This window comes from Xanthomonas sp. 10-10, from assembly GCF_040182365.1.
GTDB classification, from domain to species: domain Bacteria; phylum Pseudomonadota; class Gammaproteobacteria; order Xanthomonadales; family Xanthomonadaceae; genus Xanthomonas; species Xanthomonas arboricola_F.
Genome location: NZ_CP144460.1, coordinates 346,029 through 807,401, shown reverse-complemented (window position 1 = coordinate 807,401; position 461,373 = coordinate 346,029). Strand labels below are relative to the sequence as shown.

The 461,373-nt window shown below is 65.7% G+C and carries 405 protein-coding genes, 3 tRNA genes, 3 other RNA genes and 4 pseudogenes (1 of these 415 cut by a window edge); 193 read left to right on the top strand and 222 right to left on the bottom strand.

The window, feature by feature from the left end; all coding sequences use genetic code 11:
- A protein-coding gene (gene aceE, locus VZ068_RS03455) for a pyruvate dehydrogenase (acetyl-transferring), homodimeric type (RefSeq protein ID WP_349656910.1) crosses the window boundary here: on the bottom strand, nt 1-56 show its 5' end (the start). The gene continues 2,632 nt to the left of window position 1, outside the view; only the first 56 of its 2,688 coding nucleotides appear in the window; the start codon lies at nt 54-56; the stop codon falls past the left edge of the window.
- Between the two features lie 687 nt (nt 57-743).
- Nucleotides 744-1,748 (bottom strand): glycosyl hydrolase 53 family protein, encoded by a 1,005-nt coding sequence (locus VZ068_RS03450; RefSeq protein WP_349656909.1) that lies wholly within the window; start codon nt 1,746-1,748, stop codon nt 744-746.
- Nucleotides 1,749-2,261: 513 nt separating this feature from the next.
- Between VZ068_RS03450 and VZ068_RS03445 the strand changes: the two genes are divergently transcribed.
- The 4 genes from VZ068_RS03445 to VZ068_RS03430 all read left to right on the top strand — a co-directional run bounded on the left by VZ068_RS03445 (nt 2,262) and on the right by VZ068_RS03430 (nt 5,776).
- Nucleotides 2,262-4,214, top strand: coding sequence for a SpoIIE family protein phosphatase (locus VZ068_RS03445; protein ID WP_349657635.1), 1,953 nt, complete (start codon nt 2,262-2,264; stop codon nt 4,212-4,214).
- Nucleotides 4,211-4,642: an ATP-binding protein gene (locus VZ068_RS03440; RefSeq protein ID WP_259167493.1), complete on the top strand. Its 432-nt coding sequence runs from the start codon at nt 4,211-4,213 to the stop codon at nt 4,640-4,642. Before VZ068_RS03445 ends, VZ068_RS03440 begins: the two co-directional genes overlap by 4 nt.
- The gene (locus VZ068_RS03435) at nt 4,639-5,058 is read left to right on the top strand and encodes an STAS domain-containing protein (protein ID WP_259155577.1); all 420 of its coding nucleotides are present in this window, start codon (nt 4,639-4,641) and stop codon (nt 5,056-5,058) included. The genes VZ068_RS03440 and VZ068_RS03435 overlap by 4 nt, the downstream gene beginning before the upstream one ends.
- Before the next feature lie 94 nt (nt 5,059-5,152).
- Complete coding sequence (locus VZ068_RS03430) at nt 5,153-5,776, top strand: HAD hydrolase-like protein (protein WP_349656908.1); 624 nt, start codon at nt 5,153-5,155, stop codon at nt 5,774-5,776.
- A gap of 503 nt (nt 5,777-6,279) precedes the next feature.
- On the opposite strand, the gene VZ068_RS03425 is transcribed toward VZ068_RS03430, so the two are convergent.
- From VZ068_RS03425 to mdcA, 9 genes are all read right to left on the bottom strand, one after another.
- Nucleotides 6,280-6,999, bottom strand: a complete 720-nt coding sequence (locus tag VZ068_RS03425) for a GntR family transcriptional regulator (protein WP_349656907.1) — start codon at nt 6,997-6,999, stop codon at nt 6,280-6,282.
- Nucleotides 7,000-7,078: 79 nt separating this feature from the next.
- On the bottom strand, nt 7,079-8,434 hold the full coding sequence (locus VZ068_RS03420) for an SLC13 family permease (protein ID WP_259155591.1): 1,356 nt from the start codon (nt 8,432-8,434) through the stop codon (nt 7,079-7,081).
- Nucleotides 8,435-8,521: 87 nt separating this feature from the next.
- A complete protein-coding gene (mdcH, locus tag VZ068_RS03415) occupies nt 8,522-9,442 on the bottom strand; it encodes a malonate decarboxylase subunit epsilon (RefSeq protein ID WP_349656906.1) in 921 nt (306 codons plus the stop codon).
- A gap of 172 nt (nt 9,443-9,614) precedes the next feature.
- Nucleotides 9,615-10,484, bottom strand: a complete 870-nt coding sequence (gene mdcB, locus VZ068_RS03410; RefSeq protein WP_349656905.1) for a triphosphoribosyl-dephospho-CoA synthase MdcB — start codon at nt 10,482-10,484, stop codon at nt 9,615-9,617.
- Nucleotides 10,481-11,122: a malonate decarboxylase holo-[acyl-carrier-protein] synthase gene (gene mdcG, locus VZ068_RS03405; protein ID WP_349656904.1), complete on the bottom strand. Its 642-nt coding sequence runs from the start codon at nt 11,120-11,122 to the stop codon at nt 10,481-10,483. The genes mdcB and mdcG overlap by 4 nt, the downstream gene beginning before the upstream one ends.
- A 2-nt stretch (nt 11,123-11,124) precedes the next feature.
- The gene (gene mdcE, locus VZ068_RS03400) at nt 11,125-11,829 is read right to left on the bottom strand and encodes a biotin-independent malonate decarboxylase subunit gamma (RefSeq protein WP_349656903.1); all 705 of its coding nucleotides are present in this window, start codon (nt 11,827-11,829) and stop codon (nt 11,125-11,127) included.
- Nucleotides 11,820-12,722 carry a biotin-independent malonate decarboxylase subunit beta gene (locus tag VZ068_RS03395; protein ID WP_349657634.1) on the bottom strand — a complete coding sequence of 301 codons (903 nt, stop codon included), beginning with the start codon at nt 12,720-12,722 and terminating at the stop codon, nt 11,820-11,822. The genes mdcE and VZ068_RS03395 overlap by 10 nt, the downstream gene beginning before the upstream one ends.
- A gap of 291 nt (nt 12,723-13,013) precedes the next feature.
- On the bottom strand, nt 13,014-13,331 hold the full coding sequence (mdcC, locus tag VZ068_RS03390) for a malonate decarboxylase acyl carrier protein (RefSeq protein WP_259155612.1): 318 nt from the start codon (nt 13,329-13,331) through the stop codon (nt 13,014-13,016).
- Between the two features lie 9 nt (nt 13,332-13,340).
- The gene (gene mdcA, locus VZ068_RS03385; protein WP_349656902.1) at nt 13,341-14,987 is read right to left on the bottom strand and encodes a malonate decarboxylase subunit alpha; all 1,647 of its coding nucleotides are present in this window, start codon (nt 14,985-14,987) and stop codon (nt 13,341-13,343) included.
- A gap of 194 nt (nt 14,988-15,181) precedes the next feature.
- Here mdcA and VZ068_RS03380 point away from each other — a divergent pair, with 194 nt between their 5' ends.
- From VZ068_RS03380 to VZ068_RS03370, 3 genes are all read left to right on the top strand, one after another.
- A complete protein-coding gene (locus tag VZ068_RS03380; RefSeq protein WP_349657633.1) occupies nt 15,182-15,718 on the top strand; it encodes a PadR family transcriptional regulator in 537 nt (178 codons plus the stop codon).
- A gap of 117 nt (nt 15,719-15,835) precedes the next feature.
- The gene (locus tag VZ068_RS03375) at nt 15,836-16,624 is read left to right on the top strand and encodes a siderophore-interacting protein (RefSeq protein WP_349656901.1); all 789 of its coding nucleotides are present in this window, start codon (nt 15,836-15,838) and stop codon (nt 16,622-16,624) included.
- Nucleotides 16,625-17,531: 907 nt separating this feature from the next.
- Entirely contained in the window at nt 17,532-17,960 is a 429-nt protein-coding gene (locus VZ068_RS03370) for a hypothetical protein (protein WP_349656900.1), read from the top strand.
- Nucleotides 17,961-18,055: 95 nt separating this feature from the next.
- Here the strand turns inward: VZ068_RS03370 and VZ068_RS03365 are convergent, their stop codons facing one another.
- Entirely contained in the window at nt 18,056-18,784 is a 729-nt protein-coding gene (locus VZ068_RS03365; protein ID WP_259155638.1) for a YceI family protein, read from the bottom strand.
- A 361-nt stretch (nt 18,785-19,145) separates the two neighbouring features.
- On the bottom strand, nt 19,146-19,736 hold the full coding sequence (locus tag VZ068_RS03360) for a malonic semialdehyde reductase (RefSeq protein ID WP_259167475.1): 591 nt from the start codon (nt 19,734-19,736) through the stop codon (nt 19,146-19,148).
- A 134-nt stretch (nt 19,737-19,870) separates the two neighbouring features.
- Between VZ068_RS03360 and VZ068_RS03355 the strand changes: the two genes are divergently transcribed.
- The 6 genes from VZ068_RS03355 to VZ068_RS03330 all read left to right on the top strand — a co-directional run bounded on the left by VZ068_RS03355 (nt 19,871) and on the right by VZ068_RS03330 (nt 25,082).
- A complete protein-coding gene (locus tag VZ068_RS03355; RefSeq protein ID WP_349656899.1) occupies nt 19,871-20,818 on the top strand; it encodes a mitochondrial fission ELM1 family protein in 948 nt (315 codons plus the stop codon).
- 45 nt (nt 20,819-20,863) lie between these two features.
- The gene (locus VZ068_RS03350) at nt 20,864-21,718 is read left to right on the top strand and encodes a DUF2145 domain-containing protein (protein ID WP_349656898.1); all 855 of its coding nucleotides are present in this window, start codon (nt 20,864-20,866) and stop codon (nt 21,716-21,718) included.
- Entirely contained in the window at nt 21,715-22,224 is a 510-nt protein-coding gene (locus tag VZ068_RS03345) for a hypothetical protein (RefSeq protein ID WP_349656897.1), read from the top strand. The genes VZ068_RS03350 and VZ068_RS03345 overlap by 4 nt, the downstream gene beginning before the upstream one ends.
- 264 nt (nt 22,225-22,488) lie before the next feature.
- Nucleotides 22,489-23,046 (top strand): VUT family protein, encoded by a 558-nt coding sequence (locus tag VZ068_RS03340; RefSeq protein ID WP_349656896.1) that lies wholly within the window; start codon nt 22,489-22,491, stop codon nt 23,044-23,046.
- 488 nt (nt 23,047-23,534) lie between these two features.
- The gene (locus VZ068_RS03335; RefSeq protein ID WP_349656895.1) at nt 23,535-24,563 is read left to right on the top strand and encodes an alpha/beta hydrolase; all 1,029 of its coding nucleotides are present in this window, start codon (nt 23,535-23,537) and stop codon (nt 24,561-24,563) included.
- An 18-nt stretch (nt 24,564-24,581) separates the two neighbouring features.
- On the top strand, nt 24,582-25,082 hold the full coding sequence (locus VZ068_RS03330) for a cyclophilin-like fold protein (RefSeq protein WP_349656894.1): 501 nt from the start codon (nt 24,582-24,584) through the stop codon (nt 25,080-25,082).
- A gap of 76 nt (nt 25,083-25,158) precedes the next feature.
- On the opposite strand, the gene glnE is transcribed toward VZ068_RS03330, so the two are convergent.
- A complete protein-coding gene (gene glnE, locus VZ068_RS03325) occupies nt 25,159-27,984 on the bottom strand; it encodes a bifunctional [glutamate--ammonia ligase]-adenylyl-L-tyrosine phosphorylase/[glutamate--ammonia-ligase] adenylyltransferase (protein ID WP_349656893.1) in 2,826 nt (941 codons plus the stop codon).
- Nucleotides 27,985-28,078: 94 nt separating this feature from the next.
- Here glnE and VZ068_RS03320 point away from each other — a divergent pair, with 94 nt between their 5' ends.
- The 3 genes from VZ068_RS03320 to VZ068_RS03310 are packed head-to-tail and all read left to right on the top strand — an operon-like array spanning nt 28,079 to nt 29,883.
- Complete coding sequence (locus VZ068_RS03320) at nt 28,079-28,405, top strand: hypothetical protein (protein WP_349656892.1); 327 nt, start codon at nt 28,079-28,081, stop codon at nt 28,403-28,405.
- A gap of 42 nt (nt 28,406-28,447) precedes the next feature.
- Nucleotides 28,448-28,966: a hypothetical protein gene (locus VZ068_RS03315; protein ID WP_259155662.1), complete on the top strand. Its 519-nt coding sequence runs from the start codon at nt 28,448-28,450 to the stop codon at nt 28,964-28,966.
- Nucleotides 28,966-29,883, top strand: a complete 918-nt coding sequence (locus VZ068_RS03310; RefSeq protein ID WP_349656891.1) for an SMP-30/gluconolactonase/LRE family protein — start codon at nt 28,966-28,968, stop codon at nt 29,881-29,883. The genes VZ068_RS03315 and VZ068_RS03310 overlap by 1 nt, the downstream gene beginning before the upstream one ends.
- A gap of 223 nt (nt 29,884-30,106) precedes the next feature.
- Here the strand turns inward: VZ068_RS03310 and VZ068_RS03305 are convergent, their stop codons facing one another.
- Both VZ068_RS03305 and VZ068_RS03300 read right to left on the bottom strand, forming a co-directional pair.
- Entirely contained in the window at nt 30,107-32,548 is a 2,442-nt protein-coding gene (locus tag VZ068_RS03305) for a hypothetical protein (RefSeq protein ID WP_349656890.1), read from the bottom strand.
- Nucleotides 32,549-33,137: 589 nt separating this feature from the next.
- A complete protein-coding gene (locus VZ068_RS03300) occupies nt 33,138-35,315 on the bottom strand; it encodes a hypothetical protein (RefSeq protein WP_349656889.1) in 2,178 nt (725 codons plus the stop codon).
- A 300-nt stretch (nt 35,316-35,615) separates the two neighbouring features.
- Here VZ068_RS03300 and VZ068_RS03295 point away from each other — a divergent pair.
- Nucleotides 35,616-35,788, top strand: a pseudogene (locus VZ068_RS03295) (propionyl-CoA--succinate CoA transferase); the annotation flags it as partial.
- A 546-nt stretch (nt 35,789-36,334) separates the two neighbouring features.
- Here the strand turns inward: VZ068_RS03295 and VZ068_RS03290 are convergent.
- Nucleotides 36,335-37,408 (bottom strand): 3-deoxy-7-phosphoheptulonate synthase, encoded by a 1,074-nt coding sequence (locus VZ068_RS03290; protein ID WP_349656888.1) that lies wholly within the window; start codon nt 37,406-37,408, stop codon nt 36,335-36,337.
- 778 nt (nt 37,409-38,186) lie between these two features.
- Here VZ068_RS03290 and yjjJ point away from each other — a divergent pair.
- A complete protein-coding gene (yjjJ, locus tag VZ068_RS03285) occupies nt 38,187-39,572 on the top strand; it encodes a type II toxin-antitoxin system HipA family toxin YjjJ (RefSeq protein ID WP_349656887.1) in 1,386 nt (461 codons plus the stop codon).
- A 104-nt stretch (nt 39,573-39,676) separates the two neighbouring features.
- Here the strand turns inward: yjjJ and VZ068_RS03280 are convergent, their stop codons facing one another.
- From VZ068_RS03280 to VZ068_RS03270, 3 genes are all read right to left on the bottom strand, one after another.
- Nucleotides 39,677-42,490, bottom strand: a complete 2,814-nt coding sequence (locus VZ068_RS03280) for a TonB-dependent receptor (RefSeq protein WP_349656886.1) — start codon at nt 42,488-42,490, stop codon at nt 39,677-39,679.
- A gap of 584 nt (nt 42,491-43,074) precedes the next feature.
- Nucleotides 43,075-44,715 carry a chaperonin GroEL gene (groL, locus tag VZ068_RS03275; protein ID WP_039421754.1) on the bottom strand — a complete coding sequence of 547 codons (1,641 nt, stop codon included), beginning with the start codon at nt 44,713-44,715 and terminating at the stop codon, nt 43,075-43,077.
- Between the two features lie 147 nt (nt 44,716-44,862).
- Nucleotides 44,863-45,150, bottom strand: a complete 288-nt coding sequence (locus tag VZ068_RS03270; protein ID WP_003483210.1) for a co-chaperone GroES — start codon at nt 45,148-45,150, stop codon at nt 44,863-44,865.
- A gap of 418 nt (nt 45,151-45,568) precedes the next feature.
- Between VZ068_RS03270 and VZ068_RS03265 the strand changes: the two genes are divergently transcribed.
- The 8 genes and pseudogenes from VZ068_RS03265 to accC all read left to right on the top strand — a co-directional run bounded on the left by VZ068_RS03265 (nt 45,569) and on the right by accC (nt 56,421).
- Nucleotides 45,569-47,344, top strand: a complete 1,776-nt coding sequence (locus tag VZ068_RS03265; protein WP_259167457.1) for an endonuclease — start codon at nt 45,569-45,571, stop codon at nt 47,342-47,344.
- A gap of 583 nt (nt 47,345-47,927) precedes the next feature.
- Complete coding sequence (gene cutA, locus VZ068_RS03260; RefSeq protein ID WP_259155714.1) at nt 47,928-48,251, top strand: divalent-cation tolerance protein CutA; 324 nt, start codon at nt 47,928-47,930, stop codon at nt 48,249-48,251.
- A 15-nt stretch (nt 48,252-48,266) separates the two neighbouring features.
- Nucleotides 48,267-50,582 carry a protein-disulfide reductase DsbD gene (locus VZ068_RS03255; protein WP_349656885.1) on the top strand — a complete coding sequence of 772 codons (2,316 nt, stop codon included), beginning with the start codon at nt 48,267-48,269 and terminating at the stop codon, nt 50,580-50,582.
- Nucleotides 50,583-51,031: 449 nt separating this feature from the next.
- Nucleotides 51,032-53,083: pseudogene (locus VZ068_RS03250) on the top strand (prolyl oligopeptidase family serine peptidase); the annotation flags it as partial.
- A gap of 499 nt (nt 53,084-53,582) precedes the next feature.
- Nucleotides 53,583-54,029, top strand: a complete 447-nt coding sequence (gene aroQ, locus VZ068_RS03245) for a type II 3-dehydroquinate dehydratase (RefSeq protein ID WP_046964208.1) — start codon at nt 53,583-53,585, stop codon at nt 54,027-54,029.
- A 97-nt stretch (nt 54,030-54,126) separates the two neighbouring features.
- On the top strand, nt 54,127-54,609 hold the full coding sequence (gene accB / locus VZ068_RS03240) for an acetyl-CoA carboxylase biotin carboxyl carrier protein (RefSeq protein WP_259155718.1): 483 nt from the start codon (nt 54,127-54,129) through the stop codon (nt 54,607-54,609).
- 77 nt (nt 54,610-54,686) lie between these two features.
- On the top strand, nt 54,687-55,064 hold the full coding sequence (locus VZ068_RS03235) for a four helix bundle protein (RefSeq protein ID WP_349656884.1): 378 nt from the start codon (nt 54,687-54,689) through the stop codon (nt 55,062-55,064).
- Entirely contained in the window at nt 55,054-56,421 is a 1,368-nt protein-coding gene (gene accC / locus VZ068_RS03230) for an acetyl-CoA carboxylase biotin carboxylase subunit (RefSeq protein WP_046964211.1), read from the top strand. Before VZ068_RS03235 ends, accC begins: the two co-directional genes overlap by 11 nt.
- A 529-nt stretch (nt 56,422-56,950) precedes the next feature.
- On the opposite strand, the gene VZ068_RS03225 is transcribed toward accC, so the two are convergent.
- Nucleotides 56,951-57,316, bottom strand: coding sequence for a hypothetical protein (locus VZ068_RS03225; protein ID WP_259167451.1), 366 nt, complete (start codon nt 57,314-57,316; stop codon nt 56,951-56,953).
- Nucleotides 57,313-58,236: a hypothetical protein gene (locus tag VZ068_RS03220; protein WP_349656883.1), complete on the bottom strand. Its 924-nt coding sequence runs from the start codon at nt 58,234-58,236 to the stop codon at nt 57,313-57,315. The genes VZ068_RS03225 and VZ068_RS03220 overlap by 4 nt, the downstream gene beginning before the upstream one ends.
- Nucleotides 58,237-59,140: 904 nt before the next feature.
- Here VZ068_RS03220 and prmA point away from each other — a divergent pair.
- Nucleotides 59,141-60,061, top strand: coding sequence for a 50S ribosomal protein L11 methyltransferase (gene prmA / locus VZ068_RS03215; RefSeq protein ID WP_259167446.1), 921 nt, complete (start codon nt 59,141-59,143; stop codon nt 60,059-60,061).
- Between the two features lie 12 nt (nt 60,062-60,073).
- Here prmA and VZ068_RS03210 read toward each other — a convergent pair whose 3' ends face one another.
- On the bottom strand, nt 60,074-60,571 hold the full coding sequence (locus VZ068_RS03210) for a hypothetical protein (RefSeq protein ID WP_349656882.1): 498 nt from the start codon (nt 60,569-60,571) through the stop codon (nt 60,074-60,076).
- 145 nt (nt 60,572-60,716) lie between these two features.
- Between VZ068_RS03210 and VZ068_RS03205 the strand changes: the two genes are divergently transcribed.
- The 3 genes from VZ068_RS03205 to fis all read left to right on the top strand — a co-directional run bounded on the left by VZ068_RS03205 (nt 60,717) and on the right by fis (nt 62,843).
- A complete protein-coding gene (locus VZ068_RS03205) occupies nt 60,717-61,094 on the top strand; it encodes a helix-turn-helix domain-containing protein (RefSeq protein WP_046964217.1) in 378 nt (125 codons plus the stop codon).
- 293 nt (nt 61,095-61,387) lie between these two features.
- The gene (locus tag VZ068_RS03200) at nt 61,388-62,455 is read left to right on the top strand and encodes a DUF3426 domain-containing protein (RefSeq protein ID WP_349656881.1); all 1,068 of its coding nucleotides are present in this window, start codon (nt 61,388-61,390) and stop codon (nt 62,453-62,455) included.
- 115 nt (nt 62,456-62,570) lie between these two features.
- Nucleotides 62,571-62,843, top strand: a complete 273-nt coding sequence (fis, locus tag VZ068_RS03195; RefSeq protein ID WP_002804983.1) for a DNA-binding transcriptional regulator Fis — start codon at nt 62,571-62,573, stop codon at nt 62,841-62,843.
- Nucleotides 62,844-63,171: 328 nt separating this feature from the next.
- Here fis and VZ068_RS03190 read toward each other — a convergent pair whose 3' ends face one another.
- From VZ068_RS03190 to VZ068_RS03150, 9 genes are all read right to left on the bottom strand, one after another.
- Nucleotides 63,172-67,173 (bottom strand): Ice nucleation protein, encoded by a 4,002-nt coding sequence (locus VZ068_RS03190; RefSeq protein ID WP_349656880.1) that lies wholly within the window; start codon nt 67,171-67,173, stop codon nt 63,172-63,174.
- Between the two features lie 966 nt (nt 67,174-68,139).
- Nucleotides 68,140-69,114, bottom strand: coding sequence for a phosphatidate cytidylyltransferase (locus VZ068_RS03185; protein WP_259167441.1), 975 nt, complete (start codon nt 69,112-69,114; stop codon nt 68,140-68,142).
- Entirely contained in the window at nt 69,111-69,743 is a 633-nt protein-coding gene (locus tag VZ068_RS03180) for a lysophospholipid acyltransferase family protein (protein WP_259155743.1), read from the bottom strand. The genes VZ068_RS03185 and VZ068_RS03180 overlap by 4 nt, the downstream gene beginning before the upstream one ends.
- Entirely contained in the window at nt 69,740-70,384 is a 645-nt protein-coding gene (locus VZ068_RS03175) for a CDP-alcohol phosphatidyltransferase family protein (RefSeq protein ID WP_259155746.1), read from the bottom strand. The genes VZ068_RS03180 and VZ068_RS03175 overlap by 4 nt, the downstream gene beginning before the upstream one ends.
- Nucleotides 70,384-71,877: a TIGR04222 domain-containing membrane protein gene (locus tag VZ068_RS03170; protein WP_259167439.1), complete on the bottom strand. Its 1,494-nt coding sequence runs from the start codon at nt 71,875-71,877 to the stop codon at nt 70,384-70,386. The genes VZ068_RS03175 and VZ068_RS03170 overlap by 1 nt, the downstream gene beginning before the upstream one ends.
- On the bottom strand, nt 71,874-72,317 hold the full coding sequence (locus VZ068_RS03165) for a hypothetical protein (protein WP_349656879.1): 444 nt from the start codon (nt 72,315-72,317) through the stop codon (nt 71,874-71,876). The genes VZ068_RS03170 and VZ068_RS03165 overlap by 4 nt, the downstream gene beginning before the upstream one ends.
- Entirely contained in the window at nt 72,314-73,651 is a 1,338-nt protein-coding gene (locus VZ068_RS03160; RefSeq protein WP_259167438.1) for a phosphatase PAP2/dual specificity phosphatase family protein, read from the bottom strand. Before VZ068_RS03160 ends, VZ068_RS03165 begins: the two co-directional genes overlap by 4 nt.
- Nucleotides 73,648-75,402, bottom strand: a complete 1,755-nt coding sequence (locus tag VZ068_RS03155; protein ID WP_349656878.1) for a bifunctional alpha/beta hydrolase/class I SAM-dependent methyltransferase — start codon at nt 75,400-75,402, stop codon at nt 73,648-73,650. The genes VZ068_RS03160 and VZ068_RS03155 overlap by 4 nt, the downstream gene beginning before the upstream one ends.
- A gap of 104 nt (nt 75,403-75,506) precedes the next feature.
- Nucleotides 75,507-76,121 carry a CDP-alcohol phosphatidyltransferase family protein gene (locus tag VZ068_RS03150; protein ID WP_349656877.1) on the bottom strand — a complete coding sequence of 205 codons (615 nt, stop codon included), beginning with the start codon at nt 76,119-76,121 and terminating at the stop codon, nt 75,507-75,509.
- A 75-nt stretch (nt 76,122-76,196) separates the two neighbouring features.
- Between VZ068_RS03150 and purH the strand changes: the two genes are divergently transcribed.
- The 4 genes from purH (at nt 76,197) to yccS (ending at nt 82,498) form a co-directional block, all read left to right on the top strand.
- On the top strand, nt 76,197-77,780 hold the full coding sequence (gene purH, locus VZ068_RS03145) for a bifunctional phosphoribosylaminoimidazolecarboxamide formyltransferase/IMP cyclohydrolase (RefSeq protein ID WP_349656876.1): 1,584 nt from the start codon (nt 76,197-76,199) through the stop codon (nt 77,778-77,780).
- 22 nt (nt 77,781-77,802) lie between these two features.
- Nucleotides 77,803-78,651: a hypothetical protein gene (locus VZ068_RS03140; protein ID WP_349656875.1), complete on the top strand. Its 849-nt coding sequence runs from the start codon at nt 77,803-77,805 to the stop codon at nt 78,649-78,651.
- A gap of 34 nt (nt 78,652-78,685) precedes the next feature.
- On the top strand, nt 78,686-79,981 hold the full coding sequence (purD, locus tag VZ068_RS03135; protein WP_349656874.1) for a phosphoribosylamine--glycine ligase: 1,296 nt from the start codon (nt 78,686-78,688) through the stop codon (nt 79,979-79,981).
- Between the two features lie 303 nt (nt 79,982-80,284).
- Nucleotides 80,285-82,498 carry a YccS family putative transporter gene (gene yccS, locus VZ068_RS03130; protein WP_349656873.1) on the top strand — a complete coding sequence of 738 codons (2,214 nt, stop codon included), beginning with the start codon at nt 80,285-80,287 and terminating at the stop codon, nt 82,496-82,498.
- A gap of 152 nt (nt 82,499-82,650) precedes the next feature.
- Here yccS and VZ068_RS03125 read toward each other — a convergent pair whose 3' ends face one another.
- Entirely contained in the window at nt 82,651-83,841 is a 1,191-nt protein-coding gene (locus VZ068_RS03125; RefSeq protein ID WP_259167429.1) for an MFS transporter, read from the bottom strand.
- A 97-nt stretch (nt 83,842-83,938) separates the two neighbouring features.
- Here VZ068_RS03125 and VZ068_RS03120 point away from each other — a divergent pair, with 97 nt between their 5' ends.
- The 5 genes from VZ068_RS03120 (at nt 83,939) to VZ068_RS03100 (ending at nt 88,093) form a co-directional block, all read left to right on the top strand.
- A complete protein-coding gene (locus VZ068_RS03120) occupies nt 83,939-84,841 on the top strand; it encodes a LysR family transcriptional regulator (RefSeq protein ID WP_259155775.1) in 903 nt (300 codons plus the stop codon).
- A 68-nt stretch (nt 84,842-84,909) separates the two neighbouring features.
- Nucleotides 84,910-86,832, top strand: a complete 1,923-nt coding sequence (locus tag VZ068_RS03115; protein ID WP_349656872.1) for an MFS transporter — start codon at nt 84,910-84,912, stop codon at nt 86,830-86,832.
- A gap of 308 nt (nt 86,833-87,140) precedes the next feature.
- Nucleotides 87,141-87,485: a CD225/dispanin family protein gene (locus VZ068_RS03110; RefSeq protein WP_259167426.1), complete on the top strand. Its 345-nt coding sequence runs from the start codon at nt 87,141-87,143 to the stop codon at nt 87,483-87,485.
- Entirely contained in the window at nt 87,485-87,895 is a 411-nt protein-coding gene (locus tag VZ068_RS03105) for a DUF2752 domain-containing protein (RefSeq protein WP_349656871.1), read from the top strand. The genes VZ068_RS03110 and VZ068_RS03105 overlap by 1 nt, the downstream gene beginning before the upstream one ends.
- A gap of 18 nt (nt 87,896-87,913) precedes the next feature.
- On the top strand, nt 87,914-88,093 hold the full coding sequence (locus VZ068_RS03100; protein ID WP_349656870.1) for a hypothetical protein: 180 nt from the start codon (nt 87,914-87,916) through the stop codon (nt 88,091-88,093).
- Nucleotides 88,094-88,263: 170 nt separating this feature from the next.
- On the opposite strand, the gene VZ068_RS03095 is transcribed toward VZ068_RS03100, so the two are convergent.
- The 5 genes from VZ068_RS03095 to VZ068_RS03075 all read right to left on the bottom strand — a co-directional run bounded on the left by VZ068_RS03095 (nt 88,264) and on the right by VZ068_RS03075 (nt 92,162).
- Nucleotides 88,264-89,157, bottom strand: a complete 894-nt coding sequence (locus tag VZ068_RS03095; RefSeq protein ID WP_349656869.1) for a cobalamin biosynthesis protein — start codon at nt 89,155-89,157, stop codon at nt 88,264-88,266.
- A gap of 133 nt (nt 89,158-89,290) precedes the next feature.
- A complete protein-coding gene (gene nudC / locus VZ068_RS03090; RefSeq protein WP_349656868.1) occupies nt 89,291-90,190 on the bottom strand; it encodes an NAD(+) diphosphatase in 900 nt (299 codons plus the stop codon).
- A 314-nt stretch (nt 90,191-90,504) separates the two neighbouring features.
- The gene (gene erpA / locus VZ068_RS03085) at nt 90,505-90,891 is read right to left on the bottom strand and encodes an iron-sulfur cluster insertion protein ErpA (protein WP_055853212.1); all 387 of its coding nucleotides are present in this window, start codon (nt 90,889-90,891) and stop codon (nt 90,505-90,507) included.
- A gap of 80 nt (nt 90,892-90,971) precedes the next feature.
- A complete protein-coding gene (locus tag VZ068_RS03080) occupies nt 90,972-91,421 on the bottom strand; it encodes a polymer-forming cytoskeletal protein (protein ID WP_104611740.1) in 450 nt (149 codons plus the stop codon).
- Nucleotides 91,422-91,424: 3 nt separating this feature from the next.
- On the bottom strand, nt 91,425-92,162 hold the full coding sequence (locus VZ068_RS03075) for a DUF6776 family protein (protein WP_259155787.1): 738 nt from the start codon (nt 92,160-92,162) through the stop codon (nt 91,425-91,427).
- Between the two features lie 128 nt (nt 92,163-92,290).
- Between VZ068_RS03075 and VZ068_RS03070 the strand changes: the two genes are divergently transcribed.
- Genes VZ068_RS03070 through VZ068_RS03060 form a run of 3 tightly spaced genes read left to right on the top strand, consistent with a single transcriptional unit; the run spans nt 92,291 to nt 97,218 of the window.
- Nucleotides 92,291-92,917 (top strand): DUF4126 domain-containing protein, encoded by a 627-nt coding sequence (locus VZ068_RS03070; protein WP_349656867.1) that lies wholly within the window; start codon nt 92,291-92,293, stop codon nt 92,915-92,917.
- A 38-nt stretch (nt 92,918-92,955) separates the two neighbouring features.
- Nucleotides 92,956-94,920, top strand: coding sequence for an EAL domain-containing protein (locus tag VZ068_RS03065; RefSeq protein ID WP_349656866.1), 1,965 nt, complete (start codon nt 92,956-92,958; stop codon nt 94,918-94,920).
- 39 nt (nt 94,921-94,959) lie between these two features.
- The gene (locus tag VZ068_RS03060; RefSeq protein WP_349657632.1) at nt 94,960-97,218 is read left to right on the top strand and encodes an ATP-binding protein; all 2,259 of its coding nucleotides are present in this window, start codon (nt 94,960-94,962) and stop codon (nt 97,216-97,218) included.
- Nucleotides 97,219-97,394: 176 nt separating this feature from the next.
- On the opposite strand, the gene bfr is transcribed toward VZ068_RS03060, so the two are convergent.
- From bfr to VZ068_RS03045, 3 genes are all read right to left on the bottom strand, one after another.
- Nucleotides 97,395-97,865, bottom strand: coding sequence for a bacterioferritin (bfr, locus tag VZ068_RS03055; protein WP_005990707.1), 471 nt, complete (start codon nt 97,863-97,865; stop codon nt 97,395-97,397).
- 273 nt (nt 97,866-98,138) lie between these two features.
- Nucleotides 98,139-98,348: a (2Fe-2S)-binding protein gene (locus VZ068_RS03050; protein WP_104614370.1), complete on the bottom strand. Its 210-nt coding sequence runs from the start codon at nt 98,346-98,348 to the stop codon at nt 98,139-98,141.
- A 79-nt stretch (nt 98,349-98,427) separates the two neighbouring features.
- Nucleotides 98,428-99,045, bottom strand: coding sequence for an RNA pyrophosphohydrolase (locus VZ068_RS03045; RefSeq protein WP_104611746.1), 618 nt, complete (start codon nt 99,043-99,045; stop codon nt 98,428-98,430).
- Between the two features lie 118 nt (nt 99,046-99,163).
- Between VZ068_RS03045 and VZ068_RS03040 the strand changes: the two genes are divergently transcribed.
- Nucleotides 99,164-99,240: transfer RNA gene (locus VZ068_RS03040), tRNA-Met, on the top strand.
- 52 nt (nt 99,241-99,292) lie between these two features.
- A tRNA-Gln gene (locus tag VZ068_RS03035) sits at nt 99,293-99,367 on the top strand.
- A 466-nt stretch (nt 99,368-99,833) separates the two neighbouring features.
- Here the strand turns inward: VZ068_RS03035 and rpsI are convergent.
- Nucleotides 99,834-100,226 (bottom strand): 30S ribosomal protein S9, encoded by a 393-nt coding sequence (rpsI, locus tag VZ068_RS03030; RefSeq protein WP_005990700.1) that lies wholly within the window; start codon nt 100,224-100,226, stop codon nt 99,834-99,836.
- A 2-nt stretch (nt 100,227-100,228) separates the two neighbouring features.
- Nucleotides 100,229-100,657, bottom strand: a complete 429-nt coding sequence (gene rplM / locus VZ068_RS03025; protein WP_003483082.1) for a 50S ribosomal protein L13 — start codon at nt 100,655-100,657, stop codon at nt 100,229-100,231.
- 181 nt (nt 100,658-100,838) lie between these two features.
- On the opposite strand from rplM, the gene coq7 reads away from it, so the two are divergent.
- Complete coding sequence (gene coq7 / locus VZ068_RS03020) at nt 100,839-101,492, top strand: 2-polyprenyl-3-methyl-6-methoxy-1,4-benzoquinone monooxygenase (protein WP_349656865.1); 654 nt, start codon at nt 100,839-100,841, stop codon at nt 101,490-101,492.
- A gap of 373 nt (nt 101,493-101,865) precedes the next feature.
- Here coq7 and VZ068_RS03015 read toward each other — a convergent pair whose 3' ends face one another.
- Nucleotides 101,866-102,180: a multidrug efflux SMR transporter gene (locus VZ068_RS03015; RefSeq protein ID WP_005990694.1), complete on the bottom strand. Its 315-nt coding sequence runs from the start codon at nt 102,178-102,180 to the stop codon at nt 101,866-101,868.
- A 162-nt stretch (nt 102,181-102,342) separates the two neighbouring features.
- Nucleotides 102,343-103,137: an adenosylmethionine decarboxylase gene (gene speD / locus VZ068_RS03010; RefSeq protein WP_005990692.1), complete on the bottom strand. Its 795-nt coding sequence runs from the start codon at nt 103,135-103,137 to the stop codon at nt 102,343-102,345.
- Between the two features lie 137 nt (nt 103,138-103,274).
- Here speD and crp point away from each other — a divergent pair, with 137 nt between their 5' ends.
- On the top strand, nt 103,275-103,967 hold the full coding sequence (gene crp, locus VZ068_RS03005) for a cAMP-activated global transcriptional regulator CRP (protein WP_029218612.1): 693 nt from the start codon (nt 103,275-103,277) through the stop codon (nt 103,965-103,967).
- Between the two features lie 295 nt (nt 103,968-104,262).
- Here the strand turns inward: crp and VZ068_RS03000 are convergent, their stop codons facing one another.
- The 12 genes from VZ068_RS03000 to rpe all read right to left on the bottom strand — a co-directional run bounded on the left by VZ068_RS03000 (nt 104,263) and on the right by rpe (nt 114,785).
- Nucleotides 104,263-104,979, bottom strand: coding sequence for a haloacid dehalogenase-like hydrolase (locus tag VZ068_RS03000; protein WP_259167418.1), 717 nt, complete (start codon nt 104,977-104,979; stop codon nt 104,263-104,265).
- A complete protein-coding gene (gene trpC / locus VZ068_RS02995; RefSeq protein ID WP_349656864.1) occupies nt 104,972-105,769 on the bottom strand; it encodes an indole-3-glycerol phosphate synthase TrpC in 798 nt (265 codons plus the stop codon). The genes VZ068_RS03000 and trpC overlap by 8 nt, the downstream gene beginning before the upstream one ends.
- A 142-nt stretch (nt 105,770-105,911) precedes the next feature.
- Entirely contained in the window at nt 105,912-106,949 is a 1,038-nt protein-coding gene (trpD, locus tag VZ068_RS02990; protein ID WP_349656863.1) for an anthranilate phosphoribosyltransferase, read from the bottom strand.
- A 126-nt stretch (nt 106,950-107,075) separates the two neighbouring features.
- A complete protein-coding gene (locus VZ068_RS02985; RefSeq protein WP_259155801.1) occupies nt 107,076-107,708 on the bottom strand; it encodes a flavin reductase family protein in 633 nt (210 codons plus the stop codon).
- On the bottom strand, nt 107,705-107,902 hold the full coding sequence (locus VZ068_RS02980) for a hypothetical protein (protein ID WP_349656862.1): 198 nt from the start codon (nt 107,900-107,902) through the stop codon (nt 107,705-107,707). Before VZ068_RS02980 ends, VZ068_RS02985 begins: the two co-directional genes overlap by 4 nt.
- Nucleotides 107,903-107,907: 5 nt before the next feature.
- The gene (locus VZ068_RS02975; RefSeq protein ID WP_349656861.1) at nt 107,908-108,486 is read right to left on the bottom strand and encodes an aminodeoxychorismate/anthranilate synthase component II; all 579 of its coding nucleotides are present in this window, start codon (nt 108,484-108,486) and stop codon (nt 107,908-107,910) included.
- 10 nt (nt 108,487-108,496) lie between these two features.
- The gene (locus VZ068_RS02970) at nt 108,497-109,279 is read right to left on the bottom strand and encodes an SIMPL domain-containing protein (protein ID WP_349656860.1); all 783 of its coding nucleotides are present in this window, start codon (nt 109,277-109,279) and stop codon (nt 108,497-108,499) included.
- A gap of 18 nt (nt 109,280-109,297) precedes the next feature.
- Nucleotides 109,298-110,374, bottom strand: a complete 1,077-nt coding sequence (locus VZ068_RS02965; protein ID WP_349656859.1) for an aminotransferase class I/II-fold pyridoxal phosphate-dependent enzyme — start codon at nt 110,372-110,374, stop codon at nt 109,298-109,300.
- Nucleotides 110,374-111,849: an anthranilate synthase component I gene (gene trpE / locus VZ068_RS02960; RefSeq protein ID WP_349656858.1), complete on the bottom strand. Its 1,476-nt coding sequence runs from the start codon at nt 111,847-111,849 to the stop codon at nt 110,374-110,376. Before trpE ends, VZ068_RS02965 begins: the two co-directional genes overlap by 1 nt.
- 455 nt (nt 111,850-112,304) lie before the next feature.
- Complete coding sequence (gene yegS / locus VZ068_RS02955) at nt 112,305-113,234, bottom strand: lipid kinase YegS (protein WP_349656857.1); 930 nt, start codon at nt 113,232-113,234, stop codon at nt 112,305-112,307.
- A gap of 361 nt (nt 113,235-113,595) precedes the next feature.
- Entirely contained in the window at nt 113,596-114,087 is a 492-nt protein-coding gene (locus tag VZ068_RS02950; protein ID WP_349656856.1) for a GNAT family N-acetyltransferase, read from the bottom strand.
- Nucleotides 114,084-114,785 (bottom strand): ribulose-phosphate 3-epimerase, encoded by a 702-nt coding sequence (gene rpe / locus VZ068_RS02945; protein WP_259167407.1) that lies wholly within the window; start codon nt 114,783-114,785, stop codon nt 114,084-114,086. The genes VZ068_RS02950 and rpe overlap by 4 nt, the downstream gene beginning before the upstream one ends.
- A gap of 284 nt (nt 114,786-115,069) precedes the next feature.
- Between rpe and VZ068_RS02940 the strand changes: the two genes are divergently transcribed.
- Nucleotides 115,070-115,909, top strand: a complete 840-nt coding sequence (locus VZ068_RS02940; RefSeq protein WP_349656855.1) for an outer membrane beta-barrel protein — start codon at nt 115,070-115,072, stop codon at nt 115,907-115,909.
- Between the two features lie 119 nt (nt 115,910-116,028).
- Here VZ068_RS02940 and VZ068_RS02935 read toward each other — a convergent pair whose 3' ends face one another.
- Nucleotides 116,029-116,358, bottom strand: a complete 330-nt coding sequence (locus VZ068_RS02935) for a J domain-containing protein (RefSeq protein WP_046963407.1) — start codon at nt 116,356-116,358, stop codon at nt 116,029-116,031.
- A 207-nt stretch (nt 116,359-116,565) separates the two neighbouring features.
- Between VZ068_RS02935 and VZ068_RS02930 the strand changes: the two genes are divergently transcribed.
- On the top strand, nt 116,566-117,492 hold the full coding sequence (locus tag VZ068_RS02930) for a phosphoribosylaminoimidazolesuccinocarboxamide synthase (RefSeq protein WP_259155811.1): 927 nt from the start codon (nt 116,566-116,568) through the stop codon (nt 117,490-117,492).
- Between the two features lie 118 nt (nt 117,493-117,610).
- Nucleotides 117,611-118,273 carry a hypothetical protein gene (locus VZ068_RS02925; RefSeq protein WP_349656854.1) on the top strand — a complete coding sequence of 221 codons (663 nt, stop codon included), beginning with the start codon at nt 117,611-117,613 and terminating at the stop codon, nt 118,271-118,273.
- Here VZ068_RS02925 and VZ068_RS02920 read toward each other — a convergent pair whose 3' ends face one another.
- Nucleotides 118,274-118,438 carry a hypothetical protein gene (locus VZ068_RS02920; RefSeq protein WP_349656853.1) on the bottom strand — a complete coding sequence of 55 codons (165 nt, stop codon included), beginning with the start codon at nt 118,436-118,438 and terminating at the stop codon, nt 118,274-118,276.
- An 11-nt stretch (nt 118,439-118,449) separates the two neighbouring features.
- Here VZ068_RS02920 and VZ068_RS02915 point away from each other — a divergent pair, with 11 nt between their 5' ends.
- The 3 genes from VZ068_RS02915 to VZ068_RS02905 all read left to right on the top strand — a co-directional run bounded on the left by VZ068_RS02915 (nt 118,450) and on the right by VZ068_RS02905 (nt 121,818).
- A complete protein-coding gene (locus VZ068_RS02915; RefSeq protein ID WP_349656852.1) occupies nt 118,450-119,070 on the top strand; it encodes a hypothetical protein in 621 nt (206 codons plus the stop codon).
- A 556-nt stretch (nt 119,071-119,626) separates the two neighbouring features.
- Nucleotides 119,627-121,222 (top strand): M4 family metallopeptidase, encoded by a 1,596-nt coding sequence (locus tag VZ068_RS02910; RefSeq protein WP_349656851.1) that lies wholly within the window; start codon nt 119,627-119,629, stop codon nt 121,220-121,222.
- Between the two features lie 110 nt (nt 121,223-121,332).
- On the top strand, nt 121,333-121,818 hold the full coding sequence (locus tag VZ068_RS02905; protein WP_259155815.1) for an Mpo1-like protein: 486 nt from the start codon (nt 121,333-121,335) through the stop codon (nt 121,816-121,818).
- A 114-nt stretch (nt 121,819-121,932) separates the two neighbouring features.
- Here VZ068_RS02905 and VZ068_RS02900 read toward each other — a convergent pair whose 3' ends face one another.
- Nucleotides 121,933-122,835, bottom strand: coding sequence for an NAD-dependent epimerase/dehydratase family protein (locus tag VZ068_RS02900; RefSeq protein ID WP_259167402.1), 903 nt, complete (start codon nt 122,833-122,835; stop codon nt 121,933-121,935).
- Between the two features lie 167 nt (nt 122,836-123,002).
- Here VZ068_RS02900 and VZ068_RS02895 point away from each other — a divergent pair, with 167 nt between their 5' ends.
- Genes VZ068_RS02895 through VZ068_RS02870 form a run of 6 tightly spaced genes read left to right on the top strand, consistent with a single transcriptional unit; the run spans nt 123,003 to nt 128,949 of the window.
- Nucleotides 123,003-125,831 (top strand): monovalent cation/H+ antiporter subunit A, encoded by a 2,829-nt coding sequence (locus VZ068_RS02895; protein WP_349656850.1) that lies wholly within the window; start codon nt 123,003-123,005, stop codon nt 125,829-125,831.
- Nucleotides 125,831-126,205 (top strand): Na+/H+ antiporter subunit C, encoded by a 375-nt coding sequence (locus VZ068_RS02890; RefSeq protein WP_259167399.1) that lies wholly within the window; start codon nt 125,831-125,833, stop codon nt 126,203-126,205. The genes VZ068_RS02895 and VZ068_RS02890 overlap by 1 nt, the downstream gene beginning before the upstream one ends.
- Nucleotides 126,202-127,746: a monovalent cation/H+ antiporter subunit D gene (locus VZ068_RS02885; protein WP_349656849.1), complete on the top strand. Its 1,545-nt coding sequence runs from the start codon at nt 126,202-126,204 to the stop codon at nt 127,744-127,746. The genes VZ068_RS02890 and VZ068_RS02885 overlap by 4 nt, the downstream gene beginning before the upstream one ends.
- Nucleotides 127,743-128,249, top strand: coding sequence for a Na+/H+ antiporter subunit E (locus VZ068_RS02880; RefSeq protein WP_259155820.1), 507 nt, complete (start codon nt 127,743-127,745; stop codon nt 128,247-128,249). Before VZ068_RS02885 ends, VZ068_RS02880 begins: the two co-directional genes overlap by 4 nt.
- On the top strand, nt 128,246-128,530 hold the full coding sequence (locus VZ068_RS02875; RefSeq protein WP_029218577.1) for a K+/H+ antiporter subunit F: 285 nt from the start codon (nt 128,246-128,248) through the stop codon (nt 128,528-128,530). Before VZ068_RS02880 ends, VZ068_RS02875 begins: the two co-directional genes overlap by 4 nt.
- Nucleotides 128,527-128,949, top strand: coding sequence for a Na+/H+ antiporter subunit G (locus VZ068_RS02870; RefSeq protein WP_259155822.1), 423 nt, complete (start codon nt 128,527-128,529; stop codon nt 128,947-128,949). Before VZ068_RS02875 ends, VZ068_RS02870 begins: the two co-directional genes overlap by 4 nt.
- 395 nt (nt 128,950-129,344) lie before the next feature.
- Here VZ068_RS02870 and VZ068_RS02865 read toward each other — a convergent pair whose 3' ends face one another.
- The gene (locus VZ068_RS02865) at nt 129,345-129,968 is read right to left on the bottom strand and encodes a lectin (protein WP_349657631.1); all 624 of its coding nucleotides are present in this window, start codon (nt 129,966-129,968) and stop codon (nt 129,345-129,347) included.
- 164 nt (nt 129,969-130,132) lie between these two features.
- Here VZ068_RS02865 and VZ068_RS02860 point away from each other — a divergent pair, with 164 nt between their 5' ends.
- Nucleotides 130,133-130,690, top strand: a complete 558-nt coding sequence (locus VZ068_RS02860; protein ID WP_349656848.1) for a hypothetical protein — start codon at nt 130,133-130,135, stop codon at nt 130,688-130,690.
- 340 nt (nt 130,691-131,030) lie between these two features.
- Here the strand turns inward: VZ068_RS02860 and hmgA are convergent, their stop codons facing one another.
- From hmgA to hppD, 3 genes are all read right to left on the bottom strand, one after another.
- Nucleotides 131,031-132,344, bottom strand: coding sequence for a homogentisate 1,2-dioxygenase (hmgA, locus tag VZ068_RS02855; RefSeq protein WP_349656847.1), 1,314 nt, complete (start codon nt 132,342-132,344; stop codon nt 131,031-131,033).
- Nucleotides 132,345-132,446: 102 nt separating this feature from the next.
- Nucleotides 132,447-132,839 (bottom strand): endonuclease domain-containing protein, encoded by a 393-nt coding sequence (locus VZ068_RS02850; protein WP_349656846.1) that lies wholly within the window; start codon nt 132,837-132,839, stop codon nt 132,447-132,449.
- A 241-nt stretch (nt 132,840-133,080) separates the two neighbouring features.
- On the bottom strand, nt 133,081-134,196 hold the full coding sequence (hppD, locus tag VZ068_RS02845; RefSeq protein WP_349656845.1) for a 4-hydroxyphenylpyruvate dioxygenase: 1,116 nt from the start codon (nt 134,194-134,196) through the stop codon (nt 133,081-133,083).
- Between the two features lie 122 nt (nt 134,197-134,318).
- On the opposite strand from hppD, the gene VZ068_RS02840 reads away from it, so the two are divergent.
- A complete protein-coding gene (locus tag VZ068_RS02840; protein WP_005990619.1) occupies nt 134,319-134,807 on the top strand; it encodes a MarR family transcriptional regulator in 489 nt (162 codons plus the stop codon).
- 254 nt (nt 134,808-135,061) lie between these two features.
- Here the strand turns inward: VZ068_RS02840 and VZ068_RS02835 are convergent, their stop codons facing one another.
- The 3 genes from VZ068_RS02835 to VZ068_RS02825 all read right to left on the bottom strand — a co-directional run bounded on the left by VZ068_RS02835 (nt 135,062) and on the right by VZ068_RS02825 (nt 138,677).
- Nucleotides 135,062-135,652 (bottom strand): thioredoxin family protein, encoded by a 591-nt coding sequence (locus VZ068_RS02835; RefSeq protein ID WP_259155829.1) that lies wholly within the window; start codon nt 135,650-135,652, stop codon nt 135,062-135,064.
- A gap of 11 nt (nt 135,653-135,663) precedes the next feature.
- Entirely contained in the window at nt 135,664-137,184 is a 1,521-nt protein-coding gene (locus VZ068_RS02830) for an oligopeptide:H+ symporter (protein WP_046962817.1), read from the bottom strand.
- A 596-nt stretch (nt 137,185-137,780) separates the two neighbouring features.
- On the bottom strand, nt 137,781-138,677 hold the full coding sequence (locus VZ068_RS02825) for a tryptophan 2,3-dioxygenase family protein (protein WP_349656844.1): 897 nt from the start codon (nt 138,675-138,677) through the stop codon (nt 137,781-137,783).
- A gap of 584 nt (nt 138,678-139,261) precedes the next feature.
- Between VZ068_RS02825 and VZ068_RS02820 the strand changes: the two genes are divergently transcribed.
- The 6 genes from VZ068_RS02820 to VZ068_RS02795 all read left to right on the top strand — a co-directional run bounded on the left by VZ068_RS02820 (nt 139,262) and on the right by VZ068_RS02795 (nt 149,326).
- A complete protein-coding gene (locus VZ068_RS02820) occupies nt 139,262-142,849 on the top strand; it encodes a lamin tail domain-containing protein (RefSeq protein WP_349656843.1) in 3,588 nt (1,195 codons plus the stop codon).
- A 177-nt stretch (nt 142,850-143,026) separates the two neighbouring features.
- Nucleotides 143,027-144,115, top strand: coding sequence for a pyruvate dehydrogenase (acetyl-transferring) E1 component subunit alpha (gene pdhA, locus VZ068_RS02815; RefSeq protein WP_349656842.1), 1,089 nt, complete (start codon nt 143,027-143,029; stop codon nt 144,113-144,115).
- Entirely contained in the window at nt 144,108-145,178 is a 1,071-nt protein-coding gene (locus VZ068_RS02810) for an alpha-ketoacid dehydrogenase subunit beta (RefSeq protein ID WP_259167389.1), read from the top strand. The genes pdhA and VZ068_RS02810 overlap by 8 nt, the downstream gene beginning before the upstream one ends.
- Nucleotide 145,179: 1 nt before the next feature.
- Nucleotides 145,180-145,563 (top strand): SH3 domain-containing protein, encoded by a 384-nt coding sequence (locus VZ068_RS02805; protein ID WP_259155847.1) that lies wholly within the window; start codon nt 145,180-145,182, stop codon nt 145,561-145,563.
- Nucleotides 145,560-147,155 (top strand): dihydrolipoamide acetyltransferase family protein, encoded by a 1,596-nt coding sequence (locus VZ068_RS02800; protein WP_349656841.1) that lies wholly within the window; start codon nt 145,560-145,562, stop codon nt 147,153-147,155. The genes VZ068_RS02805 and VZ068_RS02800 overlap by 4 nt, the downstream gene beginning before the upstream one ends.
- A gap of 881 nt (nt 147,156-148,036) precedes the next feature.
- On the top strand, nt 148,037-149,326 hold the full coding sequence (locus VZ068_RS02795; RefSeq protein WP_349656840.1) for a DEAD/DEAH box helicase: 1,290 nt from the start codon (nt 148,037-148,039) through the stop codon (nt 149,324-149,326).
- A 308-nt stretch (nt 149,327-149,634) separates the two neighbouring features.
- Here VZ068_RS02795 and VZ068_RS02790 read toward each other — a convergent pair whose 3' ends face one another.
- The gene (locus tag VZ068_RS02790) at nt 149,635-149,967 is read right to left on the bottom strand and encodes a DUF6172 family protein (RefSeq protein WP_349656839.1); all 333 of its coding nucleotides are present in this window, start codon (nt 149,965-149,967) and stop codon (nt 149,635-149,637) included.
- Between the two features lie 394 nt (nt 149,968-150,361).
- Nucleotides 150,362-150,766: a helix-turn-helix domain-containing protein gene (locus tag VZ068_RS02785; RefSeq protein ID WP_259167385.1), complete on the bottom strand. Its 405-nt coding sequence runs from the start codon at nt 150,764-150,766 to the stop codon at nt 150,362-150,364.
- Between the two features lie 130 nt (nt 150,767-150,896).
- Here VZ068_RS02785 and VZ068_RS02780 point away from each other — a divergent pair, with 130 nt between their 5' ends.
- Nucleotides 150,897-151,652: an SDR family oxidoreductase gene (locus VZ068_RS02780; protein ID WP_349656838.1), complete on the top strand. Its 756-nt coding sequence runs from the start codon at nt 150,897-150,899 to the stop codon at nt 151,650-151,652.
- Between the two features lie 329 nt (nt 151,653-151,981).
- On the opposite strand, the gene VZ068_RS02775 is transcribed toward VZ068_RS02780, so the two are convergent.
- The 4 genes from VZ068_RS02775 to VZ068_RS02760 form a co-directional block, all read right to left on the bottom strand.
- A complete protein-coding gene (locus VZ068_RS02775) occupies nt 151,982-152,788 on the bottom strand; it encodes an oxidoreductase (RefSeq protein ID WP_349656837.1) in 807 nt (268 codons plus the stop codon).
- 127 nt (nt 152,789-152,915) lie between these two features.
- The gene (locus VZ068_RS02770) at nt 152,916-156,032 is read right to left on the bottom strand and encodes an efflux RND transporter permease subunit (protein ID WP_349656836.1); all 3,117 of its coding nucleotides are present in this window, start codon (nt 156,030-156,032) and stop codon (nt 152,916-152,918) included.
- Nucleotides 156,029-157,177 carry an efflux RND transporter periplasmic adaptor subunit gene (locus tag VZ068_RS02765; RefSeq protein ID WP_349656835.1) on the bottom strand — a complete coding sequence of 383 codons (1,149 nt, stop codon included), beginning with the start codon at nt 157,175-157,177 and terminating at the stop codon, nt 156,029-156,031. Before VZ068_RS02765 ends, VZ068_RS02770 begins: the two co-directional genes overlap by 4 nt.
- A gap of 77 nt (nt 157,178-157,254) precedes the next feature.
- Nucleotides 157,255-157,872: a TetR/AcrR family transcriptional regulator gene (locus VZ068_RS02760; RefSeq protein ID WP_259155858.1), complete on the bottom strand. Its 618-nt coding sequence runs from the start codon at nt 157,870-157,872 to the stop codon at nt 157,255-157,257.
- An 89-nt stretch (nt 157,873-157,961) separates the two neighbouring features.
- On the opposite strand from VZ068_RS02760, the gene VZ068_RS02755 reads away from it, so the two are divergent.
- Nucleotides 157,962-159,434, top strand: a complete 1,473-nt coding sequence (locus tag VZ068_RS02755) for an efflux transporter outer membrane subunit (protein WP_349656834.1) — start codon at nt 157,962-157,964, stop codon at nt 159,432-159,434.
- 268 nt (nt 159,435-159,702) lie between these two features.
- Here the strand turns inward: VZ068_RS02755 and VZ068_RS02750 are convergent, their stop codons facing one another.
- The 3 genes from VZ068_RS02750 to VZ068_RS02740 all read right to left on the bottom strand — a co-directional run bounded on the left by VZ068_RS02750 (nt 159,703) and on the right by VZ068_RS02740 (nt 162,610).
- Complete coding sequence (locus VZ068_RS02750; RefSeq protein ID WP_349656833.1) at nt 159,703-160,140, bottom strand: VirK family protein; 438 nt, start codon at nt 160,138-160,140, stop codon at nt 159,703-159,705.
- Between the two features lie 134 nt (nt 160,141-160,274).
- Nucleotides 160,275-160,706, bottom strand: coding sequence for a VirK family protein (locus VZ068_RS02745; protein ID WP_167708303.1), 432 nt, complete (start codon nt 160,704-160,706; stop codon nt 160,275-160,277).
- A gap of 494 nt (nt 160,707-161,200) precedes the next feature.
- Complete coding sequence (locus VZ068_RS02740; RefSeq protein WP_349656832.1) at nt 161,201-162,610, bottom strand: FAD/NAD(P)-binding protein; 1,410 nt, start codon at nt 162,608-162,610, stop codon at nt 161,201-161,203.
- Between the two features lie 610 nt (nt 162,611-163,220).
- Here VZ068_RS02740 and VZ068_RS02735 point away from each other — a divergent pair.
- Nucleotides 163,221-163,979 (top strand): SDR family NAD(P)-dependent oxidoreductase, encoded by a 759-nt coding sequence (locus VZ068_RS02735; RefSeq protein WP_349656831.1) that lies wholly within the window; start codon nt 163,221-163,223, stop codon nt 163,977-163,979.
- A 945-nt stretch (nt 163,980-164,924) separates the two neighbouring features.
- Here the strand turns inward: VZ068_RS02735 and VZ068_RS02730 are convergent.
- The 8 genes from VZ068_RS02730 to glgA all read right to left on the bottom strand — a co-directional run bounded on the left by VZ068_RS02730 (nt 164,925) and on the right by glgA (nt 178,162).
- Nucleotides 164,925-165,557: an NAD-dependent epimerase/dehydratase family protein gene (locus VZ068_RS02730; RefSeq protein WP_349656830.1), complete on the bottom strand. Its 633-nt coding sequence runs from the start codon at nt 165,555-165,557 to the stop codon at nt 164,925-164,927.
- Between the two features lie 16 nt (nt 165,558-165,573).
- Nucleotides 165,574-167,736, bottom strand: coding sequence for a glycogen debranching protein GlgX (gene glgX, locus VZ068_RS02725; protein ID WP_259155870.1), 2,163 nt, complete (start codon nt 167,734-167,736; stop codon nt 165,574-165,576).
- 113 nt (nt 167,737-167,849) lie between these two features.
- Nucleotides 167,850-168,035, bottom strand: a complete 186-nt coding sequence (locus VZ068_RS02720; RefSeq protein ID WP_039424237.1) for a DUF2934 domain-containing protein — start codon at nt 168,033-168,035, stop codon at nt 167,850-167,852.
- Between the two features lie 24 nt (nt 168,036-168,059).
- Nucleotides 168,060-170,663 carry a malto-oligosyltrehalose synthase gene (gene treY / locus VZ068_RS02715; protein WP_349656829.1) on the bottom strand — a complete coding sequence of 868 codons (2,604 nt, stop codon included), beginning with the start codon at nt 170,661-170,663 and terminating at the stop codon, nt 168,060-168,062.
- Entirely contained in the window at nt 170,660-172,594 is a 1,935-nt protein-coding gene (locus tag VZ068_RS02710) for a 4-alpha-glucanotransferase (protein ID WP_349656828.1), read from the bottom strand. Before VZ068_RS02710 ends, treY begins: the two co-directional genes overlap by 4 nt.
- Entirely contained in the window at nt 172,591-174,348 is a 1,758-nt protein-coding gene (gene treZ / locus VZ068_RS02705) for a malto-oligosyltrehalose trehalohydrolase (protein WP_349656827.1), read from the bottom strand. Before treZ ends, VZ068_RS02710 begins: the two co-directional genes overlap by 4 nt.
- Nucleotides 174,349-174,350: 2 nt before the next feature.
- Nucleotides 174,351-176,582 (bottom strand): 1,4-alpha-glucan branching enzyme, encoded by a 2,232-nt coding sequence (locus tag VZ068_RS02700; protein WP_349656826.1) that lies wholly within the window; start codon nt 176,580-176,582, stop codon nt 174,351-174,353.
- The gene (gene glgA, locus VZ068_RS02695) at nt 176,579-178,162 is read right to left on the bottom strand and encodes a glycogen synthase GlgA (protein ID WP_259155877.1); all 1,584 of its coding nucleotides are present in this window, start codon (nt 178,160-178,162) and stop codon (nt 176,579-176,581) included. Before glgA ends, VZ068_RS02700 begins: the two co-directional genes overlap by 4 nt.
- Before the next feature lie 482 nt (nt 178,163-178,644).
- Here glgA and VZ068_RS02690 point away from each other — a divergent pair, with 482 nt between their 5' ends.
- Nucleotides 178,645-180,273 (top strand): diguanylate cyclase, encoded by a 1,629-nt coding sequence (locus VZ068_RS02690; RefSeq protein WP_349656825.1) that lies wholly within the window; start codon nt 178,645-178,647, stop codon nt 180,271-180,273.
- 57 nt (nt 180,274-180,330) lie between these two features.
- Here VZ068_RS02690 and VZ068_RS02685 read toward each other — a convergent pair.
- From VZ068_RS02685 to VZ068_RS02645, 9 genes and pseudogenes are all read right to left on the bottom strand, one after another.
- Nucleotides 180,331-181,439 (bottom strand): IS3 family transposase gene (locus VZ068_RS02685; protein ID WP_349656824.1). Its coding sequence is split into 2 segments (ribosomal slippage): nt 180,331-181,178 and nt 181,178-181,439, totalling 1,110 coding nucleotides; the frame shifts between segments, so codons are not numbered across the junction.
- A gap of 41 nt (nt 181,440-181,480) precedes the next feature.
- Nucleotides 181,481-181,696: a hypothetical protein gene (locus tag VZ068_RS02680; protein WP_349656823.1), complete on the bottom strand. Its 216-nt coding sequence runs from the start codon at nt 181,694-181,696 to the stop codon at nt 181,481-181,483.
- A gap of 639 nt (nt 181,697-182,335) precedes the next feature.
- The gene (locus VZ068_RS02675; protein WP_349657796.1) at nt 182,336-182,743 is read right to left on the bottom strand and encodes a hypothetical protein; all 408 of its coding nucleotides are present in this window, start codon (nt 182,741-182,743) and stop codon (nt 182,336-182,338) included.
- A 213-nt stretch (nt 182,744-182,956) separates the two neighbouring features.
- Nucleotides 182,957-183,037 (bottom strand): annotated as a pseudogene (locus VZ068_RS02670) (hypothetical protein); the annotation flags it as partial.
- A gap of 5 nt (nt 183,038-183,042) precedes the next feature.
- Nucleotides 183,043-183,531, bottom strand: coding sequence for a hypothetical protein (locus VZ068_RS02665; protein ID WP_349656822.1), 489 nt, complete (start codon nt 183,529-183,531; stop codon nt 183,043-183,045).
- Between the two features lie 369 nt (nt 183,532-183,900).
- A complete protein-coding gene (locus tag VZ068_RS02660; protein ID WP_349656821.1) occupies nt 183,901-184,317 on the bottom strand; it encodes a hypothetical protein in 417 nt (138 codons plus the stop codon).
- On the bottom strand, nt 184,314-187,400 hold the full coding sequence (locus tag VZ068_RS02655; protein ID WP_349656820.1) for an RHS repeat-associated core domain-containing protein: 3,087 nt from the start codon (nt 187,398-187,400) through the stop codon (nt 184,314-184,316). Before VZ068_RS02655 ends, VZ068_RS02660 begins: the two co-directional genes overlap by 4 nt.
- A gap of 86 nt (nt 187,401-187,486) precedes the next feature.
- Nucleotides 187,487-190,042 carry an RHS repeat domain-containing protein gene (locus VZ068_RS02650; RefSeq protein WP_349656819.1) on the bottom strand — a complete coding sequence of 852 codons (2,556 nt, stop codon included), beginning with the start codon at nt 190,040-190,042 and terminating at the stop codon, nt 187,487-187,489.
- A 320-nt stretch (nt 190,043-190,362) separates the two neighbouring features.
- Nucleotides 190,363-191,304 (bottom strand): DUF808 domain-containing protein, encoded by a 942-nt coding sequence (locus tag VZ068_RS02645; RefSeq protein ID WP_349656818.1) that lies wholly within the window; start codon nt 191,302-191,304, stop codon nt 190,363-190,365.
- A gap of 253 nt (nt 191,305-191,557) precedes the next feature.
- On the opposite strand from VZ068_RS02645, the gene VZ068_RS02640 reads away from it, so the two are divergent.
- Nucleotides 191,558-193,282, top strand: a complete 1,725-nt coding sequence (locus tag VZ068_RS02640; RefSeq protein ID WP_349656817.1) for an AarF/UbiB family protein — start codon at nt 191,558-191,560, stop codon at nt 193,280-193,282.
- A gap of 368 nt (nt 193,283-193,650) precedes the next feature.
- On the top strand, nt 193,651-195,759 hold the full coding sequence (locus VZ068_RS02635) for a phosphoglycerol transferase I (protein ID WP_349656816.1): 2,109 nt from the start codon (nt 193,651-193,653) through the stop codon (nt 195,757-195,759).
- Between the two features lie 534 nt (nt 195,760-196,293).
- Here the strand turns inward: VZ068_RS02635 and VZ068_RS02630 are convergent.
- Nucleotides 196,294-198,801, bottom strand: coding sequence for a DUF3772 domain-containing protein (locus VZ068_RS02630; protein ID WP_349656815.1), 2,508 nt, complete (start codon nt 198,799-198,801; stop codon nt 196,294-196,296).
- Between the two features lie 200 nt (nt 198,802-199,001).
- Here VZ068_RS02630 and VZ068_RS02625 point away from each other — a divergent pair, with 200 nt between their 5' ends.
- The gene (locus VZ068_RS02625) at nt 199,002-199,343 is read left to right on the top strand and encodes an HPF/RaiA family ribosome-associated protein (protein ID WP_259155887.1); all 342 of its coding nucleotides are present in this window, start codon (nt 199,002-199,004) and stop codon (nt 199,341-199,343) included.
- Nucleotides 199,344-199,743: 400 nt separating this feature from the next.
- On the opposite strand, the gene VZ068_RS02620 is transcribed toward VZ068_RS02625, so the two are convergent.
- A tRNA-Arg gene (locus tag VZ068_RS02620) sits at nt 199,744-199,820 on the bottom strand.
- A gap of 292 nt (nt 199,821-200,112) precedes the next feature.
- Here VZ068_RS02620 and ubiA point away from each other — a divergent pair.
- Nucleotides 200,113-201,012 carry a 4-hydroxybenzoate octaprenyltransferase gene (gene ubiA, locus VZ068_RS02615; protein WP_259168623.1) on the top strand — a complete coding sequence of 300 codons (900 nt, stop codon included), beginning with the start codon at nt 200,113-200,115 and terminating at the stop codon, nt 201,010-201,012.
- Nucleotides 201,013-201,251: 239 nt separating this feature from the next.
- On the opposite strand, the gene VZ068_RS02610 is transcribed toward ubiA, so the two are convergent.
- On the bottom strand, nt 201,252-201,977 hold the full coding sequence (locus VZ068_RS02610) for a ComF family protein (RefSeq protein WP_259155889.1): 726 nt from the start codon (nt 201,975-201,977) through the stop codon (nt 201,252-201,254).
- A gap of 49 nt (nt 201,978-202,026) precedes the next feature.
- Between VZ068_RS02610 and bioB the strand changes: the two genes are divergently transcribed.
- From bioB to bioC, 6 genes are all read left to right on the top strand, one after another.
- Nucleotides 202,027-203,061 (top strand): biotin synthase BioB, encoded by a 1,035-nt coding sequence (bioB, locus tag VZ068_RS02605; RefSeq protein WP_349656814.1) that lies wholly within the window; start codon nt 202,027-202,029, stop codon nt 203,059-203,061.
- Nucleotides 203,062-203,254: 193 nt separating this feature from the next.
- Nucleotides 203,255-204,460: an 8-amino-7-oxononanoate synthase gene (bioF, locus tag VZ068_RS02600; RefSeq protein WP_349656813.1), complete on the top strand. Its 1,206-nt coding sequence runs from the start codon at nt 203,255-203,257 to the stop codon at nt 204,458-204,460.
- A gap of 324 nt (nt 204,461-204,784) precedes the next feature.
- Entirely contained in the window at nt 204,785-205,168 is a 384-nt protein-coding gene (locus VZ068_RS02595) for a hypothetical protein (RefSeq protein WP_349656812.1), read from the top strand.
- Nucleotides 205,169-205,196: 28 nt separating this feature from the next.
- Nucleotides 205,197-205,958, top strand: coding sequence for a pimeloyl-ACP methyl ester esterase BioH (gene bioH / locus VZ068_RS02590; RefSeq protein WP_349656811.1), 762 nt, complete (start codon nt 205,197-205,199; stop codon nt 205,956-205,958).
- Between the two features lie 44 nt (nt 205,959-206,002).
- Nucleotides 206,003-206,785: an SDR family oxidoreductase gene (locus VZ068_RS02585; protein ID WP_349656810.1), complete on the top strand. Its 783-nt coding sequence runs from the start codon at nt 206,003-206,005 to the stop codon at nt 206,783-206,785.
- 63 nt (nt 206,786-206,848) lie between these two features.
- The gene (gene bioC / locus VZ068_RS02580) at nt 206,849-207,733 is read left to right on the top strand and encodes a malonyl-ACP O-methyltransferase BioC (protein ID WP_259168612.1); all 885 of its coding nucleotides are present in this window, start codon (nt 206,849-206,851) and stop codon (nt 207,731-207,733) included.
- Nucleotides 207,734-207,902: 169 nt separating this feature from the next.
- On the opposite strand, the gene VZ068_RS02575 is transcribed toward bioC, so the two are convergent.
- A non-coding RNA gene (locus tag VZ068_RS02575) (sX9 sRNA) lies at nt 207,903-207,978 on the bottom strand.
- A 101-nt stretch (nt 207,979-208,079) separates the two neighbouring features.
- Here VZ068_RS02575 and lpxO point away from each other — a divergent pair.
- Entirely contained in the window at nt 208,080-208,985 is a 906-nt protein-coding gene (lpxO, locus tag VZ068_RS02570; protein WP_259155899.1) for a lipid A hydroxylase LpxO, read from the top strand.
- A gap of 392 nt (nt 208,986-209,377) precedes the next feature.
- Here lpxO and VZ068_RS02565 read toward each other — a convergent pair whose 3' ends face one another.
- From VZ068_RS02565 to VZ068_RS02555, 3 genes are all read right to left on the bottom strand, one after another.
- Entirely contained in the window at nt 209,378-209,797 is a 420-nt protein-coding gene (locus VZ068_RS02565) for a nuclear transport factor 2 family protein (RefSeq protein WP_259155900.1), read from the bottom strand.
- Between the two features lie 241 nt (nt 209,798-210,038).
- On the bottom strand, nt 210,039-210,656 hold the full coding sequence (locus VZ068_RS02560) for a YdcF family protein (protein ID WP_259155901.1): 618 nt from the start codon (nt 210,654-210,656) through the stop codon (nt 210,039-210,041).
- The gene (locus tag VZ068_RS02555; RefSeq protein ID WP_349656809.1) at nt 210,641-211,600 is read right to left on the bottom strand and encodes a pyridoxal-phosphate dependent enzyme; all 960 of its coding nucleotides are present in this window, start codon (nt 211,598-211,600) and stop codon (nt 210,641-210,643) included. Before VZ068_RS02555 ends, VZ068_RS02560 begins: the two co-directional genes overlap by 16 nt.
- Nucleotides 211,601-211,758: 158 nt before the next feature.
- Here VZ068_RS02555 and VZ068_RS02550 point away from each other — a divergent pair, with 158 nt between their 5' ends.
- The 4 genes from VZ068_RS02550 (at nt 211,759) to VZ068_RS02535 (ending at nt 216,604) form a co-directional block, all read left to right on the top strand.
- Complete coding sequence (locus VZ068_RS02550; protein ID WP_259155903.1) at nt 211,759-212,223, top strand: hypothetical protein; 465 nt, start codon at nt 211,759-211,761, stop codon at nt 212,221-212,223.
- A 598-nt stretch (nt 212,224-212,821) separates the two neighbouring features.
- Nucleotides 212,822-214,726 (top strand): tRNA uridine-5-carboxymethylaminomethyl(34) synthesis enzyme MnmG, encoded by a 1,905-nt coding sequence (mnmG, locus tag VZ068_RS02545; protein WP_349656808.1) that lies wholly within the window; start codon nt 212,822-212,824, stop codon nt 214,724-214,726.
- Between the two features lie 42 nt (nt 214,727-214,768).
- Nucleotides 214,769-215,623 carry a nucleotidyltransferase domain-containing protein gene (locus VZ068_RS02540; RefSeq protein WP_349656807.1) on the top strand — a complete coding sequence of 285 codons (855 nt, stop codon included), beginning with the start codon at nt 214,769-214,771 and terminating at the stop codon, nt 215,621-215,623.
- Between the two features lie 270 nt (nt 215,624-215,893).
- The gene (locus VZ068_RS02535) at nt 215,894-216,604 is read left to right on the top strand and encodes a DUF2490 domain-containing protein (protein ID WP_259155906.1); all 711 of its coding nucleotides are present in this window, start codon (nt 215,894-215,896) and stop codon (nt 216,602-216,604) included.
- A gap of 150 nt (nt 216,605-216,754) precedes the next feature.
- Here VZ068_RS02535 and VZ068_RS02530 read toward each other — a convergent pair whose 3' ends face one another.
- Nucleotides 216,755-217,702 carry an alpha/beta hydrolase gene (locus VZ068_RS02530; protein ID WP_259155907.1) on the bottom strand — a complete coding sequence of 316 codons (948 nt, stop codon included), beginning with the start codon at nt 217,700-217,702 and terminating at the stop codon, nt 216,755-216,757.
- A gap of 441 nt (nt 217,703-218,143) precedes the next feature.
- On the bottom strand, nt 218,144-219,004 hold the full coding sequence (locus VZ068_RS02525) for a PA4780 family RIO1-like protein kinase (RefSeq protein ID WP_046964796.1): 861 nt from the start codon (nt 219,002-219,004) through the stop codon (nt 218,144-218,146).
- 146 nt (nt 219,005-219,150) lie between these two features.
- Between VZ068_RS02525 and VZ068_RS02520 the strand changes: the two genes are divergently transcribed.
- A complete protein-coding gene (locus VZ068_RS02520; RefSeq protein ID WP_259155908.1) occupies nt 219,151-220,011 on the top strand; it encodes an IclR family transcriptional regulator C-terminal domain-containing protein in 861 nt (286 codons plus the stop codon).
- A 201-nt stretch (nt 220,012-220,212) separates the two neighbouring features.
- On the opposite strand, the gene VZ068_RS02515 is transcribed toward VZ068_RS02520, so the two are convergent.
- From VZ068_RS02515 to VZ068_RS02475, 9 genes are all read right to left on the bottom strand, one after another.
- Complete coding sequence (locus tag VZ068_RS02515; protein ID WP_349656806.1) at nt 220,213-221,139, bottom strand: alpha/beta fold hydrolase; 927 nt, start codon at nt 221,137-221,139, stop codon at nt 220,213-220,215.
- Between the two features lie 82 nt (nt 221,140-221,221).
- Nucleotides 221,222-221,608 (bottom strand): 4-carboxymuconolactone decarboxylase, encoded by a 387-nt coding sequence (gene pcaC, locus VZ068_RS02510; RefSeq protein WP_259168600.1) that lies wholly within the window; start codon nt 221,606-221,608, stop codon nt 221,222-221,224.
- Between the two features lie 27 nt (nt 221,609-221,635).
- Complete coding sequence (gene pcaD, locus VZ068_RS02505) at nt 221,636-222,418, bottom strand: 3-oxoadipate enol-lactonase (RefSeq protein ID WP_259155914.1); 783 nt, start codon at nt 222,416-222,418, stop codon at nt 221,636-221,638.
- 10 nt (nt 222,419-222,428) lie between these two features.
- Nucleotides 222,429-223,808, bottom strand: coding sequence for a 3-carboxy-cis,cis-muconate cycloisomerase (locus VZ068_RS02500; protein WP_349656805.1), 1,380 nt, complete (start codon nt 223,806-223,808; stop codon nt 222,429-222,431).
- 250 nt (nt 223,809-224,058) lie between these two features.
- Nucleotides 224,059-224,622: a protocatechuate 3,4-dioxygenase subunit alpha gene (gene pcaG, locus VZ068_RS02495; protein ID WP_349656804.1), complete on the bottom strand. Its 564-nt coding sequence runs from the start codon at nt 224,620-224,622 to the stop codon at nt 224,059-224,061.
- Between the two features lie 4 nt (nt 224,623-224,626).
- Nucleotides 224,627-225,358, bottom strand: a complete 732-nt coding sequence (pcaH, locus tag VZ068_RS02490) for a protocatechuate 3,4-dioxygenase subunit beta (RefSeq protein WP_259155917.1) — start codon at nt 225,356-225,358, stop codon at nt 224,627-224,629.
- An 83-nt stretch (nt 225,359-225,441) separates the two neighbouring features.
- Nucleotides 225,442-226,650: a 3-oxoadipyl-CoA thiolase gene (gene pcaF / locus VZ068_RS02485; RefSeq protein ID WP_259155918.1), complete on the bottom strand. Its 1,209-nt coding sequence runs from the start codon at nt 226,648-226,650 to the stop codon at nt 225,442-225,444.
- Complete coding sequence (locus VZ068_RS02480; protein WP_349656803.1) at nt 226,647-227,435, bottom strand: CoA-transferase subunit beta; 789 nt, start codon at nt 227,433-227,435, stop codon at nt 226,647-226,649. The genes pcaF and VZ068_RS02480 overlap by 4 nt, the downstream gene beginning before the upstream one ends.
- A complete protein-coding gene (locus VZ068_RS02475; protein ID WP_349656802.1) occupies nt 227,432-228,295 on the bottom strand; it encodes a CoA-transferase in 864 nt (287 codons plus the stop codon). Before VZ068_RS02475 ends, VZ068_RS02480 begins: the two co-directional genes overlap by 4 nt.
- Nucleotides 228,296-228,549: 254 nt before the next feature.
- Between VZ068_RS02475 and VZ068_RS02470 the strand changes: the two genes are divergently transcribed.
- From VZ068_RS02470 to glpK, 7 genes are all read left to right on the top strand, one after another.
- On the top strand, nt 228,550-229,626 hold the full coding sequence (locus VZ068_RS02470) for an aromatic ring-hydroxylating dioxygenase subunit alpha (RefSeq protein WP_259155921.1): 1,077 nt from the start codon (nt 228,550-228,552) through the stop codon (nt 229,624-229,626).
- A gap of 22 nt (nt 229,627-229,648) precedes the next feature.
- On the top strand, nt 229,649-230,452 hold the full coding sequence (locus tag VZ068_RS02465; protein WP_349656801.1) for a GntR family transcriptional regulator: 804 nt from the start codon (nt 229,649-229,651) through the stop codon (nt 230,450-230,452).
- Nucleotides 230,445-231,428 carry a PDR/VanB family oxidoreductase gene (locus VZ068_RS02460; RefSeq protein WP_259168585.1) on the top strand — a complete coding sequence of 328 codons (984 nt, stop codon included), beginning with the start codon at nt 230,445-230,447 and terminating at the stop codon, nt 231,426-231,428. The genes VZ068_RS02465 and VZ068_RS02460 overlap by 8 nt, the downstream gene beginning before the upstream one ends.
- A gap of 141 nt (nt 231,429-231,569) precedes the next feature.
- Nucleotides 231,570-232,397: a DeoR family transcriptional regulator gene (locus tag VZ068_RS02455; RefSeq protein WP_259168584.1), complete on the top strand. Its 828-nt coding sequence runs from the start codon at nt 231,570-231,572 to the stop codon at nt 232,395-232,397.
- Between the two features lie 221 nt (nt 232,398-232,618).
- Nucleotides 232,619-234,133 (top strand): glycerol-3-phosphate dehydrogenase, encoded by a 1,515-nt coding sequence (glpD, locus tag VZ068_RS02450; protein WP_349656800.1) that lies wholly within the window; start codon nt 232,619-232,621, stop codon nt 234,131-234,133.
- Between the two features lie 170 nt (nt 234,134-234,303).
- Nucleotides 234,304-235,125 (top strand): MIP/aquaporin family protein, encoded by an 822-nt coding sequence (locus VZ068_RS02445; RefSeq protein WP_259168580.1) that lies wholly within the window; start codon nt 234,304-234,306, stop codon nt 235,123-235,125.
- Between the two features lie 132 nt (nt 235,126-235,257).
- On the top strand, nt 235,258-236,757 hold the full coding sequence (glpK, locus tag VZ068_RS02440) for a glycerol kinase GlpK (protein ID WP_259155928.1): 1,500 nt from the start codon (nt 235,258-235,260) through the stop codon (nt 236,755-236,757).
- A gap of 115 nt (nt 236,758-236,872) precedes the next feature.
- On the opposite strand, the gene VZ068_RS02435 is transcribed toward glpK, so the two are convergent.
- The gene (locus tag VZ068_RS02435; protein ID WP_184409551.1) at nt 236,873-237,385 is read right to left on the bottom strand and encodes a nuclear transport factor 2 family protein; all 513 of its coding nucleotides are present in this window, start codon (nt 237,383-237,385) and stop codon (nt 236,873-236,875) included.
- 212 nt (nt 237,386-237,597) lie between these two features.
- Nucleotides 237,598-238,785 (bottom strand): 4-hydroxybenzoate 3-monooxygenase, encoded by a 1,188-nt coding sequence (gene pobA / locus VZ068_RS02430; RefSeq protein WP_349656799.1) that lies wholly within the window; start codon nt 238,783-238,785, stop codon nt 237,598-237,600.
- 96 nt (nt 238,786-238,881) lie between these two features.
- Between pobA and VZ068_RS02425 the strand changes: the two genes are divergently transcribed.
- A complete protein-coding gene (locus tag VZ068_RS02425; RefSeq protein WP_349656798.1) occupies nt 238,882-239,778 on the top strand; it encodes a helix-turn-helix domain-containing protein in 897 nt (298 codons plus the stop codon).
- A 134-nt stretch (nt 239,779-239,912) separates the two neighbouring features.
- Here the strand turns inward: VZ068_RS02425 and VZ068_RS02420 are convergent, their stop codons facing one another.
- From VZ068_RS02420 to VZ068_RS02395, 6 genes are all read right to left on the bottom strand, one after another.
- Nucleotides 239,913-241,394 carry a benzaldehyde dehydrogenase gene (locus tag VZ068_RS02420; protein WP_349656797.1) on the bottom strand — a complete coding sequence of 494 codons (1,482 nt, stop codon included), beginning with the start codon at nt 241,392-241,394 and terminating at the stop codon, nt 239,913-239,915.
- A gap of 31 nt (nt 241,395-241,425) precedes the next feature.
- Complete coding sequence (locus tag VZ068_RS02415; protein WP_259168576.1) at nt 241,426-242,193, bottom strand: coniferyl-alcohol dehydrogenase; 768 nt, start codon at nt 242,191-242,193, stop codon at nt 241,426-241,428.
- A 33-nt stretch (nt 242,194-242,226) separates the two neighbouring features.
- Nucleotides 242,227-243,249 (bottom strand): transporter, encoded by a 1,023-nt coding sequence (locus VZ068_RS02410; RefSeq protein ID WP_349656796.1) that lies wholly within the window; start codon nt 243,247-243,249, stop codon nt 242,227-242,229.
- A gap of 138 nt (nt 243,250-243,387) precedes the next feature.
- On the bottom strand, nt 243,388-243,918 hold the full coding sequence (locus tag VZ068_RS02405) for a MarR family transcriptional regulator (RefSeq protein ID WP_181113038.1): 531 nt from the start codon (nt 243,916-243,918) through the stop codon (nt 243,388-243,390).
- Nucleotides 243,919-244,359: 441 nt separating this feature from the next.
- On the bottom strand, nt 244,360-245,616 hold the full coding sequence (locus VZ068_RS02400; RefSeq protein WP_349657630.1) for an HD-GYP domain-containing protein: 1,257 nt from the start codon (nt 245,614-245,616) through the stop codon (nt 244,360-244,362).
- 150 nt (nt 245,617-245,766) lie between these two features.
- Complete coding sequence (locus VZ068_RS02395) at nt 245,767-247,077, bottom strand: MFS transporter (RefSeq protein ID WP_259168573.1); 1,311 nt, start codon at nt 247,075-247,077, stop codon at nt 245,767-245,769.
- Between the two features lie 894 nt (nt 247,078-247,971).
- Here VZ068_RS02395 and VZ068_RS02390 point away from each other — a divergent pair.
- Nucleotides 247,972-248,517 (top strand): gamma carbonic anhydrase family protein, encoded by a 546-nt coding sequence (locus tag VZ068_RS02390; protein WP_349656795.1) that lies wholly within the window; start codon nt 247,972-247,974, stop codon nt 248,515-248,517.
- A gap of 21 nt (nt 248,518-248,538) precedes the next feature.
- On the opposite strand, the gene VZ068_RS02385 is transcribed toward VZ068_RS02390, so the two are convergent.
- Complete coding sequence (locus VZ068_RS02385; RefSeq protein WP_259168572.1) at nt 248,539-248,805, bottom strand: YkgJ family cysteine cluster protein; 267 nt, start codon at nt 248,803-248,805, stop codon at nt 248,539-248,541.
- A 407-nt stretch (nt 248,806-249,212) separates the two neighbouring features.
- Here VZ068_RS02385 and ilvD point away from each other — a divergent pair, with 407 nt between their 5' ends.
- Nucleotides 249,213-251,051 carry a dihydroxy-acid dehydratase gene (ilvD, locus tag VZ068_RS02380; RefSeq protein WP_349656794.1) on the top strand — a complete coding sequence of 613 codons (1,839 nt, stop codon included), beginning with the start codon at nt 249,213-249,215 and terminating at the stop codon, nt 251,049-251,051.
- A gap of 128 nt (nt 251,052-251,179) precedes the next feature.
- Here the strand turns inward: ilvD and VZ068_RS02375 are convergent, their stop codons facing one another.
- A complete protein-coding gene (locus tag VZ068_RS02375) occupies nt 251,180-252,193 on the bottom strand; it encodes an integron integrase (protein ID WP_349657629.1) in 1,014 nt (337 codons plus the stop codon).
- Nucleotides 252,194-252,371: 178 nt separating this feature from the next.
- Between VZ068_RS02375 and VZ068_RS02370 the strand changes: the two genes are divergently transcribed.
- The 19 genes from VZ068_RS02370 (at nt 252,372) to VZ068_RS02280 (ending at nt 264,178) form a co-directional block, all read left to right on the top strand.
- The gene (locus VZ068_RS02370) at nt 252,372-252,614 is read left to right on the top strand and encodes a hypothetical protein (protein WP_349656793.1); all 243 of its coding nucleotides are present in this window, start codon (nt 252,372-252,374) and stop codon (nt 252,612-252,614) included.
- An 89-nt stretch (nt 252,615-252,703) separates the two neighbouring features.
- Nucleotides 252,704-252,982: a hypothetical protein gene (locus VZ068_RS02365; protein ID WP_349656792.1), complete on the top strand. Its 279-nt coding sequence runs from the start codon at nt 252,704-252,706 to the stop codon at nt 252,980-252,982.
- A gap of 97 nt (nt 252,983-253,079) precedes the next feature.
- Nucleotides 253,080-253,331 (top strand): hypothetical protein, encoded by a 252-nt coding sequence (locus VZ068_RS02360; protein ID WP_349656791.1) that lies wholly within the window; start codon nt 253,080-253,082, stop codon nt 253,329-253,331.
- 120 nt (nt 253,332-253,451) lie between these two features.
- Complete coding sequence (locus VZ068_RS02355; RefSeq protein ID WP_184553438.1) at nt 253,452-253,748, top strand: hypothetical protein; 297 nt, start codon at nt 253,452-253,454, stop codon at nt 253,746-253,748.
- Nucleotides 253,749-254,073: 325 nt separating this feature from the next.
- Nucleotides 254,074-254,385: a hypothetical protein gene (locus tag VZ068_RS02350; RefSeq protein WP_349656790.1), complete on the top strand. Its 312-nt coding sequence runs from the start codon at nt 254,074-254,076 to the stop codon at nt 254,383-254,385.
- 465 nt (nt 254,386-254,850) lie between these two features.
- Nucleotides 254,851-255,261 carry a hypothetical protein gene (locus tag VZ068_RS02345; protein WP_349656789.1) on the top strand — a complete coding sequence of 137 codons (411 nt, stop codon included), beginning with the start codon at nt 254,851-254,853 and terminating at the stop codon, nt 255,259-255,261.
- A gap of 413 nt (nt 255,262-255,674) precedes the next feature.
- Nucleotides 255,675-256,232: an SMI1/KNR4 family protein gene (locus VZ068_RS02340; RefSeq protein WP_349656788.1), complete on the top strand. Its 558-nt coding sequence runs from the start codon at nt 255,675-255,677 to the stop codon at nt 256,230-256,232.
- An 869-nt stretch (nt 256,233-257,101) separates the two neighbouring features.
- Nucleotides 257,102-257,377, top strand: coding sequence for a hypothetical protein (locus VZ068_RS02335; RefSeq protein ID WP_349656787.1), 276 nt, complete (start codon nt 257,102-257,104; stop codon nt 257,375-257,377).
- 56 nt (nt 257,378-257,433) lie between these two features.
- Nucleotides 257,434-257,784: a hypothetical protein gene (locus VZ068_RS02330; RefSeq protein ID WP_349656786.1), complete on the top strand. Its 351-nt coding sequence runs from the start codon at nt 257,434-257,436 to the stop codon at nt 257,782-257,784.
- A gap of 77 nt (nt 257,785-257,861) precedes the next feature.
- A complete protein-coding gene (locus VZ068_RS02325) occupies nt 257,862-258,188 on the top strand; it encodes a hypothetical protein (protein ID WP_019237172.1) in 327 nt (108 codons plus the stop codon).
- A gap of 68 nt (nt 258,189-258,256) precedes the next feature.
- Complete coding sequence (locus VZ068_RS02320; protein ID WP_349656785.1) at nt 258,257-258,808, top strand: hypothetical protein; 552 nt, start codon at nt 258,257-258,259, stop codon at nt 258,806-258,808.
- 57 nt (nt 258,809-258,865) lie between these two features.
- Nucleotides 258,866-259,138 carry a hypothetical protein gene (locus VZ068_RS02315; RefSeq protein ID WP_349656784.1) on the top strand — a complete coding sequence of 91 codons (273 nt, stop codon included), beginning with the start codon at nt 258,866-258,868 and terminating at the stop codon, nt 259,136-259,138.
- A 60-nt stretch (nt 259,139-259,198) separates the two neighbouring features.
- Complete coding sequence (locus tag VZ068_RS02310) at nt 259,199-259,951, top strand: HNH endonuclease signature motif containing protein (RefSeq protein WP_349656783.1); 753 nt, start codon at nt 259,199-259,201, stop codon at nt 259,949-259,951.
- 461 nt (nt 259,952-260,412) lie between these two features.
- Complete coding sequence (locus tag VZ068_RS02305; protein ID WP_349656782.1) at nt 260,413-260,811, top strand: DUF1801 domain-containing protein; 399 nt, start codon at nt 260,413-260,415, stop codon at nt 260,809-260,811.
- A gap of 75 nt (nt 260,812-260,886) precedes the next feature.
- Nucleotides 260,887-261,357, top strand: coding sequence for a hypothetical protein (locus tag VZ068_RS02300; RefSeq protein ID WP_349656781.1), 471 nt, complete (start codon nt 260,887-260,889; stop codon nt 261,355-261,357).
- Between the two features lie 770 nt (nt 261,358-262,127).
- Nucleotides 262,128-262,637 (top strand): hypothetical protein, encoded by a 510-nt coding sequence (locus VZ068_RS02295; protein WP_349656780.1) that lies wholly within the window; start codon nt 262,128-262,130, stop codon nt 262,635-262,637.
- 31 nt (nt 262,638-262,668) lie between these two features.
- The gene (locus VZ068_RS02290; protein ID WP_349656779.1) at nt 262,669-263,208 is read left to right on the top strand and encodes an HAD family hydrolase; all 540 of its coding nucleotides are present in this window, start codon (nt 262,669-262,671) and stop codon (nt 263,206-263,208) included.
- Between the two features lie 68 nt (nt 263,209-263,276).
- Nucleotides 263,277-263,591, top strand: coding sequence for a hypothetical protein (locus tag VZ068_RS02285; RefSeq protein WP_349656778.1), 315 nt, complete (start codon nt 263,277-263,279; stop codon nt 263,589-263,591).
- Nucleotides 263,592-263,767: 176 nt separating this feature from the next.
- On the top strand, nt 263,768-264,178 hold the full coding sequence (locus tag VZ068_RS02280; RefSeq protein ID WP_349656777.1) for a hypothetical protein: 411 nt from the start codon (nt 263,768-263,770) through the stop codon (nt 264,176-264,178).
- A 717-nt stretch (nt 264,179-264,895) separates the two neighbouring features.
- Here VZ068_RS02280 and VZ068_RS02275 read toward each other — a convergent pair.
- Nucleotides 264,896-265,063 (bottom strand): hypothetical protein, encoded by a 168-nt coding sequence (locus VZ068_RS02275; RefSeq protein ID WP_349656776.1) that lies wholly within the window; start codon nt 265,061-265,063, stop codon nt 264,896-264,898.
- Between the two features lie 693 nt (nt 265,064-265,756).
- Here VZ068_RS02275 and VZ068_RS02270 point away from each other — a divergent pair.
- The 7 genes from VZ068_RS02270 to VZ068_RS02240 all read left to right on the top strand — a co-directional run bounded on the left by VZ068_RS02270 (nt 265,757) and on the right by VZ068_RS02240 (nt 270,139).
- Nucleotides 265,757-266,023, top strand: a complete 267-nt coding sequence (locus VZ068_RS02270) for a hypothetical protein (RefSeq protein WP_349656775.1) — start codon at nt 265,757-265,759, stop codon at nt 266,021-266,023.
- A 935-nt stretch (nt 266,024-266,958) separates the two neighbouring features.
- A complete protein-coding gene (locus VZ068_RS02265; protein WP_259168434.1) occupies nt 266,959-267,174 on the top strand; it encodes a DUF4287 domain-containing protein in 216 nt (71 codons plus the stop codon).
- Between the two features lie 90 nt (nt 267,175-267,264).
- Nucleotides 267,265-267,630: a hypothetical protein gene (locus VZ068_RS02260; RefSeq protein WP_349656774.1), complete on the top strand. Its 366-nt coding sequence runs from the start codon at nt 267,265-267,267 to the stop codon at nt 267,628-267,630.
- Nucleotides 267,631-267,745: 115 nt separating this feature from the next.
- Nucleotides 267,746-268,177 (top strand): RDD family protein, encoded by a 432-nt coding sequence (locus VZ068_RS02255; RefSeq protein ID WP_349656773.1) that lies wholly within the window; start codon nt 267,746-267,748, stop codon nt 268,175-268,177.
- A gap of 124 nt (nt 268,178-268,301) precedes the next feature.
- Nucleotides 268,302-269,111 (top strand): hypothetical protein, encoded by an 810-nt coding sequence (locus VZ068_RS02250; protein WP_349656772.1) that lies wholly within the window; start codon nt 268,302-268,304, stop codon nt 269,109-269,111.
- 298 nt (nt 269,112-269,409) lie between these two features.
- Nucleotides 269,410-269,592 (top strand): hypothetical protein, encoded by a 183-nt coding sequence (locus tag VZ068_RS02245; RefSeq protein ID WP_259168442.1) that lies wholly within the window; start codon nt 269,410-269,412, stop codon nt 269,590-269,592.
- Between the two features lie 169 nt (nt 269,593-269,761).
- Nucleotides 269,762-270,139, top strand: a complete 378-nt coding sequence (locus VZ068_RS02240; protein WP_259159336.1) for a DUF5329 domain-containing protein — start codon at nt 269,762-269,764, stop codon at nt 270,137-270,139.
- Nucleotides 270,140-270,348: 209 nt separating this feature from the next.
- Here the strand turns inward: VZ068_RS02240 and VZ068_RS02235 are convergent, their stop codons facing one another.
- The 3 genes from VZ068_RS02235 to VZ068_RS02225 form a co-directional block, all read right to left on the bottom strand.
- Complete coding sequence (locus tag VZ068_RS02235) at nt 270,349-272,448, bottom strand: methyl-accepting chemotaxis protein (RefSeq protein WP_349656771.1); 2,100 nt, start codon at nt 272,446-272,448, stop codon at nt 270,349-270,351.
- On the bottom strand, nt 272,445-272,942 hold the full coding sequence (locus VZ068_RS02230) for a hypothetical protein (RefSeq protein WP_349656770.1): 498 nt from the start codon (nt 272,940-272,942) through the stop codon (nt 272,445-272,447). Before VZ068_RS02230 ends, VZ068_RS02235 begins: the two co-directional genes overlap by 4 nt.
- Nucleotides 272,943-273,415: 473 nt before the next feature.
- Nucleotides 273,416-273,853: a helix-turn-helix domain-containing protein gene (locus VZ068_RS02225; protein ID WP_259159341.1), complete on the bottom strand. Its 438-nt coding sequence runs from the start codon at nt 273,851-273,853 to the stop codon at nt 273,416-273,418.
- 135 nt (nt 273,854-273,988) lie between these two features.
- On the opposite strand from VZ068_RS02225, the gene VZ068_RS02220 reads away from it, so the two are divergent.
- From VZ068_RS02220 to VZ068_RS02200, 5 genes are all read left to right on the top strand, one after another.
- The gene (locus VZ068_RS02220) at nt 273,989-274,876 is read left to right on the top strand and encodes an SDR family oxidoreductase (protein ID WP_349656769.1); all 888 of its coding nucleotides are present in this window, start codon (nt 273,989-273,991) and stop codon (nt 274,874-274,876) included.
- Between the two features lie 504 nt (nt 274,877-275,380).
- Entirely contained in the window at nt 275,381-276,832 is a 1,452-nt protein-coding gene (locus VZ068_RS02215) for an OprO/OprP family phosphate-selective porin (protein ID WP_349656768.1), read from the top strand.
- A 596-nt stretch (nt 276,833-277,428) separates the two neighbouring features.
- On the top strand, nt 277,429-277,824 hold the full coding sequence (locus tag VZ068_RS02210) for a DUF1801 domain-containing protein (RefSeq protein ID WP_259168450.1): 396 nt from the start codon (nt 277,429-277,431) through the stop codon (nt 277,822-277,824).
- 201 nt (nt 277,825-278,025) lie between these two features.
- Nucleotides 278,026-278,658 (top strand): dihydrofolate reductase family protein, encoded by a 633-nt coding sequence (locus VZ068_RS02205; RefSeq protein ID WP_349656767.1) that lies wholly within the window; start codon nt 278,026-278,028, stop codon nt 278,656-278,658.
- Between the two features lie 75 nt (nt 278,659-278,733).
- On the top strand, nt 278,734-279,141 hold the full coding sequence (locus tag VZ068_RS02200) for a DUF4259 domain-containing protein (RefSeq protein WP_259159352.1): 408 nt from the start codon (nt 278,734-278,736) through the stop codon (nt 279,139-279,141).
- Between the two features lie 322 nt (nt 279,142-279,463).
- On the opposite strand, the gene VZ068_RS02195 is transcribed toward VZ068_RS02200, so the two are convergent.
- The 3 genes from VZ068_RS02195 to VZ068_RS02185 all read right to left on the bottom strand — a co-directional run bounded on the left by VZ068_RS02195 (nt 279,464) and on the right by VZ068_RS02185 (nt 282,133).
- Nucleotides 279,464-280,462: an NADP-dependent oxidoreductase gene (locus tag VZ068_RS02195; protein WP_349656766.1), complete on the bottom strand. Its 999-nt coding sequence runs from the start codon at nt 280,460-280,462 to the stop codon at nt 279,464-279,466.
- Nucleotides 280,463-280,520: 58 nt separating this feature from the next.
- On the bottom strand, nt 280,521-281,360 hold the full coding sequence (locus tag VZ068_RS02190; RefSeq protein ID WP_349656765.1) for an oxidoreductase: 840 nt from the start codon (nt 281,358-281,360) through the stop codon (nt 280,521-280,523).
- 179 nt (nt 281,361-281,539) lie between these two features.
- Nucleotides 281,540-282,133 (bottom strand): TetR/AcrR family transcriptional regulator, encoded by a 594-nt coding sequence (locus VZ068_RS02185; protein WP_349656764.1) that lies wholly within the window; start codon nt 282,131-282,133, stop codon nt 281,540-281,542.
- A gap of 246 nt (nt 282,134-282,379) precedes the next feature.
- On the opposite strand from VZ068_RS02185, the gene VZ068_RS02180 reads away from it, so the two are divergent.
- Both VZ068_RS02180 and VZ068_RS02175 read left to right on the top strand, forming a co-directional pair.
- Complete coding sequence (locus VZ068_RS02180; RefSeq protein WP_349656763.1) at nt 282,380-283,669, top strand: NAD(P)-dependent alcohol dehydrogenase; 1,290 nt, start codon at nt 282,380-282,382, stop codon at nt 283,667-283,669.
- A gap of 1 nt (nt 283,670) precedes the next feature.
- Nucleotides 283,671-284,369 (top strand): YafY family protein, encoded by a 699-nt coding sequence (locus VZ068_RS02175; protein WP_349656762.1) that lies wholly within the window; start codon nt 283,671-283,673, stop codon nt 284,367-284,369.
- Between the two features lie 104 nt (nt 284,370-284,473).
- On the opposite strand, the gene VZ068_RS02170 is transcribed toward VZ068_RS02175, so the two are convergent.
- Nucleotides 284,474-285,211 carry an SDR family oxidoreductase gene (locus VZ068_RS02170; RefSeq protein WP_349656761.1) on the bottom strand — a complete coding sequence of 246 codons (738 nt, stop codon included), beginning with the start codon at nt 285,209-285,211 and terminating at the stop codon, nt 284,474-284,476.
- A 36-nt stretch (nt 285,212-285,247) separates the two neighbouring features.
- Here VZ068_RS02170 and VZ068_RS02165 point away from each other — a divergent pair, with 36 nt between their 5' ends.
- The gene (locus VZ068_RS02165) at nt 285,248-285,670 is read left to right on the top strand and encodes a hypothetical protein (RefSeq protein ID WP_349656760.1); all 423 of its coding nucleotides are present in this window, start codon (nt 285,248-285,250) and stop codon (nt 285,668-285,670) included.
- Nucleotides 285,671-285,902: 232 nt separating this feature from the next.
- Here the strand turns inward: VZ068_RS02165 and VZ068_RS02160 are convergent, their stop codons facing one another.
- The 3 genes from VZ068_RS02160 to msuE all read right to left on the bottom strand — a co-directional run bounded on the left by VZ068_RS02160 (nt 285,903) and on the right by msuE (nt 288,707).
- The gene (locus tag VZ068_RS02160; RefSeq protein ID WP_349656759.1) at nt 285,903-286,934 is read right to left on the bottom strand and encodes a methionine synthase; all 1,032 of its coding nucleotides are present in this window, start codon (nt 286,932-286,934) and stop codon (nt 285,903-285,905) included.
- A gap of 28 nt (nt 286,935-286,962) precedes the next feature.
- Nucleotides 286,963-287,946, bottom strand: a complete 984-nt coding sequence (locus VZ068_RS02155) for a DUF1852 domain-containing protein (RefSeq protein WP_349657628.1) — start codon at nt 287,944-287,946, stop codon at nt 286,963-286,965.
- Between the two features lie 164 nt (nt 287,947-288,110).
- On the bottom strand, nt 288,111-288,707 hold the full coding sequence (gene msuE, locus VZ068_RS02150; RefSeq protein WP_349656758.1) for an FMN reductase: 597 nt from the start codon (nt 288,705-288,707) through the stop codon (nt 288,111-288,113).
- Between the two features lie 97 nt (nt 288,708-288,804).
- On the opposite strand from msuE, the gene VZ068_RS02145 reads away from it, so the two are divergent.
- The 3 genes from VZ068_RS02145 (at nt 288,805) to VZ068_RS02135 (ending at nt 292,923) form a co-directional block, all read left to right on the top strand.
- On the top strand, nt 288,805-289,719 hold the full coding sequence (locus VZ068_RS02145) for a LysR family transcriptional regulator (RefSeq protein WP_349656757.1): 915 nt from the start codon (nt 288,805-288,807) through the stop codon (nt 289,717-289,719).
- Nucleotides 289,720-289,818: 99 nt separating this feature from the next.
- The gene (locus tag VZ068_RS02140) at nt 289,819-290,694 is read left to right on the top strand and encodes a methylenetetrahydrofolate reductase (RefSeq protein ID WP_349656756.1); all 876 of its coding nucleotides are present in this window, start codon (nt 289,819-289,821) and stop codon (nt 290,692-290,694) included.
- Nucleotides 290,695-290,970: 276 nt separating this feature from the next.
- A complete protein-coding gene (locus VZ068_RS02135; RefSeq protein ID WP_349656755.1) occupies nt 290,971-292,923 on the top strand; it encodes a choice-of-anchor X domain-containing protein in 1,953 nt (650 codons plus the stop codon).
- A 214-nt stretch (nt 292,924-293,137) separates the two neighbouring features.
- Here VZ068_RS02135 and VZ068_RS02130 read toward each other — a convergent pair whose 3' ends face one another.
- The gene (locus VZ068_RS02130) at nt 293,138-293,896 is read right to left on the bottom strand and encodes an SDR family oxidoreductase (RefSeq protein ID WP_349656754.1); all 759 of its coding nucleotides are present in this window, start codon (nt 293,894-293,896) and stop codon (nt 293,138-293,140) included.
- A 95-nt stretch (nt 293,897-293,991) separates the two neighbouring features.
- Between VZ068_RS02130 and VZ068_RS02125 the strand changes: the two genes are divergently transcribed.
- On the top strand, nt 293,992-294,891 hold the full coding sequence (locus tag VZ068_RS02125; RefSeq protein ID WP_349656753.1) for an AraC family transcriptional regulator: 900 nt from the start codon (nt 293,992-293,994) through the stop codon (nt 294,889-294,891).
- Between the two features lie 308 nt (nt 294,892-295,199).
- Here VZ068_RS02125 and purU read toward each other — a convergent pair whose 3' ends face one another.
- From purU to VZ068_RS02095, 6 genes are all read right to left on the bottom strand, one after another.
- A complete protein-coding gene (purU, locus tag VZ068_RS02120) occupies nt 295,200-296,051 on the bottom strand; it encodes a formyltetrahydrofolate deformylase (protein WP_349656752.1) in 852 nt (283 codons plus the stop codon).
- Between the two features lie 217 nt (nt 296,052-296,268).
- Nucleotides 296,269-296,661 (bottom strand): XVIPCD domain-containing protein, encoded by a 393-nt coding sequence (locus tag VZ068_RS02115; protein ID WP_259159379.1) that lies wholly within the window; start codon nt 296,659-296,661, stop codon nt 296,269-296,271.
- Between the two features lie 206 nt (nt 296,662-296,867).
- Nucleotides 296,868-297,743, bottom strand: a complete 876-nt coding sequence (locus tag VZ068_RS02110) for an NAD(P)-dependent oxidoreductase (RefSeq protein ID WP_259159381.1) — start codon at nt 297,741-297,743, stop codon at nt 296,868-296,870.
- A gap of 39 nt (nt 297,744-297,782) precedes the next feature.
- Nucleotides 297,783-298,913 (bottom strand): NADH:flavin oxidoreductase/NADH oxidase, encoded by a 1,131-nt coding sequence (locus tag VZ068_RS02105; RefSeq protein ID WP_349656751.1) that lies wholly within the window; start codon nt 298,911-298,913, stop codon nt 297,783-297,785.
- Nucleotides 298,914-298,961: 48 nt separating this feature from the next.
- A complete protein-coding gene (locus VZ068_RS02100; protein ID WP_349656750.1) occupies nt 298,962-299,843 on the bottom strand; it encodes an NAD-dependent protein deacetylase in 882 nt (293 codons plus the stop codon).
- A 427-nt stretch (nt 299,844-300,270) separates the two neighbouring features.
- Entirely contained in the window at nt 300,271-301,197 is a 927-nt protein-coding gene (locus VZ068_RS02095) for an alpha/beta hydrolase (protein WP_349656749.1), read from the bottom strand.
- Between the two features lie 89 nt (nt 301,198-301,286).
- On the opposite strand from VZ068_RS02095, the gene VZ068_RS02090 reads away from it, so the two are divergent.
- Complete coding sequence (locus VZ068_RS02090; protein WP_349656748.1) at nt 301,287-301,715, top strand: MerR family transcriptional regulator; 429 nt, start codon at nt 301,287-301,289, stop codon at nt 301,713-301,715.
- 101 nt (nt 301,716-301,816) lie between these two features.
- Here VZ068_RS02090 and VZ068_RS02085 read toward each other — a convergent pair whose 3' ends face one another.
- Together VZ068_RS02085 and VZ068_RS02080 are read right to left on the bottom strand one after the other, a co-directional pair.
- Nucleotides 301,817-302,197: a VOC family protein gene (locus VZ068_RS02085; protein ID WP_259159685.1), complete on the bottom strand. Its 381-nt coding sequence runs from the start codon at nt 302,195-302,197 to the stop codon at nt 301,817-301,819.
- Between the two features lies 1 nt (nt 302,198).
- Nucleotides 302,199-303,473: an MFS transporter gene (locus VZ068_RS02080; protein WP_349656747.1), complete on the bottom strand. Its 1,275-nt coding sequence runs from the start codon at nt 303,471-303,473 to the stop codon at nt 302,199-302,201.
- Between the two features lie 97 nt (nt 303,474-303,570).
- Between VZ068_RS02080 and VZ068_RS02075 the strand changes: the two genes are divergently transcribed.
- Both VZ068_RS02075 and VZ068_RS02070 read left to right on the top strand, forming a co-directional pair.
- Nucleotides 303,571-304,479: a LysR family transcriptional regulator gene (locus tag VZ068_RS02075; protein ID WP_349656746.1), complete on the top strand. Its 909-nt coding sequence runs from the start codon at nt 303,571-303,573 to the stop codon at nt 304,477-304,479.
- Between the two features lie 606 nt (nt 304,480-305,085).
- Nucleotides 305,086-305,754 (top strand): hypothetical protein, encoded by a 669-nt coding sequence (locus tag VZ068_RS02070; protein ID WP_349656745.1) that lies wholly within the window; start codon nt 305,086-305,088, stop codon nt 305,752-305,754.
- 260 nt (nt 305,755-306,014) lie between these two features.
- On the opposite strand, the gene VZ068_RS02065 is transcribed toward VZ068_RS02070, so the two are convergent.
- Nucleotides 306,015-306,821, bottom strand: a complete 807-nt coding sequence (locus tag VZ068_RS02065; protein WP_349656744.1) for a TatD family hydrolase — start codon at nt 306,819-306,821, stop codon at nt 306,015-306,017.
- A 405-nt stretch (nt 306,822-307,226) separates the two neighbouring features.
- The gene (locus VZ068_RS02060) at nt 307,227-308,144 is read right to left on the bottom strand and encodes a LysR family transcriptional regulator (RefSeq protein WP_046962928.1); all 918 of its coding nucleotides are present in this window, start codon (nt 308,142-308,144) and stop codon (nt 307,227-307,229) included.
- Between the two features lie 126 nt (nt 308,145-308,270).
- On the opposite strand from VZ068_RS02060, the gene VZ068_RS02055 reads away from it, so the two are divergent.
- From VZ068_RS02055 to VZ068_RS02030, 6 genes are all read left to right on the top strand, one after another.
- Complete coding sequence (locus tag VZ068_RS02055; RefSeq protein WP_349656743.1) at nt 308,271-309,323, top strand: aromatic ring-hydroxylating dioxygenase subunit alpha; 1,053 nt, start codon at nt 308,271-308,273, stop codon at nt 309,321-309,323.
- Nucleotides 309,324-309,340: 17 nt separating this feature from the next.
- Nucleotides 309,341-310,300: a PDR/VanB family oxidoreductase gene (locus tag VZ068_RS02050; protein ID WP_349656742.1), complete on the top strand. Its 960-nt coding sequence runs from the start codon at nt 309,341-309,343 to the stop codon at nt 310,298-310,300.
- 397 nt (nt 310,301-310,697) lie between these two features.
- The gene (locus tag VZ068_RS02045) at nt 310,698-312,014 is read left to right on the top strand and encodes an NCS2 family permease (RefSeq protein ID WP_349656741.1); all 1,317 of its coding nucleotides are present in this window, start codon (nt 310,698-310,700) and stop codon (nt 312,012-312,014) included.
- 117 nt (nt 312,015-312,131) lie between these two features.
- Complete coding sequence (locus tag VZ068_RS02040) at nt 312,132-313,676, top strand: adenosine deaminase (RefSeq protein WP_349656740.1); 1,545 nt, start codon at nt 312,132-312,134, stop codon at nt 313,674-313,676.
- Nucleotides 313,677-314,029: 353 nt separating this feature from the next.
- Nucleotides 314,030-315,490 (top strand): AtzE family amidohydrolase, encoded by a 1,461-nt coding sequence (locus VZ068_RS02035; RefSeq protein WP_349656739.1) that lies wholly within the window; start codon nt 314,030-314,032, stop codon nt 315,488-315,490.
- Nucleotides 315,490-317,070 (top strand): gamma-glutamyltransferase, encoded by a 1,581-nt coding sequence (locus VZ068_RS02030; RefSeq protein ID WP_349656738.1) that lies wholly within the window; start codon nt 315,490-315,492, stop codon nt 317,068-317,070. The genes VZ068_RS02035 and VZ068_RS02030 overlap by 1 nt, the downstream gene beginning before the upstream one ends.
- A 74-nt stretch (nt 317,071-317,144) precedes the next feature.
- On the opposite strand, the gene VZ068_RS02025 is transcribed toward VZ068_RS02030, so the two are convergent.
- Entirely contained in the window at nt 317,145-317,516 is a 372-nt protein-coding gene (locus VZ068_RS02025) for a hypothetical protein (RefSeq protein WP_349656737.1), read from the bottom strand.
- Nucleotides 317,517-317,805: 289 nt separating this feature from the next.
- Here VZ068_RS02025 and gvpU point away from each other — a divergent pair, with 289 nt between their 5' ends.
- Nucleotides 317,806-318,264 (top strand): gas vesicle accessory protein GvpU, encoded by a 459-nt coding sequence (gene gvpU, locus VZ068_RS02020; RefSeq protein WP_349656736.1) that lies wholly within the window; start codon nt 317,806-317,808, stop codon nt 318,262-318,264.
- 400 nt (nt 318,265-318,664) lie between these two features.
- Complete coding sequence (locus tag VZ068_RS02015) at nt 318,665-320,257, top strand: hypothetical protein (RefSeq protein WP_349656735.1); 1,593 nt, start codon at nt 318,665-318,667, stop codon at nt 320,255-320,257.
- Between the two features lie 150 nt (nt 320,258-320,407).
- Here VZ068_RS02015 and VZ068_RS02010 read toward each other — a convergent pair whose 3' ends face one another.
- Both VZ068_RS02010 and VZ068_RS02005 read right to left on the bottom strand, forming a co-directional pair.
- The gene (locus tag VZ068_RS02010; RefSeq protein ID WP_349656734.1) at nt 320,408-322,912 is read right to left on the bottom strand and encodes a prolyl oligopeptidase family serine peptidase; all 2,505 of its coding nucleotides are present in this window, start codon (nt 322,910-322,912) and stop codon (nt 320,408-320,410) included.
- Between the two features lie 113 nt (nt 322,913-323,025).
- On the bottom strand, nt 323,026-323,913 hold the full coding sequence (locus VZ068_RS02005; protein ID WP_349657627.1) for an alpha/beta hydrolase: 888 nt from the start codon (nt 323,911-323,913) through the stop codon (nt 323,026-323,028).
- A gap of 364 nt (nt 323,914-324,277) precedes the next feature.
- Here VZ068_RS02005 and VZ068_RS02000 point away from each other — a divergent pair, with 364 nt between their 5' ends.
- Both VZ068_RS02000 and VZ068_RS01995 read left to right on the top strand, forming a co-directional pair.
- Entirely contained in the window at nt 324,278-325,168 is an 891-nt protein-coding gene (locus VZ068_RS02000) for a LysR family transcriptional regulator (protein WP_349656733.1), read from the top strand.
- Between the two features lie 137 nt (nt 325,169-325,305).
- A complete protein-coding gene (locus VZ068_RS01995; RefSeq protein WP_349656732.1) occupies nt 325,306-325,755 on the top strand; it encodes a nuclear transport factor 2 family protein in 450 nt (149 codons plus the stop codon).
- 150 nt (nt 325,756-325,905) lie between these two features.
- Here VZ068_RS01995 and VZ068_RS01990 read toward each other — a convergent pair whose 3' ends face one another.
- Nucleotides 325,906-327,105: an MFS transporter gene (locus tag VZ068_RS01990; RefSeq protein ID WP_259159416.1), complete on the bottom strand. Its 1,200-nt coding sequence runs from the start codon at nt 327,103-327,105 to the stop codon at nt 325,906-325,908.
- A 524-nt stretch (nt 327,106-327,629) separates the two neighbouring features.
- The gene (locus tag VZ068_RS01985) at nt 327,630-328,523 is read right to left on the bottom strand and encodes a LysR family transcriptional regulator (RefSeq protein WP_259168511.1); all 894 of its coding nucleotides are present in this window, start codon (nt 328,521-328,523) and stop codon (nt 327,630-327,632) included.
- A gap of 560 nt (nt 328,524-329,083) precedes the next feature.
- On the opposite strand from VZ068_RS01985, the gene VZ068_RS01980 reads away from it, so the two are divergent.
- From VZ068_RS01980 to VZ068_RS01945, 8 genes are all read left to right on the top strand, one after another.
- Nucleotides 329,084-330,355 (top strand): allantoate amidohydrolase, encoded by a 1,272-nt coding sequence (locus VZ068_RS01980; RefSeq protein WP_349656731.1) that lies wholly within the window; start codon nt 329,084-329,086, stop codon nt 330,353-330,355.
- Nucleotides 330,345-331,601, top strand: coding sequence for an alanine--glyoxylate aminotransferase family protein (locus VZ068_RS01975; RefSeq protein ID WP_349656730.1), 1,257 nt, complete (start codon nt 330,345-330,347; stop codon nt 331,599-331,601). Before VZ068_RS01980 ends, VZ068_RS01975 begins: the two co-directional genes overlap by 11 nt.
- On the top strand, nt 331,598-332,488 hold the full coding sequence (gene puuE / locus VZ068_RS01970) for an allantoinase PuuE (protein ID WP_349656729.1): 891 nt from the start codon (nt 331,598-331,600) through the stop codon (nt 332,486-332,488). The genes VZ068_RS01975 and puuE overlap by 4 nt, the downstream gene beginning before the upstream one ends.
- Nucleotides 332,485-332,880 carry an oxalurate catabolism protein HpxZ gene (gene hpxZ / locus VZ068_RS01965; RefSeq protein WP_349656728.1) on the top strand — a complete coding sequence of 132 codons (396 nt, stop codon included), beginning with the start codon at nt 332,485-332,487 and terminating at the stop codon, nt 332,878-332,880. The genes puuE and hpxZ overlap by 4 nt, the downstream gene beginning before the upstream one ends.
- Nucleotides 332,877-333,368, top strand: a complete 492-nt coding sequence (uraD, locus tag VZ068_RS01960) for a 2-oxo-4-hydroxy-4-carboxy-5-ureidoimidazoline decarboxylase (protein WP_349656727.1) — start codon at nt 332,877-332,879, stop codon at nt 333,366-333,368. Before hpxZ ends, uraD begins: the two co-directional genes overlap by 4 nt.
- On the top strand, nt 333,365-334,786 hold the full coding sequence (hpyO, locus tag VZ068_RS01955) for an FAD-dependent urate hydroxylase HpyO (protein WP_349656726.1): 1,422 nt from the start codon (nt 333,365-333,367) through the stop codon (nt 334,784-334,786). Before uraD ends, hpyO begins: the two co-directional genes overlap by 4 nt.
- Nucleotides 334,783-335,115: a hydroxyisourate hydrolase gene (gene uraH / locus VZ068_RS01950; RefSeq protein ID WP_349656725.1), complete on the top strand. Its 333-nt coding sequence runs from the start codon at nt 334,783-334,785 to the stop codon at nt 335,113-335,115. Before hpyO ends, uraH begins: the two co-directional genes overlap by 4 nt.
- A 227-nt stretch (nt 335,116-335,342) precedes the next feature.
- Nucleotides 335,343-335,816: a DUF1456 family protein gene (locus VZ068_RS01945; protein ID WP_259159427.1), complete on the top strand. Its 474-nt coding sequence runs from the start codon at nt 335,343-335,345 to the stop codon at nt 335,814-335,816.
- Nucleotides 335,817-336,474: 658 nt separating this feature from the next.
- On the opposite strand, the gene VZ068_RS01940 is transcribed toward VZ068_RS01945, so the two are convergent.
- Nucleotides 336,475-338,592, bottom strand: coding sequence for a methyl-accepting chemotaxis protein (locus VZ068_RS01940; protein ID WP_349656724.1), 2,118 nt, complete (start codon nt 338,590-338,592; stop codon nt 336,475-336,477).
- A 306-nt stretch (nt 338,593-338,898) separates the two neighbouring features.
- Between VZ068_RS01940 and hrpB the strand changes: the two genes are divergently transcribed.
- Nucleotides 338,899-341,400, top strand: a complete 2,502-nt coding sequence (gene hrpB, locus VZ068_RS01935) for an ATP-dependent helicase HrpB (protein ID WP_349656723.1) — start codon at nt 338,899-338,901, stop codon at nt 341,398-341,400.
- A gap of 691 nt (nt 341,401-342,091) precedes the next feature.
- The gene (locus tag VZ068_RS01930) at nt 342,092-342,523 is read left to right on the top strand and encodes a hypothetical protein (protein ID WP_259159431.1); all 432 of its coding nucleotides are present in this window, start codon (nt 342,092-342,094) and stop codon (nt 342,521-342,523) included.
- 384 nt (nt 342,524-342,907) lie between these two features.
- On the opposite strand, the gene VZ068_RS01925 is transcribed toward VZ068_RS01930, so the two are convergent.
- Both VZ068_RS01925 and VZ068_RS01920 read right to left on the bottom strand, forming a co-directional pair.
- Nucleotides 342,908-343,483 (bottom strand): pseudouridine synthase, encoded by a 576-nt coding sequence (locus VZ068_RS01925; RefSeq protein ID WP_349656722.1) that lies wholly within the window; start codon nt 343,481-343,483, stop codon nt 342,908-342,910.
- A 318-nt stretch (nt 343,484-343,801) separates the two neighbouring features.
- On the bottom strand, nt 343,802-344,656 hold the full coding sequence (locus VZ068_RS01920; RefSeq protein ID WP_259159692.1) for a methyltransferase: 855 nt from the start codon (nt 344,654-344,656) through the stop codon (nt 343,802-343,804).
- Nucleotides 344,657-344,889: 233 nt separating this feature from the next.
- On the opposite strand from VZ068_RS01920, the gene VZ068_RS01915 reads away from it, so the two are divergent.
- From VZ068_RS01915 to VZ068_RS01900, 4 genes are all read left to right on the top strand, one after another.
- Nucleotides 344,890-345,858, top strand: coding sequence for an aldo/keto reductase (locus VZ068_RS01915; protein WP_349657626.1), 969 nt, complete (start codon nt 344,890-344,892; stop codon nt 345,856-345,858).
- Between the two features lie 105 nt (nt 345,859-345,963).
- Nucleotides 345,964-346,992 carry an NADP-dependent oxidoreductase gene (locus tag VZ068_RS01910; protein ID WP_349656721.1) on the top strand — a complete coding sequence of 343 codons (1,029 nt, stop codon included), beginning with the start codon at nt 345,964-345,966 and terminating at the stop codon, nt 346,990-346,992.
- A 70-nt stretch (nt 346,993-347,062) separates the two neighbouring features.
- Nucleotides 347,063-347,866, top strand: coding sequence for a 2,5-didehydrogluconate reductase DkgB (gene dkgB / locus VZ068_RS01905; protein WP_349656720.1), 804 nt, complete (start codon nt 347,063-347,065; stop codon nt 347,864-347,866).
- 285 nt (nt 347,867-348,151) lie between these two features.
- Nucleotides 348,152-348,454, top strand: coding sequence for a hypothetical protein (locus VZ068_RS01900; protein WP_259168523.1), 303 nt, complete (start codon nt 348,152-348,154; stop codon nt 348,452-348,454).
- A 397-nt stretch (nt 348,455-348,851) separates the two neighbouring features.
- On the opposite strand, the gene VZ068_RS01895 is transcribed toward VZ068_RS01900, so the two are convergent.
- The 8 genes and pseudogenes from VZ068_RS01895 to VZ068_RS01860 all read right to left on the bottom strand — a co-directional run bounded on the left by VZ068_RS01895 (nt 348,852) and on the right by VZ068_RS01860 (nt 355,932).
- A complete protein-coding gene (locus VZ068_RS01895; protein ID WP_259168524.1) occupies nt 348,852-349,268 on the bottom strand; it encodes a hypothetical protein in 417 nt (138 codons plus the stop codon).
- A 509-nt stretch (nt 349,269-349,777) separates the two neighbouring features.
- Nucleotides 349,778-350,477: pseudogene (locus VZ068_RS01890) on the bottom strand (alpha/beta fold hydrolase).
- 525 nt (nt 350,478-351,002) lie between these two features.
- The gene (locus VZ068_RS01885; RefSeq protein WP_349656719.1) at nt 351,003-352,034 is read right to left on the bottom strand and encodes an alpha/beta hydrolase; all 1,032 of its coding nucleotides are present in this window, start codon (nt 352,032-352,034) and stop codon (nt 351,003-351,005) included.
- Between the two features lie 16 nt (nt 352,035-352,050).
- Nucleotides 352,051-352,479: an organic hydroperoxide resistance protein gene (locus tag VZ068_RS01880; protein ID WP_005989061.1), complete on the bottom strand. Its 429-nt coding sequence runs from the start codon at nt 352,477-352,479 to the stop codon at nt 352,051-352,053.
- Between the two features lie 99 nt (nt 352,480-352,578).
- The gene (locus tag VZ068_RS01875; RefSeq protein WP_259168527.1) at nt 352,579-353,040 is read right to left on the bottom strand and encodes a MarR family transcriptional regulator; all 462 of its coding nucleotides are present in this window, start codon (nt 353,038-353,040) and stop codon (nt 352,579-352,581) included.
- Between the two features lie 379 nt (nt 353,041-353,419).
- Entirely contained in the window at nt 353,420-353,944 is a 525-nt protein-coding gene (locus VZ068_RS01870) for a hypothetical protein (protein WP_349656718.1), read from the bottom strand.
- A gap of 152 nt (nt 353,945-354,096) precedes the next feature.
- Nucleotides 354,097-355,191: a cell division protein ZapE gene (gene zapE / locus VZ068_RS01865; RefSeq protein WP_349656717.1), complete on the bottom strand. Its 1,095-nt coding sequence runs from the start codon at nt 355,189-355,191 to the stop codon at nt 354,097-354,099.
- Nucleotides 355,192-355,269: 78 nt separating this feature from the next.
- On the bottom strand, nt 355,270-355,932 hold the full coding sequence (locus VZ068_RS01860) for an alpha/beta hydrolase (RefSeq protein ID WP_259159448.1): 663 nt from the start codon (nt 355,930-355,932) through the stop codon (nt 355,270-355,272).
- 66 nt (nt 355,933-355,998) lie between these two features.
- On the opposite strand from VZ068_RS01860, the gene VZ068_RS01855 reads away from it, so the two are divergent.
- The gene (locus tag VZ068_RS01855; protein WP_349656716.1) at nt 355,999-356,880 is read left to right on the top strand and encodes an EamA/RhaT family transporter; all 882 of its coding nucleotides are present in this window, start codon (nt 355,999-356,001) and stop codon (nt 356,878-356,880) included.
- 71 nt (nt 356,881-356,951) lie between these two features.
- Here the strand turns inward: VZ068_RS01855 and VZ068_RS01850 are convergent, their stop codons facing one another.
- Nucleotides 356,952-358,277 carry a GTP-binding protein gene (locus VZ068_RS01850; RefSeq protein ID WP_349656715.1) on the bottom strand — a complete coding sequence of 442 codons (1,326 nt, stop codon included), beginning with the start codon at nt 358,275-358,277 and terminating at the stop codon, nt 356,952-356,954.
- A 60-nt stretch (nt 358,278-358,337) separates the two neighbouring features.
- On the opposite strand from VZ068_RS01850, the gene VZ068_RS01845 reads away from it, so the two are divergent.
- Complete coding sequence (locus tag VZ068_RS01845; protein ID WP_349656714.1) at nt 358,338-358,724, top strand: MerC family mercury resistance protein; 387 nt, start codon at nt 358,338-358,340, stop codon at nt 358,722-358,724.
- Nucleotides 358,725-358,778: 54 nt separating this feature from the next.
- Here the strand turns inward: VZ068_RS01845 and VZ068_RS01840 are convergent, their stop codons facing one another.
- The 3 genes from VZ068_RS01840 to VZ068_RS01830 form a co-directional block, all read right to left on the bottom strand.
- Nucleotides 358,779-359,381, bottom strand: coding sequence for a hypothetical protein (locus tag VZ068_RS01840; RefSeq protein ID WP_349656713.1), 603 nt, complete (start codon nt 359,379-359,381; stop codon nt 358,779-358,781).
- Nucleotides 359,382-359,451: 70 nt separating this feature from the next.
- A complete protein-coding gene (locus tag VZ068_RS01835) occupies nt 359,452-361,170 on the bottom strand; it encodes an ExeM/NucH family extracellular endonuclease (RefSeq protein WP_349656712.1) in 1,719 nt (572 codons plus the stop codon).
- A gap of 281 nt (nt 361,171-361,451) precedes the next feature.
- Nucleotides 361,452-361,970, bottom strand: coding sequence for a c-type cytochrome (locus tag VZ068_RS01830; RefSeq protein ID WP_039412147.1), 519 nt, complete (start codon nt 361,968-361,970; stop codon nt 361,452-361,454).
- Nucleotides 361,971-362,251: 281 nt separating this feature from the next.
- Between VZ068_RS01830 and VZ068_RS01825 the strand changes: the two genes are divergently transcribed.
- From VZ068_RS01825 to VZ068_RS01810, 4 genes are read left to right on the top strand one after another with little or no spacing between them, the layout of a single operon-like run.
- The gene (locus VZ068_RS01825) at nt 362,252-362,896 is read left to right on the top strand and encodes a DUF4198 domain-containing protein (protein WP_259159456.1); all 645 of its coding nucleotides are present in this window, start codon (nt 362,252-362,254) and stop codon (nt 362,894-362,896) included.
- 30 nt (nt 362,897-362,926) lie between these two features.
- Nucleotides 362,927-363,238 (top strand): DUF3649 domain-containing protein, encoded by a 312-nt coding sequence (locus VZ068_RS01820; RefSeq protein ID WP_259159458.1) that lies wholly within the window; start codon nt 362,927-362,929, stop codon nt 363,236-363,238.
- Complete coding sequence (locus tag VZ068_RS01815) at nt 363,235-364,854, top strand: PepSY-associated TM helix domain-containing protein (RefSeq protein WP_349656711.1); 1,620 nt, start codon at nt 363,235-363,237, stop codon at nt 364,852-364,854. Before VZ068_RS01820 ends, VZ068_RS01815 begins: the two co-directional genes overlap by 4 nt.
- Nucleotides 364,851-365,186: a DUF3325 domain-containing protein gene (locus VZ068_RS01810; protein WP_349656710.1), complete on the top strand. Its 336-nt coding sequence runs from the start codon at nt 364,851-364,853 to the stop codon at nt 365,184-365,186. The genes VZ068_RS01815 and VZ068_RS01810 overlap by 4 nt, the downstream gene beginning before the upstream one ends.
- 201 nt (nt 365,187-365,387) lie before the next feature.
- Here VZ068_RS01810 and VZ068_RS01805 read toward each other — a convergent pair whose 3' ends face one another.
- From VZ068_RS01805 to VZ068_RS01795, 3 genes are all read right to left on the bottom strand, one after another.
- Nucleotides 365,388-365,915, bottom strand: a complete 528-nt coding sequence (locus VZ068_RS01805; protein WP_349656709.1) for an RES family NAD+ phosphorylase — start codon at nt 365,913-365,915, stop codon at nt 365,388-365,390.
- The gene (locus VZ068_RS01800) at nt 365,912-366,286 is read right to left on the bottom strand and encodes a DNA-binding protein (RefSeq protein ID WP_104611827.1); all 375 of its coding nucleotides are present in this window, start codon (nt 366,284-366,286) and stop codon (nt 365,912-365,914) included. Before VZ068_RS01800 ends, VZ068_RS01805 begins: the two co-directional genes overlap by 4 nt.
- An 87-nt stretch (nt 366,287-366,373) precedes the next feature.
- Nucleotides 366,374-366,991, bottom strand: coding sequence for a TetR/AcrR family transcriptional regulator (locus VZ068_RS01795; protein WP_349656708.1), 618 nt, complete (start codon nt 366,989-366,991; stop codon nt 366,374-366,376).
- 129 nt (nt 366,992-367,120) lie between these two features.
- On the opposite strand from VZ068_RS01795, the gene VZ068_RS01790 reads away from it, so the two are divergent.
- The 6 genes from VZ068_RS01790 to VZ068_RS01765 all read left to right on the top strand — a co-directional run bounded on the left by VZ068_RS01790 (nt 367,121) and on the right by VZ068_RS01765 (nt 376,169).
- A complete protein-coding gene (locus tag VZ068_RS01790; RefSeq protein ID WP_259168541.1) occupies nt 367,121-368,284 on the top strand; it encodes an isovaleryl-CoA dehydrogenase in 1,164 nt (387 codons plus the stop codon).
- Nucleotides 368,285-368,294: 10 nt separating this feature from the next.
- Nucleotides 368,295-369,905 (top strand): carboxyl transferase domain-containing protein, encoded by a 1,611-nt coding sequence (locus tag VZ068_RS01785; RefSeq protein WP_349656707.1) that lies wholly within the window; start codon nt 368,295-368,297, stop codon nt 369,903-369,905.
- 203 nt (nt 369,906-370,108) lie between these two features.
- A complete protein-coding gene (locus VZ068_RS01780) occupies nt 370,109-372,136 on the top strand; it encodes an acetyl/propionyl/methylcrotonyl-CoA carboxylase subunit alpha (RefSeq protein ID WP_349656706.1) in 2,028 nt (675 codons plus the stop codon).
- 101 nt (nt 372,137-372,237) lie between these two features.
- Nucleotides 372,238-374,331 (top strand): S9 family peptidase, encoded by a 2,094-nt coding sequence (locus VZ068_RS01775; protein WP_349656705.1) that lies wholly within the window; start codon nt 372,238-372,240, stop codon nt 374,329-374,331.
- 372 nt (nt 374,332-374,703) lie between these two features.
- The gene (locus tag VZ068_RS01770; protein WP_349656704.1) at nt 374,704-375,894 is read left to right on the top strand and encodes a putative peptide maturation dehydrogenase; all 1,191 of its coding nucleotides are present in this window, start codon (nt 374,704-374,706) and stop codon (nt 375,892-375,894) included.
- A gap of 38 nt (nt 375,895-375,932) precedes the next feature.
- Nucleotides 375,933-376,169 carry an NHLP-related RiPP peptide gene (locus tag VZ068_RS01765; RefSeq protein WP_259168546.1) on the top strand — a complete coding sequence of 79 codons (237 nt, stop codon included), beginning with the start codon at nt 375,933-375,935 and terminating at the stop codon, nt 376,167-376,169.
- A 77-nt stretch (nt 376,170-376,246) separates the two neighbouring features.
- On the opposite strand, the gene VZ068_RS01760 is transcribed toward VZ068_RS01765, so the two are convergent.
- From VZ068_RS01760 to aceB, 5 genes are all read right to left on the bottom strand, one after another.
- A complete protein-coding gene (locus VZ068_RS01760; RefSeq protein WP_349656703.1) occupies nt 376,247-378,730 on the bottom strand; it encodes a putative peptide modification system cyclase in 2,484 nt (827 codons plus the stop codon).
- Nucleotides 378,731-378,733: 3 nt separating this feature from the next.
- Nucleotides 378,734-379,801, bottom strand: a complete 1,068-nt coding sequence (locus tag VZ068_RS01755; RefSeq protein ID WP_349656702.1) for a GGDEF domain-containing protein — start codon at nt 379,799-379,801, stop codon at nt 378,734-378,736.
- 194 nt (nt 379,802-379,995) lie between these two features.
- Nucleotides 379,996-381,291 carry an isocitrate lyase gene (gene aceA, locus VZ068_RS01750; protein ID WP_349656701.1) on the bottom strand — a complete coding sequence of 432 codons (1,296 nt, stop codon included), beginning with the start codon at nt 381,289-381,291 and terminating at the stop codon, nt 379,996-379,998.
- Between the two features lie 173 nt (nt 381,292-381,464).
- Nucleotides 381,465-381,538: non-coding RNA, sX9 sRNA (locus tag VZ068_RS01745), on the bottom strand.
- 60 nt (nt 381,539-381,598) lie between these two features.
- Nucleotides 381,599-383,215: a malate synthase A gene (aceB, locus tag VZ068_RS01740; RefSeq protein WP_349656700.1), complete on the bottom strand. Its 1,617-nt coding sequence runs from the start codon at nt 383,213-383,215 to the stop codon at nt 381,599-381,601.
- Nucleotides 383,216-383,333: 118 nt separating this feature from the next.
- On the opposite strand from aceB, the gene VZ068_RS01735 reads away from it, so the two are divergent.
- The 4 genes from VZ068_RS01735 (at nt 383,334) to VZ068_RS01720 (ending at nt 387,433) form a co-directional block, all read left to right on the top strand.
- A complete protein-coding gene (locus VZ068_RS01735; RefSeq protein ID WP_259159482.1) occupies nt 383,334-384,290 on the top strand; it encodes a LysR family transcriptional regulator in 957 nt (318 codons plus the stop codon).
- A gap of 472 nt (nt 384,291-384,762) precedes the next feature.
- Entirely contained in the window at nt 384,763-386,025 is a 1,263-nt protein-coding gene (locus VZ068_RS01730) for a cation:proton antiporter (protein ID WP_349656699.1), read from the top strand.
- Between the two features lie 248 nt (nt 386,026-386,273).
- Nucleotides 386,274-386,999 (top strand): helix-turn-helix domain-containing protein, encoded by a 726-nt coding sequence (locus VZ068_RS01725; protein WP_349656698.1) that lies wholly within the window; start codon nt 386,274-386,276, stop codon nt 386,997-386,999.
- Nucleotides 387,000-387,070: 71 nt separating this feature from the next.
- Nucleotides 387,071-387,433, top strand: a complete 363-nt coding sequence (locus tag VZ068_RS01720; protein ID WP_349657625.1) for a VOC family protein — start codon at nt 387,071-387,073, stop codon at nt 387,431-387,433.
- 347 nt (nt 387,434-387,780) lie between these two features.
- Here VZ068_RS01720 and VZ068_RS01715 read toward each other — a convergent pair whose 3' ends face one another.
- Nucleotides 387,781-388,413, bottom strand: coding sequence for a TetR/AcrR family transcriptional regulator (locus VZ068_RS01715; RefSeq protein ID WP_349656697.1), 633 nt, complete (start codon nt 388,411-388,413; stop codon nt 387,781-387,783).
- A 99-nt stretch (nt 388,414-388,512) separates the two neighbouring features.
- Between VZ068_RS01715 and VZ068_RS01710 the strand changes: the two genes are divergently transcribed.
- Both VZ068_RS01710 and VZ068_RS01705 read left to right on the top strand, forming a co-directional pair.
- The gene (locus tag VZ068_RS01710) at nt 388,513-389,580 is read left to right on the top strand and encodes an MBL fold metallo-hydrolase (RefSeq protein WP_349656696.1); all 1,068 of its coding nucleotides are present in this window, start codon (nt 388,513-388,515) and stop codon (nt 389,578-389,580) included.
- Nucleotides 389,577-390,506 carry an oxidoreductase gene (locus tag VZ068_RS01705; RefSeq protein ID WP_349656695.1) on the top strand — a complete coding sequence of 310 codons (930 nt, stop codon included), beginning with the start codon at nt 389,577-389,579 and terminating at the stop codon, nt 390,504-390,506. Before VZ068_RS01710 ends, VZ068_RS01705 begins: the two co-directional genes overlap by 4 nt.
- A 79-nt stretch (nt 390,507-390,585) precedes the next feature.
- Here the strand turns inward: VZ068_RS01705 and lepB are convergent, their stop codons facing one another.
- From lepB to arfB, 5 genes are all read right to left on the bottom strand, one after another.
- Nucleotides 390,586-391,215 (bottom strand): signal peptidase I, encoded by a 630-nt coding sequence (gene lepB, locus VZ068_RS01700; RefSeq protein ID WP_349656694.1) that lies wholly within the window; start codon nt 391,213-391,215, stop codon nt 390,586-390,588.
- Nucleotides 391,216-391,549: 334 nt separating this feature from the next.
- Entirely contained in the window at nt 391,550-393,715 is a 2,166-nt protein-coding gene (gene dcp / locus VZ068_RS01695; protein WP_349656693.1) for a peptidyl-dipeptidase Dcp, read from the bottom strand.
- A gap of 241 nt (nt 393,716-393,956) precedes the next feature.
- Nucleotides 393,957-394,967 (bottom strand): isoaspartyl peptidase/L-asparaginase, encoded by a 1,011-nt coding sequence (locus tag VZ068_RS01690; RefSeq protein WP_349656692.1) that lies wholly within the window; start codon nt 394,965-394,967, stop codon nt 393,957-393,959.
- A 605-nt stretch (nt 394,968-395,572) separates the two neighbouring features.
- Nucleotides 395,573-396,202, bottom strand: coding sequence for a lysophosphatidylcholine acyltransferase (locus tag VZ068_RS01685; RefSeq protein WP_104611846.1), 630 nt, complete (start codon nt 396,200-396,202; stop codon nt 395,573-395,575).
- Nucleotides 396,203-396,204: 2 nt separating this feature from the next.
- Nucleotides 396,205-396,636 (bottom strand): alternative ribosome rescue aminoacyl-tRNA hydrolase ArfB, encoded by a 432-nt coding sequence (gene arfB, locus VZ068_RS01680; protein WP_259166925.1) that lies wholly within the window; start codon nt 396,634-396,636, stop codon nt 396,205-396,207.
- A gap of 57 nt (nt 396,637-396,693) precedes the next feature.
- Here arfB and VZ068_RS01675 point away from each other — a divergent pair, with 57 nt between their 5' ends.
- Nucleotides 396,694-397,272 (top strand): DUF2059 domain-containing protein, encoded by a 579-nt coding sequence (locus VZ068_RS01675; protein WP_259166924.1) that lies wholly within the window; start codon nt 396,694-396,696, stop codon nt 397,270-397,272.
- A gap of 389 nt (nt 397,273-397,661) precedes the next feature.
- Here the strand turns inward: VZ068_RS01675 and VZ068_RS01670 are convergent, their stop codons facing one another.
- The 4 genes from VZ068_RS01670 to VZ068_RS01655 are packed head-to-tail and all read right to left on the bottom strand — an operon-like array spanning nt 397,662 to nt 401,328.
- Nucleotides 397,662-398,498 carry a pseudouridine synthase gene (locus VZ068_RS01670; RefSeq protein ID WP_349656691.1) on the bottom strand — a complete coding sequence of 279 codons (837 nt, stop codon included), beginning with the start codon at nt 398,496-398,498 and terminating at the stop codon, nt 397,662-397,664.
- An 11-nt stretch (nt 398,499-398,509) separates the two neighbouring features.
- Nucleotides 398,510-399,004, bottom strand: a complete 495-nt coding sequence (locus VZ068_RS01665) for a cupin domain-containing protein (RefSeq protein WP_259166922.1) — start codon at nt 399,002-399,004, stop codon at nt 398,510-398,512.
- Nucleotides 399,005-399,013: 9 nt separating this feature from the next.
- A complete protein-coding gene (ubiB, locus tag VZ068_RS01660) occupies nt 399,014-400,687 on the bottom strand; it encodes a ubiquinone biosynthesis regulatory protein kinase UbiB (RefSeq protein WP_259166921.1) in 1,674 nt (557 codons plus the stop codon).
- Nucleotides 400,684-401,328: an SCP2 sterol-binding domain-containing protein gene (locus tag VZ068_RS01655; RefSeq protein ID WP_349656690.1), complete on the bottom strand. Its 645-nt coding sequence runs from the start codon at nt 401,326-401,328 to the stop codon at nt 400,684-400,686. Before VZ068_RS01655 ends, ubiB begins: the two co-directional genes overlap by 4 nt.
- Nucleotides 401,329-401,668: 340 nt before the next feature.
- On the opposite strand from VZ068_RS01655, the gene ddlA reads away from it, so the two are divergent.
- A complete protein-coding gene (ddlA, locus tag VZ068_RS01650) occupies nt 401,669-402,775 on the top strand; it encodes a D-alanine--D-alanine ligase (RefSeq protein WP_349656689.1) in 1,107 nt (368 codons plus the stop codon).
- Nucleotides 402,772-403,254: a GNAT family N-acetyltransferase gene (locus tag VZ068_RS01645; protein WP_349656688.1), complete on the top strand. Its 483-nt coding sequence runs from the start codon at nt 402,772-402,774 to the stop codon at nt 403,252-403,254. Before ddlA ends, VZ068_RS01645 begins: the two co-directional genes overlap by 4 nt.
- Before the next feature lie 116 nt (nt 403,255-403,370).
- Here VZ068_RS01645 and VZ068_RS01640 read toward each other — a convergent pair whose 3' ends face one another.
- The 3 genes from VZ068_RS01640 to oleC all read right to left on the bottom strand — a co-directional run bounded on the left by VZ068_RS01640 (nt 403,371) and on the right by oleC (nt 406,323).
- Nucleotides 403,371-403,529 (bottom strand): DUF1328 domain-containing protein, encoded by a 159-nt coding sequence (locus VZ068_RS01640; protein ID WP_003468167.1) that lies wholly within the window; start codon nt 403,527-403,529, stop codon nt 403,371-403,373.
- 64 nt (nt 403,530-403,593) lie between these two features.
- Entirely contained in the window at nt 403,594-404,604 is a 1,011-nt protein-coding gene (oleD, locus tag VZ068_RS01635; RefSeq protein WP_259159505.1) for a 2-alkyl-3-oxoalkanoate reductase, read from the bottom strand.
- A gap of 66 nt (nt 404,605-404,670) precedes the next feature.
- Entirely contained in the window at nt 404,671-406,323 is a 1,653-nt protein-coding gene (gene oleC, locus VZ068_RS01630) for an olefin beta-lactone synthetase (protein WP_349656687.1), read from the bottom strand.
- 218 nt (nt 406,324-406,541) lie between these two features.
- Here oleC and VZ068_RS01625 point away from each other — a divergent pair, with 218 nt between their 5' ends.
- The gene (locus tag VZ068_RS01625; protein WP_259159507.1) at nt 406,542-406,925 is read left to right on the top strand and encodes a YkgJ family cysteine cluster protein; all 384 of its coding nucleotides are present in this window, start codon (nt 406,542-406,544) and stop codon (nt 406,923-406,925) included.
- Nucleotides 406,926-406,984: 59 nt separating this feature from the next.
- On the opposite strand, the gene VZ068_RS01620 is transcribed toward VZ068_RS01625, so the two are convergent.
- The 4 genes from VZ068_RS01620 to VZ068_RS01605 form a co-directional block, all read right to left on the bottom strand.
- A complete protein-coding gene (locus VZ068_RS01620) occupies nt 406,985-407,887 on the bottom strand; it encodes an alpha/beta fold hydrolase (protein ID WP_349656686.1) in 903 nt (300 codons plus the stop codon).
- 129 nt (nt 407,888-408,016) lie between these two features.
- On the bottom strand, nt 408,017-409,186 hold the full coding sequence (locus VZ068_RS01615) for a Fic family protein (RefSeq protein WP_349656685.1): 1,170 nt from the start codon (nt 409,184-409,186) through the stop codon (nt 408,017-408,019).
- Between the two features lie 115 nt (nt 409,187-409,301).
- Entirely contained in the window at nt 409,302-410,318 is a 1,017-nt protein-coding gene (locus VZ068_RS01610) for a 3-oxoacyl-ACP synthase III (protein WP_039814176.1), read from the bottom strand.
- Nucleotides 410,319-410,419: 101 nt separating this feature from the next.
- Nucleotides 410,420-410,740 carry a DUF4156 domain-containing protein gene (locus VZ068_RS01605; RefSeq protein ID WP_104611858.1) on the bottom strand — a complete coding sequence of 107 codons (321 nt, stop codon included), beginning with the start codon at nt 410,738-410,740 and terminating at the stop codon, nt 410,420-410,422.
- A gap of 387 nt (nt 410,741-411,127) precedes the next feature.
- Here VZ068_RS01605 and VZ068_RS01600 point away from each other — a divergent pair, with 387 nt between their 5' ends.
- Together VZ068_RS01600 and VZ068_RS01595 are read left to right on the top strand one after the other, a co-directional pair.
- On the top strand, nt 411,128-411,589 hold the full coding sequence (locus VZ068_RS01600; RefSeq protein ID WP_349656684.1) for a hypothetical protein: 462 nt from the start codon (nt 411,128-411,130) through the stop codon (nt 411,587-411,589).
- 26 nt (nt 411,590-411,615) lie between these two features.
- Nucleotides 411,616-412,092, top strand: coding sequence for a tRNA (cytidine(34)-2'-O)-methyltransferase (locus tag VZ068_RS01595; RefSeq protein WP_259159512.1), 477 nt, complete (start codon nt 411,616-411,618; stop codon nt 412,090-412,092).
- 349 nt (nt 412,093-412,441) lie between these two features.
- Here the strand turns inward: VZ068_RS01595 and VZ068_RS01590 are convergent, their stop codons facing one another.
- The 6 genes from VZ068_RS01590 to poxB all read right to left on the bottom strand — a co-directional run bounded on the left by VZ068_RS01590 (nt 412,442) and on the right by poxB (nt 420,214).
- Nucleotides 412,442-413,668 carry an MFS transporter gene (locus tag VZ068_RS01590; RefSeq protein WP_259166912.1) on the bottom strand — a complete coding sequence of 409 codons (1,227 nt, stop codon included), beginning with the start codon at nt 413,666-413,668 and terminating at the stop codon, nt 412,442-412,444.
- A 92-nt stretch (nt 413,669-413,760) separates the two neighbouring features.
- Entirely contained in the window at nt 413,761-414,387 is a 627-nt protein-coding gene (locus tag VZ068_RS01585; protein ID WP_349656683.1) for a hypothetical protein, read from the bottom strand.
- 132 nt (nt 414,388-414,519) lie between these two features.
- On the bottom strand, nt 414,520-415,314 hold the full coding sequence (locus VZ068_RS01580) for a hypothetical protein (RefSeq protein ID WP_259166910.1): 795 nt from the start codon (nt 415,312-415,314) through the stop codon (nt 414,520-414,522).
- A gap of 378 nt (nt 415,315-415,692) precedes the next feature.
- Nucleotides 415,693-417,033 (bottom strand): sigma-54 dependent transcriptional regulator, encoded by a 1,341-nt coding sequence (locus VZ068_RS01575; protein ID WP_349656682.1) that lies wholly within the window; start codon nt 417,031-417,033, stop codon nt 415,693-415,695.
- Nucleotides 417,018-418,460: a HAMP domain-containing sensor histidine kinase gene (locus VZ068_RS01570; protein ID WP_349656681.1), complete on the bottom strand. Its 1,443-nt coding sequence runs from the start codon at nt 418,458-418,460 to the stop codon at nt 417,018-417,020. The genes VZ068_RS01575 and VZ068_RS01570 overlap by 16 nt, the downstream gene beginning before the upstream one ends.
- 44 nt (nt 418,461-418,504) lie before the next feature.
- A complete protein-coding gene (poxB, locus tag VZ068_RS01565) occupies nt 418,505-420,214 on the bottom strand; it encodes a ubiquinone-dependent pyruvate dehydrogenase (RefSeq protein ID WP_349657624.1) in 1,710 nt (569 codons plus the stop codon).
- A gap of 360 nt (nt 420,215-420,574) precedes the next feature.
- Between poxB and VZ068_RS01560 the strand changes: the two genes are divergently transcribed.
- Nucleotides 420,575-421,171, top strand: coding sequence for a diffusible signal factor-reguated Ax21 faimly virulence factor (locus tag VZ068_RS01560; protein WP_064507944.1), 597 nt, complete (start codon nt 420,575-420,577; stop codon nt 421,169-421,171).
- A gap of 268 nt (nt 421,172-421,439) precedes the next feature.
- Here the strand turns inward: VZ068_RS01560 and VZ068_RS01555 are convergent, their stop codons facing one another.
- The 6 genes from VZ068_RS01555 to VZ068_RS01530 form a co-directional block, all read right to left on the bottom strand.
- On the bottom strand, nt 421,440-422,465 hold the full coding sequence (locus VZ068_RS01555; protein WP_259166864.1) for an NAD(P)H-dependent glycerol-3-phosphate dehydrogenase: 1,026 nt from the start codon (nt 422,463-422,465) through the stop codon (nt 421,440-421,442).
- A 15-nt stretch (nt 422,466-422,480) separates the two neighbouring features.
- Nucleotides 422,481-422,996, bottom strand: coding sequence for a protein-export chaperone SecB (gene secB / locus VZ068_RS01550; RefSeq protein WP_055853720.1), 516 nt, complete (start codon nt 422,994-422,996; stop codon nt 422,481-422,483).
- Nucleotides 422,997-423,105: 109 nt separating this feature from the next.
- Nucleotides 423,106-423,540 carry a rhodanese-like domain-containing protein gene (locus VZ068_RS01545; RefSeq protein WP_104611868.1) on the bottom strand — a complete coding sequence of 145 codons (435 nt, stop codon included), beginning with the start codon at nt 423,538-423,540 and terminating at the stop codon, nt 423,106-423,108.
- Nucleotides 423,541-423,616: 76 nt separating this feature from the next.
- Nucleotides 423,617-424,039, bottom strand: coding sequence for a hypothetical protein (locus tag VZ068_RS01540; protein ID WP_349656680.1), 423 nt, complete (start codon nt 424,037-424,039; stop codon nt 423,617-423,619).
- A gap of 29 nt (nt 424,040-424,068) precedes the next feature.
- A complete protein-coding gene (locus VZ068_RS01535) occupies nt 424,069-424,539 on the bottom strand; it encodes a YiiD C-terminal domain-containing protein (protein ID WP_055853726.1) in 471 nt (156 codons plus the stop codon).
- Between the two features lie 252 nt (nt 424,540-424,791).
- Entirely contained in the window at nt 424,792-425,601 is an 810-nt protein-coding gene (locus VZ068_RS01530) for a glycosyltransferase family 25 protein (RefSeq protein ID WP_349656679.1), read from the bottom strand.
- A 354-nt stretch (nt 425,602-425,955) separates the two neighbouring features.
- Between VZ068_RS01530 and VZ068_RS01525 the strand changes: the two genes are divergently transcribed.
- The 3 genes from VZ068_RS01525 (at nt 425,956) to VZ068_RS01515 (ending at nt 429,075) form a co-directional block, all read left to right on the top strand.
- Nucleotides 425,956-426,732 carry a uroporphyrinogen-III synthase gene (locus VZ068_RS01525; RefSeq protein WP_349656678.1) on the top strand — a complete coding sequence of 259 codons (777 nt, stop codon included), beginning with the start codon at nt 425,956-425,958 and terminating at the stop codon, nt 426,730-426,732.
- Between the two features lie 103 nt (nt 426,733-426,835).
- Nucleotides 426,836-427,813 carry a uroporphyrinogen-III C-methyltransferase gene (locus VZ068_RS01520; RefSeq protein WP_349656677.1) on the top strand — a complete coding sequence of 326 codons (978 nt, stop codon included), beginning with the start codon at nt 426,836-426,838 and terminating at the stop codon, nt 427,811-427,813.
- Complete coding sequence (locus VZ068_RS01515; RefSeq protein ID WP_259159526.1) at nt 427,810-429,075, top strand: heme biosynthesis HemY N-terminal domain-containing protein; 1,266 nt, start codon at nt 427,810-427,812, stop codon at nt 429,073-429,075. Before VZ068_RS01520 ends, VZ068_RS01515 begins: the two co-directional genes overlap by 4 nt.
- A gap of 56 nt (nt 429,076-429,131) precedes the next feature.
- Here VZ068_RS01515 and VZ068_RS01510 read toward each other — a convergent pair whose 3' ends face one another.
- Nucleotides 429,132-429,674: a hypothetical protein gene (locus VZ068_RS01510; RefSeq protein WP_259166854.1), complete on the bottom strand. Its 543-nt coding sequence runs from the start codon at nt 429,672-429,674 to the stop codon at nt 429,132-429,134.
- 115 nt (nt 429,675-429,789) lie between these two features.
- Nucleotides 429,790-431,085: an acetyl-CoA C-acetyltransferase gene (locus tag VZ068_RS01505; RefSeq protein WP_259159528.1), complete on the bottom strand. Its 1,296-nt coding sequence runs from the start codon at nt 431,083-431,085 to the stop codon at nt 429,790-429,792.
- A gap of 88 nt (nt 431,086-431,173) precedes the next feature.
- On the opposite strand from VZ068_RS01505, the gene VZ068_RS01500 reads away from it, so the two are divergent.
- Nucleotides 431,174-432,058, top strand: a complete 885-nt coding sequence (locus VZ068_RS01500) for a hypothetical protein (protein ID WP_259159531.1) — start codon at nt 431,174-431,176, stop codon at nt 432,056-432,058.
- Nucleotides 432,059-432,734: 676 nt separating this feature from the next.
- On the opposite strand, the gene VZ068_RS01495 is transcribed toward VZ068_RS01500, so the two are convergent.
- From VZ068_RS01495 to glnA, 7 genes are all read right to left on the bottom strand, one after another.
- Nucleotides 432,735-433,382, bottom strand: a complete 648-nt coding sequence (locus VZ068_RS01495) for a superoxide dismutase family protein (protein WP_259159533.1) — start codon at nt 433,380-433,382, stop codon at nt 432,735-432,737.
- A 47-nt stretch (nt 433,383-433,429) separates the two neighbouring features.
- Nucleotides 433,430-434,029, bottom strand: coding sequence for a superoxide dismutase family protein (locus VZ068_RS01490; RefSeq protein ID WP_349656676.1), 600 nt, complete (start codon nt 434,027-434,029; stop codon nt 433,430-433,432).
- An 833-nt stretch (nt 434,030-434,862) separates the two neighbouring features.
- Nucleotides 434,863-436,290 (bottom strand): nitrogen regulation protein NR(I), encoded by a 1,428-nt coding sequence (ntrC, locus tag VZ068_RS01485; protein WP_259159535.1) that lies wholly within the window; start codon nt 436,288-436,290, stop codon nt 434,863-434,865.
- On the bottom strand, nt 436,283-437,338 hold the full coding sequence (locus VZ068_RS01480) for an ATP-binding protein (RefSeq protein ID WP_005992718.1): 1,056 nt from the start codon (nt 437,336-437,338) through the stop codon (nt 436,283-436,285). The genes ntrC and VZ068_RS01480 overlap by 8 nt, the downstream gene beginning before the upstream one ends.
- 265 nt (nt 437,339-437,603) lie before the next feature.
- The gene (locus VZ068_RS01475; protein ID WP_349656675.1) at nt 437,604-439,046 is read right to left on the bottom strand and encodes an ammonium transporter; all 1,443 of its coding nucleotides are present in this window, start codon (nt 439,044-439,046) and stop codon (nt 437,604-437,606) included.
- A 22-nt stretch (nt 439,047-439,068) separates the two neighbouring features.
- Nucleotides 439,069-439,407, bottom strand: coding sequence for a P-II family nitrogen regulator (locus VZ068_RS01470; RefSeq protein ID WP_002808480.1), 339 nt, complete (start codon nt 439,405-439,407; stop codon nt 439,069-439,071).
- A 274-nt stretch (nt 439,408-439,681) separates the two neighbouring features.
- Nucleotides 439,682-441,091, bottom strand: a complete 1,410-nt coding sequence (gene glnA / locus VZ068_RS01465; RefSeq protein WP_104611882.1) for a type I glutamate--ammonia ligase — start codon at nt 441,089-441,091, stop codon at nt 439,682-439,684.
- Between the two features lie 224 nt (nt 441,092-441,315).
- On the opposite strand from glnA, the gene VZ068_RS01460 reads away from it, so the two are divergent.
- Nucleotides 441,316-442,110: an undecaprenyl-diphosphate phosphatase gene (locus tag VZ068_RS01460; RefSeq protein WP_259159565.1), complete on the top strand. Its 795-nt coding sequence runs from the start codon at nt 441,316-441,318 to the stop codon at nt 442,108-442,110.
- A 132-nt stretch (nt 442,111-442,242) separates the two neighbouring features.
- Nucleotides 442,243-443,049, top strand: a complete 807-nt coding sequence (locus VZ068_RS01455; RefSeq protein WP_349656674.1) for an META and DUF4377 domain-containing protein — start codon at nt 442,243-442,245, stop codon at nt 443,047-443,049.
- A 620-nt stretch (nt 443,050-443,669) separates the two neighbouring features.
- On the opposite strand, the gene VZ068_RS01450 is transcribed toward VZ068_RS01455, so the two are convergent.
- The 13 genes from VZ068_RS01450 to VZ068_RS01390 all read right to left on the bottom strand — a co-directional run bounded on the left by VZ068_RS01450 (nt 443,670) and on the right by VZ068_RS01390 (nt 456,948).
- Complete coding sequence (locus VZ068_RS01450; protein ID WP_349656673.1) at nt 443,670-444,281, bottom strand: YbhB/YbcL family Raf kinase inhibitor-like protein; 612 nt, start codon at nt 444,279-444,281, stop codon at nt 443,670-443,672.
- A 225-nt stretch (nt 444,282-444,506) separates the two neighbouring features.
- Entirely contained in the window at nt 444,507-446,579 is a 2,073-nt protein-coding gene (locus VZ068_RS01445; RefSeq protein WP_349656672.1) for a tetratricopeptide repeat protein, read from the bottom strand.
- A gap of 448 nt (nt 446,580-447,027) precedes the next feature.
- Entirely contained in the window at nt 447,028-448,014 is a 987-nt protein-coding gene (locus tag VZ068_RS01440) for an alpha/beta fold hydrolase (RefSeq protein ID WP_259166844.1), read from the bottom strand.
- A 63-nt stretch (nt 448,015-448,077) separates the two neighbouring features.
- Entirely contained in the window at nt 448,078-448,977 is a 900-nt protein-coding gene (locus VZ068_RS01435) for a lysophospholipid acyltransferase family protein (protein ID WP_259166842.1), read from the bottom strand.
- A 21-nt stretch (nt 448,978-448,998) separates the two neighbouring features.
- Nucleotides 448,999-449,427 carry a hotdog fold thioesterase gene (locus VZ068_RS01430; RefSeq protein ID WP_259159571.1) on the bottom strand — a complete coding sequence of 143 codons (429 nt, stop codon included), beginning with the start codon at nt 449,425-449,427 and terminating at the stop codon, nt 448,999-449,001.
- A gap of 263 nt (nt 449,428-449,690) precedes the next feature.
- Nucleotides 449,691-449,766, bottom strand: a non-coding RNA gene (locus VZ068_RS01425) — sX9 sRNA.
- 71 nt (nt 449,767-449,837) lie between these two features.
- Nucleotides 449,838-451,859, bottom strand: a complete 2,022-nt coding sequence (locus tag VZ068_RS01420; RefSeq protein ID WP_259159572.1) for a phospholipase D family protein — start codon at nt 451,857-451,859, stop codon at nt 449,838-449,840.
- The gene (locus VZ068_RS01415; RefSeq protein ID WP_259159574.1) at nt 451,856-452,428 is read right to left on the bottom strand and encodes a YceI family protein; all 573 of its coding nucleotides are present in this window, start codon (nt 452,426-452,428) and stop codon (nt 451,856-451,858) included. The genes VZ068_RS01420 and VZ068_RS01415 overlap by 4 nt, the downstream gene beginning before the upstream one ends.
- Nucleotides 452,429-452,431: 3 nt before the next feature.
- A complete protein-coding gene (locus VZ068_RS01410; protein WP_005992684.1) occupies nt 452,432-452,908 on the bottom strand; it encodes a histidine phosphatase family protein in 477 nt (158 codons plus the stop codon).
- Between the two features lie 15 nt (nt 452,909-452,923).
- Complete coding sequence (locus tag VZ068_RS01405; protein ID WP_259159575.1) at nt 452,924-453,556, bottom strand: ParA family protein; 633 nt, start codon at nt 453,554-453,556, stop codon at nt 452,924-452,926.
- 151 nt (nt 453,557-453,707) lie between these two features.
- The gene (locus tag VZ068_RS01400; protein ID WP_349656671.1) at nt 453,708-454,766 is read right to left on the bottom strand and encodes a hypothetical protein; all 1,059 of its coding nucleotides are present in this window, start codon (nt 454,764-454,766) and stop codon (nt 453,708-453,710) included.
- A gap of 66 nt (nt 454,767-454,832) precedes the next feature.
- Nucleotides 454,833-455,750, bottom strand: a complete 918-nt coding sequence (locus tag VZ068_RS01395; protein WP_349656670.1) for an AEC family transporter — start codon at nt 455,748-455,750, stop codon at nt 454,833-454,835.
- A gap of 562 nt (nt 455,751-456,312) precedes the next feature.
- Nucleotides 456,313-456,948, bottom strand: a complete 636-nt coding sequence (locus VZ068_RS01390; protein WP_349656669.1) for a tetratricopeptide repeat protein — start codon at nt 456,946-456,948, stop codon at nt 456,313-456,315.
- Between the two features lie 194 nt (nt 456,949-457,142).
- Here VZ068_RS01390 and VZ068_RS01385 point away from each other — a divergent pair, with 194 nt between their 5' ends.
- Nucleotides 457,143-460,835 carry an indolepyruvate ferredoxin oxidoreductase family protein gene (locus VZ068_RS01385; protein WP_349656668.1) on the top strand — a complete coding sequence of 1,231 codons (3,693 nt, stop codon included), beginning with the start codon at nt 457,143-457,145 and terminating at the stop codon, nt 460,833-460,835.
- Nucleotides 460,836-461,373: the final 538 nt, after the last annotated feature.

The following is a 461,373-nucleotide window of genomic DNA, read 5'->3' as shown; positions in this document are numbered from 1 at the left end:
TCCTGCGTCTCGAGCGGGTTCGGATCGTTGTGCAGCACTTCGTTCAACCAGTTCATTAGCGCTCCCGGGGGGACACACCCCGCGGGTGTGTCGACATCGTGAATTCGTGAACCCCCAAGTGTACCGCACGCACCTGTTGCCATTCCTCGCTACGGGGGCGTATGGAATGGGACGGTGTTGTGCGATGGGTGGGGTCTCGGTGCCGACTGGAGCGAGGATCCGGCGCAGCGGGCGCTGCCGGTGTACGACCAAAGGATAAGGACCGGCGGCCGGCGCAGCGCGGAACGTACCAGACGTAGGAGCGCACCTGGGCGCGACGGGCATTCCCGGTAACGCCCTGTCGCGCCCGGGTGCGCTCCTACGGGGTGGCGAGGTCTTTTGCGGTCTTTGGCAGGAACAGCCGGCCATCCGCGCTGGCGGGCAGGTGCTGTCGAGGGAGCGATTGCGCGGCGCGGCTCGCGTCTCGGTATGCCCATCCGTAGGAGCGCACCTCGGCGCGACGGGTTTTCCCGGTAACGCCCTGTCGCGCCCGAGTGCGCTCCTGCGGGGTGGCGGGGTCTTTTGCGGTCTTTGGCAGGAACAGCCGGCCATCGGCGCTGGCGGGCAGGCGCTGTCGAGGGAGCGATTGCGCGGCGCGGCTCGCGTCTCGGCACAACCATTCGTAGGAGCGCACCCGGGCGCGACGGGCTTTCCCGGTAACGCCCTGTCGCGCCCGGGTGCGCTCCTACGGGGTGGCGGGTTGGTCAGAACGCCTGCAGCGCTTCGGTCAGCTGGCCGTTGTTGTTGACTGCGCCCAAGGTGTAGCCCTGCCAGCCCGGGTAGGCGTTGGGTTCCCAATAGAACACGCCGAGCACGCGCGAGCCGATGGCGTTGCTGCGGCTGAGCAGGTTGGTGAGCATGGCGCGGGTGGTGGCGGCCTGCTGCCAGTCCATGCCGACCTCGGCCACGATCACGTCGCTGCCGTAGCGGCTGATCATGTCGCGCATGTTGGTGTCCAGCTGCCCGTTGGTTTGCTGCCAGCTGCTGGCCTTTGGGTAATGCGACATGCCGATGACGTCCCACTTGCCGCCGGCCGAGCGCAGGCTGTCGAAGAACCAGCGGAAGTTGGCGTTGTCGTAGCCGTTGGCCAGATGCACGATGACCTTGGCATTGGGGTACACCGCCTTGGTGGCGTTGTAGCCGCTGTTGATGAACTGCGCCACGTTGGCGAAGTTCACCGGCTGCGTGCACTTGTCGCAGAACATGCCGGCGTTGATCTCGTTGCCCACCTGCACCCAGCTGACGGTGATGCCGTTGTCCTTGAGGTACTTGAGGATGCCCTGGGTGTGGCTGTACACGTCGGTGTTGAGCTGGGCAACGGAGTGGCCGGCCCAGGCCGCCGGGCGGTGCTGATCGTCAGGGTCTGCCCAGGTGTCGCTGTAATGGAAGTCGATCATGATGCGCATGCCCTGCGCGGCGGCGCGCTTGGCCTTGTCGAGCGTGTCGCGGCCGTCGTTCCAGCCGCCAGGCGGGTTCACCCACACGCGCAGGCGCACCGCATTACCGCCCACATCCTTGAACAGCTTGATGAAGTCGGTGGTCTTACCTGCCGCATCGCGAAACACCTGCGGCGGGTTGGCTGCAGCCTGCTGGTTGAGCCAGCTGACATCGGCGCCCTTGGCGATGCCTTGCGCGCCGGCACCGGCACTGACAAGCCCCAGCAACAGCACCAGTAGCAAACGGCTGTACCCGGTACGAAAAATGCGCATGAAACCCTCTCCCTTGATCGATGGATGTCGCGCCAGCTGGCGCCCTGCCTGATCCCCCCGAACCCGCCGCGCGGTGGAGCGATGCGGGCGATGCGCGCGACGGCCAGGCACGCCGCGAAACGGGGGCGATTCCAGCACGGCAGCGCAATGCGGTCGCGCTCGCTATAGCTGTTGCGCGATTGCGGCATAGTTCGCGGCCGCAAAACGCTTGCGCCAGCGGACTGGCGCTATTTTCGCCAACGCATTGTTGTGCGGGTGCAACAGAAAAACGGCACGGGCGTGCGCAGCGGGTGTGTGACTGGCGATCCGTCGCTGTGGCGACCGGCATGGTCGATTGTTGGCGACAGCACCAGCATCCGGGCTTGCTGCGATGCATCGGGCAGTTGTCGCCAGCGGGAAAACTGCGATGATCGGCGCTATCCGCCAGGGGAGCGTGTTATCGCCACGGTTCTCACATCGCCCGCCGACAGCGTGGCTGTCACCCCGCGCGTGCATTGGCGGCATAGCCTGCGCATGCGCGTATTGCTCGCCGCCACCGCGGTACTGGTGGTGTTGCTGAGCGTGCTGGGCACGGTGTTCTACCTGGGCGCGCGCGCGGAACTGGTGGAAGCGGCGCGCGTGGAAGTGGACGGTTTGACCGAGCAGACCGCGCGCAGCCTAGCGGCGATGCTGGATTCGGTGCAGGTGAGCGGGCGCACGCTGGCGGCCAGCAGCGGCGCAGTGGGGCTGCAGCCGTTCAACCTGCGCGCGTTGTTGCTGGCCACGCTCAGTGGCGACCCGGATATCGGTGCGGCGCGCCTGATCATCGAACCGCGAACGCAAAAAGCCGGCGATACCGGGTTTGTCTGGTACGTGCATCGCAACGGCACGCGCGTGCTGGAGAAATCGGTGCAGGACCTGGGCTACGACTATCGCGCGATGCCGTGGTACCTGCGCACCCAGCGCGAAGGCCGCGCGTGGTGGTCCGAGCCGTACCTCAACACCAATGGCGGCAACGAGCTGTACACCAGTTACAACCTGCCGCTGCGGCGGCCGGGCGATGCGCCGGATGCGCCGCCGGTGGGAATGGTGAGTGCGGATCTGCCGTTGCGGCATCTGCGCGAGATCATCGACCAGTTGCCGCGCGATATCGGTATCCGGCCGATGCTGTTGTCGCCGGAAGGCATGCTGGTGTTCAGCCCGGATCCGGCGCTGGATCTGCACACCACGCTCGATCGCTATGTGGCGCGTTCGCGGCCGGATCTGGCGCCGTTGCAGCGTGCGATGGCGGCCGGCCAGCCGATCTCTTTCTCGCATACTGCGCCCGACGGCGAGCGTTTTTTGACCCATAGCGCGGCAGTCGGGCACAGCGGCTGGACGTTTGTGCTGTCGGCCTCGGAAGGCTATGTGCTGTCTGGCCTGAACTGGCTGGCGGCATGGGTGGCTGCGGCGGCATTGGTGGGCGCGGGCGTGTGGTGGTGGCTGATGGTGCGGATCACGCGCAAGTTGACGCGACCGATCGAGGAATTGACCGACACCGCCGAGCACTTCCGTCGTGGCGAGTTCGAGTACCCGTTACGGCACATCGAGCGCAATGACGAAGTGGGCGTGATGGCGCGCGCCTTCGACAGCGCACGCGATGCGATCCGCCACCATATCGCCGAGATCGGCGAGATGACCGCCGCACGCGAACGCATGCACAGCGAGCTGCAGATTGCGCGCGAGATCCAGCAGGCGATGCTGCCCTCCGGGCGCACCTTCGACCGTGCGAGTTCGCATCTGGAAACCTGCGCCTGGCTGGAGCCGGCCAAGGCGGTGGGCGGCGACTTCTACCACTTCGTCGAAACCGAGCCGGGGCTGCTGTGGTTCGTGGTCGGCGATGTGTCCGACAAGGGCGTGCCGGCGGCGTTGTTCATGGCGCGCGCGGTCAGCGTGCTGGAAATCGCCGCGCGCCGGCACACGCGCCCGGACGGCATCCTGATCGCCGCCTCCACGCGACTGGCCGAGAACAACGACACCTGCATGTTCGCCACCGTGCTGTGCGGGCTGATCAATGTGGTGAGCGGCGACTACTGGCTGGCCAGCGCCGGGCACGAGCCGCCGTTGCTGATCGACATCGACGGCAAGGCATCTGCGCTGACGCTGGAAACCGGCCCGCCACTGGGGATCGAACCGCAGGCATCGTTCCCGGTACTGCAGGGCCGGATGACCGCTGGGCAGACCTTGTTGGGGTACACCGACGGGGTGACCGAGGCGATGGACGAGCACGGCGCCAGCTACGGGCTGGAGCGGCTGCTCGCCACGCTGCACCCGCGCCGTAGTGCCGCGGCGCAGTGCAAGGCAGTGATCGCCAACATCGCGCGCTTTACCGGCAACGCCGAGCCATACGACGACATCACCCTGCTGGCGATCCGGCTGCGTCAGGAGCATGCTGGACGGGTCGCAGAGACCGGCCGGGGCGTCCCCGGAAAGGCAACCAGCCCATGAAGTTCGATCTGGCCATTGCACCGTCGCTGGCCCAGCTGGCCGGCGCCAACGACGCGCTGGAAGACTCGCTCACCCGCGAGGGCCTGCACGCCGAACGTATCGGCCAGATCCGGCTGATCGTGGAAGAGCTGGGCTGCAACGCACTCACCCACGGGCAATGCACCGAACAGCCGCTGCGCCTGCAACTGCAACTGGACCCGCAGGCACTGGTATTGGAAATGCACGACCCCGGCACTGCGTTCGACCCGTGCGCTGCACCAATGCCCGATGTGACAAGCGAGCTCGACGATCGCCAGATCGGCGGTTTGGGCTTGTTTCTGGTGCATCAGTTCGCCGATCACATCGACTACCGCCGCGATGGTGCATACAACATCGTGCGCGTCACCCTGCTGCACCCGTACGCCCCTGTCCCCGAGGCTTTGTCATGACCACGCTCGCCATCCAGATCGACCCGCCGCAAGACACTCGCCAACGCGTCATCCTGACCGGGCGGTTGGACACCCACACCTACCAGGACCTGGACGCGGCGCTGTCGCCGCTGCTGGGCACCTTGATCACCACGCTGGTGCTGGACCTGTCCGCGCTGGAATACATTTCCAGCGCCGGCATCCGCTGCATCTTCAAGGCGCGCAAGGCGCTGGCCACACGTCAGGGCAAGGTGCTGGTGGCCAACCCGCAGCCGCAGATCCGCAAGGTGTTCGACATGGTCAAGGCGGTGCCGCTGAGCGATGTGTTCGCCTCCACCGAAGAGCTGGACGCCTACCTGGCCGCAATGCAGCGCAAGGTCATCGAACAAAGCGCGCACAGCGATGCGCCCATCGTGTCGCATTTCGCCGAAGCCTAGAGCCGCATCGCCTGCGCGCACACGTGGGGACGTGTGTGCGTGCGGCATGTGGGCGTGCTTGGTTAGGCTATGACGCCCTGCTCGCTGCGTCGCAATGCCTGCACTGATCATTTTCGATTTCGACGGCACCCTGGCCGATTCGTTCGGCTTCTTTTTGAGCACGCAGCGCGCATTGGCCGCGCGGCACGGCTTTCGCGCAGCGCAAGCGCATGAAGTGGACGCCGCGCGCCGGCTGACCACGCGCGCGCTGCTCAAACAATCGGGATTGCCCGCCTGGCGCGTGCCGCTGGTGGCGGCCGACTTCATCCGCCTGATGCGCTCTGCGCCACCGGCCGCGCTCTTTCCCGGCATTGCGCAAACCGTGAGCGCGCTGCATGCCGGCGGCACGCGCCTGGCGGTGGTGTCGTCCAACTCGGTGGACAACGTGCAACGCGCGCTGGGCGAGGAACTGGGCACGAAGTTCGCCGTCATCGAGGGCGGCGCGCATCTGCTGGGCAAACAGCGGGCGCTGCGACGTGTCTTGCGTGCGACCTCGCACACCCCGGCGCAGGCGGTCTACGTGGGCGACCAGGTCGCTGACTGGGAAGCGGCCCAGGTGGTGGGATTGCCGTTCGCCGCGGTGGCCTGGGGCTATGCGCATCCGGACGTGTTTGCGGGATTGGCGGGGACGCAGCTGATCGAGCGCGTGGAAGAGCTGCTGGCACTGGGGGGGCGCTAGCTGCGGCCACGCCTGGCCGCGCTTGGGGCACCTGCTTTTGACCGCGGAGCCATAGGCAGGGTCTGCACTGAGCGACGGCCGGTCATTGGCACTGGCACCCCCTTCCTGGCCAGGCTCTGGCGCTCGCTGATGTTGGTGTTTGCGTAGTGAGCGGATGCTGTGTTCAGCGCTGTTGTTCTTGCTGTTGTTCAAGAGTCACCCGCCTGAAGGGTGCGGAAGCCTTTCACTTTGCCGTTGCTTAAGCGCTGTAGCTTTGGCGTTGTGGTTTAAGCACTGACGCTTGAACGCTGCGCTTGAAATTCCCGCAGGGCCAACAGGTGCATCCGTTGGAAATCCCTGGTAACCGCGCCTTCATCCGCCCTTCGGGCACCTTCTCCCGGAGGGAGAAGGAACTGCACTCAGCGAGTTTGGCGCCGTGCCGCGCGTGCTGCGCGTGGCACGGAGGGACACCCTTGAACACTGCGACGTGCGCCGCATGACCTTCCGAAACTACGCGCGGATGTCTACACCCCGCCCGACCGCGGCAATGGCGCCGGCACGTTCAACATCCCGCCCGCCGCCACGTAGGCCGCCAGCGCCTGGCCCTGGCTCAACAGATGTCCGTGCATGGTGCGCTCGGCCCCTTCGGCATCGCCGCGTCGCACGCAGTCCATCAACTGCCGGTGCTCGGCCAGCGACTGCGCCATCCGCCCCGGCGTCAGCAACTGCCGGCCACGGTGCATCTTCAAGATGCGATGCAGATCGTGGGTGACCCGGATCAACCACGGATTGCCTGCGTACTGCTGCACGGTCTCGTGGATCAGATAGTTGTTGCGGTAATACTCGGCCAGATCGCCTGAAGCGGCAGCCGCCTCCATCGCTGCATGCAGCTGTTCCAGACGCTGCACACCGGCCGCATCCAGGCGCTTGACCGCGTCATGCGCGCAGCGGCCTTCCAGCATCGCCATCACCGGGAACAACTGATTGAGATCTTCCAGCGTCAGCCGCGTGACCCGGCTGCCGCGGCCTGCATCCAGTTGCACCAGGCCCTCGGCCGCGAGCAGCTTGAGACTTTCGCGCAGCGGCGTACGGCTGATGCCCAGTTCTTCGGCCAGTGCCGGCTCGTCGATCCATTCGCCCGGCGGCAGCGCGTAGTCGTAGATCTTCTGGCGCAGGCGCTCGGCCACTTCCTCGTACAGCGGTACGCGCTTCTTGGCGTTGCGCGAATCAGGGGCGAGGGTCATGGCGGGCAGGTCGTCGGCAGCGGATCGGGGGCGCCCATTCTACGGGCGCGCCCGCCGACCCTGCCCACCGGCGGCAATCTCACAGCCAACCCGGCACCACGAACAGCAGCCACGCCGCCAGCGGCCCCAACAACACCACCAGCCCGCTATAGACCAGAAACCGGCGGAACAGCCCGTCGCGCTCTTCCTTGGCCGCCGAAGCCACCACCAGCGCGCCATTGGTGGAAAACGGGCTGACATCGACGATGGTGGACGACACCGCAAGCGCGCAGATCACCCCGGCCGCACCCAGCTGGCCCTGCATCAGGAACGGCACGGCCAGCGGAATGGTGGCGCCGAGCACCGCCGCCGACGAGGCGAACGCGGACACGATGCCGCCCACGTAGCACACCAGCAACGCGCCCAACAACGGCATGCCGATATGCGACACGCCGGTGCCGATGTAGTCCACCGCGCCGGCCTTTTCCAGCACCGCCACATAGGTGACCACGCCGCTGATCAGCAGCACCGTGGACCAGCTGATGCCATCCACTGCGCCCTTCTGCGCATTCGGCGAGATCAATGCCAACGCCACGGCCACGGTGATCGACACCAGGCCGACGTTGAGGTTGTAGACCAGCGCCGCCACGCCCAGACCCAGCAGGCCGACCAGCGTGATCACGCGATCGCGGGTGATGGACACCGCCTCCAGCGCCAGCGGGTCGGTGGACAAGGTGCCGCCGCCGGCCGCCACCAGCGCGCCGTGGCCTTCGATGGCAAAGCGACGCTGCGATGCCTGATCGCCACTGACCGGCACATACTGCGCATCGGCCAGCGACACTTCCTGCCGACGCATCAGCTTGAGCCCGCCGAAGGCGCAGAAGCAGATGATCGCCATCATCAGATTGAAACCCAGGCTGGTGAGGAATACCGCCATCTCGGTGACGTCCAGCCCGGCTTTTTCGACCACCTTGTTGGTGATGCCGCCGTACACGCTGATCGGCGAAAAGCCGCCGCCCTGCGCGCCATGGATCACCAGCAGGCCCATCATCAGCGGATTGATGCGGTACTGCTTGGCAAAGCGCAACGCCACCGGGCCGATGATGGCCACGGCCGCCGGCCCCAGCGCACCGAAGGCGGTGAGCAGGCCGGTGATGACGAACATCACCCACGGGATCGCCACGATGCGCCCGCGCACCGCGCGCACCGCCCAATGCACCAATAGATCGATCGTGCCGTTCTTCTGCGCGATGGCGAACAGATAGGTGATGCCGACCAGGGTCAGGAACAGGTCGCCGGGAAAGCCGGCCAGCACTTCCTTGCCATCCAGCCCCACCCACACGCCACCGACGATGAACGCCAGCGCGAAGGCCACTGCACCCATGTTGATGGGCAATGCGGTGGCCACGATGAACATGAGTACCAAGCCAAGAATCGTTGCAATTTGCGGGGTCATGCGCCCTCCCAGACACCTGATACGCGTACAGCACGGATGGCCACCCGCCATCCAAGGGTCACGCCGTGTACGACACCTGCCTGGTGGTCATGCCGCGCGTTCGCATGCGGCATTGACCCACTCCACAACGCCTTGGGTGCTATGGAAATCGTCGACCGACCGCGCTTGGCAGCCCGGCAGGATCTCGCGCGCCATGCGCGCCAGCGCGCTGCCGGGGCCGAGTTCGAGAAACACTCGCGCACCGCGTTCGGCGGCCTGCACCAGCACGTCGTGCCAGCGCACGGTCTGCGCGATCTGCGCGGCCAGGCTGTCGATCACCTGCGGCGGCGTGGCGACAGCGCGTGCGTCGATGCCGGCCAGTACGCGCACCGTCGGCGCGCGAATCGCCGCCTTGGTCAACGCTGTGGCGAAGGCATCGGCCGCGGCGTGTAGCCATGGCGTATGCGCAGGCACGCTGACCGGCAGCACGCTGGCGCGTGCGCCGCGCGCCTGCGCGTCGTCGCCCAGCGCCCGCAAGGCGGCGCGCGGCCCACCAAGCACGGCGTGGTCGTCGCCGTTGATGATGGCCACTGCTGCACCATGCGTCTTGCATAGGGAATCCAGCGTGGGCAGCGACAGGCCTGTCACGGCCATCAACCCGGCATCGTCGGGGCTGGCCGCATCCATCGCGCGCGCGCGAGTGGCCGCGAGCTGCAGACAGGTCTGGATATCGATGCTGCCGGCCACTGCGTGCGCAGCCAGCTCGCCGACGCTGTAACCCAGCACCAGCAGCGGTGTCGGCAGATGCGCGCGCAGCACCTGCCACTGCGCCAGGGTGCCTGCGCACACCAGCGGCTGGGCGACGGCATTGGCGTAGCGGCCAGGATCTGCGGCAAGGGTTTGCGGCGCGCCGCCAAGCACCTGACCTGCTGCAGCGAACACCGCGGCGGCGGCGGGCGCATCGGCAATCCGCGCGAACATGTCGGCGTGCTGGCCACCCTGGCCCGGGCAGAGGATGGCCAGAGTCATGCTGTGCGCCACGTGCATGCTGTCACACGACCGCGATGGCGACGCGCACGTGCGCTGCCGGCAATGTTGCCCGGCGCGTGGTGCAAGCAAGCGGCGGCATCTGTGCGACATGACGCGAAAGCGTGCAGCGTGCACAAGCGCGCTTGTGCGGCGGCGAAGGGCAGGCAACTGCTCATACCGTCTCCTGACGATGCAGGAACCACGCACACGCCAGCAGGTCCGCACTGCCGCCGGGGCTGAGACGACGCGCCACGAAGTGTCTGCCCATCGACGACAGCCGATCGCGCCAACCCGGTTGCGCGATACCGCCGTCAGCGAGAAAACTGCGCGCCTGCGCCTTGGCATATGCCAGACCGTCTGTGCCGCCACGATGCAGCAGATTGAGGTCGTCGACGTGCGCAACCAGCTGCATCAAGGTCTGCGCAAGCGCAGCGTCCTGTGTGGCGCCGCTGTCCAACGCGGCGCGCAGATGCGGCAGCGCGATCTCGCGCAGTAGCGGGTAGCCCGCTGCGGCCTGTTCGCGGACGCCGCCAACCTGGTACTGCGCACGCACGCGCTGGCCATTGCTGTGCGAATCCAGCGGCGCCGCGCGCAACGCCGCGCTCCACACCTGCACACCGTTGCAGACCGCCTCGGCAGATGGCCGGTGGCCGTGCGCCACGCGCAGGCGTGCGGCCTGTGCGGTAAGCAGGCCGAGGCTGAAGATCGCGCCGCGGTGGGTATTGATGCCGCCGGTGGCGCGCAGCATCGCCGCCTCGGCCGCGATGCCCAGATCGCGCAGGCGTGCGAAGGGAGCGTTGTCGCTGCCGGCCTGCGCGATGGCGACAAAATAGCCACGCAAGGCGAACAGGCTGCGCAGGAAGGTTGCGGCATCCATGTCGGCATGGCTGCCACTATCGAACGGCGTCACCAGCCCGGGCTTGGGCGCGCAGGCCAGTTCCGCGTGCAGTGCGCCAACGGCAAGCCGGCCGAGCCGGTGCGCAAGGCCGCGCGGCGCGGCAGGCACGTCGACACGGCGTATATCGCGAGCGTGTGCGCTCATGCCGCGGTCCTCCATTGAAACAACGCAGTCCGCGCCAACATGCGGCAGCCGTTGCCGGATTTCACCAGCACCTGCTGTGCATTGCCGGCGTACTCGCGCCAGTTCACTGCGATGTCGCCGGGGAGCAGCAACTCGCCATCGGCGCGCACGCCGTGGCGGTGTTCCCAGCGCTGCAACAACGCAACCACTGCCTGCGCCTGCCCGGGCGTCTCGATGGACCACAACAGATCCAGATCCGATTGCACATGCACATACGTCAAGCCCGTCAACGCCTGCCACGCAAAACTGCCAAACACGCGCGGATGCAGTGCGTCAGCCTGCGCGTGCGCTTGCAACGCCTGCAACGCGGGCTGCAGCGCGCCGGGTGCGTGGGCGATCACCGCATCCAACGACAACGGTGGGCTGCAGCGTGCGATTTCCACGACGCTGGCCTGCAATGCCAGACGTTGCTTGCCCTCGGCGGGCGGCAACGGCACGCCCAGGCGCAGGCTGCCCGGCGCTTCGGTCCCGTCGCCACGGGCCACCACCGCCGGCAGGCCTGCGGCAAACCAGCGCTGCAAGCGCGGCTGCGCGCCAGGCGTGTGCGCCTGCCACTGCGCATCGTCGCGCAACCACACCAGGGCGTGGCGCGGCGCCATGCTCAGGCCTCGCCCGCTGCCACGGCGGCAGCGACATCGCGCGCCAGGGTGCGGCCGCCGCGCTGCGCGCCCAGTGCGCGACGCTGGTCGCCATCGACGGGAGCGGCCAATGCGCCGAGCAGCGCCTGTGCCAGATCGCCGCCCCACAGCGAGTCCACCGCGCCCATGCGCACATAGTTCTCCACGCCCGGCGCAAACACCGGCGAGCTCTTGCTCAGCGCCTGCAAGGTGTCCACCGATTGCTTGGTGACACGGGACATCGCACGCAGATCCATCACGCGCACCTGCGCATCCGGCAATGCATGGATCTGATCGGCCATCAAACCGAACGACAGGAAGCCGCCGCTCACCGCTTCGCCATAGACCAGCGTGACAAGCCGCGCGCCGCGCCGGCGTGCCAGGTCCAGCGCACGCGCCAGATGCGCAAAATAGCCGTTGATGCCCAGCAATTCATCGCGACGTGCCAGGCGTTGCCCGGCGGTATCGGCCAGCATCACGATCGGCCGCTGCGGATGCGCACGGGTGCTGGCCAATACGGTGGCAGCCAGGGCCAGCGCGTGGTCCACGCCCACTTCCAGCCTGTTGGCGGTGCCGATCACCGTGACCTCGCCGGTGGCGGTGGCGGCGCTGCCGGTAAGCACATCGTGGTTGCGCGCGATGGCGTGGCCTAGCGGAAACAGCTGGTCGAGCAGTTGGCTCAGTTCCATGGTGTGCTCCGATCTGCAGTGGCCGCCAGGAAGGCGTCGGTGTCCAGCAGCGGCAGCCGCTGCGGATCGGCGATGCCCTGGCGCGCCCAGATGTCCAGGCCGTCGCGGCAATCGCCATACGCATCGATGCGCGCAGACAGTTGCTGATGTGCCTGCTCCAGGGCGTGCAGCGCTGCATCGCCGTCGGGCTCTGCAAGTGTGTCCAAGGTGCTGGCCGCGGCATCGGCAAACGCCGCGATGCGGTCGGCCACAAACACCTGCGCCTCGCCCAGCAGATAGCGGTGTTTGCCACCGGTCACGCGCCAGACCAGGGCGCGGTCGCGCGCGTCGAACTCTTCCACGCCGCGCACGGTTTCGATCACGTCCGGGCCGGACAGCGACAGGCGGCCTTCTTCGGACATGATCACCGTGCTGCAGCAGCGCACCACGATGCCCATGCCGCCGAACGCGCCATTGCCGCTACCGATCAGTGCCAACACCGGCACGCCGGCCGCGCGCGCGCCCAGCACGGCGCGCATGACTTCGGAAATCGCGATCAGGCCGGCATTGGCTTCATGCAGACGCACGCCACCGGTGTCGAGCAACAACAGCACCGCTGCCGGATGCGTGGCTGCCGCGCGTTCGAGCAGGCCGGTGAGCTTGGCGCCATGCACCTCGCCGACGCCACCGCCCATGAAGGCGCCCTGCTGCGCAGCGATCAGCACCGCGCGGCCACGCAGGCTGCCCTCGCCCACCACGATGCCGTCGTCGAAGGCCCCCGGCACGTCGAGCTGCGCCAGATGCGGGCTGACCAGGCGCCGACGCGGGCCGACGAATTCGCGAAAGCTGCCGGCGTCCAGCAGCCCGTCGATACGCTCGCGGGCATCGGCTTCGTAATAGCTGCGCTCGGCCATGGGGATGGTGGTGCTCATAAGGGTCTCCCGACAACATGCGTAGGAGCGCACCTGGGCGCGACCGCGGCGTTACCGGGAACGCCCGTCGCGCCCGGGTGCGCTCCTACGGGATCGCTGCGGTGTGCCGGTTCGTCGTAGCTGCGCTCGGGCATGGGGATGGTGGTGCTCATAAGAATCTCCCGACAACAGGCGTAGGAGCGCACCTGGGCGCGACCGCGGCATTACCGGGAAGGCCCGTCGCGCCCGGGTGCGCTCCTACGAGGTGGCGGGTGCGTGCTGGAAGGCGGCGGCTCATGCGGCGGCTCCCTGCAGCACATCGATCGCCTGCTCCAGACGCAGGCTCACCACCGCCGGTGTGGCGCCGACATCGTTGATGCTGATGCGCACATCGCGCAGCGGATGGCGTGCGGCGAAGTCGCCCAGCACCGCTTGCCAGATCGTGCCGAAACCGCGTGCGGCGGTCAGGATTTCAATCTCCATCGCACCGTCCAGCGGCACCCGCTCGACCAGCACTTCCAGGTTGCCGGAGGCGACCACGCCGACCAGCGCATGCTCCAGACCGGTGCGTGCACCGTGCTGGCCGTCAAAGCGATATCGCAGGGTTTCCATGCTGAGCCCTTACCAATTGCGGAAACGTTTCGGCGGGTCGTACAACCCCCCCGACCAGCGCACCAGATCCTTGACCGTGCGCGCGGCGAGCAGATCGCGGGTGGCATCGCGCGGACGGATGCCCAGATCTTCGGCCCGCTTGATGACGCCGCGATCGCGCAGGTTTTCGACCATGCGCTTGTCGCGCCCCAGGCCCACGGCGGTATAGCCGGACACACCGCGAATCGCCTGCTCGCGTTCTTCCGGCGTGCGGCACAACAACAGGTTGGCGATGCCTTCTTCGGTCAGCACATGGCTGACATCATCGCCGTAGATCATCACCGGCGGCAGCGGCATGTTGGCGCGTTCGGCCAGCTCCCAGGCATCGAGCCTGTCGACGAAGGCCGGCGCCATGTGTTCGCGGAAGGTTTCCACCATCTGCACCACCAGCTTGCGCCCGCGCGGCATCTCGCCCGGCCGTGCGGCTTCGCGTCCGGCCTTGAGCCAGGCAGCGCTGGCATGCCGGCGGCCGCGCGCATCCGAGCCCATGTTGGGCGCGCCGCCGAAGCCGGCGATGCGGTCGCGCGTGGCAGTGGAGCTATTGCCCTGCAGATCGATCTGCAGCGTAGACCCGATGAACATGTCGCAGGCATACAAACCGGCCGTCTGCGATAGCGCACGGTTGGACCGCATGCTGCCGTCGGCGCCGGTAAAGAACACATCCGGGCGGGCGGCGATGTAGTTTTCCATGCCCAGCTCGGAGCCGAACGAATGCACCGATTCGACGAAGCCCGATTCGATCGCCGGGATCAGCGCCGGATGCGGATTCAGTGCCCAGTGGCGACAGATCTTGCCTTTCAATCCCAGCGATTGCGCGTAGGTGGGCAGCAGCAGTTCGATTGCTGCGGTGTCGAAGCCGATGCCGTGATTGAGCCGGTCCACGCCGTACTCGGCGTAGATGCCCTTGATCGCCATCATCGCCATCAGCACCTGGATCTCCGAGATCAACGCCGGGTCGCGGGTAAACAGGGGTTCGATGTAATTGGGCTTGGGCGCTTCGGTCACGAAGTCGACCCAATCGGCCGGAATATCCACGCGCGGCAAGGTGTCGAGAATTTCGTTGACCTGCGCGATCACGATACCGCCCTTGAATGCGGTGGCTTCCACAATCACCGGCGTGTCTTCGGTATTGGGGCCGGTGTAGAGATTGCCGTGGCGGTCGGCGGCCTGCGCGGTGATCAGCGCGATGCGTGGGGTCAGGTCGATGAAATAGCGGCCGAACAATTCCAAATAGGTGTGGATGGCACCGATCTCGATGCGGCCTTCGCTGACCAGGCCGGCCAGACGTGCGGCCTGCGGGCCGGAGAACGAAAAATCCAGGCGTTTGGCGATGCCGCGCTCGAACACGTCCAGATGCGCGGCTAGCGACAGCACCGACTGCACCATGTGCAGGTCGTGCACGCGCGTGGGATCCACCTCGGTCAGGCAGCGCGCCAGGAAATCGGCCTGCTTCTGGTTGTTGCCCTCCAGGCACACCCGGTCGCCGGGCTCGATCACCGCCTCCAGCAGCGCCACCACATCGTTGGCGGCAACCACGCGGCCTTGCGGCGCCAGCGCGGCGGCACGCTGCAAGCGCTTGCGCCGGCTTTCGGCCTGGGTGTCCCACTGTCGACTCATCGCGATGCCTCACCGGGCCGAGCCCGTAATGTCGAAGTAATTACATCGTAATTATGGAGCTCGATCGTGTCTAGACGCGTTGCAGCATCGGCGAAGGACGTGACGACAGCCAGTCAGCAATGCGACAGCCAGACGCTTGCGGGCGCCGCCACTTCGATATATCGTTTTCGCGTGCTTCGATATATCGAATGAACATGACTCCCCGCCACCACAAGGTCTTGGCCGATCTGGATGCGTCAGATGGACACGCCTCCGGGCGCGGCGGTGCGCGCACCCGTCCGCTGGGGCATGGCGATCTGCGCCTGCTGCTGCTGGCCTTGATCGAACAGCACCCACGACACGGCTACGAGCTGATGCGGCAGATCGCGGCGCTGTTCAAAGGGCTGTACACGCCCAGCGCCGGCGCGATCTACCCGGCGCTGGCGCAGCTGGAAGCCGGCGGTTGGGTGCACACCGATCTGGAGCAGGGCCGCAAGCGGTATCGGATCACCGACACGGGCCGCAGCCATGCCGCCGATCAGCGCGATGCCCTGGATGCCGCACTGGCGCGCACCCATCGCCGCGCCCGCGAGCTGATCAAGGCACAGACACCCCCACCCATCCGCGAGGCGATTCACCGCATCAAGCACGGCCTGTTCGCACGGCACGGGCAGTGGAGCGAGGCCGAAACCGAACGGATTGCCGCACTGCTCAACGCCGCCGCCGACGGCATGGAGCAGGACGCACGCTGAGTGTTGAAGCATCGACGCCAGTCGATCGCCACTGGGTGCCGTGTCGCACGCCATCGCATCCGCCTCCCCCACCAACGCCGCGCCTGTGAGCGCGACACCATCAGGAATCGCACCACCATGGCTGCACACACCAATACCCAAGTTCGTCGCGACACGCGCCTACGCGACGTGCAGGTGATCCGTTGCGAGTCGATCACTCCGCAGATGCGCCGCATCGTCTTCCGCGGCAGCGAGCTGGCCGGCTTTCAAAGCGAAGCGCCGGACGATCACGTCAAACTGTTCTTCCCCAATGCCGATGGCGCCTTCGTGCTGCCGACCATGACCGCGGAAGGGCCGCGCTATGCCGAAGGCGCACTGCCCTCGCCCGGGCGCGACTACACGCCGCGCGCCTTCGATCCACAGAGCGGCGAGCTGAGCATCGATTTCGTGCTGCATGGCGATGGCGTGGCATCCACTTGGGCCGCACACGCCCGACCCGGCGACGCGCTGGCGATCGGCGGCCCGCGCGGCTCGTTCCTGGTGGCCGACGACTACGACCATTACGTGCTGATCGGCGACGAGACCGCGCTGCCGGCAATCGGCCGCTGGCTGGAATCGATGCCCGCCGACCTGCACGCAGACGTCTTTATCGAAGTGGCCGATGCCGACGAGCGGCAGGAGCTGATCAGCGCCGCCGATGTGGACGTGTACTGGCTGGAGCGTAATGGCTTCGATGCCGCCAGCAGCACCTTGCTGGAAGACAGCCTGCGCGATTACGAGCCACACGACGGCGACACCTTTTACTGGATCGGCGCCGAATCGATGCGTGCGCGGGCAATGCGCAAGTTCGTGGAAGAGCACCTGGGCGTGGACAAGGAATCGATCCGCGCAAAGGGGTACTGGAAAGCGCATCTGGCTGCGGAGTGAGGTCAAGCACTCCTGCCTCTGCCGATCAGTGGAGAGTGGCGAACAAACTACGTCGCATCTGACGAATGCCCAACCTTCGGAGTCGGAAACCTCGACCTGTAAGACCACTGGGCTGGCTTGCGAGACGGTCTGTGCTGTTACTTCTGCCGTACCAGCGCGTTCAAAGCGCGGTAAGGCGCATGCACATCAGTGATGACTGGAAACGGTCCTGCACCTGGGTTTGCTGCATCACCTCGAGCCGAACGCATCGTCAATAAGAAGCGCGTACCTACGACACAGCCCGCGCCGCAATACTTTCCAGATCAATTGGCTATCTCGTTTGAAATCGATGCAACCAAGCATCAGGAGGCATCCATTGCGAAGATAAATTCGATTATAAGGTGTCCCAGATGCTCATTAACATGAGCCGAGCACCCAACAACAAACACTGTAGGCTTGAAGCGATGCTTGACGAGCCAGACGCCTGAGCTTCATGAAAGAGACACCGACGGTATCGATCGTCTGATCTAAAGTTAACTGCAGAGGTCAGCCCGGACTTGCTATGCGCTCATGCAACACGGATGACACCTCGCACGCTGCATACTATTCCTCGGCGACAGGTCGCAATATCGATAATGCATCGATACGCAGTCGTCACCGGCTCAGGCTGTTCCAAAGGATCCGGCCATGAAGTGAGGGCTTGATACGTACGAACACGCATAGAAAGTGGCATGAGGTACAACGAACGCCGGATGACCCGATCATCATCAGTGCAGACTTACGTTCGGATGACGACGTTGAACAAGCGAACACAGCAACTATTGACACCCATAAATTCGCTTGTTAGAACGCAAACTCAAGGATTTCTAAATCTTTATCTGATCGGTGCACTATCACCGGATGGACCTGCTCAATCGAGAGGCTTCCCATGAAAGATATGAAGACAGATGAACTTCGCCGTTTTTTGATGGGAGCAGTTGCCATCGCGCTTTTGGCAGCCTCGCCTATCGCTGCTTACTCGGCTCAGCGAGCAAACACCACCGCCCTTCAACAGGCAACGCCGAGGAAACAGATATTAGAAGTGAAGGTTCGAGGTGATCTGAGCGGAAGGGAAATCGACCTTCAGCTAAGCCCAGGCGAAATCTCGCCAGTCCTGATTCTACCCGACAATAGAAAATACCGCGTCAAAGCCTCCATCATCCGTACGGACCACCTATTTGGTGACATCTACGCACTGGTGCTGGCAGATGCAAATGGAAGGACGCTTGCAGAAATGAATATTGCGGGAAACACGACCGCGACCTTCAGCGATCACCGCGTTCAGATATATCTACTTCCAATCGAGCAAGCCGCCTGATCAGGGATGATGCTCTCAAGGGTTTAGCTGCTTGAAATTTTCTCGAAAAAGTTAGGGCCCGCCAATGGCGGGCCCTAATGTGAGCTATTGCTTGATTACTTCGCAGCAGCGTCGCCGGCCTTGGCCTGCAGGGCCTCGGTGGTGATGCGGATCTTGACCTCGTCGCTGACGTTCGGGGCGTACTGGCCGACGCCGAAGTCGCTGCGCTTGATCGTGGTGGTGGCATCGAAACCGGCCGCCGGCACCTTCTTCATCGGGTGCTCGCCGGCACCGTTGAGGGTGACGTCCAGCACGACCGGCTTGGTCTGATCCTTGATGGTCAGGTCACCGGTGACGGTCAGCTTGTTGGTGCCAGCCGCTTCGACCTTGGTGCTCTTGAAGGTGGCGGTCGGGAACTTGGCCGCATCGAAGAAGTCGCCGCTCTTCAGGTGCTCGTCGAACTTGGCGGTGAAGCTGTTCAAGCCGGACAGCGGCAGGGTGACCTGCACGGTGGACTTGGTCACGTCGGCCGCGTCGTACACCAGGGTGCCGTCGACATTGCCGAAATGCGCGCTCGGGTTGGAGAAGCCGAAGTGGCTCCACTGCGCGATCACGTCGGTGTGGCTCGGATCCAGGGTGTAGGTGCCGGAGGCCACTTCCACGGCCGGAGCGGTCGAGGCGGCAGGCGTCGCAGCCGGGGCCGGAGTGGTGGCAGCGGCATCAGCCGGCGCAGTGGCGGCCGGGGTTTCGGCGGCCGGCGTGGCGGCGTTATCGGCCGGCTTGGAGCAGGCGGCGATGGCCAGGGTCAGGGCGAGCGGCAGCAGCAGTTTGTGGGTGGTCTTCATTGAAACTCCTTGAGATGAGGGACCGCATTGGATCAACGCGGATGGAACGGACGCAGACGGACGAGGACTGCAGGAAACTGTAGAACGGCAAACCTATCTTGCACGGCAGTGGTCAGAAGGCGAAGGACGGCTGGCCCGGAATGCGCAGTGGACACATGGCATCGGCCGCCTCCTGGCATCGGCCGCGCTCACTGGTGGATGGGCGCAATCGCTTGATCGACGACACACAGCAATACAGCACTACATGGAGCGATCGGTATCGGGCGGCAACCATGACGACCTGCCATGAGCGCAGGCAGACACGCCGAGGCAGTGATGTCGCAGCGGCGACGCCACACGCGGCGTTGCTCACTGCAGAGCATTACTCAAAGCGCGCCGCTTCATCGAAGCTCAGGCGCGGCGAGCGCGGGAACAGCCCGGCCGGGTCGCCGTAGCCAAGATTGATCAGGAAGTTGGACTTGATCGGCGTGCCGGCGAAGAACGCTTCATCCACCTTGGCATTGTCGAAACCCGACATCGGGCCGGCATCCAGGCCCAGCGCGCGCGCGGCCAGGATCAGATAGGCGCCCTGCAGCGAGCCGTTACGGAATGCGCCACTCACGCGCATCTCGCGCGCACCGTCGAACCAGCTCTTGGCATCGGCATGCGGGAACAGGTACGGCAGCTTTTCGTGGAAGTCTTCGTCGTGCGCCACGATCACCGTGACCGGCGCGGCCAGCGTCTTGGCCGCATTGCCTTCGGACAGCGCCGGCTTGAGCTTCTGCTTGCCCTGCGCCGTGGTCACGAACACGAACCGCCCCGGCGAACCGTTGGCCGCCGTCGGGCCCCACTTCAACAGGTCGTAAAGCTCGCGCAACTGCGCCTGGCTGACCGGCTTGTCGAGAAAGGCGTTTTGGGTGCGGGCGGTACGGAACAGCTGATCCAGTGCGGCAGCATTGAGCGAATCGGACATGAGCACTCCAGAATAAGGGATGGCGCGACGGTAAGCTGTGGCGCCGGCACCAGTGTGAAGACCCGCAGTGTAGAGTGGTGCGATTGCCGCCACACGCGTTCAATCTGAAACAAATCTATGTCGGATCTGAAACGATGGCGGTGACCTGGGCGCTGAGCGACGGCCGCGCCGGCAATGCACGCCAGGCCGAGGCACTGGCGCGGGCATTGCGCCCGGGGGTCTTCCAGCCAATCCATCTGCACCCTCAGCCGCCCTGGCGTTGGGCGGCGCCGCGTGTGCTGCCCGGCGCGCAGGCTGCTTTCGGTGCCGCATTCGCCCGGCAACTGCAGCAGCCGCCCGCCCTGGCCATCGGTTGCGGCCGCCAGGCGGCGCTGGCCACCCGGCTGCTGCGCGTCCGCGGCAGCCGTAGCGTGCAGATCCTGGACCCACGCCTGGATGCCCGCCACTGGGACCTGCTGATCGTGCCCGAGCACGATGCGTTGCGGGGCGAGAACGTGCTCACCCTGCTCGGCAGCCTGCACCCGGTGGACGATGCCTGGCTGGCGGACGGGCGTGCCGCGTTCCCGGCTCTGGGCCGCCTGCCCGGCCCACGGCTGGCGCTGCTGGTCGGCGGACCCACCACGCAGGTGCCATGGACAGCGCAGGATCTGGCCGCGCTGTGCACGCAGTTGCGCGCGCAACTGCGCGCGCTCGGCGGCAGCCTGCTGGTCACCGTCTCGCGGCGCACGCCAGCGGACGCAATCGCCCCACTGCGGACGGCCTGCAACGGCGTGCCACACCTGCTGTGGTGCGACGAACGCGACGGCCCCAATCCCTACGCCGGCCTGCTGGGGTGGGCCGATGCCATCGTGGCGACTGCCGACTCGGTCAACCTGTTGTCGGAGGCCTGCGCCACGCGCGTGCCGGTGACGGCCGCATTCGGCGACCGCGCCAGCGGGCGCGTCGGCCGCCATGTGCAGGCGCTGCGGCACCGTCAGCGGCTGCGTGCAGGCGATGAAGTTTTAGGTGCCGCGGCCGATATCCTGCCGGTGCGCGAAACCGAGCGCATCGCCCTGCAGGTGCGCGCGCGCCTGTCGCCGTGAATCACGCGCCCGACGATGGCGCCCGACACAAGGATGTTGCGATCGATGAAGCCACCCAGGAGCAAACATGCCATCGGACGGGCGGTCACGCTGGCACTGCTGGCCGCCTTGCCGTTGGCCGCAGCCGCAACGCCTGCATGCGTGCCGCGCTACCCCACGCCGCAGGCCACCGCTGCGATGTTCGACATGGCCAGCGACACCGCGCAGGCGCTGGATGCATTGCCCGATGCGCAGGTCGTGCTGTTGGCGCGCGGCGGCCAGGACCTGAGCCGTTATGGCCTCAAACATAGCCACCTGGCATTTGCGCTGCGCGACGAGGATGGTCTGTGGCGCGTGCGGCACCTGCTCAATCGCTGCAAGAGCGACGCGTCCCGGCTGTATGTGGAAGGCCTGAGCAATTTTGTCGGCGAAAGCGCATTGAGCAGCGACCTGCGCGTAGGCATCCCGACCCGCGCAGTGCAGCAACGGCTGCACGATCTGCTGAGCGGCAGCGGCAACATCGCCCACCGGCTGCATGAAACGCGCTACAGCATCGTGGCGTATCCGTTCTCCACCGAATATCAGAATTCCAACCAATGGGTGCTGGAAGTGCTGGCGGTCGCGTTGGCGGCGCAAGCGCAACCGCCGGAACTGATTGACGACCGCCGCAAGGCGCAAGCCTGGTTGCGTGCCGCGCGCTACCACCCCAGCATCCTGCATCTGGATCTGCGCCAGCGCCTGGGCGCGCGCTTCGTCGCCGCCAATGCCGCAACCTCGGACCACCCCGCCGGTGAGCGGGTGTCCGGCGATTATTCGGTGGTCACGGTCGAATCAATCTTCGACTTCCTGCATCAACGCGACGCCGTCCTGCAGGAACTGTCTATTGCTCGCGTCGTCGACACAGCTGGAGAAACGCCATGATGCACGCCCGTTCCTGTCTCGCTGCGGGAGCATGCCTGTTCGCTGCCCTGGCCGTGCCCTGCGCGCACGCCGGCGAAGCGACCACACCCGGTGAAAAATCCGAGTTCTATTCTGCGCTGGCGTTGGCCACGCCGGTGCTGGCCGCGTCCGCTGTGGTGGGATCGGTCTTTGCCCCACCGGTTGCAGCTTATAACGCATTGGCCGAGTCACGTCGCGAGACACGCGCGCACAAGCTGCCGGCAATGCGCGTGGAGGCCGTCGATACCCTGCCCGAAGGCGCACGCCAGGTGCGCCTGCAGGATCCGCAACAGGCCGAAACCACTGCGGTACTGCAATGGCCGGCACGCCAGGACGACCCCGCCGCAGGCTTCCGCGTCGGCGAGGTGGTGACGTTCCAGCCCAGCCCCGCCGGCAGTGGCTGGACCGTGCATGCGCCGCAGGGCCAGGCCCAGGCCTTCCTGCCGACCGGCGATGCAGTGGTCAACAGCAGCAGTCGCGTCTGGTGAGTTCAGTGAGCCGCCGGGGCGACGCAACCAAGGCACCGTAACGCCGCCCTGGTCGCAGCATCACGATTACGGCCGATCGCGCCATTGGCCTGCGGCGACGGGCAACCCACGCCATCGCACCGGGCCCGCTTGTGCGCTTGCCCCAACCACCTGCACCTCCGGCGCTCGCATCCATCTATCGCGCTCGTACACTAGCGACCTGCGCGCGTTGCCGATCGCCAGCGACACCCGCGCCCTCCGCTCTGTTTGCACCGTATCGCTGCCATGTCCTCCGCACCCCCTGCCCCGTTTGCTCCACTTACCGCCCGCGCACTGAGTTGGGCGGTGCTGGCGATGGGCGCGGTGGTGCTGCTGTCCAACATCCTGGTGCAGTACCCGATCAACGACTGGCTGACCTGGGGCGCGTTCTCGTATCCATTGGCGTTTTTGGTCAGCAACCTGATCAATCGCCGCTTTGGCCCGCGTGCGGCGCGCACGGTGGCCTGGTGCGGGTTCGCACTGGCGGTGGTGTTGTCGATCTGGTTGGCGACGCCGCGCATTGCGGCGGCCTCGTGCACGGCCTTCATCGCGGCGCAGCTGCTGGATATCACCGTGTTCGACCGGCTGCGCAACGGCAGCTGGTGGCGCGCGCCCATCGTGGCCACCACCTGCAGCGCCACGCTGGATACCGCGCTTTTCTGGAGCATCGCCTTTGCCGGTGCATCGCTGCCGTGGCTGAGCTGGGCTGCAGGCGATCTGGCGGTGAAGCTGGGCATGGGCGTGTTCCTGCTCGGGCCGTTCCGCGCGTTGCTGTGGCGTAGCGCACCTCGGGCGAACAACTGAATCACCGTTGGGTCATCGCAGCGTTGCACACACAGGCCTGTGCGCTGCAGACGATCGGTCGGCGCCATCGGTACGCCGTCGGCGCACACCGCCTGCATGGCGGCCAGGCCGCGTCACGTCGCGGTGTGCGCGGCACCTCACACGACTCATGAAACACCCGCATGAAGGCATGCGCGTGGCAGTAATGCTCTGGCGCAGCGCCTGACCTACATTGGGCCACCGCAAGGCGCACCACCGCGGCAGCAGGTGGGTACGCAAAGCGCGCAGTAGACAACCAGTGGCGTGACCATGCAGACATCGCGGCGGACCGCTTGCACACGGTGATGCAGCGCGGTCGTCGGCAACATCGCAATGGCCAATGCCGCAGCGCTGCCGGTGCCCGCACGGCGTCGCCCGTTCGCCGCACACCTAATCCCTTCATCCACCGGCAAATGCAACCGCAAAGGCACACAGGTGCGGGCGGCGTGCACCTTCATGAGAGCCACACCATGCAACTGCGCATCCTCCTTGTGGTGCTCTTGCTCGTTTCATTCCCAACGCCAGGAGCAGACATGTCCAGCGGTGCCGATAATTTCTACACCAGCAATGCGGTGACCATGCAAAAGGTCACTTTCAAGAATCAGTACCGGATGACCGTGGCCGGCAACCTGTTCGTGCCCAAGGGTCTGGACACCAGCAAGCGGCATCCGGCCGTTGTGGTCGGGCATCCGATGGGGGCGGTCAAGGAACAAAGCGCCAATCTCTACGCCACCAAACTTGCCGAGCAGGGCTTTGTGACGCTGTCGCTGGACCTGTCGTTCTGGGGCGAAAGCGAGGGGCAGCCGCGCAATGCGGTGTCGCCGGACATCTATGCGGAAGACTTCAGCGCGGCGGTGGATTTCCTGGAAACGCAGGCGTTTGTCGATCGCGAGCAGATCGGCGCGCTGGGTATCTGCGGCAGCGGCAGCTTCGTGATCAGCGCGGCCAAGATCGACCCGCGCATGCGCGCGATCGCAACGGTGAGCATGTACGACATGGGCGCGGCCAACCGCAATGGCCTGCGTCACGGGCTCAGCCTGGCGCAGCGCAAGCAGATCATCGCTGCGGCCGCCAAACAACGCACTGCCGAATTCAGCGGCGGGCCGGTGGAGTACACCGGCGGCACGGTCCTGGCGCTGACGCCGCAGTCCACGCCGATCGAGCGCGAGTTCTACGATTTCTATCGGACACCGCGCGGACGGTACACGCCCAAGGGTCAGTCGCCCGAACACACCACCCGCCCGACGCTGACCAGCAACGTCAAGTTCATGAACTTCTACCCGTTCAACGACATCGAGAGCATTTCGCCGCGCGCGATGCTGTTCATTACCGGCGAGAAAGCGCATTCGCGCGAGTTCAGCGAAGAGGCCTACCGTCTGGCCGGCCAACCCAGGCAACTGGTGATCGTGCCGGGCGCAGGACATGTGGACCTGTACGACCGCGTGGATCTGATTCCATTCGACACGCTCACCGCGTTCTTCCGCGACCACCTGCAGTAATCCACGAGGACAGCGCCGATGCCGATCCTTCGCTCCAGCGCCTGCCTGCGCACCCTGGTGCTGGGGTGCGCCGTCCTGGTCGCCGCCTGCCCGGCTGCAACGCCAACGGCGGCGACCGCCCCACCGACACCGGAGCGCGCGATGCGTATCACCCTCACCATCGGCAACGAAGTCGTCGAAGCCGAACTGGTCGATCACTCGGCCACGCGCGACCTGCTGGCGCGGCTGCCGATGACCGTGTCTTTCGAAGACTTCCATGCCAGCGAGAAGATCAGCTACCTGCCGAATAAACTCGATCTGAGTGCCGTTGGCCCTGCCGGCCCGGCGCAGGTGGGCGACCTGATGTATTACGCGCCGTGGGGCAACCTGGCGGTGTTCTACCGCGGCTATACGCCATCGCGCGATCTGGTGCGCCTGGGGCGGATCGTGTCCAACCCGCAGGCGCTGACACGCTCGGCCGGCTTCACCGCGACCATCGCGCGTGCGCAGCCTGCGGCTGCGGCATCGCCACCGCACTGACGCGGCCGATCACAACCGGCTCGCCGCTGCGCTGCGCATGGCGTGCTGCCATCACCTGCACACATCATGCAATGCCTCACGCACGCGGTTCGTCCCTGCCGCGCGGGAACGCCAGGCCTTGCGCCTGCGCGATCGCGAAGATGCTGCCGGTGGCCTGCTGGATGGCGGCGGTAGGCGTGATCAGGCGCGGGCGCCGGTCCAGCGTGCAGGCCAGCCCGGCCTCCACCAGCGTGGCATGTGCGTCGTGCAGCGTTTGCGCGGCAGTGCCGGGCAGCCACTGCGCCTGCACCAGTGCATCGATCAAGGCCGGCGTGTCGCAGACCTGCAGCAGCGGCGGATGCTGCGCCGCCTGGCCCAGCACACCGGCCTGCAGCAGGAATTCCAGATCCACCAGGCCGCCGGCGCCCTGCTTGAGATCCAGCCGGCCGGCATCGCTGCGATCGAGTTCGGCGCGCATGCGTGCGCGCATCTTGCGCACGTCTTCGTGCAGCAGCGCAGTGTCGCGCACGCGCGCCAGCGTCTGGCGACGCACCTGTGTAAAGGCCTCGCACAACGACGCGTCGCCCGCGACCGCGCGTGCGCGCACCAGCGCCTGATGCTCCCAGGTCCACGCGCGCTCGCGCTGATACTCGCGGTAGCTGGCCAGCGACGACACCAGCGCCCCCTTGCCGCCATCCGGGCGCAGCCGCACATCGATGTCGTACAGGCGGCCGGCGCCGGTTTCGGCCGCGAGCAACGCCATCACCTTCTGCGCAAAGCGTGCGAACCAGCGCCCGGCCTCCAACGGCCGTTTGCCGTCCGAGCTTTCCACCGCGCGCGGATGATCGTAGAGAAACACCAGGTCCAGATCCGAGCCGAAGCCCAGTTCCAACCCACCCAGGCTGCCGTAGCCGATGATGGCGAACGTGCCGCCGGGCACCTGCCCGTGCGCGGCAACCAGCTCCACGCGCGCCAGCTGCAGGACGGTCTGCACCACCGCCTCGGCAAGCCAGGCCAGTTGCCGGGTGCTGTCCACCGCAAGCTGGCGGCCGTCGAGCGTAGCCAGCGCGATGCGGAAGCTCAGCGCCAGCCGGCGTTCGTTGAGTTCGCGCAGGGCCGCCTCGGTATCGTCGATCTGCAGCGTGTCGGCACACGCCGCCTGCAGGGCCGCGCGATCCGGCAATGGCCCGCTGATGCGGGTGTCGAGCAGCTCGTCCAGCAGCAGCGGGTACGCGGCCAGGCGCTCGGCCAGCAGCGCGCTGCGCGAAAGCACATCGACCAGGCGCGCGAGCGCGCTGGGTTGTTCGTCCAGCAGCGCCAGATAGCTGGTGCGACGCAAGGTGGCCTGCAACAGGCCCAGCATGCGTCGCACGGCCGCATCGGGCTGGCTGGCGCGCGTGGCCGCGTGCAGCAGCGCCGGCATCACCCGATCCAGCCGCGCACGCGCGGTGTCCGACAGCGCACGCACGCCGGACGACTGCGCAAAATCGCTCAGCACCTGATGCGCGTTGCCGGGATCGTGCAAGCCGATGCCCCGCAACGGCGCCGCATCGCCCTCGGGCAATGCGCGCCAGTAATCGGCCAGCGCATCCGGCGCGCTGGCACGCACGCGCGGCGCCAGCAACTCGGCAAATTCCGCCGCCACCCAGCTGCGATGCGGGGCCAGCGCGTCCAGCAGCGCCGGCCAGTCCGCATGGCCCAGGCCCAACGCAATCCGCTCGCGGTCCAGCGGCGCCTGCGGCAAGGCATGGGTCTGGGCATCGCGCAGCATCTGCAGGCGGTTTTCCAGACGCCGCAAGAAGCGATACGCCTCGGTCAAGGCCGCACCGTTGTCCGCTTCGATCTGGCCTGCGGCCACCAGCGCCTGCAACGCGGGCAACAGGCGTCGTTCGCGCAGCGCGGGCTCGCGTCCGGCGCGGATCAGTTGCAGCGATTGCGCAAGAAACTCGATCTCGCGAATGCCGCCGGGCCCGCGCTTGATGTCGTCCAGCCGGTCGTGCCGCGCCACTTCGGCAGTGATGGCGGCCTTCATTTCGCGCAGGCCGTCCAGTGCGGTGAAATCCAGGTAGCGCCGGTAGACGAACGGCCGCAGCGTCTCCAGCCACGCCTCGCCGGCGGCGATGTCGCCTGCCACCGCGCGCGCCTTGAGCCAGGCATAGCGCTCCCAATCGCGGCCCTCGCGCTGGAAGTACTGGTCCATGCCGGTGAACGACAACGCCACGCGGCCGGCGGTGCCGAATGGCCGCAGGCGCAGATCCACGCGGTGACTGAACCCGTCGGCAGTGGTCTCGTCGAGCAGCTTGGCCAGTTGCTGGCCCAGGCGCGCGAAATATTCCTCGGCCGCCAGCGGGCGCGCGTCGTCGGACTGCCCGCCCTGCGGGTAGGCATAGACCAGATCCACATCCGAGGAGAAATTCAGCTCGCCGCCGCCGAGTTTGCCCAGCCCGAACACCACCAGCCGCTGCACGCTGCCGTCGTCGGCCATCACCTGCCCGTGGCGGCTGTCGAACTGCTGCTCCAGCGCCTGCAGTGCGCATTGCAGGCAGGTTTCCGCCAACCGGGTCGCACCGGCAAGCGTGTCGTCCACGCTGTCCAGCCCCAGCACGTCGCGCCACACCAGGCGGGTGGATTCGGCGGCGCGGTAGCGCCGTAACTGCGCCGCCCAGGCCTGCGGCTGCGCCGGGTCCAGCGTCGGTACCGGCAGCGGCGGCGGATCGGCCTGGGCCAGGTGCTGCAGCAAGGCGGGCTGACGCGCCAGGGTTTCCAGCGCGAAGTCGCTGACCAGCGCCACCTGTTCGAGCGCTGACGCAAGATCGCCGCCAGGCCAGGGTTGCTCGGCCGGGACGGCCTGGCGGACACGCGCCACGGCCCGCTCGATCAGAGCGGTGAGCGCAGGAGAAGCGGAGGAAATGGGTAGCGACATGCGCCGATTCTGGCATCCCGCCACGACAGTGGCATGTAGGCGCGCCCGATCTCCCGACAACCGCAGGCTGCTGCTCCCGTTTGTACGATGCGCGATGCACGCCAGGCCCCGCGAGTGGCTGTACGCCACAGCGTCGATCGCAGCCGCGATCGGGACGACGCCGTGTCTGGGCACCGGACCGCAGGCCGCAGCGCAGGCCCAGCCCGGCGTCGAAGTTGAAGCGCAGCACGCTGATGCTGGCGATGCACCCGACGCACTCGGGCAAGCGCCAACAGGTCGGCACGAGGACTGCAGGCTGTCGATCGTCAGCGGACTTTCAATCCACCGTGAGCAGGCAAACCGACAGGCGGCGCATATTGCGTGTCCGTTGCAACAGGCGCGCGATTTCCAAGCGTTGAACATCCCGCTGACGGAGCCCTGACGATGGCCGTGCTGCACTGCGGTTTTCGCACGAGGCTCCGCCATGTCACCCACGCTGCTGCCCGCCGCACTGCTGCCATCCCAGGTTGCGTTGAACAACGACGGCACCGATCTGGCGTTGCCACCCAGCCTGCCGTTCCTGCACCTGTGGACCGGGCCGGATGGCGTCAGCCAGCTCACTCCTTCGCAGTTGCCGGGTTTCGGCAGCAAGAGCGTGGGTGGCGGTGCAGCGCCACAGTGGCTGCGGCCGTTCCCGGGTGAGGTGCTTGGCATCCAGTTTGCGGTGCTGCCGGTGGGCTGGGTCGGCGACTGGCACGAGAGCCCGCATCCGCAGTGGGTGATTCCGCTGCGTGGCCGCTGGTTCATCGAAACCGGCGACGGCACGCGGGTGGAAATGGGCCCTGGCGATATCCATTTCGGCCAGGACCAGGGCACCACCGATGCGCGTGGTCACCGTTCCGGCCAGCTCGGCGATGCGCCGTGCTTTCAGATGCTGGTGCAGTTTGCGCAGTCACCCGGCGCGGCGGTGGCGCATCCGTTCGGTCACGAGGCGCCGCGTTGATGCACAGCCATTGCCGCGTGCGGCCGCCCGGCCCGCCGCAGCCAACCCGGTGCGCACCGCCGGCGACGCAGCACCCCGCCCTGGCCGCGCGGCTGGGCAACGCGCGCCTGCACACGCTGTACGACCAGGCGACCTGGAGCGAAGGCCCGGTGTGGTGGGAGGCGCAGCGCACGCTGGTGTGGAGCGACGTGGTGGGCCGCCGCGTGCTCGGGTGGCGCGAGGACGGCGCAGTGGACGTGTTGCTGGACGCCACGGCCTTTACCAACGGCAATGCGGTGGATGCGCAACAGCGGCTGGTGCATTGCGAGCATGGCCGCCGCGCGATCACCCGCAGCGATGCGGATGGACGGGCGCATCTACTGGTCGGCCGCTTCCAGGGCAAGCGGCTGAATTCGCCGAACGATCTGATCGTCGCGCGCGATGGCGCGATCTGGTTCACCGACCCACCGTTTGGCCTGCTCAAGCCCAGCCAGGGCTGCCCCGGCCCGCAGGAGCTGGGCCATCACGGCCTCTACCGGCTGCCGCCCGATGGTGGCGCGCTGCATTGCATGGCCCGGCTGGATCACCCCAATGGGCTGGCGTTTTCGCCCGACGAACGCGTGCTGTACGTGTCGCAAACCCCGGAAACCGGCTCTGGCGAGCAGGAGATCATTGCAATGGACTGGCGCGATGGTGCACTGCACGATCCACGCCGCTTTGCAGTGGTGCCCGAGGGCCTGCCAGATGGCCTGTGCGTAGACCGGCAAGGCTGGCTATGGAGCAGTTCCGGCGCCGGCGTGTGCGTCTTCGATCCGGAGGGCCGCCTGCTGGGGCTGGTGCCGACCCCGCATACCGCATCCAATTGCAGCTTCGACCAGGATCACCAGCGCCTGTTCATCACCGGCGGCAGCGCGCTGTGGCTGCTGGAACTGGCATAAATCCACGGGTTTGCGGGGCTGCACATGCTTGACCGGCCAAACGTCAGGCGATAAAAAAGCCCGCTTGCAGCGAACTGCCAGCGGGCTTTGCTCCCTCCCCCACGTCGGGATGCAGGAGCATAGTGCGCGCCCCGAATCCGACTTGCACGCTGCACTGCAAAACAACACCAGACGGTACAGAACTGGTCCAGTTTTCTTCACGCAGCGCTGGCGTGGACGGCGCTCAGCGGATCAGGTCCGGCTGCGCCCGATACCACTCCGGCGCGCGCCGCAGGTGCCACTCAGGGCTGTCGTTGCGCAGGCCGATCGCCGCACTCAAGACACCCCAGCGTGCGAGCAGGCTGCCGCTGCGCTGCGTGCCCTGCAGGCGCAATCGCGCATCGATCTGAAAACGCTCGTTGCTTGCCTGCAGTCGATCGACGATGACGGTGTTGCCCTGCCACTGCACACGGCCGGTCACCTGCGCCTGCCCTGCATCCACCAGGCGCAGCATCCAGTCGGGAATGGAGCGATCGCGCGCGTACAGCGCCATCAGGAACGCCAGGTCGCGCACCTGGATGCGCACGCGCCCATCCACGCCGATCGGCTGACGCCACTGCATACGGGTGTCGTCCAGCACGATGCGCGCCCACCAGCCATCGCGGCGTTGGCCGTCCGGACCGGTGAAACCCACATTGCGCAGCTGCACCGTGCTTGCGTCGAGGCGAAAGTTTTCTGCGCGCAGATCGCCACGTTGCAGACGCAGATCGGCATCCACGTTGCCGCGCAACGCGAGCCCTGCGAACTGCAGGCGCGCCGCGCGCGCACCGATACGCAAGCCGCCCTTGCCGATACGCCCGCCGGGTTCGATCTGCAGATCGCCGCTGAGCACACCGCTGCCGCCATCGAACCGCAGCTGCTGTTGCGGCAGATAGCGGTTGTACGCGCGCAGGTCCGGCACACGCGCGTTGGCGAAGGTCAGATGCGCCCGCGTGGCATCGCGCAAGGTGGTGAGGTTGCGTGCGTCGGCGCGCGTCTGCAGATCCAGGCGCAGATCGCGGCCTTGCACGAACGGACGCGTGGGCGCGTCGCTGTGCGCGATCGAAAACTGCTGCATCTGCAGTGCAAGCGCGGGCAGCAGCTGACCGTCTGCGTCGGCGTCTACGCGCAGATCGGCACTGGCCTGACCGTCGATGGCGTGCCCCATCACGCCGACATGCGCGCGCACATGCGGCACCTGTAGACGGCTGCCTGCACCGAGCTGGCCGCGCGTAATGCGCAGGTCCGCATCGACCAGGCCATCGCCGTCCAGGGTGAGCCAGTCGACATCCGGAAACAGCGCAGGAATCCAGCTGAGCGAGGCCAGTTGCCAATGCAGCCTTGCATGCCCGGAGGTGCGCGGTAGCAGGTGGCGCAGCGATGTCAGCGGCAACTGCCGGCCCTGCACGCGCAGGTCGGCGTCCAGTGTCAGCCCCGCATCGGCAGGCTCGGGCATGCTCACGGTCAGACGCATGTTGTCGTCCACCTGCAACTGCGCCGCCACCTCGCCCAGCAACGCGGCAGGCGTGCGCGTGCTGTCGTGCAGGGGCGCGCGCCAGTGCAGCTGGCTGCCGGGTTGCAATGCACCGCGCGTCCAGCGCAACTCGCCATCTGCGCGCCCCTTGCCCGGCCGCGTGACCACCGTGTGCCGGCCCTGCGCAGTGCGGGTAACGTCCAGCGCCGCAGTGTCGCCGTGTAGGGCCACCAGCGCATCGGTCAGCTGCAGCAGGGCCAGCCCGCGCGCCTGGTCGGGGACATGCCGCGCAATGCTCGCTTCCAGGCGCAGCTGCCCGTTGCGCAGCACCTCGCTCTTGCCCCAGTGCACGCGCGCGTTGTCGAACGCGGCGTGCGACGGAAACAGCTCCATCGGCCCGCCACGCAACTGCTTGAACAGGCCGAGCTGCAACTGGCCGTCACCTTCGATCCGCAGTTGACGCAGCGACAGCGCGTGGACCTGCGCGGCCTCGATGCGGTCGAACTGCAGTGTCCAGGCGGGTGTGGCAGGTGTTGGGTTTGCAGGGGTATTGGCGGCTGGCGGATCGCGTGCCTGATCTGACGACGATGTTGGTGTTGGTGTTGCTGTTGGCTTCGCACGTTCTGCGGCTGCCGCTGTTGGTGCTGTGGAAGGCGCAGCTGTCGCGCGCGTTGCATGCGCTGCGACTTGTTCGCTTGGATCGGTTGCGGGTGCAGGCGATGTTGCGCCCGGCGTAGTGGTTGCAGGCTGCGCACCGACCACGGCAGCGGCGGGAGGCGTGGCCACGGCATCCGCCATGGAGGTTGCCGACTGCAGACCGGCACGCACACCGTACACCTGCAGTTCCGGCACCAGCAGTTGCCGATGCAGCAAGGGCAACATCCGTATCTGCCCGCTCATGCGCTGCGCGCTGACGTTCCAGCGGTTGCGCGTGGAGCGGCCGTGCAGGTCGACATTCCACAACATCACCCGTCCCGGCCACCAGGTCAGCCCGGGGCCCCACTGCATGGCGAAGGTGTCCGGCTTGCGGTTGAGCGCTGCCGGCCCCAGCGGGGTGTTGAGCAGCAGATTGCCGAGCAGCAGGTAGCCGACATACAGCGCGATCACTGCCGCTAATGGCCAACGCAGCGTGCGAGGCAATGCGCGCCAACGGGCGCGAACGGGCATCGTCATGACGGCAGGCTCCTTCAGGGACCGCGCAGGCGGCGCGGCGCAGTGTGCCAAGCGGGCCGTGAGCGCGGTGCGTATCGAGGCATGTTGCCGTGCAATGCGAGGGGCGAAGGCGCTGACGTCCGCGCGGCGTGGCACGTGGCGGGGATGCCAGGGGCCGAACGCTCCACGCCATGCCTCGGCATGGCAAGCGGATGATTTAGAGCGGCTACGAAAACGTAGCGAACGGTGGTCATGTGGGTGTGGACGGTGCGCTCAGCATCGGAGTGCGCGTGGTAGATGCCGCACCGAGCACCGCCTGCGCCCACCTCGCGGTGGGCACAGGCTTTTTGTCAGCTGCTCTTGGCAGGTTGCCAGCACGTACCGGGCAGTGGTCTGTTGGAGATGCACGGCGCACGGCGGATGCAGTGGGTGCGTGGGGCCATGCCGATTCCGCACACTGGCCGCGCCCGTCGGCGGCTGTGCGATGGTTTTGTCAGCCGCTTCCGGCCATCTGATGCATCTGCAGCGCCGCCCGCAACCCGCGTCGACACTGCATCGCACCGATTCGCGTCTCATCCATCACCGCGCCCGCCACGAACCCACCAAGCGCTTAGTTGCGCTTGGACACCGGCGGCAGCAGACCCGGCTGCTCGTCGTACCACTCGCGTGCGCCGGCAAGATGCCACTGGCGCTGTTTGCCATCGATTTCGATGCCGGCGCCGAGCACGCCCCAGCGCAGATACAGGTTGCCACGGCGCGCGTCGTCGTCCAGGGCCAGACGCGCGCGCAACGACAGACGTGCATTTTCCGCCTGCAGGTCGTCGACCGTCAGCTGTTGCTTGCGCCAGCGCACCCGCCCGGTGGCATCGAGCTCGCCCGAATCCAGCAGGCCCACCACCCAGCGCGGATAGTCGGCCCGCTGTGCGAACACCGACAGCAACGGCGCGGCATCGCGCATGCGCAGCGCGGCGTCGGCATCCAGCTGGAACGGCGCACTGGCCTGGATGGTGCCGGCCCCGACCTGCAGCTCGCCCCACCAATTGGCGTCGGCAGTGTCATCGCCCACGCGCATGTTGCGCAAACGCACGCGTGTGCCGCTGAGGTCGAAGAACTTGGTCTTGAAGTCGGCGCGTTGCAGCTGCGCCTGCAATTCGGCATCGCCGCGCATCTGCATCCCGGCCAGCGCCAGATGCGCGCCCTGCCCACGCAGATGCGCATGCCCGCTGCCGACATCGCCGGAGGCGTTGAGCGCGACATCGCCGGTCAGGCTGCCGCTGCCGCCGAGCAGGCGTACCGCTTTGCCGGAGAGATAGCGGTTGTAGACCGTCAGGTCGGGCACCTTCGCATCGCTGAAACGCAGCTGCGCCTTGAGCGTGTCGCGCAGGCGCGCCAGTTCGGCATCGCCATGCATGGCCAGCTGCAGGTCGCGGCCATCCAGCAGGATCTGCCTCGGCGCATCGCGCGGTGCGGCGCGGAACGTGGGAATGCTCACATCCAGATGCGCCTGCGGGGTGGCGGCATCGTCGATGCGACCGCGCGCCCTGGCGATGCCGGTCAGGCGCGTGTCGAACACCTGTGCCGCCGCCTCCACGCGCGGGATCTCCAGGCTGCTGCCGCTGGTGAGCCGGCCTTGCGCCAGGCGTAGATCGGCCTCCACCAGGCCACCGCCTTCCAGCTGAAACCACGGCTTGCGCACGAACAGCTCGGCGATCCAGTTCAAGGATTCGAACTTCCAGCGCCCCTGCACCTGGCCCGACAACCGCGGCAGGAGCTGCGCCGGCTCCTGGAAGGGAATGCTGCGGCCGGCAACGCGCAGATCGGCGTGCAGTTCGCTGCCGGTGTCTGCATCGCGCGGCAACCGCGCCTGTACGCGGATGTCCTGCGCCACATCCAGCTGCAGCGCCAGCATGCCGCGGTCGGTGGCGCCGACACCGGCCATCAATGGCAGCCGCCACACCGCATGGCTGCCCGGCTGCAGTGCGCCGCGATCCAGTGTGATGTCGGCCTCCACACGCGCCGCAGATGGACCGCTGCGGATATCCACGTGCGGCGCCCCGGTATCGATCTTCAACGCCACCGTACCGGCCTTCAACTGCAGCCGCGCATGGGTGATGCCGAGCTTGCGCAGGCCGGGCGCTTCATCGCGGTAGTGGCGCGGAAACTGGAACTGCGCATCCAGCTGCGCGCCATTGAAGACCTGCACGCCATCGAAGCTGACCACCGCATCGCGGAAGCCCGCCTCGGACGCAAACAGCTCCGATGGCCCGCCCTTGAGCTGTTTCAGAAAGCCCACCGTGCCGTGGCCGTTGCCGGCGATCAGCAGTTTGCCCAGCCGCGCACTGCGGATGCTGTTGCTGCTGATCGCATCGAAGCGCAGCGTCCAGCCCTGATCGCCGCGTGGTGGTGGCGGAATGGGGGTGTCGGAGGTTTCCACTTCCGCGCTCAGGCCGGTGGCGTGCAGCCACGGCAGACGGACCTCGCGCCGAAACAAGGCCAGCAACGCGACGCGCGCATGCGCACGATCGGCGTGGAAGACATACACGGTGCGGTTGGCCTGCCCGCGCATGCGCACGTTCCAGGCCATCACCTCGCCCGGGAACAGCGTCAGCGCCGGGCCGGTCTGCATGGTGAACTTGTGCGGCTGCCGGTTGGTGGTGGCGTCGAACAACGGCGTGTTGAGGAACACATTGCCGGCAACCAGGTACAGCGCGTACAGCGCCAACAGCACAAGCACCGCAAGCCGCCACGGCCGGGGCCAGCGCTGAAAGCGTTCGCGAAGAGAGGGCATGGGCGCAAGCAGAGAAGAGTCTGCCGTCACTATCGCGGGTGCGCCGACGGCGAGGCGTGAACGCTGAGCGCGCGCGATACCGTGGAGGCGTTGTCAGGTGCACGATGGAGCGCGCGCAGCAGCATCTGCGCCTGCTCCCAGGCAGGGGGAGTGCCGGCCGTGTTCGGCTGGCGATGTACGCCGTGCTTCCCGGCGGTATGGTCAATGGACGTGGACGCCGCTGCCCGTTGCAGCAAGGTCGCCTGCGGCAAGATGCCGGGCGCGGCCATGGTGGGCGTGCCGGTTTCCGCTATGCCCGGCATGTCCAGCCTCCCCATCCTGCAGGCGCCGCTGCGCGAAAGACAGGTGTCTGCGCCGGCGGAGCAGCCACGCCGACTCAACCGGGCCAGACCGTGGCGATGAGTGGCTTCACCGGCCCGGGCGCCCCCGAGGCGATGGCGATGGCGATGCGTATCGAACCGGCGCACCTGCGCAAGCTGCTGGCTACGTTGTCACGCATGCGGCGATCTCCGCAGTGCAGCACCGCTGCGGCGTCGATTAACTCTTTCGAAACTTCATGTCTGCCGACGCCACGCAGCGACATGCGGGGGCCATGCGCGCGGGGGATAACGTTCCTACTCGCTCGCCGGCGGTGCGCAACGACTCTCCCTCCTGGCCGCCACAGCGACGAGTCACCAGTGGGTGGTGTTGTTCAATCCGCCGGACCGGCTCCCTGCGCCGGTCCGGCGTTTTTTTTGGCCGCTGGTGTGGCCGTTCAGGCGTTGGAGGATGGTGCTCCGCCGCACCATCGCCCCAGCCCTTTCCCACAGGCACAGGGGTTTTCGTTTCGCCAAAGAAAGACGCTTCACGATGGCGAGGCGGGCTGCCTTCATTCCGTCAGGAGCAGCAGCGCTCCTGACCTTCTCCCACCGGAGAAGTGGCGCATCGCGCCGAAAGGATTCGGGCGACGCCTGGTGCCGCATCCGCAAGCCGCCCGACGCGCAATCCTGCCATCGGCCCGACAATGCCACCTCCCGGGCTCATGCAGCCTCGGCAACCCGCCGCGCACGACGTGCACGCACCGCTGTCGCCAGACGCTCCAGCACCTGCACCGAAGCGTCCCAATCCAGGCAGCCGTCGGTGATGCTCTGGCCGTAGATCAGCTCGCAACCGGGCACCAGCTCCTGGCGGCCGCCGACCAGGTGGCTCTCCACCATGACGCCGACGATGCGCGTCTCGCCACCTTCCAGCTGCGTGGCGATGTCGTCGATGACCTTGGGCTGGTTGTCGGGATTCTTGCCGCTGTTGGCATGGCTGGCATCGATCATCAGGCGTGCCGGCAAGCCGGATTTATTCAGCACCTGGCTGGCCGCTTCCACACTGGCCGCATCGAAGTTGGGCACCTTGCCGCCGCGCAGGATCACATGGCAATCCGGATTGCCCGCAGTGGCAGCCACCGCGGTCTGGCCATCCTTGGTCACGGCCAGGAAATGGTGCGGATGCGAGGCCGCACCCACCGCGTCCACCGCAATCTTGACGTCGCCACCGGTGCCGTTCTTGAAGCCCACCGGGCACGACAGGCCCGAGGCCATTTCGCGATGCACCTGGCTTTCGGTGGTGCGTGCGCCGATCGCGCCCCAGGCCACCAGGTCGGCGATGTACTGCGGCGAGATGATGTCGAGAAATTCCACACCCGCCGGCAGGCCGAGGTTGTTGATGTCGCGCAGCAGGCCGCGCGCCACCCGCAGCCCCTTGTTGATCTGGAAGCTGCCATCCAGGTCCGGATCGTTGATCAGGCCCTTCCAGCCGATGGTGGTACGCGGCTTTTCGAAGTACACCCGCATCACGATCTCCAGCGCGTCGCCGAACTGCTCGCGCAATGGGCGCAGCCGCTGCGCATACTCCATCGCCGCGACCGGGTCGTGGATCGAGCAGGGCCCGATCACCACCGCCAGGCGGTCGTCGCGCCCATGCAGGATGGCGTGCAGGGCGGCGCGCGAGTTGGTCACGGTTTCGGAGGCGCGCTCGTCGCAGGGCAGCAGCGACAGCAGCTGCGAAGGCGGTGCGAGGGCTTCGATCTTGCGGATACGCAGGTCATCGGTCACGGGCGGCATAACGTTGTCTCGGGTCGGCAGTGCATAGGGAAGCCAGGCAAGGCGGCAACAAAAAAAGCCGCCAGTGTGCGCTGGCGGCTTTTCGGGAATGCTGCTGAAGATTTCTTCAGGGTGAGCGCAATCCGTCCTCCGCCAGCGGCATCGGAAAACCGTAGTACCAAAAATAAAACTGGCTGCGGGGTGCGTTCATGGGATGCATTGATACCACGCGTATTTGCGCGTTGCCACTGTTTCATCGGCAACGGACCATGCGCGTGGAAGCAATCGTCGGGTGGAGCGGCAAGCAGTCGTACGCATGGCAGCAACGATTGATCAGGGCAACGGGTCGCAATCCGATCGATGCTGACGTGCCGACTCCCTTACCTGCAGCAGCAGTGTTACGGAGTGTTGCCGCGCGTGCCCGGCGCGGTGCGATCAAGGCGCTGGCGTGGAGGTCTACCCGCCTGAAAGCGAATGCAATAGGTACAGGGCGCGCCTCACCTCGGCACACCATGCGGTGTTTCAGGCCCGCTCTTGGCGACAAGCGGATGCGCGCACCGCGTCCGGGCGTTGTGACATGAACGATGCCGCACTGCGACGCTCGTCGTTTCTTGAGCGCCGCTGGGGCCGTCCCGCTCTGTGCAGGATTGCGCTCCGGACACTCTCCGGTCCAGGAACACCGAAAGTATCGTTTCACCACCAATGCCTGATTTCTCTCTGAATTGTGAAATATCCCATACAAGTCATATACTTGTTACGCGATCAAACCTGATATATCGTTTCATTAATCGTTTCACTCGTGATTTGCATGCCCCAGCCCGAAGCAGTAGAACGCCTGGTCACCACGCTGCGCGTCAACGGCCCGTTGCGCGGCGCCGATCTTGCCGCGCGATTGGGCGTGAGCAAGGCAACCCTTTCTCGCCTGGTTGCCGCCGCAGGAACTGCGGTGCGGCGCTACGGCAGCGCACGCGCCACCAGTTATGCCGCCGCGGGCGAGGTGCGGGGCGCGCGCGCCTGGCCGCTCTACCGCATCGACAGCCATGCCCGCGTTGTGGCGCTGGGCCAGCTGCATGCACTCCATCACGACCACTTCTTCGTGGAGCTGCTGCAGGAAAACCCGGTGCTCCTGCATCCGCCGATGCAGCTGGGCGTGTTCGAGTCGCTGCCCTGGTTTCTGGATGACCAACGCCCGCAGGGATTTCTGGGGCGCAATCTGGCACGCCGCGTCTCCGGGTCGTTGCGGCTACCTGAAAATCTCATGCTGTGGTCGCCCGGTGACACACTCGTCGCGCTGCTGTCCGATGGTCACGACCAGCTCGGCGACCTGCTCGTGGGCGAGCATGCGCTGGCTCGCGCGCTGTCGTCGATCGACCAGCCTGAGTGCATCGACATCGAGGCGCGCCTGCACGCATATCTCCAGCATGCCGATGCCGCCCTGCGCGGCGAGGACGTCGGCTCGTCCGCTGCAGGCGAGCAACCGAAGTTCACTGCCGTGCTGCGCGAACATGGCGTGTATCGTCCGGTCATCGTGAAGTTCTCCGACCGGATCGATCAGCCGGCCGGGCGGCGCTGGGCGGACCTGCTGCAGATGGAGCACCTTGCGAGCAACGTGCTACTTGCCGGTGGCATCGCAGCCGCAACGACGCAGCGGCTGCAGGCCGGCGAGCGCGTCTTTCTCGAATCCACGCGCTTCGATCGCACTCCGACGCTGGGCCGCCACGGTTTTGTCTCGTTGATGGCGATCTTTACCGCGTTCTATGGGCAGTCGGAGGTCGGCACGTGGCGCGCGCTTGCGCCACTGCTCAAGCGCGATGGTTGGCTGAGTGCGGACGATGCAGAGCGTCTTGAGGTGATCAGCTGGTTCGGCGTGCTCATCGGCAACACTGACATGCATCTGGGCAATGCAGCGCTGATTCTTGCCGACACCTTGCCGCTGCGGCTTGCGCCGGTGTACGACATGTTGCCGATGGCGCTGCGGCCGGCATCCAGTGGCGAAATCGTGCCACGGGATATCGAGATTCCACCACCCACGGTCGGTCAATTCGCACAATGGCGACGCGCCGCGGAGATGGCCGAACAGTTCTGGCAGCGGTCCATCGACGACGCGGCCTTGAGCGATCCGATGCGCGGCATCGCCACGCGGGCGTTGGCAAGCTTGCGCCGAACCGCATCGCGTCTTGCCTGACATCGCGTCTTGGCTGGTGTTACGCCGCGCCTATATGTGTCACCGCAACACCCCACTGCACGCCACGGCGATGAGGCCATGGCGTGCAGTGGGGCAAACGTCACTCAAAACGTAAACACATACTCCGCCGCCACTTCGCGGCCGATCGGGTTGAACAAGGTGGTGTTGTAGAACCCGTAGCCGTAGAAGCGCTCCTTGTTCTCGTAGCCCACTTCGTTGAACACATTGTTGACGTAGAAGTTGACCTTGGCGTGGTCGGTGATCTTGTAGCCGGTGCTCAGGTTCCAGTAGATCGCCGGGCCCACGCGGCCGAAATAGCGCTTGCTGGTCTGGCCCAGATTCACGTTGCCGGTGTCGGTGACCAGGCATTCGTCCGAAGCGCTGGGCTGGTAGCCGTCGTCGAAGCGGGCGCAGGTGCCCCAGTTGACCGCGCGCATCGAGCCGAGCCGGCGGAAGTACACCGTCCAGTCCCAGGCGCCGCCGTTGTCCCAGTGCACGCTGCCGCGCACGCGGCTGCGCACGCGTTCGTCGCGGCGGTTCTCGTCGCTGTCGGTGCGGTAGATCTGTTCGCGGTAGGCGATCAGGGTGTTGTAATCCAGCGACAGCTGGAAGTTGCCCCAGCCGGCGGTGGCAAGGCGATACTTCAGCGAGGCATCGATGCCGGAGGTTTCCATCTGCGCCAGGTTGATCGGGCCGCGCTCGATGCTGGCGATGGTGCCATCGGCATTGCGCACCACGCGCGAGGTGATGGTGTCGCAATACCCCGCACCGCCTGGATTGTTCCAGGCACCGCCGCTGATGGTGGTGCCGGTGCGGCAGCCGGCTTCGGCCGACAGGATCTCGTCGCGGTCCAGATCCTTGATCATTTCCTCCAGCTGGATGCGGTAGTAATCCACGCTCAGCGACAGCCCTTGCGCGATGTCCCACACCACCCCGCCAGTGAATGAGCGGCCGGTTTCCGAGCGAAGATCCGGGGTGCCGCGCCGATTCACATCCACGGTGTAATAGATGTTGTTGTTTTCGTCGTTGCAGCCGCCGGTTTGATACGCGCCAGAGGTGATGCAGCGGTACTGGTCGATCACGGTCTGGTTGGTGGAGCTGGGTTCGCCGAGCACGTAGTGCATGTCCGGCGCGCGGAAGCTGGTGGCCAGCGTGCTGCGCAACAACAGGCTCTCGACCGGGCGCCATTCCAGACCCGCGCTCCAGGTGGTATCGCTTTGCGTGCCGACATCGGTCGCAATCGCGGCCGAAGAGCGGTAATTGCCGTAGCGATCGTAGCGGCCGGCGACATTGGCGCTCAACGTCGAAAGCAACGGGATCTGGAATTCAAGACCGGCCGAGCTGCGCAGGCGTTCGCCGCCGCCGCTGTCGACCACGTCCACTGGGTAGCACTCGTTGGCGCACGGGTCCGGCGACAGTTGATAACCCTGCTTGGCCACTTCGGCCACGGTGGCGAAACGGATCGGCCCGGCCCAGCCCTGCACCAGATCGCCGCTGAGGCTGAAACTGGCCTGATTCACCCACGAATACGCCGAGTTATGCGATTTGGCGACCAGCTGGTCGTACTGGTTCGACGACAGCGGCGCATACAGCCGTGCTTCGTTGATCGCATAAATCGGCGAGCCATCGGCGGCGGTGCCGGTGGGGCTGCCGAGGAAGTACTCGGTGGCGCGCGCGGTATCCACGGTGCGGATGTATTCGTCCACGGTGTAGCGCGAGCGGCCCACGCTCAGCTCCCAATCGAAGCGATCGGCCCAGACTCCACGCAAGCCGGCGCTCAGATCCCAGGACTGCTCCTTGTTGTAGTTGGCCAGCCGGTCCCAGCCGCCGGCTTCGCGCCGGGTGAGCTGACGGATCAGGTTCAACGAGCGTCCGGTGGCCGCGTCCTGGAACGGGCCCAGGTAGGCGTACGGCGGGTCGTAGGTCCAGCGCCCGATGCTGCGGTTGGCCGACAGCGTGGCCCAGGCCTCGGTGGCCTCGCCGAACTTCCAGGTGCCGTAGAGATACGCCGAATAATCTTCGCTGCCGGTGACCAGGCCCCAATCGCCGTAATCGCGCGCCACGCCGCAATAGTCGCCGGCATTGGTCAGCGCGCCGCTGTTCTGGTCGTAGCTCAGCCGCGGCGCATCGACGAACTCGCCGCCGAAGCGCGCGCAGGTGCCCGCAGGCGGCGCCAGACGTTCATTGGTGTTGGCATCGACCAGGCTCAGGCCGGTGAACGGGTTGAAGCCGTACAGGCGGTTCTGGCCGGTCCAGTTGGAATAGGACATGTCGTCCGAGTCGTCCATCTGCGGGCGATCGCGGCCGCTCAAGGGGTCGCGCCGGGTGGCCTGCAGGGCGTAGGTCACGCTCCAGTTTTCGCCAGTGCGCCCGCCCGCCCACGACACATCGAAACTGTCGCGACCACCTTCGGTGGCGGTGCCGCCACGCAGGCGCAGCTGGTCGCCCTGATAGTCGCGTTTGAGGATCACGTTGACCACGCCGGCCACCGCGTCCGAGCCATAGATCGCCGAGGCGCCGCCGGTGAGGATCTCGATGCGCTCCACCGCCGCAGACGGGATGTTGCTGTAGTTGGAAAAGTTGCTTTCGCCGCCGTACGGCAGCGGGTAATCGGCCACGCGGTGGCCGTTGACCAGCAGCAGGGTGCGCCCGGGCCCCAGGTCGCGCAGATTGATCGGCGAGGCATTGGGCGTGTGCGAGCCCCACTGTGTATCGGCTTCCACCGAGCCCTGCTGGTTCATGCTGTTGAGCACGTCGTAGACGGTGGCAAAGCCCTCCTGCTGGATCTGCTGCGCGGAGATGGTGACCACCGGCTGCGCGCCTTCGACCTGCGCGCGCTTGATGCGCGAGCCGGTGACGCTGACCGCATCCAGGGTGGAGGTGGCGCGCGGTGTGTCCGGCTCGGTTTGCTGGGCCATGAGCGGCGGCGCAGCGGCGGCCGTCAGTGCAAGGGACACGGAAATCGACAAGGCAAGACGATGACTGCGGCAGTTCATAAGATCCCCGGGAGAAGCCGGACGCGGCCGGCGTGGCAGTGCACTGCAACGACGTCTGCCAGCGATGCACGCACCGCCGCCCCTTGTCCGATGGCCCCCCGACCACGCGGCGCAAACGCCTGCCCAGCGACGCTAGAACTGCGATGACATCGGTGTCAACACCTTGTCATGCAAGTGTGATTGACGTCGCGATCTGCGTGGTTTTGCGATGTCGCACACGGTTGGGGCCGCGAGCCGGTTGCGCGGGCGCCGCATCGACCCTGCGTAGGAGCGCACCCGGGCGCGACCAGAGCGTTATCGGTGACGCCTCTTCGCGCCCAGGTGCGCTCCTACGAGGTCGTGGGGGTCTGCTTGGCCTGCGCGACCAACGGCGAACGTGCATCTGCCACATGCTCCGGTGCAGATCATCCATCGACGACCGCCTCTTGCGGCATCCACGACCGCCCACAAAAAACCCCGCCTTTCGGCGGGGTCCTTTTGTGTTGCAACAGCCGAAGTGGCGTGGATCAGAAATCCATGCCGCCCATGCCGCCCATGCCACCGCCGGCCGGCATCGCCGGCTCGTCCTTCTTCGGTGCATCGGCCACCATGGCTTCGGTGGTGATCATCAGGCCGGCGATCGAGGCTGCGTTCTGCAGTGCCGAGCGGGTGACCTTGGTCGGATCCAGGATGCCGAACTCGACCATGTCGCCGAACTCGCCGTTGGCCGCGTTGTAGCCGTAGTTGCCGGTGCCTTCCTTGACCTTGTTCAGGATCACGGACGGCTCTTCGCCGGCATTGGCCACGATTTCGCGCAGCGGGGCTTCCATCGCGCGCAGGGCGATCTGGATGCCGTGGGTCTGGTCTTCGTTGGCACCGGTCAGGTTACCGACGGCCACCAGCGCACGCACCAGGGCCACGCCGCCGCCCGGGACCACGCCTTCTTCGACGGCTGCACGGGTGGCGTGCAGGGCGTCTTCGACGCGGGCCTTCTTTTCCTTCATTTCGATTTCGGTCGAGGCGCCGACCTTGATCACGGCAACGCCGCCGGCCAGCTTGGCCACACGTTCCTGCAGCTTTTCACGGTCGTAATCGGACGAGGTGTCTTCGATCTGGGTCTTGATCTGGCCGACGCGCGACTCGATCGCGGCCGAATCGCCAGCACCGTCGATGATGGTGGTGTTCTCCTTGGAGACCTGCACCTTCTTGGCACGGCCCAGGTCCTTGATGGTCGCCTTCTCAAGCGCCAGACCCACTTCCTCGGAGATCACGGTGCCGCCGGTCAGCACGGCCATGTCTTCCAGCATCGCCTTGCGACGGTCGCCGAAGCCCGGTGCCTTGACGGCCACGACCTTGACGATGCCACGGATGGTGTTGACCACCAGGGTCGCCAGCGCTTCGCCTTCGACTTCTTCGGCGACGATCAGCAGCGGCTTGCCGGCCTTGGCCACGCCTTCCAGCACGGGCAGCAGGTCACGCACGTTGGAGATCTTCTTGTCGTGCAGCAGGATGAACGGGTCGTCCAGGTCGGCCGACTGGCTCTGCTGGTTGTTGATGAAGTACGGGGACAGGTAGCCGCGATCGAACTGCATGCCCTCGACCACGTCCAGCTCGTTTTCCAGGCCCGAGCCTTCTTCAACGGTGATCACGCCTTCCTTGCCGACCTTCTGCATCGCTTCGGCAATGATGTTGCCGATCGATTCGTCCGAGTTGGCCGAGATGGTGCCGACCTGGGCGATTGCCTTGTCGTCGGTGGTGGGCTTGGAGATGTTCTTCAGCTCGATGACGGCGGCCTTGACGGCCTGGTCGATACCGCGCTTGAGGTCCATCGGGTTCATGCCGGCGGCCACAGCCTTGGCGCCTTCGCGGATCAGGGCCTGGGCCAGCACGGTGGCGGTGGTGGTGCCGTCGCCGGCGTTGTCGTTGGTCTTGGAAGCGACTTCCTTGACCATCTGCGCGCCCATGTTCTCGAACTTGTCAGCCAGTTCGATTTCCTTGGCGACGGAGACGCCGTCCTTGGTGATGGTCGGCGCGCCGAAGCTCTTCTCGAGCACGACGTTGCGGCCCTTCGGGCCCAGGGTTGCCTTGACGGCATTGGCGAGAACGTTGACGCCACGGACCATGCGGGTACGTGCGTCTTCACCGAAACGAATGTCTTTAGCAGCCATTTGTATGTAACTCCGGAAATGGGGAATGGGGAATGGGGAATCGGTCAATCAAGGGCGGATATCGAGGCGGGGTGGGATGGCGAAGGGCGCTAGCCGCTTTGCCCATTCCCGATTCCCCACTCCCGATTCCCGGCGCAGAGCGCCTGATCAGCCGATGACCGCCAGGATGTCGTCTTCGCGCAGCACCTTGTACTCGACGCCTTCGGACTTGTAGCTGCTGCCGGCGTACTGGCCGTAGATGACCTTGTCGCCGACCTTGACCACCGGCGCGCGCAGGCTGCCGTTGTCCAGGGGCTTGCCGGCGCCGATGGCGACGACTTCACCCTTGGTGGACTTTTCCTTGGCGGAGTCCGGAATCACGATGCCGCCGGCGGAAACTTCGTCGGCTTCGATCGGCTTGACTACAACGCGGTCGTGAAGCGGCTTGATGCTCATAGAGAAAGACCCTCTTAAGTGATTGATTGGTCTGGAAATTATCGGCGATGTTAGCACTCGCATATGACGACTGCCAGCACAGCGCGCGGAAAAAACCCGACAGAGCGGGTGCGGGCCAGAGATTGTGCTGGGCGGGCGGGTTTCAAGGGCCGGGCGCAAACTTTTTTCTTCGGCAGGTCTGATTCGCAGGCGAGGCAGCGACAACGGAGGCCCAGTAAACCGTCATCGGGCGGGCCTGGGGCGGCGCGCAGACAGGCCGCGCGCGTAGCCGTCGCTAGCTCACCCCCTGGCCGCCGCTCCACCCGCCCCGCCATGCGGGCCAGGCGGCACGCGTTCTAAAAATGGAACCAGGTTCCATCGTTTGTCATGCGCAGACTCTACAGTCGGACCCGCATTCCCCGATCACAAGGAGCTGTCGATGAGGTTGCCGTTCCGTAGTCTTCCGCTGGCCTGCGCCATTGTCCTGGCCGTCCCCGCCGCCCACGCCGCGGTGTTCATCAACGAACTGCATTACGACGACGCGGGCGCCTCCGGCGACACCGGCGAAGGCGTGGAAGTGGTGGCCACCGCCGGCGAGTCGCTGAGCGGCTACCGGATCTATCTGTACAACGGCAGCGCGCCCAGTGCGGCGACGGTCTATGCCAACACGGCAGTCCCGGCCGGCAGCCTGGTCAGCTGCGGCAGCCAGGTGCGCGTGGCCACGGTGAGCTACGCCAGCAACGGCGTGCAGAACGGGCCCAACGACGGCGTGGCGCTGGTCGATCCCAGCGGGCAACTGGTGCAGTTCCTCAGCTACGAAGGCGCCATCACCGGCAGCGGTGGCCCCGCCGCCGGCGTCACCAGCCAGAACCTGCCGGTCAGCGAGAGCAACAGCAGCGCGGTCGGCAGTTCGCTGCAACTCACCGGCACCGGCAGCAGCGCGGCCAACTTCAGCTGGGCCGGCTCGTCGGCGCAGACCTTTGGCGCGTGCAACCGCGGCCAGACCTTCAACGGCAGCGGCGGTGGCGGCGAAACCGGCGCTGCACCATCGATCACCAGCACCACTCCAACCCAGGGCGCGACCGGCTTCCCCGCCGCGGGCGATCTGAGCGTGGGCTTCAGCGAGGCGGTGACGCTGAGCGGCGGCGCCTTTGCGCTGAGCTGCGCCAGCTCCGGCACGGTGGCCTTGAGCTACCCGAGCAGCGGCACCCGCTTCACCCTGTCCACCAACACCGCCCTGGTCGGCGGCGAGCGTTGCACCCTGGCGATCACGGCCAGCGCCATCCGCGATGCCAGCGGGCTGAGCCCGGCGGCCAATCAGTCGATCGCCTTCACCGTGGCGACCGCCAGCGGCGGCGGTACCGGCTACTACTCGCGGGTCAACACCACCAGCCCCAGCCAGCTGCGCTGCTCGCTCAATGCGACCATCCGCGGCCACACGGTCTATCCCTACAGCGGAACCGGCACCAACACCTGGACCATCCTGGAGATGGCCGACGAGGACCCCAACAACAGCGGCCGGATCCTGGACGCCTACCGCAACCGCAGCTACGCCAAGGGCAGCGACCGGGCCGGCACCGGCAGCGGCCTGACCTACAACCGTGAGCACACCTGGCCCAACTCGCTGGGTTTCGGCAGCGCCACCGGCGATCGCGGCCTGCCGTATGCGCCCTACACCGACACCCACATGCTGTACCTGACCGACACCACCTTCAACGCCGACCGCGGCAACAAGCCCTACGCCACCTGCACCAGCAGCTGCGGCGAGCGGGTGACCGAGGTCAACGACGGCAGCGGCGGCGGCAGCGGGCGCTATCCGGGCAATTCCAACTGGGTACGCACGCCGGACGGCAACAGCGGCACGTTCGAGGTGTGGGGCAAGCGCAAGGGCGACATGGCACGCGCGGTGATGTACATGGCGATCCGCTACGAAGGCGGCGTTGATGCGACCACCGGCCAGTCCGAACCGGATCTGGAACTCACCGACGACCGCAGCCGGATCGTACAGACCGCGTCCTCGCCCGCCTACATGGGCCTGCTGTCCACGCTGCTGGCCTGGCACCAGGCCGACCCGCCGGACGATGCAGAACGCGCCCGCAACCAGGTGATCTTCAGCTTCCAGGGCAACCGCAACCCGTTCGTCGACCACCCCGAATGGGCCACCGCCGGCCTGTTCACCTCGGCCAAACCGGCCAGCTGCCAGCTGGCCAACTGAGCCGCACCGGCCCGACGCGCGCTGCGTCGGGCCGGCGTGGCTGGACCGCTGTTCCGCGCGTGCCAGGAAGGCCGGCGTGCTGAGGCGTCGGGCGCCAGCGGCGATGGTCGGCAGCATGTCGCCAATCGCAGCGAGGCTGCCGCCTGGCGTTGCACGCAAACCGATGGCGCATGCGAGGCGACGACCACCGTCAGCACCAGGCGGTGATGCCCCCCCCTGGCCCGGGATCGCGATGCCGGGCCAGGGAAACTGGTCCCTCCAATCCACATTGTCCGCAGGAGCGGGGCCTTGTTGCTGATCGCGGGCCAGCCTCGCTTTGCACGACCCTGTTGTTGGCGCGGAGCGCGGTCCAGGCACGCATCGGACAGCAGTGCATCCGGCGCCGGCAAGTTACCCGGCGTACTACGCTCATCGGCGTGCGCACAGACGCCGTTCTAGAAGCCCGGCACGCCTGTTCGGCTCACAAAGACCTGGGCAGCGCTACGCACGGCCCGCCGGCGGCGCCAATCCAGCGAAGTTGACGCCCTGTTCCGGAATGCGCAGTCGCTCCCCCCGCAGACAGGGGATTACACTGCCAGACCGAATGAATGCCTCTTCCCTCCATTTGTTGTTCAGCACCTGCCCGGATGCGGACAGCGCCGACCGTATCGCGCACGCCTTGCTCGACGAACGCCTGGCCGCCTGCGTCACCCAGTTGCCGGGCGCGCAATCGCTATACCGCTGGAACGGGGCGATCGAGCGCAGTACCGAAGTGCAGCTGCTGATCAAGACCTGGGAGGATCGCCTGCCGGACGCCATCGCGCGGCTGCGGGCACTGCATCCCTATGAACTGCCGGAGGCGGTCGCGGTCCAAGCCAGCGCCGGGCTGCCGGCGTATCTCGATTGGGTCCGGGCCGATACCCGCTAAGGAATCCTGACGTCCATGAAGTTTCTGTCCCGCTGGATCGCCCGCTGCGCACGGTTGTCCGCCCCTGTCATCGCCGCCTCGCTCGCACTGGCGGCGCCCGCCGCGCAGGCGGTCAGCGAGGCCGACCTGCTGCCGGTGGACCAGGCCTTCGCGCTCAGCGCCCAGGCCGACAGCCGCGACAGCATCGGCCTGAGCTGGAAAATCGCGCCGGGCTACTACCTGTATCGGCACCGCATCAGCGTCAAATCCGGACAAGGCTTTGCTGCCGGCGAACTGGCGCTGCCGGAAGGCCAGAGCAAGCACGACGAGTTCTTCGGCCAGGTGCAGACCTACCGCAAACAACTGCAGGCCACCCTGGCCGGCAGGGCCGATCCGGCACTGAAAACCGCGGTGCTGCAGGTGCAATACCAGGGCTGCGCCGATGCCGGGGTGTGCTACCCGCCGCAGCGCCGCGAGATCCGGGTGAGCCTGCCCGGTGCACCGACGGCCACCACCGCCACGCCACGCGAAAACCTGGGCGCCCTGGTGCCGCGCGCCGCGCCTGGCCCGCGCCTGTTCGGGGCGCCCGGCCAGGGGGCCGGGGTGGATGCGCTACCGCTGCCGGCCGAGCAGGCCTTCACCTTCGAGGCCATCGTGGGCGATGGCAACAGCCTGCTGCTGCGCTTCACCCCGGCACCGGGCTACTACCTCTACCGCGACCGCACCTCGCTGGCGGTGGAAGGCAGCGGCGGCGTGCGCACCGGGCTGCCGCGCTGGCCGCAGGGCAAGACCCATCGCGACGAACATTTCGGCGATGTGGTGGTGTATTTCGACCAGGCCGAAGTCACCCTGCCATTGCTGCGCGAGCATCCCGACCCGGCGCGGGTGACCCTGGTGGCCACCTTCCAGGGCTGCCAGACCGACGGCATCTGCTACCCGCCGATGACCCGCCGCGTGGCGCTGGACCTGCCCACCGGCACGGTGTCGCCGCAGAACCAGGCACAAGCCGCCCCATTGATGATCTCGCCGCTGGCCGCCGGGCAGGCGCCTCCCGAGCCCGCTCCGGCAACGGCGCCGGACGCCAAGACGCAACCCGCGCCAACAGCGGCGGCCGACAACCCGCAGCGCACCCAGCCGCCACACACAGACAAGGGCCTGCTGGCGATGCTGGCACTGGCCCTGCTGGGCGGGCTGGTGTTGAACCTGATGCCGTGCGTGCTGCCGATCCTGTCGCTGAAGGTGCTGGGCCTGGCCCATAGCGGCGAGAGCCGCAGCCACGCGCGCAGCCATGCCATCTGGTATTCGCTGGGCGTGCTGGTGTCCTTCGCCGCCATCGGCGGGCTGGTGATCGCCCTGCGTGCGGCCGGCCAGGCGGCCGGCTGGGGCTTCCAGCTGCAGCAGCCGTGGTTTGTGGCGGCACTGGCCTATCTGATGTTCGCGGTGGGCCTGAGCCTGTCGGGCGTGTTCACGCTGGGCAGCAACCTGGGTGGCATCGGCCAGTCGCTGGCCGCGCGCAACGGGCCGCTGGGCGACTTTTTCACCGGCGTGCTGGCCTGTGTGGTCGCCAGCCCCTGCATCGCCCCGTTCATGGGCACCGCCCTGGCCTATGCGTTCACCGCACCTGCACTGCTGGCGATGCTGGTGTTCCTGGCACTGGGCCTGGGCCTGGCGCTGCCGTTCCTGCTGATCGGCTTCATCCCGTCGCTGGCGCGGCGCCTGCCCACGCCCGGCGCCTGGATGGAAACGCTCAAGCAGGTGCTGGCGTTCCCGATGTATCTCACAGCGATCTGGCTGCTGTGGGTGCTGGGCAAGCAGCGCGGCGTGGATGCGCTGGCCCTGATGCTGGTCGGCGCCACCCTGCTGGCGCTGGGCCTGTGGTGTTTCGAGCGCAGCCGCTGGACCAGCAACCGCGCCGGCCTGCGCCTGGCCGCAGCGATGCTGGTGCTGGCCATCGTGCCGGTGGTGGGCGTCACCCGCCTGCGCCTGCCGGCCGCCACCGCCGCCAGCGAAGGCGTGGTCGCGTTCTCGCCGCAGCTGCTGGACCGCCTGCGCGCCGACAACCGCGTGGTGTTCGTCAACATGACCGCCGACTGGTGCGTGACCTGCAAGGCCAACGAAAAGAACGTGCTGGGCAGCGCCGACTTCCGCGACGCGCTGCGCCGTGTCGATGCGGTCTACATGAAGGGCGACTGGACCAATGTCGACCCGGCCATCAGCACCTTCCTCGACCAGCACCAGGCGGTCGGCGTGCCGCTGTACGTGGTCTATGGCCCCGGCGCCCCGCCGGCGATCCTGCCCACGGTGCTGACCAGCGCGATCACCGAGGATGCATTGCTGCGCGCGGCGCGCTGAGCGGCCTCTTCGACGCCCCGATGCATGCGTCTGGCGAGCGCTGCACAAGCGTGCAGATTGTGCCCGCAAGGTGATCTGAAAAACTTGCGCGTCTTGCTGTCGCCGGCAGCCTGCCCCGCTCACCGGCGCACGGCCGACGCCGCAAGATGCCGACGACCATCATCCGTCGCGATCGAGCCCGGAAACGATTAACTCGGCCACATCCGGTTATTTTTATTTTTGTATAAAGTCGCCGCGGCGCGAACGGATGTTTCTCGGCGCGCATTTCTCAACATTACTCACTGCGCGGTCGCAGCGCGAGATTCGACTTTATGCTGTCGCCCCCTCTCGGCGATGGCAACATAATGGCCCCCACGTCCACCTTTTTCGGCGCAGCCTTGTTTCTTGCCGGCATTGCAGGTGCCGATGCAGCACCTGCGACACCCGGCATTGCGGCTACTCCACCCGCTGCGGCCAGCGCAGACCCGTATCTGTGGCTGGAAGATGTCACCGGCACAAGAGCGCTCGACTGGGTAAAGCAACAAGATGCACGCACCGAGAAACAACTGGCCGACACCGCCGAATTCAAGCAGCTGGAAACACGGATTCGTGAAGTCATGGACTCGGATGCGAAGATTCCCGACGTGCAGAAGATCGGTGACAGCTACTACAACTTCTGGCAGGACAGAGAGCACAAGCGCGGCATATGGCGACGGACTTCGCCGGCCGAATATCGCAAGCCCGCACCCAAGTGGGAAACCGTGCTGGATCTGGACGCCCTCAACCAGAGCGAGGGCAAGGATTGGGCATGGCAGCACGAGGACATCGACTGTCTGCGTCCGGCCTATCGCCGCTGCCTGATCACGCTGTCGCGCGGCGGTGCCGATGCCGACGTCACCCGCGAGTTCGACCTGGTCGACAAGCAGTGGGTGCAGGACGGCTTCGTCCGGCCCGAAGCCAAGGGCGAGCTCTCCTGGATCGACCAGGACACCGTCTATGTCAGTACCGATTTCGGTGCTGGCACCACGACCGATTCGGGCTACGCGCGCGTGGTCAAACAATGGAAACGCGGCACCGCCCTGGACACCGCCACGACCGTCTACGAGGGCAGCCCGCAGGATATGCGCGTGAGGGCCTTCCATGACGACACCCCGGGCTTCGAGCGGGACATCGTGATTCGCGAGCTGGGCATCCGCAACAAGCGCTGGTATCTGCGCGACAGTAGCGGACACCTGGCCCAGATCGAGGTGCCGGACTCGGCGACCAAGCAGTTGCATCGCCAATGGCTGACGCTGGAGCTGCGCGAGCCGTGGAGCGTCGGCGGCAAGACCTATGCAGCCGGCACGCTGCTGGCCACCCGTTTCGACGATTTCATGGCGGGCAAGCGCGCCTTCGAGGTGGTCTTCCAGCCCACCGACACCGCCTCGCTCAGCAGTGCCGTCTGGACCCGCTCGCACCTGGTGCTCAACATCCTGGATGACGTCAAAACGCGGCTGAGCGTGCTGACGCCCGGTGCGCAGGGCTGGAAGCGCAGCGCGTTCGTCGGTGCACCCAGTTTCGGCGCCGCAGAGATCAAGGCGTTGGACGACCTCGACAGCGATGCGGTGTGGCTCACCGTCGCCGACGACCTCACTCCGCCCACGCTGTCGCTGGCGCAGATCGGCAAGCAACCGCAGCGCCTGAAAGCGTTGCCGGCGTTCTTCGATGCCAGCCGGTTCCTCATCGAGCAACACTTCGTGACCAGCAAGGACGGCACCCGCGTCCCGTATTTCCTGGTCCGTCCGAAGGCGCTGGCATTCGATGGCAGCGCACCGACCCAACTCTATGGCTATGGCGGTTTCGAGATCCCGATGCTGCCGTACTACTCCGGCGTCATGGGACGAGCGTGGCTGGAGAAGGGCGGGATCTTCGCGCTGTCGAACATGCGTGGCGGCGGCGAGTACGGCCCGCGCTGGCACCAGGCCGCACTCAAGCAAAACCGGCACAAGGCCTACGAGGACATGGCCGCCATCGCGCAGGACCTGATCGCACGCAAGGTCACCTCGGCCAGGCATCTGGCCGTGCGCGGCGGCAGCAACGGCGGATTGATGGCCGGCAACATGCTGACCCAGTATCCGCAGCTGTTCGGGGCGGTAGTGATCGAAGCGCCGCTGCTGGACATGCGCCGCTATAACCACCTGCTGGCCGGCGCGTCATGGATGGACGAGTACGGCAACCCGGACACTGCGGACTGGTCGTTCATCCAGACCTTTTCCCCATATCACCTGTTCGATCCGAACAAGACCTATCCGCCCACGATCTTCCTGACCTCCACCCGCGACGATCGCGTCCACCCTGGGCACGCACGCAAGATGGCCGCCAAGATGCTGGATGCAGGCAAGGACGCGGTGTTCTACGAAAGCATGGAGGGCGGCCACGCCAACCCTGGCGACAATGCCCAGGCTGCGCACCGTGCTGCGCTGATGTACACCTTCCTGTGGCGACACCTCGGAGGCGACACCGCGGCAACCGAGGGCAGGTAGGCCATCGGCGGCGGGGCGCATCGCTGCACCGACGCTTGTCTGCGCGGGCATCCGGGGCGGCAACGGCGCCCATCGTGCGCGGTGGGTGCGCGCGGCCAGCGTGGGTGCCGCTCACTGCGGCAGGCCGCTCCGGCGGCGCAACCTGACCGATGGCGCCTCGCCCCCGCTGGCGGGAACGGCCGAACTTGCTGCCACGGGCACAGAACCACGACGCGCGGCAGTGGAAGATGCGCAGACCGGTCCCTGCGCCGCGCGGCACCACCACCGATGCCGGTGCCGGGGGCCACTGGCGGGGCTGGTGGGCAGCGGCCGTGACGATGCGGCCTGGCACTGCAGGCTGCCGCAACAGGGCCGCCTGGGTAGATGCCCTCCGCACCTGACTGCGCCGACAATCGCCGCAAGAATTCAAACGATTGCTTAAAACAGCTATAACTTCTGCTATCTGGACAGCATCGCCCACATCGCGCAGACTTCCGGCCTTTCCGCTCCGCTGGATCCCATGGCCCACCTGCTGCTGTTGCACGGCCCCAACCTCAACCTGCTCGGCACCCGCGAGCCGGAGGTCTACGGGCGCACCACGCTGGCGCAGATCGATGCGGCCCTGGTGGACCGCGCGCAGGCAGCCGGGCACACGCTCAGCAGCCTGCAGTCCAATGCCGAGCACGTGCTGGTGGAGCGCATCCACGCCGCCCGCGAGGACGGCACCGCTTACATCCTGATCAACCCGGCGGCCTTCACCCATACCTCGGTGGCCCTGCGCGACGCGCTGCTGGGCGTGGGGCTGCCGTTCGTGGAGATCCACCTGTCCAACCCGCATGCGCGCGAGCCGTTCCGCCATCACAGCTATCTCAGCGACAAGGCCGACGGGGTGATCTGCGGCTTTGGCGCAGACAGCTACCGGCTGGCGCTGGAAGCGGCGATCGCGCGCCTGGAGCGCGACGCATGACAGGTGCCCTCCCCCCATCGGCCAACGCGCCGAGGGTCTGACCCCATTCCGTCGGCATCCGCCGGCACTCTCCACCGATTCACCACAAGAGGCCCTTATGGATCTCCGCAAAATCAAGAAGCTGATCGACCTGCTCGAAGAATCCAATCTCGCCGAAATCGAGATCAAGGAAGGCGAAGAAAGCGTGCGCCTGGCGCGCGTTCCCAAGGGCACCCAGGTGATGAGCGCGCCGGTGCAGCAGTACGCACCGGCCCCCGCCGCCGCACCGCAAGCGGCCTCCATGCCGATGCAGTCGCCCACCGAGGCTTCCACCGGGGGCGCCAAGCAGGCCGCTGCGTTGCCGGAAGGCCATGTGCTACGCGCGCCGATGGTCGGCACGTTCTACACCTCGCCCTCCCCCGACAAGCCGGCATTCGTCGCCGTGGGCCAGGCGGTCAAGGCCGGCGACACCCTGGCGATCATCGAGGCGATGAAGATGTTCAACCCGATCGAAGCCGACGTTTCCGGCACCATCGTGGCCATCCTCGGCGAAACCGGCCAGCCGGTGGAATTCGATCAGCCGTTGTTTGTGATTGGCTGAAGCGCCGGGATTCGGGAGTCGTGATTCGGGATTCGCAAGAGCGACCGCATGAGCGCCTGACGGTGTGGCGCGATGCGATGTCGCTTGTCGAAGCGATCTACCGCCTGAGCCACGATTTTCCCGATTCCGAACGTTTTGGACTGACAGCACAGATGCGGCGCGCGGCGATCAGCATTCCGTCCAACATTGCCGAAGGTGCTGCACGGCGTTCCACCGCCGAATACCTGCGTTATCTCTCGATGGCACGGGGCTCGCTGGCGGAGCTGGACACGCAACTGCAGATTGCAACGCGCCTGCAGTTCGCATCGCCCGGTGCGGCAACTAGCGATCTGCTCAATCGCACGTTTGCCAGGCTCAATGCGTTGATCCGCACGCTGGAACAAGCGCGACATTTGCGCGAACCCAGCGCCCTGTACGACTCCCCAATCCCGAATCCCGAATCCCATGCTCGATAAAGTCGTCATCGCCAACCGAGGCGAAATCGCGCTGCGCATCCTGCGCGCGTGTCATACGCTCGGCATCCGCACGGTCGCGGTGCATTCCACGGTCGACCGCAACCTCAAGCACGTGGCCATGGCCGACGAGTCGGTCTGTATCGGCCCGGCCGCCTCCAGCGACAGCTACCTCAATATCCCGGCGTTGATCGCCGCGGCCGAGGTGACCGATGCGCAGGCCATCCATCCCGGCTACGGTTTTCTCTCGGAAAACGCCGACTTCGCCGAGCGGGTGGAAGAATCCGGCTTCATCTTCATCGGCCCCAAGGCCGACACCATCCGCCTGATGGGCGACAAGGTCGAGGCGATCCGCGCGATGAAGGCCGCCGGCGTGCCGTGCGTGCCCGGCTCGGGCGGCCCGCTGGGCGATGACATCGTCGCCAACACCAAGGTGGCGCGCGAGATCGGCTACCCGGTGATCATCAAGGCCGCCGGCGGCGGCGGTGGGCGCGGCATGCGCGTGGTGCATTCGGAAGCGGCGTTGAAGGCTGCGATCGAAACCACCAAATCCGAAGCCAAGGCCGCTTTCAGCAACGATCAGGTCTACATGGAGAAGTTCCTGGAAAATCCGCGCCACGTGGAAATCCAGGTGCTGGCCGACGGCCAGGGCGGTGCGATCCATCTGGGCGAACGCGATTGCTCGATGCAGCGCCGCCACCAGAAAGTGGTGGAAGAAGCGCCGGCCCCGGGCATCACCGAGGAGCTGCGCAACGAGATCGGCAAGGTCTGCGTGGATGCCTGCATCCGCATCGGCTACCGCGGCGCCGGCACCTTCGAGTTCCTGTTCGAAGGCGGGCGTTTTTACTTCATCGAAATGAACACCCGTATCCAGGTGGAGCACCCGGTGACCGAACGCATCACCGGCATCGACCTGGTGTGCGAACAGTTGCGCATCGCCGCCGGCCACAAGCTCAGCATCAAGCAGAGCGACATCGTGCTGCGCGGGCATGCGATCGAGTGCCGCATCAACGCCGAAGACCCGGAAACCTTCATGCCCAACCCGGGCCTGATCACCGCCTTCCATCCGCCGGGCGGCCCGGGCGTGCGGGTGGATACGCACATCTATGCCGGCTACAAGGTGCCGCCGAACTACGACTCGATGATCGGCAAGCTGATCGTGCACGGCCCCGACCGCGAGACCGCGATCGCGCGCATGCGTGTGGCGCTGAGCGAGATGGTGGTGGACGGCATCAAGACCAATATCCCGCTGCAGCAGCGCATCATGCGCGACAAGGGCTTCCAGGCCGGTGGGCAGAACATCCATTACCTGGAAAAGCGCCTGGCCGAGCGCAAGAACAAGTCGATCGCGCTGACCTGATCGCACTGGCCATTGCACCACGCAACAAGCCCGGGAAACCGGGCTTTTTGCGTTGTTTCCCGGTGCATCGCGACGACACCCCCGCACCGGCGCCCATGCGGCCAGCCGACCGATGCGTAGGAGCGCACCCGGGCGCGACCACGCCTTATCGGTGGAACCCCGTCGCGCCCAGGTGCGCTCCTACGCGAGCCGGGGGCCTACGGAATTAGGAGTGATCGCACTGGCCATTGCACCATGCGACAAGCACGGGACACCGGGCTTGTCGCATGGCTTGCCGGTGCATCGCCTCGGCAGTGCGCCGCGCAGGCCAGGCACGCGACTGGATCACAGCCGGCACCAGCAAACTATGCGGCCAGCCGCCCGATGCGTAGGAGCGCACCCGGGCGCGACCGCGCTTTGTCGGTAGAACCCCGTCGCGCTCAGGTGCGCTCCTACCGGAGCCGGGTGCTACCGGATCCGCTGCGCAGATCGTCAGTCGTGCGCGCGGATGCGCAGCACACCCGCATCAGGGCGCGATACGCTGCATCGCTCAACGCCGCGGCGCAGGCGCCTGCTGGCTGCCCGGCACCGGCACGATGCCGCTGGACGAGGCCGGGTCGACCACCATCATGGTTTCGGTGGAGCCGTCCGGCCAGACCACCTGAAACATCGAGCCGGCCGACAAGGTGGAGAACGGCATCGCGCTGCTGGCGCGGTACACCGCGGCCACCTCGCTGGCGCCATGCCTTCGCTGCTGCTCGTCGGCACCGACCGTGGTCGATCTGATCGACAGCGGCTGGTAACGGTGATCGGCGGTATCGATCATCACGATGCCCACCGCCGCGGCCGAATACGCCACGAACAACGCCACCCAGAACCAGAACTTGGCGCCATGCGCCAACCGACGGTAATTCATGACTGCGCTCCCGGATCGGACACCAACCTATCGACCATCTCATCCACGCTGTCTGCTCCCTGCCGCGGCACCGCGGCGTCGAATACGAACGACACAAAATCCTGCGCGCCCTCGCGCGAGCAGATGCCCGCGTTGGCGCAATAACTGGTGACCAGCGTGCTGTCGGCGCTGCAGTCCAGGCCCAGGCGGCACGCCGCCACCTGCCAGGCGAGTTCGGCGAACTGATCGCCGGCCACATACCCGTCCAGACTGTCATCGCCGCTGGCGCGCGCGCCCATCGCCGGCGCCAGGGCCAGGTAAGCCTCCGGGTCGCGCGAAGCCAGCACACGGCGCACCAGCGCGCGCTTGTAAGTGGGCGTTGCCTGCAGCGGTTCGCCCAGGGCCAGCAACGCGGCCTCGGCAGCCAGGCTGCCGCCGCGTGCGGCGCTTAGCCGTTGTTGCGCGACCAGGCGCGCGCCCAGCCCATCGCTGGGGGCGAAGCCGGCGCAGCGCTGCGCCACCCGATCGCGTGCAGCGTGCATCGCCGCCACGCCCGGGGTCTGGTGCGTGGCGATCCACGCGCTGTCGGCGGCATAGCCGGCCGGGCTGGACGCATACGGCGCGCAGTAATCGTAGACCCGGCTCAGGCGCCAGCCAGCCTGCGCATCGCCGGCACGTACCTGCTGCTGCAGTTGCTGCGCATAGCGATACAGATCCCGCTGTGCATCCACCGCATCGCGATAGCTCAGTTGCAGCGCGTTGCCGCGTTCGGAAGATGGGGGCCGCGCCGGTGGTGCCGCAGGCTGGTGCACGGCGCCGGTGCTGGCGGGCACGGCAGTGGCGCGCGCTGCCGGCTGCGCACGCAGGTGCCACCACGCTGCCGTCGCGAGCGCGACGGGAGCGAGCAACAGCCAGAGATGGCGGGCACGGACAAGCGGCATCACAGCGGCAACCCAGCTGCGGAAGACGCCCGCAGCAACGGCGCGGAGTCTAGCACCCGGCCGTGCACGCGGCGGCCAGCAAGCGAGCGCTGCCGTTACGTGCAGCGCGCCTGGGCGATGCCTGCAGTGCCGGCGCAGATCGGGCAGTAGGCGACCGCGCGATCACCAGACAGGCGCGACCTTTGCCGGGAGTGGGCATGTAGCGCGCGAATGCCGCCGGCCGCTGCGGTGCAGTGCAGTGCAGTGCAGTGCAGTGCAGTGCAGTCGATCATCGCCAAGACGGCGTTCGCCCCCGCCTGGCAATCGCTCGCTACGTCTTTTCAGCGCTGATGTGCGCAGCGCCCTTCGCCTGGGCGCTGCGTGTGCCTGATCGCATCGCATCGCATCGCATCGCGGGTGTGGGTGTGGGTGTGGGTGTGGGTGAAGCGTAGCCAGTGCATGGGGGGACGTCGCACCGCCGGCAAGCTCGCGGACGTCTGCCTGACAGAAGGAACACACGGCAGTCTGCGCATGAGCACTCTTATCGCAATGCGCCTATCGCTTGTGCGAAAGGCGCCCGGTCGCATCGCGCTCTGGCTCCCGTATCCGGCGTAGGCCTTGCATGTGGAGACAGCGCGATGCCGGAACGCTCGCGGAGCTCTGCCTGACAGACAGAATGGGTGTGCGTCGGCGCGCGAGCGCTCCAGTGCGAGGCACCTGTTGCGTGCATGCCCCGTGTGTCCGGCGGCTTCGCGCTCCGCGTCTGGATGCAACGCGCATCTGTCGCGTAGACGCGTCTGGCGCATCGGCGCGTGATCCCGCCCCGGTATCTTCCACCACGCCATGCACCCGGCAGGGCGCAATGCCTCAGCCCGCCGCCGCGAATGGTCTACGATGCACGCCTTGATGATTGCCGACTGCCACGATGCCGTTTCTTGAACTGACCCTGCCCTGCTCCGATACCACCCAGCCCCGCTTCCAGAACGCGCTGGAGGACGTCGGCGCGCTGGCGGTGACCCTGCTCGATGCCGATGCCGATACCAGCAACGAGCGCGCCATTCTGGAGCCTGGCGTGGGCGAAATGCCGTTATGGAATTCGCTGGTGCTGACTGCGCTGTTCGATGGCGAGAGCGACGCGCTGGCAGTGCTTGCGGCGCTGGAAGCGTTCGACCCGGAGCTGGACTGGAGCCAGGTGGCACTGCGCATGGTCGAGGACAGCAACTGGGAACGCGCCTGGATGGATCTGTTCAAGCCGATGCAGTTCGGCGCGCGCACCTTCATCGTGCCGTGGAATCACGACCTGCCCGAAGCGGCCGACACGCCGCAGGCCGCCGTGGTGCGGCTGGATCCGGGCCTGGCGTTCGGGTCGGGGACGCACCAGACCACCGCGCTGTGCCTGCGCTGGCTGGACAGCCTGGCCGGCAGCGGCGAGTTGCAGGGCCGCAGCGTGCTCGACTTCGGCTGCGGCTCGGGCATTCTGGCCGTCGCCGCGCTGAAGCTGGGCGCCGCCAGCGCCGTGGGGGTGGACAACGACCCGCAGGCGCTGCTGGCGACGGCCGACAATGCCGAGCGCAACGCCGTGGGCGCGCAGTTGGCGGTGTATCTGCCGCAGGACGAGCCGGTGCAGACCTATCCGGTGGTGGTCGCCAACATCCTGGCCTCGGCACTGGATGCGCTGGCCGACACCCTGGCCGCACGCGTGGCGCCGGGCGGCCGCATTGCCCTGTCGGGCATCCTGCACGGCCAGGAGGACGAGTTGCTGCAACGCTACGCGCCCTGGTTCGACCAGCTGCGTTGCGAGCGCGACGAAGACTGGATGCGCATCGACGGCGTCCGCCGCAGCTGATCGCCGGCTCGCTCACCGCTGCGGGCGGCTGGCGCGGATCTGCGCGGTGGTCACCGCATCGGCCACGCTGATCGCACGCAGGCGGGTCACCGCCTGCCAGCCGGCACGCTGTAACGCCACACTGCGCCAGCGCCCGGCCTGCCGGGCCGCACCCACACGCAAGCCCAGCTCGGCCAGCAACAGCGCCACCCAGGCGCCCGCCGACCACGCCTGCACGCCGGCCAGCGCCACGCCTGCAGCCAGAACTGCAAGCGTCGCCCCGATCCCCAGCAAGGGCCAATGCCGATAGCGCAGCGCCCAGCCGCGCGGCGCCAGCGCGGCTGACCAATGCATGCCCTCGGCAATGGCATCCCACTCCTGATTGCGTCGCCAGACCTGGTAGCAGGGCGCTCCACGAAAGTGCGCGACCGCCGGATCCAGCGGCGAATCGGCCGGCCACGGTGCGTTCGGCGCCGGTGTCTGGCCAGGCCGCTGGCCGGGGTTTGGAGTGACAGGCTCGACCATGAACATCCTCCTTGAGTTCGCTGTGATCACATCCTCGACGCCATTGCGACAGTATCGCAAACATATGTCGATATGAAAGTTATACGAACTATCCCAAAGCGCCGCTAGGGCTATATCTCCCGGCCCTGTCCGCCTCCCGATCCGGTGCCGTGTGAGCAAGCTGTACGAACGAGTACGCGAAGCCCGCAGCTTCACCAAGCTGACCCAGGAAGCCCTGGCGGGCGAGCTGGGCGTCACCCGCAGCGCAGTGGCGCAGTGGGAAATGGCCGAGGGCACCGCGCCGTCGGTGGAGAACCTGATCGGTCTGGCCAAGCGCAGCGGCATGGCGTTCGAATACCTGGCCACTGGCCGCGGCGACCGCGTGTTCGGCCCGCCGGTGTCGACCATTGCCGAGGAACCGGCCCAGTACCGTCGCCTGGACGATCAGCAACGCGTGCTGCTGGCCCGCTTCGACACCCTGGCGCCACGTCAGCGCAGCGGGCTGCTGGATCTGCTGCTGGCCGAGGGCAAGACGCGGCGCAGGCGGTGAGTTCGGGATTCGGGATTCGGGAGTCGGGATTCGGGATTCGGGAGTCGGGAGTCGGGAGTCGAAACAGCGTGTTTGCTGCGGCGTCGTGTGAGCTGCGGTGGTGTTGGCGGGTGGTGTTAGCGGTTGTCGTGGGCAAACCGCGACTTTCCGTGAACCTGCTCCTGGTTGGCGTCGCCGTATCGCCGCCAGGGCGCTGAGCCGGCGTGCGCGGGTGGAGCACGTCGCTGTCCCACGACGTTCGCCCATCGCCGTAGCCGTGGTTGAATAGCGGTCTTCCCGCTGCACGCCTGCCGATGTCAGAGACTCCGCCACCGCGCCGCCCCCTGGTCACCTTTCTGCGCGCAACGCCGCCGCCTGCCCCGACGTTGATTCAACCGCCCGCGGTGCCGGCCACTGCGCCAGCGGAGCAGGTGGTGCCGATGCCCGCGGCCGGGCTGCCCGCTGCTCCCGTATCGCAACCGGTGCCTGCGCCCGAGGTCGCTGCAGCAGACGTGCCGGTCGTGCGTGCGCCGCTTACCGCGCCGGCACAGACCCCGTCGCCCGCTGATGCAGACGGCAGCGCCCATCCGGACCACGCCGGGCTGCAGGAAACCGCCGCGCGTGCACGCGTGGCGCCGCAGCTGGCGCTCGAGCAGGACGCGGCAGGCGCGGCGCCAGACGACACCATGACCAGCACCGCGCCCCATGGCGCGCCCGACGCCACAGACCGGCAGGAGAGCGAGGCTGTCGATGCGGGCAACCTCGACGCGTCCAGCGTCGCGCTCGCAGCCGACGTGCAGCACGACCACGCCGCCGGGCAGGCGCGCGCCCACGCAACGCCAGTGCATCCCTTGCCCGCGCCTGCCGTGGCAGCGCCCACCTTCGCGCGCCGAGGGCTCGGCCGCCCACGGCTGCGTGCCAGCGGGCGGCAGTGGGCGCTGTTGTTTGGCCTGGCCGGGTTGCTGGGCCTGCAGATCGTCATCGCCGACCGCGCGCATCTGGCCGGCGACGCGCGCTGGCGGCCGCTGGTGGCCAGCGCCTGCGCGGTGGTGCGCTGCACGCTGCCGGCGTGGCGCGAGCCGGCCACGCTGACCCTGCTCAATCGCGACGTGCGCCCGCTGCCCGGCGTGTCCGGCGTGCTGGAGATCCAGGCCAGCTTCCGCAACGATGCGCGCTGGGCGCAGGCCTGGCCCTGGTTGCAGCTGTCGCTGTCCGATGCCGATGGGCGGGTGATCGGCACCCGGGTGCTGTCGCCGCAGGAATATCTGGGCAAGGCGCCGGCCGAGCACGACACGCTGGCGCCGGGTCAGGCCGTGCAGGTGGCGTTTCGCGTCCGCGAACCGGCCGCCAGCACCGCCGCCTTCAGTTTCGACTTCCGCTAAGCGGACACAACCTCGTCCGATCGCCACATGGGCGTGGCGAGCGATGAGGTCACGCGCTAGACTCACTCCCCCTCGCCGGCCACGCGCCCCGGCCTCGTGACACTGGGAACTTCCTTTGAACGCAGCCCCCTCTCGTCCTGACACCAGTCGTGGCGCCCCGAAGTCGCCGCTGCGCGAACACGTGGCGCAGTCCGTTCGCCGTTACCTGCGCGATCTGGACGGCAGCGACGCGGACGATGTCTACGAGATCGTGCTGCGCGAAATGGAGATCCCGTTGTTCGTCGAAGTGCTCAATCACTGCGAAGGCAACCAGAGCCGCGCTGCGGCGATGCTCGGCATTCACCGCGCCACCTTGCGCAAGAAATTGAAAGAGTACGGGCTGACGTAGGACGGGATTCGGGATTCGGGAATCGGGATTGGGGAATCGTTGGAGCGTGGGTGTGCTGCGGGCTGGTAGTGCGCTGGGCTGGCACGCTTGGTGAGGTGACGCGGCCGTTAGTCGATGCTTGCAGCGCATTGTGGAATGTTCTGCGTGTTGATGCCCGGTAGGGCTGCCTGATGCGCCCCCCGCTGCCACGCCTCTGGGCAGGACCTGCTTAGTCCCCAGCGTGGCCCGCATCGCGGGCCGACCTCATCTGATCGGGCCAACCGCCGCCTAGCCGGCGGTTGGCCGTAGCCTCGATCGGCAATGCCGACCGCCTGGGCGAGTTAATTGCTCAGTTCGGCAATTGCGTTATCGCTGCATGATCCGCTGCGAAGGCCGGGTCGCTGCCATGGTCCAGCACGATGGTGTCGAACGGGTCGTCGAATTTTTCCACCACGTTCCTGTCGTCGTCGACCTGATAGGCGGTGTCGGCCTCGACGCCCTCCTCGCCGGTCTTGGCGATGATGTTGGTATAGCGCTTGCCGTCCCAGCAGCGGAAGATCAGCACCGAGTCTTCGCCACCGGTGAGGGTGGATCCCAGGCTGCCGATCAACCGGCTGTTGGCGCCCGCGGTCAGGATGCTGTTCTTGCCGGCGGTCAACTTGCTGCGGTCGCCCGCCATCAGCGTGCAGTCGTCGCCGGCGGTGAGTTTGCTACGGTCGCCGGCCGTGAGGAAGCTGTTGCGACCTGCCAGCAACTTGCTGCGATCGCCAGCGGTCTGGGTGCTGTCGGCGCCGGCGATCAGCTTGCTGCGGTCGCCCGCTGTCTGGATGCTGCCCATGCCGGCGATCAACGTGCTGCGCGAACCGGCCGTCTGCGAACTGAGCTTGCCGGCAATCAGCATGCTGCGATGGCCGGCGATCTGGGTACTTTCGTGTCCGGCGATCAACGAGCTTCCATAGCTGGCGATCTGGTTGCTGCCGTAGCCGGCGGTCAGATAGCTGCGCACGCCGCTGGTCAGGGTGCTGCCATACCCGGCGATCAGCGAGCTGTCCTGCCCGGCGGTCTCGGTGCTGCCGTAGCCGGCGGTCAACGAGCTGTTGTCCTGCGCGGTCAGGGTGCTGCCATAACCTGCCGTCAGCGTACTGTCGCCACCGGCAGTCTGGCTGCTGCCGTAGCCGGCGATCAGCGTGCTGGAAAATCCGGCGATTTCGGTGCTGCCGTAGCCGGCGGTGAGCGAGCTGTTTTCCAGTGCGGTCAGCGTACTGCCGTAGCCGGCGGTCAGGGTGCTTTCGTAACCGGCGGTCTGGGTACTGCCATAGCCGGCGATCAGGGTGCTTTCGTAACCGGCGGTGGAATTGCTGCCGTAGCCGGCGGTCAGAATGCTGCCGTGTCCTGCGGTTTGGGTGCTGCCGTAGCCGGTGGTGAGCCAACTGATTTCCTGCGCCGTCTGGGTGCTGCCATAACCGGCGGTCAGGGTGCTTTCGTAGCCGGCGGTCTGCGTGCTGCCATAGCCGGCAATCAACGAACTCTGGAAGCTGGCGGTGGAGGTACTGCCGTAGCCGGTGATCAGCCAGCTGCTGCTTTGCGCGGTCTGGGTACTGCCGTAACCGGCCGTCAGGAAGCTGTCGTAACCGGCCGTCTGCGTACTGCCATAACCGGCGATCAGCGAGCTGTCCGGGCCGGCCATGGAGGAACTGCCGTAGCCTGCGATCAGCGAGCTTCCCTCTTGCGCGGTCTGGGTGCTGCCATAGCCGGTGGTGAGAATGCTCTTGTAGCCAGCCGTCTGCGTACTGCCGTAACCGGCGATCAGCGAGCTGTCGTGCCCGGCGGTGGAGGTGCTGCCGTAGCCGGTGGTGAGCGTGCTGCGTTCCTGTGCGGTCTGTGTGCTGCCGTAGCCGGCGGTCAGGATGCTCTTGAAGCCGGCCGTCTGCGTACTGCCATAGCCGGCGATCAACGAACTGTCCGAGCCGGCCGTTGAGGAACTGCCGTAGCCGGCCGTGAGCAGGCTGCCCTCTTGCGCGGTCTGGGTACTGCCGTAGCCGGTGGTGAGGATGCTCTTGAAGCCGGCCGTCTGCGTGCTGCCGTAGCCGGCGATCAGCGTGCTCTCGGCACCCGCCGTCGACGTGCTGCCATAGCCGGTAGTGAGATCGCTGCCCTTGCGCGCCGTCTGCGTGCTGCCATAGCCCGCCGTCAGCGAACTGTCGCCGCCGGAGGTCTGGGTGCTGCCGTAACCGGCGATCAACGTGCTATCGGCACCCGCCGTCGAGGTGCTGCCGTAGCCGGTGGTCAGATCGCTGCCCTTGCGCGCGGTCTGCGTGCTGCCATAACCGGCCGTGAGCGAACTCTCTCCACCGGACGTCTGCGTGCTGCCATAGCCGGCGATCAGCGTGCTGTCGGCGCCGGCCGTAGAGGTGCTGCCATAGCCGGTGGTGAGATCGCTGCCTTTGCGTGCGGTCTGCGTACTGCCGTACCCGGCGGTCAGCGAGCTGTCGCCACCGGAGGTCTGCGTGCTGCCATAGCCAGCGATCAAGGTGCTGTCGGCACCGGCGGTGGAGGTACTGCCGTAGCCGGTGGTCAGATCGCTGCCGCTGCGCGCGGTCTGGGTGCTGCCGTAGCCGGCCGTCAACGAACTGGCGTTGCCCGAGGTCTGCGTGCTGCCGTAGCCGGCGATCAGCGTGCTCTCGCCACCGGCGGTCGAGGTGCTGCCGTAGCCGGTGGTCAGGTCGCTGCCGCTGCGTGCGGTCTGCGTGCTGCCATAACCGGCGGTCAGCGAGCTGTCGCCACCGGAGGTCTGCGTACTGCCGTAACCGGCGATCAGGGTGCTGTCGGCACCGGCGGTGGAGGTACTGCCGTAGCCGGTGGTCAGATCGCTGCCGCTGCGTGCAGTCTGCGTGCTGCCATAGCCGGCAGTGAGCGAACTGGCGTTGCCCGACGTCTGCGTACTGCCGTAGCCGGCGATCAATGAACTCTCCGCGCCTGCGGTTGCGGTGCTGCCATAACCAGCGGTCAGATCGCTGCCCTTGCGCGCGGTTTGGGTGCTGCCATAGCCGGCCGTGAGCGAACTGTCGCCTCCGGAGGTCTGCGTGCTGCCATAGCCGGCGATCAAGGTGCTGTCGGCACCGGCGGTGGAGGTACTGCCGTAGCCGGCGGTCAAATCGCTACCGGTGCGCGCGGTTTGCGTGCTGCCATAACCGGCGGTGAGCGAGCTGGCATTGCCCGATGTCTGCGTGCTGCCATAGCCGGCGATCAACGAGCTGTCGGCGCCGGCGGTTCCCGTGCTGCCATAACCGGCGGTCAGGTCACTGCCGTCCTGCGCGGTTTGCGTGCTGCCATAGCCGGCAGTGAGCGAGCTTTCGCCACCGGACGTTTGCGTGCTGCCATAGCCGGCGATCAGCGAGCTGTCCGTGCCCGCCGTGCCGGTGCTGCCGTAACCGGCGGTGAGGTCGCTACCGCCTTGCGCCGTCTGGGTACTGCCGTAACCGGCGGTCAGCGAACTGTCGCCGCCGGACGTCTGGGTGCTGCCATACCCGGCGATCAGCGAGCTGTCAGCCCCGGCGGTTTCGGTACTGCCATAGCCGGCGGTCAGATCGCTGCCGCTGCGCGCGGTCTGCGTGCTGCCGTAACCGGCCGTCAGCGTGCTTCCGCCGCCGGCGGTCTGCGAGCTGCCATAACCGGCCACGATGGTGCTGTCCGATCCGGCCACCCCGGTGCTGCCATAGCCGGCGATCAACTCGCTGCGGTTACCCGCCGTCTCGGTGCTTCCATAGCCTGCAATCAGCTGACTTTGATCGGCACCGGTGAGCGTGCTGCCATAGGTGGCGATCTCTCGCGTGCGCAGCGTGTCGTCTGGATGCGGCGGCATCTGCGCACCGCCGGCGGCGACCAACGGCGGCACGGGTGCGCCGGAATGGCCGCCCTGCTCCACTGCCGGCGCAATGAACTGCGCCTGCGCTGCCTTGGGAATGAATTCCGCGGCAATCATCGTCTCTGCAGGCAGCTCGGGCTGGGGCGGGGCATGCTGCGCGATGCCGGCGGCGATGCACTGCAAGGCGCCGGCACGGCTGCCGGCGTAGACCACCTCGGCCCTGGGGAACTTGATCATTCCCTCTTCGCCCAGCCAGATGATGTCGGCGGTATCCACAATGCAGACGACCCAATGCGCGTCGGCATGCATGTTCAGATGCGCATCGGTGCCCTGTCCCCACAACAGGCCGGTCAAGCCGTTTTCCTGTTTGATGCTGGGTTGCCAATGCCGGCATTCGACGATGCCTGCCTGTGGCCAGATCAGTCCGCAATGATCGGACATGTTGTTCGTGCAGGTGCGTAATGCCAGGACTTTTTCACGATTCATAAGGGTGATCTCATCTGGATATTCCAAACAGCTGCGCAAACCGGCGTGCATGTCCTGGCCGATGGAAAGGGTGCGAGGTCATCCAGCCGTCATGGCGAGACTGATCCACCCGTTGGCAAGGGCAGCGCCGGTAATGCAATGGAGTCATCGACGAACGCATTGAGGCGCACGCGCACTGCGGTGTCTTGCTTGAATCGCAGGGTCATGGACGGCCGTGACTGCAAGACGCAGCTGGCATGGATGGCAAGGCTGGCTCCTGCGCGGCAGCCGTTGCAGCAAGTAGCAACTGGACGCCTCGCCGAGAGCGTCGTTGCTGTTGAATCGGTTGAGCGAACACATCAGCGAGTCCAGATCGTCGGTCAGCCCCGCTGGACAACTTCCCCCGCAGCAGAAGACATGTTTGCATTACCGAAGACCAGGAGCAGGCCATGCATGCGGATATCGGATTTTTTTATCAATCTGCGACCGGCTACGGATTATGTTCGTCAGTGCGCCAGACGAGATTCAAACAATTTTGCGTGCCCATCAGATACCGCAGCGAAAGAACACCCGGGTAAACACGAATCGCCATCACCGCGTGCAACTAAGACTCCCCCGCCTCTGGCAAGGCTAGGCGAGGATTTATAATGAGAAGTGGGTGATTGAATGTCCGTGATCCGCCGTCGCCTTCAGCTAGTGCACTGTCCGCAGTTTCTAACTTGACGATCATGGTCCGGAGCAGTAACTGCTGTCCGCCAACCCGTGCGGCAGGTCGCAGGCCACTGATCGGCTGCCTGCACCTTGCTGCCAGCAACCAGAACCTCTTGCGACTGACTAACCGGCGAATATTCCAACGCAGCGTCGAAGGAATCGATCGTTGCGACGACTCAGGTGACGCTCCAAGCCCTGGCGGCAGCTCCGCCGACCGCGTCGTCTTTACCAAACCGATGCGCCGCTGCCAGCCCTGCGCCAAGGTTCGTCACACGCTTACGCCCAGCCGTAGCGGATCAGGTGGAAGAACACCGGGGCGGCGAAGCACACCGAGTCCAGCCGGTCCAGCACGCCGCCGTGGCCTTCGATCATGTGGCCCCAGTCCTTGATGCCGCGATCGCGCTTGATCGCCGACATCACCAGGCCGCCGAAGAACCCCATCAGGTTGGCCACCAGCGCCAGCCCGAAGGCATGCCATGGCGCGAACGGGGTGATCCACCACAGCGCCATGCCCAGCAGGCTGGCCGACAGCACGCCGCCGACGAAGCCTTCCACCGTTTTGGACGGCGACAGTTTCGGCGCGATCAGATGGCGGCCGGCCAATTTGCCCCAGACGTACTGCAAAACATCCGAGGACTGCACCACGATCACCAGGAAGGCGATCAACAACAGGTTGCGCCCGGCATACCCGGGGATTTCCAGATTCAGCAATGCGGGCACGTGCGAGATGCAGAACACGCTGATCATCAAGCCCCACTGCACCTTGGCAGTGCGCTCCAGATAACGCGTGGTATCGCCGCCGATGGTGGCCAGGATCGGCAACACCAAAAATGCATAGACCGGAATCAGCAGCGTGTACATGCCATACCAGCCGGTCCACACCAGCCCGTATTGCCACGGCAGCACGATGTAGAAGGCGGCCAACAAGGCGTAGTAATCGCCGCGCCGCGTCGGGGCGAGCGTGATGAACTCGCGCAGCGCAAACAACGACACCAAGGCGAACAGGCCGATCACCCCGGCGCGCCCGAACACGAATGCGATGCCGACCACCGCCGCCATCACCCACCAGGCGCGAATGCGCGCCACCAGGTTGTCCAGCACCGTGCTCGGGCGCGCGCGCGCGCGCCAACGCAGCGTTTCGGAAATCAGCGTGGCAATGATCAAGACCAGTGCGATGCCGCTGAACAACCACAACGTCTGCTGATGCATCGAAGACTGCTGCAACTGGCCACTGAAGACATAGGGATTCATGCGCGCGCCTCCAGTTGATCCGGCGACAACGCCAGCAGCGCCTCGCGCGCACGCGCCAGAAACGCGTCTTTGTCTTCGTCGGCATCCAGCCGCAACGGCGCGCCGAAGGTAGTGGTGCACAGCAACGGCAGCGGCAACCACTTGCCCTTGGGCATCACGCGTTTGAGGTTGTCGATCCACACCGGCACGAATTCCAGCTCCGGCCGTTGCCGCGCCAGGTGATACAGCCCGCTCTTGAACGGCAGCACGCCTTCGTCCGGGTTGCGCGTGCCCTCGGGAAACAGGATCAGCGAATCGCCGGCATCGATCGCATCGCACAGGCATTGGATCGGGTCGCGGGTGCGTTGCGCCGGGTTGCGTTCGATCAGCACGCCATTGAACACCGCGTGGATCAGATAGCGCCGCAGCGCGGTGCGTTGCCAGTAATCGGCTGCGGCCACCGGGCGCACTTCGTGTCGCAGGCTGGCCGGCAACGACGACCAGATCAGCACGAAATCGCCGTGGCTGGCGTGGTTGCCGTAATACACGCGGCGCTCGTTGGACGGCGCACAGCCGCGCCACAACGCGCGCGCGCCGGTCAAGGTACGGATGGCGCCGCTGCAGGCACGCGCAATCAAACGGGCAATCATGTCCACTCCAATGTGCGCACGATCATGCGCAGCCGCAGCACCACCGTCAGTAGCGCACCGGCGATCAACACCGCCAGCGCGCCGATCAATACCCATGCCGCGATGCGCGGCTGGCCCACCCACTGCCACGGCATCGCCAGCACGGTCGTCAGCGACAACCAGTGCATGCGCTGCACGCGTGCCATCGGCCCCTGCCGTGGCTCGGCGGTGCCACAGGCCAGGCCGAGCATGCGCACGTAGGCGGTGGCCACGCAGCACAACGCCGCTGCCCAACCCAGTTGCGCGGCCCACGGGATGCTGGCCTGCAGGCCGTAACCCAGCCCGACGCAGACCAGCACGTCCGACAGGCGGTCCGGCGCATCGTTGTAGACCTCGCCGGCGCGCGATACCAGCCGCGCCTGTCGCGCCAGCACGCCATCCAGGCGGTTGCACCACAGCCGCCCCTGCAGGCCGAGCAAGGCCAGCAGCAGCGGCGCGACGCCTTCGCGCGCCGGTGCGCTCAAGGCGATGTAGAACATCACCCCGGCCAGCGCCGCGAAGGCGATGCCGGCCCACGACACGCCGTTGGGCGTGGCGCCGCGTCCGCGCAAGGCGCGTGCCCAGCGCTGGCGTCGTTGCAACAGGGTCTGTCTGGGTTGCATCAGTCGCCTCCTCCACCGCAGCCACCACATCCACCGCCACCGTCTCCGCCGCTATCCCCACCGCCACTGTCGCCGCCACCGCCGCAACTGCTGCCGCTGCTGTCGGTATTGCCGGGCGTGGGCGCGCGCAGCGTGTGATAGCTCACCCATGGCGTGCCCACCAACGCGACGGTGCCGTACAGCGCCACCGCTTCGCCGGGATCGTTGCCGGTGCGCGCCGCGTCGGGCCTGACCGTCGATCTGCGCTCGCGCAGGTGCGCATCGCCGGCCCCGCTGCGGCGTACCGGCACCAGCAAGAATCCCAGCACCAGCATGCTGACCAGCACCATCAAGGCCAGCAGATAGCCCACCGGATAGCCCCCCTGCAGCCCGATCACCAGCTTGCAGGCGCCCAGGCCCCACAGCGCGGCCACGGGAAGGGCGCTCACCCCGCGCACCAGCAGCGCCGTGCGCCGATCCAGCAGCAACCCCTTGTCGATCAGGCGCTGCTGCACCGGTGCGGCCAGCGTGCGCAGCGACTGCCATGCCAGCACCGGATCCTCCCCATCGCGCACGCGTTGCAGTGCCGGCTGCAGCGCCACCGGCACTGCAACGCTGGGATCGCAACGTACCCACTTGCGCGCCTGCGCCTCCTCATCGCGCTGCAGATGCACCGCATCGCAGGCCAGCAAGCGGGCGAACAACAGATCGGCCACACGCCCGGCGCCACCGCTCAGACAGGCCAGTTCCAACGCATCGACCGCATCCACCGGCCGCAGATGCACGCTGCCGCGCAGGCGGCGCCGCAACCACGCCGATGCCGACCAGGCCAGGCCGATCCCCACCGCAAACAGCGCCAGGAAGCTGCTGCCGCGCCAGTGCAGCGGCGAGGCGACCTCACCGTTGCCGGCAACCACGCCAATCACCAGCGTCGCAACGGCCCAGACCAGCACCGTGCCGATGCGTGCGCCGCGCTGCGCGTGCATCGGCTCGCCGCGCAGGGCACGCAGGCTGGCCTCGGCAGCGTGCTGCTGCGCAGGCGTGGCTGCAGGCTGCGGCGATGGTGCAGGCCAGACCTGCACCGGCGGCGGCCCGAAGTGTGTGCGGTAGCGCTCCAGGGTCTGTCGATACTGCGCCTGGAAACGCGCAGCGTCGTCGCTGCCACCGCGTCCGGGCTGATGATGCAGCGTGGTCTGCAACACCTGTGGGCAGAACTGCTGCCAATACTCGCGGGTGTCGGTGAGATGGGTGTGCCAGACCTGGTCGACCAAGGGGCTGGGCGTCACATCCCGGGTATCGGTGCACGCCAGAAAACAGAAGCGCCGGTATTCGTCTACCGCTTGCTGCGCCTGCCCCACACTGCAGCGGGCCTGCTTGGCGACGCGCCGCACGAAGGCCGGCAACGCATCGGCATCGCCGCCAAAACGATACGCCTGCAAGCGCTGCCACAACGCCTGCTGCGCCGCGGTGGCCTGCATGGGTTCGGGCTGACCGGGGCCATGCGCGTCGCTCATCCGGATACCCGCAGTGCCAGTGCCGCGACCAACCACAGCAGCTGCGCCGCCACGCTCGCCAGTTGCCAGCGCAGCAAGCGGCGCATGCCGGCCCAGCGCGTCGACCAATCGCGTGTAGGCGGTAGCGTGGCGCGCAGGCCAATGGCATGCAGCGCCGTGTCGAGCTGTTGCGCAGCGTGGGTTTCGTCGCTGCCGCGCGCCATCTGCGCAATCACGCCCTCCAGCAGGTCGACATCCAGGCCCACGCGCAATGCCCAATAGCGCTGCATCAGCCCGGCCGATGCGCTGAGCGCAAAACTCAGTTGTATCAACGGCGGCGCCTCGGCAACACCCAGCAAGGCGATGGCGGCCGCCAGCAGCAGCAACGAGAACCGGTCCAGTGGCGCGCCCTGGCGCAACACCGCACGCATGGCTGCCAAGGTCATCGGGGATGTGTTCATTGCAGACTCCGCTCGGCCGCGCTGTCGTTGTCTGGGTGAGTCATGCACGCAGCCACGATGGCGGCGCGATGCTGCGCACCCAGCACGATCCAGGCGCATGCGGTGCGCAGCCGCGCGATGGCCGCGTCCACATCGCTGCTGCGGCCACTGCGCACCAACCAGGTCGCGACGCTGGCGGCGCTGCGCGAGTAGCCCAGTGCGCAGCACACCAGCACCGGGCCGTGCACGCGCGCCGCCTCGATCGCGGCGGCGGCGGCGCGCAGCTGCACAGGCGCAGGTGCCACCAGATCCAGCATCGGCAACGCGCGGTCCTGCGCGCGTGCCGCGTACAGGGACAGCTCCGCACTCACGTCGACCACCGCGGCGAAGGCTGCGCGCTGGCCGGGCAGCGGAATGCGCCCCAACCACACACCATCGCAGACCGCGCGCGGCAACGGGTCGCGCCGCGTCCATAGCCGCGAGTTGCACCAGGCCGCCAGCAGATACGGCGCATACAACCAGCGCGCAGCCAGACTCAGCCCGCCATCGCTGCGCTTCTGGAATCCGGGCGCGCCAAGCGCTGCATAGTTCAGCGCGACCAGCCCCAGCGACAGGCTCACCCACAGCACCCATAACCCGGCGCCGCCACTGCACAGCGCCGCCGCGGCGCTGGCGACTGCGCCGAGCAGATACAACGCGGCCAAACGCCAACGCCGCCGATCGCGCGCCAGTTGCGCCTGCGCAAACGGTGCGGCGATACGCTCCGGCCACAGCCACACGCACAGCCACCCCGCCGCAAGCCCGGTGGGGATATCCAGGAAATGATGTTGATACGTGGTCAGCACCGACACGCCGATCAAGCCGAACCAACCGTGCAACAGCCAGCGCCACACACCGGACAGATGCTGCCCATAGCGCACCCACAGCACCACCAGCAACACGATATGCAGCGACGGTGCCTGATTGAACGGCTTGTCGAAGCCCAGCAGCACGGCAAACAGCCAGCCGAACACACCCTGCGTGTCCGGGCGCACAAAGCTGTACCGCAACGGCCACAGCACAAAACACGTTACGCAGAGCACTTGCGCGCTGAGCAGGCGTAGCGCATGCGTATCCAGTTCGCGGCGGGTACGGCAGACAAAGAACGATGCGGCGTAGAACAGGTCGATCGTCCAGTACGGCACGATGGTCCACGGCCAGAACGGCATGCCGTGTTCCCAGCCGAACACCACCGACGGCACCTGCTCCGCGCGCCCGGCCAGCGTATTGGCCAGGCCATAACTGAGGAAGAAAAACGGCCCCAGCAACGCCAGCCAGAGCGCGGCACGACCGGTCGGGCGCGCGCCATGTGTCATGCGTCGATCCGCTGCGCCATCGACACGGTGAAGATGCCGAATGCATCGATCCGCTGCGCCACCTTGCGGAAACCTGCCGCCTCCACCAGCTCATCCATCTCCTGCTGGCTGCGCCTGCGCATCACCCAGGCCACGCCATCGCGGTGACTGGTGAGTGCGCGCGCGATGAATTCCAGCTGCGGATGCCACGGCTGGCCGGTGTAGAGCAGATACCCGCCCGGCTGCACCGCCGCCGCCAGGCCGGCCAGCGAGCGCGCCACCTGGTCGTTGTCGGCAAACAGTTCGTACAAGCCCGACACCACCGCCAGGGTGGGCGCCGGCTGCACCACAGCCAGGGCGGCCGGGTCGAACGCATCGCCTTGCTCGAAACGGGCGATGTCGCCGGCGCCGAGCGTGCGAATCAACTCGCCGCCCTGGGTGACGTTGAGCGGGCTGAAATCGCGCAGCACGATGGCATCGGCGCGTTGCGCACCGCTGCCGAGCGCCTGGAGCACATAACGGCCGTGGCCTGCGGCCACATCGAGCACGCGCACCGGCAGGCCCGCCTGGCGCAAGCGGCCTGCCGCATCGCGCAGCAGCTCGCCCAGATGCGCGCCACGGATGCGGATGCCACGCCAACCGATCGCATCGAGATAATTGCGGTCGATCATGCGCCCCAACGGGCCACGTCCACGCGCCTGATTGCGGTAGATGTAATCCAGCGTGCTGCCGGAATCGAAGCCGGTCTGCAGGCCCAATGCAATGCCTTCGGACAGCTTGCCGCCCAGACGCAAACCGGCACGCACGCCACGCCAGCGCAGGTCCTGCAGACTATTGCGTTGCGGCGGCCAGGCCAGACGTTCGGCTTCTTCAAAGCTGGGGCCGGCGCGATGCGCATCGCGCAATCGGGCGCGCAGCTGGGGCTGTGCGAAGCGCGCCTGGATAAAGGCGCGAATCGGCGCGATGGCCAGTGCGCGGTCGCGCTCGCCCAGGGTGTCGTGAAAAAACCCCGGTAGCCAATGCCGCTGCTTGATCGGCGAGCCCAGGTTCTCGTAGAACCGATCCTGCGGGCCGCGGTGCACCACGAAGTCCGAACCGGACACCAGCAACTGCGTCGGCACGGTGATCGCCTGTGCATCGGCCACCACGCGGTCGGCCGCCGCGTACAGGCCCAGCAGCACGCGGACCGAGATCGGACGGGTGATCAGCGGATCGGTGCGGTAGCTTTCCACGCGCTGCGCATCGTGGGTGAGCCACTGCGGCTTGACATAGCTGTTGACGAAAAAGTTGCCGCGCAGCGCATGCATCAGCGCCAGCCCGGCACGTGCGAACGGCACGTACAACTTGACCTTGAACGCCGGCGAGGCCAGCACCAGCGCGCGTAACGGCGGTGCGTAATCGTGCACCCAGGTAGCTGCAACCACCGCGCCCACGCTCTGCGCGACCAAGGCGATGTCCTGCACCGCGATGCCGTGCGTGGCGCATAGATGCGCGATGAAACTGTCCAGATCGCGCACCAGCGCCTCGAAGCCCGGTGCGTCGCCGCGCGCCCCTGGCGAGCGGCCGTTGCCGCGCGCGTCCCAGGCAAAGAATTGCGCATCGGGCAGGTTCAATTCTTCGGCCAGATGCATGACCCGGCCGGAGTGCTCATGCCCACGGTGCAGCAGCACCACCGACTTGGGCACGGCGCCTGCCAGCTGCGTCGGCCAATGCCGATAGAACAGCTGCGTGCCATCGAAACTGGCGAATTCCCGCTCTACGACATCACGCATCGGATCATCCTGAAATCAGTGAGAAAATGAGAGGCGCCCAGCGCCCAGCGCCCAGCGCCCAGCGTCCATGCGACGCGGCAGCGCATGCCGTTGCGCGATGTCGATCAGCGCGCCGCCGCCTCGGCCAGCCCGGCGCGTACCCGCCGCCACACCGTGGCGCCGCAGGCAAGGCCCAAGGCAATGGCGACCCAGGTCACCCCGCGCGCACCCAGCAGCCCGCAGGCCAGGCCAAGGCCCACCACGCCGATCACGAAGGCGCGGTCGCTCTTGCCCATCGGCCCGTCGTAGCGCCGACCGGCACCGACCATCAGCCCGAGCACGCCGGCGTATTCGGTCAGCGCCGCCAGCAGCGCAAACAGCCACAGCCAGTGCGCGCCCACGCCGGGCACACCGAGCAGGCTCAGGTATAGCGCCGCATCGGCCACCACGTCGCACAGCTCGTTGAGGTAGGCACCCAGGCGCGATTGCTGGCCGAACTCGCGCGCCAACATGCCATCGACCGCATTGAGCGCCATGCGCAGCAGCATCCACACCGGCAGCAACAGATACAGCAGCGGCCAGTTGGCGCCGGCGCGGTAGACCACCGCAGCCACCATCAACGACACCGCTGCGGCGATGAGCGTCACCTGGTTGGCGGTGATGCCGCCGCGGTAGAGTGCGCCAACCATGGGCCGCAGCAGGTCCTGGAAGCGTCCCTTCAGAGCATAAATCGAGGCCATACCAGTGGTTGAGTCCATTCGAGCGCTGGCGCAGCCTACAATATCGGCTGCCCCGCAACGACTGTCCCCTCACTCATGGCCTCCGATTTCCTGCCCGTGCGCCGGGCCCTGCTCTCCGTTTCCGACAAGACCGGCCTGATCGACCTGGCCCGCGCGCTGGTGGCGCGCAAGGTCGAGCTGCTGTCCACCGGCGGCACCGCCAAGGCGATCCGCGACGCCGGCCTGCCGGTCACCGACGTCGCCGACCTGACCGGTTTCCCGGAAATGATGGACGGCCGCGTCAAGACCCTGCACCCGCTGGTGCACGGCGGCCTGCTCGGCCGCGCCGGTGTCGATGAGGCGGTGATGGCCGAACACGGCATCGCGCCGATCGATCTGCTGGTGCTCAACCTGTATCCGTTCGAGTCGGTCACCGTCAAGACCGATTGCACGCTGGCCGATGCGGTGGAAAACATCGACATCGGTGGGCCGGCAATGCTGCGCAGCGCAGCCAAGAACTTCGCGCGCGTGGCGGTGGCCACCGACCCGTCGCAATACGCCGACCTGCTCGCAGAGCTGGAAGCCAACGACGGCCAGCTGTCGGCCGCCAAGCGCTTTGCGCTGTCGGTGGCTGCGTTCAACCGCGTGGCGCAATACGATGCGGCGATCAGCAACTATCTGTCGGCAGTGGCCGACAGCACGGAAACCGTGCCCACGCGCAGCCCGTTTCCGGCGCAGATCAATTCCAACTTCATCAAGGTCATGGACCTGCGCTACGGCGAGAATCCGCACCAATCCGGCGCGTTCTACCGCGACCTGTACCCGGTGCCGGGCACCCTGGCCACCTTTCAGCAGCTGCAGGGCAAGGAACTGAGCTACAACAACCTGGCCGATGCCGATGCGGCATGGGAATGCGTGCGTCAGTTCGATGCGCCGGCCTGCGTGATCGTCAAGCACGCCAACCCCTGCGGCGTGGCGGTGGGCGCGGCCTGCGGCGATGCCTACGAGCTGGCCTATGCCACCGACCCCACCAGCGCCTTCGGCGGCATCCTGGCCTTCAACAAGACGCTGGATGCGGCCACCGCAAAAGCCATTCTGGATCGCCAGTTCGTCGAGGTATTGATCGCCCCCGACTACGAAGCCGGCGCGCTGGAATACGCCACCAAGAAGGCCAATGTACGCGTGCTCAAGATTCCGCACGGCAATGGCTTGAACAACTACGACACCAAGCGCATTGGCTCTGGCCTGCTGATGCAGTCGGCCGACAACCGCGGCATGTCGCTGGGCGAATTGAGCGTGGTCACCCAGCGCGCGCCCAGCGACGCGGAACTGGGCGATCTGCTGTTCGCCTGGCGCGTAGCCAAGTACGTCAAATCCAACGCGATTGTCTACGCCAAGGACAGCCGCACCATTGGCGTGGGCGCCGGGCAGATGAGCCGCGTGGTCAGCGCCAAGATCGCCGCGCTCAAGGCCGAAGAAGCCAGGCTCACGGTGGCCGGCTCGGTGATGGCCTCGGATGCGTTCTTCCCGTTTCGCGACGGCATCGATGCCGCCGCCGCTGCCGGCATCAAGGCGGTGATCCAGCCCGGCGGCTCGATGCGCGACGGCGAAGTGATCGCCGCCGCCGACGAACACGGTATCGCCATGGTGTTCACCGGCGTGCGGCATTTCCGTCACTGAGCCAAACGACAAGGACAGGTCCATGGACCGATTGCGCTCTCTCGCCGCGATGGTGGCGGCTGCCGGCCTGCTTGGCGGATGCAAGCAGGATCCCGCGCCTGCTGCAGCGTCTGCCGCCGCGGCACCCGCTGCTGCGGCGGCCGTCACCACGCAACTGAGCCGCACCGAGCGCCTGGAGGGTTTCCTGCGCACGCGCTATGGCGCCAAGGCCGGCCTGGCGGCGAAGTGGAGCGGACAGGCCGACGGCTTCCAGGCCGACAGCCAGGTCTGCGCCGAGCAACCGGTGGTGGTCGGCGAGCAGGTACAGCAGCTGCTGGCGGTGTGCCACAGCCTCAGCGACGGCGGCCACGGCAATCCCGGGCTGATCGACTTTTTCGTGCTGCGCAGCGATGGCGACAACTTCAAGGTGGTAGCCGAAAAACTGTCCGACACCTTCGGCAGCGATGGCAATCCCGGTAGCGTCGACGTGCTGCGGCTGGGCAGCGATTTTTACGGTTTCATCGTGCACAGCTTCTGGATGGGCCAGGGCCTGATCCTGGAATCGCAGGATCTGGTGGTGCCCGGCCCCAAGGGGCTGGTGGGCGCCGGCTCGCTGCGCGCACATATCGACAACAGCGGCGCGCTGGCCTGCGACGACGAGGCGCGCGAGCCGGATCAAACCCAGGCGCAATGCATGGCCGAAGCGTTCGATATGGACTTCACCCTGGACGTGGACGGCAGCAACGCCCAGGCGCGCACCTGGCCGCTGCGCGTCCACGAGCACGGCAGCGATTGCGGGCAGACGCTGGACACCACGCATGTGTTCGCACTCGACCCCAAGACCTGGACCTACCCCTTCCCCAACGCTCTGCAGCGCGAAGGCTGCAAGTAGCGCGTCCTTTCCCCCGTCCTAGCGAGCAGCTCTCTTGAAAATCCTTGTCATCGGCTCCGGCGGCCGCGAACACGCCCTGGCCTGGAAGATCGCGCAGTCAGCGCGCGTGAGCGAGGTACTGGTGGCGCCGGGCAATGCCGGCACCGCCAGCGAGGCCAAGTGCCGCAATGTCGCGATCAAGGTCGACGATCTGGACGGCCTGCTTGCGCTGGCGCAGCGCGAAGCCGTCGCGCTGACCGTGGTCGGCCCGGAAGTGCCGCTGGTGCTGGGCGTGGTCGACCGTTTCCACGCGCTGGGCCTGCGCATCTTCGGGCCCACCGCCAAGGCCGCGCAGCTGGAAGGCAGCAAGGCCTTCGCCAAGGATTTTCTCGCGCGTCATGGCATCCCGACCGCGTATTACGCGGTGCACACCGAGGTGGACGCCGCGCTCGCGTATGTGCGCGAGAAAGGCGCGCCGATCGTGGTCAAGGCCGATGGCCTGGCCGCCGGCAAGGGCGTGATCGTGGCGATGACGCTGGCCGAGGCCGAAGACGCGGTGCGCGACATGCTCTCGGGCAATGCGTTTGGCGATGCTGGCGCACGCGTGGTGATCGAGGAGTTTCTCGATGGCGAAGAAGCCAGCTTCATCTCGATGGTGGACGGCAAACACGCCTTGCCGATGGCCACCAGCCAGGACCACAAGCGCGTCGGCGATGGCGACACCGGCCCCAACACCGGCGGCATGGGCGCGTACTCGCCGGCCCCGGTGGTGACGCCGGAAGTGCATGCACGCGTCATGCGCGAGGTGGTCGAGCCGACCGTGCAGGGCATGATCGCCGACGGCGTGCCGTTCACCGGGTTTCTGTATGCCGGACTGATGATCGACGCGCACGGCGCACCGAAGGTGATCGAGTTCAACGTGCGCTTCGGCGACCCGGAAACCCAGCCGGTGATGCTGCGCCTGCAGTCGGATCTGGTGGATCTGGTCGAAGCGGCCATCGACGGCACGCTGGACCGCGCGCAAGCGCACTGGGACCCGCGCCCGTCGCTGGGTGTGGTGATCGCGGCCAAACCGTATCCGGAGACGCCGGTCACCGGCGAGGTCATCCATGGCCTGGACGCGGTGCCCGCCAGCGCCAAGGTCTTCCACGCCGGGACCGCATTGAATGCCGACGGCCAGGTGCTCAGCGCCGGGGGCCGCGTGCTGTGCGTGGCCGCGCTCGGCGACAGCGTGCAGGACGCACAGCGCGCCGCCTATGCTGGCCTGCAACCGATCCATTGGCCCAACGCCTTTCAGCGCAGCGACATCGGCTGGCGTGCGATTGCGCGCGAACGGCAGGCGCAGGGCTAAGCAGCGTCCTTCCCCCGCTTGCGGGGGAAGGTGCCCGAAGGGCGGATGGGGGCAAGCACGGACATCTGCTGGTTGTCGGCCGAACAGAGCAACAGCTCGCTGGTGGTCGTCGAGAAGGCGGTGTTCAACAGGTTGCAAGGTCACCAGGCGCGGTAAGCGGCCGTGCAGCGGGGCTGTGGCGCAATCGCGCACACCGCTCCAGTGCGCATACCTGCCGGCTACTGACAAAGGACTAGCCCCTGTCCACACCGGCGGCGCGTGCCTGCGGCAATAATGTCCGGGCACGCTTGCCCATCAGAGACCGTGGCCACCACTTCCTTCGAAACCCGCCTCAGCCGCCTGTGGGCCCATGAAAAGGCCAGCTATGGCCTGCGCGTGTTCATCGCGCTGGCGGTGGCGATGGGCGTGTGCTGGCACTGGCAGCAGCTCACCGCGGTGCCGGCGCTGTTCCTGGGTGCGATCGCCAGCGCCATCGCCGAGACCGACGACAACTGGCTGGGCCGCATCAAGTCGGTGCTGCTGTCCTTGCTGTGTTTCGCCGCCGCTGCCGCGTCGGTGGTGCTGCTGTTTCCGTATCCGCTGGCGTTCGTGACCGGCATGGCGGTGGCAACCTTCTCGCTGACCCTGCTTGGCGCGCTGGGCGAGCGCTACGCCTCGATCGCACAGGCCACCGTGGCCTTGTCGATCTACGCCATGATCGGCATGGACCAGCACGGCAGCCACGATCCGCTGGTGGCCTGGCACGGCGCGGCGTTGCTGCTGATCGGCGCCACCTGGTACGGCGTGCTGTCGATCCTGTGGACCATCCTGTTCGCCAATCGCCCGGTACGCGAGCGGCTGTCGCGGCTGTTCTTCGAACTGGGCCGCTATCTCAAGCTCAAGGCCGACCTGTTCGAACCGGTACGGCAAAGCGACCTGCATGCGCGCCGGCTGGCGCTGGCCGAACAGAACGCCAAGGTGGTCGGCGCACTCAATGCCGCCAAGACCGCGATCATCAGCCGCTTCGGCCGCTCGGGGCGGCCGGGCGTGCAATCGGGCCTGTATTTCCGGCTGTACTACATGGCGCAGGAATTCCACGAGCGCGCCAGTTCTTCGCACTACCCCTACGAAGCGCTGACCGATGCGTTCTTCCACAGCGATGTGCTGTATCGCTGCCAGCGCCTGCTCGCTTTGCAGGGCAAGGCCTGCGCCGCCTTGGGCGAGGCGATCCGGCTGCGCCAGCCGTTCGACTATGGCGACAACAGCCGCCTGGCCACCGAAGACCTGCGGCAATCGCTGGACTATCTGCACGCGCGTGCCGACCCCGCCCTGGCGCGCCTGCTCGGCGCGCTGGAATTGCTGGTGACCAACCTGCAGAGCATCGAACGCAAGCTGTCGGAAGCGGCGCAATCCGACTCCACCAGCGACAACCTCGACACCCGCCTGCGCGATTCCTCGCCGCACACCCTGCGCGAGATGGCCGCGCGGCTTGGCCAGCAACTCACGCCCGGCTCGGTGCTGTTCCGCCATGGCCTGCGCATGGCCATCGCACTGGTGGCCGGCTACGCCATCATGCAGTCCATCCATGCCGACAACGGCTACTGGATCCTGCTCACTACCGCCTTCGTGTGCCGGCCCAATTACGGCGCCACCCGCCTGCGGCTGGTACAGCGCATCGCCGGCACCTTGATCGGCCTGGTCGCCACCTGGGCGCTGATGCAGCTGTTCCCCGGCACCGAAGTGCAACTGCTGCTGGCGCTGGCCGCTGCGCTGATCTTCTTCATCACCCGCACCGATCGCTACATGCTGGCCACCGCCGGCATCACCGTGATGGCGCTGTTCTGCTTCAACCTGCTCGGCGATGGCTTCGTGCTGATCTGGCCGCGCCTGATCGACACGCTGATCGGTTGCGCGATCGCCGCAGCCGCCTCGTTCCTGATCCTGCCGGACTGGCAGGGTCGCCGCCTCAACCAGGTGATGGCCACGGTGCTGGCCAGCTGCGCGCGCTACCTGACCCAGGTGCTGGAGCAATACGCCAGCGGCATGCGCGACGACCTGCCCTACCGCATCGCGCGCCGCGACATGCATAACGCTGACGCCGCCTTATCGGTGGCGCTGTCCAACATGCTGCGCGAACCGGGCCGCTATCGGCGCAACCTGGATGCGGGCTTCCGCTTCCTGGCGCTGTCCAACACCTTGCTCGGCTATCTGTCCGCGCTCGGCGCGCACCGCGCCGCGCTCGATGGCGAACACGATTCCCGCATTGCGCAGGCCGGCGACTATCTGCAGCGCGCGCTGGGCGACATCGCTGCCGCACTGAGCCAACGTCAGCCACTGCCGGCGCATGAAGAAAGCGAAGAACTGGCCATGGCCGAGGCGCTGGAGCAGCATGCCGTGCAGCTGCCGCCCAAGCAGCGTCTGGTGCGCGACCAGCTCGCACTCACCCTGCGCCTGCTGCCCAAGCTACGCGCCGCTGCGCTTGCGGTGACCGACGCGCCGGCCGAGAGTGCGGCGCGCCTGGCGGTGGGCACGCGCTAGCAGGCCCTTGCAGGCAGCGCGCCCCTGCCGGTCATCGGCAACGCCGCGCAGCGCGGCCGCGCCGGCTCGCCAGAACCACTGAAACGAGCTTCCGGGCGAAGGCGGCAATGCACAATGCAGCCTGCAACCGCGTCATTCTGTCTCCGCAGCGCTTACTTCCAGGTATGACGCGACACGCTCCACCCCACCCAGCCCAATGCGGCCACCGCCAGCACCGCCCCACCCATCACCACGCCGTTCCAGCCGGCCTGCGCATACGCCGCAGTGCCCAGTGTCGAGCCCACCGCACCACCGATGAAGTAGCAGGTGATGTAGGCCGAGGTAATGCGATTGCGCGCGTTGGGATTGCGCTGATAGATCACGCTCTGGTTGGCGATATGTACGCCTTGCACCGCGATATCCAGCAGCAGCACGCCGACGATCAGCAGCGCGATCGACTGCGGCGCAAATGCCAGCAATCCCCACGACAGCAGCAGCATCGCCAACCCGCCCCAGCTGACCCGATCGCCATGCCCGTGATCGGACCAATGACCCGAGCGATTGGCCGCCAGCGCGCCGGCCGCACCGATCAGGCCGAACAGCCCGATCACCGCCGTGCCATAGCCATACGCAGGCCCGGACAACAGGAACGCCAGCGTGGTCCAGAACATGCTGAAGCCGGCAAAGATCAGCCCACCCAGCACCGCGCGCGACCGCAGCACCGCATCGTCGCGCATCAGCGTCAGCACCGAGCCCACCAGCTGCGGATACGACAGCTGCGCATTGCCCGGATGCCGCGGCAGCCCGCGCCACAACAGCCAGGCCGTGACCAGCAATAAACCTGATGCGATCCAGTACACCGTATGCCAGCCGCCAACACCGGCCAGCACCCCGGCGGCGGTGCGTGCCAGCAGGATGCCCAGCAGCAAACCGCTCATCACCGTGCCGATCACCCGCCCGCGTTCGTGCGGGGCGGCCAGGGTCGCGGCGAACGGCACCAGGATCTGCGCCGCCACCGAACTGGCGCCAGTGACAATGGTGCCCACCAGCAACACCGCGAAGCTGTGCGAGCTCGCGCTGATCAGCAGGCCCAGCGCGCTGAGCACGAACAGCCCCACGATCAGGCTGCGCCGCTCCAGCCGGTCGCCCAGCGGCACCAGCAACAGCAAACCGGCCGCATAGGCCAGCTGCGCCGCGGTCACCACTGCCCCGGCGCTGCGCACCGGGATCGTGAAGGCCTGCGCCAGCGTTTCCAGCAGGGGCTGGGCATAGTAGTTGCTCGCTACCGCCAGCCCGGTGGCGGCCGCCATCAGCAGCACCAGACGGCGCGGCAAGGGCGGGTGGGAGGCGGAGTCGACAGTCATGGCAGGTGCCTGGTCAAGGAAGGGGCGCAGTGTGGCCAACGGCAAGGCATCTTTCCAATGTATTGTTTTCACTGTCGCCATCGTGTTTCGAGATCGCATGCTGACCCTGCGCCAACTGGAATTCGCCGTGGCCGTGGCCGACGAAGGCGGCTTCACCGCCGCCGCCCGTCGCTGCAACACCGTGCAATCGGCGCTCAGCCACCAGGTTGCCAAGATCGAGGAAACCCTCGGTGCGCGCCTGTTCGAACGCGGCACCCGCCGGGTACGGCCTACCGCAGCCGGCGACGTCTTCCTGCACAACGCCCGCCAGACCCTGCGCGCAGCCGAGCGCCTGCACGAGGAAATGGCCCAGGCACTGGGTACCGTGCGCGGCCGGCTCACGCTTGGGCAGATTTCCTCACTGAGCACGGTGCAGGTGCCGACGCTGTTGCGCGCGTTTCGCAGTGCGCATGCGCGGGTGGACGTGCACTTGCGCACCGCCATGAGCGAGGCCTTGCTGCACGACCTGGGCGAAGGCCGCCTGGATGTGGCCCTGGTCGGCGTCGGCCCGCAGGTCGCGCTGCCGGAGCAGCGTCTGCTCCTGCACGAAGAACCGCTCGCCCTGATCGTCGCCCCCGGCCATCGCTTCGCCGCGCGCAAGCGGGTGGCGCTGGCCGAGCTGGACGATGAGCCCATGGCCGGGTTGATTGCCGGTGCCGGGGTGCGCGGCATCGTCGACGCGGCCTTCGACCAGGCCGGGCTGCGACAGCGCCGGCAATACGAAGTCACCCACGCCGATCTGATGCGCGAGCTGGTGGCCGCCGACCTGGGCGTGGGCATCGTGCCGCAGACCATGGCCGCGGCCATGCGCGAGGTGGTGACGGTTGCGCTGAAGGAGCGCTTCGGTTTCTTGACCTACGCGGTATGGCGCCCCGACCCCACCCCGGCCGCACGCGCGTTCGTGGCACTGCTGCGTGCCCAGGCAGCGCAGCGTGCGCCATCGCCTGGCCGGTCGCGCTAGGCGCACGGGCCATCCACCAGCACGCCGTGGAAGCCTGCTAGGCTGCGCGCGTTCGCAAAGGAAACTGCATGTCCGGTCACAGTCAGTTCGCCCTGCTCAGGCAGCGCCGCTTCTTGCCGTTCTTCGCTGTCCAGGCACTGGGCGCGTTCAACGACAACGTCTATCGGCAGGCCATCATCGGCCTGTTGTTCTATCTCGGCATCGATGCGGCGCAGCGCACGCTGTACACCAATCTGGCGCCGGCATTGTTCATCCTGCCGTACTTCCTGTTCTCCGCGCTGGCCGGCCAGATCGCCGAAAAACTGGAGAAGCAGAAGCTCATCGTGATCACCACCACGATGGAGATCGCCATCATGTCGCTGGCGGCGGTGGGCTTTGTCACCGAGAACATGGCGATCCTGCTGATTGCGCTGTTCTGCACCGGCCTGCAGTCCACGCTGTTCGGGCCGGTGAAGTATTCGATCCTGCCTTCGGTGCTCAAGCCCGAGGAACTCACCGGCGGCAACGGCCTGGTCGAGATGGGCACCTCGATCTCGATCCTGTGCGGCATGATCTTCGGCGGGCTGATCTTCCAGATCGCCGGCAGCCACGGCCCGGAGGCCGCAGCCACCGCGGTCATTGCCATTGCCGTCACCGGCAACCTGGTGGCGCGGCTGGTGCCCAGGGTCGATGCCGGCGCACCCGAGCTAAAGATCAACTGGAACCCCATCCCCGAATCGCGCGCCATCATGCGCCTGACCCGGCGCACGCCGGCGGTGCGCAACTCGGTGCTGGGCGTGTCGTGGTTCTGGTTCGTCGGCACCGTGCTCACCGCGCAGCTGCCCACCTACGCGCAGCTCAACCTCGGCGGCCAGCAGGACCTGTACGTGTTCGCGCTGGCGCTGTTTTCGATCGGCACCGGCGTCGGCTCGCTGCTGTGCGAACGGCTGTCCGGACGCACCGTGGAAATCGGCCTGGTGCCGCTGGGCGCGTTCGGCATCAGCGCCTTCCTGCTGGACCTGTATTTCGCCCGCCCCGGTGCCGCGCCGGTGAGCGGCCTGTCGATCGGCCAGTTCGTGCAGCAGGCCGGCAGCCTGCGGCTGATCATCGATCTGGTCGGCATCGGCCTGTTCACCGGTCTGTTCGTGGTGCCGTTGTTCGCGCTGATCCAGAGCCGCACGCCCAAGGCCGAACTCTCGCGCGTCATCGCCGGGCTCAACATCCAGAATTCGTTGTTCATCGTGGCCGCCGCCATCATCGGCATCGCACTGCAGCTGCCGCAGGTGGTGCTGTTCGGGCACCGCATTCCGATGCCGGGGCTGAGCATTCCGCAGGTGTTCCTGGCGCTGGCCATCGCCAACACGTTGGTGGCGCTGTGGATCTTCACCCTGGTGCCCGAGTTTTTGATGCGCTTTCTCAGCTGGGTGCTGGTGAGCGTGCTGTATCGCCTGCGCGCGCGCGATATCGACACCCACGTGCCCGACGACGGCGCCGCGTTGCTGGTGTGTAACCACGTCAGTTACATGGACGCGCTGATCCTGTCGGCAGTGATCCCGCGCCCGGTGCGCTTTGTCATGTACTACAAGATCTTCCGCATCCCGGTGATGCGCTGGATCTTCCGCACCGCCAAGGCGATCCCGATCGCCGGCGCGCGCGAAGACCCGGCACTGATGCAGCAGGCCTTCGACCGCATCGATGCCGCGCTGGCCGATGGCGAACTGGTCTGCATCTTCCCCGAAGGCGCGTTGACCAAAGATGGCGAGATTGCCGCGTTCAAATCCGGTGTCGAAAAGATCCTGCGGCGGCGCAAGGTGCCGGTGATTCCGATGGCGCTGCGTGGCATGTGGTCGAGCATGTGGAGCCGGCGCGACACACGCCGGGGACGCATGCGGGTGCCGCGCCGGATGCGCGCGCAGATCGAAGTGGTGGCCGGCCCCGCCATTGCCGGCGACCAGGCCACTGCCGCATTGCTCGAACAGCAGGTCCGCGCACTGCGCGAGGACCGACCATGAGCCGCATGGGCGCGGGCTTTGCGTCCGTCGCGCACCGCGAGTAGCCTGTGCGCCACTGCACGCTTTGCCGCCGCGTTCGCCAAGCGGACGCGGCCAGTCGTACCGGGGGACGTCGTCGTGCTCAATCTGGTGTCTGAGACATCTGCCGCAACCGGCAGCCGTCGTGCCTGTCGGCAGCGCGCGGTGGCAGCGCTGCAGCGCGGTCCTGCAGGCACGACGCACGCTGCCATCGCTCGCGCTGCCGCCGCCCTTCCCATCCCCACGCACCCGATCCGTTCGTTGTCGTTTACCACCCAAGGAGCTTCACCATGAGTGCCATCCCACCGCCGATCCATCCCTCGTCCAGCGCCGCACCCGGCCCGGTGCCCAATCACCTGATCTGGGCGATCGTCTCCACCGTGCTCGGCTTCTGCCTGTGCTGCCCGGCCCTGATCACCGGCATCGTGGCGATCGTGTTCTCCAGCAAGGTCAACGGCCTGCTCAACCAGGGCGACATCGACGGCGCGCGTCGCGCCTCCAACACCGCCAAGACCTGGTGCATCGTGACCAGCGTGCTGGCCGCGATCGGCCTGCTGATCAACATCGGCATGGTCGCCACCGGCGGCATGCAGGGCTACATGGATTACATGCAGCAGCTGCAACACATGCAGTAATGGAGCTGCGTCCACGCCATTGGCTTGGACTGGGGGCGGCCACCAGCGTGGCCGCCTTTGGCGTGTCGCTGCTGTACCGCTTCGACCCGAACGCGAGCAACAGCCCGTTCCCGCCGTGCGTGTTCCGCGCCGTCACCGGCTGCTACTGCCCCGGTTGCGGCATGACCCGCGCGCTGTACGCGCTGGTGCATTTCGATCTTCCCGGCGCCTTCGCCATGAATCCGGCCGCCGTGCTCGGCCTGTTCACCCTGCCCGGCCTGCTCGCCTGGAAAGCCGGCTGGCGCGCACGCTGGTTCGCACCGGTGGTGAGCGTGATGTCCGAACCCAAGTTCTGGTTGTGGGCACTTCCCACGTACTGGATTGCACGGAATCTGCCGTGGTACCCGTTTACGCTGCTTGCGCCGGGTTAAGCCGGAAAGGACCACGCAGTGACGCTGCAAGAAGAAGCAGACCGCGTTACCGCGCTGCTCGCCGGAAAGATTGTTCAAACGGTCTGGCGTCACCGATCCGGGGAGCTCGTTATCCAGTTTACCGATGGAACTCGGATCTTCGCTGATGTCAGAGAAGGGGCGCTTGAGCTTTCGATTACTGGTTGCAGCAATGACTAAGAGGCAGCCTGTAATCGGATCGTTGCTCCAACAACTGCGTAGATTGAACGCGATGTTCGAATCGCGTTGATGCAGGCCTCGATAGAGAACAGCTGCGTGATCAGTTGGTGCTTTACGAGTCGCTGCGCGCAGCCTTCTGCAATGCTCACACGTGACAATGCGTGCACCGCTTACCGCACCCACCCGGCAATCACCAACAACGCCAGCACCACCATCCACAGCAGCAGCACGCGCCAGACCAGGCTCATTGCATCGCGCACTTCCGGCAGCCGGCGCCAGACCGGCACCAGTCCCGAGTCGGTGTAGTCGTGCGCTTCTTCGCGTAGCTCGGCACTGACGCTGGCACGCGCAACCGCACCGAGAAAATGCGGCTCCAACGTCCAGCGATTTCCGTGCGCCTGCCGCCAGGCGCGAAACACCGTCTCGAAATTGCCCACCAGCGCCATCGACACCGTCATCAACTGCGCCACCGGCCATTCCAATGCGGCCAGCAGCCAGCGCGCGCCGGCAAGGTTGCGTGGAGGTAGCAGCACGGCCAGCGGGCTTTCCACCGCCAGCGCAGTCAGGCGATACACCACCGCGCCGAACGGGCCCAGCAACAGAAACCACCACAGCACCGCAAACCAGCGCCGCAGGCCGTTGACCACCACCGCTTCGACCAGCGATGGCGCATCCTCGTGCACGCTGCCGCCGGCAGCCTGCAACTGCGAGATCGCGTCGCGTCGCGCACCCGGCGCGTCGGCATCGATCACCGCCTCGACATCGCGGTCCAGATCGCGCGGGCCCCAGGTCCAGGCCAGCACCGCTACGCCGAACAGCAGCGACAGGAATCCGTGCCAGACATCGTCCAGCAACCACTGCAGCACGATCGCCACCAGCAGCACCGGCAACAGCGCAAGCAGGAATCCGTAGCGGCCCTGCCAGGCGCCACGCCCGGCAGCATGACTGTCCAGCCGGCGCAGCCAATGGCCAAACCATTCAAAACGGCGCAGCCTGGCCACCTGCGCCGGGACCAGATGGCCCAGCGTGAGTGCGACGACGACGGCAACCAGGGTGGTGAACATAGGTGTCCCTCCTCAGCCGAGTCTAGCCGAGCGGGCACAACCGCCCTGTAACGCGTTTCGCGTACCGGCACCGCACGCAACCGCCAGCGGCGCCGGAGCGCTTGCCAGCAGCATGCGCTTGCAGCCGGCGCCGTCAGCCATGGGTGCGATACCAGTGCTCGATCAGAGCGCGCGCAATCGAAATCGCAGGCGGCAGCCCGATCCCGTCGTCACCACCTTGTCCAGCCAGCGCTGCGCCGACCTCGGCATGGCTCACCCAGCGCGCATCTTCCAGTTCACCGGTCACCTGCGGCACTTCGGTTGCGGCCGCATGCGCGGTAAAGCCCAGCATCAGCGCCCCCGGGAACGGCCACGGCTGCGCACCGACATAGCTGCAGTGCTGGATCCGCACGCGGGTTTCCTCATGCACCTCGCGCGCCACCGTCTGTTCCAGCGACTCGCCCGGCTCCACGAATCCGGCGATCACCGAATAACGCCGCGGCGCCCAGCTCGCCTGGCGGCCCAACAGCAACCGTTGTCCGTCGCTGACCGCAACGATGATCGCCGGGTCCACGCGTGGGTAGTGCTCGGTCTGGCACTGCGTGCAATGCGCGATGAAGCCGGCGCGGCGGAACACGATCGCCCCGCCGCACACGCCGCAAAAGCGCGTGCGCGACTGCCAGTGCAGCATGGCCCGCGCATACGACGCCGTCGTGGCGATCTCCGCCGGCCATTCGGCCGCTGCCTGGCGCAGATCCACCCGCTGCGGCGCCTTGATGTCGAGCGGGTCGGCCGACAGGCAGAACCAGCCCCGGCCATCGCGCACGCCCAGGAAGATCGCCGCCTCCGGACTATCGGCAAGCGCTGCGCCCTGCAGCAACAACGGCTGCCCCTGCGCATCGGCCAGGGCGGTGCCCTTGGCGTCGATCAACAGCACCTGGCCTTGTGGCCACAATTGCGCCAACGCGGCGGGATCGTCGCGCAAGGCATCGCCACGATCGAGCGGCGCATGGGTGAAGGCAAAACCGGACAACGGAAGAGTAGATGCTGGCATCGGCGCAAGCCTGCCGATAATTGGCGACACCCGCAACCGGCAGCGCATGATGATCGGCCCAGGCGCGCAGTGGACGCTCGCACTTGTTGCAGGTCGCCGGTGAAGACAAGCGGTTCGACCATGCCGGCGCCGTGCGCCCGCAGCGCCGATCTATCGAAACGCGCTTGCGTGCTCTGCTGCGTCGATCTTCGCAGCGGTGCTGAGCAATTGCGCTGGATCAGCGCACCTCGGCCAGCCGTGCTGCAGGCACCCGTCGACGCAACAATGCACCGACAAACGATCGCAAGCACGCGACCGAAACCGGCCGAACAGCCTCAGACGCTGAAGCTGCTACCGCACCCGCAGGTGGTCTTGGCGTTGGGATTGCGGATCACGAACTGCGCGCCGGTCAGGCTCTCGGTGTAGTCCACCTCGGCGCCCATCAGGTATTGCAGGCTGAGCGGGTCGACCAGCAGCGTCACGCCATCGGTGGCCACGGCCAGATCGTCTTCGGCGCGGTTCTCGTCGAATTCGAAACCGTACTGGAAGCCGGAACACCCGCCTCCCTGGATATACACGCGCAACGCCAGCTCGGCGTTGCCCTCTTCCTGGATCAGCTCGCGCACCTTGGCGGCGGCGGCTCCAGAAAAGTTCAGCGGCCGGTCGATGGACTGATAGTCCGGGGCCGGGGCGGCAGTGGGAAGCGAAACGAGCGTACTCATGGCGTCAGCATGGGGGCCAGGCGGCCCCACTTCAAGCAGGCCGTGCCGGCCAGACGCTCCGGCTTCAGCCGCGCGCCCGCTCAGGCCTCTGCGGTTTCGGCCTGCAGGGCCTTGGCCGGCTCGGTGCGGCTGGCTTCCGGGGCTGGCAAAGCGGCGGTCGCGCCTGCGGTGGCGGCATGGATCAACCGCCCGGTGAGCTGCGCGCCGGCGCTCATTTCCACCACCTGGTAGTGCACGTTGCCCTGCACCCGCGCATTGGCTGCCAGTTCGACCCGCTCGGCCGCATGCACGTCGCCGGTCAGCTGACCATTGATGATCACGATCGGCGCACGCACTTCGCCCTCGATGCTGCCTTGCTCGGCCACAGTCAAGGTGGCGCTGGCGCCTTCTTCGGCAATCACCTTGCCCAGGATGCGGCCTTCCACATACAGCCCGCCACTGAACATCAGGTCGCCGCGGATCACCACCTGCGGCCCGATCAAGGTATCGACCACGGTCTGCGCACCACGGTTGGATTTGTTTCCGAACATGAGCTACTCCCCCGCGCCATTGCCGGCGACTTTCCAATCGAATGTCTGATTGACCGGCGCCCCATCGCCGCTCAGGGAGATTTTGACACGTTGCGGGGTGAAATCCTTCGGCAGGATCACGCTGCCGTCCAACTGCTGGAAATAGCGGAACGAATACGGCTGAGCGGCGGCCTCGGGCTTCTGGTGCAGCTCGTTCCAGCTCACCGTCACCAGCTTGCCGGAACGCACGCCCTCCACCGCAAAGCGCAGCTGCCCCTGACTGATCGCGCCGCGGTTGAGGTTCTGGGTCAGCACGACGCTGTAGTTCCAGGTGCCGCCGGCCTCGGCGGTGAACTGCACCGAGTGCGCGTTCAGCCCCTTGCGCTGCGCAGTGGAACCCACCAGCCGCTCATAAAAGGCCACATCGGCGCGCAAGGCGGCGATCTGTTCGTCGCGCTCGGCCAGCGAGGCCTGCACTTCGGTATTGGCCGCGCGGCTGATCTTGTCGGACATCGCCAGATTGACCTGGCGCTGCTGCAATTGTTCGATCAGCTTGCGCTGCTGGGCCTGGCTGCGCTGGGCCTGCTGCAACGCCGTCTCGGCCTCGACCAGGCGCGGCGCCGCAGTGCGGCTGGCCATCCACCACACCCCGCCCAGGGAGGCCAGCCACAGCAGGACGATCACGATCCACAGCCAGCGGCCGCTGGAAGGGCCACCGCCCGGCTCCCGTTGGACGATCTGAACGCGTGCGGCTGGTCTCATGGGCATCGGGTCCGGACGGGCCGGCGCTGTGGGCGGCGACGTAGTGTGCCAGAGCCTCAGCGGCGGTCACGCTGGCGCTCGGCCGGCGGTTATCCGATAGTTCCGTATTGTTCGCAGGAAGCAACGCCATGAGCGAAGCCCATCTGTTCGTGATCGGCATCCTGCTGGCCTGGCTGGCCGGCATCCGCGTCTATCTCACCGTGTTTGGCGTCGGCCTGGCCGGCCTGCTCGGCTGGATCGAGCTGCCGCCGGCGCTGCATCCAGCGCAATCATGGTGGGTGCTGGGCACATCCGGTGCGCTGGCGGTGGCCGAATTCTTCGCCGACAAGATCCCCGGCGTGGATTCGGGCTGGGACCTGCTGCAGACGCTGGCACGGGTGCCGGCCGGCGCATTTCTGGCCGCAGCCACGCTGTCGCCGGACGGTGATCTGAGCACGGGCGTGCTGGCCGCCGGCGCCGGCGTGGCACTGACCAGCCACACCCTCAAGGCCGGCACCCGCGCCTTGCTCAACACCTCGCCGGAACCGGCCAGCAACTGGGTCGCCTCGCTGGCCGAAGACACCATCGCTACCACCGCGTTGGCGCTGGCCCTGGCGCATCCATGGTTGGCATTGGGTCTGGCGGTGGGGTCCAGCGTGTTGGTCGCGCTGGTGGTGTGGTGGGCCTGGCGCTTGCTGTGGCGTGGCATGCGCCGGCTGGTCGCGCCGATGCGCCCGGCAAGCACGCCGGCTGCACGCCGCTCACCGCTATCGTGAAGTTCATCGCATAATCATCGCGACTGCAGGGAGTATCGATGGCCGCCCGAGATCCGGTTCCTTTCACCACCCGTGACGACACCGCCACGCGTAATCGCCCGCTGCGCGCGGAGACGCCGCCGGCCGATTACTGGCGCCGCTGGGCCGACGAGTCTGCCGGCGCGCCCGACGACAGCGCGCCGGTGAGTGCGGCGATCATTCCCGCGCCCGCCGCGACCAACATTTCCAGCCACGCCGCGCCCATCGCACCGGCGCGTGCCGCGGCCAATGCCGGCGCAACGCGTGTTGCGGCAGCGCCGTCGCCGTCCTCCGCAGTGCCCGCGGTCAGAGCCGATGGCGGCGACAACGTCGCGGCCGATGCGCCGTATCGCGTCCTGATCGTCGAAGACGACCGCTCGCAGGCCTTGTTCGCACAAAGCGTGCTGCATGGCGCCGGCATGCACGCGCAGGTCGAAATGACCGCCGCCAGCGTGCCGCAGGCGATCCAGGACTATCACCCGGATCTGATCCTGATGGATCTGCACATGCCCGAGCTGGACGGCATCCGCCTGACCACCTTGATCCGCCAGCAGCCGGGGCAGCAGCTGCTGCCGATCGTCTTCCTCACCGGCGACCCGGACCCGGAGCGTCAGTTCGAAGTGCTCGACAGTGGCGCCGACGATTTCCTCACCAAACCGATCCGCCCGCGCCACCTGATCGCCGCAGTGTCCAATCGCATCCGCCGCGCGCGCCAACAGGCGCTGCAGCTGGCCGGCGAGCAGGTCAGCGTGCGCAGCAACCCGGAAACCGGCCTGCCCACGCGCGGCCACGTGATGGAACTGCTGGCCACTGCGCTGGAGCGCAAGCAGTCCGGCGGCCTGTTCTTCATCGAGATCGCCAGCGCACTCGGCCTGCGCGAACGCTACGGCTACGCCGCCTACGAACGCCTGATGACCCAGGCCGGGCATCGCCTGGCCAGTGCCGCCCAGCCGTATCCGCTGGCACGTCTGAACGACAACAGCTTCCTGCTGCTGGCCGTGGATCTGGACGAGGCGGGTCTGGAACAACGCGCGCTGGACATCCGCGAGCGGCTGTCCGCCAACGCCTTCCCGGTGCGCGAGGAAGAATCGGTGCATGTGCGCTGCGCGATCGGCGCCGCGCCGCTGGGCCTGGGCTTCGACGACACCGGCAGCGCGCTGGAAGCGGTCGAGCGCACTGCGCTGCAGGCACGCCTGCGCAGCGACGGCGTGCAGACCTATCTGGCGCCCAGCCAGGCCGAGCAACAGGAACAACTGCGCCTGGTCGAAGGCCAGCTCGAACTGGCCTACCAGCCGATCGTGGCCGTGGCCGGCGGCGACACCGCGCAATACCAGGTGCTGCTGCGGCTGCGCCAGGCCGACGGTACCCTGCTCTCGGCCGGCCAGGTGATTCCCGCCGCCGAAGCGGCCGGACGCATCGCCGACCTGGACCAGCAGGTCATGGATCACGCACTGGGCCTGCTGCATCTGTACCAGCACGCCAGCCCGCCGCTGCGCCTGTTCGTCTCGCAATCGCCGCGTACGCTGGCGCGCGATGCGTTCGCCGACTGGCTGCTCAAGGCATTGGTCGAACGCGGCGTGGCCGGGCAATCGCTGATCGTGGACCTGCGCCTGGACGATGCCCTGATCCACGCGGTGACCGTGCAGCAGTTCTGCGCCAAGCTGATGCCGGCCGGCGTGCAGTTCTGCCTAAGCCAGTTCGAGCCCGGCGACGAAGCCAACGCGCTGCTGAGCCAGTTGCCGCTGAGTTTCGTGCGCATGGCCAACCGTTTCGCCGATGCGCACGGCAATGCCGCGGTGCGCGACGAACTGCGCGGGGTGATCGACATCGCCCATCAGCGCGGCCTGCTGATCATCGGCCAGCGCATCGAAGACCCGCAGGCGGCCGCCGCGATGTGGATGAGCGGCGTGGACTTCATCCAGGGCAACCTGGTGCAGACGGTCGGCAAGGAACTGGATTTCGACTTCACGAACGCGGTGCTCTAAATGACGCCGCAGGCAGGAGGCCTTCGCGCCTGGAGTCCCCTGGCCACGGTTGCCGCTCTCACCGCTGCGGTGGGCGCAGGCCTGCAATGGAGCGACATCCGCGGACCCTGGCACGCGCTCACTGCCATCGCTGCGGCGCTGGCCGTGGTGTTCGCCCTGTGCGCGGCAGTGGCCGCCCAGCGCAGCGCCCGCGTCCAGCAAGGCTTGTCCAAGCGCCTGGACGAGGCGGAACTTGCCCGAGAACGCCTGCAACAGGAACTGCAACGCCACGGCGAACTGGAACAGGAACTGTTGCGCGCCAAACAGGCGGCCGAAGCCGCCACGCTGGCCAAGGGCGAATTTCTGGCCACCATGAGCCACGAGATCCGCACCCCGCTCAACGGCATCATTCCGATGCTGGAACTCATCTCCAGCGGCCAGCTCAGCCTGGACCAGCGCGACATGCTGCAGACCGCCACCGGCAGCTCGCTGCAGCTGCTGCGCATCGTCGACGACATCCTCGACTACTCCAAGCTCGAAGCGAACAAGCTCGAACTGGAGATCACCACCTTCAACCTGCGCGAGTTGCTCGACGGTGTGGTGCAGCTGCTGCAACGCACCGCCGAAAGCCGCCAGCTGCGCCTGGGCCTGGACATCGAACCGTCGGTGCGCCTGCTGGTGCGCGGCGACCCGATCCGCCTGCGCCAAGTGCTGGGCAACCTGATCGGCAATGCGATCAAGTTCACCGAGCGTGGCAGCATCGATATCCAGCTGCGCCGCCTGGGCGAGACCCGCGCCCAACACCTGCTGCGTTTCCAGGTGCGCGACACCGGCATCGGCATCGCCCCCGACCAGCAGGCCCGCCTGTTCCGCTCCTTCGCGCAGGCCGACGCCTCCACCACCCGCCTGTACGGCGGCACCGGGCTGGGGCTGGCGATCTGCAAGCGCATCATCGACCTGATGGGCGGGCGCATCGGCGTGGAATCCGAACCCGGGCGCGGTGCCACGTTCTGGTTCGAGATCCCGCTGCTCAAGGTGATCGGCGACCTGCAGCAGAGCACCGGCGCCGATGCCGCGCGGGTGATGGTGATCAGCTCCGACGCACGCCTGTCGCAGCGGCTCAAGCGCCTGCTCGACAGCTGGGGCGTGGCGCACGTGCTGATGGAAACCACCCAGGAAGCGCTGGAACGCGTGCGCCGCCATAGCGATGGAGAAGGCTTCCGCTGCGTCATCGCCGACCACGACACGCTGCGCTACAGCGCGCGCGCCGTGCATCGCGCGCTGGCCCGCCCGGAAGACCTCAGCGGCTCCAAGCTGATCTGGCTGTACGGCGACGAGCCGGTGCCGGCCGAACTGCAGGACAACGCCACCCTGGTGCCGCGCCAGAGTCCGGACGAGGTGCTGCGCACGCTGGTGCTGCCGCCGGACACCAAGCCGGTCCATGCGCTGGCTCCAGCGATGATCCCCGAGCCGCTGCCGCCACCGATGGCCAACGCGCGCGAGGTGCGCATCCTGCTGGTCGAGGACAACCCGGTGAACCTGCTTGTCGCGCAGAAGCTGCTGGCGGTGCTGGGTTTCGAAGCCGACACCGCCACCGACGGCGAAGCCGCGCTGAGCAGCATGGAATCCACCCGCTACGACATGGTCTTCATGGATTGCCAGATGCCGGTGCTGGACGGCTACGCCGCCACCCGCCGCTGGCGCGCGATGGAGACCGAAAGCGGCGGCCGCCCGATCCCGATCGTGGCGATGACCGCCAATGCCATGGCTGGCGACCGCGAACGCTGCCTGGCCGCCGGCATGGACGACTACCTCTCCAAGCCCGTTGCCCGAGAGCAACTCGACGCCTGCCTGCAGCGCTGGCTGCCACGTCAGCCGCTGGCGCCTGGCCCGACCAGCGGCACCGCACCGGTGGATCCCGAGAGCGCCAGCGCAGCTGCCCAGGCGCGCGCGCTCCCGATCCTGGACAGCAGCGTGATCGACGAGCTGTACGAAGTCGCCGGCGCCGACACCATCACCATCCTGCAGCTGTTCCTGGACGATGCCCCAGGCATCATCGAACAGCTGGAAGCGGCGGCCGCCAATCGCGACAGCATGCAGCTGCGCGACCTGGCCCACACGCTCAAATCGTCCAGCGCCAACGTCGGCGCCCAGGCCGTGTCCAATGCCGCGCGACGCATCGAACTGGCCGCCCGCACCGGCACCATCGAACGTCCCTCGGTGATGGTCGCCCTGGTCATCGCCGAATACGCCCGCGCCCGCCTGGCCCTGCTGGGCCAGGTGGCCCGCCTGCAGGCCGCCACCCGCGCAACCGGCTGAGCGATCACCGACTACGACCGCACTCAGCCTGCCTGGCAATCCGGTCAGACTCACTCGCACGTCCAGCTGGATAGCCACGGCCACACCAAGCACCCGTGGCCCATCGCCCTTCCCATCCCAACCTGCCATCACCAACCTACCCCACTGCACCGACAGCAGCGCAGCACTTACCGGGCTCAGTCGTCCAGCTTGGTCAGCAGGTAATTGGGCTCGCCGATACGCGCGACCAGATCCAGCTGGGTTTCCAGCCAGTCGATGTGCTCTTCTTCCGACTCCAGGATGTCCACCAGCAACTGGCGGCTCACGTAGTCGTTGACGGTTTCCGCATACGCGACGGCTTCACGCAACACCGCGACCGCTTCGCGCTCCAGCGCCAGGTCGCAGCGGAACATCTCGGTCGGGTTCTCGCCGATCCGCAGCTTGCCCAGCGCCTGAAAATTGGGAAGCCCTTCGAGAAAGAGGATGCGGTCGGACAACTTGTCCGCATGCTTCATCTCGTCGATGGACTCCTTGTACTCATGCTCGGCCAGTTCTTTCAGGCCCCAGTTCTTCAGCATCTTGGCGTGCAGGAAGTACTGGTTGATCGCAGTGAGTTCGTTGTAGAGCACCTTGTTGAGGTACTCGATGACTTTGGTATCGCCCTTCATGCGATGTCTCCGAAACAGTGAGCCGGCCGCACTCTAACGCGTTGGCGCGGCGCATGAAGGAACGCGAATCGTGATCAGTTGCGTGCTGCCGAGGGCATGCGGCAAAGCCATGCGTGCCGCATCGAGGTGACCGCAGCAAGACAGGAGAGCCAGGCGACTGCCCAAGCACTACTCAATGCCAAACCGGCATGCCAGCAGCCGCTGGAACCACCGCAGGAGTCAGAGACGTGCCACCCGTTGCATCACCCGGCGCGTGACGGGCGCGCCGCACCGCTAGGCGGCGCTTGCCAGACCCAGCAAAGGCAGCGGCAGCGCGCGGGTCGCGTGCGCCTTGCTCAGCAGATCGCCAGCCATTTCGAGGCATGAACCGCAATTGGACCCACAGCCGGTGCGCATGGTCAGCTCGGCCAAACTGGCGCAGCCGTTTTCGGCCGCTTCGCGGATCTGGTGGTCGGTGACCCCATTACAGATGCAGACGTACACGGTATCCGTCGGTGCTGGCGATCCGGAGAGGACCGGTGCTGATTGCACCGCAAACGAGAATAGGTGTCAATTCCAAACGTTAATCATTATTAATCCGCACCCGCGACGCCCCGCCACGCTTGCGTGGCCGCTTGCGCGGACTGTCATGGCCGGCCGCACTGCTACCTGGCAACCACGCTTCCAGCGCACGCTCGGGCATCACACCGACCGCTGCCGGGCCTGCCAGGTTCTGCGCAAGCGGCGCCAGATGGCGCAGCGCACGCGCATACACACCACGCTTGAAGATCACCACGTGCTCGACCGGATACCAGAAGTCCACCCAGCGCCAGTGGTCGAACTCGGGGGTATCGGTGTGGTCGAGCTTGAGATGCGACTCGTCGCCAGTGAACTGCAGCAGGAACCACACCTGCTTCTGGCCGATACACACCTGCCGCTCATTGCGGCGGACCGCCCGACTCGGCAGGCGATAGCGTAGCCAGCCAGGCGTGGCGCCGAGCAATTCCACATGCTCGGGCAACAACCCGGTTTCTTCGCGCAACTCGCGGTACATGGCTTCGACGGGTGTCTCATCGGTGTTCATGCCACCTTGCGGGAACTGCCAGCCGTCCCTGCGCACACGTCGTGCCCAGAACACCTGACCGTCCTTTCGCATCAGCACGATGCCGACGTTTGGCCGGAAACCGTCCGGATCGATCACGATGCGGACTCCTGAAAATCTACTGTCACCGACTCTGCCACGGCGACGGCCGGCTCACAAGCTGAAAACGAAATACTTGACAACACCCAGGCGCATCGCGAGAATTGCCGGCTCCCTAGGCTATGTAGCTCAGCCGGTTAGAGCACAGCACTCATAATGCTGGGGTCGGTGGTTCGAGTCCACCCATAGCCACCATGGTATTCAGGCCTGCCCAGGCATGCGATACTCTGGGACAACACGTTTTTATTGCCCCGTCGCCAAGCGGTAAGGCACCTGACTCTGACTCAGGCATTCGGTGGTTCGAATCCATCCGGGGCAGCCAAACACAGAAGGTCCGATCGAACGATCGGGCCTTTTTTGTTGCCTGCGCCACATCCGAATCCGCACAGCAACTGGCCAGGCTGCAGATGCCGCGCACTGCGTTCGGCCACTGCCTGCCCGGAGAATGCGCAGGTTCCAAGACACTCGATACCTGAGTGAAATCGGGCGACCGCGCCCCGGAACCCGCCATGGACACGCCGGACCGGGACGACTTGGCGTCGCACGCGCGTGGATACACAACCATTCGAGCGGCCGGAAACGTGCCGGCCGTGACGTCGGCAACGCCACACGCCCCAGCCACACACCGAACCACAAAAACCCGGCGCACCGAGGCCAGCACCAAATCGGTCGCCCGACTGCCCTCAAGTAGTCCGGCCACGCACCGTTCCAAAAACGACAAAAGCCCGGCAATGCCGGGCTTTTGAAGCACGCGCCCCGGCGAACCGGGACGCAGCAAACGCGATGGATCAGCGCTTGGAGAACTGGGTCGCGCGACGGGCCTTGTGCAGACCGACCTTCTTACGCTCGACTTCACGGGCGTCGCGGGTCATGAAGCCAGCCTTGCGCAGCTCGGACTTCAGGGTTTCGTCGTACTCGACCAGCGCACGGGCGATGCCCAGACGGATCGCACCGGCCTGACCGGTGGTGCCGCCGCCGGAAGCGGTGACCAGGATGTCGAAGCTTTCGGTGTTCTTGGTCAGCTCGAGCGGCTGGCGCACGATCATGCGCGCCGTCTCACGGCCGAAGAACTCGTCCAGCGGACGGTCGTTGACGGTGATCTTGCCAGTGCCCTTGCGCAGGAACACGCGAGCGGTGGAGGACTTGCGGCGGCCAGTGCCGTAGTTTTGCGTGATAGCCATGATTAGATATCCAGAACTTGCGGCTGCTGGGCGGCGTGCGGATGCTCGGCACCCGAATACACCTTGAGCTTGCGGTACATGGTGCGGCCCAGGGGGCCCTTCGGCAGCATGCCCTTGACGGCGATTTCGATCACGCGCTCCGGGTGGCGCTGCAGCGCCTGCTCCAGGCTCTCGGTCTTCAAGTTACCGATGTAGCCGGTGAAGCGGTGATACTTCTTGTCTTTCAGCTTGTTGCCCGTGACGACGATCTTCTCGGCGTTGATCACCACGAGGTAATCGCCGGTATCGACGTGAGGGGTGTAAACCGGCTTGTGCTTGCCGCGCAGGCGGCGGGCCAGTTCGGTGGACAGACGGCCGAGCGTCTTGCCGGCGGCGTCGACGAGATACCAGTCGCGCTGGACGGTCTCGGACTTGGCGGTGAACGTAGTCATGAGAAAACTCTTGAGTGGTCGGGCGGATTGCAGCGGCAATGACCGCTGGAACTTTGCCACGCGTTGTGAAGGCGAAACAGAAGAGGCGGGATTGTACGCGGCAGCCCGTAGCGGCGCAAGTCGCACCGCTACCAGGGCCAAGATGGTTGGCAGCGGATCGGCCGGGCGCCAGAATCGAGACATGACCCAGACCTCCCCTACCCGACTGCACAGCCCGCTCGATCGACTCCTGGTCGAAGCCCAGCGCGCGCTGGAGACCGTCTTCGGCAACCCGCCCGCCGAGCGCCCCAACCCCGCCGCCGACACCCCCGATGTCGCGTTGCAGCCAGACCAGCGGCGCCATGCCGCCGGGCTGATGCGCATCAACCATGTCGGCGAGGTCTGTGCGCAAGGCCTGTACTTCGGCCAGGCGGCAGTCGCCCGCGACGCGCACACCCAGCATCATCTGCTGGAAGCCGCGCAGGAAGAAACCGACCACCTGGCCTGGTGCGCGGATCGCCTGCACGAACTGGACAGCCGCCCCAGCCTGCTCAACCCGGTGTGGTATGCCGGCAGCTACGCGCTGGGCGCCCTGGCCGGCCTGCGCGGCGACGACTGGAGCCTGGGCTTCGTGGTCGAGACCGAGCGCCAGGTGGAAGCCCACCTGGACGAGCACCTGGAGACCCTGCCGGAGATCGACCAACGCAGCCGCGCGATCCTGCGGGTGATGAAAATCGACGAAGCCCGCCACGCCGACCAGGCCGAACAAGCCGGCGCCCGCATCCTGCCGCCGCCCATCCCCACCGCCATGGCCCTGGCCTCCAAGCTGATGAAGACCCTCGCCTACAGGTTCTAGGGATTGGGAATGGGAGGCCGACGCCACCTGCAAACCATGCGCCACACCTTGCAGCACCCACCCGGAGCAAAGCCCCCTTTGTTAAGGGGGCGCGCCGAAGGCGCGGGGATAGGTAGCCACGAAGTCGGGGCCCAAGATTTGCAAAGCAAATCTCGGGGGTCAGAACCGCCAAGCGGAGCTACAGGCTCTAGCGATGGGGACTGTCGGCCGCCGGCAGCTGCAAACCATGCGCCGCACCTTGCAGCACCCACCCGGAGCCAAAGCCCCCTTTGTTAAGGGGGCGCGCCGAAGGCGCGGGGATAGGTAGCCACGAAGTCGGGGCCCAAGATTTGCAAAGCAAATCTTGGGGGTCAGAACCGCGAAGCGGAGCTGACTACGACACCAACTTCAATCCAATCACCCCGGCGACGATCAGCCCGATGCAGGCCAGACGCGACCACGATGCGCTGTCGCCAAACAGGGCGATGCCGGCAATGGTCACGCCCAGTGCGCCGATGCCGGTCCAGATCGCGTAGCCGGTACCGACCGGAATCGTCTTCAGCGCCTGGGTCAAGAACCACAGGCTGATGCCGGCCAGGCCGATCGTCAGCACGGTTGGCCACAGCCGCGTAAACCCGTCGCTGTATTTCAGGCCCATGGCGAAGCCGATTTCGAACAGGCCGGCCAGTACAAGATAGATCCAGGGCATTGCAGTACTCCTCACAGAAAAAACGGACAAAAAAAAAGCGGCCCAGTGTCTGCACACTGGGCCGCCGTCGGCTGTGGAACGCGAGGTCATCGCGTGGCGGGCCGTCCCGCCTTGAGTCGTTGACGCACCTGAAACAAGGGCGCAACCGGTCGTTCTTTACGATTACTCGCTCAGGTTACGCCCATGGAAAAGCTCTTCGATCTCGCGCTTGAGCAGCGTCTCGATCTTCATGCGCTCCTTGAACGACAGGTTCTTGGCACGCTCCTCGAACAGGTACTGGTCCAGGTCGAAATCCTTCAGGTGCATCTTGGTGTGGAAGATGTTTTCCTGATAGACGTTCACATCGAACATCTCGTAGCGCGACTTCACGTTCTTGGCGAGGAAGTGCTGGATCGAGTTGATCTTGTGGTCGATGTAGTGCTTCTTGCCCTTCACGTCGCGGGTGAAGCCACGGACGCGGTAGTCCATGATCACGATGTCCGATTCCAGACTTTCGATCAGGTAGTTCAGCGCCTTCAGCGGCGAGATGACGCCACAGGTCGCGACATCGATGTCGGCGCGGAACGTGGCGATGCCTTCCTGCGGATGCGTCTCCGGGTATGTATGGACAGTTATATGGCTCTTGTCCATATGAGCAACCACGGCGTCGGAGATCAGCTCCTTGCCGGCCTGCTTCTTGTCGATCACCGGTTCTTCGGAGATCAGGATCGTCACCGATGCGCCCTGCGGATCGTAGTCCTGACGTGCGATATTGAGGATGTTGGCGCCAATGATCTCGGCCACATCGGTCAGGATCTGCGTCAGACGATCGGCGTCGTACTGCTCATCGATATACTCGATGTAGCGCTGACGCTCTTCTTCGGTACGCGCATAACAGACGTCGTAGATGTTGAAGCTCAACGCCTTGGTGAGGTTGTTGAACCCCTGTAGCCTCAGGCGAGGCAACGGCTTGACCACGTCGGTCTGTCCTTATGGAAAGCGGGAAAGGAGTCAATTATGAGCCAAAGATCCCAGCAACGAAATGCCGATGTTGAGAATGGTTTACCTTGCATGACTCATGCCGTTAAGCTTCAGGAATTACACGCGGAACTACCATGAGCCCAGGAAACACGACGGTTGTCACTACGACGGTACGTAACGCTACCCCTTCACTGGCGCTGGACGCGGGCACCATCGAGCGTTTTCTGGCGCACAGCCACCGCAGGCGCTATCCGACCCGGACCGATGTTTTCCGGCCAGGAGACCCGGCCGGCACCCTCTACTACGTGATCAGCGGCTCGGTGAGCATCATTGCCGAGGAAGATGACGATCGTGAGTTGGTGCTGGGCTACTTCGGTAGCGGCGAGTTCGTCGGCGAGATGGGGTTGTTCATCGAATCCGATACGCGCGAGGTGATCCTGCGCACCCGCACCCAGTGCGAATTGGCGGAGATCAGCTACGAGCGCCTGCAGCAGCTGTTTCAGACCAGCCTGTCGCCGGATGCCCCCCGCATCCTGTACGCACTGGGTGTTCAGCTTTCGAAACGGCTGCTCGATACCACAAGGAAAGCCAGCCGCCTGGCGTTCCTGGATGTGACCGACCGCATCGTGCGCACCTTGCACGATCTGTCCAAGGAACCGGAAGCGATGAGCCATCCACAGGGCACGCAGCTGCGTGTTTCGCGGCAGGAGCTCGCACGCCTGGTCGGTTGCTCGCGCGAAATGGCCGGACGGGTGCTCAAGAAGCTGCAGGCCGATGGCTTGCTGCATGCACGCGGCAAGACCGTCGTGCTGTACGGCACGCGCTAAGCGCATGGCGCAGCCAGTGCCCAGTGCACTGGCTGCCTGCCGATGTCACAACCAAGACAGCGCCGCTCTGTGCTTTTGCGCTCGCTTGGCACCACTCAATGGCGCGGTTTTGCGCGATACCTCTTATAAGAGAGTTTGCAACCGATCAGGCCGCACGGTCTGTACTGCGATTGCATCACAGTCCTGACGATCCGTTGATCGCAGCAGCCTCAGGCGTCTGCCGACCAATCACCTGCGAGACGGGCGGCCTGTCGGTGCGACTGGGCAATGTCTTGGCCAGACGCTTGCGCCTGTCTCAGAGCGCCTTGCCGCCACGGTCGCGGCAACCCCAGTTGAGGATCGGCGTGCCGGCGGGCAGCACCTGCCTGAACAGCTCTTCGCGATTGGCCTTGGGATTGACCACCACCGGCGCGCGTGCAGCCTTCAACAGCGGCAGGTCTGCGGTGCTGTCCGAATACGCGATGGCGATGTCGGCGTAACCGCGCTCGCGCAGCATGCGCATCTTTTCTTCGTTGTGGCAGTGGCGCCGCGCGGTGACCGCGCCCAGCCGCGGCCCGACCAAGCTGCCGATCACCGGCACGTCCTGATGGGCCACGAACCCGAGAATCGCGCGCGCCAGCTCGGGCGGCGCGCCGGTGGCCACCACCACGCGATCGCCGGCAGCGCGGTGGTCGGTGAAGACCTTCAGCGCATGCGGAAGCAGACGCTGCCGGATCTGCGCTTCGTGCTTGAGCACGTAAGCGTCGATGAAACGATTGAACTCGCGCGCACGGTGCAGGCCGAAGGTCGCGATCCAGACGTAACCGGATACGCCGCGGCGGCGGGTGGGCAGCATCGCCACCATGGGTCCGAGAATCGGCGAGGCCAGCAGCGCAACCAGCAGACGCAGCGGGTTGCGCTTGATCAACCAGGCGAACAGATGGCTGCCCGAATCGCCATCGTACAAGGTGTGGTCGAAATCGAAGACCACCAGCGGCGCATCGTCGCGCGGTGCGGGAAACGACTCAGTCATGCGCGAAGAATAGCTGACGCAGCGACTCGCCGGGTTCGGGCGCACGCATGAAGGTCTCGCCGACCAGAAACGCGTTCACGCCATGGCTGCGCATCAGCTGGACGTCGGCATGGGTGACGATGCCGCTTTCGGTGACCAGGATGCGGTCGCGCGGCACTGCAGCGCGCATGTCCAGCGTGGTCTGCAGCGACACTTCGAAGGTGCGCAGATTGCGGTTGTTGATGCCGATCAGTGGCACCGGCACCTGCACCGCGCGCTCGAGCTCGTCGATGTCGTGCACTTCCACCAGCACGTCCAGCCCCAGTTGCATCGCCAGACCGGAGAGATCGGCCAGCTGCGCGTCTTCCAGCGCCGAGACGATCAGCAGGATGCAGTCGGCACCCAGCACGCGCGCTTCGTAGACCTGGTACGGGTCGACGGTGAAATCCTTGCGCAGCACCGGCAGCGTGCAGGCCTCGCGCGCCTGGCGCAGATAGGCATCCGAACCCTGGAAGAAATCCACATCGGTCAGCACCGACAGGCAGCTGGCGCCGCCGAATTCGTAGCTGACCGCAATGTCGGCCGGATGGAAATCCGGGCGGATCACGCCCTTGGACGGGCTGGCCTTCTTCACTTCGGCGATCACGGCAGGCTCGCCAGCGGCGATACTGGCCTGCATGGCGGCGGCGAACCCGCGCGTGAGCGGCAGGTCTGCGCTGCGTGCGACCAGTTCGGCCAGCGGCACGCGCACACTGCGCTCGGCGATTTCTTCGGCCTTGCGGGCAAGGATGGTGTTGAGGATATCGCTCATGGTATCGGGTCCTGGCGGGCGGGCATTATCGGTCAAGACGACCACAACGGGCCGTTGCTGCACGCGAACATGCGCAGCATGCCCATTGGAGGGGTGAGGATGCGGCCGCGCGATTGCCGCAACGTTGCGGCCGGATGCATGGTCAGCGCGATGCACCGAGCTGACGCGTAAAGGCGACATACGCGTCCAGACGGGCGCGCGCCGAACCATCGGCCAGCACCACACGCGCACGCACCACGCCGGCAGCGATGCTGTCGGAGACGCCTGCCACATACAAGGCCGCGCCCGCGTTGAGCGCGACGATGTCCAGTGCCGGGCCGGGCACGTTGTCCAGCACCTGCAACAGCATCGTGCGCGATTCGGCCGCATCGGCCACCTTGAGGTTGCGGCTGGCCGACATGGCGATGCCGAAATCTTCCGGATGCACTTCGTATTCGCGCACCTGGCCATCGCGCAATTCGCCGACCAGGGTGCCGGCGCCGAGCGAGAGTTCGTCCATGCCGTCGCGCCCCCACACCACCAGCGCGCGTTCGGCGCCAAGTTCCTGCAGCACGCGCGCCTGGATGCCAACCAGATCCGGATGGAACACGCCCATCAGGATGTTGGGCGAACCGGCCGGGTTGGTCAGCGGGCCCAGGATGTTGAAGATGGTGCGCACGCCCATTTCGCGGCGGACCGGCGCTACCACCTTCATGGCCGGGTGATGCACCGGCGCGTACATGAAGCCGATACCGGTCTGTGCCAGCGATGCGGCAACCTGCTCGGGCTGCAGTTCGATCACCGCGCCCAATGCTTCCAGCGCGTCGGCGCTGCCGGATTTGGAGGACACGCTGCGGTTGCCATGCTTGGCGACCTTGGCGCCGCCGGCTGCAGCCACGAACATCGCGCAGGTGGAGATGTTGAAGGTATGCGAGCCATCGCCGCCGGTGCCGACGATGTCGACCATGTGCTGGCGATCGCCCACCTCCACGCGGCGCGAGAATTCGCGCATCACCGTGGCGGCGCCGGCGATCTCGCCGATGGTTTCCTTCTTGACCCGTAACCCGGTGAGGATGGCGGCGACCATCATGTCCGAGACCTCGCCACGCATGATCTGGCGCATCAGCTCGACCATTTCGTCGTGGAAGATTTCGCGGTGTTCGATGGTGCGTTGCAGGGCTTCTTGGGGCGTGATGGGCATGGAAACGGCCATAGATCAGGTGGAAAACGGCTGCAGGCGAGGCCTGCAGTGTGTCGCGCGAGGGTGACCGCACAGGGCTGGCACAGGCAGCCAGGTGCGCAGGACCGAATCGACGCGGTCAGTCGGTCATTGCCCGGGCCGATGCATGCGGAAGCGCGCCTGCGGCTGCACTTCGAAATAATCGGCCGGACCACCGGCCCGCAGAATGGTCTGCACCCTGGCCGGGTCGTAGACGCCGTCATCGAGCGCGGCATGCGCAAGATGCACACCTACCACTTCGCCGAGCACCAACCAGGTTTCTACGGCCTGACCGCTTGCGCTGTGCAGCTGCAGCAGTTGACTCAACCGGCACTCGAAACTGACCGGGCTTGCGGCCACACGCGGCGCATCGATCACCCGCGAAGGCGCCATCTGCAACCCCGCAAGCGCGAACTCGTCGACCTCCGACGGCACCATCGCGGCGCTTGCGTTCATCGCCTCGGCAAGCGGGCGTGTGGCCAGATTCCAGGTGAACTGGCCGGTGGCTTCGATGTTACGCAGGCTGTCCTTGCGCCCGATGCTGGCAAAACCGACGATCGGCGGAGTGTAGTTGAAGGCGTTGAAGAAGCTATACGGCGCCAGATTGGCGATGCCCTCGGCGCTGCGCGAGCCGATCCAGCCGATCGGGCGCGGGCCGACGATGGCATTGAACGGGTCGTGCGGTAGCCCGTGGCCTTGCGCCGGTTCGTAGAAATGCATGCTGTCGTTGGACGTGTTCATCGCGAAATGACCTTGGGTAATTGCGAGGCATGCAGGCCTTGCTCGGCGATGCAGCGATGTCTGCGTGCGGCAGTGAAGCCGTCAGCGAACCACTGCGCCTTGCGCTGGCGGCAGCCATACCGGCGCCGGTAACGCGCTGGCGCATGGATGTCGATGAAAGCCGTGCCGCTGGCGGCAACATGCGTTGCGAGCATCGCGATCAGCGCTCCAGAAAGTTTTTCAGCAGGGCATGACCATGCTGGGTCAGGATCGACTCGGGATGGAACTGCACGCCCTCCACCGGGAACTGACGGTGGCGCAGACCCATGATCTCTTCCACCGAACCATCCGGATTCTCGGTCCAGGCGGTGACCTCCAGTGCATCCGGCAGGGTGGTCTTGTCCACCACCAGCGAGTGATAGCGCGTGGCCTCGTAACTGTCCGGCAGGCCGGCGAACACGCCCTTGCCTTCGTGACGGATCGGCGAGGTCTTGCCATGCATGATGTTGCCGGCGCGGATCACATCGCCGCCGTAGACCTGGCCGATGCTCTGGTGGCCCAGGCACACGCCCAGGATCGGCGTGGTCTGGCCCAACCGTTCGATCAGCTGCAGCGAAATGCCTGCCTCGTTGGGCGTGCACGGGCCGGGCGAGATCACGATGCGCTCGGGCTTGAGCGCGGCGATCGCATCGACGCTCATCGCATCGTTGCGCACCACCGTGACCTCGGCGCCCAGCGCCTGCAGGTACTGCACGAGGTTGTAGGTGAAGCTGTCGTAGTTGTCGAGCATCAGCAGCATGGCAAGGGACTCATTGCGCGATCAGAAAGACCGCATAGATGTTTTCTGTGTAGGTGATGGTGCCGGTCAGCAGGCTTTCGCCCACGCCCTGCACGCCAGCAGCCGGTGCGGGCGGCGGCGGTGGGGCCGGCGGCGATGGCGGAGAGACCACCGAGCCCGGCCTTGGCGCATTGGGTGCCGACCAGGTGCCTGCTTCGACACCGTAGGCAAAGCTGGGGGCAACATCGGAGATGCTGTAGATCCCGCCAAGCCGCACACCGTAGGCGGCGGCAAGCCCCTGGGCAGATTCGCGTGACTGCGTGGCCGCTTCGCGCTTGAGGGCTGCACGCAATGCGGCCGCATCGGCGAACGCTGTCTGCATCGACAGCACCTGGACATTCTCGTTGGCATCCAGTCCGCCGAGAAAGGCACGCACATCCTTCAAGGACGTGAAGGTGCCGCGGATCTTGCGCTCCACCTGGGTTCCCTGGAAGGCCAGCTTGCCGTTCTCGTAGCGGGATTGCGGAGAGATCGACAGTGCCGAAGCGTAGAGCGAATCCTTCATCACGTGATTGCGCTGAAGCCCCTGCAAGACCTGCTTGGCGCGCTCCTCGACGAATTGCCGTGCTGTATCCGGCTGCAGGTCGGTCTTGCTGATCTTCAGATCGACGATGAAACGATCTGGATCGACGGTACGAAATGCCTGCCCCTTCACCAGCAAGTGCGGCTGCGACGGCAGCGTGTTGATCTGCGCCGATGCCATCGCGGGCAACAGCAGAGCGCCAGCGAGCATCCAACCTGCAAGTCTTTTCATCGTCATCATCCTTGCGTCCTAGAAACGGTCCTGAGATAGGGGATCTTGATGAAGAACTGCGACATCCGCACACAGGCGATCGACCGTATCGGCCGTGGTCGCCCATGAGGTCACCAAGCGAATGACCAGCCGCCCATCGCTGCGCGTTTCCCAGCGTTCGAAGTCGTAGCGCTGCGCGAGCCGCTCGGCCTGCTGCACGGTGACGGCGACGAATTGCTGATTGGTTGGCGAGTCGCTGGTCAATTCCACGCCCGCCGCCAGCAGGCCGGCGCGCAGGCGCTGCGCCATGGCGTTGGCGTGCGCGGCAAGCTCGAAGAACAAGCCATCTTCGAACAAGGTGGCGAATTGCGCGCCGAGCACCATGCCCTTGGCCAACAGCGCGCCGCGTTGCTTGATCAGATAGCGCAGATCGGCCTGCAGGGCGGGATGGATCACGACCAAGGCTTCGCCGAGCAGCGCACCGTTCTTGGTGCCACCGATGTAGAACGCATCGGTGAGCGCGGCAATGGTCGGCAGATCCAGATCGTTACCGTTGGCAGTCAGCGCTGCGCCCAGCCGCGCGCCATCCAGATACAGCAGCAGATCGCGTTCGCGACAGAAGCGCGACAGCGCTTCGAGTTCGGCACGCGTGTAGATGGTGCCGCTTTCGGTGCTGTTGGAGAGATAGACCAACCGCGGCTGCACCATGTGCTCGTTGCTGTGCACCGCAAGCACCGGCGCGATCACTGCAGGCGTCAGCTTGTCGTGCAGCGCCGGTACCGTGAGCACCTTGTGGCCGGTGGCCTCGATGGCGCCGGTTTCGTGCGTTGCGATGTGTCCAGCTTCGACCGCAATCACCGCCTGGTGCGGGCGCAGGAATGCGCTGATCGCAATCAGGTTGGTCTGCGTACCGCCCACCAGCAGCTGCACGGCGGCCTGCGGCTGCGCGATGGCATCGCGAATCAATGCCGCCGCACGTTCGCTATGCCGATCGGTGCCATAGCCGCCGTTCTGCTCGGCACTGGCCTGCACGATCGCCTGCAGCACACGCGGATGCGCGCCTTCGCTGTAATCGTTGCGAAAACTGATGCGCGCAGCGCTGCCCTGCCCGTCCATCACAGCCCCTTGGCGGCCTGGGCGACGGCGCGGAACAGCGCGCGTCCCTTGTTCATGGTCTCCTGCCATTCCAGGTCCGGGTCGGAGTCGTAGACCACGCCGCCGCCGGCCTGCACGTACAGGTAACCGTCCTGGATCACCGCGGTGCGGATCGCAATCGCAGTGTCGGCATCGCCGTGCCAGCCGATATAACCGACCGCACCGGAATAGACGTTGCGCTTGACCGGCTCCAGCTCGCGGATGATTTCCAGCGCGCGGATCTTCGGCGCGCCGCTGACGGTGCCGGCCGGGAAGGTGGCGCGCAGCACGTCGCTGTAATTGAGGCCGGCCTTGAGCGTGCCGGTGACCTCGCTGACGATATGCATGACGTGGCTATAGCGTTCGATGACGAACTGCTCGCCCACCTTGACCGTGCCCGGTTCGGCGACGCGACCGACATCGTTGCGGCCCAGATCGATCAGCATCACGTGCTCGGCGCGCTCTTTCGGGTCGGCCAGCAATTCGGCTTCCAGCGCCTTGTCCAGCTCCGGCGTTACGCCGCGCGGGCGGGTACCGGCGATCGGCCGCACGGTGACCACCCCATCGCGCAGGCGCGCCAGGATTTCCGGCGACGAGCCCACCACCTGGGTGCCGCCGACATCGAGAAAATACATGTACGGCGAGGGATTGAGCGCGCGCAGCGCGCGATACACATCCACCGGGCGCGCCCGAAACGGCACGCGCAACCGCTGCGATGGCACTACCTGGAAGATATCGCCGGCGCGCACGTATTCCTGCGCCTTGCGCACCACCGCGTGGTACTCCTCGCGAGTAAACGAGGAATGGAAATCCGATTCGTCGATGGCATCGGAAATCTGCGCCTGCGGATACCCGGCGCCGCCCTGCCGCAGGCGGTGCGCCAACTCGTCCAGTCGACGGTTGGCGCGCACATAGGCCTGCGGCTGGCGCGGGTCGGCATGCACGATCAGGTACAGCCGGCCCTTGAGGTTGTCGAACACCGCCAGCTCTTCGGAGAGCATCAGCAGGATGTCGGGCGTGCCCAGTTCATCGGGTTTGTCGCCCGTGCCCAGGCGAGGTTCGATGTACTGGATGCACTCGAAGCCGAACCAGCCCACCAGCCCGCCGGTGAAGCCGGGCAAGCCGTCGAGTTGCGGCACCGAATGTTCGGCGCGCAGCGCGTCGACTTCGGCCAGCGGGTCGGCGACCTGCCGGGTGTCGATGACCTCGCCGTGCTCGCTGACTTCCAGCGTGTGGCCGCGGAAGCTGTACACACGCCGCGCCGGCAGGCCGATGATGGAATAGCGCCCGAAGCGCTCACCGCCTTCGACCGATTCGAACAGATAGGTGTAAGCGCCGTCAGCGAGCTTCAGATAGACCGACAGCGGCGTGTCCAGGTCGGACAGCACTTCGCGGACGACGGGGATACGGGTGTGACCTTCAGCGGCCTGGCGCTGGAACTGCTCTGCAGTGATCAAGACGACTTTCCTTCCGGGACTCTGTGGCGGGGCGGACGACGGCAACGAGCCACCATCGCCACCAGCGGCGAGCGGAAGAGAAGGAGCGTGGAGTCGTCAGGCGGGACACGCCACTACTGTAGCGCAAGTGCCGCTCCAGGGCAGCAGGCGCACAGGCAACTGCGGTGCACATTGCGAAGCTGGGTTGGGTTGGGTGTTGTCGGGCAGGCGGTCCGATGCGGACTGGCAGCGCTCCGGGCAGCGCGCGCCGTTGGTCATGCGTTTGTGCGCCGCAGGTCAGGCGTTGTTGGTCGCCGGTGCAGGGCAAGGTGCGCCTAGTGTCGGCATGGGTGTTGGCGCAGGAACCCTCACCCCAACCGCTCTCCCGCAGCGAGAGGGGCTTAAAGCAGTGCGCACCGCATGGTCAGGTTCTATCAATCCCCACTCCTGGCTCACCAATCACGGCACCCAGGCGCTCACTCGCTGAGCAACGGGCAGTCCACCGGCAAATGCATCCGCAGCCGTGCCGGCACGCAATCGATATGGAAATGCAGCGAGGTTTCCGGTTCGCCATCCAGGTTCAGCGTGAGCGGTTGCTGCGAGAGGATTTCCAGCCAGGGCAGCCGCGCGCGCACGGCGACGCGTTCCAACGCCGCCTGCTTTCCGCCGGTGACCAGGGTGCCAAGCGTGGCGGCCACCTCGCCGTTGAGCGCTGGCACGATGGTGACGTCGAGCAGTCCATCGTCGATCAAGGCCGCCGGGCACAACGCCTGACCGCCGCCGGCCTGGCGCCCGTTGCCCAGGCCCAAGGCGATGAACTCGCCTTCCCAGCTGAAATCCGGACCTGAAAAACGGGCACTGATCGGGTCGATCCGGCCCAGCCGCGACATGCCGGTAATCAGGTAGGCCAGGCCGCCAAGCATTTTTTTCAGGCCTTCGTCGGTTTCCACCGTGACCTGGGTCCCGAAGCCGCCGCTGGCGACATTGGCGCACCAGTGGGGGCCATGTGCGGTGTCGATGCGCAGCAGGTCGATCGCGTGCGCGGGGCGCTCGGCAATCAGGTTCAGCGCATGGAGCGGTTCGATCGGCACGTTGGCGGCCGTGGCGAAATCATTGGCGGTGCCCAACGGGACCAGGCCCAGCGATGGCAGGCTGTCGGCATCGCCGTGGTGGTGCGCGAGCGCGGCGGCCACCTCGCTCAAGGTGCCGTCGCCGCCGGCGGCCACCACCGTCTGCACGCCATCGGCAACCGCTTCGGCAACGTAACGTTCGGCGTCACCCTCTTCCCAGGTGACGCGCACTTCGAGCTGCACGCCGCGGTTGCGCAACTCCCCCACCGCCTCACGCAGGTCCAGATTATCGGTGGACTTGCCGTTGAGGATCAGACGCCAGTGGGACGGGGCCATGCGCGCTGCCGATGCTGTGAGGGTGGTGGCCGCAGGCTAGCAGCGCGCCAATGGGTGGATCGTGAATACGTAATGCCATCGGGCTGTCATGGGCATGTCATCGACGACCCGGAGAGTAGAAGGCCATAGCAGGGACGACGGGCGGAGGCAGGATCAGCCTCCAATTTTCTTGAAGGCCGCTCCGGGTGGAGCGGCCTTCCTTTTGTGCGCGCTGCGGGGCGCGCAGCGACCAACAACGACTGCGCTCAGCGTCAGGCGGACTGGCGGTGCTCGTAACTGCATGGACCACGGGCAGATTCCAGCGCTGAGTGCGCCGCCCGTGTCCAGCTTTCGACTGCTCGCCCGGGTCTGCCGGCCGCTGTCAACCGCCCGCGGCAAATGCGGCCAGGCGCTCGCCATCGAGCCGGTACACCGTCCAACCATCCATCGGGCGGGCGCCGACCGCCTGATAAAAGTCGATGGCCGGCTGATTCCAGTCCAGCACCGACCATTCGAAGCGTCCGCAGCCACGCTGCACCGCCAACCGGGCCAGATACCGCAGCAGCATCAGGCCGGCGCCCTTGCCGCGCGCTTGCGGGCGTACGAACAGGTCTTCCAGGTACAGGCCGTTGCGGCCCAGCCAGGTCGAGTAGTTGAAGAAATACACCGCAAAGCCCAATGCCTGGCCGTCTTGCTCGCAGATCAGCGCATGCGCGGTGGCGCGCTCGCCGAACAGGCTGGCGTGCAGGTCGCCGGGAGTGGCCTTGACCGCGTCGGGCTCGCGTTCGTAGATGGCCAACGCGGTGATCAGCTCATGCAACAGCGGCACATCGTCGGGTGTGGCGGGACGGATCTGCGGCGCCGGCTGGCTCATCGCACCGCATCCACCGCCGCGCGCATCTGCGCGATCACCTGCGCATAGTCGGGCGCATTGAAGATCGCCGAGCCAGCCACGAAGGTGTCGGCGCCGGCGGCAGCAATTGCACCGATATTGTCGGCCTTGACCCCGCCATCGATCTCCAGCCGGATCGGCTTGCCCAGCGCATCGATCTTGCTGCGGATGGCGCGTAACTTATCCAGTGCCGACGGGATGAACGCCTGCCCGCCGAAGCCAGGGTTGACCGACATCACCAGCACCAGATCCAGCTCCGGCAGCACCCAATCGAGAATATCCACCGGGGTGGCCGGATTGAGCACCAGCCCGGCCTGGCAGCCGTGCGACTTGATCAGCTGGATCGTGCGATGTACATGGCGGCTGGCTTCGGGATGGAAGCTGATGGTCGTGGCGCCAGCCTCGGCGAAATCCGGCACGATGCGATCCACCGGCTCGACCATCAGGTGCACGTCGATCGGCGCGGTGATGCCGTGCTTGCGCAGGGCCTGGCACACCATGGGGCCGATGGTCAGATTGGGCACGTAATGGTTGTCCATCACGTCGAAGTGCACCCAGTCGGCGCCGGCCTTGAGGACGTTGTTCACCTCTTCGCCAAGACGGGCGAAATCGGCGGACAGGATGGACGGGGCGATTGCCGTCGGTTGCATGGGCAGCTCGGGAAAATGCAGGAGCCCCATTGTCGCAACCAGGGACCGGCGAGAAAAGCCGAGCCCGGCAGGAGGTTTGACCCAACCATCGCATGGATGGCAGGGGACCGGCCTTGCCTGGCATCCAGGCGAGCATCGGTAGCGGCGCAGGGAGCGCCTCCCCCCAGTCCGCATCGTCCGGACAGCGTCCTGGCGTCCGCCCGGCGGCGCCGCACGGACGAGCGCGTCGCAAAACGCAGGCGCCGGTGCATCCGTAGCGGACGCGAGCGCGTACGTACCAGACCGGCGCGCCGCGCCAGATGCAAGGAGACCGCATGAAAACCACCCCGCTCGCTTCCGCCGCTCTCGTCCTGCTGGCCCTGGCCCCTTCGGCCTGGGCACAAACCGGCCCGGCCGACTGGTCCGGCTTTTCCCTAGGCGCCAATGTGGGCGGTGCCGATCCTGCCGGGGTGTCCGGCGGCCGTTTCGGCTTCGACACCAACCTGGATGGCCGCGACGGCGACCAGGTCAGCACCGCCACCGGTGCCGATGCGTTCTCGCCCGGCTTTTGCGGCGGCGCGGCGGCCGGGCGCACGCCGGCCAGCGGCTGCAGCAAGGACAAGGGCGGCGCCGAATACGGGGCGCGGCTGGGCTACGACTGGCAGGCCGGCAACTGGGTCTATGGCGTCGTGGCCGAGTACACCCGCAACGACATCCGCGACAGCGTCAGCGCCTTCAGCACCACGCCTGCGCTGTACACCTTCACCCGCCAGCTCAACCGCACCGCTGCGTTGCGCGGCCGGATCGGCTATGCCTTCGGCCAGCAGGGCGATTACCTGGCGTACTTCACCGCCGGCGTGGCGCGCGGCGAGTTCGACCACAGCTTTGCCAGCAGCAACACCGCCAACAGCTTCACCGGCAGCGGCGGCGACAGCGCCGACGGCTATCAGGCCGGCGTCGGCCTGCAGCGTCGTTTGAGCGACCATGTCTCGGTGGGCGTGGAATACCTGTTCACCCGCCTGCAGGACGAAGACACCCGCGTGCGCGTGGGGCCGGGCACCGCGCCGGCCACCAACCCCTTCCTGCGCGTCAATCCGGACGGCACCGACCTGCGCCGCACCGACACCGACTTTTCGACCAATGCGGTACGGCTGACGGCGACGTATCGTTTCTGATGCCTGCCTGATGGCAGCGCCACCCGGGCTGGGTCTGGGTGGCGCTGTTTTTTTGGGGATGCGCGGCGACCTGGCGTGCTGCCAACTTTAGAACGCGCTAGAACAGTCACTTCATCCAGTCAGCGCTTGCGTAGCCGCTGGATCCGGTCGTAGGCGGCGTTGATCTGGCTGGCTTTTTTTTCGGCTTGGCGACGGGCTTCCGGGTCGGCGTTGGCCACCTTGTCCGGGTGGTAGCGCGACATCAGCCGGCGATAGGCCAGATCGATCTCGGCCGTGGTGGCGTCCGGCTCCAGTCCAAGGGCTTCGTAGGGGTTTTCCGCGCGCCGCTTGAACCAGCCGGCATCCACCGCGTGCCCGATGGCCAGGCCGATCATCAGCCCCACGAAGGGCGCGCCGCGGAACAGCAGGGCGCCGGCCAATGCGCCGAGCAGTTTTCCGTACCAGGACATGAGCAATCGGGGGCGGCAAGGCGGGCTGGCGATCTTACCCGAACGCCCGCCCGGCCTGGCTGACGGGCCGTCGACACCGGGTGTGCGGCGGCGGCCAATAAATCCAGCGGGGCGCGCCGAAGCGCCGTACACTACGCGGCCCGCTGCACACCCGCGGGCCCGCCGGGTCCCGGGGACAGCGTCATAGCGACGTCCTTAGGAGTGCCTGTGTCGACCACGCTGTTGCAATCCGATCTGCCCGGCCTGCCGTTGCGTCATCGTGGCAAGGTCCGCGATGTCTTCGATATTCCCCGCGAGCGCCTGCCCGCCGATGCGCCGCCCGGCGACTACCTGCTGATGGTGGCCACCGACCGCCTGTCCGCGTTCGATGTGGTGTTGCCGGACCCGATCCCCGGCAAGGGCGAGATGCTGTGCCAGGTCTCCAATTTCTGGTTCCACAAGACCGACCACCTGATGCCCAACCACCTGGTCAACATCGCGGTGGAGCAGGTGCTGCCCGACGGTGTGGACCCGACGCTCTATGCCAAACGTGCAGTGGTCACGCGCAAGCTCAAGCCGGTGCCGGTGGAGGCGATCGCGCGCGGCTATCTGATCGGCAGCGGCTGGAAGGACTATCAGCGCACCGGCAAGGTCAGCGGCATCGAATTGCCCGACGGCCTGCGCCAGGCCGAGAAACTGCCCGAGCCGATCTTTACCCCATCGACCAAGGCCGCTGTCGGCGACCATGACGAAAACATCGACTTCGACGCGATGGTCAAGACCGTGGGCGCCGAACTGGCCGAGCGCGTGCGCGATGCCACCTTGCGCATTTACCGCTTCGCCGCGGATTTTGCCGCCGAACGCGGCATTCTGCTGGCCGACACCAAGTTCGAATTCGGCACCGACGCCGATGGCCGCCTGTACATCATGGACGAGATGCTGACCCCGGACTCGTCGCGCTACTGGCCGGCCGATCAATATGAAGTGGGCACCAGCCCGCCAAGCTACGACAAGCAGTTCGTGCGCGATTATCTGGAGACGCTGGACTGGGGCAAGACCGCACCGGGCCCGAGCCTGCCGGCAGAAGTGATCGAACGCACGCGCGCGAAATACGCCGAGGCACTGCAGCGATTGGCGGGTATTTCGGTCGATTGAGTTTTGGAGCCCCGCTCTCGGGGCTTTAGCACTGCACTGAAGCAGCAATGGTGGGCAGCGCTCTTTATTGAGCGCTGAAGGACGCACCTGACGCGGTCTGTTGGCCAAGGAAGTCGCAATGGCACTCTCACATTTTTCATTCCGCAAATTGCCGGCGTTACTCAACACACTGCTGCCCGGGCTGCTTGCAGTAGGCGCGTGCAGCGCCGGCGAATCAGCAACCCCTGCCGCGCCGCCAGTCACATCGACGGCATCGGCACCGGCGTCTGCTGGCGCTTCCGTCGCTGACCGGCTCGCGACGTTGCTACAGGCAAGCGGCGTGCAGTGTGCCGATGCAAACATGGCAAAAGGCTGCACGGCCGGAAATGTCGATGCCGGCGATTTCTACGACGTAGAGCTCTCGCCTGCATGTGGCGATGCGGGCTTGTTTGCCGGCGTGGCGCAGGCAAGCGGGGTGGAGGCACTTGATGCGGTGCCGACCACTGGCAGTCGTGCGGTCGCCAGAGCGAGGCTGGCGCAGGGCCAGCTCGTCTGCATTCAAGCGATCGGCCGCGCCGGACAGAATCCTCTGTATTACTACGTCATTGCGATTCCTGCAGACAGTGTTGCCGGATGCAAGAACAACCCGGCATGCGGAACATATGGCGACAGGCCGATCCAACGCTCGAAGAGCGTCCCCGGCGGGAGTTGCCATGCCGCCGCCCCAGGCCAGTATGTCGGCGACTGCGCACAGGGATGGGTGGGTGCGGATGCACTCGATGTATTTTCAAACGGGATATAGTCAGCCGCGCCATGCCGGATACATCTCCGGCCAAACCACGATCAAATCGTGATGATCTTTGTGCAGGCTCGATCGAGATAACCTGGCTTCGCTGACAGCAATCAACGGCTGCGGACTCACGCGAGCACCGGGGCCATCGTCAGGCTGCTTGGTCTGCGAGGTCATTGGCCTGCTGCATGCCGGCCAGTTTGCGCAACCCACGACACCGCAAGCTTTCACACATTGGCAAGCAGCGCGCGTATAGCATCCCGCCCGCGCTCCAGCTGCCCCGCTACGATCAGGAGGATCCCTTGGCCCTTTTCCGAACGTCCCTGCACGCTCTCGCACTGAGCCTGGCGCTGGCTGCCTGCAAGCCGCAAGCAGAGCCTGGCGGCGTTGCGACGCCTGCTGCGAATGCAGCACCTGCAGTTTCGGCATCCGCCACCGTTCCGGCCACGCCTGCGCAGACGACAACCTGCCCCAGCGCCGACTTCTCTGCGTTTCTGAAAAGCTTCAGTGCAGACATTGCGGTACAGGAAAAGGCCACGGCCGATCCGCTGACGATAATCGAACTCGACCCGGACGCACAGCCCGAGCCGACGCCGGTCACCCGCACGGTTGCGCTGGCCAATGTCCAATGGCCTGTCATCCCGAACCTGGAAGCAGCTCGCAACGGCGGCCGCGAGGTCACGATTTCCGAGGAGGCCGATGGCCGACAGGTACTGGTCCGCACGCCCGACACCGGCGATCAGCAGGTCTACCACTTCGCCCGGCGCCCGTGCTGGATGCTGGTCGAGGTGGACGACCAGTCTCTGTAATCAGCGCGCTAGCGACGACACTGGTAATGGCATGCCCGCCAACGTTTGAGCAGAGAACCGTGCGTCCTTTCCGATTGATCTGCCCTGTTATGCGTGACCTGCCCGAATCCGAATCCGAATCCGAGACCGAACAACACAACACAACACACTGGAATTGACCGCCAAGGATTTCGGTACGTTAGCGTTCCCGGAATTCGGGGCGCAGACGCAGGCGAGTAGACGACGGCGTCGACAAGCTGCCGCAGGAACTCAATCGTCTTGATGTGCGCGATGCACAGGGCAATCGGCTTGGCGAGGATGGTCGCTTGGGCGACAGAGAGATTGCGCGCACGCACGCCGGACGATGCGCTGCGTGCACTGGGATGGGCAGATCTCTGCGATGCGCTGCGCAGCGCAAAGTGGCCAGGCGCACAGAACGCGATACATCCGTAACTTTTACTACTGTCCAGTTCGGGACTGTGCAAGCGTAGCTGCCGGCACCCGAGGTGCCATCGGCGACCGGCTGTCGGGGGGGGCCGCCGGTCTTTGCATCGCACGTTTTCTGGAGAGAGTCGTCATGCATTTTCATCGCCTGGGCGCGGCCATCTGCTGCGCGCTATCGTTTTCTGCTGTCGCTACTGCGGCTGATCTATCTACCACTGCAGCGGTATCGCGCGCGCAGTCGCTGCTGGGGAACAACGCCGCAGCGCTGGCCAATCGTGCGCCAGCCGATGCCTTCATCGCGCGCGACAGCATCGTCGATGCCGATGGCACCGAGCATGTGCGCTTCGATCGTACCTATCAGGGATTGCCGGTCATCGGCGGCGATGTGGTGGTGCATTCGCGGCGCGGCGTGATGCGCCAGTTGAGTCAGACCATGGAGACCAGCGTCCGTCCCAGCCTGCTGCCGGGCATCGATGCCGCCACCGCCTTGCGCGTGGCAGGTGGGCAGTTCGACGTACCGCAAGCCGCCGCACCACGCGCAAGCCTTGCGCTGTACGCGCGCCAAGGCACGCCGCGACTGGCATATGAGGTGATCTATAGCGGCATCAAACCCGATCAGACGCCCACCGAAATGCATTACATCGTCGATGCAGTGGATCAACGCATCCTCGAATCCTGGGACACGGTGCATACCGCGTGCGCAGGCGGCACCAGCGCGGCCGGCACCGGGCGCTCGCTGTATGCCGGTAGCGTGGCGTTGGCCACGACGCGTTGCAGCAGCGGTTACGAATTGACCGATCTGAGCCGCGGCAGCGGTGCCACGTACAACATGCGCAACAGCACCTCCGGCAACGGCACCTTGGTCACCGATGCCGATAATGCATGGGGTAGCGGCGCCAACAGCGATACGGTGACCGCAGCGGTGGATGCGCATTACGGCGTGGCGTTGACCTGGGACTACTACCGCACCGCGCATGCACGCAGCGGTATCGCCAACGATGGCGCCGGTGCGCGCAGCCGCGTGCATTACGGCAGTCGTTACAACAACGCCTTCTGGCAGGACAGCTGCTTCTGCATGACCTTCGGCGATGGCGACGGCAGCACCTTCACGCCACTGGTGTCGGTGGATGTGGCCGGCCACGAGATGACCCATGGCGTGACCAGCCGCACTGCGCGATTGGTGTACTCGGGCGAATCGGGAGGCTTGAACGAAGCCACGTCTGACATCATGGGCGCGATGGTGGAGTACTCCGCCAACAACAGTGCGCAGCCGGGTAACTATCTGATCGGCGAAAAGATCATCCCCGGCAACAGCAGCGGCACGCTGGCATTGCGCTACATGTTCAAGCCGAGCCTGGATGGCGATTCGCCCGATTGCTACAGCAGCAGCCTGGGCTCGCTCAACGTGCATTACAGCTCCGGCGTGGCCAACCATTTCTACTATCTGCTGGCCGAAGGCGCGGTGGTGCCGAGCGGCTTCGGTGCCGGCACCAGCTGGAACGTAACCCCGGCCGGGCTGGTCTGCAACGGCAATACCGCGTTGACGGCGATCGGCCGGACCGCGGCCAGCCGCATCTGGTATCGCGCGCTCACCGTCTACATGACCTCCTCCAGCAACTACGCCGCCGCACGCAGGGCCACGTTGAGCGCGGCCACCGATCTGTATGGCGGCACCTCCACCCAGTACCGCGCGGTGGCAGCCGCCTGGAGCGCGGTATCGGTCAACTGATGCTGTCCGGGCCTCGCCATGCCAGTGTTGCGTGGCGGGGCCCGGTTACCGGTGCAGCGCCACCGCAGCCGTTCGCACGCGTATGCTTGGGGTCATTCCTGGGAGGGAACATGACCGAACGCACCACGACCGCGCGACCGATCGAGCGCTATTTCGCCAGCTATTCCGACGATCACCGCAACGACACCAATCAGCTGATCCATGTGGTCGCGGTGCCGGCCATCCTGTGGTCGGTGGTGGGCCTGCTCTGGTGCATTCCGGTGGGCGGCACCTGGTTCAGCAGCGGGGTGTGGGCAGCGCTGTCGATGTTTGCGGCGTGGTCGTATTACAACCGGCTGTCGCGCCCGCTCGGGCTGGGCATGCTGGGCATCTTCTTTTTCTTCGGCTGCCTGTGCCGGTTGATCGAAGGCCGCATCGGGCTGACCGGATTGTTCGCCACCGCACTGTCGGTGTTCGTGCTGGCATGGATTGCGCAATTTGTGGGCCACAAGATCGAAGGCCGCAAGCCGAGCTTTCTGACCGATCTGACCTATCTGCTGATCGGGCCGATCTGGGTGCTGGCCAAGGTGTATCGCCAGTTGGGGTGGCGCTACTGAGTCCGGCGGCGACGTGCCTGGCATGTCTCGCAGGAATGTAGGCGTGGTCTGATGTAGTCACACGCCACGCCACGCTGCGGCTGCGCACATCGAGCGCGCCACGCCCGCACCGAATTACTCGCCGATACCGAGCTCTTCCGGCAGCGGGCGAAATGCGCGCGGGGCATAGCCGAAATCGCGACGTGCCGGCTCCAGGTCGAATACCAGGTCGTCGCGCATGCGTTGCAGCGCCGCCGCGTTCATGCCACGCAGGCGGCCCAGGCGTTGCGCGGCAGTGAGCGCAAGCCCGAACAGGCTGGGCGGCACCTGATAGAGCCGCGCCGGCCGTGGCAGCGCCTGCAGCACCCGTTCCACCATCTGCGTGTAGGCCAGCACTTCGCCGCCGCCCACCGCGTAGCTGCGTTGCTGGGTCGCCGGTTGGCCGATCACCGCCAGCGCCGCGCTGGCCAGATCGTCCACATGCACCGGCTGACGCAGACCGGTGGCATTGGCCGGCAGCATGAAGGCGCCGGTGCGCTGGGCCAGGCCGGCAATCTGGGTGAGCGTCTTGTCGCGTCCGGCACCGTAGACCAGGGTCGGGCGCAGCACGGTGGCGGTGGCGCCGCGCGCCATGGCCGCAGAAAACAGCGCCTGTTCGGCATGCGCCAGCCGTCGCGCCACGTCGCGTTCGGCCGCATCGATCGAATGCTCCTTGACCTCCACGCTGGTGGAACCGAACGCCACGATGCGCGATGCGACCACCGGATTTTCGGCATACCAGCGGGCGAAGTGATCCAGCGGCCCGCAGCTGAAGATCACCTCGAAGGCATCGCCTGCGGCGGCCGGCACAGCCAGATCGCCTTGCCGCCAGATCAACCCGGAACGCGCCGCACGCGGCTGCCGCGACCATGCCGTCACCTGCCACCCGCGGCTCAGCAGCCGGGTCAACAGACGCTCGCCAATCTGCCCGCTGCCGCCAAAAACCAGGGCGCGCGGCGCAGACACAGCGGTGGACGGAGCGGGATGGGTGGCGGTCACGGGGCAACGACATGGTCCTGAATGACAGCAGCATACCCAGTCCCCGACGTCGATGCGCGCGCCGTTTGGCCGGCAATTGCGCCTGTGCGCGGCGCCGGCGTTGACACTGACGTCAGTCAACGGTTTGTTAAGCTCTCTGGCCTGCTCGCGAATCCTGTGTTCCCTGCATGCCTTTTCCGCTGGAAATTATGCTGGCGCTGCCGTTCCTGATGGCCGCCGCCGTCGCGCTGTTCTCGCGCACGCCACGTTCGATCACTGCGTGGTTGGCTGCGGCTGCGCCACTGGCCGGCCTGCTGGTGCTTGCCACGCTGACGCCGGCAGTGCTGCGTGGCGAGGTGATTGGCAGCGAGCATGCGTGGTTGCCGCAGATCGGTTTGATGTTCTCGCTGCGGCTCGATGGGCTGGCCTGGATGTTCGCGCTGCTGGTGCTGGGCATCGGCGCATTGGTGGTGATGTATGCGCATTACTACCTGAGCGCACGCGATAGCGCTTCGCGCTTTTTTGCCTATCTGTTGCTGTTCATGGGCGCGATGCTCGGCATGGTGCTGTCGGGCAATCTGCTGTTGCTGATGGTGTTCTGGGAGCTCACCAGCATCAGCTCGTTCCTGCTGATCGGGTTCTGGTCGCACCGCAAGGATGCACGCGAAGGCGCACGCATGGCATTCGTGCTGACTGCTGGCGGTGGTCTGGCGCTGCTGGGCGGGGTGCTGATGCTCGGCCGCATCGTCGGCAGTTTTCAGCTGGATGCCGTGCTGGCCGCCGGCGATGTGATCCGCGCCAGCCCGCTGTATCCGTATGCACTGGGATTGGTGCTGTTGGGCATCTTTACCAAGAGCGCGCAGTTTCCGTTTCACTTCTGGTTGCCGCAGGCGATGGCCGCGCCCACGCCGGTGTCGGCGTACCTGCACTCGGCCACGATGGTGAAGGCCGGGGTGTTTTTGCTGGCGCGCCTGCACCCCGCACTGGCCGGCACCGACCTGTTTTTTTACACCGTCACCAGCATCGGCGCGATCACGCTGTTGCTGGGCGCGTGGCATGCGATCTTCCAGCACGACCTCAAGGGCGTACTGGCGTACTCCACCATCTCGCATCTTGGCCTGATCACGATGCTGTTCGGCCTGTCGACGCCGATGGCGGTGGTGGCGGGCGTGTTCCACATCCTCAACCACGCCGTGTTCAAGGCGTCATTGTTCATGGCTGCGGGCATCATCGACCACGAGACCGGTACGCGCGACATGCGCAGGCTGGGCAATCTGCGCCGGCTGATGCCGTTTACCAGTGCATTGGCGATCATCGCATCGTTGGCGATGGCGGGCATTCCGCTGCTCAATGGCTTCCTGTCCAAGGAAATGTTCTTTGCGGTGGCGCTGGAGACCCAGGCGCCGGAACTGATGCGCATCCTGGCGAGCATCGCCGCGTTGCTGGCGGGCCTGCTCGGGGTGGCTTACAGCCTGCGGTTTGTACACGACACCTTCTTCGGCGACGGCCCACGCGATCTGGAAACCACACCGCACGAGCCGCCGCGCTGGATGAAGATCCCGGTGGAAGTGCTGGTGCTGATCTGCCTGGCGGTCGGCATCGTGCCGGCATGGACGGTGGCGCCGGTGCTGCGCGCCGGAGCGGGCGCGATTCTTGGCGATCGATTGCCCGACTACAGTCTGGCGCTGTGGCACGGCTTGAACTGGCCGTTGGCAATGAGCGTGGCCGGCATGATCGGCGGCACGCTGCTGTACATGGCGATCCGCCGCCTGCTGGACCTGTATGCGGTGCAGAACCGCTCGCCCGGCAAGGCCATGTTCCACTGGAACCTGCGTGCGCTGTTTAGCGCCACCACGCACATGACCGACGCGATCACCAACGGCAATCTGCAGCGCATGCTGATGTTGCTGGTGCTGAGCGCGGTGGTGGTGGCGCTGGTGCCGTTCCTGCAGGGCGGCGCGCTGCCGGCCTGGCCGGCACCCACGCCGATGCCGCTGCTGGGCTGGACGGTCTGGCTGCTGATGATCGCCTGTGCGCTGGGCAGCCTGTTCCTGTACAGGCAGCGCCTGCTGGCGGTGCTGGTGCTCGGCGGCACCGGGCTGGCGGTCAGCCTGACCTTCGTGTTCCTGTCGGCGCCGGACCTGGCGCTGACGCAGCTGCTGGTGGAGATGGTGACACTGGTGCTGATGCTGCTGGCGATGAACTACCTGCCCGAACGCTCGCTGCCCGAGCGCGCGCGGCTGCGCAAGATCCGCGACGCCTGCCTTGCGATCGCCGGTGGCGCCGGACTGGCCGCGCTGTCGTACACCTTGATGACGCAGTCCAGCCATACCGTTGCCGGCGAACTGCTGCAGCGCGCGTTGCCCGAGGCGTATGGGCGCAACGTGGTCAACGTGATCCTGGTGGATTTCCGCGGTTTCGATACGTTTGGCGAGATCACGGTGTTCGCGATTGCCGGGTTGGTGGTGCATGCGCTGTTGCGACGCTCGCGCATGGCACCGGAACGCAGCATGCCCGGGCCGCCGATCCGGTTGCCGGTGCCGGCGGATCTGGCGCAGATCATGTTCCCGCTGACGCTGACCGTGTCCCTGTTCCTGTTCCTGCGCGGTCACAACGCGCCCGGTGGCGGCTTCATCGCCGGGCTGGTGCTGGCGGTGCCGTTGCTGATGCAGTACGTGATCCAGGGCACCGCGTCGGTGGAATCGCGCTTCGGCTTCGACTACATCCGGCTGATCGGCATCGGCCTGTTGTGCGCGCTGCTCAGCGGTGCCGGCTCGCTGCTGTTCGGGTTGCCGTTCCTGAGCAGCGGGCATGTGGAGATTCCGCTGCCGCTGCTGGGCGATCTGGAACTGGCCAGCGCATTGGGGTTCGATATCGGGGTGTATCTGGTGGTGTTCGGTGCGGCGATGTTGATGCTGTCGATGATGGGCACGATCAAGCCCTCGCGTACGCGCAGTTCGCAGCGCGGCGAGATCGATCCCACCCAACGTTCGACACGCACCGCGGAGCAGCATTGATGGAACTGGCAGTGGCAAGCGCCATCGGCGTCCTTACCGCATTGGCGATCTATCTGTTGCTGCGCGCGCGCAGCTTCGATGTGATCCTGGGGATGACCTTCCTGTCGTACGCGACCAACCTGCTGATCTTCGCCGGCGGACGGCTGCGCAGCGGCCAGCCGCCGGTGTTGCGCGAGGGCGTGCCGGTGGACCTGCTGCACTACACCGACCCGTTGCCGCAAGCGCTGGTGCTGACGGCGATCGTGATTGCCTTTGCGATGACGGCGGTGAGCCTGGTGCTGGCGATCCGCAGCCGCAGCGACAACGGCAGCGATCACGTGGATGCGCATGAAGATGCCGCCACCGGCGCAGATACGCGGCAGGCGCGGCGATGAATCATCTGCTGATCCTGCCGATTCTGATCCCGATGCTGGGCGCGTCCGCATCGCTGTTTGTCGAGCACCGCCGCTACGGGCCGCGCGTGCAGCGCAGTGTGGCGTGGGCGAGCATGGCCTTGCTGGCAGCCGCGGTGATCGCGTTGTTCGCACGTGCCGCGGAGGGCGGCGTGCTGGTGTATCTGCTCGGCGACTGGCCGGCGCGGTTGGGCATCGTACTGATGGGCGACCGGCTGTCGGCATGGATGCTGTTGACCACCCTGGTCCTGGGCTCGGCCTGCCTGCTGCATGCCTGCGCCGGCTGGGATCGGCGCGCGCCGCACTTCCATGCCTTGTTCCAGTTCCAGTTGATGGGCCTGAACGGCGCATTCCTGACCGGCGACATCTTCAACCTGTTCGTGTTCTTCGAGGTGATGCTGATCGCCTCCTACGGGTTGCTGCTCAGTGGCGGACGCGGCCTGCAGATGCGCGTCGGCCTGCATTACGTGGTGTTCAACGTGTGTGCGTCGACGCTGTTTCTGATTGCGCTGGGCCTGCTCTTTGGCGTCTTCGGCACGCTCAACATGGCCGAATTGTCGCAACGTATTGCCGACCTGCCGGCGCAGGACGTGCCGCTGGCCAAGGCATCGTTGGGCTTGTTGCTGCTGGTGTTCTGCAGCAAGGCTGCGTTGCTGCCGCTGTACCTGTGGTTGCCGGAGACTTATTCGCGCGCGCCGGCAGCGGTAGCGGCATTGTTCGCGATCATGACCAAGGTTGGGCTGTACGCAACGTTGCGTGTGTCCTCGCTGTGGTTTGGCGCCAGTGCCGGCGCGCTGCATGGGTTTGGCCGGCATGCGCTGCTGTGGCTGGGCATTGCGACGCTGCTGATGGCCGCCTTCGGGGTGATGGCCGCATCGCGGTTGCGGGTGATGGTGTCGTATCTGGTGGTGTTTTCGGCTGCGACCTTGTTCATCGCCTTCTCGCTCGACGATGCCGGCGCGTTGGGTGCGGGCCTGTACTACCTGCCGCACAGCAGCTTTGTGGCCGCGGCCCTGTTCATGGTGTCGGACCTGATCCGGCGCCGCCGCGGCAGCGCCAGCGATCGCAAGGAAGTGGTCGCACCGCTGCCGCGGCGTGGGATACCCGGCGCAATGTTCATGATCGCTGCGGTCGCGGTCGCCGGCCTACCGCCGCTGTCCGGATTCCTCGCCAAGGCGGCCTTGCTGCAGCATGTGCCCGACGGCCTGGTCGGGCCGGTCTGGGGCGCGATTCTCGGCAGCAGCCTATTGGTGGTGATCGGCTTGACCCGCGCCGGCGTGCGGCTGTTCTGGCGCGTGCCGGAGGCAGTGGAAGACACGCCCGAACTCCAGCCGCAACGCCGTGGCCGCATGCGACCGGTGGAAACCGCCGCAACGGTTCTGCTGCTGAGCGGGCTGGTGGCGATGACGGTCGGTGCCGAACCGCTGATGCGCTACACCGATGCCGCCGCTGCGCAGTTGCGCGACCCCGGTGCATATGTGGATCAGGTGCGCGCCACCACGCCACAACGGAGGCAGCCATGAGCGCGCGCATGCCCTTGCGGCGCCGGTTGCTGCCCTCGCCGTCGTTGACTGTCACCGTGTTCGTGTTCTGGCTGCTGCTCAGCGACAGCTTCGGGCCGCAGCAATGGGTGCTGGGCGCACTGCTGGGCGTGGTTGTGCCGATCTTCGCCGCGCGGCTGGACCGCGAATTCGCCCGCATCGGCTCGCTGCGCTCGGTCCCGCGCATGTTGCTGGTGGCGGCCGGCGACATCGTGCGCTCCAACATCAAGGTCGCCATCCAGGTACTCGGGCCGGAATCGCGCATCCACCCCGGCTTTATCTGGGTGCCGCTGGATATCGCCAATATCCACGGCATTGCGGCGCTGACGAGCATGATCACGCTGACGCCTGGCACGGTGTCAGCGGCGTTGTCGGACGACCGCAAATACCTGTTGGTGCATGTGCTGCATCTGGACGACCCGGACGCGTTGATCGCCGAGATCAAGACCCGCTACGAAAAACCTCTGATGGAGATCTTTCCATGACCGGTCACATGTTCATCGAATCGACCATCGTCATCTGCATGCACGCGGTGGGCCTGGCCATCCTGATGGCATTGTGGCGGCTGCTGCGCGGCCCGACGGTGCCGGACCGCATCCTGGCGCTGGATACGCTCTCGGTCACCGCCATCGCCGAACTGATGCTGCTGGGCATGTATCTGGATTCGCCGATCTATTTCGAGGCGGCGCTGGTGATTGCGATGCTGGGCTTCGGCAGCACCGTGGTGTTGAGCAAATTCGTGCTGCGTCGGGATATCGTCGAATGATCGCGCTCACCGAATACCTGCTGAGCGCGCTGTTGCTGGTCGGCACGTTTTTTATCCTGATCGGCGCATTCGGGCTGGTGAAGCTGTCTGACTTTTTCAAGCGCCTGCATGCGCCGACCAAGGCGAGCACGCTGGGCGTGGGCTGCGTGCTGTTGGGCTCGGTGGGGTATCACCTGTTCCTGGGCGTGGACCCGCAGCCGCGCGAGTTGCTGATCACCGTGTTCCTGTTCATCACCGCGCCGATCAGCGCGCACATGATGGCCAAGGCGGCGCTGTCGCTGATGATGGAAAACCGCCCGGAAGTGCCCAACCACGGCGACATGGAAAAGGAAGGCCTGCCCTCGCCGACGGCCGAAGGCGATGTCGGCGAGAACGCAGAGACCGCCAAGCAACATGAGCGACCTGCAGCGGAGCGCTGATCTCGCGCGGCACCGCTGATGCGAGTGCGTGACGCGGCCTTGTTAGGCGTAACGCAGTTCCCCGGCAATGCTGCTTCAGGCGCAATGGATGCAACGGTGCTTCAGGGGTGCGATACGGCATCTGTACGCATTGCACAAACCCCTGCATCCGAGCGTGCATCGATAGCACTTCAGCAGACCTCGACCGCTGCGTTTGCATCTGCGCCGCCCCGCAGGCGGGCGAACCAGCACGCGCTGCCTATCCATGGGCTGCAGCGCCGCAGCGACGCTACGCTAGCAGCGCTACGCGAGCGTGGATCATCCATCTACCTAGCGCTGCAGCGTCAGCATCTGCGTGTGTGCCTGCGGCGACAGGCCGACACCGACATGCCACGCGACGCGCAGCTCAGCTCAGCTCAACCGCAGCCTTCCACATAATCCACCTGCGGCGGCCGCCCTACCCGCCAGCTGCTGACCCTACCGTCGGCATCGGTCTCGAAGACCACCGCAGACTGCGTCGCGGCGTTGGCGTGGCGCAGCGTCTGCGCGCCGGGCAGGTACTTGTGTGGCTGTGCATCCAACCCGTCCGGATACAGCGCGCGCAGCTGCGCGAGCGTCATGCCGACCCTGCCGCCACCGGGCGCGACTTCCTTCGCCTCGTTGGTCTGATAGCGCAGCAGACGATCGCCTTCGAACATGAAACCGAACCGACGCGCATCATCGGCCCACTGCGGGCGTAGGAAGTAGCACCCGCCGTCGCTGGCGGCATTGCCGCGTAATTCGCCACCCCAGGCCTTGCGTGCCTGTGCGGCATCCATGCCCAACCGCAGGTCGCCGTAGCCGTCCATCCGCGCAAGCGTGGTCGGCTGCTGACGCAGATGCGGCGGAAACGTGCCAGGCGGGGCGGTCGCCGGCGGCACTGCATCTGCGGGCTGATCGTTGGCAGACGCGACCGGCGCATGCGCGGCCTCGGCCGGCGCTTGCGCAGCCGGCGCGTCGTCGCCGCGATGACAGCCGGCCATCACCAGCACCATCCCTATCAAACCCAGCAGTCTGCATGTCATTGCTGCACTCCCTATGTCCTGGGCCAGCGTACACAACCGGCATCGCGGCAATGTGCAGGGCGCGCGCGCATCCCGTCGCGGCGATGTCATCGGCGCTTCATTGACAGCGATCACGCTGTCGGCTTCGCAGGACTGCCGCCATGACCCCACGCAAGACCGAGCTCGCCCTGACCGCGCTGCAATCGCACCGCAGCCCGCTGACGTTATTGCAGCGTCGCGCGTTGATCCTGGCCGACGGTCAACGCGACCTGACATCGCTGGCGCTGCTGCTGGGGGATCACGGCGCCGCCCTGGTGCAGACGCTGTGCGCGATGGGATATCTGACCGACACCGACGATGCGCAAGCCAGCGCATCGCGCTCGACTGCGCCCATGGCCGCGATGGCGCCGACTGCCACGGCGCCTGCCACCTTGCAGACACCGCCGGCCACCGAGCCCACCGAAGAGGATCTGCAACGTCAGCGCCGTCGCGCTGCCACCAACGCGCGCCTGTACCTGCTCGACATCCTGCAGTTGCAGCGCAATCCGGTTGCGGTGGTACTGCACCGGCAGTTGCAGGCCGCACGCGCGGAAGAGGCGATCGGTATCGCCATCCATACGGCCTTGCGCGAGCTACCGCAGTTCACCTCGGCCTCGTATGCACAGCGTGTGCGCACGCGGATTGAAGAGCTGCTGCCGGATGCAGAGCAGGCTGCGTAATGCCGACGGCATAGGGTGTCGCAGGTCCGTCGCTGCGATGATGCAAAGCCGCTGGCCAGGGGCGCGCCACTGTGCGATTGCGCTGGGCGTGCGTACGGTCGATGCCGGTAACGCGACGGAACGGCCGTGTCTGTCGGGGAAACGCTGAGCTTGCCCGCCGATTGAGCGCCAATGCCGGTAGCGCAAACCGGTTTGATCGGCTCGATTGGAGCGGCCAAGAAAACGTGGCGGGCAGTCATGTGGACAGCGCACCCGGGACCGGATCGCCTGGGCGGGACATGTCGCAGCGCGCACCTAGCGCGTCCGCCTGACGGTCAGCCAGGCCTCGTGTTGCACGCGCTTAGTCAGCCGGGCCAGAAGTCGGCGCATTGAACCCTGCACGCAATCCGGACCAGCATTGCTGATAGTCGCCTTGCCGGTGGCTGGCCTGTAGCGCCTGCTGGGTGGGCCGCAATACCGCTCGGGTTTCGAACATGAAGGCCATGGTCTCGGCGATCACGTCGGGACGCGACAGGTCCGCCTGCGAGGCCTTGTCGAAGGTCGCCGCATCCGGGCCGTGCCCGCTCATGCAGTTGTGCAGCGACGCCCCGCCCGGCGCGAAGCCTTCGGCCTTTGCGTCGTAGACGCCATGCACCAGGCCCATGAACTCGCTGGCCACATTGCGGTGGAACCACGGCGGGCGAAAGGTGTGCTGCGCCACCAGCCAGCGTGGCGGAAAGATCGCAAAATCCATGTTGGCCGTGCCGTGCGTGTCGCTGGGCGAGGTCAGCACGGTGAAGATGCTCGGATCGGGATGATCGAAACTGATCGAGCCGATGGTGTTGAAGCGGCGCAGATCGTAGCGATACGGCGCGTAATTGCCATGCCAGGCCACCACATCCAGCGGCGAATGACCGATGTCCGCACGCCATAGATGACCCTGGAATTTCGCCACCAGTTCGAACGCGCCTTCGCGCTGTTCGAAGGCGGCATGTGGCGTTTCGAAATCACGCGCATTGGCCAGCCCGTTGGAGCCGATCGGCCCCAGGTCGGGCAGGCGCAACAAGCCACCGAAGTTCTCGCAGACATAGCCGCGGGCCGTGTCATCGAGCAGCTCGACGCGCAAGCGCACGCCGCGCGGAATCACCCCAATCTGCTGCGGCTCCAGCTCCAGCACGCCGAGCTCGGTGTGCACCCGCAGACGGCCCTGCTGCGGCACCAGCAACAACTCGCCATCGGCGTCATAGAAGAAGCGATCGTGCATGGAGGCATTGGCCGCATACAGATGCACGGCCACGCCGGTCATCGCCTCCGGGCTGCCATTGCCGGCCATGGTGTATAGACCATCGACGAAATCAGTGGGCTTAGCCGGCAACGGCAGTGGACTCCAGCGCATCTGGTCTGGCGGTACCGGGCCGCTGCCGAAGTCGTTGTGGAACTGCGACTGCTCGATCAAGGAGAAGCTGCCATGCACGGCGGCCGGGCGAATGCGGTATAGCCAACTGCGCCGGTTCTCGCCGCGTGGCGCGGTGAAGGCGGTGCCCGACAGCTGCTCGGCATATAGCCCGTGCGCCACACGCTGCGGCGAGTTCTGCCCGACCGGCAAGGTGCCGGCCACCGCCTCGGTCGCGAACGCGTTGCCGAAGCCGGTCATGTAGTGCTCGTTGTTATGCATGGCATGCGTCCGGATTTTGGCCCTCCCTCCCCGGATGCAGAAGGTTGGGATTGAGTTGAATCAGGCCGCTTTCCTACCGAAGAAGAGCTGAGGCCTGGCGGATTAAGCCCCTCTCCCCGCGGGAGAGGGGTTGGGGTGAGGGTACGGCGTAGCGACCACCTTGAAGATCATCTCGACCACCGCATCCAGCGAAAGCAACACATCGTTGTTCCAGAACCGCAGCACTCTCCAACCCTTCGATTGCAGCCACCGCGTTCTTGCCTGATCGCTGGATGTCTGATGCTGCGAGCCATCCAGTTCAACAATCAACGCCGCATCAATACAACAAAAATCTGCGATGTAAGGCGGAATCGGATGCTGACGCCTGAACTTGAAACCTTGTAGCTGATTGCTGCGGAGACAGCGCCAAAGTGCGCGCTCTGCTTCTGTCATCCCTGTCCGTGACGCACGCGCGTTGGTGAGCGCAACCGTGGGTAATGGCGGTCTGATTTTCATCGCTCCACCGTACCCTCACCCCAACCCCCGCTCCGCGCCCCGGCCCGCGCTTGCGGCGCGGGCGCTCCAAGGCACGCGCCCCAGGGGCGCGCAAGGTTGACTTCTCGCCCCGTGGAGAGAGGGGCTTTAACTGCGTGAGCTCTTACTGGTTTGTCTTGTCAGACAACCGTGTCCTGATGATGTGGCGCTTGAACGTATTGCCTTCGGCAAATCCCGAACAGCGAATTCCCAATGCCCGCCCTCAAAGCACCCCACGCTTGATCTGATCGCGTTCGATGCTTTCGAACAATGCCTGGAAATTGCCCTCGCCGAAGCCTTCGTTGCCCTTGCGCTGAATGATCTCGAAGAAGATCGGGCCGATGCAGTTGGTGGTGAAGATCTGCAGCAGCTTGCGTTGCTTGGTGTCCACATCCGCATCGATCAGGATCTTGTTGCGGCGCAGGCGCTCGACATCTTCGCCGTGGTCGGGAATGCGCAGATCCACCACATCGAAGTAGGTGTCCGGCGTATCCAGGAACGTCACCCCGGCCTCGCGCATCTTTTCCACGCTGGCGTAGATGTCGTCGGTGAAGCAGGCGATGTGCTGGATGCCTTCGCCCTGGTAGGCGTCCAGATACTCGTTGATCTGGCTCTTGGGGTCGGAGGACTCGTTGAGCGGAATGCGCACGATGCCGTCCGGCGCGGTCATCGCCTTGGACACCAGGCCGGTCTTGGCGCCCTTGATGTCGAAGTAGCGGATCTCGCGGAAGTTGAACAGGCGTTCGTAGTAGTCCGACCAGCGCTGCATGTTGCCGAAATACAGGTTGTGCGTGAGGTGGTCGATGAAGGTCAGGCCGAAGCCGCTCGGCTGTTGGTCGGCGCCTTCGATCGGTTCGAAGTCGGCGTCGTAGATGCTGCCGGCATCGCCGTAGCGGTCCACCAGATACAGCATGCAATCGCCGATGCCCTTGACCACCGGTGCGGGCACCGCGCGCGTCTGGGGCTTGTTCTGCACCGCTTCGCCGCCATTGCCCAGCACCGTCTGCAGCACGGTGTCGGCCGGGGTACGGAAGCGGATCGCAAACCCGCAGGCGCAGGGGCCGTGCGCGGCGGCAAAGTCGGCGGCGAACGAATCGGGCTCTTCGTTGAGCAGGAAATTGACCCCACCCTGGCGATAGACGGTAATGGCGCGGCTACGGTGGCGCAGCACCGCGCTGAAGCCCATCTTGCGGAAATAGTCGTGCAGTTGTGCGGCCTGGCCGGCGGGCGCGGCGAATTCGACGAACTCGAAGCCGTCGATGCCCATCGGATTGTCGAAGGTGGTGACCTGCATCCCCGGGTCGGGGCGGGCTACAGTGCTGTTCGTTTGTGCGCTCATCGTCGTTTCTCCACGCTAGGCGGCCCGCAGGGCTATGCGGGGTGGCAGAAGACCCGCGAGAATGCGCAGGCCACCCCTCGTTTGTAGTTGCAAATGAAACCAAAATCAAGACACAGTGCAACATGAGCGATCACGACACCTCCAATGCGCCGCAACACCCCGTGCTGCTCAACCTCGAGCAGTTCCTGCCGTATCGCCTCAGCGTGCTGTCCAACCGCATCAGTGCCAACATCGCCAAGGTCTACGGCGACCGCTACGGCATGGCCATTCCCGAGTGGCGGGTGATCACCATCCTGGCGCTGTATCCGGGTTCTTCGGCCAGTGAGGTCTCCGACCGCACCGCGATGGACAAAGTTGCAGTGAGTCGCGCGGTGGCGCGCCTGCTGGAACGTGGCTTCATCCGCCGCGAGACCCACGGCGACGACCGCCGCCGCTCGATGCTGGCGCTGTCGCCGGCCGGACGCCAGGTGTACGAAACCGTCGCACCGCTGGTCAACGAAATGGAACAACGGCTGATGTCGGTGTTCAGTGACGAGGAACAGCAATTGCTGGAACGGTTGATCGACCGGCTGGCCAAGGATGGGCTACCGCGCATGGCGGGCAAGGACTGAGCTTGGCTCTGCAGTGCGATCCGATGGCGTTCGTGCGGCACTGCGCTGGCTGATGTCGACCCCGCTGGGGGGTTATGCAATCGCTGCGGGCACTGTGTTGTTGCAGGCAGCACTGCCAAAGCCGCTCACATCGCCCGGCATCGCATGCAGTGCCCATGTGCGTCTGCGTGCCCGTCAGACACCGCACCTGGACTGACGCATACAAAAAACCCCGCAGCAATGCGGGGTTTTTTGTACAACGCGCTCGCAGCGCATCAGGCTTCCGGCGGCGCCCATTGCTTGAGGAAATCGAACAGCTTCTTGCGATCGAAGCCTTCGCCCTTGCGCAGCTCCGGGCTGGTCTGGGTGGTCAGCAGCTTGCCGTCGTTGTCCAGCACCAGCAGCGACGGGTAGTCGTTGAGCTGGGCGAACTGCGACAGGAACGTGGCGTTTTCGTTGGCCGCATCGCGATTGACCTTGACCACCACAAAGTGCGCATCGCGGAAGCTGCGCAGCTCGGCGTCGCCGCCCATCAGCTCGTCCAGCGCCTTGCACGGCTCGCAGGCGGCATTGCCAACATTGAGCACGATGCGCTTGCCACCGCGCTTGGCCTCCACCTTGGCCGTTTCCAGATCGGCAGCCGGATCGCGCGACGGGTCGTACTGCGCATTGAGCGCGGCCGCTGCCGCGATATCGGCAGCAGTCGGCGTATTGCCCGAGGACACCGGCTGGCTGGGGTCGGCACTGGGTGGCTTCTGCATCGACGTATCCAGCGGCCGTGGCGCCTCCTGTTGCTCGGCGTGTTGCCCGCAGGCGCTCAACAGGCCGGCCAGCAGCAGGCCACAGACAATGGGGTTGCTCGGCATCGCTTTTCTCCTCACTTCACACCATGCATCAGTTTGTTGATCAGCGGCGCGATCAGGAACAGCAGCGCACCGGCGCCCACCAGCGCCCAAAACCCGAAGGTATACCCGCCCAGCGCCGAGGACACGCTCATGCCTTCGCTTCCGCTGACATGGCCGGCAAAGATACCCGACAGGTTGTTACCGATGCCGGTGGACAAGAACCAGCCACCCATGCCGAAACCGACCAGGCGCACCGGTGCCAGCTTGGTCACCATCGACAACCCGATCGGCGACAGGCACAGCTCGCCCACCGACTGGATGACGTAGACCATGAACAAGGTCCAGAACGGGATCTTGCCGGCGTCGTTGACCAGGCTGGACAAGGCAAACATCAGCAGCAGGAAGGCCAGGCCGTTGAACAGCAGGCCCAGGCCGAACTTGCGCGGAATCGACGGATTGAAGCGGCCGGACTTGACCCAGATCCAGGCGATGACCGGCGCCAGCGCAATGATGGCGATCGAGTTGACCGACTGGAACCACGCGGTCGGGAAGGTCCACTCGCCGAAATTGCGGTTGACGATGTTGTCGGCCAGGAAGGTGAACGAGCTGCCGGCCTGTTCGAAGAACATCCAGAACAACACGTTGAAGGCGAAGATGATCAGCATCGCGATCACCTTGTCGCGCTGCACCTTGCCCTCGCGGATGCCTTCGACCAGCAGCATCACCGACAGGCCGATGAACAGCACCGTCAGCACGATCTGCAGCACATCGGCACCGACGGCCAGCAGGAAATACACCACCGGAATCGCCAGTACGCAGCCGGCCAGCACCATCAGCACGCGGCCGATGCCCTGCGCGTTCGGTGCCGGCGCGCCAATGCCCTTGAGCTGGGCACGGCCGATCCAGAACCACACCAGGCTGATCAGCATGCCCGCGCCGGAGGCCATGAACACCATCTTGTACGACGGCATGGCCTGGGTGCCGAACACCTTCTCGGCCAGCAGCTGGGTCAACACCGGCGAAATCATCGCGCCCAGGTTGATGCCCATGTAGAAGATGGTGAAGCCGCTGTCGCGGCGCGGATCGGCCACCGAATACAGCTTGCCGACCATGGTGGAGATGTTTGGCTTGAACAAGCCGTTGCCCACCACCACGGTCGCCAGACCGATCTCGAACATGGTGTGGTCTGGGATGGCGATCAGGAACAGGCCGGTCGCCATCACTGCTGCGCCCACCAGGATCGAGCGCTGGTAACCGAGCACGCGGTCGGCCACATAACCGCCGAAGATCGCCGCCGCATACACCAGCGCCAGATATGCGCCGTAGGTACGTCCGGCCGGTGCCTGGCCGGTGGCGTCGCCGCCAAAGAACTGCGCCACGATGTACAGCACCAGCGCCCAGCGAATGCCGTAGAACGCAAAGCGTTCCCAGAACTCGGTCATGAACAGCATCCACAGCGGCCGGGGGTGGCCAAGCAGCGTGGGGAACTCGGGAGGCGCAGGCGGCTGCGGCGGAGTGGAAGCGGATGTCGGCGCAGTTGCGTCAACGCTCATGTGGTGTCCCTTGCGTATTCAGTAATGGCTGGGTGCCCCAGGGCGGAACCCTGGGCGACGCGCGAGGATCACTTAGACGTCATGTACGCGTCAAATTCGCCGGAGTCGACGACCTGATGGCGGTGGGCGGGAAGTGACGATTTTGTCGGGATTCGGGATTCGGGATTGGGATTGGTTGAGTCTTGGCTGTGTTAACGGCAGACCAAGGATGAAGCTGCCGCACACGATCGAACGTCTGTACCTTCTCCCTTCTCCCGTCGGGAGAAGATGCCCGAAGGGCGGATGAGGGTGCGAAGTCGCCGGGCGGTGCCGGTTGCCGATATCCCAGCATTGGCACGGTGGCTGGTCCCTGGGAATAACGCCCTTACCCGTAACCTCACCCCCAAGCTGCGCGCCCCGACCCGCACTCGCTCCACGCCGCGCGCGCCATTAGCGCGCAAGCCGTGCCTTTCGTCCCAGGGGAGCGGGGCTTGAGCGCGCTACGACTCACTGCATTGCCTGGCTTTCGCCGCGCTCAGCGTTGCCCTGCCCGGCTTGCCCCCTCCCTAGCATGTCCCTTGCTCAGCTTGGCGCGCTGCTCGGCGTGTCGCCCTGAATCAGTCCTTGGCAGCGTCCGCATTGCCTTGCGGCGTCCGGCTTTCCACACCCACCGACGTGCGCACATCGAACAGTTCCGGGAAGAACGTCAGCGCCAGCGCCTGCTGCAAAAATCCCACGCCGCTGGAGCCGCCGGTGCCGCGCTTGAAGCCGATCACCCGCATCACCGTGCGCATGTGGCGGAAGCGCCAGAGCTGGAACTGGGTTTCCACATCCACCAGGTCCTCGCACAGCGCATATTCGCGCCAGTAGCGGTCGGTGTTTTCGTAGATGCGCTCGAACACCGGGCGCAAGGCGTCGTCGGCGACATGCGCGGCGGTCCAGTCGCGGGTTTGATACTGCTGCGGAATCGCGTGGCCGAAGCGCGCCAGGTAGCGCAGGAATTCTTCGTACAGGCTCGGCGCTTCGAGCACTTCGCGCAGGCGCTCCTGGCCCTGCCGGTCGTAGGCGAACACCTGCAGCATCTGCGGATTCTTGTTGCCGAGCAGGAACTCGATGTAGCGGTATTGCAGCGACTGGAACCCCGACGAGGGGCCGAGCACATCGCGAAAGCCCATGTACTCGCTGGGCGTCAGCGTCTCCAGCACCGACCATTGCTCGGTGAGCTGGCGCAGCACCTGCTTGCTGCGCGCCAGCACCTTGCGGCACTGCCAGACCTCGTCGCGCTGCAGATGCACGATGGCCGCGCGCAGCTCGTGCGCCAGCAGCTTGAGCCATAGCTCGGAGGTCTGGTGCTGGATGATGAACAGCATCTCGTCGTGGTGCGCCGGCTCGGACAGCGGCTGCTGTGCGGACAACAACTGGTCCAGCCGCAGATAGCCGCCGTAGGTCAGCCGCCCCTCCAGGTCGGTGTGGATGCCGGGTTCCAGGTCACGCAGGTTCTTGTCGACGGGCATGGCAGTGCAGGTGGATCGGGCCGGTCAGGGTAGCTCAGTGGCGGGGATTGGGGATTGGGGATTGGGGATTGGGGATTGGGGATTGGGGATTGGGAATTGGGAATTGGGAATTGGGAATTGGGAATGGGAGGCGGAGGCGGGAGGCGGGAGGCGGAGGCGGAGATCGAATGTCTGGCTGCCGAGAGCGGCGCTGGAGCTGGGTCTCCGCAACGCCATCTCCAGTGTTTGCCGTAGCGTCCTGCCGTGCAGACATGTCGGCTGACTGGCGCAGTTCGGGACTTGCCTGGTGGCTGCAGCGCGGTCACCCGGGTATGCCGCTGCATCGCGCCATTGCCGCAGCGCCCGGTTGGCTCGGTGGCCTGTTTGCTCGGATGACCTCGCAAGGCCGTGGCGTACCCGACCGGTGCTTCACTCCTGAAAAAGCCAACCGCTTTCGACCGCGCGGTCGCAGCCGCTGCGCCGGTGTCACCGTATCGTCAACCAAGGTCTGCAAATTCATGCAGAATCGAACGGCGCTGCCGGCCAGGGACGTGGCCGGACCAGGGGAGCGTTTCACGTCTCAAGGATCAGGGGACTCTCATCTCATGCATGTGTTGCAGCGTCGTGCAGCCGTATTTCTCTGTGCGCTGGCAGTTGCCGGCCACGCCAATGCCCAGGTCGTCATCAGCCAGGTCTACGGCGGTGGCGGCAATAGCGGCGCCACCCTCCGCAGCGATTTCATCGAGCTGCACAACATCAGCAGCACCACGGTCAGCCTGGACGGCTGGTCGGTGCAGTACGCCTCGGCTGCCGGCAGCAGCTGGCAGGTCACCCCGCTAGCAGGCAGCGTGCCGGCCGGCGGGTATTACCTGGTCAAGCAGGCCGATGGCAGCGGCGGCAGCATTGCGCTGCCCACCCCCGATGCCACCGGAACCCTGGCCATGAGCGGCACGGCCGGCAAGGTGGCACTGAGCACCACTGCGGCCGCACTGAGCGGCGCCTGCCCCACCGGCAACGCCGACCTGGTCGGCTACGGCAGCAATGCCAGCTGTGCCGAGGGCAACGCGCCCACGCCGGCCCCCAGCAACACGCTGGCGGTGCTGCGCGCAGGCGATGGTTGCACCGATACCGACAACAACGCAGCCGATTTCGCCACCGGCACGCCGGCCCCGCGCAACAGCGCCAGCACCGCACGCCTGTGCAGCGGCGGCGGACAGCCGATCGCCACGCTGGCCGATGTCAGCCAGGCCGAAGGCAACAGCGGCAGCCGCAGCTTCGTGTTCACGCTGAGCCTGAGCCAGCCGGCCGGTGCGGGTGGGGTGCGCTTCACCGCTGCCACCGTCAATGGCACCGCGGTGGCGGGCAGCGACTACGTGGCCTTGCCGGCAACCAGCCTGCAGATTGCCGCTGGCGAGCGCAGTGCCACCATCGCGGTGGAGGTGCTGGGCGATACCACGCCCGAGCCCGACGAGACCTTCGCGCTGCAGATCAGCGGCCTCACCGGCGCGTTGCCGGCCACGCTGAGCGCCACCGGCACCCTCCTCAACGACGACTTCAGCCTGCTGCCGATCCACGCCATCCAGGGCAAGGGCGCACGCTCGCCGCTGGAAGGCCAGGTGGTCGCCACCTCGGGCATCGTGACCGCACGCCGCAGCGCCGGCTTCTTCCTGCAGGCACCCACTGCCGAAACCGATGCGGACCCTGCCACCTCCGAAGGCGTCTACGTCTACACCGGCAGCGCACCGCCGGACGCCGCCGCCATCGGCAACCGGGTGCGCGTGCAGGGCACGGTGATCGAATACGTGCCCACCGCCGACCCGACCCAGCCGCCGCTGACCGAGATCGGCGGCACGTTGACCGTGCTGCTGGATTCGACCGGCAACCCGTTGCCCGATCCGATGCTGCTGAGTCCGTTTTTCCCCAACCCGAACGGTGCCTACGACCAGCTCGAAGCGCTGGAAGGCATGCGCGTCACCGCTCCGAGCCTCACCGTCAATGCGCCCACCGGTGGCAACGTCAACGAGGTCAACGCCACGGCAACCAGCAATGGCGTGTTCCATGCCGTGGTCACCGGGGTACCGCGTGCCTTTCGCGAGCCCGGCGTGCAGTTGCCCGACCCGCTGCCGGCCGGCTCCCCTGCCGGTGTGCCGCGCTGGAATACCAACCCGGAAGTGATCGCCGTCGGCAGTGCCGGCGTGGGTGCCGAGCGGCTGGATCTGGCATCGGGTTGTGTGGTGATCGGTGCCACCGGCCCGTTGGATTACAGCTTCCGCCGTTACACGCTGTACCCGGAACGCACCCCGCAGGTCTACTGCAACGGTGCCGACCTGCCGCGCCCGGCGCCGCGGCCGCAGGCCGACGATGTGGCCGTGGCCACCTACAACATGGAGCGCTTCTTCGACGACCAGAACGACCCGGCGATCGGCGAACCGGTACTTACGCCGGCCGCGTTCCAGGCCCGCCTCAACAAGGCCTCGCAGGCGATCCGCGGCTACCTGCATCTACCCGACATCCTGGGCACGGTGGAAGTGGAAAACCTCAGCGTGCTGCAGACCCTGGCCGCGCGCATCAATGCCGATGCAGTGGCCGGCGGGCAGCCCAATCCGCAGTACGTGGCCTATCTGCAGGAAGGCAACGACGTCGGCGGCATCGACGTCGGCTTCCTGGTCAAGACCGCCGAGGTGGCCAGCCGTGTGCCGCGCGTGGAAGTGGTGTCCATCGCCCAGGAAGGCAAGACCACCACCTGGACCGAGCCCAGCGGTGGCGTAAGCCTGCTCAACGATCGCCCGCCACTGGTGCTCACTGCCAACGTGCATCAGGCCGATGGCCGCGTGCTGCCGCTGACCGCCATCGTGGTGCATCAGCGCTCGCTCAACGGCGCCGAGACCGACGACGCGGCCGGCACCCGCATCCGCGCCAAGCGCCAGGCCCAGGCCGAGTATCTGGCGCGCCTGCTGCAGACGCGTCAGCAATTGAACCCTGACGAAAACGTGCTGGTGATGGGCGACTTCAACGCCTTCGAGTTCAACGACGGCTACGTGGATGCGATGGGCACCGTCACCGGCAAACCGGCGCCGGATGCGCAGACCGTGGTGGGCGGCGACGGCGTGGATCTGGTCGAGCCGGACTACACCGATCTGACCTGGTTCAACACGCCCGATCAGAGCTACTCGTACGCCTTCGACGGCAACGTGCAGTCGCTGGATCACATCCTGGCCAACGCTGCGCTGATGCGCGCGCCCAACATCGCCTCGCTGTCGGTGGGCCATGCGCGCATCAATGCCGACTTCCCCGGCACCGCGCGCAACGATGCCAACACGCCCACGCGCTTGTCCGATCACGATCCCACCGTGGTGCTGTTGCGCATGACCAAGCAGGTGAACGCGGACTTGCAGGTGGCTGTCACCGCCGCGCGCGACCAGGTGGTCGAAGGCGAACGCATCGACTACACCGTGGATGTAGAGAACCGAGGGCCGGACCGCGCGCCGTTCACTGCGCTGGCGTTGGTGTTCGACCTGCCGGCACGGGCGCGCCTGACTGCCCCGACGGGCTGGATCTGCCAGAACCAGACCAATGCCACGCAGACCACGTTTACCTGCAATATCCCGGTGCTTGCGGCAGGATCTGCGCAGAGTTTTGCAGTGCAACTGGATGCCGGCCCGGACCTGGCCGGACGCACCCTGACCCTGGCCGCTTCGGTGGCCTCTCAGTCGCCCGACCCGCAGCCGGACAACAACACCGACACCGCGGCCGTCGTGGTGCAGGCACGGCCGCAGCCGCGCAGCGACCTGGCGGTGCGGTTCGAAGGCCCCGCCAGCCTGCCGACCACCGCGTTCAACGCCAGCTACCGCGTGCTGCTGGACAACGTCGGGGCCGCGCCGGCACAGCGTCCCGGCCTGGTGATCGAAGGCAATACAGTGTCTGCGTTGTCGCAGTTGGTGCCGCCGCAGGGCTGGCGCTGCGACAAGCAGGTGCAATCGCTGCGTAATGCCCGCTTCTTGTGCAGCAGTGCGGCCGTCGTGCTGCCGGGCGCGCAGCTGGCGTTCCAGCTGACCGTGGCAGCCAAGCCAACCCCGTCCGACGGTGCGATCCGCGTGCAGGCCAGGGCCACATCGGCCTCACCGGATGCGAACCCAGCCAACGATTCGGCGCTGATCGTCACCCCGATCGGAGGCGGTGCCGGGCGCCGCTGATCGCAGTGCACCACGTCGCAGTTTCTTACTGCGACAAAGGGCGCGGCCTGGTCCGCGCCCTTTTTTTTGTGCAACCCAGCATCATTGTGTGCTGCGGTGCAGGACAGCGTTTTGCTTCGCCGTCCTTAACATGGCAACTCATATCATTTGAAACTTCTTGATGAAGGTGTCGCCGCAATGAGCGTAGCCGCGCAGTTCCAGATCGACTATCTGCAGTACATGGACGCGGACGGCAACTTCGTCCGCGACGACCTGCCGGCCGACGCCGCCAACCCGCAAACCCTGCTTGCCCTGTTCAAGCGCATGCTGTTCGTGCGCACCTTCGACAGCAAGTCGGTGGCCCTGCAGCGCACCGGCAAGCTGGGCACCTACGCCGCCTGCCTGGGCCATGAGGCCACGCATGTGGGCATCGGTGCGTCGATGCGCAGCGGCGATGTGTTCGCGCCCAGCTATCGCGAGTACGGCACCATGTTCGAACGCGGCGTGCGTCCGCGCGACGTGCTGCTGTATTGGGGCGGCGACGAGCGCGGCAGCGATTATCCGCGCGATGCCGATGCGGCCATCGACTTCCCGATCTGCGTGCCGATCTCCACCCAGTGCCTGCATGCGGCCGGCTCGGCGCTGTCGTTCAAGCTGCAGAACAAGCCGCAGGTGGCGGTGGCCTGCTGCGGCGATGGCGGCAGTTCCAAGACCGACTTCTATGCCGCGCTCAATTCGGCCGGCGCCTACAAGCTGCCGCTGATCCTGTGCGTGATCAACAACGGCTGGGCGATTTCGGTGCCGCGCTCGGCGCAGACCGGTGCGCAGACGCTGGCGCAGAAGGGTTTGGCCGGCGGCCTGCATTGCCTGCAGGTGGACGGCAACGACCTGATCGCGGTGCTCGAAGCGATGCGTCAGGCGCGCGAGCGTGCGCTGGCTGGCGACGGCGGCACGGTGATCGAGTTCATGACCTATCGCCTCACCGACCACACCACCGCCGACGATGCGCGCCGCTATCGCGGCGAAGACGAGGTCAAGCAGGCGTGGACGCGCGAACCGCTGCTGCGTCTGAGGACTTATCTCACCGCGCAAGGTCTGTGGGACCAGGAGCAGGAAGACGCGTGGAAGGCCGAATGCGGCGCGCGTATCGACGAAGAGGTCAACGCCTATCTCAATACCCCGGTGCAGCCGGTGGAAGCCATGTTTGATTACCTCTACGGCGACCCGCCGGCCCAGTTGCTGGCCCAGCGCGCCGAAGTGATGGCCCTGGAGGCGCGTCATGGATGAGCTCAAGCATGTGCACGCGGAAACCTCGCACCACGCCAGTGCCCCCTACAACGCCGCTGCCGCGCGCGGAGACAGTGCCATGAGCTCGCCCATCACCTTGATCGAAGCCATCACCCAGGCACTGGCCTGGGAGCTGGAACACGACCCCGCGGTGCTGGTGCTGGGCGAGGATGTCGGTGTCAACGGCGGCGTGTTCCGCGCCACCGCCGGCCTGCAGCAGCGCTTCGGCAGCGAGCGCGTGCTGGACACGCCGCTGGATGAAACCACCATCGCCGGCCTGAGCGTCGGCCTGGCTGCGCAGGGCATGAAGCCGGTGGCCGAAGCGCAGTTCGACGGCTTCGTGTACCCCATGGTCGATCACCTGATCTGCCACGCCGCACGCCTGCGCAACCGCACCCGCGGGCGCCTGCATTGCCCGATGGTGCTGCGCGTGCCGTGGGGCGGCGGTATCCGCGCACCGGAACACCACAGCGAAGCCAATGAGGCCATCTTCACCAACGTGCCCGGCCTGCGTGTGGTGTTGCCGTCCTCGCCGCAGCGCGCGTATGGCCTGTTGCTGGCCGCGATCCGCGACCCGGACCCGGTGATCTACATGGAGCCCAAGCGCATCTATCGCCAGTACAAGGAAGTGGTCGCCAACGATGGCGAAGCGCTGCCGCTGGACGTGTGCTTCGTGCTGCGCGACGGCACCGACGTCACCCTGGTCACCTGGGGCGCGCAGGTCAAGGAAGCGCTGGAAGCGGCCGACAAACTCGCCGGCGAGGGCATCAGCGCCGAAGTCATCGACGTGGCTACGCTGCGCCCGCTGGACTTCGACACCATCGCCGAGTCGGTGGCCAAGACCGGCCGCTGCGTGATCGTGCAGGAAGCCCCGCGCACTGCTGGCTTCGGTGCCGAGATCGCCGCGCAGCTGGCGGAAAAATCGATGTACGACCTGCTCGCACCGGTCGAACGCGTCACCGGTTACGACACGCATATCCCGCTGTTCCGGCTGGAGATGAAATATCTGCCGAGCGTGGAGCGCATTGTCACCGCAGCGCGCCGCGCGGTGGCTGCGGGCTGACATGCGCGCCCGTCTGCTTTGCGAACATCGCGCCGCCTACGCCAACCCGGTCCGCTTTCAGGCGGGCCGGCAGGTGAGCGTGGGCGTACGCGATGAAGAATGGCCCGCGTTTGCCTGGGTCACTACCGACGACGGCCGTGCCGGCTGGGCGCCGCTGGCCTGGCTGCGCCCGCTCGGCGACGGCATGGCCGAAGCGCTGCGCGACTACGACGCACGCGAACTCGATGCCCGCCAGGGCGAGGACGTGTTGCTGCATCACGAACATGGCGGTTGGTGGTGGTCCGAGCGTGCCGATGGCGCGCAGGGCTGGCTGCCGGCAGCCGACCTGGAACTCCTCGACGACACCACGCCGCAGTTGCCTGCGGTGCAAGAGAATCTGCCATGAGCGAAGCCAAGAATTTTCATTTGCCCGACCTGGGCGAAGGCCTGCCCGATGCCACCATCGTCGAGTGGTTCGTCAAGGAAGGCGACAGCGTGCGCCTGGACGACCCGCTGGTCTCCATGGAGACCGCCAAGGCGGTGGTCGAGGTGCCGTCGCCGTTCTCAGGCACCGTGGTCAAGCTGGCCGGTGCAGCCGGCGATGTGATCGTGACCGGCTCCATGCTGGCGCAGTTCGCGCTGGACGCCTCGCAGCCGCAGCGCGCCGATGGCCAGGACACCGGGCATGGGCATGGGCACGGCGGCAACGCGCAGGCCGCAACCCCGAGTACCGGACAGAGCGCGGCTGGCCCCACCGAACGCGTGGTTGCCTCCGACAACGGTGGCGAAATCGCCGATGCCGACACAGACGCAAATGCAGCGTCCGACGCCGCAGGCGAGCGCGATGACGCCGGCACCGTGGTGGGTGCGATGCAGAGCTCCAACACCGTGCAGAGCGAACAGGCCATTGCGGTCGGCGGTGTCCGCGCCATGCCGGTCGTGCGCGCGCTCGCACGCAAGTTACGCGTGGACCTGACCCAGGTACGCGCCACCGGCGCGGACGGCACGGTGACGCTGGCCGATGTAAAGCAGGCCGCAGCTGCGGGCACCGCGCAGCCCTCACCCGGCGCGCGTGGCGCACCGACCTCTCCCGCAAGCGGGAGAGGTGGTCCGTTCAATGATCCCGCAAGCGGGAGAGGTGGTCCGTTCGCCGATCCGGCAAGCGGGAGAGGTGGTCCGTTCGCTGAAGGTGACAGAGCCAACGGGATCGCTGACCACGGCAGGGATCGAGCGGGAACGGCGACCCTTCTCCCGCCTGCGGGAGAAGGTGCCCGCAGGGCGGATGAGGGCACCACTGCCCGCTCGCCGCTGTCGGCCAGCGGCAAGCCGATGCGCACCCAATCGCCCGGCACCAACGTCAAGGGCCAGCCCGAACAGCTCAAGGGCGTGCGTCGCAACATGGCGCGCGTCATGGCCGATGCGCACAGCAAGGTGGTGCCGACCACACTCAACGACGATGCCGACCTGCACGCCTGGCAACCCGGCAACGATGTCACCGTGCGTCTGGTGCGCGCCATTGTGCGTGCGTGCCAGGCCGTGCCCGCGCTCAACGCCTGGTTCGACGGCGATGCGCTCAGCCGCACCCTGCACAACCAGGTCGATATCGGCATTGCGGTGGATACCGAAGAAGGCCTGTTCGTGCCCGCACTGCGGAATGCCGACATGCTGGACGCGCACGGCATCCGCGAGAGCGTCAACCGGCTGCGTCAGCAGGTGGAAAACCGCAGCATCGCCGCCTCGGAACTCAGCGGCTACACCATCTCGCTGTCCAACTTCGGCATGTTTGCCGGCCGCTACGCCACTCCGGTGGTGGTGCCGCCGTGCGTGGCCATCGTCGCCGCCGGCCGCGCGCGTTACCAGCTCACTCCGGTGATGGGCGGGGTGGAAACCCACAAGGTGATGCCGCTGTCGCTGACGTTCGATCACCGCGCCGCCACCGGCGGCGAAGCCGCACGCTTCCTGCGCGCACTGCTGGACGATCTGGCGCTGGCCAACTAACGCGCGGACAGCAGGACCATCGCGCCCACCGCCAGGTGGGCCCGGCCGGTCTTGAGGATCTCATCCGCACGCGACCGGGTCGGCGCTTGCAGTGCACGCGCTGCTTGGGAACCGTTGGCGGCAGGCCACCATGTCGCCCTCCATGGATAAAGTTGCGACGTGTGACACGATCGGTAAGTGCGCCGCTCGGTAAGGGCACCGCGCAGTCGACCCACCGTTTTTTTGTTTCAAGCATCTGACCGCGGCGGAATAACGCCTTGGTTTAAGTATTGGTCGCTTTGCGTTGTGCCCCGATGAGGCTTGAACACTGCGGGTGGATCAGTTGCAGAGCAGCCGATCTGCGGGTTTTCTGTAGGCCCCCTGCCCGCCCACCATCGCGGGACACGCTGCAAGTACGTCCTTGTAAGCTCTTACGCGGCATCCATGCCGCGTAAGGTCCCGCGACGGTGAGCGGGCAAGGACCTGTCGAGATGGTCGGTGTACGGGTGCAAGCAATGCATGACGTGCACTGTTTGGATCACGGGGCGTTCGCTCGACCTTCCACCATTTTCCATTGCAAGCCAGGCGACAGACCGACCTCCAACACGTAACCTGCAAACGTCTCGTCTGCCACGCAAGCCGAGCACGCTTTCAGGAAAGCAGCCGACCAACTGTCTGGTGCGGTGGCCTCGCCGCTTGCGGGACCGTGTGGCGGCATGGATGCCGCCACCGAGCCCCCAGGGATGGGTTCACGGCGTGTCCCGCAAGCGGTGAGGACACCGCGCACTCGACGCTGCGAGTTTGCTGCAGGGCCCTTGCCCGCCCACCGACGCAGTACCCAGCGGCAACCCAGCATGACGTCCCACCGACCATTGCAGTGCAAATGCCTGGATAATCGGTCCATGTCATTTGCCCATCTCTCGCTGTCGCCACAGCTGCAGCCATTTTTCGACACGGCGCTGGCACGCGCCGGTCACCGCACGCCCACACCGATCCAGCAGCAGGCAATTCCGCCCATGCTGCAGGGGCGCGATCTGATGGCGATGGCGCAGACCGGCTCGGGCAAGACGCTGGCCTATGCGCTGCCGTTGCTGCAGCAACGCTGCCTGGCGCCGGATGCTGCCCCGCGTGTGCTCGGTGCGCTGGTGTTGGTGCCCACGCGCGAACTCGCCGCGCAGGTCGAAGACACCCTGCATCAGCTGGCCGCACATCTGCCGCGGCGGCTCAAGATCGTTGCGGCCACCGGCGGCAGTTCGATCAATCCGCAGTTGCTTGCCCTGCGCGGTGGTGCGGATATCGTGGTCGCCACGCCCGGCCGCTTGCTGGATCTGGTGGATCACAATGCGCTGCGCCTGGGCGAAGTCGCCACGCTGGTGCTGGACGAGGCCGACCGCCTGCTCGAACTGGGCTTCGGCGCCGAGCTCGATCGCATCCTCGCCCTGCTGCCGGCGCAACGGCAGAGCGTGCTGTTCTCGGCCACGTTTCCGCCCGCCATCGCCTCGCTGGCCAAGCGTCGCCTGCGCGACCCTCTACGCATCACTGTTGCCGCCACGCCAGAGGCTGCGCCAGCGATCGAGCAACGCGCGATCGCCGTCGATGCCGGCCAGCGCACGCAGCTGTTGCGCCACCTGCTGCAGGAACACGGCTGGTCGCATGTGCTGGTGTTCGTCGCCAGCCGGCACACCGCCGACAAGGTCGCCGAAAAACTCACCAAGACCGGCATCAACGCGCAACCGCTGCATGGCGAGCTGAGCCAGGGCCGCCGCGAGCGTACGTTGTACGCCTTCAAGCAGCGCGAGCTGCAGGTACTGGTGGCCACCGATCTGGCCGGGCGCGGCATCGATATCGACGCGCTGCCGGCGGTGGTCAATTACGACCTGCCGCGCTCGACGGTGGACTACACCCACCGCATCGGCCGCACCGCACGCGCAGGTGCCAGCGGCCTTGCGATCAGCTTCATCACCGCAGAGAGCCAGCCGCAATGGCGTTTGATCGAAAAACGCCAGGGCCTGCGCGTGCCGATCAGCGTGGTCGCCGGTTTCGAGCCGACCCCGGCGGCAGTGACGCCTGCGCCGCAAGCGCAGAACAACGGCACGCGCGTTCCGGACGACAACGGCGGCATCAAGGGCAGGCGGCCGAGCAAGAAGGACAAATTGCGTGCGGCGGCGTCACAGGCAGGCGAGCGGGACTGAGCGTGGTCCATCACGCGTAACGCGCTGTCGTCGCGCGGATCTGGAAGGAGCAGGAGCCACGCTTGAACATGCGGCACATGCGCAGGCCGGACAGTGTCAGCATGCGTCGATGCCGGTCTTGCGCACTCTTGGCACGTTGCGGCTGCGCAGATGACGGACATCGACTGCCGATGCCTACCGCGTGCACACCATGCGATCTGATTTAGAGCCGCTTAGGCCACCCGCGGTGACGGCAAGGCGCATTGCCGAAGACGGCCATGCAAGGGTGCCAACGTAGCGGCAATCCACTGCCACGCCGGTGCAGCGCCTCAGTCCTGCTCGAAATCCAGCTCGCCGCCCGGGGCGCTGTCGCCATCGGCACGCGGGGTACGCTTGCCGGGCTTGCGCAGGATTTCCACGAAGAACTGCTCGCCGCCTTCGCCGGTCAGCGCATTGATCGCCCGGATCAGCTCGGCCGGCGGCAGCGGCGCGGCACTGGCCTCGTCCACCCCGAAGCGCATGTCGAAGTCCCAGTAGTCCGCGCCCTCGGGCAGGTCCTTGCGGCGCTCGCGACGGATGTACTTGCGGATATCGTTCTTGCTGGCTTCCAGCAGACGGTCGCGGTTCTTGCCTTCGAGGTTGAGCTGGTAGGTCTTGCGCATGGGGACATCGGTTGGGGAACTGGCCGCCTATTGTGGGGCCATGCGGCCAATCTGGGTGAATCATCGGCCGTTGGCACGGACCGAGCAGGCGCCGGCGGGTGCATGCGCTCGATGGCGTGGTCGCCTTCGTGCCGGGGGAGCGCACCGGTGCCGGCACGCCGATCGCGCATCGCTTCGAGCTCGCTGCGATCAGCGCAACGCAGCGCCGGCGTGGTGCATCGCGCGCGCTTGCCCTTGGCGCCGCCTTGGCCGCCGAGGCGCCTGTCCTTGAGCGATCCGCCGTCTCCTTCGACGCGCCGACCCGATTCGCTCCCGGCCGATGCCAGGCAACGCCACATGCAAGCCTCTGCCACGTCATCTCGGCATGGCGCACGTGTGCATCAACCGCAGTCCCTCACCCTACCGTTGCCGTTTCCGGCACCACCGCTTGCGTGCCCGCGACGAACGCCTGCTCGGCGGCAATCACTTCATCGGCGTGATCCTGGCACCAGTGCAGCAGCGCCATCAGCGGCGCTTCAAGGGTGTCGCCCAACGGCGTGCGCCGGTATTGCACGGCCACCGGGGACGAGGAAATCACTTCCCTGCTGATCAAGCCGATCCGCTCCAGCCGCCGCAGCGCTTCGGTCAACGACTTGTGCGTCACCCCGTCCAGTTGCCGCTTGATCTGATTGAAGCGCGTCGGCCCGTTGCACAGCACCGTCATGATCATGACCGACCACTTGTTGGCGATCGGTTCCAGCACGGTGCGGATATCCGAGATGCGATAGAGGTCGCAGGGCGCAGTGGTTTCCTCGGCCATATCTAGTTACCTATAGGTGCGTAATTGAAACTAAGTATAGGATGGATATCATCTCGCCGGTACTGAAAACCGATTGGACGCGGTATCGCCGCGTCCAGTCCCGTATCGACAACCAGCGAAGAGACTGTCCATGTCAACGAATGAGCTCCACGGCAAAGTGGCCCTGATTACCGGCGCCTCCAGCGGCATCGGTAACGCAACGGCCAAGAAACTCGCAGCGGCAGGAATGAAGGTGGGCCTTGCCGCACGCCGCATCGACCGGCTGCAGGCATTGAAGTCAGACATCGAGCAGGCGGGCGGCCAGGCCGTGGTGCTGGAAATGGATGTCGCCAGCAAGGACTCGGTCGCTGCCGGCGTCGCAGCCCTGATCGCCGCTTATGGCGCCATCGATGTGCTGGTCAACAACGCCGGCATCATGCCGCTGTCCAGCATCGATGACTTCCATACCGACGAATGGGACCAGATGATCGATGTCAATGTGAAAGGCGTGCTCAACGTGGCCGCAGCGGTGCTGCCGCAGATGATCAAGCAGCATTCCGGCCATGTCTTCAATACCTCCTCGATCGCCGGGCGCAAGGTCTTCGGCCAGGGATTTGTGGTGTACTCGGCAAGCAAGTTCGCCGTGACCGCGTTCACCGAAGGCCTGCGGATGGAAGTCGGCAAGAAGCACAACATCCGCGTCACCAGCATTCAACCCGGCATCGTCGCAACCGAACTTCCGGCACAGACCACCAGCGCGGAATATCAGGCAATGATGGCCGGTTATGCCGGCACGGTGCGGATGCTGGATCCGATGGATATTGCCGACACCATCCTGTTCGCAGCGCAGGCACCGGCGAACGTCAACATTGCCGAAGTGTATGTGGTGCCCACCGACCAGGTGTAACGGGTACCCGACCACTCCATGCAGCCGGCCACAGGCTGCATGGGGCACGCGACGCTTTGGAGCAGCTGGCAAAACCACCGTGCGCGCTGCCACCCAGGAGTGGTCGGTGCTCGAAATCGGTGCGTTGGTCATCGCTCGGCACGCGATTGACCTGGCGCTGCTGCCAAGCGTTGACGGGTCGCCGCACATGGATGGGGCGACACACGCAAGGCTGGCCATGGACAGGCGGTGCATGGCGATTGCATACACCACCCGCATCGGACTGAAGGCGCGCAGTGTTTATCGATGCGCAAGGTGTCACGCATCCACCCGCAGGCGCGCTGCCTGTGTCAGGTCAATCCAAGCCGCTTGCGCAAACTGTCATCCACCGCGCCTGCCGGCATGAACCGGCGCAGTTTACTCAGCAGCGATGCCTGGCCGGGCGGCGTGCGACGCATGCGCCACTTGCCCAGTGCGGCCTCCACCACGGTGGTGGCCACGTCCTGCGGTCCCGGCGCATTGTCGATGTAGCCGGTGAACGCACGGCCGACCATGTCACGTTCGCGGTCGTACTCGGCGATGGTGGTCTGCACCACTGGCGAATTGCTGCCCAGGCTGGTCTTGGTGTACGCCGGTTCCACCAGCGTCACCCGGATGCCGAACTGGCGCAGCTCGTGGTCCAGCGTTTCCGACAGCCCTTCCACCGCATGCTTGGAGGCGGTATACACGCCCATGTACGGCGCCGGCAGGAAGCCCAGCACCGAGCTGACATTGACGATACGTCCCTGGCGTTTTTCCCGCATGTGCGGCGCCACCGCCCGGACCGTACGCAGGATGCCCAGCACGTTGGTATCGAATAGCACGGCAGCTTCGTCGGGGCTGGTTTCCTCCACTGCGCCGACAAGATTGCGGCCTGCGTTGTTGACCAGCACATCGATGCGGCCGCTGCGGCCGACGATGCCGTCGACGGCCTGCCGCACCGAGGCAGCGTCACGGATGTCCATTTCGACCAATTCCACATTGGCCAGCGGCGCGGCAGTGGAAAGCGCACGTACGCTGCCGTAGACGGTGCAGCCGCGTTGGGCGAAGCGCTCTGCGGCAACGCGGCCGATGCCGGAGGACACGCCGGTGATCAGCACGACAGGTTGCTGTTGCATGGTGGTTCCCTTATCTGTGAGAGGAGAGCGGCCGCAGCCGATGTGGCTGCGCGTGGATCGAACGCGAAGACGCCGGGTGCGCGACACCGCCCGGCGACGGCAGCATGGCCGCCGTCGCCGTTGGCACTCAGGCGTGCTGCGCAACCGCCGGGGTGCTGCTGCCGTTGCCGTTGCCGTTGCCGTTGCCGGTATCAGGGCGGATCTTGAACCAGATCGAATACATCGCCGGCAGGAACACCAGGGTCAGGATCGTGCCGGCCAGGGTGCCGCCGATCAGCGTATAGGCCAGCGTGCCCCAGAACACCGAGTGCGTGAGCGGGATGAATGCCAGGATCGCCGCCAGCGCGGTCAGGATCACCGGCCTTGCACGCTGCACGGTGGCTTCCACCAGGGCATGGAACGGGTCCAGACCTTCGGCCTCGTTGTGATGGATCTGCCCGATCAGGATCAGCGTGTTGCGCATCAGGATGCCCGACAACGCGATCAGGCCCACCAGTGCGTTGATGCCGAAGGGTTGCTGGAACAGGATCAAGGTCGGCACCACGCCGATCAGGCCCAGCGGGCTGGTCAGGAACACCATCACCATCGCCGAGATCGAACGCACCTGCAGGATGATGATCAGCAAGGTGGCCGCCAGCATGATCGGGAACAGCGGCAGCATCGCCGTGGTTGCCTTGCCGGATTCCTCGATGGAACCAGCTTCCTTGATCTGATACCCGCTGGGCAGTTTTTCGATGATCGGCTGCAATTGCCTGGTGATCGCCGCCGAGACATCCGGCGGCTGCAGCTGGTCGTCGACATCGCCGCCCACCGTGATCGTCGGCACGCGATCGCGACGCCGCATGACCGGCTCTTCCATCCGCACATCCACCTTGCCCACCTGCGACAACGGCACGCGCTGGCCATTGGCACCGGCCAGGGTGAAGTCGGCGATGCGTGCCGGATCGAAGCGCGTCTCGCCGGCAGAACGCGCCATTACCTGCACGCTGCGGATATCTTCGCGCACCAGCGTGACCGGCACGCCACTGAGCAGGAACTGCAGTTGCTGGGCGACGGCGGTCGAGGTCAGCCCCACCGCCTGCAGGCGGTCCTGGTCCAGGGAGAAATGCAGCGTGGGCGTGCGGGTGCCCCAGTCGGTGTTGACGGTGCGCAGCATCGGGCTGTCCTGCATCACCTGCCTGACCTGCGCGGCGATGCCCCGCAACACCTGCGGATCGGCACCGCTGATCCGGTAGGCCACCGGGAACTGCGAGTACGGGCCGAAGGTCAGTTGCGTCACACGCACGCGTGCCTCCGGTGTCAGACCTTCGGAGACGGCCTTGCGCATGCGCAGCTTCAATGCATCGCGCTCGTGCGGGTTATCGGTACGTACCACGATCTTGGCGAAGGAGGGATCCGGCAACTCAGGGCCCATGGCCAGGAAGAAGCGCGGCGCACCCTGCCCGATGTAGGCGGTGACGATCTTGGCCTCGTCCTGCCGGGCGAGCCAGGCTTCGACCTTGGCGGTGGCCGCGCTGGTCTGGTTGATCGAGGTCCCGTACGGCAGTTGCACTTCGACCAGCACTTCGGGGCGGTCGGAAATCGGGAAGAACTGCTTCTTGACGATGCCCATGCCAACGATTGCGAGCACGAACAAACCCACCACCGAGCCGGCCACCAGCCACTTGCGCGCAATCACGCGTGCCAAGGCAGTGCGAAAGCGGTTGTAGCGCGGCGTGTCATACATCGCGGCGTGGCCGCCTTCGATCTTCTTCAGATCCGGCAGCAGCTTGACCCCCAGGTAGGGCGTGAACACCACCGCCACCACCCACGACACGATCAACGCAATGCCCACGATCCAGAACATGTTGCTGGTGTATTCGCCGGCGGTGGAGGCGGCAAAGCCGTTCGGCATGAAGCCGACGGCGGTCACCAGCGTGCCGGACAGCATCGGCGCGGCGGTATGGCTCCACGCATAGGCCGATGCGGCGACGCGGCTGTAGCCTTCCTCCATCTTCACCACCATCATCTCGATGGCGATGATGGCATCGTCCACCAACAGGCCCAGCGCCAGGATCAACGATCCCAGCGTGATGCGGTCGAAGTTCTTGCCGGTTGCCAGCATCACCACGAACACCGCCGCCAGCGTCAGCGGCACCGCCGCCGCCACCACGATGCCCACGCGCCAGCCCATGCTGACGAAGCACACCAGCATCACCACCAGCAAGGCGACGAAGAACTTGGTCATGAACTCGCCGACCGATGCGTCGATGTTGACCGCCTGGTCGGTGACCTTGCTCAGCGTCATGCCCAGCGGCAGCTCGGCATTGATCGCGCCCACTTCGCTGTCCAGCGACTTGCCCAACTCCAGCCCGTTCCAGCCATCGCGCATGATGATGCCCAGCAACAACGCCGGCTCGCCGCCGCTGCGGATCATGAAGGTGGACGGATCTTCATAGCCGCGTCTGACCGTGGCGATATCCGACAGTTTCAGGGTGCGGCCCTGCACCACCAGCGGGGTGTCGCGAATCTTCTGCAGGCTGTCGAGCGCACCGTCCAGGCGAATGAACACCTGCGGACCGCGCGTCTCCACCGAACCCGCCGCATTCAAGGCGTTGCGCGCATTGAGTGCGGCAAACACGTCCTGCGGACTGATGCCCAGCGTAGCCAGGCGCTCGTGCGAGAACTCCACGAAGATGCGCTCGGGCTGCTCGCCGATGATGTTGACCTTCTTGACGCCCGGCACGTGCAACATGCGCTGGCGCAGGGTCTCGGCATCGCGCGCGAGCAGGCGTTGCGGCTCGCCCTTGGCCTTGAGGGCGAACAGCGCGAAGGTGACGTCGGCATATTCGTCGTTGACCATCGGCCCGATCACGCCGGCCGGCAGGTTGCCGACTTCGTCGCCCACCTTCTTGCGTGCCTGGTAGAACTGCTCCTGCACCTGGCTGGGCGGCGTGCTGTCCAGCAAGGTCAAGGTGGTGAACGCAAGGCCGGGGCGCGTATAGGTTTCGCTACGGTCGTACCAGCGCAGTTCCTGCAGGCGCTTTTCGAGCTTCTCGGCCACCTGGTCCTGCATTTCCTGCGGCGTGGCACCCGGCCAGGCGGTCACGATGGTCATCACCTTGACGGTGAAGGCCGGGTCTTCGGCGCGACCGAGCTTGAGGAATGCGACCAGGCCGGCCAACGAAATCAGGAAGATCAAAAACAACGTGATCGAGCGCTCGCGCACCGCCAGCGCGGAGAGATTGAAGCGGCCCTCGCTCACGGCTGCGCTCCTGCCGCGGTCGCGGTCCTGGCGCCGGTCGCGCTGCCATTGGCGGGCGCGATCGTGGTGGCGACGCGCACCTGCTCGCCGTCGCGCAACAGGTGCGCCCCCAGCGCCACGATGCGCTCGCCCCGCGCCAGCTTGCCGGCGACATTGGCGTGGTCGTCATCCAGGCCCAGCACCGTCACCGGCCACCAACGCACCTTGGCCGGATTGCCGGCAATCACCCACACGCCCGGCCCCTTGCCGGCGTCGAACAGCGCGGCCAGCGGCACCTGCAGCCCGGCCTGCGTGCCGGCAGCGGTGCCATCGGGAATGCGGATGCTCACCGTCGTTCCCAACGGCGCCTGCGCGAGCGCACCGTCGAGCACGTAGCGCGCCTCGAAGGTGCGGGTCAGCCGGTCGGCGCTTTCGGACAGCTGGCGCAAGGTGGCCGGCACGCTGACCGCGGCGTTGCCGAACAAGATGGCCTGGGCCACCGAGCCGACCTGCGGGCGCAGGGTTTCCGGCAACTGGATCACCGCCTCGCGCGGCCCGGCATGCGCCAGGCGTACCACCGGCTGGCCAGCTGCGACGACCTGGCCCGGCTCGACCAGAGTTTCCATCACCACGCCGTCGGCATCGGCCAGCAGGTCGGTATAGCGATTGGCATTGCGCGCGACATCGGCCTGCGCCTGGGCGGCGCTCAGCTGCGCCTTGGCCGCATCGGCCGCCGCCTTGATCTGGTCGTAGGCCGAGGCGGAAATGGCGCCGGTGCCGCGCAGGTCGCGATAACGGGCTTCATCTTCGGTGGTCTGCAGGGCACGGGCGCGGGCAGCGGCCACCGCGTCCTGCTGCGCACGCGCGGCCAGTTGCAGATCCACCGGGTCGATGCGCAGCAACGGCTGGCCACGTTTGACGCGCTGGCCGGCGTCGACCAGCCGCTCGGACACCTTGCCGGCGACGCGGAAGCCCAGGTCGCTCTGCACCCGCGCCGCGACGGTGCCGGAGAAACTGCGCGCCGCCGAGCTGGCATCGCCCACCGTGGCCACCCGGACCAGCGGGGTGGCGGTGCGTGGATCAGGCTGCGCCTTTCCGCCGCAGGCAACCAGTGCCAGCGGCAGGACAGACAGGACGAGGGGGGTAACGACGCGGCGCCGAAGCATGGGAATCCCGAAGCGATCTGATGAAGGCTCGCATCCTGGGACTTGTGACCAAATCAGTCAATAGTCACAAACAACTTTTAGGGTGACAGGCTGCGCAGGACCAAGCCCGACAACAGCGCAGGCATCTCTTCGATGTGCTCCAGGCTGTATTGCAGCATTGCCGGATTCATGTACGGGCGCAGTACCGCGTAGACGGCCTGGGCGGCCTCGTCCAGCGGCGTCTTGCGCTCGAAATCGCCATTGAGGCGGCCCTGCTGCAGCACATCGTGCACCAGTTTCTGCATGCGGACCTCGTAGGCGATGACCGATTGCCAGCGCTCGCTTGCTGCCGATGCGGCAATTTCGTAGAGCTTGCGATCCTGGAAGCACAAGCGCAGGCTGGCTTCGGTCATCACCTTGAAAAGTCTACGGATTTTCTCAGGCGCCTGGTCGGTTTCGTCCATCGCGGCGCAGACCTCGGTCTCGATCTGGCGCATGCAGTTGGTACAGATCGACTCGCCGATGGCCTGCTTGGACTCGAAGAACTTGTAGATGTAGGCCTTGGAGAACCCGATCGCCTTGGCCAGGTCCGAAACGGATGTCTTCTCATAGCCATAGCGGCTGAAGTGGTCGGTGGCGGCAACGACGATCTGGTCGCGCACGTCATGATCGACCGGACCTCGGCCTGAAACGGGGTAGCTGGATGCGTTATTCATTTCGACAGCTTAGCGCCGTCGCCCCCGACTTACAAAAGTGACCATTTCGTATTAAAGTCACTCAACATCTCCGCCACTCTGGTTTCGTCATGCCGTCACTCCGCACCCTTGCAGCGCTCATTGCCTCCAGCCTGGCCGCAGGCTGCGCGGTCGGCCCCAACTACGCCCGCCCGGACGCGCCGTTGCCGGACCACTACATCGGCCAGGCGGAAGTCGCTGAACGGCAGGCAACCGCGCGGGCGGATCTGGCCACCTGGTGGAACGGCTTCAACGACCCGGACCTGAGCCGCTATGTCACCGCCGCACTGGCGCAGAATCTCGACCTGGCCCAGGCCACCGCACGCGTCACCCAGGCCCGCGCCGGGCTGACCGCCGCCACCGCCGCGCTGCTGCCTTCGGGCAACATCAGCGGCAACGCGACCCGCGCCTACCAGTCGCTGGAAACGCCGCTCGGCCAGGTGATCAGCAGCACGCCCAACTTCGACCGCTACGCGACGCTCTACGAGGCCAACCTGGGCGCGAGCTGGGAACTTGACCTGTTCGGCGGCCTGCGTCGCGGGCGCCAGGCCGCGCTGGCCGATTACCAGGCCAGCGAAGCCGGTGCCGCCGCCACCCGCCTGGCGGTGGCGGCGCAGACCGCCGATATCTACATCAGCATCCGCGGCCTGCAGGGGCGGCTGGAGGTGGCGCAGCGCCAGGTCGCCACCCAGCAGGGGCTGGTGTCGATGGTGACGCTGCTGCATGGCAAGGGACTGGCGCCCGAGCTGCAACTCCACCAGGCGCAAGGCGCGCTTGCGCAGGCGCAGGCGTCGGTGCCCGGCATCGAAAGTGGCCTAGTCGCGGCGATGAACGCCCTGGACGTGATGTTGGGTATGCCGCCCGGCACGCACCGAGCGGAACTGGCCGCCAGCAAGCCGATTCCGCTTGCACCGCAGATCGCCGACAGCGGCTCGCCGGCCGACCTGCTGCGCCGACGTCCCGACCTGATCGTGGCCGAGCGCCGCCTGGCTGCGTCCAATGCGCGCATCGGCGTGGCGATGTCCGAGTACTACCCCAAGTTCTCGCTCAGCGGCCTGCTCGGCAGCGCCACGGCCATCTCCGGCGGCAACCTGTTCACCGGCAATGCCGCGCAGTCGTCCGGTGTGCTGGGGCTGCGCTGGCGGCTGTTCGACTTCGGCCGCATCAATGCGCAGATCGCCCAGGCCAAGGGTCAGGAGGCCGAACAACTGGCGGCGTATCGCCTGGCCGTGTTGCGCGCCACCGAGGATGTCGAAAATGCGTTCACCGCGCTGGTCAAGCGCGAGCAGCAGGCAGCGGTGCTGTCACAGGGAGTGGATGCACTCGGCAAGGCGCGTGGCGCATCGGCCCTGGCCTATGAGAAAGGCACGGTGAGCCTGATCGAAGTGTTGAATGCCGACGACACGCTGCTGCGCGCGTCCGATGCACAGGTGCAGGCGCGCACGGACGCGGCGCGCAGTGCGGTGGCCGCCTTCAAGGCGCTGGGCGGTGGCTGGCACTCCAATGCCGCCGCGGTTGCGGTGCAACAGTCGTCACCGCGGTAACGTCGACACAGACAAGATGCGGCCATGCAATCGCCGACCGCGGCCATTGCATGACATCGGCACGCGCGGTTCGCTCGCGTTAGACGCACCCCATGCGCTTCCCCGGTGAGAACTCCGTGTGCTCGGCGCAGCATTGGTGCTGATGGTGGCTATGCATTGCCTGCATTCTGCGAATGTGCGCCCCTGGCCAGGCCGCATCGGTGTTGATGCTGTCGCGTGAGCGATGCGATGCCACCGCTAGCGTGGCATCGCGCACCGTATCGGCGCTCTAGTGCGCGTGGAATCGAATGCCTCGATCGATCGCGCATTGATACGCCAGCAATGGCCCGCGTTGCTGCAGGCTCGGCAGGTCGTACATGTAGGTGGTCAACCGCACCCGGTTGTCCGCGCCAACCTGATAGCGCTGGAACTGCTGGAAAGGCCGGCCATCGCTGCTGGCGGCAATGAACTGCGTATCGGAAAACGCCAGCGTTCCATCGGCGGTCAACCGGTACGCACCGATGCGCACGCCGCCGCGGCTCTGGCTGGATGCGGTCCCCGCCTCGGCCGTGCAGCGCGACAGATCCACCGACACCGCAACCGCGCGCCCCGCTTCCAGCGCATCGATCAAGCTGGCCTGGCTGCTCAACGATTCGGTGGCGAACGCAGGCAGCGCCGCGCTGCATAGCGCGGCGACAACGAGTGAAAAGCCTGGATGTGACGGCATGCGGGTTTCCTCGACAAGTCAGTGGCGGGATATGTGAATTGCAGCATTCGCGAGTTGAAACAGTTGCAACCACTGCAGGCTGCAGTGCACGCGATGGCGCTGCTGCAGTCCGCAGTCGTCACGGTGCAATGCACTCAATCGGCGTGGAAGCGGATGCCTTGATTGATCGTGCATTGATACGCCAGCACCGGCCCGCGTTGCTGCAGTCCCGGCAGGTCGTACATGTAGGTGGTGAAACGCACGCTGCCATCCGGGCGCAGCTGATAACGCATGAACTGCTGGATCGGCTTGCCATCGTTGGCCACGGTGAAATGCGAGCCGGAGAACGCGGCGGTGCCGTCCTCGGTGATGCGATAGGCATCGATATGGCGGCCGCCACGGGTCTGCGTGACCGGCGTGCCTTGTTCGGGTGTGCAGCGGCCAAGGTCGGTGGTCAGGCTGACGTCGTAACCGGATTCCAGGGCTGCAAGCACTTCGGCGCGGGTATTGAGCGATTCGCTGGCCCAGGCGGGCAGCGTGCAGGCGCACAGCGTGGCGAGCAAGGCAGCGGGAGCAAGACGGGGCATGGCAGACTCCAGGCAGACGAGGGAATGAAGCGGTCTGGACTGTAATCAGCCCAGTCCGATCAACATGACCTAGTCCTGTCTGCACCGGTGCAATGCGCTACGCATCACGCTGCATGATTGCGCTGCTTGGCGAAGTCGAGGCGAGATTGCGGGATGCGGGCTATGCCTGCGCGCGCAGAGGCTGCTGATGGGCGATCGAACGTGCTTGTTGCTAACGGCAGACGTTGGGAGCATCACGCAAGGAGCTTACTCCTGCGCAGTGAGGAGCTCGCACCAACCAAACTCGGGTTCCCGATGGAAGGCGCGACAAGGCCCCTCTCCCGTCGGCAGAGGAATTGGGATGACGGCAAGAAGCGCAGCTGTTCGCCTCGTCCAGCTGCACGAGGCTGCGCGCGTCCCCTCATCCGGCGCTGACGCGCCACCTTGTCCCGATGGGAGAAGGATGCAGAGCCGCTCTGCCGTCGGGAGAGGAATCAGGGTGAGGGTAAGGCCACCTACAAGCGCGCATTTACCTCCCTCGGCAGTGGCTCCGGCTCTGGCTGTAACGCCGGCATCGCGCCCAACAACAAGCGCTCGGCCAATGCACGCGTGGCCACGCGCAACTCCGGCACCGCGGTGATTTCCCAATAGCGCCCACGCAATAACGGACCCACGCAATACAGCCCCTGCACGACCTGCCCCGCGCCATCGCGCACGCGCAGTTGCGCATCGGTGTCCACCCCCAGGCCCAGCGGATCGGCGCGCAACAGGCCGGCTTCGCGCATACCGGCAATCAGTGGATCGCTGGTACGGTCGATATCGGTGTCCAGACCGGTAGCGCGGATCACCGCATCGAAGCGTTGCGTCTGCGCATCGGCAGCCGCACGCGGACGGATCACCGCCTCCACGCCATCGGGTACCCAGCGCGCACGCAGCAGCCGCGCCGCGACGATCTGCAATTGGCCGGAAGCCTGCAACTGCTGCAAGTGCTCGGCCGCACCCGGCGCGACCCGATGCCGCGCCACTTCCCAATAGGGGCGCAGATGCCGCAGGAAGCGTGCACGCTGCGCCAGCGCCAGCCGCTGCCACAGCGGCTGCAGATGCGGGCGCAGCGCATCCACCACGCGACGCCAATCGTCCACCACCGCGCTGAGCTGTCGTACACCGCGCAGCAGCCCGCGCAGATCCGCATCCTTGAGCGCGCGCTGCAGATGCGGCGGCAATTCCAGCGGCGCGCCGGGCTGACGCAGATGCGCCTGCGGGGCCAATCCACGGCGCGAAATCGCCAGCATGCGGCCGCGGTGCCCGCGTGCGTGCAGGGTCAACGCCACATCCACCATGGTCAACCCGGTGCCCACGATCAGCACGTCATCGTCCGGCCCCAGCCGCGACAATGCATCGCCCTGCCATGGCCAGCCGATGTACCGCGCATGCACGCTCAGACGCGGGCCGATACCGGCCAGCGCCTGCGGCTGCAGCGCACCGACCGCCAGCACCACGCGGTCGCTATGGAAGGCGTCGCCGTTTGCAAGAAACACACGAAAACCGCGACGCGCGCGCTCCACCGCCACCGCTTCCTGCGACAGCCGCATCACCGATGCCTGCGCACCGCTGACGGCCGCGTCCAGCTCGCTGCGGAGATAGTCGCCGTAGGCAAGGCGCGGCAGGAATTCCAGCCGCCCGCTCTCGCCCAGATGCAGGGTATCGGCGAAGGCCCCGGGTGCCTGCGCGTCGATGCCCAGATCCTTGGCACGCACGTTGAGCAGATGTTCCGGCCGCGCAGCGCCATAGGCGATGCCGCTGCCGAAGGTCTCGGTGACGCCGACCAGGGTGATGCGCACCTGCGCGTCGGCCGTCTGCGCCAGTGCACGGACCAGCGCGGTGCCGCAGAAGCCGGCGCCGATGACGGTGATATGGGTTTCCATGTGCAACTCCCCACTGAATGACCCGCACGTTGTGCCCGCAGCCCGGCGTGGTTGTGTAAACAAACTGTTAGCGGCGAGCGGCCGGAAAGGCATGAGCTCATCGCCAGCAGTGATGAGGCTTGTGGCGCAGGCCACGCGTGTTGCAGATGGCAGTGAGATGACAGCGGCCGCCACTGCAATCGGCGCTGCCGATGTGGGCTGCAGACGATGGGTTTGGCCTGCGCTGCGCAGTGCCCCGGGGTAGCCGGCGAGGCCGCAGTTTGCTGCGTGGCGGTGCAGCTGCACTGAAGAGGGTCGGGTGTTGCTGCTGTTGCTGTTGCTGTTGCTGTTGCTGTTGCTGTTGCTGGTAGATTTGGAGTGATCTGGATTCTGTGCTGGCGCTGGTAATGCACCGGCGCCATTTTTGTTGGGTGCTTGGGTCAACAAGAAGCCAAGCACCTTGTGGTGTCGGGCGCATGACCCTCCAACGACGTGGACAGCGCCTTGCAGTCTGCTGCGTGCCTGACCCACTGAAGCCTCGCGTGTCCGAATATCCGATGACAGGCACACGCGTCGACCATGTCGCTACCCAGCTGTTCGATAATTGGGGTTTTACGAACTGAGGAACGCCATGTCTCTTTCTGCACACCGTGCGCAACGCGTGTTGATCGCCGGTGGTAGCCGCGGCATCGGCCTGGCGATCGCCGAGGCGTTCGTGCACAGCGGCGCCCGGGTGTCGATCTGCGCGCGCAACGCAGATGGCTTGGCGCAGGCGGCTAAGACCTTGGCAGCCCACGGCGCGCCGGTGCATACCCTGCCCTGCGATCTCGCCGACGCTGCACAGATCCAGACGTACGTGCAGACAGCGGCGCAGGCGCTGGGTGGCCTGGACGTGGTGATCAACAACGCATCCGGCTACGGGCACGGCAACGACGACGCCAGCTGGCAGGCGGGGCTGGAGGTCGACCTGATGGCGGCAGTGCGCTGCAATCGCGCCGCACTGCCGTATCTGCGCAGCAGCGATGCAGCGGTGATCCTCAACATCAGCTCGATCAACGCCCAGCGCCCGACACCGCGGGCCATCGCCTATTCCACCGCAAAGGCGGCGCTCAATTACTACACCACCACGCTCGCCGCCGAACTTGCGCGCGAACGCATCCGCGTCAATGCAATCGCACCGGGTTCCATCGAATTCCCCGAAGGCTTATGGGCACGCCGCCGCGATGAAGAGCCGGAACTGTATGCACGCATTCGCGACAGCATCCCATTCGGCGGATTCGGGCAGGTGCAGCACATTGCCGATGCCGCGTTGTTTCTGGCATCGCCACAAGCGTGCTGGATCACCGGGCAGGTGCTGGCGGTTGATGGCGGCCAGGCGTTGGGCGTGTAGGCCGGGCTGCGCCGGCAAAGATGCCGCTGCCCGTACACCTGTAGGAGCGTGCCTGCGCGCGACGAGGCTCTACCGGTAACGCCTCGTCGCGCTCGGGCGTGCTCCTACGAACGGCAGGCACCTGCGCTCCATGCGACGCGCAGTGACAACCTGCAGCTACGGACGGTGGATCGCTGGCAATCGTTGGGCGTGTAGGCCCGGCTGCGCCGGCGAAGATGCCGCTGCCCGTACACCTGTAGGAGCGTGCCTGCGCGCGACGAGGCTCTACCGGTAACGCCTCGTCGCGCTCGGGCGCGCTCCTACGAACGGCAGGCGCCTGCGCTCCATGCGACGCACAGTGACAACCTGCAGCTACGAACGGTGGATCGCGGGCAACCGTTGGGCGTGTAGGCCGGGCTGCGACGGCAAAGATGCCGCTGCCCGTACACCTGTAGGAGCGTGCCTGCGCGCGACGAGGCTCTACCGGTAACGCCTCGTCGCGCTCGGGCGCGCTCCTACGAACAGCAGGCGCCTGCGCTCCATGCGACGCACAGTGACAACCTGCAGCTACGGACGGTGGATCGAGGGCAGGCGTTGGGCGTGTAGGCCGGGCTGCGCCGGCGAAGATGCCGCTGCCCGTACACCTGTAGGAGCGTGCCTGCGCGCGACGAGGCTCTACCGGTAACGCCTCGTCGCGCTCGGGCGCGCTCCTACGATACAACGGGCACGGCCCTCTATCCGACGCCCTCGCGACGACACGCAAGTGCTGGCTGTGATGGTGAGCAGTCGCCGAGGGAAGCGTATTGCATACGCTGGCAGAGCATGCCCATCTGCCGCACTTGAATCTGTAGGAGCGCGCTGGCGCGCGATGAGGCTGTATCGGTAACGCCTCATCGCGCGCCAGCGCGCTCCTACCAAACGGCGGACAACCAACTCTCTATCCGACTGCCTCGCAACGACGCCGCGTCAGCCCACCAACTCCGCCGCCTCGACGCTATGCTCCCCACGCGCCGGCGCCAGCGCGGCGCCCACCATCGCCGCGGCGATGCATTCGGCCGGGTTGATGCGATAGCGGCGTGGCAGCAGCGGGCCAAGCGCGCCCAGCACCAGGCTGCCGATATGCTCGCCGGTGCGGCGTTCTTCGCGCTCGCCGCCGATCAGCCCGGGCCGCACGAAGGTCAGCGAGGGAAAGCCGATGGTACGCAGATCGCGCTCCAGTTCGCCCTTGACGCGGTTGTAGAAAATCCGCGAGTGCGCATCGGCGCCGGCCGCCGAATTCAACACGAATACCGAGGTACCTTGCGCGCAGGCAGCACGCGCCAGCGCCAGGGGGTAATCGTGGTCGACGCGGTAAAACGCCTCGCGCGAGCCGGCCTGCTTCATGGTGCTGCCCAGCGCGCAGATGGCCGCCTCCATGCGCGGTGCGGTCCAGTGCTCCAGGCGCTCGAAGTCGATCACCTGGTTACGCAACTTGGGGTGGATCTGCGTCAGTGGCCGACGCGTCAACGCCACCACGCCCGTGCAGCGCGCATCGGCGAGCAGCAGCTGCAAGACCTGTTTACCGACCAGACCGGTCGCCCCTGCCAACAACACATCCATCAGTGCGCCCCTGCCATCAGCGTGCGCCCTCGGAGACGATGCGCGCACTGCTGGCGATGCGGTCGCGCTCCACCGCGAGCAAGGTCAACGAGTGCGCCGGCGCCTTCCATTCGCTGCCGCCGGCAACCACGCGGCCGCCATGACGTGCGGTATCGACCAGCACGCGCCAGTGTTCGTCGTGCATGGCCGGCAGCGTGAACGACACAGTGGTGGATGCCGCATTGATCAGCATCAGCAAGGTAACGTTGGCGGCAATCTCGCGCAGGCCGGTGGTTGGCGAGCGCCCATCCAGGCGCAGCATCAATGCGCGCGCTTCCGGGTCGTGCCAGCCGGCCTCGTCCATCTCGGTGCCGTTGGGCGCCAGCCAGGTGAGATCCTTCAGGCCCAGTGCTTCGTCGAACTTGCCGTCGAAGAAACGTGCGCGATGCAGCAACGGATAACGCTGACGGATGCGGATCAAGCGACGCACGAACGCGGCCTGGTCGGCCGCCGCTGCCTTGGTCGCTGCGGTCCAGTCGATCCAGGTCAGCTCGTTGTCCTGGCAATACGCGTTGTTGTTGCCGTTCTGGCTGTGGCCGAACTCATCACCGGCCAGCAGCATCGGCGTGCCTTGCGACAGCAACAACGTGGCGAGCAGGTTGCGCATCTGCTGACGACGCAGCTGCTTGATCGCCGGGTCGTTGGTCTCGCCCTCGACTCCGTAATTGGCCGAGATGTTGTGGTCGCTGCCGTCCCTGCCCTCCTCGCCATTGGCCAGGTTGTGCTTGCCCTCGTAACTGACCAGATCGCGCAGGGTGAAACCATCGTGCGCGGTGACGAAGTTGACCGAGGCAGTGGGGCGGCGGCCGCTATGGTTGAACAGGTCGGCCGAGCCGGTCAGGCGCGTGGCCAGCTCGGCGAGCTGCCCGCCATCGCCACGCCAGAACGCACGCACGTTGTCGCGGAACTTGTCGTTCCATTCCACCCAGCCCGGCGGAAAATTGCCGACCTGGTAGCCGCCCGGGCCGATATCCCAGGGCTCGGAAATCAGCTTGGTCTGGCTCAGCACCGGGTCCTGGCGCACCGCATCGAGAAAGCTGCCCGAGGGATCGAAGCCGTAACGCTCGCGCCCGAGGATGGTAGCCAGGTCGAAGCGGAAACCATCGACATGCATTTCCTGCACCCAGTAACGCAACGAATCCATCACCATGCGCAGCGCGCCGACGTTGGTCAGATCGAAGGTGTTCCCGGTGCCGGTGTCGTTGATGTAGAAGCGGCGATCGTCGGCCAGGCGGTAGTAGCTGGCGTTGTCGATGCCCTTGAACGACAGCGTCGGCCCCAGTTCGTTGCCTTCGGCGGTGTGGTTGTAGACCACGTCCAGCAGCACTTCCAGGCCGGCGTGATGCAGCCGCGCCACCATCTGCTTGAACTCGGCCACGGTGCGCGTGGACATGTAGCGGCCCTGCGGCGCAAAGAACCCGAGCGTGTTGTAGCCCCAGTAATTGCGCAGGCCTTTTTCCAGCAGGTACTGGTCGTCGACGAATGCGTGGACGGGCAGCAGTTCCACCGCAGTGACGCCGAGCGAGCTGATATGGTCGATCAGTTCATCGGTCTTCAATGCGGAAAAGGTGCCGCGTTCTTCCGGCGGCACCGCCGGGTGCAGCATGCTCAGCCCACGCACGTGCGCCTCGTAGATCACCGTGCGATTCCACGGCGTCTGCGGTGGGCGGTCCTGGCCCCAGGTGAAGGCCGGATCGATCACTGCGGACTTGGGCATGAACGCAGCACTGTCGCGGCGATCGAAGCTCAGGTCCTTGTCGCGATGACCGATGGTGTAGCCGAACAGGTGCGGCGCCCATTTGAGTTCGCCGACGATCTGCTTGGCATACGGGTCCAGCAGCAGCTTGTTGTGGTTGAAGCGATGCCCGGCCTCGGGCGCGTATGGACCATGCACGCGATAGCCGTACAACTGGCCCGGGCGCGCATCGGGCAGATAGCCGTGCCAGACCTCGTCGGTGTACTCGGGCAGGGCAAGGCGTTCCTGCTCGCGGCCACGCTCGTCGAACAGGCACAATTCCACGCGCGTGGCGTTGCGCGAATACAGCGCAAAATTGACGCCCAGACCATCCCAGGTGGCGCCGAGCGGGTTGGGACGGCCTTCGCGGATGCGCGAGCGCTGAGTGAACTTGCGAGTGGCCATCGGTGACTCCTTAGAACGGTGAACTCAAGACAGTGCGCGGTGTGCGGCTGCGCCGGGCTGTGCACGCCTGCATGGGCGCACGGCACGGCCCATGCAAGGTGGCAGAGACGGTGTTACTGGCGCGCAGTGATCGGCGTGGCCGCGTGCTCGGCGGCCTGCTCGGCCGCGCGTTCTTCGGCATCCACCAGCCGCTCGGCCATGGCCCAGTGGCGGTCCGCATGCCCGTCCGGGCGGCCTTCGGCCTCCCAGATCTCCTGTGCCAACTGGCGAAGCCGCGCTTGCCGTTCCGTGTCATTCATTGCGTACATTTGCCTCGGGGTCGTTTATGGGGTCAACAACACTGCCACCGGCGCACGTGCAAAGACCGTGGACATCGCCACGCGGCCGCGCTGCGGCTGCAGCGTGCTGCCGTCGAGCACATTACGGTATGTGGCTTCCGGCAATGCCAACGACGCCTGACCCCAGCTGGCCGGCGGCACCAGCAACGGCAGATCGCCGTCGCTGTGGATGCCTGCGCCCAGCCGGGTGACGGCCACCACCAACGACTGGCTGCGGTACTGACGACGGAATGCCAGCACCTGCGCATCTCCGCCGGCCGCAACGCTCAAGGGTTGGTAATCGCCCTTCGCAAACAGCGCCGGATGTTCGCCGCGCAGCTGCAGCAGCACGGCGGTCAGACGCGCCTTGACTGCGCCATCGCGCCAGCTGCGCAGCAAGGTAGTGAAGTCGCGTGTCTGCTCCAGCCAGCGCTGACGCTGCGCATAATCGACCGGGCGGCGGTTGTCCGGGTCCACCAGCGACAGGTCCCAGCCCTCGGTGCCCTGATACAGGTCGGGCACGCCGGGCACGGTCAGGCGCAAGGTGGTCTGCACCAGCGAATTGCGCGCACCGGCCGCCGCGATATGGTTGCTGGCACGTAGCAGCGCGCGGCGCAGCGGCAACCCGGCGCGGCTGGTCAGCACCTGCTCCACGGTAGCCTGCACGGCCTGTTCGTACTCGGCAGAGCCGTCGGTCCAGCTGGTATGCAACTTGGCTTCGCGCACCGCCTTGAGCAGCCACTGCGCCACGCGCTCGGCATAGACAGCAAGCGGCTCCGCCTGGTCGGCGCCCAACCCGATGGGCCAGGCCGCTACCAGCGTCTGCCACAGCATCTGCTGGTCGCCACCGGCCAGCGCCGGCGACTCCAGCGTCTCGGCCAGGGCGTCGAACTGGGTGCTCTGCTCGGCCCACCACTTCGGCTGCTCGGACAGCACCGCCAGCCGCATGCGCAGGTCCTCGCCACGCTTGTGATCGTGGGTGGCAGTGGCCAGCAGCGCGCGCGGGTAGTGCCTGGCGCGTTCTTGATTCTGCGCGTGGAATTCGGCGGCCTCGTTGGCGAAATGGGTCGGGTGGCTGCCGACCTCGTTGCGCGACAACAGCACGCCATGCCGGTAGAACGCGGTGTCTTCCACGGCCTTGGCGTTGAGCGGTGCGGACAGCTGCTCCACCCGACGACGCAGGATGCGGCGCAAGGCGATCTGCGCGCGGTCGGCGCCGGCATCGTCCAGCAACCAGCGCTCGATGGCGTCCACAGCCGCTACGATTGCCTCGGGCATGCCTTCGCGGGCACGCGCGGCAGTGGCGCGCAGGCGCTCCGCCTCGCTGCCGGTGATGCCCTGGGTGCCGGCATAGGTGCGATACACCGGAAACCAGCGCAGCAGCACACACAGGCCGCGTGCCAGCATCTGCGGGCTGAACTCGCGCGTGGGCGGGTCCAGGTGCGCCAATGCCGACAACGCGCCCACCGCGCGATTGAATTCGGTCTGCAGCGGGCCGCGCAGGATTTCGTCGCGGGCCACGCGTTCTTCCTGCGCAAAGTCGCCGCTACGTCCGCTCACGCGTTGCCAGGCACGCGCCAGCGGCTTGAAACCGGCCGCGTCATGCAGCACGCCACCGACCTGGTCCATGAAGTCGTAACCGGTGGTGCCATCGCAGGGCCAGTCCGCCGGCAGGTGCTCGCCGGGGGCCAGGATCTTTTCCAGATACAGGCCCAGCGTGCCGGGCTTGAGCCCACGCGTGCGCCCGGCCGCATCCAGCCGGCTGCGCAGCTTGCGCACATAGCCGGTGGGGTCGGTAAGCCCGTCCACATGATCGATGCGCAGGCCGTCCAGATGCCCTTCGGCCACCAACCGCAGCGGCAGCGCATGCACGGCGTCGAACACCGCCGGCAGCTCCACCCGCAACGCCACCAGCGAGGTGATGTCGAAGAAGCGGCGGTAATTGAGCATGTCGTTGCCCACGCGCCACCAGTTCAACCGATACGGTTGGCGTTCGATCAACTTGTGCAGGCGGCCATCGCCGCGCTTGGCGCCGTCGTTGTAGTCGCGCAGCCATTGCGCCCGTGCAGATGCTTCCGGGATCTCCAGCGTCTGCGGGCGGATCGGATAGCGTTGGTCGTAATGTGCCAGTGCCGCGCTGCCGTCGTCTTCGATCACCAGGGTGATCAGGCCTTCGGCCAGCGCGGTGGCGTACGGGCGGTCCAGCACGGCCAGCCACAACTTTCCATCGCGGCCAGGCGCGCGCCAATCGATGTCGAACCAGTCGGCATGCCTGGCACTGCGGCCGTGGCGCAACACGTCCCACCACCAGGCGTTTTGCGCGTGGGTGGCCATGTGATTGGGCACGATGTCGGCGATCAGGCCCATGCCGTGTTCGCGCGCGGCCTGCGACAGGGCGACGAGCGCGTCTTCGCCGCCGAGCTCGGGATTGACCACGGTCGGGTCGATATTGTCGTAGCCGTGCGTGGAGCCCGGCACCGCGGTGCCGATCGGCGACAGGTAGAGATGGCTGATGCCAAGGCCGGCGTAGTACGGCACCTGCGCGAGCGCATCGTGCAGGGTGAAGCCGGCATGCAGCTGCAGGCGGGCGGTGGCGCGAAGCTCGATCATGGCTGTGGTTCCGAAACGGCCGCGACGCGACGCGCCTCGGCAAAGCCCTGCAGCGCCGTAGTCAGGCGCGCATGCGGCAAGGGATCGGGCAGGCGTCGACGCCAGTTGGGATGGACTTCGACGGTGCCCGGCAGATTGGGTTGTTCGTCCAGCGCCAGTGCGTCTTCCACCGGCAGCAGGGCCAGCGGCGAGACGCTGCCGGCAGTGAAGCGCAGCGCACCCAGCAGCGGGTCGTCCGCCGCGCTGAGTCCGGTGTGTTCGACCGCTGCGTCCAGCCGCGCGACGTCCTGGGTGCGGGCCGTGGCATCGTCCTTGGCCTGCGCGGGCTGGATCAGCTCCAGCCTGCGTCGCCAATCGATATCGCGGCCTTCGCGCCAGCCGGTCAGTGTGGGCAGGTCGTGCGTTGTGGTGGTGGCCACCGCATCCGGCCGCCATAGCGCCGGCGACACGAAGGCGCCGTCGTCGTCGCGGGTGAACATCAGCACATCGATGCCCATCACCCCGCGCCGCGAGAGTTCTTCGCGGATGCCCGGCGGCACCACGCCCAGATCCTCGCCAATGACAATGGCGCGGTGACGCCACGATTCCAGCGCCAGCAGATTGAGCAGGTCGTGCAACGGATACGCCAGATAGGCGCCTTCGTTGGAGCTGGCGCCGTTGGGCACCACCCAAAGCCGTAGCAGGCCAAGAATGTGATCGATGCGGATCCCGCCGCGATCGCGCAGCACCGCGCGCAGCAGTGCGATGTACGGCGCAAACCCGCTACGCCGCAATGCGGTGGGCGAATACGCACCGATGCCCCAATGCTGACCGTCGGCATTGAAGGCATCCGGTGGCGCGCCCAGCACCAGGCCACGCAGCACGGTGTCTGCAGCCGCTGCGGCTTCGGCGCCATTGGGATCGAAGCCGACCGCCAGATCGGCGATCAACCCGATCTTCATGCCGCGCTCGTGCGCTTCGCGCTGCGCATCGGACCAGCTGCGCGCCGCCAGCCATTGGGTGAATACATGCAGCTGCGGATCGTTGTCGCCGAAATCCTTGGCGGCGAACCGTGCGAACCCGTCCAGCGCCGCCCCGCCTTCCGTGCGGAAGGCGAGCAGGTCGGCATGGTCCGGCGCCACGCGCGTATGCAGATGGCGCAACAGTTCCCACTTGGCCTGCGCCGAGGCTGGCCAATCGATCAATGCGTTGGTGTGCAGCGTATCGAACCGCTGGCGCAGGCCTGCCACGTCGTCGATGGCCTCCAGTGCCAGCTCGCCCAGCACGCGGACCGGGGCGGCATGCAGGGGATCGAAAAAGCGTCGGTCGCTGGGCGAATACGGGCTGTAACCGCCGGTGACCGGTCGCGAGGCGTGCACCGGGCTCAACGCCAGCGCATCGGCGCCGGCCAGCGCTGCGTGCCGCAGCCATTCCACAGCGCCGGCAGCATCGCCGATACCGCCGTCATCGAGGCTGCAGGCCGAATACACCTGCAACGCCATGCCCCAGGCACGCGGCGACGGCTGCGCGCAGGCGTCGGCCACGCTGAAGCAGCGTTGCGGCGCAACCGCTACCTGCTGGGTCAGCGCACCGATCTGCAGCGTCCAGTAGCCATAGCGCTGTGGTGCGAGCAACTGCCCCTGCGCATCCGCACGCGCCGGTTCGCTGGCGCCGCTGTCATCGGTCCAGCGGCCACTGGCATTGGCGGCAACGCGCAACGGCAGCGGCTCGCCCACCTGCACGGTGAGCAGCGCTGCCGGTTCGGCTGCCTGCGCCTGGCAGCGCCGCAGGCTGTCTTCGCGTTGTGCGGCAGTGGCCGACGGGAATTGCAGGGCGGTCAGCACTGCCTGCACCGACTGCTCGGACACCTGCCGTGGCTGGTCGCTGGCATCCACCCAATCCACCATCACCCCGGCTGCCGCGGCCAGGGTGTGCAGGGTGTTGGTGCTCATGTGCGGTCCTCGTGCCAGGCGATGAAACCGTCGACCGGCAACTGCTGCGCGGAGGCATCGAGGTTTTCGGCAAATGCCACACGCCCGCGCAGTGGCGGCAGCGGAACGGCCGCGCTGCCGACGTTGAAGGCGATATGCCACAGGCCATCCGGCAGTTCCCAGGTGGCGGTGAGTGCGCCCTCGGCCAGCACGCTGGCGCGTATCGCGCGCGCCTCGGCAAGGCCGGGCACCAGCCACTGCCGACGCACGCCCAGCAGCGCGGTGAACCACGCTGCCCACTGCGCGCCGTCGCCGTGCGCGGCATCGTCGATCGGCGAGCGCGAAGCGGCGAAGGTGGCGTGGCTGTTGGGGTCGGGAATGGTGGCGCGCTGCGCTTCGTCGGCGAATGCGGCGAAGTGCGCAAACTCGCGACGGCGCCCTTCGCGCACCGCATCGTCCAGCGGCGGGCCGAAGTCGGTGAAGAACAGGAACGGCTGCTTCGCGCCCCATGGCTCGCCCATGAAGAACAGCGGGATCATCGGCGTCAACGCGGTCAACGCCAGCGCTGCGCGCAGGCGTTGCGGCGAGACCAGCACGGTCAGCCGCTCGCCACGCGCGCGGTTGCCGATCTGGTCGTGGTTCTGCGCAAACACCACGAACTTGTGCGGCGGCAGCGCCCCGCTCGGCTCGCCACGCACATGCCCGCGCGGGTCAGGCTCGCCCTGGTAGGCGAAGCCTTCGCCGAGCACGCGCGCCAGGTGCTCGGTGGGCTTGTCGGCGAAGGCGGCGTAATAGCCTTCGGCTTCGCCGGTCAACAGCACATGCAGGGCGTTGTGGAAATCGTCGTCCCACTGCGCGGTGTAGCCGCGCTGCAGCTGCGAGGCCTGGTTGGCCTCGTTTTCCAGCACCAGATGCACATGGCGGCCGGCCGGCAGGCTGGCCTGCACGGTCTGCCGCAGGGTATCCAGGAAAGCATTCGGGGTGATCGCGTGCACCGCATCCAGGCGCAGGCCGTCGAAGCCGTATTCGTGCAGCCACATCAGCGCATTGTCGAGAAAGTAACGCTGCACCTGCGGCTTGCGGAAATCGATCGCCGCGCCCCAGGGCGTGGGCTTGTCCTCGTTGAAGAACGGGGCCGCATAGCTGTGCAGGTAATTGCCGTCCGGGCCGAAGTGGTTGTAGACCACATCCAGCAACACCATCAGGCCGTAGCCGTGCGCGGCGTCGATCAATGCCTTCAGTTCGTCCGGGGTGCCATAGGCGTCGGCCGGCGCATACGGCAGCACGCCGTCGTAGCCCCAGTTATGCGCGCCCGGGAACGCGCTCAACGGCATCAGTTCGATCGCGGTGATGCCCATTGCCGCCAGCTGCGGCAATTGCGCCTGCACGCCGGCATAGCCGCCGCAGGTGCCCACGTGCAGTTCGTAGATCACCGCCTCGTCCCATGGACGGCCCTGCCACTGCGTGTTGCTCCAACGATAGCTGTCGGTGGGCTGCACCGCGCTGGGGCCGTGCACGCCATCGGGCTGCCAGCGCGAGGCCGGGTCGGGTACCGGCTCGCCGCCATCCACGCTGTAGCGATAACGCGCGGTGGCCGCGCAGGCCAGGGTGGCGGCGAAGAACCCGTCCTGCCCGGCCTGCAACGCGCTGCGCGTGCCGTCGTCGAAGACCACCTCCACGCGCGTTGCGTCCGGTGCCCAGAGCGCGAAGCGCACCTGTCCCTCACCCGCTGGCCAGGCGCCCCAGGCCGGGATGATGTCGTTGCGCTGCTTCATTGTTATTTCTCCGCTTGCAGGTAGATCGTGGCCAGCGGCGGCAGGGTCAGGCGCAGACGCTGCGCATGCCCATGCATGCCCGTCGGCTCGGTCGCAAGGCGACCGCTGTTGCCGAGGTTGCTGCCGCCGTAGTGGGCACTGTCGGTGTTGAGGATTTCGCGCCAGCTGCCGGCACGCGGCACGCCAACGCGGTAGTCGTGGTGCGGTTGCGGGGTGAGGTTGCTCACCGCCAGCAGGGGTGCGCCGCCCTCGGGGTCGTGGCGGATGAACGCCAGTACGCTGTTGCGCGCGTCGTCAGCCACGCTCCAGTCGAAGCCCTCGGCACGATGCGTGCCTCGGTAGAGCGCCGGCACGCGGCGCAAGGTGGCATTGAGATCGCCAACCAATTGCTGCACGCCGCGATGGGGTGCGCCGTCGAGCAGATGCCAGTCCAGCGACTGATCGTGATTCCAGTCGGCCCACTGGCCGAACTCGGCCCCCATGAACACCAGCTTGTCTCCCGGATGCGCCCACATCAGCGCCAGGTACGCGCGCAGGTTGGCAAAGCGCCGCCAGTCGTCGCCGGGCATCTGCCCCAGCAGGCCGCCGGTGCCATGCACCACCTCGTCGTGCGAGAGCGGCAACACAAAACGCTCGGAGAACGCATACACCAGGCCGAAGGTGAGCTGGCTGTGGTGCTGCGCACGCTCGGCCGGATCGCGCTGCATGTAGCTCAGCGTGTCGTGCATCCAGCCCATGTTCCATTTGTGGGTGAAGCCCAGGCCGCCCTCGCTGATCGGCGCGGTCACGCCCGGCCAGGCGGTGGACTCTTCGGCGATGGTCAGCACACCGGGAAAGCGCGTGGCGATCTCGCTGTTGAGCTGGCGCAGGAAGGCGACGGCCTCCAGGTTCTCGCGGCCGCCGTGCGCGTTGGGGACCCACTCGCCTTCGGCGCGGCCGTAGTCGCGATACAGCATCGAGGCCACCGCATCCACGCGCAGGCCGTCGAGGTGGTAATGGTCGATCCACTCCAGCGCGCTGCCCTGCAGGAACGCCGTCACTTCGGGCCGGCCGTAGTTGTAGATCAGCGTATTCCAGTCGCGGTGCATGCCTTCGCGGGGGTCGGCATGCTCGTACAGCGCGGCACCGTCGAACTGCGCCAGGCCATGTGCGTCGCTCGGGAAGTGCGCGCTGACCCAGTCCAGGATCACGCCGATGCCGGCGCGATGGCAGGCATCGACGAATTGCGCAAAGCCATCCGGGCTGCCATGGCGCGCGGTGGGCGCGTACAGGCCCAGCGGCTGGTAGCCCCACGACCCGCCGAACGGATGTTCGGTGATCGGCAGCAACTCGATATGGGTGAAGCCCAGCCGCTGGACGTACGGGATCAGCTCACGGGCCAGGCCGGCCCAGTCCAGCGGCTGGTCGTTCCCGTCGCGACGCCACGAGGCGGCATGCACTTCGTAGATGGACAGCGGCGCCGACGGCGCCTGCACCGAACGCCTGGCCATCCATTCGGCATCGGTCCACGCAAACGCGGCGCCACCGGGCACCACCGAGGCGGTGGCCGGCGGCAGCTCGCTCTGCCGCGCAACCGGGTCGGCCTTGAGCAGCACACGGCCGTCGGCGGCAGTGATGGCGTACTTGTAGCGGGCGCCGGCTTCCACACGCGGCAGGAACAATTCCCAGATGCCGCCGATGCGTTGCCGCATCGGATGCCGCCGCACGTCCCAGCCATTGAAATCACCGACCACTGCAACCCGCTGCGCATGCGGCGCCCAGACCGCAAAGCGCACACCCGGCACATCGGCGCAGCGCAGATGCTGCGCGCCCAATGCGTTGCGCAATGCCTGCCCGTCGCCAGCGGCGATCTGCAGCAGCAACGATTCGTCCAGCGTCGGGGCAAACGCGTACGGGTCTTCGATCTCCTGCACCAGATCCGGCCAGACGATGCGCAGCCGGTATGGCCCATCGACTGCCAGCTCGCCTTCGAACACGCCACCGACCGCGCCGACCTGCATGCGCGCCAGCAACTTGCCGCGTGGATCGATCAGGCCCATCGCCTCGGCACCGGGCGCCAGGACCCGAACGCGGCGGCGGCCATCGGCCTGCAGGTGCGGGCCCAGCACCGCGAATGCGTCGGTAGGCGCTGCATCGGCCAGCGCCTGCAAGGCAGGCGCGCTGTCAGAGACTTCTTCCGTGATCACACCTTCGCCTTCCGTTCCCTGCCCTTGCACGCCCAACCGTTCGCTCATGACACCGCCGCAAGCGCAGGTGCGGTTGCGGCGGTGTGCTCATAAAGGGACAGATATTTCTTGCCGGCCACATCCCAGCCGCTGGGGCGCAGCATGGCCGCGCGGCGCATGGCAGACAGCAGGCTGGGCAGGCGGAAGGTACGGAACGCGCGTTCCAGGCAGCGGCGCAAGGCCTCCACACTGGCATGCTGGAACAGGAAGCCGGTGACGCCGTCGTCCACGGTGTCGATCAGCCCGCCGGTGGCATGCGCGATCGGCAGGCAGCCAAAGCGCTGTGCATACATCTGGCTCAGGCCGCATGGCTCGAAGCGCGACGGCATCAGCAGGAAGTCGGCACCGGCGAACATGCGCCGCGCCAGGCCTTCCTCAAAACCGATGAAGGCACCGACCTGGCCGGGGTACCGACGGGTCAGCTCGGCCACCTGTTGTTCGATCTCCGGCTCGCCGCCGCCGATCACCGCGATCTGGCCACCGGCCGCCACGATCTGCGGGGCAACCTCGCAGATCAGGTCCAGGCCCTTCTGATGCACCAGCCGCGATACCACCGCAAACAGCGGACCGGTGCTCTCGCGCAGCCCGAAGGCCTTGCGCACCTGCGCGGCGTTGGCCTGACGGCCCTGCCACTGATTCACGCTGAAGTGCGTATCAAGATATTCGTCGGTACGTGGGTCCCAGCTGGCGTCGATGCCGTTGACGATGCCGGTCAGCGCGCCCTTGGCAGCGCGGCCGGCCAGCAGCCGGTCCAGCCCGCAGCCCTGCGCCGGGCCGGTGATCTGCTTGGCATAGCTGACGCTGACCGTGTTGACGTGGTCGGCATTGACGATGCCACCGCGCAGGAACGACATCTGCCCGTAGAACTCCAGTTCGGCCACACGCTCGGCCGGGATGCCCAGCGCGGACGCCATCGAATACGGCACCAGGCCCTGGTAGGCCAGGTTATGGATGGTGAGCAGGCATGGCGTGGTGCCGCCGGACCAGCGCACATACGCCGCCGCCAGCGCGCACGGCCAGTCGTTGAGATGCAGCAGGCGCGGCTTCCAGCCCAGGCCAGCATGGCCGGCGGCGATCTGCGCGGCGGCATGCGACAGGGTGGCGAAGCGGATCGCATTGTCTTCGAACTCCGAACCGCTGGTGCTCACATACGGCGAGCCATCGCGTTCGAACAGTTCTTTGGACAGCAGGATGTAGATCGGCAGCCCATCCGACTGCACGATGCGGCCGATGTCGCAGGCCGGCAGCGCGGCATGCGCCAGCACACGGCCCACGATCTCCACCTTGCCGGCGCGCTCGAGCACGGCACGATAGCCGGGGATCAATACACGCACGTCGTAGCGATGGCGCAGCGCGCGCGGCAGGGCTGCCGCGACATCGCCCAGACCGCCCGCCTTGATGAAGTCGGCCATCTCCGAGACCACGAACAAGGCGCCACGCGTATCGGCCAGCGATACGGGCAGACGCTCGTGATGGGGAATGAACCGCCCGCGCGCGTCGCGCGGCCGCCCGCTCTTCTTCAGCGTGGGGATCAATGCGCTGCGATCTAGGCGTGCAGTACTGGCGTGAAGCGGCATCGTGGCAACCATCTAAACGTCCGTCGTAAAGTGGGTGGAGACGGAAAACGGCGAAGCGAAAACCATCGTCTGCCGATGTGGCCAGACGACCTGCTACGAATGAGGAGCGGGGGCGACGCGCGTACTCCACGTCGTCCTTGGAGATGAATCTACACCCCGTACAAATAAAATATGCGTGAACATGTCCTGACTTTTCTGCGACAGCCACATTCCTTTACGCACGGTTGCGCAAGTCTGCCGGCATAAGCGATGCATTGCAGTGCGATGACATCCCCGCATCGGTGCATGGATGCCTTGATGCACCGAATGCGGGAGAGCGCGGCAGCGTTCGTCGTCATCTGCGTAACTTGTTCATCCGAGCGTTCGGTGGATGCCACGCAGCGTGACGGCGCCAACGGATGCATGCTATGCGTTGCGCCATACGGTGCGGCACGCTCAAGCGACCCGCATGCGCGCCGATAACCAGCGATAGCGTCGACCTTTCGAGACCTGGCATGGCTGACCAGCCTGAACTTCCAAGCCGCCCGCGTGGCGGGCTGCGCCGTCTGTTGCCCTGGGGCGGCACGGACACCGCGCGCCCGGTCGCTGCGCTGCCCAGCGTGCGCGGCAGCGCCCAGGCCGCGCCGGGGCTGGCGGCACATCAGTTGGTTCCCGCCAAGACCAAATCGGGCGCGCACGACCCGGCGGCCGCCACCGCGCTGCTCATCCGCCTGTTTTCGCATGCTGCGCACCCAGAAGCGCTGCTGCTGGCGTTCGCCGAGGGCATCGCCAGCCTGCACGGCGAGCTCGGCGATATGGGCGTGCGCCTGGGCGCGGCCTATGCGGCCGGCGACTGGCACGGCTACGGCCGTACGCTGCGCCAGTTGATCGACAAGTACATCCGCACCATCGATATCGGCGACTCGCTGGCCGAAGGCCGCACCGAAGCCGAACAGCTGCGCGACCTGCTGCGGCATGCGCTGGGCAATGCCCTGGCCACCCTGTTGCAACGCAGTCCCGAGCTGGCCGAAGAAGCCCAGACCCTGGCCTCGGCCCTGCGCCATTGGCGCCCCGGCCATGAGCTGATCACGCTGGAGCAGCGACTGCGCGAGCTGAGCCATCAGATCGGCCTGCGTGCCGACGATGCCAGCGAACAACAGAACCTGTTGCTCGGCTTGTTCGACCTATTACTGGAGAACGTCGGCGAACTCCTCGACGATCGCAGCTGGCTGCAGGGCCAGATCTCGGTCGTCCGGCAGCTTTTGGCCGGCCCGCTGGATGTGGAATCGATCGAGCAGGCACGCGGCACCTTGCGCGAGGTGATCTACAAGCAGGGCCTGCTCAAGCAGGGCATCGCCGATTCCAAGACCGCCATGCGCGAGATGATGGTGTCCTTCGTCGACCGGCTCGACGGCATGGCCACCAGCACGGGCGAGTACCACGACCGCGTTGCCGGCTATTCGCAGGCGATCGGCGACGCTCGCAGCATTCCCGATCTGAATCGCCTGCTGCAGGACGTGCTGCAGGACACCGCCGGTGTGCAGGCGCAGGCGCTGGCCGCGCGCGACGAGTTGCTGGCTGCACGCCGTCAGGTCGAAGATGCCGAACAACGCATCGCCTCGCTCGAACAGGAACTTAACGCAGTGGCCGGACTGGTGCGCGAAGACCAGCTGACCGGCGCGCTCAACCGGCGCGGCTTCGAAGAACTGTTCCAGCGCGAAGCGGTCCGCACCCAACGCAGCGGCCAGCCGCTCTGCGTGGCGATGCTGGACCTGGACGATTTCCGCCGCCTCAACGAAGCGCACGGCCACGCCGGCGGCGACGCCGCGCTGCGCCACACCGTCGATGTGGCCAAGGCGGTGTTGCGCACGACCGATGCCATCGCCCGCTTCGGCGGCGAAGAGTTCGTGCTGCTGCTGCCGGACTCGACCATTTTCGAGGCCAGCGCGGCGGTCATCCGCCTGCAGCGCGCCCTGGCGCAGCGCTCCCTGCTGCACGAGGACGTGCGGATCTTCATCAGTTTCAGTGCCGGCGTCGCGCTGCGACGCCCCGACGAAACCCAGGACGAGCTGGTCCGCCGCGCCGATCGCGCCATGTACGACGCCAAGGCCGCGGGGAAGAATCGGGTGATCAGCGCCGAGTAGCGGTAGCGATGAGTTCCGCGAAAAATCCTCTTGGACGACTTGTCGACTCCCCGTAATTCAATGCCAGCCAAAACTAGAGGTCTGCGGTTGATGTTGATCACTGAACTCGGCGGGCGTTAGCCCGCCCAGGCTGTCGTGCGGGATCTGTTGGTTGTAGTCGGCCAGCCAGTGTTCGGTCTGTTCGCGGACCTCGCTCAGCGTGCGGAAGATGTGCATGTCCAGCACGCCGCGCCGGTAGCTGCCGTTGAAGCGTTCGATGAAACCGTTTTGCATCGGCCGCCCCGGCTCGATGAAATCCAATGCGATGCCTTTGCGCTCGGCCCACTCGGCCAAGGCCAACGCGACAAATTCCGGTCCGTTGTCCAGGCAAAGCTTAGCGAGATAGCCGCGCCAGGTTGCGATGCGTTCCAACGTGCGGATGACGCAGGCGGCCGGAAGATTCAAGTCCACTTCGATTGCCAAGGCTTCCCGACTGAAATCGTCGATGACATTGAACGTGCGGAAGCGTCGACCATCCCACAGCGCATCGGACATGAAGTCGATCGACCATCCGGCATTGGGGCGTGCTCCACATGCCAATGGTTGTAGATGGCGCGTGGGGACCCGGCGCCTGCTGCGACGACGCTGATTGAGCTTCACCAGGCAATACACGCGCCAGACCCTTTTATGATTCCACACATGTCCGCGACGGCGGATGATCTGAAAGAGCTTTCCAAAACCACGCTCGGGAAAGCGCTCGGCCAATTCGGACAGCAGCGCAATGACCTCCTCGTCGCGATCGGGACGGCGCCGATAGCGCGCTGTGGAGCGAGCCACGCCAACGACCGCACAGGCCCGGCGCTCGCTCCAGCCATGCTGCTCAACGAGCCAGGCAAGAAGCGGGCGTTTGTGCGCCGGGTCTACAGCTTTTTTGCGATGACATCCTTCAATGCATGGTTTTCCATCGCGAGCTCGGCGTACATGCGTTTGAGCTTGCTGTGCTCGCTCTCCAGGTCGCGAAGGCGCTGCACATCAGCTGCCTCCATCCCACCGTACTTGGACTTCCAGAGGTAGTACGTCGCGTCGGAAATACCCAGCTCACGGCACACATCCTTGACCTGGCGGCCGCCCTCCACCTGCTTCAGCGTGGCGACAATCTGGCTCTCGGTGAACTTGCTCTTGCGCATCGTTGGTCTCCTTGGTGGTTAGTGTGCCCGGAGACCTCCAACTATGGATGGATCAATTTTACGGGGAGTCGACAATGGCCGGTATAGCCCACGCCATCGACCGTCTTGGCGATCGCCGCGCCGTAGTGCTCGTACTGGGTGCGCTCGACGACCTGGCCTGCAGCGTTGGTCGTTGCCACCGGGCTGCCCAGCGCATCGGTGTGCTGGTAGGTCACGGTCTCGGCGCCGCCCGCGGCCGGGCGGGTGCGCAGGGCCACCACGTTGCCGGCTATGTAGATGTAGTCGGTGTTAATGCCTTTCCTAGCGTCTTGCGTGTAGATCAGCGATGACTCGTTCGAAAGGGCCGGCGGCGTCTCCCGGTCTCGGTGCTGCCGATAGCGGCCGCACCGAAGAAGCGCGGCCCACAGAAGAAGCTGCGCAAGCAGCTTGAACGAATCGAAGCGCTACCGCTCGGCAGACAACGCGCCATCACCCAAGTGCTCGACTAGGTAATGACCGGACATCAGTTAGCCGGGTTTGTTTAGTCGAAAATCATGGGATGAAATCTAGCAATGACGGTGCCGCCGCGGAATAAGCCGTAATAGTATTGATCGCCCACCTTGTTTGATCCCAGGCAATTGACCAAGCGAATTTGATCGCCAGGCCGGATTGCGACGGCCATTGCCATCCATTCATTGTTTTCTTCGGGATTGGGATTGCCACTCAGCTTCGAGTTTTCAACCACTTCAGCCCGGCTTAGAGGTACCGAGATGGTACAGCCTGCGAACCCTAGGCGAGCAGCAACTCCTCCGGGCTCAGACTTCAATCCGGCGGGAGCAGACGCGCAGCTAACCACCGCAAAACAGAGCGCGGCGAAGGAAGTCCCTCGGAATGCCTGTGAGCCCCGGCGCTGATCACTATTTGATGTCATTGGATGCCTGGTCAAAAGGTGCTTGGTGCTGTAGTTGGAAATTTGGATTAGCCCATCCGCGATTTGGTAAAGAAGCGCCCGAGTAGATCGTATGAAGGATTTCATGCCCGAACGTCTGGCCTACATCGGTCCCACTACCGTCGCTCCAGAATCTCATCGGACCATTAGAAGGGGAACCATCAGCGGTCGCAGGCACTCCGCCAACCACCGTATAGCCTGGCTTGGAATCAGGGGACGCACTTTCGGAAGCGATCACCTTGATCGATTGCATACGACCAACGAGAGCCGCGCCACCTACTTTCTGATCAGGTATGCCAAGCCCTTCGTTTCCTTTGATCGTGACGTCGCCACCCTTGGCAGCTATCGCTTTCGCAGCGGAATACTTCGTCGTCATAGCAGCTTCGGCACGGAGGATTCGACCTCCCCGGCCAAAGACTTGGGATACCTTCCCCCCCAATGCCGCTTCTCTGGTGACCTCTTTCCCCTTCCTGCCTCTAAATTCATCAAACGTACAACTGTCCTTCCCGTCCGCTGTTGCGCACTTCCGACCATCGGGGTCTTTGAAACGGTACGGGTTCGTGTTTGCGTACCAATATCGATTGAAATTCGCTCCGGTGCCGTTGTTCGCTGTCACCGGGTCCACGCTCAAGAACCGCCCGACCACCGGATCATAATACCGCTGCTGCATATAAATCAGCCCGGTCCCCCATCCATGGCATGGCCGGTGTAACCCACACCATCGACCGTCTTGCCGATCGCCGCGCCGTAGGGCTCGTACTGGGTGCGTTCGACGACTTGGCCCGCGGCGTTGGTCGTGGCCACCGGGCTACCCAGCGCATCGGTGTGCTGGTAGGTCACGCTCTCGGCGCCGCCTGCGGCCGGGCGTGCGCGCAGGGCCACCACGCTGCCGGCCAGGTAGATGTAGTCGGTGTTGATGCCTTTTCTGGCGTCTTGCGTGTAGAGCAGCTGGCCCAGCTGGCTGTACAGCTGGTAGTTGCAGGCCGCGCTGCCGCAGGCGATCACGCGCCTGCCGTAGCCGTCGTAGGCGTACCACTCCTTGTTCGCCACCGAACGCAGCCGGTTGCCCTGCGAGAAGGTGTAGGCCTGGCCGTTCTTGTTGGACAGGTTGCCCTGCACGTCGTAGCTCAGCCCCACCACGCTGGCGCCGGTGGCGACGTTCATCAGGTTGGTCAGGCGGTTGGCGCCGTCGTAGTAGTACTCGTAGCTGGTATCCCCGGTGACGTGCGTGCGCAGATTGTCCTGCGCGTCGTAGGTATAGCGATGCGCGCCGGTGACGCCAAAGGAGTGGTGGTCTCGATCCTGGCAGGCAGGCCGTCGGGCGTGTAGGTCCAGCGCTGATCGCCGTTCTTGTCGGGGAAGGACAGTCAGGACAATCGATTTCGCACATCGTAGTTGCGTAGCACCACGCGCCCGGGGGCCAATGCGTCTTCCCGGTTGCAACTGTGCGCGTCCGGTAGCGACGGGCCGCTGGCAATGCAGAGTCGTCCAGACTTGCCATTCCTCACAAGTTTGCGAAGGCCGCCCTATTACTCAAATACCACTTCCTCTTGCCACATCAAAACTTTCGATATTATTTATTATAAAAACAATACCTCCACCTTGGCTTCGACGATCAACCACCCCCCCGGAAACCTTAACCCTTATCTCGACATTGTTTTCCGGAGTCCACTGCCTGTATCCTGACTCGATCAAAGCTTTTCCTTTTTTTGATTTTTGGACTTTTTCTGAAATTTCGACGGAAAGCAACTCTGCCGGATCAGCACAATCATAGAGTGAAGTACCATGCCTATCATTTTTAATACAAGAATCAAAAAAAATCTGCCTTCCCATACTGCGATCTTGATTTTTTTTCACATCGGCCACCTTACTACTTCGCCCTAGATTATCGCAGCCAGAAATCAGAATGATGGCTACAATAAAATTTACTTTGATATTATTAAAATTCACGGCACACATCTCCCCGACGCACAGGTTATATTTACTGATTGCAATACCTGATTTTCAATTTCAGAATTATTGGTCCCGCCATTTATCGTCCACAGGCCCCAAGGGGAATTAGCACTTAAATAATTATAAAATGCAGCTTCTGCCCTGTATGCACGGCGCTCCCCCTGAAGGAATTCATGACGACTGCGAGTCATTGCTTTAAATCCATTGTTTTCTCGCATCCGTTGATCATATCCATGGGAACCCTCATGAATTATTGTCGAATCAACCAAGTCTTGATAAGAAAATCCTATAAAGTTCTTTGAAGCAGACTTGAGCCCAGAAAAATTAACCGAAATGGTCGTTTTTCCATTCGCAGTTAACGCATTACCCGCACTCCCCAGCGCTCCATTCTGCACTACCACGCCGTTATCGACCCCCTCTTTCCCGTAGAACTTGGAGATAGAATCAGATCGCCCATATCTAACATTAGATCCGATCTGCTTATTTCCAGATCTAGAGAGCTTTTCCATAGCCTTGGATACAGCTGAACAAGCTTCTTTCCCAGCGTTGCATAGATACCTACCATCAGGATCGATGCTTTTTATTGGGTTGTTTTCTACATACGCATATCGATTGAAATTTTTACCTGATGATAGGTTAACTGGGACCGAATCAGAGCTGAGAAACCGCCCGATCACCGGATCATAATACCGCTGCTGCATATAAATCAGCCCGGTCCCCCCATCCATGGCATGGCCGGTGTAACCCACACCATCGACCGTCTTGCCGATCGCCGCACCGTAGGGTTCGTACTGGGTGCGCTCGACGACTTGGCCTGCCGCGTTGGTTGTTGCCACCGGGCTGCCCAGCGCATCGGTGTGCTGGTAGGTCACGCTCTCGGCGCCGCCTGCGGCCGGGCGTGCGCGCAGGGCCACCACGCTGCCGGCCAGGTAGATGTAGTCGGTGTTGATGCCTTTTCTGGCGTCTTGCGTGTAGAGCAGCTGGCCCAGCTGGCTGTACAGCTGGTAGTTGCAGGCCGCGCTGCCGCAGGCGATCACGCGCCTGCCGTAGCCGTCGTAGGCGTACCACTCCTTGTTCGCCACCGAACGCAGCCGGTTGCCCTGCGAGAACGTGTAGGCCTGACCGTTCTTGTTGGACAGGTTGCCCTGCACGTCGTAGCTCAGCCCCACCACGCTGGCGCCGGTGGCGACGTTCATCAGGTTGGTCAGGCGGTTGGCGCCGTCGTAGTAGTACTCGTAGCTGGTATCCCCGGTGGCGTGCGTGCGCAGATTGTCCTGCGCGTCGTAGGTATAGCGATGCGCGCCGGTGACGCCGAAACTGGCCGATGCCGCCACCCGTAGACGGTCGCGTGCGTCGTACTCCATGGTGCGGCTATACCCATCGCCACGGGTCTGGTCCAGGATGGCGCTGACATTGCCGTTGGGATCGTACTGGTACTGATACTGCTGCGCGCCCGAGTCCGACACCATCGCCGGCAGCTGCCGCGCGTTCATGGCCATGCTGTGGACGACCCCGTTGCCGTAGGTGAACCGCGCTATCGCCCCATTGGGGTGATAGCCAATTCCGCTGGCATAGCTGCCGGCTCTGGTCGGCTGCCCGAGTGCATTCGGGGCGTAATCCACCGATAACCCACTTGGGTACACCTGGCTGGCCAAGGCCCCGTTGGCGTCGTAGCTGTAGCCCACGCTCCAGTCCGCCCAGCCCGCCGTCGCTTCGCCGGTCACCAGCCTGCGACGGTTGTACTGGTAAGTATTGACCACCGTCTTGCCGCCACCGTCGGTGGTGGTGGTCTCGATCCTGGCGGGCAGGCCGTCTGGCGTGTAGGTCCAGCGCTGATCGCCGTTCTTGTCGGGAAAGGACAGCCAGGACAAGCGGTTGCGCGCATCGTAGGTGCGCAGCACCACGCGCCCGGAAGCCAAGGCCTCTTCGCGGTTGCAGGCCTGCGTATCCGGCAGCGACAGCCCGCTGGCAGTCCAGCCGATGTTGCCGGCAGCGTCGTAGTCGACCACCGTGGCGCCTGTCTCGGGCTCGATAGTCTTGCACAGCCGCTGGTATTCGTCATACACGTAGCGACGCGCGATCGACACCGGCGGCGGAACGCGGAACGTGCCGGAGTTGGCGACCAGATTGCTTGCCGCACCGACCGGCGAAATTCCGTGGATGTAGATCAATTGGTTCGCGTAGCGCTGGCGTGCTGCCGCATCCAGCAGAATCGAAAAACGGTACGCGCCACCTTGTGCGCGGCATGCGCTGGCGACTCCGGCTTCACTCGCTTGGTTAGCAGACACAGCTGCAAAGAAAGTACCGCTGCCCGCCGGACCGCCGAGGTAGGCATGCACATCGATCGAGGCGTTGCGTCCGGTCGAGCACGCCCAGCCCATGATGGTGTAGGTATTGCCTTGACCTGCCCCCACCCCATCGATATTGCCGGTGACGACAGATTGCTCGACGTTGACCGTCAATGGCGCGGAGGTGGTCTGCTTGCCGTTGTTGTCGGTCGCACGCGCGGTGATGCTGTGGTTTCCCGCCGGCGCCCCTGTCCATGCAATCGCATAAGGCGCAGCACCACTGCTTCCGATCGCAGCGCCATTGGCGAAGTAGTCGACCTGGGTGACGTTGCCATCGCTATCGGAGGCGTTGGCGGAAAGACCGACTGTGGCCGGGGCGAAAAACGGTGCGCCGGTCGCGGCATTCAAGGCGATGCTCGGTGGTTTCTCTCCCGCAGCCACGACCGTGACTGTAGTCGTTGACGTTGTTGCGGTTCCCCCAAGATTGCTGGTGGCGCGTGCGGAGAACTGATGCGTACCCGCCTGCACTCCATTGACGGCAAAGGAAATACTCTCCTGGTTGTTGACGCGCGCAATGACGGCGCCGTTCTGGTACAGCGTGATGCTGGAGACGCTGACGCCGTCGTCGATGGTACCGCCAGAGGCACTGACCACAATATTTGCTGGCGCCGTCAGCGTCATGCCTGATGCCGGAGCATTCAGTTGCACCCAGACGTAGGGATTTGCTTTTTGCGCATACACGGCCGAGGACAGCAGCATCCAGCCGCATACGATAAGGAGAAAACGCAACATTCGGCTCGCCTTCAAGGTTTGGCCAACGCGTGCCGCTACGCCCATCCAGGCCTAACGGCATCCTGATTCATTCGATTGCAGCCCGACTAACGGCCAGGCCCGGAGCGCACCAACTCCAACGGCTTACCGAAGACGTCGCGGCTGATCGTGGTCGAAACGCCTTCCGGTTCGTCGATCCCTACAGGCGCTGCGTAGTTGGGCTGATCGAAGACCTGGAAGCGCTCGGTCGTCGCGTTGCCGCGGGGATTGGTGGTTCTGCGCTGAAACCCCGCCAGGTACGCGGTGGTACTTGCCAGCACGCCGCCCTCGGCGTCGTACTCCACACGGATCGCCCGCCCCAATGCGTCGTACTGGGTTCGCGTTCCTGGGACGGACTGGGTGTACGCAGAGATGCCGCGTTGCGGATAGGACTGGAACGCCAGGCGCCCTGCCCGGTCGTAACGCTTGATGACCTGCACCGCCGTCCCGCCCGGATCGGCCTGGTCGACTGTTTCTTCCAGTACCGGACGCCAAAGCGCATCGAGATGACTGGTGACCCGCTTGTTTCCCTCGGTCGTGATGACACGCCAGTGTCCGGCAGGAAGGCCAACCTCGGCGCTGGCGACAATCCGAAAGTCAGAGATCACTGGATTCCAGGCGATGCTGTCCCCAGCGGGATAGCCTAGACGCGCCAGCCGCCCCATCGCGTCGTAGCTGTATGAGCCCGAATAGCCATTTTCATCGGTGGTGGCGTTGATCCAGCCCATGTCGTCGACCACCGCAGACTCGACAGCACCGTCGGCGTAGCGAATGGATTCGGGAATACCGCGTTTCCACGATGGAATCGCCGTGGTGTTACCTGCACCGTCGGCTACGCTCGCGACCATGCCGTTGGCATGGTAAGCAAGTGTCTGCTGCAGCTTGCCGAAGGCATAGTGTCGCAACGGGAGCGCGGTGGCGGAGTCGTAGTCCGTATTGCTGACGACCCTTCCGGTGGTGTGGTTGAGCTGGCGCAGCGATTGCCCCATCACCCAAAGCGCCGGCTGGTCATGATAGGTCACCGTGTCCTGGCGACTGAATCCCAGGCTGCTCCATTTGGTCGTCGTCAGCGGGCGCGCCATCGCATCGAACGCATCCACCCTGCGATTGAAGACGACGCCATCCAGGGAAACGCTCGTTGCACTTTCGGGTCGCAGGTACTCGGAGGAAAAGCCGTCGCCCCGGTCCTGCTGTGTGCTGCCGATTTTGGCAGCGAATGGCTGGCCGTCGAACGGCCAGAGGTAATTGGTGGTCTCGACCTGCTGGATGGCAGCGGGACCCGAGCCGCGCTCCACGTTGAGAAGTTTTCCTTCGTTGTAGCGGTAGCTATTGCCGAAGGTGTAGCGAACCCAGATACCCTCGGGCTCAGTGACTTCGGTCACCTGGGTGCCGGAACAACTCTCGGACTTGCACACCACCGCCGCACAATCGCCACTGGTACAGGTGGGACCAGTGCCTGGGGCAAACGAGGCAACACCGCCATAGGCATAATTCCATTCCGCCGGATCGATACCAGGGCCGGACAGGCGCTTTCGGGTAAGCGCGAAACTGTCATAGGTCATCGCGTAGCGCGCAACGTCGTCGTTGGGATTATTGTTCGGGGTGGTGTAGTTGTTGCAGACACGCGGAACATTCGAACGCCCCCGACCGATCACAGAGACCGTGAACTCGCCCACTGCGCCGGAGGGATGGGTAATCGATCCCCTTGCATCCGGGGGACTGACGATGAAACCAGGGTAACCGCACGTACGGACAATATCTTCTGGCGACACCGCTTGCTCGTAGACGATTGCAGCCGCTCCCAATGCAGCTAGATCAAACGACCAGCGACTGCCATCGGGCAGATCGATTGCGGTCAGATAGCCAAGTTGGGTTGAGGGATAGGTGTAGTTGTAGATCCATGTCTGCGTCCCGCTGGTGATACGGGAGATATGTCCACGCTGATTGTAGGTCAGCGCAACGGATCGGCCATCGCTACTGGAAATGGAATTGAGCCGCGCGGGTGCATTCGCAGCATTGCTGTAGCTGTAAGTGATCCAATTTCCGAAACGGTCTTCGACACGCGTTGCGTAGAGAACGGCCTGGCGCCGACCCAGATCGCTGGTGCCACCGCTTGTGGGACGCTGGAGCGTAGGCTCCATGTATTGCGCCTGCCAGTCGAACCAATACTTCACACCGTCCGGACTGATCGCCAGGAATCCTTCGCCAGATGCGTTTTTTTGCTTGGGAATGCAGGAAAAATATGTGAAATCGGGAGTGACCCAGGTGTAAGGACCGCCGCTCGTCGGCTTGGGCAGACTGGCGTTGTTGGCAACAAGCATGTCTTGGCGCCCGCGGCCAGGGATGATGAGCTGATTGCCATGCCAATACTCGCTGGCCAGGAACATTGCCCCTCTTGCCGACGGAGCAGTGGGTGGCTGACCATTCCCATTGTGTGTGCAGGCGCTCGCCCAACCCGTTGTACTGGCAAACACGCCGGATAGGCGTGGCACTTCCAGGTCCCAATCGGCGAAGGAGAGATCGGTGAGACTATATCCCTGCCGGTTGGTAACCGTCAGGCTGCGGCCTATGCTGATCGCCAGCGAGTTGCCTGGCACATCCACATCGACATTCGAAAAACTCAACGTGCCGCTGTAAAGATCAACCTGGTCACCAAATAGCGTTGGCCCAGCGCCGTCAATGCCTGTCGGTTGTGAATTAGCTTGTCGTACTCCTCCCAAGGCGCTTTGACATTGGATTGAGCGCTTGCCAAGCCACAAAAGAATAGTCCTACGACCAGCGCAATCCCTGCACGGCAGATGCTCATTGCATGCCTCTTGAGACGTCCTTGATTTTGCGATCATCCAAATAGATCGTGACGTTTGTCAAGGATTAGCGCACGTTTTGAACCCTTGAAATGCATGCTTGGCGAAGACGTGCAATTCAAGGTGGCACGTTTGGGCTTTTAGTGCGCTGGCTTGTTCCCGCGCACCTTCTGGAAGCCGCTGACCACCGCCAGCACCACCGCACCGGCAACCACGCCGACCACCATATTGCCCAGCGCTTCGACCAGCCAGCCCATGCCGCCAGCGGACTTGGCCAGGTCCACCACCACGTGATGCAGCATGGGGATGTTGTGCACCAGGATGCCGCCGCCGACCAGGAACATCGCCAGCGTGCCGGCCACAGACAGGAACTTCATCAACCACGGCGCCGCCACCAGGATGCCGCGGCCCAGCGCGGCCAGCGAGGCGCCTTTCTTGGTCAGGTACAGGCCCAGGTCGTCCAGCTTCACGATGGCCGCCACCAGGCCGTACACGCCGATGGTCATCGCCAGGGCGATCGCCACCAGCACCGCCACCTGCTGCCCGAACGACACGCCCGCCACCACGCCCAGCGACAGCACGATGATCTCGGCCGACAGGATGAAGTCGGTGCGGATCGCGCCCTTGACCTTGTCCTTTTCCAGCGCCACCACGTCCACGCTCTCGTCGGCCAGCGCGCGGGTGCGTTCGGCATGCCGCTGCGCGTCTTCGTCTTCGCTGTGCAGGAATTTGTGCGCCAGCTTCTCCACGCCTTCGAAACACAGGTAGGCGCCGCCGATCATCATCAACGGCATCACCAGCGGAATGTTGTAGCCGCGCCCGCGCAACCAGGCCTCCAGCGCGCTGATCGCCAGGGCTGCCGGCACCAGGATCACCTTGTTGACCAGCGAGCCCTTGGCCACCGCCCAGACCACCGGCAGCTCGCGGTCGGCGGTCACGCCGGTCACCTGCTGCGCGTTGAGCGCCAGATCGTCGCCGAGCACGCCGGCAGTCTTCTTGGCCGCGACCTTGGTCAGGATGGAAACGTCGTCCAGCAAGGTGGCGATGTCGTCGAGCAGGGTGAACAGGCTGGCACCGGCCATGCGGAGGTCCTTCGTGGTGGTCGTGCGTGGGTGAATGTGAATTCTCGCCGATCCCGTGCCCGGATGGGGTGATGGCGCGCCATTGCGCGGTCGTTGCATGCCGTTGCCGGGCAATTGCCGGTGTTGCCTTCCCCTGGACAGACACGCGCCAACGCAGGCACCGGCAGCGCCCGCAACTGCGGCGGCGGGACCTGGGTTCACCGGCTGACGACCCGGCGCTGGCCACACTCGCTGCTCGCATGACGCACCGGAGATGGCCTTGAGTCCGAATGACCCGCACCGCACACCGGCCCCGGCGACGCACGTGGCCGACCATGCCGTGGTGGGCGGCATGAGCCGGCGGACGCAGATCCTGCGCCTGTTGCTGCGGTACCGCGGGTCGGGTGTGTTTGCCGGCATGAACCTGGATCCGGCCGCCATCAACGAGTACGAGGTGCCTGCCGAAGGCACGCCGGACCAGTTCGTCTCCGACCTGGAATCGCTTGGCCCCACCTTCGTCAAACTCGGCCAGATGCTGTCCACGCGCCCGGACATCGTGCCGCCGGAGTTCGCCACCGCGCTGGAGCGCATGCAGGAAAACACCAGCTCGGTCCCGGTGGAGCGCATCCGCCAGATCATCGAGCAAGAACTCGGCGTGTCGGTCAACAAGGCCTTCTCGCACTTCGACCCGGTGCCGCTGGGCTGCGCCTCGCTGGCGCAGGTGCACCGCGCCGCGCTGCGCGACGGCACGCCAGTGGCGATCAAGGTGCAAAAGCCCGAGGTCGCAGCGCAAGTGCGCTCGGACCTGGACGTGCTCAAGAGTTTTGCCACCGCCGCCGACCGGCTCACCGGCATCGGCCGCCGCGTGCGCTTTGCCGACTGGCTGGGCGAATTCGGCAAGACCTTGCGCGCCGAACTCAATTACGAAGACGAGGCCGAAACGCTGGTGCGCTTCGGCAAGCATCTCAAACCGTTTCCGTTGCTGTGGGTGCCGCAACCGATCTGGGATCTGAGCAGCCGCAAGGTGCTGACCATGCAGCTGGCCGAAGGCGTGCGCGTGGACAAGATCTCCGGCCTGCGCCGCACCGAGCAGCCGATGGACAACCTGGCGGCGGAGCTGGTCAAGGGCTACCTGGATCAGATGTTCGTGCATGGCGAAATCCATGCCGACCCGCATCCGGGCAATCTGCGCGTATTGCAGGACGGGCGGCTGGCCATCTTCGACCTGGGCATGGTCGCCCACGTGCCACCGCGCCTGCGAGAACGCCTGCTCAAGCTGTTGTTTGCCGCCGTCGACGGGCGCGGCGAAGAAGTCGCCGAAGAGACCATCGCGCTCAGTACGCGGCTGGAGGATTACGACGAAGACCGTTACCAGCGCGAAACCGGGCAGATGATCGCCCGCTACGCGGCGCACGACACCACCTCCGAAGGCCGCGTGGTGCTGGATCTTGTACGTATCGCCACGGCCAATGGCCTGCGCACGCCGCCGGAGCTGAGCCTGCTCGGCAAGACCCTGTTGAACCTGGAAGGCGTGTGCCGCGCACTGTCGCCCCATCTGGACACACGTCGCATCGTTGAGCGCCACCTGCAGCATGTGATGCGGGCGCGACTGAAGAAGTCGCTGTCGGCCGCCAACCTGGCCAGCGAAGCGATGGAACTGCAGCATCTGGTGCGGGAAGGGCCGCGCCGGATGTCGGAGATCCTGTCGCTGGCGGCGGAAAACCGCCTGCAGATGCGCGTCACCGGGCTGGAAGAATCGCATCTGATGGAAAGCCTGCAGAAGATCGCCAACCGCGTGGCGGCCGGCATCGTGACTGCGGCACTGATCATGGCCTCGGCACAGATGATGCGCATCGAAACCGGCCTGAAACTGTGGGGCTATCCGGCCATTGCGATGGTGCTTTTCCTGCTCGGCGTCTTCCTCGGCCTGGGCATCGTACTCAGCGCCCTGCTGTTCGACCGCCGCGTGCGTGCGCGCGAAGAACGCGGGCATCGATAGCGCCAAACACAGACCACACCCACGCGTAGGAGCGCACCCGGGCGCGACATCGCTTGCCAAGACAGCCCCGTCAAGCTGCCAAAGCAAATCGGGCGGTAAGGGGTTATCGCGATGTCGCCTTTATGCGAGAAGCGCGCCAAGTCCGGAATGCAGACACCGCAACTCTGTAGCGAGCGCCACAGCGACCAGATGTTCGACAGCGCGTCCAATCCGCCACGCTGCGACGACGGCTTAACGCGAACAAACATTTCAGTCAGCTTCAGCGCGGCATAGTCCGTCATCCGGGTGTCACATTGGGTGTGGCGCACAGGACATGGCGAGCAAGGCGTCCGGTACGCGCTCGCATCATTCCCCCACGGACGCTGCGCATGCATTGGATGTTGTTGTTTTCGTTGTTGCTCTTGCTGTGGCTGTTGGTCGCCTCGCCGCGACTGGCATGGCTCAAGGCCGGCCTGCTCTCGCTGTTTTTGCTGCTGCTCAGCGCCTGGGGCTTGATCGACCGGCTCAGCGGCGACGGCATCAATGCGGCCACGTTGTACCACCTGCGCGCAGACATGGACGGTGCCGGCGTCAGCGATTTTTCCGGCTATATCGCCGTGTTCATCGGCATGCTGCTGCTCTCGTTAAGCCCGCTCATCCTGGTCAGGGTGCGCCGTTTCCGGCGCCCACGCGGCGGCGGTGTGGTGTTCGGATCGTTTTTGGCGATGCTGTTGGTCAGCATTGCGGTGAGCCCGCTGTATCGCGACGGCAAGCGGCTGTACTACCAGCTGCGTCCGGTCGATTACGCCACCGTCGTGCCGGAATACCAGGTACCGCAGCAACCGCTGCAAAAGCGCAAGAACATCGTCTGGATCTACGGCGAAAGCCTGGAACGCACTTACTTCGACGAGTCGGTCTTTCCGGGCCTGATGCCCAACCTGCGCGCGCTGGCCACCGAGGCGGTGGACGTACGCAACCTCACCTCCACCGAAGGCAGCGGATGGACCATTGCCGGCATGGTCGCCTCGATGTGCGGCGTACCGCTGACCACCGCGCCCGGCGATGAAAACAGCATGGATCGCATGGGCATGTTCCTGCCCGAAGCGCGCTGCCTGGGCGACTACCTCAAGGACCAGGGCTACCGCAACCACTACGTGGGCGGTGCCGATGCCAGCTTTGCCGGCAAGGGCCGCTTCCTGTCCAGCCATGGCTTCGATGTGGTGCACGACGTCAGCTACTTCCGCGACAAGGGCGTGGCGCCGAAACACTTTTCCGCCTGGGGCGTGCACGACGATGTACTGCTGGACGATGCCTGGGACAGCTTCCAGACGCTGTCGCGCGCCGGCCAGCCGTTCATGCTCACGACGCTGACCATGGACACCCACCACCCGGCCGGCCATCTGCCGCTGGCGTGCAAGGGCCAGCACTACGACAGCGCGCTGGGCGACATCGGGCTGCTGCATGCGATCAAGTGCAGCGACCGGCTGATCGGCGAGCTGGTCACGCGCATTCGCAACAGCCGCTACGGCAAGAACACCATCATCGTGATCGCCTCCGATCACCTGGCCATGCCCAACGATCTTAGCGACGTGCTGGCCAAGCAGAAGCGCGAAAACCTGCTGCTGTTCCTAGGCAAGGACATCGCTCCGCAACAGCTGGTCACACGCGCCGGCAGCACGCTGGATTCGGGTGCAACACTTCTGCAACTGCTTGAGCCGGGCATGCGCACGCTGGGCTTTGGCCGCTCGCTGCTGGCCAGCGATGCGCCTCCCAGCGCCAGCGTGGCGGCCAGTCGCGACAGCGGCAAGGACTATCCGCGCTACCTCGCTTTCGCGCGCACGCTGTGGACCGGGCAAGGCACGCGCCTGCTGCGCGTCAACGGCAATGGCGATGTGGTGGTGGGCGTGCAGCAGGTGCGTCCGCCGGTGCTGCTCGAATACGACGAAGACACCAACCTGAAGACTGTGTATCTGGAAAACACTTCGCGTCAGTTCGACCGCACCCATACCGAAGGCACGCTCGCCTACGTCGACCGCTGCACGGCGTTCGAAGACGGCTCGGCCGATGGCGACTGGTGCGCGTTGGTGGTCGATCGCCAGCAAAGCATGAAGCTCTACCGCGACCAGGACCTGACCCGCGGCATTGCCGTCGATGCGCCCCTGGATGCCACACCGCAGGGCCCGCGCCCGCGCGTGCGCCAGCCGATCATGCTCACCCAGGCATCGCGCAAGACCGCTGCCGGCCGCTACATGCTCGAGCTCTACGCAAAGCGTCGCCCCACCCGCGCGTTCTGGGTGGAAGCGGTGTCGTCCGAGCGCAAGGTGGTGCTGGCCCAGCAATGGGTGGTGCCAGATGCCGCCGGACGTATCCGCATGCCGGTGGGTCTGGAGCATGCGGTGGAAGATCTGGAGATCCGCGCCTGGCTGGACTACACCGAAGACGTCAGCGTGGACGATCTGGCCCTGGTGAAACAGACCCAGGTCGCGGATCGCTCCTGAGTCGGGCCGTCGCCCTGGTCCGAGGCCAGGCGATGTGGATATGGATGTGGATGTGGATGTGGATGTGGATGTGGAAGAGGCAGAAGCAGAAGCAAGGGAAAGCAAGAGCGAGGCTGGAGCTGGAAGCCAAAGCATGGGATCTGCGGCCTGGCTGCAGGGCCCTTGCCCGCTCACCATCGCGGGACACGCCGCAAGTACGTCCCTGTAGGCTCTTACGCGGCATCCATGCCGCGTAAGGTCCCGCGACGGTGAGCGGGCAAGGACCTGTCGAGATGGTCTGTATGCATTTTTTATACAGCAGCCAGCACAGGGTCCTCACCGATTGCGGGACCGTGTGGCGGCATGGATGTCGCCACCTAGCCCCCAGGGACGGGTTTACGGCGTGTCCCCCAAGCGGTGAGGGCACCGCGCCCTCGACCAACCAGGCTGTTTGACTATCCGGGAACACCGCTGCGATTCGGAATCTCGGTTGTCTGCACCAGTTGGACGATGCCCACTGCAGCGCCTGTCCGCACGGTGCATGCACGCACCGGCTCAGTCTTCCGATGCAGGCGTTCCATCGCCCTGGTCACGCGCCACCGCTGCACCTGCACGGCTGAAGCGGATTTCCTGCGGCGATTGCAGCGCAATTCCCACCGTTTCCATCCGCTGCAACAACGCAAAGAACAGCTCGCTACGCACTCCGTACGAATCGCGCGGGCTGCGCACATAGGCGAACGAATTGAAGTTGACGTGCCCGCCGGCCAGCGAATCGATGAACACCGCGGGCGCCGGCTCGGCCAGCACCTTGGTGTGCTCGGCAAACAGTTCCAGCAGCATGTCGCGCACCTTCGCCACGTCGGTTTCCAGCGGCACCGAGAACTGCAGCTGCACCCGCCCCATCGGGTTGGACAGCGTCATGTTGCGCACGCTCTTGGTGATCAGTTCCGAATTGGGCACGATTAAGGTGGAGCGATCGCCTACCTGGATCTCGGTGGCACGCACGCTGATCTTGCGCACATCGCCTTCCTGGTCGCCAATCCGCACCCAGTCGCCGATCTTCACCGGCCGCTCGGCCAGCAGGATCAAACCCGACACGAAGTTTTGCGTGATCGCCTGCAGACCGAAACCGATACCCACCGACAACGCACTCAACACCAGCGCAAGCCGCTTCAAGTCCAGACCCAGCGCGGTCAGCCCCCACACCACCACCACCAACCAGCCCAGATAACGCGCCACCGTGCTGATCGAGTTGCGCGCGCCGGCATCGAGCTCGGTCCTGGGCAGATAGGTGTTGAGCAGCCACTGCTGCACCACGTGCACCACACCCAGGCCCACGACGAATACCAGCAACGCGCGCACGACCGCGGCCGGTGTGATGGTGAGCTCCTTGCCGATTTCGATGCCGTGCGAGACGTTCTCGGCCCAGCCGGTGACCGCCGAGAGATTGGCGCCATACGGCGTGACCAGCGCAGCGATTCCCAGCAGGATCAACACGACACGGACAACGGCAGACAGCAGCAGACCCAGCTGTACCAGACGTCCGCTGCCCAAGCCCGAGGCATGCGCCAACGCACGATTGAAGCGCCCTTCCGGATTGAACACCCAGGTCAGCAGGTCGTCGGCAAACACAACCAGCAAACCGAGCAGGCTGCAGATCAGCGTGATCCAGATGATCTGGCGCGCGATGAACAGCGATAGATTGAGATAGCCGAACAACGCCGCCAGCAGCGACACGATCACCGCCACATGCCCCAGCAGGCGGATCAGCACGATGACCCCGCCGCCACGCGAGACCACCGGTGGCGGCTCGCTGCTATCGTCGCTGGCGGCCCCGGCGCTGGCCGCGCGCGCGCGCAACGACAGGCTCAGGCCGGCCAGTGCCGACAGGATCAGGCCGGCGTACAACAGCGCGGCCACTGCGTCGGTCGCGGTGGCTGCGGCGGCACTGGTGCGCGCCACCTCGTTGAGCTTCATCGCCATGCCGCTGAACCAGCTCACCGCGGCGGTGGCCAGGCAATGCACGCGCAGCCGGTCGACGGTGGCGTCGTCCAGCGGGAACAACCGCCAGGTGGGTTGGTGCTTCATCAACAGACTGGCACTGAGCGAGCCGACGAAGGCCGCGATGAAGCTGATGAAGACGAGCGTATCCAGCAACTCGTCCAGATCGGCCGGCACCTGAGCTATGGCACGCAGGCTTTCGGCCAGCACCCAGGCCGCCATGCCCAGACTGAGCGTGCCGACCAGCAGGAACCACAGCGCCAGGCCGGAACGTCGCAACCGCCCGCCCGGCGCACGCGACGCGGCATAGCGCCGCCCCAGATGACGCAGAAACATGCGTAACGGGAAGGCCAGCAGCAGCGCGATCGCCACGCCAGTCACCAGGCCGCCTACGCCATTGGCAGCGGTGCCGGCACGCACCGCCTGGACCGCATCGTCGTACAAGCCGCGCAGACGGGTACGATCGTCCGGCCATTGCAGCGCGATCTGCGACCACAGTGCCGGCGACAGCGGTGAGGCAACGCGCGTGGACAGCTGCACACTGAACAGCTGCGCGCGTTTTTGTTCCAGGCGATCTGCCAGTTCGCGGGCCTGGGAGTCCAGGAGATTGGCGCGCTTGAACTCTGCATCCAACGCGCTTTTTTCTTTCTTTAACGCCTCGCGCTGCTTCTTAAGATCGGCCGCTTCGCCTTGCTGCGCATCACCCAAGCCGGCCAGCTGCGAACTGATTTGCTTCAGCGGTGGATCCAGCTGACGCGCCAGGTCCTGTGCCTGCCGCTGCGCCACCGTCACCTGGTCGGTCAACGCACGCAGCAGGTCGGTATCGGCCTTTTCCAGCCCGGCCTCGCCCTGGTCCAGCACCTTCTGCGCGTCGTCCAGCTGTCTCTGCGCGGTCTCCAGCAGGGAGTCATCGTCCTGGGCGAGCAGCGTGCCTGCACAGGCCAGCCACAGGACGCTGCACAGCAGCACCTGCAATAACACGCTCGAACGGGCGGACGGCACAGAACGAAATCGGAACACAGGCAGGCATCGGACAGGCGCAGGACCGCGCGGTGTCGGCATCTTAAGCCACCGCCCCCGCCCTGCTGCCCGCTGCTATGAGGGCGATTCATGCGGACGCAAGCGCAGCATCCGGGAGTGCGGCCACCAGCCAACCAATGCATGAACATGCGACGCCTTGTCACCTTGCGGCAACACCGGGCTGACGCAGAATCGAGTCACCGCTACGGCAGACGCAGCGGATGACCGCGAAGGAGAACTCCATGCAGATTCAGATCCAGACCGACAAGCACGTGCCGCATGACCCGTCCGTCGTGCAGCATGTCGAGAAGACCTGCACCGCCCAGCTGGCGCATTTCGCCAACGACATCACCCGCGTCGAAGTGCATTTGCGCGACGAGAACGGCCAACGCGGCGGCGCAGCGGATCGAACCTGCAGTATCGAAGCGCATGTCGCCGGCCTGCCGCCGATCGCCGCCACCAACAGCGCCGAAACCACCGCCTCCGCCGTCACCGGCGCCGCCCGCAAGCTACGCACCGCCATCGAGCACGCACGTGGCAAGCAGCACGCGAGAGCGACCGCGCCGGCACCGGACGGCATCTGATCGCTCAAGGGCAGGGCGTACGCGCCCTGCCCTTGAGCGAGTCCATCGCCGGAGTGGTTAGGCGCACCACGTTCTGAAATACATGCCGTGGGAGCAATTGACCACAGGCTGGAGAGCAGTCCGCAATAGACGCGTCACAGGGTCACTGGCGCACCAGGTGCAGGCCACAGCGCTCAGACACGAGGACATTCGGCCACCCTGGCTCTGCGACGTCGACGTCCGGTTCCAAAGCAGTGCAGCAGCGCTGCCAGCGCAGGACATCTCAGCCTTCGACACCAACGCTGGCGACATGCAGCCCCAGCGGCTGGACAGAGCCGCTCAAACACCTGCAACCCTGGCCCAGAAACGACTTCGGCCCGCTGCAGCGGAATGCCACTGCAGCGGACCGAACGATGCGATCTGGTGCGCCCGGAGGGATTCGAACCCCCGACCAATGGCTTCGGAAGCCACTACTCTATCCGGCTGAGCTACGAGCGCCTGGCCGCGCATTATGCCAGAACCCGCGCCACCCGCGTGATGCCTTCGGCCGCTGGCATCCGCAGACCCGCTGGCGGGCGGTGCCCAACCTGCCCCGCAGACTCCCTTATGCGCAGCCCACGCTAACAGGAGCAGCCGACACCGACGCAGCCACCAACCCCCACACGAACGGCTTCGCCGCAGTCCCGAGCACGGGCGCCTGTCCGCGCTTATCGACTGGCGTTCTTGCAGCCGGCACTTGCTGGCCGCACCCAGATGGCCGCATCCAGGGCGCGCTGCTACCCTTTGCAGCATGAGCAAGCATGGTTTCGAACAGGCACCGGCAGCGCCCGCGCTGACATGGTCCGAGCGGCTGGGGCAATACTGGAAGCTGGTCCGCGGCGATCGTCCGATCGGCAGCCTGCTGCTGCTCTGGCCCACCTGGTGGGCGCTGTGGCTGGCTGCGGGCGGCATGCCGCCGGTATGGACGTTGTTCGTATTCACCGCCGGGGTCTGGCTGACCCGCTCGGCCGGCTGCGTGATCAACGACTACGCAGACCGCTGGCTGGACCCGCACGTGGAGCGCACCAAGTCGCGCCCGCTCGCCACCGGCGCGGTGTCCGGGCGCGAAGCGCTGTGGGTGTTCGTGGTGCTGATGCTGGTGGCGTTCGGGTTGGTGCTCAGCCTCAACTGGCTGACCGTGGCGCTGAGCGTGCCCGGCGTCTTCCTGGCCGCGAGCTACCCCTATTTGAAGCGTCATACCCATCTGCCGCAGGTCTATCTGGGCATGGCGTTCGGCTGGGGCATCCCGATGGGTTTTGCCGCCATACAAGGCAGCGTGCCGTTGCTGGGCTGGCTGTTGTACGCGGCCAATATCCTTTGGGCGACCGCGTACGACACCTGGTACGCCATGGTCGACCGCGACGACGACCTCCGCATGGGCAGCAAGTCCACCGCCATCCTGTTCGGCAGGTTCGATCTGATCGCACAAGGCGTGCTGTATGCATCGATGTTCGCGGCCTTGGTGCTGGTTGGCTTGCGCGCCGGTCTCACTGTCGCTTACTGGGCCGGGCTGGGCATCGCAGCGCTGCTGGTGGCCTACGAATTCCGCATCGCCCGCCACCGCGAACGCGGCCCCTGCTTCCGCGCCTTCCTGCATAACAACTGGGTGGGTCTGGCGATCTTTGTCGGCATCGCCGCGGCGGTGCGTTAGAAGCCGGGATTCGGGATTCGCTAAAGGCTGTATGGCAGGCTTTCCGGGCAGGCGATGTCTTTGCAGAACCGCGCTGATGGACCACGCACCGACCTGTCCAGATAGGGCCCGGAGCGCTGAGGACCCCTCCGCAGGCGACAAGCCCCTCTCCTGCAGGAGAAGGGTTGGGGTGAAGGTACGGACCGATGCAACAAGACCGCACCCGCCCTATCGAACGCGCACCGCTCCCAGCCGCACCATCACGGCACCCGCGCGCACACCCAGGCATCGACCCGCTGCACCCCCGCGCGCCGCAAGGCCTGCGCTGCCGCGTGCAGCGTGGCGCCGGTGGTCATCACGTCGTCCACCAGCGCCACATGTGCGGGCAGGGCGCCGCGTGCGATGAAGGCGTCGCGCAGATTGCGTTGGCGCTCGACGGCATCCAGCTCCGATTGCGGCGCCGTCGCACGCACGCGGCGCAGCAACGGCAGGCACGGCAGCCGCAGCGCGCGGCCCAGCGGTTTGGCCAGCTCAAGCGCCTGGTCGTAACCGCGCTGGCGCAGCCGCTGCCGGTGCAGGCTCACCGGCACCAGGGCCTGCGGCCGCGGCAGGTGTGCGCAGCGCCTGGCCATCAGTTCGCTGAGCAGGCGTCCTGCTGCCAGGTCCTGATGGAACTTGAAGCGGCGCAGCAGCCCGTCCACCGGCCAGCGATACGTAAAGCACGCATGCACGCGCTGCAATGGCGGGGGCTGCTGCAGGCATTGCCCGCACAGCGCCACCCCATCGGAGGCGAACAGCTGGGTGGCACAGCACAGACAGGCGTGGCCGTGCTCCGGCAGTGCGGCCCGGCACGAGGGGCACAGGTCGCAATCGGACATGCCCGCTTCCGCGCAGACCAGGCACAGGCTTGGCAACAGCAGCCGCAACACCCGTTGCGGCCACCTGTAAACCGAGCCTACTTCTTCAAAGTTGACAGCCTCTTCCATGCTCACCAGACTGCCTGGCTTCCAAGCCGCTGACTGTCAGGAAACTCCGATGTCTGTTGTCGTACGCCATGACTGGGATCGCAAAGAGCTGCAGGCGCTGTTCGATCTGCCGTTCCCCGAGTTGCTGCATCACGCGGCCAGCGTGCACCGCGCGCACTTCGATCCGGCGCAGGTGCAGGTCTCCACGCTGCTGTCGGTCAAGACCGGCGGTTGTCCGGAGGACTGCGCTTACTGCCCGCAGGCGCAGCGCTACGACACCGGCGTGACCGCGCAGAAGCTGATGGAGACCGAAGAGGTCGTCGCCAAGGCCCGCCAGGCCAAGGCCGCCGGCGCCTCGCGTTTCTGCATGGGCGCGGCCTGGCGCTCGCCCAAGGAACGCGACATCCCCAAGGTGGCTGCGATGATCCGCGAGGTCAAGGCGATGGGTCTTGAGACCTGCGCCACGCTCGGCATGCTCGACGCCGGCCAGGCGCGCGCACTCAAGGACGCCGGGCTGGACTACTACAACCACAATCTGGACACCGCGCCGGATTACTACGATTCCATCATCCATACCCGCCAGTACCAGGATCGGCTGAACACCCTGGAGCACGTGCGCGATGTGGGCCTGAAGACCTGCTGCGGCGGCATCGTGGGCATGGGCGAGACCCGCGAGCACCGCATCGGCCTGCTGCTGGCGCTGGCCACCTTGCCTGCGCATCCGGACTCGGTGCCGATCAACCGGCTGGTGCAGGTTGCCGGCACCCCGCTGCACGGCACCCAGCAGCTGGACCCGTTCGAGTTCGTGCGCATGATCGCCGTGGCCCGCATCACCATGCCCAAATCGATGGTGCGCCTGTCTGCCGGCCGCGAAGCGATGAGCGACGAGCTGCAGGCGCTGTGCTTCCTGGCTGGCGCCAATTCGATCTTCTACGGCGAAAAACTGCTCACTACCGGCAACCCGGACACCGAACGCGACCAGGCCCTGTTCCAGCGCCTGGGCCTGCGCCCGATGCAGATCACCGTCGACGCCGCCGACCACGACCACCCCGGCACGGTGCATGCAGACATCACCTGCGGCACGGCGTGCGAACACGCGGCCTGACGACAGCGCATCCCGATCCAGGATGAGCCTGCACGGCGCCTGGCCGTTCTCACTGCAGAAGGGCCAGGCGCAGATCCAAACCGGCGCAGGCTCACCGGCAAGCCAACCCGCCCCACCGGCCGTCGGTGCCGGCTGGGCGATGTGACCGCGGCACGCTACGCTAGCGGCCCTTCTTTCGTTGTCGAACTCCCTCATGGCTCGCCCCGATCTGCACGAACGGATTTCGTCGCTGCGCAAGTTGCGCGTCGCTCAGGAACGGGTGCGGGTGCGGCGCCAGGTCGGCCGCCGCGATGGCGTGCGGCTGGAGATCGACGGCCGCTGGCTGACCGGTTTCTGCTCCAACGACTACCTGGGCCTGTCGCAACAGTTCGAAGTGGTCGCTGCCCTGCAGGACGCCGCCGCGCGCGATGGCGCCGGCGCGACCGCCTCGCATCTGATCTGCGGCCATCACACCGCACACGAAACGCTCGAGCGCGACATCGCCGAGTGGCTGGGCTACCCGGCGGCGCTGCTGTTCGGGAGCGGCTTCATCGCCAATCTCGCCGTGCAGCAGGCCTTGCTCAGCGAAGAGGACGATGTCTGCGTGCAGGACCGGCTCAATCACGCCAGCCTGCTCGACGCCACGCGCCTGGCCGGCTGTCGGCTGCGGCGGTATCCGCACCTGGACGTGGAAGGCGCCATGCGCCAGCTCAAGGGTGCCCCCGAGGGGGCGGCGATGCTGGCCAGCGACGGCGTTTTCAGCATGGATGGCGATGTGGCGCCGCTGCGCGCGCTGAGCCTGGTGGCACGCATGCAGGAAGCGATGTTCTATGTCGACGATGCGCACGGCGTGGGCGTCCTGGGCCCGCAAGGGCGCGGCTGCGTGGCCGACGCCGGCCTGGGCGTTGCCGAAGTGCCGCTGCAATTGGTGACCCTGGGCAAGGCGCTCGGCGGCTACGGCGCGGTCGTGGTCGGCGAAGAGGCGCTGATCCGCCATCTGGCCGAAACCGCGCGCCCGTACATCTACACCACCGCCCTGCCACCGGCGCAGGTCGCCGCCACCCTGGCCGCGGTGCGGCTGGCGCGTCGCGACGATTGGCGGCGTGCGCGCCTGGTCGAACTGATCGGCACCTTCCGCGATGGCGCGCGTCGGCATGGGTTAGAATTGATGGCCTCCGACACGCCGATCCAGCCGCTGCTGTACGGCGAGGAAGCCACGGTGATGGCGATGTCGGCCGCACTCGAACAGGCCGGTTTCATGGTCGGCGCGATCCGCCCACCCACCGTGCCCGAAGGCAAGGCGCGCCTGCGGGTGACCTTGTCGGCGCTGCACACACCGCAGCAGGTGCAGGCCTTGATCGAGGCAATCGTGCAGGCGCGCGATGTGGTCAGCCGGCAACCGCTGCGCGCCTCCGCTTGACGCGTAGCCGGGCAGCGCGCTCGTCGTGCGCAACGCCGGACCGGAGCGGCCAGCACCCAGACACTGGATGGCTCACGCAGACGGTTCGATGCGCGCGCATTTGCACGCACGCGTGCCGACTGCATGCAGACGTGCGTTGCCGCCGTTGATCGCGCGGCACATCACCGCACCACCCGTCATGCGCGAACAATCACAGGCACCGGCACTGCCGATCAAGCCACTGCGGCCTCGCTTCCACCCGAGTGCAAGCAACCGGAATGTCGGCAGCTCCGCACCGATGCCGCAGCATCCACATCGGCAAGCACTGCCCACGCACCCGCTGACATGGCAATGACCGCGCCCGAGACGCCAGTCGCCTCATCGGCGCAACGCCGCGTCTGGGAGGCGTTGTCGCTGCTGTATCTGGACAGCGCGTGCGATGGCGAAAACGCGCGCATTGCCCGGATCCTGGCGGCCTCGCCGTTTACGTTGCCGCAACTGCGCACGATGCTGCTGCACGAGGTGCACCCGGCGCTGATCGGCAACCTGCGCAGCGTGGCCGGTGTGTGGGAGGGCTTCGATCCCCAATGGCTGGCCGATGCGATCGCCACGCAGCGCGCGCGGCGCTGGCGCTGGCCGGATCGTTGGTGCTGGCGCAGGCATGCGCGACAGCAATGGGCGGTGCTGGCGCCTGCGATCGCTGCAGAGCGCGCAGGTTCTGCACGCTGAGCGCGCGCCAATCGGCGACAATCCGTGCATGCATATCGATGTCATCGGCCATGGGCCCGCGCTGGTTCTGCTGCACGGTTGGGCGTTGCACGGCGGCGTGTTCGCACCGCTGGTGGAGCGGCTGTCATCGCGTTATCAATTGCACCTGGTCGACTTGCCCGGGCACGGCTTCAGTCGCGACGACACCACGCCGTTGGCCTTGCCGTATGTGGTGGCCGCGATTGCCGCGGCCACGCCGCCGGCGGTGTGGGTCGGCTGGTCGCTGGGTGGGCTGTTTGCGCTGCATGCCGCCGCCACTCAGCCGCAGGTGCGCGGGCTGGCGATGATCGCGGCAACGCCGCGCTTCGTGCGCGGCGCCGATTGGGCGGATGCGGTCGAGCGCGAGGTGTTCGTGCAGTTCGGCCAAGACCTGGCGCGCGATTACCGCGGCACCCTGGAGCGCTTTCTGGCCTTGGATACCCTGGGCTCGGCGCATGCGCGCGCCGAACTGCGCAGCCTGCGCGAAACGCTCAGCGCACGCGGCGCGCCGGCGGCCGATGCCCTGCAACAGGGCCTGGGCCTGCTCGAACGCACCGACCTGCGCCGCGCGTTGCCGCAGCTGGCGCGTCCCAGTCTATGGATTGGAGGGCAACGCGACCGGCTGGTGCCTGCCGCCGCCATGCATGCTGCGGCCGCGCTCGCGCCACATGCGCAGGCGCTCACCATCGCCGGCGGCGGCCACGCGCCGTTTCTCGGCCACGCCGATCAGGTGGCCGAGGCGCTGCAACGCTTCGTTGCGTCCGTGCCGTGAGCAGATCGCCGATCATGCGACCTCGCTGATCGAGGACGCATCGCATGGATCTTGGAATCGCCGGGCGCTGGGCACTGGTCTGCGCCGCCAGCAAGGGCTTGGGCCTGGGCTGCGCCCGCGCCCTGGCACATGAAGGCGTCAACGTGGTGATCGCTGCGCGTGGTCGCGCCGCCCTGGACCAGGCCGCCGACAGCCTGCGCGCACTGCGCGGCGCCGGAGAGGTGCGCAGTGTCGTGGCCGATATCGCCACGCCGGAAGGACGCGCCGCCGCGCTCGCGACCTGCCCGCAGGTCGACATCCTGATCAATAACGCAGGCGGCCCGCCGCCGGGCGATTTCCGGCAGTGGGAGCGCGAGGACTGGCTGCGCGCGCTGGACGCCAACATGCTGGCGCCGATCGAGCTGATCCGCACCACCGTCGATGCCATGCGCGCGCGCCGCTTCGGCCGCATCGTCAACATCACCTCCAGCGCGGTAAAGGCGCCGATCGACATCCTCGGCCTGTCCAATGGCGCGCGCGCCGGCCTGACCGGTTTCGTTGCCGGGCTGGCGCGCAGCACGGTGGCCGACAACGTCACCATCAACAACCTGCTGCCCGGCCAGTTCGCCACCGACCGCCTGCGCGGCAACTTCGCTGCCATCGCGCAACAGCAAGGCAACACTGCGGAGGAGGTCGCCGAGCGCAAGCAGGCAGCCATTCCGGCAGCACGCTTCGGCGAGCCGGACGAATTCGGCGCGGCCTGCGCGTTCCTGTGCAGCGCGCAGGCCGGCTATATCACCGGGCAAAACCTGTTGATCGATGGCGGCAGTTATCCGGGCACGTTCTAGCGCACCAGCCCATCGCACGCATCGATTCCCTCCGCCTCGCCCACCGGCGACAATAGCCTGGCAATGAACAGCACTTTCGACCCCCGCCACGTCCGCCGCGCCTTCGCGCGGGCCGCCACTAGTTATGCCGCCGCCGCCGCGTTGCAGCGCGAGGTGGAAACGCGCCTGCTCGAATCGCTCGACTACCTGGGCGAGCAGGTGCCCAAGGTGGTGCTGGATGTGGGTGCCGGCCCCGGTCATGCCAGCGGTGCGATCAAGAAGCGCTGGCCCAAGGCCCAGGTGATCGCCCTCGACCAGGCCATGCCGATGCTGCGCCAGGCGCGCAAGGCCGCAGGCTGGTGGAAGCCGTTCGCGCAGGTCTGCGCCGATGCGCGCGCGCTGCCGGTGGCTGACGGCAGCGTGGATGTGATCTTCAGCAATCTGTGCCTGCAGTGGGTGGAAGACCTGCCGGCAGTGTTCGCCGGGTTCCGGCGCGCGCTACGGCCGGGCGGGCTGCTGCTGTGCTCGACCTTTGGCCCGGAAACCCTGATCGAGTTGCGCGACGCCTTCGCCCAGGCCGACACCGCACCGCACGTCAGCCGCTTCCCGCCGATCGCGCAGTTCGGCGATGCGCTGCTGATGTCCGGTTTCCGCGACCCGGTGCTGGACCGCGACCTGTTCACGCTCACCTATAACGACCTGCCGGCCTTGATGCGCGAATTGCGTGCGATGGGCGCCACCAATGCGCTCAGCAACCGCCGCGCCACGCTGACCGGACGCGGCCGCTTTGCCGCTGCCAACGCCGCCTACGAACCGCTGCGGCGTCCGGACGGCACCCTGCCCAGCTCCTGGGAAGTGATCTACGCGCACGCCTGGGCGCCGGCACCCGGCGCGCCCATCCGCGAGCAGGGACACGATATCGCCAGCGTCCCGGTAGCCTCGATCCCGATCCGCCGCCGCATCGACTAGCGGCGGTGCAGATCGCCGGCAGCAACGCAGCCGTTGCCGGCGAGACACACAGTTTTGCGACGACACCAATGCTGACCTGTCAGGCTCGGTCGCGACAACCGGTAGAATTCAGCAGTCAATGGCCGCATGTTCCTGTTGCGGCTTGCCTTTTCGACGCCTGAACCGGCGTGGTTAGCAAAATGCAGCACGCAGCCGTCAGGTGGCTGCAGACGGCGCGCAGGAATCTGCATGTACGCGTGGTACATGCCGGTTCCGAGTACCGGCAGCGCCCCCGCCCGGCTGCTGCACTGACGTTTTGATAGCCGCTCTTAGGTTTGCGGCCCCCGTCCCCCAATCGGCCTTCCCAATGTTGAAGTGGCTCATCATCGCGCTGTTCATCGCATCGGCGCTGTACATCCATTACCGCGGTCGCGTGCGCCACCGGCTCAGCCGGCAGTTGCTCGACCATTCCACCTTCATGGCGCCGATCAACGCGCTGATGTACCTGTGTTCGCGCGTGCCGACCACACCGTTCATCGATCCGGGCAAGGAATTCCCCGAACTGGCCCCGCTACGTGCCAACTGGCCGGTGATCCGCGATGAAGCGGTGGCGTTGCAGCAGATGCAGAAGATCCGCGCTGCCGACGGCTATACCGATATCGGCTTCAACTCGTTTTTCCGCCGCGGCTGGAAGCGCTTCTATCTGAAGTGGTACGGCACAGCGCACCCGTCTGCGGCCGAGCTGTGCCCGCAGACCACCGCGTTGCTGAAGTCCATCCCCACGGTGAAGGCGGCGATGTTTGCCGAACTGCCGCCGGGTAGCGAACTGCGTCCACACCGCGACCCCTTCGCCGGGTCCATGCGCCTGCACCTGGGCCTGGCCACGCCGAACGACGACCGCTGCTTCATCGACGTCGACGGCCAGCGGCATAGCTGGCGCGACGGCGAGTGGACCATGTTCGACGAGACCTACATCCACCACGCGCGCAACGACACCGACCAGGACCGCATCATCCTGTTCTGCGATATCGAACGCCCGATGCGCTGGCGCTGGGCGGCGGCGCTGAATCGCTTCGTCGGCCGCAGCCTGCTTTCTGCCGGCGCCTCGCCCAATCAGGAGGGCGACAAGACCGGTGGCATCAACCGCGTGTTCCGGTATTTCTACGCGGCGCGCCTGAAGGCCAAGGCGCTGAAGGAGCGCAACAACCCGCTGTACCAGGTGCTCAAGTGGAGCATCTTCGTGCTGGTGGTGGTCGGCATCGTGCTGCTGTAACGCCCGACCAAGCGCGTAGGAGCGCACCCGGGCGGGACCAGGCATTGCAGGGGACGCCTCATCGCGCGCAAGCGCGCTCCTACGCAGGTCTGGCCGTGCACGGCGATTGACCAACGCAGGCCGATGCACCGTATGCGGTAACACCGGCCCCTCCGTGTAGGAGCGCACCCGGGCGCGACAGGCATTGCCGGTGATGCCTCATCGCGCGCAAGCGCGTTCCTACGCAGGTCTGGCCGTGCACGGCGATTGACTAGCGCAGGCCAATGCACCGTATGCGGTAACACCGGACCACCCGTGCAGGAGCGCACCCGGGCGCGACCAGGCATGCCGGTGAGGCCCCATCGCGCGCAAGCGCGCTCCTACGCAGGTCTGGCCCGTGCCCGTCGATGCACTCAGCGCGATACCTGCGCGATCCATTCCTGCAGGTTGTAGTAGTTGGTGACGCGGGTGATGGCGCCGTCGTGCACATCGAAGAACGCACCGCCCGGCAGCACATAGGTCTGCCCGTTGGCTTCCGGCAGGCCTTCGTCGGTGGTGTGGTAGACCCCGTGCACCACGTACTCGGCACCTACGCGCGTGCCGTCGTCGTTGGCGGTGATCACGATGTCGCGCAGCTGCTCGCGGTAGCTGTCGTTCATGCGTTGCAGAAAGGCCGCGAAGTCCGCGCGGCCGATCTCGCGTGCCCCTTGATTGAGATCGTGCGCCACATCGTCGGCCAGGAACGCCAGCATGGCATCCCAATCGCCGCGGTTGAAGGCATCGTAATAGGCCTGGACCAGGCCGATGGCGCGTTGCCGATTGCTCTCGCTCATGCTCGAACCTGCCGCTGGGAAAGCCGCATCATAGAGCGGGTTTGGCGCGCGCGCTGGGATGCGGTCAGCGTCCGCTCCATCGCTTGCGCCTCCCATCCTCGATGGCCGCGCCGTTGTGCAGCGCACATGACCGAACCGCTGCGGCCAGCGCCCGACCTGTCGGTGCGATATGCCTGAGCACTCCCACCTGCCACCTGCCGGGCAGTGCCAGCTCGATGCCACCGGATGAAACGCGGCAGCGTCAGGCCCCCTGCACCACCAGATCGCGGTGGAAGAAGTAGACCTCCTGCAGCAGGAAGCGCCAGCTGGTGTGGAAGCTGCGAAAGCGCGTACTTGGCGTGGACGAGGCCAGCGCATCCACTCCCAGTTCCTGGCATAGCCGCAACGCGCGCGCCATGTGCAACGGGTCGCTGACGATGATTGCCCGGTGCATGCCGTGTCGCTCCATCAGCGCCCGCGCCTGCAGCAGGTTCTGGCGGGTGGTGCGCGAGCTGGTCTCGATCACGATCGCTTCCGGCGGCACGCCATGACGCAGCGCGTAGCGCCGTGCCACCTGCGACTCGGCAAAGCGCGCGCCATTGCCGAAGCCGCCAGTGAACAACAGCCGTGGCGCATAACCTTGCCCATACAGATCCAGCGCATGCCGGATCCGTTCTTCGAAGACCGGCGACGGGCGCGCATCGTAGGCGGCCGCGCCCAGCACGATGATCACGTCCGCCGGCGCCGCCTGATCGCGGTCGCCCACCCAGACGATCCAGCCGGCCACCGCCACCAGCCAGATCAGCGCCAGCATGCATAACCGCCAGCCCCAGCCCCACAGGCCGAGCCCGCGCGCACGCCTGCTCACGCGGCGGCCCACGGCAGCGCGTCCAGATCGACGTTGCCGCCGGACAGGATCAGCCCGACCCTGCGCCCGGCAAACCGCGCCGGCTCGGCCAGCACCGCCGCCAGCGTGATGGCCGAAGACGGCTCCACCACCTGCTTGAGCACCTGCCAGATCAGCCGCATCGCCTGTATCACGGCCGCGTCGTCCACCGTGATCACCTGCGCGTCGCCGGCCTGCAGCAACGCAAAGTTCGGCGCCCCGAGGGTTCCGCGCAGACCGTCGCAGACCGTGTCGGGCACGAAGTCGACCAGGCGTTGCCCGGCCGCCAGCGAGCGCGCGGTGTCGGCCGCTCCGCTGGGCTCGGCCAGCACCAGCGCGCAGCCCGGCGCAGACCGCAGCGCCAACGCCGCACCGGCCGCCAGCCCGCCTCCCCCGACCGGTGCCAGCAGCACATCCAGCCCGCCGCTTTGATGCAGCAACTCCAACGTGGCCGTGCCCTGGCCGGCGATCACGGCCGGATCGGTGTACGGATGCACCAGGGTCGCGCCACTGGTGGCCTGGACCTGGGCACACATCTGCTCGCGTGCCGCGATGGTCGGCGCACACCGCCATAGCGTGGCGCCATGCCGGGAGATATTGGCCAGCTTGGCGGCGACGGCACCTTCGGGCACCACCACATGACAGCCGATCCCACGCGTGCGGGCGGCCAGCGCCAACGCCGCGCCATGGTTACCGGAAGAATGGGTGACTACGCCGCGCGGCGCCAGATCGTCGGGCAGCGACCACACCGCATTGCAGGCGCCACGAAACTTGAATGCACCGCTGCGCTGCAGGTGCTCGGCCTTGAAGAACAGCTGCGCACCGCAGAATGCATCCAGGTGGTGCGAGGTCAGCAACGGTGTCGTCGCGCAGTGCGGCGCGATGCGCGCGGCAGCCTGCAGGACATCTGAATGGGCAAGAGGGACCGTCTCGATCATGCCTGCAAGATTAACGTATCGCTCCACTCTTCACGGCTCGCACGCACACCGCCTGCGCATGCTGGATCGATGAAAAAGCGCCACATTGCGGCACAGTTAAGGACCGATTCAACGCAACGGTTCGAAAGTGGGATCATGGCTGCAGGAGGGCACCATCCATGAAATTCCGTCTGATCTTCGCCGCCGGGCTACTGGCCCTGAGCGGCTGCGCAACCTACGACTACACCGGAGGTGGATCGGGTGGCTATTACCGTGGTGCGCCCGCCGTGCAGTATCGCTATCCACCGGGGTACTCGCCCTACTCCTACGGCGGCCCATACGGCGCTCCCTATGGTGCCGGTGCGATCGGGCTATACGACTACCCGGTGTATCCGGTGTATCGCGGCGGTGGCTACTACTATCGACCGTACGATCGCCGCCCGCAGTACCGGCCGCAGCGCCCGAACGGCTCGTTCAACCATGGCCCGCGGCCGAGCGGACCACGGCCGCAGCGCCCGAATTCGCCACCGGCGACTGGCGCGCCGCCCGCACGGCCGCCGGCACGGATCGGTGCACCGCCACGTGTGATTCGCGAAATCCAGCGCCAGACCGCGCCACGCAACCCCCGCCAGCAAATTCCGTGACAAGCTGACTGCGACGCGCCCCACAAATGCCAACATTGGGGGCTTGCGTTCAGCCAGCACTTGGTTGCAAGCTAGGTGCTCTGTGTGACCTGCCGCGTCATGTTCTGACACGGCCCGCCTCACTGACAGACTTATGTCGATGTCCGACAGGGAAATCTGGATCCCCCCTGTTCCGGCCCTGTCGGATATCGGCGCCTTCAATGCATAAAGCCCCGGCATGCCGGGGCTTTATGTTTTTGTCGCACCAGAGGCGGTGTCGCTTCAGGGCCGTGCGGGTCTTACGCTTCGGCGCGGTCTAGAAATCGTGCCGGCGGTGCCGGGTTGCAGAAAAAAATAAGGGTCGGCAGTCCCCCGACTACCGACCCTTACGCTACCCCGTCGCACGCGCGGCTGGCCCCTGTTCCAATTCCAGCCTTTGCGCCCATGTCGCAATGCCACGACGGGTGCAGTAGGGATATCCGCACGAAACATGCCAACTTGAGGGTCACTATTCAACAATGTGACTAACATCACATATTTCGCGATTTAGTGACCACGCGAGCGCTTCAGCCGATACTTCCGCAGCCGCTTCCTTCTCTTTGCTGATCAGTCCAGACCCATGTCCGACCCTTTCTATCGCTTCGACGTCGTCGTGATCGGCGGCGGCCATGCCGGCACCGAGGCCGCGCTGGCGTCCGCGCGCGCCGGTGCCCGCACCTTGCTGCTGACCCACAACATCGAGACCGTGGGCGCGATGAGCTGCAATCCGGCCATTGGCGGAATCGGCAAGGGGCACCTGGTCAAGGAAATCGATGCGCTGGGAGGCGCCATGGCGCGCGCGGCGGATCTGGCCGGCATCCAGTGGCGCACGCTCAATGCGTCCAAGGGCCCGGCAGTACGCGCCACCCGCTGCCAGGCCGACCGCAACCTCTATCGCAACGCCATCCGTCGCATCGTCGAGACCCATCCCAACCTGACCGTGTTCCAGGCGGCGGTGGACGATCTAATCATCCACCACGGCGCAAGCGAGGCCGACAGCGTGCGCGGGGTCATCACCCAGACCGGGCTGCGCTTTGAGGCACCGGCAGTGGTGCTGACCGCCGGCACCTTCCTGGCCGGCAAGATCCATGTCGGCGAGACCCAGTACGCCGCCGGGCGCATGGGCGACCCGCCGGCCACCACGCTGGCGGCGCGCCTGCGCGAGCGGCCGTTCGCGATCGACCGGCTCAAGACCGGCACACCGCCGCGCATCGACGGGCGCACGCTCGACTACAGCGTCATGCAGGAACAGCCGGGCGACGACCCGCTGCCGGTGATGTCGTTCATGGGCCAGGTTGGCGATCACCCGCGCCAGGTCAGCTGCTGGATCACCCACACCACCGAGCAGACCCACGACATCATCCGCGCTGCGCTGCATCGCTCGCCGCTGTATTCGGGGCAGATCGAAGGCATCGGCCCGCGCTACTGCCCGTCGATCGAGGACAAGGTGGTGCGTTTTGCCGACAAGACCAGCCACCAGATCTTTGTCGAACCCGAAGGCCTGGAAGTGACCGAGATCTATCCCAACGGCATCTCCACCTCGCTGCCATTCGATGTGCAGCTGGCGCTGGTGCGCTCGATCCACGGGTTTGCGCAGGCGCATATCACCCGCCCCGGCTACGCGATCGAATACGACTTCTTCGACCCGCGCGGGCTCAAGGCCTCGCTGGAAACCAAGGCGGTAGGCGGGCTGTTCTTCGCCGGGCAGATCAACGGCACCACCGGTTACGAAGAGGCCGCCGCACAAGGCCTGCTGGCCGGCCTCAATGCCGCCCGTCATGTGCAGGGCCTGCCGGCCTGGTCGCCGCGCCGCGACGAAGCCTACCTGGGCGTACTGGTGGACGATCTGATCACCCACGGCACCACCGAGCCGTATCGCATGTTCACCAGCCGCGCCGAATACCGCCTGCAGCTGCGCGAGGACAATGCCGATGCGCGCCTGACCGGCGTCGGCCGCGCGATGGGGCTGGTCGACGATGCGCGTTGGGCGCGGTATTCGGCCAAGCAGGAAGCGGTGCAGCGCGAAAGCGCGCGCCTGTCGGCACTGTGGGCGACGCCGGGCAATGCGCTGGGCCGCGAAGTGGCGCAGACGCTAGGTGTGTCGCTCAGCCGCGAAACCAATGTGCTGGACCTGATCAAGCGCCCCGAACTCAACTACGCCACGCTGATGCGCGTGCCGACCCTGGGGCCGGGTGTGGACGATACGCAGGTGGCCGAACAGGTGGAAATCAGCGTCAAGTACGCCGGTTACCTGGATCGCCAGCGCGACGATATCGCGCGTCAGCAACGCCAGGAAACGACGCCGATCCCGGAAGGATTCGACTATGCCGGCGTGCGCGGCCTGTCGATCGAAGTGCAACAAAAACTCGAACGCGTGCGTCCGCAACACATCGGCCAGGCGCAACGCATCCCGGGCATGACGCCGGCAGCGATTTCGCTGCTGCTGGTCCATCTGGAGCGCGCGCGCCGCAGCCAGGTGGCGTAGCCGCCGCCATGCGCCCGGACGCCTCTGCGCGGGCTGGCTATCATGGGGCACGTCATCCGCAAGGACAGCTACAACATGGACATCCACCCCATCGCAGAGGACAAGCGCGAGGCCGTGCTGTCGGCCCTGCGCGACATCGAACGGCAGCACGACGTGCGCATCCTGCTGGCATGCGAATCGGGAAGCCGCGGCTGGGGATTCTCCTCGCCCGACAGCGATTACGACGCACGGTTTGTCTACGTCCATCGTCGCGATTGGTATCTGACGGTCAACGAGAACACCGGCCCCAACGAGCCGCAGCGCGACGTGATCGAACTGCCGATCTCCGACGATCTGGATGTCAGCGGCTGGGACCTGCGCAAGGCCTTGCGGTTGGTCTCCAAGTCCAATCCGACGCTGCTGGAATGGCTGCATTCGCCGGTGGTCTATCGGCAGGATGCGGTGGCCGTCGCGCAGTTGCGCGCGATCTCGACGCAGTTCTATTCGCCGCTTGGCACCTGGTGGCATTACTTCAACATGGCCAAGAGCAACTACCGCGGCTACCTGCGCGGCGAGCGGATTCGCACCAAAAAGTATCTGTACGTGTTGCGCCCGATCCTGGCCTGCCAATGGATCGAGCGCAGGCAGGACATGCCGCCGATGGCGTTCGACGTATTGCTGGAAGAACTGTTGCCCACCGGTGAGCTGCGTCACGAGGTGGATCGTCTGCTGGCGCTCAAGCGCGTCTCCACCGAAGTGGAAGATGGACCCCGGATTGCGCCAATCAGCGATTTTCTGGAAGCAGAACTCGACCGCATGGGCACGTCGCAGCCACACCTGCCTGCCGGCAGCGGGCGTTCGGATGCCCTGGACACCTTGTTTCGGCAAATGCTTTCCAACGAGGCTGCATTGCCCTGATCCATTGTTGCGGGCTGTCGGCCTGGTGAATCGATCGCCAGCCGCTGCAGCGCTGTCGGCGTTGGCGTATCGCGCTGGTCGAGCGGAAGGCAAATAAAGACACGCCACCTCGCCCGCTATCTGCGCGCGCTGCCCTCGAATGCACTGAAACGATGGAACATCCCGATTAGCGAAGCGGCAGGCGAACAGAGGCGCTGCAGGTGGATCAGACGGTCGATGGGAGCACAAGAGATGTTGCTATGATTTGCCAACGACGACACATTCGACTAAATGAACGCATTTGGCACGCTACGGACCGCGACGTTTCGCATCGCCGGCCCTGTTCTGCTTTTACTGCTGGGAAGTCTCTCCACGGCCCATGCCGCTACTGAAGAAGATGGCCGGTATTGGCTGAGTATCTACGCCCAGGGCAAGCTGCCGGTGGAAAACCTTTACTGGAGCATGGATATTCATCCGCGCTGGCGCGAGGAAGGCGAGCAGTTCGATCAATTGATCCTGCGCCCTGCGGTGTTTTACCGGCTCAATCCCAAGGCCAGCGTCTGGATGGGCTATGACACCATCATCAGCCACCCGGCAGGCCAGCCGTCCAACCGCGAGAATCGCTGGTGGGGACAATTTCAATATCAGTTCGATCCGATCGCCGAGATCAGCATCACCAGCCGTACCCGCCTGGAGCAGCGTCACCGCGAAGACTTCAGCGATGAAGGCTACCGCGTGCGGCAAATGATTCGCGCCGTGCGCCCGAGTGGGTTCAACCCGAAGTTGTCGTGGGTGGCGTTCAACGAGCTGTTCGTCAATCTCGATCAGACCACGTGGGGGGCGCGCCGCGGCATCGATCAGAACCGCGTCTTTGTCGGCATCAACTGGAAATTCAACGCCATCTCCAATGTGGACGTCGGTTATCTCAACCAGTTCGTCAATACGCGTGCGGTGGATCGGGAAAACCACGTCTTGATGACGACGTTCCGCTTCAATTTCTAGACGCCGCGGTAGCGCCCCGGCACCGGGTGCCGGATCGCGCGGGCGTTTGTTCGAGTGGATCGCAGTGGCGCGATTGCATCGGCGTCGCGCACCAACGCGGCCTGCACGCCATGAGGCTGAGCGCATCGTCGATCTGGGCGACACGCACGATCACACCGGCAACAACCGCTGTCGCAGCACGTCGGCAAACATGTCCACGGTCGTGTCGGCTGCCTGGATGATGCTGCCCATGTGGATGAAGCCGTGCACCATGCCGGGGAAGGTATGCACGCTGACCTCGACGCCGGCTGCTCGCAGGCGCTCGGCGTAGCGCAGGCCTTCGTCGTGCAGGATGTCGCGCTCGGCCAGCACGATCAGGGCCGGCGCAACGCCGCTCAGATCCGGCGCCAGCAGCGGCGAGACGCGCCAATCCAGGGTGATGGCCGGGTCCTTGATGAAATGCTGGTTGAAGAACTGCGTGGCCTGCCGGGTAAGCGGCGGGATGTCGGCATTGGTGGTGCGGGACGGATGCTCGCCACTGTCCTGGCGCGTGTCCGTCAGCGGGTACAGCAATAGCTGACAGCGCAGCGCAATGCCGGCATCGCGTGCGGCGATTGCAGCGGCAGCCGCCATCGCACCACCGATGCTGTCGCCGGCCACCGCCAGGCGCTGCGGGTCTGCCCCAACCTGCTCGGGATGCGCGGCCAGCCACTGCAGCGTGCCGATGACATCCTCCACCCCGGCAGGTGCGGGATGCTCCGGAGCGAGCCGGTAATCGACGGCCAGCACCTGGCAACCGGCGCGTGCGGCCAGCTGCCGGCAGACATCGTCATGCGAATCCAGATCGCCCACCACGCCACCGCCACCGTGCACGAACAGCAAGGTGGGCGCGGGGCCATCGCTCAAGCCCTGGGGGCGATAGAGCCGCAACGGCACGCTGCCGGCAGCGGTGTCGGCATGCACGGCACGCAGCTGCGCCATCTCCAGCACCGGGAAGCCGAGTTGGGCCCCCATACCACGCATCATTGCGCGCGCCTCTGCCAGCGGCAGCGTTTCCATCGGCGGCTGGGCGGCCTGCTGCAGCACGGTGAACAAGCGAACGACATCGGGATCGAACATGGCGGTCTCGCTGGTGGTGAACGACTGCCGAGTCTGCCTGATACTTATTTTCGATAACAATTAATCTTAATAATGATTCGGCAAGGTGACGGCCGATAACTTGGAGCGTGCCGGTGCTGGCTTGATACACAAGGGCTTGGGCCTGCACGCGTGAGATGTCGCGCAGATGCGAGCACGCAGTGGCGCTGCCGATTGCTGCATTGCATCGCGCGCATGCGCAACTGCCCGGCGGGTGCGCAGACCTGCAAGCGCAGGCAGGGCGGGATGAATCGACAACGTGCCCTTCGTTGATGGCAACTTCCGAACGCACCCGGATCCCACGTTGCTGCACTCGCGCCGTTACGCGAACGACGTGCTCGCGGCTGGATCGATGCAGTTTGCGCCGCGCCAAAGACCCGCGCCCACTGTGCTGGCAATGCGCGGTAATTAGGCACGCAACGATCAATCGTCGTCTTCGGCAGCGGCTTCGCGCCCTTGCTGGCGGATGAGGTTTTCCTGCCGCGCGTCTTCGATCGAGGCGCGGATGGCGCGCACGTCGGCGCGCTTGGTATCGAACTTGAAGCGGCCGGTGAGCGCGCTGTCCGGGCGCAACTCGCCCTTTTCGTAGAGCGCCCACATCTCTTCGCCGTAGTGGGTGTCCAGCAGGTCCGGGGCGAAGCGGCCCAGGCAATCGCGCAGGTTGTGCACATCGCGCAGCAGCATGTCGCGCGCGGCATTGTTGCCGGCGGCGCTGACCACCTGCGGGAAATCGATCACCACCGGGCCCTCGGGCGAGACCAGCACGTTGTATTCGGACAGATCGCCGTGCACCAGGCCGAGCGAAAGCATCTTGACCACGTCGCCGATCAGGCTGCTGTGGAATGCGCGTGCCTGCTCCGGCTCAAGCTCCACTTCGCCCAGACGCGGTGCGCTATGGCCGGCTTCGTCGGTGACCAGATCCATCAGCAGCACGCCATGAAAATAACCGCGCGGCTTGGGCACGTGCACGCCGGCATCCACCAGCTGGTAGAGCGCGTCGGCTTCGGTGTTCTTCCATGCGGTCTCGGCTTCGCGGCGACCGAACTTGGTGGCCTTGCCCATTGCGCGCGCCTGGCGGCTGCCGCGCACCTTGCGGCCCTCCTGATATTGCACGCGCGCCTGGAAGCTGCGTTGCGCCATGTCCTTGTAGACCTTGGCACACAGGATGTCCTCGCCTGCGCTGACCACGTAGACGGAGGCTTCCTTGCCGCTCTTCAGTGGTCGCAGCACTTCGTCGATGACACCGTCGTCGATCAGCGGCTGCAGGCCCTTGGGGGTTTTCATGGACGAGGGGGACCGATCCGAAACAAGTCAGCGGCGATTATGCGGCAAGCAGGATGAAGTGCTTACATGCGATGCACACAGTGCGACCGGAGGCAGGCATTGGCGCGAGCGCTTACCATGCGGGGACCTGCCTGACGCGCGATCCGATGCCCGAGCCCACCGCCAGCCGCCGCAAACGTCCTGCCGCCGTCGCCGCGCCCGGGAGCGAGCGCGGCCTGCCGTACGAATTGATGCAGCAGATTGCCGCCGCCCAGGGCGACCCGGACTTCATGACCTCGCTGGGGCGCGGCCTGGTGGTGCTGAGCGTGTTCGCCCAGCACCCGCGCGAGGTGACGATGTCGCAGATCAGCCTGGAAACCGGCATCTCCCGCGCAGCGGTGCGGCGGGTGCTGCACACGCTGGCCAAGCTGGGCTATGTCGGCGAGCAGGGCCGTGGCTATGTGCTGTTGCCGCGCGTGCTGGGGATTGGCGGCGCGTATGCGGCGTCTTCGGCGATGACCGCGGCCGCGCAGCCGGTGCTGGACGGGCTGCGCGACCAATTGCACGAATCCTGCTCGCTGGGCGTGCTGGATGGCGACGATCTGCTGTACGTGGCGCGCGCGGAGACGGTGCGGATCATGTCGATCGGGCTGCGCCCGGGCACGCGGCTGCCGGCGTATTGCACGTCGATGGGCCGGGTATTGCTGGCCGCCCTGCCCGCCGACACCTTGCAGGCCTATCTGGAGCGCACCACGTTGCGCCCGCGTACCGACCGCACGGTGACCCAGGCGTCGGCGCTGCTGGAGATCCTGGCGCGTGCGCGCCGCGAAGGCATGTGCCTGACCGACCAGGAGCTGGAAATCGGCCTGCGCTCGATCGCGGTGCCGGTGCGCAACCTGCGTGGCGAGGTGATTGCCGCGCTCAACATCGGCGCGCAGGCCGGGCGCGTCAGCCTGCAGACCATGCAGACACAACTGCTGGACCCGTTGAAGCTGGCGGCGCAGCGCCTGGGAGCGTTGCTGAGCTGACGCGGGCGGCGCGTCCTAGGTGATGGAGCAGCGCGATTCTGGGTGAAGGCCAAGATCCTGCCGCAGCGCATGGCGATGCCGCACACCAATGCGAGCTACCTTACGCGCAGCTGCAGCGCGTTGTTTGGCATGCAGCCAGCAGCGCGTTGGTCGCGTACGCCGGCAGCCTCCTGCGACACCCGCATCGCCCCGCCTGCGGGCTCAACGCGGCCGACGCAGGAAGCCCACCACCGTCTCCACCCAGGCGGCGTGTGTGTCCTCGACATGCGCCACATGATCGGCGCGCGGCAATGTGACCCAACTGCGATCTTCGCTACCCAGGCGTGCGAACAGGTGCGCGTTGTCCGCCTGCGTGGCGATCGGATCGTCGACACCCCGCAGCAGCAGCACCGGCAGCGTCGTGACCCGTTCGGGCTGGAACGCGAACTGCTCCATCGCGCGCCAGTCCGTGCGCACCGGGTCGGCGGCCACCGCCTGCGCCTGGTAAGCGGCGCGCACGCGCGTGGGTGCGGCGTTGGCAGTGATGAAATCCTCGCCGGCGGCCGCGCTGGTGGTGCGTGCGCGCAACGGCTGGGCCGGGGTTGGCGCGTCGGTGGGCGGCGCATCGACATCGTCGGGGAAGCCATACAGCACCAGTGCGGACAGCGCCTGCGGCTGTTGCTGGCCCACCAGCAGCGCCACCCGCGCACCGTTGGAATAGCCGATCAAGGCCGGTGGCGGCAGATCTGGATGTTGCCGGGCGACCCAGGCCAGCACCTGCTCGACGTCGCGCACTGCGCGGGCGGGCGTATTCCACCCGCTGGGGTCGCGCGCACTGCCGCCGTAGCCGCGCAGGTCCACCGCGTAGGCGGCAAGCCCGGCCCGTGCGAAGGCGGCCAGTACCGAGCGCGTGTCGCCCGCTTCGCCGGGCACCTGCAGGTCGAAGTTGGGCAGCGAACTCCAGGTGCGGCCATGCACCAGCAGCACCGTGCCACGCGGCTTGGCCGGCGCGCGCGACCACACCGCCAGGGTCTGGCCATCGTCGGCGCGTACCTGCGCCAGCCGGGTGCCCGGCCCGGGCTGCGGTTGCGCACCGGCGGTCAGTGAGAGCAACACCAGCAGGAGCAGGCAGGCGGGTCGGAATGTCATGCGGCATCTCGTCATGGGCACGGCGGACTGGGCAGGCTGCGTGGCTGGGCAGGCAGACGCGAAAGCGACACGAGCGACCGCATCAGGGCTCGGCAGCCTGTTCTTCCAGAATCGGTTTGGCCAGCGCAAAAGCGTGGTTGGCCGCCGGGACGCCGCAATAGATCGCCGCCTGCAGCAGCACTTCCTTGATCTGCTCGGGGGTGACGCCGTTGTTGCGGGCGGCGCGCACATGCAGCTTGAATTCTTCGTCGTGGCCCAGCGCGACCATCATCGACAAGGTGATCAACGAGCGGGTATGCGCAGGCAAGCCGTCGCGGGTCCAGATGGTGCCCCAGGCATACCGGGTGATCAGGTCCTGGAACTCGGTGGTGAACTCGGTGCGCGCGGCCAGCGAGCGCTCGACATGCGCCTCGCCCAGCACCCGGCGGCGTTCGCGCAGGCCGGCTTGATAGCGTTCGTCTTCGTGCATGGGATGTCCTTTGTAATGCGGAAAAGATCAGTCGGCTTGCAGGAAGCCCAGTACCGCGTCATTGAACGCGGCCGGCGATTCCAGATTGCAGATATGGCGGCCCGGCACCTGGGCGTAATGCCCATCGGGCGCCGCGTAGGCGATCTCGCGCAGGTTCGGCGGCGGGCACACCGGGTCGTCGTCGCCGGCCAGGGCCAGCAGCGGCAGGTTCAGCCCATCCAGCGCACCGCGGAAATCCGCCTCGGCCACCGCCTGGCAGCAGGCGATGTACCCGGCCGGCGAGGTGGAGACGAAGGCTGCGGCGATCATGTCCAGGCGCTGCGCGTGGCTGATGGCAAATGCCGGTGTAAACCAGCGCTGCAATGTGGCATCGATCAGCATCGGCAGGCCTTCGCTCCGCACCTGCTCGATGCGGGTTTCCCAGGTGGCGGTGCTGCCGATCTTTTGCGCGGTGGCACAGACCACCAGCCGGCGCAGCCGCTGCGCGGCATGCAGCCCGAGCCACTGCCCGGTCAGCCCGCCGATCGACAACCCGCAGAAATTGCTGCGCTCGATCTGCAAGGCATCCCATAACCCCAGCACGTCCTGTCCCAGATCGGCCACGCTGTACGGGCCGGGCGGCGAGTCCGAATAGCCATGGCCGCGGCGGTCGTAGCGCAGGATGCGGTAATGCGGGGCGAAGGCCTCGATCTGCACGTCCCACATATGCAGGTCGGTGCCGAGCGAATTGCAGAAGGTCAGCCAGGGCCGCCCGTCGGTGCCGTCCACACGGTAATGCAGGCGATGCGTGGGCAATTGCAGATAGGCCATCGAAGCACCGTCAACGGGGAGAAGAGGCCAGTACGCGATCGATCCAGACCGAGGACATGCCGCGCCAGCTGTCGCTATCGAACACCGCCTGCAGTTGCGCGTGCGTGAGTACCGCGCTCGCCTGGGCGTCCTCGGCCAGCACCTCACGCAGATGCCGCTGCTGCGCCTGCGCACGCGCCACCGCCTGTTCGACCAGCGCGTGCGCCTGCGGCTTGCCAAGCTGCGGGGCCAGTGCGAACACCGCCGCCTCGGCGTAGAGCACGCCGCCATGGCTATCCAGGTGGTGGCGCATCCGCGCGCGGTCCAGTTCCAGCTCGGCCAGGCAGGCCTGCATCTGCGCCAAGCTGCCGGCGGTCAGGCAGACGATCTGCGGCAAGGTCTCCCATTCGGCATGCCATTGCCCGGCGGCGCGCTCGTGCGGCTGGGCCATCGCGCTGAACAAGGTGGCGATCAGCCCGGGCACGCGGGTAGCCGCGGCCACTGCCGCCACGCTGGCCACCGGATTGCGCTTGTGCGGCATCGCCGACGAGCCGCCCTTGCCGACTGCCGCAGGCTCGAACGCCTCACCGACCTCCGATTGCATCAGCAGCACCACATCGCCGCCGATCTTGCCCAGCGTGCCGGCGAGCAGGCCGAACGCGCAGCCGACCTCGACGATGCGGTCGCGCGCGGTGTGCCAGGGCAACGCAGGCAGCGGCAGCGCCAAGCTGGTGGCCAGCGCCTGGGCCACGTCCAGACCGCGCTCCTGCAAGGACGCCAAGGTGCCGGCCGCACCACCGAACTGCAACGCCAGCGCGTCGTGCCGCAACCCGTGCAGGCGCCGATGCGCACGCTGCAAGGCGTCCAGCCAGCCGGCCACTTTGAGCCCGAAGGTCACCGGCACGGCTTGCTGCAACAAGGTGCGCCCGGGCAGACCGGTGTCGCGCTCGCGTGCGGCCAACGCGGCCAAGGTGTCGCACAGTTGCTGCAGGCGCGGCAGCAGCAGATCGAGCGCGGCGCGCAGCTGCAACACGCTGCCGGTATCGATGACGTCCTGGCTGGTGGCGCCCCAATGCACCCAGCGCGCGGCTGCGGCATCGTGCGCGGCGACGCGCGCGGTCAGCGCCTTGACCAGCGCAATGGCGGGGTTGCCAGCGAGCGCGGTGGCCTGCGCCAGGGCGGCCATGTCGTAGTGCTGCACCTCGCAGGCCGCTGCAATCGCTACGGCAGCCTCGGCAGGAATGACACCGCACTGCGCCTGCGCGCGGGCAAGCGCGGATTCGAAGTGCAACATGGCCTGCACACGCGCCGCATCGTCAAACACTGCGTCGCACGCAGGCTCGCCAAACAAGGATCCCAACAGCAAAGACGTCGCACTCATGCATCGCATCTCTTGGCGTACCGGCAGCATGGCACCGAAGCACGGGGGTGCCAACTAGACGTTAGGGCAATGCGCGCGGCGCAATGCGGCCTGACAGGGCGATGGCTGGCGAAGGTGACAGCATGCACGCCGGGTTGCATCCGCGCCCTGGGCACCGCGGTGCGCGCTCGCAGCCTGTCATCGCGTGCCGTACGCAGCGTACCGGCGCGACCAGCTGCCGGTCGGACTCCTCGCGCAGGGACACCGGCGGCTGCGTGCAGCGCTGCAGACGATCTGCAAATCAATACCGGAAGAACACGGTTTCCCTCTCGCCTTGCATATGGATATCCCAGCTATAGGCGTTATTGCCCGCGGGCTGGGCCAGCAGGGTGGTGCGGCGCTCGGGAGGCACCAGCGCCAGGATCGGGTCGCTGTCCAGTTGCGGGTCATCGGCGAAGTACAACCGCGTCGATGCGCCGCGCAACAGCCCGCGCATGAACACCAGCACGCTCAGGTGTGCTGCCTGCGGACTGCCCTGCGGCCCGGCGACGACACCCGGCTTGACCGTGCTGAAGCAAAAGCGCCCCTGCGCATCGGTGGGCACCCGGCCCCAGCCATCGAAGCTGGCGTCGTGCGCCTGGTGGCGGGCATCGGCGGCATGCGCGTAGATGCCGGCGGCATCGGCCTGCCACAGCTCCAGCACCGCGTCGGCCACCGGCACGCCGGCACCATCGAAGACGCAGCCGCTGATCTGCACGTGCGTGCCGGCCGCCTGCGCCGGTGCGAGCCGGTCGCGATACAGCGGTTCCAGGCCAAGCAGGTAATACGGGCCGACGGTTTGCGAAGGGGTTGCGTGCAGGCTCATCGATTCACTCCCAGACCGTTTGCTTGCGACCACGCAGCACGATGTCGAAGCGATAGGCCAGCGCATATTCGCTGATGGCGTTTTCCCAGTCGAAGCTGGACACCATGCGCTCGCGCGCCAGGGCATCGTCGACGCAGTTGTAGATCGGGTCGTGCGCCAGCAGCGGGTCGCCGGGGAAATACATCTGGGTGATCAACCGTTGCCCGATGCCATCGCCATGCAACGAAAAATGGATGTGCGCCGGCCGCCAGGCGTTGTAGTGATTGCGCCACGGATACGCGCCCGGCTTGATGGTCTTGAAGACGTAGCGGCCATGCGCATCGGTGAGCACCTGGCCGGTGCCGCGGAAGTTGGGGTCCAGCGGTGCGTCGTGACGATCGCCGGCGTGCTGGTAACGGCCGGCGGCATTGCATTGCCACACTTCCACCACGCTGTTGCGCACGGGCCTGCCGTTTTCGTCGAGCACGCGGCCGGAGACGATGATGCGCTCGCCCAGTGGCTCGCCACCGAACCCTGCGGTGAGATCGGCTGCATGCTCGCCCAGGGTGAGCCGATCCAGGCGCGGGCCGGTGACTTCCGACAGCGTGACCGGGATGTCGATCGGCGCGCGCGTGGGGCCGCGCAAGGTGGTGGAGGCGTACGCCGGATGCAGATAGGCCGGCTGCGTGCCGGGCCGGGTACGGCGGTAGCCGAGCAGCGGGTCTGCAAGTGACCGATCAACGGGGGCATCGCGCATCGTGAAATCTCCCTGCGCCGCACTGCGGCATGGTCAAGCAATGTAGGTGTGCGATAGCGGCGCAGTGGTTGCAGCGGGCAGGCTCACAGACGTTCGATCGCCAGTGCCACGCCCTGCCCCACGCCGACGCACATGCTGGCCAGCCCGAGCCGGCCGTTGTTGGCTTCCAGTTGCCGCAACAAGGTGAGCGCCAGCCGCGCACCGCTCATGCCCAGCGGATGGCCCAGCGCAATGGCGCCGCCGTTGGCGTTGACGTGCGCTGCATCGTCGGGCAAGCCGAATGCGCGCAGGCACGCCAACGCCTGCGCGGCGAAGGCTTCGTTGAGTTCGATAGCATCGAACTGTTCGATGCGCAGGTTCAGACGCGCCAACAGACGCTGCGTGGCCGGCACCGGGCCCATGCCCATGTAAGCCGGCTCGACACCTGCCGACGCGAACCCCAGCACCCGTGCGCGGGGGGTCAGCCGATGCGTCTGCACGGCCTGCGCTGACGCCAGCAACAACGCGGCAGCTCCGTCGTTGATACCGGACGCATTGCCGGCAGTCACGCTGCCGGGTTGGCGGAACACCGGCTTGAGTTTGGCCAGCATCTCGGCGGTGGTGTTCGGGCGCGGCGCTTCGTCGTATTCGACGGTGACGGCATCGCCGCCCTTGCGTGCAGCCACCGGCACCGAGGTGATTTCCGCATCGAAGAACCCGGCAGCCTGGGCGGCGGCGACGCGCTGCTGGCTGCGTAGTGCGAAGGCGTCCTGATCCTCGCGCGCGATGGCATGGCGCTGCGCGACGTTCTCGGCGGTTTCGCCCATCAACTCGGTGCCATAGGCCGCCTGAAGGCGCGGGTTGATGAAGCGCCAGCCCATGGTGGTGTCTTCCAGCTGCTGGGTTCGCGCGAAGGCGCCCTCGGCCTTGCCCATCACCCAGGGCGCGCGCGACATCGATTCGACACCGCCGGCAAGCGCCAACCCCAGCTCGCCGGCGCGGATGCCGCGTGCCACCGTGCCGATCGCATCCAGCCCCGACCCGCACAGACGGTTGAGGGTGCTGCCCGGCACCGAACTCGGCAGCCCGGCCAGCAACACGCTCATGCGCGCGACATTGCGGTTGTCTTCGCCGGCCTGGTTGGCACAGCCCAGATACACGTCGTCGATGCCGGCCGGGTCCAGCTGCGGATGACGGGCCAGCAACGCGGCGATCGGCACTGCGCCCAGGTCGTCGGCACGCACGCTGGACAGCGCGCCGCCATAGCGGCCGATCGGCGTGCGGATGCCATCGATCAGATAGACCTCGCTCATGCCTCGGCTCCGGCGGCCTGCTTGCCATGCGCTGCATTGGTGCGTGCCTGCAGCGCGCGCAGCGCCTGCAATTCCGCAGTGCTGGGTGGGGTGGTCTGCGCAAGATCGGCGGCGAAGCGGATCGGCCAGCCGGTCGCCGCGCTCACCTGTTCGCGGCTGATACCCGGGTGCAGCGAGGTGACGGTGAGTTCGCGGGTGAGCGCATCGGGCTCCATCACGCACAGATCGGTGACCACCACGGTAGGACCGGCGCCAGGCAGGCCGGCACGCTGCCGCGCATCGCCACCGTCCAGATGCCCGACCGTGGTGACGAAGTCCAGCACCGGCACGAAGCTGCGTCGGGACTGCCGCATGATGATGAACACCTGCCTGGCGCTGGCCGCGATTTCCGGCGCGCCACCGGCACCGGGCAAGCGCGTCTTCGGCGCTGCGTAGTCGCCGATCACGGTGGTATTGAGGTTGGCGTGGCGATCGATCTGCGCCGCCCCCAGGAAGCCGACATCCACCCGACCGCCCTGCAGCCAGTAACGGAAGATCTCCGGCGTGGAGACCACGGTGTCGGCGGTTTCGGCCAGCTCGCCGTCGCCGATCGACAACGGCAGCACGTCCGGGCGCGCCCCGATCGGTCCGGATTCGTAGATCAGGGTGACATCCGGCGCATGCGTCAGCCGCGCCAGGTTGGCGGCGGTGGATGGCAGGCCGATGCCGACGAAGCACACCGCGTCATCGGGCAGGCGGCGCGCGGCGGCCACGGTCATCATTTCGTTGGTGCTGTACTCGCTCATGCGGCCACCTGCAGCAAAGATTGCGCGTAGACGCGCTGGAACGCTGCGAAATCGTCGGTGTCGAGAATATGCGTCTGGATCCACGCCTGGAACCGCGCGCGGTCGCGCGCGATCGCGTCCCAGCCCAGATAAAAGCGGTTGTCGCGGGCGTAGTAGCCATGCGCGTACGACGGCGCGGCACCGCCAGGCACGTGGCACACCGCATCGACCACCCAGCGCGGCAGGATGCAGGCATTGGGTGGTGCGTCGAGCGAGTCGACGATGTGTTCCACCGTCACGATCACCTTGCGCGCGGCCAGTGCCGCCTCCTTCTGCACGCCAAGAATGCCCCACAGCAACACGTTGCCGCGGCGGTCGGCCTGCTGCGCGTGGATCACGGTGACATCGGGATTCACCGCCGGCGTGGTGGCCAGCGTCTCGCCCGTGTACGGGCATTGCAGGAACTTGATGCTGTCGTTGACGCGCGGCAGGTCCGAGCCGACATATCCGCGCAACACCGCAAACGGTAGCCCGGAGGCGCCGGCGACATAGGCGTTGGCCATGTCGGCGTGACTGTGTTCGCGGATCTGCAGCGGCTGCGGCCAGGCGTGTTCGACCGCATCGCGCAGCCGGTGCAGCGAGCCGACCCCCGGATTGCCGCCCCACGAAAACCGCAACGCCGACGCGCAACCGGCACCGATCAGCTGGTCGTAGATCAGGTCCGGAGTCATGCGCACCAGGCGCAGATCGCGTTTGCGCTGGCGGATCACCTCATGGCCGGCCGCATGCGGGATCAGATGGGTAAAGCCTTCCATCGCCACGCAATCGCCATCGGCAATCAGGTGGGACACCGCATCTGACAGAGCGACGATTTCGGCCATGGGCAAGACACCGCTGCGAATGTGCAGCCACGGTAGGGCCGGCCCAACAGCCGGTCAATACGATTATCGGCGATTGAATTCGATAATCGCACAATTTCCGTTGCGCGGTCATGCTCCAACATTGTCTCCGGTGTATACATAACTTCGCCTGCAAGCAGACGCCAGCGCTGGCATGCGCGTCAACTGGTTGCAGGCCGGCGCAGTGCGTCGATGCGTACCCCAGGTTGTATACAAAAACCCCAGGAGTCACGGTCATGTCCCAGTCCAAGCCGCTGTTTCCCCTCAACGCGTGGTATGCCGTCGCCTGGGACCACGAAATCAAGCACGCCCTGACCCCGCGCAAGGTCTGCAACCTCGAAGTGGTGGTCTACCGCACCACCGCCGGTGCGGTGGTCGCGCTGGAAGACGCCTGCTGGCACCGGCTGGTGCCGCTGTCGATGGGCAAGCTGCGCGGCGACGATGTGGTGTGCGGCTATCACGGCCTGGTCTACAACACCCAGGGCCGCTGCGTGCACATGCCCTCGCAGGAGACCATCAACCCCTCGGCCTGCGTGCGCAGTTTTCCGGTGGCAGAGAAGCACCGCTACGTGTGGATCTGGCCGGGCGACCCGGCCAAGGCCGACACCGCGTTGATCCCCGACCTGCACTGGGCGCACGACCCGGCCTGGGCCGGCGATGGCCGCACCATCTACGCCAAGTGCGACTACCGGCTGGTGCTGGACAACCTGATGGACCTGACCCACGAGACCTTCGTGCATGGCTCGAGCATCGGCCAGGACGAGATCGCCGAGGCGCCCTTCGATGTGGTGCATGGCGACCGCTCGGTGGTGGTGTCGCGCTGGATGCGCAATATCGACGCGCCGCCGTTCTGGGCCAGCCAGATCGCGCGGCATCTGGATTACCACGGCAAGGTCGACCGCTGGCAGATCATCCGCTTCGAAGCGCCCGGCACCATCGCCATCGATGTCGGTGTGGCCATCGCCGGCACCGGCGCGCCGGAGGGCGACCGCAGCCAGGGCGTCAACGGCTACGTACTCAACACGATTACGCCGGAGACCGATACCACCTGCCATTATTTCTGGGCGTTCATGCGCAACTACGCGTTGCACGATCAATCCCTGACCACGCTCACCCGCGCCGGCGTCACCGGTGTGTTCGGCGAGGACGAGGCGGTACTGGAGGCGCAACAGCGCGCCATAGACGCGCATCCGGATCACACCTTCTACAACCTCAACGTCGATGCCGGCGGCATGTGGGCGCGGCGGGTGATCGACCGCCTGATCGCGCACGAACAGCGCGCGCAGGATCTGTCGCTGCGCATGGTGGGCTGAGCGCAGCGCACAGGAGACCACCATGCCACCGACCACACCGTTCCACAGCAGCGCGGCGCAGACCACGCGCGCGCTGCTCTCGCTGCGCGAGCTGATCCTCGACGGCACCCTGCCCGCCGGTGCGCGACTGTCCGAAGTGGCGGTGGTGCAGCGGCTGGGCATGTCGCGCACGCCGGTACGCGCCGCATTGCAGCGCCTGTGCGAAGAAGGGCTGGCCAGTGCGCTGCCGGGCGGCGGCTACGCGGTGCAGGCCTTCAGCGAGCACGACGTATACGACGCCATCGAACTGCGCGGCACCCTCGAAGGCCTGGCCGCCCGCATGGCCGCCGAGCGCGGGGCCACCGCCGCGCAGTTGGCGCAGGCGCACCAGCTGCTGGAGACGCTCGATGCCATCGTCGGCGCGCCGCAGGATGCCATCGACTTCGCCGCCTATGTCCAGGCCAACGCGCTGTTCCATGCCCTGCTGGTGGCGATGGCCGGCAGCGACGTGCTCGGCCGCGAGCTCACCCGTGTGCTGCAGCTGCCATTCGCTTCGCCCAACAGCCTGGTCATGGCCCAGACCAGCGCTGCCGACGCGCAGGTGATCCTGACCGTCGCGCAGGACCAGCATCGCGAAGTGATTGCCGCCATCGCACAGCGTCAGGGCAGCCGCGCCGAAGCGCTGGTGCGCGAGCACGCCCGTCTGGCCCACCGCAATCTGCGCCACCTCCTGCAAACCCCCACGGCGATCGCCAAGGTGCGCGGTGGCGCCCTGCTCGGCCGCGCCCACGCATCCACCGCAAGCCTTGAACGGCACGCTCTTGTGCCTGGAGTTCCCCATGCGTAAAGACACCCAATGGCATCGCGCCCATGTCGTCAGCATCGCCGATGCCTGCGCAGGCGTGCGCGAAATCGTTCTCGACCCAGGCACTGCAGCGCGTGCCTTCGAGGTGGGCAGCCACCTGGATTTTCGCCTGCAGTTGAACGGCCGCAGCGATGTGCGCTCTTACTCGCTGGTGGGCGAGCCGCGTGCGGATGGCTACTACCAGATCGCAGTACGGCAGATGCCGGACAGCCGTGGCGGCTCGCTGCATATGTGGACGCTGCAGCCGGGCGACGTGGTGGAAATGTCGCCTCCGAGCAACAACTTTGCGCTGGACGAGAGCGGCGAGGAAATCCTGTTGATCGCCGGCGGTATCGGCATCACGCCGATCCTGGGCATGGCACAGCGGCTGGCGCAGCGGCACCAGGCGTTCCGCCTGCTGTATGTCGGGCGCTCGCGCAGCGCGATGGCCTACGTCGACCAGTTGGAGGCGCTGCTCGGCGCGCGCCTGCAGCTGCATTGCGACGACACCGACGGCCCGCCCGATCTTGCCGCCGAACTGGCACGGCTCTCGCCCAACGCCGAGGTCTATGTGTGCGGGCCGCTGGGCATGCTGGAGGCGGTACGCCAGCACTGGCATGCCGCCGGGCGTCCGCGCGCGCGGCTGCATTTCGAAACCTTCGGCAATAGCGGGCGGGTGCCGGCGCAGGCGTTCGTGGTCAAGCTGCCTGCGCTCGGCCTGGAAGTACCGGTGGCCGAAAACGAATCGATGCTCGATGCGCTGGCCGACGCCGGGGTCGAATTGATCGCCGAATGCCGTCGTGGCGAGTGCGGCTTGTGCGCGGTGGAGGTGCTCGACAGCGCCGCCGACATCGATCATCGCGATGTGTTCTTCAGCGACGAACAACGCCGCGAGAATCGCAAGCTGTGCGCCTGCGTGTCGCGTGCGGTGGGCGGCAGCATCAGCATCGACACCGGCTACCGCGGCGAGCTGGGCTGAGCGCTGCCGTCATGCGCACCGCGCCGGCCGTTGCGCTGGCGCGATGCTGCTGAGCGCAACATGCGCTCTGCGGCGGCGTGAATCGCCCCGCACGCCGGACGGACACTCGCCAGAGACTGCCGTGCTTGCATCCTCACGCGCATGCGCGATCATCTGCGCATGGAGTCAACTCACTACAGGACTGTCCCGGCGCCGGCATTGAACCCGCGCCAGGAACAATTGGTGGCGCTGGTCCGGCAGCAGGGCTTTGCCGATGTCGAAGGCCTGGCCACGCGCTTTGAGGTCACCCCGCAAACCATTCGGCGCGATCTGACCTTGCTGTGCGATGCCGGCGTGCTGCGCCGCTATCACGGCGGCGTCAGCATGCCTTCGAGCGTGGAAAACCTGGCCTACACCGCGCGCAAGGCGCTGCAGGCACGCGAGAAACAGCACATCGCCACACACGTCGCGCGTTTCATTCCCGACGATGCCTCGCTGTTCATCAATCTCGGCACCACCAACGAGGAGGTCGCGCGCGCGTTGCTGCAGCATCGCGGCCTGCGCGTGATCACCAACAACCTCAACGTGGCGGTGATGCTGAGCGCCAACCCCAGTTTCGAGGTGATCGTGGCCGGCGGCGTGGTGCGCGGGCGCGATCAGGGCGTGACCGGCGAGGCCACGGTGGAACTGATCCGCCAGTTCAAGGTGGACTTCGGGGTGATCGGCATTTCCGGCATCGACCTGGACGGCACCCTGCTGGATTTCGACTACCAGGAAGTGCGCGTGGCCCAGGCCATCATCGAGCACTCGCGCCAGGTGGTGCTGGCCGCCGACCACAGCAAGTTCGGCCGCAACGCCATGGTGCGGCTGGGGGCGATCGCCCAGGTGCACGACTGGTTCACCGACCGACCGCCGCCGCAGGAACTGGCCAAGGTGCTGGCCGAGGCCGGCACCCGGGTGCACCTGGCAGATGCCGACGGCGGCAACTGAGATTGTTCGTTTAAGTGCGTTTGTGACCCGCGGACTTCGGCTCAACGCCAATTTTCGATTTGCTCAATGAATCGATTTCCAGCAATCTATTGCCTTTATCGTTTAATTTGCCTTGATTTACAGGCAATCCATTTCTTCACGCCCCGAAAAGGTTTGATGTTCGAATATGTTCGAACATGACAACTTAGGTTCGCTCGTAGCGCACCTGGACGGAGGCACCGATGGGCGAGACGTACGATCTTCTGGTGGTAGGCGGCGGCATCAACGGGGTCGGCATCGCCCGCGATGCGGCCGGACGTGGCCTGTCGGTGTGCCTGTGCGAGCAGGACGATCTGGCCGCGCATACCAGCAGCGCCAGTACCAAGCTGATCCATGGCGGCCTGCGCTATCTGGAGCAGTACGAGTTCGCGCTGGTCGGCAAGGCGCTGGCCGAGCGCGAAGTGCTGCTGCGGCTGGCCCCGCACATCATCTGGCCATTGCGCTTTCTGTTGCCGCATCAGCCGCATCTGCGTCCGGCGTGGATGATCCGCGCCGGCCTGTTTCTGTACGACCATCTGGGGGGCAGCAAGCGCAGCCTGCCGCGCTCGCGGCGCCTGTCGCTGCGCACCCACCCGGTCGGGCAGCCGTTGCAGGAATCGCTGCGCACCGGCTTCGTGTACTCCGACGCCTGGGTGCAGGACGCACGGTTGGTGGTGCTCAATGCGATGGACGCGGCAAAGCGCGGCGCCCAGATCCATACCCGCACGCGCTGCGTGGGTGCCTGGCGCGATGCCGGCTTCTGGTACGCCGAGCTCGAGGACCGCGATGGCCGTCGCCGCACCGTGCAGGCGCGCGCACTGGCCAATGCCGCCGGGCCGTGGGCGGTGTCGTTCCTGGACAAGGTTGCCGCGGTGCCGCATCAGCACGCGCTGCGCCTGGTCAAGGGCAGCCACATCGTGGTGCCCAAGCTGTTCGATCACGATCACGCCTACATCTTCCAGCAACCGGACCGGCGCATCGTGTTCGCCATTCCTTACGAGCACGACTTCACCTTGATCGGCACCACCGACGTCGACTACGAGGCCGACCCCGCCGCTCCCCGGATCGATGCGGCCGAGATCCAGTACCTGTGCGATGCGGTGAACCTGTATTTCCAGCAACAGATCAGCCCTGCCGATGTGGTGTGGAACTACAGTGGCGTGCGCCCGCTGCTGGACGATGCCGAAGACAATGCCGCCGAGGTGACGCGCGACTATCAACTGGAGGTCATCACCGACGGCGCGCCGTTGCTCAATGTGTTCGGCGGCAAGTTGACCACCTACCGCAAGCTCGCCGAAGAGGCCGTCGACCGGCTCACGCATGCGCTGGGCGCACGCAAGCCGGCATGGACCGCGCGCGGCGATGCGCTGCCGGGCGGTGAACAGCGCGATATCGCCAGCCTGCTTGAGCGCGTGCGCAACGCGCGCCCCTGGCTGCCTGCCGCCACCGCGCAGCGGCTGGTGCGCAATTACGGCACCTGCGCGGAACGGCTGCTGGGCGATGCGCAGAACGTGGCCGGGCTGGGCGAGCACTTCGGTGCAGATCTGTACCAGGCCGAGGTGGACTACCTGCGTCACCACGAATGGGCGCAGACCGCCGACGATATCCTGTGGCGTCGCAGCAAACTCGGGCTGCGGATCGATGCGGAAGGACGTCAGCGGCTGGAAGCGTACCTGCAGACGCAGGCGCTCCAACCCGCCGAGCTCGCGACCGTTTGAACACACCGCGTTGCCGGCGAGGACGGGTCGTCCGGCAACGTATCCTGGCGCACTGCCTGCATCACCCTGTGGAGGGCACCCCCGATGAGCACGACCCACTCCCCCTGCGCGCCGACGCGCGTGTTGCAATCGCCTGCGCGTTGCGATGATCTTCTCGCGAGCATGCGCGCATGAACCGCCAACTCGTAGGTGAGTTGATTTCCGAAGCGGTCGCGATGTTCATCATCATCGCGCTGGGCGACTCGGTCGCGGCGATGTACATCCTCTATGACCCCAGTCCCTATCAGAACGCCTATTGGGGCGTGTGTATCGCCTGGGGCCTGGCAGTGACGCTGGCGATCTATGTCACCGGCTCGGTGTCGGGCACGCATGCCAATCCGGCGGTGACGCTGGCGCTGGCACTGTTCCGCGATTTCTCGTGGAAAAAGGTGGTGCCGTACTGGATCGCCCAGGTCATCGGCGCCTTCCTGGGCGCGGCCATCGTCTATCAGTTGTACGGGCCGGTGATCGACCATTTCAACCAGGTGCAGCAGCTGACGCGCGAAGCCGGCGGCGCGGCCGGTGTGTTCTTCACCGCACCTGGTCTGGCGGTCACGCCGATGCATGCGCTGGTCGACCAGATCATCATCACCGCGTTCCTGATCTTCGGCATCTTCGCCATCACCGAACAATTCAACGAAGCCGCGCCGACCGCCAACTCCGGCGCGCTGATGATCGGTCTGCTGGTGGCGACGCTGGGCGCGTCGATGGGTTATCTGGAAGCCTGGGCGATGAATCCGGCGCGCGATTTCGGCCCGCGCCTGTTCGCCTACTTCGCCGGCTGGGGCGAGGCAGCACTACCGGCCAAGGACAACTACTGGTGGATCCCGATCGTCGGACCGTTGATCGGCGGCCCGATCGGCGCGCTCGCCTACCAGTGGCTGATCCTGCCCTTCCTGCCGGCACGCGTGCGCCATCTGCAGGCCGGCAAACCACCGCGCGATCCGCGCTGACCGCACTGCTGCACGACTGACAGCACGGCGCCGCTGCCGGACAGGCCCTGGATGTATGGGCCTTCGAGCAGCGGCGTGCACTACCCACTTTCTCGCCGCGCGCCAGCGCCGGCATTGTTCGAGGAATCTCCGATGGAAAAGCAATACGTCCTTGCGATCGATCAAGGCACCACCAGCTCGCGCGCGATGCTGTTCGACCGCAACGGCAAGGTGGCCGGCGTGGCGCAGCGCGAGTTCGGCCAGATCTTTCCGCAGCCGGGCTGGGTGGAACACAACCCGCGCGAGATCATGACCAGCGTCTACACCACGATCACCGAGCTGCTCAACAATGCGCAGATCGATGCGCGCTCGATCGCCGGCATCGGCATCACCAACCAGCGCGAGACCGCGGTGGTGTGGGACAAGGCCACCGGCCAGCCGATCTACAACGCCATCGTGTGGCAATCGCGGCAGACCAAGGACATCTGTACGCAACTCAAGGACGCCGGGCACGAGCAGATGGTGCGCGACAAGACCGGCCTGCTGATCGATGCGTATTTTTCCGGGACCAAGGTCAAGTGGATCCTCGATCACGTGGACGGCGCACGCGAGCGCGCGCGCAACGGCGAACTGGCCTTCGGCACCATCGACAGCTGGCTGATCTGGAATCTCACCGGCGGCAAGGTGCACGTCACCGACTACACCAATGCCTCGCGCACCTTGATGTACAACATCCACACGCTGGAGTGGGACGCCGAGCTGCTGGCGATGCTCGACGTGCCGAAGGAGATGCTGCCGGAGGTGCGCTCGTCCAGCGAAATCTACGGCATGACCCAGACCCAGTATTTCTATGGCGAGCAGGTGCCGATCGCAGGGATTGCCGGCGACCAGCAGGCGGCGTTGTTCGGCCAGGCCTGCTTCGAACCGGGCATGGCCAAGAACACCTACGGCACCGGCTGCTTTGCGCTGATGAATACCGGCGACAAGGCGGTCGCGTCCAAGGCCGGCTTGTTGACCACGATTGCCTGGGGCATCGACGGCAAGGTCGAATATGCGCTGGAAGGCTCGATCTTCGTCGCAGGGTCGGTGGTGCAATGGCTGCGCGACGGCCTGCGCATGCTCGGCAAGGCCAGCGACTCACAGGCCTATGCCGAACGCGCCGGCGACAACGACGGGGTCTATCTGGTGCCGGCCTTCGTCGGCCTGGGTGCGCCGTACTGGCGCAGCGATATCCGCGGCGCGGTGTTCGGGCTGACCCGCGGCACCACCAAGGAACATTTCGTGCGCGCGGCGGTGGAATCGATGGCGTACCAGACCCGCGACGTGTTGACCGCGATGCAGGCCGATTCGGGTATCGAACTGAAGGAACTGCGCGCCGATGGTGGCGCGATCGCCAACGATTTCATGGCGCAGTTCCAGAGCGACATGCTCAACGTGCCGGTGCTGCGCCCGGAAGTGGCCGAAACCACGGCGCTCGGCGCGGCCTATCTGGCCGGCTTGGCAACCGGGTTCTGGAGCAGCCGCGAAGAGATCGCCAAGCAGTGGGCGGTGGATCGCCGCTTCGAGCCGACCATGGCCGAGGACAAGCGCGAACAACTGTATGCCGGCTGGCAGCAGGCGGTGGAAGCGACGATGGGCTTCCGGATAAGCTGAGCGCTTCCATCGAAACGACTGCGCCCACCATCGGGTGGGCGCAACGCTGGGGGAGCTATTCGCATGGGACACGCATTGCAGGGCTGCAGGCTGCAGCCCTGCAATGCCGCAGCAATTACTGGCCGCCGGTATTTGCGCGACCGGCGATGGTGTCCGGGTCCCAATGTTCCTTGATCAGACCCTTTTCGATGCGGAACATATCGAACCACGTGGTGGTATAGGTCTTGCCGGGGTTACGCGGGTCCGGAAGCGTGCGCACCGACACCAGCGTGACCAGATCGCCATCGGCGGTGATGGCGACCAACGGCAACTGCACGCGCGGCTGCACCGGAGTCGGCTTCACGAAGGCAGTCAGGAATGCAATGAACGCATCGCGCCCATTGGCGACATTCGGGTTGTGCTGGATGTAGTTCTTGTCCATGTACATCGGTGCGTACTGCACCTGCCCGGCTTCGAACACGATGCGCCAGAAGTCGTAAACCAGCCGCTTGTTGGCGGTTTCGTACCAATTGGAACCGAGCAGCAACTTCTGGTGATTGGTGTTTTCAGTGACGGCGGTCTGCGCGAACGCCGCCATCGGTGCGACCAGCATGATCAGCAACAAGGCGCGGGAAACAATCTTTTTCATGGGGATCTCCTGGGAGGAAACGGGCCATGCGCTCACGGGGGAGTTGGCGCACGGCGCGATTGGGGCAATGACGCGTCCATGCACAGACAGCAACCGCCACGCGTCCACGCCACCCTACCGAGCACATCCGCTGTCGCGCTAGCCTACGCGAAGTGCACCAGGGCACTTTGCAACTGCCTGGTAATAAAAAAATCACCTTAAACCAGGCTGTCTCAGCGCTCGGCCACCTCGGCCAGCGGCAGTCCCGCATAGTTTTCAGCGATGGTCGCGCGGCCGGCCTCGCTGCCGAGCAGATACTCCAGCTCGGCCTGGCGGATGCGCGCAGTGAAGGCATCTTCGTCGTCGAAGGTATGCAGCAGCGTGGTCATCCACCACGAAAATCGCTCGGCCTTCCACACCCGCTGCAGCGCCAGGGACGAGTACTGCCGCAACACATCGGCATCGCCGGAGACCTTCCAGCGTGCGAACAGCTGCGCAAGCAGGCCGACATCGGCCAACGCCAGGTTCAGCCCCTTGGCGCCGGTGGGCGGCACAATATGCGCCGCATCGCCGGCCAGAAACAGGCGACCGTACTGCATCGGCTCGGCGACGAAACTGCGCAGCGGCGCGATGCTCTTTTCGAGCGATGGGCCGGTGACCAATTGTTCGGCCAACGCATCCGGCAAGCGTGCGCGCAACGCATCCCAGAACGCCGCATCGCTCCAGGCTTCCACACGGGCGTCCGCGGGTACCTGCACGTAATAGCGCGTACGCGTGGGCGATCGCATCGAGCACAAGGCAAAGCCACGCCTGTGACGCGCATAGATCAGCTCATCATGCACAGGCGGCGTATCGGCCAGCACCCCCAGCCAGCCGAACGGATAGACGCGTTCGAACAGGCGCATCCGCTCGGCCGGGATGCTGGCGCGGCTGACCCCATGAAAGCCGTCGCAGCCGACGATGTAGTCGCAGGCAACGCGCATGCGGCCACCGTCATGCGTGAATTCCACGCTGGGTGCGGCGCTGTCCAGTGCGTGCAGGGTGACCTCGCCTGCGCCGTAGTAGGTCGGCGCGCCACTGCGCTGGCGCGCCTGCATCAGATCGGCCGTGACCTCGGTCTGGCCGTAGACCGTGACCCCGCGGCCGCAACCGCGCAGCAGATCGATGCGCTCACGCTGGCCATCGAGCGACAGTTCGAAGCCATGATGCGGCAGGCCCTCACGCTGCAGGCGCTCGCCCACACCGGCACGTTGCAGCAACTCCACACTGCCCTGCTCCAACACCCCGGCGCGGATGCGCCCCAACACGTGTTGCGGTGTCTGCCGCTCGACGATGAGCGTGTCGATGCCGGCACGCAGCAACAGTTCGCCCAGCAGCAGGCCCGATGGCCCGGCGCCGATGATTGCAATTTGCGTCCGCATGGGGCGCTCCTGCCTTCAATGATCAGGCCTGCAGTGTCGGTAGCCAAACGCGTCCATTGAAGGGATGATTGCGCGCAGTGCTTGGACTTTTCGACGATGCCTACACGCACACGCAATGCTGCTGCGATCGCTGCGGTTCCCGCCTTCGGCCTGTACGGCGAGCGGCACGTCGATGCGCCGGAATTACTGCATTGGGAATCGATTGCCGCGCGCAGCCGGCTGCACGACTGGCACATCACCCCGCACCGGCATGAAGATCTGGCGCAGCTGCTGTATGTGCAGCGCGGGCCGGCGACGCTGCAACTGGATGGACGCACCCAGCGTCTGCGTGGCGCCAACCTCGTGTGGCTGCCGCCGCTGTGCGTGCACGGGTTTGCGTTCGACCCGCGGGTACGCGGGCACATCATCACCTTGTGCATGCCTCTGGTGCGCAGCGCGTTGAGTGCGGCACCGCTGCTGCAATCCTGCCTGTCGATGCCCGCTGTACTGCCGGTCAATGCATCGCAACGCCTGCTCGACGTATTGTTCGGCAGCATCGCCGATGACCATGCGCATCAGCGCGTCGGGCACGAGGCCGCACTGCAGGCCGCAGCGACGCAGCTGGTGATCTGGACAGCGCGCGCCGCACTGCAAGGCCTGCAAGACGCGGCCGTGGCCAACGCGCAAGCCGATCCGGCGCTGCGTCATCTGCGCGCGTATCAAACCCTGATCGACCGGCACTATCGCGCGCATTGGCCGATTTCCCGCTACGCCGACCAGCTGGGGCTGACGCCGGGACATCTCAATGCGGTGTGCCGGCGGCTTGCCGATGCCTCGGCCCTGGAACTGCTACAGCGCCGCATCATGCTCGAAGCACGGCGCAACCTGCGCTATACCAGTTTGAGCGTTCAGCAGATTGCCGCAGCACTTGGATTTTTCGATGCTGCGTATTTCAGCCGTTACTTCGCGCGGCATGCAGGCTGCTCACCGACGCATTTCCGCACCGGCGAGTGAGTGGATCCAGCGCTGCTGGAACGCCGGAACAACGCGCCAAGCCACGGCGACGATCTGGACGCGGACACTGCGACGCAATCCCGCCATGCCTGCAGCCGGTGCCAGGGCCAATCCATCGACCTCGGCACCTGCCATCAGAACGGGTACTGCGGCACCTCGCTCTTGATCGTCAGCCATTGCCAGTGCGTGTACTGCTCCCAATCGGCAGGACCACCGACGCTGGTGCCGTTGCCGGATGCGCCGGTGCCGCCGAACGGGTTGATCACTTCATCGGCCACGGTCTGGTCGTTGATGTGCAGCAAGCCGGTATGCAGGCGCTCGCCCAGCGCCAGCGCCCGCGACACCGAGGTCGACATGATGCCGGCAGCCAACCCATATTCACCGTGGTTGGCCATTTGCGCGGCCTCTTCATCGGTGTCGAACACGGTGATGTTGATCACCGGCCCGAACACTTCCTCATCGAACACGCGCATGCCCGGACGCACGTTGGACAACACGGTCGCTGCGTAGAACAACCCTTCGTTGGTTGCCCCGGCTTCCACCACCGCGCCGGCGGCGACGCTGTCGGTGACGATGTCGATCACGCGCTGCAGCTGGCGCTGATCGATGATCGGCCCCAATGCCACGGTGCCGCTGACCGGGTCGCCCACCGGCAGATGCCGTGCTTTTTCCGCAAGACGCTGGGTCAGCGCGTCGGCCACGCTGCGCTGTACCAGCACCCGTCCGGTGGCCATGCAGATCTGTCCCTGGTGCATGTACGCACCGAAGGCAATCGCCGAGGCGGCGCGGTCCAGGTCCGCATCGTCGAGCACGATCACCGCATTGTTGCCGCCCAGCTCCAGTGACACTTTTTTCAGGTGTCGCCCGGCAATTTCGCCAATGCGGCGGCCGGCCGCAGTCGAGCCGGTGAAGGCGATCATGGGTACATCAGGCGCTTCCACCAGCGCCTGGCCAATTTGCGCATCGCCGTGCAGCACGTGCAGCAACCCCTTGGGCAGGCCGGCTTCTTCCAGCACCTGCGCAATGATCACGCCACCGGTGTAGGGCGTGCGCGGATCCGGCTTGAGGATCACCGCATTGCCCATCGCCAATGCCGGCGCCACCGAACGCAGCGACAGGATCAACGGAAAGTTGAACGGCGATATCACCGCCACCACGCCCAGCGGCAGATGGCGGGCCAGGCTGAGCTGGCCGGCGCCGGTCGGCAGCACCTGCCCCATCGCCTGCAACGGCAGGCCGGCAGCCTGCTGGTAGAACACCACCGCTTCATCGACCTCACGCTGCGCCTTGGGCAGGATGCCGCCGGTTTCGCGTGCGATCAGCAATGCGGCTTCGGCACTGCGTGCCTGCATCGCCTGTGCGGCGCGGTGAAAGACCGCCGCGCGTTCGCGCGGCGCGGTGGCGGCCCAGGCGCGCTGCGCCTGTTTGGCCTGTGCAATGGCGACGGCAACATCGGCCAGATCGGCCTTGCTCACCTCGTGCAACAACCCGCCGGTGGCCGGCTCATGGATCGGCAACGCGCCGCCGTGGCCCGGCACCCACTCGCCATTGAAGATGCAGCCGTGCCACGCGGGTGTCGCATTCGCAGCAACCGCTGCGCTGGGAAGAGCATTCATGGTCTAGCCTCCTGCTGAAAATTGTGGGGAACTACAGCGTGGTCGATGCCAGGCCGCCGTCGACCGGCAAGGTGATGCCGTTGATCCAGCGCGCCGCATCCGATGCAAGAAACACGATCGCCTCGGCCACTTCGTCGGCATACGCAGGGCGCGTCATGCGCTTGGCGTCTTCCTTGACGCGCTCCTCGCCCAGCATGGCGGCGAAATCGCCGAGGATCGGGGTAAAGACCGGCCCGGGTGAGACGTTGTTGACGCGCACGCCGCGCTCGGCAAACCACGGCCGCGATTGCAGCAAGGTCCACACGATCAAGGCTTCCTTGAAGTATTGATAGCAGGTGTCGTGCGCCACCGGATGCGCGGCCAGCCAGGCCGTGCCGGCGTCGAAACTCTCGGCGGCGGCCAGTTGCTTGTGCAGGTCCAGCCGCTGCGGCCAGTCGGCGCCCAGGATCGAGGCGACATTGATGATGCTGCCGCCGGAAGCGATGCGCGGCAACAGCGCCTGGCTCAGATGACGCAGCCCCAGGTAATTGACGCGTGCCACCACATCCAGCGGTGCGGTGCCCGGCACGCCGGCCACATTGGCCAGCGCATCGATCTGCTCCGGCAGCGCGCGCACCAGCGCATCGATGGAGGCCGGATCGCCCAGGTCGGCCTGGTGGAAGCCATGCAGGGTCATCTGCACCGGCGTGCGATCCACACCGATCACCGTGGCGCCGTGGAACCGCGCAAGCCGTGCGACCTCTGCGCCGATGCCCGACGCCACACCGGTTACCACGATCGTCTTGTTCTGCAAATTCATTGCCACCCTCCGTAGGAGCCAGCTGCGCCGGCACTAGAACACATGGACGTACTGCAGGTTGACGTTGTTGCCGGAAGCCGCGTTCCTGACCTCCACCGGCAGATAAAGATTGGCGAACAGGATGTTGTTGGCATCGAATCGCCATACGCCACCCGGGCCTGCGTAGAACACGCGCTGCCGGCTGTCGGGCACGCGCTGGCCATTGGTGCGGTTATCGCGAAATTGGGTGAGGTAATAGGCGTTGATGCCCAGTCGCACGTCCGGCACCATTTCCCAGGAGGTGGCGAAATTGATCCAGCCGGCATCGCCGGCCTGGCCGTTGCGGAAGTCGAACCCGTCGGGCAGGTTTGGCCGGCGCTCGCTGCGGAAGTTGTAGACGTAGTTCAGGCGTGCGCTGATTTCCCAGTTGGGTGTGGGCAGCACCGTGAACGCGTAATTGGGGATCAGCGACCAATAGCCCGCGCCCTGGTTGAGATCGCGATCGCGGTCGAACTTGCCGATCGGTGCCACCGCGTCGAACTCGAACCGCTGCGAAAAGACCGGCCGCCCATCGCGCATCACCGGCAACATCTGCAGATACGGGCCGAAGGTCAGATCGCCCACCCCGGCGCCGTTGTCGCGCAAGGTGGCGATGCTGTTGCGACCGAACGAGGCATCCAGGTTGATCACTGGCAGCAGCGTGTTGATCCCCACCGCGCCACCGAACAATTGATAGGGCGTGACGTAAGCGACCTGGGTCAACAGCAGCGTCGAGTCGATGCGTGGGTTGTCGAACACCGGTACATCGTCGCCACGCGCGTCCTTCACCGAATCCAACGCGGTCTGTCGCAGGTAGGTGACTACCGCCCAACCGGGCGTGGTGCGGGTAAAGCCGTCCAGAAAACTCGTCCCGCCGGTGTTGAGGCCGTTGGTCAACGCCATGCTCTGCGGCACGCCCTGCGCAAGCGCCGCCGCGTTCGCAAGCAGCCCCACGATGCCGAGCGCCGCACGCACCCGCCACCCTGCCCCCCGTACAGCTACGCCACGCACCATCGATGATCGAATCACTGCGCACATCTCCAGCGTTGGAAGGAAACAGCGGGGCGTGCCACCTGGCACGCGATCAGGCAGGGGCGATCCCCGCGCTGCGTACGGCACGTGCCATCAAGACATTGCTGAGATCACGCTGCGCGGCAGAGCGCCGCCACAGGGGGCTTACGGCGTATCGAGCCGATCCAGGCGATCGAGCGCGCGCAGCAGCGGCGCCTCGCTGGTGCCGAGCACCGCACTGAGCTGCTGTTCCATGCGCAACACCTCGGCTTCGGCATCGGTCAGCAGGGTGACGCCGGCCGGGGTCAACGACAGATGCTGCATGCGCCGGTCCTGACGCCCGCGCACCTGCCGCAGCAGACGGCGCTTGACCAGCCGCGCCACCACGATGGCCAGGTTCGGTGGCGAGACATGCAGCACGTCGCCGATCTGGCGCTGGTTGATGCCCGGGTTGCCATCCACCAGCATCAACAAGGAAAAATCGACCGGCTTCAGATCGAAGGCGGCAACGCATTCCTGAAACATCCGCCGCACCAGCAGCTCGGTGCGAGTGATGCGGTAGCCCAGCAGTCGCAGCAGACGCGCCTGGTCCACTGCGGTGATGGCATCGGGCAACGGTGCGGCAGTGGCAGTAGCGGGCATGACGGTTCTCGCGACAAAGGCGGCGGGCGGAGCGGTACGCGCCATGCGCCCGATCCGCAACGCCGATCCCCGGCGTGCAACGCATTGTAGACGCGGCCAGGCCTGGCGATGTGGACACGCAGGCTGTCGGCGCATGCCGGGACCAGGCGCGTGCGCATGTCGACACCGCGCCGTCCTTGCACGCCCGCGCCCGACAGCGATACAGCGCTGCGGTGTGCGGGGGGCGGCGGTGATCCAGGCACGAGGTGGACATGAGATCCGGTCGGCAAGTGATTGCGTTTCGGAATAGTTATGGATCATAACTACATTGCCAAGCTGCAGCGCAGCATGGTCGCGCTCGCTAGCGGGCGGGTGCCGGTCGGGTGTGGGGGCAAGTGCAGGGCGCAGCCAGGCCAGCGGTGGCTGCCGTGGGGTTGGTGCCGCAGCGTTGTGTCGAGGTCATCGCTGCCCGCGCTGCGCATGCAGCGCACGGCAAGGCCGCCCTGCGCGGCGCGCTTACGGCAGCCAGAGTTTCTCGAGATCGCGGAAGCCCCAGTCGGTCGGGCTTTCCATCTGCGCGATACGGTCCTGGCAATCGGGCCGCGACAGGTCGATGTCCTGCACCAGCACGTGGCTGCGCAGCTTGGCCGAATAGAACACGCGCACCTTGGGCTTGAGCAACGCGTCCGGGGTCTGTTCGATCACCACGGCCAGCTTCTGCGATTCCAGCCGCACCAGCGAGCCGACCGGATAGATGCCCAGCCGGCGCACGAACGCCTGAAAGATCGCCGGGTCGAAGTGACCCTTCCAGGAAGCCATCTGCTTGAGCGATTCGGCCGGGTCCCAGCCGCGTTTGTAGGGGCGGTCGGAACTGATGGCGTCGTACACATCGCACACCGCGCCCATCCGCGACATCAGCGAGATCTCTTGCCCGACCAGGCGATTGGGGTACCCGCTGCCGTCCATCTTTTCGTGATGATGCAGCGCGATTTCCAGCACCACCGCATTCTGCACGCCGCCGGCCACCAGCAGGCGATGCCCATCCAGCGGATGCTGGCGCATCACCTCCATTTCTTCACTGGTGAGCCGGCCGGGCTTGTTGAGAATCTCCAGCGGCGTCACCGCCTTGCCCATGTCGTGCAGCAGGCCGCCCATCGCCGCTTCCACCACCTGCGCCTCGGGCAGGCCGAGTTGCCGCGCCAGTCCGCTCATCAGCCCGGCCACGGCCATCGAATGCAGATAGGTGTAGTCGTCGGCGGTCTTGAGCCGCGCCACGCTGATCAAGGCCTGCGGATGACGCAGCACCGAATCGTTGATGGCTTCCACCAACGGCATGGCGGCCTCGGTGTCGACAGTGCGCCCCAATCGCACGTCGCGAAACATCTCCTCCACCGTGTCGCGGCCGTCTTCGAAAATACGCCGCGCCCGCACCACTTCGGCTTCGATACCGACCTGCGCGGTGACGCTGTTGGTGCGCGCACTGCGCGCGGTGGGAGCCGGCTCCGCTGGTTCCGGTTCCGGCCCCGGCGTGGAGGGCGGCGGCGATGGCGCACCGTCCGCCTGCTGCTCGCCGACAGCCGCGCCGGTGTCCACATCCAGGCCGCGGGCGGTGTCGATCACCAGCTGCTCGATCCGGCTGCCATGGATCTTGTCCACGTCGTCGGAATCAACCAGGAACGATGTCTTCCAGAACGGGTGGTGCACCCACGCACCCAGCAGCTTGTAGACATACATGCCGGGACGGAGTTGGTCGGAGTCGATGGTTCTGAGCATGCCGGCGCTGGTCTGCACGATGTCCACGGAAGAGTCCGCCAAGGGCTTGGCGGTCTCCGGAGTTATCGGCACCGGTGGCGATTTCTTTGGTCTGCGGGCGCAACCGTAGCTGCCTCCCCGGCCGGCATCGGGCACCGCCAGCCAAGCCGTTCAGCGCTCCGGCAGGCGCATCGCCACGACCGCAGCAGCGGCAAACAACAGTGGTACGCCGCAGGCCAGATACAACATGGCCGGCGACCAACCGGCATCCAGCAGCACCCCGGCGCACAGCGGCGAGACGATGGCGCCAAGGCGCCCGATCCCGATCGACCAGCCCATGCCCGTGGAGCGCACGGCTGCGTTAAAGACCACCGGCGCCACCGCATACAGCCCACCCATGGCCGCCGTCAGGGCTGCGCCGGTCAGCAATGCGGTGGCAAATGCCCAGCTCAGCACGGTGCTGCTCAAACCGAATGCGGCCATCCCGACCGCCACCAGCACCAGTGCGCCGGCCGTGAGCCGCGACAGGCGCCCACGCAGGGCAAGCCAACTGAACAGCGTGCCGCCGACAATGCCGCCCAGATTCAACAGCACCCCGCCGGTGACGCCCTGCGCAGCCGACAGGCCGGCGGTGACCAGCAGCTTGGGGGTCCAGCTGAGCACAAAATAGAACCCGAACATCAGCAGGAAAAACGCCAGCGCGATCAGCAGCGATTGCCGCCGCAGCGCCCCCACGAACAAGGCCGCATACCCCTGCGCCTGTCCGTCCGCTTGCGCCGGTGGCAACGGCAACTGCGGCTGCGGCGGCATCCCCATGCGGGCCAGCACCGCATTGAAGCGCGCATGCGCATGGGGAGGCCGTCGGGCGATCAGGAATTCCAGCGATTCGGGCAAGAAGGCGAGCACCAGCGGCACGCAGAGCAGCGAACCGAGCGCACCGAGCCAGAACACCGATGGCCAGGACCAGTGTTGCAACAGCAGCGCTGCGATCGCTCCGCCAATCGTCGCCCCGACCGGGTAGCCGGTGGCCTGCAACACCGTCGCCGTGCTGCGCCAGCGTGCGGTGGAATATTCGGCCGCGGTCACCGCCACGCAGGCCAGCATCCCGCCGATCCCGACCCCGGTGAACGCCCGCAGCGCGCCCAGCTGCCACGCATTGCCTGCTGATGCGGATGCGCCCATGCCGACGGTCAGGATGGCCAGACACACCAGGATCAGCGCACGGCGACCGATGCGGTCTGCCAACGGCGCCAGCAACAGCGACCCCACTGCCATGCCGACCAGCCCGGCACTGAACAGCGCCCCCAGCAGCTTGCCCGACAACTGCCAGTCGGCCGACACATGCGGGGCGGTGAACGCCATCGCCATCACGTCAAAACCGTCGAGCATCGTCAGCAGCACGCACACTGCCACGGCCCTCCATTGGAACGGCGTCATGCGCTCCAGGACGAAGTGTGCGGACGTTGAGGTGCTTTGCAGCATTGGCGTAGCCTATGAGCGTGCTGATCTGGTGCAGCGTTGGCGCTCGTGCATTCCCGCTGCGGCAGGGGGACGCCGCGCAGGCGCAAGTGTGAAGACCTGCGCGTGTGCGGCGGACACGAGCGATACGCCGCAATGGCATGCACGCTAGGCCGATTGTCGGTACCGTTCAAGACCGATTACCGCAGTGTTGTGCGCTTATCGGATGCAGGCCCAATGGCCTTCGCTTGCGCAACGCTGCGTTCGGATGAGGTGTCTGCGTTGTCTGATGCGCCTCCAGACATGGCGCGCGCTTGGCGATCAGATCGGGCGGCTGCACCGCTCGTAGCTGCGTCGTTACCTCGCCAGCTGTTCGAAATCGTCCTCAACACGCGCGTGCGGCGCGTGCCCGGAGTGTCGCGCCATCTTGCGCAAGGCGCCATCCCGGCAGCCAGCATCGCGGCAACGCTCTATGCGGCTCAGGACGGCTGAGGAAACGTGGCTGACAGTCGCCGGGCAGGTGTGGACTGAGCGCTCAAAAGCGGGATACGAGTGGTGCATGCCGATTCCGGATAGCGGGCGCGCCCGCTCGTTGGTCGCGCAGCAGTACTGCAGGCGCTCCCGGTCGCGCATGCATCGTGGGCAGCTGCAGGGCCGCCTCTTTCGTCTGATCGCCGGATCTGCGGCATGCGCATGCAACAGCATTGCGCGTGACTTCAAATCGCGTCACTCACCTGCTGCGATAACCACAGCATCACCCAGCATGCATCGATACGCACCGCCCGCTACACCCATGACGCGCACCTGCGTCATCTGCATCCATCGCGCAGCACCGCCGCTGCCACAGCGACACGCACCGCACGGGTATCATCCACCGGTGTCCGCAGTTGGCGGCACGCTGACTTGCCGGAGAGTGCCGTGCCCCCGATTCGCCCCTTCCTGGACCACATCCCACAGCTGGGCGCACGCGTCTACGTCGACCCGGCCTGCACCATCATCGGCAAGGTCAGCCTGGGCGACGATGTATCGGTATGGCCGGGCACGGTGATCCGTGGCGACGTCAATCATGTGCAGATCGGCGCGCGCACCAATGTGCAGGACGGCACCATCATCCACGTCAGCCACCACAGCCCGTTCAACAAGGCCGGCTATCCGACCGTGATCGGCGCCGATGTCACCGTGGGCCACGGCACCATCCTGCATGCCTGCACCATCGAAGACCTGTGCCTGATCGGCATGGGCGCCTGCGTGCTGGATGGGGCCACCATCAGACGCTACGGATTTGTCGGTGCCGGTGCGGTGGTGGGCCCGGGCAAGGTGGTTGGCGAGGCGGAATTGTGGCTCGGCAATCCGGCCCGGCTGGCGCGTACGCTCAGCGACAAGGAAATCGAAAGCCTGCATTACTCCGCACAGCATTACGTGCGGCTCAAGGATCAGTATCTGGGCGGCACAGGCGGCGCCTGATCGTGGCGTGGGCAGGCGCCGTCAAGGCTGGGTCGCTTGCTCCAACGCAGCGAGCATGCGCAAGGCCTGCTCGCGCGAGTTACCGCACATCTCCATGGACGGCCGCAGGCTGCCGCAGACCGCAGGGCGCTGCGGCGACCCGAACAACCGGCAGCCCAACTGCGCGTCCAGCTGCACGCACGCCACCCCGGCCGGCTTGCCGTTGGGCATGCCGGGAATTGGCGAGCTGATCGAGGGCGCGATGCAGCACGCGGCACAGCCGGTGCGGCACGACATGGTAGCGGTCATGTGCGCAGTTTAGAGCGGCCAGCAGCGCGTAGCGAGCGAGCGTCCGGTGGATCTGGTCGAGGCACGCGAGGACCGCAGTCCGCGTAATCGACAACGTTGCCGCGGGGCGGGCGCACCCGCCTGACGGTGAGCGCAGTCGTTGCGGTGGCTGCTCCCGCACCGGCATGCCGGTGCGCAGCCTGGAAAGCGAGGGTGTCGCTTCGCATCGATGAACCGCTCGGCTGGTCGCATGCCTGCGTGGCCGCGCGCGCGCATCGCGTCCGTGCCCGCCTGGCGCCACGCTCCTGCCTGGCAGCTGCGTGCTACCGTGACCGATCACCAGAACCCGCCGTGACGGTTGCAGCAGCAACAGTCGCGACGCGCTCTAATTGCCAGCCACCGCTCGCTGATCAGTCGTCGACATCGCCATGCCCGAATACCGTTCCAAGACCTCCACCCACGGCCGCAACATGGCTGGCGCGCGCGCACTCTGGCGCGCCACCGGCATGCGCGATGGCGACTTCCACAAACCCATCATCGCCATCGCCAATTCCTTCACCCAGTTCGTGCCCGGGCATGTGCACCTGAAGGATCTCGGCCAGCTGGTCGCGCGCGAGATCGAACGCGTCGGCGGCGTGGCCAAGGAGTTCGACACCATCGCCGTGGACGACGGCATCGCGATGGGTCACGACGGCATGCTGTATTCGCTGCCCAGCCGCGAGATCATCGCCGACTCGGTCGAGTACATGGTCAATGCGCATTGCGCCGACGCGCTGGTATGCATTTCAAATTGCGACAAGATCACCCCGGGCATGTTGATGGCCGCACTGCGGCTCAACATCCCCACCGTGTTCGTCTCCGGCGGGCCGATGGAAGCCGGCAAGACCAAGTTGTCCGAGCATAAACTCGACCTGATCGACGCGATGGTGATCGCCGCTGACGACAGCGCCTCCGACGAAAAGGTGGCCGAGTTCGAACGCAGTGCCTGCCCCACCTGCGGCTCGTGCTCGGGCATGTTCACCGCCAACTCGATGAATTGCCTGACCGAAGCGCTGGGCCTGTCGCTGCCGGGCAACGGCACCGTGGTGGCCACGCACGCCGACCGCGAACAGCTGTTCCTGCGCGCCGGACGCGTGGCGGTGGAACTATGCCATCGCTGGTACGGCGGCGAAGACCCTACCGCCCTGCCACGCGGCATCGCCACCTTCGAAGCCTTCGAGAATGCGATGACGCTGGACATCGCCATGGGCGGCTCGACCAACACCATCCTGCATCTGCTCGCCGCCGCCCAGGAAGGCGAGGTGCCGTTCGGCATGCGCGATATCGACCGCCTGTCCAAGCGCGTGCCGCAGCTGTGCAAGGTCGCGCCGAACACCCCCAAGTACCACATCGAAGACGTGCATCGCGCCGGCGGCATCATGGCCATCCTCGGCGAGCTGGCGCGCGGCGGCCTGCTGCATACCAACGCGGCAACCGTGCACGCACGCACACTGGCCGACGCCATCGCGCAGTGGGACGTCACCCAGACCGACACTGAAACCGTGCACACGTTCTACAAGGCCGGCCCGGCCGGCATCCCCACGCAGATCGCCTTCAGCCAGGCCACACGCTGGGACACGTTGGACACCGACCGCAGCGAAGGCTGCATCCGCGATGTCGCGCACGCGTTCTCGCAGGAAGGCGGCCTGGCCGTGCTGTACGGCAATATCGCCCGCGACGGTTGCGTGGTGAAGACCGCGGGCGTGGACGAATCCATCCACGTGTTTGAAGGCAATGTGCGTGTCTTTGAGAGCCAGGATTCGGCAGTCAAGGGTATCCTTGCCGATGAAGTGAAAGCCGGCGACATCGTGGTGATCCGCTACGAAGGCCCCAAGGGCGGCCCCGGCATGCAGGAAATGCTCTACCCCACCAGCTATCTGAAATCCAAGGGCCTGGGCAAGCAATGCGCCCTGCTCACCGACGGCCGCTTCTCCGGCGGCACCTCGGGCCTGTCGATCGGCCACGCCTCGCCGGAAGCCGCCGCAGGCGGCGCGATCGGCCTGGTGCGCGACGGCGACAAGATCCTGATCGATATCCCTAACCGCTCGATCAACCTGCTGGTGTCCGACGAAGAGCTTGCCAGTCGTCGCACCGAGCAGGACGCCAAGGGCTGGAAGCCGGTGGAGGTGCGCCCGCGCAAGGTCACCACGGCGTTGAAGGCGTATGCGTTGCTGGCGACCAGTGCGGATAAGGGTGCGGTGCGCGATAAGGCGATGCTGGACGGCTGAAGCATTGCCATGAAGCCCGGAGATTTTTAGCGGTGTTCATCGTCTCCGGGCATCGGACTGTAGGAGGCACTTCAGTCCCGACGCTGGCCGCAAATACCACAGCGGGTTGGTTTTTCTTGCCCGCAGCGTCAACCACCGCCGAGGCCCAGCCCATCCAGCGGGCTGTGCACCGCCGAGGCACCGCGCCCGAGCACATGCGTGTAGATCTGCGTGGTTGCTACATCCTTGTGGCCCAACAGCTCCTGCACGGTACGGATATCGTGGCCGGCCTCCAGCAGGTGCGTGGCGAACGAATGCCGCAAGGTGTGGCAGGTCGCCGGCTTGTCGATCCCCGCACGGCGCCGTGCCGCCTGCACCGCACGCTGCAGGATCTCCTCCGACACGTGATGCCGACCAACTCGGCCACTGCGCGGATCCACCGATCGACGCGCGGCGAGGAACAGATACTGCCAGCCGGGCTCGATATCGGCAGTGGGATACTTGCGCGCCGGCGCATGCGGCAGGAACACCCGTCCTGCTCCCTCGGCGAGATCAGCGGCGTGCAGCAGCAGCGCCCGCTCGCGCTGCTGCATTAATTTCCTTCGCAGGCTGCGCGGCAGCGGCACCCGCCGATCCTTGCCGCCTTTGCCGTCGCGCACCACGATCTCGCAACGCACCATGTCCACATCCTTGATCCGCAACCGCAGGCACTCCAGCAACCGCATCCCGCTGCCGTACAGCAGCCCCGCCATCAGCCGACACGACCCCTCCAGCATCGTCAGCAAGCGCGCCACCTCCTCGGCCGAGAGCACCACCGGAATACGCCGCGGCCGCTTGGCGCGCACCAAATTTTCCATCCAGGGCAACTCTACGCCCAGGACCTCGCGATACAGGAACAGCAGTGCCGCCAGCGCCTGATTCTGCGTGCCGGCCGACACCTGGCCCCGCGTCGCCAGTTCGGTGAGAAACGCCTCGACCTCTGCCTGCCCCATCTGTAATGGATGCCGTTTGCCGTTGGCCAGAATGAAGCGTCGGATCCAGCCCACATACGCCTGCTCGGTACGCAGGCTGTAGTGGCGAAGCCGCAGCCAACCACGGACCTGATCCAACAGCTTGAGGGTCAGACGCGTAGTTACGCCTGCATCGTCACGGGTGTAACTCATACGCCTGCTCAAACGTCGGATAACGCAACCAGCATCGACGTAAAGACGGCCGGTTGCCATCCGGCAAGTCATTGTTACGGAATAGGAATTCCCCCTTCCCAGACCTCCGGCCTTAGTCGATACTTGGCGCAACACCGCTTTTAGGCGGTCCAATAGTAGTTAGAAGGGGGAGTTACCGATGAGCTTCGAGCACCGTACGACAGATGACCTGATCCGCGTTGCGGCTGCCGGCGGAGGCTTCACGCTTACCGCACCGCACCGCACCGCACCGCACCGCACAACAAACGATCTCATCCGCATTGCTGCTGAGGCTAGCGGAAAGGGCTCGCGAGTTACCTTTACCGGCCTCACTCACCATACAACTGATGATCTGATTCGCATCAGTGCGGCAAGCAAAGGCTGCGTCGTCCTTGAGGGCTAAGCTCGCCTTCTAACAATTTATTCAAACCGATGCCACTTCGCGGCACGGCTTAATTCAAGCGTTAGACCTCACAGGAGAGAAATCTGAGCATGCCAGTCCAATATCAGAAAGTTCATCTCTACGAGATCAATGAAATCACCGGTCCATTGCGCCACCAGCTCGGTCACAAGCCCACCGTGAAAGTGGTTGATGGCGGCTCTAGCAATTGGTTAGTTGAGGTCCATGACGGCGTTTCACCTAATTCCACCCTGCTTGGGTACTTATACGACGGCGCGAGCAGCGTTCCGAATAGCTTCGCATCAAAGAAGGATGCCGCGGAGGAGGTGTTGTGGGCACAAGAGTTCTTAGTCATCGAGCTTCCCCGGTAAGGTCTAACAATTCATTCAAGCCGAACCCGCTTCGCGGGTCGGCTTAACTCAAGGTGTTAGCCCTCACAGAAAGTTCTGCATCCAAGTGGAGAGAAGCATGATCAACGCAGCGTTAGCAGCGAGCATCGCGAGTACGTGGCAGCAATTGGAGGCGGCTCATGGCGGTCGCGCCACCCAATACATGCGGTCCATTCTTGGACCGGCAATTGAGATCGCGGCCAAGAATGGTCAGAACTCCCTCTCACAAGAGGGCGTGAGTCACGAATTTCTTCAGGACCTGATCAACGCTGTTCAGGCGCTGGGATACGGTACGAGCCTGAACGGTCACACGTTCACGGTCACGTGGTGAGGCCTAACAATTCGTCCAAGCCGACGCCGCTTCGCGGCGCGGCTTAACTCAGGTGTTAGACCTCACGGGGCGAGCGCGGTTTACCCGGGCGAGCTAATCTTTAGCTTTAATGGATCAGATATGAAATATGTAGAGATGTCCAACTGGCCTCATGCCGGAACCCTGACGGTAGGGGACGACCCAGTTGAGGTTGTTAATGGTCTGCGGGTATACGAACTCATTTCCGCATACGAGCACATCGACAAACGCGCCAATGGTGTTTTCGTCGGCCGGTACAAGCATGTGGCGGTGAATGGTCGCGAGCTGTTTATCTTCGATATGGCATCGCGGCGGCCAGCGGGTAGCTTTGGTCCGTATCGGGCGTACTCAACGACCAGCGATGCTGGCGGCGTGCGACTTTCTGAGGTCACCTTGTAGTGTCTATGTCGCAATGCCGCTGCGTGCCGGTCAACTCCAACGTTAGTCCCATCACACGCCTTATGCGTGCAGCCCTTCATTCCAGCGCTTCGCCCTGTTCACAGGGATTCCAAGCCTTTCTAGCTTCCAGTGCTTGTGTAGCAAGCGCCACCAGCTATCATTCTTGCAGCGCTGCGCCGTTTCGGTGGCCCAGCTCTTTTTCGTGGGTTGCGCCCTTCTCCAAGTCCGGGCGCCCCCTGTTGGCCTTCGTGTCTAACTCAGCATTCAAGCCGACCCGCCTACGGCAGGCGGCTTACCTTGGCCGTTAGGCCGCTAGGGGAGCATCATGCAGTGGACAAGCTTTGACAACGGCTCGTCTATCGGTCACATCGGCAGTGAGTCCGGCATCATCATTCGGGACTCTGAACACCGCCTTGGCGGCAGGATTACCTTAGAGAGAGCTGGTAGCGTTGCCCCGTACTCGATTACCTGCGGGATCTACGGATGCATGGCTCACACACGCTTCTTCTCCACAGAGGTGGAGGCGTCTAATGAGTTTGACCTCATGGCCGCCGCCCTTGACTCAATCCTTCAAGCACCCGCAGACGAGGATGGTCTGATCGAGCTGGTAGGCCAGTTCGTGGAGCAATTCCCGTGACGCGGCCTAACAACTCATTCAAGCCGAACCCGCTTCGCGGGTCGGCTTAATTCAGGCGTTAGTCGGCATATGAGAGCACTCCGCGAAATTGAGCGTCCTTTGGTTTCTTACTTGTTTGAGCTCGCGTCCATTCCGGTGGATTTGGACTCCTTACAGGTAGAGCCGATGCAGGACGGGTGTATGGGCAGCTTATCCATCGCGCCCTTTGGCGGTCGAAACTACGGCTCGTCACCTGCGGAGTGCCACTTCTATGATTCCGACGGGGTTGTAGTTTCTGCAGAGCTTCACGTAGATCAGCGTGGCGTCCCGTTTGAGATAGACCTCTGGAAGATAGACTCAACCCCAACATTTGTTTGGCCAGAACGTCAGCAGATCCAGGCTGGACCGCCTAACAATTCATTCAAGCCGAACCCGCTTCGCGGGTCGGCTTAATTCAGGCTTTAGGCGCGAGGGGAGCGTTCACTGATGGCCATGCAAGACAAGATCATTGCCGGGATCATGCTGGTTCACGGCTCGCTCGGAATTCTCTGGACTTTTTGGGTTGCTTCCCAGATTGGCTTTCCTGCGGCATTCCTTGCCGCAAATCTGGCGCTTGCTGCAATTGGCATTGCTGCTGGCATCGGCTGGCTCAAGCGACGCCGCTGGGCGGCCTACGTAGCCATTGCGTTCTTTCTTGTGCAACTTGTACACGTGCTCACCTCAACCTTCCAATGGTCGTTCACTCTCGGATTCAACCTCAACGTTTCGCTTGGTTGGCTCAGCAGCGGAGAGCTTGGCCTCAACCTGTTCGCTTTGGTCATGCTGCTGTGGTCGAGCGCACGGGCCTTCGCGCCTAACAATTCATTCAAGCCGAAGCCGCTTTTCGGGTCGGCTTAATTCAAGTGTTAGGCCCCATATGAGCTATTGCGCGTACGACAGAATGGGAAGCATGGTCATCTCGCCAGATGAGGCGGCAATGTCCGAGCTGCTTGGATCCCTAGCTGCGCCGGACCCCGAACATCCCGATGTCTCGCTCAGCCACGAATCTGGATGGTGCGCGAGCGTTCTCGATAGCGGCCTCGTCGTCCTTGAGAACGTTGAAACCGGTGAAGGCCCGTGGCACATGCGGCTTCCTTCGCCGCAGCACGCGTTCGAACTTTGGCGACTTCTTTCTGGTGGGCACGTCGCGGCTGTCCAGTCGCACCCTTGGGTTCCCGGGTATGGGGCCTAACAATTCATTCAAGCCGACGCCGCCTCGCGACGCGGCTTAACTCAGGCGTTAGGCGCCACACAGAGTTCAAGGAGACCAAATGAAAGATTCCTGGGCACGTATTGAACGCCGGCTGGCAGAGCTCGGCTGCTTAGATGAGATGGGACTTTCTGTTGGAGCCAGCGAAGACGAGATTTCCGGCCTAGAGCGCCATGTTGGCTGCGCTCTTCCTGAGTCCGCCAAGAAATTTCTCTCAACGCACAATGGCCAGAAAGGCTTTGGACTCATGTTCGGTCAAGAATTTCTCTCAATTGCTGGGATACGGCAGCAATGGGACAATTGGCGCTCCATCGACGAAGAGGAAATGAATGCAGATTGCGCCGAGTTCATGCAGTCGGAACCAGCGGGCACTATTAGGGCCATGTACTGCAATAAGGCCTGGATTCCGTTCACTCACGACGCAGGCGGGAACCATATTGGCCTAGATTTTGACCCGGACACGCTTGGAAAATCAGGGCAAGTGATCGCATTTGGACGCGACGAGGACACCAAGCGCTTTATTGCGGCAACATTCGACGATTTTGTCGCCGTATTTGTTTCATGGCTAGAGCGTGCAGAGTGGAATGGTGAATACTTAGATGCTCCGGATGGCGCCTAACAATTCATTCAAGCCGAACCCGCTTCGCAGCGCAGCTTAATTCAGGCGTTAGGCGGTGGTGGAGTAAATGCGCTGGTGGTTGCTGCTTCGGAAAGTTCACTGGCGTGTATGCGATTGGCTCCGGACAGCAGTCATCACCGTTATGGGTGGGACAAGTTCGGTTCTTCGCACTTGTCCGTCGTTACCGCGCTCCGCTCATTGCACCAGGCTTCGGTGGCATTACGCGCAGCAGCGTCGCTGGGCAAGCCTCATCCCGCGAGCTGTGGCACACTCGGTCCAGGCGTAGTGCTGGGGAGCATGGTTGCACCATCCAACCTTCGCGGCCACTCACTGCCTAACAGTTCATTCAAGCCGAAGCCGCTTCGCGGCTCGGCTTAACTCAAGCGTTAGGCCCCAATAGCAAGTTGCGAGGCGAATGGTTACTTTCGATCAGCTGATGTCCATGTGGACTTGGGATGCAATCCCCAACTGCCCCGGCAGATACAAGCTCAGCGGAGGAGCTTCTGCACTCCTTGTCCAGGATTTGCTCGGGTTTGAGGTTGAGTTGTATATATATTCTGTGCCAAAAGCCAGAGATACAGTTATTGTCGCGACACTAAGCAACTTCGGAATAATCAGTTACAAGCGTGCTGATGGTTTGTTTGTGCATACGCTCAACAACTCATCTGGTCTTGAGCGCAAACTGCTAAGCCTCGGAATCATGAGGCAGTAGTCATGAGCTCGTCCTGTTGTGGCCTAACAATTAGTTCAAGCCGACACCGCATCGTGGCGTCGGCCACGTGCCTGCGCTACGCTAGCACGCGTCCGCCACCCCGCTGCGGGGCGGCTTAACTCAGGCGTTAGAGCGCTCGATTCGAGATTTGAAGCAAATGGATAAGTCGCAAGCAGATGCAATTGCCCAAGCCATCTTCGAGCCCGAGGTCAAGGCACAGGAAGAGACCCGTCGCAAACGCGCCGAGCAGGATCGGAGCTTGGCTGACCGGCGCGTGGTCGCTTGGGTTTCCCTGCCAGGTTTCGTCATCGGCGCAGCCTTAGCCTACTTCACTGGCCATCGCTTCTCGAACGGTGTCATCTGGGGTGGCGTTGCTGGCGGCGCCGTTGGCTGGGCAGTGGTCTGGTGGCGCCGTCGCCGCTCCGCGCCCTAACAATTCGTCCAAGCCGACGCCACTTCGTGGCGGCTTAACTCAGGTGTTAGCAACCTATGGAAGATTCGCTGTCGGTCAATGAGGCGCTAGACAAGCTGCCTCACCTCAACGGGCTACCTGTAGCTGTCCATGGGATTCTCCACTTCGAGTTCGAGCACATCACTATCCGGCACTATCCGAAGGCCGAGAGACGCGTCGTAGATCCATCCGGCCTCGCCAGCTCCAGCATTTGGCTAAGCACTGGCTCTGGCAGTGTTCAGCTCAATGAAAGAGGTCTGGATAAATTTAATGGCCACAGGGTATCGGTGTTGGGCACCCTCTATGCGCCAGATCCGCGTTTGGGCGGCTGCGGGCACATGTCTGGCAGTCCAGCTGAAATTCTTGTTAGCTCCATTGATCGCTTGTAGGCTGCTAACAGTTCATTCAAGCCGAAGCCGCTTCGCGGCTCGGCTTAATTCAAGCGTTAGGCCTAGCTGGAGAGGTTATGGCATCCAAAGTCCTTCTTACCGTCCTTGCGGTCGCCTGCCTTTTCCTCAGTTACCGTGTGCTTCGTCTTGAGACTGAGGTGCATCAGCTCCAACGCAACGCGGCAATTGCGGTACTCTCTGCCGAGATCGCGAACAAGAAGATCGGCGCTATTGCACCGTACTTCCGAGAAGACAAGGCCGCCTTCGCCAGCGCCTGGATTGATGATTCAAACATGCCAGGCGCAGTCTTTCCCGATTCTGTGCTAGTCCCACTCAAGAATGAGCTTGCTCGCAAAAGGTCGGACCCGTCATCGCAACAACTCAAGGCTGAGACCTTCCGATAGGCTAGGCCTAACAATTCATTCAAGCCGAACCTGCTTCGCGGGTCGGCTTAATTCAGGCGTTAGCCGCGATGCAGACCAATCACCTAGACCCACTTAAAAAGCAACTGCGCGCCCTGAAAACGGTGGTACCTCCCTCACCCTGGCGCCGGGTAGCGGTCATTGCCGTCGGAGGCCTTCGCTCAATCGGGTTTGACCGTAGTTCGGAGCTCTTGCTCGTCGTTTCTAGCGCAGGGCGTGGAATCATTGACTGCCGCTCCGGCGAGAAAGTCGCGCGGGACTATGACGAATACTACGAGAATGAGCAGTTTCTTGAGGCAGACGGCATCGGCCCGCTCCAAGGGAAAACTGTCCGTGTATCCGGCCTCCTTGGCGGCGGGCTTCCTATCTCTACCCAAGATGGCTGGTCCATGGAATTGGTAACGCTTGACTGGCCGGTCCAAGATATTCTGCTGCTTGAGCCATTCTCTTTTCTGTACGGTTCGCTCTATGACAAACCGACAGCATTCCACAAGATTGGCGCTGAGTTGGAGTTAAGGGCGTGTGGCTTCTCCTACACCGGCAACAGTCTCGTTGTTGCTACATCCAGCGATGTAGCTATCTTCTCACGGGACGGCGGCTAACAATTCATTCAAGCCGAAGTTGCTTCGCAACTCGGCTTAATTCAAGTGCTAGGCCTCATGAGAAAACTTCTGACCGTTCATGACAGCTTTGACGTGCCGGGGAGAGGTAAGGTCATCGTTGGACGCAGCGAGGATTCGGATGCCCAGCTGCTTGTTGGTCAGACCTTTGTGCTGGCTCTATCAAATGGTGAGCGTCACAGCCTCATAGCCCTCGGCGTCGAGTCGTTCACTAGATGCTTCAGCGATGCCACCCAGCTTGGTATTCTCGTGGGAGATCAGCTTGGCACTTTAGCGTCTCTCTCGGATTCCGAGATCTGGGTTGAGGCCTAACAATTCATTCAAGCCGAACCCGCTTCGCGGGTCGGCTTAATTCAGGCGTTAGCCCTCTGTATGAGCATCACGGATAAGACCAGAAAAGTGCTTTGGGGCCGCTCTGGAAGTCTTTGTGCATTCTGCAAGACGCGCCTAGTGATAAACGCCTCGGACGTTGACTCTGAGTCAGTTGTCGGGGATGAGTGCCACATCATCTCAGGTGCCAAAAGCGGCCCACGCCACGACCCGACCATTGCCGCGGAGGCCATTGACAACCAAAGCAATCTCCTATTGCTTTGCCGTGTACATCACAAACTTGTTGATGATCAATACGAAACGTTTACTGCAGAGACCCTGCGGCAACTGAAAGACAATCATGAGAAATGGGTCAGAGAGCGGCTAGATCAGCGAGATCAGCCGGAACCAGTGCGAATCGTTCGGATCAAGCAAGAGATTCCAACGCACCTAGCTTTGGTCACATCTTCCAAAACACTAATAGATTTATCCTCAGACTGTCACGGCCGCTACGATGACTACCCAGAAGATCTATCAGAGGAAGCGCTAGATTGTGTAGGTGGTTTTTTGCAGAACCTGACAGACTGGGTCGATCTCGGACTTCATGAGCCCTACGAGCTGATCAACGCTCAGAAGTCACTTGCGGAGAGCATGTCCTACCTCAACGACGCCGGCCTCCGCGTGTACGCTGCTCGCGAGAGGCAACAAATACGTGGTGGTGTTGGAGGGAACTCCGCCTTCCACGCCCTGCACATTCGCATCGTCAGGCATGACGATCCAAGTCAAATACCACTTAGCTCAAAGCCAGAGGGCTAACAATTCGTTCAAGCCGAGCCCGCTTCGCGGCCTCGTGCAAGTTCTTGCAAGTTTCACTTGCCCAAGGCCGCAAAGCGGTCCGGCTTACTCAGGCGTTAAGGCATCAGCACTATGGCCACTGAGATCGGAGAGTTCCGCCAGATGATTGAAGCCGCTCGACGCTACTTCGCAGGGACTTGTTCGATCCAGGAGCTCAATGGTCGCGTCAGTGAGCTCGCCACAGCCACAAAATTCTGGGGTGGTCACCCCGCGCTTGCTCAGGTCGCTGGCGCCTGGTCCACTATGGTCGATCGCCGCTGGAACGAGTGGGGTCATTGTCCCAATCCCCTCTCAGAGCAGGAGTTCGTGGCATGGCTGGAGGAGCAACTCAGTTCTCTCGGGCAGATGCCTAACAATTCATTCAAGCCGGACCCGCTTCGCGGGTCGGCTTAACTCAGGTGTTAGCCCGCTTAGGAGCCGCTATGGGTAGTCGCAAGTCTCCTTCCGCAGCTTCCGTCGCCGATTACATCGCAGGCCTTGCTTCGCCGCTGCGGGAGGACGTCGAAACTTTGCGCTTCGCGATCCTGGCGTCAGTCGACGGCATCGGGGAAGAGATTAAGTGGAACGCCCCGAGCTTCTATACCGGCGAGCACTTCGCGACCATGCGCCTGAACGGCAAGGTTCCGCTTCAGCTCGTCCTGCACCTCGGCGTCAAGAAGACCTCTATCGCACGCAACTCGATTGCGGATCCCGAAAGTCTGTTGCAATGGCTGGGGCCGGACCGCGCTTGTATCAGTTTCCCGGGACCCGGCTCGGTTGCAACGCGGGTTGCCCAGGTGCAGCACATCGTCCGCCAGTGGGCGCAACATGTGCCGGCCTAGGTCGCGGGCTACCAATTGGTCCAAGCCGACACCGCTTCGCGGCGCGGCTTAACTCAGGCGTTAGGCCGCGCACGCATGAACCAACCACTTCTCCACCGTGTGCTAGAAGGCGACGAAGAGGCCATTGCTCTGTTCGGCGGCGCGGAGAACTGTGCCGTTATTGACTGGCGAGATGGGCCTGCCGATATTGTTGCTGCCATCGCTGCCTTCCTCCCGGATGGATACCTCACCATAGGGTCCGTAACCACTTCAAGTTGCGAGCTGCTTGTGCGAGACAAGTCGCCAGTTACTGCTCCACTTTCATCAAAAGCGATGCAAGAAAATCTTCTGTTCAGCATCAATCACGCGATACAATCCGAGAACGAGGCGCGGCAATTTCGTCCGCTTGATGGAGACAGCTACTCGATCTTCGTTGCGTCGAGGTCCGTCTGGTCCGACATCGAGCGGGATAACCCAGAGGCCACAGAGGAACTCTTTCTCAGTACGCGTCGCCTCGCAGCGTACTGGGGTAAGAGCTACTTCGCCCGCATGCTCAGCAAGCGGTGAGGGCGTGGCCTTACAATTCATTCAAGCTGACGCCGCTTCGCGGCGCGGCTTAATTAAGGCGTTTGGCAGTGTTGGAGAAAAATGCGTTGGTGGTTGCTGCTTCGGTGAGTTCGCAGTGGTGCATGCAGTAGGCTCCGGGCGGCGGTCATCACCGTTGTGGGTTTCAATAAGTTCAGTTCTTCACCTTGGCACGTCGTACCCGCGCTGTGCTCGTTACATTTGGCTTCGGTGGCATCACGCGCCGCCGCATCGCTGGGCAAGCTCCACCCCGCAAGCTGTGGCACACTTGGTTTAGGAGGCAGTGCTGGAGGGCATGGTTGGGCCATCCAACCTTCGCGGCCCTTCACTGCCTAACATTTCATTCAAGCCGAAGTTGCTTTGCAACTCGGCTTAATTCAGTCGTTAGGCTGTACGATGCATCATCGAGTACTTAAAGACTGTGCCATTCTGATCGGATACAGCCCCGAAGGGCAGTGTGTCTACTCGGCTCAAATGCCGTTGAGTGACTACTGGGACGGTGAGCATGTCTGGGATTCCGACGCTGGCGTTCAAGACTTGCGCTTGGAGCGAGTTCGTGGCTACTTGTTCGACGAGTCTGGAGACTGGATTCAGGAATTTGAGAGCATCTTTGATCTTGACACCGGCATCTACAGATCCGGCTGGCTAAAGCACTCTGACGGGACGTATCAAGAGGATGCGGCCTAACAATTCATTCAATCCGAAGCCGTTTCCCGGATCGGCTTAACTCAGGTGTTAGGTTGGAGAAAAACATGCGTTGCATCCTGCTAATCGTTCTTGCTCTTCTACCAGCTATTGCCCTGGCAGGATTTCCATTTGAAGCCACGCTAGAAGAGATGGCAACGAGTGCGGACCACGTGCTGGTCGGCCGCGTGACGGGAGTAGACATGATTAGCGGCTCCGGTAGGCAAGTCCGCAATCCGGAGGCGCGAACTGGCCCCGGACTCAATAATCAGGTCAGGCTGCGCATCGCTGTCGACGAGGTTATTGCCACAAATGCCTCGAAGGTCCCGCCGGTCCTCTACGTGCTACTGGCTTCCCACCTCCATTACAGCCTTGGCCAAATCCAGGCTGGCCACGCCCAAGAGTCCGAGCAACGGTTGATCCTTCTGAAGGGACCGGATTTTCAAGGCATCAAACCCGGGGTCTTTATGCGACCGCTCCAGGACAGGGAAGAGGTGCTTCGCCTCCGCGGTTCCCGGGCACCTCAGCTCCAACCTAACAATTCGTCCAAGCCGACGCCGCTTCGCGGCGCGGCTTAACTCAGGCGTTAGGGCCCACACCCAGCATTGCATGACACTACTAATTTTAGATCTCGACGAGACACTCGTCCATGCAACCGAGGCTTGCCTGGACCGCGACCCCGACTTTGAGGTTGGGCCGTACGCCGTTTACAGGCGCCCTGGACTGGACTCGTTCCTGTCTACGGTGAGCTCACATTTTGATCTGGCGGTATGGACATCTTCTACCCGTCTTTACGCCGACCCGGTTGTCGCAGCCATCTTCCCACCCAGCAACGACCTCAAGTTTGTATGGTCGCGAGAGCGCTGCACGATGCGCTTCTATCCAGAGCAGCACGACTATGAGTGGACAAAGAATCTTGGCAAGGTCAAGCGCAAGGGTTACCAGCTTGAACAGATATTGATGGTGGATGACACTCCCGCCAAACTAGCCAAACACTACGGGAACCTCGTCAGAGTAAGGCCCTTCTTCGGTGATCTGGCGGACCGGGAGCTGTTCCACCTAGGTGAGTACTTGCCTACGTTGGCGAAGGCACCTAATGTCCGAAAGATTGAAAAGCGCTCCTGGCGCAAGACCGCTAACGAGACCTAACGATCATTTAGGCCGAACCCGCTTCGCGGATTCGGCTTAACTCCGGTGTTAGGCCCCTAGGAGAGTTCATGTCGTATGACTTAGTTGTGTATCTGCAGCGGGAAAGAATGCCATCACCGGGGGCGCGGCACTCCTCGATTGTCGAGGCCGGATTTCCGGTCGCGCTAGATGCTGACTTTGACGTTGACGCGTTCTCGGGCTTCCTCCCTTGCCCAGTCAACGGCGAGATTTCGGGCTTCGAGTATTACGCGTCGGCACTCTCTCCGGCCGACATCCTGGAGCTTGAGTTGGCGCCTGGCACCGACTTCTCCATCCAGTTTTTGTATCGGTTCTCGCCCTCTAGAGCTCATCTCCGCTCTGGCGTCGTCGAGTGTGCTGGGTGAAGTTTCGGACAGCTCCCTTGCAGATCCTCAGGCCGGCGAGTCGATACCGACCCAGAGCGCTGTAAGCTGGGCCAAGGCTCAACTTGCACAGCTAGGGGCCTAACAATTCATTCAAGCCGAACCCGCTTCGCGGGTCGGCTTAATTCAGGCGTTAGGCGCGAGGGGAGCGTTCACTGATGGCCATGCAAGACAAGATCATTGCCGGGATCATGCTGGTTCACGGCTCGCTCGGAATTCTCTGGACTTTTTGGGTTGCTTCCCAGATTGGCTTTCCTGCGGCATTCCTTGCCGCAAATCTGGCGCTTGCTGCAATTGGCATTGCTGCTGGCATCGGCTGGCTCAAGCGACGCCGCTGGGCGGCCTACGTAGCCATTGCGTTCTTTCTTGTGCAACTTGTACACGTGCTCACTTCAACCTTCCAATGGTCGCTCACTCTCGGATTCAACCTCAACGTTTCGCTTGGTTGGCTTAGCAGCGGAGAGCTTGGCCTCAACCTGTTCGCTTTGGTCATGCTGCTGTGGTCGAGCGCACGGGCCTTCGCGCCTAACAATTCATTCAAGCCGAAGCCGCTTTTCGGGTCGGCTTAATTCAGGCGTTGGGGCGCATATCATGCAACTAGTGTTCGTCAAAGGGTTCGGAAAGCACGACAGGATGGATGTAATTCGGGATGGACTGCTTGCCGAACTGATGCAACGCTTGGCAGGGCCGTTTCTTGGGCCATTGGTCCAGGCCGCCTTGCCGCAAGCACTCTTACCCTGTCGGTCTGGCTCTACACTGCAACGTTCGTCGTAGCCTTGGCCGCAATGTACGGGCTTGTTGGCGGCGGCATCGGTGCGATCACGGGGCGGCGGCGCGCGGCCTAACAATTCATTCAGGCCGAACCCGCTTTGTGGGTCGGCTTGATTCAGGCGTTAAGCCAAGATTAGACATCCTCGTGAGACCTCTATCCATGCTCAACCGCGCCTGTCTGCTGTGCACACTGTTACTCGCTAGTGGGACGTCCTTGGCCAAGCCCAGCACTGAGCTTCCCGGGGAACTGCGCTTGGCGGAAGCCTATGTCCCAGAACATAAGATTCCAAATACGGAGCGTTACCTTGCTAGCATCTCCTGGCATGAGGAACCCGGCCATCCAGGGAAGAGTTGCTGGTCGGTCATGTGGCTACCAGACGAGCCAGCGTTTGATGCTCAATTGGTCGTGTGGGTTTGCAACAATGGCAGGATCAGCCACCAATCTGGTGGCTGGGGCTAAGAATTCATTCAATTCAATGCTGCTTCGTGCCGCGACTTTATTCGGGCGCTAGCACTCAGGAGACAGAATGTCGCGCTTTAAGAAAAGCAGCTGGATGGTTTTCGTAATACTCCTGTTGGTAATCATTAGCGGATACATTTCGGCCAAAGCCGCTCAGCCGCATATCGAGCAGCAAATGCGTGCCTATGTTTTCACGCATAGGATTTCCGGCTTCGATCTCCATGGGCCTATTCCAATCGACGAGGTAACAGTGTACTCGGAGGTCAGTTTTCCGTTTCTGGTAGTTGCATCTTATGCTGTTCCACGGGACTTGCACGTCAGCTACTTTCGGACGCGCTACTTGGCTCTTCCATGGGGCTTCTACAAACTATCAGAAGACAAGATCCATCTTGTTTAGTTGAACTAGCGACAATTCATTCAAGTCAAACGCGCCTCCCAGGTTCGCTCAGTTCAGGTGCTAGCTATCATGAAAGGCATCATCGCCATTGTTCTGGCGTTATCACCCGCCGTCGCTCAAGCTGCTTCATCTAGCAGCTCCTGCCGTGCATGGACGGTCAGACAGCGCGGTCGCGACAGCAAGCTATTGGCCTGATTGAGTACACCGAGCTACCGAAATTCAGGCAGCGCTTTCCTGAAACGTATCAGCTCGCTGGCCACGAATAGGCAGCTGAGATTTGTTGGTTGCCACTTCGCATGCAGGGCCTGGCCCACAACCGGTACTGTTCGTTGCTTCGGTGGCCATACAGTCAGCGTCCATCGGCATGCCAGATGAATTCGCTTGTGGCATGCTTGCTTTAACGATGGTCGCGCAGTCGATCAAAGGCCATGCATCAACGGCTTGCTGCACGGTCGCACGATTATTCGCTCAGGCAACGCCGCTTCGCGGCGTAGCTTGACTCAGGTATCAGCCAAACGTATGCCTCTTGAATTTGCGGCAGAGATCTTTGTTCGATTTTTGTTCGAGCTCATTTTTTACACTTTCGGCTACGCTACCGGGTGGCTCCTTATTCCTGCACTTTCCTTCGGTTACTACGAGGTTGAGCCGCTCTCACCTCCCAAGCGCGGTAAGAAGCGGCTACGCGCTCAGGGTGCCGGGCATCCGCGCCAACTGACTGCGGACACCGCCGCTGTGATCGGCATACTGTTTTGGGCAGTTGCTGTCGTTCTGGGGTTCGCGCTCTGATGGTTGGCGGAGCCCGGTTAGCTGTTCAGTCGAACGCGCTTCTGGGCTTGACGTAATTCCATTGTAGACATCAGATAAAATTCGAGAGAGACAAATGATTCTTTGGGGATGGGGCGAGCGAGTGCTGACCTTCGACCTGGTAGAGCATGAGCACTGCCAGAGGTGCGAGCAGAGTCAGAATTTTGGGTTACGTCTCAAGTACAAATACGGACACTTCTACCATCTCTTCGGATGGGTTATCTCCAAGCAGTACCAGCTCATTTGTCCGGTTTGCTCCCACGGCTGGATAGTTAATACTTCGGCCGCAGAAGCGCAGATTGGCTGCAATCCGGTGCCATTTCATCAAAGATCCGGATGGATTGTCATGCTTGTGCTGGCGGCAATTATTGGGACTGCAGCTGCGAGATACCAGCATGTGGTCTAACACTTCATTCAAGCCAAGCAGCTCCGCTGCTTGGCTTAATTCATGCTTCAGACGGCTATGACCGATTAACCTGGACGAAAACACGAAGCGTTGCGTCAGACTGTTAGTGAGGTGCTGCACTACATCCGGGATCCCATTGGGGTGGCAGGTGTTCCTCAAGCTCGCGATGAGTACGACGGCTACGTCGATTACGTCTGCCCCCTGCTGTGGCAGGGCGTCGATACCTGCTTAGTCGCCAAACACCTTGTGCAGATGGCTGACCAACAACCGGGACTTACTGATACAAGGAGCCGTGCTGACCTCGCGGCCGAAAACTGCTGGAGTGGCGATGTGGGTAAAGGCCTGACAACCCATTCAAGTGGAATCGAACTACGGCTTTGATGGCTGGCTACTGACTCAGTCGATGGCGCTCGCCGGCGAGGCTCAGCCATTCGTCCAAGCCAGGGTCGCTTCGCGGGCCGGCTCAGTTGGTAGGTTAGGTAACCTATGTTCATCAGTGGAGACTTGCAACATGACAAGTGATGAGAAGACCAAGGGTCCGGCGTCCTACTTCCCTTCAATCGAGAAGACCTACGGCAAGCCGGTGGCGCACTGGTTCAAGGTGCTGGACGCTGTGCACCACATGAAGCACATGGAACAGGTGGCGCATCTCAAGCAGGAGCACCAGATCGGTCATGGTCATGCCAACGCTCTGGTGGCATATCACCGGGCGCAGACGGCAACCTGAGCATTCATTCAAGCCAGACCCTTTCCGCTAGCCGCTCACCCCAAGCATGAGACGCAACGACATTGTTTGCACAATCGGAACCTCGCACACGTGTTTGAGATAACTGCATTGATTTCATCGATTCTGTCGACGCTTATCGGGATTACCTGGATCGCAAAACCGGATGTCTTGTTGAAGAAGTGGGCAGTGCGCCAAGCAAGTTCTGGCTACATCGTTGAGCATCGACTCGGCGCGTTATTGATCACGGTTGGCGTCATCCTCTTTCTAAGCAGTGGGTTAGGCCCATCCGCTGCAAGAACCGCGATCTCCTGCGGAGTCATCTTTGGCTGTGCAACCTTATTTGTGCAGAACCTTCAGTCCTTACGATCGGGATCCATCGGAAAAGGGATCCTTCCAGGGATGCTATTGCAGGCAATGGCCATCGCAGCTTTCTCCTTGTCGGAATTTGTATTCTGATCGCGCGATGATGTACGTTGGCGCGCACCTGCCTGGGCCAAGCGTTGGCGAAAGCGATCCCATGCTTGGTGCAGACATCAGCTTTGGAACAAGGAAGAGTATGGAGCGTTCGGGTATGGACTACGTTGGATTCTGGCCTCGTCTGGGCGCATCGCTCATCGATACCGTCATCGTGTGCTTGATCACCTTTCCGCTGCTCACACTCGTCTATGGACGGTCGTACTGGATGAGCGACAAGTTCATCCACGGGCCGGCAGATCTGGCGATCAGCTGGATTCTCCCGGCGGTCCTGTGCATCTGGTTATGGGTCGCAACAGGCCAGACCCCAGGGAAGATGGCGATTGGAGCGGTCATCGTTGATGCCAGTACCGGGCAAAGAATCACTGTGGGTAAGGCGGTGCTGCGCTACCTGGCGTACTTCCTCAGCATGATCGGCCTTTTCATCGGATATCTTTGGGTTGGCTTGGATCCGAAGAAGCAGGGCTGGCACGACCACATCGCCGGTACCGTTGTGATCAAAAAAGCAACGGCATCACCACACAGGTAGGCCTTGCACATTGGCATCTCACACCGCCGCCGCTCTCCGGCACAACGTCGGCTGAAGGGTTTGACACTGCAGGCGTTCCTGCTCTGCCATGCTCGCGCCCAGCGCTCCAATCTGTCGTTCCGGCATGACTGCCAAGGAAAGCATGTTCTCCATCTTCAAGAAGAAAGCCGCTCCGTTACTGATCGTTCGAGCAAATGGACAGGAGTTGTGTCGTGTTACCCAGAGCGACGTCCCGTGCGGGATCAAGCCTTCTGCTTGGTTGAAGGCCGATAGCGTCCTGGAGTTTGCCGACTCGGCGGGAGAGGTGCATCGGCATGAACTTGGTGCTGCGACCGGGTGGTTCCACTTCTCGGTTCGCGTACACCCCAACCTCGGGTGCCAGGCGGACTGCGTCGTTTCGCAGAGCGAGCAGCTGGATCCAGACGCGTTTGCCAATGGCCAGGCATCCGGAATCAGGTTTCAGCCGTTCTTTCTCCCGGGCGCCAGCGTCAGCAGTTCCGCACTTGCAGGCAAGGGGCTTTTTGCAAGGGGTCTGCACTTCAGCGGAGTGGTCACCGGTGGCAACGTGGTGCTTTCCTGCGAGTGCGACTACTGCAAGCGTTCGTTCCTGATCCGCTCCTATCACGCGGGTTTCAGCAACGCGGGATACTTCTACTCGGCGTCCGGCGGCTACACCATCACGGTCGATAGCCATCTGCCCGGCAGTCCTGTAGCGCTGTCCGAGCCTGATACCGAAGCGCTTGCTGCGCTGGAAGATGCACTGCCGTTGGCACCGGATGGGTCCCGCTACGCCTACCTCAATCCCTTTCGCTGCCCGCATTGTTCCAAGGCTTACATCGATTTTGAAGCGAACCCCGGGCTGCGGCCGAGCGAGTATTACGGGAACTACTTCGACGGTGCGATGCTGTTGCGATACGGTCCTGCGGATGTCTAAGCATCGTTCCTGATGACTCCATGATTACGTTGCCGCTGGTCTGGCCTTGGTCGCTGAGGAACGCTTCCCTAACGGTGCTGAACCCGCTTGAGCAGGCGTCCAGCGATGCCTCGCCCGCTGAAACATCGGCCTTTTTGCTGTGGTGGTGTCACGCCACCGCTGACACGACACGCAGGCCTGGTGTTGCAACGCAAGCCCAAGACATTAAAATCAAAACCGTGGTGCGCGCCAGTGAACGCCTGCGCAGTGACGCGCTATCGCCAGATGGATCGGTTCAACCATCAACGAAGGAATGCTCATGTTGAAGCCAGCAAATACCAAGCTCTATTCCAGGTTGGTCGGTACCAGCATTGCCCTCGGTGCTGGCGTGGGATCGGCTCTTGGCGCAGCGATGGGCAACCTGCCTCAAGGCATCGCCATCGGTCTCTCATTTGGCGTCGTGCTCGGCATTGTCTTGGCGCGACGGCGTGGTGCCATCTGACGCCTGCATGGCGTGATACGTGCCGTGCCGTGCGGCCGACTGTGGTTTGTCGCCGCGGCCGACGTTGACACCGCCTGATGCCGCGGTGAAGTACCTCACGGAGTACGCGTGCGCAGCGATCGATCCGGAGACTTCGGGAAAGCGGATGTCATGCGCTACCATCCGGTCGATGAACGCTAACGCTTTTCTTGCCCTACCCATGCTCGCTGTCCTCATGCTCGGTGCGTCTGCCTCTGCATCTGCCCAAGGGGTTTCGCCGGCTACAACGCGTGAGGTCGGCCAGCTTTTCAAGGTCCTTGCGCAATCCAACTGCGAATTCTCCCGCAATGGATCCTGGTACGCGGCGCCCAAAGCCAGCGAACACTTGCAACGCAAGTACGACTACCTGCAGAAGAAGGGGCTGGTGACCTCCACCGAGTCGTTCATCGAGCTTGCCGCCACCAAGAGCAGCATGTCGGGCAAGCCGTATCAGGTTCGTTGCGGCACCGCTGCGCCGGTATCGAGCCAGTCCTGGTTTACTGGCAAGCTCCGGGAGCTGCGCAAGTAATCGGCAAACGTCGGCACCATGTCTGCGCGGTCGCATCCGCCTTGCGTCACAGCCTGATGCAGCACCGACCATTGCACTGGACCGTTTCTGTCACCCAGCCAACCCAAAGCAGTGGCTGCACAATCGGCTGTGAATACCCGGCGTCAACTTCCACGATCCGGCAAGATCGCCCATGGAGCGGTCACGCGCCGACGATGCGCCAACCTTGATCAGGCCACACGCAGCCTCTGCACTGCGTCAGTGCCGGCATCGCGTTCATCGGCCACAAACGTACTCACCGCATCTTCCAGCTGCGCGGCGTGGTCGTTCATCGCGCGTGCGGCAGCGCTGGCGCCCTGCATCCGAGTGAGGCCGTCGCGCATGTCGGTGTCCACCTCGGTGAGGGTGTGATGCACCTGCGCGATGCTGCCGGCCTCCTGTTGCGAGGCGACGGCGATCTTGCTGAGCGTGCTGCTGACCTGTCCGATAGTGGCGACGATGTGCTGCATGCCGTCGCCAGCATGGCGCACTTGCTGCACGCCTGCCTGCATGTGCGTGACCGACTCGCCGATCAGCGTCTTGATCTGGCTGGCGGCGGTGGACGAGCGTAGCGCCAGCGCGCGCACTTCGCTGGCCACCACGGCAAAGCCACGGCCTTCGTCGCCGGCGCGTGCGGCTTCCACGGCGGCGTTCAAGGCCAGGATATTGGTCTGGAACGCAAGACCGTCGATCACCGAGATGATGTCCTGGATGCGGCGCGATGCGTGCTCCATCTGCTGCATGGTGCCCATCGCCTGCTGCATGGTGTCGCCGCCGCTGCGCGCGGCCTCCGATGCAGCGGCGGTGAGCTTGTCCGTATCCGCTGCCTGCGCGGTATGTTGCTGCATGGTGGCGAGCACCGTCTGCATCTGGGCCGCGGTGCGGCCCAGGGTTGCCGACTGGCGCTGTACCTGCTGCTCCAGTGCAGCGTTGCGGGTGAGGATGTGGCCGGCAGCCTGGTTGATGGCGGTACTAGAGCTGCGGATCTGCGCAATGATGCGCGCCAGCTCATCGGCGGTGGCGTTGGCATCGCGCTTCATCTGCTCGAACACGCCTTCGCACTGGCGGTCGATGCGTTGCGACAGATCGCCGCGCGACATCGCAGCCAGCATCTGCCGCATGTCCTGCAGGCTATCGTCGGTGATGGCAAGAAAGCGGTTGACGCCTTCGGCCAGCTGACCGAGCGTGCCGCCATTGGCATGCCCGTGCAGGCGCGCCCCCAATTCGCCGCGCGTTGCCTGTGCGATGACCGTCGCCAGCTGCTCTTCCAGCACCAGATCCTGAGTACGGTCCTGCCACTCCACCACCACGCCCAGCGAGCTGCCGTCGTGATCGTGCACAGGCGTGATGTTCTCCTGCAGCTGCAGTGCGGCCAGTGCGCGCGTCCTGCTGGTGCCGGTGGCATGCCCCAGCTGCACCGCCTCGGCCAGCGCGGTCTCCAGCACATCGGTGTCGACGTGCGTGCTCAGGTGCTGGAACGATTGGTTGCGATAGATGGCGGTGCCCTGCCCGTCGACGATGGCCACGGCCATCGCCGAGGCATCAAGTGCCAGACGGATGCGGCGGTTTTCCAGCAAGAGGCGTTGTTGCTGGGCGATGCGTTCTTCCACCTGCACGCTCATGCGCACCAGCGCTTGCGCCAGCGATCCGCTGCGGAAGGTCTGCTGCATGATGGCCGGCGGCAAGGTCGCACCGGTCGCCAACATGTCGGCCAGTTCCGCCAATGCGTCGGCCTCGTGATCCAACGCATCGACCTGGCGCCGCAGTTGAATGGCCATCACGCAGACGAAGGCGGTTTCCACGATCACGTAGCCGGCATGCAACAGCACGATGCCGAAGCCGCTGCCGGCAGTGAAGGCCTGTACCGGCATCCCGCGCGCTTGCAGCCAATAGAACGCAAGATGGTGTACGGCGATGGCGCCGGCAGCCACCACCACCGGTAACCAGTCGCGGTAATACAGCAACAACGCCAGGATCACGAACACGCCGAAGTGCATTTCCACCAGGCCATGCGCCTGCTGGATGGTGGCAGCAACCAGGGCCATCAGCACCAGCGCGTTGGTGATGCGCGTCAGGCGCGTGCCGGGGTTTGCATGCACTTGCCAGGCCATCAGCATCAGGCTGGGCAGCGTGACCGCCAGAAAGGTGGTCCATTGGCCCTGGCTCCAGGCCAATGCCAGCGAGCCTGCGCTCTGCAGCACCGCCAGCCACAGGAACAACCGGTCGGCCTTGATGGCCAGACGCGTGGCGTAGTTGGAGGTCGGCGGCGCCGATGCGGACAGTTCCATCATGACAACGACTCCACGGCACACGGACAAGGGGACGCCACCGCAGCACTTGCCGCGCGGCTCAATACATTGGGCAACCAGCGCGACCATGCCGCCGCGCCGGCAGTCCCGCAGACCGCACCACCGTCCGCGGGGCCGGCATAGCGCGGTTGACCATCGGCACCGAGCAGCCACACCGCGTAGCCGCTGCCATGCAGTGCCGGGCGGTCGAGCAGCCGCACCTGGCCGCCGCGGGCGCGCACCGCAGAGCTGAGCACCACCCAGGCGCGATCCGATGCGAGATCGGTACAGGCGCAGGCGCCCACCACGCCGATCAACATCGGCGACGGCTGCGCGACCGGCAGGCTGGCCTGGACCTGCGCCCAGGCGCTGCCCAGATCACCGGCCTGCGCGCGCGGGGTTGTCCAGGCCACGGCAATCCAACCGCACCACAGCGCGAGCAGGGCAGCGCCCAGGGTGCGTCGCGACGCGGAGGACAGGCTGCCGAAGATGGGCATGGAAGATGGGCTCGGCGAGATAAGGTGAGCCCTTATCGGACAAGGCGGTTTGCGCTTGAGCCAGCTTGCGATTGAAGTTTGCGATGGTTGCGATAGCCGGATGCGTGGCCATTGCGCTGCAAGGGTTTGCCGTCCGGCGCACCAATCTATAGGCGATCGGGCGTTTAGCTGACGCGGGATTTTGTGAGCACGCGTTCACACAATCGCGGCTACCCGCATCCGTTTGAAACGCTGCATGCGGGAAGCGCCGTCGTCCTGCGCGCCGGTCATCCCTGATGCGCCGTTGCTCCCGCAGATGCCACCAGGCGGCTGCCCTCGCCCTGCCGTACGCCACCGGAGCTGAGCTCTAGCAGCGCGGGGCGCATCCGGCCACCAGACAGTCTGCGGCAGCCGGCATTCACCGCGCCTGGCAAAGACCAGCGGCAGCCACGCCGCAAACGTCGCGACCGTCAGCGCAGCGGCAGCTGTCGCCTTTACGCCTGTGCCATGGCCTCTTCGGCATCCAGCGCGACATGCGGCTGCTGGGCACGATCGAAGCGTTCGCGGGCGGCGCGAATGCCGGCATGGTTTTCGCCGGCCCAGTTGAGCAGTTGCGAGACCGGGCCGAGCAGGGCGACGCCGAGCTTGGACAATGCGTATTCCACGCTGGGCGGCTTGGTGGCGTAGACCTTGCGGGTGATCATGCCGTTGCGCTCGAGGTTGCGCAGGGTCTGGGTCAGCATCCGCTTTGAGATGTCCGGCACGGCGCGCTGGATGGCACTGAAGCGGGATGGGCCGGGGATCAGCGTCAACAGGATCAGCAAGGTCCACTTATCGCCGATCTGATCGAGCACATCGCGCACCGGGCACTTGGTGGCATCGAAGGGGCCTTCCAGGGAGGGCGGCGGTGGGAACAAGGCAATCGCATTCACTGGGGTATCTCACAGTAACCAGGGGGAGTAAAACTGCCTCCTTGCGAAGGACCGGGCGGTCCTGACAATAGGCTCGCTGACCACAAGGTCTAGATACTAGACCAAACCTCTTCTCTAAACCTATTGGAGCACGACATGGCACATGCCTCCCCCCTGATTCTTGTCACCGGCGCCAGCGGGCAGCTGGGCGCGCTGGTCGTCGACGCACTGCTGAACCATGTGCCTGCCAGCCGCATCGTAGCAACGGCCCGTGATACTGCGTCACTTGCCGAGTTCGCAAAACGCGACATCACGGTGCGTCAGGCCGACTACGCCGCCCCGCACAGCCTGGACCTGGCGTTTGCGGGCGTCGGCCGGGTGTTGCTGGTGTCGTCCAACGCGGTGGGCGCGCGCGTGGAGCAGCATCGCAATGTGATCGACGCGGCCAAGCGTGCCGGCGTGGAGCTGCTGGCCTACACCAGCATCCTGCATGCCGATACGAGCACGCTGTCGCTGGCCGCAGAGCATGTGGTCACCGAGGCGCTGCTGCGCGAGAGCGGCGTACCGCATGTGCTGCTGCGCAACGGCTGGTATACCGAGAACTACACCGGCTCGATCGCGGCCGAAGTGGCGCACGGCGGGGCGATGGGCAGCTCCGGCGAGGGCAAGATCAGCGCTGCCACACGTGCCGACTACGCGGCGGCCGCGGCCGCGGTGCTGGCCTCGGATGCACCGCAGGCCGGGCAGGTCTATGAGCTGGCCGGCGATACCGCCTTCACGATGGCCGAGTACGCAGCAGAAGTCTCCCGGCAGGCAGGCAAGCCGGTTGCTTACCATGACCTGCCCGAAGCCGACTATGCCGCAGCGCTGGTGCAGGTGGGCGTGCCTGCCGGGTTTGCGCAGGTGCTGGCGCAGTGCTCGGCGTCCTCGCGCGGCGGCAGCCTGTTCGACGACAGCCACACGCTGAGCCGCTTGATCGGCCGCCCTACCACGCCATTGCGTGACGCCGTGGCGGCAGCACTGGCAGCACAGCCGGCCGGGTGAGCCAGGGCCGGCCGCTAGACGCAGCGATGCGTTGAACGGCCGGCAGCGAAGACATACAACGCCATGCCCGCGGGTGTGGCGTTTTTTTTTGGCCAGTGCCCGCGCGATGCGGATGACGCACTCGGTGGGACTGGGTGTGCCGGCCGGATATGGCGTCGCTTTACGGTTGCCGCCCGCTGGCGGCTGGGCGGCCGTGCCACACCGGCATCAAGGCAGACAGCCAGCCTGGGCTCCCGCCGTAGCGGGTCGCCGCCTCTTCTCGACATGGCGGGCGTCGCCAGACTGACATCTACCGGACACGCGGTTGACACAGTCGTCGGTCGGTTGCCGGCCCGGATGTCACCAAACTGACATCAAACCTAAATATAACTGCACCCCATCGCTGCTACGGCAGCAGTGCGGAGCGCCATGACGGTGCCCGGCGCCTGGCCGCACGCGCCCCCTGCGAGGGCGCCCCGAAGGGCCACGCCACCGCCGCCCAGTTTCCCTTGCCGAGCCGTGTCCATGAAAAAACGCAATCTCGCCACCGTCCTGTGCGCCCTCAGCGCGACCGCCAGCGGCAGCACGCTGGCTGCCGAGCTGGAGTTGTATGTCGACCGCAAGACCAAGCAGATCTTCGCCGAGCCGGCGCCCGGGCGCGACAAGCTGGGCACCTTTGTGCAGGTGGACGAAAACGGCAAGCTGCCGGCCTCGGCGATGCCTGCCGCGCCGGCACAGGCCCTGCCACCGGCACCTGGCGCAACCGTGCCTGCCGATACCGGCATCGCGCAGGCCATCCCTGCACCGGCGCCTGCCGCGGCACCGGCCAAGGCCGCCGATGCCGGCAAGAAGTGGTACGACAAGCTGAGCCTGCGTGGCTACACCCAGATCCGCTACAACCAGGGCATCGGCGGCGACGCGCAGGATCTACGCGCGCCCGGCGACCGCTTTATCGGCAACGACCAGAGCCTGGGCATCCGCCGCGCGCGCCTGGTGCTGAGCGGCGATCTCAACGAGCACGTGTCGCTGTATTTCCAGCCGGACTTTGCGAGCACACCTACCGGTTCCACCACCTCCAACTTCGCGCAGCTGCGCGATGCGTACGCCGATATCTTCTTCGACAAGAAGCGCGAGTACCGCGTGCGCGTGGGGCAGTCGAAGATGCCTTACGGCTGGGAGAACCTGCAGTCCAGCCAGAACCGCCTCACCCTGGATCGTGCCGACGCGCTCAACTCCGGCCTGCGCGACGAACGCGATATCGGTGCGGTGTTCTATTACAGCCCCACCGTGGCCAAGGCCCGCTTCCAGGACCTGGTCAAATCCGGCCTGAAGGGCTCGGGAGATTACGGCGTAGTGGGCGCGGGCGTGTACAACGGTCAGGGCGCCAACCGCGCCGAGCGTAACGACGGCATGCATGCGGTGGTGCATGCCACCTACCCGTTCAAGTTCGCCAATGGCCAGTACCTGGAAGTGGGCGCCGATGCGTACAGCGGGCGCTTCGTGCCGACCGCTGCGGCGGTGAACATTGGTGGCCGCAGTTTCACCCCGGCCATCACCGACCCCAATGGCTATACCGACCAGCGCGTGGCCGCGCACGTCATTTACTACCCGCAGCCGTTCGGCCTGCAGGCCGAGTGGACGGTGGGCCGCGGCCCGGAGCTGGATGTGGCGCAGCGCCGTATCCGTACCCGCTCGCTGAGCGGCGGTTATGTGCAGGCGATGTTCAAGCACGACTTCAATTACGGCACCCTGCTGCCGTACCTGAAATGGCAGACCTACCGCGGCGGCTCCAAGTTCGATACCAATGCGCCGCGCATGCGGCTGGACGAAGTGGAAGCCGGTGTCGAATGGCAGCCGATGGATGCGCTGGAGTTGGTGTTTGCGTATTCGAAGATGAAGCGCACCGATGTCACCACTGCGCCGTATCCGGTGGTGGAAGGCGATCTGCTGAGGTTGCAGTTGCAGGTCAACTACTGAGGCAGCTCACGCGGCCTGCGCCGCGCGCCCCAGGTCAGCGTTGGGCATGCTGCAACGCTGCCGTGCCGGTACTGCCAACGCCCCGCTCTCTGCGGGGCGTTGGCGTTGCGGCGCTGCGCATTGTGGTGTCGATGCGGTGGAGTCACGTTCTGCATGCAGATTGCGTAGATCGCCGCCGCTTGCCGCTGCAAGCAAGACAACGCTGCACGAGCGCACACGGTGACCGGCGTCTGCCCCGGGGCCGCAGCCGGCGATGCCTGGCAGCGTGTGTCGGCGTGCCGCCTCGGCACCACTCCGGCGCTTTCGCACCCGGCTCCGCCGCACCGCTCGTCAAAGCAACCGCGACCGCCTCTCATCCCTCACGACGTTCCCGCCTCGCCCTCGCCCTGCGCTTCTGTGTCCATTGTCTGGGCGCCGCCGCGCCCTGGTCAGAAGCGCGTCACCGGTGCGTGTGGCATGCTCGCATGCATCGCTGCTCGTGGCGGTCGGCAACGATCCTGTGCCAACGGTCTATCGCACAGCCATTTGATTCTTCAGTCAGGCCGATACGCTTCGCGGTGCGGCCTTGCTCGGGCCTCGGACTCCACGGCAGCATCATGGCGACCAACACGACACTCGCAACGCTCGACGACATCTTGTCCATTGCAAAACCGCAGCCGCGCCTGGTTTGCGCGGCATTGCGCAGCAAGATCGTTTCGTTGCACAGCGACGTTGTCGAGCTTGCATGGCCAAAACTCAAAATCATCAGCTTCGGCATTGGCCCCAGGAAGATGACCGAGCACTACGCCTACATCTCGGTCCACGACGCCCATGTCAACCTGGGTTTTTACCATGGCACCTCGCTTGCGGATCCGCACGGCATCATGCAAGGGACCGGCAAGACACTACGCCATGTCAAGGTTCGAGATGTCTCGACGATCAACAGTGCGCCTGTCATCGAGCTACTGCAGTTGGCGATCGCCGATCGCAAGCGGCATGCAAATCGCGCCTGACCAGCCGCATGGGCGGACGCGTGCGAATCGGTGCGGCACGGCCGCGCGCCAACACGCGCCAACGATCGCCTGGCCAGGGTGCGAGGTTCGCAGTTCATCCCGGCCAACCGCGGGGCTGAGCACGCATTCAAGCCGGCATCGCCTCGCGCGCAGGCTGACGTCCCACGGTCGGCACTACACAGGCATATGAGAGGTGAAATCATGAGCAAGGTATTCGTCAGTATCGGCCTTAGCCTTGATGGCTACATGGCGCCGGAGGGAATGACCATGGACGACCCCCAGCACAAGAACTGGGGAGCCAAATGGGGCGCGATGATGGGTTGGCTGATCACATCGCAGTACTTTCGCGAGAACATCCTCAAGCTTGCATCGGGCGGTACGACCGGCCCGGTCAATGACATGGTCCGCAGCACCTTCGCACGCATCGGCGCCAACATCATGGGCAAGCGAATGTTCGACCAGGGCGAGGTTGCCTGGCCAGAGGAGGCCCCGTTTCACACACCGGTCTACGTACTGACCCACGAGAAGCGCGCGCCCTGGGTGCGCCCCGGCGGAACGATCTTCCACTTCATCAACGACGGGCCGGAACGTGCGCTGGAACTGGCTCGCGAATCGGCAGGCAGCCGTGATGTTCGGATTGCCGGTGGCGCGGCTGTGATCCAGCAGTATCTGGCCCTGGGCGTTGTCGACGAGCTGGAGATTGCGTTGGCACCGGTCCTGTTCGGCAGCGGACGACGCCTGTTCGAAAACCTTGGCGAGCCCGGGACACAATTTCGTATCGACAAGGTCTTTGACGGGCCTGCGGCTACACACCTACGCTATGTGCGGCAGTGAGCTGAGGCATTCTCATCCATCAGACGGGACGCCAACACGCGTCTGTTTGCCACCAATTCGATCCGGAGAACGTTCATGGGGTGCTGGGGCATCGGTTCTTTTGACAACGACACTGCTGCAGATTGGGTCTGCGACCTCACCGAGGCCGGCGACTTGTCGCTCGTTCGCGAGGCAGTTGCAGCAGTCCTTGCAACCGACGGCGATGTGGATGCAACGGATGCAACCACTGCGTTGGCGGCCATCGAGGTGATCGCTGCAGCCTTGGGACGTCCTACCGCCGAGGCGCTGGATGAGCCGGATGTCGTGGAATGGATCGACAGAGTGAAGCCGCTCGCTGACGCCCGGTTGGCCAGCGACGCTGCGCAGGCGATTGATCGCATTCTTGGTCCAACCTCGGAGTTGCGCGAGCTGTGGGAGGACACCGATGACTTCGACGACTGGCAAGCGGACGTGCGTGGTTTGCGATCCCGGCTGCAGGCCTGACGATTCATGCGATCCGAGGCCGCCTAGCAGCGCGCCTTCATTGATCTGCGAAGCCGCATGCGACATCTTCCCGTGCGTGATATTCCAGCGAGGTTTCGTCGCGGCAAGTCGGTCGAGCAATTGCTTGGACGCAGCACCATGCATCCGCGCTACCTTCGCCCTGCCGGGTTGCGTCCCGTTGCGGGATCGATACAGATCTGGGTAGCCAGCCCCGTAGATGGCACAGACACAAACGGGGCGGGCACCCTGCCCTCCCCGTTGTCGCTTCAACCCACGGCAGCATCGCTATCACCGATGCTGCAGCGGTGTGTAATCGCTGCTGCTACAACGTCACCACGACCTTGCCTTTGACGCGGCCGGTGTCTACATGCGCCAGCGCTTCTTGCGCGCGCGCGAACGGATACACCGTGTCGATCACCGGGCGCAATGCACCGCTGTCGAGCAACGCTGCCAACGTCCGCAGCTGCGGACCATCGCCGCGCATGAACAGGAACGTGTAGGACACCTGCCGCTGTCTGGCCTGCGCACGCACCTTGCGGCTGAGCAGGCGCATCACCAGCCGGAGCGGAAACGCCAGGCCGAGCTGCTGCGCGAATGCGGGGGTCGGCGGACCGGACAGCGAAATCAGGCTGCCGCCGGGCTTGAGCAGCTGCAGCGACTTGAGCAGCGTCGGCGTATCCAGGCTATGCAGCACCACATCGTAATCGCGCACCAGCGCCTGGAAATCCTGCTGCGTGTAGTCGATCACCAGATCGGCACCCAACGACTTGACCAACTCCACATTGGCAGTGCTGGTGGTGGCGGCCACGTACGCTCCCAGATGCTTGGCCAGCTGGATCGCGATAGTGCCCACGCCGCCGGAGCCGGCATGGATCAGCACCTTCTGCCCCGGCTTGAGCGCAGCGGTTTCCACCAGTGCCTGCCAGGCGGTCAGGCCGACCAGCGGAAACGATGCGGCCTGCTCCATGCTCAGGCTGGCCGGCTTGGGTGCCACCACTGCCGCATCGATCGCCACGTACTCGGCCAGGGTACCGATGCGGCCGGGTTCGATCTTGGCGAACACCGCATCGCCGACCGCGATGTCGCGCACCGCGGTGCCGACCTGCGTCACCACGCCGGCCACATCGTTACCCAGCACGAACGGCGTCTTGAATGGCAGCAGCATCTTGAATTCGCCGTCGCGCACCTTGGCGTCCAGCGGGTTGAGGCTTGCTGCGCTGACCTTGATCAACACCTCGTTGGGGCGCAGCTGCGGCATCGGGATGTCGCCGATCCGCACCGGGCCATGTTTTTTGTATTGATCGACGATGACGGCTTTCATGCATGTCCCCCACAGGCGCGCGCGCCCATCTTGGCATCGGTGCGATCGATCCTGCGCATCATGCGCGCGCTCCGGCAGCGGACGGGCCGCTGGCGCGGGCCGGCGACGCGACCTGATCCAGCTTGAGTTCCTTGCGCAGCGCCTTGCCGAGCATGCGGTTGGGCAACAGGCGACGTAGCAGGCTCAGCTGCCTGGCCACCTTGCCGGCGGTGTAGCGCGCCTTCGGTTGCGGATCCTGTGCTGCCTTCACCACAACCTCGGCCACCACGCTCGGCGCATCGGCCTTGCGCATCACCTCAGCGACGTGCGCGGCCAGATGCGTACGCATGGCACGGTAGATCTCCAGCGGCGCATCCGGCTGCAGCGAATTGGCATCGAACGGCGTCCTGGTATACGCCGGCTCGATTACCGAGACCCGGATACCCCAATCGCGCAGTTCGTGATCGAGCGATTCGCTATAGCCCTCGACCGCATGCTTGCTGGCGACATACAGCGCCGTGTACGGAATCGGCACCAGCCCCAGCACCGACCCGATGTTGAGGATGCGTCCACCGCCCTGCTTGCGCATCTGGCCGATCACCGCATTGGTCATGCGCACGGTGCCGAAGAAATTGGTGTCGAACACCGACTGCGCCTGCGCGATGGAGCTTTCTTCCGCGGCGGCGGGCGCGACGCTGAAGCCGGCATTGTTGACCAACAGGTCCAGGCGGCCTTCTTTGCGCAGCAGGATGTCGATGGCGGCGGCCACCGACGCGTCGCTGGTGACATCCAGCTCCAGCATCTGCACCCCGGGCGTCGTGGAGGGGCCGCCGCGGCGGCTGGTGCCATAGACGGTATAGCCGGCCTGGGCCAGGTGGGCGGCGGTGGCTTCTCCGATGCCGGAGGAGGCTCCGGTCACGAGCGCGATCTTGCGGTTCATAGGTGGCTGGTCTCAGGTGATGTGCGGAAGCAAGCCATGGAGGCGCTGCCGTCGCACGGGTGGAGGTGGAAGCCGCGGCTGCGGCGGACTGCTGTCTGCACATCTAAAATATTATGAACATCATATTTTTTGACCAACGACAAACCCGGGCGCGCTGCTCAGGCTGCGTCGAAGTGTTCGAGTGCCGCCTTGCGCATCGCGGCCGACAAAGCGGGGTCGTCGACGGCACGCGCCAGCATCAAGGTGCCGGCCATGGCGCAAACCGTCACCAGTGCCCGTGCATGCGCCTGCGGCGTTCCCCAGTCCGGCGACTGGCGGGCGGCCAGATCGATCATCTCCTTGATGCGGCGGGTTGCCGCCTGGCGCACTGCCGGTGCCTGCCGGTGCATTTCCGACCCCAGCGCGGCGATCGGACAGCCGGATCCGACGTTGCCAACGTGCCCATCGGAGAGATACGCCCGCATCAGCGCCTGCGCCGCCTGCTCCGGCGGCGCGGCGGCAGCGATCTGCGCGGAGGTGGCCACCGTCTGCGCCCCGGCATGGTCGGCAGCCTCGGCCAGCAGCGCCTCGCGCGATGCAAAGTGCGCATAGAAGCCACCGTGGGTCAGCCCGGCCTCTTTCATGATGTCGGCCACGCCGGTGCCGTCGTAGCCGGTGCGCCGGATCGCGCGCGCAGCGACTTCGACGATGCGTGCATGGCTGTCGGCCTTGCGGCCTGACGCTGCCCGGGAACGTGGCGAGGTCTTTTTCATGATGGTCATCATAAATAAGATCGACCGCGATGGACGCTGCGCCAGCTGCTGTCCGACGAGCGGTAGGAGGCGGGCTCAGGCCATCGCCGGCTTTCAGGAGCCAGCGGCGCCGGGGCGGCACACACAAGGCACTGGCAGCCGTACGTTTCCCTGAAACGATGGTCTGGCCGGGCGCGGGTTTGCCGGCCAACCGTATGGCGAGGCCGGGCTTGCGCATGGCGGCCGCCGGGACATGCAGTTGGTCCCATGGTGCCGCCGCCTGCTGTCGCAGTTGCGCATCGCCGCTGCAGGAAAGCATGGTGCCAGAATCTGTCACCACCGATTCCTACACTGGGCGCCCAACCCGAGGAATGTCCTGGTGACCATCATCACTCGCTTCCGCAGCAACGCCCCTGCGATCACGCCAGCGCCCGATGCGCATGCGCCGACCCTGGTGCCATCGCATGCGGCCACGTCTGCGGCCTGCAGCGCTGGCTGGCCTGGCGTTGGTCGCCGCACCGGGCCTGCCGCCCATTCCGGCAACCCGGTCGGCCGACCAGGCGTGGATCCCGCCTGCCAGGTCACATCCGCACGCACCTCTGCCATCGGAGCACCGCGCCGATGAAGCGTCTTCAATACAACCGATATGGCGGCCAGGACGTCATGCAGCTCGCCGACGTCGCGCTTGCTGCGCCTGCAAAGGGCCAGGTCGCGGTGAAGGTGAAGTACGCCGCGATCAATCCGGTCGACTGGAAGATGCGCAACGGCGTCATGAAGATCGTGACCGGGCGGCAGTTTCCGCGTGCGATGGGCATGGATTTCTCTGGCATGGTGCTCGCAGTGGGCGAAGGCGTCGCCCGCTTCAAGCCAGGCGATGCGGTGTTCGGCCTGGCGCGTTTCAAGGAGTGCGGCGCACTGGCCGAGGCGGTGATCACCACCGAAGAGAATCTGGTCAGCAAACCCGACAGCGTCTCCTACGAAAGCGCCGCGTGTCTGGGCACGCCCGGGGTCACCGCGTGGAATGGTCTGGTCGACAAGGCTGCGCTGAAGAAAGGCCAGCATGTGTTCGTCAACGGCTGTGCCGGCGCAGTGGGCGAAGCGGCTGTGCAGTTGGCGCAGCTGCTGGGAGCGACGGTATCCGGGAGTTGTAGCGCCGGATCGATGGAGCGGGCCGGATCGCTGGGCCTGAAACAGGTCTACGATTACAGGGTGACCCGACCGGACGACATCCGTGAGCGCTTCGACGTCATCTTCGACACTTCCGCCGTCATGAAGGCAGCCACGGGATTGGCGCTGCTGCGCGACAAGCGCGGCAGCTTGCTGGATCTGGAACCGGACCTGGGAAAGTTCGTCCGCGCGGTAGTGGACCGCCGTTTCAAACTGGTGTTCTGCAAGCCCTCCGCCGCCATCCTGGCCCACCTCGCCAACGCGGCGAATGCCGGAACCTTCGGTTTGCCGATCGGGGAGATCGTTCCGCTGGAAGGGGCCATCGACTTGATGAACGCGCTTGAATCCGGCCAGAAGCGCCCGGGCAAGGGCCTGGTCAGAATGGACTGACATGTCGCGTAGCCAACGCCTGTTGGATCTATTGCAAGTCTTGCGGCGACATCGGGCAACCGTGTCCGGAAGCACGCTTGCGCAAGAGCTTGGCGTGTCGCTGCGCACGATCCGGCGCGATATCGCGACCTTGCAGGCAATGGGTGCCGATGTCGAGGGAGAGGCAGGCGTGGGATACATCCTGCGACCGGGCTTTGTGCTCCCACCCCTCGCCTTTACCGAGGAAGAACTCCGCGCGCTGGTCACCGGCGCGCAGTGGGTCAGCCGCCAGAGCGACGCGGCGATGACCCACGCGGTGCACAATGCGCTGGCAAAACTCGACGGAGTGATCTCGCAGGAGATGCGCCTGGCACTGGACGACAGTGCGCTGTATATCAGCCGGGGACCCCAGCCAGAATCCATTGTCGACCTTGGCAAGATCCGCAAGGCGCTGCATGCACAACGCAAACTGCGCATCGGCTATACGAGCAAGACCGGTGTGGTGTCGGAGCGCACGGTCTGGCCGATCATGCTGGGCCTGGTCGACGCACGGTGGAAGATCGCCGCATGGTGCGAAGCATGCGGCGATTTCCGCATCTTCCGCACAGAGGCCATCGACAGGATCGAGTATCTGCAGGAGCAGTATCAGCACAATCGCCGCCAGTTGGTGAAACGATGGCGGGCCAGCGAAAGCCATCCCTGCAAGCAGGGCGATTGCTGAGCGCTCCAACGTCAGCGCCCCGCCCGCCGACCGCTATCGCAGCCAAGACGTCGCTGATGGCGTTCTGCACGACGCAACCACCACCAGCGACGTTGCCCAACAAACTAGCGGTGATTCATCCGCTCGAACAAGGCTTCACCCAAGCGACGGGTGTCGGCCGAGATCCCGATCAGCACCTCGTCCTGACCGGCTTCAAGCTGGGCGATCGCCTCCTGGGCGAACTGCTCAGCGGGCATCATGTTGCGCGTGGCGGTGCCTGCACTGCGCGTACCACCACCCAGACCGGTATCGACGATGGGCGGCGCTATCTCGATCACACGGACGGTACTGTCCTTCAACTGGTGACGCAGACTCAGGGTGAAGGAGTGCAGCGCCGCCTTGCTGGCACAGTAGACCGGCACATCGGCCATCGGCGAGAACGCCAGCCCCGAGGTGATGTTGATGATGGCCGCGTGTTGTTGCTGCCGCAGCAACGGCAGCAGCTCGGCAATCAGATGGATCGGCGCGGTCAGGTTGATGGCGATTTCCTGGTCGAGATCGGCCACAGCATCGGTGCCGGTGAAATCGCGATGCCGCTGCACGCCGGCGTTGTTGATCAGCACGTTGCAGTGCGGATGGTGTGCCCGCAACCAGTCCACCAGTTCACGACGACTTGCCGTGTCGGCGATATCGCAGACCTGGGTGATCAGCGCCGGCAGCGTGTCCTTGGCCTGGCGTAACGCAGCGGCGCTGCGACCACAGATGATGACGGTGTTGCCCTGCTCCACCAGCGCGCGTGCGAGCGCAAAGCCGATGCCGGTGGCACCGCCGGTGATCAAGAGGGTGTTGGAGGTGAAATTCATGCGCAATATCCTTCCAGGGTCAGTGGAGGCGCGCCGATGATGGGTCGTGAGAGATCAGCGGGCACACCTCGTTCCGGCAAGGCCGGTCTCGGTGTCGCGGATACCCTCGCGGGAGAGCTGGCCACCCTGATCGGATGGATGACCGGGCTACCATCCGGCCTGCACTCTTTCGACCGCGCAACTGTAGCCAAGCCATGCAACGCGGGCAATCGGGCAGGGCGCGGTGACGAACGGGGGTTCAGCATCGTCACTGTGTCGGCTGCGCTCACCGAGCGCGATCCGCTGGCCGGCGATGGCGCCACGGCACGCTGCCATCAGGCCGACGGCAGCGGCGTGCACGCGCAGGAGATGACCAGGTGGTTCGCCACCGATGCCCCACGTCTGTGCCTGGATGCAGTGGAAACCGCTGTCCCAGGGCACCGATGGACGGCTGAGAAAGCCGGAGTCGCGTATTCGTAGACGACGCTTAGCGACGTCTCGGCAGCGCCGTCTCCGGTGGTCTACGGCGACCTGCTGCGGTTGCTGTTGCAGATCACTCACCGAGTCCTGCAACCCGCTGGAAGACATCGAGTCTCCGCCTGCGGGGGCTCGATGTTGTTGCAGCACCGGTGTCGGTCACCGATTGCTGCGGCAGGAGGGAGCGCGCGTCGCCCCACTCCTCCGGCCGCCGATCGACGCCAGCAATGGCGCGTTACCGCGCCGACAGTTCTGCCCGGATGATGTCCGCGCCCGCACTGAGGGCCTTGAGCTTGCCCCTTGCGACGTCCCGGGCAAGCGGCGCCATCCCGCAGTTGGTGGACGGGTAGAGCTTGTCGGCATCGACAAAGCGAAGCGCCTTGCGCAGCGTATCGGCTACTTCCTCCGCTGTTTCGATCGTGGTGCTTGCCACGTCGATGGCCCCGACCATCACCTTCTTGCCGCGCACCAGTTCGATCAGATCGATCGGCACGTGCGAGTTGTGGCACTCCAGCGAGATGATGTCGATGCTGGACGCCTGCAGCTTGGGGAACGACTCTTCGTACTGACGCCATTCCGAGCCCAGGGTCTGCTTCCAGTCGGTATTGGCCTTGATGCCGTAGCCATAGCAGATATGGACGGCGGTCTCGCACTTGAGCCCTTCCACCGCGCGTTCGAGGGTGGCAACCCCCCAGTCGTTGACCTCGTCGAAGAAGACGTTGAAGGCCGGCTCGTCGAACTGGATGATATCCACGCCGGCCGCTTCCAGCTCCTTCGCTTCCTCATTGAGGATCTTCGCAAATTCCCATGCCAGCTTGTCGCGGCTTTTGTAGTGCGCGTCGAACAGGGTGTCGATCATCGTCATGGGGCCAGGCAGCGCCCATTTGATCGGCTGCGCGGTCTGCTGGCGCAGGAACCTGGCATCGTCCACGAACACCGGCCTGGGGCGGCTCACCGCGCCAACGACGGTGGGGACGCTGGCGTCATAGCGATTGCGGATCCTGACGGTCTCGCGCTTTTCGAAATCGACGCCGCTGAGGTGTTCGATGAAGGTGGTGACGAAATGCTGGCGGGTCTGCTCGCCGTCGCTGACGATATCGATGCCGGCGTGCTGCTGTTCCTGCAGCGACAGGCGCAATGCGTCCTGCTTGCCTTCGCTCAGTTCCTCGTCCTGCAGCTTCCAGGGAGACCAGAGTTTCTCGGGCTGTGCGAGCCAGGACGGCTTGGGCAGGCTGCCGGCGGTGGAGGTGGGGAGCAGCTTTTTCATGATGAGTGATGTCTTGCGTTCGTGTTGATTAGGAAGCGTGGCTGGAAGCCCATTGCTTGAGGATGTTTCCGTAGGGCCTGATGAAGTGCTCCTCGGTAAATTTCCCCTGCGTGACAGCGAGCTGGCTGCGCTCTTCGCGGTCATAGACGATCTGGGTGGACGAGTAATCCTGATGCTTCAGGCTCGGCTGATAGATGGCCCCTGCCGCGGAATTGGCGTTGTAGATTTCTGGCCGGTAGATCTTCTGGAAGGTTTCCATCGTGCTGATGGTGCCGATCAGCTCGAGATTGCTGTAATCGCCGAGCAGGTCGCCGAAGAAGTAAAAAGCCAACGGGGCGACGCTGTTGGGAGGCATGAAATAGCGCACCTGCAGGCCCATCTTCTCGAAGTAGCGATCGGTCAGGGAAAATTCGTCCTGCCGGTACTCGATGCCGAGCACGGGGTGCCGGTTGCCCGTTCGGTGATAGACCCTGCTGCTGGAGACGCTGATGCAAATGACCGGCGGCTTGGCGAACCGCGTGCTATACGCCTCCGAGTTCACGAAATGCCTGAACAACTGTCCATGCAGGCTGCCGAAATCGTCCGGGATGCCGAATGCGGACCTGTCCTGGTTGTGGGCGGGCAGCAGCACGCTGAAATCGTAGTCGCGGACGTAGGAGGAAAAGTTGTTTCCTGCGATGCCATCGATGCGCGCGCCGGTCGTTCTGTCGAGGATGTTGGTCTTGAGGATCTCGATCAACGGAAACTCATCGCCCCGTTCGCTCCCGGCAACCGTCATCTGCACCGAGATGATGTCCAGTTCCACAGCGTAGCGGTCGCGCCTGGGGTTATCCCAATGCGCCAGGTCGTTGAAGCGGTTGTTGATCATCGCAAGCGTGTTGCGCAAGTTTTCCTGGCGACGCTCACCCCTGGCGAGGTTGGCGAAGTTCGTGGTGTTGCGCGTATTGCCCGCGGGACGATAGTCCTCGTCGAAGCGGAGGCTCTTGATGCCGAAGGTGAATTCTTGAGTCATTGCGAGCTGACGCCTTGTTTCCGAGATGAGACGGGCGGGCTTGCCTGCACAGGCGGCGATGCCTGCTGGAGGGAGCCCGGAAATCCGGATCGGCAGGCGATCGCCCGCTGATCCGGTGGCCGGCAAAGGGCGTTGCGGCCCGCCGGCCTTGGGCCGATTGGCCCTCAGGCTGCGGCCACGTTTTTTTCCGCGGCGCTGGTGCCTGCCGGCCGCGTCAATGCGATCAGCGGCAGTGCGCGCTGCACTGCCAGCCTGGCGCGCTCGGCCAGGGCCTCGTTGTGCACGCGGTAGTCCAGGAAGTCGCGGTCGGTGGCGTAGATGCCCAGCGGCAACGTACGCGCCTGGAAAAAACTGAAAAGTGGCCGCAGCTGGTGATCGATCACCAGCGCATGACGCTCGCTGCCGCCGGTTGCCGCCAACAGGATGGGCGTGTCGATCAAGGCATCCTGATGGATGAAGTCGAAGAAATGCTTGAACAACCCGGTGAAGGAACCGCGATAGACCGGCGTGGTCACCACCACAACGTCGGCCTGCTCCACCGCCGACAGTGCCTGCTCCACCGTTGCCGGCAGCTGCGAGCGCCACACCGCACCAGCAAACTGCGGTGCCAACGCTCCCAGTTCGACCAGCTGTTGCTCGCACGGCACTGCCTCGGCGATCAGGCCCAGCAGGTGATCGGCCAGGGCGACGGCTTTGGAGGGACGTTGCAGCCCGCCGGAGACGGCGACGACGCGGAGCGGGTGTGGCACTTTGACAGTCATGCGGGGCGGCCTAGAACGACGAGTCCTGATGCTAGGGCTCGCATTCGATGAAGTAAAATGGTGTTATTTCAACAATCCATGAATTCGGATCATCTGAATGCTTGAGCGCATCCATCTCACCATCGTCCAGCAGGTCGAGCAGCAAGGCTCGCTGACCGCCGCCGCCGGCGTACTGAACCTGACCCAGTCGGCGCTGAGCCACAGCATGAAGAAGCTGGAGCAGCAGCTGGGCACCGACGTCTGGCTGCGCGAGGGGCGCAGCCTGCGCCTGACCCAGGCCGGCCAGTACCTGCTGGCGGTGGCCAACCGGGTGCTGCCGCAACTGGACCTGGCCGAAGAGCGCCTGGGGCAGTTCGCACAGGGCGAACGCGGCGCGCTGCGTATCGGCATGGAGTGCCACCCCTGCTACCAGTGGCTGCTCAAGCTGGTGGCGCCCTATCTGGCCACCTGGCCGGACGTGGATGTGGACGTGAAGCAGAAGTTCCAGTTCGGCGGCATCGGCGCGCTGTTCGGTTACGAGATCGATCTGCTGGTCACGCCCGACCCGCTGTACAAGCCAGGGCTGCGGTTCGAACCAGTGTTCGACTACGAGCAGGTGCTGGTGGTGGCCAAGAGCCATGCGCTGGCGTCGGCTGCCTACGTCAGGCCGCAGCAGCTGACGCGCGAAGTGCTCATCAGCTATCCGGTGGACCTTGAGCGCCTGGACATCTACAGCCAGTTCCTGTTGCCGGCCGGTGTCACGCCCAGGCGCCACAAGGCCATCGAAACCACCGACATCATGATGCAGATGGTGGCCAGCGGCCGCGGCGTGGCCGCCATGCCGCGCTGGCTGGTGGAGGAATACGCTTCCAGGATGGAGGTGGTGCCGGTGCGGCTGGGCGCGCGCGGCATCCCCAAGCAGATCTTCCTGGGCGCACGCGAAGCGGATATCGCCATCGACTACCTGCGTGCCTTCATCGAACTGGCGCGCCAGCCTGCCAATGGCACCGCCATGACACCCGAAGCCCACTGACGGACATCACCACAACGCGCGCGCGCTGGCGCTTTTCCAGCTCGATCGGAGTGGACATATCTCAGCCACCCAATCATCACCTCAGAACGGCAAGAGCCTTTGATGTCTCCGGATACGCCCCGCCTGGCCAGCACCATCACCGACGCCTATTCCCTGGAGGTCGGCGCAACCGACATTGCCGGGCTGACCGCAGCGGCGCCTCGGATCATGCGCGGCTCGACCATTGCCATCCCCTACCTGCCCAACCAGGACGACGACGCGCGACTGGCCGCTGCACGGAGGGTGCACACACTCGGCTTTCAGCCGATGCCACACCTGTCCGCGCGCCGCATCGCCTCGCGCGAGGAGCTCCACACCTTCGTCAGTCGCGCCGTCGATGAGGCCGGCGTCGAGCGTTGCCTGGTGATTGCGGGCGATCCACCCGCTCCGAGAGGGCCGTTTGCGGACAGCTTGTCGCTGATCGCTACCGGGATCTTCGAGCGCTGCGGCATCCGGACCATCGCCGTGGCGGGGCATCCGGACGGACATCCGGACATGCCTGCGACCGCCCAATGGGATGTGCTGGAACGCAAGTGTCGCAGCATCGCCGAGCGCGGCATGGCGCCGCTGATCGTCACCCAGTTCGCCCTCGATGCCGACCTCGTGCTGGCTTGGTTGCAGGCGCTGCGCGCGCGTGGCATCGAACATCGCGTGCGTGTGGGCGTTCCCGGTCCCGCGGGCGTGGCGGTGCTCGCACGCTATGCCGCACGCTGCGGTGTCGGCGCCTGTGCATCGATGCTGTCCAAGTACGGCATCTCGCTCGGCAAGTTGCTGGGGACCGCCGGGCCGGATCGCTTTGTGGATCGCCTGGCCACAGGCCTGACTGAAGCGCATGGAGACGTCAGCCTGCACTTCTATCCCTTCGGCGGCATCGCGCAGACTATCGCTTGGGTGGAGCACTACCGCTCCAGCACCGCGCAGGTCAGGGCGGACTGACACCGCGCCGAATTGAGCGCTGCACATCGATCGCAACCCTCCGGCTTTATCAAGCGATGCGTCGAGTGCCTCGCCATGTGCACGACCTGGATCACAGTCCGTAGTATTTATTTCTGGCGTTTTTGTTTGCTGCGCGTGAGGTGCTGCAGCGCACAGCAGACCTGTCACAAGCGCGAGGTATAACCATCGGCGAATCGCGGCGAGGGGGCGCTGCATCCGGTGTCGCTGCACTGCGCAGCGGCATCGCTTCTGCAACGCTCAAGGAGAGATGTCGCCATGCCGAAGCCGTCGCTGTTGTCATTGCTGTGCACCCTGCCGCTCGTGACCACGCCGCTCGCAGCAGCCGAGCTGCAGCCCAAACAACTGGCTGGCCCACCGGAGGAGTTCGCGCAGATGCGCGCGCCCGATCCGGCCGAGTCGGCGATCCTGTCCAAGAGTGCGCTGCTGCCGGTGGAACTGACGCCCGCAGGGACTGCAGCGCGGTGGCAAGGCACGCTGCCGGTGGAGAACGGCCACCTGCGCTTCATGGTGCTGGCGGGCGAACAGGCGTGGGATGCGGCGATCAGCGCGCCACGCGTTGCCGGCGCGCGCGCCGCTGCCGTTGCACCGCAACTGCAGGCACAGCGCACACTGCTAGGCACGGCCGAGAGCGGCGCCAGCGGCATGCGCTATGCCGTGGACACCGCCCAGAACGGCAATTGGTCGCTAACGCTGCACTCGGCATCACCAGTGGCGCAGCGTGGCTATGTGCTGATGGAAGGCGATGCGCGCACGCAGCTGGCCTCATACCCGCGCGATCGCCAGCAGTTGGTGGGCAAGTCGCTCACGCTCAACGCCATGCTCAGCGGCAACGACGCGCATGGAGCCACCTTACTTGCGGGCCAGGCCGGCCAGATCGATGAAGCCAGCCTGCGCGTGATCGATCCGCAAGGCGGCGTGCGCGTTCTGCCGATGGCCGACGATGGTGCGCATAACGATGGTGCCGCCGGCGACGGCGTGTATGGGGGCAAGTTCCAGCCAACGCGTGAGGGGACCTGGATCGCGCAGGTGATCGTGCGCGGGCACGACCAGGCCGGGCAGGCATTTGTCCGCACCAGCGAACACGTGTTACCGGTGCTGGATACCTCGCTGCGATTGCTCGGCAACGCGCTCAACGCACGTGCTGGCGAGGGTACGCGGCTGACGGTGGCACTGCCGGTGGCGGCGCGCGGCAATGCACCGTCGCACTATCGGGTGTTCGGGCAGGTGTGGGGTACCGATGCCAAGGGCAAGGACGTGCCAGTGGCGTGGATCGGCGGCATGCTGACGCCGCAGCAGGGGCAGTTGCCGTTGAGCCTGGACGAACGCTGGATCGCGCGTGCCGGTGCGCGTGCGCCGTTCACACTGCGCGGGCTGCGTATCGAAGACCCGGATCACTATATTCCACTGGTGCAGGCCGGCACGCTGCCACTGCAGGTGCCCACGTTGCGACGTGCCAGCATTGCGCGGTCCAGCGCGGCGATCGATGAAAGCATGCGCATGGGGCCGCGCCCGTCGACGCTGGCCACCGCGATGGCACAGCCGCAGGCAACGGGCTCGCAACTGGTGCTGGTGCACGGCTATTGCTCCAACGGCGTATGGCCGCAGGCGCAGTTCACCAATGCCTCGACATTCCTGGATGCCAAGCAAAACCGCAGCAACGATCAGTTTGCGCAACGCATCGCACAGTTCGCCAGCCAGTGGTCGTCGTTCTCCACGGTGGCGCACAGCCAGGGCGGCATGGCCGCACTGCATCTGTATGCGTACTACTGGAGCGGCCTGGATAACGCCAGCGGCGGGCGCGTGATGCAGTCGGTGGGTACGCCGTACCAGGGCACCAATCTGTCGGGCGTGCTTGCTGCGGTGGGCTCGTGGTTCGGGGTGGGCTGCGGCACCAACACCGACCTGACCTACGACGGCGCCAAGGCCTGGCTGGCCGGCATTCCCGCCGACGCACGCGCCAAGGTCAACTACTACACCACCTCGTTCGCCAAGACCAACTGGTACACCAACGACTATTGCAACGCGGCCTCGGACCTGGTGTTGAACGACCCGGAAGACGGCACCGTGGAGCAGGTCAACGCGCAGCTGCCGGGCGGCGTGAATCGCGGCCACACCACCGGCCAATGCCACACCACCGGCATGCGCGACCCGGCGCAGTACCTGGACGCAAACCGCAACGCAGTGATGAACGCCAACGCGGCGCGGTGATGTCGTGCTTGAGGTGAAATGGCCGGCTCTGCGCCGGCCATCTTACCGGCGCGCCGCACTACGACACGACTTGACGATAACGCGTGTTCTCACCCGCAGCTGCGTCGCGCGGAAACCCAGGCCTGCCCGGCGATCGATACGTGATGTGTCTACCTCTCACCTTTTGATTTCGGTACGGCGTTCGAGAGGGCTGTTAACCACTCCAAGCGGTTTATTAGCCACTCAAGGCCGCTTCGGCAGCCCACAGTTCCGCATCTGCGCCTGCGGGGATGAACATCGGCGCAGCCGGGTCGGTGGCAGAGCGCCAGATGGCTTGCGCGACATCGATTAACTGCGTCCCGGGGCCGGCCGATGCGCCCATTCGCGCCAAGGTTTGCTGCATAAAGGTTCCATAGACGGGGTCATCGATGCCGCGAACACCGATGCGTGCGGTGGCACGGAAATCCGTCTCCCCACATGAGCCCGGCGAGACGACGCGTACGCGGATGCCGAAGTCCTCCAGCTCGGCGGCCAACGATTCGCTCAGCGCATTGACCGCGGCCTTGGCAGCGCGGTATGCACCGATCAATGGGAGGGGTTTGAGCGTTGCGCTCGATGACACGTTGACAATGACCCCGGCGCGGCGCGCACGCATCTGCGGCAATACTGCTTGCGTCACCGCAAGCGTGCCGAACGTGTTGGTTTCGAACAGCTCGCGTACCGACTGCAGGCTTGCCAGCTCCAGCGGAGCGGGCGCACCGAAGCCTGCGTTGTTGACGAGAACGTCGATGGCACCAGCAGCGTGGATCGCGGTTTGAATGCTGACCGCATCAGTGACATCGAGCTGCAACACCTTCAAACGGGAAGACTCAGGAAGCAGACCCTCGCGCAGGCCGCGCATGGTGGCGACCACGTTCCAGTCGCGCTCCAGGAAGTAGCGGGCGGTTGCCAGACCAAAGCCGGACGAGCAGCCAGTGATGAGTACGGTTTGCATGAAGCACCCTAGGTGATATGACGAAGGGTGTACCGTAAGCCGCCAAAGCCGTACTTTCGATATTCTAAAGTGCAAATTTCATTTGCGAGAGTCCAATGCTCGACCCGCTTGCCGAAGTTGTCTTGCTGCTCAGGCCAACCGCAGAGTTTTCCAAACTTGTCGTTGGCGCTGGTGCGTGGTCGGCGCACCGCTCCGATGCCCCAGGCCCGTTTTATTGCGCGGTCATCGAAGGAGCGTGCCGGTTGGCGCTTGAGGATGGGCAGGCGTACGTTCTCCAAGCCGGCGATTTTGTGCTGGCGCCCGCCATGCTCGCCGTCACGCTCTCTAGCCTGCAGGCCTCGGCCGGGCAAGCGCACACGATACCTACCGACATGGGCGATGGCACATTCCGCATCGGCGTCATGGACGGACCTGCGAATCTTCGCATCGTGATTGGGCACTGCAGATTCGGCTCGCCCGATGCCGCGCTCCTGGTATCGCTACTGCCACACCTGGTGCATGTGCGCGGCGAGCCGCGACTCACCACGCTGGTGCATCTGGTTGGCGAAGAAGCACGCGCACACCGACCTGCACGCGAGCTGGTGCTTGCACGCCTGCTGGAAGTCCTGTTGATCGAAGCATTACGCTCACTGACAGCCGGCGATACGACACCAGGCCTGGTGCGCGCGCTCTCCGATGCGCGCCTGGCCGCGGCAGTGCGCGCGATGCACGGTGCTCCGGCGCATGCGTGGACAATCGACGCATTGGCCAAAGAAGCGGCACTATCGAGGTCATCGTTTTTTACGCGTTTCCATGGTGCGATGGGCGTGGCGCCGATGGAATATCTGCTGGCATGGCGCATGGCGCTGGCCAAGACGCTTCTGTCGGAGCAAGGGCTTGGCGTCGCGCAGGCAGCGCAACGGGTAGGCTACGGCTCGGCCAGCAGTTTCAGCGTTGCATTTACTCGCCACACTGGCAGCCCACCATCACAGTACGCGCGCACTGCAGTTCGGTAAACGGGTTGTAAAGGCATCCAGCGGCTTCAGGCCGAGCGCCCGCAGCTGCATTGAGACACAGCCGCAGCTGCAAGCAGATGCGCTCACGCTGGCGCATCGATGCGTGACGACTTCTGCGCCTGGGCGAACTCCTGCAAGAAGCCCCGCTTCAGCAAGGGCCGGGCTTTATCAGTTTCACTTTCGACGTCATTCGCCTTGACTGCCCAATTGAACTGCGCCTGCCGTTACTGGACGCCTGAGCCACCAAGTAGGTCGATGTGTCAGCAAACTGGATATGTCACACGGATCCAACGACCTTGCAACGCTCCCTAGCGAAACACCACCGTACGATGGCCGTTGAGCACGATGCGATGTTCGACATGACGGCGTACCGCGCGCGCCAGCACCAGCGACTCGGTGTCGCTGCCCAGGCGCACCAGATCGCGCGGGGTCATGGCGTGGTCCACGCGGGCGACGTCCTGTTCGATGATCGGGCCTTCGTCCAGGTCTTCGGTGACGTAATGTGCGGTGGCGCCGATGATCTTGACGCCGCGCGCGTGCGCCTGGTGGTACGGCTGCGCACCCTTGAAGCTGGGCAGGAAGCTGTGATGGATATTGATCGCGCGCCCGGCCAGCGCGCGGCACAGGCCCGGCGAGAGAATCTGCATATAGCGCGCCAGCACCACCAGATCGATGTGCAGGTCCTCGACCAAGGCGAGCAGCTGCGCTTCCTGTTCGGCGCGCGTGTCTGCGCTCACCGGCAGATGATGGAAGTCGATGCCATAGGACGCGGCCAGCGGTGCGAAATCGGCGTGGTTGGAGACCACTGCGACGATATCCACCGGCAGTTGCCGGCTATGGGTGCGAAACAGCAGGTCGTTGAGACAGTGGCCCTGCTTGCTCACCAGCACCAGCAGCCGCGCGCGGCGACGCGCGTCGTGCAACTGCCATTCCATCCGGAACGCGCCTGCCAACACCGAAAACTGCTGTTCCAGTCTAGCGATATCGGTTGACGGCGGTTTTTCGAAATGCACGCGCAGGAAGAAGCGGCCGCTTTCGTCGTCGCCGAATTGCTGGGCATCGAGGATGTTGCAATCAAGATCGAACAGCAGACCGGTGACGCGGTACACGATACCGGTGCGGTCGGGGCAGGACAGCGTGAGAATGTAGTCGGAGCGCATCGGCGCAATGATAGCCAATGCATGGCAGCGCGGGCGCAGTGCTTGCGTCGGTAACTGTTACATTGCGACGCCGCGCAACTGACACGGCCGCCGCACCGCAGAGAAGCGCGACGGCACGTTACCCGCCGTGCTGCGGATCAGCCGATCAGCGCATGGCGGGCGTTGCACTGGTGGCGTGCGTGGCCAAAGGCGATACGCATGCCACTGCCGATAAGGATCAACGCGGCGGCAGGCGCAGCATCAGCCGGCGATTGATCTCGTCCAGTTGCGCCATTGAGGTCTCCACCGAGGTCTCCATCGCTTCCTGGGTGGTGATGTGCGCACGCAGATGTGCGGGGTCGGAGAGTTCGCCACGTACCAGAAATACGTTCTCGCCTACTTCGCCGAGGTGGCGGCTGAGCACCACGTAATCCACCTGATCAAAGCCGTGCTGCTTGGCCAGCGGCAGCAAGCGCGCGGCCATGCGTACGCTGGCCTCGTCGGTGGGTTTGTCCAACTCGGCGTCGAGCACGCCCACCGCTTCGCGGATCTGCGCAAACAGATAGTGATCCGGATGCTCGGGATGGTCCGGACCCACCGGGCCCTGGTCGACAACCGGTTCGGCGGTCATCGTGCGCCACCGGCGCAGGTTGGTGCGCGTGGTGCGCGCTCGGTCGAACCGAGCGTGATATGCAGGTGTCGCATCGCATCCTCCCTGGAGCGGCGGCTATAACGAGCCGGCATTTTAGAAGGTCCGCTGCATGTTCGGGTGAGCAAGAGGCATCGCAGGTCGCTTTCGAGGAAGGCGCGCGACACACCCGCACTCTTGCATCGCGATCAGGCCTGTCCCGCCCGCCGCGCCGACACCTCTGCCAGCACGGCCCAGTCGGCGTTGCCGTCGCCGTGCGCGATGGCCTGGTCCAGGCTGGCGCGCAACAGTTCGCCCAACGGCATCGGCACCTGCTTGTCGGCGCCGGCCTGGATGGCCAGGTCCACATCCTTGCGCCCCAGCGTGGCGGTGAAGCCGGCCGGTGTGTACTGGCGCTGCATGATGAGCTTGCCGTAGCCCTGGTACGCAGGTGCGGCGAACAAGGTGGTGGTGAGCATCCCCAGGAACTGGGTGGCGTCCACGCCATGCCCGCGCGCCAGTGCGCTGGCCTCGGCCATGGCGCCGATGGCGCTGGCCAGGCAGAAATTGGCCGCCAGTTTCACCGCGTTGGCCTGCTCCGGGGCATCGCCGATGTGCCAGGTCTTTTGCCCCAGCACATCCAACATCGGCTGCACCCGCGCCAGCGCCGCAGCATCGCCGGCAGCCAGGATGTTGAGCTTGCCGGCCTCGGCCACGTCGACGCGGCCAAGCACCGGCGCGGCGACGTAGGCGATGCCGCGCTCGGCATGCAGTGCGGTCAACTCGTGCGCCAGCGCCACCGAGATGGTGGCCATGTTGACGTGCACGCTGCCGGCCGGCAATGCGTCCAGCACGCCGCCGTCCAGCACGGTCTGACGGACCGCGGCATCGTCGGCGAGCATCGAGAACAACAGCGGGCCGCACGCGGCGCCCACCGGCGCATCCACCACCGTCGCCCCGGCATCGCGCAGGCTGCGCGCGCGTTCTGGCGAACGGTTCCAGACACTTATCTCGAAGCCGCCGCGCAGCAGGTTGTGCGCCATCGGCAGGCCCATCGTGCCCAGTCCCAGAAATCCTATCGGCATGCGTGTGCGTCCTCTTCGGTATGACGTCGGTGGCGTGCGTCAGCTGGCGAACACGCCGCGTGCATCGCGCGGCTCGCAGCGCAGATACTGCGGGGCCGGCGTGACCGATGCACCCAGCGCGGCGGCGGCATGCCACGGCCAGCGCGGGTCGTACAGGATGCCGCGTGCCAGCGCGATTGCATCGGCCTGGCCGTCCTGCAGGATCGCCTCGGCCTGCGCCGGCTCGGTGATCAGGCCCACGCCGATCACCGGCGTGGCGACCTGCGCACGAATCGCCTGCGCAAACGGGATCTGATAGCCGGCCTGCACCGGAATCTGCTGGCGCGGATCCAGTCCGCCGCTGGAGACATGGATGTAATGCGCGCCGCGCGCATCCAGCACCTTGGACAAGGCGATGCTCTGCTCCAGATCCCAGCCGCCCTCCACCCAGTCGGTGGCCGAGATGCGCACGCCGACCGCGATGCGCCCGGACACCGCCGCACGCACCTCATCGAAGATGCGCAACGTCAAGCGCATGCGGTTTTCCAGCGAACCGCCATAGGCATCGTCGCGCTGATTGCTCAGCGGCGACAGGAACTGATGCATCAGATACCCGTGTGCGGCATGCAGCTCGATCAGATCCAGACCCAGACGTTCGGCGCGCGTTGCCGCAGTGACGAACGCGGCAACCACCGTATCGATCCCGGCCTCATCCAGCGCCTGCGGTACGGGCTTGCCCGGCTGGAACGGCTGCGCCGAGGCAGACACGGTCTGCCAGCCATGCGCCTGATCGGGGGCGATGGCCTGCCCGCCCTTCCACGGCACATCGGTCGATGCCTTGCGGCCGGCATGCGCGAGCTGGATGCCCAACGGCATCGGCGACCAGCGCCGCACCGACTGCAGCACCTCATCCAGCGCCCGCTCGGTGGCGTCGTCGTACAAGCCCAGATCGGCGTAGCTGATGCGCCCTTCTGGCAGCACCGCGGCGGCCTCCAGGATCAACAGGCCCGCGCCCGATTGCGACAGCGTGCCCAGATGGATGCGATGCCAATCGCTGGCGCGGCCGTCCTGTGCGGAGTACTGACACATCGGCGCGATCACGATGCGGTTGGCGAGCACGAGCGGGCCGAAGGCGATGGGGGTGAACAACTGGCTCAAGGCAACATCCAGACGCGAGGTGGGGGTGCCCATTGCACTGCGCCGCGCGCCGCCGCACAACCGCTGCGATGGATCACTGCGTCATGCAGAGCGCGCACTGTCGTACCTGGCCGGCACACTCTGCGGCGGGTCAGGCGGCTGCCGCAGAAAGGCCAGCGCCTGCGCGCACGACTGCTCCACCTTCAGGCTGAGCAAGTCGTCGGCGCGGGTACGCCCGAAATTGAGCGCGGCGATCGGCAGGCCGTTGCGCGCGGCAGTCTGCACGAAGCGAAAGCCCGAATACACCATCAACGACGAACCCACCACCAGCACCGCATCGGCGGCCTGCAAGTGCGCGAAGGCACGCTCCACACGCTCGCGCGGCACGTTCTCGCCGAAGAACACCACGTCCGGCTTGAGCACGCCGCCACATGCCGGGCACGGCGGCACCACGAAGGTCTCGAAGGCGACGTCGTCCAGATCCGCATCGCCGTCGGGCGCCTGCGCCGCGTCCAGCGCAGCCCAGCCGGGGTTGTCTCGCTCCAGCAGCAGCTGAAACTCGGTCCGCGGCATGCGCCGCTCGCAGCCCATGCAACGCACCACATCGAGCCGGCCGTGCAGGTCGATCACCGCCTGGCTGCCGGCCGCCTGATGCAGGCGATCGACGTTTTGGGTCAGCAGCAGTTCCAGTTGGCCGCGCGCTTCAAGCGCGGCCAGTGCGTGGTGGGTGGCATTGGGCTGCGCCAGCCCGAAACGCGGCCAGCCGACCAGGCTGCGCGCCCAATAGCGCTGGCGCGTGGACAGCTCGCCCATGAACGCCTGGAACGTCACCGGTTGCGGACGCTTCCAGCCGCCTTGCAGATCGCGGTAATCGGGAATGCCCGAGTCGGTGCTGCAACCGGCGCCGGAGAGCACGAACAGGCGCTGGTGGCGCTCGATGAACGCCTGCAGCGCGTTGTCGGCTTGGGCTAGGACAGCGGTCATCGAACAACTCCAATTGCCATGGGATCACCTTGCAGACACATACGGCGCGCAACGCATTACAAGCTCTACCGGAACGACTGCAGCGCACGCGTGCTCGATGATGCGGTGAACCGTGTGGATTGCAGTGCACTGCGTCAGCGGCACGGCTCAGCATCTAGTACGCGCTGCCGAAGGCGCTGGATGCAGCCGAAATGCCCACGCGTGCTGCCGTCAGCGAGTCCATGACATTGGGGCCGGGATGGTCGATTCCAAGCAACCGCCTGGAGGGTGGCACGCCGTCACAGCAGGGGCCGCCACCCAGGATTGCAGCAGCCGGCAAGAGGGCCTTGCGCTTACCGACACGCCGGTTGTACGAGCGCGGCGCATCATCGCCTGTCATTGCACACGCGCACCCCTCACCACGTAATCCGGCCGCTGCCCATTGCACTCACTGCGCAACGCCAGCCTGCTCCATGAACTGCGCAAGATCCCGATTGAAGCGTGCGCTTTCTTCCAGGAACGGGGCATGGCCTGCCTGCCGATACAGGCGGATCTGCGCACGCGGCTGCAATTGCCGTGCACGCGCCAGCGTCGGCTCGGCAGTCACCAGCGCATCGCGCGCGCCATACACCAGCAACACCGGCAGGCGCGTGCGCTGCAGGCCGGCGAGATCGATCGACATGCCTTGCACGGCACGCTGCATGTCCCAGGAGGCCAGCGATGCGTTGGCCAGCAATGTCTCGAAGACCGGCGCAGACGGTTGGGTGGCGAAGCACAGCCGCAGGAAGTCGTGCACCGCCTGCAGATGCGTGCGCAAGTCGTCGGAGACCAGATCGCGATAGATCGCCGGATGCGAGCCCAGCTGTTCCGCGCGGAATTCGATCACGCCGTCGACATACACCACCCCGCCAAGCCCTTCATCGCCGTAACGTGCGAGGTAGTTCGTGACGACGGCTGCGCCCAGCGACCAACCGACCAGCACCGCGTCTGGCGTCTTTGCCGCTTTCAGCACGGCATCAAGATCGTCGGCCCAGCGCATGCCGTCCCGATAGGCCGACGCTGCAGTCGGCTTGCCGGACAAGCCGTGCCCACGCAGGTCGTAGGTGATCAATCGATAGCCTTGCAGGCGCGCATCGGCCAGCTGCGCGTCCCAATTGATGCGGCTACCGAGCAGGCCGTGCACGAACACGATCGCCGGAGCATCGCTGGCGCCGTGCTCCTGCACGGCCAGGGTGACGCCATCGGGCGCGGTTACGGCGTAACTGCGCGAAGCAGGGGTGACCGCCGCGGCCAGCGTTGAAGAAAACAGCAACAGGCACGCCAGCGCGTAGCGCAGCGGCAGCATGCCGATGACCGGGAAGAAGCGAACAGGCATCGAAGTGAGCTCCAGGCAATGAGAGCGTCCATCCTCCAGCCTGACACCAATGTGAGGGTCAAGCAGTGCTTGCAACGTATGCTTGGCGCATGGCAACGCCTCCCGAACCCTCGCTGCGCATTGGCGCACTGGCTCTGCAGACCAGCGCCAGCGTGCGTTCGATCCGTCACTACGACGCGCGCGGCCTGCTGACGTCCGCGCGCAGCGCCAATGGCTACCGGGTGTTTCCCGCTGCCTGCGTTGCACAGGTGCGGCAGATCCAGCGGCTGATCGCCACTGGCTTCAGCCTGGACGACATTCTCCGGTTTCCCGATTGCATGCGCCTGGTGGAAGGCGCGCAGATGTGCCCGGAAACCGCACCTGCGCATCGCGCGCGTCTGCAGCAGATCGAGCGCCAGCTGGCCGATCTGGAACGGCGGCGTGGGCGCCTGCTGGAAACCCTGGCACAGGGTGCGGCCGATGCGATCGCCGCGCCGCCTTCTGCAGCGCAGACGGCGCGCAGCAAGCGGGCACGCTAGATCGGAAGGGTGAGCGACAGCCATCGCTTCAAGGTTGCTTGCATCGCGCCACCTGCCACCTGCCACCTCGCACAGCGCACACACGGCACAGCAATCGGCCGCTACAGCAGGTTGCTGACCTCGATCAGGTTGCCGTCCGGATCGCGGAAATAGACCGACAACAACGCGCCGGTTGCGCCGGTACGCTGAATCGGCCCCTGCTCGATGGCGACACCGGCAGCGGCGATGTGGTCCTGCGCCTGCTGCAGTGGGGTTGTGGTGATCAGGCACAGGTCTGCCGATCCGGGCGTCGGCAACCGCGCCTTGGGTTCGAACTCGCGCCCGGCGGCGTGCAAGTTGATCTTCTGTTGCCCGAAGGCCAGCGCACGTCGCCCTTCACCAAAACTCACCACCTGCATGCCGAGCACGCGCGCATAAAAATCGCAGGTGGCTTGCACGTCGGCAACGGTGAGCACCAGATGGTCGAGCCGCTCGATCTGCATGTCATTCGCCACGCGCAGGATGCGGCGCAAACCGGCCATACGGGCGTGCATCATCGGCGCGTTGGCGCAACACATGCGCGGCGGCAAGCGCCAGCACCAGCAGGGTCAGGCACATGCCGACCAGCCCGGCCCAACCGCCGTGTTGCCAGAACCAGCCGCCGAGCGCACCGATCACGCTGGAGCCGGCGTAATAGGCCAGCAGATACAGCGAGGCGGCATGACTGCGGTGCGCGCCGCCGAGCCGGCTCACCCAGGCGCTGGCCGCCGAATGCGCGATGAAAAAGCCGATCGTCAGCAACACGATGCCGCCCACCACCAGCGCCAGCGCATGCGCCAGCGTCAATGCCACGCCGAGCACGCACAGCACGATGCCGGCACTGACCACCGGCCCACGGCCGAAGCGATCCGACGCGGCCCCAGCCACCGATGAGCTGACGATGCCGAACACATAGGCGCTGAAGATCATGCCGATCTGGCTCTGGCTCAGGCCAAATTCCGGCCCGCCCAAGCGAAACCCCGCGTAGTTGTAGAGGCTGACGAACACGCCCATCAACAGAAACGGCAACGCAAACAACCACGGCAGGTTGCGATCGCGCAGATGCCCCGCCCAGGCATGCAGATGGAACCGCAGGTTGACCCCGTGCCGGCGCACGAAATGGCGCGACGGCGGCAGCAGCCACACGAATGCGAAGGCACACAGCAGGTCGAATCCGCTCAAGAGCGCCAGTGCGGTGCGCCAATCGGTGTGGTCGGTCAGCACGCTCATCATGATGCGCCCGGTCATGCCGCCGAATGCATTGCCGGCCACGTACAGGCCGGTGGCCGCGCCAAGTTTGTTGGCCGGCAGTTCTTCGCCCAGGTACACCATCGCCACCGCGGGCACGCCGCCCAACGCGATACCGGACAGGGTACGCACCACCACCAGCGCGCCCCAGTGCGGCAGGAACGCCGAGACCAGGTTGAGCACCGCAGCCAGCGCGATGGAGGCGAACATCAAGCCGCGCCGCCCCAGGTTTTCCGAGACTGCACCGGCGCAGAAGATCGCCACTGCCAGCCCGCCGGTGGCCAGCGATAGCGGCAACGAGGCGACCGCCGCATCCACGCCGAAGACCCGCGCGAACTCGGGCAACACCGGCTGCACGCTGTACAGCAGCGAGAAGGTGGCAAAGCCGGCCAGGAACAAGGCCAGCCGGATGCGGCCGGTGGCGGGCGCAGCGATCTCGGGAACGGCGGCAGTGGCCGGCGGGGCGCTGGAGCGAGAGTCGGAAGCAGGCACGGGTATCTGGATGAGACCGGGGACGGGAAGTATTCGCCTGCGACCACCCCCTGTCCAATATATGATGCTGGCAGTTTCCATATGCAGAACAGATACCATGGAGTTGCGTCACCTGCGCTATTTCCTGGCGGTTGCCGAGGAAGGCAATTTCACCCGTGCCGCTGCCCGGGTGGGTATCGGCCAGCCGCCGCTGAGCCAGCAGATCCAGACGCTGGAGCGCGAGCTGGGCACGCCGCTGTTCCGCCGCACCCATAGTGGTGCGGAGCTGACGCCAGCCGGCGAGGCCTTTCTCGGCGAAGTGCGCCGGGTGCTGGCCGATGTGGAGCGCGCCGCCGAAACCGCCCGGCGTGTGGCGCGCGGCGAATCCGGCCGCTTGCGCATGGGCTTCACCGCCTCGGCCGCCTTCAGTCCGGTGGTGCCGCGCCTGATCCGCGATTTCCGCCGGCAATGGCCGCAGGTGGAACTGCTGCTGGAAGAAACCAACACCGCCAGCCTGCTGGTGGGCCTGGCCGATGGCCGCCTGGATGCGGCATTCGTCCGCTACGGCTTGAGCACGCCACCGGACCTGCAGCTGCTGCGCTTTGCCGATGAGCCGATGAAGATCGCGGTGCCGGCGGCGCATCCGCTGGCGGCCCACAACAGCGCGCCGCTGGCGGCGCTGGCGGGCGAGCCGTTCATCCTGTTTCCGCGCAGCTTCGGCTCCAGCCTGTACGACGAAATCCTCGCCGCCTGCCGCGAGTCGGGCGTGACCTTGCGCATCACCCAGGAGGCGCCGCAGATGTCGTCGATCATCAACCTGGTCGCCGCCGAACTGGGCGTGTCGGTGGTGCCCGCCTCCACCGCACAACTGCAGCGTCCCGGGGTGCGCTACCTCGATATCGAAGGGCGCATGCCGCTGGCCCGTCTGGCCCTGGCGGTTGCGCCGGGTGCGCTGGACAGCACTCCGCTGGTGCGACATCTATGGGCGCTGGCGGAACTGATCACTGCCGATGAGGTAAGCCAGTGATCGCCACTGGTGGAGCTGGCATGCGTGATCCCGGCGGTTGGGCAATGACCGTTGCGCGGTGGTGGCGTGCTGGATGCGCCGGTTCTGACTGCATCGCACACATTGCGGGGAGCATGGGTAAGCACCGACAAGCGGCTGCGCAACCGTGGCGAGCACTCGTGAGCTGGGTGTGGATGGCGCACAGGCAGCACGGTTGTCCGAGTGATCCACGCCGCGCCGAGCAGCGGCCGTGCTCGCCCAGCAGTGAGCGCAGCAGTTCTGTTTGCCGCGCCTGGTCGGCCCCTGATCGAAGGACAACGTTACCGGTGCACCGTGTCGTGTCACGCTCTTGCCTGAACGCATCAGTGCACGCTGCACGTGCGAAAAGCCACGCCCCGATCAGGATGGCAGGCGAGATCGATCGATCCAAGGCCATCGCTGTAATTGCAGGTGCACACGCCACCGCAAGATGTCGCTCTGCGAGAACTCATCGCCACGACCGACGACGCGCAGCCCGCCCAGCCTGACACGACGCAGCAGCATCTGCGCCGACTTCCAGTGGCAGCGCTTGACCTCAACTACGATTGAGGTTGTTCAATGCGGGCCTCTTCCATCGATCCGAGTGCCATGTATCTTCGTCATCTCCTGCTGCCCTGCCTGGATCCGGCACTGACCCGGCGTTTTTATCGCGATGTGCTGCAGCTGCCGTTGCACGGCGACACCGTCCACATCGGCTGGACCACGCTGGACTGCGTGCAGGCGCAACATCCGGTCGGCAGTGTGCATCTGGCCTTCAATGTCGCGCCCTCACGCTTCGAGGCCGCAGCGCGATGGATCGGCGCACGCGCCACGCTGCTCGCCGACCCGCAGGGCCGCCAGCGCTTCGCCCTGGACGGGGTGTGGCAATCGCAGTCGGTGTATTTCGCCGGCCCGGATGGTGCGGTGCTGGAGCTGATCGCGCGCGCTGCGCTGCACGATGTGGCGACCGGCAAGGGCGAGTTCCACGGCGAAGAATTGCTGTGCCTGAGCGAAATCGGCTTGCCCAGCAATGATGTCGATGCAGTGACCAGCAGCGTGGCCCATCATTTTGGCGTACAGCCGTTTGCGCCAGCCGTGGAGGGCTTTGCCGCGCTGGGCGACGATCATGGCCTGTTGATCGTGGTGGACCAGCGCCGGCGCTGGTTCCCGCAACAGCGTCAACTGCCGTGGGCCGACGGCTTGCGGGTCTGTGTCGATGCACCGCAACCGGGCCTGCGGCTACGCGATGCGCAGGGCTGGGAACTGCTGGCTGCGTAAGCGACGGCAACGCGCGGGCGTCGTATTTCAACGCGCTATCGAGCCGGATCGGTGCCACTTCCGCCATGCATGCCCTGCCCGCTGCCGGGCTGGTGGACGAGCGCCGCAGGTCCGCTTGCTGCCATCGCGCCATGCACTGCGCCACCGATGCGGCAGCGCCGTGCATGCACGCAACAGCACGCGATGGTATCGATCGCCAGCCCGCTCCCTTCCGCGTTGCGCCAGTTCGCCAATGCGGCAGCCCAGGCCCGAGTGTGTCTTCAGCTGTCCGGTTGAGCGGCCGGCAAACGGAAAAACGCACGTGCCGCAGCGGTGCTGTTGGCGGCGGTCACGGCGACGTCTTCGCCGCGGTCGCGCGCCAGTTCTTCGACGATATGCGACAGAAACATCGGCTCGTTGCGGCGATCCTTGGGCATGGGCTTGAGCGTGCGCGGCAACAGGTAGGGCGCGTCGGTTTCGATCATCAAACGGTTGGCGGGGATATTGCGTACCAGCTCGCGCAGATGCGCGCCGCGGCGTTCGTCGCACAGCCAGCCGGTGATGCCGATGTAGTAATCGCGGTCCAGATAGGCGAACAGCTCTTCGCGCGTGCCGGTGAAGCAATGCACCACGGCCGCACCCAGCTTGCCCTCGAAGCTGCGCATGATGCACAGGAAGTCCTCGTGCGCATCGCGCTGGTGCAGGAACAGCGGCTTGCCATTGTCGGCAGCCAGTTGCAGCTGGCGCTCGAAGGCCTTGTGCTGTGCCGGGCGCGGCGCGAAATCGCGGAAGTAATCCAGCCCGCATTCGCCCACCGCCACCACCTGCGGATGCGCCTGCAAGGTGCGCATTTCGGCCTCGCACTCGGCGGTGAATTCCACGGCGTGATGCGGGTGTACGCCGGCGGTGGCATACAGGAATCCGGGATGTTGTTGCGCCAGTTGCAGGGCCAGCGGCGAATGCTCGCGGCTGGCGCCGGTGATCACCAACTGCGCCACACCCGCCTCGCGTGCGCGTTGCAGCACGGCATCGCGGTCGCGATCGAAGGAATCATGGGTGAGGTTGGCGCCGATATCGATCAACTGCATGGTGCGGGTGTCGCCTGAAAGAGCAGATGCGATTGTACTGGGTGGGCGTTGCCCTCATCCGCCCTGCGGGCACCTTCTCCCGCAGGCGGGAGAAGGGACATCCACAACGGGATCTGGATCGCCACGACAGGTTCTCCATGACGGCATCTGCATGCGGTCAGCGACACCTGCATGCCATCGGCCTGCGCGAACGCCGTGCGTCCCCCCGCGCTGCGGGCGCCTCCTCCCGCAGGCGGGAGAAGGGACATCCACGACGGGATCTGGATCTCCACGACACGTTCTCCATGACGGGATCTGCATGCGGTCCGCGACACCTGCATGCCATCGGCCTGCGCGAACGCCGTGCCTTTCCCCTCTCCCGCCTGCGGGAGAGGGGCAGGGGTGAGGGCCGCTTGCGCAGCACGCTCAGCCAACCACCGGCACCGCCATCGCATCGATCTTCGCCGCCAGCGCCTGGATCGCCAGCTGCGCCGAGCGCGAGAGCTGACGCTGCGGGGCCACGCACAAGGCCAGCGTCATCGGTTTGGTCAGGTGCTGACGGAACGGCACGAACGCCAGTCGCCCGTCGGCCACGTCGGGCGCGGCGTCCAGCCACGACATCAGCCCCACGCCCGCACCGGCGCGCACCAGCCCGCGCAAGGTGCGCACGTCGTTGCAGTGAGTCAGCCGCTTCACGTCGATGTGCTGGCGCTGGTACAGCACCTTGGCATGCTCGCCGACGATCAACGGCGCGGCCGGCAGCAGCAGGCGATGCTCCAGCGTTTCGCTCAGCTGCAGCTCGGTGCGGGTGCTGAGCGGGTGGCCGACCGGCATCGCGATGCCCAGCGGGATGTCGGCAAATGCGCGTACTTCCAGGTCCACACTGCTCACCGGGTCCAGCAGCAGGCCGATGTCCACGTCGGCCGAGGTCACCATTTCCATCACCCGCTGGTTGCGCGCGGTGGACAGGTTGAAGGTGATGCCGGGGTACTCCTGCACCAGCGCGGCCACCGCCGCCGGCACCACGCCCTCGCTGAGCGCGTCGATCATGGCGATCTCCACGTGCCCGCGGCGCAGCCCCTTGAGCTCGTCGAAACGCTCCAGGGTGCGCGCGTAGGCCTTCTCCCAGCCGCGCACATCCACCAGCAACAGCTCGCCGGCGGCGGTCAGCCGCAGCCGGCCGGGCAGGCGCTCGAACAGCTGCGCGCCCAGCTCTTCCTCGGCCTTGAGGATCTGCCGGTCGATCGCCGAGGCCGACACATGCAGCACCTCCGAGGCCTTGCGGATGCTGCCGCAGCGGGCCACTTCGATGAAATAACGGGTGAAGCGGGAAAAGGTCAGCATGTGGCGGAGCCCGGTTGGCGTTGCATTTTTTGCAATGGCTTGGCTGAAAATCGATGTTTGATAACACACCCCCGGCTTCCTAGAGTCAATCCGGCACTGCTCCCGCCTCACGCCAGAGACCGCCCCATGGATGTCGCCGTTCCCGCCCTGCCGCTGCACTGCACCTTCGAAGCCGCCGACTGGCAGCGCCTGGCCCAGCATTGGCACGCGGTGGCACTGAGCAGCGAGGTGAGCGAGGCGCCGTTCAAGGCCACCCTGCTGGACGAGCCGCTGGTGCTGTACCGGCTGGGCAGCGAGCTGGTGGCCGCGCGCGATGTCTGCCCGCACCGCGGCGTGCCGCTGAGCATGGGCACCGCCGATGGCGGCGGCGTGGTCTGCGCCTACCACGGGCTGCGCTTCGGCGCGGGCGGGCGCTGCAATCACATCCCGGCCAGTCCCAATCAGAACATCCCGGCCAAGATGCGCCTGCACACCTATGCGGTGGCCGAGCGCTACGGCTTGATCTGGGTATGCCTGGCCAAGCCGGCCGGGGTGAGCGAAGCCGAGGTGCAGATTCCACCAATGCCCGGCTGGGACGAAGAAGGCTTTCAGCAGATCGTCTGCCCGGCCTTCGACATCGGCGGCAGCGCCGCGCGCCAGCTGGAAGGCTTCATCGATGTGGCGCATTTCGCCTTCGTGCACACCGCCACCTTTGCCCAGCCGGACAAGCGCGAGGTGCCGGCCTACACCACCACCGAGACGCCGACCGGCTTCAATGCCGATTACCTCAGCAGCGTGGCGAACTATTCGGTGGACATGCCGTTGCCGGAGGTGGCGCCGGATTTCCAGTGGTTACGCCATTTCGAGGTGCATCTGCCGTTCACCGCAACGCTCACCATCCACTTCCCGGTGCCTGGCAAGCGCTTGGTGATCATGAATGCGGCCAGCCCGGTGTCCAAGCACAAGACCCGCCTGCTGGTGCCGATCGCGCGCAATTTCGACACCCATCTGCCGGTGGAGGACGTGCACGCCTTCAACCTGCGCGTGTTCGAGGAAGACCGCGCCATGGTCGAGGCGCAGCGCCCCGAATACCTGCCGCTGGACCCGCTGCTGGAGGTGCACATCCCGGCCGATCGCAGTTCGATCGCCTACCGCCGTGGCCTGCGCAGCCAGGGCTACAGCGACTTCTTCCTGCGTTGACCGCCAAGGAGCGCGCCATGAGCCTGCATGAAGTGCGTGTGGCCGCAGTGGCCGAGCAAGGCCACCGCCAGCGTGCGATCCGGCTGGAACCGATCGACAGCGAGTTGCCCGCGTTCGAGGCCGGCGCGCATGTGGACCTGCACCTGCCCGATGGCTTGATCCGCCAGTATTCGATCGCCAGCGCGCCGCATGTGCGCGATCACTATCTGCTGTGCGTCAAATTGGCCGATGCCTCGCGCGGCGGCTCGCGACACCTGTGCGAGCAACTCAGCGCCGGCGATCGCCTGCAGATTTCCAGCCCGCGCAATCTGTTCCCGCTGCATCCGGGCGAGCGGCATGTGCTGCTCGCCGCCGGCATCGGCATCACCCCGCTGCTGTCGATGGCCGAGGCGCTGGAGGTGCGCGGCGAGCCATTCGTGCTGCACTACTACGCGCGCCGGCATGCCGACGTGGCCTTCGTGCAGCGGCTGCAACAAGGCTTCGCCCACGGGCAGGTGCATGTGCATCTGAGCGATGGCGGGCAAAGCCCGCGCGTGCATGTGCCCGACGCGCTTGTCCAGGCAGGCGCGCACGAACAACTGTATCTGTGCGGGCCGGCCGCGTTCATGGACCACTTCACGCAGCTGGCCAGGACGCATGGATGGGCTGACGCGCAGCTGCACCGCGAACACTTCGCTGCCGCCAATGCCGGCCTTGCGCATGACGCCGACAGCGCCTTCGAGGTGGAGCTGGCTGCCAGTGGTCGCGTGGTGCAGGTGCCGGCCGATTGCAGCATCGCCAGCGCCTTGCTCGCTGCCGGTATCGAGGTACCGCTATCGTGCGAGCAAGGCATGTGCGGCGCCTGCCTGACCGGCGTGCTTGCCGGGACCCCGGATCATCGCGACAGCGTGCTCAGCGACAGCGAGCATGCCGCCAACACCCAGATCACGCTGTGCTGCTCGCGCAGCCGTTCGTCACGCCTGGTGCTGGATCTTTGAGCACTGCGCGTGTGTTGCGCCTGCGCAGGCAGGACGACAGCGGGCGCGCAGGTGGCTGATGCCGGTCACGCCGCAGCGCGAAGCAGCCGCCAACGTTGCAGTGGCCTGTTGGATGGGCGTGGGCCGCGCATCGTCTTGCACGATGCGGTTGCTGCATGCACAAGGCAACGCGGGCGCAGCCGCGCCAGGCGCTGGCGATCATGCCACTGCGCTGCACAACAGGCATTGCGCTGGCCACGCATTCCGTGCCCAAGGTCCGTGGCAATTGCCGTTGCGCAGTGCAAGATGTTCGGCCCGCGCGTCTGCGCAGCGACCGCGCGTGCCCCCCTGTGCCAATGAGATGTCTGCCGATGGTCGTGTGTGTGATCGCCCTCCCCCACCGTTGCCGGAGCGTCCGATGAGGCGCTGGCCCGGATTTGCGCTGGCTGCCAATGGCAGCAGCGTGCGCACGGAGGTCCTGGCCGGCGCCACCACCTTCCTGACGATGGCCTACATCGTCTTCGTCAACCCCGACATTCTGGCCACCACCGGCATGGAGCACGGCGCGGTGTTCGTGGCGACCTGCCTGGCTGCCGCGCTCGGCTCGCTGCTGATGGGCGTACTGGCCAACTACCCCATCGGCATGGCGCCGGGCATGGGTTTGAATGCATTTTTCGCGTTCTCCGTGGTGGGCACGCTTGGCTACAGCTGGCAGCAGACGCTGGGGCTGGTGTTCGTATCCGGCTGCGTGTTCCTGCTGCTCAGCGTCACCGGCGCGCGGCGCTGGCTGGTGGACGGCATCCCGGCCCCGTTGCGCAGCGCGATTGCGGCGGGCATCGGCCTGTTCCTGGCGTTGATCGGCTTGCAGAAGGCCGGCCTGGTGGTGGCGCATCCGCAGACGCTGGTGACCCTGGGCGACCTGCATCGGCCCGAGCCCTTGCTTGCGCTGGCGGGGCTGCTGCTGATCGGCGTGCTGGAGGTGCGCCGCGTGCGCGGAGCGATGTTGCTTGGCATCCTGGCGGTCACCGTCGCGGCACTGGCGCTGGGTCTGGTGCACTACCAGGGCGTGCTGTCGCTGCCGCCAAGCCTGGCGCCGACGCTGCTGCAGCTGGACATTGCCGGCGCCTTGCAAGGCCATGGCAGCGGTGGCGCATTGACCGCCGTGCTGCACGTGGTGCTGGTGTTCGTGCTGGTGGAAATGTTCGATGCCACCGGCACCTTGATGGGCGTGGCCCAGCGCGCCGGCCTGTTGCACACGCAGGCGCACCGTCGCCGGTTCGACCGCGCCCTGCTCGCCGACAGCACCGCCATCCTGGCCGGCTCGCTGCTCGGCACCTCCAGCACCACCGCGTACGTGGAGAGCGCTGCCGGTGTACAGGTGGGTGGGCGTACCGGGCTCACCGCACTGGTGGTGGCAGCGCTGTTTCTGCTGGCACTGCTGTTCTCGCCAGTAGCGGCGATGGTGCCGGCGTATGCCACCGCTCCGGCGCTGATCTACCTGGCATCGGTGATGCTGCGCGAGTGCACGCAGATCCAGTGGGACGACGTCGGCGACGCGTTACCGGCCGCGATCTGCATGCTGGCCATGCCGCTCACCTACTCCATCGCTACCGGCCTGGCCTTCGGCTTCATCACCTATGCGGCACTGAAGCTGGGCAGCGGCCGCTGGCGCGCCGTGCATCCGGCCACCTGGGCGATTGCCGGCCTGTTCGTGCTGCGCTATGCGCTGGAGTGAGCGAGGCGCCGCGGGAGTTTTCTGCTCCTCCCACTGGCCACCCAACGCGCCGCGCGGCAAGCTGCATCGCAACCGGCGGCGGCGCAACGCCGCCGTCTCACTCTCAGAGCTCACCGCATGCCACATCGTTATCGCTGTCTGATCCTCGGCTTGTGCACCTTGTTGCCCGGCATGACGCTCGCACGCCCGGTGCAGGTGCCTGCGCAACAACGCGAGCAGCAGGTGGCGCAGCTGTTTCGGGACGCGGCCGCGCAACCTGCGCAATTGCGCGCATGGCTGCAGGCCATGCCCAAGGGCGGCGACCTACACAACCACCTCTCCGGTTCGGTGTATGCCGAGAACTATCTGCACTGGGCCAGCGAAGACGGCGCCTGCGTGCAGCTGGACGACCTGAGCCTGCGCGCCGCGCCGTGCGGCAAGGGCCAGGAGCCCGCCCGCAACCTGGCTGCGCGCAATGCAGACTTGTACGGCCGGGTGGTCGATGCGTTGTCGATGCGCAAGTTCCTGCCCAGTACGACCCAACCCACCGGGCATGATCAGTTCTTCAGCACCTTCGGCAAGTTCGACGCGGTAGTGCGTGTACGTGTGGCAGACACCGTGGCCGCAGTGCTCGATCAGGCCGCACGCGACCGCGTGCCGTATGTGGAGATCATCGCCAACCCGCCGCAGATGGCGCAGGCCGCACAGCGCATGCAGTCGCTGCCGTGGAATGGCGATGACGATGCCGCCAACCTGCGCGCCCTGCAGGACGCCCTGCCGCCGCTGGTGCAGGCCGCGCAACGCGAGCTGGCTGCCACCGACACGCAGGTGCGCCGCGTCCTGCGCTGCGACCAGGCCGATGCGCGCCCCGGCTGCCGGGTGAGCTACCGCTACGTGCCGTATGTGCTGCGCGTCCTGCCGCAACCGATGGTGTTCGGGCAGATGGCGCTGGCGCATGCGCTGATCGCTGCCGGCGGCAGCCGCGCAGTGGCGGTGAACATCGTCGCGCCCGAGGACAACCCGGTGGCATTGGCCGATTACACCCGGCACATGGCCATGTTCCGCTTCTTCGCCACGCACTATCCGGGGGTGCCGCTGTCCCTGCATGCCGGCGAGCTGACGCTGGGGCTGGTGCCGCCGGCGCAGCTGCGCTCGCATATCCGCCAGGCCGTGGACGCCGGGGCGCGGCGCATCGGACATGGGGTGGACCTGCCCTATGAAGACGATGCCAATGGGCTGCTGCAACAGATGCACGGCAAACAGGTCGCGGTGGAGGTCAACCTCACCAGCAACGATGTGATTCTGGGCGTCAAGGGCGCCGCGCATCCGCTGGCGATGTATCTGCGCGCCGGTGTGCCGGTGGTGCTTTCCACCGATGATGCCGGCGTCTCGCGTGCGGACATGACGTACGAGTATCAGCGCGCGATGCAGGAGCAAGCCATCGACTACTCGACCCTCAAGCAGCTGGCACGCAATGGCCTGACCTACAGCTTTCTGCCCGGCGCCAGCCTGTGGACCGCCGAGGGCGCCACCGTGCCGGACTGTGCGGCAGCGCTGCAGCACGACACCGACGACGCGGCCTGCAGCCAATTCCGCAAGGCCAGCGAAAAGGCACGTCTGCAATGGCAGCTGGAAACCGATCTTGCGCAGTACGAGCGCACGCTGCTGGCGCAACGTAACTAAGGCCGACACCATCCCCATCAAACGCACGACGCAGGCATGCTGCTGTGATGCGACGCCCGCCCCATCGTCGCCGCACTGCGGTGCTTCCCACGACCACAGCGCAGTGTCTCACCGGCATGCCGCCAGTACTCCGGACATTCCCCACTTATCGGGCACGCATTGCGCCCAATGCTTCCCCCATCGGATGGGTCGGCAGGCCCGAACCGGACGCACTGAGACAAAACCGCCGCACTTTCCCGCCGCGGCGTGCTTTGATCGTGCGTCCGCAGCGTCGCCTGGCCCCACAGCCGCAGGCGCCGCGGTCAAGCACCGCACCGCATACCCGCCGCTTCCCCAGCAACCCAAGGTGACCCATGCAACTCCCAGCGCAGTGGCAGGCCGGCATCGATCGCAATAGCGAGGTCCTACGCGGCCACGCGCAATTACTCGCCAACTTCGTCGCTCCACGTCCCGCATCGCCGGACGCAGCCACCACGCGCGGCCAGATCGCAGCGATCGTCAGCACCACCCGCAGCCAGCCCACGCTGGCCGCACGTCATGCCACCCAGACGCTGACGCGCATCAACCAGGCCAACGACCGGTTGTGCGCGATCACCCGCCTGCTACCCGCACGCACCGCTGCCGATGCGGCGCGGGTGCAGGCCGCACTGGCCGGTGGCAGCGATGGCGGTGGGTTGGCCGGGGTGCCGTTCGTGGTCAAGGACCTGTTCGACGTCGCCGGCCAGGTCACCACCGCCGGTGCGGTGATCCGCGCGCAGTGCGCCCCTGCCGTCCGCGATGCGGCGGTGGTGCAGCGCCTGTGCGATGCCGGTGCGGTGCTGGTGGGCACCGCCAACATGGACGAATTCGCCTACGGCTTTGCCACCGTCAACGCGCATTACGGCACCACCGCCAACCCGCACGATCACCGGCATCTGGCCGGCGGCTCGTCGGGTGGCTCGGCAGCGGCGGTCGCGGCTGGGCTGGTGCCGTTTGCGCTGGGCTCGGACACCAACGGTTCCATCCGCGTGCCGGCCGCGTTGTGCGGCGTGTACGGCCTGCGCCCAACCCACGGTGCGTTGCCGCTGGAGGGGGTCTTTCCGTTCGTCGATGCGCTGGATGTGGTCGGCCCGTTCGCCACCTCCGTGGCCGATCTGCGCCGCGTCTACGAGGTCATGCATGGCCATGCGCTGCGTCATTGCAACGTCGCCAACCTGCGTATCGCCCGACTCGGCGGCTGGTTTCAGCGCAATCTCGATTTCGAGCTGGATGCTGGCATCGGCGCCTTGCTGACCGCCTGCAACAGCACCACGCACATCCAATTGCCGGAAGCAGAACGCGCCCGCGCCGCGGCCTTCGTGCTCACTGCGGCCGAAGGCGGCCATCGCCATCGCACAGCGCTGGGTACGCACGGCGATCAATTCGACCCGGCCACGCGCGACCGCCTGTTCGCCGGCCTGCAGCTGCCGGCCAGCGCGGTGGCCGATGTACAGCGCTTCGCGCAGTGGTTTCGCGCAGCCATGCAACAGCTATGGGACGACGTGGACGTGCTGATCGCCCCCGCCGTGCCCTGCGTTGCGCCACGGATCGATCAGGACACCATCTTGATCGATGGCCTGCCCGTGTCTGCGCGCGCCAATCTCGGCATCTTCACCCAACCGCTCGGCCTGGCCGGCTGCCCGGTGCTGGCCGCACCGTTGCCGCGTCCGGGGCGGCTGCCGCTGGGCGTGCAGTTGATCGCCGCACCCGGCCGCGAAGACCGCCTGTTCGCACTCGCCGCGCAACTCGAGCGCGACGGCCTGCTCGCCTTCAACGCGCCACCGGAGACACCTTGATGCTGCATACCCTGCGCGCGCGCCGCGGCATGGTCGTCGCCCCGCACCATCTGGCCGCGCAGGCCGGTCGCGACATCCTGCGTGCCGGCGGCAACGCCATCGAAGCGGCTGTCGCCACCGCCGCCTGCCTGGCCGTGGTGTATCCGCACATGACCGGCATCGGCGGCGATGGCTTCTGGCTGATCCATGAGCCCGATGGCCGCGTGCACGCCATCGATGCCTGCGGCCGCGCCGCGCAGGCCGCCACGCTGGACTTCTATCGCGGTCACACGCAGATCCCCTGGCGCGGCCCTGGCGCAGCCAACACCGTGGCCGGCACCGTCTCCGGCTGGGCGCTGGCGCTGCAGCACGGCGGTGGCGCACTTCCCTTGCCGCAGTTGCTGCAAGAGGCCATCCATCACGCCGACACAGGCGTCCCCGTCACCCTGGGCGGTGCGCAGGTTGCCGCCAGCAAGGGCGATGCACTGCGCTGCCTGCCCGGTGCGTATGCGCGCATCTTCGAGCCGCGTGGCGCGCCCCTGCACGAAGGCGCGGTGCTGCAGCAGCCGCAGCTCGCGCGCACCCTGCAGCGGCTGGCAAGCGATGGGCTGGACGGTTTCTATCGCGGCGCGCTGGCGGCCGACATCGCCGCCGATCTGCAGGCGCTCGGCAGCCCGCTGCACGCCGACGACCTGGCCACGCATACCGCCGAGGCCAGCGTTCCGCTATCGGTGGCCGTTACGGGGGCGCGCTTGTACAACCATGCACCGCCTACGCAAGGCCTGGCCTCGCTGCTGATCCTGGCCTTGTTCGAACGCCTGCATGCCGGCCAGCCCGACAGCTACACGCATCTGCATGGATTGATCGAAGCCACCAAACAGGCCTTCCTGATCCGCGATGCGCACATCGGCGACCCGGCCTGGATGTCGCTCGATGCACAGGCGCTGCTGGACGACAGCGCCGCGCTCGATGCGCTGGCCGCTCGCATCGACATGACCACCGCGTTGCCCTGGCCGCAGCCATCGCAGGCCGGCGACACCGTCTGGTTCGGCGCCATCGACGCGCATGGCCGCGCGGTCAGCTGCATCCAGTCCACCTACTTCGAATTCGGCTCCGGCCTGGTCCTGCCACGCACCGGCATCACCTGGCAGAACCGCGGTTGCAGCTTCCGTCTCGCCCCCGACGGCTGGAACGCCCTGGCCCCGGGACGCAAACCGTTCCACACCCTCAACCCCGCCTTGGCCACCTTCGACGACGGCCGCGTCATGGCCTACGGCACCATGGGCGGCGAAGGCCAACCGCAGACCCAGGCAGCGCTGTTCTCGCGTTACGCCCGTTACGGCATGCCGCTGCAGCAGGCCATCACCGCACCGCGCTGGCTGCTCGGCCGCACCTGGGGCGAAGACAGCACCACGTTGAAGCTGGAAGACCGCTTCGACCCGGCCGTGGTGCAGGCACTACGCGATGCCGGACATGCAGTGGAGCTTTGTCCTGCATATACCTCGGTGATGGGACATGCTGGCGCGTTGGTCCGCGAGGTCGACGGCGTGATCAGCGGAGCAAGCGATCCGCGATCGGATGGGGCGGTGGCTGGATGGTGATGGCTTCACACATTTAACAGCTTTTCCCGAAGCAACTTCATGATAGCGTCATACCTAGTTGGCCAAGGAAGCGCTCAACCTGAACCAAATTTACGATGAAACCGTCTTTGAAGATTCTTAGCGCTGCATGGCATTTCTTTGCGGTGCTTCGCATCACCTTCTTTCTCACACTGACGCTTGGGGCTGCCCTGCTTATAGCAGGCAGGGACCATGGAATTTTTGTTGTAATGCTTTCTTTCATCCTCGGCTATGCCTCTACCTTCTATCGTTGTCGCAACTGCCACAAGCATGTTGCTCATATCGATATATTCTGGATCGCATTCGCCCATCCGTTTGCCACTCGTTGCATCCATTGCAGCCACCCAATCCGCAAGCCTCGTGACGAGTAAGTTCGCTCGATCTTTCGCTCTGCGGGGTCGACTCAACTTGGACGTGAGGGTCGACATGCAAGATCTTTTGCCCGGCCTGTGGCGCCAGCAGTGGTGCGCGGGATGATGCAGTGGTGCCGCAGCACACGCTAGCGCCGAGGATCAAGACTCCAGCCAGGGCGGGCCAACAAGGGAAACATGTCATAGACTCTGGACATGCTCTCCAAGGCGACGATAGCGGACCCAACCGCGGTACTCACTCACTGGACAGGACGCACTTGCTTTCTTGGGCATGCGGGGCGATGCGCAGGCACGTCGTCACGCTTATTTCGACATACGCGTTAGACCTTCCACCAAGGAGAGCCACATGACAGAGCAAGACGACAATCAACCGAGCCTGGAAGACGTCAAACTGGCGTTCGACGGCCAGAGCGTGGATTGGTATCTGCAGAAGCTGGTCGCCAGCGTCAATACCTCGAACGTGCAGTTCGGCATCACGCTGTTTGTCGAAGGCATCATCGTGTCCGGCCAGCTTGTCAGCGGGAAGCAGTACTTCGAGGCATTTGCACAGGAATTCTCTGCTGCCTATCCCGGCGATGCGGAGGAAAAAGAGGATATCCGTCGCGCGTTTGCCAGCCACGCCAGCATCTACGACACCGAGGACGATGCGCAGCAAAGCAGCAAGCCGCCGCAGTTCATTCACCTGATCGAATCGCGTTGCTTCTCACCCGGTGGACAGCCGCTGCCCAGCAACCGTGGTGTGCTCTGGCGCGGCAAGGTGAATGCCGTGTCCGGCTTTACGCTGGGATCGCTGTCGGCAGATTAAGCCCGGCACGCTCCCCGCGCTGGTGTGAGGTGCTCGCCACCTCACATCGCACCGTTGTACAGATCGCCACGCATGCTCCAGCGCCACGCAACGGCCCAAGCTGCCTGCGTTGCCGCCATCGTTTCAAATCAGCGATCGCCGCATGGCTGCCGCGTTGCCACCTGCCGGTATGCCGGTGGCATCCAGTTGTTGTGTCCGGTTAAAGCAGTGGACCAGTGCGAGCCGCGCGCCGGACTATGACTGAAGCCAGGGTTCTTTACGCCTTTTCGTGTTCGACTCTCTCTTGCTGGATCAAGCTCGGCACGCCGCTGTGCGCGCGCATCGCGCAGCGCGTGGATGCGGAGCCCCCAGGCTTGCGACGACGCATGTGAAACGGTGAAGCACCACACGGGGAGAATACATGGCGACATTCAGCGTGGTAATCGATCCACTGGGCACCCCTCCAGGCCAGACGCCGTCGACTGCGGTCGGTATCTGTCTCTCCGGCGGCGGCAGTCGTGCGCTGTCGTGTGCGCTGGGCCAACTGCGCGGGTTGCGCTATCTGGGACTGCTGGACAAGGTGGCCGCGATCTCCTCGGTGTCCGGCGGGACGTGGGCCAATGTCCTGTTCAGCTATCTGCCGGAGTCGATCAGCGACGACGATTTCCTGGGGCCGGTGGTGCTGGATCCGTCAACGCTCACGCTGGAAGTGCTGGGCCAGATGGGGGACAACAATCTCGGCCAGGTGCCGTATCGGCTTGGCACGCTGCCGATCGTCGATGAACTGGCAGAGTATCGGCTGAGCAAACGCTACGCGCCCTCGGACATGTGGCAGGCGGTGATTGGCAAGCTGGTGCTGAAGGATTTCGGCTTGTGGAATCCGGATGTCACCGGCGTCGACCCGCGTTATTTCAGTGGCACGGCGAAGTATCTGGCGGAAGGCCCGCTGGTGCGCAATCCGCAGCTGACCAGCGACGACTTCTACACCGTGCGCGACGGGCGGCCGTTGCCGATCTTCAATACCTCTGTCTTCCTCAACGATAGCGTGAGCTCGGATCTGGTGCCGTTCGAGGCCAACTGGTTTCTCGGCGTGCGCAGCGTCTTCAACCAGCCGCAGCAACTCGGCGTCATCGGGGGAGGCCTGATCGAATCGTTTGCGATGGGCAGCGATTACATCGCCGACAACGGTACGGGCGAGGTCACCACCAGCGTGCCGCCACGCGCCTTCAGCCTCGCCGATATCGCCGGCTGCAGCAGCATGGCGCCGGCGCAGGACTTCGAAGAGAAGTTTCCCGAGATCAATGGCCTGGTGCCGCGGTATCCGTACTGGCCGGTCGATGGTCGTGAGAGCCAATCGACGCTGAGTTACCGCTTCGCCGACGGCGGCAACCTGGAAAACCTGGGCATCATGCCGCTGCTGGCGCGCGGCGTTCCGCGTCTGCTGGTGTTCGTCAACTCCGATCAAGGGGTCAACATCGATCCGGAATCGGGCGAGACGGTGGTGGCCGACGACCTGCCGCCGCTGTTCGGGCTGCAGCCGTTCTGCGACAAAACCCGTAGCTACCCTGCATACGCCGACGAGCAATTGTGCGTGGACGCCAATGGCATGTTCCGGCACAACCAGGTGTTCGACACCGCCGCATTCGATGCACTGAAACAGGGGCTGTTGGCGGCCAAGAAATCCGGTGGTTCGCTGCTGGTGCGACAGACCCTGAGCGTGCTGGCGAATGACTGGTTCAATGTGCCTGCGCAGCAGTCGGTCGAGGTGCTATGGGTGTACAACGATCTGGTGCGGGCATGGTGGAAGCAATTGCCGGATGAAACGCAGGCCGACCTGGATCTGCAAAGCGTGGACGATTTCCCGCTCTATGGCACGGTCACCCAACTGCATCTGTCCTACACGCTGGTCAACGCACTGGCGCACCTGAGTTGCTGGAACCTTGCCTCCGACAGCACGGTCGGCAATCCCGATGGGCAGAGCAATGCCGATGTGGTGCGTGGCATGTTTGCGTGATGCGTGCACGGCGACGTGGCTGCCCATGCAGCCACTGACCAAGTGGCAGCCGCAGCGTGCTTTACCAGACCGCATCCGCCTGCAAAGAACGCCTCAAGCCCGCACTGCTGCCACGCCAGCTTTGAATAACACGCTGCACTGGCGTGCCACTCACTGCTTTGGCTTGCTGGTGGTGTCGCGCGGCGGGGCGTTTTTCACGTAACGGTCGAACCAGTCCAGCATCTCGGCAACCACATCTTCGGTGGATTCGCGCGCGGTATACCAATGCGGTTCGAACGGCAGGAGTACCAGCCGCGCGGTGCCACCGTTGCCGCGGATCGCCTGGAACAGCCGCGGCGCCTGGGTGGTTTCGGTGCCGGGGTTAGCGTCGTCCATGCCGTGCACGATCAGCAACGGCTCGTTGATCTTGTCGGCGTGGAAGAACGCCGAAGCCTGCGCATAGACCTCCGGTGCGGCCCAGAACGAACGGCGCTCGTTCTGGAATCCGAACGGCGTCAGCGTCTTGTTGTAGCTGCCGCTGGTGGCAGCGCCGGCGCGGAACAGGTCGGTCTGTGCGAGCAGGTTGGCCGTCATCAGCGCGCCATGGCTATGCCCGGTGACGCCGATCCGCTGGCGATCGACCACGCCCAGTTCCACTGCCTTGTCCACCGCAGCGGTGGCGTCGTCCACCAGTTGCTGCAGGTAGGTGTCGTAAGCGGTCTTCGGGTCGCCGACGATGGGGAAGGCGGCATCGTCGATGATCGCGTAACCGGCCAGCAACAACAGTTGGTAGTAGCTCAGGCGGGTGAAGTCACGCTCGCTGGCGCCACTGACCTGTCCAGCCTTGGAGGGATCGGCATAGTCCAGCGGATAGGCGTACAGGATCGCCGGCACGCGCGTGCCTTCGGTGTAGCCGGGCGGCGTGTACAGGGTGAATGACAGCTCCACCCCGTCCTTGCGCTTGTAGGTCACCAGGCGTTTTTTGATCTGACGCACCAGCGGGGTCGGATCCGGAAAATGGGTCACCGGCGTGGCAGTGGAGGCAAGCACCGCCTCACCCGTCGCCGCTGTCGGCAGCGCTTGGCCCAGCGTGCGCAGATACACATTGGGCGGGTCGGTCAGCGACTGGTGCCAGGTCAGCAGCCGCGCCACGTCGTCGCCGGCAAACCCGAAGAACACCTCGTCCACGTTGGCATCGCTGCGAAACAGCCGCTGGGTCTTGCCACTGGCCAGCGCATAGCGATCCAGAAACGGCCGGTCTCCCGCCGGGGAGGCGCCCTGCCCGCTCAGGAACACCGCGCCCTGTTCTTCGCGCAACACGGCCTGGCCGTTGGCAAGCACACGCATCTCCGGCAGACCGGGATCGGCGTACAGGTCGTCGGTGGACAGGTCGAACAACACCCGTCCGGCAGTGCCGGGGCGGTCGGCATCCAACAAGGTGGTGCGACGCCAGTGGCGGTTTTCATCGTAGTCGTCCAGCAGCGCCTGGCCGCCTTCGGCAAACCACGACAGGCCGGCATAACGCTGCTGCACGCGCGTGAGTTCACGCGGCTTGGCGGTGAACGGTGCCGCCAGCGACATCAACCTGTCGCGCGCGGGCACGCTGGTTTTCCAGTCGCCGCCATCCAGCGCCTCGGCCCACACCAGGGTGGCCGGCTGGTTGGTGCGCCAGGAATAGGCACGCGGACCGACAGGCACGCCTTGCACCGGCACCCGGTCGGCAACCGGCAGATCGGCCAGCACGCGCTCGCTGCCGCTGGCCAGATCCAGCACCGCCACATCATGGGCAAACCGCGCATAGGTGGTGACGTAGGAATACGGCTGCTTCAGCCGTTCCACCAGCACATGGCGGCCATCGGGCGCGCCATCCACATTGCTGTACACCGCTGGCGTACCGAGCTTGCGCTGGCTGCCGGTGGCCGCATCTACCGCGAGCAGCTGGGAGGTGGCGTAGTAGGTGAACAAGGCCTCGTCTTCGGGGCTGGAGAGCGTGTCGCGCGCTTCATAGGTGCTGCTCTCGCCCTTGCCCTGGATGGTTTCCTTGACCTCCGGGCCGGGCGGCACCGCAGCCTTGCGTGGCGCCGCGCCCAGGTCCTGCGGCACCGTCTTCAACAGCAGCGTGTCGCTGCCGCCAAGCCACTGGATCTCGCCGCCCAGCACCGGGTTGAGTTGCACACCCTCGACCTTGCGCACGGTGCCGGTGGCCACCTCGCCCACCCAGAGCTCGACGCGGTCGGCCGCAGTGTTGTTGAAGGCGAAGCGACGCCCGTCCGGCGACCACACCGGCGATGCCGGACAGGCGCCGGCCGGCAAGCTCACCGCGGTCTGCCTGCCACTGGCGACATCCACCAGGCTGAAGCCCTGCAGGCAGGAACGAATGCCGTAGCCGTTGGACATGTCGTGGCGGCTATGCGTGCGCGGCTCCACACGCACGCCGGCCAGCTTCAGATACGGCTCGGCCACGCGCGCGATCGGCGGGTACTGGGTGCGCTGTACCAGCAACAGGGTCTTGCCGGTGGGATCCAGCCGCGGCGATGGATTGAGCGGCGCCCGCAATACGCTCAATAGCGGCTCCGGCGGCTGCCGGTAACCCCCATCGGGCGTGCCGGCAAGGACAGCCACAGGCAACAGGCTGGCAAGCATCAGTAGCCCGCTCCATCGGTACGCGCTGAGCATCTTGGCAATCTCTGGGGGAGTGATCGCAGCAAACTAGCACGCGCATGCAGCCTGCACCCGCGCGCGGACGCAGCCCCGTCGCCGCGCCCGCAGTCCATGCGCAAATGCACCGGTTACGCCGATGCGGCAAGCGTACGCCGCAGGAAATCCTCGATGTGCTGCGCGATCTCAGGCGCATGCGTTTCCAGTGCAAAATGGCCGGCATCCAGCAACTGCACCTCGGCCATCGGCAGGTCCGCGCGATACGCCTGCGCGCCCGCCGGGATGAAGGCCGGATCGTGCCTGCCCCACACCGCCAGCAACGGCGGCTGATGCTTGCGGAAATACGTATGGAATGCCGGATAGGCGGCCACATTGCTGCGGTAGTCCAGGATCAGATCGAGCTGGATGTCTTCGGCACCCGGTCGCGCCATGTATGCGATATCCAGCGTGTAGCCATCGGGCGAGAGCTTGCGTGGATCGGCACCGGTGCCGTATTGCCAGTCGCGGATAGTCTGCGGCGACAGCGAGGCACGGCATGCCTGGCGATTGGCCACCGTCGGCTCGCGCCAATACGTCTGCCACGGGCCCCATTGACCGCTGAAGCCTTCCAGATAGGCATTGCCGTTCTGGCTGATGATGGCACTCACCTTGTGCGGGTTTGCCGCAGCCAGACGAAACCCGACAGGCGCGCCGTAATCGAACAGATACAGCGCGTAGCGACTCAGTCCCAGTGCTTCGGTAAAGCCTTCGATCACCTTGTAGAGCTGTTCGAAGGTGTATGCAAACTGCCCGCGTGGCGGCGCCTTGGTATTGCCGAAGCCTGGCAGGTCCGGCGCAATCAACCGGTAGTGACGTGCCAGCAGCGGCATCAGATCGCGGAACATGTGGCTGGCGCTGGGAAAGCCGTGCAGCAACAGCAGGACAGGCGCATCCGCGCGCCCGGCCTGGCGATAGAACACTTCGACATCGCCAACGCGTTGGGTCTGGTAGCTGATGCCGATGCTCTGGTCATGGGACATGGCGGTTCCTTGGTCGGTCTGCGTGTTGCCGGAGCGTTCGCCTGCACGCACCGCACAGGCGCCCAGCGCGAACGCCGTTCCAATACTGGAGACCAGCATCTGGCGGCGGCCGAATGCAATCGGAAGATCGGCGTTGCGCGGCATGGACGAATCGGAGTGCGTCATGGCAAATCGGGACCGGATGGCGTAGCCGACATGCTAGGCATCGTCCGCCAGCAGCAGAACCGCCATGCCCATCAATTGATCATTGCGGCTGACGCAATGCTGCAGCCTTGCCTGCACCACGCATCGACGCCCCGCCACGGCGCACTGCTACCCTGTAGCGATCGCCAAGCGTGAGACACCGGTGGATCGCATCCAGGAAATGACGCTGTTTGCAGCACTGGCAGAGCAAGCGAGCTTTGCCGGCGTCGCGCGTCGCCTGGGTATTTCCACCGCCACGGTGACGCGCACCATCGCGCAGCTGGAAAAGCGCCTCGGCGTGCTGCTGGTGGTGCGTACCACCCGCAACATGCGGCTTACCGAGGCTGGCCTCCAGTACGCCATCGACTGCCGACGGCTGCTTGCCGATCTGGAGGATGTCGAGAACACAGCGGCCGGATTGCATGCACTCCCCAGCGGATCGCTGACCGTGACGGCTCCGCAGATGTTCGGCGCGTTGCATGTCATGCCCGTGTTGACGCGCTTTCTCAGTCGCTACCCCTCGGTTACCGCACGCGCCATTCTGGTCGACCGCGTGCTACCGCTGCTGGAGGAGGGCATCGACGTCGCGGTGCGCATCGGCGCACTCCCCGATTCATCGCTGACCGCGATCCCGGTGGGCAGCGTGCGTCGCATGGTCTGCGCGTCGCCCGGCTATCTGGCAGAACAGGGCATTGCGCAGCATCCGGACGATCTGGTGCAGCACACCACCATCTCCACCGCATCGTCCGAGCGCGCACCCAGGTGGCCGTTTCGCATCGATGGGCGCGAGTCGCTGGTCGAGGTTGGCTCACGCCTCAGCGTGACTTCCTCCGGCGCCGCGATCACCGCCGCAGTGCAGGGCTGGGGACTGACGCAAGTGCCGGCTTACCAGATCCGCCAACACCTGCGCAGCGGCACACTGACCTGCATCCTCGAGGCCTTCGAGATCGCACCGGAACCGGTGCATGTGGTCTACGTGGAAGGCCGTCGCGGCTCATCCAAGGTACGCACGTTTGTCGACGACTGCGTGGATGCCCTGCGGAAGGACCTGGGTTTTGACGTTGGCGTCTGAGCTTACGCTGTGATCGAGCAGCCGCACCATCGAGAGCTGGGCACCGGGTTGATGGTGCGTTCTCATGACTTTCGATGCATGCGCATATCCTGCCCCGTGTGGGATGCTCGGCATCCTCGATGCGCGAAAGGATGCACATGATCACCTCTCGCTGGCTAAGCGCGACTGGCCTGATGGTTCTGCTGTGTGCCGGCATCGGCAATGGCAGAGCGGCGACACCATCCACCGCGCAGGAGGCCCTGCGCCAGTACGTGAATGCTGAAAGCACGTTCGACCTGAAACGCCTGGATGCAGTACTGGGCCCGCAGTTCGTGGAGATCAGTCCGCTGGGCCAGGTGGACACGCGCGCAGCTGTGCTGTCGTTCTATGCACCGGACAAGAAGGTGGCGGCACCGCCAGTGACGCTGGGCGAGATCGCGCTGCACACACAGGCAGACGTGGCCGTCATGACGACCCAGATCAGCTACCGCATGGGCGAGCGCAGCATGACGCTCGCCATTGGGGCGGTCGCCCGGCATGCGCCATCGGGCTGGACGTTGCTTTCGGTGCAGTACACGCCGATCAGGCCGAGTCGGAACACGCCTTGATGCTGTTGTTGCCGGCTTGCATTGCTACGTGTGATGTCGGGCTCTGCCAGCCGGCAAGCCAATACGAAAGTGCCGGCGCCGACTCCGGCATCGTCGCGTGGTACGCGCTGACGCGGTGCGATGCGCGCGGCATCGTACAATCGCCATCACTCACGGCTGCAAGCGATCGCCCCGCCCTGCAACCAACGACGATGCCAGCAGCAATACGCTTGCGCCGACGAATGTGGCGCCGATCGACAGGTGATCCAACAGCGCGCCGCCCAGCGCGCCACCGAGCATGATGGACAACTGGATCGCGGCCACCATCAGGCCGCCGCCGCTGTCGGGCGCATCCTTGATGCAGCGGCTCAGCCAGGTGGACCACGCCACCGGAATGGCGGCGTTGAGCGCGCCCCAGGCGATCATGGCCATCGCAACGGCCCACAACAGATGGCCGCCCAGCAGCATGCCAAGCGTGACGATGCCCAGTGCGGCCGGCAACACCGTGAGCAGCTTGAACAGACGCTTCGCGACCAGCACGGTTGCCGCGTAGGTGCCAGCGAAACCGGCAAGGCCCAGACCAAGCAACAGCAATGACAACTGCGACACATCGACCTGCGCAACGGTTTCCAGGAACGGGCGGAAGTAGGTGAACGCGGAGAATGCGCCAGCAAAGCCGAGCATCACCGCGAGCATTGCGCGAGCAACGTAACGACGCTTCAACAAGCCGGCGATGTCGCCCAGCGAGCTGGCGCCTTGCGCCGGCATCGACGGCAGGCTGCGCCATTGCCACGCGATGGCCAGCACCACCAACGGCGCCATTCCCCAGAACACACCACGCCACCCGATCACCGCACCGAGATAACTGCCCAACGGTGCAGCGAAGGCGGTTGCCACGGCATTGCCGATATACACGATGCCCAATGCCTTGGGCACCGCATGCTCGGGCATGATGCGCATCACTGTGGCGGTGGATAGCGCCCAGAAGCCACCGATGGTGATGCCGAGCAGGGCACGCGCGGCCATCAACAGGCCAAAGCTGTGCGCGCTGGCAATCAGCAACAACGACAGCAACATCACCGCGCTCAGGCCCAGCAAGACATGTCGGCGGTTCAATCGCGACGACAGCGGCGCGATCAGCAGGCTGGCAATGACCGCAAACAGACCGGAGATGGAGATCGCCTGCCCGGCCATGCCGGCGCTTGCGTGCAGGTCCGCTGCGATCGGCGTGAGCAGGCTCACCGGCATGAATTCCGATGCGATCAGCAACGCAACGCATAACGACATCGAGCCAACCGCACTCCAGGTCTGGCGCGTGGCGACAACGGTGTCGGGCTGGGCTGTGTCGGCAATCAAGGTATTGGCTGGCATGGATGAAGCCTTACGTGGGAGGCAGCACGCACGGCGCATCGCGAGGGCGCGCAGAGACGAGTGCTGTTCGGGACGGGAGCGCCATGGGAGGCGACGGACTGCAGCGGCCCGCGCTTGCTTCGGCCGCATGAGCAACGCGACACAGCGCGCGATCGCGGCACGCAAGGGCGCGTCTGTGCGGGTAGCGCAGGTTACGTGGTCCGCATGCAGCGAGTAAGACGCCTGCGCCGCACGGGTTTATGAAACGCACTCATGAGCGTGGCAGGAGGCTGATCGTGACCGGACGCGCGGGGCGCTGCAGTTCGATGGTGCCTCCATCCGAGTACAGATCGGAAGACCGAATGCATGTAGTCGTGCAGCATGCGGGCAGACATGCCCTTGTGGAAGCTATTGGCCCGCGCCCTCCATCCTGGGCGCGACGCCCTGCCCGCAGCAGCATCATTGGACGCACGCCGGCGACGCCGTGCCGATCCATGCAACGCTTCGCACAGCTGCCGCGCATGCTCAACCACCACGCTCGCGCATCAGGCCTTGTAGCGCAATGCATCCAGCACCAGGTTGAAGGCTGGCGATGAATGCCGGCGGCTGGGATAGAAGGCATGCAGGCCCGGCCAGGTCGGCGACCAGTCCTTCATGATCCAGCGCAGACGCCCGGCCTTGAGATGCGGGCGTACAAGATCCTCCTGCACGAAGGCGATACCGAAGCCGTCCACAGCCGCATCCACCGCTTCATAGACACCGTTGAAGGTCAGCTGGCCCTGCACGCGCACGATGACTTCGCGGCCGTCCTTCTCCAGTTCCCAGGCGTACAACCCACCGGCCGTTTTCATGCGCAGGTTGATGCAGCGATGCGCGGTGAGATCCTGCGGCGTTTTCGGCAAAGGCCGGCGTGCCAGATACGACGGCGCTGCGACGATGGCCATGCGCATGTCCGGCGCGATGCGCGCGGCGATCATGTCCTTTTCGACCTGATCGCCCAGACGCACGCCCAGGTCGTAGCGGTCGGCGACGATGTCGGTCAGCCCGTTGTCGACGACCATTTCGACGTGGATGTCCGGGTACTGCTGCAACAGGTTGGATAGCTTGGGCCACAGGATCTCGCGCGCGGCATAGTCGGTGGCGGTGATGCGCACCGTGCCTGCCGGGGTATCGCGCATTTCGCTCAGTGCAGACAAAGCCTCTTCGATTTCCGTAAAACGCGGCGCCACGGTCTGGATCAGTCGCTCGCCCGCTTCGGTCGGTGCCACGCTACGGGTGGTACGCGTCAGCAGGCGCAAGCCGAGGGTGGCTTCCAGCCCACGGATGGTATGGCTCAGCGCCGATTGCGAAACACCCAGCTTGGCCGCTGCTCGGGTAAAGCTGCCTTCGCGAACGATGGCGATCAGCGCCAGCAGATCCTTGAAATTGTCGCGGGCCATTGGTGAATCTCTTTCATGGAATGCGCCGACTGTAGCAGGCGCTTGTAGTCGGGGAGCGCGGTGATTGCCCCTCCCCGGCGGGGCGCCAAGCTGTGGCATGAGCGCCGCTGGCGCGCGTGCGGTGGTGTGCGCCCTCGCTGCTGCTGGGCAGCAGCGGTGGTTGGGGTGAGGGGCTCGGCGAACCAGGCGGTGCGTCACTTCCAAAGCGTTGCCACGCGTTTGTCATTGCACGCACTGACATTTCTCTGTGACACATCCGCGTCCGCCCCGCAGGCACCTTGTCCCGGCGTGAGGAGGGACACCGTGCAGTACACGCTGCCTGTCGCGTTTTTTGCAACGCGCGACCCTAAAAAAACCGCTTTGGGGTGACGGGGGCGGTTCGTATAGTCGATTGAAGGCCTCGCCCGCTCGCCGCGCCTGACCCACGACCTCGTTCGGGCGCTCCATCGCCCGGCGATGCCTCGCCCTTTCTCCACCGCCTGCGGAGGCTCCATGCATCAGTCGCTATCGCATCGCGGTCCGTACATTGCCGGTGGATCGGCGCACCCGCTTGGCGCCCTATGCTGAGCATGCAACGTAGCGCCTCGTCCGACGGTGCCGGCGCACGCGCGGTGGCGCGTTGCGATGCATTGGGCGTGGCGCCCTATAGCGACACCCCGGGCGGACTGTTCCGCGCCTGGCTCAGCCCGGCGCACCGCGCCGCCATCGCGCAGGTCAGCGAGTGGATGCGCCAGGCCGGCATGCAGGTGCGTCTGGACGCGGCGGCAAACCTGATCGGCCGCTACGACGGCACCCATGCCGACGCACCGGCGCTGCTGATCGGCAGCCATCTGGACAGCGTGCGCGATGCCGGCCGCTACGACGGCCCGCTCGGCATCCTGCTCGGTATCGAATGCGTGGCCGCACTGCAGGCGCAAGCGCGGCGCTTGCCATTCGCCATCGAAGTCATCGCCTTCGGCGACGAAGAAGGGTCGCGCTTTCCCGCCTCCATGTTCTGCAGCCGCGCGGTGGCCGGCACGCTCGACCCGACCACGTTGGCGGTGAGCGACGCCGCCGGCATCGACGTCGCCAGCGCGCTGGCAGACTGGGATCTGGACATCGCGCAGATCCAGCGCGCCGCGCGCGCCCCGGGCAGCGTGCTGGCGTATCTGGAGACCCATATCGAACAAGGCCCGGTGCTCGAGGCAGCAGGCCTGCCGGTGGGCATCGTCACCGCGATCGCCGCGCAACGCCGGTTTGCGCTGCGCTTCGACGGCCGCGCGGGGCATGCTGGCACCACCACCATGGCGCTGCGTCGCGATGCCCTGAGTGCAGCGGCCGAAGCGTTGCTGGCGATCGAGCGCATCGCACGCGATGGCAGCGACGATCTGGTCGCCACCGTCGGCAAGCTGCAGCTCGCACCCGGCGCCGTCAACGTGGTGCCCGGCCGCGTGGACTGCACGCTGGATGTGCGCGCCGGCGATGACGCCACCCGCGACGCCGCCGTGCGTGCCATCGAACACGCACTGGCGCGCATCGGTGCGGCACGTGGCATCGCCATCGCCATCGACCCGCTACAGGCCCTCGCCGCCAGCCCGTGCGCAGCGGCGCTGATGACCCGGCTCGAACACGCTGTCACTGCGCAAGGCATCGCTCCCCGGCGGCTGGTCTCCGGCGCCGGTCACGATGCGATGACCATGGCCGCGCTCTGCCCGACCGCGATGCTGTTCGTGCGCTGCGCCGGCGGCATCAGCCATCATCCGGACGAACACGTCGACCCGGCCGATGCCGAGGTCGCCCTGGCAGTCATGCGCCACTTCATCGAACACCTGGGAGCGCCCCTTGTCACCTGATCTGCGTCACCTGCACACCTTCGCCGAACTCGATCCTCCACAGCGCCTGTTGATGGGGCCGGGCCCGGTCAATGCGCATCCGCGCGTGCTGCGCGCGATGGCGGCCGACCTGCTGGGACAGTTCGACCCGGAAATGACCACCTACATGAACGAGGTGATGGCGCTCTACCGGCCCTTGTTCGGCACCGAGAATCGCTGGACGTTTCTGGTCGACGGCACTGCGCGTGCCGGCATCGAAGCGGCGCTGGTGTCGCTGGTGCAACCGGGCGACCGCGTGCTGGTGATCAACTTCGGCCGCTTCGGCCTGTTGCTCACCGAAATCCTGCAGCGCCTCGGCGCCGACGTGCACAGCGTGGATGCGCCATGGGGGCAGGTGGTACCGCTGGCAGCCATTGCCGAGGCGATCGAACGGGTGGCGCCCAAGCTGGTGGCCACCGTGCACGGCGACACCTCCACCACCATGGCGCAGCCGCTCGATGGCCTGGGCGCGCTGTGCCGCACGGCCGGCGCGCTGAGTTACGTGGATGCCACCGCCACCATCGGCGGCATGGAGATCGCCAGCGATCGCTGGGGCGTGGACGTGGTGACCGGCGGCCTGCAGAAATGCCTGGGCGGGCCGTCCGGATCTGCACCGATCACCGTCTCCAACGCGGCAGCCGAGGCGATCTTCGCGCGCCGCCATGTCGAACGCGGCATCGTGCGCGATGACATCGTCAATGGCCGCGGGCCGCGCATCGCCTCGAATTATTTCGACCTGGCGATGATCATGGATTACTGGTCGGACAAGCGCCTCAACCACCACACCGAGGCCACCACCATGCTATACGGCGCCCGCGAATGCGCACGCGTGGCGCTGCAGGAAGGCCTGCACGCACGCTTCGCGCGCCACGCCGCCGCCGGCCGTGCGGTGAGCGCCGGCGTCACCGCGATGGGCCTGGAGGTGTTTGGCGACGCAGCGCATCGCATGACCAATGTCACCGGCGTGGTGATCCCGGCAGGAATCGACAACGACGCCGTGCGTCGGCGCATGCGCGAGGATTTCGAGATCGAGATCGGCACCGCTTTCGGCCCGCTGCAAGGCAGGATCTGGCGTATCGGCGCGATGGGTTACAACGCAATGAAGCACAAGGTACTGATCACCCTGGCCGCGCTGGAAGCGGTGCTGCGCGCCGAGGGCTACACCTGCACACCAGGCCTGGCGGTGGAAGCCGCCCTGGCCGCCTGGCATGCGGAGCCGGCTGCATGAGCGCGATGCGCGATCTGGTCGGCTACGGCGCCACACCGCCGCCTGCGCAGTGGCCCGGTGGTGCGCGCATCGCGGTGCAGTTCGTCATCAATTACGAAGAAGGCGCGGAAAACTGCGTACTCAACGGCGATGCCGGCTCGGAGGCGTTTCTGTCGGAAATGGTCGGCGCGCAAGCGCAGCCCGGCGCACGCGCCATCGCCATGGAAAGCCTGTACGAGTACGGCAGCCGCGCCGGGTTCTGGCGGCTGCATCGGCTGTTCGCCGCACGCGCGGTGCCGGTGACCGTGTTCGGCGTTGCGAACGCGCTTGCCGCCAATCCAGAAGCAGTGGCCGCGATGCAGGCCGCCGACTGGGAAATCGCCAGCCACGGGCTGCGCTGGATCGACTATCAACACATCGACGAGGCCACCGAGCGCGCGCATATCGCGCAGGCCATCGCCTTGCACACACGCGTTACCGGCAGCCGTCCACTGGGCTGGTACCAGGGCCGCACCAGCCCCAACACCGCACGGCTGATCGCCGAAGAAGGCGGCTTTGTCTACGACGCCGACAGCTATGCCGACGATGTGCCGTATTACGACGCCCGCCACGGCCGCACGCAGTTGATCGTGCCTTACACGCTGGATGCCAACGACATGAAATTCGTCGCCTATAACGGCTTTGCCGATGGCGAGCCGTTCTTTCGCTATCTGCGCGACAGCTTCGAGCAGCTGCGCAGCGAAGGTGGGCGCATGCTGTCGATCGGCCTGCACGGGCGCATCGTCGGCAAACCGGCGCGCGCCGCGGCCCTGGCGCGTTTTGTCGATCACGTACTGGCCAGCGGCGATGCATGGGTGGCGCGGCGCATCGATATCGCGCGCCACTGGCTGCAGGTGCATCCGGCATGAGCATCGACACCGCCGACATCGACCTGCCCGAGGTGATCGCGCAAGTGACCGCCGCCTTCCATACCTACGAACAGGCCCTGATGGACGACGACATCGCCGCGATGGATGCGCTGTTCCACCCCGCACCCAGCACGGTGCGCTACGGCGTGGGCGAAGTGCTGTACGGCATCGATGCGATCCGCGCGTTTCGCATCGGCCGCGGCGGTTCGCCACAGCGCCAGCTCGCACATGTGGAAGTGCATGGCTTCGGCCACGACTTCGCCACCACGCACGCAGAGTTCGTTCGCGACGGCAGCAGCGCGCGCGGCCGCCAGAGCCAGAGCTGGGTGCGTTTTGCCGACGGCTGGAAAGTGGTGGCCGCGCATGTCTCGCTGCAAGGGACGCATGCATGAGCGTGATCGACGACAGCGTGCTGGACGATGCTGCCTTCGTGGCGCGCTACCGCGAGCTGTTCGAGCATTCGCCGTGGGTGGTCGAACGCGCTGCGAGGCGGCGCCCGTTCGCCGATGTGTACCGCGGGCTGATGCAGGTGGTGTTCGACGCGTCGCAGGAAGACCAGCTTGCGTTGATCCGCGCACATCCGGAGCTGGCCGGCAAGGCGGCGATCGACCGCACGCTCACCGCCGCATCGGCAGCCGAGCAGGCATCGGCAGGTCTGGACCGGTTGAGCGAGGACGAATTCAAGCGCTTCCATGCGCTCAACCGGGCCTATCGCCAGCGCTTCGGTTTTCCGTTCGTGATCTGCGTACGGCTGCACGACAAGGCCGGCATCCTGGCCGCGCTGGAGCGCCGCCTGGATGCCGCGCGCGACGCCGAGATCGCCACCGCTCTCGCCGAGATCGGCAAGATCGTCCACCTGCGCCTGGAGGCACTGCCATGAGCCTGGCCCAACTCGAACGCGAGCTCGCCCGCGACCTGCAGCATCTGGCCCATGGCGGCGAGGCCTGGGTGCAACCGCGCGTGCATCCGGCAGGGCACGTGTACGACGTGGTGATCGTCGGCGCCGGCCAGAGCGGCCTGGGCGCGGCATTCGCGCTGCAACGCGAGCGCGTGCACAACGTCCTGGTCATCGACGAAAACCCCGCCGGGCAGGAAGGCCCGTGGGTGACGTACGCACGCATGCAGACGCTGCGCACGCCCAAGCAGATCACCTCGATCGACCTGGGCGTGCCCTCGCTGACCTTCCGCGCCTGGTGGGAGGCGCAACACGGCAGCGCCGCCTGGGATGCGCTGGACAAGATTCCGCGCGGCAGCTGGATGGACTATCTGCGCTGGTACCGCGCGGCGCTGCGGCTGCCGGTACGCAACGCCACGCAACTGGCGCGCGTCGAACCCGACATCGCGCCCGGCATCCACCGTTTGCATCTGACGATGGGCGCGCCGCTGCTGACGCGCAAGCTGATCCTGGCCACCGGCATCCAGGGCGGTGGCCAGTGGGTGGTGCCGGAGTGGATCGGCCGTGCCCTGCCCACCCACCGCTACGCACACACATCGAGCCACATCGACTTTGCCGCATTGGCCGGCAAGCGTGTGGGCATCCTGGGCGGCGGCGCTTCGGCGTTCGACAACGCCTGTTTCGCGCTGGACCAAGGTGTCGCCAGTGCCGAGGTGTTCGTGCGTCGCAGCGAGCTGCCGCGTATCAACCCGTTCCGCCACATGGAGCAGGCCGGCATCATTCCGCGGTTCCTGACCCTGCCCGATGCAGACAAGTACCGGATGATGGCCAGCTTCTTCGCACACAACCAACCGCCCACCAACGACACCTTCCAGCGCGCCTGCGCCCATGCCGGCTTTGCGCTGCATCTGGGTGCGCCGTGGCTGGAGGTGGCCGAGCGCGATGGCGCGGTGGTGGTACGCACCCCGCACGGCGAACACCGCTTCGATTTCCTTGCCATCGCCACCGGCCTGGTCACCGACCCGCAGCTGCGCCCGGAACTGGCCGCACTGTCCGGGCGCATCGCCTGCTGGGCCGACCGCTACCAGCCACCACCGGGACAGGCCAATGCGGTGCTGGATGCGCATCCCTACCTGGGGCCGGGCTTCGAGCTGCTGCCGCGCACGCCCGATGACGCCGCACTGCTGCACGGCGTGTTCGCCTTCAATTATTCCGCGTTGATCAACCACGGCCCCTCGGCGGCGGCGCTGTCCGGGCTCAAGGTGGCGTTGCCACGGCTGGCGCGCGCGGTAGCGGACCAACTGTTTCTGGACGACCGCCAGGCCATCGTCGATAGCTATCTGGCCTACGACCAACCCGAATTCGTCGGCCAGTGGCCGCAACCGACCCAGGCGGTGGCATGAGCACGCTGTCCACCCACGTGCTGGACACCGCGCTGGGCCGCCCGGCGGGCGGCGTGCCGCTGCGCCTGTTCGCCGGCGACACGCTACGCCTGGAAGCGGTCACCAACCACGACGGGCGCTGCCCGGCGCTGGCGGCCCTGGTCCTGTCGCCGGGCCGCTACCGGCTGGAATTCGATGTCGCCTGCTACTGGCGCGCCATCGGTACCGCGCTGGCCGACCCGCCGTTCCTGGAACAGGTACCCATCGCCTTCGGCATCGCCGACGACGGCCACTACCACGTGCCGCTGCTGCTCTCGCCCTATGGGTATTCCACCTACCGCGGCAGCTGAGCCCAGGCATGCCGGGGCCAGGCGGCCCGACCGCAAACAATCCTGCAGCGGGGCGCTAGCCCAGCCCGCGCTGTCCGCCGCGCAGCCTCCACCGTGGCCGCTGCAGCCAGCGCTGTCGTAGATACGGTCGCCATCGGAGGCGCGGCCGGTGTCAGCACACGCCCGACTTCTGCTCGCGCCCGTAGAATGGCCGCTTTCCGGCACCGCGCCGGGGCCCCGGAATTGTCATGATCCACAACGATGTACTGCGCAGCATCCGCTACATGCTCGACCTCAGCGACGACAAGGTAGTGGAGATCACCCACCTGGCCGACCCGGAGTTCGCGCTCGACAAGCCGCAGGTACAGGCCTGGCTGAAGAAGGAAGACGAGCCCGGTTTCGAGCCCTGCACCGATGCGATGCTGGCGCGCTTTCTCGACGGCCTGGTACTGCGCTTCCGCGGCCGCGACGACAGCCAGCCGGCACGCCCGCTGGAAGCGCGCGTCGGTAACAACCTGGTCCTGAAGAAACTGCGCGTGGCCTTCGAACTGAAGGACGTGGACATGCATGCCATCTTCGCCGGCGCCGGTTTCCCGCTGTCCAAGCCGGAGCTGTCGGCGCTGTTCCGCCAGCCCGGCCACAAGAACTTCCGCCCCTGCGGGGACCAGTTGCTGCGCGCCTTCCTCAAAGGGCTGACTGCCCGGGTGCGCGAAGCGGGTTGATGTCTGGGTGGTGAGATTGGTCTGATCCGGTCGTCTGCCGCGTGTCACGAGCATCGCCTGGCGTGCGCAATTTGAAGTCCTTCAACAACGGCGGAGTAGTGCGGAACAGCCGGCCCTGCTCCTGTCTGTTATCCCGCTGTCATCGCAACCAGTTGGACAACACGGATAGATCAGTTGCAGAGCGGCTGATCTGCGGTTTGGCTACAGGGCCCTTGCCCGCCCACCATCGCGGGACACGCCGCAAGTACGTCCCTGTAGGCTCTTACGCGGCATCCATGCCGCGTAAGGTCCCGCGACGGTGGGCGGGCAAGGACCAGTCGAGATGGTCGGTGTGCATAGTGCAAGCAATGCAGGACGTTCTTCTGGTTGGCTAGCTATCGTGTCGTTCTGCGACCCGCACCGGCAAGCCCACGCAACTTGCGAGACGCTCAGCTTTTTACCCGGCGACCGACTAACTCTCTGGCGCGGTGCCCCCACCGCTCGCGGGACCGTGTGGCGGCATGGATGCCGCCACCGAGCCTACACGGACGTACTTGCGGCGTGTCCCGCGAGCGGTGAGGGCACTGCGCCCTCGACCAACCAGCGACCAACTAGACGTTTGACCTAGCTTTTGGCTGCATCTAAACGCATGGCGTGCATCTTTACTCGTGGTCCTGTCTCACGCCGCAGCCGCCAACCGCGGCCGGCGTGCATCCAGGCGGAACACCGACACCGCCTCGCTCAGTTCCACCGCCTGCTCTTCCATCGCACGTGCGGCCGCCGAGGCTTCTTCCACCAGCGCGGCATTGCGCTGGGTGGTCTCGTCCATGTCGTTGACGGTACGCGCCACCTGCTCGATGCCCGACGACTGCTCGCGCGAAGCGGCGGAAATCTCGGCGATCAACGTGGTGACCTGCTGCACCGATTGCACGATGTCCTGCATCGTGCGCCCGGCCTGATCCACGCGTGCGCTCCCGCGCGCCACGCTCTCCACCGACGCATCGATCAACTGCTTGACCTCCTTGGCCGCCCCGGCCGAGCGCTGCGCCAGCGCGCGCACCTCGGAGGCCACCACCGCAAAGCCGCGGCCCTGTTCGCCGGCGCGCGCCGCTTCTACTGCCGCATTCAACGCAAGGATATTGGTCTGGAACGCAATGCCGTCGATGACGCTGATGATCTCGGCGATCTTCTTCGACGACACTTCGATCTCGCCCATGGTATCGACCACGCTGGCGACCACCTCGCCACCACGCCCGGCGATGTCGGCAGCAGCCTGCGCACCACGGCTGGCCTGCTGCGCGGTGTCGGCGTTCTGCCGCACGGTGGAGGTGAGCTCTTCCATCGAGGCGGCGGTTTCTTCCAGATTGGCAGCTTGTTGTTCGGTGCGTTGCGCCAGATCGCTGTTGCCGGCGGCGATCTCTGCCGAGGCGGTGCGAATGGTCTGCGCGGCCAGGGTGATATCGCCAACGATATCGGTCAGGCGCTGCACGGTGGCGTTGGCATCGTCGCGCATGCGCGCAAACACGCCCTGCTGGTTGCCGTGCATGCGCGCGGTCAGATCGCCATCGGCAATGGCCTTGAGCAGCTGCGACAACTCGGCCAGATTCTGGTCCACGTTCTGCATCAGGCCATTGAGGCCCTCGACCATGCCGCGGAATTCGAATTTATAGGCATCGGCATTGCCGCGGGTGGCGAAGTCGCCGGCAGCGGCGGCATCCACCAAACCACGGATCTCGCCGTTGATGGCGGCCAGGTTGCGCTTGGTGGTGTCCATCGCATCGGTGATCTGGGCCTTTTCGCCCGGCAGGCGCGGCATGTCCACCGACATGTCGCCCACCGCGTAATGCTGCATGACCTGCAACATCGTGCCGATCAGGCCCACCTGCGCGCCGATCAATCCGTTGGTGTCATCGACCATGCGGCCGTAAGCACCCGGAAAGGCCTGCGCATCCATGCGGTAGCTCATCTGCCCGGCTTCGTGGCGCTGCGCCATGTCCGCCTGCGCGCTGGAGACATCGGCGAGCGTATTGACCACCTGCCCCATCGCCTGGCCGAGCAGGCCGATCTCGTCGCGATTGCTGACCGCAGCGTGCGCGGACAGATCGCCGGCCGCCACCAGGCGTGCCGCACGCGCAACGTTTTCGATTGGGCGCACGATCGAGCGCCGGATCCACCACCCCAACACCGCCACCAGACAGAGCGCGGCAGCAATGGTGGCCAGTGCCGAATACACCAGCATGCGCTGCGCCGATTGCGAACTTGCAAGGACGGCGGCATCGGCCAACGCCTTGCTGCGCGCGACCAGTGCCTCCAGCGTGTGGCTGGGTGCGCGGTCCTTGCCCTTGACCAGCTGGTCGCCCACCTGGGTGTCGTAGCCGGACGCGGCGAACTTGCCCAACGCCGCTTCGTAGCTGGTCTGCAGTTCCAGATGCGCCTTGGCGAAGTCCTGCGCCAACGCACGCGCCTGCGGATCGGCCAGCGCACCCGCCAACGTCCGGACACTGGCCTGCACGCTCTTGCCTTTGTCGCGGAAGGCGGTCAGATGCTTGTCGAGCAGTGCGGGGTCGCGGCCACGGATCAGCACGTTCTTCCATTCCTGCACCTGCAGGCGGAAATCGCGGGTGAGTTCTTCGCTGGCCGAGGCCTGCGCCACTTCCACCGGCACCTTGCCGGACAGGCTCAGCCAGGCAGAGCCCAGACCGCCAAGTGCACATAACAGGATGATCGACAGACCAAGCGCAAGGGCGCCCAGCAGCTTGCTTTGCAGACTGACAAAACGCGGGGATGGGGTGGACATGATCAATCCGGTGACGGGTTCATCCGGGTTATCGACGCCAGCCATGCACTCTGAAGCATGCAAGCCTCCTGCATTTGCCCTCGTCCGACCCTCTGCGCGGCGGCCGAGCGGACGCTACCGGATCCGCCGGGTGACGCACACCCCCGGGCACGCGCAGCTCTCGGTTGGCAGCGCGTCCCGACCTGCAAGCACCGCCGGCAATCCCGGCTGGTGCGTCGCCAACGGACCCGGCGCCATTCCCCGACAGGCTTCACCTCCCTCCCCGACCATCGCACCGGCGCGAGCAGGCCCGTATCCTTGCCGCGCATGACTGAGCCTGTCTTCCCCATCGCCCCACTGTTACCGCAGATCCGCGACAGCCTCGCCGCCCATCCGCGGCTGGTGCTCGAAGCCCCGCCCGGCGCCGGCAAGACCACCCAGGTGCCACTGGCACTGCTGGATGCGCCCTGGCTGGCCGGTCGCAGCATCGTGATGCTGGAACCGCGCCGGGTGGCCGCGCGCAGCGCTGCGCTGTTCATGGCGCGCCAGTTGGGCGAGCCGGTCGGCGAGACGGTGGGCTACCGCATCCGCTTCGAAAACAAGACCTCGGCGCGCACCCGGATCGAAGTGGTCACCGAAGGCATCCTGACTCGCATGATCCAGGACGACCCGATGCTGGAACGCGTGGGCGCGCTGCTGTTCGACGAGTTTCACGAACGCCATCTGGCCGGCGATCTGGGCCTGGCATTGGCCCTGGACGTGCAGGCGCAGGTGCGCGATGACCTGCGCATCGTGGCGATGTCGGCCACGCTCGATGGCGAGCGGCTGGCCGGCTTTCTGGATGCGCCGCGCCTGAGCAGTGCCGGGCGCAGTTTTCCGGTGGAGATCGCGCATTTCCCCGCGCGCCGCGACGAAGCGCTGGAACCGCAGACGCGGCGTGCGGTGGAGCATGCCCTGCTCACCCATCCCGGCGATGTGCTGGTGTTCCTGCCCGGCCAGCGCGAGATCGCGCGGGTGCAAGCCGCCTTGCTCGATGTCCTGGACCCGACCATCCAGGTGCTGCCCTTGCACGGCGAGTTGTCGGTGGACGCGCAGAGCCAGGTGCTGCAGCCGGATGCGCAGGGCCGCCGCCACGTGGTGCTGGCCACCAACGTGGCCGAATCGTCGGTGACCTTGCCCGGCGTGCGCGTGGTGATCGACAGCGGCCAGGCGCGCGAACCGCACTACGATCCCAACAGCGGCTTTTCACGGTTGGATGTGGCCACCATCGCGCAGGCGTCGGCCGACCAGCGTGCCGGCCGCGCCGGCCGCGTGGCAAGCGGCTGGGCATACCGGCTATGGCCGCAATCGCAGCGGCTGGAACCGCAACGGCGCGCCGAGATCACCCAGGTGGAACTGGCTGGCCTGGCGCTGGAGCTGGCGGCCTGGGGCAGCGATGCGCTGCGCTTTGTGGATGACCCGCCCACCGGCGCGCTGGCGGCCGCACGCGAATTACTGCAACGGCTGGGCGCGCTCAGCGACAGCGGCGGCATCACCGCGCTGGGCCGCCGCATGCTGGCGCTGGGCACGCATCCGCGTCTGGCGGCGATGCTTGCGCAGGCCGGCGAGGCAACGGGCCTGGCCCTGGCCTGCGATCTGGCCGCACTGCTGGAGGCGCGCGATCCGCTGCGCCAGGGCGGCGATGGCCTTGCCGCGCGCTGGCGTGCCCTGGCCGCATTCCGCCAGGGCCGCAGCGCGCCCGACGCCAACCGCGGCGGCCTGGCTGCCATCGATAGCGCCGCCAAACAATGGCGACGCCGGCTGCGCTGCGACTGCGCCCCGCCCACGAGCGTGGAGGCGCACGCGCTGGGTGACCTGCTCGCGCATGCCTTCCCCGACCGCATCGCCGCACGCCACCCGGCCGACCCGTTGCGCTACCTGCTCGCCAATGGCCGCAGCGCGCGTCTGTTCGACCACAGCGACCTGCGCGGCGAACCCTGGCTGGTCGCCAGCGAGCTGCGCTACGAAGCCAAGGATGCCTTGCTGTTGCGGGCAGCTCCGGTGGACGAGGCCTATCTGCGCCGCAGCCTGCCAGAGCGCTTCGTGCAGCAGGACGTGGTGCAGTGGGACGCCGACAAGCGCGCCCTGGTCGCGCGCCGGCAATCCAGCTTCGACCGCATCGTGCTCGACAGCCGCCCCGCCGGCCGCGTCGACCCCGCGCAGGCGGCCGGCGCACTGACCGAGGCAGTGCGCCAACTCGGCCTGGACGCCCTGCCCTGGACCGAGACCCTGCAGCAATGGCGCGCCCGTGTGCTGTCGCTGCGGGTGTGGATGCCGGAGCTGGAGCTCCCCGATCTCTCCGATGCCGCGCTGCTCGCCTCCTTGGATGCCTGGCTGCGTCCGGCCTTCGCCGGCAAGACCCGGCTCGACGCGCTGGACGAATCCAGCCTGGGCGAAGCGCTCAAGGGCGCGCTGCCGTGGGAGCGCCGCCAGGCCATCGACCGCCATGCCCCCACCCGCATCAGCGTGCCATCGGGCATGGAGCGGCAGATCAGCTACGCACTCGACCACGCCCAGCAACCGCTGCCGCCGGTCCTGGCGGTCAAGCTGCAGGAACTGTTCGGTCTGGCCGAAACCCCGCGTATCGCCGACGGCCGCATTCCGCTGACCCTGCACCTGCTCTCGCCCGGCGGCCGCCCGCTGCAGGTCACGCAGGATCTGAAGAGTTTCTGGGTCAATACCTACCCTGACGTCAAAAAAGAGATGAAGGGGCGGTATCCCAGACATCCGTGGCCCGACGACCCCTGGACTGCGATGGCAACCCATCGGGCAAAACCTCGTGGCACCTGACGACTCCCGGCCCGCGGCGGCGGTGGAGCATTACAGCGATTCAACGGCTGCTGCGGCGCGGCCCGACGACCCCTGGACTGCGATGGCAACCCATCGGGCAAAACCTCGTGGCACCTGACGACTCCCGGCCCGCGGCGGCGGTGAAGCACGACAGCGATTCAACGGCTGCTGCGGCGCGGCCCGACGACCCCTGGACTGCGATGGCAACCCATCGGGCAAAACCTCGTGGCACCTGATCAATCCCGGCCCGCGGCGGCGGTGGAGCACGGCTGGAATTCAACGGCTGCGGCGGCGCGGCTCGCGGCGGTGGTGGAGCATTACAGGGATTCAACGGCTGCTGCGGCGCGGCCCGCGGCGGCGGTGAAGCATTACAGGGATTCAACGGCTGCTGCGGCGCGGCCCGCGGCGGCGGTAAAGCATGGCTGGAATTCAACGGCTGCTGCGGCGCGCTTCGCTCGTACCCTCATCCGCCCTTCGGCCACCTTCTCCCGGCGGGAGAAGGGAGACTTACACGCGCATCGAATCTGTTTTACCGCTCCCCATCTGTTTTACCGCTGCCCGGACTTCTGCGCATAAAGCGCGGCGCAACACTCCTTAACCGCAACCCAAACGAGCCCTGCCACCGCTAACACCGTCTATACGCATCAGCCTACACACTGCGGTCCACGTACTCAGAAAGGAAACGCCTCCAATGAGCAAGCTGACTGTGATCACCGAACGCGCCCTGGAGCGTGCCCTGGAACTGGCCGGCACTGCCGGTGACCAACTGCGTCATGCCGCGTCCAGTGCGGGCGACCAGGCACGTAGCGCCGGCAGCAGCCTGCGTCATTTCGGTCCGGGCGCCAGCGAGTGGCTGAAGACCGGCGTGGCACTGGGCGCCGTTCGCAGCGGCGGCAAGGCGGCCAGCAAGCTGGTCAAGCGCAACCCGGCCATCACCGTGGCGGCGGCTGTCGCCGGCCTGGGCCTGATCGGCTATGCGGTGTACCGCAAGCGCCAGCGCGATCAGCAGGTGCTCGGCGGCAATGTGCACCGTCTGGATCGCGAACACGCCAGCAATGCCAATGCACGTCGCGCTGCCTACCAGCGGCGCGCTGCAGTGACCCCGAGCGACGGCGTCGAATAAGACGACGGCTCCGCCAAACAGGCGGATCGCAGTGCACGCCACGACGCCACGGCCTTCCGCCGTGGCGTTGTCGTTTGTGGGCAGGCAGTACACATCGCTGCATGGCATTGAGCCGCACGGCAACGCACTGCGTTGCCAGATCGCTACGCCGCTGTCGCGCAGCCAATAGAACCCTTGCGCCGACCACTAGGCAGGCACGACCAATGCTCGGCACGCAGGGCCAACCGTACAAGCCGGCTCCAGGTGCGCCATCCACACCCAGCCGAGAGCGGCTCGCTGCGTTTTGCCAGCGGCCCTTTCAAAGATGCATGCAACCGCCGCAGTTCGATCGCATCGCCGACGCTTGCATCATTGCGCCATCGACCTGATCGCCATAACGCAGCGCTATCTGCGCATACCGCGTCCCGGTCGCGGGCGCGGCGTGTCATCCGCACGCCACTGGCCGGGCGCAAGCCCATCCACGCTCCAGTCGCCGATCGCCACCCGCACCAGACGCAAGGTCGGCAGACCGACCGACGCCGTCATCCGGCGCACCTGACGATTGCGGCCTTCGCTGATCTGCAGTTCCAGCCAGGCATCGGGCACGGTCTTGCGCACACGCACCGGAGGATTGCGCGGCCACAGCGTGGGCGCAGGGTCGAGCGTGCGCACCGTTGCCGGCCGGGTCGGGCCATCGTTGAGCAGCACGCCATCGCGCAGCGCCTGCAGCTGTGCCTCCTGCGGCTCGCCTTCCACCTGCACCCAGTACGTCTTGGGCTGCTTGTGCCGCGGGTCGGTGAGCCGATGCGCCAATGCACCATCGTCGGTGAGCAACAACAACCCTTCGCTGTCGTGATCCAGGCGTCCCGCCGCGTACACGTCCGGCGGCAGGCCGAACTCGGCCAACGTGCGCTTGGGCGGCTGCGAGCGGTCGCTGAATTGCGACAACACGCCATAGGGTTTGTTCAACAGCACCAACATGGACGGACCTGTGACAGGGGGAGCGCTGCGCGGCGACCGCCGCGCGTGGCTGTGCAGCGTAGCCAGGATGCCTGCAGCCCGCCATGCAATGACGGGCCTGCGGCATCGCACGAAAACAACGGGCCGCTCGGGTGTGCAGATCACAGCATGCTCAGCGGCAACGTCTGCCACGCATCGCGCACTGGTGTTGAAGCGCGCGTAAACCCTGCGTTGCATGCTTGCGCCGCCTGACATGCATCCAACTGCGCGGTGCTTGAAAGGCATACACGCACAACCGCTGCATGCCGGCCGCAGCTGCGCCGGCATGCAGGCACACGCTTACTGCTTGACGAACTTCAACGTCATGCGGTCGCTCTCGCCGATGGCCTTGTACTTGGCATCGTCGGCCGCGTCATGGCTGTTGCTCGGCGGCAACGTCCACACCCCGCCCGGGTAGTCCTTGGTGTCGCGCGGGTTGGCGTTGAGCTCGCTCTTGCCGGCCAGCTTGAAGCCGGCCGCTTCGGCCATCGCGATCACCTGCGCCTGGCCGACATAGCCGCTCTTGTCGTCGGCCGGCACGTCGGTCTTGGCGCGGTGTTCGACCACGCCCAGCACGCCGCCGGGCTTGAGCACCTTGTAGAAGCCGGCAAACATCGCCTCGGCATTGCCGGCCATGCGCCAGTTGTGCACGTTACGGAAGGTCAGCACCAGGTCGGCCGAGTTGTCCACGCCGAACGACGGCGACTTGGGCACATAGGACACGAACGACGGCTTGCCATATATCTCGGGCTTGGCCTGCAATTTCTTTTCCAGCTCGTCGCGCGCACGCTGGGCGTAATCGCGGCTACGGCCTTCGGGTGCCGATACCGGGTCGACCACCGCTGCCACGTACTTGCCCTTCTGGCGCAGATACGGCGCCAGGATTTCCGAATACCAGCCGCCGCCGGGCGTGATTTCGATGACGGTCTGGGTCGGCTTGATGCCGAAGAACGCCAGCGTCTGGCCGGGGTGGCGGTACTGGTCGCGCTGCACGTACACGCGGTCGCGCCAGGTGCCGTTGATGGCCGCCTGCAGCGCCGCATCGGGCGCCGGCAGGCTTGCGCTGTCGGCCGGCTTCATCGCCATCGCCAGCGGCGCACTCATCGCCACCATGACACTCATCACACACGCACAGGCCAGCTTGTTGCGGATCATCGCAGCGCCCTCTTCCGGGTAAAAGTAGCGCGAGCCTAGCATGCGGCCCGGGGCCTGCCATGTGCCCGAATCGCGGCGCTCAGCCCTGGTTCGCATCGCCGTGCAGCATCCAGATGTTCATATCCTGTGAGCCGATGGACACGATCGACGGAACGCTGAATCCACATCGATGTCACACGCATGATCGGTGCGCATGACTATCCTGTCGGCAGTTCGAATCAGGAGCTTCCATGATGACTCACCCACGCGCACTGGGCCGCTCCGGCCTGCAGGTTCAACCGATCGTCTTCGGCGGCAATGTCTTCGGCTGGAGCGCCGACGAGGCGACCTCCTTCGCCTTGCTGGATGCGTTCGTCGATGCCGGCTTCAATCTGATCGACACCGCCGATGCGTATTCGGGTTGGGTGCCGGGCAATCGCGGCGGCGAGTCGGAAACCATCATCGGACGTTGGCTTGCCCGCAGCGGCAAGCGCGACAAGGTGCTGATCGCCACCAAGGTCGCCAAGTGGAGCGAGCATCCCGGCCTGTCGCCGGAGAACATCGCAGCGGCGGTGGAAGATTCGCTGTCCCGTCTGCAGACCGATGTCATCGATCTGTACCAGGCGCACGAAGACGACGAGTCCATTCCGCTGGAAGCCACGCTGGCTGCGTTCGGCCGCCTGATCGAACAAGGCAAGGTGCGCGCGATCGGCGCCTCCAATTACAGCGCTGCGCGCCTGCGCGATGCGCTGGATATTTCCGAGCAGTACGCGCTGCCGCGCTACGAAAGCCTGCAACCCGAATACAACCTCTACGACCGCACCGGCTTTGAGGCCGAACTGGAACCGCTGGTACGCGAACGCGGCCTGGGCGTGATCAGTTACTACTCGCTGGCCAGCGGCTTTCTGACCGGCAAGTACCGCAGCGCCGACGATGCCGGCAAGAGCAGCGCGCGCGGCGCCTCGGTGGTGAAGCAGTACGTCAACCCGCGTGGGCTGCGCATCTTGCAGGCATTGGACGATCTGGCCGCGACCCACAACGCCACGCCGGCGCAGATCGCGCTGGCCTGGTTGATCGCACGCCCCAGCCTCACCGCGCCGATCGTCAGCGCCACCAGCGTGACCCAGCTGCACGACGTGCTGGCTGCCGCGCAGCTGTCGCTGAGCGACGCGCAGATTGCGCAACTCGATGGTGCGAGCGCGCCGGAGCCGGCCGCAGCGTAACGCCGCAGCAGCGCAGCAGCGATTCATTCACTCATTCGCGCAGCCACTGCGGTGGCTGTGTTCCCTCGGCCGCGCACGCGCGGCTCCCCTGCGAGGATCTTCCGCATGACATCGATCACCAACCGCCGCATCGTGCTGGCATCGCGCCCGCATGGCGAACCCAACGCGGCCAACTTCCGTATCGAAGAAGCCCCCCTGCCGCCCACCGGACACGAGCAGATTCTGGTGCGCAACCGTTTCCTTTCGCTGGACCCGTACATGCGCGGTCGCATGGACGACGGCCCGTCGTATGCGGCGCCCGTGGCGATCGATGCGGTGATGGAAGGCGGCACCATCGGCGAAGTGGTGCAGTCGCATCATGCCGACTATCAGCCCGGCGACCTGCTGGTGCTGCACGGCGGCTGGCAGACCTACAGCCTGATCACCCCGACGACGCCGCTACGCAAATTGCCCAAGGACGACAGCCTGCCGCTGAGCACTGCGCTCGGGGTCTACGGCATGCCCGGCTTTACCGCCTATGCCGGCCTGCATGAGATCGGCAAGCCGCAGCCCGGCGAAACGCTGGTGGTGGCAGCGGCCAGCGGTCCGGTTGGCGCGACGGTGGCGCAGTTGGCGCGTCTGCAAGGCTTGCGCGTGGTGGCCATCGCCGGTGGCGAAGAAAAGGTGCGCTACCTGCGCGAATCGTTGAAGGTGGATGTGGCACTGGATCATCGTGCCGACGACTTTGCCGCGCAGTTGCGCGCCGCCACACCCGACGGCATCGATATCTATTTCGAAAATGTCGGCGGCAAGGTATTCGATGCGGTGCTGCCGCAACTCAACGACTTTGCGCGCATTCCGGTCTGCGGCGTGATCGCGACCTACAACAGCCGTGGCCAGGCACTGCCCGGTCCCGATCGCCTGCCGGACTTCATGGGCCAGGTATTGCGCAAGCGGCTGACCGTGCGCGGCTTCATCCAGCACGATTTCATCCGCTTGATGCCGGCGTTTCTGCGCGAAATGGGCCAGTGGCTGCGCGAGGACCGCATCCAGTATCGCGAGCATCTGCTGCACGGGCTCGATGCCGCACCGCAGGGGCTGATCAGCCTGTTGCGCGGCGAAAACTTCGGCAAGGCCGTCGTCGCACTCGACTGACCAATTCGCAGCGCTCCACCGGCTCTTACGATTCCCCCATTCCCCATTCCCCATTCCCAAAAGGAACACAATGACTGTCCCCGCATTCGGCCTCGGCACTTTCCGTCTCAAGGACCAGGTCGTCATCGACTCGGTGCGCAACGCGCTGGCGTTGGGATATCGCGCGATCGATACCGCACAGATCTACGACAACGAAGCCCAGGTTGGCCACGCGATCAGCGCCTCGGACGTGCCGCGCGACCAGTTGTACCTGACCACCAAGATCTGGGTCGACCGGTTCAGCCGCGACACGCTGCAGCCCAGCCTGCAGGAAAGCCTGCGCAAGCTGGGTACCGACCATGTTGACCTCACCCTGATCCATTGGCCCTCGCCGAAGGATCAGGTGCCGATGCGCGAGTACCTGGAAGCCTTGGCGGAGGCCAAGCAGCAGGGCCTGACGCGTGCGATTGGCGTGTCCAACTTCACCATTGCCCTGATCAAGCAGGCCATCGAGATCCTGGGGGCCGACGCGATTGCCACCAACCAGATCGAAGTGCACCCCTACCTGCAGAACCGCCCGTTGATCGGCTTCCTGCGCGAGCAGGGCATCCATGTCACCTCCTACATGACGCTGGCCGTGGGCGAGGTGCTGAAGGACCCGGTGATCGTGGCCATTGCCGCACGCCACAACGCCACCCCGGCGCAGGTGACGCTGGCCTGGGCGTTGCAGCAGGGATATTCGGTGATTCCCTCATCGACCAAGCGGGCCAATCTGGAAAGCAATCTGAAGGCGCAGGAGCTGCGTCTGAGCGAGCAGGACATGGGCGAGATCGCCACGCTCGACCGCGGGCAGCGGCTGGCCAACCCGCACGCCATCGCACCCGACTGGGACTGATGGCGCACCGACGTATGCAGCAGCAGGCTGGGAGCGGCTAACCGGACGACCGCACTCGCCGTCAGGCGGGCGCAGCCGTTACTCGGTGCGGCTGGGACCATGCGTCCGCTTCGTTTCCGAATGCACCATCCAAACCCGCACGGCGACTGCCATCAGGTTCTAGCCACCTCTAGCGCTGCATTCCACCAGCACGCGACGACCGCTCGTCGTCGCGTGCTGGTGAGCGGCCAGCGGCGCTGCTACGGTGCCCGCACAGGGGGGTAGCCCGGTCACGGAGTCCTACCCATGCTTAGTGCAGCCGTTCTGACCCGCAGCAGCGTCAATGTCGACGCAGAGCTCGCCTACTGGCGCGACGCCCATGCCGAAGGGCATCTGGGCGGTTACGCGTTTGCCGATTACGCCCGCGTGCTGATGTTGGGTTACGGCATCTATCTTGCGTATCCGCGCGCAACCGAAGCGCAGTTGTACCGTGTGTTGCAGGATGCGTACTACCAGGACCAACCGATGCTGTCGGTGCCATGGGACCAGGCACGCTGGATCGTGCGACACGCCTGGCAGCATTTGCGCGACGCGGGCATGCGGCACTGAGGGCACCTGCGCGTCTGGACAACGCGAGAACGATGCAGGCCGGAGGGCGACGCATCCCTATCGGGAAACGCTTGCTGGGTGCCGTGCGGAGCGCCGTTTGGTCACGACCAAGTGCACGCCATCGCGTTGCTCGATGGCAGCGGATGTCCTTCGCTCACCGCATCATAGGTGCTCGGGCGCCACGAACCAAGGGCCGATGTTTCAAGAGCGTACTGGCGCTACAACTTTCCAAGACATGTCGACTTTCCAAGACATGTCGAGGCGATAAGCCTGCTGGCCACACCAACGACACGCAGCATGCGCTGACCCGGACGCGGTGTTGCAAGCGCCCTGCGACGTGGCCCATCAATCCAGTAGACGCCGGCCGCGCAGCATCGCGCGGCAACCTGGACAGCAGTCAGTTCAACTGACCCATCGCCATCGCCTGCCGGTCGATACGGTGCTTTTCGGCCAGCGCCTGCATGCCTTGCAGCGTCGATGCGATCAGGCTCGCATAGCGCAACCGCCACAGGTTGGCGCGGTCGTCGTCGTCCTGCGTGCTGCCTAACCCGTCCAGCACCTGCGGCAGGCGGCGATCTGCCAGGGCGGAGGCGGCCAGGTAGGGCTTGGCCGGTGCGATCACGTCCACCGGTGCGCGCCAGTCGTTGGCGACATGGCGGGCAATGCCGGCCAGGTGCGACAGCTGATGCATGCCGATCAGGGTCTCATGCAGCATCTCGCGGCAGGCCCACTGCCACAGCGCCACCTTTTCCGAGGGGTCCTGGGCAATCTCGGTCAGCGCCAGGTCAACCTTTTCGATACGTGTGTCGAGCATTGCTGAGCTCCGATGCTGCTATGCAACATAATTCACACCATACGCCGTGAGAATCAAGTGAGCCAGTCGTTTGGATAGCGTCATCGCACCGATGCTCGACCCGGTTCACGCTTTGCCACGACCGCTGGTCGGACAGCGCGGGCGGCGCCTCGACTTCCTGCCCCTGTAGCCCGGGCACCGCTGCGTGATGCTGCAGTCCTAGCCAGTGGTCACCCCCATGCGCCTTGCCGTTCGCGTGCCGCTGCTTGCCTTGGCGACCTGCGCTGCGCGGGCCGGAACCGCCACGCCGCACTTGTCGTCGCGGCAGTGCGAGGCCAGCACCTATGCACGCACAAGGACGATGCGCCGGTGTCTGCCAGTGTGATTGCGACGGTGGCGCATTGAGCTCTGCGCCTGCGTGCTGGATGTGTCAGTCCAGGACCATCGCCTGATGCGCCATGTACTCGTCGTACGAGCCACGCGCTGGCGGGACATCGCTTACTGATCGACCGCGTTTAACGCGTTGCTGTCTAGCGCAGCAGCCAGTTGCGTAACGCATCGGACACTGCCTGCGGCTGTTCCAGCGGCGAGAGATGCCCGCACATCGGCAAACGCACCAGCTGCGCGTGTGGCGCAAGCGCCGCCATTTCTTCGTGCAAGGCCGGTGGCGTGATTGCATCGTCCTCGCCACAGCACCAGCACCGGCCCGCCGTAGGCGCGCAACACCGCGCGCCCGTCCTGGCGTTGCAGCCGGTTCTGGCGCAAGAACACCTCCACTCCCAGGCGCTGGGTCATGCCGCGCACACGCTCCAGCAAGGCCTCATCCTGCCAGCGCGAGGGATGCACGTAGTGCCGCATCAGGCGTTCGCCGAACCCGTGGAACGTGCTGCCGGCACGCACGCTGGCTTCCTGCGCACGTCGTTGCGCCACCCGCTCTGGCGCATCGGCACGCGCGGAAGTATCCAGCAGGGCCAACCGCTCCACCCGCTCCGGTGCGATGCGCAGGATCTCCTGCGCCACGTAACCGCCCAGCGAGAAACCGGCTAACGCAAATCGCGGCGGCAACCGGTCAAGCAGTTGCAGTGCCAACGCGCGCATGCTGTCGGCCCGGGTGAGATCGCCGACCACGCACTCGGCGATCCCGGCCAGCGCGGCACGCTGTGCATGCCAGAGCTCGGCATCGTTGAGCAGGCCGGGAAGCAGCAACAGCGTCGGGCGATCGGCGCTCATGCATACCCCTTGCCGCTCGATTCGAACGCGGCGATGTGGGAGGTCGTGGAAATCGTCATCGCCATAGTGTGCCGGGCGCCAGCTGCGCGCTCAAACCGCAATGCGCAGTCTGTGCAGGGACGGGCGATCCACGTGCCCTCGGCTGGAGTGTCCGCGCAGGAAGTTCGGTAGACCGCGTTGCGGTTGAAGGCAACCCAACCCACGGCGAGAGAGCTTCAAACGCACTACAAGCATGCAGACGTGAGGTCGCGCGCGATCAAGACATGCAGCGCGTTGCGCGGAGTGCAGGAAGCACACGCGCAGGAAGCACAAAGGAACGCGCACACGGATGCCCGATGCGGCTGCACCGGGCGTCTGTGCTGTGGCACTCAACCATCGCAAGAGAGTGTCAGTCCGCGCGCACATCGGTCCCGTTCACCGCACTATGACTGCGCAAGCTCTCTTGAAGGGGATGCACCGCTCGGACTCTGCGCTGACCAGCGCGTCATCGACAGATGCTGACGAACAACCGGTCAGCGGCCCCGGTTACCTGGCCAGATGCTGCTGCAACGCATCGCTCGCCTGGCCGATGGCGGTACGGACGGCCGGCACGTCGCTGAGCACATTGAGCAAGCCGTAATCGTGGATCAAGCCGTTGTAGCGGGTGACCGTGACAGCCACACCGGCCTGGTCCAGCTTGCGGCCGTAGGCTTCGCCTTCGTCGCGCAACACATCCAGCTCGGCGGTCTGGATCAAGGTGGGCGGCAGGCCCTTGAGCTGCTCAACGCCGGCCTGCAACGGCGAGGCATAGATCTCGCGGCGCTGCGTCGGGTCGGTGGTATAGCTATCCCAGAACCAACGCATCATGTTGCGGCTGAGGAAATAGCCCTGCTGGTACTGCTGGTAGGAATTGTTATCGAACGCGGCATCGGTCACCGGCCACAGCAGTACCTGGTAGCGGATCGCCGGCGTGCCGGCCGCCTTGGCCTGCAAGGCCACCGAGGTCGCCATGTTGCCACCCACGCTGTTGCCGACCACCGCCAGACGCGTGCCGTCCACGCCAAGTTCGGCACCGTGCTCGGCGACCCACTTGGTGGCCGCATAGGCCTGGTGGATGGCCACGGGATAACGCGCTTCCGGCGATGGGCTGTAGTCCACGTACACCGCCGCCGCGCCAGAGGCCCGCGCCAGATCGCGGATCAGCCGCTCATGGGTGGGAAAATCTCCCAATACCCAGCCGCCGCCGTGGAAGAACATGAACACCGGCAAGGTCTTGCCGGCGCTACCCGGCGGCTTGACCACCACCAGGCCGAGCGGCTTGCCGTCGACGGTGATGTTCTTGCGGGTGAGTTCGGCGGCCGGCAGCGTGGCGCCGGCCTGCGCGTCCACCAGGATCTTGCGGGCCTGCTGCGGGGTGAGCTGCTCCATCGGCGTGCCGCCAGCGGAGTTGAGCGCGTCCAGGAAGGCCTGGACCTTGGGTGAGGCGGCCGGTGCGCTGGAATCGGTCGGCGCGGCAAGCGCGCCGCCGATTGCCGACGCCAACGTGCCAACCAGCAGCAACGATGCGTAGGGTTTCATTGGGTGTCCGGCTGGATCAGGCCAACGTCAGGGTGACGTCGATATTGCCGCGGGTGGCATTGGAGTACGGGCAGACCTGGTGGGCCTTGTCGACCAGCGCCTGCAGGTCGGCCTTGTCCATGCCCGGCACGGCGACGCGCAGTTCGACCGCGATGCCGAAGCCGCCCGGAATCTGGCCGATGCCGACGCTGCTGTCGATGCTGACTTCGCCCGGCAGCTTGAGCTTGTCCTGCGCAGCCACGGCCTTCATCGCACCGATGAAGCAGGCCGCATAACCGGCAGCGAACAACTGCTCCGGGTTGGTGCCGTCTCCGCCAGCGCCGCCAAGCTCGCGCGGGGTGGACAGCTTGGCGTCCAGTGCGTTGTCCGAGGACACGGCACGGCCTTCGCGGCCGCCGGTGGCAGTGGCGTGGGCGGTATAGAGGATCTTTTCGGGTGAGGCCATGGTGGTTCTCCTGAGTGAGCGCAGTGCGCAGTGAATAAATTGTTGTCGATTAAATCGCGCGCTATTTGATGTCGAAGCGATTGGATGCAGGAACAGGCTTTATCCCGCACCCAAACTGGAGCGTAGCTTCTCCAGCTCCTGCTTGAGTTGACGCAGTTCGTCCAACGAGCAGGCCGAGGCGCAAAACACCTGCTCCGGCACGCGACCGGCCTTGTTGCGCAGCGCGCGCCCGGCATCGGTCAGCGCAATGATGACCTGGCGCTCGTCGCTGACGGCCCGCGTGCGGGTGACCAGTCCAGCGCTCTGCAACCGCTTGAGCAGCGGCGTCAGCGTGGCCGAATCCAGATACAGCCGCTCGCCGATCTCCGACACGCTGCGGCTGTCGGTTTCCCACAGCACCAGCATCACCAGGTACTGCGGATAGGTCAGGTCCAGATCCTTCAGCAGCCCGCGGTAGAGCTTGTGCATCGCCAGATTGGCCGAATACAGCGCAAAGCACAGCTGGTTGTCCAGCTGCAGCAAGGCGGTGGTGCGGTCGGCTGTGGTGGTGGCGGTGTCCATGGGCTGCACTTTATATAGCACGCTATTTAATTGCAAGCGATTTTTCAAAAACAGATGCGGTTGACCGTCAGGCCCCTGTCGCAGCACGACAACCGACACGGGGCCACCGCATCTGCAATGCCCCACTGACTCATCCGCTGCCGACGCGCGGCAGTCGGCAGGTGGGAGTGGATTGCGCACCGAAGATGGGGGGCCATGACGTGCCGATCTCAGGCATCGGTCCGCGCCGCGGCGGTGCAGTGTGGCTTGTTGGCAGCACCAGGTAGCCGGTGTCCGCTGCGCATCTGCTGCCATGGCCTCTCGGGCGAGCCCTGCGCATGACGCGCGTCGCCGCGGCGGCCGAGCACCCATGGCTCGGACCGGCGATCCGCGCCTGGACTCAGGTGAACTGGATAAAGAAATAGCCTGCGGTATCGCCCTCGCGCAGGACGTTGGCGCGATGCTCTGCGAACAGGTAGCCCATGCCGTCGGCAAAGAGGCCGTCATAGGCTGCATCGGTACGCCGCAACTGCGACTCGACGAACTGGGCAAGGAAATAGTGACGCGGGTGCTCGGCAATCGCGTCCTGCAGCCAGCACGGCCGACCCAGCTGCTTGCTCATCCCCGCCCCATTGTCGGCGTCGCCCAGCTCTTCGGCGTGATCGTGATCATCGAACGACTGCAGCCCCACGTAGTACCGCGGCAGCATCCCCGCGTCACAGGCCAGTTCCTGCGCGGCACGACGGTGCAACAGCACCTTGCTATGGACCGACGCGATGGTGTCCAGTTCGCCCTGCTGATGGATGGTGAACTTGCGCAACGCGGCCCGGCTGTAGCGGTCGCCTTGCCATTCGATCGCCGCGAACACCGTGACCGCCATGCCCTCGGGCAGCCAGGGGCTGGGCAGGAACAGGTCGGTCAGCATGACGATCGGCAGCATCGGTTGGTCGGTCGACGGGTCGCAGGGCCACAACGCCCTATCGTTCAACCATGCGCCACCGCCAAACTGGCCAAAACCGCCATCTTGGTCGGTGACGTTGATCTTGTAGCGCCCCGGCGCAGGGCGCGCGCGTGCGCTCACGCCCGATGTGCCGTCGCCAGATACTCGGCGCTTTGCATTTCGATCAAACGCGAAGCGGTGCGCTCGAAAGCACCGGCCAGGCGCTGCCCGCTGTACAGCGCCGGCGGTGCGTCCTGCGCGGTGCAGACCAGGTTGACATGGCGGTCGTAGAGCTCGTCGATCAGGTTGACGAAGCGCCGCGCGGCATCTTCATTCATGCGATCGAAATGCGGAATGCCGCCCAGCAGCACGGTGGTGAACTCGCGTGCGATCTCGATATAGTCCGCCGGGCCGCGCGGGCCTTCGCACAGCGAGGCGAAATCGAACCAGGCGATGCTCTTGCCACGTGCGCGCACCGCGATCTTGCGCGCCTCGATTTCGATATTGCCGCCGCGTGCCTCGGCATTGCCGCTCAATTCGCTCCAGCGCTGCAGCAGCCAGTCATCGGCTTGCGCATCCAGCGGCGCGCGATACACCGGCGAGCGCGTGAGTGCGCGCATGCGGTAGTCCTCGGTGCCTTCGGCATAGAGCTCCACGCAGAACTTCTGCAGCAGGCCGATCGCCGGCATGAAGCTGTCGCGCTGCAGACCGTTGGCGTATAGGTTTTCCGGCGCGGTATTGGAGGTGGTCACCAGGGTCACGCCTTCGGCGAACAGGCGCTCCAGCAGGCGCGCCAGCAGCATCGCATCGCCGATGTCGGTGACGAAGAATTCGTCCAGCACCAGCACGCGCAGATTCTCGCGCCACTGCTGCGCGATCTTGGCCAGCGGATCGCTTTGCCCGGCATGCTCGCGCAATTGCTCGTGCACCCCGCGCATGAAACGGTGGAAGTGCGTGCGGTATTTCTGCTTGATCGGCAGACCGTCGTAGAACAGGTCGACCAGGAAGGTCTTGCCGCGCCCCACCCCACCCCAGAAGTACAGGCCGCGCACCGGCTCGGGCTTTTTCCAGAACGCCGACAGCCGGTCCAGCCAGCCGTCCTGCGCGCTGTCCACCAAGGCCTCGTGGATACGGTCCAGTTCCGCCAGGGCCGCCTTTTGGGCGGGGTCGGCGCGCCAGTCGCCGCGTTGTACGCCGGCGGCGTAGCGCTGCGACGGGGTCATCTCACTCATCGTGTTCTCCGCGGGCCGGCTGCTGCCTTGCCCGCTCAACGGCGTATCGCCAGGCGATACGCGTGGCCCATGCCGCAGTCAGACAGCGGCCGGCAACCAGCGCCGGACACCATGCTGGATCGCACCGCGCAGGTCGATCAGTTTGCGGTGGAAGAAATGGCTGGTATCGGGCATGCGCACCAGCTCGGGCTGCTGCTCCAGGGTCTCCAGCCAGTCGTAGACCGCTTGCGGGTCGACGATTTCGTCGGCATCGCCCTGGATCACCAGCCACTGCGCCGGCGGTTGCACGTCGCTGAAATCCCAGCGTCCGGCCGGCGGTGCGATCGAGATCAGCACCTGCGGGGCGAGCGCGCCGGCAGCACGCAATGATACGTACGCGCCGAAACTGAAACCGCCCAGCCAGAGCGTGTCGCCGGACCGTTGTGCACGCACCCAGTCGGCAACCGCGCGCAGATCGTCCTGCTCGCCATCGCCGTGATCGAAGCTGCCAGCAGAGGTACCCACGCTGCGGAAATTGAAGCGCACCACGGTGATGCCCAGCTCGCGCAGCGCGCGTGCGGCCATGGTGACGACCTTGTTGTGCATGCTGCCGCCCTCGGTGGAGAGCGGGTGGCAGAAAATGGCGGTGACCGGTTGCGCGACAACGTCCGGCTCGGGCAGATCGACCGCGACATCGAGCGGACCGACCGGCCCGTCCAGCGTCAACGTTGCCGATTCTGTGGGGAATGGGGGATTGGACATGCCCTCATAATAGCCGCCCCGCCGGCCGCGTTCATCGCCCTGCCTGCACACTTCGTTGCGTTGCCCATGCATTTTCTGCTGTTTGCCGTTGTCTGCAGTGTTCTGGTGTCGGTGTTGTTGAAGCTGGCACCGCGCCGGGATGTCGAAGTGTTTCAGGCCATTACCTGGAATTACGCCGCCGCCTGCGTGCTGTCCGTGGCACTGCTGAACCCCGCGCTTTCCACCCTGGGCGCAGCGACCACGCCGTGGCTGGCACTGGTGGGACTGGCGATTGCATTGCCGAGCATTTTTCTGGTGCTGGCGCGCTCGGTGCGCGTGGCCGGCATCGTGCGCACCGACGTGGCGCAACGGCTGTCGCTGCTGTTGTCGCTGGCGGCAGCGTTTACCGTCTTCGGCGAAGACGCCGGCCCCTGGAAGCTGGCAGGGCTGGGCGTGGGATTGCTGGCGATGGTCGGCATCGTGCAGCGCGCGCATGCGCCGTCGACGGTCGAGCCTGCATCTACCATCGGCACGCAGACACGTGCTTGGCCCTGGCTGTTGGGCGTGTGGGTGGGCTTTGCGCTGATCGACATCCTGCTCAAGACGATTGCGCTTTCGGGCACCACCTCGCTCACTGCGCTGACGCTGTGCTTTGCAATCGCGTTCGGGCTACTGCTGTGCGTGCAGCTGGTGCGGATGCGGCGCGGCCATCGGCTGCATCCGCGCAGCATGGCTGCCGGGCTGCTGCTGGGCGTGCTCAATTTCGGCAACATCCTGTTTTACGTGCGCGCCCACCAGCATCTGCCGCACAGCCCCGCCACGGTCTTTGCGACGATGAACATCGGTGTGGTGGCATTGGGCGCGCTGGCCGGCATCGCATTGTTCGGCGAGCGCACCACGCGCTGGACGCGCGCGGGTCTGGGATTGGCGGTGCTGGCGATTGCGCTGATTGCCCAGGGCTCGCGCTGAGGGCCCAGTTGCCTCGTTTTGCGGCCGTCATGCCTGCGCCACCGACATCGGCATGACAGCGCGCGCAGACCTCAACGCTCCCACTGCGGGAACGGGTCGTCCAGCAGCTGCCAGTGCGCCGGGCCCTGACGCAGTTCCTGATCGCTTAGCAGGCAGGCATCCAGCGCCGCGCGCGTGCGCGGTGCATCCATCTCCACACCGATCACCGCCAGTTCCTGACGGCGGTCGCCCCAGAGCGGGTGCCAGAGCCGCTGCATGGCCGCGTATTCGGCTGGATCGCCCACTTCATGCAGTTGCGGCAGCGGCGCGGTCCAGCACTGCATCTGCTGCCGCTGCCAGCCGATATCGGTGTAGGGCAACGGGGTCATGCCGGTGTGCGCCGGCTGTCCGATCACCTGCGCACCCACACGGTGGCGCGCGGCGAACCAGAAGCCGGCGGCATTGGTCTGGGTTGCGCCGCCGACGCTGGACAATTCGCCCACCCAATCCATGCGGCTGGCCAGCCAGAAGAAGCCCTTGCTGCGGATCACCTGCGGCAACCCGCTGTGCACCATGCGCGCGAATCGCTGCGGGTGGAACGGCCGACGTGCGCGATACACGAAACTGCTGATGTCGTATTCCTCGGTCTCCGGGGCGTGCTGCCCGCGCAGCTCCTGCATCCAGCCCGGCGCCAGCTGCGCGCGGGTGAAATCGAAGCGCCGGGTATCGAGCAGCTGATGCAACGGCACATCGCCGTGCGCCGCATCCACGATCGCCGCATCGCGATTGAGTGCACGCAACACCGCGCGCAGACGCTGCAACTGCGATGCATCGATACGGTCGCACTTGCTGATCACCAGCACATCGGCGAACTCCACCTGCTCGCCCAGCAGTTGCACCACGCCGCGCGTATCGTCCGGACCAGCTTGTTGCCCCAGCTCGGCCAGCGTGGCAGCCGAGCCGAAATCCTCCAGAAACCGGCTGCCGTCCACCACCGTCACCATGGTGTCCAGGCGGGCGATATCGGACAGGCTGAAGCCGTCCGCATCGCGCACCGCAAAGGTCGCAGCGACCGGCATCGGTTCGGCGATGCCGGTCGATTCGATCAGCAGATAGTCGTAGCGCTTCTGTTCGGCCAGCCGCCGTACTTCCTGCAGCAGGTCGTCGCGCAGCGTGCAGCAGATGCAGCCGTTGCTGAACTCCACCAGCGTTTCTTCGGTCCGCCGCAATGCCGCGCCGCCGTCGCGTACCAGCTGCGCATCGATATTGATCTCGCTCATGTCGTTGACGATCACCGCCACGCGCAGGCCGTCGCGGTTGTGCAGGATGCGGTTGAGCAAGGTGGTCTTGCCGGCACCCAGGAAACCGGACAGCACGGTGACGGGAAGACGCGGATCGCGGACGGGGGACAGGGACATCCAGGCAGCCTCGAGGGGATGAAGTGTTACTATATAACACTTATTCGACGGGACTAGGACATGCGTGCAACCGCTTCTTTCTTCGATACCTCGGCCATCGCCTTGTCTGGTCTGTGCCTGCTGCATTGCCTGGCACTGCCCCTGCTGGCCGCCGCGCTTCCGCTGCTGGGCGCATGGACGCGTGCCGAGTGGGTGCACGTGGTGTTCGCCGCCGCGGCAGTCCCGCTGAGCAGCTACGCGCTGTGGAGCACGCATCGGCGCCACGCGCTGCCGGCGTCGGTGTGGACCCTGGCGGGCGTGGGACTGGCCGGCCTGGCACTGGGCGCAAGCGGCATTGCAGGCGGCACCCTGGAAACCCCCATCACGGTTACCGGCAGCCTGCTACTGGCCAGCACGCACCTGCTCAATCTGCGACTGCGTCGCAAAGCCAGGCATTGCCCGAGCTAGCGCCTGAATTACGCCAGCCTGCGGAATTGGGGCGGCTTAAGTGACCTGTGAGGCCTAAGGCAAGTCATTTTTGATCATCAGCAAGCATGTCTTGATCTTGGCCTGCAGGGTTCCCATTGCGCCCGTTCTCGCATACCGGCCTTTCACTTTTATGCTGGCAAGTTTCGAAGCGAGCTTGGCCGCGTTAGCCACGGAAAGTGGTGGTGTGCCCGTGACATCCACAATTCCTCTGATGGCGACATCCGTTGTGGCAAGGAACTCCGCGCCAGAAAGAGCAATCTCTGCGTAGCGAGGATTGGAGTCGAACTCTTCTCTGGTCAGCTTGCCATCCAGAGCAAATGTCGCAATCGCATACAGAGGATCGAGTTGCTTCTCGCCCAATGTGCTGACGTCGGCATATCGCTGTGGCGGGCAGTTGACCTCCGTGGCGTAGTCCGCGTTTGTCCGCGTCTGCTCCGATGCTAAGGGCGTCCCGCCGCTGGCCGGGGATCGCTGCGCGTCGTCATGACCGTGGTTCGACTGACCGCACCCTGTCGCCAGTGAGCCGAGCAGTATTAACGTGTAACGTTTTGGTGATCCCCGCATGGACGATTTCCCTTTGCCGTGACGCGTGTCATGCGTGTCAGATGAAATGCATTGAACGTCAAAGGCACGCATCCCCTCAATAGCTATTGAGGCAGCGGACTGCGCCCGGGCACAGCTCTTGGCATCTGGTGGCAAATCCGCGCTACAACGAAAAGCCCAGCAGGACCGGGTCGTGGTCGGAACTGCGCCACGGGCCGGGCAGGTTGCGCTTGGCATAGCCGGCGTCGTCCATCGCATCGGCATTGACGTGCCATTCCACGGCGCCACGCAGTTGCTTGGCCATCGCCGGGCTGAGCAAGGCATGGTCCAGGCGCCCGCTCATGCCGTCGTAGACGTAGCTGTAAGGCTGCTTCACGCCGGCCACTGCGAAGGCGTCCTGCCAGCCGCTGGCACGCAGGCTGCGCATCGGCGTTTCCATGGCGTAGGCGTTGAAGTCGCCCAGCAACACGGCCAGCTTGGTCTGCGCGCCGGTCGGGTCGGTCTGCAGCCATTGGTGCAGGCGCTTGGCCGATTCGGTGCGCGTGGCATTCCAGCAGGCCTGACCGTCGCGCTGGTCGGCATCGGCGCCGCTGGCGGTACCGCAACCTTTGGACTTGAAGTGGTTGGCGACCACCACGAAGGTCGCGCCGCGGCTACTGCGGAAGGCTTGCGCCAACGGCACGCGGCTGTGGTTGTCGAACGGCCCGCCGGTCAGCGTGGCCGGCTTGCCCACCGGGGTGACCTGCGTGCTGCGATAGATCATGCCGACCCGGATCGCGTCCTCGCCCGGGCCGCTGCCGGTATCGACGAACTGCCAGTCCTTGTCCTTGCCGGCGGCGTTGAGCGCGGCAACCAGCTGCGCGACGGCTGCATCGGCACCGTTGCCGTCGTTTTCCAGTTCCATCAGCGCGGCCACGTCGGCCTGCAACGGCATGATGGTGGCAACCAGCTTGGCCAGCTGCGCCTGAAATTGCTCGTGCGTTCGCGCACCGCGCTTGGTCGGGAAACCGCCGCCACGCCCATTGCCGTTGAAGAAGTTCTCCAGATTGAACGAGGCGATGCGCAGATCGCCGCCCACCTGCGGCGCCACCGCAGTCGGCATGGCCGGCAGCGTCAACGGGTTCAGCACCTGGATGCGGTATTGGCCGTCATAGCGTTGGTCGACGATGCCATCCACCGACTTGAGCAGGCTGCCGCTGCGCAGCGCCGCATCGGGCTGCAGATACGACACCGTCTTGGGGCTGCGTCCGTTGCGCGCATCGTCCAGCAGCACGCGGCGGCGTGCATTTTCCGCTTCGACCTGGGCAAAGGCCGGCGTGCCGGCGGCGGCCACTTCGCTCGGCTGCCACAGCCGCCCGCCGAAGGCGGCGACCAGCTCGCCATAGGTGTCCAGGCGGTCGCTGCCGTTGAGCGTCAGCGCAGCGATGCGCACGTGCTCGCCTTCCAGCGCTTCCCAGTTGGCTGGCGGCCCGCTGAGCATGCGCACCGGTACCGGCTGGCCGCCGGCGAGCCGCTCGATGCTGCTGGCATCCAGCGTGGTCATGCTCGCTTCGCCGCCTGCCGACACCTCGCGCACCGTGCCGACGATGCGGACGCGATCGCCCACCGCCAGCTCGGCGTTGCCGGCGCCGGTGACGAACAGCCCATGCGAGCGCCGCGGCTCGAAGCCGGGCTGCTGCACGAACAGGCCGGCCAGCCCGGTTCGCGTATCGGCAGTGACGATGCCTACGAGCTCGACCACGCGACCGTCGTAGGGGCTGCGGCTGTCCTCGCCCTGTACATCGGCAATCGACAGACGCTGCGGCGCGCTATCGGCAGCGCCACACAGCAGCGGCGCCAGCAAACCGATCACACCGAGCACAAGCAGCGGGCAACGCGACATCGAAACACTCCAGAAGATGGATCAAACGCAAACGCCGCCCGGAAGGCGGCGCGTGATGGCAGGGGCGCAGAAGCAGGCTAACAAAACGCAGCGATGCGCCGCCAGATCATCCGTCGACAGATCGGTGCCAGCCAATCGCCGCCGGTGAGCGCGGTTGTCGCGCGGCGCTTCGCGGGCAGCCCGTGCAGCGAGGCCGAACCGACACCACAGGCAACCTCGACGGAGGCCCGCATCGCAGCGGGCACGGGCCGATCCTTCGCCAGGCCCGACACCGCAGCGGCTTATTTCAGATTGCCCAGCATCCAGTCGACGGTGGCACGCACCTGTTCTTCGGTCAGCGCCGGATTGCCGCCCTTGGGCGGCATGATGCCGCCGTCCGGGCCGGTGTAGCCCTCGATCGCGTGCTTGTACAAGGTGTCCTTGCCCTGGGCGATGCGTGCATCCCAGTGCGAATGGTCCAGCGTCGGCGCCTTGCCCACGCCGGTGGTGTGGCAGGCGGTGCACAGGTTGTCGAAGATGGTCTTGCCGTCGGTGGTACCACCGTAGGCGGACTGCGAGGACGCCTTGGCCAGCGCTGCTGCCTGGGCCGCCGCCTGTGCGGCGGCACCGGTGGTACCGGCATAGACCGCCCCGGCCGGTGCGATGCGTTGCTGCACGCGCTTGGCGGCAGTCGGCGAGACCTCATCGGGAATGGCACGTTGCAAATAGGCTGCCAGGGCGATCAAGCCCAGGGTGATCACCACCAGTAAACCGATCACCATCGAGAATTTTTTCAGGAACTCGAGGTCGTAATTCCGCACGCGCTCACCCCTGGCTGTTGGTCGAAGACCTCTGCTAGCGCCGGAGTATAGAGCACAGTTCATGCCAGTCTGACCAGCGTGCATGACAGTTTTTGCCGCGATGTGCGCTGCGCCCTGACGGGTAGTCGCTCCTGCATGCAGCCACGCTCGCGCCCGCCGACGAATTGCCGCAATGCCGCATGGCACGTTGGTCTCGCCGAAGGGAATTGCGTATCATTCCCATCAATCCACGGTGACGCGCACCCCGCCTCGCCCGGTCCCGTCTACGAGGAGTCGCCGCGATGAAGTCCTTCCTGCTGTCCTGCCTGGCCTTGGCCAGCATCAGTCTGTCCGCCCAAGCCCACGAAATCTGGATCGAACGCGATGGCAGCGGGCCGGTGCGCATCTTCTTCGGCGAGCCCGCGCAGGAAACGCTCGACCACGGCCAGGACGAGATCAAGCGCGTGGTCAAGCCGACCGTGTTCGGCGCCGCCGGCAAGGCTGGCGCCCTGACGCGCGGCAACGACTTCCTCACCGCGCCGCTGTCCGGTGCCGGCGATGCGTGGCTGAGCGATGACAGCGTGTTCGAGCCGTGGAAGGGCGAAGCCGGCGGGTTCGAGACGGTGAGCTACTACGCCCGTGCCGGACGCAGCACGCCGGCAGCCAAGCTCGATCTGGAACTGGTACCCACCAGCGCCAACGGCAGCACGCTGACCGTGCTCTACCGCAACAAGCCGCTGCCCAAGGCCGAGGTCACCGTGATCGACCCGCAGAAGTGGCAGAAGACGCTGACCTCCGACGCCAAGGGCCAGGTGACCCTGCCGGCACTGCGCGCAGGTCGCCACATCCTGGTGGTCAACAACAAGGAGCCGGTGAAGCGTGAGATTGCCGGCAAGCAGGTGTCGATGGTGCATCACATCAGCACGCTGACCTTCGTCGCCGAATAAGCATCGCTCTCTCGCATCCACGCCCGCCTGATGTCCAGCGCACCACCCCTGTCGCTTCCCTGGTTCCGGCGCCCGTGGCTGGGCGTGCTTGCGCGCACGCTGGCGGCGATCTTCGGCGGCTATGCGCTGGCCAGCGCGACCAATCTCTTGCTTGCACTGGCATTGCCGTTGCCGCGTAGCGAAGCGGTGTTGACCAGCATGCTGATCGGCATCGTGGTGTGCGCATGCGCGCCGCTGTGGGCATTTGCCACCGCCAGCGTCTGGCGTGCCTGGGCAGGCATCGCCGTGCCGGCGGCGCTGATGTTTGCGTTGGCCGCCTGGCTGCAACGGGGTATGGCATGAAGCAGGGATTTCGCCAATCGATGGCCTGGTTGCATACCTGGACCGGGCTGCTGGTCGGCTGGGTGTTGCTGCTGATCTTCATGGGCGGCACGGCCAGTTATTACCGCGACGAAATCAGCCGTTGGATGCGCCCGGAGCTACCGTCCACCACGGTAAGCACGGAAACAGCACTGCGCAGTGCCGAACGCTATCTGCAGACGCATGCGGCCGACGCGCTGAGCTGGAACATCACCGTGCCGGACACGCGCAATCCGGTGGTGAGCATGTACTGGCAGAACCCTGCGCCAGCCGATGGCAAACCGGCCAGTCGCCGCCAGATGTACGGCAACGCCATCATCGACCCGGCCACCGGCAAGGAGATCGCTGCGCGCGACACGCTGGGCGGCGAGTTCTTCTACCGGCTGCATTTCGATCTGCATTATGTGCCGGTGCTGTGGGCGCGCTATATCGTGGGTTTCTGCGCGATGTTCATGCTGGTGGCGATCATCAGCGGCGTGATCACGCACAAGAAGATCTTCAAGGACTTCTTTACCTTCCGCCCGGGCAAGGGCCTGCGCTCGTGGCTGGATTTCCATAATGTCAGCGCGGTGACCGCGTTGCCGTACCACGCGATGATCACCTACACCGGCATCGTGACCTTGATGTTCATGTACCTGCCATGGGGTATCAAGGCGCGTTATGCCGACGAGGAGATGCGCTTCTACGACGAGTCGGCCAACCGCGTGGCCGACACGCGGCAGGCGGCCGGTACGCCGGCGCGCATGCTGCCGCTGGAGCAGTTTGTGGAGCGTGCGCGCCGCGACCTGCGCGGGGCCGACATCGGCAATGTGGCGGTGTCGCTGCCCAACGATGCGCATGCCGCCGTCGGGGTGAGCCAGCTGGCGGCCAACCTGTCCACCAGCGCGCCGTCCATCCTGTACGACGCGGTCAGCGGTGCGCGTCTGCAACGCAGCAGCGCGCCCGGCGGTGCGAGCGAAACGCGCGGCGTGATGGTCGGACTGCATATCGCGCACTTCGCCGGCCCCTGGTTACGCGCGCTGTTTTTCGGTTCCGGGTTGCTGGGCTGCCTGATGGTGGCCAGTGGCGTGGTGATGTGGGCGGTGAAAGAACGACCCAAGCATCTGAAAGCCGGCCGCATCGGGTTTGGATTGCGCCTGGTCGATGCGCTCAACATCGGCACGGTGGCCGGCTTGCCGATCGCCTTTGCCAGTTTCTTCTGGGCCAACCGGCTGTTGCCGGTGGCGCTGGAATCGCGTGCGGCGATGGAAGCGAACCTGTTCTTCGCCGCCTGGGGCGCTGCGTTGCTGGCCGCGTTCGTCTGGCCGCGTCGCGCGATGTGGAGCTGGCAGCTGTATCTGGGCGCGGCATTGTTTGCACTAGTGCCGCTACTGAACGCAGCGACCACCGACGTGCATCTGGGCGTGACGCTGCCGGCCGGGCAATGGGCGTTGGCCGGCATCGATCTGGTCTGCCTGGGTCTGGGCGTGTGTCTTGGCATCGCCGGCTGGCGCCTGCAGCGGTGGAAGGCGCCGCAATCGGCGGCAGCGCGCCGTGCACGCGCCACCATGCCTGCGACAGCGGCGCAAACCAACGTTGCCGTGCAGGAAGGCGCATGAGTGTGTTGCTGTTGCTGGCGCTGAATTTTTCCGGGTTTGCCGCGCTATGCCTGGCGATGGAAAAACACCAGCACGAGGTGCGCGGCCGCAGCCTGGGCGCTGCCCGTACGCGACAGCTGCGCAGTATCGGCTGGGTGCTGTTGCTGTGCACGTTTGGCCTGGCGGTATGGACGCGGGGCTGGGGCATCGGGCCGGTGCTGTGGCTTGGGACATTGACCGCTGCGGCGGCACCGCTATCGCTATGGCTGCTGCCGTATCGACGCGCGGCGATCCTGCCGGCGGCGCTCCTCGCACCGGTGGCGGCCGGCATGGCGCAGCTGCTGGCCGGTTGAATCAGCTTGCGATGTGGTCGCGGCGGCAGTGCGCTGGTGTGCAGCGCTTGACGATGCCATTCGCGTCAGCAGCATGATGGGACATGCCTGCGGGCCAGGCAGCCGTCAGGACATTGGCAAGCGGCGTGTTCGCAGCGCGGCGGCACCGATATCCGGTGCGTCCGGTGCAGGATCTGCAGTTGTCCGCCGCACGTGTTGCCACTACACCACAGTCGGCGGGTCGCCCCAGCTGCGGCCATCGCGCGGCAGACGGCCGTCGTCAAGCACATGCAGCACCTGGTCGGGCTGCAGCATGTCCAGGAACAGCACCACGTTGACGCCCTTGGGCGCCGCGATGCTCGGGAAGATCACCCCGGGAATCAGCGCCTCGCGCAGCATATCGCCGAGCACCCAGCTGACCGGTTCGACCTTGTTGACCAGGGCCTTGCGCCAGTCGTCGGTCCAGTCGGCCCATAGCGCGTCCCAATCCGAGTCGAGCAGGCGCAGGTCGGCCAGTGCCGGCAACTCGGCGGCATAGCTAACCAGCGTAAACGGCGGCAGGAACGGCGCCGCCTGCGCATATTCGGCGGCGGCGGTGTCCAGTTCCATGGCCAGATACAGCGCCGGCTGACCGAAGCGATTGAAGCGCCCGCCGGATCGCGCGGCACCTGCGCCGCTCAGCGGTTCGGCGGCCCAGCGCGGCGTGAAGGCGCGATACAACGTGCAATGCGCCGGGGCGCTCAGCCTCAACCCGCGGCCCCGGCGGCGACGGTCCGCAGATACGTCAGCGCATCGTCGGTGCGGCCTTGCTTGACCACCTCCAGCAGCGTGGCGAATTCGAACGCGGGGATCGGTGTGTTTTTGAGATGGAACACCAGCTGTTGCTCGTCCGGTTGAATCTGCGCCATCGCCACCAACAGGCGCGACAGGTTGCGCAGCAGATCCTGCACACGCGGACTCTCCGGATGCACGCGCAGGCTGTTGCGATGCACGCCGGCCAGCTCGGCCAGCTCCTGCTGCGACAACTCCAGCAGACCTGCCATCGCGGACGGCGAGAGGATGGTGCGATCGGGCGCGCGCAGCCGCTCGGTCAGGGACAGGGGATTGAGGACGGCGACCATGACATGTGCCTCGACAAGGGGTGTGCACAGTATATGCACAGTAATTTACCTTGATCCAGCACAGCCAGACACATGGTCAGTGCAGTGTCAGCCCGGGGCAGGTGCGCCGACGGCGCGAAGACAGAAGCCGCAGATCGCTTCCACCAAGTGCTCGCCCTGCTGCGGGTCGCCCCGGCTTGGCGCAATCGGCCCGACCAGGGCTTCGGTGAAGGCGCCGACGATGCAGGCCGCGGCCGCGTCCAGCGACTGCTCGGGGAACTCCCCGGCTGCCACGCCTTCGGCCAGCAGCTGCCGGAACACCTCGCCAAACAGGCGACGGCCGCGGATACGTTCGGCATCCACCTCGCTTTCCACCGGCTCGGCGATGAAGGCGTAGGCCAGCGCCGGGCCGGCCAGCGCCCGCCGCACGAAGGTGGCAATCGCGCTGCGCAGGCGCTCGGCCGCACTGGCCTCGGTGGTGGTGATGGCGCGCAGGATGGTCATCTCGCGCTGCACCGCCGCGTCGAGAACTTCGACGAAAAGCTCGGCTTTGGAGGGGAAATGCCGATAAATCTGCCCGGTCGAGACGCCGGCGGCAGCCGCGACCGCGGTGATCGGGGCGTTGCGATAGCCGCCTTCGGCGATCAGGGCACGGGCCGCGTGCAGGATGCGTTCGCGGTTGCCGGCCAGGCGTTCTTCCATCAGGGCGGAGCGTCGATAAGCCATGGTGTGATTCTTGGTTCAATAGTTGAATTTTAGTTCACTTTTTTGTCGCGGACCGCTAGGCTGCCCCACATACGCCGTGCGGCCCGCCCGCTCCCACCCGGCACGTCCCGATCCTTGTGGAGTTGCTGCATGCATGTGCCGTCCTTGAACTTCGAGCTTGGTGAAGAGATCGATCTGCTGCGCGAAAGCGTCGCCGCGTTCGCCGGTCACCATATCGCCCCGCTCGCCGCTGCGGCCGATCACGATAATGTGTTCCCGTCGCAACTGTGGCGCCTGTTCGGCGAACAGGGCCTGCTCGGGCTGACCGTGGAAGAAGACTACGGCGGCAGCGGCATGGGCTACCTGGCGCATGTGGTGGCGATGGAAGAAATCTCGCGCGCCGGCGGCGCCATCGGGCTGTCCTACGGGGCGCATTCCAACCTGTGCCTCAACCAGCTGCGCAAGAACGCCAGTCAAGAACAGAAGCAACGCTACCTGCCCAAACTCTGCAGCGGCGAGCATGTCGGCGCATTGGCGATGAGCGAAGCCGGTTCCGGCTCGGACGTGGTGTCGATGAAGCTGCGCGCCGACGCGCGCGGAGACCGCTTCGTGCTCAACGGCAGCAAGATGTGGATCACCAATGGCCCCGATGCCGACGTGCTGGTGGTGTACGCCAAGACCGACCCGGATGCGGGCGCACGCGGCATCACCGCGTTCATCGTCGAAAAGGGCATGCCCGGGTTTTCGACCGCGCAGAAGCTCGACAAGCTGGGCATGCGCGGCTCCAACACCTGCGAGCTGGTGTTCACCGATTGCGAAGTGCCGGCCGAAAACGTGCTGGGCACGCTCAACGGCGGTGTGCGCGTGCTGATGTCCGGGCTGGATTTCGAACGCGTGGTGCTGGCCGGTGGGCCGCTTGGGCTGATGGCCGCCGCGATGGATGTGGTGCTGCCGTATGTGCATGAGCGCAAGCAGTTCGGCGAGCCGATCGGCACCTTCCAGTTGATGCAGGCCAAGCTGGCCGACATGTACGTGGGGCTCAATGCCTGCCGCGCGTATGTGTATGCGGTGGCGCGCGCCTGCGATGCGGGGCGCACCACGCGCCAGGATGCAGCCGGGGCGATCTTGTACGCGGCCGAAAAGGCGACCTGGCTCACCGGCCAGGCGATCCAGGTGCTGGGCGGCAACGGCTACATCAACGACTATCCCACCGGGCGCTTGTGGCGCGATGCGAAGCTGTACGAGATCGGTGCGGGCACCTCGGAGATCCGCCGTATGTTGATCGGCCGCGAGCTGTTCGAACGCACTGCCTGACGGAGCCATCATGAGCGTGATCACCAGCCAGCTGCAGGTCAGCAGCGACAGCTTTCAGGCCAATGCCGCAGCGATGCGCGCGGTGGTCGATGACTTGCGTCGCACCCTGGCGCAAACCGCGCTCGGCGGCAGCGAGGCTGCACGGCAAAAGCATGTCGCACGCGGCAAGCTACTGGTGCGCGCACGTATCGACGCGCTACTGGACGCGGGCAGTGCGCTGCTGGAAATCGCGCCATTGGCGGCGCATGGCCTGTATGACGATCAGGTGCCGTGTGCGGGCGTGGTGGCCGGCATCGGCCGCGTGTCTGGCGTGGAATGCGTGATCGTGGCCAACGATGCCACCGTCAAGGGCGGCACCTATTACCCGATGACGGTGAAGAAGCATCTGCGCGCGCAGGAAATCGCCCAACAGAACCGCTTGCCGTGCATCTACCTGGTCGATTCCGGCGGCGCATTCCTGCCGCTGCAGGATGAAGTGTTTCCTGACCGCGATCACTTCGGGCGCATCTTCTACAACCAGGCCAACCTCTCGGCGCAAGGCATCCCGCAGATCGCCTGCGTGATGGGCTCTTGCACCGCCGGCGGTGCCTACGTGCCGGCGATGAGCGATGAGACGGTGATCGTGCGCGAGCAAGGCACGATCTTTCTCGGTGGCCCACCACTGGTCAAGGCGGCCACCGGCGAAGAAGTCAGTGCCGAAGAACTCGGCGGTGCCGATGTGCATACGCGCATCTCCGGGGTGGCCGATCACTTCGCCGACAACGACCTGCAGGCCCTGGCCCGCGTGCGCGCCATCATCGCGCAGCTCAACTGGCGCAAGCCGCCTGCATCGCTGGCGATGCAGGCACCGTTGCCGCCGCGCCATGCCGCCGACGAGTTGTATGGCGTGATCCCCGCCGATACGCGCAAGCCGTTCGATGTGCGCGAAGTGATCGCACGCATTGTCGACGACTCGCAGTTCGACGAATTCAAGCCGCGCTATGGCAGCACCCTGGTCACCGGCTTTGCGCACCTGCACGGCTACCCGGTGGGCATCATCGCCAACAACGGCATCCTGTTCTCCGAGTCGGCGCTCAAGGGCGCGCACTTCATCGAGCTGTGCACGCAGCGCGGGATTCCGCTGGTATTCCTGCAGAACATCACCGGCTTCATGGTGGGGCGCAAGTACGAACATGGCGGCATCGCCAAGGATGGCGCCAAGCTGGTGATGGCGGTGGCCTGCGCCAAGGTGCCCAAGTTCACGGTGGTGATTGGCGGCTCGTTCGGTGCCGGTAACTATGGCATGTGCGGCCGCGCGTATTCGCCCAATTTCCTGTGGATGTGGCCCAACGCGCGCATCGGCGTGATGGGCGGCGAGCAGGCGGCCAGCGTGTTGGCCACGGTGCGCCGCGACGGCATCGAAGCCAAGGGCGGCGCATGGTCCGGCGACGACGAAGACACCTTCAAGGCGCCGATCCGCGCGCAGTTCGAACAGCAAGGCCATCCTTACTACGCCAGCGCACGGCTATGGGACGATGGCATCATCGACCCGGCCGATACCCGTCGCGTGCTGGGCCTGGGCTTGTCGGCGGCGTTGAATGCGCCGATCGAGCCAACGCGTTTTGGCGTGTTTCGCATGTGAGAGGCAACGCGCCCTGGCGCTGTGTGCAGCGGTCGCTCCATCACCGCGCGTGCAGCGTGTGGGACCCGATGACGGCATCCGGTCGGTCTCCAGCGTCTGCGTCGCTCTTGCCGCTTGTAGTCCGCACCACATCCGCGCATTCAATCGCACGACCTTAATCGCACGAGTGCCGGCCACGCCGGCGATGTGCAGAGACCGACCCGATGACACAGCACGACTCGATCGCCACATCACCGCAGCGGCCCTTCGCCAAGATCCTGATCGCCAATCGCGGCGAGATCGCGTGCCGCATCATTGCAACCTGCCGCAGGCTCGGCATCGCCACGGTGGCGGTGTATTCGGACGCAGACCGCGATGCGCGGCATGTGCGCCTGGCCGACGAAGCGATCCATCTCGGCCCGGCACCGGCGCAGCAGAGCTACCTGCGCGGCGATGCGATTCTCGATGCGGCACGCGTCAGTGGCGCCGAGGCGATTCATCCGGGTTACGGATTCCTGTCTGAAAATGCCGCGTTTGCCGAGGCCTGCGCGCAGGCCGGCGTTGTGTTTATCGGCCCGCCGGCAAGCGCGATTCGCGCGATGGGCGACAAGAGCGCGGCCAAGGCGGTGATGGAACGTGCGGGCGTGCCGTTGACGCCGGGTTATCACGGGCCCGAACAGGCGCCCGCGTTTCTGCGTGCGCAAGCCGATGCCATCGGCTACCCGGTCCTGATCAAGGCCAGCGCCGGTGGCGGCGGCAAGGGCATGCGCCGGGTCGATGCCGGCGCCGCGTTCGAGGAGGCACTGGCCAGTTGCCAGCGCGAGGCGCAATCGGCGTTCGGCAATGCGCATGTGCTGGTGGAGAAATACGTCGAGCGTCCGCGACATATCGAGATCCAGGTATTTGGCGATACGCATGGCGAGGCGGTGTATCTGTTCGAACGCGACTGCTCGGTACAGCGCCGGCACCAGAAGGTGCTGGAAGAAGCGCCCGCACCGGGCATGACCGAACAACGTCGTGCGGCGATGGGCAAGGCGGCCGTGGATGCAGCGCGCGCGGTGGGGTACGTCGGCGCCGGCACGGTGGAGTTCATCGCCGGGCCGGATGGCGATTTTTATTTCATGGAAATGAACACCCGGCTGCAGGTGGAGCACCCGGTCACCGAGTTGATCACCGGCACCGATCTGGTCGAATGGCAACTGCGCGTGGCCGCAGGCGGGCCGTTGCCGCAACGCCAGGAGGCGCTGCGCATCCACGGCCATGCGCTGGAAGCACGCCTGTATGCCGAAGATGCCGACCGCGGTTTTCTGCCTTCTACCGGCACCCTGCGCCAGCTGCAGCTGCCGGCCACCAGCGCGCATGTGCGGATCGACGCAGGTGTGGAGCAAGGCGACACCATCAGCCCTTACTACGACCCGATGATCGCCAAGCTCATCGTCTGGGACATCGACCGCCCGGCGGCACTGGCACGCATGCGCGAGGCGCTTGCGCAGGTGCATGCAGTGGGCGTGACCACCAATAGCGCCTTCCTTGCGCGGCTGGTCGGCACTCATGCGTTTGCGACTGCCGATCTGGATACCGCGCTGATCGAACGCGAGCAGGCGGCGCTGTTTCCGCAGGCAACCGCACCGCAACCTGCATGGTGGTGCCTGGCCGCGGTGCTACTTGCCGAACAGGCGCCACTTGCCCGCAACGATCCGGCCGATCCGTACTCGCCGTGGCAGAACCGCGACGGATGGCGCATCGGCCTGCATGCAGCGCGTAGCGTGACGCTGGAGGCCGCCGGCGAACGCCGCGCACTTGCGTTGCGTCCGCTCGCCGATGGCTGGGAGGTGAGGTCCGCCGATGCCACCCACCTGCTGCGGTATCACGTGCAGGACGACGGGTTGCGCGTGGAGCTGGACGGCCGGCAATGGCGCGTACAGGCGCTGCACGACGGCGCTGCGGTGACCTTGCGCGATGGCAGGCACAGTGCGCTCTTCCGTCATCACGATGCCCTGGTGGAGGCCGATCAACCGGCGCATGCCGGCGGCGGCCTGACTGCCCCGATGCCCGGCCGCATCGTGGCGCTGACCGCGCCGGTCGGCGAAACGGTGACGCGCGGGCAGGCGCTGGTGGTCATGGAAGCGATGAAGATGGAGCACACCTTGCACGCCCCCAGCGACGGCACGGTACAGGCCTACCTGGTGGCCGAAGGCGATCTGGTCGCCGATGGCGCCTTGTTGGTGGAATTCGTGTCCGCGAAAGCGTAGCCCCCCCGGCAGGGTGACCAACGGCACGTCCGCACGCCTCGGTACTGCACGTAGCGTGGCCGGATCGGCTGGATTGGCCGCGATTCCCACCGGAGGCTTTCATGCAACGCCTGCTTCTCGTTTCCAGCATGCTGCTGGCGTTGTCCGCCTGCAGCGACAAGACCGCTCCACCCACCAGCACCGCGGCAACCGCCGCGCAGACGCCCACGGCCGCGCCCGCACCGGTCACCGCGCCTGAGCTGATCACCCGCGATGCGCTGTTCGGCAATCCGGAGCGCGCCAACGTCAGCATCAGCCCGGATGGCAAGTACCTCAGCTGGGTGGCCCCGCTGGATGGCGTGCTCAACGTCTGGGTCGCGCCGGTGGATGCACCGGATCAGGCGCATGCGATCACCAAGGACACCGCGCGCGGCATCCGCAACTATTTCTGGACCTATCACACCGACACCTTGTTGTACCTGCGCGACAATGGCGGCGACGAGGATTTCCATCTGTTCTCGGTCAACCTGAGCGATGGCAGCAGCAAGGATCTCACCCCCTTCCAGAAGACCAATGCCGAGGTGGCCGCGATCAGCGCGCACCATCCGGAATCGATCATGGTCGGCATGAACGACCGCGATGCGAAGTGGCACGATCTGTATCGCGTCGACCTGGCCACGGGTAAACGCACCCTGGTGCAGAAGAACACCGACAGCCTGGACAGCTACCTGCTCGATGGCGACTTCCGGCTGCGCTATGCGACCCGCGCCACCGACGATGCCGGCAGGGAATTGCTGGTGCCCGATGGAAAGGCATGGAAGAGCGTGGATCGCATTCCGTTCGAGGATGTCACCAACACCTCGCCCGAGGGACTGACCGACGACGGCAAGACGCTGTACATGCGCGATTCGCGCAACCGCGATACCTCCGCGTTATATGCCATCGACACCGCCAGCAACGCACGCACACTGCTGTTCGAAAACCCGAAGGCCGACGTCGGCGATACCTTGAGCGACCGCAAGACCGGAGCCGTACAGGCAGTGTCTACCGATTATCTGCGCGAAGAATGGAAGGCGCTGGATACCGGGATCGCTGCCGACCTGCAGAAACTCAAGTCGCTCGGTACCGGCGATGCCGCGGTGGCCGCACGCACGCTCGATGACCGCACCTGGATCGTCGCTTACTCGGCCGCGGAAACGCCAACGACGTATTATCGCTACGACCGCGCCGACGGCGGCAAGCTGAGCAAGCTGTTTTCAGCCCGCCCTGCACTCGAGGGCAAGCCGCTGGTGCCGATGTGGCCGCAGGCGCTGACCGCGCGCGATGGCCTCACCCTGGTCAGCTACCTCACCCTGCCCGCCGAGGCCGACGCCAACCACGACGGCAAGGCAGCCAAGCCGGTGCCGTTGGTGCTGTTCGTGCATGGCGGCCCGTGGGCGCGCGACAGCTATGGCTATGGCCCTTACGAGCAATGGCTGGCCAATCGTGGCTACGCGGTGCTGTCGGTCAATTTCCGCGGCTCCACCGGCTTCGGCAAGGCCTTTACCAACGCCGGTAACGGCGAGTGGGCCGGCAAGATGCACGACGACCTGCTCGATGCGGTGCAGTGGGCGGTCAAGCAGGGCGTGACCAAACCCGACCAGGTCGCCATCATGGGCGGCAGCTACGGCGGCTACGCCACGTTGGTAGGCATGACCTTCACCCCGGACAGCTTCAAGTGCGGCGTAGACATCGTCGGTCCGGCCAACCTCAACACCTTGCTCGGCACCGTGCCGCCGTACTGGGCCAGCTTCTACAAGCAGCTGACCAAGCGCATGGGCGACCCGGCCACCGTCGCCGGCAAGCAATGGCTGACCGAACGCTCCCCGCTCACCCACGTCGACAAGATCAGCAAGCCGCTGCTGATCGGCCAGGGCGCCAACGACCCACGCGTCAAACAGGCCGAAAGCGACCAGATCGTCAACGCGATGAAAGCCAAGAACATCCCGGTCACCTACGTGCTGTTCCCCGACGAAGGCCACGGCTTCAAGCGCCCGGAAAACAGCAAGGCCTTCAACGCAGTGACCGAAGGCTTCCTGAGCCAATGCCTGGGCGGCCGCGCGCAACCGATCGGCGCCGACTTCGAAGGCTCCAGCATCACCGTCCCGGAAGGCGCCGACAAGGTCACCGGCCTGAGCGATGCATTGAAGACGCATACCCAGGCGATTCGGAAGTAGGCTCCTTCACTATAAGAGCTAAGCTGCTCATCACACCCCAATCAGAAAAGCCGGCGAAAACTTCGTCGGCTTTTCTATTGTGACAACTAAGTGCCAGCACAACACGATTGCACCCGCCTTATCGGTCGACACTGCAGTTACCACGCCGAGCAGCGTACGAAGTTCGTACTCGCCGCTGCTTCGCCCAGCTGAGAGACAGCGATTGAAAATTTGCCTGGGAGAATGGATGATTGATGCTGCATGCTCAAATCAGAAGATCAACTCTCGCGGCAAGTGATGCGTTAGATGGCACTTGAAGGAATGACCCTGATCCAGGCGCATAGGTAGACTAAAAATGGACGCCCCCCAATTCACGATACTGCCTCCCGCGCAATGAAGATCAAACGTAGAAGTCTTTGCTTTTTCGAGATTGAGGAACAAACACAGCCTGATTTGAGTGCCCTCCTTCGTGGCGTAGTGCGTCTAGCTCCGGCGACATCCATCAGCCTACTCTGCTCACTCACAGGCGAGCGACTCGAATTGACGGCTGAAGAACTTTATTTCATTGCTTCGTTGCCAGCTGACTGGATCGAAGGAAGTAGCGTGTCGAAATCGAGTCTTCCTGAAGGCTCTCTCTCTCGTCTTATTGGAATAGGTGCACTTCTCTCCGATGATGCAAGCGACGAAAAGAGCGCTACCCTGACTTTAGCTGAGAAGACCCGTAAGGAAATCGGCTGGCACCCATTAGCCCATCTTTATCATGGCATGACACGATGGAACGACAAGCGGACGCCTGACCCAACTGAAGACATGGGCATCGAGCATCGGCAGGCACAGTTAATGCGCCATGCTGCTGTACACGGAGCGATTCCTACGCACTTCCCGATGCATCCAGTGGGGCCCCATAAGGTTGCGTTATCTGAATGTCTTAGCCCCGATAATTTTGAAGAGGTTTTATTACAGCGTAAAACAACGCGCCACTTCGATCGCTCTATTGCACTACCCGAAGCCAAGTTCAGCAGGCTCCTACATCTGACGTTCGGGGCCATCGGTAAAGAGGATCTTGCCCCTGGGATGACAGCACTCAGGCGTACCAGTCCTTCCGGAGGGGCTCTTCATCCCATCGAAGCCTATCCGTTGATCATGAACGTCGAAGGAGTGGAGCCTGGGCTGTACCATTATGAAAGCGGCAACCACCATCTCAACTGCCTTAAACCAATGGCTTTGGAAGATGCTCGAAAGCTGGCCGAAGCTCTTGTCATTGGTCAAACGTATTTTGCTGAAGCCGCAGCACTCGTGTTCCACGTAGCGCGCCTGGATCGGCATCATTGGAAGTACCGCAATCATCCGAAAGCCTATCGGGCCGTCACACTCGATTCTGGCCACCTGAGTCAAACGTTTTACCTTCTAGCCACACATCTTGGTCTCGGCGCGTTCTATACTGCAGCAGTCAATGACGCCAATCTTGAGAAACTGCTTGGCTTGGACAGCCTTAAAAACATGGTGGTGGGTGCGAATGGCATTGGCGTCATTGATTCTTCAAAAAACAACCTGCATCTTTTGCCAGTACCATTGTTCAACTGAGCGGAACATTTTCTAAAAATATTTTTACAGGGGATTGAATGTCTACGCTGGAAAACTCAAAGAGCCTCCTACAACGACTTGCTACAGACGATGAATTTCGGGCGTCAATGGAAAAAGATCCCATCGCAGCCTTTGCGGAGTACGGGTTCAAGATCGAGAAAAGCGAAGCGCCGATTCACGTAGACATCCCTAGCAAGGAAGATATCAACGCCGGGCTGGATGAAATGGCCAAGCGCATTGAAGACACTTGCGGGTTTGACGTTTTTCGTCGCTAGTTCTACAGGTGAGGCCGTCTTTTCGGCCTCACCTCACAACAGGCATCAATCTTTGCTTCGAACATGCATTTAAATTATCAGCGAGGCAGCAATGAATCGATGATAGGTGGCCTATCCGGCAACCACTCCGCGTAAATACGGGCGCGTTTTTTTATTTCCGCAACATTATCAACTGACTGACTCACCATCTTTCCAAGCGCACGCCTAGCGCGGACGCGCTCCACCTCGGTCAAAGAAAGGGCGGCTGGTTCAGAATACGCTTCAAGGAGCGAGAGCGCGTGGGCGGGTCGGCCTGAATTAGTCTCCATTCTCGCTTTCAAGATAGCGGAAAGATTACCGAGGGTTGAAAAAGGCGACGACTCTTCATCCTTGGCAGCAAGCGGTAGTGCCTCTACTGCAAGCGATGAATCTCCTTCCCCAACCGCCACGTAAGCCGAGTAAAGCGCAGCGACAAGGATACACTCTCTTGTGCGCCCATTAGTTCCTTCTACCGACTTCTTCGCCAACCGAAATAATTCTCTAGCTCCGCTGAGGCGTGCCGCCTGGTCATCCTCATGTGCAACGACTGCCAACGAAGTAGTACGCGCAAGCCAATCGTAGGGTAATTTAGGCGACTCGATCATAGTCATTAAAGCTTTGGCTCCAGTTGCTGCCTCGCTCCAACGACCCGCGTCGGCCAAAACTGTCACCTCCGCAGCAGCACGTGCCACTGACAAAAAGCGCTCCTCCTTTGCAACCGGGCGCAGCTCCACTAATGCTTCGTTAGGCGAGCGCGATGCGGCTTTGATCAGAGCGCACTCGACAGAGTTGTACTTGAATCCGATTCGCTTGGATGCGAGGCAATCTGCACTTGCCAAGTCGAGGCGCCCTAGCCCCATATTGGCCATTGCTCTGTATTGCATTGCAAGTGGCAGCGTCACCGCTTGGGGACTCGCTGCGCGCTGACTATATTTCGCCATTCCTGCGTAGTCGTTTGCCAGCCGCATCCCTGACGCTGTATTGAATGCGGCAACATCGAAATCTGGATAGAGATCAGAAAGCGCCTTCCATTTTTGAACGTAGCCTTTTTCACCTGAAAATAGGGAGAGTTGAGCATCCGCATAAAGCCTCTCGCGATTTGTCAGGCGCGGCACTCCATCCAAAGCGTGCTGCATTTCCTCTTGAGCACGAGCAACGTCTGTACGTGAGTAGGCTACTCGAGCAAGTGCAATTCTTGCCATTGCAAAGCTCGGATCTAGTTTGAGCGAAATGGCAAAGTACTGTTCGGCGGCACCCAGATCTTTTAATGCATAAGCCTTTTGCCCTAAGGTGAAGGAACGCAATGCGTCTATATTTTGAGTTGTTACTTTTTCCAGAGGCAGGGAACTGCGCTCGATCAACTCAGGCTGCTCGCCAAGCGACTTTCGCAGTGCCGCACCTACATCTCCAATCGATGCCACGACACTGTCAGCACCCTTCCCTGACGCAGACAGAGACAACACCGTAGCCGAGGTTCTCGGATTGACCACCTCGAGATCGATTCGAATGTTCCCGGCAACTTCAGAAATTGTGGGTAAAAGGAGTGCCCGGGCGCCTAGTCGCTCCGATATCTCAGAACCCACGCGCCTGTCCATGCTTTGATCAGGTTTACCCATCATGGCAAGAACATTCTGTGCACGTTCCGCGGGAACCACATTGATATAACGCGACTGCTCAATGCTTGTACGTAGGGCTGCCTCAACAGCGCCTTGGTAACGACTATCCTTCAAGGCATTCTGCAAGTCCCCCACCACCACCCAATCGCGTTCGGAGAACGCGATCGCCGGCTGGGGACGGATGAAGAACCAGATCGCGATGCCCACCGCCAGCATGACCCCCGTCTCGGCAACCAACGCCGCCGGCCGGCGCCACAGCGGCACATCGCGCCAGGCCTTCGCCGAGTTTTTCGGCATGCGCAGGGGGGTCAGGCCGACTTCGCCGACTTCGTAGATCTCCATCGGCGTGGGCACGCCCTTGAAGCGCCAGCGGCCGTGGGACTTCCACAGGATGCGTTCGGCGCGGTCGCCCAGTTCGCGTGCGGCGCGGTGGGTCAAGGATTCGGCGACGGCCGAGATCAGGATCTGCCCCGGCCGCGCCATCGACATCAGGCGTGCGGCAGTCGGTTTGGCCAGACCTTCGACTTCCAGCGGTTTGGCGCCGATGCTCACTGCCTCGTCGCTGTTGCGCCAGGTCAGCACTTCGCCGACGTGCAGGCCCTGGCGCGCGCACAAGGTGAGCGCGTGGGCATCGCCCATCGCCTTGAGCCCGCGCGCGTAATCCAGTGCAAAGCCCAGCCCGTCGATCGGGCGGTCGAACAACAACAGCAAACCGTCGGAGCGGTCGATCAGGCGGCCGCGCCACTGCTGCTGCAGCTTGACCACCAAGCGGTCGTGTTCGCGGAACAGTGCCGCGGCGGCGTTGTCGCCGATGCGTTCGACCAACGCGGTCGAATCGCATAGGTCGGTCAACAGCAAGGTACGAAGACGCGGGGCCTGCATCGCCTCCGACGACGCGTCCTTGCGTGCGTGGGTGCGGGCGCTCATGCCTCAGCCATGCTCTGGAGCAGGCGCAGCGCCGGATGGCGGCGGTGCGAGCGCTTGGTGCATGGCCAGCACATTGCCGCCTTGCCGCTTGGCTTCATACAGCGCGCTATCGGCGAGCGTGTACCAGTCGTTCCAGGACGCCTCCGCATCGATCATGCACAGGCCGACGCTGACCGAGCAGCCCTGCTCGCCCTGGTTGTTGCACAGGCGCGCTTCCACCGCGCGCACGATGCACTCGCCGATGTGGTGCACCAGCTCCGGGGTGCCTTGCGCAACCAGTACGCAGAATTCGTCGCCGCCGAGACGGCAGGCAAGATCGCCCTCGGCGATGACCGAACGCAGGGCATGCGCCACGTTCTGCAACACGCGGTCGCCGGCCAGATGGCCGAACTCGTCGTTGATGCGCTTGAAGCGGTCGCAGTCGATCAGGATCAGCCCGACGCCCGGCACGTTGCCGACGCGGCGACATTCCTGCAGATACAGCGCCAGACCGCGCCGGTTGTGCAACCCGGTCAGCTCGTCGGTGCGGCTGAGTTCTTCGGTGTGGTTGAGCTGGTGCGAGGTGACGTAGAGATTGTCCAGCGCCGCTTCCAGATCGTGGTTGCGACGGCGCAGCTGACGGATCAGCAGCTGCTCGTTGTTGACCACACGCACGATGGAGCGGCGCAGAAAATGCGCGACCATCGAAGGATCGTGGTCGACCAGACGCTGAAAATCGTCGTGCGCCAGTTCGATCAGGCGGCTGTCCATGGATGCGCTGGCGCCGGCACTGCGCGCGTGATCGCCGATGAGTAGGCCGAGCTCGCCAAAAAATTCGCCTGGCCCCAGGTGCTTGAGCGTCAGGTCTTCACCGAAATCCAGGTCGATCTGGCCACTGACCACGATGAACATCTGGGTGCCGATCGCACCGCGCTCGAACAGCGCCTGGCCTGCGGCAAGCTCACGGGTACGGCCGAAGCGGGCGAAAAACGCCAGTTCGTCAGCGGTCATCAACGCATGCAGCCCGTCCGAGAGCGTCTTGGCAACGCTTCCGGTCGGCTCAACTGCGCCTGCAGTGTTGTGGCAAGTCATCCCGTTTCCTTAGGCCGGCCCGCACCATTAGCCCGTGGGCAAATCCTACAGGAACCCCACGGCCCCGCACCAGATCACACTCTTTCTCTCGGGAAAAGAGACGGAATGTCGGGTATTGCCGAAAAAAAAAGGGCCCGGTTTCCCGAGCCCTCTCCCCCTCCTGGGGTGGCGAAACGCGGACGGCCCGCTGCAGGTTAGGCCGCCTTCTCGCCGTGAAACTGTTCTTCCTCGGTGGAGCCGAGTAGCGCGGTGGTGGACGATTGCCCCTGCTGGATCGCCTGCGTCACCGCATCGAAGTAGCCGGTGCCCACCTCGCGTTGATGCTTGACCGCGGTAAAGCCCATCTCCGCCGCCTCGAATTCGGCTTGCTGCAACTCGACGAAGGCGCTCATCTGGCGGCGCGCATAGCCATGCGCCAGGTGGAACATGCCGTAGTTGAGTGCGTGGAAACCGGCCAGGGTGATGAACTGGAACTTGTAGCCATAGCTCGCCAGCTCGGTCTGGAACTTGGCAATGGTGGCATCGTCGAGATTCTTCTTCCAGTTGAAGCTGGGCGAGCAGTTGTAGGCCAGCAATTTGCCGGGAAACCTGGCATGAATGGCCTGTGCGAATGCACGCGCGAAGTCCAGGTCCGGCTTGCCGGTCTCGCACCAGATCAGATCCGCATACGGTGCGTACGCCAGCCCGCGGCTGATGGCTTGATCCAGCCCGTTGCGGGTCTTGAAGAAACCTTCGACCGTGCGCTGCCCGGTGGTGAAGGGCTGATCGTTGGCATCCACGTCGCTGGTGATCAGATCGGCCGCTTCGGCATCGGTGCGTGCGATCAGCACCGTCGGCACGCCCAGCACGTCGGCCGCCAGGCGCGCAGCGTTCAATTTTTCGATCGCCTCGCGGGTGGGCACCAGCACCTTGCCGCCCATATGGCCGCACTTCTTCACCGATGCCAGCTGATCTTCGAAGTGCACGCCGGCCGCGCCGGCTTCGATCATCGCCTTCATCAGCTCGAAGGCGTTGAGCACGCCGCCGAAGCCGGCCTCGGCGTCGGCCACGATCGGCTGCAGGAAGTCGATGTCGTCATTGCCTTCGGCGTGATGCAGTTGATCGGCACGCAACAAGGTGTTGTTGATGCGCTTGACCACCGCCGGCACCGAGTCGGCCGGATACAGCGACTGGTCCGGATACATCTGCCCGGCCAGGTTCGCATCGGCGGCGACCTGCCAGCCGGACAGGTAAATCGCCTTCAAGCCGGCCTTGACCTGCTGCATCGCCTGGTTGCCGGTCAGCGCGCCCAGCGCATTGACGAACGGCGTGGCATGCAGGGAATTCCACAATTTGTCCGCGCCCAGACGCGCCAGCGAGTGCTCGACATGCACGGTGCCGCGCAGGCGCACCACATCAGCGGCGGTGTAGTTGCGGGTGATGCCGGCCCAGCGCGGGTTGGTGGTCCAGTCCTGCTGCAGTTGTTCGGCGCTTTGCAGTGTGGTGCTCATCTTGCGTTCTCCTGAAGGGCGACGACGGATGGAACGAGGAAGGAAGGCCGTGCATGACACGGCATGCGGCATGGCGAGGCCGTCGTTGCGTCTGCGCGCAACGGGCGGTGTGCTGCATTGAGGTGAGGAGTGCAGGGGCACCATGGGTGTCGCTGCAATGCGGTGATTAGAGCGGCTACCAGAACGTAGCGAGCAGTCGTCAGGTGGGTGCGGACGGCGCGGAGGAACCGGAGTGTACGAGCTGCATGAGGATTCCGAGCACCGGCCGCGCCCGCCTGCAGGCTGCGCAGTAGTTCTGTTGGCTGCTCTAGTCGATCAGGCGGTACGCCGGCACGGTGAGAAAGTCCGCCAGTTCATCGGCACGGCTGAGTTCTTCCAGCAACGCGATTGCCTCATCGATTCGCGTGGCGCCAGGGAGTGCCGTGGCTGTCCCCAGGCGCGCCGGCAATGCGCGCAGGGTTGCCTGCAGCAGTTGCTGATCGATGGCGGTGCCGTCGTCCAGATGCTGGCCGTGATGCAGCCACTGCCATAGCTGCGCGCGACTGATTTCGGCGGTGGCGGCGTCTTCCATCAGGTTGTGGATCGGCACGCAGCCATTGCCTTCCAGCCAGGCGGCCAGATAACGCACGCAGACTTCGACATTACCTTCGAAACCGGCGCGGGTGATGGTGCCCGGCGAAGGCGCGATCAGCATGTCGCGCGTCACCTGCACATCGTTGCGCAACACATGCTGCTGATGCGCGGTGGGCATGTGTTCGTCGAACAGTTTCATCGCCACCGGAATCAACGCCGGATGCGCCACCCAGGTGCCGTCGTGGCCGGCGGTGACCTCGCGCAGCTTGTCGGCGCGCACGCGTGCCATGGCCTGTTCGTTGGCAGCCTCATCGTGGTTGATCGGAATCTGCGCGGCCATCCCGCCCATCGCATGCGCGCCGCGGCGGTGACAGGTCTTGATCAGCAGTTCCGAATACGCCTTCAAGAACGGTTGGGTCATGGTGACCTGGCCACGCTCGGGCAACACACGGTTGCGGTGCGCGCGGAAGGTCTTGAGATACGAAAAGATGTAGTCCCAGCGCCCGCAATTGAGCCCGACGATGCGCTCGCGCAGCGCGTGCAGGATCTCGTCCATCTCGAACACCGCCGGCAGCGTTTCGATCAGCACGGTGACCTTGATCTGGCCGTGCGGCAGGCCGAGCATCGCTTCGATATGCGCCAGCGCGGTTTCCCACAGCGCGGCTTCTTCCATGCTCTGCAACTTGGGCAGGTACAGGTAGGGGCCGCGGTCCTTGGCCAGCAGCGCGCGGGCGTTGTGGAAGGCGAACAACGCCGCGTCGAACAGGCCGCCCGCCAGCGGCTGGCCATCGATATGGACGTGTTTTTCGTCCAGGTGCCAACCGCGCGGGCGCACGATCAGCACCGCACGCTCGGCTTCCGGGCGCAGCGCGTAATGCTTGCCATTGGGCGCATCGAAGCTGAGGTCGCCGCGCACGGCGGCGGCCAGGGTGCGCTGGCCGGCCAGCAGGTTGCGCCAGGTCGGCGCGGTGGAATCCTCGAAGTCGGCCATGAACACCTTGGCGCCGGAGTTCAGTGCATTGATGACCATCTTCGGATCGGTCGGGCCGGTGATCTCCACGCGCCGGTCCTGCAGCGCCGCCGGCAGCGCGGCGACGCGCCAGTCGCCGGCGCGGATGGCGCGGGTGTCCGCACGAAAGTCCGGCAGCTGGCCGGCATCGAAGGCGGCCTGGCGGGCACGCCGCTGGGCCAGCCGCTGCTGGCGGCCGGGCTCGATCGCCCGATGCAGCGACACCAGCAGTGCCAGCGCGGCTGGCGGCAGCAGCTCCGTCTGCCCTGCAACCTGTGTGGTCAACGACAAACCGGGTGTGGCGCGGTCGGTGGGACGTGAAGCGAAAGCGGTGGCAGACATGTGGAGGTCCTTGTGCATCCGGACCTGCACCGTGCGCCGCCAGCAACTATTTGACAAAGCAGTTTTATCAATGCTGTAAATAAGCTGTGCTTATATTTAATCCGGAAGCCAGCTCCATATGGCGCCAACCCCTCGATTTTCCTACAAATCTGACCGCCTCAAGCCGTTGCGTGCGTTCTGCCAGACAGTGCGGCTTGGCTCGGTCTCACGGGCGGCTGAGGCGCTTTACGTCAGCCAACCGGCAGTAACCCTGCAGCTGCAAGCCCTGGAGCGCGACCTCGGCGTGGCCCTGTTCGAGCGCTCCGGGCGCCGCCTGGCCCCCAGCCGCGAAGGACAGCTGCTGTACGACATGGCACTGCCGCTGGTGGAAAGCCTGGACGGGCTGGAGGCCAGCTTTCGCGAGAAGGTACGCGGGCTGGATGCCGGCGAGCTCAATATCGCCGCCAACAGCTCCACCATCCTGTACCTGCTGCCGCGCATCGTGGCGAACTTCCGCGCGCGCCATCCGGACGTGCGCCTGACCCTGCACAACGCGATCAGCGCCGATGGCACCGACCTGTTGCGCGAAGACGCCGTCGACCTGGCGGTCGGCTCCATGCTGGACGTACCCGCCGACCTCAACTACGCGCCGGTGTATCGCTTCGAGCAATTGCTGATCACCCCGCCCGACCACCCGTTGGCCGGCAAGTCCACGGTCACGCTGCAGGATCTGTCGCCGTATCCGTTGATCCTGCCGCCACGCCGGCAGGTGACCTATCGCCTGGTCGACCTGATCTTTCAGCAGGCACGCGTGCCGTACACCGTCGCGCTGGAAGTGGGCGGCTGGGAAGTGATCAAGCAATACGTGGCGATGGGCATGGGCATTTCCATCGTCACCGCGATCTGCGTGACCGATGCCGATCGCGACAAACTGGCCACGCGCTCGCTCAAGGACTATTTCCCCACCCGCAGTTATGGCGTGGTGGTACGCAAGGGCAAGTATCTGTCGCCGCAGGCGCGTGCCTTTATCGAGCTGATCCAGCCGGATCTGTTTACGCCGCGCGGGTACGACGAAGGCGGCGATTCGGAACGTTGAGCCTCCCCGCATGCGCGCTGCCGTCGGGCTCGCCACGCGCACGGATGCAGCACGGTTCGCCTGCACGCGGCCCCGCGCGGTGCAGCGCGGCTACGGCCGGTGCTGTAAAGCGGCAGGTCAACCGAGGCGGGAACGTGGGATTGCCGCTTCGGTGCGCATCGGTGCGGGCGGTTGCCTGCGCCATTGCCAGCGCGCTGCAACGGCGCAGGCCTTTCGCCTGGAGCGGGAGCGATCATCGGGACCACGGCGCCGCACAGGCAAGGCAAATACATCGGATCGCCGTGCACCGCTCACAGGCCACGCTTGCCAGCGCCAGTCCTGCGCTGCGGCGCACGCCAATGCTTCTGGCCGCGGATCAAGCTCTGTGTCGATGCAGTACAGTGCTGTGCGGCCGGTCCGCAGGGAAGGCCGGCCATGCCCACGCCGCCTGTGCTGCGGCCGTGCCGACGCAACCCATGGAAAAGCGAAGCAGATGAATCCGACCACGTTGTTATTGGTGCAACTGGCAGTGATCCTGGGCGTGGCACGCGGATGCGGCGCGTTGCTGCAACGCGTCGGGCAGCCGCCGGTGATCGGCGAAATGGCGGCCGGTTTGTTGCTGGGTCCGATCGCCTTCGGTGCCTGGTTCCCGCAGATGCATGGTGTGCTGTTCGCAGCCAAGAGCTTGCCGCCGCTGTCGGGCCTGGCCAACATCGGGGTGGTGCTTTTCATGTTCATCGTGGGCGTGGAGCTGCGTGCGCCGGAAGGCAGCAAGGCGCAGATCCGCTCGTCGGTGACGGTCGGCATCGCGGGGATCGTATTGCCGTTGCTGCTGGGCCTTGCCGCCGCGCCGTGGTTGTTTGCGCGCTTTGCTCCGCACGGCATCGGCTTCTGGCCGTTCGCGTTGTTCATCGCTGCGGCGATGTCGGTGACCGCGTTTCCGGTGCTGGCGCGCATCCTCAAGGACCGCAACATGACCCGCACGCCGGCAGGGCGCCTGGCATTGGGCGCGGCGGTGATCGACGACGCCACGGTATGGATCTTCCTGGCGGTAGTGCTCACCCTCACCGGAAACAGCGCGCATGGCGGCGTGGCGTTTACCGCAGTCGGTGCGCTGGTCTTGCTCGCCCTGGTGTTCGGCGTGCTCAAGCCCGCGTATGCGCGGCTGCTCGCGCCGCGCGCGCACGACGGCCGCCATGCGTCCAGCGCATTGGTGTGGGTGCTGATCGGCCTGCTCGGCTGCGCCGCGGCGGCCGAATGGATCGGACTGCATGCGATCTTCGGTGCCTTCGTGTTCGGCATCTGCCTGCCGCGCGAAGACCGCTTGCTGGAGCATCTGGCCGAGCGCATCGAGCCGCTGGCGATCGCCTTGCTGATGCCGGTGCTGTTTGCCGTCGCCGGCCAGGCCACCAGCCCCAGCACGTTTGCCGGCGCCGGCATTGCCGGTTTGCTGCTGGTGATCGGCGTGGCGGTCACCGGCAAGCTGGTCGGCTGCACCGTGGGCGCGCGGCTAAGCGGCCACGATTGGCGCGACAGCCTGACCGTGGGCTCGCTGATGAACGCACGCGGCCTGATGGAACTGGTGGTGATCAAGATCGGCCTGGACAGCGGCGTGATCGGGCCGGACCTGTTCACCCTGTTGTTCGGCATGACGCTGGTGACCACGGTAATGGCCTCGCCGATGGTGGCCTGGTTCCATGGACGCCGGTACGCGGACACAGCCGGAGCACTGGACGCCGGTCGTTCCGGTCGCTGACGGGTTCTGCGACGCTGCGCGTGCCGATACCCGGCAGCGAGAGCATTTCGGCTATGCGCTACAGCATCTGACGCTATTGCCGGTTGCGCCTGGCTGCAATCAACCAGGAGATGAGGTCCATGCCTACCACTGCCCGGAACGATCCTGCCGCGACACCGGGCCGGCCCGAGCGCCCGGGCGGCCGCGTCGACACATCGGCAGATGCAGCCATCCGGCTGCGCTGACGCGTCTTGCCACAGACCGCTTCCATGCCCCCGGACTCCGAATCCCGCTACGCGCAGCTCCCGCCACCGCCCGACCTGCACACACAGCTGCGCTGCAGTTGGCGATATCGGCAGGGTGCGGCGAGCGCACCGGTGCGGGTGTTGCCGGATGGCTGCGTCGATCTGATCTGGGATGGCGTCTCGCTGTTCGTCGCCGGCCCAGACCAGACCGCGAACATGGCCTGCGTGGCGGCCGGCAGCGTGCTCACCGGCGTGCGCCTGAGCGCGGGTGCGGCCGCAGGCGTGCTTGGCGTCCCGCTGCATCATCTGGCCAACCAACGCGTGGCGCTGGAGGAGCTGTGGGGCGCCCGTGGACATCACTGGCAACAGCGGCTGCACGAGGGTGGCGATGCGCTGCAGGCGCTGCATGCGCTATGTCGGCAGCATGCCACGCCGGTGGATCGGCGCATGGCCTGGGCCTTCGCGCAGCTGGCAGACCATGCAGCGCTGCGGGTGCCCGCGTTGTGCGCAGCGCTGGGCATCAGCGAGCGCCAGCTGCGGCGGCGTTGCCGTGTGGCATTCGGCTACGGCCCCAAGACCCTGGAACGCATCCTGCGCCTGCAGCGCTTCTTACGCCTGGCTGGTCACTACCCCACCCTCACCGCTGCCGCGCTGGAAGCAGGCTACGGCGATGCCCCGCATCTGGTCCGCGATGCGCGCCGGCTTGCCGGGTTGAGTCCGCGCGAGTTGGTGCAGCAACACGCGCGTTGATGGCCGTTTTCGCCAAGTCGGTCGGGGCCTGGCAGCCCATGCTGTGCAGCCACCCGACACGCGAGATCACCATGCACCGCAGCGAACAGCATCACCGTATCGACTACCTGGAATTTGCAGTCGCCTCGATCGAGGTCGCCAAGGCGTTTTACGGCGCGGCATTCGAGTGGACCTTCCAGGGGTACGGCCCCGACTATTGCGAGTTCCGCGACGGCCGACTCGCCGGCGGGTTCTTCCACGGCACACCGGAGCCGGGCGGCGCACTGGTGGTGCTGGCCTCCGACGATCTGGCGGCCACGCAGGCGCGCATCGAAGCGGCCGGCGGCACCATCACTCGCCCGGTGTTCGCATTTCCCGGCGGGCGACGTTTCCACTTCACCGATCCGCATGGCTATGCGCTGGCGGTGTGGGCGCAGGACGCTGACGGCACGTAAGTGGCTCTGCGCGGTTTGCCTGCCGCGCCAGGATGCGCGCCCACGCCGTCGGCTGCGCCGGACGCGTGCAGCAATCCGCAGCGCACACATGCCGCCGGTGACATGCGCTGCGTGCGTTGCAGCTCTGCGTGCAGGAATAGCTCGGCATTTCTCGCTCGCACGCGTCAGCGCAGATGACACCACGCGCTCGGCCGCGAGTGCGCACAGACGCTGCTGAGCGACCGACAAACCGAGCAGGTGCGTCAGGTGCGCGATGGCCGTGCGCAAGGGCCGCAGTGCGCGACCGCTACTGCGGCTTCCAAGCAAGAACCAGCCAGTCGGCGCACGCGGCCGCGCTGCCACGACGCTCATTCGCGCCCGTAGAGCGCCAGAAACATCTCCACCGCTGATTCGGCCACCTGCGCCTGCTGGGCGGGCGATAGCGGCGGCTGCCCCATCGCCAACTGCGGCCAGAACGCAAACCCCTTCACCAGCGCCTGGAGTTGTTGCGAGGCGAATTCCGGATCGACCTCGACCAGGCGGCCATCGGCCAGTGCGGCACGCAGCCAGGTGGTGGTGCCCTCTTCCTTGCTGCCCAGTTGCGCCAGCAGCGCGCGGGCGCGTTCGGGCGAGTGGATACCTTCGGCGATCGCCACGCGCGAGAGGTCGATAAAGGCGGCATCGTCGAGCAGCCGCAGCTTTTGCTGCAGCAATTGCGTCAACTGCGTGCGCAATGATTGGTCGGGGCGGTACGCCAGATTCACCGCTTCGGCACTGCGCTGCCACAGCCCGCGCAGGATCTCGCCAAATAGCGCGTCCTTGCTGGGGAAATGGTTATAGACGGTGCGCTTGGACACGCCGGCCGTGGCCGCCACGCGGTCCATGCTGGTGGCCTCGAACCCGTGCTGCCGGAACTCGGCAATGGCCGCCTCGACGATGGCGTGGCGCTTGCGGTCGGTGAGTCGTTGCTGCGCCGGCACCGCGTCGGATGAACTGGACATGGCGCAATGTTACACCGCCTGGTTTACATTCCCCAAGATAAAACTACACTGTGTAGTGTAATGACATCGCCGGCGCTGCCGGTTCGCCTTCCCTCATCGATGGATGCCATCGTGCCCACCCAGTCCCGTCATCTGCCACGCACCGCCTCGCATGCCGCCTCGCCGCAGTTCCGCAACGGCCGCTTCCGCAACGCACTGCCCACCCGCCTGAGCCAGCCCGGTGTGTTGGGTGGCTTGCGTCTGTTGTGGGAGGTGCTGTTCAACAAACCCACGCACACGGTGCCGTCGCAGTCGCTGCCGGTGCTGCCGCTGAGCACGGCGCAGTTGCGCGACACGCCGGACCACAGCCTGTTCCGGCTCGGTCATTCCACAGTGCTGATGAAACTGCGTGGCGGCCTGTGGCTGACCGATCCGGTGTTCTCCAAGCGCGCCTCGCCGTTCGCGTTTGCCGGGCCCAAGCGCTTCCACGCGCCTCCGATCGCGCTGGACGCGCTGCCGCCGCTGGCCGGGGTCCTGCTGTCGCACAACCACTACGACCACCTGGACCGCGCCACCATTGCCGCCCTGGCCGACCGTGTCGGGGTGTTCGTCGCGCCGCTGGGCGTGGGCGACCTGCTGGTGCGCTGGGGCGTGGACCCGGGCAAGGTGCGGCAGCTGGACTGGTGGCAATCGGTGGAGGTGGATGGCCTCACCCTCACCGCCACGCCGTCGCGGCATTTTTCCGGCCGCGGCCTGTTCGATCGCGACCGCACACTGTGGTGCTCATGGGCGATCCAGGACGCCGACCTGCGGGTGTTCTTCAGCGGCGACGGTGGCTATGGCCCGCACTTCAAGACGATCGGCCAGCGTCTGGGGCCATTCGATGTGGCACTGATCGAAAACGGCGCCTACGACCAGATGTGGCCGGACGTGCACATGCAGCCGGAGCAGAGCCTGCAGGCGTTTATCGATGTCGGCGGGCGCACCTTGCTGCCGATCCACAACGGCACCTTCGATCTGGCCATGCATGTCTGGTCCGAGCCGCTGGAGCGCATCGTGGCGCTGGCCGCAGCCGCGGACGTCGCGCTGGCTACCCCGCAGATGGGCGAGCGGGTGGATTTGCGCCGTCCGGCCAGCGGGCAGCGCTGGTGGCGCACATTGCCCGAAACGCTGGCATTGGCGCCATGAGCGGCTGGACCCTGGCCGACCTGCCACCGCAGCGCGCAAAGGTCGCCGTGATCACCGGCGCCAGCGTGGGCGGGCTGGGCTTTGAGACCGCACTGGCGCTGGCCGGTGCCGGCGCCAGCGTGGTGCTGACCGCGCGCAGCCCCGACAAGGGCGAGGCCGCGCGGCAGGCGCTGCTGGCCGTGCATCCGGATGCCACAGTGCGCGTGGAACTACTGGACCTTGCAAACCTGGCATCGGTGCGCGCATTCGCCGGGCGGCTTGCCGCGCACCAACAATGGGTGGACCTGTTGATCAACAACGCCGGCGTGATGGCGCCGCCAGAGCGGCAGACCACCGCCGACGGGATGGAGCTGCAGTTCGGCAGCAATTATCTGGGGCATTTCGCGCTGACCGCGCAGTTGCTGCCGCTGCTGCGTGCGGCGACGGCGCCGCGCGTGGTCAACCTGTCGAGTCTGGCGCATCGCCATGCCCGCATCGATTTCGACGATCTGCAAACCGCGCGCCCGTATCGCCCGTGGAAGGCGTATGGCCAGTCCAAGCTGGCCATGCTGATCTTCAGCATGGAACTGCAGCGACGCAGCGAGATGCACGGCTGGGGCCTGCGCGCGCTTGCCGCGCATCCCGGCTTCGCGCGGACCGCCCTGATCGCCAATGGACCGGCGATCGACGGTCGCCCCGGCGTGCTCGGCGCGGTCAACCGGGTGCTTAGCCCCTATATCAGCCACTCCGCAGCCGCTGGCGCGCTGCCTACCCTGTATGCCGCTACCGACCCGCAGGCACGCGGCGGTGGGTATTACGGTCCGGACGGCCTGCTTGAACTGAAGGGTGCCCCCGCCCCGGCAACCATCGCCCGCCAGGTCCACGACCGGCAGGCGGCGACGCGCTTGTGGGAGACCTCCTGCACGCTGGCGGATGTGGCGTTCTGATCACCACACGATGCAGGCGGTTGCGCATCGGCTGCGCGTGTTCGCTGCGGGTCGCCACGCGCCGTGCGGGCGCCAGCGACTACAGCCGCTTCCACTCCAGGCCTTCGCCGCGCCGGTAATACACTGCCACTGCCTTGCCGTACACCGCCGAAGCATCGACGAAACCGAAATAGCGCCCATCCTGGCTATTGCCGCGGTGGTCGCCGATGGCCAATACCTTGCCGGCCGGCACCCGCACATCGTGCAGATCCGGCCCACCGCCGGCATCCAGGTTCAGGTGCGCAATACGTGCGCCGAAGCGCTCACGCTCACCCTCGTCATCGATCTGCAGCGGTTGGCCGTTGATGGACAAATGCCCATCGCGCAGATCCACGCGGTCGCCTGCCACCGCCACCACGCGCTTGATCAAGCGCGTGCCGTCGTGCGGAGAATCGAACACCGCCACATCCCCGCGCTGCGGCCGATCGCCACCGACGACGATGCGGTTGCTCAGCGGCAAGCGCCAGCCATAGGCATGCATATCCACCACCACGCGATCGCCTGGCTGCAAGGTGGGCTGCATCGAGCCGCTGGGGACCTGGTAGTGATTGGCAAACGAGGAGCGCGCGGCGGTGAGTAGAACCAGCATGACCAGCAGCGGAAGCAGTTCCTTGCGCGACCACTGTGCGGCGCGCTGGAGGCGGGAGGTAGTCGCAGTGGCTTGGCTCATGAGGCACCTGTCGGTCTGAGTGGGTGGCGGGCGATGGCCTGATGAAGATGCGCCTGCGTGCCGGGCCGGTGGAAGTGACGAAAGGCATGGCACCCGTTGTGTCGTTATTCTGGATGCCGCTTGAGTGACTGCTCCGCTATCGCCAGTCTTGCTGCGGGGGTAGCGACCCAAACGGCAAACAACGCAGCGCTACAGACAGGGCCAATCGCACCACCATCATCTGAAGCACCATCCACAAACGAGAACGGGATGGCGCGTGGCCATCCCGTCTCGATTGCTGACTGCAGCGACTCCACATGCATGCGCCAACCACGCGCATGCATCACTCAGTGACTCACTCCGTCAAACCGCGATTTTCCAGCAGCGCCTTGACGCTGGGGTCCTTGCCGCGGAAGTCGCGATACAACGTGGCCAGATCGACCGTGTTGCCGCGCGAAAGGATCTTGGCGCGGAAGATGTCGCCGTTCTTGCGGTTCAAGCCACCGTTTTCCTTGAACCATTCGAACGCGTCGTCGTCGAGCACTTCCGACCAGAAATACGCGTAGTACCCGGCGGAATAACCGCCGCCCCAGATGTGGTCGAAATAGCTGCTGCGGTAGCGCGGCGGCACTTCAGCCAGGTCGACCTTGAAGCGCTTGAGCGCGTCGGCTTCGAACTTGCTCACGTCCTGCAGCGGCGCGTCGGCCGGCTGGGTGTGCCAGGCCAGGTCGAGCAGCGCCGCCGACAGGTACTCGGTGGTGGCGTAGCCGCTGTTGAAGGTCTTGGCCTTCTTGATCTTCTCCACCAGCTCGGCCGGCATCGCCGCACCGGTCTGGTAGTGCTTGGCGTAGTTGGCAAAGACCTTGGGATCGGAGGCCCAGTGCTCGTTGAACTGCGAGGGGAACTCGACAAAATCGCGCGAGGTGCTGGTGCCGGCGATCGAGGGGTACTTCACCTTGGAGAACATGCCGTGCAGCGCGTGGCCGAACTCATGGAACAGCGTGGTGACGTCATCGAAGCTCAACAGCGCCGGCTGGCCGGCGGCCGGCTTGGTGAAGTTGCAGACGTTGTAGACCACCGGCTTGGCACCGGTGAGGCCGTCCTGCTCGACGAACACATCCATCCAGGCACCGCCGGACTTGCTGTCGCGCTTGAAGTAGTCGGTATAGAACAGCGCCATCGAGGTGCCGTCGGCATCGAACACTTCATACACCTTCATGTCCGCGTGATAGGTCGGGATGTCGGTGCGCTGCTTGAAGGTGATGCCGTACAACTGGGTGGCCGCGTAGAAAACGCCGTTCTGCAGCACGTTGTCCAGTTCGAAATACGGCTTGATCTGCGCCTCGTCCAGGTCGTACTTGGCCTTGCGCACCTGCTCGGCGTAAAAATCCCAATCGGACGCGGCGAGTTTGAAATCACCCTTCTGCGCGTCGATGACCTTCTGCATCTCGGCCACTTCGCGGCGCGCCTTGGCAGTGGCGGCCGGCACGGTGTCGGTCAGCAGCTTCAGCGCCGCCTCCGGGGTCTTGGCCATCTGGTCGCCCAGGCTGTAGGCCGCGTAATTGGCGAAGCCGAGCAACTTGGCCTTTTGCGCGCGCAGCTGCGCCAGGCGCTGGATGGTCTGGCGGGTGTCGTTGGCATCGCCCTTTTCTGCGCGGGTTTCGGAGGCCTTCAACACCTCGGCACGCAGTGCGCGATCCTTCAACGAAGCGAGCACCGGCTGCTGGGTGGTGTTCTGCAAGGTCAGCAGATACTTGCCGTCGAGCTTGCGCGCCTTGGCGGCATCGGCGGCGGCGGCGATGTCGCCCTCGCTCAGCCCATCGAGTTTGGCCTTGTCGTCCACCACCACTGCACCGGCAGCGGAGGCTGCAACCAGACGGGTATGGAACTGCGTGGACAGCGTGGTTTCTTCCACGTTGAGCTTGCGCAGGCTGTCCTTGTCGGCATCGGAGAGCTGCGCGCCGGAGCGCACCAGTTCTTCGTAGTCGCGCTCGACCAGGCGCTTTTGTTCCGGCTCCAGATTCAGCGTATCGCGCTGGTCGTAGAGGGTCTTGACGCGTGCGAACAGCTTCGGATCGAGGTTGATCTCGTCCTGATGCGCGGCCAGCTTGGGCGCGATCTCTTCCTGGATCTTCTGGCGTGCATCGCTGGTATCGGCCTGCACCAGCCCGAAGAAGATGCGCGACACGCGCGTCAGCGTCTCGCCGCTGCGCTCCAGTGCCTCGATGGTGTTGTCGAAAGTGGGCGCTTCGGTGTTGTCGGCGATCTTGCGCACCTCGGCCAGATGCAGGCGCATGCCTTCTTCGAACGCGGGAAGGTAATCGCTGTCCTTGATCTTGTCGAACGGCGGCGCCTGGAATGGCAGCGTGCTGGCGGTCAGCAACGGGTTCGGCGCTGCGTCCGCGGCCGGCGTGGTGGTCTTTTCGGGCACGGTGGTGGACTCCTTACCGGATGGCTCTTTTCCAGAACATGCGGCCAATGCCAGGGTGATGGCGGCGGCCAGAACGACGGTACGCGACATGGCGTGTGATTCCTGAGTGGTTGTTACGGCAGCCGGTCACGCTAGCGGGTTTGCGCAGCGTCGGCATGTGCCGTTGGATTGGCTGGATGAATCCGGTTGGGATTGGCAAAGCTGAAGGGGGCGCAGATGCAGGCCCGGCACCGGTCACCAGCCACGGGCGACAGCGTGCAGCACGGGATTTTTCAGGGTTGCTTGCGGGCAGCCGTCGGCTAGCGGGCGTGGGGGCCACGCCCAAGCCCCGTCAGAGCGTCTCGTCCTTGAAGATGGCCACATGCGCGGTGCCGTCGGCACCGATCCAGCCGCGGTACATGCCCTGGGTATTGAACGGGAAGGCGATGTTGCCTTGCGCATCCAGCGCGATGGCGCCGCCATCGCCGCCGGCCTTCGGGATCTGCTGATCGATCACCGCCTCGGCGGCCTGTTGCAGCGATTGCCCGGCGTACTTCATGCGCGCGCAGATGTCGTAGGCGGCTACCGCGCGGATGTAGAACTCGCCCCAGCCGGTGCCGGACACCGCGCACTGCGCATTGGCGTAGGTACCGGCGCCGATGATGGGTGCATCGCCCACGCGGCCATAGCGCTTGTTGGTCATGCCGCCGGTGGATGTGCCGGCGGCCAGATGACCGTCGCGGTCCAGCGCCAACGCGCCGACGGTGCCGAAGTGCTTGGCGGTTTCCAGATCCAGTTCGGCTTGTGCCTTGCGGTCGCCGGCCTCGGCCTTGAGCGCTTTTTGCAGCTGCTGCCAGCGCTTGTCGGTGCGAAAGTAACTTGGGTCGACCAGGGTGACGCCCTGCTCGCGCGCGAACTGTTCGGCGCCATCGCCGACCAGCATCACGTGCTTGGAATGGTCCATGACGCTGCGCGCCAGCTGGATCGGGTTCCTGACCGTGTGCACGCCGGCGATCGCACCAGCCTTGCCGCTGGCACCGTCCATGATGGCGGCATCCAGTTCGTTCTTGCCGTCATGGGTGAACACCGCGCCGCGCCCGGCGTTGAACTGCGGCGCATCCTCCAGCACGGTGATGGTGGCCGCCACTGCGTCCACTGCACTGCCGCCGCGCGCCAACACAGCATGGCCGGCACGCAGCGCGCGTTGCATCGCCTCGCGCGCCTGGACTTGTTCGTCGGGTGAAAGACTGGACTTTTCCACGCCCGCCCCTCCGTGGATCACCAGCATCGGGGTGGCGGCCAGCGCGGGGCCGGCACACAGCAGCAAGGAAAGGCACAACGCACGGGTGGACGAAGCGATCATGGTGTTTCCTCAAACCTTCATGGCAGTGAATGGCGACACTGGCGCTGCGGGAGGTGCCATGAGCAAGACAGTCTCGTCTCATGCACGCTTCCCTGCTCTATCGAATACGCCCTGGATACGACAGCAACGCGAAACGGTGTCGGCCTGAATGAAGCAGTAGCTGCGTTACTCATAACCGCGCCCAGCCCAGAGAAATAGAGCGAACGCCTGCCAAGGATTGCTTGGCTTGGGTCCAGGCAGCTCGCCGAAAGATGAGCTAGTTGCCCACGCGGATGCTGCCTCGAGAAAATCTGCGATTGACTGATTAGCCCACTCCCCCTGAAACCCATCAAGAGTCACTGCAAGAGAATCTGCTGAACGACGATCAGCAGCCAGGAGCTCAGCAAAGCCCACGAACGATGCCTCATCCTGCACGGCTTCGAGAACTTCGAGCAATCTGTCTCCCATTGCGCGTTTGAACCCTCGGTCTTTTGTCTGGGTAGGTAGCGCCATTGAGTCACGCAGGAAGAAGCTGCCTCATGCAAGAGCCCTAACTTGCCCGCTGCTCTTATGTCTGGCGCAGCATCTGTGGGCAAGGCACATCGGCACCCTGCACGCTACGCCACCTACAACGTATCGCGATGCTTGCCGCGCCACGGGCGGTACCAGGTGCGGATGGCGGCGATGTCGGCCGCCATGTCGGTGCCGGTCCAGAACGGCTCGCCGATGCCCACGGTCTTGCTGGGGTAGTCGAAGTACACCGGCAGGATCGGCACCTTGGCATCGGAGGCGATCTTCCAGAAACCGGCCTTCCAATTCTCCACGCGCTTGCGGGTGCCTTCGGGGGTGATCACGTACCACATCTGCTCGGAGTTGCGGATCAGCCGCACCGCCTGGCCGATGGTGCCCTGCGGCGAACTGCGATCCAGCGGGATGGCGCCGAGCTTGCGCAGCAGCGGCCCCAGCGGCCACCAGAACAGCTGCGTCTTGCCCAGCACGCGCACGTCGAAGCCCAGCGCGAACTTGGCCGCAAAGCCCAGGAAGCCGTCCCAGTTGGACGAATGCGGCGCGACGATCATCACCAGCTTGGGCTCGTCGGGCAGCCGCCCGAGCAGGCGCCAGCCGGTCAGACGTAGCGCCGTACGCCCCAGCCAGCGGCCGAAGCGGCCGTGCGCCCGCGGCATTCTGGGAGGGGATGGCTGCAGCAGGATGTTGGCCTGTGTTACCGGTGGCAACGACGGGTCGGTGTGACTCACGCTTACTCCCAGTGGGACGCAGAGCGTCCACGCTTGATATGGCTGCGCTCACGCTTGGCATCCAGCCGCCGCAGCTTGGCACCGTGACTCGGTTTGGTGGCGACCCGGCGCTTGGGCACCGACAGGCACGCACTGATGATCTCGGCCAGCCGCTCGCGCGCATCCTCGCGGTTGCGGTCCTGGGTGCGGAAGCGCTGCGCGTCGATCACCAGCACGCCCTCGGCGGTCATGCGACGATCGCGCCGCGACAGCAGCCGCGCGCGCAACGGTTCGGGCAGCGACGGCGAGCCGGCCACGTCGAAACGCAGCTCCACCGCAGTGGAGACCTTGTTGACGTTCTGCCCGCCCGCGCCGCTGGCGCGCACGAAGCGTTCGACGAGTTCGCTGGGCGGAATCGTCAGGCTGGGGGTGATCTGGATCGGGTCGCTGGCCATTGTCCGGCGATTGTATCGGCAGCGGCGTGGACGCGCGCGCGAACGCCAGCTTCCCGTATGCTGCGGCCGGTTCCCCGATTGCAGGATGCTCCGATGACACTCGATTCTCTCGCCGCCGCCGGCGCACTCGCCCGCCGCCTGTTGCTGGCTGCCCTGCTGGCGGTGGCCGCGCCGACCGCGCTGGCGCAGGCGCCCACCGATGCCGACGTCAACCGTCTGCTGGCCGCCTCGCGCGCGCAGACCATGCTGGACACCATGTTGCCGCAGATCGAAGCGATGCAGCAGCAGCAGTTCGCACAGCTCACCGCGCAGCGCCAGCTCGACCCCGACCAGCAGGCGCAGCTGCAACGCATCCAGGAGCGCACCCGCCAGACCGTGCGCAAGGCGCTGTCGTGGTCGGAACTGCGCCCGATGTATGTTGACATCTACAAGCGTTCGTTCTCGCGCGAGGACGTGCTGGCCATGGCCGAGTTCTACGAGAGCTCGGCCGGCCAGAGCCTGCTCGACAAGACCCCCGCCCTGACCCAGAACCTGATGGGCGCCATCCAGCAGAAGATGCTGCCGCTGTTTGCCGATCTGCAGAAGGACCTGGAGAAGATCGTCAACGAGCCGGCTGCGGCGGCGCAGAAGCCCTGAAGGGCGGGGATTCGGGATTCGGGATTCGGGATTGGGGAATCGCAACGCCGTGGCGGCGGTTGCGGTGCGTTGCCGATCAACGCAGTGCATCCACTTTTCCGCTGACCGAAGCAGCCCCGCTCCCGTCGGGAGTGCTGTTGTCCTGAGGGCCCAGTGGCGGGCTTGCCCCCATCCGCCCTTCGGGCACCTTCCCCCGCAAGCGAGGGAAGAAAGCAAGTTGGAAGGCGAGCAGGGAAGGCGGGAACGCGGGAAGGCGAGGAAGGCGAGCAATGAGTGTCACGCCTGAGCCCCTCTCCCGCCTGCGGGAGAGGGGTTGGGGTGAGGGGACGGCTGCGCAGATTTCCTGCAGGCTGAGTGGACGTCCCGATCGCTGAACCAGGCACGCCCCATCACGCCGTCGGCACGACTCCCAACCCCGCCATCTCCCACCCGAACAACGCACAGGCCTTGGCGAATTCCACATCCAGCGGCGCAGTGACGCTGATGCGCCGTCCATCGGCCGGATGCGGAAACCCCAGGCGCTCGGCGTGCAGCAGCATGCGGTGGACGCCGAGCATGCGGAAGCTGCGGTTGTGGCGGCCATCGCCATGGCTGGTGTCGCCGATCATGTGATGCGACAGATGCTTCATGTGTCGGCGAATCTGCCGGAACCGCCCGGTCTGCGGCTGGCAGCGCAGCAATGCATAGCGCGAGGTGGCAAAGCCGGTGGACGGGATCTCCAGCTCGCCGGTGGCCAGGCGCTGGAAGTGGGTCACCGCCGGCTTCTTGACCGGCTTGCCGGGGCCGCCGTCCAGGTCGTGGTCGACGATGAAGCGCTCCTCGGCCGGCCAGCCGCGGCACACGGTCAGATAGTCCTTCTCCAGTTCGCCGGCCATCAAGGCCTTGCCCAGCGCGCTGGCGGCGTCGCGGTCGAACGCCAGCAACAGGCAGCCGCTGGTGGCGCGGTCGAGCCGGTGGACCAGGAAGATCGGCTTGCCCAGCTGCTCGCGCAGGCGGTCGGCCAGAAAGTCGTCCTCCCCGCGCGCCAGCTTGCTGTCGTGGACCATCAGGCCGGCGGGTTTGTCGACGACGGCCAGGACATCGTCCTGGTAGAGAATCTGCAGATGCTTGGGGAATGTGCTCACCGGCGGATTATCCGCATCGCCGACAGCGTATGCCACCGCGTCGCTGCGCCGATCAACCGGTTGAACTGACCCACGGCGGTGGCCAGCCCGCGGATCGCTCACCACAAGCGCCCTCAGTAAGGCGTGCCGTCCTTGTGCCGGTAAGACCACTGCCCGTCTTCAGTGCTGACCAGCATCAGATCGTCGTCCGGGTAGGTGATGCAATCGCCGGCGCTGCGGTCGCCCACTTCCAGATACGTCACCGCCGCCTGGCTACGATTGATCAGGCAATGCGCATCGCCGTCCCCGGCGCGGAATCCGGCGCACATGCCCGGCTGCAGCAGTCGCTCGCCTGCGTTGCTCATCAGGCTCGGCGTACCGCTGACGATGTAGACGAATTCATCCTGCAACGAATGCCCGTGCCGCAACGCCGAGCGTGCACCCGGCGCCAGCGTGGTGAGGTTGACGCCGAAGTTGCGCAGCCCGAACAGGGCACCCAGCGCACGCTTCTGGCGGCCGTCCATCTGCGCAGCGAACACCGGCGGATAGCTGGAACTCTGCGTACGCGGCGGTACATCCAGCGCGGCAATCGGCGCAGCAGGCAGTGCATCGGTTGCGTCGTCGGACATGGCCGAATCCTATCGCCGTAGCCAGGCGACCAGCAGGGCCGCCGACCCGGCGCCGCCGCTGATCCAGCTCCATACCGGCACCGTGCCCAGGTACCAGCCGTCCGGATGCAGGCCATACAACACGGCCGCCACCACCAGCAAGCCGCTGCCGGTGATCGCCGTGACCACGCGGGTCTGCAGCTTGCGCAGGCTGATGTCCAGCGCGCGCAACTCGGCCGAGCGGATGTCGAGCTGATGGCGCCCCTCCACCTGCTGCTTCAACCAGCTGTGCACCAGGCGCGGCATGTCCGGCGCGTGGGTCATGATTTCCGGTAGCCGCTTGCTCAACTCGCCCAGCATCCTGCGTGGGCTGTAGCGCTCGCGCAGGATGCGTTCGAGCACCGGTCGCGCCACCGCCCAGATATCCAGCTTGGGGTCGAGCTGACGGCCCACGCCTTCGATGTTGAGCAAGGTCTTCTGCAGCAGGATCAGCTGCGGCTGCAGGGTCAGTTCATAGCGCTGCGCCACGCGGAACAGCTTGATCAGCACCTGCGCCAGCGAAATCTCCGACAGCGGCCGGGTGAAGTAGGGCTCGCACACCGAGCGCGCAGCCGCTTCCAGTTCGTCGATGCGCACGTTGGACGGCATCCAGCCCGCCTCCACGTGCAGCTCGGCCATGCGGCGGTAATCCTTGTGGAAGATCGCCATGAAGTTCTCGGCCAGGTAGTACTGATCTTCCTGCGAGAGCTGGCCCATGATGCCGAAATCCAGCGCGATGAAGCGCGGATTGAGCCGGCGCTCCGGATCCGAGTCGACCCAGATGTTGCCGGCGTGCGCATCGGCATGGAAGAAGTTGTCGCGGAACACCTGGGTGTAGAACACGCGCACGCCCTTGGCCGCCAGCGCCTTGCGGTCGATGCCGGCGGCATCGAGCTTGACGATATCGTCGGACGGAATGCCGTACACGCGCTCCAGCGTGAGCGCGCGCTCGGCGGTGTGCGACCAGATCACTTCCGGCACGTACAGATCGTCCGAGCCTTCCCAGAACCGGCGCAGCACGCTGGCATTGGCGCCTTCGCGCTGCAGGTCGAGCTCGGCCGACAGCGTGCCTTCGATCTCGGCCACCACTTCGCGCGGGCGGATCTTGTCGGCGCGCGGGTGAGTCCGCTCGACCAGCGTGGCCAGCGAATGCAGCAGCGCGATGTCGGCATCGATCTGGCGCTCGATGTCCGGGCGCAGCACCTTGACCACCACTTCGCGGCGCACGCCATCGGCGTCCGGCGGCAAGGTGGCCGCATGCACCTGCGCAATCGACGCCGAGGCCAGCGGAACGGTGTCGAAGGAGGCAAACGCCACGCTGACCGGCAGGCCGAGCGCGCCTTCCACGATCAGACGCGCGGCCTGCCCATCGAATGGTTTGACCCGGTCCTGCAGCAAGGTGAGTTCTTCGGCCACGTCGGCGGGGATCAGGTCGCGACGGGTCGACAGGATCTGCCCGAACTTGACGAAGATCGGCCCCAGTTCCTGCAACGCCAGCCGCAGCCGCGCACCGCGCGATTGCGCGGCGATCTCGGCGCTGGCACGCGGCACGAACGGCTTGGCCACACGCAGCCAGCGCTCGGCGGCCGTGCCTTGCAGCAAGTCGTCCAGGCGGTAGCGCAGGATCACCCGGCCGATGCGGCTGGCACGCAGGATCGCCTTCATGGCGTGCCTCCGGCGGCGCGCAGGCGAGTGACGCGCGCAGCCAGCCGTTCGACATCGTCGCGCAGCTCGTCCACGTCGTCATGGAAGGCCTCGAGCTCGGCCCGCGGCACCACATCGCGCGATTCCTCGGTGACGAATTCGGCCGCGCTATGCGCCAGATCCGATGCACTGCGACGGGCCTGCTGCAGCGCTGCACGCACCGCGCCGGCAATCTGTACACCCAGGATCTGCCCGAACACCGTCACGAACGGCAGCTGCCAATCCGGGTCGAAGCGCCCGGCCAGTTGCTGCAGCTGGCGCGCAAGCTCCGCGTCGCCGGAGACCTTAAGCCGCCCCGCCGGCGCACCGCTGCGACGCGCATTGGCCAGAAACGGCAGCTGCCCCAGCAGGCCGGCCAGGCTGCTGCGCACCGCCAGATCCGGCTCCTGTGCCTGATCCACCGGGCCGACCAGCAGCCGTCGCTCGTGCACGCGGATCTGCAGCGCAAGTGCGGGCGCGTCCAGGGTCAGGGCGATGCGCTGGCCTTCCAGCGGCAACAGGGCGTCGCGGGTATCCGGGTCCAGCGCCAGGGCGCGATTGAGCGCGGCCTGCAGGGCCTGGCCGGCGAGCGGCTTGAGGGAATTGAAAAGTGATGCGGACATGGGCGCATTCTACCGCCCCCGCATGTCGCAGCTGGCTGACGATGGTGGGGCGCTGCGCGCCGGAGGCTGCTGCGGTGGCCACGGCAGGCGCTTGCCTGGCGGTGGAACGATCGATGCACCGGTCGTCGCCTGGGGTGTCTGGCCCGCTGGCGCTGCACGGCGGCTGACCAGGATGGTGCGCTCGCGGCGCGGTGCGGGCGGCCTGTTGCGCCCATCGCTCCCTGCGCCGATGGGCGCAGCGTCCGCGCACAGTTGCCGCCCGCCCGATCTGCCGGCTTTCTTCGGCCTGCCGGTCACGGGCATGCTGGCGATCTTTTCGAATAGTTGGCAGGAGCAGGCGATGCGCAAGATCCGGGTCGGTCTCATCTTTGGCGGCAAATCCGCCGAGCACGAGGTCTCGCTGCAGTCGGCACGCAACATCCTGGACGCGCTCGACCCGCAGCGCTTCGAGCCGGTACTGATCGGCATCGACAAGCAGGGCCAGTGGCATCTGAGCGCGGCGGAGGGCTTTCTGCACGATGCCGACGACCCGGGCCGGATCGCCCTGCACCGCAGCGGACGCTCGGTGGCGGTGCTACCCGGCGCCGAGCAGGCGCAGCTGCGGCCGGTGGACACCGAGCAGACGCTGGCGCAGATCGATGTGGTGTTCCCGATCGTGCACGGCACCCTGGGCGAAGACGGCTCGCTGCAGGGATTGCTGCGCATGGCCAACCTGCCCTTCGTCGGCTCCGGCGTGCTTGGCTCGGCGGTGGCGATGGACAAGGACATGGCCAAGCGCGTGCTGCGCGATGCCGGCCTGGCGGTGGCACCGTTTGTCTGCTTCAACCGTCACACCGCCGCGCACGCCGATGTGGATGCGTTGATCGCGCAGCTGGGGTTGCCGTTGTTCGTCAAACCGGCCAATCAGGGCTCGTCGGTGGGCGTCAGCCAGGTGCGCAGCGCGGACGCCTTTGCCGCCGCACTCGCCTTGGCGTTGTCCTACGACCACAAGGTGCTGGTGGAAGCGGCCATTGTCGGCCGCGAGATCGAATGCGCGGTGCTGGGAAATGCCACGCCACGGGCCAGCGTGTGCGGCGAAGTGGTGGTGCACGATGCGTTTTATTCGTACGACACCAAATACATCAGCGCGCACGGCGCCGACATCGTGATCCCCGCCGAGCTGGATGCGCAGACGCAGCAGCGCATCCAGCACCTTGCGGTGCAGGCGTATCAAGCGCTGGATTGCGCCGGCATGGCGCGCGTGGATGTGTTCCTGTGTGCGGACGGACGCATCGTGATCAACGAGGTCAATACGCTTCCGGGCTTCACCCGCATCAGCATGTATCCCAAACTCTGGCAGGCAAGCGGGCTGGACTATCGCGGCTTGATCACGCAGTTGATCGAACTGGCATTGCAACGGCATGCGGACGATCAATTGCTGCGCAGCGCGGTAGACACCCGCGCATGAGCGCCTCGCAGCCGCGCGCAGTGCAGGCGCACGACCATGCCGCATTGCTCGCACTCAACAATGCCCATGCCACCGCACTGTCGTTGCTCGATGCCGATGGGCTGGCTGCGTTGTTGCAGCTGGCATGGCATGCCAGCGTGATCCCGCCGGCAGACGGCCTGTTGATCGCACTGGATCAGAGCGCTGACTACGCCAATGCCAACTTTGCGTGGCTATCGAAGCGCTTTGCGCGCTTTGTCTATGTGGACCGCATCGTGATCGGCGTCCATGCGCGTCGACGCGGCCTTGCCGGGCAGCTGTACGCCGACCTCATCCGCAGCGCGCGTGCGGCAGCGCAGCCGCGCCTGGTGTGCGAAGTGAATCTGAGCCCGCCCAATCCGGCATCGCTGGCGTTGCATCGGCAACTGGGATTCATGCCAATCGGCGATGCGATGCTGGCTGGTGGCAAGCAGGTGCAATACCTGGAAAAACTGCTGTGAGGGGCAAAGACCCCACTGAAACACCGCCATAACGCACATGGCCCGCCTCCTTGCGGAGGCGGGCCATGTGAGCACCGATCGGCAGCGCCGCTGCCGTGGCGTATCGCAGCGGGACGTTAGACCTTGCCGCGACGGAACATCGAGATCACTGCCAGGATCAGGAACACCACGAACAGGATCCAGGCAATGTTGGTCGCCGCACCGGCGATACCGCTGAAGCCCAGCACAGCGGCGATGATGGCGATGACGAAGAAGATGATGGCGTAATGCAGCATGGCAATGATTCCAGAAGTTGTCGTGCCGAATCGGCGCAGACGTATCCTGAAGATGTGGCAGTCTTTATCGAGTGATGGCGATGTCGTTGGAAGATGAGGATCGCAGCCGTTGCAGGCCTTCTTCGATACTGATGCGTGGCACGTAGCCGAAGTCGCGACGCGCAGGTTCCATGCTGTACCAATGCGGCGTGCACAACTGTTCTACCAGAAAACGCGTCAGCGGCACTTCGCCAGGCAGACGCAACAGTGGCCACATGGTCTCGCAGATTGCACCGATTGTGTACGCCGTCTTGAACGACAGCGAACGCGTCACCGCCGGTGCGTCCACTGCCGCAAGCAGGCGATTGAGCAACTCGCGCATCGGCAACGGTTCGCCGTTGGAAATGAAGTACGCCTTGCCCGCGCAGGCAGCGCCCGGCGCAAGATGGTCGAACGCATCGAAATGCGCTTGTGCGGCGTTGTCGATGTACGTGCTGTCCACCAGGTTGCTGCCATCGCCCACCATGCGCAGGCGACCGGCGCGCGCGCGTGCCGCCAGCCGCGGCAACAGATGATTGTCGCCCGGCCCCCAGATCAGCCGCGGACGCAATGCCACCGTGGCCAGCTGCGCATCGTTGGCTGCCAGCACCGCACGCTCGGCGATCGCCTTGGTCGCCGCATACGCGGCGCGCAGGTCTTCGCCATATGGCACCTCATCGGCGCCCAGGCCCTCCACCGGGTTGGTGGCGCGGTGGGTGACGCTGGGTGTGGAGGTGTAGATCAGCCGCGGCACGCCATTGGCGCGGCATGCGTCGAGCACGTTCTGCGTGCCCACCACATTGGCCTGGTGATAGCTGTCGTAGCTGCCCCATGCACCGGCCTTGGCGGCGTTGTGGAAGACCGCATCGATGCCGGCGAAGGCATGCCGCACCGCTTGCGGGTCGGCCAGGTCGCCACGGATCTGGCCCACGCCCAACGTCTGCAACACCGGGTAATCGCCGCGTTGAAAACTCACCACCTCGTGCCCGCGCGCGCGCAAGCCGCGGCACAACGCCTGGCCAAGAAATCCACCACCGCCGGTCACCAGAATCTTCATCGCTTTGCACCGATCACAAGAGGAAACACGGAAGAACCACTAAGCTGCGCGCACCGCTGCATGTGCTTACGCACGCTGTTGCGCCGCCCAGACCGCCAGTTTTTCGCGGCCGATCTTGGCGTTGTGGCGGATGTCGACCGGGAAACCGGGATGCCGCAGGAAACGTGCGATACCGGCGGTATGCGGATGCGCGGCGCCCAGCGCACGCAATGCGGTTTGCACGTCCGCGAAGGCCGATACCGATACGCCAGGCTGCAACTCCACGCACAGCACCGGTTGCTGTTGTCCGGCTGCGCCTACACCGACCAGCGCGGTGCGCCGCACCTGGGGATGCACGTTGAACACCGGCTCCACCTGCTCGGTGTACAGCGGGCCTCTGGCCGTTTCCACGCGATGGGTCTTGCGCCCGCAGAACCACAAGCGTCCTTCTGCATCGAAATAGCCCACATCGCCCATGCGGTGCACGATGCGTTCGCTGCCATCGTCGCTGCGCTCGCGGATCTTGGCGATGCGGGTGGCCGCATCGCGATTGAAATAGGTATCGGTGGTGGTCGGGCCGGCGACGGTGATCTCGCCGACTTCGCCCATGGCCAGCACGCGTGCGCCGCTCCAATCGGCAATGGCCGCATCGTCGATGGCGATGATGCGCACCTCATTGGGCGCGACCACCTGTCCCACACAGGTTCCGGCACCGGCTTCGGTGGCAGCGCGCGTTGCGTCCAGGGTGCGGCCTTCGATTGCCGCCACCGGCAGGCATTCGGTGGCGCCATACGGCGTCCAGAATTGCGCATCCGCCGGCAGCAGCGCGCGGATGGTGGCCACCACATCCGGCGGCACCGGTGCGCCTGCCGACGTCGCCAGGCGCACCTTGGGCAGCGGCTGCCCGTAGTCGGCCAGCACGCGCATCAATGCCGGCGAACCGAACAATTGCGTCACTCCGAAGCGGTTGAGTGCATCGTGCAGCTTGCGCGGGTCGGCAGTGGCCGGGCGGGTCGGATCCATGTCCGGAATCACCGAGGTCAGCCCCAAAGCAGGATCGAACAAGGCAAACGGCGGGAACGTCGGCAGATCCACGCCACCCGGCTGCATGCCGAAGGCATTGCGCAGCAACTCGATCTGGCCGACGAAATGCCGGTGTCGGTAAACCACGCCCTTGGGCACGCCGGTGGAGCCGCTGGTGAACAGGATGGCGGCCACATCGTCCGGCCCGGTGTTGGCCAGCTGACTGCCGGCGCCGGCGCCATCGCGCTCCACGCGCGCCAGTGTCACCCCGCCCCACCCGTAACGGCCACCGACGCTGACGATCTGCTTTGCAGAGCGCGCCCAGCGCAGCAGACGACGCGCCAACTGCGCAAGCGGAATGCCGATGAACGCCTGCGGCTGCGCCTCGTCCAGACACTGTTTGAGCGCGCGCTTGTCGATGCCCGGATCGACCAGCACCGGCACCGCACCGGCCTTGAACAAGGCAAACATCAGCAGGAAGAATTCCGGCGACGGCCGCACCATCACCACCGCGCGCGCGCCACGGCCGATGCCGTGCAGCGCCAGGCCGGCGGCGATCGCATCGCTGCGTGCATCCAGTTCGGCATAGCTCAAGGTCACGTCGTAGGCGGCAAACCCATTGGCGGCGCGGCGGCCGGGGCAGCGAATGGCGATCTGATCGGGGCGCTCGCGCGCCAGCTGCGGCAAGGTGGCCGCGATATTGCAGAGAGTGGTCATCGCCGTATTATCACCCATGCACTCACGGTGCTGGCCGCTTGTGCGCAGGGCGCGCCTGCACCCGCGGCGGATGCGCGCCGTGGTCGGGGCACGCGCCCGTCCGATGCCGACGCATGAATCGCTTAGCGGCGGCGGCCGCATGCCTCTTGTATCGCAGCACGGTTCGGTCAGAATGCCGCGCTCCCCACGCGATTTCGCCGCGCCAGGCCCGGCATTCCATGGCACACCCCTGCCTTACCTGCGGCGCTTGCTGCGCCTATTTCCGCGTCAGTTTCCACTGGAGCGAAGCCGATCCCGCATTGGGCGGCAGGGTACCGATCGAACTGACCGACTCCTTGCGCACGCACGAGCGCGTGATGCGCGGCACCTCGCAATCGCAACCGCGCTGCATCGCCCTGGATGCCGACATCGGCCGCTATAGCCGCTGCAGCATCCACGACCGCCGCCCGTCCTCCTGCGCCGCCGTGCCGGCGTCGCTGGAATTCGGCCAGCGCAGTGCGCAATGCGACAAGTCGCGCCTGGCGCATGGTCTGCATGCGCTGACGCAGGACGATTGGATCGGCGTGGACGATGCGCAGCGCAATCCGCTGCCAGTGCCGTGACCGGACCTGGCTGCTGACGCATACGCCATCGGCGCATTGATCGGTGTCGGACGCCTCGCTTACAGCGGATGCGTATCCAGGAACGTGCGAATCGCCGGCACCAGCACCTCGTGCTTGTCTTCCAGCACGTAGTGATTGGCATCGTCGAACGCGGTCACCTCGGCGTTCGGCAATGCCTGGCGAAAACCGGCCAGGAAGTGCTTGTCGAAGCAGATGTCGCGCAGGCCCCAGGCGATGAACGCGGGGCGGTCGGCAAACGACGGCAAGGCCTGTGCGGAGCGCTCCAGCAACGACCAGCCCTTGTCGGCCGGCGACAGCGGAATGTCCTGCATGAAACGGATCGTGGAGATGCGATTGCGCCAGGTGTCGTAGGGCGCGACATAGGCGCGGCGCACGGCCGAGGGCATGCGCCGCGACACGCCAAACCATGAAGCACCGGACGAAAACGCATTGAAGGTGCGGATGAACCATTCGCCTGGCCGCCAATGCCGACCCATCGCGATCTGCCACGGCATCGGTTTCTCCGGCGGCAACGGGAAGGCGGCGGTGTTGGTGATCACCAGGCGCTTGACCTGCGCGTGATGCGACAACGCCCAGCCGAACCCGATCATGCCGCCCCAATCGTGCACGGCCAGCGTGATCGACCCAGTGATGCCCAGATGCCGCAGCAAGGTATCCAGATCGTCCACGCGCGATTGCAAGGTGTAGTCGTAGCGCGGCTGCGCGTCGGGCGCATCGTCCGGCTTGTCGGACAGCCCCATGCCGATATGGTCCGGCACGATGCAGCGGTAGCGATCGGAAAGACCGCTGACCAGATGCCGCCACAAATAGCTCCACGACGGATTGCCGTGCAGCATCACGACCACCTCGCCATCGCGCGGACCTTCGTCCAGATACGACATCGCAATGCCGGGACGCACCTCAAGGCGCTGGGGAGTGAAGGGATAGCCGGGGTAGTTCATGGATCTCTCTATTTGCTAAAGCTTTGACTGGGTGTGTCTGGCAAGTCGCCAGCTACATCGCCACGACAGTATCGAAAATACGCCAGGTGTCTCCGCATCGTCGGCAACGGCCGTGCGCAAGCCGATCGCTCACAGCGGCTGCGCTCCTTCGCTGAGGATGTCGAGATAGGCGTGGTAGGCAAAAATACGATGCCGCTGCTGGCCGGTGAGTTCGTTGACGATTTCCAGCTCCTGCAGGGTGCGTACCGCAGCACGGATGGTAGGCGCGCTCAATGACAGGGTGGGCGCCACTTGCGGCACCGCCAACACCACGCGCCGCGCGAACTGCTCAAACACCAGGCCGACGTTGCCTGCTCGCTGGCCCAAAGCGGCAATGCGGGCCCGATCACGTGCCAACAGTGCCAGCAGGCGCTGCGCGGTGTCGACGGCTTGTTGCGCGGTCTCTGCCACACCATCCAGAAAGAAGCCCAGCCATCCTTCCCAATCACCGTTGAGTCGCACCGCATTGAGGCGATCGTAGTAATCGGCACGACGGCGCTTGAAATACAGGCTCAGATACAGGCTGGGCTCCCGCAGCACGCCTTCGCTGCACAGGATCAAGGTAATCAACAGCCGTCCCAGGCGCCCATTGCCATCGCTGAAGGGATGGATGGTTTCGAACTGCACATGGGCAAGCGCCGCCTTCACCAACGGCGGCATCTGCCCCTGCGGCGCATGCAGAAACTGTTCGAGTGCCGACAGCGCGTCGGGCAATGCATCTGGCGGTGGCGGAACAAAGTGTGCAAGTGCAGGCGAGGCCCCGCCTACCCACACCTGGCTCCGGCGAAATTCACCTGGCTGCTTGCCGGCTCCACGCCCGCCCTGCAGCAACAGCGCATGCATCTCGCGGATCAAACGCAGCGACAGCGGGAAATCGTCCTTGCGCAGGCGCCGCAAACCATGGTTGAGGGCCGCGACATAGTTGGACACTTCTTCGACATCGTCGACAGGCACGCCCGGTGCCGCATCCATCTCGAACAGCAACAGGTCCGAGAGCGATGACTGGGTTCCTTCGATCTGGGACGACAGCAAGGCTTCCTTGCGGATGTACTGATAGAGAAACACTTCCGGGTCCGGCAGCATCAGCGTGATGCCGTCCAGTCGCCCTAGTGCCTGGTCGGCGCGCTCTTTGCGCGCCACCAGTTCAGCCTGTGCGAAATCCAGTGCCGGCACTGCCGGCAACGGATCAGGGACGAATGCCTGGTAACGGCTCCCTGCGAGAGCGCCAGCAACATAGTGTCCGGTGATGCGCTGAGCCATCGTCTTTCCTTACAGACTGCAGCTGTTCCTGCAAGGAAACTTAGATACCACTTTTTTACCTAAGCAGCGATCTTGCCCGGCGTGCAAGAGCATCGGCCGGCCACTATCACACGCCTTACCAGACCACTTCCGCCATCGAGCAGTTCAGGCCAGAACCAATCCCCATCAGCGCGATCCGGTCGCCCTTCTTCAAGCGGCCGAGCTCCTTGAGTTTGCTCAGCACGATCGGCACCGAAGCCGGGCCGATGTTGCCGTGTTCGCCGAAGATGGTCATGACCTTGGCCGGGTCGATGCCGAACGACTTCACGAACGAGGCGGTGTGCGGGCGGCTGACCTGGTGGATGACGAACTGGTCCAGCTCGTCCACCGCCCAGCCCATCGCCTGCTTGGCCGCCAGGAAGGTCTTCTGCGCCAGCTTGATGCCTTCGATCAGCAGCAGGCGGGTGTCGGTGACCATGCGGTCCAGGTTGCCGCGGCACAGCTTGTTCCACTCGGTGGCCGAACGGGTCACGCCGCCCTTGTAGCGCGGCGCGTCGGGCACCAGCTCGGTGCGCGCCATGACCATGGCCGCGGCACCGCAGCCCAGGGTCAGCGCAGCGAGTTCATTGCGGAATTCTTCTTCGGTGACGTCGGGCGAGGTCATGCGCTCGAGGGTCTTCTCGTACACCAGGTTGGCGGTCTCGCCGTCGACGACCAGCGCATAGTCGATCTCGCCACGCTCGAGCATGCGCGCGGCGATGTCCATGCCGTTGATGAAGGCAAGGCAGGCGTTGGCGACGTCGAAGGTGACGCAGTGGTCGCCGACCCCGAGGTTGCCGGACACGATGGAGGCGGTGGACGGCTCCAGGTAGTCGCGGCTCACTGAGGTGTTGACCAGCAGGCCGATCTTCTCGATACCGATGCCGGCGTCGAGCAGTGCCTTGCGCGCAGCCTGGGTGGCAGCGTCCGAGGCCTGGACATCCTGGTCCCACAAGCGCCGTGCATGGATGCCGGCAACGTCGCCCAACACGTCGGTCTTGATTCCGAGGCGGTCGTAGGTCGGTTGCAGGCGCTCGTTGATTTCCTTGGAAGTCAGCGTGTGCGGCGCATCAATATGCGCCAGTCCCGCGATGGAGACATTCTGGAAGAGCATCGAAGTAGCGCCATGGCGTCAGGCGAGGGGGCGCTAGTCTAGCTGCTGGCTGGTTTTACCGCATCTTTACATTTGAATGGCCGCCGCCCCAGCCCAACGGTTCAGCGCGGCGGGCAGCGGAAGGCGTTGAAGCGCTGGCTTCCGTCGGCCGGTTGGCCTTGTGCCTGCACGGCATTGGCATTGGCACCCGGGGCCTCGTTGCGCGCCAGCGTTTCCAGCTCCTCCTGCACGCGCAGCGGGTTGCGGTTGTAGAAGCCGACCTTGCTCTTGACCGACACCACCACCTCGCCCTGCTGCTGACAGCCAGCCGGCACAGGGCCTGCGGGCAATACCTGCACGCTCTTGCCGCTTTGTTCGATCGGCACCCAGGTGCACGCCGCGGTGGTGGTGGCAACCAGAACAGACAGCATCAGCACGCGCATAAGTCATCCACACCGAAGGGTAAAGCCGGATTGTGCCGCAGTTGCCCGGCAGCCAAACGCGTGCACGGCATTGTCCATACGCCTCATTCAGCACAGCGCAACCGCCACTCAATCGCCCGATGCAAGCGGCGCTGGATGCCGTCCGGTGCCTGTCGCTGCGTCCGGGTGTCCGGACGCGGACACTGGTTGATTCTGAAAAATTCTTTAAAAACAACACATTAAAGATGGCACGCGGCTTGCTGCAGTCACGTGGCCATCGAAGCGCATGACGCAAAGCTGACTGCCTGCTGAACAAGTGAAGAAAAGTTCCGAAAGTTCTTGCGAATACCGAAACGGTGTACTACCTTACTACCACACCACTGATCACCCACACCAAGAGACCTCGCCATGAAGACCCAGACCCTGCGCATCGCCCTCTCCGCCGCCCTCCTGGCCGGCACCAGCTTCGCCGGTTTTGCCCAGGCCTCCAGCCTGACCACGCTGGAGGCGGTGCAGGTGCGCCCATCTGCCGACCAGATCGCCCAACAGACGCTGGAACGCAGCAGCGACATCCGTACCCTGGCCGCCGTCCAGGTGCGCCCGTCCGCCGAACAGCTGGCTGCCCTGGCCGCCGAACAGGCTGGTCCGCGCGTGATCACCCTGGCTGCAGTGCAGGTGCGTCCGTCGGCCGAACAGCGCGCCGGGTTGGTGGTCCGCAGCAGCGCCGCCACCGCCCAGAGCGCCTCCGGCCAGGCCGCTGCCGCCATCGGTGCGCTGATGGGCCAGGTCATGGTCAATCTGCCGGTGCCGCAGCTGCAGCCGTCGCCGGCGGAGCTGGAAGCCCTGGTCAGCGCAGCCGTCCGCCTCTAAGCCTGCGCGCAGCTACACTTGCGCGCATGCCAGCACCCGTCCTCGATGTCATCCTGTTCCAACCGGAAATTCCGCCCAACACGGGCAATGTGATTCGCTTGTGCGCCAACACCGGCGCGCGCCTGCACCTGATCGAGCCACTGGGCTTTGACCTCAGCGACAAGCAGCTCAAGCGCGCCGGCCTGGACTACCACGAATACGCAACCCTGCAAGTGCACGCCGATCTGCCTGCTGCATTGGCTGCCATCGCGCCCACGCGCGTGTTTGCGCTGAGTACGCGCAGCACGGTGCGCTACGACACACCGCAATTCGCCGATGGCGATGCGTTCTTGTTTGGCCCGGAAACCCGCGGCCTGCCGGCCGAGGTGCTGGAGTCGATCCCGCCGCAGCATCGTCTGCGCCTGCCGATGCGCCCGGACAACCGCAGCCTCAACCTGTCCAACACCGTTGCTGTGATGGTGTTCGAAGCCTGGCGGCAGTGGAACTTCGCCGGCGGTCAGTAACCGCGACGCAGCACCATCGCCCACAACTGCGGCTCCGCTCCCGGCAGTGGGGATGGACCGCCGTAGGTTCGGTTCTTGAGCCGGATCCGCAGAGGTCTAACCCAGCCGTTGACCAGGCCTGATCGGACGCCAGACACCCGGCACGGCCCACCTCCCACGGCACGCTCTGCTTGCCGTGTTGCCTGCATGCGCACTGCGCGTGCTGCGTGCTGCGTGCTGCGTGCTGCGTGCTGCGTGCTGCGTGCTTGCATCAAGGCTTGCGCCCCCGCCTGTCCAGCGCCAGGCCGCACGCACCGCTCGCGATGGACTCCAGGACACACGCGCTTTCTTGCACGCGCCTGCGGCGCCACTACGGCGCGGTCTGCACGCCGGTCGCTGCCTGCAACATGCCGCGACACCCTGCCCATAACGCAACGGCCAGCAAGGCGATTGCGCCCAGGCTCAAGAACGCGACGCGGTAGCCGAAGGCGTGCGCGAGCCAGCCGCCGAAGGCCGGGCTGAGCGCCGCACCAATCCCCTGCACCGTCATCACCGCGCCCTGGCCGACGTTGACCCGGCCGGTGCCATGCAGCAAACGCGCCACCAATGCCGGGACCACCACGCTTTGCAGGCCGGCGCCGAGCCCATCGAGGATCTGCACCGGAAACACGCCCCAGCCGTGGATCACCGAGGCCGCCACCAGCGCGCGCAACGGCAAGGCCATGAAGGCCAGCAGCAACACCCACCAATGTCCGTGCACGCGGATCCAGCGCATCGCCAGCAAGGCGACCACCACCATCGTGGCCTGGGCGACCACGATGGTGGTGGCGGTCAGCGCGCTCGGATCGCCGGCGTGGGCGGCCACGATCGCCATGCCGTACAACGGCAGCATCGCCGCGTTGCCCAGATGAAACAGCCCCAGCGTGACCGCCAGCAAGGCCAATGGCCGGCTGGTCAGCAATACCCGCCAAGCACTCAGTGCGTCTGCGCCATCGGCATGCGCCAGGCCGCGTGCAGCGCGGTGGTCGATGGCGGTTGCCGGAATCGACAGCACGGCCGCCAGCGCCAACACGCCGAACACCGCAGTCAGCGCGAAGATCGCGCCAAACCCGTAGCGCCATCCCAACCAGCCGGCCAGCACTGCGGCCAGCATGTTGCCGGCGTGATTGGCGACCTGGTTGCGCGCCAGTTGATGATCGAACCCGCGCGCACGCACCAGGCCCAACGTGATGCCGGTGAGCGCCGGGCCGATGCCCGCCGCAGCCAGCGCCGATGCGATCTGTGCGGCGACCACCCCGGAAGCGGTCGGGCGCAGCCAGATCAACGCGGTGGCGAGCAGGATCGCCAGACAGCCGATCACCACCACGGCGCGCTTGCGCCGGGTGGCATCGACCAATGCGCCTGCCGGCGTGGTGGCGAGCATGCCGGCAATCCCGCCCACGCTCATCACCGTGCCGATCGCCGCCACCGACCAGCCCTTGGACTGCAAAAACACACTCAAAAATGGCCCCAGCCCGTCCTGGACATCGGCCACGCTGAAATGCAGCGCTTCCAGCGCGCGCGTGCCAGGCGGTCGGCGTGCGGTGCTCATGCGCATCGCCCTGTTGCCTGTTGCCAGGCACGGCCTGCCTGCATGACAACGCCGATGACGACCTGCTCATTCCAGCGCAGCGGGCACATACGCGGCGCCTAGTGCTTGGGCTTGGGCTTGGGCGCGCCCGGGCCATGCGGCGGATGCTCGATCTGCTTCAACCCGGCGGCCTTGCTGCCCAGCGCGTGTGCGTGGATCAACACGCCATGCGGTGTCGCCTTGGTATCACCTTCGACCACCAATGGCTTGCCGACCACCAGTTGCCTGGCGAAGTCGGCGCCGGCATGCGGCGGGAAGCGTACCGTCACTTCATCGTCCAACAGCACGCCATGCACCTGCCCATGCGGACCATGCAGCAGCCGCGCGATGGTGCCGGCATGCTGGGTGAGCTGCGGCTTGGGCGGCTTGGGCGGCTTGCCGGCCGGCGGTTTGGGCTTGGGCTTGGCATGCGGCCCATGCGGGCCTTCGTCGAGGATGCGCTTGCCGCCGGCCGGGTCGATCGCCAGGGCCACCAGCATGTCCACATCGCGTGGCTTGAGGCCGCGTACGGTCAAGGCGCTGCCCGGCTTGAGCGCCTTGAGCAGGGCTGCCGACAGATGCGGCGGGGTGTGGACCTCGGTGCCGTCGGTCAACAGCAGGCCATCGATATCGGCCTTGGGATTGAGCAGAAAACGCGCCAGGGTGCCGCGGGTTTCAGGGAGGAAATCAGGATCGACCCAATGCATTGTGGACTCCAACTAGGTAGGACCGGCCAACGCCGGCAAGCCGCACCCGCCGCCACGCAAGGGGCGCGGCGGAGGTGCGTAAACGAATGCTGCGCGTGGGCGCCGCCGTCGCCTTCGCGGCGGCGCCCCGGGTCAGCGCGGTGTCGGCGGTGCGGCCGGTGGCACGGGCGGCCCCGGTGGTGCCGGCGGCGGTGGCAGCGGGCCATCCGGACGCGGAGCCGTGAACAACGCACGCTGCGAGGCGCGGTCGCGGCCCACCTCGGTAGCCTCGATCGAACGCCCGGCGGCGGTGGCGACGCCGAACCCGCGCACGCTCAGCGGTGCTCCGGTGCGCAGCAGGTCGCCCAACTGCAGTGCCAGATGCGGCGGCATCCGCACCACGGTGCCGTCGCTCAGCAACGCACCGTTGGTTTCGCCGCCCGGGCCATAGACGAGGCGCTCGATGCGACCATCCGCTGTTAACGGCGTCAGTGCAGCAGGCGGGGGCGGCGGGGGCGGCATGTCGCCGGCCAACGGCGGGCGGTCCACTACCTCACGCTTGCTGCGCGTGGAGCGGATGCTGCTGGCACGCAGCACCGGCAGATCGCCGAGGCGATAGCCCTGCACGCTCACCGTATCGCCGCGGCGCACGGCTGCCTGCAGTTCATCGGACCGATGCGGTGCAAACCCGATCTGGGTGCCGTCGCGCAGCCACAACCCCTCCACCTCACCATTGGGAGTGAGCATGAACCGCTCGACGGTGCCAGTGACCTGCACCGGCGCGGCGGCCACCGGTGCTGGCGGCACAGGCGGCATCGGCGGCGGTGGCGGTGGCGTGCCCACCGGCGGACGCGGTGCGGCAGGCGCGGCAGGCGGCGGTGGAACCTGCGCCGCAGCGGTGGCCACGCTGCAGGCCAATGCAAAGGCAAGTGCGGTCTGACGAAGCATGTGATGTCTCCAGCGCGGCAAGGAGTGCCGCTCGCAGTAGGTACAACGCAGGCATCGTGCCAACTGTGGAAGCCTTGTTTTTCAAGGCGGAGGGCCTGGAACGGGGCGAATGGACGTCTGCATTTCATCCAACCGCGTCCGTTTTGCAGACACCCTGCGCTGCGCTGTCCGCTTGAAGAACGGCGTCAGCGCTTGCAACCTGCGGGTGCGGCTACGCGGCTGACTGTGCTGGCCCAGGGCTGCCTGGCCGATTCACTGCCTGCGGAATGCAGCGGCATGCAACCTTGTGCCGGCGCGGGTCAGGACGGGCCGGCGAACCGTTCGATGAGCACCACCTGATCGCCCATCCGCACCGCTGCACTGGTGCCGCCCGCGCGCCTACTGCAACCCATAGTCGTCGAGCTTGCGGTACAGCAGTTGGCGATGAATGCCGAGCCGGCGCGCTGCCTCGGCACGGTTGCCGCCGCTATGCGCCAACGCGTCCTGGATCATCTGTTTCTCCAGCCGCGCCACCGCCTCGGGAAGCTGCATTTCCGCAGCGGCCGGCATCGCCTGCGGCGGCGCCAGTTCGCCGAGCGCCTCGTCCAGATCGTCCGCCTCGATGCTGTGCCCGCGCACCAGCACCTGGCTGCGCTGCATCACGTTGCGCAACTCGCGCACGTTGCCCGGCCAGGGGTAGGCCAGCACACGCGCCTGCGCGGCCGGCGACAGCGTGCGCGCACCGCCTGGCCCGGTCCGCAGGAAGTACTGGGCCAGCAGCACGATGTCCTGCCCGCGCTCGCGCAGCGGCGGCAGTTCGATCGGTACCACGTTCAAGCGGTAACGCAGGTCGCTGCGAAACTGCCCGGCCGCCACCCACGCGGCCAGATCGCGATGGGTGGCCGCCAGCACGCGCACGTCCACCTTCTGCGCACCGCGGCCGCCCAGCGGCGTCACTTCGCCTTCCTGCAGGAAGCGCAGCAGCTTGGCCTGCATCGGCAGCGGCATGTCGCCGATTTCGTCCAGGAACAAGGTGCCGCCATCGGCCTCGCGGATCAGGCCGATCCGGTCGCTGGTCGCACCGGAGAAGGCGCCCTTGCGATGGCCGAACAACTCGCTCTCCATCAACTCCAGCGGAATCGCGGCGCAATTGACCGCCACGAACGCCGCCTCCGCGCGCGCACTGGCACGATGCAACGCGCGCGCGGCCAACTCCTTGCCGGTGCCGGTCTCGCCAGTGATCAGCACCGGCAGCTCCGATGCGGCCGCCAGCCCGATGCGCTTGTGCACCGTGCGCATCGCCGGGCTGTGGCCGACCAGCGCATCGTCTTCCTCGGGCAGCGGGATCGGCGGCTCGGCGGTCGCAGCATCGGCGCGGCTCAGCAACGCGCGCTCCACCACATCGACGATATCGGCACGCCCCACCGGTTTGACCAGGTGGTCGAACGCACCCAGCGTCATCGCCTCGATGGTGTTGCCGCTGGACACATGGGCGGTCAGCATCACCAGCGGCACCTGGGCCGCCTGCGCATCGCCTGCCCGCGCGCGCAGCACCTCGATCCCATCCATGCCCGGCATGCGGAAGTCCACAAAGGCCAGGTCGATACCGCCTTCGCGCAACTGCGCCAGGCCCTGCGCGCCGTTGCTGGCGGCGATCACGCGATGCCCGAGCGAGCGCAGCGTCGCCTGCAAGGTGGCAAGAAACGCTGCGTCGTCGTCGATGATCAGGATGCACGCCATGGCAGCTCCACAATGAAATGGGTCATGCCGTCGGCATGGGTGTACTGCGCCTGGCCGCCGTGCGCGCGTGCGATCTCGCGCACCAACGCCAGCCCCAACCCGTTGCCGTCGCTGCGACCGCTGACGAATGGTTCGAACAATTGCGCTGCGATCGGCTCGGGGACCGGTGCACCGTGGTTGCTCACCTGCAGATGCAACGCAGCTTCACGCCGCTGCGCGCGCACTGCGACCTGCGTGCCGGGGTCGGCATGCTGCAGCGCATTGCGCAGCAGATTGTGCAGCGCGCGTCCCAGTTGCTGCGGATCCAGTTGCCACTGCAGCGGCGCATCCGGCACCTGCAGCTGCAGTCGATGCGCGGCGTGCGGCAACAGCGCCGGATCCAGCAGTTCTTCCAGCCAGTCCTGTACCACCACCGTTTCCAGCTGCAGGCGGATCGGCTGCACCATGCCAAGCAGGCTTTCGACCACGCCATCCAGGCGCCGGATCTGCGCCAGCATCAGCGCACCATGCGCCGCATCGTCGGGGGTGAGATCACGGCGTGCGATCTCGTTTTCCACCGCAAGCCGCATGGTGGCGATGGGGTTGCGGATTTCATGCGCGACCGTTGCGGTCATGCGCCCGAGCGCGGCGAGCCGCTCATGCCGCGACAGCTCGTCGGCCAACTTGCGGGTCTGCGCAAGCGCCTGCGCAGTGCGCTGCGCGTACCCAGTGACCGCAGCGCCGAGCCGGTCGAGTTCGGGCGCGCCGGTATGCGGAATCTGCGGTATCTCGGTGTCGGCCGCCAACGCGTGTTGAATCTTCTGCAAGCGCTGGCTCCAGCGCCGCACCACCACCCCAAGCGCAATAGCCGACACCGCCACCATCGCAAAGATCAACACCATGCCGATCGCCAGCGGCCGCCACGCGTCCGAGCTGCTCGCCGGCACTCGCGACATGGTCCACGCGGCGGTACCGGCCGCCAACGGGCAGGCGCTGATCAGCAGCACCTCGCGACTGCCATCGCGACGGAACTGCACGGGCTTGCGTCCCTGCGCGCTTTGCCGCGCGGTGCCCACGATGGTTGCCCACTCGGCCGCCGGGATATCGGTCTTGTGATCGCTACCGTCGTAGGTGGGATAGGCATAGGCGATGAAACCCTTGTCCACATTCCACACGCCGCCTTCCACACCGGGCGCATCGGCCAGCACCAATTGCACCACCACCGCAGCCAACCCGGCGCCGTTGTCGCCGCTACGCGCGGCCTCGCTTGCGCCGGCATAACGCTGCACGATGCGTGTGCACTGACTGCCCAACTGTTGCCGCGCATCTTCCAGCCGCACGCCTTCGGTCTGACGGTACAAGCCGTACAACATCGTGGCCACGCCCAGGCAGGCGGCCACGATCACCACCCAGATCAGCAGCAGTTGCCGCAGCAGCGAACGTGGCATGAAGGCAATCCGAGGAAAGTCGGCCGATGATAGAACCGGCAGTGTTAGCGCAGGTTGGTCTTGACCAGCTCGATCACCTCATCGCCCCGCCCGCTCATGACCGCCTTGAGCAGATACAGCCCCATGCCTTTGGCCTGTTCGAGCTTGATCGCCGGCGGCACCGCCAGCTCCTGCGTGGCGATGCGCACATCCACCAGCGCCGGACCGGAATGCGCAAATGCCTGCCGCAACGCGCGCTCCAGCTGCGCCGACTCATCCACGCGGATACCCAGGATGCCCATCGCATTGCTCATCGCGGCAAAATCCGGGTTGCGCAGCTCGGTGCCGGTATCCAGGTAACCGGCTGCCTTCATTTCCATCGCCACAAACCCCAGCGAGGCATTGTTGAACACCACCACCTTCACCGGCAGGTTCAACTGCGCCAGCGAAATGAAATCGCCCATCAGCATGGCAAAGCCACCATCGCCCGACAGCGAAATCACCTGACGCCCTGGAAACGCCGCCTGCGCGCCCAGCGCCTGCGGCATCGCGTTGGCCATCGAGCCATGGTTGAACGATCCCAGCAGACGGCGCTTGCCGTTCATGCGCAGATAGCGCGCCGCCCATACCGTGGGCGTGCCGACATCGCAGGTGAACACCGCATCCTGGTCGGCGATCTGGCTGATCAGCCGGGTCACGAACTGCGGATGCAGCGGCTCGCCCGGATCCGCCGGCACTGCCAGATCGTCCAGCCCTTGGCGCGCCTTGCGATAGTGCTCCAGCGATTTTTCCAGGAAACGGCGGTCTTCGCGACGCTGCAACTGCGGCAGCAAGGCCGCGATGGTTTCGCCGACATCCGCCGCAATGCCCAGCTGCAACGGCGTGCGCCGTCCTAGCGCGCCGGGGTCGCGATCCACCTGCACGATGGTCGCGTCCTTCGGATAGAACTGCCGGTACGGGAAATCCGTGCCCAGCATGATCAAGGTGTCGCAGTTGAGCATCGCGTGGTAGCCGGAACTGAAACCGATCAAGCCGGTCATGCCGACATCGAACGGGTTCTCCCACTCCACATACTCCTTGCCGCGCAACGCATGCACGATCGGCGCGCCCAGGGTATCTGCCAATGCCACCACCGCATCATGCGCACCGGCGCAACCGCTGCCGCACAGCAGGGTGACCGCCTTGCTCTGCTGCAACACCTCGGCCAGCTGCTGCACATCGTCGGCAGCGGGCAACACGCGCGGCGCGCGCAGGGCCGGCCATGCGCTGGACAGATGCTTGTCCACCTCCAGCAGTGCGATGTCGCCGGGGATCACCACCACCGTCACGCCCTGCTGCAGGATCGCCGTGCGCATCGCACGATGCAGCACTTCCGGCAGCTGCGCCGGATTGGTCACCAGTTCCACAAAGTGGCTGCACTCGCGAAACAGTTCCTGCGGATGGGTTTCCTGAAAATAATTCAGCCCGATCTCGGACGAGGGGATGTGTGCGGCGATCGCCAGCACCGGCTGCCGGCTGCGATGGCAGTCGAACAAACCGTTGATCAAATGCAGGTTGCCCGGCCCGCAACTGCCGGCGCACACCGCCAGCTCGCCGGTCACCGCCGCCTCCGCGCCTGCGGCGAACGCGGCAACTTCTTCGTGACGCACATGCATCCACGCGATGGTCTGCATCTCGCGCAATGCATCGGTCAGGCCATTGAGGCTGTCGCCGGTCACCCCCCAGATCCGCTCCACTCCCGCGCTCTGCAGCGTCTCGGCCAGATACCGCGCCATCGTCTTCTTCTTTGCCACGATGCTGCTCCGCTACCAATCAAGAGCGTGCAATGCTCACAGCGGCGATGTCAGTGCAGTGTGCTCGGGCATCAAAAGGGCCGAAAACCCGTGTGTTTTCGTGTTTGTGCACGCGCGCGTCACATCGCCGGTGCGGAATGAATGTCGCGTCACGTTTTACGCGTGCGCTACGCGCATCGCATGACGGCCACAAGAAAGCGCAGCTGAATCTGGCGCGATGATTCATTCACTGCTCAGTTCAAAATTCATGTCGCGTTCCATCGAATAACGGAGAATTTACATCTCGGCAGCGAACGGCATCCGCCTCAGCGCCGGCCCAAACCATAAGTACAGGTATTGATCATGAAGACTTCACTGCTGGCCCTCGGCCTCCTCGCAGCCCTGCCGTTTGCGGCCTCCGCTGCTGAAAACCTCTCCTACAACTTCGTCGAAGGCGACTACGTGCGCACCCCGACCGAAGGTCGCGATGCAGACGGTTGGGGCCTGAAGGCTTCGTACGCCGTTGCTCCGAACTTCCACGTGTTCGGTGACTACAGCAAGCAGAACGCCGACGACAACGACAACGTGTTCGAAAGCTCCAACTCCGACTTCCAGCAGTGGGGCGTGGGTGTGGGCTACAACCACGAGATCGCCACCAGCACCGACTTCGTTGCGCGCGTTGCGTACCGCAAGCTGGACCTGGACACCCCGAACATCAGCTTCGACGGCTACAGCGTGGAAGCCGGCCTGCGTAACGCCTTCGGCGAACACTTCGAAGTCTATGCCCTGGCTGGCTACGAAGACTTCTCCAAGAAGCGCGGCATCGACATCGGTGACAACTTCTACGGCCGCCTTGGCGCCCAGGTGAAGTTGAACCAGAACTGGGGCATCAACGGCGACATCCGTATGGATGGCGACGGCAACAAGGAATGGTCGGTCGGCCCGCGCTTCAGCTGGTAAGCCGCACGTTTGACTGCAACGCGACTCTCTCTCCCGCGTTGCATTGGAAGCCCGGTCCCCCGACCGGGCTTCTTTCTTTTGCGCGATCGGTCCGCAAAGCGCGTGCAGAAACGGCAGCAAGCCGATGCAACGCGTATGGCCTTCGATAGGGCAATGCGCGTGACCGGCTGCAGCCGCCCTGCGGGGTGCGGTCGTCGGCCAACAAAAAGCCCGGCAATGCCGGGCTTTTTGTTGATGCCATGCAGCGCGCAAGCCCGCCGCACGCCGATCAGGTAAACAGGGTCTGCGGGTACTCGGGCTTGCGCTCGCGGGCCAGCAGCCCCTTCAACCCGGCTTCCGGGGTGATCTCGCCATGCAGGACCGCGCGCACGGCGTTGGAGATCGGCAACTCGATGCCGTGATGCTCGGCCTGACGCATGACTTCATCGGCGGTCTGCACCGATTCCACCACCTGGCCGATCTCGCGGATCGCATCGTTCAGGCTCTGTCCGCGTCCCAGCGCCAACCCAAGCCTGCGGTTGCGCGACAGATCGCCGGTGCAGGTGAGTACCAGATCGCCCAACCCGGCCAGGCCCATCAGGGTCTCCGGGCGCGCACCGATCACTGCGGCCAGACGCAGCATCTCGTTCAAGCCCCGCGTGATCAAACCGGCCCGCGCGTTGAGGCCAAGCTGCATGCCATCGGCCACGCCGGTGGCCACCGCCAGCACGTTTTTCATTGCGCCACCGAGCTCGGCGCCGACCATGTCATCGCCGGTGTAGGCACGAAAGGTTGGGCCATGCATGGCATCGGCCACGACTTGCGCAAACGCCGCATCGTCGCCGTGCACGGTGATGGCAGTGGGCAAACCGAGCGTGACTTCCTTGGCGAACGACGGCCCGGTCACCACCGCCAGCGCAACGCCGGGGCCCAGCAGGTCACGCGCCACCTCATGCAGGAACCGCCCGGAACCGGGTTCGAAGCCCTTGGTTGCCCAGGCAACGCCAGCGCTGGCCGGACGCAACGGAGCGATCAGGCGGATGGTTTCGGTAAATGCATGCGACGGCACCACGACCAGGATCCAGTCCGCATTGGCAACGGCGGCCTGCAGATCGGTCGTGGCACGTAACGTCTCCGGCAGCGGAATGCCGGGCAGGTAACGCACGTTCTCGTGCGTGCGGTCGATGGCCTCCACCATCGCCGCATCGCGCCCCCAGAGCACGGTCGGGTGACCGTGTCTGGCGAGGAGCGCGGCCAGAGCCGTGCCCCAGGAACCGGCGCCGAGAACGGCGATCTTGCGGGTCGAATCGCTCATCGGCGCAGACAGTGCTTAGGCGTTGCCAGCCGGCTCGGAATCGGCCAGCGAGGTGCCTTCGCCCTGCGAACGCTGACGCAGGGTTTCGGCGTACAGGGCTTCGAAGTTGATCGGCTGCAGGTAGAACGGCGGGAAGCCGCCGGCCTGGATCAGGTCGCTGACCAGGGTGCGCACGTACGGGAACAGGATGTTCGGGCACTGGGTGCCTAGCAGCACGTCGATTGCCTGCGGCTCCAGGCCGACCAGGCCGAACACGCCAGCCTGCTGCACTTCGGCCACGTAGGCGGTCTTGCCGCCGGCGGTGCAGGTCAGGGTCACGGCCAGCACGACTTCGAAGGCGTTATCGTTGAGGCGCTGGACCTTCTGATTCAGGTTCAGCTGCAGCTCGGGCTGGTTGGCGTCGTTGAAGACGGCCGGTGCATTCGGCGATTCGAAAGAAACGTCCTTGACGTAAATCTTTTCGATGGTGAAGGCGGGGCCAGCAGCGGCGTCGGCCGGCGCGGCGGCGCCGTTGAGGATTTCGTCGGACATTCCTAACTCCAGAAGCGGTTCGGTGGGTGCAGCGTTGAGTGATGCAGACGTGAAAACGCAAGTATCTCACGCAAGCAATGGGGGCTTGCGAGCTGCCGCACAAGGCGGATCAGCGGCCCTTGATCAGTGGCAACTCGGCCATTTGCCAGGCGGCGATGCCACCTTCGAGCCAGTACACCTTCTCGAAGCCGGCTTTCTTCAGCGTCTTGGCCGCGCCTGCAGAGGTGGTGCCGCTACGGCAGACCACCACCACCGGCGATGCCTTGGCATTGGCGAGCAGCTTGCCGGCCGGGTCGAACTTGGCCAGGGCCACGTTGCGGCTGCCGGCGATATGGCCTTTTTCGAAATCGGCGGTGGGCGACAGATCGATCACCAGCGCGTCTTCGCTGTTGATCAAACGGGTCAGCTCGGCCGGCTTGAGTGCGCGATACCCGCGGAACAGGCGCGCAACCTCGGTGACAATCAGGGCGATGGTCAGGCCCACCAGGGCCAGCGACAACATGGGGTTGCGGCCGACAAAGGCCTGCAGCTCTTCGAAATTCACGGGGTCAGGGTCAGTCGAGCGGGCGGGAATTGTCGCACAGCTGGCGCACGCGACGGCCAGCCGGGCAGCGGCCGGGCTACTGGCCCTTCCACAGATCGGGCAGGCCGCTGACCAGCCACCAGCGCTTCTGTTCGGGATTCCAGTGCCAGATCTCGATGCTGCGCACCAGCCGTTCGGCTTGGGTATTGCGGTTGATCACGCGCAGTTCGACCTCCCGGCGCAGGTCGCCATTGGGATCTTGGCCCACGCGCACCTCGCGGTAGCCGGAGATCTGCACCTGCTCATAGCGCGAGCGTTCCAGGTCGCTGAGCGGATGGGCCTGGGCGTAGGTCGGTTCGACAAACCCCTGCGCGGCATCGAAATCGCTCCAGCGCACCGCCGCCGCATAGGCGGCCTGGGTGGTTTCCAGCACACGCGCCTGGGCACGGCTGCCCGCAGTGGCCAGCCCGCTCAGCATCGCCAGCCCCAGCAGGACCATCGCCCCAATCAGTGCACGCATGCGCATTCCCCCTTGATCCAGCCCGCATCCTACCGTTTTGGAAACGCCACGAAGCGCCCGCTCAACGTGGCCGCCGCCGCGCCCGACCCGAGTGCAATCTGCGCGCGCATGCCGATGCGCGCCTTGCCGCGCTGCCGGAAGGTCGCCAGAAAGGCATCCCAGCCACCCAACTCCGCGGGCTCGGCATCGGCCACCAGGTCTTCGTATACGGGCGCGACATAACGCAGCTGGCTGTCGGCGACATACACGTCGGCTTCGTGGCCGGCCAGTTGCAGTTGCAGGGTCAGCCATCCCCAGCTGGCCAGCGTCATCAACGAGGCCAGGCTGCCGCCGAACGCATTGGCCTTGTCGTTGACGTTGGCCTGCAGCGGCGCGCGCAGGCGCAGCGCGCCATCGTGCAAGCCATCCACAGCAATGCCCATCGACAGCACCGGCGGCATGGCGATGAACTGCTGCTGCAGCGACTGCAGGGCGGAGACGAGCGTGCAAGAAGGAGTCATCGACAATGGCTGGCTGACGGCGAAGGGCGGCATCATGCCGCAATGTCCGGCGAGCGTCTTGTGCATATGGATGACATGCGGTACCGCATGGTGAACGCGTGCAGCCTCGGGTGGTTGCACGGTGGGTGTTGCGTCGTCAAAACCGCAGATCCATCGGCATCAGCTGCCGCCGCCTGCGCGCGCAGCGTCAGCGCGCCAATGCGCAGCTACAAGACCCGCGATCACCACGGCGCCACCGTGTCGAGCGTGGTTTTACGGTGCGAACACGACCTTGCGATAGCCCTGCGCCACGCGCAACAGCGTGGTTGCCTTGGCCTTCCAGTGCGCGCTGCGTTGTTTCTGCGCGCGCGTCAGCGGCACATCGATGGTGCTGGTGAACACGATCTGCTCCGGCGCTGCGTGAAAGAACTTGTCCTGGATGCAGGCTGCCGGTGCCAGCTGATAGGTGGACAGCTGCTGCGCCACCGGCGATTCGTTCCAGCCAAACAAGAAGATATCGGCCATCGTGTGCCAGCGCGCGTCGGCGGCCAGCAACAGTCGCGCCGCCTCGCGGCTGATGATCAGCGCACCGGCGCAAACCGGCCAGCAATGTTGATAGGTCGATGGACGCACCAGGCGCAGCTGGCGCCCGGCGATGTCGGCGACTTTGGCATCGAGCTTGATCCGGTTGTAGGACGGTTCCAGGCGCACGACACTGCTGCCCGGCGGGAGCCAGTCGGTGCTGCGCAGCAGTGCGGGCAGCGCATCGGACAGGTGCATGTCGTCTTCGAAGATGGCGGTGTAGGCATCTTCGGACTCGGCCGCGATGCGCCAGGCCGACTGATGACTGAGAAAGCAGCCGATGTTGGACGCAGTCCATTTGCGCGGGCCGGTGCTGAAGGCATCGCCGGAATTTTCCAGCGGACGCTCACGCACGAAGGCGGCGATCTGCTCAGGCGTGAGCGTGGCGCCATCGACTGCGGGAAGGCGCTCGAACGCGATCCCCAACGCCTGGAACCGCGCCGACATCGCCTGCAGGCGATCGCCGCTACGCTGCATGTTGATGAGGTAGGACTTGATCACGGCGCCACTCCAGCTCGATTGTCGTGGCGGATCGTGGGCGGAGGCGGCAATCGGCACAGACCCCAGCGCGAGGTTGTGGCCGCAGAAACGCAGGCATCCTGCTGAGCGGCACACAACGCAACACCAGGCGCGCGGATGAAGCGCGACGACCAGAGCGACTGCGTGGCCATCGGAGGGGCGCGGCCAGGTGCCGGAATCGGCATGTACCGCGCTGACTTGCCGACTCCAGGGAGCCGTCGGCGGAACTCTGGCAGCCGCGCGCCACTTCTGTGCAGGCCAGTCTAGATCCCCGTCCGCGCCAACACAGCACGCGATACCCACCCCCAGACGGCAACGCTCTCGCATAATCGCCAGATGACCCGCCCTCCCCGGCTCGCCGATACATGGACCCTGCTCTCGCTCCGTCCCAGCGGCGAGCACGCGCCGTTGCGACGGGCGGTAGCGCGGCATGGCGGGCGGCTGCTGGCACTGTCGCCCTGGCGCCTGCAGACCAACGACACCATGCAGGCGCGCGCCGCCTTGCAGGGTGCGCTGGAGGCGCCCATCGCGGTGTTCACCAGCCCGGCGGCCGTGCGCGCCGCGCATCAGCTGCAGCCATTGCAGCAGCCGGCGCAGGCGCAGTGGGTGAGCGTGGGCGAGGGCACCGCGCGCGCGCTGCAGGCCTGTGGCATCGATGCGGTCGTGCGTCCTGCGCGCATGGACAGCGAAGGCCTGCTCGCATTGCCGCTGTTCGCAGCGCCGTTGCAAAACGTCGGCCTGATCACCGCGCCGGGTGGACGCGGCATGCTGGCGCCTGCCCTGGAACAACGCGGTGCGCGCATCCTGCGGGCGGATGTGTATCAACGCGTCCCGCTGCGTTTGCGCCCATCGGCGCTACACGCCTTGACCGACGCGCTGCCGCGCAGCGTATTGGCCATGAGCAGTGCCGAGGCGCTGACGCTGGTGCTGCAGCAGTTGCCCGCAGGATTGAGCGAGGCAGTGCGGCAACGCCCGCTGGTCGCCTCCAGCGAACGCCTGTGCGACGCCGCGCATGCCGCCGGCTTCAGCCGGGTCGTTCGCGCCGCAGGTCCGTTGCCGGAACAGCTGGTCGCCGCTGTGGCAGCCATCGTGACGCCGTCGCGACCTTGCTGAACTGCGAACCCAAGCACAGCTTGCGGCGCTCTGCCAGCGCACGCCATGCTGTGCCAGATGACTGCGGCGCCTGCGCCGGTCGTGACTGCCCGAGGATGTTCGAATGACCGAAATGCCCGCACCCACGCGACGGTTTCCCTGGGCCTTGCTGCTAGTGGTGCTGGCCGTTGCCGCTGTGGGCGTGGCGCTGTTTCTCGGCTGGCGTGCATGGCAGGGCTATCACCAGACGCAGTTGCAGGTAGCGCAGGCGCAGCAGCAGCGCTGGGACGGTACCCAGCAAATGCTGGAAACACTGCGACGCGATCAGCGCCTGGCCAACGAGCGCCTGCAGGACGCTGCGGCCACCAATCGCGTGCTGCGCGATGAAATGCTGGGCCTGAGCCAGCGCAGTGCCTTGCTCGAAGACACCGTGCAGAAGCTTGCCGACCCGAACCGGCATGGCGCACAGGCGCTGCGGCTGGACGAAGTGGAACTGCTGCTGCGGCTCGGCCAGCAGCGGCTGAGCATCGCCGGCGACGCCGATGGCGCCCGCCGCGCCTATGCGCTGGCCAACGCCGCACTCAATGGCATCGACGATCCGGGCTACCTCAATCTGCGCCAGGCACTGGTGCAGGAGCGCGATGCGCTGGATCGCCTAGGCGCCGGTCCGCAGGCACAGGTGGGTCAGGCGCTGGACCAGCTGGCCAGCGATCTGCAACGCCTGCCCGAACAGTCGGCGCAAGCGACCGAGGCGGCGCGCCCGTGGTGGCAGAAGGCGTTGGCACCGTTGGTGGACATCCGTCCCAGCCGTGGCGACGCCTTACTCACTGCCGGCGACCGCCATGCCGCCAGCGATGCCTTGCAGATCGAAATCAGTCTCGCCCGCGCCGCCGCCGAACGCGGCGATCCGCAGGGCTTTGCACAATCGCTGCGCCGCGTGGACACCTGGACCACACGGTTGTGGCCGGAATCGCCGCAACGCCGCCAGGTGCGCACGCGCCTGCGCACGCTGCAACAAGCGCCACTGCGTCCGCAATTGCCGGAACTGGGCACCACCCTGCTGCAACTGCAGGCCATGCGTGAAGGGAGATCCACCCAATGAAAGTGCTGCGTACCGTCTTGATCCTGTTGGTTGCCGTGGCCCTGGGCGTGCTCGGTGCGCAGTGGCTGTCGCATCAGAACAGCTACGACCTGGGCAACGTGGTGGTCAGCGTGGGCGGCAACGACTATCGCGCCGCGATGCCGCAGGCAGTGCTGATCCTGATCATCGCGCTGTTGGTGCTGTGGTTGCTGTGGACGCTGATCAGCCTGCCGTTCCGCGTGTGGGGCAAGTACCGCCGCAAGAAGGGCCGCGCGCGCCTGATCGAAGGCCTGCGCGCCGCCGACCACGGCCAGTGGCAGCGCGCAGAGCGGCTGCTGGTCACCGCCAGCGAAGACGACGAAGTCAGCGGCATTGCACTCGCCAGCGCGGTGCGCGTGGCCGATGCACGCGGCGACGAGGCAGCAGCCAATGCGCTCGCACAGCAGTTGGCCGAGCGCGACCCCACAGCGCATGCGCTGTTGCAGGGTGAGCGGCATCTGGCGCGGCAACGCCCGGTCGAGGCGATCAATGCGCTCGATGCCGCCAACGCGCAGCCGCTGCCGGCACGCGGCCTGTTGCTGCGCACGCATGCGCTGACGCAGATCGGACGTGCCGACGAGGCCTACGGCCAGCTCGGCGCCTTGCGTCAGCAGGCGGTGCTCGCACCGGAGGCTTACAGCGCGCTTGAGGCCACGCTGGCCGAACAGACCCTGTTGCAGGCCGGCGATGCCAATGCGCTGGCCGAGCGTTGGGAAGCGCTGCCCAAGCCGCTGCGCACCTACCCGGCCGTGGTCGGTGCCTATGCGCAACGTGCCGCGGTGCTGCATTGGGACGATGCCGCCGTGCACAGTCTGGAACAGGCGCTGGATACGCAGTGGGACGAATCGCTGGTGCGTCTGTACGGCGTGCTGCCGCTGGAAAAATACGATTCGCGCCGGGCCAGCGCGCAGCGCTGGCTGACCCAGTATCCGGACAGCCCCGGCCTGCTGTTGACGCTGGCACGTCTGGCCCGCCATCAGCAGCAGTGGTCGCAGGCCGAAGAGTTCCTGCACCGCGCGCTTGCCAACGGCGCCGGCAGCGAGGCCTGGGAAGAGTTGGGCCATGGATTTGCCGCCGCCGGCGACCTGCTCTCCGCGCAGCATTGCTATGCCAATGCGTTGCGTGCCGCCCGCGGCGAGCCGGTGCATGAGCCCATGCCGCAGCAGTCGTTGCGTGGGCCGTTGGTAGCGACAGGTTCGACACCGGTGTCCGACTCACTCGCGCAGGACGATCGCATCCTGTAATCGATGCGGCCCGTTCGACGTTGCAGCGGCGCCCACCCCAGGTGCGCCGCAGTGCATCAGCGCTGGCGCGATACCTGCGGCGGTGGCGGCAGGTCGCTCAGGAAGGCATCGCAGGCGCCCAGATAGCGCGCCTGCGCATGGTCGACCTGAGTCGGCGACAACACGCGCGCGCCCAGCCGTCCGATCAGCAGCATCGCTGCCATCACGCCGGCACCGATCAGCCAGCGGAACTGGCTATCGATCGACAGCCCGCAGACCAGCAAGGCCACCACCGATGCCATCGCCACCGCGACATAGCGCACGCGGCTGCGCTCGTGTCGCGCGCACAAGGTAAGCACGTGCGCGCTGCGCTTGCGCAACGCAATGGCCAGGATCAGGTACGGCAACACGCCGAGCAGCAGCGCCGCGTAGATCACCGGGTGGTGCCAATGGAAGATGTAGCGACGCGGGGGCATGTCGGCCGGCGCATTGCACTTGACGCACCGCGGCGGCAGATTGGCGCCCGCCGTACACACCAGCACATCGCCTTCGCGCCACACATCGCCCTGCGCCGGAGGCAGATAGAGCGTAGGCGGTTCGTGTGAATCAACGTTCGACATCCATGCGTCCTTGCAGGTTTGGGATTCGGGATTGGGGATTGGTGAAATCAGGAGTCCGCGTCTGCTTTTGCGAATCCCCGATCCCGAATGCCCAATCCCACGCTGCGCAGCAGCGTCACCGCTCCACGATCGCCACCACGCCCATGCCGCCGGCGGTGCAGATCGAAATCAGCGCGCGGCCGCCGCCGCGTTCTTCCAGTTGCTTGGCGGCCGTGGCCACCACGCGTGCGCCGGTGGCAGCGAAGGGGTGGCCGGTGGCCAGCGACGAGCCCAGCGGATTGATCTTGTCCGGGTCGATACGGCCCAGCGGCGCGTCCAGTCCCAGACGCGTGCGGCAGTAATCCTCGCTTTCCCAGGCGCGCAGCGTGCACAGCACCTGCGCGGCAAACGCCTCGTGGATTTCGTAGATGTCGAAGTCCTGCAGGGTCAGGCCCTGGCGCGCCAGCATCTGCGGCACCGCAATGGTGGGCGCCATCAGCAGGCCTTCGCCATGCACGAAATCCACCGCCGACACCTGCGCATCGCGCAGATAGGCCATCGGGGTGTGGCCATGCGCCAGCGCCCAGGCTTCGCTGGACAACAGCACTGCGGCCGCACCGTCGGTCAGCGGGGTGGAATTGGCCGCGGTCAGCGTGCCGCGGCCGGAGCTCTTGTCGAAGGCCGGACGCAGCGTGGCCAGCTTTTCCAGCGAGGTGTCGGCACGCAGGATGTTGTCGCGCGAGACGCCGCGGAACGGCGCGATCAGCGTGTCGAAGAAGCCGCGCTCATAGGCAGCGGCCAGCTTGTGGTGCGATGCCACCGCCCACTCGTCCTGCGAATCGCGCGAGATGTTCCATTCCTTGGCCATGTCCTCGCAATGGTCGCCCATGCTCTTGCCGGTGCGCGGCTCGGCCACGCCGGGGAATTCGGGCTTGAGTTCGCTCAGCTTGAAGCCGCGCAGCAAGGCCTTGAGCTTGTCGCCGGTGGCCTTGGCGCGGTTGGCCGCCATCAGCCGCGCGCGCAGCTTCTTGCCGTAGACGATCGGCACTTCCGAAGTGGTGTCCGAGCCGCCGCCGATGCCCGAATCGATCTGGCCTAGCGCGATCTTGTTGGCGATGGTGATCACCGAATCCAGGCTGGTGCCGCAGGCGCGCTGAAGGGTAATGCCCGGCGTCAGCGGCGACAGGCCCGACGACAGCGCAGCCTCGCGGGCCAGATTCCAGTCCGAGGAGTGCTTGATGACTGCGCCCATCGCCACTTCGCCCAGTTGCTGCCCATGCAGGCCGAAGCGCTCGACCAGCGCGCCCAGCGTGCGCACCGACATGCCCAGGTTGCCCACGTCCGCGTATGCGGTGTTCTGACGACAGAACGGGATACGAACGCCGCCCAGAATGGCGACGGGACGGGCTGCGGGCATCGGTTGACCTGGCATGAAGGACTCGGGGACATGGCCTGCACAGGGCCGGCAGGCATAATGGCCGCAGTGTAGCTTCGACCCCGTGATGGGCCAACCGCGAATCATGAGCAAGACCGAACACGGCGTGACCGCCATGGGTGTGATGGCGCTGGAATTGACGGGCGGCACCGCCCCCGAGCGCGGCGCCCTGGCGCCTGAGCAGGCCGGCATGCTGGCCGAACGTATTGGCCGCGACCTGGCGCAGTGGATCCCCGAGGTGCGCGAACTCGAGCTCAGCGTGGGCATGGCGCACTTCGACCCGGCTGAAGTGCTGCGGCCGGGCTGGCCGCTGCACCGCCGCCTGGAAGAACTGCATGCCCGCGCCCCGGGCCGCGACCAGGGCCCGCGGGTGCTGGCCTTCGGCGCCGATGCGCAGGGCGAGATTCCGCTGCCGTTCCAGGCCGATGCGCAGCTCACCGGTGGCGGGCTGCGCGTATTGCCGTTCCTGCTCACCGGCAACCCGCAGATCGTGGCCACCGTGGCCGAGGCGATGGAAGAGGTGCTGCTGGCCCAGGGCATGGCGCAGGCCGACACCGCGCTGCTGGCGCAGGAGAGCTTCGGCGCGCGTATCGAACATGCCCGCTATCTCACCGCGCACGATCTGGCGGCGATGATCTCCATGCAGTACGACAACCAGGGCCTGGCCCCGTTGTGGCCGCTGATCGAAGCCGCCCTGCTGGCGCCGCATAGCGAAGAGTGGCTGGAACAGCCGCCCGAGCCAGTGCTGCGCTATGTCGATGGCGAAGTGCGCATCGCCCTGTTCGACCCGGCCGGTTGGTGCGATTACTACGCGCACGACCGCGAAAATTGCGAGCGCCTGCGCGGCGTCTACGAACAATTCCTCTCGCGCCAGCGGCAAATGGCTGCGGTGCTGGAGGCGCATGGCCTGCCGGTGCTGTATGTGCACGTGGAGCCAGGCCAGGATCCGCGGCAGGCATTGTCCGCATAAGCAGCACGCAGGTGTCCGCGATGCCTGCCTGACGACTGGGCGTGTTGGAGACCTGAGTGTCCGTGGCAGAGCTCCAGCGTGCCTGCGTCTTTCATGCGGGCGTGCCTTGCCTGCAGCAGATACGCCGAGACGCGCGCATGGCGACGTATGCGATTGCGCCCGCGCAGGTGTTGCTCCTGCAAGGCAGTACGACCACCGCTGTGCGCTTGCCCGGCAGCCCCATTGCGCGCACGGCGGATACGGACACATCCACGACGCGTTGGCGATCGCCACCATGGGTAGGAGCGCGCTTGCGCGCGATATGGGGTGATCGGTGAGGGCATTTCTCGGGTAACGCTTCATCGCGCGCAAGCGCGCTCCTACGGTGCTACGTGTTCTGCCGGCGTCGTGTTAGACGCACGCCAGGCAGTGGCACGCGGTCGCCACGATGATGCACCGGTTGTCTGATTGCATCGCTGGTCGGTGTGCCGGCCGCCTGGACGCATTACAGCCCTCGGCGCGCAAGTCACCACGGCGTTGGTAGGAGCGCGCTTGCGCGCGATGGGGCGTGATCGGTGAGGGCATTTCTCCGGTAACGCTTCATCGCGCGCAAGCGCGCTCCTACGGTGCTACGTGTTCTGACAGCGTCGCTGCGGTCACGCCGGGGCATACCGCGGCGTGACCAGCGACATTCAATTTACTTGGTCGGCGCGGGCGCGTTGTCGGTGGTGATTACGCCGCAAGCCAGGCGGCCGCCGGCGTTGCCGGTGGGCTGGGTTTTGTAGTCGTCGGCATCGGCGTGCACGATCACCGCGTGACCAGCGATATCGAACTGGTCGGCCTTGCCGAGATTGACGTTGCTCGACACCGGTCCGTCGATACTGGCATTGCCTTGCGCGTCGGCCTTGATGTTGGGCATGTCGCCGCCGTGGTGCGGGTCGGCACTGACATTGCCGTGGTCGGACTGGGCTGGATTGAAATGGCCGCCGGCGCTGCTGCCGTCCGGGGCGCTGCAATCGCCCTTTTCGTGGATATGGAAGCCGTGCTCGCTGTTGGGCTTGAGCCCACTGAGTTGACCGCTCACCCGCAATGCGCCGTCGACGGTCTTGAAGGTCACCGTGCCCTTGACCTCACTGTCCTTGGTCGGCTTGAGTTCGGCGGTGGCCGTGGTGGTGGCGGCCGCTTCGGTCACCATGGCGGCGGCGTGCTCGCCGCCGTGGGCCGCCTCTGCCGGCGTGCTGGCCGTCGGTGCGGGCGCGGGATCGGCCGGTGCGGGCTCGTCGCGTTTGCACGCGGTCAGCACCAGCGCGGTTGCCAGAAACAGGGTGGTGGGAAGAATGCGCATGGGAAAACTCCTGTAGAGACCGCAGTTGCGGCCATTGATGCCCCAACTCAGGGCTGCGAAGGGGGTGTGCGCCACTGGGTGACGCGGATGACGCCGCAGGCCAGACGGGCGCCGGCATTGCCGCTGGGTTGGCTGCGATAGTCGTCGGCATCGGCATGCACGATCAGCGCCTTGCCGATCACATCGGTGGGGCCGGCATCGCCGAGGGTGATGCCGGCGACGATCATGTCCAGGTGCGCGACACCTTCGGCATCGGCGCGCAGATTGTCCATGTCGCCGGCATGATGAGGATTGCTGCCGGCACGTCCGTGCGCCGAACCGGTGGGATTGAAATGCGCGCCCGCACTGCTGGCATCGGCCGCGCTGCAGTCGCCGCGTTCGTGCACATGGAAGCCCGCCACGCCGCCTGGACGCAGGCCGCCGACCGTGCCGGTGATGCGAATACCCTGCAGCGCTGGTACCAGCACGACCCGGCCGCTGACCAGGCTGCCCGATGCCGAAGCCAGCGCGGCTTCGGCCTGCTGCACCGGACGCGCGGGCACGACGCGCGCCGCAGGCGGGGGCGGCGGGGGCGGCGGCGGGGTGGTGCTGCAGGCGGCAAGCGCCACAGCGGTTAGGGCAACGATCGTGGACGACCGATAACGCATCGAGCTGTTCTCCTGATCAGGCTGAAAACCTATGCGGGCGCGTGTTCACATGTCATGAAATGCGCTCGGGGCAGCTCACGAGTTTACGGGGCTGGTGTGTGGCCGGCCGGGATGCGCGCAAACAGCGCCCTCACCCCAACCCCTCTCCCGCAGGCGGGAGAGGGGCCCGAGCATGACGCTCACTGCTCGCCTTCCCCGCGTTCCCGCCTTCCCTGCTCGCCTTCCAGATGCTTCCTTCCCTGCTCGCCTCCCGGGTTGCTTCCTTCCCCCGCTTGCGGGGGAAGGTGCCCGAAGGGCGGATGGGGGCGTCGTGCGCCGCCAGGTCATCGAGACAGTGGTGCCTGCGTGCAAGAACGCGGCGCGCTCATGCACGCTTGCCGCTGTGATGCTCGTCAATCTCGTCTGGTTCGCTGCTTGGCTCAACCACCTGCGCACGCAGCGCGGCGCTTCGCAGGCGCCCCTCACCCCCACCCCTCTCCCGCAGGCGGGAGAGGGGCTCAAGCATGACGCTCACTGCTCGCCTTCCCCGCGTTCCCGCCTTCCCTGCTCGCCTTCCGGGTTGCTTCCTTCCCTGCTCGCCTTCCGGATTACTTCCTTCCCCCGCTTGCGGGGGAAGGTGCCCGAAGGGCGGATGGGGGCGTCGTGCGCCGCCAGGTCATCGAGACAGTGGTGCCTGCGTGCAAGAACGCGGCGCGCTCATGCACGCTTGCCGCTGTGATGCTCGTCAATCTCGTCTGGTTCGCTGCTTGGCTCAACCACCTGCGCGCGCAGCACGGCGCTTCGCAGGCGCCCCTCACCCCAACCCCTCTCACGCAGGCGGGAGAGGGGCTCCCTCATCGGCGTTTGCGCCCGGGGCCGAGTTTGCGGGTGACGGTGTTGCGGCCCAGCCCCAGGCGCGCGGCCGCTTCGGCACGACGGCCCTGGGTGAGTTGCAGGGCGGCTTCCAGCAGGGTCTTGTCCAGGCGCTCGCGCGCTTCGGCATGCAGGCCCTGGGCGCCTTCGCTCAGGCGTTGCGCGGCCCAGCTGGACAGCATGTCGTCCCATTGCCCGGCGCTGCTACGGCCGGTGCGCTGGCGGCCGCGCGCCAGGGCCGCGTCCACGTCGATCACATCGATGATGTCGGCGGTGGCCAGGGCGGCCAGGCGCCAGCAGACGTTTTCCAGTTCGCGCACGTTGCCGGGCCAGTCGTATTGGCGCAGATCTTCCAGCGCGGCCGACGACAGCCGCTTGGGAAGCATATCGAGCTTGCGTCCGGCCATGGCCAGGAAATTTTCTGCCAGCTGCGCGATGTCGCCGCGGCGCTCGCGCAGCGGCGGCAACTGCAGGCGCACGACATCCAGGCGATGCAGCAGGTCGGCACGGAAGCGGCCTTGCTCGACCAGCGCTTCCAGGTCCTGGTGGGTGGCGGCGATCACGCGCACATCGACCCGGATCAACTCACGTCCACCGACGCGAAAGAATTCGTTCTCTGCCAGCACGCGCAGCAGGCGCGTCTGCAACGGCAGCGGCATGTCGCCGATTTCGTCCAGGAACAAGGTGCCGCCATCGGCTTGTTCGAAGCGGCCGATGTGCCGTTTGGTGGCGCCGGTGAATGCGCCGGTTTCATGGCCGAACAACTCGCTTTCCAGCAACTCAGCGGGGATGGCGGCGGTGTTGAGCGCCACGAAGGGTTTGCGCGCGCGCGGCGATTCGTTGTGCAGCGCGCGCGCGACCAACTCCTTGCCGGTGCCGGTTTCGCCGTTGATCAGCACCGACAGCGGTGCCTGCGCCAGGCGGCCGATGGCGCGGAACAAGGCCTGCATCGCCGGGGTATCGCCGATCAGCGCGGCCGACCCTTCGGCCAGCGGCATGCCGATGAGCTCGTCGACACCGGCGCCGGCGTCGGGCAGCGCGCGGGCAGCCAGCGCCACCGCATCGTCCAGATCGAAGGGCTTGGACAGGAATTCGTGCGCACCGCCGCGGAAGGCGCCGGCGGTGCTGGCGACATCGGTATAGGCCGACATCACGATCACCGGCAACTGCGGGTGCTTGGACTTGAGCTTGTCGAGCAGGCTCAGGCCGTCTTCGCCGGGCATGCGCACGTCGGTGAACAGCAGGTCCGGGGTGGGCCGCATGGCCAGTGCCTGCAATGCGGCGGCGGCACTTTCGAAGCCATCCACCGCGTAGCCTGCGTCGCGCAAGGCGGTGGACAGCACGAAGCGCACCGAACGGTCGTCGTCGACCACCCAGATGTGGTGGGATGCGGCGGCGGCCTCAGCCATGCAGATGCTCCTTGTCGTGATCGCCGGCCAGCTCGGGCAGCAGCAGGGTAAAAACGGTATGGCCCGGACGCGAGCGGTAGGTCAGGGTGCCGTGGTGTTCGCGCGAGACCTGCTGGGCCAGGGCCAGGCCCAGCCCGCTGCCTTCTGCGCGGCCGCTGACCAGCGGCAGGAACAGGTGTTCGGCCAGTTCTTCCGGCACGCCGCCGCCGTCGTCGATGATTTCCAGCCGCAACGACATCGCATGCACGCGGTCGCGGATGCGCTGGCCGTGCTCGACGCGGGTGCGCAGGGTCACCCGCGTGGCGCCGGCCTGGAACGCGTTGCGCACCAGGTTCCACACCGCCTGGGTGAGCCGGTCCACATCGCCGAGGATGTCGGGAATGCTGGGGTCGTAATCGCGTTGCACCTGCACCGACCAGCCGCCTTCGGCCTCTGCCAGGCGCAGCACGCGCTCGAGTACCACGTGGATGTTGAGGCGATCGTGCGGGCGCAGCGGCGATGGCGAGAGCAGGCGTTCGAGCAAGGTGTTGAGGCGTTCGATCTCGGTGCCGATCAGCTCGATCAGCTCGCGCTCGTCTTCATCGCGACCGGCCGAGCGGCGTGCCAGCAACTGCGCGGCGCCCTTCAGGCCCGCCAGCGGGTTACGCAGTTCGTGCGCCAGGCCCTTCAACGCAGCGCTCAAGGCATTGGGCAATGCGTGAGTGGGGTCCAGCGCGGGGAATTCGTCGACCGGGTGCGTCTCCAGCAACCAGCCACCATCGTCCAGCCGCGACAGCCAGCCTTCGGCAAAGCGTGGTGCGTCATTGGGCAGGCCCAGCGCCAGCCGGTGCAGGCGCAGCACGTCGCGTTCGTCGTTGAGCAGGAAGCGCGCCAGTGCGTCGCCCTGCACTTCCAGCGCGGCCAGCGGTTGATCGACCAGCCGCCGTGCGCTGACGCCGAGCCAGCGCGCGAATGCCGGGTTGACCCCCAGCACGCGGCCTTCGCGGTCGGCCCAGGCCACCGGGGTGCCCAGGCTGTCGAGCGACGGTGTTGAGGTCGTCATCAGCATTGCACCAATTTAGTGCAAGCAGCATTGGCGTGCGCAACCGGCGCGCCGACCGCAGCCTGCAGCGAAGTGTCTAGGGCCGGGTCGCAATGGCATGGCCAGACCCGGCTCGCATCCGCGCCGACAGCGACGGGCGTGGGGCTGGTCATGCAGGCACCTCGGCAGTTGGTCCGCAGCCAGCAGGGCGGCGGCGGGAAAACGGACCCGGCGGGTTCTCCCGGCCGGGTCGTTGCGCCACCCGCGGCAGCGTGGCCGCGGGTGTGCATGCTCAGGACTCGTATGCGGCTTCGCCGTGCGAGGTGATATCCAGGCCCTCGCGCTCGGCTTCTTCGGTGACGCGCAGGCCGAACACCAGCTTGGCGACCAGGAAGCCCACCACCGACACCACGCCGATCCACACCACGGTGATGCCCACGCCCAGGGCCTGGATCTTCACCTGATGCAGGATGTCGTAGTCGCCGCCCTTCTGGCCGCCCAGCGAGGCCGCCGAGAACACGCCGGTCAGGATCGCGCCGATGATGCCGCCCAGGCCATGCACGCCGAACACGTCCAGGCTGTCGTCGGCGCCCAGCAGGCGCTTCAGGCCGGTGACGCCCCACACGCACAGCACGCCGGCCGCCAGGCCGATCACGATGGCGCCGAACGGACCCACGGTGCCGCAGGCCGGGGTGATGCCGACCAGGCCGGCGACCATGCCCGAGGCCACACCGAGGGCGGACGACTTGCCCTTGATGATCTTCTCGGTCAGCGACCAGCCCAGGATGGCAGCGGCAGTGGCCAGCAGGGTGTTGAGGAAGGCCAGCGCCGCACCGGCATTGGCTTCCAGGTTGGAACCGGCATTGAAGCCGAACCAGCCCACCCACAGTAGTGAGGCACCGACGAAGGTCAGGGTCACGTTGTGCGGCTTGATCGCCTCACGCCCCAACCCGGCGCGCTTGCCGACGAAGTAGGCACCCACCAGACCGGCGATACCGGCGTTGATGTGGACCACGGTGCCACCGGCAAAATCCAGCGCGCTCAACCCGAACAGGTAGCCGCCGGTGGCCCAGACCATGTGCGCCAGCGGCAGATAGCCGAAGGTGAACCAGATCACCGAGAACAGCAGCACCGCAGCGAACTTGGCGCGTTCGGCAAAGGCACCGACGATCAGCGCGCCGGTGATGCCGGCAAAGGTCGCCTGGAACGCCACGAACACGTATTCCGGCAGGCTGACGCCCTTGGTGAAGGTGGCCGACAGGCTCTCGATGGTCACGCCCTTGAGCAGCGCCTTGTCCAGGTTGCCGATCCACGGACCTTCGCCGGAGAACGCCAGGCTGTAGCCGTAGAGCACCCACAGGATGGTGAGCAGCGAGAACACCGTTGCGACCTGGATCAGCACCGACAACACGTTCTTGGCGCGCACCATGCCGCCGTAGAACAACGCCAGGCCCGGCACCACCATCAGCAGCACCAGCAGCGTGGAGGTCAGCATCCAGGCGACGTCGCCCTTGTCGACCACCGGCGCGGCTTCGGCCGCGGCGGCCGGCGCGGCGGCCGGCTGCGCAGACGGCAGCGGTTCGGTGGTGACCGGCTCGGTCGGCAACGGGGTGACCTGCGGGGTGGACTGCGCTTGCGCGCTGCCCATGCCGCCCACCACCAACGCGCTGAACAGCATCAGCATGCACACGCTATAGAACCGGGCTTTCCACCCGGCAAACAGAGCTGTCTTCATACGACCTCCGGAGGTGGGGGACTCAGAGCGCATCGGCGCCGATTTCGCCGGTGCGGATCCGCACCACTTGCTCGATCGCAGTCACAAAGATCTTGCCGTCGCCGATCTTGCCGGTGCCGGCCGCGTTCTGGATCGCTTCGACCACGGCATCCAACCGGTCGTCGGTGACCACCGTCTCGATCTTGATCTTGGGCAGGAAATCCACGACGTATTCGGCGCCGCGATACAGCTCGGTGTGGCCTTTCTGCCGCCCGAAGCCCTTGACCTCGGTGACGGTAATACCCGACACGCCAGCGGCGGACAGGGCCTCACGGACCTCGTCGAGCTTGAACGGCCGGATGATGGCGGTGATCAATTTCATGCGCATACCCCGAAAGGTGGAAGGAACCGGCCGGCATTGCGCCGCCCGGCGGTGTCATTCACCTGGATGCCAACCCCGGCATCCAATCGTTCGCGGATCGCGCAGACCCCGACGGATGCCAGGCATCCGCCTCGTGGGAGAGGTCAGGCCCGCGCGCCGCGAACTGTGTGCTCTCTCGTTCCCCTCGACTCCACGGCGGTGCCGGGGAGCCATCGAACATGTGCGGCGATGGCGGAGGTGGGAGGGGGGGCCTCCGCCATCACCGCGGTGGAACTCAGTTGCCGTAGTACAGCTGGTACTCCAACGGATGGGTCGCAGCACGGAACTTGGTGACTTCCTGCATCTTCAGCGCGATGTAGCCGTCGATGAAGTCGTCGCTCATCACGCCACCGGCCTTGAGGAACTCGCGGTCCTTGTCCAGCGCTTCCAGGGCCTGGTCCAGGCTGGAGCAGACCTGCGGGATCAGCTTCTCTTCTTCCGGCGGCAGGTCGTACAGGTCCTTGTCGCTCGGCGCGCCCGGGTCGATCTGGTTCTTGATGCCGTCCAGGCCGGCCATCATCAGCGCGGTGAAGGTCAAATAGCCGGACTGCAACGGATCGGGGAAGCGCATTTCGATGCGGCGTGCCTTCGGGTTGGTGACCCACGGAATGCGGCACGAGGCAGAGCGGTTACGCGCCGAATAGGCCAGCATCACCGGCGCTTCGAAGCCCGGGACCAGACGCTTGTAGCTGTTGGTGCCGGAGTTGGCGAAGGCGTTGATCGCGCGGGCGTGCTTGAAGACGCCGCCGATGTACCACAGCGCCAGCTGCGACAGGCCGCCGTAACCGTCGCCAGTGAACAGGTTGCTGCCGCCCTTGGCCAGCGACTGGTGCACGTGCATGCCGCTGCCGTTGTCGCCGACGATCGGCTTTGGCATGAAGGTGGCGGTCTTGCCGTTGCGGTAGGCGACGTTCTTGATGATGTACTTCATCGTCAGCAGTTCGTCGGCCTTCTGTACCAGCGAGCTGAACTTGGTACCGATCTCGCACTGGCCGGCGGTGGCCACTTCGTGGTGGTGCACTTCGGTTTCGATGCCGACCTGTTCCAGGGTCTTGATCATTTCCGCGCGCAGGTCGTGCAGGGTGTCGGTCGGCGGAACCGGGAAGTAGCCGCCCTTCACGCCCGGACGATAGCCGCTGTTGCCGCCGTCGTACTTTTCACCGGTGTTCCAGGCCGCTTCTTCAGAACCCACCTGGAAGAAGGTGTGGCCCATGTCGTTGGCGAAGCGCACCGAGTCGAAGATGAAGAATTCCGGCTCCGGGCCGAAGAACGCCTGGTCGGCGATGCCGGAGGACTTCAGGTAGGCCTCGGCGCGCTTGGCGATGCCGCGCGGGTCGCGCTCATAGCTCTGCATGGTGGCCGGATCGAGGATGTCGCAGGTCAGCACGATGGTCGGATCGGCGAAGAACGGATCCAGGTACGCGGTGCCGGCGTCGGGCAGCAACACCATGTCCGACTCGTTGATGCCCTTCCAACCCGCGATCGAGCTGCCGTCGAACATCTTGCCTTCTTCGAACAGCGCCGGCTCGATGATGTTGGCCGGGAAGGTGATGTGCTGCTGTACACCACGCATATCGACGAAGCGCAGGTCGACGAACTCGACCTTGTTGTCCTTGATCAGCTTTTCAACGTTTTCCACGGACATCGGAAGAAACCTCGGATTGGAGTGAAGTGGCTCGTGGGCGGAACTACAGCAGGGACCATGCCAAATGGCAGACTTTCACAAGTCGTTGATTTTGCTTGCGTCGCTTGAGGTCGCTCGTGGCTCGATAGCACCATTCAGGTGCTATCCGCGCAGAGGATGCACCGATATGGTGCATGCCGCAATGCACTATCCTGACGCCTCCCCCAATCCCCTCCTCACGTCCGATGTCCGATCTGATTTCCGCCCTGCTGTTGGGCATTCTCGAAGGCCTCACCGAATTCCTGCCGATCTCCAGCACCGGCCACCTGTTGATCGCCGAACAATGGCTCGGACGCCGTTCTGACTTCTTCAACATCGTCATCCAGGCCGGCGCGATCCTGGCCATCTGCCTGGCGCTGCGGCAGAAGCTGTGGACCCTGGCCACCGGCCTGGGCGAGCGCGCCAACCGCGATTACGTGCTCAAGATCGGCGTGGCCTTCATGGTTACCGCGGTGGTCGGGCTGATCGTGCGCAAGGCCGGCTGGCAGCTGCCGGAAACCGTGCATCCGGTGGCCTGGGCGCTGCTGATCGGCGGCCTGTGGATGCTGGTGGCCGAGCACTTTGCCGGCAAGCTGCCCGAGCGCGATGTGGTGACCTGGAAGGTGGCCATCGCGGTGGGGCTGGCGCAGGTGGTGGCCGGCGTGTTCCCCGGCACCTCGCGCTCGGCCTCGGCGATCTTCCTGGCCATGCTGCTGGGCCTGAGCAAGCGCTCGGCGGCGGCGGATTTCGTGTTCATGGTGGGCATCCCGACCATGTTCGCGGCCAGCGGTTATGCGCTGCTGGAGATGTACAAGGAAGGCGGCTTCGGCAGCGAAAACTGGGCCGATGTGGCGGTGGCCTTCGTGGCGGCGACCATCACCGGCTTTGTGGTGGTGAAGTGGCTGCTGGGCTACATCAAGAAGCACCGCTTCACGGTGTTTGCGGTGTACCGCATCGTGCTCGGCGCCGCCCTGCTGCTGTGGTTGCCGGTCGCGGCCTGAGCCGCGAATGCGCATGCCCTGCCGGTCGCCACAGCGGCGAGCGGCGGGGCAACTGCACGGGCAGTGACGCCGGTCATTGCCGCCGCCGCGCGCTGGCGGTATCACTGGTGCCTTGACCACCGGGAGCCGCCGATGCGTGCCGTGTTCTTTGCCCCAGCCCTGCTGGCGGCGGGCGTGACGGCCTGCGGCTCGGGCGCAACGCCCGGTGCCGACGGCGCCGCGTCAGGCGCCACGTCCGCCTCGACCGCAGCGACCGCGCCCGTCAGCGACAACGCCCCGTTGCGCGCTGCCTTGCAGGCGCAGCACTGGCAGCTGCAGCAGGCCAGCGATGCGCACGGCACGGCCCTGCGCAGCCTGTTCGTGGCCGGCAGCGCGCCGCTGCAACTGGACTTTGCCGATCAACGCATCCAGGTCAGCCAGACCTGCAACGCGCTGGGCGCCAACTACAGCGTGGCCGATACGCAGTTGCAGATCGGCCGGGTGGTATCGAGCAAGCGGCTATGCGCGCAGCCGCGCAAAATGTCCCAGGAGCGCGCCGCCAGCGAACTGCTGTCCGGCAGCTTTGCGGTGACGCTGGACACCGCGCACGCCGCGCCCCGGCTGACCCTGATCCGCAGCGATGGCACCCGCCTGCTGTTCAACGGCGTGCCCACGGCAACCACCCGCTACGGCGGGCCCGGGCAGACGCTGCTGATCGAAGTGGCGGCCGACACCGTGCCCTGCGCCTCCGACCCATCGCGCGCCTGCCTGCAACTGCGCGAGCGCACCGACGGACAGCCGGCGACTGCTTCCTGGCGCCGCTTCGACGGCAGGATCGAAGGCTTCGACCACGAGGCCGGCATCCGCACCCTGCTGCGCGTCACCCGCTATCCGCCGGCGGGCGGTCAGGATGGCGCGCCGGTCTATGTGCTGGAGCAGATGATCGAGGCGAGCGGTTAGCAGGTGATGGGCCGGGATTGGGAATTGGGAATTGGGAATTGGGAATTGGGAATTGGGAATTGGGGATTGGGGATTGGGGATTGGGGATTGGGGATTGGGAATCGGGAATCGGGAATCGGGAGTCGGGAGTCGGGATTGGTCTGACATCGAGCCGTTGCAGGTTCGGCCAGGCAATAGCGCTCTGCGACGACCATGCCGATCGGCCAGGCGCGACGAGCCGGTGCTTGGCAGAACCGGCGGCCGCTTCGACGGCCCGAGGCATCACTTCGCTCATGCACACCGATCGACGTACCGGTACGGTGCGGCGGGTACGCCAGACGCGCAGCGTCGCCTGCGTGCGAAGGCCGTGCACGACTCGCGTTGACTGGGCAGCCGACTACCGGCTCGATCGAGCTGGCATTCGTTTCGCTCCGACCGCAAAGCCGCCGGCCACGCGGTCGGCTTCGCGGTCCTGGCGCGGCGACGGATTCAGCATTCGCGTGCCCTGCAGCGCCGCTTGGGCGAGACGCCATGCATGCAGGACGCGGCTTGCCATGCGCCGGATCGAGCGTTCGACCCGAACGCCCTGCTCCCCTGTGCCGACCGCGAAGCCAGCGGCCACGCGGTCGGATTGCGCGGTCTCAGCGCAGCGACGGATTCAGCGTGTAGGTGCCATGCAGCGCCGCTTCGGCCAGCACGTGGCCCTGGATGGCCGACAGCACATCGGCTGCAGTGAAGGTGGCGGGCAGGCTGAGCTTTTCCACATCGAGCGCAAACACCCGGAAGAAATAGCGGTGCAGGCGCAGATCGTTGAACGGCGGGTATGGGCCGTCGTAGCCCAGATAGTCGCCGGCCATGTCGGGATTGCCCGCGAACCACTGCGTGTAGGAGTTCAGGCCCTGGCGCGCACCGGCGGGACCGGCCGGCTGCTGCTTGCCCTTGGCCACGAAGCCGTCGCTGCAGCTGCCTGCGGCAATCTCGTGCACGCCAGCGGGGATGTCGGCCATCGCCCAATGCACGAAATCGGTGCGTGGCTGCTCGACCGGGATCTGCAGATCCTCACGGCCCACCGTCTCCGGCACCGTCGGCACATCCGGGTCCAGACACAGCAGCGCGAACGAACGCGTGCCTTGCGGGACATCGCTCCAGGCCAGATGCGGGTTGCGGTTCGGCGCGAAGCCGTCCGGGGTACCGGCAGCAAATTCCACTGCGATGGGCTTGCCGTTTTCGATGCTGGTGCTGGTCAGACGCATGCAAAGTCTCCGTGGATCCAAGCGCTCAGCCTGCCTGGATTGGCACCGCAACGGAAGCCGTCGCAGTGGAACCTTGTGTGGCACAGCTGGCGTCGTCCGGGCTCTGGATCTGTAGGAGCGGACCTGGCGGCGACGGGCGTTACCGGTATCGGTGACGCCTTGTCGCGGCCAGGTCCGCTCCTACGATGGCGTAGCGCTTGTGGGATATATGCGGCAGGCCGCGCGTCAGTCCTGCGGATACCCGAAGCGCACGGCGATCAGCGTCAGCAGGTCGAACTGGGCGCCGAGCACGCCGCGATAGTTGCGCCAGCGGCCGGCGGCCAGGCGGGCCGGGCCGCGTGGCTCGACCAGCGGGAAGCTCAGCCCGAACGCCTGCTCCAGCGCGGTGGAGATGCCCTGCGGATCGCTTTCGATGCCATCCAGGCGGATGATCCGGTGCGGATACAGATCGCGTTCGTGCAGCACGGCCAGCTGTTCCAGCGCGGCCAGCAGCCAGTCGGTGGCCTGCTGCGGCGACTGCACCGCCAGCGGGGCGGACGCGCCAGCCGAGAGCCAGTCCAGCAGCATGTCGCGCGGATCGCGCAGCGCGATCGCCAGCCGCCCCTCGGGCAGATGCGGGCGGAGCGCGGCGAGCAAGGTGTTGTCCCACCACAGCAGCCAGTCGATGACGTTGCCATCGTCGATGCCGCGGCGCGGCAGCTGTGCCTTCCAGCCTTCCACCAGAGCCATCGGCGCCAGTTCGCCGGATACCAGCTGCTCGACGCTGCGATAGCTCTGCAACGCATCGGACGGCGGCGTGGCGCCGTAACGGTCGCCGCGCACCAGCGGGGTGGCCGCGTCCATCACCGCGATCAGGCGTTCGACATGCGAGCCAGGCGTGCCCCAGACGAACAGCGGACGCGCGGTGACGGTGTCGGGAATGCTGCCCAGCGCCGGCCACTGCATCGGTTGTTTGGCAGCCTGCGGCGGCAACGGCAGGCGGTGCTGGGCCTGCTCGCGATGGAACTGCATCCAGGTCGCCAGGGCGGCGTCGGGCTGACCGGCGCGGTCCTGCACATTGCCCAGCCAAGGCCGCAGCACGGTCTGCTGCGGTTCGGGCAAGGACTCGATCAAGGATTGAACACAGGCGATCGCTGCCGGCGGATCGCGCTCCAGCAGCGCTTCGACGATGCGCTGCTCACCGCTGATGCGGCCCGGCTCCACCGCCACGATCTGCCGCGCCACCATTTCCGCTTCGTCGGCATGGCCCTGCATGTCGTGCACGCGCATCAGCGCTTCCAGCGCGGGCAGGTGCTCGGGCATGCCCAGCAGCCAGCGCTCGATCACCGCCTGCGCCTGCGGCCCGCCGACCGGCTCCACTGCCAACCGCGCCAGCCACAGATCGTGCGCATTGCTGGAGGTGGCCAGCGCCGCATCCAGGGTGTCGCGCGCATCGTCCACCGCGCCCAGACGCTCCCAGGCGGTGAGCAGGGCGTGCAAGGTGCGGCGGTCGGCCGGCCAATGCGCCAGCGCCAGGCGCAGATGCGCGGCTGCCTGGTCCGGGCGACCGGCCTGCAGTTCCATTTCGCCGGCCAGCCGGCGCATCGCCGGACCATCGCCGTCGGGCTGCGCCAGCACGGCCTGCATCGCGGTCAGCGCGTCGTCCAGGCGGCCTTGCCGCTGGGCCAGCTGGGCGATGAAGGCGCGCAAGGCAGTACCCGGCGGATTGAGCTCGACCACGCGCTCGAAGGCGCGCTCGGCGAACGCAAAATGTTCCTTCTGCAGGTAGGCAAAGCCCAGCGCGAACATCACCCGCGGGTCGTCCGGCAGCTGCTCGGCGGCCCGGGTCAGCAGCGACAGCGCGCGGTCGCTCTGGCCGCGACGCATCTCCACCACACCATCGACCGCCAGCAGCTGTGGGTGGTCAGGAGACAGCCGTGCAGCGGTGCGGCTCAGCCGCTCGGCATCGTCCAGATCGCCGCGTGCCACGGCCAGATGCGCCTGCATCACGTAGGCGTTGAACTGATTGGGATCCAGCGCGGTACTGCGCGACAACGCGGCATCGGCCGCGCTCAGATCGCGCGTAGCCAGCAGCAGCCCGGCACGCAGCAGATGCAGGTCGGCATCTTCCGGGGTCAGCGTCAGCGCGGTTTCGATGCTGGCCAGCGCCAGCGCCGGCTGACCTTGCTGCTGCAAGGACAGCCCGAGCCAGCGGTGCGCGGCAGCGTTGTCCGGCGCGGTGGTCGCCCACTCGCGGGCCAGCGCCACCGCATCGTCGGCCGCATTGCGGCGCAGGGCTTGAAGAATGGCGTCTTGCATGGCGGCGGCGTGTCCCGGACAAACCGCTATTGTAACGATGCGCGCTGCGGCGGCTTGGTGTACGCCCGACACTGCGGTCTATTGCCGCCCGCTTGCCGTGACTGCCCGAGAGTGTCTGCAAGGGCCGGCGTCCATCGCCACTGCGGCTGTCAGCTCGAGTGACCGCATGGGTCGGACGTTGGCACGCGCACCCACATCCGGCCAGGCACGCTTGCGCCGCAGGCCACAGAGCATCCCAGGGACCAGATGCCCCGCACACCAGAACGCAGCCTGGGCGCCGATGGCGGCCGGTCCCGTCTGTGCAAAGAACAGGATCTCGCCGGTCTGCAGGTAGGCGTAGAGCCTGAGAGCGCTGCCGTAGACCATCAGGCCACCGGCGAGCGCCGATGAAACCGCAGCCAGGGCACCCAGAGGCGGATGTCCTTTCAGCACGATTAGCGCGCGGCCGTTAGAGCGCTGCGGTGAGCCGTTCGGCCACCCAGCGCTCGGCGAATCCGTCGCCGCGGGCGTTTTCCAGAAAGCCGCAGTGGCCGCCCCAGCGCGCGATTTCCAGGTGCGCGTGCGCCGGCAGTTTCCAGCCGGCGAAGTCCTCGAACGGAATCACCGGGTCGTCTTCGGCCATCAGGATGTGCGAGGGCACCTGCAGGCCGGCCAGACGTTCGCCGGCGATCGAATAGCTGTCGAAATACGCTTCCAGCGAGCCGTGGCCGGTGTGCTGCACCGCCAGCCAGGCCATCAGCTCGCGCATGTCCAGCGCCAGGGTGGCGTCGTCGTAGCCGTGCTGGTCCGGGAACAGCTTGCGCTTGCGCAGCAGCGATTCGCGCCATTTGCGGCGGAAATACCAATCGTAGAACTGCGGGCCCTTTTCCAGCTGGGTCATGGTCGCAGCCGGGTCCAGCAACGGACACACCGCCGCCACCCGCGCCAGCGGCAGGCCGGCGGCCGGTGCCCGCAAGGCCAGCCGCAGCGCGAAGTTGCCGCCCAGCGAATAGCCGGCCGCCAGCAGCTGCGGCGCGGGAAAGCGCCGCCACAGATCGCCGGCCGCGTTGACCACCTCGTCGATGCGATCGGAGTGGAACAGGTCCACATTGAGATGGTGGGTGTCGCCGTGATCGCGGAAATTCAGCCGGAACACCTGGTAGCCCAGGCCAAGCAGGCGCGCGGCGGTCAGCCGCATGTAGTTGGAATCGGCGCTGCCTTCCCAGCCGTGCAGCAGCAGCACGGTACCGCGCACCGGCGCATCGCCCGGCGGCACGCTCATCCAGCCCTGCAGGCGCACACCGTCGCCGCCGTCGAGAATATGTTCGCTGGTGACCGCGCCGCTGGCGCTCAGCAACTGACGGCTGCGCAGCCGGCGCAAGGCGCTGCTGCCCAGCACCGATTGCACGTGCGGATTGCGCAGCCAGCGCGGCGGCTGAAAGTCGGAGGCGTTCATGCGCTCATCGGGCCGGGCAGCAGGATGCTGGCCCCTGGATGGATGAGCGCGTGCATCGCCGGCTCAGGACTCCATCGCGGCGATGATGCGTTGACGCGAGGTGTCGGCCAGGCGGCGACGTCCTTCGACATCGAACGCACCGATCGGCTCCAGGAAATGCACTTCGGCCAGACGCGACGGCTCGCCGAGCAGGCGCACGATGTTGGCGAAGAAACTTTCGCGCTCGCCAAAGGCCACCACCGCCTGCGCATTGCCGCGCGCGCCGTAGCGCAGCGCCACCGGTTGCACCGGCACGCCGGCTTCCACCGCTGCCTGGAAGATGCGCGCATGGAACGGGCCGACCTCGGTGCCGCCGCGGGTGCGCCCTTCCGGGAACACGCCCACCGGCTTGCCGCTGCGCAGGCGCTGCAGCATTTCCAGCAGCACCCCGCCCAGCGATTCGGTATTGCCGCGCTGATGGAAGATGGTCTGGCCCTTGGCCGCCAGCCAGCCTACCAGCGGCCAGCCGGCGATTTCCCGCTTGGCGACAAAGCCCATCACCCGCTGGCTGTGCAGCATGGAGATATCGACCCAGCTGACGTGATTGGCCACGAACAAGGTGGCGCCCGATAGCGGCGTACCGAAGCGGCGCAGCCGAAAGCCGAAGATGCGCATCAGGTTGCCCTGCCACCAGCGGATCATCAGCTCGTCCAGGGTGTCCGCGGGGCCGGTACGGATGCGCGCCAGCGGCGGCGTCACCACGCACAGCATGGTGATCGGCAGGCACAGGCACAGATGCAACAGCAGCAGCGGCACCCGATACAGGTACCGGAACCAACGCAGCGGGCCGCCAGCGTCGCGCGTGGCGTCCAGGGATGACTCGCTCATTCGACGAACGGGACCGGTAACGGGAGAAGGAGACACGACTATTGTGACAGCAGCTCGGCCGCGGCGCAGTGCCGGCAGCGGGTGGTGCTGTTCCACTGATGCAACTGCCAGGCGTACTCAGCCATGGGTGCGCGCCACCACGGCCAGGGTCAGGCGCGAGACGCAGACGCGCTTGCCGGCCGGATTTTCGATGACGATGTCCCAGACCTGGGTGCTGCGCCCTACATGCACCGCGCGCGCGGTGCCGGTGACCAGGCCCTCGGTGGCCGCGCGCAGGTGGTTGGCATTGATCTCCAGCCCCACGCACATCTGGGTGGTCATATCCACGCACAGGTTGCCGGCGCTGCTGCCCAGGGTTTCGGCCAGCACCACCGAGGCGCCGCCATGCAGCAGGCCATACGGCTGTTTGGTGCGCGCATCCACCGGCATGGTGGCGCGCAGCCAGTCGTCGCCGGCTTCGGTGAACACGATGCCCAGCTGCTCGATCAGGGTGTTTCGGCTGGAGGCATTGAGGGCGGCTAGATCGACGGGAGCGCGGAAGGTCATGGCTGGGGAATGGGGAATGGGGAATGGGGAATGGGGAATGGGGAATCGGGAATCGGGAATCGGGAATCGGGAATCGCATCGGCGGGAGCGTGGCTGGTGCAACGCCTGCCGCTGCCTGGTGGATTCAAGGCTACTGCAAGTCGGGGTCGCTGCTTGCCCCGGATTGGCGGGAGTGGTTGCGCCGCCCGGCTGACAGGGCGGTCCGACGCCATGCCGGCAACCAGTGCGCCGCTCGTTTCTGTCGAAAGATGCAGCCTTGGAGCGGCCAACACAACGTAACGAACAGTCGTGGGCGGGTGCGGACGGCACGCCCGGAACCGGCGGGTGCGAGGGCCACATGCCGTACCGGGCAAGGCCGCGCCCGCTGGGCGGTGAGCACGGCCACCTTGTCGGCTGCTCTTAGCGGTCGATCAGAGAATCGGCACCAGGCCGGCGCCGAACGCGGTCAGCATGCGCACCAGCAGCCATTTCGGCCCGACGTTGACCTCGGGGAAATCGCCTACCGCCACATAGCACTGCCGGAACTGCGGGTCCTGGCGCTTGAGCGGGAACGGGCAACCCGGGCCCGGCTGGAACTCGTAATTGGTGGCGTAGCGCCACGGCCAGAAGTCCAGCACCGGCAACGCTTCGGAGACTTTGCCCACGCTATAGTTCAATCCGCTGAGCACCGGCGGCTTTTCGCGCGGAGCCACTGTCCAGGCATTTTCCGGGCGCATGTCGCGCTCGATGCTGGCGGCCAGCGCCTGCGCAAAGCGCGCATCGTCGATCACCACCGCCGCTTCGGTGTTGTAGTTCTCGCTGCGCGGATCGAAGTTGTGCGTGCCGATCACGCCGATGCGGCGATCCACCACCAGCGATTTGGCGTGCAGCCCCATGCGCGCGCCGGCGCGGGTGACCGGCAGCGGCTTGTTGACCGCGCGCGTGCCCAGAAACGACGGCCGGGTTTCGGTACGGAGCACGCGGCGGTCGACCTCGCTGCCGCCGGGCGCGCGGCCGGCGCCGCTGCCGCGCAGCGCACTGGCCGGCGCCGTTTGCCCGCCGGCATCGCCACCAGCGCCACTGCCACGCATCGCGTTGCCGGCCGCACTGCCGCCGATCAGGCGATTGGTGCGGCTGTCTTCATTGACTTCGGAGGCTGGATTGAGCGGGTCCGGCACCAAGTTGGCGTAATCCACCGGCGCATCCAGCGGAAATGGCTTGAATTCGTACAGGTTGAAGCCCAGCTCGCGCATGTTGCGGCGTTTGAACTTGTACGACAGCGCATACACGATGGGGTTGTCGGTGGCTGCCAGGCTATTGGTCGACACCACGATGCGCGGCGGCTGCGGGCGACTGCGCAGCGCGCGGAAGATCGCCTGAGCCTCGTCGGACAACACCAGATACGGTGTTTGCAGCAGCACTTCCTGCTGCGCGCCGGCGATCAGGCCGTCCAGTTCCGGCGCCGTCGACACCGCCTTGGACGCATGTTCCTTGCGATGCTTTTGCGGCAGGTCAGCTACGTAGAGCACGCGCTGCACCGACATCGCCGGCGCGACGAAGGCATCGCGCACGAACTGCGGATCGCGCGCTTCCTGGTCCACCCGCCCCACCCGATCCGGGCGCCGGAACTGTGCCGGCGGCATCTGCGGGGCGCCCTGCTCCAGCAGCAGCCTGCCCACATCGTTCAGGCGCTCGGCCGGCACGCTGCGCCGTGCGCGCCAGAACGCATCGAAGTTGGCCGCCATCGCGCGCACTTCCGGGCCGGCCAGGATCACGTCGCGGTCGCGGAAGTTGTACTCGCTGTCCCAGTCGTAATAGTCGTCCTGGTAATTGCGCCCGCCGACCACCCCCAGCACGTCGTCCACCACCAGCAGCTTGTTGTGCATGCGCTGGTTGAAGCGCCGGAAACAGCACAGCACGCTGCCGGCGTAATCGAAGTAATTGAGTTTGACCTTGCCGAAGGTGGGGTTGTAGATGCGCAGCTGCAGGTTTTCGTGGGTGCTGGCCAGCGCGCCGAGAATCTGCAGGTCGGCGATTGCCGACAGCTGATCGATCAGGATCCGTACCTTGACCCCGCGCTGCGCCGCATCGGTCAGCGCGTCCAGCACCATGCGCGCGCTGTCGTCCTTGTCGAAGATGTAGGTCTGCAGATCGATGCTGCGGGTGGCGCTGCGGATCAGGTTGAGCCGCGCCACCAGGGATTGTTCGCCGTGGTCGACGATGGTGGCGTAATGGCGTGGCGCGGCCGCGGTGGAAGCGGTGATGGCATCGCCGCCCAGCGTGCGCAGCGGCGAGGGCTGGGCGCAGTGATTGGCCTGGGTGCAGCTCACCACGGTGCTACGCGCCGCAGCGGCGACGCCGGCAGCACGGTTGCGTTCGACTTGCGACAGGCCGGCGCATCCGGTGCCGAGCAACAGGGTTGCCAGCACAAGCAGCCTCAACAGGAGCCTCACGGGCGCCGCGCCTCCTGCAACCGCCCACGCAGAATGAATGTCACCCTGTCGCCCAGGGCCATCTGCCACGCATTCATTCCGTAACGTCCACGCAGGACCGTACCTCGACTGATCACATCGCAATCATAGCCCGGCCGCGCGCATTCAGCCGGTGCAACGTGCAAGGTCTCGACGTGGGTGATTCCACGGATGGTCAGGTTGCCGGTGATGTTGCCGCCGTCCTTGATCGCTTCCTCGGTGTAGGGCAGCGACTCGAATTCCACCACCGGGTAGCGCGCCACGTCGAAGAAATCCTCGCCACGCATCCAGCCGGTATAGCGGTCCTTGCCCGGAATCTCCACCTGGGTGGCATCCAGGCGGAACCTGACTTGCTGGCGTTTGTCGGGCAACTCCACCACTTCCCCACGAAAACGTGGGAAAAACCCCTCGATCTTCATGCCGAAGCGGGTCTTGATCTCGAACCCGAAGCGCGATTGCACCGGATCGATGAGGTGCACTTTCTGCTGCGCAAGGCAGGGGAGCGCGACCCAGAGCGCGAGCCAGGCGAACCAGCGCAGCGACGATGACACGGATCAAGGCCACCAGAAGGCGGTCAGGCGGGCGATCCCTGGCTCGATGGTGGCGTCCAGCGGCAGGGCCAGCAAGGCGATCGAGGCGGTCGGCATGCCGCGGTAATCGCCGGTCTGCCCGCTATGCATCAACGCGGCCAACCGCTCCAGGCCGGGGTTATGGCCGACCAGCAGCAGGCGCTCGGCCTCGCGGTGTTCGTCCACCAGGCTGGCCAGGGTTCCCGGTGTTGCTTCGTAAATGCGCTCGTCCAGACGTTGTTCGATATAGCCGGTGAGCTCGAGCACCGCTTCCAGGGTCTCGCGGGCACGCCGTGCCGGCGAGCACAGCACCCGGTCGGGCACCAGCCGCTGTTCGCGCAGCCAGCGCCCGGCCGATTCGGCCTCGGCGATGCCGTGCGGGGACAGCGGGCGGTCGAAGTCGGCCTGACCGGTATCGGCCGGCTCGGCATGGGCGTGTCGCAACAAGATCAATTCGCGCATAGGAACTTTCCGGTTCTAGGACTTCTTGAGCCACTTCAACAGCGGCTCCCAGTCCTGTTGATGGTCGCGCACCTGCGCCGAGCGGTAATCGAACAAGCTGCGCCCCAGCCCGGCCATGACCACGTAGGCCTGGGTGTCGCGCAACTGGGTCACCAGCGGATAGGGCCAGGTACCGATCATGTCGGCGGCCTGCTGCGAGGTCTGCGTCCAGGGACGGGCGCGGTTGAGCACCAGGCCCACCGGGAGCTTGCGCTGGTGCACGCGCGGCACCTTGGCCAGCGTGTTGAGGAATCCCACCACCGCTTCGATATCCAGTGCCGACGACAGCACCGGCACCACGATGGCGTCGACATGGTCCAGAAAGCCGCTCAGGTCGTCGGCCATCGCACCAGCCGGAGCATCGATGATCAACTGGTCGGTGCCATCGGGAACCGCAGCCTGCCAGTTGCGGCGCTTGGTGGCGTCGATCGGCAGCACCGCACTTTCGAGGCTGGCGCGTCGTTGCGCCCAGCGTGTGGACGAGCCTTGCGGATCGGCATCCGCCAGCACGGTGCGCTGGCCTTGCAACGCCGCGTGTGCGGCCAGATTGGTGGCGATCGTGGTCTTGCCGACGCCGCCTTTGGAGGCGGCCACCAGGACTGTCTTCATGCACGCCTCGCTTCCGGGAGCAAGCCGGCAGCGTACACCGCGGCAAGGTGAGGAAGTAGTCGAAACGCGTTAAACGCGATACGCGCGTTCGTCGTCGCAGTGCAGCATCGGCGCACGGTTCAGCCGCGCCCGCATGCTGCAAGGCCATCTATCAACGCAGTGCCGCGACCGGATGCCAGTGTGCCGGTGGCAAGACGGCAATGCCGTTGCGCCGCAAGTACGCGCGCAGCGAGGGGATTTCACCTTGCGTCAAAGTGGCCTCAAGCTCAGCGGCGGCGGTGGCAACACCGGGCGGGCGGCTGTGTTGATGTTGCTGCAACCAGCGCAACTCGCGCACCCGCGCGTGCCAGTACGCCGCGTCGCCGCCGGTGCTCAGCGCCGCCATGCGCTCGGAGCCGATCAACGCCGTTACCAGCATTGCGTCGTCATTGCCCAGGTTGCCGAGGATGGCCATGCACTCATCGCGCAATGCAGGTGCGGCGATGGGCGGGGTGCATCGGCGCGTGATCTCGACCAGCGACGGAATCACCTGGGCCGCCCAGGCGCCGACCGCGTAGCTCATCGCCATCTCTGCGCCGGTAGACGGCAGGCCTTGTGACTGTAGTTGCGCGCGTAGCTGCACCGATTGCAGTTGCGGCCATTGCACCCCGGCATAGGCCGCGTGCAAGGCCTGCCCCAGCGCAACCGCGCCGCTGTCGAAATGGTCCGCGCGTGCGGCGGCCTGCCAGGCAGATTCGGCGGCAATGCGATCGCCGCGTCGCTGCGCGGCGGTAAAGGCACGCAACGGCGGATCGGCGTTGCCGGCATCGGCCTGTTCCAGAAAAGCCAGTGCGCCAGCGGGGTCGCAGCGCAGCTCTGCAGGACAGCCGTTGGCCTCTGCGCGCGCGACCAGCAGATCGCGTGGCCGTGCATCCAGCGCTCCCTGCAGCAGTGCCCGCTGGGCCGGCGCATAGCCGGTGGCGGCGGACTGCGTATCAGCCGGCGTGTCATTGCCGAGCCATAGCAGGCCTGCAACATAACGCTGACCCGGCTGTCCGCTGACTGCCAGTGTCTGCAGCCGCGCCTGCATGGCCTGGCCAACCTGCTGCACCCACTGCTGCACCTCGGGTGCATCGGCGGGGTCGGGCGTGCCAGGCGCTGTTGCCGCAGAGGCGGACAGGCTGGCGCCAACGCACAGTAACGCGACTCCGATTCGACGATATCCCTGCATGTGGTCGTCCTGCATGTGAGCGCGGCACCATGCCGCAGGCCAGCATTCCATGCGGCTGCGGGCCGATCAAGCCACCAGGCGCGCCAGCAGCCAGGACCAGGCGGGCAAGGTCAGCAGCGACAGCAGGATGCTGTAGCCGACCATGGCCGCCGCCAGCCGGGGGGCCAGGCGATGGGAGATCGCCAGCGCGGCGGCGGTGATCATGGTGGGCATGGCCGATTCGAGGACGTTGGTCTGCAGCATCAGCCCGCGCAGGCCGAGCGCCCAGGACAGCGGCAGCGCCAGGATCGGCATCACCGCCAGCTTGAAGACCAGGCCCACCGCCAGCGGCTTGAGCTCGTCGGCCGGCAGGCGCAATTGCAGCGAAAACCCCACTGCCAGCATGACCAGCGGCAACATCGCATCGGCCAGGCTCTTCAGGCCCGAGCCGATCCAGGCCGGCGGCTGCTCCGGCATCAGCGTCAGCGCAAACAGCAGCGCCCACAGTGGCGGGAACCTGAGCACCCGGGCCAGGATCATGGTTGCGGTAGGGGGCGTATCGCCGCTGTAGCGGGCCAGCACGTACAGCCCGAAAGTGGACAGCAGCACGAAGGTGCCGAACTGATCGTAGACCACCGCGTACGGCAGGGCGTGGTCGCCCAGCAGCGCGCGCACCATCGGAAAGCCGATGAAGCTGGAGTTGGTGAACACCACGCACATCAGCAGCGCGGCGTACTCGGCACGGCCAAAGCGCAGCAGGCGACTGCAGCCCCACAGCAGTGGCACGATGATGGCGGTCAGCAGCCACGGCGTGGCGATCACCCCGCCCAGCGAGGCGTCCAGATGCAGGCGCGGCACGTAGGTCAGCACCGAGGCCGGCAGGCAGATGTACAACACGATGCGGTTGAGCACATCGGCGCTGTTGTCGGGCAGCACCTTGAGCCGCGCGAACACCAGGCCAAGCCCCAGCATCGCCAGGATCAACGCAAATGCATCCACCGCCATGCAGGGTCAGGTCCATTGGAAATAGAGGCACAGGATCGCATGACGCTGCGCGGGCGTCGGCAGAACGCTGGCGTGGCGCGCGCCGTCGCCGCACAAGACAGTTGGCTGGTGGTTCTGTCGAAGAACGAAGACACCGCGTCGCGCGGCTTGCCGTTACGAGTTGAAAACCCTGCGCACCGACCAATTTGACTGGTCCTTGCCCGCCCACCGTCGCGGGACCCTGTGGCGGCATGGATGCTGCCACGGAGCTTGCATGGACGTACTTGCAGCGTGTCCCGCGACGGTGGGCGGGCAAGGACCCTGCAGCAAACGTGCAGACCACGCTGTCATCCCACGCATCAGCTTCGCAACGTCAGGAAGTCGAGCTTCAACCGTGGCGACGCTCAGGCGCACGCACCTGAGCTGCCTTCCACTCAGATAGGAGTCGACGTATGAGTCCCGTTCCTGGAAAGCGGCAGGGCGGCGCACCAGATCGATGGTGAGCCACAATGACACGATGCCGGCGCAACATCCGCCCGGTGCACGGCCCGCTGCGCGACATTCCCGCAGCGGGGCCAAGCGCTTACGGGAACGCGGGCGGGTTGGCCTGCCAGGCCGCGAAGACCTCGGCCAGGGTGGCGCGCTCTGCCTCACGCCAGTCCGGCAGCAGGCTGGCGTAGTTGGCGGTGCTGCCCCAGCGGTCGGGCCAGGTACGCACGGCCGCCGCATACCACTCCACCGCCTCCTGCTTGCGCCCGGCCCGCCACAACGCCAGTGCGGCGGTGGTTGGCAGCCATGCCGGCGTGGCCGGACGGCCGTTGGCCAGGTTGGCCCACTGCTGCAGCGCCTTGTCTGCGTGATCGGCACGTAGCAGGTCCCAGCCATAGTTCCAGGTGATGGCCCGGTACTGCTGGCTGCCATTGGACACCTGGGCCAACGCGCCCTGGTACAGCTCATCGCCCAGTTGCGTCCGTCCGCCGGCATAGGCCAGCGACGCCAGCTGGGCGCGGGGCTCGGCGGCGCGTGCGTCACGCTGCACCATCGCGGCCAGGCGGTCGACCACGGCATCGCCCTGCCCCGGCACTGCAACCACCGTCTTGGTGGTGCTGCGGTCTTCGTCGAAATAGAACTCCTTGGGCTTGGGCAGGCTCTGTGCCTGCGCCAGCGACCACGCGCCTCCAAGCAGGGCCAAGGCGGCCCATGCGTATTTCCTTTTCACTGTGTTTTCCCCTGACAGCAAACGACCCCTTCCCGTCCCCATCCTACCCGCAGCGCGACGGCTGCGCATCCGCATGCGAACGGGCGCGTGAAGGCTGACTGTTACACTTTGCGCCGCCGTTTTGGAATCCGTCGGGCGCGTCATTGGTTTCAAATGATACGCACCGGGTCCCAGCCACCCTTTCCGGGCACGCCATGACCAGTACCGCTGCACTCTCTTCTCCCGACTCTGCCAACACGCCGGAGCTCGGCCGGGTGGATGCGGACTACACCCTGGACCACAAATACACGCGCACCGACGGGCGCATCTATCTGTCCGGCGTACAGGCCCTGGTGCGGCTGCCGTTGCTGCAACGCCTGCGCGACGACGCTGCCGGCCTGGACACCGCCGGCTTCATCAGCGGCTACCGCGGCAGCCCGCTGGGTGGTTTCGATCTGGAGCTGTGGCGCGCACGCAAGCACCTGGATGCGGCCCGGGTGACCTTCACCCCCGGCCTCAACGAGGATCTGGCCGCCACCATGGTGTGGGGGACCCAGCAGACCAACCTGTTCCCCGGCGCCAAGGTCCAGGGCGTGTACGGCATGTGGTACGGCAAGGGCCCGGGCGTGGATCGCAGCGGCGATGTGTTCAAGCACGGCAACGCCGCCGGCACCTCGCCCTATGGCGGCGTGCTGGCGCTGGCCGCCGACGACCACGCCTGCCGCAGCTCCACGCTGCCGCATGGTTCGGAAGAGGAATTCGTCAGCGCGATGATGCCCATCCTCAACCCGGCCGGGGTGCAGGACATCCTGGACATGGGCCTGCTGGGCTGGGCAATGAGCCGCTACACCGGGCGCTGGATCGGCTTCAAGACCATCGCCGAGACGGTGGAATCGTCGGCCTCGGTGCAGGTGGACCCGTTCGCGCGCAGCATCGTGCTGCCGGAGGATTTCGCGCTGCCGCCGGGCGGCTTGAGCATCCGGTGGCCGGACCCGCCGGTGGATCAGGAAATGCGTCTGCACCGCTACGCAGTGGGGGCGGCACAGGCATTTGCGCGGGCCAATCACATCGACCGGATCGTGCTGGATTCGCCGCGTGCGCGGCTGGGCATCGTCACCACCGGCAAGAGCTATCTGGATGTATTGCAGGCGCTGGAGTACCTGGGCCTGGATGCGCAGGCCTGCGCGCAGATCGGCATCCGCGTGTACAAGGTCGGCATGACCTGGCCGCTGGAGCCGGTGGGCATCAGTGCGTTTGCGCAAGGGCTCGACGACATCGTGGTGGTGGAAGAAAAGAAGGCCTTCATCGAGCGCCAGATGAAGGAGCTGTTCTACAACTGGCCGGCCAGCGCCGGTGCGCGGCCGAGCATCGTCGGCAAGTACGACGAGCATGGGCAATGGATCCTGCCCTCCACCGGCGAGCTGACACCGGCCACGATCGCCGCGGTGATCGGCAAGCGCATCCAGCGCTTTTTCACGGCCGATTCGATCGAGCAGCGGCTGCGCTGGATGGACAGCAAGGAAGCGGAAATGGCCTTGCCGCGTGCGCAGTTTCCGCGCGTGCCGCATTACTGCTCCGGTTGCCCGCACAACACCTCCACGGTGGTGCCGGACGGCTCGCGCGCGCTGGGCGGCATCGGGTGCCATTACATGGTGACCTGGATGAACCGCTCCACCGACACCTTCACCCACATGGGCGGCGAAGGCGTGACCTGGTCGGGGCAGGCGCCGTTCACCGACACCCCGCACGTGTTCCAGAACCTGGGCGATGGCACGTATTTCCACAGCGGCTCGTTGGCGATTCGTCAATCGGTCGCCACCGGCGTCAACATCACCTACAAGATCCTCTACAACGATGCGGTGGCCATGACCGGCGGCCAGCCGGTGGACGGCACGCTCAGCGTGCCCGACATCGCCCATCAGCTGCGCGCCGAAGGCATCCACGAGATTGCGGTGGTCAGCGACGACATCGGCAAATGGACGCGGCGCCGCGATCTGTTTCCCGCCGATGTCGCATTTCATGATCGTGTCGAACTGGAGGCGGTGCAGCAGCACCTGCGCACGGTCAAGGGCGTATCGATCCTGATCTACGATCAGACCTGCGCCACCGAAAAACGCCGGCGCCGCAAGCGCGGCAAGCTGGTCGACCCGCCCAAGCGCGTCATGATCAATTCGCTGGTCTGCGAAGGCTGCGGCGATTGCGGCGAAAAAAGTTTTTGCGTGTCGGTACTGCCGAAGGAAACCGAATTCGGGCGCAAGCGGCAGATCGATCAATCCAATTGCAACAAGGATTATTCGTGCGTGTCGGGATTCTGCCCGAGCTTTGTCACCGTGCATGGCGGAGCGCCGCGCAAGGGCAAGAAGCGCGATGCCAGTGCGTTGCTGGATACCCTGCCCGAACCGCCACAACGCACCACGCTGGAGCAGCCCTGGAACATCCTGATCACCGGCGTCGGCGGCACCGGCGTGGTGACCATCGGTGCGCTGCTGGGCATGGCCGGGCATCTGGAAGGCAAGGGCGCCACGGTGCTGGACCAGACCGGCCTGGCGCAGAAAGGTGGCGCGGTGACCACGCATATCCGCATCGCACGCACGCCCGGCGACATCCACGCGGTACGCATTGCCGCCGGTGAAGCCGACCTGGTGGTGGGCTGCGACATGGTGGTGGTCAACGATTACTGGGCGCTGTCCAAGGTGCGCGATGGCCGCACCCAGGTGGTGCTCAATACCTACGAAGCGATGCCGGGCAGCTTCACCACGCAGCCGGATCTGCAGTTCCCGGCTGCCGAGATCATTGCAGGCGTGCGCACCGCGCTCGGCGGCAAGGACCCGTTGTTGCTGGACGCCACGCAGCTGGCCACCGCACTGCTGGGCGATGCGATCGCCAGCAATCTGTTCGTGCTGGGCTATGCCTGGCAGCACGGGCTGGTACCGTTGTCGCATGCGGCATTGATGCGTGCGATCGATCTCAATGGCGCGGCGGTGGCGATGAACCAGCAGGCCTTCGCCTGGGGCCGCCTGGCGGCAGTGGATCTACCGGCGGTGCAACGCGCGGCCGGCCTGGGTACCGCGCACGCCTCTGCACACCTGCACGGCGACACCCCGGCCGCGCGCGGGCCCGGCAGCTGGGAAGACCACGACCTCAGCGGACAGAGCGCACCGCGTGCATTGGCGCAGACCGATGGCAGCACGCTGCATGGCGAGGTGGATGCACCGGAGCATCCGCTCGACGATGAGCAGCTGGCGCAGTCGCTGGACGAAGCGATTACGCGCCGCATCGCATTTCTGACCGACTATCAGGACGCTGCCTACGCGCAGCGCTATTGCGCGCTGGTGGAACGGGTGCGTGCGCAGGAGGCCCAGCGCGCACCCGGCAGCAGTGCATTGACCGAAGCGGTGGCGCGCTACGCCTTCAAGCTGATGGCCTACAAGGACGAATACGAAGTGGCGCGGCTATACACGCGTGGCGATTTCCAGCGCCGGCTGCAGCAGCAGTTCGAGGGCGACTACACCGTGCGCTTCCACCTCGCACCGCCGCTGCTGGCCAAGAAAGATGCGCACGGCAATCTGATCAAGCGCGAATACGGGCCATGGATGTTCAGCGCCTTCAAGCTGCTGGCACGGCTGAAATTCCTGCGCGGCGGCAAGCTCGATGTGTTCGGTTACACCGCCGAGCGGCGTAGCGAGCGGCAGCTGATTGTCGATTACCTGACCACCGTGGACGGGCTGCTGGAGCGTCTGGATCCCGACAATGTGGGGCTCGCTGCGCAGATCGCCAGCATTCCCGAACACATCCGCGGCTATGGCCACGTCAAGGAGGCGCATCTGCATGAGGCCAAGGCGCGCGAGGCCGCGCTGCTCGCGCAGTGGCGCAATCCGAAGGCGTTGCATGTGGTGCAGGCGGCCTGAAGGCAGCAGGCATGATTCGCTGCTGCGCGGCTGTGGCTGACGCTGGCCAGGGGCTGGCTTGTTTGCCAGCTGCGTGGGCCACTTGCGCGGGTTGAAGTGAGAGGCTTGCAAGGTAACCAGCTGGAGCTGGAATTTTTTCTGATCGCGGGTGCGGTGCCCTCATCGCACCCGGCAGTTCGCCGGTGGACAAGTGAAGCGGCCAAGTGCTTGCGACGTTGGCTTGATGCGGCGAATGGCTTCATCACTGCATTCAATGGACCCTGCTTCAGAAAATTTACCTGAAACGGGCAGGTGATCGATAAGAACGCTCTTATTGCCTCTCGTGCCATGCGTAGCTACCGATTCGTCTGGTTGTTGCCCGCGCGCTGTCGCCGGACCTTATGCGGCATGGATGCCGCGTCAGCGCCTACGAGGACGTACTTGCAGCGTGTCCGGCGATGGTGGGCGGGCAGGAACCCTGCAGCAAAGCCGCAAATCAGCCGCTCTGCGACAAGGACCGGCATCAAGCGCTCCGCCATAGCCCAGCGTGAGATCGACC

Coding starts and splice junctions, on each gene's coding strand:
- VZ068_RS03450 (WP_349656909.1), bottom strand. CDS start 1,748: ATGCGCATTTTTCGTACCGGGTACAGCCGTTTGCTACTGGTGCTGTTG.
- VZ068_RS03445 (WP_349657635.1), top strand. CDS start 2,262: ATGCGCGTATTGCTCGCCGCCACCGCGGTACTGGTGGTGTTGCTGAGC.
- VZ068_RS03440 (WP_259167493.1), top strand. CDS start 4,211: ATGAAGTTCGATCTGGCCATTGCACCGTCGCTGGCCCAGCTGGCCGGC.
- VZ068_RS03435 (WP_259155577.1), top strand. CDS start 4,639: ATGACCACGCTCGCCATCCAGATCGACCCGCCGCAAGACACTCGCCAA.
- VZ068_RS03430 (WP_349656908.1), top strand. CDS start 5,153: ATGCCTGCACTGATCATTTTCGATTTCGACGGCACCCTGGCCGATTCG.
- VZ068_RS03425 (WP_349656907.1), bottom strand. CDS start 6,999: ATGACCCTCGCCCCTGATTCGCGCAACGCCAAGAAGCGCGTACCGCTG.
- VZ068_RS03420 (WP_259155591.1), bottom strand. CDS start 8,434: ATGACCCCGCAAATTGCAACGATTCTTGGCTTGGTACTCATGTTCATC.
- mdcH (WP_349656906.1), bottom strand. CDS start 9,442: ATGACTCTGGCCATCCTCTGCCCGGGCCAGGGTGGCCAGCACGCCGAC.
- mdcB (WP_349656905.1), bottom strand. CDS start 10,484: ATGAGCGCACACGCTCGCGATATACGCCGTGTCGACGTGCCTGCCGCG.
- mdcG (WP_349656904.1), bottom strand. CDS start 11,122: ATGGCGCCGCGCCACGCCCTGGTGTGGTTGCGCGACGATGCGCAGTGG.
- mdcE (WP_349656903.1), bottom strand. CDS start 11,829: ATGGAACTGAGCCAACTGCTCGACCAGCTGTTTCCGCTAGGCCACGCC.
- VZ068_RS03395 (WP_349657634.1), bottom strand. CDS start 12,722: ATGGCCGAGCGCAGCTATTACGAAGCCGATGCCCGCGAGCGTATCGAC.
- mdcC (WP_259155612.1), bottom strand. CDS start 13,331: ATGGAAACCCTGCGATATCGCTTTGACGGCCAGCACGGTGCACGCACC.
- mdcA (WP_349656902.1), bottom strand. CDS start 14,987: ATGAGTCGACAGTGGGACACCCAGGCCGAAAGCCGGCGCAAGCGCTTG.
- VZ068_RS03380 (WP_349657633.1), top strand. CDS start 15,182: ATGACTCCCCGCCACCACAAGGTCTTGGCCGATCTGGATGCGTCAGAT.
- VZ068_RS03375 (WP_349656901.1), top strand. CDS start 15,836: ATGGCTGCACACACCAATACCCAAGTTCGTCGCGACACGCGCCTACGC.
- VZ068_RS03370 (WP_349656900.1), top strand. CDS start 17,532: ATGAAAGATATGAAGACAGATGAACTTCGCCGTTTTTTGATGGGAGCA.
- VZ068_RS03365 (WP_259155638.1), bottom strand. CDS start 18,784: ATGAAGACCACCCACAAACTGCTGCTGCCGCTCGCCCTGACCCTGGCC.
- VZ068_RS03360 (WP_259167475.1), bottom strand. CDS start 19,736: ATGTCCGATTCGCTCAATGCTGCCGCACTGGATCAGCTGTTCCGTACC.
- VZ068_RS03355 (WP_349656899.1), top strand. CDS start 19,871: ATGGCGGTGACCTGGGCGCTGAGCGACGGCCGCGCCGGCAATGCACGC.
- VZ068_RS03350 (WP_349656898.1), top strand. CDS start 20,864: ATGAAGCCACCCAGGAGCAAACATGCCATCGGACGGGCGGTCACGCTG.
- VZ068_RS03345 (WP_349656897.1), top strand. CDS start 21,715: ATGATGCACGCCCGTTCCTGTCTCGCTGCGGGAGCATGCCTGTTCGCT.
- VZ068_RS03340 (WP_349656896.1), top strand. CDS start 22,489: ATGTCCTCCGCACCCCCTGCCCCGTTTGCTCCACTTACCGCCCGCGCA.
- VZ068_RS03335 (WP_349656895.1), top strand. CDS start 23,535: ATGCAACTGCGCATCCTCCTTGTGGTGCTCTTGCTCGTTTCATTCCCA.
- VZ068_RS03330 (WP_349656894.1), top strand. CDS start 24,582: ATGCCGATCCTTCGCTCCAGCGCCTGCCTGCGCACCCTGGTGCTGGGG.
- glnE (WP_349656893.1), bottom strand. CDS start 27,984: ATGTCGCTACCCATTTCCTCCGCTTCTCCTGCGCTCACCGCTCTGATC.
- VZ068_RS03320 (WP_349656892.1), top strand. CDS start 28,079: ATGCACGCCAGGCCCCGCGAGTGGCTGTACGCCACAGCGTCGATCGCA.
- VZ068_RS03315 (WP_259155662.1), top strand. CDS start 28,448: ATGTCACCCACGCTGCTGCCCGCCGCACTGCTGCCATCCCAGGTTGCG.
- VZ068_RS03310 (WP_349656891.1), top strand. CDS start 28,966: ATGCACAGCCATTGCCGCGTGCGGCCGCCCGGCCCGCCGCAGCCAACC.
- VZ068_RS03305 (WP_349656890.1), bottom strand. CDS start 32,548: ATGACGATGCCCGTTCGCGCCCGTTGGCGCGCATTGCCTCGCACGCTG.
- VZ068_RS03300 (WP_349656889.1), bottom strand. CDS start 35,315: ATGCCCTCTCTTCGCGAACGCTTTCAGCGCTGGCCCCGGCCGTGGCGG.
- VZ068_RS03290 (WP_349656888.1), bottom strand. CDS start 37,408: ATGCCGCCCGTGACCGATGACCTGCGTATCCGCAAGATCGAAGCCCTC.
- VZ068_RS03280 (WP_349656886.1), bottom strand. CDS start 42,490: ATGGCCCAGCAAACCGAGCCGGACACACCGCGCGCCACCTCCACCCTG.
- groL (WP_039421754.1), bottom strand. CDS start 44,715: ATGGCTGCTAAAGACATTCGTTTCGGTGAAGACGCACGTACCCGCATG.
- VZ068_RS03270 (WP_003483210.1), bottom strand. CDS start 45,150: ATGAGCATCAAGCCGCTTCACGACCGCGTTGTAGTCAAGCCGATCGAA.
- VZ068_RS03265 (WP_259167457.1), top strand. CDS start 45,569: ATGAGGTTGCCGTTCCGTAGTCTTCCGCTGGCCTGCGCCATTGTCCTG.
- cutA (WP_259155714.1), top strand. CDS start 47,928: ATGAATGCCTCTTCCCTCCATTTGTTGTTCAGCACCTGCCCGGATGCG.
- VZ068_RS03255 (WP_349656885.1), top strand. CDS start 48,267: ATGAAGTTTCTGTCCCGCTGGATCGCCCGCTGCGCACGGTTGTCCGCC.
- aroQ (WP_046964208.1), top strand. CDS start 53,583: ATGGCCCACCTGCTGCTGTTGCACGGCCCCAACCTCAACCTGCTCGGC.
- accB (WP_259155718.1), top strand. CDS start 54,127: ATGGATCTCCGCAAAATCAAGAAGCTGATCGACCTGCTCGAAGAATCC.
- VZ068_RS03235 (WP_349656884.1), top strand. CDS start 54,687: ATGTCGCTTGTCGAAGCGATCTACCGCCTGAGCCACGATTTTCCCGAT.
- accC (WP_046964211.1), top strand. CDS start 55,054: ATGCTCGATAAAGTCGTCATCGCCAACCGAGGCGAAATCGCGCTGCGC.
- VZ068_RS03225 (WP_259167451.1), bottom strand. CDS start 57,316: ATGAATTACCGTCGGTTGGCGCATGGCGCCAAGTTCTGGTTCTGGGTG.
- VZ068_RS03220 (WP_349656883.1), bottom strand. CDS start 58,236: ATGCCGCTTGTCCGTGCCCGCCATCTCTGGCTGTTGCTCGCTCCCGTC.
- prmA (WP_259167446.1), top strand. CDS start 59,141: ATGCCGTTTCTTGAACTGACCCTGCCCTGCTCCGATACCACCCAGCCC.
- VZ068_RS03210 (WP_349656882.1), bottom strand. CDS start 60,571: ATGTTCATGGTCGAGCCTGTCACTCCAAACCCCGGCCAGCGGCCTGGC.
- VZ068_RS03200 (WP_349656881.1), top strand. CDS start 61,388: ATGTCAGAGACTCCGCCACCGCGCCGCCCCCTGGTCACCTTTCTGCGC.
- VZ068_RS03190 (WP_349656880.1), bottom strand. CDS start 67,173: ATGAATCGTGAAAAAGTCCTGGCATTACGCACCTGCACGAACAACATG.
- VZ068_RS03185 (WP_259167441.1), bottom strand. CDS start 69,114: ATGAATCCCTATGTCTTCAGTGGCCAGTTGCAGCAGTCTTCGATGCAT.
- VZ068_RS03180 (WP_259155743.1), bottom strand. CDS start 69,743: ATGATTGCCCGTTTGATTGCGCGTGCCTGCAGCGGCGCCATCCGTACC.
- VZ068_RS03175 (WP_259155746.1), bottom strand. CDS start 70,384: ATGCAACCCAGACAGACCCTGTTGCAACGACGCCAGCGCTGGGCACGC.
- VZ068_RS03170 (WP_259167439.1), bottom strand. CDS start 71,877: ATGAGCGACGCGCATGGCCCCGGTCAGCCCGAACCCATGCAGGCCACC.
- VZ068_RS03165 (WP_349656879.1), bottom strand. CDS start 72,317: ATGAACACATCCCCGATGACCTTGGCAGCCATGCGTGCGGTGTTGCGC.
- VZ068_RS03160 (WP_259167438.1), bottom strand. CDS start 73,651: ATGACACATGGCGCGCGCCCGACCGGTCGTGCCGCGCTCTGGCTGGCG.
- VZ068_RS03155 (WP_349656878.1), bottom strand. CDS start 75,402: ATGCGTGATGTCGTAGAGCGGGAATTCGCCAGTTTCGATGGCACGCAG.
- VZ068_RS03150 (WP_349656877.1), bottom strand. CDS start 76,121: ATGGCCTCGATTTATGCTCTGAAGGGACGCTTCCAGGACCTGCTGCGG.
- purH (WP_349656876.1), top strand. CDS start 76,197: ATGGCCTCCGATTTCCTGCCCGTGCGCCGGGCCCTGCTCTCCGTTTCC.
- VZ068_RS03140 (WP_349656875.1), top strand. CDS start 77,803: ATGGACCGATTGCGCTCTCTCGCCGCGATGGTGGCGGCTGCCGGCCTG.
- VZ068_RS03125 (WP_259167429.1), bottom strand. CDS start 83,841: ATGACTGTCGACTCCGCCTCCCACCCGCCCTTGCCGCGCCGTCTGGTG.
- VZ068_RS03120 (WP_259155775.1), top strand. CDS start 83,939: ATGCTGACCCTGCGCCAACTGGAATTCGCCGTGGCCGTGGCCGACGAA.
- VZ068_RS03115 (WP_349656872.1), top strand. CDS start 84,910: ATGTCCGGTCACAGTCAGTTCGCCCTGCTCAGGCAGCGCCGCTTCTTG.
- VZ068_RS03110 (WP_259167426.1), top strand. CDS start 87,141: ATGAGTGCCATCCCACCGCCGATCCATCCCTCGTCCAGCGCCGCACCC.
- VZ068_RS03105 (WP_349656871.1), top strand. CDS start 87,485: ATGGAGCTGCGTCCACGCCATTGGCTTGGACTGGGGGCGGCCACCAGC.
- VZ068_RS03095 (WP_349656869.1), bottom strand. CDS start 89,157: ATGTTCACCACCCTGGTTGCCGTCGTCGTCGCACTCACGCTGGGCCAT.
- nudC (WP_349656868.1), bottom strand. CDS start 90,190: ATGCCAGCATCTACTCTTCCGTTGTCCGGTTTTGCCTTCACCCATGCG.
- erpA (WP_055853212.1), bottom strand. CDS start 90,891: ATGAGTACGCTCGTTTCGCTTCCCACTGCCGCCCCGGCCCCGGACTAT.
- VZ068_RS03080 (WP_104611740.1), bottom strand. CDS start 91,421: ATGTTCGGAAACAAATCCAACCGTGGTGCGCAGACCGTGGTCGATACC.
- VZ068_RS03075 (WP_259155787.1), bottom strand. CDS start 92,162: ATGAGACCAGCCGCACGCGTTCAGATCGTCCAACGGGAGCCGGGCGGT.
- VZ068_RS03070 (WP_349656867.1), top strand. CDS start 92,291: ATGAGCGAAGCCCATCTGTTCGTGATCGGCATCCTGCTGGCCTGGCTG.
- VZ068_RS03065 (WP_349656866.1), top strand. CDS start 92,956: ATGGCCGCCCGAGATCCGGTTCCTTTCACCACCCGTGACGACACCGCC.
- bfr (WP_005990707.1), bottom strand. CDS start 97,865: ATGAAGGGCGATACCAAAGTCATCGAGTACCTCAACAAGGTGCTCTAC.
- rpsI (WP_005990700.1), bottom strand. CDS start 100,226: ATGGCTATCACGCAAAACTACGGCACTGGCCGCCGCAAGTCCTCCACC.
- rplM (WP_003483082.1), bottom strand. CDS start 100,657: ATGACTACGTTCACCGCCAAGTCCGAGACCGTCCAGCGCGACTGGTAT.
- coq7 (WP_349656865.1), top strand. CDS start 100,839: ATGACCCAGACCTCCCCTACCCGACTGCACAGCCCGCTCGATCGACTC.
- VZ068_RS03015 (WP_005990694.1), bottom strand. CDS start 102,180: ATGCCCTGGATCTATCTTGTACTGGCCGGCCTGTTCGAAATCGGCTTC.
- crp (WP_029218612.1), top strand. CDS start 103,275: ATGAGCCCAGGAAACACGACGGTTGTCACTACGACGGTACGTAACGCT.
- VZ068_RS03000 (WP_259167418.1), bottom strand. CDS start 104,979: ATGACTGAGTCGTTTCCCGCACCGCGCGACGATGCGCCGCTGGTGGTC.
- trpC (WP_349656864.1), bottom strand. CDS start 105,769: ATGAGCGATATCCTCAACACCATCCTTGCCCGCAAGGCCGAAGAAATC.
- trpD (WP_349656863.1), bottom strand. CDS start 106,949: ATGCCCATCACGCCCCAAGAAGCCCTGCAACGCACCATCGAACACCGC.
- VZ068_RS02985 (WP_259155801.1), bottom strand. CDS start 107,708: ATGAACACGTCCAACGACAGCATGCATTTCTACGAACCGGCGCAAGGC.
- VZ068_RS02980 (WP_349656862.1), bottom strand. CDS start 107,902: ATGCTCGCAACGCATGTTGCCGCCAGCGGCACGGCTTTCATCGACATC.
- VZ068_RS02975 (WP_349656861.1), bottom strand. CDS start 108,486: ATGCTGCTGATGCTCGACAACTACGACAGCTTCACCTACAACCTCGTG.
- VZ068_RS02970 (WP_349656860.1), bottom strand. CDS start 109,279: ATGAAAAGACTTGCAGGTTGGATGCTCGCTGGCGCTCTGCTGTTGCCC.
- VZ068_RS02965 (WP_349656859.1), bottom strand. CDS start 110,374: ATGGACGGGCAGGGCAGCGCTGCGCGCATCAGTTTTCGCAACGATTAC.
- yegS (WP_349656857.1), bottom strand. CDS start 113,234: ATGGCCCCGTCCCACTGGCGTCTGATCCTCAACGGCAAGTCCACCGAT.
- VZ068_RS02950 (WP_349656856.1), bottom strand. CDS start 114,087: ATGAGCCAGCCGGCGCCGCAGATCCGTCCCGCCACACCCGACGATGTG.
- rpe (WP_259167407.1), bottom strand. CDS start 114,785: ATGGGGCTCCTGCATTTTCCCGAGCTGCCCATGCAACCGACGGCAATC.
- VZ068_RS02940 (WP_349656855.1), top strand. CDS start 115,070: ATGAAAACCACCCCGCTCGCTTCCGCCGCTCTCGTCCTGCTGGCCCTG.
- VZ068_RS02935 (WP_046963407.1), bottom strand. CDS start 116,358: ATGTCCTGGTACGGAAAACTGCTCGGCGCATTGGCCGGCGCCCTGCTG.
- VZ068_RS02925 (WP_349656854.1), top strand. CDS start 117,611: ATGGCACTCTCACATTTTTCATTCCGCAAATTGCCGGCGTTACTCAAC.
- VZ068_RS02920 (WP_349656853.1), bottom strand. CDS start 118,438: ATGACCTCGCAGACCAAGCAGCCTGACGATGGCCCCGGTGCTCGCGTG.
- VZ068_RS02915 (WP_349656852.1), top strand. CDS start 118,450: ATGCCGGCCAGTTTGCGCAACCCACGACACCGCAAGCTTTCACACATT.
- VZ068_RS02910 (WP_349656851.1), top strand. CDS start 119,627: ATGCATTTTCATCGCCTGGGCGCGGCCATCTGCTGCGCGCTATCGTTT.
- VZ068_RS02905 (WP_259155815.1), top strand. CDS start 121,333: ATGACCGAACGCACCACGACCGCGCGACCGATCGAGCGCTATTTCGCC.
- VZ068_RS02895 (WP_349656850.1), top strand. CDS start 123,003: ATGCCTTTTCCGCTGGAAATTATGCTGGCGCTGCCGTTCCTGATGGCC.
- VZ068_RS02890 (WP_259167399.1), top strand. CDS start 125,831: ATGGAACTGGCAGTGGCAAGCGCCATCGGCGTCCTTACCGCATTGGCG.
- VZ068_RS02885 (WP_349656849.1), top strand. CDS start 126,202: ATGAATCATCTGCTGATCCTGCCGATTCTGATCCCGATGCTGGGCGCG.
- VZ068_RS02880 (WP_259155820.1), top strand. CDS start 127,743: ATGAGCGCGCGCATGCCCTTGCGGCGCCGGTTGCTGCCCTCGCCGTCG.
- VZ068_RS02875 (WP_029218577.1), top strand. CDS start 128,246: ATGACCGGTCACATGTTCATCGAATCGACCATCGTCATCTGCATGCAC.
- VZ068_RS02870 (WP_259155822.1), top strand. CDS start 128,527: ATGATCGCGCTCACCGAATACCTGCTGAGCGCGCTGTTGCTGGTCGGC.
- VZ068_RS02860 (WP_349656848.1), top strand. CDS start 130,133: ATGACCCCACGCAAGACCGAGCTCGCCCTGACCGCGCTGCAATCGCAC.
- hmgA (WP_349656847.1), bottom strand. CDS start 132,344: ATGCATAACAACGAGCACTACATGACCGGCTTCGGCAACGCGTTCGCG.
- VZ068_RS02850 (WP_349656846.1), bottom strand. CDS start 132,839: ATGAAAATCAGACCGCCATTACCCACGGTTGCGCTCACCAACGCGCGT.
- hppD (WP_349656845.1), bottom strand. CDS start 134,196: ATGAGCGCACAAACGAACAGCACTGTAGCCCGCCCCGACCCGGGGATG.
- VZ068_RS02840 (WP_005990619.1), top strand. CDS start 134,319: ATGAGCGATCACGACACCTCCAATGCGCCGCAACACCCCGTGCTGCTC.
- VZ068_RS02835 (WP_259155829.1), bottom strand. CDS start 135,652: ATGCCGAGCAACCCCATTGTCTGTGGCCTGCTGCTGGCCGGCCTGTTG.
- VZ068_RS02830 (WP_046962817.1), bottom strand. CDS start 137,184: ATGAGCGTTGACGCAACTGCGCCGACATCCGCTTCCACTCCGCCGCAG.
- VZ068_RS02825 (WP_349656844.1), bottom strand. CDS start 138,677: ATGCCCGTCGACAAGAACCTGCGTGACCTGGAACCCGGCATCCACACC.
- VZ068_RS02820 (WP_349656843.1), top strand. CDS start 139,262: ATGCATGTGTTGCAGCGTCGTGCAGCCGTATTTCTCTGTGCGCTGGCA.
- pdhA (WP_349656842.1), top strand. CDS start 143,027: ATGAGCGTAGCCGCGCAGTTCCAGATCGACTATCTGCAGTACATGGAC.
- VZ068_RS02810 (WP_259167389.1), top strand. CDS start 144,108: ATGGATGAGCTCAAGCATGTGCACGCGGAAACCTCGCACCACGCCAGT.
- VZ068_RS02805 (WP_259155847.1), top strand. CDS start 145,180: ATGCGCGCCCGTCTGCTTTGCGAACATCGCGCCGCCTACGCCAACCCG.
- VZ068_RS02800 (WP_349656841.1), top strand. CDS start 145,560: ATGAGCGAAGCCAAGAATTTTCATTTGCCCGACCTGGGCGAAGGCCTG.
- VZ068_RS02795 (WP_349656840.1), top strand. CDS start 148,037: ATGTCATTTGCCCATCTCTCGCTGTCGCCACAGCTGCAGCCATTTTTC.
- VZ068_RS02790 (WP_349656839.1), bottom strand. CDS start 149,967: ATGCGCAAGACCTACCAGCTCAACCTCGAAGGCAAGAACCGCGACCGT.
- VZ068_RS02785 (WP_259167385.1), bottom strand. CDS start 150,766: ATGGCCGAGGAAACCACTGCGCCCTGCGACCTCTATCGCATCTCGGAT.
- VZ068_RS02780 (WP_349656838.1), top strand. CDS start 150,897: ATGTCAACGAATGAGCTCCACGGCAAAGTGGCCCTGATTACCGGCGCC.
- VZ068_RS02775 (WP_349656837.1), bottom strand. CDS start 152,788: ATGCAACAGCAACCTGTCGTGCTGATCACCGGCGTGTCCTCCGGCATC.
- VZ068_RS02765 (WP_349656835.1), bottom strand. CDS start 157,177: ATGCTTCGGCGCCGCGTCGTTACCCCCCTCGTCCTGTCTGTCCTGCCG.
- VZ068_RS02760 (WP_259155858.1), bottom strand. CDS start 157,872: ATGAATAACGCATCCAGCTACCCCGTTTCAGGCCGAGGTCCGGTCGAT.
- VZ068_RS02755 (WP_349656834.1), top strand. CDS start 157,962: ATGCCGTCACTCCGCACCCTTGCAGCGCTCATTGCCTCCAGCCTGGCC.
- VZ068_RS02750 (WP_349656833.1), bottom strand. CDS start 160,140: ATGCCGTCACATCCAGGCTTTTCACTCGTTGTCGCCGCGCTATGCAGC.
- VZ068_RS02745 (WP_167708303.1), bottom strand. CDS start 160,706: ATGCCCCGTCTTGCTCCCGCTGCCTTGCTCGCCACGCTGTGCGCCTGC.
- VZ068_RS02740 (WP_349656832.1), bottom strand. CDS start 162,610: ATGGAAACCCATATCACCGTCATCGGCGCCGGCTTCTGCGGCACCGCG.
- VZ068_RS02735 (WP_349656831.1), top strand. CDS start 163,221: ATGTCTCTTTCTGCACACCGTGCGCAACGCGTGTTGATCGCCGGTGGT.
- VZ068_RS02730 (WP_349656830.1), bottom strand. CDS start 165,557: ATGGATGTGTTGTTGGCAGGGGCGACCGGTCTGGTCGGTAAACAGGTC.
- glgX (WP_259155870.1), bottom strand. CDS start 167,736: ATGGCCACTCGCAAGTTCACTCAGCGCTCGCGCATCCGCGAAGGCCGT.
- VZ068_RS02720 (WP_039424237.1), bottom strand. CDS start 168,035: ATGAATGACACGGAACGGCAAGCGCGGCTTCGCCAGTTGGCACAGGAG.
- treY (WP_349656829.1), bottom strand. CDS start 170,663: ATGATCGAGCTTCGCGCCACCGCCCGCCTGCAGCTGCATGCCGGCTTC.
- VZ068_RS02710 (WP_349656828.1), bottom strand. CDS start 172,594: ATGAGCACCAACACCCTGCACACCCTGGCCGCGGCAGCCGGGGTGATG.
- treZ (WP_349656827.1), bottom strand. CDS start 174,348: ATGAAGCAGCGCAACGACATCATCCCGGCCTGGGGCGCCTGGCCAGCG.
- VZ068_RS02700 (WP_349656826.1), bottom strand. CDS start 176,582: ATGAGCGAACGGTTGGGCGTGCAAGGGCAGGGAACGGAAGGCGAAGGT.
- glgA (WP_259155877.1), bottom strand. CDS start 178,162: ATGGTTGCCACGATGCCGCTTCACGCCAGTACTGCACGCCTAGATCGC.
- VZ068_RS02690 (WP_349656825.1), top strand. CDS start 178,645: ATGGCTGACCAGCCTGAACTTCCAAGCCGCCCGCGTGGCGGGCTGCGC.
- VZ068_RS02675 (WP_349657796.1), bottom strand. CDS start 182,743: ATGACGACGAAGTATTCCGCTGCGAAAGCGATAGCTGCCAAGGGTGGC.
- VZ068_RS02665 (WP_349656822.1), bottom strand. CDS start 183,531: ATGAACGTCGCCACCGGCGCCAGCGTGGTGGGGCTGAGCTACGACGTG.
- VZ068_RS02655 (WP_349656820.1), bottom strand. CDS start 187,400: ATGTTGCGTTTTCTCCTTATCGTATGCGGCTGGATGCTGCTGTCCTCG.
- VZ068_RS02645 (WP_349656818.1), bottom strand. CDS start 191,304: ATGGCCGGTGCCAGCCTGTTCACCCTGCTCGACGACATCGCCACCTTG.
- VZ068_RS02640 (WP_349656817.1), top strand. CDS start 191,558: ATGGCCTTGAGTCCGAATGACCCGCACCGCACACCGGCCCCGGCGACG.
- VZ068_RS02635 (WP_349656816.1), top strand. CDS start 193,651: ATGCATTGGATGTTGTTGTTTTCGTTGTTGCTCTTGCTGTGGCTGTTG.
- VZ068_RS02630 (WP_349656815.1), bottom strand. CDS start 198,801: ATGCCGACACCGCGCGGTCCTGCGCCTGTCCGATGCCTGCCTGTGTTC.
- VZ068_RS02625 (WP_259155887.1), top strand. CDS start 199,002: ATGCAGATTCAGATCCAGACCGACAAGCACGTGCCGCATGACCCGTCC.
- ubiA (WP_259168623.1), top strand. CDS start 200,113: ATGAGCAAGCATGGTTTCGAACAGGCACCGGCAGCGCCCGCGCTGACA.
- VZ068_RS02610 (WP_259155889.1), bottom strand. CDS start 201,977: ATGGAAGAGGCTGTCAACTTTGAAGAAGTAGGCTCGGTTTACAGGTGG.
- bioB (WP_349656814.1), top strand. CDS start 202,027: ATGTCTGTTGTCGTACGCCATGACTGGGATCGCAAAGAGCTGCAGGCG.
- bioF (WP_349656813.1), top strand. CDS start 203,255: ATGGCTCGCCCCGATCTGCACGAACGGATTTCGTCGCTGCGCAAGTTG.
- VZ068_RS02595 (WP_349656812.1), top strand. CDS start 204,785: ATGGCAATGACCGCGCCCGAGACGCCAGTCGCCTCATCGGCGCAACGC.
- bioH (WP_349656811.1), top strand. CDS start 205,197: ATGCATATCGATGTCATCGGCCATGGGCCCGCGCTGGTTCTGCTGCAC.
- VZ068_RS02585 (WP_349656810.1), top strand. CDS start 206,003: ATGGATCTTGGAATCGCCGGGCGCTGGGCACTGGTCTGCGCCGCCAGC.
- bioC (WP_259168612.1), top strand. CDS start 206,849: ATGAACAGCACTTTCGACCCCCGCCACGTCCGCCGCGCCTTCGCGCGG.
- lpxO (WP_259155899.1), top strand. CDS start 208,080: ATGTTGAAGTGGCTCATCATCGCGCTGTTCATCGCATCGGCGCTGTAC.
- VZ068_RS02565 (WP_259155900.1), bottom strand. CDS start 209,797: ATGAGCGAGAGCAATCGGCAACGCGCCATCGGCCTGGTCCAGGCCTAT.
- VZ068_RS02555 (WP_349656809.1), bottom strand. CDS start 211,600: ATGATCGAGACGGTCCCTCTTGCCCATTCAGATGTCCTGCAGGCTGCC.
- VZ068_RS02550 (WP_259155903.1), top strand. CDS start 211,759: ATGAAATTCCGTCTGATCTTCGCCGCCGGGCTACTGGCCCTGAGCGGC.
- mnmG (WP_349656808.1), top strand. CDS start 212,822: ATGTCCGACCCTTTCTATCGCTTCGACGTCGTCGTGATCGGCGGCGGC.
- VZ068_RS02540 (WP_349656807.1), top strand. CDS start 214,769: ATGGGGCACGTCATCCGCAAGGACAGCTACAACATGGACATCCACCCC.
- VZ068_RS02535 (WP_259155906.1), top strand. CDS start 215,894: ATGAACGCATTTGGCACGCTACGGACCGCGACGTTTCGCATCGCCGGC.
- VZ068_RS02530 (WP_259155907.1), bottom strand. CDS start 217,702: ATGTTCGATCCCGATGTCGTTCGCTTGTTCACCGTGCTGCAGCAGGCC.
- VZ068_RS02525 (WP_046964796.1), bottom strand. CDS start 219,004: ATGAAAACCCCCAAGGGCCTGCAGCCGCTGATCGACGACGGTGTCATC.
- VZ068_RS02520 (WP_259155908.1), top strand. CDS start 219,151: ATGCCCGAGCCCACCGCCAGCCGCCGCAAACGTCCTGCCGCCGTCGCC.
- VZ068_RS02515 (WP_349656806.1), bottom strand. CDS start 221,139: ATGACATTCCGACCCGCCTGCCTGCTCCTGCTGGTGTTGCTCTCACTG.
- pcaC (WP_259168600.1), bottom strand. CDS start 221,608: ATGCACGAAGACGAACGCTATCAAGCCGGCCTGCGCGAACGCCGCCGG.
- pcaD (WP_259155914.1), bottom strand. CDS start 222,418: ATGGCCTATCTGCAATTGCCCACGCATCGCCTGCATTACCGTGTGGAC.
- VZ068_RS02500 (WP_349656805.1), bottom strand. CDS start 223,808: ATGCTGCCGGTACGCCAAGAGATGCGATGCATGAGTGCGACGTCTTTG.
- pcaG (WP_349656804.1), bottom strand. CDS start 224,622: ATGAGCCTGCACGCAACCCCTTCGCAAACCGTCGGCCCGTATTACCTG.
- pcaH (WP_259155917.1), bottom strand. CDS start 225,358: ATGCGCGATGCCCCCGTTGATCGGTCACTTGCAGACCCGCTGCTCGGC.
- pcaF (WP_259155918.1), bottom strand. CDS start 226,650: ATGAGCGAGGTCTATCTGATCGATGGCATCCGCACGCCGATCGGCCGC.
- VZ068_RS02480 (WP_349656803.1), bottom strand. CDS start 227,435: ATGAGCGAGTACAGCACCAACGAAATGATGACCGTGGCCGCCGCGCGC.
- VZ068_RS02475 (WP_349656802.1), bottom strand. CDS start 228,295: ATGGCCGAAATCGTCGCTCTGTCAGATGCGGTGTCCCACCTGATTGCC.
- VZ068_RS02470 (WP_259155921.1), top strand. CDS start 228,550: ATGTCCCAGTCCAAGCCGCTGTTTCCCCTCAACGCGTGGTATGCCGTC.
- VZ068_RS02465 (WP_349656801.1), top strand. CDS start 229,649: ATGCCACCGACCACACCGTTCCACAGCAGCGCGGCGCAGACCACGCGC.
- VZ068_RS02460 (WP_259168585.1), top strand. CDS start 230,445: ATGCGTAAAGACACCCAATGGCATCGCGCCCATGTCGTCAGCATCGCC.
- VZ068_RS02455 (WP_259168584.1), top strand. CDS start 231,570: ATGCGCGATCATCTGCGCATGGAGTCAACTCACTACAGGACTGTCCCG.
- glpD (WP_349656800.1), top strand. CDS start 232,619: ATGGGCGAGACGTACGATCTTCTGGTGGTAGGCGGCGGCATCAACGGG.
- VZ068_RS02445 (WP_259168580.1), top strand. CDS start 234,304: ATGAACCGCCAACTCGTAGGTGAGTTGATTTCCGAAGCGGTCGCGATG.
- glpK (WP_259155928.1), top strand. CDS start 235,258: ATGGAAAAGCAATACGTCCTTGCGATCGATCAAGGCACCACCAGCTCG.
- VZ068_RS02435 (WP_184409551.1), bottom strand. CDS start 237,385: ATGAAAAAGATTGTTTCCCGCGCCTTGTTGCTGATCATGCTGGTCGCA.
- pobA (WP_349656799.1), bottom strand. CDS start 238,785: ATGCGGACGCAAATTGCAATCATCGGCGCCGGGCCATCGGGCCTGCTG.
- VZ068_RS02425 (WP_349656798.1), top strand. CDS start 238,882: ATGCCTACACGCACACGCAATGCTGCTGCGATCGCTGCGGTTCCCGCC.
- VZ068_RS02420 (WP_349656797.1), bottom strand. CDS start 241,394: ATGAATGCTCTTCCCAGCGCAGCGGTTGCTGCGAATGCGACACCCGCG.
- VZ068_RS02415 (WP_259168576.1), bottom strand. CDS start 242,193: ATGAATTTGCAGAACAAGACGATCGTGGTAACCGGTGTGGCGTCGGGC.
- VZ068_RS02410 (WP_349656796.1), bottom strand. CDS start 243,249: ATGTGCGCAGTGATTCGATCATCGATGGTGCGTGGCGTAGCTGTACGG.
- VZ068_RS02400 (WP_349657630.1), bottom strand. CDS start 245,616: ATGCTCAGAACCATCGACTCCGACCAACTCCGTCCCGGCATGTATGTC.
- VZ068_RS02395 (WP_259168573.1), bottom strand. CDS start 247,077: ATGCTGCAAAGCACCTCAACGTCCGCACACTTCGTCCTGGAGCGCATG.
- VZ068_RS02385 (WP_259168572.1), bottom strand. CDS start 248,805: ATGACCGCTACCATGTCGTGCCGCACCGGCTGTGCCGCGTGCTGCATC.
- ilvD (WP_349656794.1), top strand. CDS start 249,213: ATGCCCGAATACCGTTCCAAGACCTCCACCCACGGCCGCAACATGGCT.
- VZ068_RS02375 (WP_349657629.1), bottom strand. CDS start 252,193: ATGAGTTACACCCGTGACGATGCAGGCGTAACTACGCGTCTGACCCTC.
- VZ068_RS02370 (WP_349656793.1), top strand. CDS start 252,372: ATGAGCTTCGAGCACCGTACGACAGATGACCTGATCCGCGTTGCGGCT.
- VZ068_RS02365 (WP_349656792.1), top strand. CDS start 252,704: ATGCCAGTCCAATATCAGAAAGTTCATCTCTACGAGATCAATGAAATC.
- VZ068_RS02360 (WP_349656791.1), top strand. CDS start 253,080: ATGATCAACGCAGCGTTAGCAGCGAGCATCGCGAGTACGTGGCAGCAA.
- VZ068_RS02355 (WP_184553438.1), top strand. CDS start 253,452: ATGAAATATGTAGAGATGTCCAACTGGCCTCATGCCGGAACCCTGACG.
- VZ068_RS02350 (WP_349656790.1), top strand. CDS start 254,074: ATGCAGTGGACAAGCTTTGACAACGGCTCGTCTATCGGTCACATCGGC.
- VZ068_RS02345 (WP_349656789.1), top strand. CDS start 254,851: ATGGCCATGCAAGACAAGATCATTGCCGGGATCATGCTGGTTCACGGC.
- VZ068_RS02340 (WP_349656788.1), top strand. CDS start 255,675: ATGAAAGATTCCTGGGCACGTATTGAACGCCGGCTGGCAGAGCTCGGC.
- VZ068_RS02335 (WP_349656787.1), top strand. CDS start 257,102: ATGGATAAGTCGCAAGCAGATGCAATTGCCCAAGCCATCTTCGAGCCC.
- VZ068_RS02330 (WP_349656786.1), top strand. CDS start 257,434: ATGGAAGATTCGCTGTCGGTCAATGAGGCGCTAGACAAGCTGCCTCAC.
- VZ068_RS02325 (WP_019237172.1), top strand. CDS start 257,862: ATGGCATCCAAAGTCCTTCTTACCGTCCTTGCGGTCGCCTGCCTTTTC.
- VZ068_RS02320 (WP_349656785.1), top strand. CDS start 258,257: ATGCAGACCAATCACCTAGACCCACTTAAAAAGCAACTGCGCGCCCTG.
- VZ068_RS02315 (WP_349656784.1), top strand. CDS start 258,866: ATGAGAAAACTTCTGACCGTTCATGACAGCTTTGACGTGCCGGGGAGA.
- VZ068_RS02310 (WP_349656783.1), top strand. CDS start 259,199: ATGAGCATCACGGATAAGACCAGAAAAGTGCTTTGGGGCCGCTCTGGA.
- VZ068_RS02305 (WP_349656782.1), top strand. CDS start 260,413: ATGGGTAGTCGCAAGTCTCCTTCCGCAGCTTCCGTCGCCGATTACATC.
- VZ068_RS02300 (WP_349656781.1), top strand. CDS start 260,887: ATGAACCAACCACTTCTCCACCGTGTGCTAGAAGGCGACGAAGAGGCC.
- VZ068_RS02295 (WP_349656780.1), top strand. CDS start 262,128: ATGCGTTGCATCCTGCTAATCGTTCTTGCTCTTCTACCAGCTATTGCC.
- VZ068_RS02290 (WP_349656779.1), top strand. CDS start 262,669: ATGACACTACTAATTTTAGATCTCGACGAGACACTCGTCCATGCAACC.
- VZ068_RS02285 (WP_349656778.1), top strand. CDS start 263,277: ATGTCGTATGACTTAGTTGTGTATCTGCAGCGGGAAAGAATGCCATCA.
- VZ068_RS02280 (WP_349656777.1), top strand. CDS start 263,768: ATGGCCATGCAAGACAAGATCATTGCCGGGATCATGCTGGTTCACGGC.
- VZ068_RS02275 (WP_349656776.1), bottom strand. CDS start 265,063: ATGGAGATCGAAGCCGGAAATCCTATGCGTGAAAACATAGGCACGCAT.
- VZ068_RS02270 (WP_349656775.1), top strand. CDS start 265,757: ATGCCTCTTGAATTTGCGGCAGAGATCTTTGTTCGATTTTTGTTCGAG.
- VZ068_RS02265 (WP_259168434.1), top strand. CDS start 266,959: ATGACAAGTGATGAGAAGACCAAGGGTCCGGCGTCCTACTTCCCTTCA.
- VZ068_RS02255 (WP_349656773.1), top strand. CDS start 267,746: ATGGACTACGTTGGATTCTGGCCTCGTCTGGGCGCATCGCTCATCGAT.
- VZ068_RS02250 (WP_349656772.1), top strand. CDS start 268,302: ATGACTGCCAAGGAAAGCATGTTCTCCATCTTCAAGAAGAAAGCCGCT.
- VZ068_RS02245 (WP_259168442.1), top strand. CDS start 269,410: ATGTTGAAGCCAGCAAATACCAAGCTCTATTCCAGGTTGGTCGGTACC.
- VZ068_RS02240 (WP_259159336.1), top strand. CDS start 269,762: ATGAACGCTAACGCTTTTCTTGCCCTACCCATGCTCGCTGTCCTCATG.
- VZ068_RS02235 (WP_349656771.1), bottom strand. CDS start 272,448: ATGATGGAACTGTCCGCATCGGCGCCGCCGACCTCCAACTACGCCACG.
- VZ068_RS02230 (WP_349656770.1), bottom strand. CDS start 272,942: ATGCCCATCTTCGGCAGCCTGTCCTCCGCGTCGCGACGCACCCTGGGC.
- VZ068_RS02220 (WP_349656769.1), top strand. CDS start 273,989: ATGGCACATGCCTCCCCCCTGATTCTTGTCACCGGCGCCAGCGGGCAG.
- VZ068_RS02215 (WP_349656768.1), top strand. CDS start 275,381: ATGAAAAAACGCAATCTCGCCACCGTCCTGTGCGCCCTCAGCGCGACC.
- VZ068_RS02210 (WP_259168450.1), top strand. CDS start 277,429: ATGGCGACCAACACGACACTCGCAACGCTCGACGACATCTTGTCCATT.
- VZ068_RS02205 (WP_349656767.1), top strand. CDS start 278,026: ATGAGCAAGGTATTCGTCAGTATCGGCCTTAGCCTTGATGGCTACATG.
- VZ068_RS02200 (WP_259159352.1), top strand. CDS start 278,734: ATGGGGTGCTGGGGCATCGGTTCTTTTGACAACGACACTGCTGCAGAT.
- VZ068_RS02195 (WP_349656766.1), bottom strand. CDS start 280,462: ATGAAAGCCGTCATCGTCGATCAATACAAAAAACATGGCCCGGTGCGG.
- VZ068_RS02185 (WP_349656764.1), bottom strand. CDS start 282,133: ATGAAAAAGACCTCGCCACGTTCCCGGGCAGCGTCAGGCCGCAAGGCC.
- VZ068_RS02180 (WP_349656763.1), top strand. CDS start 282,380: ATGGTGCCGCCGCCTGCTGTCGCAGTTGCGCATCGCCGCTGCAGGAAA.
- VZ068_RS02175 (WP_349656762.1), top strand. CDS start 283,671: ATGTCGCGTAGCCAACGCCTGTTGGATCTATTGCAAGTCTTGCGGCGA.
- VZ068_RS02170 (WP_349656761.1), bottom strand. CDS start 285,211: ATGAATTTCACCTCCAACACCCTCTTGATCACCGGCGGTGCCACCGGC.
- VZ068_RS02165 (WP_349656760.1), top strand. CDS start 285,248: ATGATGGGTCGTGAGAGATCAGCGGGCACACCTCGTTCCGGCAAGGCC.
- VZ068_RS02160 (WP_349656759.1), bottom strand. CDS start 286,934: ATGAAAAAGCTGCTCCCCACCTCCACCGCCGGCAGCCTGCCCAAGCCG.
- VZ068_RS02155 (WP_349657628.1), bottom strand. CDS start 287,946: ATGACTCAAGAATTCACCTTCGGCATCAAGAGCCTCCGCTTCGACGAG.
- msuE (WP_349656758.1), bottom strand. CDS start 288,707: ATGACTGTCAAAGTGCCACACCCGCTCCGCGTCGTCGCCGTCTCCGGC.
- VZ068_RS02145 (WP_349656757.1), top strand. CDS start 288,805: ATGCTTGAGCGCATCCATCTCACCATCGTCCAGCAGGTCGAGCAGCAA.
- VZ068_RS02135 (WP_349656755.1), top strand. CDS start 290,971: ATGCCGAAGCCGTCGCTGTTGTCATTGCTGTGCACCCTGCCGCTCGTG.
- VZ068_RS02130 (WP_349656754.1), bottom strand. CDS start 293,896: ATGCAAACCGTACTCATCACTGGCTGCTCGTCCGGCTTTGGTCTGGCA.
- VZ068_RS02125 (WP_349656753.1), top strand. CDS start 293,992: ATGCTCGACCCGCTTGCCGAAGTTGTCTTGCTGCTCAGGCCAACCGCA.
- purU (WP_349656752.1), bottom strand. CDS start 296,051: ATGCGCTCCGACTACATTCTCACGCTGTCCTGCCCCGACCGCACCGGT.
- VZ068_RS02115 (WP_259159379.1), bottom strand. CDS start 296,661: ATGACCGCCGAACCGGTTGTCGACCAGGGCCCGGTGGGTCCGGACCAT.
- VZ068_RS02110 (WP_259159381.1), bottom strand. CDS start 297,743: ATGCCGATAGGATTTCTGGGACTGGGCACGATGGGCCTGCCGATGGCG.
- VZ068_RS02105 (WP_349656751.1), bottom strand. CDS start 298,913: ATGGGCACCCCCACCTCGCGTCTGGATGTTGCCTTGAGCCAGTTGTTC.
- VZ068_RS02100 (WP_349656750.1), bottom strand. CDS start 299,843: ATGACCGCTGTCCTAGCCCAAGCCGACAACGCGCTGCAGGCGTTCATC.
- VZ068_RS02095 (WP_349656749.1), bottom strand. CDS start 301,197: ATGCCTGTTCGCTTCTTCCCGGTCATCGGCATGCTGCCGCTGCGCTAC.
- VZ068_RS02090 (WP_349656748.1), top strand. CDS start 301,287: ATGGCAACGCCTCCCGAACCCTCGCTGCGCATTGGCGCACTGGCTCTG.
- VZ068_RS02085 (WP_259159685.1), bottom strand. CDS start 302,197: ATGCAGATCGAGCGGCTCGACCATCTGGTGCTCACCGTTGCCGACGTG.
- VZ068_RS02075 (WP_349656746.1), top strand. CDS start 303,571: ATGGAGTTGCGTCACCTGCGCTATTTCCTGGCGGTTGCCGAGGAAGGC.
- VZ068_RS02070 (WP_349656745.1), top strand. CDS start 305,086: ATGTATCTTCGTCATCTCCTGCTGCCCTGCCTGGATCCGGCACTGACC.
- VZ068_RS02065 (WP_349656744.1), bottom strand. CDS start 306,821: ATGCAGTTGATCGATATCGGCGCCAACCTCACCCATGATTCCTTCGAT.
- VZ068_RS02060 (WP_046962928.1), bottom strand. CDS start 308,144: ATGCTGACCTTTTCCCGCTTCACCCGTTATTTCATCGAAGTGGCCCGC.
- VZ068_RS02055 (WP_349656743.1), top strand. CDS start 308,271: ATGGATGTCGCCGTTCCCGCCCTGCCGCTGCACTGCACCTTCGAAGCC.
- VZ068_RS02050 (WP_349656742.1), top strand. CDS start 309,341: ATGAGCCTGCATGAAGTGCGTGTGGCCGCAGTGGCCGAGCAAGGCCAC.
- VZ068_RS02045 (WP_349656741.1), top strand. CDS start 310,698: ATGAGGCGCTGGCCCGGATTTGCGCTGGCTGCCAATGGCAGCAGCGTG.
- VZ068_RS02040 (WP_349656740.1), top strand. CDS start 312,132: ATGCCACATCGTTATCGCTGTCTGATCCTCGGCTTGTGCACCTTGTTG.
- VZ068_RS02035 (WP_349656739.1), top strand. CDS start 314,030: ATGCAACTCCCAGCGCAGTGGCAGGCCGGCATCGATCGCAATAGCGAG.
- VZ068_RS02030 (WP_349656738.1), top strand. CDS start 315,490: ATGCTGCATACCCTGCGCGCGCGCCGCGGCATGGTCGTCGCCCCGCAC.
- VZ068_RS02025 (WP_349656737.1), bottom strand. CDS start 317,516: ATGTCGACCCTCACGTCCAAGTTGAGTCGACCCCGCAGAGCGAAAGAT.
- gvpU (WP_349656736.1), top strand. CDS start 317,806: ATGACAGAGCAAGACGACAATCAACCGAGCCTGGAAGACGTCAAACTG.
- VZ068_RS02015 (WP_349656735.1), top strand. CDS start 318,665: ATGGCGACATTCAGCGTGGTAATCGATCCACTGGGCACCCCTCCAGGC.
- VZ068_RS02010 (WP_349656734.1), bottom strand. CDS start 322,912: ATGCTCAGCGCGTACCGATGGAGCGGGCTACTGATGCTTGCCAGCCTG.
- VZ068_RS02005 (WP_349657627.1), bottom strand. CDS start 323,913: ATGTCCCATGACCAGAGCATCGGCATCAGCTACCAGACCCAACGCGTT.
- VZ068_RS02000 (WP_349656733.1), top strand. CDS start 324,278: ATGACGCTGTTTGCAGCACTGGCAGAGCAAGCGAGCTTTGCCGGCGTC.
- VZ068_RS01995 (WP_349656732.1), top strand. CDS start 325,306: ATGATCACCTCTCGCTGGCTAAGCGCGACTGGCCTGATGGTTCTGCTG.
- VZ068_RS01990 (WP_259159416.1), bottom strand. CDS start 327,105: ATGCCAGCCAATACCTTGATTGCCGACACAGCCCAGCCCGACACCGTT.
- VZ068_RS01985 (WP_259168511.1), bottom strand. CDS start 328,523: ATGGCCCGCGACAATTTCAAGGATCTGCTGGCGCTGATCGCCATCGTT.
- VZ068_RS01980 (WP_349656731.1), top strand. CDS start 329,084: ATGCTGAGCATGCAACGTAGCGCCTCGTCCGACGGTGCCGGCGCACGC.
- puuE (WP_349656729.1), top strand. CDS start 331,598: ATGAGCGCGATGCGCGATCTGGTCGGCTACGGCGCCACACCGCCGCCT.
- hpxZ (WP_349656728.1), top strand. CDS start 332,485: ATGAGCATCGACACCGCCGACATCGACCTGCCCGAGGTGATCGCGCAA.
- uraD (WP_349656727.1), top strand. CDS start 332,877: ATGAGCGTGATCGACGACAGCGTGCTGGACGATGCTGCCTTCGTGGCG.
- hpyO (WP_349656726.1), top strand. CDS start 333,365: ATGAGCCTGGCCCAACTCGAACGCGAGCTCGCCCGCGACCTGCAGCAT.
- uraH (WP_349656725.1), top strand. CDS start 334,783: ATGAGCACGCTGTCCACCCACGTGCTGGACACCGCGCTGGGCCGCCCG.
- VZ068_RS01945 (WP_259159427.1), top strand. CDS start 335,343: ATGATCCACAACGATGTACTGCGCAGCATCCGCTACATGCTCGACCTC.
- VZ068_RS01940 (WP_349656724.1), bottom strand. CDS start 338,592: ATGTCCACCCCATCCCCGCGTTTTGTCAGTCTGCAAAGCAAGCTGCTG.
- hrpB (WP_349656723.1), top strand. CDS start 338,899: ATGACTGAGCCTGTCTTCCCCATCGCCCCACTGTTACCGCAGATCCGC.
- VZ068_RS01930 (WP_259159431.1), top strand. CDS start 342,092: ATGAGCAAGCTGACTGTGATCACCGAACGCGCCCTGGAGCGTGCCCTG.
- VZ068_RS01925 (WP_349656722.1), bottom strand. CDS start 343,483: ATGTTGGTGCTGTTGAACAAACCCTATGGCGTGTTGTCGCAATTCAGC.
- VZ068_RS01920 (WP_259159692.1), bottom strand. CDS start 344,656: ATGATCCGCAACAAGCTGGCCTGTGCGTGTGTGATGAGTGTCATGGTG.
- VZ068_RS01915 (WP_349657626.1), top strand. CDS start 344,890: ATGACTCACCCACGCGCACTGGGCCGCTCCGGCCTGCAGGTTCAACCG.
- VZ068_RS01910 (WP_349656721.1), top strand. CDS start 345,964: ATGACATCGATCACCAACCGCCGCATCGTGCTGGCATCGCGCCCGCAT.
- dkgB (WP_349656720.1), top strand. CDS start 347,063: ATGACTGTCCCCGCATTCGGCCTCGGCACTTTCCGTCTCAAGGACCAG.
- VZ068_RS01900 (WP_259168523.1), top strand. CDS start 348,152: ATGCTTAGTGCAGCCGTTCTGACCCGCAGCAGCGTCAATGTCGACGCA.
- VZ068_RS01895 (WP_259168524.1), bottom strand. CDS start 349,268: ATGCTCGACACACGTATCGAAAAGGTTGACCTGGCGCTGACCGAGATT.
- VZ068_RS01885 (WP_349656719.1), bottom strand. CDS start 352,034: ATGAAACCCTACGCATCGTTGCTGCTGGTTGGCACGTTGGCGTCGGCA.
- VZ068_RS01880 (WP_005989061.1), bottom strand. CDS start 352,479: ATGGCCTCACCCGAAAAGATCCTCTATACCGCCCACGCCACTGCCACC.
- VZ068_RS01875 (WP_259168527.1), bottom strand. CDS start 353,040: ATGGACACCGCCACCACCACAGCCGACCGCACCACCGCCTTGCTGCAG.
- VZ068_RS01870 (WP_349656718.1), bottom strand. CDS start 353,944: ATGCTGACCGACCTGTTCCTGCCCAGCCCCTGGCTGCCCGAGGGCATG.
- zapE (WP_349656717.1), bottom strand. CDS start 355,191: ATGAGTGAGATGACCCCGTCGCAGCGCTACGCCGCCGGCGTACAACGC.
- VZ068_RS01860 (WP_259159448.1), bottom strand. CDS start 355,932: ATGTCCAATCCCCCATTCCCCACAGAATCGGCAACGTTGACGCTGGAC.
- VZ068_RS01855 (WP_349656716.1), top strand. CDS start 355,999: ATGCATTTTCTGCTGTTTGCCGTTGTCTGCAGTGTTCTGGTGTCGGTG.
- VZ068_RS01850 (WP_349656715.1), bottom strand. CDS start 358,277: ATGTCCCTGTCCCCCGTCCGCGATCCGCGTCTTCCCGTCACCGTGCTG.
- VZ068_RS01845 (WP_349656714.1), top strand. CDS start 358,338: ATGCGTGCAACCGCTTCTTTCTTCGATACCTCGGCCATCGCCTTGTCT.
- VZ068_RS01840 (WP_349656713.1), bottom strand. CDS start 359,381: ATGCGTGCCTTTGACGTTCAATGCATTTCATCTGACACGCATGACACG.
- VZ068_RS01835 (WP_349656712.1), bottom strand. CDS start 361,170: ATGTCGCGTTGCCCGCTGCTTGTGCTCGGTGTGATCGGTTTGCTGGCG.
- VZ068_RS01825 (WP_259159456.1), top strand. CDS start 362,252: ATGAAGTCCTTCCTGCTGTCCTGCCTGGCCTTGGCCAGCATCAGTCTG.
- VZ068_RS01820 (WP_259159458.1), top strand. CDS start 362,927: ATGTCCAGCGCACCACCCCTGTCGCTTCCCTGGTTCCGGCGCCCGTGG.
- VZ068_RS01815 (WP_349656711.1), top strand. CDS start 363,235: ATGAAGCAGGGATTTCGCCAATCGATGGCCTGGTTGCATACCTGGACC.
- VZ068_RS01810 (WP_349656710.1), top strand. CDS start 364,851: ATGAGTGTGTTGCTGTTGCTGGCGCTGAATTTTTCCGGGTTTGCCGCG.
- VZ068_RS01800 (WP_104611827.1), bottom strand. CDS start 366,286: ATGGTCGCCGTCCTCAATCCCCTGTCCCTGACCGAGCGGCTGCGCGCG.
- VZ068_RS01795 (WP_349656708.1), bottom strand. CDS start 366,991: ATGGCTTATCGACGCTCCGCCCTGATGGAAGAACGCCTGGCCGGCAAC.
- VZ068_RS01790 (WP_259168541.1), top strand. CDS start 367,121: ATGCATGTGCCGTCCTTGAACTTCGAGCTTGGTGAAGAGATCGATCTG.
- VZ068_RS01785 (WP_349656707.1), top strand. CDS start 368,295: ATGAGCGTGATCACCAGCCAGCTGCAGGTCAGCAGCGACAGCTTTCAG.
- VZ068_RS01780 (WP_349656706.1), top strand. CDS start 370,109: ATGACACAGCACGACTCGATCGCCACATCACCGCAGCGGCCCTTCGCC.
- VZ068_RS01775 (WP_349656705.1), top strand. CDS start 372,238: ATGCAACGCCTGCTTCTCGTTTCCAGCATGCTGCTGGCGTTGTCCGCC.
- VZ068_RS01770 (WP_349656704.1), top strand. CDS start 374,704: ATGAAGATCAAACGTAGAAGTCTTTGCTTTTTCGAGATTGAGGAACAA.
- VZ068_RS01765 (WP_259168546.1), top strand. CDS start 375,933: ATGTCTACGCTGGAAAACTCAAAGAGCCTCCTACAACGACTTGCTACA.
- VZ068_RS01760 (WP_349656703.1), bottom strand. CDS start 378,730: ATGAGCGCCCGCACCCACGCACGCAAGGACGCGTCGTCGGAGGCGATG.
- VZ068_RS01755 (WP_349656702.1), bottom strand. CDS start 379,801: ATGACTTGCCACAACACTGCAGGCGCAGTTGAGCCGACCGGAAGCGTT.
- aceA (WP_349656701.1), bottom strand. CDS start 381,291: ATGAGCACCACACTGCAAAGCGCCGAACAACTGCAGCAGGACTGGACC.
- aceB (WP_349656700.1), bottom strand. CDS start 383,215: ATGTCTGCCACCGCTTTCGCTTCACGTCCCACCGACCGCGCCACACCC.
- VZ068_RS01735 (WP_259159482.1), top strand. CDS start 383,334: ATGGCGCCAACCCCTCGATTTTCCTACAAATCTGACCGCCTCAAGCCG.
- VZ068_RS01730 (WP_349656699.1), top strand. CDS start 384,763: ATGAATCCGACCACGTTGTTATTGGTGCAACTGGCAGTGATCCTGGGC.
- VZ068_RS01725 (WP_349656698.1), top strand. CDS start 386,274: ATGCCCCCGGACTCCGAATCCCGCTACGCGCAGCTCCCGCCACCGCCC.
- VZ068_RS01720 (WP_349657625.1), top strand. CDS start 387,071: ATGCACCGCAGCGAACAGCATCACCGTATCGACTACCTGGAATTTGCA.
- VZ068_RS01715 (WP_349656697.1), bottom strand. CDS start 388,413: ATGTCCAGTTCATCCGACGCGGTGCCGGCGCAGCAACGACTCACCGAC.
- VZ068_RS01710 (WP_349656696.1), top strand. CDS start 388,513: ATGGATGCCATCGTGCCCACCCAGTCCCGTCATCTGCCACGCACCGCC.
- VZ068_RS01705 (WP_349656695.1), top strand. CDS start 389,577: ATGAGCGGCTGGACCCTGGCCGACCTGCCACCGCAGCGCGCAAAGGTC.
- lepB (WP_349656694.1), bottom strand. CDS start 391,215: ATGAGCCAAGCCACTGCGACTACCTCCCGCCTCCAGCGCGCCGCACAG.
- dcp (WP_349656693.1), bottom strand. CDS start 393,715: ATGTCGCGTACCGTCGTTCTGGCCGCCGCCATCACCCTGGCATTGGCC.
- VZ068_RS01690 (WP_349656692.1), bottom strand. CDS start 394,967: ATGATCGCTTCGTCCACCCGTGCGTTGTGCCTTTCCTTGCTGCTGTGT.
- arfB (WP_259166925.1), bottom strand. CDS start 396,636: ATGGCCAGCGACCCGATCCAGATCACCCCCAGCCTGACGATTCCGCCC.
- VZ068_RS01675 (WP_259166924.1), top strand. CDS start 396,694: ATGCTGCGGCCGGTTCCCCGATTGCAGGATGCTCCGATGACACTCGAT.
- VZ068_RS01665 (WP_259166922.1), bottom strand. CDS start 399,004: ATGTCCGACGACGCAACCGATGCACTGCCTGCTGCGCCGATTGCCGCG.
- ubiB (WP_259166921.1), bottom strand. CDS start 400,687: ATGAAGGCGATCCTGCGTGCCAGCCGCATCGGCCGGGTGATCCTGCGC.
- VZ068_RS01655 (WP_349656690.1), bottom strand. CDS start 401,328: ATGTCCGCATCACTTTTCAATTCCCTCAAGCCGCTCGCCGGCCAGGCC.
- ddlA (WP_349656689.1), top strand. CDS start 401,669: ATGCGCAAGATCCGGGTCGGTCTCATCTTTGGCGGCAAATCCGCCGAG.
- VZ068_RS01645 (WP_349656688.1), top strand. CDS start 402,772: ATGAGCGCCTCGCAGCCGCGCGCAGTGCAGGCGCACGACCATGCCGCA.
- VZ068_RS01640 (WP_003468167.1), bottom strand. CDS start 403,529: ATGCTGCATTACGCCATCATCTTCTTCGTCATCGCCATCATCGCCGCT.
- oleD (WP_259159505.1), bottom strand. CDS start 404,604: ATGAAGATTCTGGTGACCGGCGGTGGTGGATTTCTTGGCCAGGCGTTG.
- oleC (WP_349656687.1), bottom strand. CDS start 406,323: ATGACCACTCTCTGCAATATCGCGGCCACCTTGCCGCAGCTGGCGCGC.
- VZ068_RS01625 (WP_259159507.1), top strand. CDS start 406,542: ATGGCACACCCCTGCCTTACCTGCGGCGCTTGCTGCGCCTATTTCCGC.
- VZ068_RS01620 (WP_349656686.1), bottom strand. CDS start 407,887: ATGAACTACCCCGGCTATCCCTTCACTCCCCAGCGCCTTGAGGTGCGT.
- VZ068_RS01615 (WP_349656685.1), bottom strand. CDS start 409,186: ATGGCTCAGCGCATCACCGGACACTATGTTGCTGGCGCTCTCGCAGGG.
- VZ068_RS01610 (WP_039814176.1), bottom strand. CDS start 410,318: ATGCTCTTCCAGAATGTCTCCATCGCGGGACTGGCGCATATTGATGCG.
- VZ068_RS01605 (WP_104611858.1), bottom strand. CDS start 410,740: ATGCGCGTGCTGATGCTGTCTGTTCTGGTTGCCACCACCACCGCGGCG.
- VZ068_RS01600 (WP_349656684.1), top strand. CDS start 411,128: ATGAAGACCCAGACCCTGCGCATCGCCCTCTCCGCCGCCCTCCTGGCC.
- VZ068_RS01595 (WP_259159512.1), top strand. CDS start 411,616: ATGCCAGCACCCGTCCTCGATGTCATCCTGTTCCAACCGGAAATTCCG.
- VZ068_RS01590 (WP_259166912.1), bottom strand. CDS start 413,668: ATGCGCATGAGCACCGCACGCCGACCGCCTGGCACGCGCGCGCTGGAA.
- VZ068_RS01585 (WP_349656683.1), bottom strand. CDS start 414,387: ATGCATTGGGTCGATCCTGATTTCCTCCCTGAAACCCGCGGCACCCTG.
- VZ068_RS01580 (WP_259166910.1), bottom strand. CDS start 415,314: ATGCTTCGTCAGACCGCACTTGCCTTTGCATTGGCCTGCAGCGTGGCC.
- VZ068_RS01575 (WP_349656682.1), bottom strand. CDS start 417,033: ATGGCGTGCATCCTGATCATCGACGACGACGCAGCGTTTCTTGCCACC.
- VZ068_RS01570 (WP_349656681.1), bottom strand. CDS start 418,460: ATGCCACGTTCGCTGCTGCGGCAACTGCTGCTGATCTGGGTGGTGATC.
- poxB (WP_349657624.1), bottom strand. CDS start 420,214: ATGGCGCGGTATCTGGCCGAGACGCTGCAGAGCGCGGGAGTGGAGCGG.
- VZ068_RS01560 (WP_064507944.1), top strand. CDS start 420,575: ATGAAGACTTCACTGCTGGCCCTCGGCCTCCTCGCAGCCCTGCCGTTT.
- VZ068_RS01555 (WP_259166864.1), bottom strand. CDS start 422,465: ATGAGCGATTCGACCCGCAAGATCGCCGTTCTCGGCGCCGGTTCCTGG.
- secB (WP_055853720.1), bottom strand. CDS start 422,996: ATGTCCGACGAAATCCTCAACGGCGCCGCCGCGCCGGCCGACGCCGCT.
- VZ068_RS01540 (WP_349656680.1), bottom strand. CDS start 424,039: ATGCGTGCACTGATTGGGGCGATGGTCCTGCTGGGGCTGGCGATGCTG.
- VZ068_RS01535 (WP_055853726.1), bottom strand. CDS start 424,539: ATGACTCCTTCTTGCACGCTCGTCTCCGCCCTGCAGTCGCTGCAGCAG.
- VZ068_RS01525 (WP_349656678.1), top strand. CDS start 425,956: ATGACCCGCCCTCCCCGGCTCGCCGATACATGGACCCTGCTCTCGCTC.
- VZ068_RS01520 (WP_349656677.1), top strand. CDS start 426,836: ATGACCGAAATGCCCGCACCCACGCGACGGTTTCCCTGGGCCTTGCTG.
- VZ068_RS01515 (WP_259159526.1), top strand. CDS start 427,810: ATGAAAGTGCTGCGTACCGTCTTGATCCTGTTGGTTGCCGTGGCCCTG.
- VZ068_RS01510 (WP_259166854.1), bottom strand. CDS start 429,674: ATGTCGAACGTTGATTCACACGAACCGCCTACGCTCTATCTGCCTCCG.
- VZ068_RS01505 (WP_259159528.1), bottom strand. CDS start 431,085: ATGCCAGGTCAACCGATGCCCGCAGCCCGTCCCGTCGCCATTCTGGGC.
- VZ068_RS01500 (WP_259159531.1), top strand. CDS start 431,174: ATGAGCAAGACCGAACACGGCGTGACCGCCATGGGTGTGATGGCGCTG.
- VZ068_RS01495 (WP_259159533.1), bottom strand. CDS start 433,382: ATGCGCATTCTTCCCACCACCCTGTTTCTGGCAACCGCGCTGGTGCTG.
- VZ068_RS01490 (WP_349656676.1), bottom strand. CDS start 434,029: ATGCGTTATCGGTCGTCCACGATCGTTGCCCTAACCGCTGTGGCGCTT.
- ntrC (WP_259159535.1), bottom strand. CDS start 436,290: ATGGCTGAGGCCGCCGCCGCATCCCACCACATCTGGGTGGTCGACGAC.
- VZ068_RS01480 (WP_005992718.1), bottom strand. CDS start 437,338: ATGCTGATGACGACCTCAACACCGTCGCTCGACAGCCTGGGCACCCCG.
- VZ068_RS01475 (WP_349656675.1), bottom strand. CDS start 439,046: ATGAAGACAGCTCTGTTTGCCGGGTGGAAAGCCCGGTTCTATAGCGTG.
- VZ068_RS01470 (WP_002808480.1), bottom strand. CDS start 439,407: ATGAAATTGATCACCGCCATCATCCGGCCGTTCAAGCTCGACGAGGTC.
- glnA (WP_104611882.1), bottom strand. CDS start 441,091: ATGTCCGTGGAAAACGTTGAAAAGCTGATCAAGGACAACAAGGTCGAG.
- VZ068_RS01460 (WP_259159565.1), top strand. CDS start 441,316: ATGTCCGATCTGATTTCCGCCCTGCTGTTGGGCATTCTCGAAGGCCTC.
- VZ068_RS01455 (WP_349656674.1), top strand. CDS start 442,243: ATGCGTGCCGTGTTCTTTGCCCCAGCCCTGCTGGCGGCGGGCGTGACG.
- VZ068_RS01450 (WP_349656673.1), bottom strand. CDS start 444,281: ATGCGTCTGACCAGCACCAGCATCGAAAACGGCAAGCCCATCGCAGTG.
- VZ068_RS01445 (WP_349656672.1), bottom strand. CDS start 446,579: ATGCAAGACGCCATTCTTCAAGCCCTGCGCCGCAATGCGGCCGACGAT.
- VZ068_RS01440 (WP_259166844.1), bottom strand. CDS start 448,014: ATGAACGCCTCCGACTTTCAGCCGCCGCGCTGGCTGCGCAATCCGCAC.
- VZ068_RS01430 (WP_259159571.1), bottom strand. CDS start 449,427: ATGACCTTCCGCGCTCCCGTCGATCTAGCCGCCCTCAATGCCTCCAGC.
- VZ068_RS01410 (WP_005992684.1), bottom strand. CDS start 452,908: ATGCGCGAATTGATCTTGTTGCGACACGCCCATGCCGAGCCGGCCGAT.
- VZ068_RS01405 (WP_259159575.1), bottom strand. CDS start 453,556: ATGAAGACAGTCCTGGTGGCCGCCTCCAAAGGCGGCGTCGGCAAGACC.
- VZ068_RS01400 (WP_349656671.1), bottom strand. CDS start 454,766: ATGCAGGGATATCGTCGAATCGGAGTCGCGTTACTGTGCGTTGGCGCC.
- VZ068_RS01395 (WP_349656670.1), bottom strand. CDS start 455,750: ATGGCGGTGGATGCATTTGCGTTGATCCTGGCGATGCTGGGGCTTGGC.
- VZ068_RS01385 (WP_349656668.1), top strand. CDS start 457,143: ATGACCAGTACCGCTGCACTCTCTTCTCCCGACTCTGCCAACACGCCG.